The 461373-nt window shown below is 44.4% G+C and carries 348 protein-coding genes, 1 tRNA gene and 1 riboswitch (2 of these 350 running past the window's edge); of the genes, 155 read left to right on the top strand and 194 right to left on the bottom strand.

Annotated features, from left to right (window positions below; all coding sequences use genetic code 11):
* The 5 genes from ACFGVR_RS03265 to ACFGVR_RS03285 form a co-directional block, all read right to left on the bottom strand.
* Positions 1-315: the 5' portion of a thiamine phosphate synthase gene (locus ACFGVR_RS03265; RefSeq protein ID WP_448701103.1), read on the bottom strand. It extends 309 nt beyond the left edge of the window; only the first 315 of its 624 coding nucleotides appear in the window; its start codon is at positions 313-315; its stop codon lies beyond the left edge, outside the window.
* Between the two features lie 128 nt (positions 316-443).
* Positions 444-2126: an alkaline phosphatase PafA gene (gene pafA, locus ACFGVR_RS03270; protein ID WP_448701104.1), complete on the bottom strand. Its 1683-nt coding sequence runs from the start codon at positions 2124-2126 to the stop codon at positions 444-446.
* Between the two features lie 68 nt (positions 2127-2194).
* The gene (locus tag ACFGVR_RS03275; protein WP_448701106.1) at positions 2195-3304 is read right to left on the bottom strand and encodes an acyl-CoA dehydrogenase family protein; all 1110 of its coding nucleotides are present in this window, start codon (positions 3302-3304) and stop codon (positions 2195-2197) included.
* Positions 3305-3306: 2 nt separating this feature from the next.
* Positions 3307-3981: a nicotinamide riboside transporter PnuC gene (gene pnuC, locus ACFGVR_RS03280; protein WP_448701107.1), complete on the bottom strand. Its 675-nt coding sequence runs from the start codon at positions 3979-3981 to the stop codon at positions 3307-3309.
* Positions 3982-3984: 3 nt separating this feature from the next.
* A complete protein-coding gene (locus ACFGVR_RS03285) occupies positions 3985-6381 on the bottom strand; it encodes a TonB-dependent receptor (protein WP_448701108.1) in 2397 nt (798 codons plus the stop codon).
* Between the two features lie 708 nt (positions 6382-7089).
* Here ACFGVR_RS03285 and ACFGVR_RS03290 point away from each other — a divergent pair.
* From ACFGVR_RS03290 to ACFGVR_RS03300, 3 genes are read left to right on the top strand one after another with little or no spacing between them, the layout of a single operon-like run.
* Positions 7090-11238 (top strand): CshA/CshB family fibrillar adhesin-related protein, encoded by a 4149-nt coding sequence (locus ACFGVR_RS03290; RefSeq protein ID WP_448701109.1) that lies wholly within the window; start codon positions 7090-7092, stop codon positions 11236-11238.
* Positions 11239-11263: 25 nt separating this feature from the next.
* Complete coding sequence (locus tag ACFGVR_RS03295; protein WP_448701110.1) at positions 11264-12232, top strand: PorP/SprF family type IX secretion system membrane protein; 969 nt, start codon at positions 11264-11266, stop codon at positions 12230-12232.
* A 30-nt stretch (positions 12233-12262) separates the two neighbouring features.
* Positions 12263-14230, top strand: a complete 1968-nt coding sequence (locus ACFGVR_RS03300; protein WP_448701111.1) for an OmpA family protein — start codon at positions 12263-12265, stop codon at positions 14228-14230.
* Positions 14231-14708: 478 nt separating this feature from the next.
* On the opposite strand, the gene ACFGVR_RS03305 is transcribed toward ACFGVR_RS03300, so the two are convergent.
* On the bottom strand, positions 14709-15287 hold the full coding sequence (locus ACFGVR_RS03305; protein WP_448701112.1) for a DJ-1/PfpI family protein: 579 nt from the start codon (positions 15285-15287) through the stop codon (positions 14709-14711).
* A gap of 157 nt (positions 15288-15444) precedes the next feature.
* Between ACFGVR_RS03305 and aspS the strand changes: the two genes are divergently transcribed.
* Entirely contained in the window at positions 15445-17190 is a 1746-nt protein-coding gene (gene aspS / locus ACFGVR_RS03310) for an aspartate--tRNA ligase (protein ID WP_448701113.1), read from the top strand.
* Positions 17191-17219: 29 nt separating this feature from the next.
* Positions 17220-17690, top strand: coding sequence for an FKBP-type peptidyl-prolyl cis-trans isomerase (locus ACFGVR_RS03315; RefSeq protein ID WP_448701114.1), 471 nt, complete (start codon positions 17220-17222; stop codon positions 17688-17690).
* A gap of 42 nt (positions 17691-17732) precedes the next feature.
* Here the strand turns inward: ACFGVR_RS03315 and ispF are convergent, their stop codons facing one another.
* Together ispF and porV are read right to left on the bottom strand one after the other, a co-directional pair.
* Positions 17733-18218 (bottom strand): 2-C-methyl-D-erythritol 2,4-cyclodiphosphate synthase, encoded by a 486-nt coding sequence (gene ispF / locus ACFGVR_RS03320; protein ID WP_448701116.1) that lies wholly within the window; start codon positions 18216-18218, stop codon positions 17733-17735.
* Positions 18219-18230: 12 nt separating this feature from the next.
* A complete protein-coding gene (gene porV / locus ACFGVR_RS03325) occupies positions 18231-19409 on the bottom strand; it encodes a type IX secretion system outer membrane channel protein PorV (protein WP_448701118.1) in 1179 nt (392 codons plus the stop codon).
* Between the two features lie 247 nt (positions 19410-19656).
* Here porV and ACFGVR_RS03330 point away from each other — a divergent pair, with 247 nt between their 5' ends.
* Positions 19657-21312 (top strand): SUMF1/EgtB/PvdO family nonheme iron enzyme, encoded by a 1656-nt coding sequence (locus ACFGVR_RS03330; protein ID WP_448701119.1) that lies wholly within the window; start codon positions 19657-19659, stop codon positions 21310-21312.
* A 71-nt stretch (positions 21313-21383) separates the two neighbouring features.
* On the opposite strand, the gene ACFGVR_RS03335 is transcribed toward ACFGVR_RS03330, so the two are convergent.
* Both ACFGVR_RS03335 and ACFGVR_RS03340 read right to left on the bottom strand, forming a co-directional pair.
* Positions 21384-22412, bottom strand: a complete 1029-nt coding sequence (locus ACFGVR_RS03335) for an aldo/keto reductase (protein ID WP_448701121.1) — start codon at positions 22410-22412, stop codon at positions 21384-21386.
* A gap of 5 nt (positions 22413-22417) precedes the next feature.
* Complete coding sequence (locus ACFGVR_RS03340) at positions 22418-23560, bottom strand: AI-2E family transporter (RefSeq protein WP_448701123.1); 1143 nt, start codon at positions 23558-23560, stop codon at positions 22418-22420.
* Positions 23561-23685: 125 nt separating this feature from the next.
* Here ACFGVR_RS03340 and uvrC point away from each other — a divergent pair, with 125 nt between their 5' ends.
* Positions 23686-25500, top strand: coding sequence for an excinuclease ABC subunit UvrC (gene uvrC, locus ACFGVR_RS03345; RefSeq protein ID WP_448701124.1), 1815 nt, complete (start codon positions 23686-23688; stop codon positions 25498-25500).
* A gap of 33 nt (positions 25501-25533) precedes the next feature.
* On the opposite strand, the gene porN is transcribed toward uvrC, so the two are convergent.
* The 12 genes from porN to ACFGVR_RS03405 form a co-directional block, all read right to left on the bottom strand.
* A complete protein-coding gene (gene porN, locus ACFGVR_RS03350; protein ID WP_448701126.1) occupies positions 25534-26547 on the bottom strand; it encodes a type IX secretion system ring protein PorN/GldN in 1014 nt (337 codons plus the stop codon).
* A gap of 18 nt (positions 26548-26565) precedes the next feature.
* A complete protein-coding gene (gene porM, locus ACFGVR_RS03355; protein ID WP_448701127.1) occupies positions 26566-28095 on the bottom strand; it encodes a type IX secretion system motor protein PorM/GldM in 1530 nt (509 codons plus the stop codon).
* A 43-nt stretch (positions 28096-28138) separates the two neighbouring features.
* The gene (porL, locus tag ACFGVR_RS03360) at positions 28139-28924 is read right to left on the bottom strand and encodes a type IX secretion system motor protein PorL/GldL (protein WP_448701128.1); all 786 of its coding nucleotides are present in this window, start codon (positions 28922-28924) and stop codon (positions 28139-28141) included.
* Positions 28925-29002: 78 nt separating this feature from the next.
* Positions 29003-30319, bottom strand: coding sequence for a type IX secretion system lipoprotein PorK/GldK (porK, locus tag ACFGVR_RS03365; protein ID WP_448701129.1), 1317 nt, complete (start codon positions 30317-30319; stop codon positions 29003-29005).
* A gap of 229 nt (positions 30320-30548) precedes the next feature.
* Positions 30549-31307: a uroporphyrinogen-III synthase gene (locus ACFGVR_RS03370; protein WP_448701130.1), complete on the bottom strand. Its 759-nt coding sequence runs from the start codon at positions 31305-31307 to the stop codon at positions 30549-30551.
* A gap of 29 nt (positions 31308-31336) precedes the next feature.
* Positions 31337-32284 carry a DUF4271 domain-containing protein gene (locus ACFGVR_RS03375; RefSeq protein ID WP_448701131.1) on the bottom strand — a complete coding sequence of 316 codons (948 nt, stop codon included), beginning with the start codon at positions 32282-32284 and terminating at the stop codon, positions 31337-31339.
* Positions 32285-32450: 166 nt separating this feature from the next.
* The gene (locus tag ACFGVR_RS03380; protein WP_448701132.1) at positions 32451-34427 is read right to left on the bottom strand and encodes an alpha-L-arabinofuranosidase C-terminal domain-containing protein; all 1977 of its coding nucleotides are present in this window, start codon (positions 34425-34427) and stop codon (positions 32451-32453) included.
* A gap of 43 nt (positions 34428-34470) precedes the next feature.
* On the bottom strand, positions 34471-35946 hold the full coding sequence (locus tag ACFGVR_RS03385; protein ID WP_448701133.1) for a family 43 glycosylhydrolase: 1476 nt from the start codon (positions 35944-35946) through the stop codon (positions 34471-34473).
* 85 nt (positions 35947-36031) lie between these two features.
* The gene (locus tag ACFGVR_RS03390; RefSeq protein WP_448701134.1) at positions 36032-37603 is read right to left on the bottom strand and encodes a RagB/SusD family nutrient uptake outer membrane protein; all 1572 of its coding nucleotides are present in this window, start codon (positions 37601-37603) and stop codon (positions 36032-36034) included.
* A gap of 27 nt (positions 37604-37630) precedes the next feature.
* Positions 37631-40957 (bottom strand): TonB-dependent receptor, encoded by a 3327-nt coding sequence (locus ACFGVR_RS03395; RefSeq protein ID WP_448701135.1) that lies wholly within the window; start codon positions 40955-40957, stop codon positions 37631-37633.
* Positions 40958-41259: 302 nt separating this feature from the next.
* The gene (locus tag ACFGVR_RS03400) at positions 41260-42453 is read right to left on the bottom strand and encodes a FecR family protein (RefSeq protein ID WP_448701136.1); all 1194 of its coding nucleotides are present in this window, start codon (positions 42451-42453) and stop codon (positions 41260-41262) included.
* A 112-nt stretch (positions 42454-42565) separates the two neighbouring features.
* Positions 42566-43156: an RNA polymerase sigma-70 factor gene (locus ACFGVR_RS03405; RefSeq protein ID WP_448701137.1), complete on the bottom strand. Its 591-nt coding sequence runs from the start codon at positions 43154-43156 to the stop codon at positions 42566-42568.
* Positions 43157-43408: 252 nt separating this feature from the next.
* On the opposite strand from ACFGVR_RS03405, the gene hemW reads away from it, so the two are divergent.
* The 6 genes from hemW (at position 43409) to ACFGVR_RS03435 (ending at position 49253) form a co-directional block, all read left to right on the top strand.
* The gene (gene hemW, locus ACFGVR_RS03410) at positions 43409-44530 is read left to right on the top strand and encodes a radical SAM family heme chaperone HemW (RefSeq protein WP_448701138.1); all 1122 of its coding nucleotides are present in this window, start codon (positions 43409-43411) and stop codon (positions 44528-44530) included.
* 71 nt (positions 44531-44601) lie between these two features.
* A complete protein-coding gene (locus tag ACFGVR_RS03415; RefSeq protein WP_448701139.1) occupies positions 44602-45498 on the top strand; it encodes a DUF3078 domain-containing protein in 897 nt (298 codons plus the stop codon).
* A gap of 247 nt (positions 45499-45745) precedes the next feature.
* Positions 45746-46294, top strand: coding sequence for a fasciclin domain-containing protein (locus ACFGVR_RS03420; protein WP_448701140.1), 549 nt, complete (start codon positions 45746-45748; stop codon positions 46292-46294).
* A 122-nt stretch (positions 46295-46416) separates the two neighbouring features.
* A complete protein-coding gene (locus ACFGVR_RS03425) occupies positions 46417-47298 on the top strand; it encodes a cupin-like domain-containing protein (RefSeq protein ID WP_448701142.1) in 882 nt (293 codons plus the stop codon).
* 111 nt (positions 47299-47409) lie between these two features.
* The gene (locus ACFGVR_RS03430) at positions 47410-48603 is read left to right on the top strand and encodes a cytochrome-c peroxidase (RefSeq protein WP_448701143.1); all 1194 of its coding nucleotides are present in this window, start codon (positions 47410-47412) and stop codon (positions 48601-48603) included.
* Positions 48604-48860: 257 nt separating this feature from the next.
* On the top strand, positions 48861-49253 hold the full coding sequence (locus tag ACFGVR_RS03435; protein WP_448701144.1) for a hypothetical protein: 393 nt from the start codon (positions 48861-48863) through the stop codon (positions 49251-49253).
* 40 nt (positions 49254-49293) lie between these two features.
* Here the strand turns inward: ACFGVR_RS03435 and ACFGVR_RS03440 are convergent, their stop codons facing one another.
* On the bottom strand, positions 49294-49725 hold the full coding sequence (locus ACFGVR_RS03440; protein ID WP_448701145.1) for a YybH family protein: 432 nt from the start codon (positions 49723-49725) through the stop codon (positions 49294-49296).
* 367 nt (positions 49726-50092) lie between these two features.
* Here ACFGVR_RS03440 and ACFGVR_RS03445 point away from each other — a divergent pair, with 367 nt between their 5' ends.
* The 9 genes from ACFGVR_RS03445 (at position 50093) to ACFGVR_RS03485 (ending at position 59844) form a co-directional block, all read left to right on the top strand.
* Positions 50093-50983, top strand: coding sequence for a carbohydrate kinase family protein (locus tag ACFGVR_RS03445; protein WP_448701146.1), 891 nt, complete (start codon positions 50093-50095; stop codon positions 50981-50983).
* Positions 50984-51035: 52 nt separating this feature from the next.
* Complete coding sequence (locus tag ACFGVR_RS03450) at positions 51036-51437, top strand: hypothetical protein (RefSeq protein WP_448701147.1); 402 nt, start codon at positions 51036-51038, stop codon at positions 51435-51437.
* 88 nt (positions 51438-51525) lie between these two features.
* Positions 51526-53694 (top strand): TonB-dependent receptor, encoded by a 2169-nt coding sequence (locus ACFGVR_RS03455; RefSeq protein ID WP_448701148.1) that lies wholly within the window; start codon positions 51526-51528, stop codon positions 53692-53694.
* Between the two features lie 158 nt (positions 53695-53852).
* Positions 53853-54950: a vWA domain-containing protein gene (locus ACFGVR_RS03460; protein WP_448701149.1), complete on the top strand. Its 1098-nt coding sequence runs from the start codon at positions 53853-53855 to the stop codon at positions 54948-54950.
* Positions 54951-55065: 115 nt separating this feature from the next.
* Entirely contained in the window at positions 55066-56565 is a 1500-nt protein-coding gene (locus tag ACFGVR_RS03465) for a sigma 54-interacting transcriptional regulator (protein ID WP_448701150.1), read from the top strand.
* Positions 56566-56577: 12 nt separating this feature from the next.
* Positions 56578-57861, top strand: a complete 1284-nt coding sequence (locus ACFGVR_RS03470; protein ID WP_448701152.1) for a metallophosphoesterase — start codon at positions 56578-56580, stop codon at positions 57859-57861.
* Positions 57862-57901: 40 nt separating this feature from the next.
* Positions 57902-58777 (top strand): hypothetical protein, encoded by an 876-nt coding sequence (locus tag ACFGVR_RS03475; RefSeq protein ID WP_448701153.1) that lies wholly within the window; start codon positions 57902-57904, stop codon positions 58775-58777.
* Between the two features lie 63 nt (positions 58778-58840).
* Positions 58841-59458, top strand: coding sequence for a class I SAM-dependent methyltransferase (locus tag ACFGVR_RS03480; RefSeq protein WP_448701155.1), 618 nt, complete (start codon positions 58841-58843; stop codon positions 59456-59458).
* Positions 59459-59484: 26 nt separating this feature from the next.
* Positions 59485-59844: a hypothetical protein gene (locus tag ACFGVR_RS03485; RefSeq protein ID WP_448701157.1), complete on the top strand. Its 360-nt coding sequence runs from the start codon at positions 59485-59487 to the stop codon at positions 59842-59844.
* A gap of 101 nt (positions 59845-59945) precedes the next feature.
* On the opposite strand, the gene ACFGVR_RS03490 is transcribed toward ACFGVR_RS03485, so the two are convergent.
* From ACFGVR_RS03490 to ACFGVR_RS03500, 3 genes are read right to left on the bottom strand one after another with little or no spacing between them, the layout of a single operon-like run.
* Entirely contained in the window at positions 59946-60638 is a 693-nt protein-coding gene (locus ACFGVR_RS03490; RefSeq protein ID WP_448701158.1) for a response regulator transcription factor, read from the bottom strand.
* A 9-nt stretch (positions 60639-60647) separates the two neighbouring features.
* Entirely contained in the window at positions 60648-62309 is a 1662-nt protein-coding gene (locus ACFGVR_RS03495) for a sensor histidine kinase (protein WP_448701160.1), read from the bottom strand.
* Between the two features lie 13 nt (positions 62310-62322).
* Positions 62323-64233 carry a prolyl oligopeptidase family serine peptidase gene (locus ACFGVR_RS03500; protein WP_448701161.1) on the bottom strand — a complete coding sequence of 637 codons (1911 nt, stop codon included), beginning with the start codon at positions 64231-64233 and terminating at the stop codon, positions 62323-62325.
* 160 nt (positions 64234-64393) lie between these two features.
* Between ACFGVR_RS03500 and ACFGVR_RS03505 the strand changes: the two genes are divergently transcribed.
* The 3 genes from ACFGVR_RS03505 to rfbC are packed head-to-tail and all read left to right on the top strand — an operon-like array spanning position 64394 to position 67077.
* The gene (locus ACFGVR_RS03505) at positions 64394-66202 is read left to right on the top strand and encodes a tetratricopeptide repeat protein (protein WP_448701162.1); all 1809 of its coding nucleotides are present in this window, start codon (positions 64394-64396) and stop codon (positions 66200-66202) included.
* Between the two features lie 21 nt (positions 66203-66223).
* A complete protein-coding gene (locus ACFGVR_RS03510) occupies positions 66224-66526 on the top strand; it encodes a DUF4286 family protein (RefSeq protein WP_448701163.1) in 303 nt (100 codons plus the stop codon).
* A gap of 2 nt (positions 66527-66528) precedes the next feature.
* A complete protein-coding gene (rfbC, locus tag ACFGVR_RS03515; RefSeq protein WP_448701164.1) occupies positions 66529-67077 on the top strand; it encodes a dTDP-4-dehydrorhamnose 3,5-epimerase in 549 nt (182 codons plus the stop codon).
* Between the two features lie 133 nt (positions 67078-67210).
* Here rfbC and ACFGVR_RS03520 read toward each other — a convergent pair whose 3' ends face one another.
* The 22 genes from ACFGVR_RS03520 to ACFGVR_RS03625 all read right to left on the bottom strand — a co-directional run bounded on the left by ACFGVR_RS03520 (position 67211) and on the right by ACFGVR_RS03625 (position 89419).
* The gene (locus tag ACFGVR_RS03520) at positions 67211-67975 is read right to left on the bottom strand and encodes a metallophosphoesterase family protein (RefSeq protein ID WP_448701165.1); all 765 of its coding nucleotides are present in this window, start codon (positions 67973-67975) and stop codon (positions 67211-67213) included.
* A 64-nt stretch (positions 67976-68039) separates the two neighbouring features.
* Positions 68040-68888: an OmpA family protein gene (locus ACFGVR_RS03525; protein ID WP_448701166.1), complete on the bottom strand. Its 849-nt coding sequence runs from the start codon at positions 68886-68888 to the stop codon at positions 68040-68042.
* A gap of 65 nt (positions 68889-68953) precedes the next feature.
* Positions 68954-69610 carry a DUF2461 domain-containing protein gene (locus tag ACFGVR_RS03530; protein ID WP_448701167.1) on the bottom strand — a complete coding sequence of 219 codons (657 nt, stop codon included), beginning with the start codon at positions 69608-69610 and terminating at the stop codon, positions 68954-68956.
* Positions 69588-69968, bottom strand: coding sequence for a DUF983 domain-containing protein (locus ACFGVR_RS03535; RefSeq protein ID WP_448701168.1), 381 nt, complete (start codon positions 69966-69968; stop codon positions 69588-69590). Before ACFGVR_RS03535 ends, ACFGVR_RS03530 begins: the two co-directional genes overlap by 23 nt.
* Positions 69969-70031: 63 nt before the next feature.
* Positions 70032-70307 carry a hypothetical protein gene (locus ACFGVR_RS03540; protein ID WP_448701170.1) on the bottom strand — a complete coding sequence of 92 codons (276 nt, stop codon included), beginning with the start codon at positions 70305-70307 and terminating at the stop codon, positions 70032-70034.
* A 25-nt stretch (positions 70308-70332) separates the two neighbouring features.
* On the bottom strand, positions 70333-70905 hold the full coding sequence (locus ACFGVR_RS03545; protein WP_448701171.1) for a DUF420 domain-containing protein: 573 nt from the start codon (positions 70903-70905) through the stop codon (positions 70333-70335).
* A 127-nt stretch (positions 70906-71032) separates the two neighbouring features.
* Entirely contained in the window at positions 71033-71749 is a 717-nt protein-coding gene (locus ACFGVR_RS03550; RefSeq protein WP_448701172.1) for an SCO family protein, read from the bottom strand.
* Positions 71749-72105, bottom strand: coding sequence for a cytochrome C oxidase subunit IV family protein (locus ACFGVR_RS03555; protein WP_448701173.1), 357 nt, complete (start codon positions 72103-72105; stop codon positions 71749-71751). The genes ACFGVR_RS03550 and ACFGVR_RS03555 overlap by 1 nt, the downstream gene beginning before the upstream one ends.
* An 18-nt stretch (positions 72106-72123) precedes the next feature.
* Entirely contained in the window at positions 72124-72834 is a 711-nt protein-coding gene (locus ACFGVR_RS03560) for a cytochrome c oxidase subunit 3 (RefSeq protein ID WP_448701174.1), read from the bottom strand.
* 19 nt (positions 72835-72853) lie between these two features.
* The gene (locus tag ACFGVR_RS03565) at positions 72854-73438 is read right to left on the bottom strand and encodes a cytochrome c oxidase subunit 3 (protein ID WP_448701175.1); all 585 of its coding nucleotides are present in this window, start codon (positions 73436-73438) and stop codon (positions 72854-72856) included.
* A gap of 3 nt (positions 73439-73441) precedes the next feature.
* The gene (gene cyoE, locus ACFGVR_RS03570; RefSeq protein WP_448701176.1) at positions 73442-74302 is read right to left on the bottom strand and encodes a heme o synthase; all 861 of its coding nucleotides are present in this window, start codon (positions 74300-74302) and stop codon (positions 73442-73444) included.
* On the bottom strand, positions 74299-75363 hold the full coding sequence (locus ACFGVR_RS03575; protein ID WP_448701177.1) for a COX15/CtaA family protein: 1065 nt from the start codon (positions 75361-75363) through the stop codon (positions 74299-74301). The genes cyoE and ACFGVR_RS03575 overlap by 4 nt, the downstream gene beginning before the upstream one ends.
* A gap of 84 nt (positions 75364-75447) precedes the next feature.
* Complete coding sequence (locus tag ACFGVR_RS03580; RefSeq protein WP_448701178.1) at positions 75448-77337, bottom strand: cytochrome c oxidase subunit I; 1890 nt, start codon at positions 77335-77337, stop codon at positions 75448-75450.
* Between the two features lie 19 nt (positions 77338-77356).
* Entirely contained in the window at positions 77357-78553 is a 1197-nt protein-coding gene (locus tag ACFGVR_RS03585) for a cytochrome c oxidase subunit II (protein ID WP_448701180.1), read from the bottom strand.
* A gap of 47 nt (positions 78554-78600) precedes the next feature.
* Positions 78601-79869: a quinol:cytochrome C oxidoreductase gene (locus ACFGVR_RS03590; protein ID WP_448701182.1), complete on the bottom strand. Its 1269-nt coding sequence runs from the start codon at positions 79867-79869 to the stop codon at positions 78601-78603.
* Between the two features lie 11 nt (positions 79870-79880).
* Positions 79881-80462, bottom strand: coding sequence for a c-type cytochrome (locus tag ACFGVR_RS03595; RefSeq protein WP_448701184.1), 582 nt, complete (start codon positions 80460-80462; stop codon positions 79881-79883).
* On the bottom strand, positions 80446-80982 hold the full coding sequence (locus tag ACFGVR_RS03600; RefSeq protein ID WP_448701185.1) for a DUF3341 domain-containing protein: 537 nt from the start codon (positions 80980-80982) through the stop codon (positions 80446-80448). Before ACFGVR_RS03600 ends, ACFGVR_RS03595 begins: the two co-directional genes overlap by 17 nt.
* Positions 80975-82453 carry an NrfD/PsrC family molybdoenzyme membrane anchor subunit gene (gene nrfD / locus ACFGVR_RS03605; RefSeq protein WP_448701186.1) on the bottom strand — a complete coding sequence of 493 codons (1479 nt, stop codon included), beginning with the start codon at positions 82451-82453 and terminating at the stop codon, positions 80975-80977. The genes ACFGVR_RS03600 and nrfD overlap by 8 nt, the downstream gene beginning before the upstream one ends.
* A 30-nt stretch (positions 82454-82483) precedes the next feature.
* A complete protein-coding gene (locus ACFGVR_RS03610; RefSeq protein ID WP_448701188.1) occupies positions 82484-85546 on the bottom strand; it encodes a TAT-variant-translocated molybdopterin oxidoreductase in 3063 nt (1020 codons plus the stop codon).
* 39 nt (positions 85547-85585) lie between these two features.
* A complete protein-coding gene (locus ACFGVR_RS03615) occupies positions 85586-86851 on the bottom strand; it encodes a c-type cytochrome (protein WP_448701189.1) in 1266 nt (421 codons plus the stop codon).
* Positions 86852-87126: 275 nt separating this feature from the next.
* Complete coding sequence (locus ACFGVR_RS03620; RefSeq protein WP_448701191.1) at positions 87127-88107, bottom strand: deoxyhypusine synthase family protein; 981 nt, start codon at positions 88105-88107, stop codon at positions 87127-87129.
* Positions 88108-88384: 277 nt separating this feature from the next.
* Positions 88385-89419, bottom strand: a complete 1035-nt coding sequence (locus ACFGVR_RS03625; protein WP_448701192.1) for a LacI family DNA-binding transcriptional regulator — start codon at positions 89417-89419, stop codon at positions 88385-88387.
* A 167-nt stretch (positions 89420-89586) separates the two neighbouring features.
* On the opposite strand from ACFGVR_RS03625, the gene ACFGVR_RS03630 reads away from it, so the two are divergent.
* The 4 genes from ACFGVR_RS03630 to ACFGVR_RS03645 all read left to right on the top strand — a co-directional run bounded on the left by ACFGVR_RS03630 (position 89587) and on the right by ACFGVR_RS03645 (position 95062).
* Positions 89587-91068, top strand: a complete 1482-nt coding sequence (locus ACFGVR_RS03630; RefSeq protein WP_448701193.1) for a xylulokinase — start codon at positions 89587-89589, stop codon at positions 91066-91068.
* A gap of 109 nt (positions 91069-91177) precedes the next feature.
* Positions 91178-92509, top strand: coding sequence for a xylose isomerase (gene xylA, locus ACFGVR_RS03635; protein ID WP_448701195.1), 1332 nt, complete (start codon positions 91178-91180; stop codon positions 92507-92509).
* 69 nt (positions 92510-92578) lie between these two features.
* The gene (locus ACFGVR_RS03640) at positions 92579-94294 is read left to right on the top strand and encodes a sodium/sugar symporter (RefSeq protein WP_448701197.1); all 1716 of its coding nucleotides are present in this window, start codon (positions 92579-92581) and stop codon (positions 94292-94294) included.
* A gap of 129 nt (positions 94295-94423) precedes the next feature.
* Complete coding sequence (locus ACFGVR_RS03645) at positions 94424-95062, top strand: rhomboid family intramembrane serine protease (RefSeq protein WP_448701198.1); 639 nt, start codon at positions 94424-94426, stop codon at positions 95060-95062.
* On the opposite strand, the gene ACFGVR_RS03650 is transcribed toward ACFGVR_RS03645, so the two are convergent.
* The gene (locus ACFGVR_RS03650) at positions 95059-96048 is read right to left on the bottom strand and encodes a hypothetical protein (RefSeq protein ID WP_448701199.1); all 990 of its coding nucleotides are present in this window, start codon (positions 96046-96048) and stop codon (positions 95059-95061) included. The two genes, ACFGVR_RS03645 and ACFGVR_RS03650, sit on opposite strands and share 4 nt — an antisense overlap.
* A gap of 122 nt (positions 96049-96170) precedes the next feature.
* Between ACFGVR_RS03650 and ACFGVR_RS03655 the strand changes: the two genes are divergently transcribed.
* Positions 96171-97184, top strand: coding sequence for a dipeptide epimerase (locus ACFGVR_RS03655; RefSeq protein ID WP_448701200.1), 1014 nt, complete (start codon positions 96171-96173; stop codon positions 97182-97184).
* A 1-nt stretch (position 97185) separates the two neighbouring features.
* Here ACFGVR_RS03655 and ACFGVR_RS03660 read toward each other — a convergent pair whose 3' ends face one another.
* Together ACFGVR_RS03660 and ACFGVR_RS03665 are read right to left on the bottom strand one after the other, a co-directional pair.
* Positions 97186-97671, bottom strand: coding sequence for a hypothetical protein (locus ACFGVR_RS03660; protein ID WP_448701202.1), 486 nt, complete (start codon positions 97669-97671; stop codon positions 97186-97188).
* A 71-nt stretch (positions 97672-97742) separates the two neighbouring features.
* A complete protein-coding gene (locus tag ACFGVR_RS03665) occupies positions 97743-99071 on the bottom strand; it encodes a carbohydrate porin (protein WP_448701203.1) in 1329 nt (442 codons plus the stop codon).
* A gap of 208 nt (positions 99072-99279) precedes the next feature.
* On the opposite strand from ACFGVR_RS03665, the gene ACFGVR_RS03670 reads away from it, so the two are divergent.
* The 3 genes from ACFGVR_RS03670 (at position 99280) to ACFGVR_RS03680 (ending at position 103065) form a co-directional block, all read left to right on the top strand.
* Positions 99280-99471: a hypothetical protein gene (locus tag ACFGVR_RS03670; protein ID WP_448701204.1), complete on the top strand. Its 192-nt coding sequence runs from the start codon at positions 99280-99282 to the stop codon at positions 99469-99471.
* A gap of 108 nt (positions 99472-99579) precedes the next feature.
* Positions 99580-101283: a sodium:solute symporter gene (locus ACFGVR_RS03675; protein WP_448701205.1), complete on the top strand. Its 1704-nt coding sequence runs from the start codon at positions 99580-99582 to the stop codon at positions 101281-101283.
* Positions 101284-101466: 183 nt separating this feature from the next.
* The gene (locus ACFGVR_RS03680; RefSeq protein ID WP_448701206.1) at positions 101467-103065 is read left to right on the top strand and encodes a sulfatase-like hydrolase/transferase; all 1599 of its coding nucleotides are present in this window, start codon (positions 101467-101469) and stop codon (positions 103063-103065) included.
* A 121-nt stretch (positions 103066-103186) separates the two neighbouring features.
* Here the strand turns inward: ACFGVR_RS03680 and ACFGVR_RS03685 are convergent, their stop codons facing one another.
* Complete coding sequence (locus tag ACFGVR_RS03685) at positions 103187-103543, bottom strand: winged helix-turn-helix transcriptional regulator (protein ID WP_448701207.1); 357 nt, start codon at positions 103541-103543, stop codon at positions 103187-103189.
* A 96-nt stretch (positions 103544-103639) separates the two neighbouring features.
* Between ACFGVR_RS03685 and ACFGVR_RS03690 the strand changes: the two genes are divergently transcribed.
* Positions 103640-104401: an MBL fold metallo-hydrolase gene (locus ACFGVR_RS03690; RefSeq protein WP_448701208.1), complete on the top strand. Its 762-nt coding sequence runs from the start codon at positions 103640-103642 to the stop codon at positions 104399-104401.
* A gap of 112 nt (positions 104402-104513) precedes the next feature.
* Here the strand turns inward: ACFGVR_RS03690 and ACFGVR_RS03695 are convergent, their stop codons facing one another.
* Complete coding sequence (locus ACFGVR_RS03695) at positions 104514-105359, bottom strand: DUF2911 domain-containing protein (protein WP_448701209.1); 846 nt, start codon at positions 105357-105359, stop codon at positions 104514-104516.
* Positions 105360-105596: 237 nt separating this feature from the next.
* Here ACFGVR_RS03695 and ACFGVR_RS03700 point away from each other — a divergent pair, with 237 nt between their 5' ends.
* Together ACFGVR_RS03700 and ACFGVR_RS03705 are read left to right on the top strand one after the other, a co-directional pair.
* Positions 105597-105788 (top strand): hypothetical protein, encoded by a 192-nt coding sequence (locus ACFGVR_RS03700; RefSeq protein WP_448701210.1) that lies wholly within the window; start codon positions 105597-105599, stop codon positions 105786-105788.
* 343 nt (positions 105789-106131) lie between these two features.
* On the top strand, positions 106132-106524 hold the full coding sequence (locus tag ACFGVR_RS03705; protein WP_448701211.1) for a VOC family protein: 393 nt from the start codon (positions 106132-106134) through the stop codon (positions 106522-106524).
* A gap of 216 nt (positions 106525-106740) precedes the next feature.
* Here ACFGVR_RS03705 and ACFGVR_RS03710 read toward each other — a convergent pair whose 3' ends face one another.
* Positions 106741-107244, bottom strand: coding sequence for a hypothetical protein (locus ACFGVR_RS03710; protein ID WP_448701212.1), 504 nt, complete (start codon positions 107242-107244; stop codon positions 106741-106743).
* Entirely contained in the window at positions 107241-107822 is a 582-nt protein-coding gene (locus tag ACFGVR_RS03715) for an RNA polymerase sigma factor (protein WP_448701213.1), read from the bottom strand. Before ACFGVR_RS03715 ends, ACFGVR_RS03710 begins: the two co-directional genes overlap by 4 nt.
* A gap of 456 nt (positions 107823-108278) precedes the next feature.
* Between ACFGVR_RS03715 and ACFGVR_RS03720 the strand changes: the two genes are divergently transcribed.
* Positions 108279-108635: a DUF6249 domain-containing protein gene (locus tag ACFGVR_RS03720; protein WP_448701214.1), complete on the top strand. Its 357-nt coding sequence runs from the start codon at positions 108279-108281 to the stop codon at positions 108633-108635.
* Positions 108636-108716: 81 nt separating this feature from the next.
* Here the strand turns inward: ACFGVR_RS03720 and ACFGVR_RS03725 are convergent, their stop codons facing one another.
* From ACFGVR_RS03725 to ACFGVR_RS03735, 3 genes are read right to left on the bottom strand one after another with little or no spacing between them, the layout of a single operon-like run.
* On the bottom strand, positions 108717-109145 hold the full coding sequence (locus ACFGVR_RS03725) for a hotdog fold thioesterase (protein WP_448701215.1): 429 nt from the start codon (positions 109143-109145) through the stop codon (positions 108717-108719).
* Positions 109142-109651, bottom strand: coding sequence for a DinB family protein (locus ACFGVR_RS03730; protein ID WP_448701217.1), 510 nt, complete (start codon positions 109649-109651; stop codon positions 109142-109144). Before ACFGVR_RS03730 ends, ACFGVR_RS03725 begins: the two co-directional genes overlap by 4 nt.
* A complete protein-coding gene (locus tag ACFGVR_RS03735) occupies positions 109644-110855 on the bottom strand; it encodes a sensor histidine kinase (RefSeq protein ID WP_448701219.1) in 1212 nt (403 codons plus the stop codon). The genes ACFGVR_RS03730 and ACFGVR_RS03735 overlap by 8 nt, the downstream gene beginning before the upstream one ends.
* 214 nt (positions 110856-111069) lie before the next feature.
* Between ACFGVR_RS03735 and ACFGVR_RS03740 the strand changes: the two genes are divergently transcribed.
* The 3 genes from ACFGVR_RS03740 to ACFGVR_RS03750 all read left to right on the top strand — a co-directional run bounded on the left by ACFGVR_RS03740 (position 111070) and on the right by ACFGVR_RS03750 (position 114251).
* Complete coding sequence (locus tag ACFGVR_RS03740) at positions 111070-111378, top strand: four helix bundle protein (protein WP_448703028.1); 309 nt, start codon at positions 111070-111072, stop codon at positions 111376-111378.
* Positions 111379-111497: 119 nt separating this feature from the next.
* Positions 111498-113018: a glutamate--tRNA ligase gene (gene gltX / locus ACFGVR_RS03745; RefSeq protein WP_448701221.1), complete on the top strand. Its 1521-nt coding sequence runs from the start codon at positions 111498-111500 to the stop codon at positions 113016-113018.
* Between the two features lie 336 nt (positions 113019-113354).
* Positions 113355-114251, top strand: coding sequence for a pirin family protein (locus ACFGVR_RS03750; RefSeq protein ID WP_448701223.1), 897 nt, complete (start codon positions 113355-113357; stop codon positions 114249-114251).
* Here the strand turns inward: ACFGVR_RS03750 and ACFGVR_RS03755 are convergent, their stop codons facing one another.
* From ACFGVR_RS03755 to ACFGVR_RS03790, 8 genes are all read right to left on the bottom strand, one after another.
* Positions 114252-117002, bottom strand: coding sequence for an outer membrane beta-barrel protein (locus tag ACFGVR_RS03755; protein ID WP_448701225.1), 2751 nt, complete (start codon positions 117000-117002; stop codon positions 114252-114254).
* 52 nt (positions 117003-117054) lie between these two features.
* The gene (locus tag ACFGVR_RS03760) at positions 117055-118341 is read right to left on the bottom strand and encodes a hypothetical protein (RefSeq protein ID WP_448701226.1); all 1287 of its coding nucleotides are present in this window, start codon (positions 118339-118341) and stop codon (positions 117055-117057) included.
* A 1-nt stretch (position 118342) separates the two neighbouring features.
* Positions 118343-119062: a hypothetical protein gene (locus ACFGVR_RS03765; protein WP_448701227.1), complete on the bottom strand. Its 720-nt coding sequence runs from the start codon at positions 119060-119062 to the stop codon at positions 118343-118345.
* Positions 119049-119597, bottom strand: a complete 549-nt coding sequence (locus tag ACFGVR_RS03770; RefSeq protein WP_448701229.1) for an RNA polymerase sigma factor — start codon at positions 119595-119597, stop codon at positions 119049-119051. Before ACFGVR_RS03770 ends, ACFGVR_RS03765 begins: the two co-directional genes overlap by 14 nt.
* Positions 119598-119777: 180 nt before the next feature.
* On the bottom strand, positions 119778-120605 hold the full coding sequence (gene purU, locus ACFGVR_RS03775; RefSeq protein ID WP_448701231.1) for a formyltetrahydrofolate deformylase: 828 nt from the start codon (positions 120603-120605) through the stop codon (positions 119778-119780).
* Between the two features lie 47 nt (positions 120606-120652).
* Positions 120653-122764, bottom strand: a complete 2112-nt coding sequence (locus tag ACFGVR_RS03780; RefSeq protein WP_448701233.1) for a beta-galactosidase — start codon at positions 122762-122764, stop codon at positions 120653-120655.
* Positions 122765-122978: 214 nt separating this feature from the next.
* Positions 122979-124322: a sensor histidine kinase gene (locus ACFGVR_RS03785; protein WP_448701235.1), complete on the bottom strand. Its 1344-nt coding sequence runs from the start codon at positions 124320-124322 to the stop codon at positions 122979-122981.
* On the bottom strand, positions 124312-125667 hold the full coding sequence (locus ACFGVR_RS03790) for a sigma-54-dependent transcriptional regulator (RefSeq protein WP_448701237.1): 1356 nt from the start codon (positions 125665-125667) through the stop codon (positions 124312-124314). The genes ACFGVR_RS03785 and ACFGVR_RS03790 overlap by 11 nt, the downstream gene beginning before the upstream one ends.
* Positions 125668-125918: 251 nt before the next feature.
* Here ACFGVR_RS03790 and ACFGVR_RS03795 point away from each other — a divergent pair, with 251 nt between their 5' ends.
* From ACFGVR_RS03795 to ACFGVR_RS03845, 11 genes are all read left to right on the top strand, one after another.
* Positions 125919-127172: an efflux RND transporter periplasmic adaptor subunit gene (locus tag ACFGVR_RS03795; protein ID WP_448701239.1), complete on the top strand. Its 1254-nt coding sequence runs from the start codon at positions 125919-125921 to the stop codon at positions 127170-127172.
* Between the two features lie 115 nt (positions 127173-127287).
* Entirely contained in the window at positions 127288-127965 is a 678-nt protein-coding gene (locus ACFGVR_RS03800) for an ABC transporter ATP-binding protein (RefSeq protein WP_448701241.1), read from the top strand.
* Positions 127966-128066: 101 nt separating this feature from the next.
* On the top strand, positions 128067-130478 hold the full coding sequence (locus ACFGVR_RS03805) for an ABC transporter permease (protein WP_448701243.1): 2412 nt from the start codon (positions 128067-128069) through the stop codon (positions 130476-130478).
* Positions 130479-130587: 109 nt separating this feature from the next.
* Complete coding sequence (locus tag ACFGVR_RS03810) at positions 130588-132993, top strand: ABC transporter permease (RefSeq protein ID WP_448701245.1); 2406 nt, start codon at positions 130588-130590, stop codon at positions 132991-132993.
* Between the two features lie 96 nt (positions 132994-133089).
* A complete protein-coding gene (locus ACFGVR_RS03815) occupies positions 133090-135513 on the top strand; it encodes an ABC transporter permease (protein ID WP_448701247.1) in 2424 nt (807 codons plus the stop codon).
* A 109-nt stretch (positions 135514-135622) separates the two neighbouring features.
* Positions 135623-138013, top strand: a complete 2391-nt coding sequence (locus tag ACFGVR_RS03820) for an ABC transporter permease (protein WP_448701249.1) — start codon at positions 135623-135625, stop codon at positions 138011-138013.
* Positions 138014-138127: 114 nt separating this feature from the next.
* Positions 138128-140602 carry an ABC transporter permease gene (locus ACFGVR_RS03825; protein WP_448701251.1) on the top strand — a complete coding sequence of 825 codons (2475 nt, stop codon included), beginning with the start codon at positions 138128-138130 and terminating at the stop codon, positions 140600-140602.
* Between the two features lie 61 nt (positions 140603-140663).
* Entirely contained in the window at positions 140664-143030 is a 2367-nt protein-coding gene (locus ACFGVR_RS03830) for an ABC transporter permease (RefSeq protein ID WP_448701253.1), read from the top strand.
* Between the two features lie 235 nt (positions 143031-143265).
* A complete protein-coding gene (locus ACFGVR_RS03835) occupies positions 143266-145707 on the top strand; it encodes an FtsX-like permease family protein (RefSeq protein WP_448701254.1) in 2442 nt (813 codons plus the stop codon).
* 125 nt (positions 145708-145832) lie between these two features.
* A complete protein-coding gene (locus ACFGVR_RS03840) occupies positions 145833-146510 on the top strand; it encodes an ABC transporter ATP-binding protein (RefSeq protein WP_448701255.1) in 678 nt (225 codons plus the stop codon).
* A gap of 9 nt (positions 146511-146519) precedes the next feature.
* Positions 146520-147857 (top strand): TolC family protein, encoded by a 1338-nt coding sequence (locus ACFGVR_RS03845; protein WP_448701256.1) that lies wholly within the window; start codon positions 146520-146522, stop codon positions 147855-147857.
* Here the strand turns inward: ACFGVR_RS03845 and ACFGVR_RS03850 are convergent.
* The 7 genes from ACFGVR_RS03850 to ACFGVR_RS03880 form a co-directional block, all read right to left on the bottom strand.
* The gene (locus tag ACFGVR_RS03850; protein ID WP_448701258.1) at positions 147852-148724 is read right to left on the bottom strand and encodes a DUF6268 family outer membrane beta-barrel protein; all 873 of its coding nucleotides are present in this window, start codon (positions 148722-148724) and stop codon (positions 147852-147854) included. The genes ACFGVR_RS03845 and ACFGVR_RS03850 overlap by 6 nt on opposite strands.
* Positions 148725-148797: 73 nt before the next feature.
* Complete coding sequence (locus ACFGVR_RS03855; RefSeq protein WP_448701259.1) at positions 148798-149580, bottom strand: N-acetylmuramoyl-L-alanine amidase; 783 nt, start codon at positions 149578-149580, stop codon at positions 148798-148800.
* A gap of 216 nt (positions 149581-149796) precedes the next feature.
* The gene (locus ACFGVR_RS03860; RefSeq protein ID WP_448701261.1) at positions 149797-150855 is read right to left on the bottom strand and encodes a LacI family DNA-binding transcriptional regulator; all 1059 of its coding nucleotides are present in this window, start codon (positions 150853-150855) and stop codon (positions 149797-149799) included.
* A gap of 93 nt (positions 150856-150948) precedes the next feature.
* The gene (locus tag ACFGVR_RS03865; RefSeq protein ID WP_448701263.1) at positions 150949-152808 is read right to left on the bottom strand and encodes an outer membrane protein assembly factor BamB family protein; all 1860 of its coding nucleotides are present in this window, start codon (positions 152806-152808) and stop codon (positions 150949-150951) included.
* Positions 152809-152915: 107 nt separating this feature from the next.
* Entirely contained in the window at positions 152916-153731 is an 816-nt protein-coding gene (locus ACFGVR_RS03870; protein WP_448701265.1) for a hypothetical protein, read from the bottom strand.
* 357 nt (positions 153732-154088) lie between these two features.
* A complete protein-coding gene (locus tag ACFGVR_RS03875; RefSeq protein WP_448701267.1) occupies positions 154089-154967 on the bottom strand; it encodes an AraC family transcriptional regulator in 879 nt (292 codons plus the stop codon).
* A gap of 214 nt (positions 154968-155181) precedes the next feature.
* Positions 155182-159297 carry a hybrid sensor histidine kinase/response regulator transcription factor gene (locus ACFGVR_RS03880; protein ID WP_448701268.1) on the bottom strand — a complete coding sequence of 1372 codons (4116 nt, stop codon included), beginning with the start codon at positions 159295-159297 and terminating at the stop codon, positions 155182-155184.
* Between the two features lie 246 nt (positions 159298-159543).
* Here ACFGVR_RS03880 and ACFGVR_RS03885 point away from each other — a divergent pair, with 246 nt between their 5' ends.
* Positions 159544-161205: a UxaA family hydrolase gene (locus ACFGVR_RS03885; protein ID WP_448701269.1), complete on the top strand. Its 1662-nt coding sequence runs from the start codon at positions 159544-159546 to the stop codon at positions 161203-161205.
* An 84-nt stretch (positions 161206-161289) separates the two neighbouring features.
* Here the strand turns inward: ACFGVR_RS03885 and ACFGVR_RS03890 are convergent, their stop codons facing one another.
* The 10 genes from ACFGVR_RS03890 to ACFGVR_RS03935 all read right to left on the bottom strand — a co-directional run bounded on the left by ACFGVR_RS03890 (position 161290) and on the right by ACFGVR_RS03935 (position 180516).
* A complete protein-coding gene (locus ACFGVR_RS03890; RefSeq protein WP_448701270.1) occupies positions 161290-162462 on the bottom strand; it encodes an alginate lyase family protein in 1173 nt (390 codons plus the stop codon).
* Positions 162463-162661: 199 nt separating this feature from the next.
* A complete protein-coding gene (locus ACFGVR_RS03895; RefSeq protein WP_448701272.1) occupies positions 162662-164815 on the bottom strand; it encodes a glycoside hydrolase family 31 protein in 2154 nt (717 codons plus the stop codon).
* Between the two features lie 82 nt (positions 164816-164897).
* Positions 164898-165878 carry an alpha-L-fucosidase gene (locus ACFGVR_RS03900; protein ID WP_448701273.1) on the bottom strand — a complete coding sequence of 327 codons (981 nt, stop codon included), beginning with the start codon at positions 165876-165878 and terminating at the stop codon, positions 164898-164900.
* Position 165879: 1 nt separating this feature from the next.
* A complete protein-coding gene (locus tag ACFGVR_RS03905; protein WP_448701274.1) occupies positions 165880-168444 on the bottom strand; it encodes a glycoside hydrolase family 95 protein in 2565 nt (854 codons plus the stop codon).
* A 100-nt stretch (positions 168445-168544) separates the two neighbouring features.
* On the bottom strand, positions 168545-169273 hold the full coding sequence (locus ACFGVR_RS03910; protein WP_448701275.1) for a hypothetical protein: 729 nt from the start codon (positions 169271-169273) through the stop codon (positions 168545-168547).
* A gap of 19 nt (positions 169274-169292) precedes the next feature.
* Positions 169293-170891, bottom strand: a complete 1599-nt coding sequence (locus ACFGVR_RS03915; RefSeq protein ID WP_448701277.1) for a RagB/SusD family nutrient uptake outer membrane protein — start codon at positions 170889-170891, stop codon at positions 169293-169295.
* 32 nt (positions 170892-170923) lie between these two features.
* On the bottom strand, positions 170924-174061 hold the full coding sequence (locus ACFGVR_RS03920) for a SusC/RagA family TonB-linked outer membrane protein (RefSeq protein ID WP_448701279.1): 3138 nt from the start codon (positions 174059-174061) through the stop codon (positions 170924-170926).
* 340 nt (positions 174062-174401) lie between these two features.
* Positions 174402-175760, bottom strand: a complete 1359-nt coding sequence (locus ACFGVR_RS03925) for a polysaccharide lyase 6 family protein (protein WP_448701281.1) — start codon at positions 175758-175760, stop codon at positions 174402-174404.
* 18 nt (positions 175761-175778) lie between these two features.
* The gene (locus tag ACFGVR_RS03930) at positions 175779-178202 is read right to left on the bottom strand and encodes a glycoside hydrolase family 3 N-terminal domain-containing protein (protein WP_448701283.1); all 2424 of its coding nucleotides are present in this window, start codon (positions 178200-178202) and stop codon (positions 175779-175781) included.
* A gap of 145 nt (positions 178203-178347) precedes the next feature.
* Complete coding sequence (locus tag ACFGVR_RS03935; RefSeq protein ID WP_448701285.1) at positions 178348-180516, bottom strand: alpha-galactosidase; 2169 nt, start codon at positions 180514-180516, stop codon at positions 178348-178350.
* A 337-nt stretch (positions 180517-180853) separates the two neighbouring features.
* Between ACFGVR_RS03935 and ACFGVR_RS03940 the strand changes: the two genes are divergently transcribed.
* From ACFGVR_RS03940 to ACFGVR_RS03995, 12 genes are all read left to right on the top strand, one after another.
* Entirely contained in the window at positions 180854-181717 is an 864-nt protein-coding gene (locus tag ACFGVR_RS03940) for a helix-turn-helix domain-containing protein (protein WP_448701287.1), read from the top strand.
* Positions 181718-181816: 99 nt separating this feature from the next.
* The gene (locus ACFGVR_RS03945) at positions 181817-182599 is read left to right on the top strand and encodes a class I SAM-dependent methyltransferase (RefSeq protein WP_448701289.1); all 783 of its coding nucleotides are present in this window, start codon (positions 181817-181819) and stop codon (positions 182597-182599) included.
* A gap of 126 nt (positions 182600-182725) precedes the next feature.
* A complete protein-coding gene (locus ACFGVR_RS03950) occupies positions 182726-183157 on the top strand; it encodes a nuclear transport factor 2 family protein (protein ID WP_448701291.1) in 432 nt (143 codons plus the stop codon).
* A gap of 143 nt (positions 183158-183300) precedes the next feature.
* Complete coding sequence (locus ACFGVR_RS03955; protein ID WP_448701293.1) at positions 183301-184506, top strand: MFS transporter; 1206 nt, start codon at positions 183301-183303, stop codon at positions 184504-184506.
* A 503-nt stretch (positions 184507-185009) separates the two neighbouring features.
* Positions 185010-185087, top strand: coding sequence for a potassium-transporting ATPase subunit F (locus ACFGVR_RS03960; RefSeq protein WP_083227938.1), 78 nt, complete (start codon positions 185010-185012; stop codon positions 185085-185087).
* Positions 185088-185097: 10 nt separating this feature from the next.
* Positions 185098-186810: a potassium-transporting ATPase subunit KdpA gene (gene kdpA / locus ACFGVR_RS03965; RefSeq protein WP_448701295.1), complete on the top strand. Its 1713-nt coding sequence runs from the start codon at positions 185098-185100 to the stop codon at positions 186808-186810.
* A 4-nt stretch (positions 186811-186814) separates the two neighbouring features.
* On the top strand, positions 186815-188842 hold the full coding sequence (gene kdpB, locus ACFGVR_RS03970; RefSeq protein ID WP_448701296.1) for a potassium-transporting ATPase subunit KdpB: 2028 nt from the start codon (positions 186815-186817) through the stop codon (positions 188840-188842).
* Between the two features lie 117 nt (positions 188843-188959).
* Positions 188960-189526 (top strand): K(+)-transporting ATPase subunit C, encoded by a 567-nt coding sequence (locus ACFGVR_RS03975; RefSeq protein WP_448701297.1) that lies wholly within the window; start codon positions 188960-188962, stop codon positions 189524-189526.
* 120 nt (positions 189527-189646) lie between these two features.
* On the top strand, positions 189647-190771 hold the full coding sequence (locus ACFGVR_RS03980; RefSeq protein ID WP_448701299.1) for a sensor protein KdpD: 1125 nt from the start codon (positions 189647-189649) through the stop codon (positions 190769-190771).
* A gap of 1 nt (position 190772) precedes the next feature.
* Entirely contained in the window at positions 190773-192482 is a 1710-nt protein-coding gene (locus ACFGVR_RS03985; protein ID WP_448701301.1) for an ATP-binding protein, read from the top strand.
* A 27-nt stretch (positions 192483-192509) separates the two neighbouring features.
* Complete coding sequence (locus tag ACFGVR_RS03990; RefSeq protein WP_448701303.1) at positions 192510-192692, top strand: hypothetical protein; 183 nt, start codon at positions 192510-192512, stop codon at positions 192690-192692.
* Between the two features lie 15 nt (positions 192693-192707).
* A complete protein-coding gene (locus tag ACFGVR_RS03995; RefSeq protein ID WP_448701304.1) occupies positions 192708-194054 on the top strand; it encodes a sigma-54-dependent transcriptional regulator in 1347 nt (448 codons plus the stop codon).
* Between the two features lie 113 nt (positions 194055-194167).
* On the opposite strand, the gene ACFGVR_RS04000 is transcribed toward ACFGVR_RS03995, so the two are convergent.
* Positions 194168-195457 (bottom strand): protein kinase, encoded by a 1290-nt coding sequence (locus tag ACFGVR_RS04000; protein ID WP_448701306.1) that lies wholly within the window; start codon positions 195455-195457, stop codon positions 194168-194170.
* A 133-nt stretch (positions 195458-195590) separates the two neighbouring features.
* Here ACFGVR_RS04000 and ACFGVR_RS04005 point away from each other — a divergent pair, with 133 nt between their 5' ends.
* The 3 genes from ACFGVR_RS04005 (at position 195591) to ACFGVR_RS04015 (ending at position 197647) form a co-directional block, all read left to right on the top strand.
* A complete protein-coding gene (locus ACFGVR_RS04005) occupies positions 195591-196043 on the top strand; it encodes a GNAT family N-acetyltransferase (RefSeq protein ID WP_448701308.1) in 453 nt (150 codons plus the stop codon).
* Between the two features lie 396 nt (positions 196044-196439).
* Positions 196440-197054 (top strand): hypothetical protein, encoded by a 615-nt coding sequence (locus tag ACFGVR_RS04010; protein ID WP_448701309.1) that lies wholly within the window; start codon positions 196440-196442, stop codon positions 197052-197054.
* Positions 197055-197176: 122 nt separating this feature from the next.
* Positions 197177-197647 (top strand): hypothetical protein, encoded by a 471-nt coding sequence (locus ACFGVR_RS04015; RefSeq protein ID WP_448701310.1) that lies wholly within the window; start codon positions 197177-197179, stop codon positions 197645-197647.
* Positions 197648-197734: 87 nt separating this feature from the next.
* On the opposite strand, the gene ACFGVR_RS04020 is transcribed toward ACFGVR_RS04015, so the two are convergent.
* From ACFGVR_RS04020 to ACFGVR_RS04120, 21 genes are all read right to left on the bottom strand, one after another.
* Complete coding sequence (locus tag ACFGVR_RS04020; RefSeq protein ID WP_448701311.1) at positions 197735-198466, bottom strand: hypothetical protein; 732 nt, start codon at positions 198464-198466, stop codon at positions 197735-197737.
* Positions 198467-198598: 132 nt separating this feature from the next.
* Positions 198599-199396 (bottom strand): heparin lyase I family protein, encoded by a 798-nt coding sequence (locus ACFGVR_RS04025; RefSeq protein ID WP_448701312.1) that lies wholly within the window; start codon positions 199394-199396, stop codon positions 198599-198601.
* Between the two features lie 162 nt (positions 199397-199558).
* A complete protein-coding gene (locus ACFGVR_RS04030) occupies positions 199559-200251 on the bottom strand; it encodes a fasciclin domain-containing protein (RefSeq protein ID WP_448701314.1) in 693 nt (230 codons plus the stop codon).
* 23 nt (positions 200252-200274) lie between these two features.
* Entirely contained in the window at positions 200275-201732 is a 1458-nt protein-coding gene (locus ACFGVR_RS04035) for a RagB/SusD family nutrient uptake outer membrane protein (RefSeq protein WP_448701315.1), read from the bottom strand.
* Between the two features lie 11 nt (positions 201733-201743).
* Positions 201744-205187 carry a SusC/RagA family TonB-linked outer membrane protein gene (locus ACFGVR_RS04040; protein WP_448701317.1) on the bottom strand — a complete coding sequence of 1148 codons (3444 nt, stop codon included), beginning with the start codon at positions 205185-205187 and terminating at the stop codon, positions 201744-201746.
* A gap of 171 nt (positions 205188-205358) precedes the next feature.
* Complete coding sequence (locus ACFGVR_RS04045; RefSeq protein ID WP_448701319.1) at positions 205359-206414, bottom strand: FecR family protein; 1056 nt, start codon at positions 206412-206414, stop codon at positions 205359-205361.
* 229 nt (positions 206415-206643) lie between these two features.
* Entirely contained in the window at positions 206644-206940 is a 297-nt protein-coding gene (locus tag ACFGVR_RS04050; protein ID WP_448701321.1) for a hypothetical protein, read from the bottom strand.
* A gap of 4 nt (positions 206941-206944) precedes the next feature.
* Entirely contained in the window at positions 206945-207289 is a 345-nt protein-coding gene (locus ACFGVR_RS04055) for a DUF5655 domain-containing protein (RefSeq protein WP_448701323.1), read from the bottom strand.
* Between the two features lie 24 nt (positions 207290-207313).
* Entirely contained in the window at positions 207314-207844 is a 531-nt protein-coding gene (locus ACFGVR_RS04060; RefSeq protein WP_448701325.1) for a hypothetical protein, read from the bottom strand.
* Between the two features lie 113 nt (positions 207845-207957).
* Complete coding sequence (locus ACFGVR_RS04065; RefSeq protein WP_448701326.1) at positions 207958-208545, bottom strand: RNA polymerase sigma factor; 588 nt, start codon at positions 208543-208545, stop codon at positions 207958-207960.
* Between the two features lie 274 nt (positions 208546-208819).
* Positions 208820-210526, bottom strand: coding sequence for a glycoside hydrolase family 28 protein (locus ACFGVR_RS04070; protein ID WP_448701327.1), 1707 nt, complete (start codon positions 210524-210526; stop codon positions 208820-208822).
* Between the two features lie 11 nt (positions 210527-210537).
* Positions 210538-212595 carry a hypothetical protein gene (locus ACFGVR_RS04075; protein WP_448701328.1) on the bottom strand — a complete coding sequence of 686 codons (2058 nt, stop codon included), beginning with the start codon at positions 212593-212595 and terminating at the stop codon, positions 210538-210540.
* Positions 212595-214202 carry a glycoside hydrolase family 28 protein gene (locus tag ACFGVR_RS04080; RefSeq protein ID WP_448701330.1) on the bottom strand — a complete coding sequence of 536 codons (1608 nt, stop codon included), beginning with the start codon at positions 214200-214202 and terminating at the stop codon, positions 212595-212597. Before ACFGVR_RS04080 ends, ACFGVR_RS04075 begins: the two co-directional genes overlap by 1 nt.
* A 1-nt stretch (position 214203) precedes the next feature.
* On the bottom strand, positions 214204-215424 hold the full coding sequence (locus tag ACFGVR_RS04085) for a glycoside hydrolase family 88/105 protein (protein ID WP_448701331.1): 1221 nt from the start codon (positions 215422-215424) through the stop codon (positions 214204-214206).
* Positions 215425-215457: 33 nt separating this feature from the next.
* The gene (locus ACFGVR_RS04090; protein ID WP_448701333.1) at positions 215458-215898 is read right to left on the bottom strand and encodes a c-type cytochrome; all 441 of its coding nucleotides are present in this window, start codon (positions 215896-215898) and stop codon (positions 215458-215460) included.
* Positions 215899-215969: 71 nt separating this feature from the next.
* Positions 215970-217250 (bottom strand): PQQ-dependent sugar dehydrogenase, encoded by a 1281-nt coding sequence (locus ACFGVR_RS04095; RefSeq protein ID WP_448701335.1) that lies wholly within the window; start codon positions 217248-217250, stop codon positions 215970-215972.
* A 136-nt stretch (positions 217251-217386) separates the two neighbouring features.
* A complete protein-coding gene (locus ACFGVR_RS04100) occupies positions 217387-219078 on the bottom strand; it encodes a RagB/SusD family nutrient uptake outer membrane protein (protein ID WP_448701336.1) in 1692 nt (563 codons plus the stop codon).
* Between the two features lie 10 nt (positions 219079-219088).
* The gene (locus tag ACFGVR_RS04105) at positions 219089-222478 is read right to left on the bottom strand and encodes a SusC/RagA family TonB-linked outer membrane protein (protein WP_448701337.1); all 3390 of its coding nucleotides are present in this window, start codon (positions 222476-222478) and stop codon (positions 219089-219091) included.
* 163 nt (positions 222479-222641) lie between these two features.
* The gene (locus ACFGVR_RS04110; protein WP_448701339.1) at positions 222642-223520 is read right to left on the bottom strand and encodes a FecR family protein; all 879 of its coding nucleotides are present in this window, start codon (positions 223518-223520) and stop codon (positions 222642-222644) included.
* 98 nt (positions 223521-223618) lie between these two features.
* Entirely contained in the window at positions 223619-224191 is a 573-nt protein-coding gene (locus ACFGVR_RS04115) for an RNA polymerase sigma factor (RefSeq protein WP_448701341.1), read from the bottom strand.
* Between the two features lie 175 nt (positions 224192-224366).
* Positions 224367-225470 (bottom strand): Gfo/Idh/MocA family protein, encoded by a 1104-nt coding sequence (locus ACFGVR_RS04120; protein WP_448701343.1) that lies wholly within the window; start codon positions 225468-225470, stop codon positions 224367-224369.
* Positions 225471-225694: 224 nt separating this feature from the next.
* On the opposite strand from ACFGVR_RS04120, the gene ACFGVR_RS04125 reads away from it, so the two are divergent.
* Entirely contained in the window at positions 225695-228640 is a 2946-nt protein-coding gene (locus tag ACFGVR_RS04125) for an endopygalactorunase (protein WP_448701345.1), read from the top strand.
* 13 nt (positions 228641-228653) lie between these two features.
* Here the strand turns inward: ACFGVR_RS04125 and ACFGVR_RS04130 are convergent, their stop codons facing one another.
* From ACFGVR_RS04130 to ACFGVR_RS04170, 9 genes are all read right to left on the bottom strand, one after another.
* Entirely contained in the window at positions 228654-230387 is a 1734-nt protein-coding gene (locus ACFGVR_RS04130) for a cytochrome-c peroxidase (RefSeq protein ID WP_448701347.1), read from the bottom strand.
* Complete coding sequence (locus tag ACFGVR_RS04135; protein ID WP_448701348.1) at positions 230384-231931, bottom strand: purple acid phosphatase family protein; 1548 nt, start codon at positions 231929-231931, stop codon at positions 230384-230386. Before ACFGVR_RS04135 ends, ACFGVR_RS04130 begins: the two co-directional genes overlap by 4 nt.
* Positions 231932-231935: 4 nt before the next feature.
* Positions 231936-233321 carry a purple acid phosphatase family protein gene (locus ACFGVR_RS04140; protein ID WP_448701350.1) on the bottom strand — a complete coding sequence of 462 codons (1386 nt, stop codon included), beginning with the start codon at positions 233319-233321 and terminating at the stop codon, positions 231936-231938.
* Entirely contained in the window at positions 233311-234720 is a 1410-nt protein-coding gene (locus ACFGVR_RS04145) for a bifunctional metallophosphatase/5'-nucleotidase (RefSeq protein ID WP_448701352.1), read from the bottom strand. Before ACFGVR_RS04145 ends, ACFGVR_RS04140 begins: the two co-directional genes overlap by 11 nt.
* 6 nt (positions 234721-234726) lie before the next feature.
* Entirely contained in the window at positions 234727-236244 is a 1518-nt protein-coding gene (locus ACFGVR_RS04150) for a SusD/RagB family nutrient-binding outer membrane lipoprotein (protein WP_448701353.1), read from the bottom strand.
* A 25-nt stretch (positions 236245-236269) separates the two neighbouring features.
* Entirely contained in the window at positions 236270-239668 is a 3399-nt protein-coding gene (locus tag ACFGVR_RS04155; protein ID WP_448701354.1) for a SusC/RagA family TonB-linked outer membrane protein, read from the bottom strand.
* A gap of 173 nt (positions 239669-239841) precedes the next feature.
* Positions 239842-240837 carry a FecR domain-containing protein gene (locus tag ACFGVR_RS04160; RefSeq protein ID WP_448701356.1) on the bottom strand — a complete coding sequence of 332 codons (996 nt, stop codon included), beginning with the start codon at positions 240835-240837 and terminating at the stop codon, positions 239842-239844.
* A gap of 75 nt (positions 240838-240912) precedes the next feature.
* Positions 240913-241497 carry an RNA polymerase sigma factor gene (locus tag ACFGVR_RS04165; protein ID WP_448701358.1) on the bottom strand — a complete coding sequence of 195 codons (585 nt, stop codon included), beginning with the start codon at positions 241495-241497 and terminating at the stop codon, positions 240913-240915.
* Between the two features lie 550 nt (positions 241498-242047).
* Complete coding sequence (locus ACFGVR_RS04170) at positions 242048-242695, bottom strand: hypothetical protein (protein ID WP_448701359.1); 648 nt, start codon at positions 242693-242695, stop codon at positions 242048-242050.
* 223 nt (positions 242696-242918) lie between these two features.
* Here ACFGVR_RS04170 and ACFGVR_RS04175 point away from each other — a divergent pair, with 223 nt between their 5' ends.
* From ACFGVR_RS04175 to ACFGVR_RS04185, 3 genes are read left to right on the top strand one after another with little or no spacing between them, the layout of a single operon-like run.
* Entirely contained in the window at positions 242919-243257 is a 339-nt protein-coding gene (locus tag ACFGVR_RS04175) for an ArsR/SmtB family transcription factor (protein WP_448701360.1), read from the top strand.
* A complete protein-coding gene (locus ACFGVR_RS04180; protein WP_448701362.1) occupies positions 243254-244225 on the top strand; it encodes an SRPBCC domain-containing protein in 972 nt (323 codons plus the stop codon). Before ACFGVR_RS04175 ends, ACFGVR_RS04180 begins: the two co-directional genes overlap by 4 nt.
* A 14-nt stretch (positions 244226-244239) precedes the next feature.
* Complete coding sequence (locus ACFGVR_RS04185; protein WP_448701363.1) at positions 244240-244617, top strand: DoxX family protein; 378 nt, start codon at positions 244240-244242, stop codon at positions 244615-244617.
* 186 nt (positions 244618-244803) lie between these two features.
* Here ACFGVR_RS04185 and ACFGVR_RS04190 read toward each other — a convergent pair whose 3' ends face one another.
* The gene (locus ACFGVR_RS04190; protein ID WP_448701364.1) at positions 244804-246114 is read right to left on the bottom strand and encodes a choice-of-anchor Q domain-containing protein; all 1311 of its coding nucleotides are present in this window, start codon (positions 246112-246114) and stop codon (positions 244804-244806) included.
* A gap of 601 nt (positions 246115-246715) precedes the next feature.
* On the opposite strand from ACFGVR_RS04190, the gene ACFGVR_RS04195 reads away from it, so the two are divergent.
* From ACFGVR_RS04195 to ACFGVR_RS04235, 9 genes are all read left to right on the top strand, one after another.
* Entirely contained in the window at positions 246716-247396 is a 681-nt protein-coding gene (locus tag ACFGVR_RS04195) for a polysaccharide biosynthesis/export family protein (RefSeq protein WP_448701365.1), read from the top strand.
* A gap of 2 nt (positions 247397-247398) precedes the next feature.
* Positions 247399-249801, top strand: coding sequence for a GumC family protein (locus tag ACFGVR_RS04200; RefSeq protein WP_448701366.1), 2403 nt, complete (start codon positions 247399-247401; stop codon positions 249799-249801).
* 141 nt (positions 249802-249942) lie between these two features.
* On the top strand, positions 249943-251154 hold the full coding sequence (locus ACFGVR_RS04205; protein WP_448701367.1) for an O-antigen ligase family protein: 1212 nt from the start codon (positions 249943-249945) through the stop codon (positions 251152-251154).
* A complete protein-coding gene (locus tag ACFGVR_RS04210; protein WP_448701368.1) occupies positions 251120-252610 on the top strand; it encodes an oligosaccharide flippase family protein in 1491 nt (496 codons plus the stop codon). Before ACFGVR_RS04205 ends, ACFGVR_RS04210 begins: the two co-directional genes overlap by 35 nt.
* On the top strand, positions 252604-253635 hold the full coding sequence (locus tag ACFGVR_RS04215) for a glycosyltransferase (RefSeq protein WP_448701369.1): 1032 nt from the start codon (positions 252604-252606) through the stop codon (positions 253633-253635). Before ACFGVR_RS04210 ends, ACFGVR_RS04215 begins: the two co-directional genes overlap by 7 nt.
* The gene (locus tag ACFGVR_RS04220) at positions 253632-254171 is read left to right on the top strand and encodes a serine acetyltransferase (protein WP_448701370.1); all 540 of its coding nucleotides are present in this window, start codon (positions 253632-253634) and stop codon (positions 254169-254171) included. Before ACFGVR_RS04215 ends, ACFGVR_RS04220 begins: the two co-directional genes overlap by 4 nt.
* Complete coding sequence (locus ACFGVR_RS04225) at positions 254158-255258, top strand: glycosyltransferase family 4 protein (RefSeq protein WP_448701372.1); 1101 nt, start codon at positions 254158-254160, stop codon at positions 255256-255258. Before ACFGVR_RS04220 ends, ACFGVR_RS04225 begins: the two co-directional genes overlap by 14 nt.
* Positions 255258-255809: an acyltransferase gene (locus ACFGVR_RS04230; protein WP_448701373.1), complete on the top strand. Its 552-nt coding sequence runs from the start codon at positions 255258-255260 to the stop codon at positions 255807-255809. The genes ACFGVR_RS04225 and ACFGVR_RS04230 overlap by 1 nt, the downstream gene beginning before the upstream one ends.
* A gap of 221 nt (positions 255810-256030) precedes the next feature.
* Positions 256031-256852 carry a WecB/TagA/CpsF family glycosyltransferase gene (locus ACFGVR_RS04235; protein ID WP_448701374.1) on the top strand — a complete coding sequence of 274 codons (822 nt, stop codon included), beginning with the start codon at positions 256031-256033 and terminating at the stop codon, positions 256850-256852.
* 3 nt (positions 256853-256855) lie between these two features.
* Here ACFGVR_RS04235 and ACFGVR_RS04240 read toward each other — a convergent pair whose 3' ends face one another.
* The 6 genes from ACFGVR_RS04240 to ACFGVR_RS04265 all read right to left on the bottom strand — a co-directional run bounded on the left by ACFGVR_RS04240 (position 256856) and on the right by ACFGVR_RS04265 (position 266946).
* Positions 256856-258889, bottom strand: coding sequence for a right-handed parallel beta-helix repeat-containing protein (locus ACFGVR_RS04240; RefSeq protein ID WP_448701375.1), 2034 nt, complete (start codon positions 258887-258889; stop codon positions 256856-256858).
* Between the two features lie 546 nt (positions 258890-259435).
* The gene (locus ACFGVR_RS04245; protein ID WP_448701376.1) at positions 259436-259681 is read right to left on the bottom strand and encodes a hypothetical protein; all 246 of its coding nucleotides are present in this window, start codon (positions 259679-259681) and stop codon (positions 259436-259438) included.
* Positions 259682-260233: 552 nt separating this feature from the next.
* Positions 260234-263413: an error-prone DNA polymerase gene (locus ACFGVR_RS04250; protein WP_448701377.1), complete on the bottom strand. Its 3180-nt coding sequence runs from the start codon at positions 263411-263413 to the stop codon at positions 260234-260236.
* On the bottom strand, positions 263410-264912 hold the full coding sequence (locus ACFGVR_RS04255; protein ID WP_448701378.1) for a Y-family DNA polymerase: 1503 nt from the start codon (positions 264910-264912) through the stop codon (positions 263410-263412). The genes ACFGVR_RS04250 and ACFGVR_RS04255 overlap by 4 nt, the downstream gene beginning before the upstream one ends.
* Before the next feature lie 4 nt (positions 264913-264916).
* Positions 264917-265642 (bottom strand): ImuA family protein, encoded by a 726-nt coding sequence (locus ACFGVR_RS04260; RefSeq protein ID WP_448701379.1) that lies wholly within the window; start codon positions 265640-265642, stop codon positions 264917-264919.
* A 386-nt stretch (positions 265643-266028) separates the two neighbouring features.
* Positions 266029-266946 carry an NADP-dependent oxidoreductase gene (locus ACFGVR_RS04265; RefSeq protein WP_448701380.1) on the bottom strand — a complete coding sequence of 306 codons (918 nt, stop codon included), beginning with the start codon at positions 266944-266946 and terminating at the stop codon, positions 266029-266031.
* 159 nt (positions 266947-267105) lie between these two features.
* On the opposite strand from ACFGVR_RS04265, the gene ACFGVR_RS04270 reads away from it, so the two are divergent.
* Complete coding sequence (locus ACFGVR_RS04270) at positions 267106-267402, top strand: hypothetical protein (RefSeq protein WP_448701381.1); 297 nt, start codon at positions 267106-267108, stop codon at positions 267400-267402.
* 40 nt (positions 267403-267442) lie between these two features.
* Here the strand turns inward: ACFGVR_RS04270 and ACFGVR_RS04275 are convergent, their stop codons facing one another.
* Entirely contained in the window at positions 267443-269599 is a 2157-nt protein-coding gene (locus tag ACFGVR_RS04275; protein ID WP_448701383.1) for an alpha-glucuronidase family glycosyl hydrolase, read from the bottom strand.
* A 165-nt stretch (positions 269600-269764) separates the two neighbouring features.
* Between ACFGVR_RS04275 and ACFGVR_RS04280 the strand changes: the two genes are divergently transcribed.
* Positions 269765-271060 (top strand): glycosyl hydrolase family 8, encoded by a 1296-nt coding sequence (locus ACFGVR_RS04280; protein WP_448701384.1) that lies wholly within the window; start codon positions 269765-269767, stop codon positions 271058-271060.
* Between the two features lie 220 nt (positions 271061-271280).
* Here ACFGVR_RS04280 and ACFGVR_RS04285 read toward each other — a convergent pair whose 3' ends face one another.
* On the bottom strand, positions 271281-271394 hold the full coding sequence (locus ACFGVR_RS04285; protein WP_448701385.1) for a beta-xylosidase family glycoside hydrolase: 114 nt from the start codon (positions 271392-271394) through the stop codon (positions 271281-271283).
* Between ACFGVR_RS04285 and ACFGVR_RS04290 the strand changes: the two genes are divergently transcribed.
* Entirely contained in the window at positions 271354-271668 is a 315-nt protein-coding gene (locus tag ACFGVR_RS04290) for a hypothetical protein (RefSeq protein WP_448703060.1), read from the top strand. The two genes, ACFGVR_RS04285 and ACFGVR_RS04290, sit on opposite strands and share 41 nt — an antisense overlap.
* Here the strand turns inward: ACFGVR_RS04290 and ACFGVR_RS04295 are convergent.
* Positions 271620-276011: a hybrid sensor histidine kinase/response regulator transcription factor gene (locus ACFGVR_RS04295; RefSeq protein ID WP_448701386.1), complete on the bottom strand. Its 4392-nt coding sequence runs from the start codon at positions 276009-276011 to the stop codon at positions 271620-271622. The two genes, ACFGVR_RS04290 and ACFGVR_RS04295, sit on opposite strands and share 49 nt — an antisense overlap.
* A 352-nt stretch (positions 276012-276363) precedes the next feature.
* On the opposite strand from ACFGVR_RS04295, the gene ACFGVR_RS04300 reads away from it, so the two are divergent.
* From ACFGVR_RS04300 to ACFGVR_RS04345, 10 genes are all read left to right on the top strand, one after another.
* Positions 276364-279447 carry a PKD domain-containing protein gene (locus ACFGVR_RS04300; RefSeq protein ID WP_448701387.1) on the top strand — a complete coding sequence of 1028 codons (3084 nt, stop codon included), beginning with the start codon at positions 276364-276366 and terminating at the stop codon, positions 279445-279447.
* 121 nt (positions 279448-279568) lie between these two features.
* On the top strand, positions 279569-281686 hold the full coding sequence (locus tag ACFGVR_RS04305; protein WP_448701389.1) for a hypothetical protein: 2118 nt from the start codon (positions 279569-279571) through the stop codon (positions 281684-281686).
* A gap of 457 nt (positions 281687-282143) precedes the next feature.
* Entirely contained in the window at positions 282144-284408 is a 2265-nt protein-coding gene (locus ACFGVR_RS04310) for a fasciclin domain-containing protein (protein ID WP_448701390.1), read from the top strand.
* Between the two features lie 31 nt (positions 284409-284439).
* Entirely contained in the window at positions 284440-287709 is a 3270-nt protein-coding gene (locus ACFGVR_RS04315) for a SusC/RagA family TonB-linked outer membrane protein (RefSeq protein WP_448701391.1), read from the top strand.
* A 19-nt stretch (positions 287710-287728) separates the two neighbouring features.
* Positions 287729-289309, top strand: a complete 1581-nt coding sequence (locus ACFGVR_RS04320) for a RagB/SusD family nutrient uptake outer membrane protein (RefSeq protein WP_448701392.1) — start codon at positions 287729-287731, stop codon at positions 289307-289309.
* Positions 289310-289321: 12 nt separating this feature from the next.
* Complete coding sequence (locus ACFGVR_RS04325; RefSeq protein ID WP_448701393.1) at positions 289322-291091, top strand: fasciclin domain-containing protein; 1770 nt, start codon at positions 289322-289324, stop codon at positions 291089-291091.
* A gap of 51 nt (positions 291092-291142) precedes the next feature.
* Entirely contained in the window at positions 291143-292615 is a 1473-nt protein-coding gene (locus ACFGVR_RS04330; RefSeq protein WP_448701394.1) for a fasciclin domain-containing protein, read from the top strand.
* A 24-nt stretch (positions 292616-292639) separates the two neighbouring features.
* Complete coding sequence (locus ACFGVR_RS04335) at positions 292640-295834, top strand: SusC/RagA family TonB-linked outer membrane protein (RefSeq protein WP_448701395.1); 3195 nt, start codon at positions 292640-292642, stop codon at positions 295832-295834.
* A gap of 34 nt (positions 295835-295868) precedes the next feature.
* Complete coding sequence (locus ACFGVR_RS04340) at positions 295869-297581, top strand: RagB/SusD family nutrient uptake outer membrane protein (RefSeq protein ID WP_448701396.1); 1713 nt, start codon at positions 295869-295871, stop codon at positions 297579-297581.
* Positions 297582-297605: 24 nt separating this feature from the next.
* Positions 297606-298904, top strand: coding sequence for a pectate lyase family protein (locus tag ACFGVR_RS04345; protein ID WP_448701397.1), 1299 nt, complete (start codon positions 297606-297608; stop codon positions 298902-298904).
* Positions 298905-299062: 158 nt separating this feature from the next.
* Here the strand turns inward: ACFGVR_RS04345 and ACFGVR_RS04350 are convergent.
* Positions 299063-299134, bottom strand: a tRNA-Arg gene (locus ACFGVR_RS04350).
* Between the two features lie 119 nt (positions 299135-299253).
* Complete coding sequence (metG, locus tag ACFGVR_RS04355; protein WP_448701398.1) at positions 299254-301320, bottom strand: methionine--tRNA ligase; 2067 nt, start codon at positions 301318-301320, stop codon at positions 299254-299256.
* Positions 301321-301485: 165 nt separating this feature from the next.
* Between metG and ACFGVR_RS04360 the strand changes: the two genes are divergently transcribed.
* Together ACFGVR_RS04360 and ACFGVR_RS04365 are read left to right on the top strand one after the other, a co-directional pair.
* Positions 301486-302379 carry a S66 peptidase family protein gene (locus tag ACFGVR_RS04360; protein ID WP_448701399.1) on the top strand — a complete coding sequence of 298 codons (894 nt, stop codon included), beginning with the start codon at positions 301486-301488 and terminating at the stop codon, positions 302377-302379.
* A 3-nt stretch (positions 302380-302382) separates the two neighbouring features.
* The gene (locus ACFGVR_RS04365) at positions 302383-302790 is read left to right on the top strand and encodes a DoxX family protein (RefSeq protein ID WP_448701401.1); all 408 of its coding nucleotides are present in this window, start codon (positions 302383-302385) and stop codon (positions 302788-302790) included.
* A gap of 88 nt (positions 302791-302878) precedes the next feature.
* On the opposite strand, the gene ACFGVR_RS04370 is transcribed toward ACFGVR_RS04365, so the two are convergent.
* Positions 302879-304384 (bottom strand): SusD/RagB family nutrient-binding outer membrane lipoprotein, encoded by a 1506-nt coding sequence (locus tag ACFGVR_RS04370; protein WP_448701402.1) that lies wholly within the window; start codon positions 304382-304384, stop codon positions 302879-302881.
* 27 nt (positions 304385-304411) lie between these two features.
* Positions 304412-307678, bottom strand: a complete 3267-nt coding sequence (locus tag ACFGVR_RS04375; RefSeq protein WP_448701403.1) for a SusC/RagA family TonB-linked outer membrane protein — start codon at positions 307676-307678, stop codon at positions 304412-304414.
* Positions 307679-308009: 331 nt separating this feature from the next.
* Here ACFGVR_RS04375 and ACFGVR_RS04380 point away from each other — a divergent pair, with 331 nt between their 5' ends.
* The 6 genes from ACFGVR_RS04380 to ACFGVR_RS04405 all read left to right on the top strand — a co-directional run bounded on the left by ACFGVR_RS04380 (position 308010) and on the right by ACFGVR_RS04405 (position 316394).
* Positions 308010-308369 (top strand): PadR family transcriptional regulator, encoded by a 360-nt coding sequence (locus tag ACFGVR_RS04380; protein ID WP_448701404.1) that lies wholly within the window; start codon positions 308010-308012, stop codon positions 308367-308369.
* Between the two features lie 48 nt (positions 308370-308417).
* Positions 308418-310049, top strand: coding sequence for a PspC domain-containing protein (locus ACFGVR_RS04385; protein WP_448701405.1), 1632 nt, complete (start codon positions 308418-308420; stop codon positions 310047-310049).
* A gap of 4 nt (positions 310050-310053) precedes the next feature.
* On the top strand, positions 310054-310314 hold the full coding sequence (locus ACFGVR_RS04390) for a hypothetical protein (protein ID WP_448701407.1): 261 nt from the start codon (positions 310054-310056) through the stop codon (positions 310312-310314).
* A gap of 180 nt (positions 310315-310494) precedes the next feature.
* Positions 310495-312969 (top strand): outer membrane beta-barrel protein, encoded by a 2475-nt coding sequence (locus tag ACFGVR_RS04395; protein WP_448701409.1) that lies wholly within the window; start codon positions 310495-310497, stop codon positions 312967-312969.
* Positions 312970-313714: 745 nt separating this feature from the next.
* Entirely contained in the window at positions 313715-315217 is a 1503-nt protein-coding gene (locus tag ACFGVR_RS04400; RefSeq protein ID WP_448701410.1) for a DUF1254 domain-containing protein, read from the top strand.
* Positions 315218-315818: 601 nt separating this feature from the next.
* The gene (locus ACFGVR_RS04405) at positions 315819-316394 is read left to right on the top strand and encodes a transposase (protein WP_448701411.1); all 576 of its coding nucleotides are present in this window, start codon (positions 315819-315821) and stop codon (positions 316392-316394) included.
* Between the two features lie 173 nt (positions 316395-316567).
* Here ACFGVR_RS04405 and ACFGVR_RS04410 read toward each other — a convergent pair whose 3' ends face one another.
* The 9 genes from ACFGVR_RS04410 to mobA form a co-directional block, all read right to left on the bottom strand.
* A complete protein-coding gene (locus ACFGVR_RS04410) occupies positions 316568-319066 on the bottom strand; it encodes a M14 family zinc carboxypeptidase (protein WP_448701412.1) in 2499 nt (832 codons plus the stop codon).
* Between the two features lie 88 nt (positions 319067-319154).
* Entirely contained in the window at positions 319155-319835 is a 681-nt protein-coding gene (locus ACFGVR_RS04415; protein WP_448701413.1) for a M15 family metallopeptidase, read from the bottom strand.
* Complete coding sequence (locus ACFGVR_RS04420) at positions 319835-321064, bottom strand: alanine dehydrogenase (protein WP_448701414.1); 1230 nt, start codon at positions 321062-321064, stop codon at positions 319835-319837. Before ACFGVR_RS04420 ends, ACFGVR_RS04415 begins: the two co-directional genes overlap by 1 nt.
* 47 nt (positions 321065-321111) lie before the next feature.
* Positions 321112-321546, bottom strand: a complete 435-nt coding sequence (tsaE, locus tag ACFGVR_RS04425) for a tRNA (adenosine(37)-N6)-threonylcarbamoyltransferase complex ATPase subunit type 1 TsaE (RefSeq protein WP_448701416.1) — start codon at positions 321544-321546, stop codon at positions 321112-321114.
* Positions 321527-321907, bottom strand: a complete 381-nt coding sequence (locus ACFGVR_RS04430; protein WP_448701417.1) for a type II toxin-antitoxin system VapC family toxin — start codon at positions 321905-321907, stop codon at positions 321527-321529. The genes tsaE and ACFGVR_RS04430 overlap by 20 nt, the downstream gene beginning before the upstream one ends.
* A gap of 380 nt (positions 321908-322287) precedes the next feature.
* Positions 322288-324606, bottom strand: coding sequence for an FdhF/YdeP family oxidoreductase (locus ACFGVR_RS04435; RefSeq protein WP_448701418.1), 2319 nt, complete (start codon positions 324604-324606; stop codon positions 322288-322290).
* Positions 324590-324958, bottom strand: a complete 369-nt coding sequence (locus ACFGVR_RS04440) for a DUF7009 family protein (RefSeq protein ID WP_448701419.1) — start codon at positions 324956-324958, stop codon at positions 324590-324592. Before ACFGVR_RS04440 ends, ACFGVR_RS04435 begins: the two co-directional genes overlap by 17 nt.
* 3 nt (positions 324959-324961) lie before the next feature.
* The gene (gene fdhD / locus ACFGVR_RS04445) at positions 324962-325810 is read right to left on the bottom strand and encodes a formate dehydrogenase accessory sulfurtransferase FdhD (protein ID WP_448701420.1); all 849 of its coding nucleotides are present in this window, start codon (positions 325808-325810) and stop codon (positions 324962-324964) included.
* 43 nt (positions 325811-325853) lie between these two features.
* Complete coding sequence (mobA, locus tag ACFGVR_RS04450; protein WP_448701421.1) at positions 325854-326429, bottom strand: molybdenum cofactor guanylyltransferase; 576 nt, start codon at positions 326427-326429, stop codon at positions 325854-325856.
* Positions 326430-326523: 94 nt separating this feature from the next.
* Here mobA and ACFGVR_RS04455 point away from each other — a divergent pair, with 94 nt between their 5' ends.
* The 4 genes from ACFGVR_RS04455 to ACFGVR_RS04470 are packed head-to-tail and all read left to right on the top strand — an operon-like array spanning position 326524 to position 329788.
* On the top strand, positions 326524-327030 hold the full coding sequence (locus ACFGVR_RS04455; protein ID WP_448701422.1) for a GbsR/MarR family transcriptional regulator: 507 nt from the start codon (positions 326524-326526) through the stop codon (positions 327028-327030).
* Positions 327031-327085: 55 nt separating this feature from the next.
* The gene (locus tag ACFGVR_RS04460; RefSeq protein WP_448701423.1) at positions 327086-327907 is read left to right on the top strand and encodes a DUF393 domain-containing protein; all 822 of its coding nucleotides are present in this window, start codon (positions 327086-327088) and stop codon (positions 327905-327907) included.
* Between the two features lie 2 nt (positions 327908-327909).
* Entirely contained in the window at positions 327910-328836 is a 927-nt protein-coding gene (locus ACFGVR_RS04465) for a TIGR01777 family oxidoreductase (protein WP_448701424.1), read from the top strand.
* Between the two features lie 40 nt (positions 328837-328876).
* Complete coding sequence (locus tag ACFGVR_RS04470; RefSeq protein ID WP_448701425.1) at positions 328877-329788, top strand: hypothetical protein; 912 nt, start codon at positions 328877-328879, stop codon at positions 329786-329788.
* 77 nt (positions 329789-329865) lie between these two features.
* Here the strand turns inward: ACFGVR_RS04470 and porX are convergent, their stop codons facing one another.
* A complete protein-coding gene (porX, locus tag ACFGVR_RS04475; RefSeq protein ID WP_448701426.1) occupies positions 329866-331419 on the bottom strand; it encodes a T9SS response regulator signal transducer PorX in 1554 nt (517 codons plus the stop codon).
* A 136-nt stretch (positions 331420-331555) separates the two neighbouring features.
* Here porX and ACFGVR_RS04480 point away from each other — a divergent pair, with 136 nt between their 5' ends.
* The 8 genes from ACFGVR_RS04480 (at position 331556) to ACFGVR_RS04515 (ending at position 339031) form a co-directional block, all read left to right on the top strand.
* Positions 331556-332779: an HD domain-containing protein gene (locus ACFGVR_RS04480; protein ID WP_448701427.1), complete on the top strand. Its 1224-nt coding sequence runs from the start codon at positions 331556-331558 to the stop codon at positions 332777-332779.
* Positions 332780-332844: 65 nt separating this feature from the next.
* Positions 332845-333888, top strand: coding sequence for a UDP-3-O-(3-hydroxymyristoyl)glucosamine N-acyltransferase (gene lpxD / locus ACFGVR_RS04485; protein ID WP_448701428.1), 1044 nt, complete (start codon positions 332845-332847; stop codon positions 333886-333888).
* Between the two features lie 24 nt (positions 333889-333912).
* Positions 333913-335319 carry a bifunctional UDP-3-O-[3-hydroxymyristoyl] N-acetylglucosamine deacetylase/3-hydroxyacyl-ACP dehydratase gene (locus tag ACFGVR_RS04490; protein WP_448701429.1) on the top strand — a complete coding sequence of 469 codons (1407 nt, stop codon included), beginning with the start codon at positions 333913-333915 and terminating at the stop codon, positions 335317-335319.
* Positions 335316-336098, top strand: a complete 783-nt coding sequence (gene lpxA / locus ACFGVR_RS04495; RefSeq protein ID WP_448701430.1) for an acyl-ACP--UDP-N-acetylglucosamine O-acyltransferase — start codon at positions 335316-335318, stop codon at positions 336096-336098. The genes ACFGVR_RS04490 and lpxA overlap by 4 nt, the downstream gene beginning before the upstream one ends.
* Before the next feature lie 82 nt (positions 336099-336180).
* Entirely contained in the window at positions 336181-336798 is a 618-nt protein-coding gene (locus ACFGVR_RS04500) for an ABC transporter ATP-binding protein (protein WP_448701431.1), read from the top strand.
* A 273-nt stretch (positions 336799-337071) separates the two neighbouring features.
* A complete protein-coding gene (efp, locus tag ACFGVR_RS04505; RefSeq protein ID WP_448701433.1) occupies positions 337072-337635 on the top strand; it encodes an elongation factor P in 564 nt (187 codons plus the stop codon).
* A 174-nt stretch (positions 337636-337809) separates the two neighbouring features.
* Complete coding sequence (locus tag ACFGVR_RS04510; protein WP_448701434.1) at positions 337810-338385, top strand: REP-associated tyrosine transposase; 576 nt, start codon at positions 337810-337812, stop codon at positions 338383-338385.
* 73 nt (positions 338386-338458) lie between these two features.
* Positions 338459-339031, top strand: coding sequence for a 5-formyltetrahydrofolate cyclo-ligase (locus tag ACFGVR_RS04515; RefSeq protein WP_448701435.1), 573 nt, complete (start codon positions 338459-338461; stop codon positions 339029-339031).
* Between the two features lie 8 nt (positions 339032-339039).
* On the opposite strand, the gene ACFGVR_RS04520 is transcribed toward ACFGVR_RS04515, so the two are convergent.
* The 3 genes from ACFGVR_RS04520 to ACFGVR_RS04530 all read right to left on the bottom strand — a co-directional run bounded on the left by ACFGVR_RS04520 (position 339040) and on the right by ACFGVR_RS04530 (position 341295).
* Positions 339040-339591, bottom strand: a complete 552-nt coding sequence (locus ACFGVR_RS04520; RefSeq protein ID WP_448701436.1) for a DUF922 domain-containing protein — start codon at positions 339589-339591, stop codon at positions 339040-339042.
* Positions 339592-339727: 136 nt separating this feature from the next.
* Positions 339728-340270, bottom strand: a complete 543-nt coding sequence (locus ACFGVR_RS04525) for a hypothetical protein (RefSeq protein ID WP_448701437.1) — start codon at positions 340268-340270, stop codon at positions 339728-339730.
* An 83-nt stretch (positions 340271-340353) separates the two neighbouring features.
* A complete protein-coding gene (locus ACFGVR_RS04530; RefSeq protein ID WP_448701438.1) occupies positions 340354-341295 on the bottom strand; it encodes an SPFH domain-containing protein in 942 nt (313 codons plus the stop codon).
* 115 nt (positions 341296-341410) lie between these two features.
* Here ACFGVR_RS04530 and ACFGVR_RS04535 point away from each other — a divergent pair, with 115 nt between their 5' ends.
* Positions 341411-341599, top strand: a complete 189-nt coding sequence (locus tag ACFGVR_RS04535; protein WP_448701439.1) for a hypothetical protein — start codon at positions 341411-341413, stop codon at positions 341597-341599.
* 9 nt (positions 341600-341608) lie between these two features.
* Here the strand turns inward: ACFGVR_RS04535 and ACFGVR_RS04540 are convergent, their stop codons facing one another.
* Together ACFGVR_RS04540 and ACFGVR_RS04545 are read right to left on the bottom strand one after the other, a co-directional pair.
* On the bottom strand, positions 341609-342718 hold the full coding sequence (locus tag ACFGVR_RS04540) for a CapA family protein (RefSeq protein WP_448701440.1): 1110 nt from the start codon (positions 342716-342718) through the stop codon (positions 341609-341611).
* A gap of 62 nt (positions 342719-342780) precedes the next feature.
* Positions 342781-343368, bottom strand: coding sequence for a C40 family peptidase (locus tag ACFGVR_RS04545; protein ID WP_448701441.1), 588 nt, complete (start codon positions 343366-343368; stop codon positions 342781-342783).
* A 662-nt stretch (positions 343369-344030) separates the two neighbouring features.
* On the opposite strand from ACFGVR_RS04545, the gene pdhA reads away from it, so the two are divergent.
* The 4 genes from pdhA (at position 344031) to ACFGVR_RS04565 (ending at position 348544) form a co-directional block, all read left to right on the top strand.
* The gene (gene pdhA, locus ACFGVR_RS04550; RefSeq protein ID WP_448701442.1) at positions 344031-345026 is read left to right on the top strand and encodes a pyruvate dehydrogenase (acetyl-transferring) E1 component subunit alpha; all 996 of its coding nucleotides are present in this window, start codon (positions 344031-344033) and stop codon (positions 345024-345026) included.
* Between the two features lie 48 nt (positions 345027-345074).
* A complete protein-coding gene (locus ACFGVR_RS04555) occupies positions 345075-346751 on the top strand; it encodes a 2-oxo acid dehydrogenase subunit E2 (protein WP_448701443.1) in 1677 nt (558 codons plus the stop codon).
* A gap of 137 nt (positions 346752-346888) precedes the next feature.
* On the top strand, positions 346889-347071 hold the full coding sequence (locus tag ACFGVR_RS04560; protein WP_448701444.1) for a hypothetical protein: 183 nt from the start codon (positions 346889-346891) through the stop codon (positions 347069-347071).
* A gap of 282 nt (positions 347072-347353) precedes the next feature.
* Positions 347354-348544 carry an alginate lyase family protein gene (locus ACFGVR_RS04565; RefSeq protein ID WP_448701446.1) on the top strand — a complete coding sequence of 397 codons (1191 nt, stop codon included), beginning with the start codon at positions 347354-347356 and terminating at the stop codon, positions 348542-348544.
* A gap of 145 nt (positions 348545-348689) precedes the next feature.
* Here ACFGVR_RS04565 and ACFGVR_RS04570 read toward each other — a convergent pair whose 3' ends face one another.
* Positions 348690-349754, bottom strand: coding sequence for a branched-chain amino acid aminotransferase (locus ACFGVR_RS04570; RefSeq protein ID WP_448701447.1), 1065 nt, complete (start codon positions 349752-349754; stop codon positions 348690-348692).
* Positions 349755-349848: 94 nt separating this feature from the next.
* Here ACFGVR_RS04570 and ACFGVR_RS04575 point away from each other — a divergent pair, with 94 nt between their 5' ends.
* Positions 349849-350310 carry a hypothetical protein gene (locus ACFGVR_RS04575; protein WP_448701448.1) on the top strand — a complete coding sequence of 154 codons (462 nt, stop codon included), beginning with the start codon at positions 349849-349851 and terminating at the stop codon, positions 350308-350310.
* On the opposite strand, the gene ACFGVR_RS04580 is transcribed toward ACFGVR_RS04575, so the two are convergent.
* On the bottom strand, positions 350307-351257 hold the full coding sequence (locus ACFGVR_RS04580; protein WP_448701449.1) for a tryptophan 2,3-dioxygenase family protein: 951 nt from the start codon (positions 351255-351257) through the stop codon (positions 350307-350309). The two genes, ACFGVR_RS04575 and ACFGVR_RS04580, sit on opposite strands and share 4 nt — an antisense overlap.
* 46 nt (positions 351258-351303) lie before the next feature.
* Positions 351304-351987, bottom strand: coding sequence for a DUF6250 domain-containing protein (locus tag ACFGVR_RS04585; protein ID WP_448701450.1), 684 nt, complete (start codon positions 351985-351987; stop codon positions 351304-351306).
* Positions 351988-352131: 144 nt separating this feature from the next.
* Here ACFGVR_RS04585 and ACFGVR_RS04590 point away from each other — a divergent pair, with 144 nt between their 5' ends.
* The 3 genes from ACFGVR_RS04590 to ACFGVR_RS04600 all read left to right on the top strand — a co-directional run bounded on the left by ACFGVR_RS04590 (position 352132) and on the right by ACFGVR_RS04600 (position 354605).
* Positions 352132-352626: a hypothetical protein gene (locus tag ACFGVR_RS04590; RefSeq protein WP_448701451.1), complete on the top strand. Its 495-nt coding sequence runs from the start codon at positions 352132-352134 to the stop codon at positions 352624-352626.
* 38 nt (positions 352627-352664) lie between these two features.
* Positions 352665-352729, top strand: a riboswitch (Fluoride riboswitch).
* Positions 352730-352754: 25 nt separating this feature from the next.
* Positions 352755-354068, top strand: a complete 1314-nt coding sequence (locus ACFGVR_RS04595; protein WP_448701453.1) for a voltage-gated chloride channel family protein — start codon at positions 352755-352757, stop codon at positions 354066-354068.
* A 60-nt stretch (positions 354069-354128) separates the two neighbouring features.
* A complete protein-coding gene (locus ACFGVR_RS04600) occupies positions 354129-354605 on the top strand; it encodes a universal stress protein (RefSeq protein WP_448701455.1) in 477 nt (158 codons plus the stop codon).
* Between the two features lie 65 nt (positions 354606-354670).
* On the opposite strand, the gene ACFGVR_RS04605 is transcribed toward ACFGVR_RS04600, so the two are convergent.
* Positions 354671-355963 (bottom strand): HAD-IB family phosphatase, encoded by a 1293-nt coding sequence (locus ACFGVR_RS04605; RefSeq protein WP_448701456.1) that lies wholly within the window; start codon positions 355961-355963, stop codon positions 354671-354673.
* A 151-nt stretch (positions 355964-356114) separates the two neighbouring features.
* Complete coding sequence (locus tag ACFGVR_RS04610; RefSeq protein WP_448701457.1) at positions 356115-357092, bottom strand: NAD-dependent epimerase/dehydratase family protein; 978 nt, start codon at positions 357090-357092, stop codon at positions 356115-356117.
* Between the two features lie 73 nt (positions 357093-357165).
* On the opposite strand from ACFGVR_RS04610, the gene ACFGVR_RS04615 reads away from it, so the two are divergent.
* The 4 genes from ACFGVR_RS04615 (at position 357166) to ACFGVR_RS04630 (ending at position 360074) form a co-directional block, all read left to right on the top strand.
* Complete coding sequence (locus ACFGVR_RS04615) at positions 357166-358350, top strand: formimidoylglutamase (RefSeq protein WP_448701458.1); 1185 nt, start codon at positions 357166-357168, stop codon at positions 358348-358350.
* A 21-nt stretch (positions 358351-358371) separates the two neighbouring features.
* Positions 358372-359511, top strand: coding sequence for a redoxin domain-containing protein (locus tag ACFGVR_RS04620; RefSeq protein WP_448701459.1), 1140 nt, complete (start codon positions 358372-358374; stop codon positions 359509-359511).
* 103 nt (positions 359512-359614) lie between these two features.
* The gene (locus tag ACFGVR_RS04625) at positions 359615-359800 is read left to right on the top strand and encodes a hypothetical protein (RefSeq protein WP_448701460.1); all 186 of its coding nucleotides are present in this window, start codon (positions 359615-359617) and stop codon (positions 359798-359800) included.
* An 82-nt stretch (positions 359801-359882) separates the two neighbouring features.
* On the top strand, positions 359883-360074 hold the full coding sequence (locus ACFGVR_RS04630) for a hypothetical protein (RefSeq protein WP_448701461.1): 192 nt from the start codon (positions 359883-359885) through the stop codon (positions 360072-360074).
* A 27-nt stretch (positions 360075-360101) separates the two neighbouring features.
* Here the strand turns inward: ACFGVR_RS04630 and purD are convergent, their stop codons facing one another.
* Positions 360102-361376 (bottom strand): phosphoribosylamine--glycine ligase, encoded by a 1275-nt coding sequence (purD, locus tag ACFGVR_RS04635; RefSeq protein WP_448701462.1) that lies wholly within the window; start codon positions 361374-361376, stop codon positions 360102-360104.
* A 373-nt stretch (positions 361377-361749) separates the two neighbouring features.
* On the opposite strand from purD, the gene secA reads away from it, so the two are divergent.
* The 4 genes from secA to ACFGVR_RS04655 all read left to right on the top strand — a co-directional run bounded on the left by secA (position 361750) and on the right by ACFGVR_RS04655 (position 367842).
* Positions 361750-365055, top strand: coding sequence for a preprotein translocase subunit SecA (secA, locus tag ACFGVR_RS04640; protein WP_448701463.1), 3306 nt, complete (start codon positions 361750-361752; stop codon positions 365053-365055).
* Positions 365056-365096: 41 nt separating this feature from the next.
* Positions 365097-365555: an SPOR domain-containing protein gene (locus tag ACFGVR_RS04645; protein WP_448701465.1), complete on the top strand. Its 459-nt coding sequence runs from the start codon at positions 365097-365099 to the stop codon at positions 365553-365555.
* Complete coding sequence (locus tag ACFGVR_RS04650) at positions 365548-366732, top strand: M20 metallopeptidase family protein (protein WP_448701467.1); 1185 nt, start codon at positions 365548-365550, stop codon at positions 366730-366732. The genes ACFGVR_RS04645 and ACFGVR_RS04650 overlap by 8 nt, the downstream gene beginning before the upstream one ends.
* Positions 366733-366888: 156 nt before the next feature.
* Entirely contained in the window at positions 366889-367842 is a 954-nt protein-coding gene (locus ACFGVR_RS04655) for a hypothetical protein (RefSeq protein WP_448701468.1), read from the top strand.
* A 67-nt stretch (positions 367843-367909) separates the two neighbouring features.
* On the opposite strand, the gene ACFGVR_RS04660 is transcribed toward ACFGVR_RS04655, so the two are convergent.
* The 3 genes from ACFGVR_RS04660 to ACFGVR_RS04670 form a co-directional block, all read right to left on the bottom strand.
* Positions 367910-368314: a hypothetical protein gene (locus tag ACFGVR_RS04660; protein ID WP_448701469.1), complete on the bottom strand. Its 405-nt coding sequence runs from the start codon at positions 368312-368314 to the stop codon at positions 367910-367912.
* A gap of 111 nt (positions 368315-368425) precedes the next feature.
* Positions 368426-369862, bottom strand: a complete 1437-nt coding sequence (gene asnS, locus ACFGVR_RS04665) for an asparagine--tRNA ligase (RefSeq protein WP_448701470.1) — start codon at positions 369860-369862, stop codon at positions 368426-368428.
* Between the two features lie 31 nt (positions 369863-369893).
* Complete coding sequence (locus ACFGVR_RS04670; protein WP_448701471.1) at positions 369894-370403, bottom strand: DUF6252 family protein; 510 nt, start codon at positions 370401-370403, stop codon at positions 369894-369896.
* Positions 370404-370545: 142 nt separating this feature from the next.
* On the opposite strand from ACFGVR_RS04670, the gene ACFGVR_RS04675 reads away from it, so the two are divergent.
* The 7 genes from ACFGVR_RS04675 to ACFGVR_RS04705 all read left to right on the top strand — a co-directional run bounded on the left by ACFGVR_RS04675 (position 370546) and on the right by ACFGVR_RS04705 (position 377976).
* Positions 370546-371412: a DMT family transporter gene (locus tag ACFGVR_RS04675; RefSeq protein WP_448701472.1), complete on the top strand. Its 867-nt coding sequence runs from the start codon at positions 370546-370548 to the stop codon at positions 371410-371412.
* A 36-nt stretch (positions 371413-371448) separates the two neighbouring features.
* Positions 371449-371772 (top strand): type II toxin-antitoxin system HigB family toxin, encoded by a 324-nt coding sequence (locus ACFGVR_RS04680; RefSeq protein WP_448701473.1) that lies wholly within the window; start codon positions 371449-371451, stop codon positions 371770-371772.
* A 2-nt stretch (positions 371773-371774) separates the two neighbouring features.
* The gene (locus tag ACFGVR_RS04685; RefSeq protein WP_448701474.1) at positions 371775-372158 is read left to right on the top strand and encodes a helix-turn-helix domain-containing protein; all 384 of its coding nucleotides are present in this window, start codon (positions 371775-371777) and stop codon (positions 372156-372158) included.
* 14 nt (positions 372159-372172) lie between these two features.
* Positions 372173-374110 carry a DNA primase gene (dnaG, locus tag ACFGVR_RS04690; protein WP_448701475.1) on the top strand — a complete coding sequence of 646 codons (1938 nt, stop codon included), beginning with the start codon at positions 372173-372175 and terminating at the stop codon, positions 374108-374110.
* Positions 374110-374481: a YraN family protein gene (locus tag ACFGVR_RS04695; protein ID WP_448701476.1), complete on the top strand. Its 372-nt coding sequence runs from the start codon at positions 374110-374112 to the stop codon at positions 374479-374481. The genes dnaG and ACFGVR_RS04695 overlap by 1 nt, the downstream gene beginning before the upstream one ends.
* A gap of 7 nt (positions 374482-374488) precedes the next feature.
* The gene (locus ACFGVR_RS04700) at positions 374489-375559 is read left to right on the top strand and encodes a glutaminyl-peptide cyclotransferase (protein ID WP_448701477.1); all 1071 of its coding nucleotides are present in this window, start codon (positions 374489-374491) and stop codon (positions 375557-375559) included.
* A 236-nt stretch (positions 375560-375795) separates the two neighbouring features.
* Complete coding sequence (locus ACFGVR_RS04705) at positions 375796-377976, top strand: LruC domain-containing protein (RefSeq protein ID WP_448701478.1); 2181 nt, start codon at positions 375796-375798, stop codon at positions 377974-377976.
* Positions 377977-378044: 68 nt separating this feature from the next.
* On the opposite strand, the gene ACFGVR_RS04710 is transcribed toward ACFGVR_RS04705, so the two are convergent.
* On the bottom strand, positions 378045-378470 hold the full coding sequence (locus ACFGVR_RS04710; protein ID WP_448701480.1) for a PepSY-like domain-containing protein: 426 nt from the start codon (positions 378468-378470) through the stop codon (positions 378045-378047).
* A 132-nt stretch (positions 378471-378602) separates the two neighbouring features.
* Here ACFGVR_RS04710 and ACFGVR_RS04715 point away from each other — a divergent pair, with 132 nt between their 5' ends.
* On the top strand, positions 378603-379922 hold the full coding sequence (locus tag ACFGVR_RS04715; RefSeq protein WP_448701481.1) for a zinc dependent phospholipase C family protein: 1320 nt from the start codon (positions 378603-378605) through the stop codon (positions 379920-379922).
* A 28-nt stretch (positions 379923-379950) separates the two neighbouring features.
* Here ACFGVR_RS04715 and ACFGVR_RS04720 read toward each other — a convergent pair whose 3' ends face one another.
* From ACFGVR_RS04720 to ACFGVR_RS04730, 3 genes are all read right to left on the bottom strand, one after another.
* Positions 379951-380478, bottom strand: a complete 528-nt coding sequence (locus ACFGVR_RS04720; protein ID WP_448701482.1) for an ExbD/TolR family protein — start codon at positions 380476-380478, stop codon at positions 379951-379953.
* Positions 380479-380618: 140 nt separating this feature from the next.
* Positions 380619-382139, bottom strand: a complete 1521-nt coding sequence (locus tag ACFGVR_RS04725) for a hypothetical protein (protein ID WP_448701483.1) — start codon at positions 382137-382139, stop codon at positions 380619-380621.
* A gap of 43 nt (positions 382140-382182) precedes the next feature.
* Entirely contained in the window at positions 382183-382374 is a 192-nt protein-coding gene (locus tag ACFGVR_RS04730; protein WP_448701484.1) for a hypothetical protein, read from the bottom strand.
* 188 nt (positions 382375-382562) lie between these two features.
* Between ACFGVR_RS04730 and ACFGVR_RS04735 the strand changes: the two genes are divergently transcribed.
* Positions 382563-385010 (top strand): DUF5686 and carboxypeptidase regulatory-like domain-containing protein, encoded by a 2448-nt coding sequence (locus ACFGVR_RS04735; protein ID WP_448701485.1) that lies wholly within the window; start codon positions 382563-382565, stop codon positions 385008-385010.
* Here ACFGVR_RS04735 and ACFGVR_RS04740 read toward each other — a convergent pair.
* The 7 genes from ACFGVR_RS04740 to ACFGVR_RS04770 all read right to left on the bottom strand — a co-directional run bounded on the left by ACFGVR_RS04740 (position 385007) and on the right by ACFGVR_RS04770 (position 392308).
* Positions 385007-386218: a DUF2252 domain-containing protein gene (locus tag ACFGVR_RS04740; RefSeq protein ID WP_448701486.1), complete on the bottom strand. Its 1212-nt coding sequence runs from the start codon at positions 386216-386218 to the stop codon at positions 385007-385009. The genes ACFGVR_RS04735 and ACFGVR_RS04740 overlap by 4 nt on opposite strands.
* Before the next feature lie 100 nt (positions 386219-386318).
* Positions 386319-386507 carry a twin-arginine translocase TatA/TatE family subunit gene (locus ACFGVR_RS04745; protein ID WP_448701487.1) on the bottom strand — a complete coding sequence of 63 codons (189 nt, stop codon included), beginning with the start codon at positions 386505-386507 and terminating at the stop codon, positions 386319-386321.
* Between the two features lie 168 nt (positions 386508-386675).
* Entirely contained in the window at positions 386676-387650 is a 975-nt protein-coding gene (locus ACFGVR_RS04750; protein ID WP_448701488.1) for a DUF6515 family protein, read from the bottom strand.
* Between the two features lie 286 nt (positions 387651-387936).
* On the bottom strand, positions 387937-388323 hold the full coding sequence (locus tag ACFGVR_RS04755) for a hypothetical protein (RefSeq protein ID WP_448701490.1): 387 nt from the start codon (positions 388321-388323) through the stop codon (positions 387937-387939).
* A 223-nt stretch (positions 388324-388546) separates the two neighbouring features.
* Positions 388547-390172 carry an NADP-dependent glyceraldehyde-3-phosphate dehydrogenase gene (locus ACFGVR_RS04760; RefSeq protein ID WP_448701491.1) on the bottom strand — a complete coding sequence of 542 codons (1626 nt, stop codon included), beginning with the start codon at positions 390170-390172 and terminating at the stop codon, positions 388547-388549.
* Between the two features lie 58 nt (positions 390173-390230).
* The gene (locus ACFGVR_RS04765) at positions 390231-391610 is read right to left on the bottom strand and encodes an MFS transporter (protein ID WP_448701492.1); all 1380 of its coding nucleotides are present in this window, start codon (positions 391608-391610) and stop codon (positions 390231-390233) included.
* Between the two features lie 38 nt (positions 391611-391648).
* A complete protein-coding gene (locus ACFGVR_RS04770) occupies positions 391649-392308 on the bottom strand; it encodes a bifunctional 4-hydroxy-2-oxoglutarate aldolase/2-dehydro-3-deoxy-phosphogluconate aldolase (RefSeq protein ID WP_448701493.1) in 660 nt (219 codons plus the stop codon).
* A 208-nt stretch (positions 392309-392516) separates the two neighbouring features.
* On the opposite strand from ACFGVR_RS04770, the gene ACFGVR_RS04775 reads away from it, so the two are divergent.
* From ACFGVR_RS04775 to ACFGVR_RS04790, 4 genes are all read left to right on the top strand, one after another.
* Positions 392517-393542 carry a PfkB family carbohydrate kinase gene (locus tag ACFGVR_RS04775; RefSeq protein WP_448701494.1) on the top strand — a complete coding sequence of 342 codons (1026 nt, stop codon included), beginning with the start codon at positions 392517-392519 and terminating at the stop codon, positions 393540-393542.
* A gap of 96 nt (positions 393543-393638) precedes the next feature.
* Positions 393639-394085: a YhcH/YjgK/YiaL family protein gene (locus ACFGVR_RS04780; RefSeq protein WP_448701495.1), complete on the top strand. Its 447-nt coding sequence runs from the start codon at positions 393639-393641 to the stop codon at positions 394083-394085.
* Positions 394086-394188: 103 nt separating this feature from the next.
* Entirely contained in the window at positions 394189-394482 is a 294-nt protein-coding gene (locus ACFGVR_RS04785) for a hypothetical protein (protein ID WP_448701496.1), read from the top strand.
* A gap of 424 nt (positions 394483-394906) precedes the next feature.
* Entirely contained in the window at positions 394907-395878 is a 972-nt protein-coding gene (locus tag ACFGVR_RS04790; protein ID WP_448701497.1) for a YihY/virulence factor BrkB family protein, read from the top strand.
* Here the strand turns inward: ACFGVR_RS04790 and ACFGVR_RS04795 are convergent.
* Together ACFGVR_RS04795 and ACFGVR_RS04800 are read right to left on the bottom strand one after the other, a co-directional pair.
* Complete coding sequence (locus tag ACFGVR_RS04795; RefSeq protein ID WP_448701498.1) at positions 395865-396290, bottom strand: hypothetical protein; 426 nt, start codon at positions 396288-396290, stop codon at positions 395865-395867. The two genes, ACFGVR_RS04790 and ACFGVR_RS04795, sit on opposite strands and share 14 nt — an antisense overlap.
* Positions 396291-396295: 5 nt before the next feature.
* Positions 396296-397528 (bottom strand): D-alanyl-D-alanine carboxypeptidase/D-alanyl-D-alanine-endopeptidase, encoded by a 1233-nt coding sequence (locus ACFGVR_RS04800; protein WP_448701499.1) that lies wholly within the window; start codon positions 397526-397528, stop codon positions 396296-396298.
* Positions 397529-397712: 184 nt separating this feature from the next.
* On the opposite strand from ACFGVR_RS04800, the gene ACFGVR_RS04805 reads away from it, so the two are divergent.
* Positions 397713-398948: an aspartyl protease family protein gene (locus ACFGVR_RS04805; RefSeq protein ID WP_448701501.1), complete on the top strand. Its 1236-nt coding sequence runs from the start codon at positions 397713-397715 to the stop codon at positions 398946-398948.
* Between the two features lie 56 nt (positions 398949-399004).
* Here ACFGVR_RS04805 and ACFGVR_RS04810 read toward each other — a convergent pair whose 3' ends face one another.
* The gene (locus ACFGVR_RS04810; protein ID WP_448701502.1) at positions 399005-399277 is read right to left on the bottom strand and encodes a hypothetical protein; all 273 of its coding nucleotides are present in this window, start codon (positions 399275-399277) and stop codon (positions 399005-399007) included.
* Between the two features lie 291 nt (positions 399278-399568).
* On the opposite strand from ACFGVR_RS04810, the gene ACFGVR_RS04815 reads away from it, so the two are divergent.
* Complete coding sequence (locus ACFGVR_RS04815; RefSeq protein WP_448701503.1) at positions 399569-402484, top strand: TonB-dependent receptor; 2916 nt, start codon at positions 399569-399571, stop codon at positions 402482-402484.
* Between the two features lie 77 nt (positions 402485-402561).
* On the opposite strand, the gene hisS is transcribed toward ACFGVR_RS04815, so the two are convergent.
* Entirely contained in the window at positions 402562-404106 is a 1545-nt protein-coding gene (hisS, locus tag ACFGVR_RS04820; RefSeq protein WP_448701505.1) for a histidine--tRNA ligase, read from the bottom strand.
* Positions 404107-404396: 290 nt separating this feature from the next.
* Here hisS and ACFGVR_RS04825 point away from each other — a divergent pair, with 290 nt between their 5' ends.
* Both ACFGVR_RS04825 and ACFGVR_RS04830 read left to right on the top strand, forming a co-directional pair.
* Positions 404397-404909, top strand: coding sequence for a GNAT family N-acetyltransferase (locus ACFGVR_RS04825; RefSeq protein WP_448701506.1), 513 nt, complete (start codon positions 404397-404399; stop codon positions 404907-404909).
* Positions 404906-405415: a GNAT family N-acetyltransferase gene (locus ACFGVR_RS04830; protein WP_448701507.1), complete on the top strand. Its 510-nt coding sequence runs from the start codon at positions 404906-404908 to the stop codon at positions 405413-405415. Before ACFGVR_RS04825 ends, ACFGVR_RS04830 begins: the two co-directional genes overlap by 4 nt.
* A 137-nt stretch (positions 405416-405552) precedes the next feature.
* On the opposite strand, the gene ACFGVR_RS04835 is transcribed toward ACFGVR_RS04830, so the two are convergent.
* The 3 genes from ACFGVR_RS04835 to fumC form a co-directional block, all read right to left on the bottom strand.
* Complete coding sequence (locus ACFGVR_RS04835) at positions 405553-405993, bottom strand: low molecular weight protein-tyrosine-phosphatase (RefSeq protein WP_448701508.1); 441 nt, start codon at positions 405991-405993, stop codon at positions 405553-405555.
* 105 nt (positions 405994-406098) lie between these two features.
* Positions 406099-406563 carry a fumarate hydratase gene (locus ACFGVR_RS04840; protein WP_448701509.1) on the bottom strand — a complete coding sequence of 155 codons (465 nt, stop codon included), beginning with the start codon at positions 406561-406563 and terminating at the stop codon, positions 406099-406101.
* Positions 406564-406767: 204 nt separating this feature from the next.
* Complete coding sequence (fumC, locus tag ACFGVR_RS04845) at positions 406768-408165, bottom strand: class II fumarate hydratase (protein ID WP_448701510.1); 1398 nt, start codon at positions 408163-408165, stop codon at positions 406768-406770.
* Between the two features lie 259 nt (positions 408166-408424).
* Here fumC and ACFGVR_RS04850 point away from each other — a divergent pair, with 259 nt between their 5' ends.
* Complete coding sequence (locus tag ACFGVR_RS04850) at positions 408425-410167, top strand: M14 family zinc carboxypeptidase (protein WP_448701511.1); 1743 nt, start codon at positions 408425-408427, stop codon at positions 410165-410167.
* Between the two features lie 259 nt (positions 410168-410426).
* On the opposite strand, the gene ACFGVR_RS04855 is transcribed toward ACFGVR_RS04850, so the two are convergent.
* Positions 410427-410855: a hypothetical protein gene (locus ACFGVR_RS04855; protein ID WP_448701512.1), complete on the bottom strand. Its 429-nt coding sequence runs from the start codon at positions 410853-410855 to the stop codon at positions 410427-410429.
* Positions 410856-411121: 266 nt separating this feature from the next.
* On the opposite strand from ACFGVR_RS04855, the gene pgi reads away from it, so the two are divergent.
* Positions 411122-412771, top strand: a complete 1650-nt coding sequence (gene pgi / locus ACFGVR_RS04860; protein WP_448701513.1) for a glucose-6-phosphate isomerase — start codon at positions 411122-411124, stop codon at positions 412769-412771.
* 541 nt (positions 412772-413312) lie between these two features.
* Here pgi and ACFGVR_RS04865 read toward each other — a convergent pair.
* From ACFGVR_RS04865 to ACFGVR_RS04960, 20 genes are all read right to left on the bottom strand, one after another.
* The gene (locus tag ACFGVR_RS04865) at positions 413313-415277 is read right to left on the bottom strand and encodes an OmpA family protein (protein WP_448701514.1); all 1965 of its coding nucleotides are present in this window, start codon (positions 415275-415277) and stop codon (positions 413313-413315) included.
* Positions 415278-415286: 9 nt separating this feature from the next.
* Positions 415287-416282, bottom strand: coding sequence for a PorP/SprF family type IX secretion system membrane protein (locus ACFGVR_RS04870; protein ID WP_448701516.1), 996 nt, complete (start codon positions 416280-416282; stop codon positions 415287-415289).
* The gene (locus ACFGVR_RS04875) at positions 416279-420397 is read right to left on the bottom strand and encodes an Ig-like domain-containing protein (protein ID WP_448701518.1); all 4119 of its coding nucleotides are present in this window, start codon (positions 420395-420397) and stop codon (positions 416279-416281) included. The genes ACFGVR_RS04870 and ACFGVR_RS04875 overlap by 4 nt, the downstream gene beginning before the upstream one ends.
* Positions 420398-420907: 510 nt before the next feature.
* The gene (locus ACFGVR_RS04880) at positions 420908-421924 is read right to left on the bottom strand and encodes a sugar kinase (protein ID WP_448701519.1); all 1017 of its coding nucleotides are present in this window, start codon (positions 421922-421924) and stop codon (positions 420908-420910) included.
* Complete coding sequence (uxaC, locus tag ACFGVR_RS04885) at positions 421921-423321, bottom strand: glucuronate isomerase (protein ID WP_448701521.1); 1401 nt, start codon at positions 423319-423321, stop codon at positions 421921-421923. The genes ACFGVR_RS04880 and uxaC overlap by 4 nt, the downstream gene beginning before the upstream one ends.
* A gap of 224 nt (positions 423322-423545) precedes the next feature.
* A complete protein-coding gene (locus tag ACFGVR_RS04890) occupies positions 423546-425198 on the bottom strand; it encodes a UxaA family hydrolase (RefSeq protein ID WP_448701522.1) in 1653 nt (550 codons plus the stop codon).
* 9 nt (positions 425199-425207) lie between these two features.
* A complete protein-coding gene (locus ACFGVR_RS04895; RefSeq protein ID WP_448701523.1) occupies positions 425208-426713 on the bottom strand; it encodes a tagaturonate reductase in 1506 nt (501 codons plus the stop codon).
* A 120-nt stretch (positions 426714-426833) separates the two neighbouring features.
* Positions 426834-428762: a glycoside hydrolase family 88 protein gene (locus tag ACFGVR_RS04900; RefSeq protein ID WP_448701525.1), complete on the bottom strand. Its 1929-nt coding sequence runs from the start codon at positions 428760-428762 to the stop codon at positions 426834-426836.
* A 2-nt stretch (positions 428763-428764) separates the two neighbouring features.
* The gene (locus ACFGVR_RS04905) at positions 428765-430408 is read right to left on the bottom strand and encodes a glycoside hydrolase family 28 protein (protein WP_448701526.1); all 1644 of its coding nucleotides are present in this window, start codon (positions 430406-430408) and stop codon (positions 428765-428767) included.
* A gap of 6 nt (positions 430409-430414) precedes the next feature.
* A complete protein-coding gene (gene kduI, locus ACFGVR_RS04910; protein WP_448701528.1) occupies positions 430415-431245 on the bottom strand; it encodes a 5-dehydro-4-deoxy-D-glucuronate isomerase in 831 nt (276 codons plus the stop codon).
* Between the two features lie 132 nt (positions 431246-431377).
* Positions 431378-432148, bottom strand: coding sequence for a 2-dehydro-3-deoxy-D-gluconate 5-dehydrogenase KduD (gene kduD, locus ACFGVR_RS04915; protein ID WP_448701529.1), 771 nt, complete (start codon positions 432146-432148; stop codon positions 431378-431380).
* 232 nt (positions 432149-432380) lie between these two features.
* Positions 432381-435218 (bottom strand): hypothetical protein, encoded by a 2838-nt coding sequence (locus ACFGVR_RS04920; protein WP_448701531.1) that lies wholly within the window; start codon positions 435216-435218, stop codon positions 432381-432383.
* Positions 435219-435370: 152 nt separating this feature from the next.
* Positions 435371-436297, bottom strand: a complete 927-nt coding sequence (locus ACFGVR_RS04925; RefSeq protein ID WP_448701532.1) for an alpha/beta hydrolase — start codon at positions 436295-436297, stop codon at positions 435371-435373.
* A 110-nt stretch (positions 436298-436407) separates the two neighbouring features.
* Positions 436408-438057, bottom strand: a complete 1650-nt coding sequence (locus ACFGVR_RS04930; protein ID WP_448701533.1) for a glycoside hydrolase family 43 protein — start codon at positions 438055-438057, stop codon at positions 436408-436410.
* Between the two features lie 120 nt (positions 438058-438177).
* Positions 438178-439176, bottom strand: a complete 999-nt coding sequence (locus tag ACFGVR_RS04935) for a pectinesterase family protein (protein ID WP_448701535.1) — start codon at positions 439174-439176, stop codon at positions 438178-438180.
* A 7-nt stretch (positions 439177-439183) separates the two neighbouring features.
* Positions 439184-440836 (bottom strand): glycoside hydrolase family 28 protein, encoded by a 1653-nt coding sequence (locus tag ACFGVR_RS04940; RefSeq protein ID WP_448701537.1) that lies wholly within the window; start codon positions 440834-440836, stop codon positions 439184-439186.
* A gap of 29 nt (positions 440837-440865) precedes the next feature.
* Positions 440866-441651 carry a rhamnogalacturonan acetylesterase gene (locus ACFGVR_RS04945; protein WP_448701538.1) on the bottom strand — a complete coding sequence of 262 codons (786 nt, stop codon included), beginning with the start codon at positions 441649-441651 and terminating at the stop codon, positions 440866-440868.
* A 94-nt stretch (positions 441652-441745) separates the two neighbouring features.
* Positions 441746-443332, bottom strand: a complete 1587-nt coding sequence (locus ACFGVR_RS04950) for a DUF5123 domain-containing protein (protein WP_448701539.1) — start codon at positions 443330-443332, stop codon at positions 441746-441748.
* 30 nt (positions 443333-443362) lie between these two features.
* A complete protein-coding gene (locus tag ACFGVR_RS04955) occupies positions 443363-445168 on the bottom strand; it encodes a RagB/SusD family nutrient uptake outer membrane protein (RefSeq protein WP_448701540.1) in 1806 nt (601 codons plus the stop codon).
* A gap of 25 nt (positions 445169-445193) precedes the next feature.
* Positions 445194-448442: a SusC/RagA family TonB-linked outer membrane protein gene (locus ACFGVR_RS04960; RefSeq protein ID WP_448701542.1), complete on the bottom strand. Its 3249-nt coding sequence runs from the start codon at positions 448440-448442 to the stop codon at positions 445194-445196.
* Between the two features lie 390 nt (positions 448443-448832).
* Between ACFGVR_RS04960 and ACFGVR_RS04965 the strand changes: the two genes are divergently transcribed.
* A complete protein-coding gene (locus ACFGVR_RS04965; RefSeq protein WP_448701544.1) occupies positions 448833-449882 on the top strand; it encodes a LacI family DNA-binding transcriptional regulator in 1050 nt (349 codons plus the stop codon).
* A gap of 3 nt (positions 449883-449885) precedes the next feature.
* On the opposite strand, the gene ACFGVR_RS04970 is transcribed toward ACFGVR_RS04965, so the two are convergent.
* From ACFGVR_RS04970 to ACFGVR_RS04980, 3 genes are all read right to left on the bottom strand, one after another.
* On the bottom strand, positions 449886-451028 hold the full coding sequence (locus ACFGVR_RS04970; RefSeq protein ID WP_448701545.1) for an efflux RND transporter periplasmic adaptor subunit: 1143 nt from the start codon (positions 451026-451028) through the stop codon (positions 449886-449888).
* 14 nt (positions 451029-451042) lie between these two features.
* Positions 451043-454279, bottom strand: coding sequence for an efflux RND transporter permease subunit (locus ACFGVR_RS04975; protein ID WP_448701546.1), 3237 nt, complete (start codon positions 454277-454279; stop codon positions 451043-451045).
* A gap of 134 nt (positions 454280-454413) precedes the next feature.
* Positions 454414-455781 (bottom strand): TolC family protein, encoded by a 1368-nt coding sequence (locus ACFGVR_RS04980; protein WP_448701547.1) that lies wholly within the window; start codon positions 455779-455781, stop codon positions 454414-454416.
* Between the two features lie 138 nt (positions 455782-455919).
* Between ACFGVR_RS04980 and ACFGVR_RS04985 the strand changes: the two genes are divergently transcribed.
* The 5 genes from ACFGVR_RS04985 to ACFGVR_RS05005 all read left to right on the top strand — a co-directional run.
* Entirely contained in the window at positions 455920-456903 is a 984-nt protein-coding gene (locus ACFGVR_RS04985) for a LysR family transcriptional regulator (protein ID WP_448701548.1), read from the top strand.
* 89 nt (positions 456904-456992) lie between these two features.
* Positions 456993-457757, top strand: coding sequence for a DUF6515 family protein (locus ACFGVR_RS04990; protein ID WP_448701549.1), 765 nt, complete (start codon positions 456993-456995; stop codon positions 457755-457757).
* A gap of 478 nt (positions 457758-458235) precedes the next feature.
* Entirely contained in the window at positions 458236-459684 is a 1449-nt protein-coding gene (locus tag ACFGVR_RS04995) for a circularly permuted type 2 ATP-grasp protein (protein WP_448701550.1), read from the top strand.
* 33 nt (positions 459685-459717) lie between these two features.
* Positions 459718-460653, top strand: a complete 936-nt coding sequence (locus ACFGVR_RS05000; RefSeq protein ID WP_448701551.1) for an alpha-E domain-containing protein — start codon at positions 459718-459720, stop codon at positions 460651-460653.
* 55 nt (positions 460654-460708) lie between these two features.
* A protein-coding gene (locus tag ACFGVR_RS05005) for a transglutaminase family protein (RefSeq protein ID WP_448701552.1) crosses the window boundary here: on the top strand, positions 460709-461373 show its 5' portion. Its footprint extends 313 nt past the window's final position; 665 of the gene's 978 nt are visible here — the first part of the coding sequence; it begins with the start codon at positions 460709-460711; the stop codon falls past the right edge of the window.

Here is a 461373-nt window from a genome sequence, read left to right on the forward strand (position 1 = left end):
GCCTAACGTTTTGTCGTCGCCAATGATATTCCTGATCTCTGCCAGATCGGCATTCATGTTTTCCATGTGTACTCCCTGGGCATCTACCCTATCGAGCAAATGATAGTGCTGCGTCAATATCAATGTAGCGCCCCAGTCATCGCAGATAGCGGCCACCTGGTTTATTTCATCAATCAGCTCATCGTCGGTTTTGGTGAGGCAACGGTATTGTATCCAGTTAACACCAGCCTGGCAGGCCATATCGACCTGCTCGATGTGACTGCGGTGAGGCAGATCGTGGGTGAGGTAGTGAAAACGGGAAATATACTTTTTCATTTAGTCCGAAAGTCGGAAAAGTCCGTGAAGTCCGAAAGAGCATTTGCAGTTTTATATTGATAAAAACAAAAAAGTCCGAAAGAGCAAATACCGCATCTTTCGGACTTTCCGACTTCAGTCTTTTCGGACTATTTTAATACTTGCACCAGTGGTACGCCAATGGTACCGTTTGGTGTTTGAATGTGCAGCAGTGCAGCAACGGTTGGTGCAATATCCGTCATATGTGTGGGCAGGCTGGTGTGGCCGTGCTGTACACCCCAGCCCATAAATACCAGCGGTATGTGCGTATCATAAGGGTTCCAGGTGCCGTGGGTAGTACCGGTGCCACCACGCCCATCAAACCAGCCTGGTTTTAAAACGATCTGTATAACACCGCTATGCTCAATATTGTATCCGTTGATGATACGGGTGCGCAAGGCTTCGGGCAGGTTAGCGGTTTGGGCGTTCTGCATATCAACAGCGAAAGCTACTCCGGTTTGTTTTTGCAAAAAGGCAATGCAATCCTGTTTAACAGCATATTCGCTTATCTTTTTATCAGCTATAGCCACATTATTTAAGTTAACCTGGTAATTATCCAGGGCCAATACCATTCTCTTTACACCATACTTTTCCTCCAAAAGGCTATTCAAACCTTTCATGGTACTCTGGGCAGACCATACGCCTGCAGGAACATTATGATCACCTAAAAACGTGGTGTTATGTGCCGCGCCATGATCGGCGGTTAAAAACACGGTGTAGGTACCTTTGCCAACGGTGCTATCCAGATAGGTGAAAAAGCTGCTCAGGTCACGGTCGAGGCGTAAGTAGGTATCTTCTACCTCAACAGCATTGACACCAAACTGGTGGCCAACATAATCGGTAGATGACAGGCTCACGGCTAAAAAGTCGGTTACGGTGTTTTTACCCAATTGCTCATTAGCGATGGCCGCTTTAGCCAGATCGAGCGTTAACGAATTACCGTAAGGTGTGCTGCGTATAAGCCCCATACCCCTGGCAGCCATCATTTGCGAGGTTTTAACCGGCATGGTTGGCGCATCCGCACCGGCAAATTTGCCTTCGTATCTCGGGCTGTTATCTTCGGTGCTTTGCAGATAGGTATTAACAGGATACAGGGTATTCCAATCCTGCTTTAAGTATTGCGCGGGTAGTTTTTGATCGTTAAATTTTTTGACCCAGGCAGGCAGGTCGTTCATGTAATAGGTGCTGGTTATCCAGTTGCCGCTGGCATCATCAAACCAATAAGCGGCGTTGGCGGTGTGCCCGGCGGGTAAAATACCACCTCTGTCTTTTAACGCAATGCCGATAACTTTTGAACGGAAGTTTGTTGCAAAACGCAACTCATCGGTAACGGTAGTAACCAGCAAATTGCGCGGCGACATTTCGCCGGCCCTTGAAGTGCTGCCTACGGTATGCACGGTGGTATCTTCGGTGCAGTACATTGTTTTGCCCGTAGCCTGGATAATAAAATCGTTACCGGCAATGCCGTGTATAGCAGGCACGGTACCGGTGTAGATACAGGTGTGACCGGCGGCGGTTACCGTTGGGATATAATCGAGATTGGTATTATCGCAGCTAAAGCCCTCGTTCAATAAGCGTTTAAAACCACCGGCCTGGTAACGATCGTAATAACGATACAGGTAATCCCAGCGCATCTGGTCGATAACGATACCGACTACCAGTTTGGGGCGCGGCACCGATGAGGCGGCAGTTGCATGAGCAGTGGCAGCAACCTTGCGGGTTGTTTTGGTTTGAGCTGAAGCGTTGAGCGCGATGGCTGTGATTAAAATTGCAGGGAAAAATTTTAATTTCATGGGTAAATTGTAAAAAGCCAAATATCAGTATTGTTGCTCAAATTCAATGTGACATTATTGTTAAGATTTTAACTTTCGAAAGTTAATAAAGCATGCTGGCTTGCGGTATGCAGATCGCGCCAAACGCGGTTGATATCAGAACCTGTACTGGCGGCTATCAAACCGCAATACGGATACAGGTCATCCACAACCCGGCGCGAAACTTTGGCCAGATGACGGCTGATTTGACTTACGGCTTTCAGACTATCGCCTATAACATCAGCATCGTTGTTGATGTACCCGGCCCATGACCGGTCGACTTCAAGGTAAAAGGTAGTACGGATATCATTTAACAGGTATACCGAACCGGCAAAAACTTCGTCAAGCGTATCTTCATTGGCTTTGGTCAGATCTTTTATCTTGCGTTTTTCGGCGAATACCTGTTTACACAGGTCGATAAAATGAATGGCTAATCCCGACAGATTAACGGCCAAAGTAGCTTCGGCCAGCTGCCGGAAGGGATAAGTATATAAGGGCCTGTTGATAACCGCAAAATCAGGGTCGATGATAAATGCGCGGTTGGCTGGTACTACTATATTTTTAACTTCGAAACTATGGCTGCCGGTGGCTACCATGCCGATATAGCTCCATGCAGGTAATACGTTTACCTCGTTGCGCTTAAATAGAAATGCCTTGATGGTTTGTTTGCCATCGGCAGTTAAAACGGGGCCGTTGTCATCGCAAATAATGCAATTGGCGGTAAAATGCGTGGCGTGCAGGGCGCCGCTGGCATATTTCCAGCTGCCGCTAACCAAGTACCCATCGCCGGTAATTATTGCGGTGCCACCGGGAGCACCGCTGCCTGCCAGGCAAACCTGCTCATCAGCAAAAATTTCGCGACTCAGACCAGCATCTAAAAAACCGCCGAACCAGCCTGCGCCGGTACATAAAGTTATGGCCCAGCCCATACTGCCATCGGCCCAGCTGATGGCTTCTATCAGGCGTACTTCATCGGGCAAACTTAATTCGAGGCCGCCGTACTCTGTTGGCGTGAGCATTTTAAACCATTGCTGCTGATAAGCCACGGCTAATTGCCCGTGCTGCAGTTTTCCATCCTTTTCGGCTGCAGCAGCCTGTTCACGGATAGCGGTTACCCATTCGGGGCGTAGTTGCTGTAACGGGTGCGATGCGATATCCATTGTTATTGTTCGGTTATGAGTTCCTTGGAGGCAAGTCTTTCCTTGCGGGAACGGTTATAAATTTTTATCCAATCGAAAAAGCCCCAGGTACCGATGACGAACAAAAACACCACCATCAAAGCAGATAGCGGCAGATGTTTGTAAAAAAGCAGTGGTACGGCAAACACGTTTGAAAGGTTTAGCAACGCCCAGTTTTCGATCTTACGGCGCGCAAGCAGCCACATACCTGCCCAAGCCGTTGCCGATACCCATGAATCCCACAAAGGGACGTTTGATGGGGTATACATACCGGCGAATAAATGGGGCAGGGTTTCGGTAAGGTTAACATAAAAGAATGCCGTACCAATAACTACGATGGCGATGGTAATCAGCCACTCCTGCCGGGTACTCCACGTAATTTCTACAGGTGGTTCGTTAGCTTTTTTTATCCAATGGTACCAGCCATAAAAACTCATCACGATATAATACCCGCTTAAAACACATTCGGCATAAAGGTGTACGTTTATCAGCAAGTAAATGCCTAAAAACGTACCGATAATACCTGTAGGGTACAGCCACACATTGTTAATACGGGCCAGCAGCACTTCGGCAACCCCGAATGCAATGGCCATCCATTGCAACGGGGTTGTTTGATGCAGCTCTTCTAAAAAGAAATTATAGACCGTTTGCCAGTGCATAGTTTAAAATGCTAAACTTAATGATGCCAGGAAATGCCGTGGCGCCTGCGGGAAATAGTAATTGTAATTCATTACCTGCCCGCTTTCAATATCCGGATAGGTGGCACCGTTGGTTTCGTATTTTTCGCTGAAAACATTATTAACCAATAAGGCCAGGCCAATATTTTTAACCGATTTGATACGGAAATTATAGCTTACGCGCACATTGTTAACAAAGTACGAGTTTAAAGCGCGGGTATTGTTGGAAGTGTTATCCAGGTATTGTTTGCCTACATATTTGCTGATGAAAGCAATTTCGCCGCCCTTAACAGGGATAAAATCAAACTCGCTTGATGCCACGACCGATGGCGAAAAAGCGATATCGGTCGTGGTGTAGCTATTGTGCACCAGGGTATTGTTATCGTAATTAAACAGGTACTCGTTAAAGTTTTTAACCTTATTGGCGCTTAGTGAGGCCGTAGCAGCCCAGTTTACCCATTTGGCTATTTTAGCCTTGCCATCCAGTTCCAAACCCAGGCGGTAGCTATCGTCAACATTCTGGCGGGTGGCTTCGCCAACATCGTTTAACTGGCCGGTTAATACCAACTGGTTTTTGTACAGCATATAAAAACCGTTAATACCTAAGTTAAATGCGGGCTGACTGGTGCGGTAACCCAACTCAAAATCTGTGAGGTGTTCGGCTTTGGGGCGGCTGTTTGGTGTTGAGTTTACAAAATCGGAACGGTTAGGCTCGTGATTGCCAATAGCTACCGAAGCATATAGATTGCTCCTGTCGCTAAACTGATAGGTTATACCGGCTTTGGGGTTAAAAAAATCTAAGGCAACCTGCTGCTGTACGTTATTTAAATTCTGATCGTAACCTAAAAATGAATAGTCGATATGGCGGTACTGCATATCGGCAAACAGGATCACATCGCCTACGGTGTAATCCGCTTTAGCGAAAATATTAAAATCCTTTTTAGTAGCGTTGTTACGGGAGTACTCGTAATCGGGGGTAGCGGTAGTGCTTTGCTGCGTCCACTCCAAATTATTGTAGTGCTGGCCTTTGTAAATATTATATGCGCCACCCAGTGTTAATTTCAGATCGTTTTGCGGCTGATAGTTCAAGGCATAAGTCAATCCGTAAAAATCGGTATTGAGCCATAAACGGCGAACAAGGTCGGTGTGATCGATCACTACGCCGCCGATGGTTACCGGGGTTAAGCCATAATCGGCAACATCCTGATCCTGCTTGTATTCTTCGTAATAGCCAAAACCTTTGGTGTAGTGCAGCGCACCGCTGAAAGATAGTTTATCCGACAGTTTTTGATCAACCAGCAACTGATAGTAGTTTTGGGTGTAATTATCAGTTTGATTTTTATAGTAACTGCCATCGGGCATTAAACCTAACTCGTTGTAAGTGCGGTTACCTGTTTTCAGGATATCTTCGGGTACGCCGTCCCAGGTCTGGTAGGTTTGCTCGTAGCCTGAAAATACGTTGGCACGAACGAGGGTGCTTTTGCCATAATAAGCGCCGCTTAAAAAGTACGATTTAAGATGCGAGAAAGCCCTGTCGATATAACCATCGGACTGTATCCGCGATAAGCGGCCATCGAAAGTAAACTTACCGTCGATCAAACCCGTACCCACGTTTACCGTGTTTTTTATTGTTCCGTACGAGCCGGCAGAGTTATTGAGTTCGGCATAAGCTGAATCACGGCGGGTGGTGGTTTGGATGTTGATACTCGCGCCGAAAGCGCCGGCACCGTTGGTTGAAGTACCTACGCCGCGCTGCACCTGGATGTTATCGACAGAGGAAACCAGATCGGGCAGATCGACAAAATACGCGCCCTGATCTTCGGCATCATTAAGCGGGATACCATTAAGGGTAACGTTGGTGCGGGTACCATCGGACCCGCGGATACGGATGCCGGTATAGCCAACACCTGTGCCTGCATCGGAAGTAATAACCGCCGAGGGTGTTTGATTTAACAGAAAAGGCAGATCCTGGCCAAAATTATTTTTAGCCAGATTGGCCTTACTTAAATTGGTAAAAGTAGTGGCGGCGTTTTTTGATGCGCGGGTTGCGCTTACGGTTACCTCATCGCCAACAAACCCGGTTTTAACCAGCTTAAAGTTTAAAACAGTTGCGCCGGTAACCCTGATGGTTTTATCAGCAGCAGCATAGCCAACATAGGTAACGTGCACGGTGTACGTTGCGGCCTTGATGTAATCGAGATTGTAGGCGCCGTTTTTATCGGCAATGATAGCCGATACATAATCAGTAGTTGAAACAGAGAGCGTGGCACCGGGCAAGGCTTCGCCGGTTGAACCATCGGTAACTTTCCCGGAAAGGGAAATCTGGGCCGTTGCTAAAAAAGGTAACAGCAGAGCGCATAACGCTGCAAATAAATTTTTCAAAATGTGTTAAAATTAAATTGAGTTAAACCATCTGCCGGTCAGGGCGAACAAGCAGTACACTTAACTATTTTACCTCTCCCTACGCCGGCATTACCCGGATCAGGTGTATGGACTTAAGACAAAAGAGCAAGGAGCAAAGACATTTTGACTTTTGCTTTTTGACTTTTAACTTAAATCCAATGGGTTTGATCTCAGCCTGTCTTTCAGTTTGGCTGGAATAATTTGCAACTTATTCCGTTCGTTCCAAAGCAAGGCACCCCTTGAGAATTATGCTGCGAAGATAGAGATTAGATTTGAGTATTGAGATATGAGATGTGAGATCTTTTCATTTCAGGCATGTTGGATCAAAAGAATTACCGATAAAAGATAAATTTTTAATTAAAACAATAGCAGTTTAATTGAGGTATAACAGTATTGAAAACAAATCGCAAACTATTTTAACACGACCATCGTATTTATTAACGCTTAGGCTGTTATATTTGCGATGCTAATCTATTGCCAGCCAGTGGTTAGTTAAACCGGGGCAATATAGCGTTGCTTAAATTTAATGGCTAAAAATTGCCGTTATTTAATAGCGATAAGGAACTATATCGTAAGATAATTTTTTTCCGGATCATCTGCCGGTATTGACTGTGATAAAGGGATTGGTGTTGCTGATAAATAACAGGCCGCCGTTTGATGGCCTCCTTGATAAATTTATAGGGTACTATGGTTAAAAATTACCTATTCAGGATAGTTTTATTATGTTTTTTGTTTTGCCAGGCGTTTAACAGCGCCGTTGCCCAATATGCCATTGGCGGTTCGGCAGGTACCAATTTAGTTAATTCGGTATACTGGCTTACCTGGGATAAAAGCGCTACCGGCTCCACCCTGATCTCTACACCCGCAGGCGCCGATGCCTACAATATCCTTAGCGGTACGTATGTATGGCAATTTTCGCCAACGGTACGGATCACAGCGATTTTAAGTAACTACAATTCCACATCGGGCACATCCATGCTGGCTTATACCCCGGGACAATATTTAGGTGATGGTTTGGATCTGATCTATTCGGGTAACAACCAGCCAAAGCCAAATTCGCGCGGGGTGGGTAACTCGGCCCTGGCTACCCCGTACGGTGCAACGGTAACTTTTGATATTGATATTAAAGTAGCCATCCTGATCAACGGCGTTTGGACAGATGTGGTTTACCCGGGCATGGTGATTGGCGATGCGGAGTCGATAGATTCGGGCGGTGAGTTTATATCGGGCAATACCCCAAACCCTATTGCCTGGCAATTGCTGAATAAACGTACGCAAAACGATCCGGCGGACAGTCATTACAAAATGGACCTGACGAACAGTGGCCGGTCGTTTAAATTATATGCCGACCTGCCACCGGGGAACTTTGGTGTGCAGGCGGTAATGTTTGCCCACGGCGCCCGTAATATTACCAATTTATCGATGAAAGGATCGGGGATACAGGCCATGGCCATTGGTTTTGTATTGCCTTTTGATCTGACGGATGCCCCGCAATCGTACGGCAACGCCGGGCATTATATGGAAAACTTCCAGATAACCGATTATTATGCCGGCGATGGCACTTACCCGGTTGTTAACTACAACACTACCCCGCTTATCCCCTTTGCCAGTGTTTACATTGGTGCCAACAACGTTGATGCGGATGGGCAACCCGCCTATACCGTTAATGCCAACAATGATGACGGCGTTGGTAACGATGATGAAAATACGCTTACCCCGGCTGCACTGCCAGATATTAAGGTAAATATGGCCGGTAACGTAGTGATCAGCCTGCCGGTTACCAATACCAAAAGTGTACCGGCAACTTTATATGGCTGGATAGACTTTAATAACGATGGTGTTTTTGCACCAAACGAGTTGATAAGCGCCACTATTCCGGCCAATACCAATAACCAGACCTTTACACTAACCTATCCTAACGCCATGTTTACGGGCAAGCTGAAGGTGGGTACCATGTACGCGCGTTTCAGGATTACGACGACGAACTTACTGGATGATAACGCCACCACAATGGATGAGCGCAGCACGTCGTTCGCAGCTGATGGGGAAGCGGAAGATTACCGGTTTAAAGACGTATTAGGTGTTACCATTTCGGGTACGCTGGTTGACGACCCTAATGGGCGTTTGGATGGGGCAATATCGGGTAACCCGGTGCAAACCATTAACGGCAACCCAATGTATGCCTACCTGGTTGACAATAGCACCAACCTGGTGGTTAACAAAGTGATCATAGGCGCGGGCGGTGCTTACTCGTTCGCCAATGCCAATAATGGCAATTATACGGTGGCTATCTCAACCAATAATGTAGCCATTGGCAGCAATATATCGGCAGTAGCGGCAAACCTGCCTGCGGGCTGGGCAGCGTCGGGGGCGGCATATGGTACCAATAATGCTAATAACAGCGGTTTACAAGCCGGGACACCTAACCTGCAAATTTTGGTTTCGACACCGGGCACCAGCCTGGATGTAAGCGGTGTAAACCTGAGCGTAAACCAGGTACCGGTGGCTGCAGCCGATGCCGGAACCACCACCATAGGGCAAGCTATCACGCTGAATATTCCGGGGAATGACTCGGATGCGGATGGCACGCTGGATGCAACGTCAGTGTTATTGATAGACCCGGCGGATAATATCAAGAAAACATCGGTAACAGTTGTAGGCCAGGGCACCTATACCGTAAATACCACAACCGGTGTGGTAACTTTTGTGCCTGTAGCTACATTTACGGGTAAGGCCACACCGATCAATTATACCATTAAAGATAATTTCGGATCGGAAAGCGTACCTGCTTTGATCTCGATAAGTATTAAACCGGTTGGCGTGAATGATGCAGATGTGACCACGGTAAACACCGCAGTTATCACCACAGTAAAAGCAAACGATGGCGCCAGCGGCACCAATACAACGGTCGCCGCCTCCACAGGCTCACACGGTGTTACCAGTGTTGACGCTACCGGAAAGGTGACTTATACACCTGTGGCCGGTTATTTTGGTACAGATACTTACACTTATACACTAACCACGCCAGATGGAATAGTTTCGGATCCGATAACGGTGACTATCAGCATTAAGCCGGCAGGTGTTGCCGACGCGGCAACAACACCTATCAATACTGCGGTAACTACCAACGTTAAAGCAAACGATGGCGCCAGCGGTGTAGGTGCTACGGTAACCGCAACCAATGGTACTCATGGTATCACTTCGGTAGATGCATCGGGCAATGTTACTTATACACCAGCGGCGGGTTATATTGGAAAAGATACTTACACTTATACGCTAACTAACGGTGGCTCTACATCGGCACCTATCACGGTAACGGTAAGCATCAAACCGGTTGGTGTAAACGACGCGGACGCGACACCGATAAACACACCGGTAACCACTACCGTAAAAAATAACGACGGCCCAAGCGGTATAGGTACCACAGTAGCCCCCACCAACGGTACGCATGGCACCACAGCTGTTGATGCAACGGGCAAAGTAACTTACACCCCGGCTCCGGGATATACCGGTACTGATACGTATACTTACACACTGACCACGCCCGACGGTGTGGTATCGGATCCGATAACGGTGACCATCACCATTTATGCCTCATCAATGACGCTGACCAAGGTTGCCAATAACGGCGGCACTAAAATTGGCGATATTATTAACTATACCCTGGTAGTTAGCAATACAGGCAGCTTTAACATCAATAACGTAACCATAACCGACCCTGGCGCGGATGCAGGTTCCATATCGCCGGCATCAATAGCGACACTGGCACCAGGAGCATCGGCAACGATAACGGCTAAACATACTTTAACCCAGGCCGATTTTATTGCTGGCAGCTATAGCAACCAGGCCACCGCGGGCGGAACTGACCAGAACGGTGTGCCGGTGACCAAAAAATCTGATAATCCGGCAACAGCCGCCGCGAACGATCCGACCGTGGTAACGCTGCCCCTTTTGCCGGGCGCCGTAAGCATCAGCAAATCGGGCATATTTGCCAGCAATTATATTACGTATACATTTTATATCCAAAACACCGGTTTCACCATTATCAATTCGCTTGCGCTTACGGATGCTAAATTGGGCCTGAACAATTACGCGATAGCGGTTCCGGTAGGTGGTTTGTACCCTGGTGCGGCGGTTTATTTCAGCACGCAATACACGTTGCTTCAGGCGGATAAGGATGCCGGGTTTGTGAATAACACAGCTTCGATAAGTGCGGTTGATGCTGCCGCGAGAACGCTGACCGCCACATCGAGCGTTACGGTGCAGGTGGCTAAATCGCCCATGGCGAATGATGACATTGCGCAGACGACCATTAACCAGCCGGTAATTATCCCTGTGCTGGCCAATGATAACCCGGGCAACTCAACCTTTGACCCTAAAACGGTAGAGATCATCAGTCAGCCGGCATTTGGTACCGTAAAGGTTAATACTGATGGTACAGTAACCTATACCCCTAACTCTGATTACAACGGGCCGGATAAGTTTACTTATCGTGTAAAAGACGCGAACGGGTTTTACAGCAACGTGGCCACGGTAAATATTACGCAACAATTGATACCGGGAGCGCTTAAAGTACCAACGCTTTTTACGCCTAACGGCGATGGCAAAAACGATGTATTTGAGATCAGGGGATTGAGCCAGTACCAGATAAATGAACTGAGCATTGTTAACCGCTGGGGTAACGAGGTATACCACAGCAACAATTACCAGAACACCTGGACAGGCGATGGTTTGAACGAGGGCACTTATTACTATATATTGAAGGTGCAGAAAAACTCGCAGAGCGAAACAGATGTATATAAAGGTTATGTTACCCTGGTGCGATCATTTAAATAAATCGGGGTAACCCATCAATTACGTCATGATGAAACGAATATTATTATTGTTGACATTGATATCCGGCCCGGTGATGCTGTACGCGCAGCAGGATGCCCAGCAAAGTCAGTACATGTTTAACGGTATTTATATCAATCCTGCTTACGCGGGATATAAAGAGAACATCAACCTGCACACCTATTACCGCAACCAGTGGACAGGCATCAACGGTGCGCCGGTAAGTATGTCGTTAGCATTGGATGCCAGCGCTAATGATAGGAAGGTAGGTTTGGCGCTGCAACTGGCATCGGATAAGCTGGGTGCGCAAAGTAACCTTTCGGGCTACATCAATTATGCTTACCGCATCCGGATGAATAATGACGGCACCTCGAGGCTGGCGCTTGGGCTCGGCGCAGGTTTGATGCAGCTGGGATTGGACGGTGCACAACTTAACCCTAACGACCCGGAGCCCGATCAGCCTACAGGTATGCAAAGCAAGCTGGTGCCCGATGCCCGCCTGGGTGTTTTTTATTCGGACGATAAATTTTACGCGGGCCTTTCGGCAGATAACCTGGTATCGCAATACATCAATATTAAAAGTAACTCGTACCTGGCGCAGCCTAAACCACACTTTTATTTAACCGGCGGCGTGCTGATCCCGTTATCGGAAGATGTGATGGTAAAGCCGAGCTTTTTGCTGAAGGATGACCGGGCAGGCCCGACAAGTTTGGATATCAACGCGTTTTTATTGTTTGGCGAGAAACTATGGCTGGGCGGCTCATACCGTAGCGGGATAAAACTTTACAGCAAACCTTTTTTGCAGAGCGACCTTACGCAGCTTAACTCGGTTGTGTTTGCTGCACAGATCTTCCCGATGGAGAATTTGCGCATAGGATATGCATACGATCTGTCGGTCGGTCCGCTGCAGGGTTATAGCGGTGGCACGCACGAGATATCGATCGGCTTTTATTTTAAAAGCCCGAAAAGCAGGATGTTAACCCCAAGGTATTTTTAGTAAACAGATCGGCAGAAGAGATCAAAATACATGAAAAGAAACTTATTTAGATTAAGCCTGGTGTTAAGCCTGTTGGTACTGAGCCAGCCTGTTAAGGCGCAGAATATTTTAAAGCAGGCCAATGAGCAATACAACCTATTTAATTATACCAGGGCCATTGAGCTGTATCTGCAGGCTTACAAAAAGACCCAAACCTTTGAAATTGCCGAACACCTGGCCAACAGTTACCGCCTGACAAACGATTATAAAGACGCCGAAACCTGGTACGGTACCGCCACTACAATGCCCGAAGCCAGGTCCGAAGATTTCCTGCATTACGCGCAGGTACTGCAAACCAATTCGAAATACGCGGAGGCCAAGGAGCAATACACGAAATATTATGCTGTCAGTCCGGATATAACGCAAAAGCAGCTTAAATTATTGATCGCGGCCTGTGATTCGTCCATCGCCTGGAAGAAAGACCCAAGGCCGTTTGAGATCGTTAACGAGGCAGGGTTGAATGGCCCCAAATCTGACTGGGGTGCAACCAGATATAACAATACGGTAATATTTACATCCGACAGGATAAATAAAGCCGCCGAAAACGTGACAAAGAGCAAAGCCTTTTTACGTTTTGATGTTGATCCGCCGATAGACAGAAACCGCTATTTGTGGACAGGTAATGATTACCTGCATTTGTACCAGGCGCCGGTGGGCGTTGCGGCAGATGCGGCAAAACCATTTGGGTTTACTAAAGATGGTACCGACTATCATATGGGCGCGGCATCGTTTACAGCGGATGGCAACGAGATGTATTTTACGTTGACCCGGATCCCCAAAAAGCAACCTAAGGATACCTCGGCCATCAAAACCATCAGGCTGGAAATCTACTGGAGCCGTAAGGAAGCTGCCACGGGAGAATGGTCGAAACCGCTACCGTTTACTTACAATAACGAAAACTGGTCTACAGGCGACCCGTATATAACGCCGGATGGTAAAACGCTGTACTTTGCATCGGATATGCCGGGCGGCAAGGGTGGTACCGATATTTATTATTCGGTTAAAAACACAACCAACAACTGGGAAGCGCCGGTTAACATTACGGCAGTTAACACCACAGGTAACGAGCGCACGCCATTTTTATACCGGGGCAACTTGTATTTTTCGAGTGATGGCGGTGTGGGTATGGGCGGCCTTGATGTTTACAAAGCATTGTTGAAAAACACTACCTATGGGCCACCTACCAATATGGCTTACCCGGTAAATTCGCCGTACGATGACTTTGCTTATATGCTAACGACGGACAGCACAGGCTATTTGGCATCGAACAGGCCGGGTGGCGCAGGCAGCGATGATATTTACAGCTTTACCCAAAAACCGCCGCCAACCTTTTTGTTTGAAGGAACGGTTTATGATGTAAAAACCAAACAGGTGATAGCCAATAGTACGGTAAGGTTAACTAAAAGTGATGGAAAGGTGGTTGAGGGCCTTTCGGGCGCGGATGGGAAGTTCAGTTTCAGGCTGGATGAAAAGAGCAACTACAAGCTGCATGGCGAAAAGAAGAGCTACTTAAGCGATAACCAAACGCTAACCACTGTGCGGGCCAACCCGGCTGTGCCTATCCGTAAAGACCTCTATCTGGACAAAATTGAACTAAATAAGACGATCAGACTGGAAAATATTTATTACGATCTGGATGAATCGTACATCAGGGATGATGCCGCAGCTGAACTGGATAAGCTGATCAAAATATTGAAAGAGAACCCGACTATCGAGATCGAGCTGGCATCGCACACCGATAGCCGGGGCAGCGACGCTTATAATATGGAACTATCACAGGCACGTGCTGATGCGGCCGTGCAATATATTGTTGATATTGGCGATATTAACCCGAAAAGGATCAAAGCTAAAGGTTACGGCAAAACACGCCTTCTTAATAAATGCAAAAACGGGGTAAATTGTACCGAGGCGGAACATCAGTTAAATAGGAGGACTGAGTTTAAGATCATCCATTTGTAGGGGAAGAAAGCGGAAAGGTAAAAGGCTAAAGGCTTGCCAATATGTGTAGAATTTCGTATATTTAAGGGTTTTGGAGCAGGGCAAAAGGTGAAGAAAATATGGTTATAATACCCATTTTTACCTATGTCCTAAAACAAAAAATTCATTGCAATAATGATAACCAGGGCTTTAGAGGTAAGCTGTAAATACCGAAGAATACCTATGTGTCGTTGAAAATCGTTACGGATTTGGCAATGAGTGATCGTCGGTGAGGACACTGACGATGGTGGGAGGGAATGTTCTATTTCATATAAAAGACACACCCCTCCGCCCCTCTCAAGAGGGGAATCGCACCAATCCCTGCCTTTTTTATTCTGTTGTAGGGCCTCCGACGATGGAAGGAAGAAGCTTTTAAATACCGACAAACCCCCCTGTTCCTGAAGCCGGAAGCGCGAAGCCGAAAGCTAAAGAATAAATTCGAAGGTGAACATCAACGTTATTAGTACATGCAAACCTGGCCCTGGCCGATAGGTAATACCGAGGCAATGACATCCTGCCGGGTTTTTTCGTCGTACATTTTTTCGATGGCCCAGCCTATCAGGTCGACAGCTGCAAGGCAGCCTGCGGCAGTACCGATATTGCCGTGGGTTACCAGGTGGGTATCTTCTATCACATCAACCCCATAACCACGTAAGGCTTCAAAAGCAGTTGGGTAGGTGGTTGCCGACAAGCCCTTCAAATGGCCCAATGCTGCAATGATCAATGCGCCTGAACACATGGAGCAAATGATCTGTTTAGATGGATCGAGGTTGAAACGTTGCAGGAAAGCCTCATCTTTTGAAACGATACGCGCACCAGAGCCGCTGCCGAAAAACACCATATCTGCATCGTTAGCTTCTTCGATGGTGCCATGCATATCGAGCTTAATACCTGCGCTTGATAGATGCGAGTTGCTTGTGCCGACAAATTTTACCTCGAAATCTTTGTGGCGAAATTTAACACGGTTGAGCAGGTCCCAGGGTAAAAACATGTCGATGTCGGTAAACTTATCGAAGGTTACAATTACGGCTTTTTTCATGATGATCGGTTTTAGAGTTTCGGATACTTACAAATATCCAAACTAAAGTAACTCGAACATCAATACAAATGTCATAATTTATACTAAAACTATCTCTGTAGTCATATATCAATACTCACATCTATTTTATACTTTTGCTGACTTTATTTTAACTACTATGCTTAGAACTCATACCTGCGGCGAATTGAACATAAGCCACTTAAACCAAACTGTTACTTTATGCGGATGGGTACAAAAATCGCGCGATTTGGGCGGTACCACTTTTGTGGATGTACGCGACCGTTATGGTTTGACCCAGCTTGTTTTTAACACCGACAGTGATGCCACCCTGCGCGAAAAAAGCCGCACACTGGGTCGGGAGTTTGTGATCAGAGTTACAGGCAAAGTAATTGAGCGTACCAATAAAAACGCCAAAATACCTACCGGCGAAATTGAGCTGGTTGTTACCGATATTGAAGTGCTGAACGCAGCCAAGATACCTCCGTTTTTGATTGAAGATGAAACCGACGGCGGTGAAGAGCTGCGCGCCAAATACCGTTACCTGGATCTGCGGCGTAACCCGATACGCAATAACCTGGTTATGCGCCACAAGCTGAGCCAGGAAATACGCAAATACCTGGACGGTTTAAATTTTATAGAAGTTGAAACCCCGGTGCTGATCAAATCGACACCAGAAGGCGCACGCGATTTTGTGGTGCCGAGCCGCATGAACCCTGGCGAATTTTATGCCCTGCCGCAATCGCCGCAAACCTTTAAACAATTACTGATGGTAAGCGGTTTCGACCGTTATTTCCAGATCGTAAAATGCTTTCGCGACGAAGATCTGCGTGCCGACCGTCAGCCGGAGTTTACGCAGATTGACTGCGAAATGAGCTACATTACACAGGAAGATATATTGAACACGTTTGAGGGTTTGGCCCGTCATTTATTCAAAACTGTAAAAGGTATTGAGCTGGGCGATTTCCCAAGGATGCAATACAGCGATGCGATGCGTTTGTACGGATCGGACAAACCGGACGTGCGTTTAGGGATGGAGTTTGTGGAACTGAACGATGTTGTAAAAGGCAAAGGTTTTGGTGTATTTGATAACGCCGAACTGGTTGTAGGTATCAATGCCAAAGGCTGCGCCGAATATACCCGTAAACAACTGGACGAGTTGACCGAATGGTTAAAACGCCCGCAAATTGGTGCTACCGGCTTGATCTATATGCGCCACAATACCGATGGTACGTTAAAATCGTCGGTTGATAAATTTTACAGCGAGGACGAATTGCAAAAATGGTCGGCAGCGTTTAACACTCAGCCGGGCGACCTGGTATTGGTATTAGCTGGCTTAACCGACAAAGTACGCAAGCAACTAAACGAACTGCGCCTTGAAATTGGCGGCCGTTTGGGCTTACGCGATAAAAACACTTTTGCCCCGCTTTGGGTGCTTGACTTCCCGCTGTTAGAGTGGGACGAAGAAACCGAGCGTTACCATGCTATGCACCACCCGTTCACCTCGCCTAAGCCTGAAGATATTGCGATGCTGGAAACCAACCCGGGCGCAGTACGCGCCAATGCTTACGATATGGTGATCAACGGTATCGAGGTTGGTGGTGGTTCTATCAGGATACACGATCGTGAGCTGCAATCGCTGATGTTTAAACATTTAGGCTTTTCGCCCGAAGAGGCACAAAAACAATTTGGGTTTTTGATGGATGCCTTTGAGTATGGCGCGCCTCCGCATGGTGGTTTGGCTTTAGGCTTTGACCGTTTGTGTTCGATATTTGCCGGTCTGGATTCAATACGTGATGTAATCGCTTTCCCAAAAAACAACTCGGGCCGCGATGTGATGATCGATTCGCCATCAACCATTGCTGATGCACAATTGAACGAATTGAAGATAAGAACCACTGTATAATATTTAGCCTGTTTATGCGCTTTAGTAACATGAAGAAACACCTCACCGTCCTGCTTTTTATCGCTATCGGTTTATCGTCATGCAGTAAAAAAAGCGACAGCTTTGATGCTGCCGCCCAGGCTGCTGCCGATGATATCACCATTAAAAATTACCTTACGGCACACCCATCAATCAATGCTACTAAAGATCCGTCGGGACTTTATTACCAGATCATTACTCAAGGCAACGGCAGTAACGCCAGTGCAAACTCAACAATTACGGCAAATTATGTAGGTACGTACCTGGATGGTACCGTATTCGATCAAACTAAAACCAACGCGCTTAGCTTTCGACTGGCGGGCGTAATACAAGGTTGGCAAATAGGCATTCCATTGGTAAAAGCAGGTGGCCGTATTTTACTGATCATTCCATCTGGTTTGGCTTACGGCAATAGCGACGATACTGGTATCCCGCCAAATTCGGTATTGATCTTTACGATCGACGTGCTGACGGTGAACTAAGAACTTTTGTAAAGTGGAGAAGTCTCCCCTACAGGGGGAGATTTAGAGGGGGCTCTTCTCTATCAAACAAACGGCATAAGCTACAACACCTTCCTGACGGCCGATAAAGCCCATCTGCTCGTTGGTAGTTGCTTTGATAGAGATATCTTCTTCGCTTATCGCGATGGCTGTAGCAATGTGTGTTTTCATGGCCGGGATATGTGGGTTGATCTTTGGCGCTTCGAGGCATACCATGGCATCGATATTGCCTACTGACCAGCCTTTTTCGGCGATAAGCTCAACCACTTTTTGCAGCAACACCAGGCTGCTTATCCCGCGCCAGCGTTCGTCGGTATTTGAAAAGTGGAAACCGATGTCGCGCAGGTTGGCTGCACCAAGCAAGGCATCGCAGATAGCATGCAGCAAAACATCAGCATCAGAGTGCCCGTAGGCACCTGAGTGGTGTTCGAGCTTTACCCCGCCTAAAACAAATGGGTGGCCTTCCCTTAACTGGTGCACGTCGAAGCCGAAACCTACTTTGATCTTCATAAGGCAAAGGTATTATTTGCTGCCGAAATTATAGTGTAATGTAAAACGGAGCGTATTAGCCAGGGGGCTTTGATCCTGGCTGGCTATGAGGTAGGCAAAGTCGAGTTTAAAATCGCTGTATTTAACCCCGACGCCAACGGTAAAATACTGGCGGTTACCCTTATCCGGACTTTCGTAAAAATAGCCGGCACGCAGCGCGAATTGTTTGTTGTACAAATACTCAAAAGCAGGCGAAAAAGCGATCTCCTTAAACTCTTCGGCGGCGCCACCGGGGGCATCACTAAACGAACCGAATATGCCCGAAACCACAGAGCGGTTATCGTCTTTACCCGAAATAATGTTGCCATTGACATCGCGTATTGGCGGAGTTGGTACCAGTAGTTTATTGATATCAAGAGCCAGGGTCACTTCGTTGGTTTCATCAAGGAACCAGGTATTGGCTGCACCGATCTTTAAATTGGTAGGTAAAAAAAACTGTTTCCCGTTGACGGTATAACTCATTTTAGGGCCGATGTTTGAAATATCGACACCAAAGGCAAACAAGGCGTCTTTTCCAAATTGCTGCGATGGATTTTTGAGATACAGCGATACATCGGCAGCAACACCATTGGCGGCGTTGGTTTTCTGACCGTTAACTACCGAGCCATTAGTAAGGTCGGAATGAATATAACGACCGGTTAGGCCCATTGAAAAATTATCGCCGAATTTACGTGCATAACTTACATCAAACGAAAACTCGTTGGGTTTGTAAGTACCCTGGGCATTTTGGTGATCGTCGAACAGGTCGATGGTGCCCAGGTTAAAATAGCGTAATGATGTACCGATGAAGCTGCGCTCATTTATCTTACCGGCAAAACTTAAGTAAGACAGGCTAACATCGGGCACTATATTGCGTAGCCACGGGCTGTATGATAGTGAAACATTAGTGCTTTTTTCGAGGTATGCCAGTTTAGCCGGATTCCAATAATCGGCGTTAACATCGGGCGAAATAGCCACACCAGCCTCACCCATAGCACCGGAACGGGCGTCGGGCGAAATGGTTAAAAAAGGTACCGCGGTGGTTATGGCGTTTGTTGTGCTGCCATTTGTATTGGTATTACCCGAACCAACTGTTTGGGCCATGGCATTTACACAAAACCCACACAATAAGCCCTGCATCAGTGTTTGTGTAAAAAATTTAGAAACATTCATCGCCGTAAGTTAGCTTTATTTTTATAATCTGATAACAGTGGTATGGGTATTTGTTCAATTATTTAATAATCGACATTTGCTTAAACGTTCATAAATTAAAAAAAATGCATGCAGGTATAACTAAGTTTGGTTTTTTTCGTTAGAGGGGTATACTTATTCCAAAAAAACAATTAAGATTGGGCTATTTGCCGTATATTAGTAGTACCAATTAATATTACTCTTTGGTTATTTGAAGTTATTTAGTGTGATGAAAAGAATTTTTACAAGATCTGTTTTGCCCGTAATGATGTTGGGTTTGTTGTTAGGGAGCTGCAAAAGTCCCCCAAGATCTCAAAAAACAGGCATGAAGTATAACGACAGAACCAATGGCGGTTTCCAGGTGTTTAAAAAAACACACCCGGCACCTGGCCCTGGTTTGATCCCTATTGAAGGCGGTACATTTGTTATGGGCGGAAGCTTAGACCAGGACGTACAGTTTGATTACACTTTCGCACGTTCGCGGGTACCTATCTCGTCGTTCTACATGGATGAAACCGAGGTTTCAAACAACGATTGGCTTGAATACCTGCACTGGTTAAGTATCAACTTCCCTACCGACAGGGAGTTGTATTACAATGCATTACCGGATACTTTGGTATGGCGCGGTGCATTATCGGCCAACGAGCCTTATGTTAATAATTACTTGCGTCACCCGTCTTTTCAGGATTATCCTGTAGTTGGTGTAACCTGGGAACAAGCCAATGACTATTGCCTTTGGCGTACCGACCGTATGAATGAAAACATTTTACGTGAAACCGGTAAGTTAGCCGACTGGAAAACAGCATCTAACGATGGTAAAAAAGTTCCGCAGCTTAAAAAAGGCGAACCGTTTAACACCGAAATTTATTTAAACGGCCAGAACAAGGGTAACGGTATTGATGGTAAAAAAATGATGCCCAACTTAAGCCCTACAGCTAAGGTAGGCGCCAATGGCAAAGCTACCCGCCCTGTACGTTTAGAGGATGGTATTATAACCCAGGAAGGCTATCGTTTACCAACCGAAGCCGAATGGGAATATGCTGCGCTTGGTTTGGTGGGCAATACCGAAAACGAAAATATCAGCGACGGCAAAATGTATCCATGGAACGGCATGGGTGTACGATCGCCTAAAAGCGGTACCCGTGGTTTGATCTTAGCCAACTTTAAACGTGGCAAAGGTGACTATATGGGTCTGGCAGGATCGCTGAACGATAAAGCAGATATTACCGCGCCGGTACGCTCGTACCAGCCAAATGATTTTGGTTTGTATAACATGGCCGGCAACGTTAATGAATGGACGGCCGATACTTACCGCCAGTTATCATATGAAGATTTTGAAGGCTTGAACCCTTACCGCGGTAACCAGTTTACCGAAAAGCGTATGGCCGATGCATCAAAAGGTGTATTAGCTAAAGACAAATACGCCCGTGCGATACACGATCCTGCAAAAACGGATAAAAAATTGAGCTATGCCGACTATCTGGCATCGCAAACTGCAGGCAAAGCACCAAATACCAATCCGCCGGCAACTGGTGCAGCTGCTGCGCCGGGTACTGCTGCTACAGGTAATAAATATGCACCCAACACCTCACTTGAGGGTAAACCCTATACACCTGATGAACGTGGTTATAACGATACCGTTAATGCAGTTTTATATGGTCGTACTACATTGATCAATGATCGCTCGAAAGTATACAAAGGCGGCTCATGGAACGATATGGCTTACTGGTTAAACCCATCAACCCGTCGTTTTATGGATCAGGGTGATGCAAGTGCCGATATAGGTTTCCGTTGCGCCATGACCAACCTTGGCCCGGCTGAGATCTTCCCAGGTGGCAGGACGCACTTCCCGGTTAAAAAACCAAAAGATTTTAAGCCTCATTAATTTTAATGAGGTTATGATATGAAAAAGCCCCTCGCGAATTTCGCGAGGGGCTTTTAATTTAACAGGCTTGTTTATTTCAAAAATTTTCGGTGCTCTATCTGATCATAAAAGCCACCCGCCAGGTTTTTCTTAACAGCATCTTCCTCAAAAAACGCAGCAGGGAAACCCAGATCGAATGCGCTTACCATGTTTAGCCTTTGCATATGTTCGGCGCTTAATATTACATCAACGCACTTTAAATTTTGCTGCACCTGCTCAGGCTTAGTTGCACCCACAATAGGTATACAGCTTACATTTTGCTGCATCAGCCATTTTAGGGCCACGCTTGATGCATCAACACCCAGTTCATCCGCTATAGCCATAACCTGTTTGGTTATCTTTACACTGCGCTCGTTAAGGCGGTTACTGCTTTCTTTTATGCGGCCTTTTTCGCCACGCAGGTATTTGCCCGACAACGCGCCACCGGCCAGTGGCGCCCAAGGTAAAACCGTCATGTTATAATGTTCTGCCATCGGTATCAGTTCGCGTTCAACGGTACGCTGTATCAGGCTGTATTCAATCTGCAAACCAATAAACTGGCTCCAGCCCATTAGTTCGGCTAAGGTGTTTGCTTTTGATACTACCCAGGCGGGCGTATCACTTATACCCAGGTATTGTATCTTGCCCTGGCTCACCAGGTCGTCCAAACCACGCAGAATCTCGTCAACGGGTGTAAGGTTATCCCATATATGCAGGTAAAACAGGTCGATGTAGTCGGTGTTCAAGCGTTTTAAACTGGCCTCAACCGATGCCATCATATTTTTGCGATTGTTACCACTCGCGTTTACATGGTTTTGATTTTCGTACAGGCTGTACTTGGTGGCAATTACATAACGCTCACGGTCGGCAGCTACAAACTCCCCTAAAAAGCGTTCGCTGGTACCTTTGGTGTAAAAGTTGGCAGTATCCAAAAAGTTGCCGCCCGCATTAACATAGGCATCAAAAACCTGTTTGCTTATTTCTTTATCGGCGCCCCAGCCATTTTCGGTACCAAAACCCATGGTGCCTAAACACAGTTCGGATACCTTTAATCCTGATCGTCCTAACAACTTGTATTTCATTTCTGCTAATCCTTATCGTGATCTAATAAATCATCTGTTGCCTTTTTTGCCGCTTCTTTTGGTGTATCGCTTTTTTGGGCAACCCGGTGCACCAGCGTGGTTTCGTATTCTGTTGCATCGCCCAATAATAACCCCCATGGTTTAAGATCAGTAACCCGGTCGAAAACTATTTTGATAACCGCCAGCACGGGTATGGATAAAAACATGCCACTAAAGCCCCAAAGCATTTCGCCAACAACAACGCCCAATACAACAATCAAAGCATTCAATTTAACTTTTGAGCCAACTATACGCGGCATAATAATATTGCTGTCAATTAAATGTACAGCTATAATGCTCGCGGCTACTTCGGCGGCTTTAGCCGGATTTAAAGTTCCCAAAGTTAAAACAGCGCATATAGCTGTTGCCGAAAATATGCCCACATAGGGTATCAGGTTAAATATGGCTGTTAGCAAGGCAAGCAGCAAGGCGTATTTAACCCCGAGCAGGCTTAACAGGCCAAATACAATGGCAAACACGCAAAGCATCTCTAAAAACAAGCCGGAGATATACTTTTTCATGATGAACTGGATCTGTTCGGCAACATCAAAAACCAAAACCTCACGATCGCCACTAAACACTTTCAGCAAAAAACTGATCAATACTTTACGGTAAAAAAGTATAAAAAACGTATCGATAAAAATAAAAACCAGGAACAGTACCATCGAGGTAACACCAATCAGCGTGGTGCCAATAACAGGCGCGGCCTGTGCATTAACTTGTTTGCTTAGGGCAAGCATTTGTGCGTTCCATTGAAAATGAAATTTATTGACCGTCCAGCGGTGCAGCTCATCAATAGAGTGCGAAATTTGCACCTTTATCTGTGGCCAGTCATCATATAAGGTGCCCACCTGTACTGCTATCAGGTAAATAATCAGGGCAATAAATGCCGTAAACAATATTACCGACAGCATGGCGGCAACTCCGCGTGGCAGCCTGCACTTATTTTCAAAAAAGCGCGCAACAGGTAGCAGCAACATAGCAAACAAAAACGAGAAAACCAGCGGAGCCATTACATCCTTGCCCAAAACACAGATATATCCCACACTAATGAGGATGACGAGCACAAAGGCAACTTTGGCATAATGCGGTAGGGCGTTTTGTTTCATTTTCGGATAGTAAGACAGTGCATGAATATAAGGATTTTTTACAATGAGATGCTCAATTAACAAATGTTTAAGCGCAATCCATTGTTTTAAATTGCAAAATAAGGCTAATTTTATACTTGAATAACATGGATACTTTTGACTATAGGGCCGAGCTAAAAAACATTCCGCATAAACCGGGTGTATACCAGTATTGGAACGCCGAAAACGAGCTTATTTATATCGGCAAGGCTAAAAATTTGCGCAACCGGGTTACCTCATACTTTAATAAGGACCTGAACGTGAACGCCAAAACCAAAGTTTTGGTTTCAAAAATCCGCAAGATCACTTTTACCATTGTTGATACCGAGGTTGATGCCTGGCTGCTGGAGAACAGCCTCATCAAAAAACACCAGCCGCGTTATAACGTAATGCTCAAGGATGACAAGACCTACCCCTGGATCATTATTAAGAACGAAAACTTTCCCCGTATTTTCTGGACGCGCAAGATCATTCGCGATGGATCGAAATACCTGGGGCCCTATGCCTCGGTGAGCATGATGCACGCCATATTGGGTGTAATACGCGAAACTTACCCCCTGCGTACCTGTAACCTGCCCTTAACCCGGCAAAATATTGATGCGGGAAAATTTAAGGTTTGCCTTGAGTACCAGTTAGGTAATTGCAAAGGCCCCTGCCAGAATTACCAGACCGAAGATGATTACCTGAACAGCATTGAGGAAATTAAAGATATATTGAACGGTAAGATCGGCAATGTTGTTCGGGCGCTTAAAACGGAGATGGACAATGCTGCAGCAGATATGAATTTTGAACTGGCCCACCGGCTAAAACACAAGTACGATCTGCTGGAAAATTACCAGAGCAAATCCACAGTAGTTAACTCATCTATAACCGATGTGGACGTCTTCAGTATCGCATCCGAAGAAAAATACGCCTTTGTTAACTTTTTAAAGGTAATGAACGGTACCATTATCCAAACCCAAACCATTGAGTTGAAAAAGCGATTGGATGAATCGGATGAAGAACTGCTGACCATTGCCATAACCGAATTTCGCAGCCGGTATAACAGCCACGCCAAAGAGATCATTGTACCTTTTGATATTGACCTGGATGATAACAACATCAGGTTTACTGTACCGAAGCTTGGCGAAAAGAAAAAACTGCTCGACCTGTCGCAAAAAAACGTTACGTTTTTTAAACGTGATAAAATGGAGCAGTATGAAAGGTTGAACCCGGAAATCAAATCAGAACGTTTGCTTACGCAGATGATGAAGGATTTGCGGATGAACCAGTTGCCACGGCATATTGAGTGTTTTGATAACTCAAACTTTCAGGGCAAATACCCGGTATCGGCAATTGTGGTATTTAAGGATGGCAAGCCATCAAAAAAAGATTACCGGCACTTTAATGTAAAAACCGTTGAAGGACCGAATGATTTTGCCACCATGGAGGAGGCTGTACACAGGCGCTACAGGCGTATGTTAGACGAAGGAACAGAATTACCCCAGCTCATCATTATTGATGGTGGCAAAGGGCAGCTATCATCGGCTATTAAAAGTTTAAAGCTATTAGGTATTGATAAGGAAGTAACGGTTATCGGCATAGCCAAAAGGCTGGAAGAATTGTATTACCCTGGCGACCAATACCCGCTATATCTCGATAAAAAATCAGAAACCTTAAAGGTGATCCAGCAACTACGCGATGAAGCCCACCGCTTTGGCATTACCTTTCATCGCAAAAAGCGTGATAAAGGCACCCTGGCTACCGAGTTGGAACTGATAGAAGGTGTGGGCAAAACATCGGCCGAAAAGTTGTTGAAATATTTTAAATCGGTTAAGAAAATAAAACTGGCTACTGCCGAAGAACTGCAGGAAGTGGTGAATTTAAAACAGGCCAGGGCCATAACCCAATATTTTGGTCAACAAAAAACCCCGGAAGAATAATCAACCGGGGTTTTATTTTTCAAATCAATTTTGTTAATACTGCCATAAGTTAAGTTCCCAATCCATAATGGTTTTCTTAACGCGTTCAGACTCGCGCAACTGGTCAATACCCTGCATATAGTCTTTAATACGTTCATCCCTTTCGTTGGATACTTTGACGATATAACTTGAGAATATCCGCTTTAAAAAGGCCTGGTCATAACTAATGCTAGCCGCATCGTTATGGCGCATAACAATCTCTTTAGTAGCCAATACCTTTCTTGCTTCAGGAAAATAGATCCAGAACGCGGGTTGATAGTCTAACAATACTCCGGCTGCTTTAGGCCTTACCAAAGGCGCAATGCCAATAATACGTGGCTCTAAAACCGAGCGTTGTTTGTCGAACAACCAGTCTTCCTTTATCCTGAACCTTAAAATGCTATCGGGGTTAAACTCACCTGCAACACGTTTTGAGCCTACATCTTCGCCTGTTTTAGCGTCAAATTTATGCACAACGGTACTGTCGGTCATTTTACCTTTAGCCTGTTCGGCGGTTAATGGTGTTTTAAATTCGTCACCGTTCGGATCGCCTTTTGCCGGGTTTGGAGATGCATCATACGCGGTTAATTCGCCTGCGGTAACTGCAGCCATTAATACATCGATCAACCTGCCTTTGGGCGATACCATGTATTGGTTCATCCTTTCGCGCAGGTCAATTTCGCGCCATATGCGTTTCGAAAAAACAATATCGGCTTCACGCAAAGCGGCATACTTAGTAGGTTTAGCCGTACTTATCGCGTTTTTTACGTAATAGCCATCAATCGGACTTTCGAAATTTGCTCCTCCTTTTTTTGATGTATCGGCAAGTTGCAAACCTGTAACCGATGGATAGTTGGTACTATTTTTTGAAGAATCGGGTTTTACTTTCGCCTTTGATGTAGACCTACCTTTTGCCGATGTTTTTGCAGGTGGTGCAGTTGTTTTCTTTTTAACAACAGGCTTTTTCTGGGCATAGGTTACCATGCTTAAAAAGCTTATTAAAACAACAAATAAAATTCCCCTCTTCATAAAATTATACTTTTAATATTAGTTCGCTGTTAACAATATCGGAGCGATGGGCCTTGAAGAGCCATCCGGACCTACAGCAGTAATGTCGTCAAAAAACACCCTTGTACCTGGGCCAATTGTATTCATTGCTGCTTTCATCTGTGCATTTAACTCAGCACCTGTTCCTTTTATTATTAACGCATCCTGACGTGGTTTTTGTATAATTAACGTAAAATGTGTTACATTAAATTTCGCTTCAAACTCAAAATTATCTAAGTGAGCAAAAACCCTGTCTTGCGCACGCAGGTTAACGGCGCTTGTTGAGCCGCTGTTTTTGCCTGCAAATTGTGCAACCGGATCAGGTATACGTTTTACACGGAATTCAGAGGTCCCTAACACAATAGGAGCTTTTCCTTTTTCCATCACACCAGAAATTGTTACTTTAACGGTACCCGGAGAAGTCACTCTTGCTTCGTAATGGCCTTTTTGACTGGTTTTACCTAACGAGCCACTTGACATAGATACGTTAATATCATCAAGAGATACGCCTGGTGCCGAAACTGCTAAAGGATTAGCAACACCGATGTACAATACATTCATCTTTTCGGGTGATACTACCGCCGAAGGCTTAGCAACTGTATAAGTTTGCTCTGGTAAAGAATAACTTTTTATTTTACCGTCAGTTCCGCGTACGCTGATAACACCTTTGTAGTGTTTTACACCTTCGCCACTGGCTGTTAAGGTATAAGTACCTTTACCACCGCTGGCTTGAATTTTATTGCCATCGATAGTAATTTCCGGGTTTGAGTGGCTATCATAAGCAGTTAAAAATATATCTGCCTTGTATTGCTGTCCCTGGATGATATAACTTGATGGTGCTACAGCAACTGCCGCAAACTGGTCTAAAGTAACAACGGCTTGCTCCATTTTGCTCAGAATTTTTTTCTGAACCTGGGCTTCATCGTTTTTCACATCCGCCTGAATTTTGATCAGAGTGGTCATCTCAGCACCCATAGGCACGCCATCACCAAAGTAATTTTGTTCCCATGTTTTTTTCTCACCGGTTTTTGAGTCTTCGGCTTCTAAAGCAAAGCTTATGCTGCTCTGATCCTGAGGATCCAACATTGCTTTTAGCTTTTCTTTAGTTTCATTGATCTTTTGTTTCAACTCCTTAGCTTTCTGACCTTCGATCATTAAACGGGCACCTTCGTCAACGTTTTCACGTCCTTCGTAGTCACCCTCTTTATCCATCCCGCCGGTATTTTTAACCAATTTGGTTTTCAAATCCTCAATGTAGTTGTTTAACTCATTTGCAACGGCAGTAGCCGCTTCTGCTTTAGCCAAAATAGGCTTAGCTCTTTCGGGCTCATCTTTAACCTTTTTTTCAAATGCAGTATAATTTGCATCAATACCGTTTTGAACATTCTTTTTGGAATTTGAAAGGCTATCTCCGATTTTTTTGAATGCATCCAACAAATTTGCAGGTGCTTCCAGGGCGATTAAGCCCAATAGCACCAGGTACAAAATGTTGATCATTCGCGCCCTTGGGGTTTGTTTACCTCCAGCCATATATAAATATCTTTATTATTCTATTAAAAATTGGACCAATAAATTAAGCTTTAGGTGCGCTCATTGCCGATAACATGTTACCATACACTGAATTTAAAGAAGCGATGTTTTTTGCCAAACGGCTAACTTCTTCTTTAAATTTCTTCGAGTCTTCAACCGATTCGGTAAAGCCTTGCATCGTAACACCCAAATTTTGATAGAATTTATTCATAGATTTTAAGTGCGCGCTCGAATCTTGTAATTCCAATTCGTACACAGCATTTAAAGCTGACAGGTTTTTAGCTAAATTGCTAACCTGATCGTGGTAAGTTTTTGTATCTGCACTTGATGAAGCAAAATCTGCCAATCCTGATGATGCTTTAGTAAAAGCAGCGTTCAGTGTATCGTAGCTTGCACTTGCAGTTCTTAATTTTGTAGTAAACTCTTGTGTAGCGGTACCAGCGTCAGCAACTTTTGATATGGTGCTTACTTTTTCGCTGAAAGTTCTTAAACCTTCGCCAAGGCTACCAATTAATTCAGGACCAATTTTAGCGTCGGCCATCATTTTATCTAACGAAGCCGGAACCGCGCCTGTTGCTTTTGGAGTTACAACCACAGGTTTAGCCTCTTCGGCCAACTCGGGGTATACTTTTGTCCAATCCACTTCAACAGGTTCGTTTTGAAAGCCCAATAAGAAGAATAATGCTGCTTCTGTTAATAAACCAACCGAGATAAAAAAGCTTGAATAAGGCCAGTGTTGTATTTTAAACAACAAGCCTACGATTACTACTGTCGCGCCCCAGGATACGATATTGTTGATCCCGATCTTTAATTTTTGTTTGCCAGCCATACTTGAAAATAGTTTTTAGTAAATGTTTAAATAATTAATTTGATTTGATTTTTGATTATAAGGATCTTTAAGAAATTATCAGTGCTTATCCCGGATGTCGCGGCCTTCAAAAGCAGTTACACAGCGGAAGCCGATGTAAGCTTTTGCGGTATCCTGGTATTCATAAGTACGCGATGAGTTTTGTAAATACCATCCTACGTCTTTCCACGAACCGCCCCGCACTACTTTGCGTTTCATATTCTCGGGGTCAGTATCTTTGGCGTTGTACCTGAACGTTGGAGCCAGGTCGTTTACAAAGGTTGAAGCCGCAGCATCATATGCTGATGAGGTCCATTCGGCTACGTTACCAGCCATATTATATAAGCCGTAATCGTTAGGAAAGTATGAGCGTACGCTAACGGTGTAAGTAGCGCCGTCATCACTGTAGTTACCGCGGCCGGGTTTAAAGTTAGCCAATAAACAGCCTTTGGCATTTTTAATATAAGGACCACCCCAGGGATAGTTTGAACCTATCCGGCCACCACGAGATGCGTATTCAAATTGGGCTTCGGTAGGCAGATCATATGGCTGGCGGTCCATCGAACGATGGACTTTATGTGCGTAACGTTCGTACTTGCGCGTGCGCCATATAGTAAATGCCGTTGCCTGACGCCAGGTAACACCAACTACCGGGTAGTTTTGGTATGATGGATGCGAAAAATAACCATTGGTCATGGGTTCGTTAGCGGCATAGGTAAAATTGTGTAGCCAAACCAAAGTATCCGGATATACGCTTACTGTATCGTGGCGAATGAAATCAGAACGTCTCTTGGTTTTATCGCCCTGGTAGTCTGATGCCAAACGCAAATCCATCTGGTCGTATTTATATTTCAATGTTCTAACGTCGATCTCATCACGATCAAAGATCCGGTCGTCACCCTGGTAAAACATGCTTTGCAGCTTATTGGTGTTGTTTGGAGCACCTTTTTTATTAACCCATATCGGGTTTTTAGCTACATAATCCCAGTCGATATATTTTTTGCCGTCTTTTGGTGCTGTTGTACCTTTAGGATGTACATAATATTTGGGATCGTTTAAGTATTTGCTAATGGCGATAGAATCGCGAACCCAGTTAACAAATTCGTGATATTTGCTGTTTGAAAGCTCGGTTTCATCCATAAAAAATGGAGCAATGGTAACCTGTTTATTATCTTCTATCTGTGCAAAAGTAATATCCTGGTCAACCGGACCCATTAAAAAGCTACCACCTGGTATGTAAACCATTCCGTAAGGAACAGTAGGCCTGAACGACCTTTGCCGAACGCCCGTTACCTCACCATGATGATTAGCAGAGGGGCTACATCCTACAAAAACACTGCCTACCGCTATAAAAACTAAAACGTAAAAAAATCTCATTTTTAATTCCACTTAAAAAAAGCCCTCAGCTTCAAGATGATTCGAATATACCAAAAACTTTTTAACCCGCGCAAAAATGTTATAGCAGTAAAAGTTTCATAATTTTCTACTATAACACTATTTAAGTAAAGATATTGTAATATTTAAAAAAAATAGTGTTACTAAAACCATCTGCATGGAGTAAGTTATACGCAGGAAACTGAGAAAAGGTTTACTGTAAGTGGTGCAATTATTTATTTGCCTGCTTTACGTACTGCTCAATGGCCATCGTCATAGAAGGCGCGGCGGGGGTTGGAGCAGCGATATCAATAATCAAACCTGCCTCTAACACAGCCTTTTGCGTAGTTGCGCCAAATGCGGCTATGCGGGTGTTATTTTGCTTAAAATCGGGGAAATTTTTATAAAGCGATTGTATACTGGATGGGCTAAAAAAGGCAATGATATCGTAAAAAACCTCGCGAAGATCGGACAGGTCACTGCAAACCGTGCGGAACAAAACCGCGGGGGTAAAGTTGTAACCGTTCTCGAGCAAAAACTTTTGGGTTTCTTCGGCAGCCACATCCGAGCATGGGTACAGAAATTTTTCGCCCGAGTGCTTTTTCAAAACCTCGGCAAGATCGGAAGCGGTTTGTTTGCCAAAAAATATTTTACGCTTACGGTATTGGATATACTTTTGAAGGTACAGTGCTATGGTTTCGGACAGGCAGAAGTATTTCATATCGGCCGGTACATCAAAACGCATCTCGTCGCATATGCGAAAAAAATGATCGGCAGAATTACGGCTGGTAAATATCACCGCCGAAAAATCGGCCAGGTTGATCCGTTCTTTCCTAAACTCTTTTGCTGCAACACCTTCAACATGAATAAATGATCTGAAGTCGATCTTCAATCCATTTTTTTTTGCTAATTCAGCATAAGGGTTCTTATCCGTATCGGGCTTTGGTAGTGTTACCAGTATACTTTTAACCTTTTTCTTTCTGTCTTCCAAAACTTAGGGTAATTTATTATCTCGGTAAATTATATGTCCAACGCCTTAATCATTATTAAAATTGGACAAATTTCGAGGGCACAAAGATAGATAAATAAATAAATTTTATGAAATCGAAAATTAGAAATTATATTAATTGTGCTTCGCAGGTACTGAACCAGGAAGATTAGTCCCAGTAAAAACAGTGATATCCGCAACAACCACGGTAATAAACTGGCCGAGAGCAAACTAAAGCAGATCACTATCGGCAAGAAAACAAATGCGATATTAAAATAGGTTAAGTATAAAATAGAGGTATACTCGCTCACCAGGCGGCCGATATCAAAAATAAACGCCAGCACACGCAAAATTAATATCTTGAGAATAAACAGTGCTATCACGATCAGCGAAAGCGTAATGAACAGTTGGAACCCGCCAATAGAGTAGGTTAAATTGTAATAATCGGTTATCTGGTAAATGTACAGGCCGATAGTGAAACCAAACAGCGAGAAAAGACAGATAAATGCCCAGGATGTGAGTACACTATCTTCTTTACTTATTTTTGTGAATGATCGTTTATCATAAAATGCCTGTATAACGCTATGCACATCTTTACTGATAACCCGGTTTAATATGCCCGTATAAATGAGCAATGCAAAAATTGCCCAGATCACCCATTTACTACGGCCCTCGCGCGGAGTACCCACACCTATGTGATGCTTAGGTGTGCCGCCTTTAAACAAATAGCCGTCGAGTCCGTCGTTTTTTAACAGCGTATCAATTAACTGATTGTGGCGATTAGGATCGGGGGCGGCGATAAATTGCATGGCAATAGAATCGGCAATAGCTTTTTTACGTACCTGTGCAAGGCTATCGGCCATGTACAACATGTGCTGTACCTTAAGCGTATCGGCATGGGTGCGCACCGTATCAGCCTGCGCAAAACAGCTGATGGCCGTGCCAAACACCACCATAAAAAGCAGCACTACTTTACGCATATTAGTTTTTAGCCCCATACTTTGCCATGCAAATTTATACGAAATATATACAATTCGCGCTTTGCCCATCAATATAAAACTATTGATGGGTTTTGAAGCCAAATTGTGCCAATTGCCGCATGACCGGCTGGAATACTTCGAATTTACTTTATCCCGATATTACTCATCAAAATTTAATCCGGATCACTTTTAACGATCGCGGCTCCGCATTGAGTTTTACGTTGTTGCCGCTAAAATTGATTTCGCTTAATACCGGAGCTATCGCTGCTGGGTTATCAAATGAGTTGACTGCTGCCATATCCGTGCTCATTAATGTAGTGATACTGGCTTTGTTGGTTGCAGGAGTTATACCCTTAACAGCAAAATCCAGATCCTGTGCTTTATCGCCGGCATTAACAAATTTAATGATCAGTTCTTTTTTCGCCTGATCAATACTTGCTGTGGCATAACAACCGTCTTGCCCGCTTAGCGCCTCATTATTCATTAACATGGATACTACCTCGGTACCTTTGTTTAACGAGAATAGTTTTTGTACATAGTAATCGGGGGTACCGTACGAGTGCAGGTTATCAAACCAGATCAGATCCGGTGTCCATTGCCAGCCTTCGGCATGGGCAAACAGTGGCGCATACGATGCCATGTACACCACATCGGCATTACGTTCAAGGCCGGTCATGTAGGCGGCTTCTGATAGGGCGCAGCTCCAGTTGTTTTTATTGTTAGGGCTGGCAATGCCTACACTTTGCGCTGCATATTCACCTGCAAATATCTTAGGGCCATTACGGTCATAATCATCATACCGTTTGGCATTTTGTAAAAACCACTCAGGCGCACGGTAGTAATGCTCATCTAAAATATTAGCCTTTAGCTTGCGTAATGTTGGGTTAAGATAATCAAATATTTCACCATCAGGGTTGGGGCCAACACTGGCAACCAATTTAATTTGCGGGTATTTGGCATGTATAGCTTTTTCGAAAATTTTATATCGCTCAATATACTGCTCGCCCCATTGCTCGTTACCCACTCCCATCATTTTCATATTAAATGGGGCGGGGTGTCCTAATTCAGCACGCTTTTTTCCCCATTTTGATGTGATGGGTCCATTGGCAAACTCAATAAGGTCCAGCACATCCTGTACATACGGACCAAGCTGGTTTAAAGGCACAACCTCGCAGGTGTTAAACTGGCAAGCCATACCGCAGTTAATAATGGGCAGCGGCGCGGCGCCAATATCTTCGGCCAGTTGAAAATACTCCATAAAGCCCAGGCCAAAGCTTTGGTAATAACCAGGCGATGGGCGATGGGCAAATTCGGTATTCCACCGGTTTACGATCATGCGGCGATTAGCCACATCGCCAATTGTTTTTTTCCATTGGTAACGGGTATCCAGCTCGCGGCCTTCAACAATACAACCGCCTGGAAAACGTAAAAAACCGGGCTTCATATCGGCCAGTAGTTGTACCAGGTCGGCACGTAAACCACCGGGGCGTTGTTTCCAGGTATCCTGGGGGAATAACGATACCATATCCATATCTACCGCCCCTGCCCCTTTAAGTATCACCCGGAAGCTTGCTTTTGGCTCAGTTTGGGTTGCGGTAAAGCTGGCGGTGTATTTTTTCCAGTTTTTTGACGAAAGCGGCACAACCGTACCACCAATAACTTCGCCTTTGGCACTAAGCAGCTCTATTTGCAGGCTCATGCCTGATGCATCGGGCAGCTTAGCTAAAACAGAAAAGTTGTACCGGTTATCTTTTTTAATACCCATACCGAAAAATCCCTCGTTAACCAGGCCATATCCCTGGGCTGATTTAGAGGTAACATGCACGTACCTGGGATTGGCTTCATCGGCAGCGCCACGGTTCAATACTAAAATGCTTCCCTTTGCACCATTCTGCTTAACTTCCTTCCATCCCATTAAGGGCATTTTAAATTCAAACGACCTGTTTTTAACCAGTTCGGCGTATACACCACCATCTGCACCCTGGTTAATATCTTCAAAAAAGATACCGTACATGGTAGGCTGGATCGTCGCCTTAATGTTATTAGCCTGGATAACAATGGATTTGGTGGTTTGCCCGATACAGGTTGAGGTAATGAAGAAAAGAACCAACAAAAAGCTGGTTAACAATGAAATTTTACGCATGTAAGTAATCGGTTTTTAACTGTAATATTAACACTAATATAGATTATTTCTTTTTACCCCAAATTGCCGTGCCGGTATTATTTAAACCCGTAAAAACTATGGTCGAGGTTACCTTATTTTCCCAATCGCGTTCGCGCGAAACGATCACATTATCGGTATAACCGTTTGACCACTTGAATTGCAGCACAGGCGCGTTATAGGTCCAGGTACTATTCGCATCACCGTTTATCTTACCATCGGCAGTTAGTGCGAGCGATACCGCTACCTGGAAATCGGGATTGGTTTGTTCATTGGCATAACCGGGTACAACTTTGTAACCCAACACAATTTGCTCATAAGTACCAACCAGGTCGGCCTGACTTATGGCAGCTTGTGCAACGTTTGCGTACCGCTCGGGCGATACTACGGGCCAGCCATCAGCAGTCCAAAATATCCGCCTCACGTGCAGGTCCATATAATAGCTGTTTACACCCGGCCGCCCCTGATGGGCCATATAATAACGTCCGCTGCCATCATCAAAAACGCCGCAATGCGCTGTACCCTGCCAGCCACCATGGCCCATAAATTGATATGGCGCCAGTATCATAGGTGCGTGGTCAACATTAGTGTTTGCATCAATGCCGTTATAATCATAAAAAGGGCCTTGCGGGTTATCGGCGCGGCATACCCTAACGTTATATTTAGTTTGCAGCCAATCATAAGATATAAATAAAAAGTACTTGTTGAGTGTTGGGTTGTAAATGATCTCGGCCCCTTCGATGTTGCCGTTGTAAACACTGTTGGTAAAACCGCGATTGGCAATGCGCCTGCCCTTATCGCCAGCGGTAGCCGCAAGGCCCGTTGCCGGATCGAGCTTTAAAATATAAATTCCATCCCATGCCGAGCCATAATACATCCAATGTTCGCCGGCCGGAGTAACCACAACCGTAGGGTCGATGGCATTGGTTTGTGTAGTATTGTCATTTTTGGATGATTCAACAATCCCTCTTTCGGTCCACGGTCCTTCGGGGGATGCGGCGGTTGCTACGCCAATGACACTTAACCTGGCCACCGCCGATGATAAAGAATAATATAAGCGATATTCGGCACCAACTTTTAGGACATAGGGTGCCCACAAAGCCTGGTACGGCGTGCCGCCCGAAGTGCTGATATAGTTTGCCCCCTGCGCTGGCAAGCCATTAAATACCCAGCCCACAAAGGTCCATTCAACCAGATCTTTAGATTTTCTGATCTGGATACCCGGCTGTATCGTAGCGCCAAAAGCTACATCGGTACTGTAACAATAATAGTAATCGCCAAATTTTTTTACCGAGGGATCATGCACGTTATAGGGCCCCCATTTGGGATAAAATGTAACCGGCGCGATATCGGCATAGGTGTCGTTGATACTATTGATATCAAAAGGCACTACCGGTGTTGTATCAACAGTATTATTATCGGGCGTAGGAGATTTTTTACTGCACGATACTATAATTGCGATAAGGCCCAGCAATGGGAATATATATTTACCTGTCTTCATAACGGGGCAGTTGTTTATTTAGTTAATCGCCAACTTAAAATAACGCTGCGCAGAACCGCGCAGCGTTAAATCATAGGATCAGATATTAATAGGTTGGATTTTGTGTAAAGCCCGGGTTATTATCGATATCAGATTGCGGTATCGGGAAATATTCGCGACCTGACTGATAGGTATTAAACTCGGGATCCCTGGATTTAAGCAATGCCAGTTTAGTAGGATCCTGCAACCAGCCCCACCTACGGATATCATCAAAACGATGTCCTTCCAAACAAAACTCCAGTAACCGCTCGTGTGCAAGCTGATCGCGCATTTGGCTTTGAGTCATGCCGGGTTTGGTGGTTGCCAAATTGGGTAACGATACCCTCGACCTAACCATTTGGATATAAGGATAGGCCTGTGTTGTTTGTCCTAATTCATTTAAACATTCGGCATACATCAGTAATATATCTGCATAGCGCATTAACCTTTCGTTAATGCCCGAGCGCCAGTCAAACTCATTTGGCCTGCTTGCGCCGATATCGCCGTTCTCGTACTTACGGCAAAACAGATCGTTTAAATCGGCAGGGTTGCTGGCGTAAACCTGTGAGAATAACTGTCCGTACAGCATTTCGCCTGGTTTATTATAGTAGATGGTGGCATCAACGCGCGGATCGACAGCGCCGGCAGTAGTTTTCTCGATCATAAACTCATTGAGGGCCGAAACGGTTGGCTGCACATCGGTCCACCCAAAGCTGCGGGGCGCAAAAGTTATTGCCCTGGCCGATGTACGTCCCCATGTTGATGTTGGTGCGCCACCCCATCCCAGGTCGGTACCACCGGCATCGCGCGAAAACTGCACCTCAAATATAGATTCGGAGTTGTTTTCGTTGGTTTCGGTAAAATTATCCCTATAGTTTGCCACTAAGCTATATATCCCCAGGTCAATTACCGCCTTAAACTGAACAGATGCCTCCTGAAAGCGTTTGTTAAATAAATAGGTTTTGCCTAAATAAGCCATTGCTGCTCCTTTGGTAGCGCGCCCCACCTGTCCGTTATCGGGACCAACCGCACCGACATAGCTTGTAGGCAATAATGGGATAGCGGCTGTAAAATCGCTGATCACCTGCTGCCAGCCTTCCGCTTCGGTTGACTGTTTAACAAAAAAATCGGACTGGTTTTTTGGAGAATGGATGGGTAGAGATACTTTACCGAAAAAGTTAACCAAATGGAAAAAGTATAACCCGCGTAAAAAGTATGCCTGCCCCAGTATCCTGTTTTTTAACGCGGCATCCATCGTAATATCGGGCACATTATCTAAAACCTGGTTACAGCGCGAAATACCTTCGTAATAAGCACCGTAGGCCCATCCGTAACCCGCTGGATCGGCTGTACCCAATGCAAACCTGCCAATGTTATATAAAGCCGTCCAGGGGCTGTTGCTGCGTACATCATCGCCACGGATATCCAGTAATGCGGGGGTAAAACGCATGTAGCTGCCATCAATGATCAGGCTGCCATAAGCAGCATTTAAACCGGCAACAGCATCGTCACTGGTTTTCCAAAAGGTTGAAGCCGTTTGCTGGTTTGGGTTCACCTGGTCTAATTTTTTATTACAACCAACGGTGCTCACAACCATTGCTGCGGCAAAAACGATATATTTTATCTTTAATGTTTTCATTTTAATAATGATTAGTTGTTAATAACCTTACAGACCAATTTGCAAACCCATCATGATAGTACGTGGGTTAGGGAATGAGCCGTAATCAAAAGCCCTGCTAAATAAACCGTCGCTGATAAAATCAGGATCGTAACCACGATATCCGGAAATGGTGAACACGTTTTGTCCGGATAAATAGATACGGATATGATTAAATGCGTGTGTTCTGTCTAACACCTTTTTAGGGAACGTATAGCCTATCTGCGCGTTTTGCAGTTTAAGGTAACTGCCGCTTTCAACAAAACGGTTTGAGAAACGGTTATTACCGTTAGGGTCGCCAATAATGGGGCGCGGAATATCGGTGTTGGTATTGGTTGGCGTCCAGTAGTTCAGCACATCTGTAGTGTGGTTGCTGTATTGTTCGCCGGTAAGGGCTTCGTAAACTCCGTTATTAACCATATTACCCGAATTACCCTGAATAAAGAACGAGGCATCAAAATTTTTGTAGGATGCGTTAACGTTAAGTCCGTAATAAAGTTTAGGGATGGCCGAGCCAAGGTAAACCCTGTCGGCATCGGTAATAACACCATCGCCATTGATATCCTTAAACTTCTGATCGCCGGGGGCGGCACCGGTTTGAGTGGCGTGCTTAGCTATATCAGCCGCGTTTTGAAAAATACCATCGGTAACAAAACCAAACAGCTGGCCTACTTCGCCACCTACTTCGGTTTTGCTGCCTGAGCCGTAGATAGGATTATTGGTACCGCCTAACTGCAATACTTTATTTTTTAAGGTATTGGCATTGGCAATTATGTCGTATTGAAAATCGCCCGATCGTTGCCTGTAAGTTAAGGTAAACTCAATACCTGAGTTTTTTAGCGAAGCTGCATTGGTTGTTAGTGTTGCGGGCACGGCACCTACCGATAGTGGAATAGGGATATCGGTAATAATATCCGAAGAAACTTTGTTGAAATACTCGGCTGTAAACAATAGCTTGTCTTTGATCAGCCCCAGATCCAAAGCTACGTTGGTTGTTTTGGTTGTTTCCCATTTTAAAGAAGGATCGGCTACGGCTACCGCGGTTGCACCAGGGGCAAGCGTGTTGCCAAATACATAGCTGGCGTTGCTGTTGATATACGATTCGTATTTATAATTGCCGAAATTTTGATTACCCAACACGCCATAACCGCCACGCAGTTTTAAGCTGCTGATCAGATCAGGCAAATGGATAAACCTTTCTTTATCAATATTCCAGGCACCGGCGATGGAGGCAAAATCGCCATAGCGGTGCTGCGGGCTAAACCTTGACGAACCATCGCGGCGAAAGTTTACCGTTAAAATATAACGGGTATCAAAATTATAATTCAACCTGGCCAGGTAAGATAACAAAGTACTGGCGTCCTGATAGCTGGTTATGCCTTTTGCGGCAGGGTTTGCAATTGCGCCAAAAGTTAAAAATTGTAGGTCGTTGGTATCTGTAGCGGTACCGGTCATCGATTCAAAATGATCTTCCTGATAGGTTGTACCGACGAGGAGGTCTAACCGGCTTTTGCCAAATTCCAGATTGTAAGTTAATGTATTTTCGGCCAAAGCGGTGCTGCCTACTCCTGTGCCCTGGCTCAAATAATATTGTGTATTGAGGTAGTAAAAGCCCAGGTCGAACTTGGGTTCATAGTGCCAGTTTTTAAAATCGGTACGATCATAACTTAAGTTGATCTTGTACCTTAAATTTTTTACAATCTCCAACTCGCCCCATACGTTACCAAACATCCTGTTCCGGTTGCTGTAATCTTTTACCAGGTTATTCATGCCTATTACGTTTAATGTAATGGCACGTTGGGTAACGTTATCGCTGCCGCCGTATCCGCCCAGGCGGTTGGGGTCGTAAACAGGCATGGTAGGTATAGCGGTTAACATATTGGTAACGCCACCGCCAAACACGGCGTGGCTATTGGTAACCACCAGATTGTCTTTATGCGATTGGGTATAGGCTGTTTTGCCGCCAAAGCTAAAGATGCCTTTTTTACCCTGGAAAGTACCGTTATAGGTGTAGCGATTATAACTTGCCGGACCAGATAGCGTGCTGGTTTGATTAAAGTAGCCCAGGCCCACATTATAGGTAACCACATTGCTCCCGCCCGAAAAACTCAGGTTATGATCTTGTATCTTACCGGTTTGAAACATTTCTTTTTGCCAATCGGTATTTACATTACTGATGTATTTGGGGTTGGTAGGATCGTTACCGGGGGCAATACTTAAACCTGCATTAACTTCGGCAGCGCTGGTTATTTTCTGGTAACCCGCCCTATCTGTAAGACTGATCCGCTTTGGCATATTTTGGTAACCATAGTAACTGTTAAGGCTAATATTTAGCGGGCCTGCCTTACCTTTTTTGGTGGTGATGATAACCACACCGGTTGCCGCCCTTGAACCATATATAGCTGCGGATGACGCATCTTTTAATACCTGGATACTTTCAATATCATCGGGCGAGAAATCAAAAGGTGCATCTACCGGAACGCCGTCTATCACAAAAAGAGGGCTGTTATTGCCAAACGTTGCAATACCGCGAACCTTGATCTGCACGTAGCCGCCCGGTTCGCCCGAGCCCTGCACGGTAACACCAGCTACCTGTCCCTGCAGCATTTTAGCCACATCATAGGTAGCTGTTTTTTTCGCGTTATCTACATTAACAACCGATACGGAGCCGGTAAGATCTTTCTTTTTTACGGAGCCATAGCCTACAACCACCACCTCGCTAAGGTCTTTAGGCTGCGCTGTCATTTTTACATTAATGGTGCTTTGGCCGTTTACCGTTACGGTTTCGGTATTATAACCTATAAAACTAAATAGCAGCACGGTGTTATCATCGGCTACGTTAATGGCATACTTGCCGTTAACATCTGTCATGACAGCAACCTGGCTCCCTTTTATTCTTACAGATACACCCGGAAGCGGCTGATCCTGATCATCGGTTACGGTACCCTGCACTTTTTGTACCTGTATTTCTTTAACCGAGTCGTTCTTTTTTAATACGATGGTTTGCTCAAATATTTTGTATGCAATGGGCTGGTCTTTGAAACATTTGTTCAGTGCTTCTTCAACCGTTACCTGGGTTACCTGGATATCAATTTTATCATTTTTAGGCAAATCGAGCTTATCGTATAAAAAATGATAACCACTTTGCTGTTCTATCAATATCAGGATCTTTTTGATAGGCACATTCTTTTCGTGGAGCGTAATGCTCTGGCTGTAGCTTTTAGCGCTAACCTGGAAAAGAAACGCAAATAGTAATACAATGGTGAGTTTCATAGCCAAAATAAATTTGGATAATGTGGGGCCGGCGCATAGCAGGCCCTTAGAATTAAAATTCATACTTTTGTACAGTTTGGGTTAAACGTTAGCTTATATTTTTTTCGATGTATCAGTGTGGTTACCCAGATATTGCCGGGAAAGTGCTACGAACACCTCCCGGCTTTTTTGTAAGCGAAATTTATAATTGTATAAATGACAAGTACAAATCAGGTAACGCTTGATGATTAACTGGGCGTTCGTAATTGTTTTCTCATGTTGATTGGTTTTAGATAAATAATTGGTTGTTTAACAATTGTTTGTAATTGGTTTTTCGGTTTATAAGTACCCTATCAAAGCTTACCGTCCCATCTGGCTGGGCTTTGTTAATTTTTTATATAAATGTTTTTCCCTTCAATAGTTGCGTTAACCCCCGTATATTTTAACATATTTAACAGTGCCGACGCTTGAACATTTCTGGATATACGGCCGTTATATTGCTTAACAGGCACAGTACCTTCATAAACAATATTCACATCATACCAGCGTGCGGCTTCGCGCATAATAGATTTGATATCAGCGTCTCTGAACAGGAACAAGCCATTTTTCCAGGCCACTTCTTCTTCTACGTCCACATCACTACTCATTATTAACTGATCCATATCATTCAGTATAACCTGCTGACCGGGTTTCAATATGCGCGATGCGCCTTTATTGGTGGTTATTTTAACCGAACCTTCGAGCAAGGTTGTCCGCATGGCATCTTCGTCATTATAAGCCATTATATTGAAATGTGTTCCCAACACTTCGATATCGGCCCTGCCGGTTTTCACAATAAAAGGTTTAGCGGCGTTTTTGGCAACTTCAAAATATACTTCGCCCGTTATTTCAACAGGGCGTGTTTTGCCGTTAAAAATGGTTGGATATTTAATCGAGGAAGCAGCATTTAACCAAACCTCGCTCCCATCGGGCAATACAATATGATATTGGCCGCCGCGCGGTGTGGTTACCTTATTGATAAGCGGAACTTCATTAGCCGTTGTTTCGCTTGCATTATAAACCAACTGGCCGTTGGCTGTTTTGTTTACCAGGCTGTTACCCTGCTTTGCTACAACACCATTACGGGCGTTATCAAGCGCGATGGTTGAACCATTGGCCAGCGTCAGGATGGCTTTGTTGCCGCCGGGAGCAGCATCATGAGAAATTTTTGCTTGCTGAATAATTACCGGTTTCTGATCGCGAAAGCGATAAAACAAACCGGCACCTGCCAATAGTAGCACGGCAGCTGCCGCAGCGTACCTGCGCCAGGTATTGCCCAAACGCGGCTGGTTCATATGGATAATATTATCCTCGGCAGGTGCATATAAAATGCTTTGTATTATTTTTTCGCTTTTTGCGGATGTAAATACGGGGTCTTCGGCTTTAAGGTTATCCCAGGCCTGGCGCATTAAGGCAGTGAGTTGTTCATCATCTTCTGACAAGGCAAGTAGCCCGAATAATTCTTGAGTTTCGGCAGGGGTGGCTGTTTTTTCAAAATAGCTGTTAAATAAATAAGCAAGCCTTGTACTTGTTACACTCATTGCAATAATGTTAAAACTTTGTTGGGTTACAGGTTTTACCGTGGTTAGCGGCACGTATTAATTGTAAGACACACAATTAATAAAAAAGGGGTATTGCTGTTTGAAAAAAAAATTAAAAAAAATAAAATGCGGTAACCAGCAAGGCAGCCAGATCAATATTAGCCTGTACGTAACTTGTGATGGAAGCGATAGATACCTGAAGGTGTTTTTTTACCGTTTCGGCAGATATATTGAGTTTGGCGGCAATTTCTTTATATTTTAAATGCTGCTGGCGGCTAAGCATATAAACTTTTTTTTGCTGCGGCGGAAGGTTGTTAATGGCTTTATCTAACAATCCGTCATAACGGTTATATTGCTCATCCTCCTCAACAGCTATGGCATTTACTACATTATCATCCCATTCGGTAGCATGGCTGCGTTCGCGGGCCACTTTACGCAAGCAGTTTAACGCATGATTTTTTGAAACAACGAACAGGTAGGCTTTAAAACTTTTGATATTGGCCAGCACATCGCGGTTTATCCATATTTTAAGAAAAACATCCTGAACGATCTCTTCGGCCAACTCCATCGAATCGGTTAAATTATAAATGTATGCACCTAACCGGTGATGATAAAGCGTAAACAGTTGCCTGAATGCATTTTCATCACCCGAGGCAACCCCGGTAAGAAGATCATGTTCGTTTAAACTGCTATGGTTCAACATGGAGGAGGTACTAATTGGTGCCTAATATGGGCAAATCTATATTAAAAATAGTCAATTAATACTGTAATGTATTCAGCCTGTCAAATTCACTCAAATTTACTGGATTGTATAAGCATTACAAATTACACACGCTGTTTTGATATCCTGCTTTTTAGTGTCTGTTGTTTTGATAGATCTGCTTTCCTCATTAATGCTCAAAATAATCTGCGGGTGTAATATCCGGAAACTGTTATTCGCAGTTATCTTTGCCGGATGGCCGGTATCTATATCCATATCCCTTTTTGTAAACAAGCTTGTTATTACTGCGATTTTCATTTCAGCACATCGCTTAAGTATAAGGATGATATGCTTACGGCTCTGCGAAAAGAGATAGCCCTTCAAAAAGGCTACCTTACCGGCGAAACCATTGAAACCATTTATTTTGGCGGCGGTACCCCGTCGCTGTTAAAGCCCGATGAAGTTAATTTATTGATAGATACCATTACCAGGTACCACACTGTCTCGTCGGATGCTGAGATCACCTTAGAGGCAAACCCCGACGACCTGGACGAACAAAAAGTTAAGTTTTTAAAGCAAACGCCCATAAACCGTTTCAGTATTGGCATACAATCGTTTTTTGATGAAGATCTGTTTTGGATGAACCGCGCCCATCGCAGCAACGAAGCTGAAGCATCGGTTAAACGAGTGCAGGATGCCGGTTTTGAAAACATTACCTCCGACCTCATCTACGGCTACCCCCTGCTTACCGACCACAAATGGAAACATAACCTGGAGCAAATATTTGCGCTGGGCATTCCGCACGTATCGGCTTATGCCATGACGGTTGAGCCGCAGACGGCGTTAGATTCGTTTATCAAAAAAAAGGTATACCCACCCCTAAACGAAGGGCAAAGCGCCGAACAATTTATGGTGCTGATGGAACAAATGCAGCAGCATGGTTACGAGCAATATGAGATATCGAACTACTGTACGCCGGGTAATTATTCGCGGCACAACTCCAATTACTGGAAGGGTATAAAATACCTTGGCATTGGCCCATCGGCGCACTCGTTTAACGGCGAAGCAAGGCAGTGGAACGTGGCCAATAATGCCAAATATATCGGGGCCTTAACCCTTGACAAAATACCTGCCGAGCGTGAAGAACTAACCGAAGCCGACCGCCTGAACGAATATATTATGACATCGCTGCGAACCGCCTGGGGGCTCAACCTCGATCAGCTTAATATGATAAGTAAAGGCTCAGCGGACGAACTAAAAAAGAGCACCGAAGAACATTTTGACAAAGGCTGGCTGCAGCAAAAAGAAAACATCCTGACCCTGACAGACACCGGCAAATTATACGCCGACAAGATCGCATCCGACCTGTTTTTTTAGGTTTTTTTGGGAAATTAAATCACAGGTGCACTTTAAAGACAGTTTTGTAACTTTGGGTAAACTTTATTGCCATGATCGTAAAAAGAATCCTGCCTGCATTAGTTGTTTTGTTTTTATCCCTTGCCGCGAATGCTCAAACGGCAGCACCAAAAGATACCATACATTACTGGAAAATTCACGGTCAAAACACGCTATTGATCAATCAAAGCTCGTTTGTTAACTGGGCCGCCGGTGGTGTAAATTCGTTAGCAGGTAATGTGATTCTGGATTATGATTTTAATTATAAAAAAGATAAATGGAGTTGGGATAATAAAGTAATTTTAGGTTACGGCACAAGCAAACAACCAGATTTAGGCTGGCGCAAAAACGACGACCGGATAATTTTAAACAGTTTATTAGGTTACCAGGCGGCAAAATATTGGCTCTACACTTTTTATACTAACTTTCAAACTCAGTTTGCAAATGGGTACTCGTACAATGGTAATCAGCGCACTTTGGTATCGAGCTTTTTTGCGCCCGCAATTATCACCCTGGGCCCGGGTTTTGCTTATAAAAAATCGGATAGTTTAAGAGTGAATCTCTCCCCTCTTGCGTCGCGTATAACGTTTGTAGAAAACGATTCGCTGGCCAGTATAGGTGCTTTTGGTGTAAAGCCCGGTAACAAAAGCCTTTATGAATTTGGCGCCTCGCTTGATGCCTACTACAAATTTAAAGTGGTTGAAAATGTTTCGCTCGAAAACATTTTAAAAATGTACTCCAACTATCTCAATAGTCCGCAAAACATATACGTCGATTACACGGCCAACCTGTTTATGAAGGTAAACAAATTCATCACCGTTAATGCCGGCGTTGAATTAATATCCGACCCTAATGCCAAAATATTATTCCACAAAAACGGGGTAGATGATTACCACTCGGAGTTGCAGGTAAAGCAAATTTTTGGCGCCGGTTTTACTTATAAATTTTAATAAAAAACTCATTTTCATTTTTAAAAAGGCAACTTGAGGTGTTTTATTTTGCTTATTAATTTGCTGATTTTAAGTTGTTTATAAATTATTTTGATTTTTATAAAATCCAAAGCAAAACTACTGCCGTAACTTCTACCAAATAAAATTATGAATGCTTCACCGGTTTGAAGTAAACAAAAAGATCAAACTGATGAGCCCTGCAGGCAAGTTCATTTTTACCAGTTTAAAACAAATTAAAAACAGAAAAATGAAAAAATTATTTTTTGCAGTATTTGCATTAGTAGCTCTTGCAGCAGCACCAAAAACTTACGCTCAAACTAAAATGGTTGGCGGCGCGGCCATGTATCCAACCAAAGACATTATTGACAATGCCGTTAACTCCAAAGACCACACTACCCTGGTTGCAGCCGTTAAAGCAGCCGGTTTGGTTGAGACCTTAAAAGGCGACGGGCCATTCACCGTATTTGCGCCAACTAACGAGGCTTTTGATAAATTACCCGCCGGTACCGTACCAACTTTGTTAAAATCAGAAAACAAAGCCATGCTGACCAAAATTTTAACTTATCATGTGGTTGCAGGCCGTTGGAGCGCCGCGCAACTGATGGCCAAAATTAAAGCCGGCGGTGGCAAGGCTGAATTAAAAACCGTTAGCGGTGGCGCTTTATGGGCCATGATGGACGGCAAAAAGATTTACCTTGTTGATGAAAAAGGCGGCAAAAGCTGGGTAACCATTGCCGATGTTAACCAAAAAAATGGCGTGATACACGTAGTGAACACCGTTTTAATGCCTAAGTAATTACTGACATTTGCGAATAAAACCCGGCAGCACCAGGCGCCGGGTTTTTTGTTTTGTTACGTTACCGTGATACGATGCTGCCTTGTAAAAACGTTATCTTTACAGCACATCAAACCAGTAACATGAGTTTTATACTTTCGCCGATAGATACTGTTGATACTATTAGCCCTTCCGATTTTAAAAAGAACTATCTGGACCCACGCCGTCCGCTGGTAATTAAAGGCCTGACCAAAACCTGGCCCGCGCGCGATAAATGGACACCCGAATATTTAAAACAGGTTGTTGGCGATAAAGTGGTACCGCTTTACGATAATTCGAAAGCCGATCCGTCAAAACCAATAAACGCTTCGGCGGCCGAAATGCCTTTTCCGGAATATATGGATCTCATCCGGTCGACCCCTACCGAACTGCGCATCTTTTTCTTCAATATATTTAAACATGCCCCGCAACTGCTGGATGATATTGTGATGCCTAAGGACTTGATGGGCGGTTTTTTGGAAAGCATGCCTGCGATGTTCTTCGGCGGATCGAACTCGGTTACCTTTTTGCATTATGATATCGACCTGCCGCATATTTTCCACACCCATTTTGGCGGGCGCAAGCATGTTATCCTTTTCGAAAATAAATGGAAACGCCGTTTGTATTGCATCCCCAACGCTACTTATGCTTTGGAGGATTATGATGTGTTGAACCCCGATATCAAAAAATTCCCGGCGCTGGATGGTGTTGAAGGCACCGAAGTATTTTTAGAGCATGGTGATACTTTGTTTATGCCTACCGGTTACTGGCACTGGATGAAATACCTGGACGGATCGTACTCATTAAGCCTGCGCGCCTGGGATGCGTCCATATCGCGCAAAGCGGCCAGCCTGTACAACCTGGCTGTTAAAGGCGGCGTTGACAGTGTGTTAAAAATGACCTTTAAAGCTAATTATGCCGCTTATCGCGAAAAGCTGGCTGTAAAATGGGCCGAAAGGGAATTAAAGGCGGGGAAGCCGTTTTAGATCAATCATAGCGATGGGTTTGAAACCCATCGCTATCCGGATAATTTTTTTTAGGATCACCGCAGGAAAATAAAAGCGTTGACATCAAATGGTGTATAAACCTTATTCACCATGTCATCACGTAAACTATTTTTACTGGCTGCATCATCGGCTTTAATACTTTGCCTGGCTATACAGGCCTGCAAAAAAAGCAACACTGAAACCATCACTGCAAGCTACCCGGCAGTGCAGGCCACCTTTGGCACTCATATCGACCTGAACAATCTTGAAAACTACTCCGGGCAATCAGTACCGGCTTATATTACCCGGGATAACTCTGGCAGTAACCCTGTTACCAACGCAGGGGCTACGCTTGGCAGGGTATTGTTTTACGATAAGGCGCTATCCGCCAATAACACCATAGCTTGTGGCAGCTGCCATAAACAGGCACTGGCATTTGGTGATGACGCCATACAAAGCATAGGCGTTAATGGCGTAACTACCCGCCACTCGATGCGATTGGTGAATGCCCGCTTTGCGCAAGAAATTGCTTTTTTTTGGGATAAACGGGCTACCACGCTCGAAAACCAAACCACCCAACCCATACAAAACCATAACGAGATGGGCTTTAGCGGCGCCAATGGCGATAAGGACATCAATTTTTTGATTGCCAAACTGCAAGGCATCGGTTATTATAAAGAACTTTTCAAATTTGTTTATGGCGATAGCGTGATCACTCAAACGCGGATGCAAACAGCCATAGCCCAGTTTATCCGCAGCATACAGTCGTTCGACTCGAAGTTTGATGATGGGATGGCGGTTACCAAAAACCTTGCGGCCGATTTCCCGAACTTTACCGCGCAGGAAAATTTAGGCAAACAGTTATTTTTAGTGGCTCCAGCCCCACCGGGCGCGCCGGCTGGCGGAGGTTTTGGTTGCCAGGGATGCCACCGCGCGCCTGAGTTTGATATCGACCCTAACTCACGCAACAATGGTATTATTAGCGTTGCAGGCAGCGCAACGGCTATCGATATTACCAATACTAATCCACCATCGCTGCGTAACCTGCTTAATGCTTCCGGGCAAGTTAACGGGCTGTACATGCACGATGGCAGTATCAACAATTTGAGTGCGGTTATTGACCATTATGCACATATCGTGATCGATCCGGCCAATACCAACCTCGACCCTAAGCTGATGCCGGGTGGCAGGGCGCAGGTATTAAATGTAACCCAGCAGCAAAAGGATGCTATTATCGCTTTTTTAGCAACTTTAAGCGGCAAGGATGTTTATACAAATAAGATGTGGGCAAGCCCGTTTAAATAAATTTGGAAGAGGCCAGCTAATTATGTCACTTATCGTGAAAATCATTTGTAAACATCTGAAAGCAAAAGGCCAGGTCGGTTCAACGATATCGAATTGAAGCTACAGTTCACTATCAATCAATAATTTTTGAACTAAAATGAAAATACTAAATTTAAACTATATTATTTATTAATATAGTTTCGCATAACGAAACTATATTACTGACTGTTGCGTAATAGTATACAATAGGGGTCTCCTATTATTAACCTATCAGGATCATGTATACTATTTATTTGGCAATAGCAACTTTGACTATAATTGCTGCGATTTCCTTTTTTAAGGAAAAACTAAAAAAACGGCTTACCACGAGTACATTTCACATCTCTGAGTTGGATTACTTACACTCGTATAAGGGTATTTTATTAAGAATGATTCAAATGGAAAAAGACATAAGAGGATTTGAAGCTGCAATAACCACTTACAATACTACCGACATCTCACCTACCGCTAACCCCGTTATTTTAAAAAATGAATTAAATGGGATAAATATTAGATTAAAAGAGCTAATTGAAACATATGCTGTAGGTGAGCTTTCGCTAAGTAATATAGCATTTGAATTAGATTTACTGAACAACCGCTTAAATGTTGTATCCCTCTTGGTTGCGGCATAGCTACTACGATGGGTACCTTTTAATAACTAAGCGATTTATTTTACGAAGTATGATCGCAAACAATAACCCACTTGCCATCAATTCTTTTAAACCATAAAGTAAAATAACCTCCAACGTCCCCTTTTTCGCGTTTGAGGTGCCAGCCGCCTAAAACAAAGGCGTTGGTATTATCCAGCACATCAACTTTGGTAATGGTAAATACAAGCTCGCCCATGGTGGCCTTATCGGGATAGCTTTTTTTGTAATGATCGAGCGTGGGTTGCCAGCCGTAGGTTGGTGCGGTTTTGCCGACGAACACCAGCGAATCCGAATGCCAGTAGCCTTGCATAAAGGCATCCAGGTCGCCACGGTTCCAGGCCAGTTGCTGGATATGTAAAACTTTTAAAATCGCCTGCCTGTTTTGCGCTTGCGCCGAAAGGAAGCAAGAAGTAAGGAGCAGGAAACAAAACAAGATCAGAAGATACTTTTTCATTGCAAGTGATTTATTTGACTAAAGATATTGAAAAAACGTATTGATAAAAGGCAAAAAATTCGGTATATTTATAACAAGCGGGCGAGCCGCTCCAATTACGAATTTGTTAATTTAAACTACCAAAACCCCTGGAATTAACGAAAAAATACCGATAAATACCCACCTTTTCGGGATTTTGATTGCGAATTTGGCAACAGCAAGTATTGTGGCATAACCCTGATCCGGCGCTTCTATGAACAAGGCCTTTTTACTTCCCGAACAAAGTCAACAATTGTATAAAACTTTTTCTGACGAATACGACATAATGAAACATTTTCGGAGCTTAAACCTTATAGCTTTGTAGCAAACCCTTTATCATTAAGATTTTATGAAGAAACAAGTGCTGTGTTTTGGCGAAGTACTCTGGGATACCTTCGGCAATGAGAAAAAACCGGGTGGTGCACCTATGAATGTGGCCCTGCATTTGACAAAGCAGGGTGTGGGTTCGTCATTGCTGAGCCGGATCGGTAATGATAAAGAGGGGCATGAACTGGCTGAATTTTTGAAACTGCACAACCTGCATTCGGGCCTGGTGCAGGTTGACGAAAAACTGCCTACCTGTGAGGTGGAAGTACAGCTTGACGCACAGCATCAGGCAACTTATACTATTCCAAAACCGGTTTCGTGGGATAATATCAAAGCTGACGAAACCCTTGCAGAGCGTATTAAACATATCGATGTTATTGTTTTTGGCAGCCTGGCCTGCCGCTGCAAAACCAGCCGCAACACTTTGTTAGATCTTTTTGAGCGCAAAATGCTCAAAGTGTTTGATGTTAACTTGCGCCACCCTCACTACGAACAGGCCACCATACAAACACTGGCAGCCGTGGCTGATGTGATTAAAATGAACGAAGAAGAAGCCAACCTGCTGATAGGCAGTTACAATGAGCCGCTGAAAGATAAGATCATCGAGTTTCAACGGAAGTTTCACAGTCAGACCATTTGTGTAACCCGCGGCGAAAACGGTGCTATTGTTTGGCACGACGAGGTATTTTACGAGCACCCCGGCTTTAGCGTGGATGTTGTTGATACCGTTGGCGCCGGCGACGCTTTTTTAGCCACCTTTATTGCCGGGTTGTTAAACAAGCAACCTATAGAGCAATTGCTTGAACGTGCGTGTGCAGTGGGCGCCTATGTAACCACCCAGCGTGGTGCCAACCCGGTTTACAGTGAGGCATCCATTAGCGAGATCATCAAGAGCCTGCAAAGCGTAGCCTGAGTTGCTAATATATTAAGTGCATCGAAATAAATCTGTACTTTTGAGCCATCAAATGTTCAGAAAAGCTGCTGCATATTTATTAGCCTGCTACTTTTTAATAGGAAGTACGCTGTTTCCTTTGGGCGACTTTTCGCTGATGAAGGACTTACCGCAAATGTATCGTGCGTACCAAAAACTTGCACCAAAGCAAGAACAGGATATTGTTGATTTTGTAGGCGATTACCTGCTAAACGGCAAAGCCTTATTAGGTCATAACAAACATGATGCCCCCGAATCATCGCAAAGGAGTGTACAGTTTCAGCACGCAGCCAACTTTTGCAGCATCACGGCATTGCATGTTCAGCTTACACAGGTCATTGCTATCGAACAGCCTGTTAAGCATTCGCAGATCGATCTTCCGGTTAATACTTCCGATTTTCACCCTGAACTTTTCAGGCCTCCGTTGGCAGTATAAGCAAAAAATGATCTTTAACGCTTCTTAATCCGGAGCATTTGTTTAAACCGGCAATCATGCCCGATTGCCTTTTACTGTTATTTATTACATGAGATATTATTTATTACTGTTAGCCATAATAGCGTGCCATATTACCTGCGCGCAAAATACCTTGCGAGCCATCATTAAAGACGACAAAACCAAACAACCCTTACCCGGCGCTACTGTTTATATTGCCAATTTGAAAAAAGGTGCTACCGCCGATACTGCCGGCAAGATCGTGTTAACCAACATCCCGAACGGGAAATTTGAATTGAAATTCAGTTTTATCAGTTATTTGGGCCAGGATAAAATGCTGACTTTCCCACTCAAAAATCCCGACGAAATTCTGGAGATATATCTTGAGCCGCAATCAGGCGAACTGGCCGAAGTGGTAATACAAACCACCCGCACCAATCAAAATCTTTCCGATATCCCCACAAGGATAGAAGCCTTGCCGCAGGAAGAACTGGATGAAAAAGGGACCATGCGGCCTGGTGATATTAAAATGTTATTAGGCGAAAGTACCGGCATTAACGTACAGCAAACATCGGCGGTAAGCGGTACGGCTAACTTTAGGATACAAGGTTTAGATAGCCGGTACACCCAGCTTTTGCAGGATGGCATGCCTTTATACCAGGGTTTTTCGGGCGGATTGAGCCTGATGCAGGTATCGCCGCTCAACCTTAAACAGGTTGAATTTATTAAAGGCTCGGCATCTACCCTGTATGGTGGCGGTGCAATAGCCGGGTTGGTGAACCTCATCAGCAAAACGCCGGCACAGCACCCTGAGCTTGTTTTTTTATTAAACGGCAATAGTGCAAACGGTATTGATGCCAGTGGCTATTACGCCGAAAAAGGAAAACATTTGGGCACAACCATTTTTACATCTTACAATTACAGCGGTGCATATTCGCCAGGCAATACCGATTTTACTGCAGTACCGCAAACCAACCGGTTTAGCATTAACCCAAAACTGTTTTTATATATTGATGATAAAAATACCGGATGGGTTGGTCTGAACACTACTTACGAAAACCGGTTTGGTGGCGACAAACTGGTTGTGGATGGCAATGCCGATAATCTGCACCAGTACTTTGAGCGAAATGAAACGTACCGTTTTTCGACACAGTTATCGTTTACACACAAAATAGATTCGGCAAGTCAGTTTAATGTTAAAAATACGGTAGGCTATTTCGATCGTCGCCTGGTACAGCCAGCCTATAGTTTCCGCGGCAAGCAAACCTCGAGTTACAGCGAAGCCAACTATGTGTACAATGGCAAAAAAACCAACTGGGTTGCCGGCCTCGATCTATGGACCGACCATCTGGATGCTCCTGCACCGTTTGCACAGTTAAATTATGACCTGGATACTTATGGTGTTTTTGTGCAAAATACTTACCGCTTTACCAAATGGTTTTCGGTAGAAAGCGGCCTGCGTTTAGATGGTAATTCGCCTGTACCGGCAAATGCAGGCAATGGCTTGTTTGTGCTGCCGCGTGTTAATGCAATGTTTAAAATCACCAATCAACTAACCAGCCGCATAGGTGGCGGCATGGGCTATAAAATGCCAACCATTTTTAACGATGACACTGAAGAAAAAGGCTATCAATACCTGCAGCCTTTAAACGTAGCCAATATCAGGGCCGAAAGATCATACGGAACGAATGGTGATGTAAATTACCGCGCTGTTTTGGGCGGTGTATTGCTAAATGTTAACCAGCTATTTTTCTATACCCATGTAAACGATCCGGTTCTGCTGCAAAGCAACGCTTTTGTAAACGCGCCGGGCTACCTGGCTACGCAAGGCGCCGAAACCAATATCAAGTTGCTGATGGATGGGCTGGGCGTTTACCTGGGTTACACTTACACCGATGCCAAACAGCATTTTAACGGTAATACCCTCCAACAAACTTTAACGCCCAGGAACAAGATCAGCGCGGATGTGACCTATGAGATAGAGAACAGTTTTAGGGCAGGTGTCGAAGGTTTTTATACCAGTCCGCAATTGTTGGGCGATGGCACTACCGGTCGCGGTTATTATACCTTTGGCTTGCTGATCCAGAAAATGTGGAAGCACTTTGATGTATTTGTTAACGGTGAGAACATTACCGACCAGCGCCAAAGCAAATGGGGTAGTATTTATACCGGCAGCATTACCAACCCGGTGTTTAAAGATATTTACGCTCCGCTGGATGGCGCAGTGTTTAATATTGGGGTAAAGATTAAGGTTTTGTAGAAGCCATCAAAGCATCGACATGTGCGATTCCCTCCCCCGGGGAGGGAATTGAATGAACTTGTAAACCCCGCGTCATAAAAAGTAAACACACGGCTTTGTATTGGTTGCTTTAAAACTATTAGCGTAAATTAGTGGTAATTTAGACTTGAAAGGATAATATGCGTGGTTTTGGTTTTTCTAAGTTTACTCCTCAACAAATAACCAAAGGCGGTTTTGACGAATTGCTGAAATTATTTTTAGAACTGTTGAACTATACCGCCGGCGATGCCGGTGAGGCTTTGCAGTGGATGAACGAATTGGACAAGCAATACAAATTAACCAATGACGAGTATGGCATGGGCGATTTTATTGAGGACCTGAAAGCCAAAGGCTACCTTAATGAAGACGGGCAAACCGGCGACTTTAACATCACAGCTAAAACCGAGCAGAGCATCCGCCAGTCGGCGCTGGAAGAGATTTTTGGTAAGCTAAAAAAATCAGGGAAGGGTAACCATCGCACGCCGCAATCGGGCCAGGGCGACGAAAAAAATTCGGAGCGCCGGGAGTTTCAGTTTGGCGATAGCCTGGATCAGATAGATATGACGCAGTCGGTGCATAACGCGCAGATCAATCATGGCATCGACGATTTCAGGTTAACGGAGCGCGACCTGGAAGTGGAGGAAATGGATTTTAAAACCCTCACCTCTACTGTGTTGATGATCGATATTTCGCACTCGATGATCCTTTACGGTGAAGATCGTATCACTCCCGCCAAAAAAGTAGCGATGGCTTTGGCCGAACTGATCCGCACCAAATACCCTAAAGATACGTTAGATATTGTGGTTTTTGGTAACGATGCCTGGCCCATCAGTTTACAGGATTTGCCTTACTTACAGGTTGGCCCATATCATACCAATACTTATGCGGGTTTAGAACTGGCTACCGATATTTTACGCCGTCGCAAAACGCACAACAAACAGATATTTATGATAACCGATGGCAAGCCCACCTGTTTAAAGGAAGGCACGCGGTATTATAAAAACAGCATAGGGTTGGACCGTAAAGTGGTGAACAAAACGTTGAACATGGCCGCGCAATGCAAGCGCCTTAAAATACCGATCACCACGTTTATGATTGCCAAGGACCCGTACCTGCAACAATTTGTACGCACCTTTACGGAAACCAACGGCGGCAAAGCATTTTACAGTTCGCTGAATGGTTTGGGTGAATATATTTTTGAGGATTATATCCGAAACAGGAGAAGAACGGTGCGTTGAGTCGGAAAGTCCGGAGGACCGCAAGTCCGAAAGACAAATCGACCTTAATAATTAATAAAGTAATAAAACAAATCTTCCGGACTTGCGGACTTTCCGACTTCCGGACTTAAAAGACATGAGCATACCAACTATAAAAACATTAGGCGAGCTTAAGCAAAGCGGGTACATCAGCCGCAGCGTTAAAGAAGAGCTTCGCGAAAATTTAATTGCGCAATTGCAAAAAAGCGAGGGTGGCTTTGAGGGCATCATCGGGTATGAGGATACCGTGATCCCTGATCTGCAAACGGCTATCCTGTCGCGCCACAACATTTTACTGTTAGGCTTACGCGGACAAGCTAAAACCCGTATCGCGCGCTTGCTGGTTAACCTGCTTGACGAATACATCCCTTACATTGAAGGTTCGGAGTTGTTCGACGATCCGCTGAACCCGATATCCTGGTTTGGGCATAACGAAGTAACCACCAAAGGCGATGCCACTCCTATCGCATGGATGCACCGCAGTGAACGCTATACCGAAAAGCTGGCTACGCCGGATGTTACCGTTGCCGACCTGATAGGCGATGTTGACCCGATCAAAGCGGCTACCATGAAGCTCACATATTCGGATGAGCGGGTACTGCATTTTGGTTTGATACCGCGCGCACACCGCGGCATATTTGTGATCAACGAGCTGCCCGATCTGCAGGCGCGCATCCAGGTTTCGCTATTTAACATTCTGCAGGAAAAAGATATCCAGATACGTGGTTTTAAACTGCGCCTGCCGCTGGATATCCAGTTTGTATTTACTGCCAACCCCGAAGATTATACCAACCGCGGATCAATAGTAACACCGTTAAAAGATCGTATCGAAAGCCAGATATTGACGCACTATCCGCGTTCGGTTGATGTTTCACGCAAAATAACCCAGCAGGAAGCATCGTTAACACAAGCTCAGCGCAATACTGTTGAAGCTGATGGTTTGGTGAAAAACCTGGTGGAACAAATTGCGTTTGAGGCACGTAACTCGGAGTATATCGACAAAAAGTCAGGCGTATCTGCCAGGTTAACCATATCCGCTTACGAAAACCTGGTGAGCAATGCCGAGCGCCGCATGATCATTAACCGCGAGAAAAATACTTTTGTGCGCGTATCTGACTTTCTAGGCGTTATTCCGGCTATAACCGGCAAAATCGAACTGGTATACGAAGGCGAGCTTGAAGGCCCGGCCAAAGTGGCCAATATATTAGTTGGTAAGGCGATAAAGACTCTTTTACTGCAATATTTCCCCGACCCGGAAAAAGCTAAAAAGGCCAAAGCGCCAAATCCGTATGCCGAAGTGATCAACTGGTTTGGCAACGGCAATACACTGGCCATTAACGATAATTTATCTTTACAGGAATATAAAAAATTGCTGAATGCTGTTCCCGGATTAAAGGAAGTGGTCAAGCAATTCCACCCAAAACTGACAGAAAACCAGCAATTATTGCTGATGGAATTTGTGCTACACGGTTTGGCAGAGTTTTCGCAGTTGAATAAAGGTTTCTTAGATAACGGCTTTGCATTTTCGGACATGTTTAACAGTTTGTTTAACCTGCAACCCGATGACGAAGACGATATTGACGATGACCGTTATTGATTGACAGCGTAAATGGACAAACAGTTTTGGATAATGATCGTGATATCGATCGGCTTGATCCTGGCCGATATGTATATCATCAGTGGGATTAAAGGTGCCTCAACAAAGTGGAAATTCCCGCATAAGCGTAAGTTTATTATTGGCTATTGGGTATTTTCGATAGCGCTGATCGTTGGCCTTTTTTTAAGTATTTACGTCAAGTTGCACATTGGTGCACGCGCGGCTATTTTGCTCATATTTTTCCTGGTGTGGATAGCCAAAGTATTGTTTTTACCTTTTATTTTGGTTGACGATGTGCGCCGGGTAATTTTATGGAAGGCCCGCAAACATCAAAAACCGGAACCTGAGTTCCCGGCAAGCCAGCCCGCACCGGATCACATACCACGGTCGGAATTTTTGATGAAAGCCGGTTTACTTGCCGGGGCGCTGCCCCTGGCATCGTTAAGCTACGGCGTAATATCGGGCGCGTACGATTATCGCGTAAAGCACCGCACCCTTTACCTGCCCAACTTGCCCAAAGCTTTTGATGGTATTAAACTGGGGCAGTTATCAGATATCCATTCGGGTAGCTTTTACAATAAAAGGGCGGTTACTGGTGGTGTTGAAATGCTGCTGAAAGAGAAACCCGATTTTATATTTTTCACCGGCGACCTGGTAAACAACATGAGCAACGAAATGCGCGATTACCAGGATATTTTTGCCAAAGTAAAAGCCCCCTTGGGTGTATACTCCTCATTAGGCAACCACGATTATGGCGATTACCATAACTGGCCAAGCCTTGCCGCCAAGCAAAAAAACCTCGACGATTTAAAGGTTACCCATAAAAACATGGGCTGGGATTTGATATTGAACGATAACCGCCGCCTGAAAGTTGACGGTGAAGAGATCGGTATTTTAGGCGTTGAAAATTGGGGCAACATGAGCCGTTTCCCTAAATATGGCCGTGTTGACCTGGCTGTTAAAAACACGCAGGACCTGCCGGTTAAACTATTGCTCTCGCACGACCCATCACACTGGCGCGCCCAGGTGTTGGATTATAAAGATGTTGACGTAATGTTTGCCGGGCATACCCACGGTATGCAGTTTGGTATACAAACACCACATTTTCAGTGGAGCCCCATACAATATGTGTACAAGGAATGGGGTGGTTTTTACCGCGAGGGCGACCAGCAACTGTATGTAAATACCGGTTTTGGATTTTTAGGTTACCCCGGAAGAGTTGGAATATTACCCGAAATAACGATATTTACACTTAAAGCCGCTACCGATCCGTCGCTGAAAGGCAAAACAGCATAATTAAGCCGCACGGAGCGGGCAGAATTTGCTTTCTTATACCATGAGAAAATTTTTTCAGCCTATTCTGGATTTTGTGCTGTTTAGTAACCTGTTTATGGCGCTTTGCGCCGTGGCGCAAGGCCTACTAACGCTCAAGCTGATAGGCAGCGAGCCTATTTACCCGGTGCTGGCACTGTTACTTACCTCCACCTTTGTTACCTATAACATCAGTATATTTTTAAGCAAACCCAAAGAGCCTCAAAAGTCGGAGTTTAAACGGGTGCGCTGGTTTTTTGCGCATACCCGATTAATGGCTTCCATCACCATTATTTCCACTTTGCTGCTGATCCCGTTGTTTTGGATGCTGGGGTATGAATCGAAATTGCTGCTGATCTTTTTAGGCGTGATATCCATAGGCTATAGTTTGCCGCTGTTTAGCATTGAGGATAAAAAGTTTGGACTGCGCAATATACCGGGTTTAAAATCGCTGATGATAACCGTGGTTTGGGTACTAAGCTGTGTACTGTTACCCATATTTGAGGCACAAAGGCTGCATTTAGCCGATACATCGCTGCATGATACGGCTATATTGTTAAGCAAGCGCTTCCTGTTTATTTTTGCATTAACGATACCTTTTGACATACGCGACCTTTTCCAGGACAGGAACCTTGGCCTTAAAACCATACCGGTTATGGTGGGCGAAAAAAAGGCTTACCTGTTTTGCCAGGCTTTGCTGGCTGTTTACGTTATTTTGCTGTTCACCTTTAAAAATAACGGGTTTAACCTTGATTTTTTTGCACTAACATTATCCGTTATCCTGATGGGTTGGCTGATCTTTAAATCGGAGTGGGAGAAGGACGAGTACTATTACTTTTTTTATATGGATGGCGTGCTGATATTGCAGTATGTGCTGTTAGTGGTTTTCAGGTTGTTTTAGTAGTTGATAGGGTACTTCCCTGGAGTTAGCTTGTAAATCCAATATCCATCATTATTAACCCGCATGGCAAACTATGATAATTCGGCCCGATTTTACGACAAGCTTTCGCGGATGGTTTATGGTAAGGCGCTTGTTACCTCGCAGGTTTATTTACTGCAATTTATACCCCCCGGTGCAAGTGTATTGATAGTTGGCGGCGGTACCGGCTGGATACTGGAAGAGATAACGAAGCTGCATCCCTCGGGGTTAAAAATTACCTATATAGAAATTTCGGCTAAAATGACTGCGCTTGCGCGGGGAAGAAACGTTGCGGGTAACCAGGTGACGTTTATTAACCAGCCTGTAGAAGAGGTGAACAGCAATGAGAATTTTGATGTGATCATCACTCCTTTTTTGTTTGATAATTTTAGTGAACTTACCATGCAAAAGGTGTTTACACATCTGCACGCGCAACTTAAGCCAAAAGGTTTGTGGCTGTTTACCGATTTTCAGTTAACGGGCAAGCTGTGGCAAAGTGTTTTGCTAAAATCAATGTATTACTTTTTCAGTATCCTGTGCGGGATCGAAACTACCACTATGCCCGATATTGAAAGCCAGTTTGTGAAATACGGGTATAAAAAAACAGCTGTCAAAACATTTTTTGGTGAGTTTATAATTTCGACGGAGTATCAAAAACAATAATTTTATATTTGAAATAAGTTGATAAAATGAAGAAAATCGCGTTCGTACTATTAATTACTTTAAAGTGCACTTTCGGCTATGCTCAAACAGATTCCGTCTCAATAAAAGAAAAATTGAAAATAGCCATAGTTGCACAAACTAAGGAAGGTGGCAAATACGATTTTTTTACGCCAATTAAAGGCCAGGAATATAATGGTTCTCAAATAAAACCTGGTATTTATGCAACCAATATCGAAGTAGCTTTAATTAAATGGGGTAAGGTAAACCATGATCTTGGCGTAAAAAGCCTGCAGGATGCTTATGATATCTTCGCTGAATACAAAGGACGAAAGTTAAATCAAAGAGAAATAGAGTGTATTAAAATGGGGTTCAACGGTAAGTATTAAAAAAGCCGCTAAGGTTTAGCAGCTTATAATTGTCCCGTGAAATACTGAGACAAGTTCAGCATGACCTTACGTATTTAATCTTTGCTCGTTTATCTGAAAACTTACTCCGACGAAAACTTATACCCTATCCCCCTAACCGTTTGCAGGTATTGCGGCGAATCGGGGTTGTTCTCGATCTTTTTGCGGAGCCTTACAATGTGCATATCCAGCGTGCGGGTGTTAACGTCGGTATTGTAACCCCAAACTTCCATCATCAGTTCTTCGCGGTTAATTACCTTGTTCTCGTTCTTTAAAAAGTAAAGCAGGATACGGTTCTCCAAAATGGTGAGCTCTATTTTTTTACCATCACGCAACAGCGTATGCGTATTGGGATGGTGCTCCATATTGGCAAACTTGTACGATTCGGTTTTATCCGTATTTAAAGTAAACTTGATCTTGTTATCGATCATGGCCACCAAAACATCCATGTTAAACGGCTTGGTAATATAATCGGACACGCCGAACTGGTAGGCTTCAATCTTATCGATATCCTGCGCCTTGGCGGTCATCATGATCACCAGCTTATCAAACCCCTTTTCGCGGATAACGGTACAAACCTCAGAGCCTTGTTTGCCGGGCAGCATCCAATCGAGCAATACGATATCAGGTTTTTGATCGAGGATCATTTTCTCGGCTTCATCGCCGTCGGCTGCTTCCAATACCTTGTAACCTTCAAGCTCGAGGCGCTCGGCAACTAAAAATCTTAAATTTTCATCGTCTTCAACAAGCGCGATCTTTATTTCTTTGTTGTTCATATATCGGGATTAATAGGGCAATATAATTTTAAATTCGGAGCCTTCGGCCAGCTTACTTTTTACACTGATATCGCCGTTCATAAAATTAACAAGTTCTTTACAGAAAGCCAAACCCAAACCTACGCTTCCGTTTTGATTATATTGGCTTTGGATGCGGTAAAATTTACGAAATATATTCGCTATCTCGTGCTTTGGGATACCGATGCCTTTATCCTTAAATAAAAATACGATATCCTTTTTTACCCGCTCAACGGTAATATGCTGCTCCTTGCGGTTTGGCGGCGAGTATTTGTAGGCATTTTCGATCATATTCTGAAAGATGCTGCCCAGCAGTACCGGGTCCGACTCAAATACCTGTACATTTTTAATATCGCAGGTGAGTTTAAAATCGGGATATTTTATTTTAAAGGTATTGATGTATTTATCTACAAACTCGTCCAGCTTAATTTCTTCTTTTTTTAACAATATCGATCGGTTTTCGAGCTGGGTGAACGAGAGCAGACGATTCATCAGATCGTTGAGCTTATCGGCTTCCTGATCTAAAATCTTGCCGTAATGCATACGCTGCCTGTCGGATAATTCGGCATCGCTGCGCAGGTTTGAACCTGCTATTTTGATCACGCTTACAGGCGTTTTAAACTCGTGCGTAAAGTTGTTAATAAAATCGTACTGTAATTTAAACAGCTTATGGTTAACATTTAAATTGCGATAGATAAGCCAGCCTATAATAAGCAGAAACAGGTATATAACAATTACAATGGCTGCAGTGGGTAAAAAACGTTTAAACACCTCAACCTGCCCAAAGTTAACATCAGACTGAAAGTACAGTTTGTACCCCGAAAAAGCTCCAGGCAAGGCAATTTCATCGGTAACTACCTTTTCGCCTGCGTTGGCATCTAATGGGTAGTACAATACCTGCTGAATGGTGATATGCTGATAAAGTTCGGGATGTGTGTTTTTAATGGTCAGACGGGAGGGGTTGAGATTAAAAACCATCAGATCCTGCTGGTACAACGACGACGGTTTTTTATTGGTGAGCAGATCTTTATAGATCTTTAGCTCCTCGAGCCTCGGGTTACTGATGTAACTTATCTTATTGGGTTTGATATCGTAAAAAGTGGCAAACAACTCCTCGGGCGTGTATGAGCGGGATGTATCGGCCTCCTGTATAAAGCTGCTCAGTTTTAGTGCCATCAGGTTAAAATCGTCTTTTCGGCCGATCTCTTTATCGCTGATGATCTTCGTATTTCCTGGATTATTAATATTTGCAGCCGGTGTAAAATGGAAGGCGTTCCTTACAGCGATGCTTAAATTATCGGTGCGAACAGCCAGAGGGTTGGTGTGATTACTGATCTCGAAATGGTAAAAATCGACATTTTTAACAAAGGGGTAATTTTTAAAAACCGAGCCCGCATATTGCAATGCTGACGACTGGTTTAAAAAACCCTGGTAGGCCGTAATTTGAGGGATCTTGGTATAAAAAAAGTCGTTATACGGCCTGATAGTTTGCTCCAGCACCTCGATCTTACGTGAGGCAAACTCGTTGGTTACGTATTTGCGGGTAAGGTTATAGGTAATTAAAAGGGCAACAATTAGAATAGCCGACAAAAGCACAATAAAGGCGATGATCAGCGAAAAGTTTTTACGGTATATACTTTTCTGTTTTGTCATTTAGCCGGTGGCATCACTTTTTATCCTGCAGGTTAGCCGCCAAAAACTTCTCAAGTTCGGTATACATCTGCAGCCTGCCGCGTTCACGGTTCATTTCGTTATGCTGCCCCTTCGCGTGGTCTTTGCCACGGTCGGCGGCTTTATTGACAAACGTTACCTGTACGCCACGTTTTTTTAATTCGGTAATAAACTGGTAAAGCTCGCTCATGTTAGCGTGCGGATCGCGTGGGGTTTGTACAAACAGCAGCGGGGCCTTTATTTTATCGGTATTAAACACCGGCGATATGGCCCTGAACTGGTCGGCATCGGTTTCGGGATTGCCCACCATTTCATAACGCATGCTTAACATAGCCTTGTAAAATGGCGGAATATCGCGCACGTAAGTAAACAGGTTGATCAGCCCGTTCTGTACGGCCACACAGTTGTATAATCCGGGGTGAAAAGATGCCCCATACAGTGCCGAAAAGCCACCAAAGCCCGCACCATATATGCCTATTTTTTTAGGATTGGCTATTTTTTGATCGATGAGCCATTTTACACCATCGGTAATATCATTCTGCATTTTGCCGCCAACCTGTTTAAAGCCGGCACTAAAAAATGCTTTACCATAACCGGTTGAACCGCGATAGTTTACCTGGAACACGGCATAGCCGCGGTTAGCCAAAAACTGCACATCGCTGCTAAAGCCCCAGCTGTTGCGGCGCCACGGATCGGTATGCGGTATAACTACAACGGGCAGATTTTCGGGGTTTATATCTTTAGGTAAGGTTAAATACCCATTGATCCGGGTGCCATCATTAGCGGTAAACGATACCGGCTTCATTTCGCACATTTCGGCGGGATTGATACCGGGATTCATATCGGCAAGCTTAACCAGCTTTTTTGTGGCTGTAGTGTACAGGTAATAAGTGCCGGGGTTACGATCATTATACGCCCTGATGATCATCTGGCTTTCAGTGCTATCGCGATCAACAACCCGTACCTCATTACCGGGAAGCTGCCCTAAAATATTGTCGTAAATAGCTTTGATCTTAGGGTCTAAAAAATGATGCTGTGGTTTTGCTTCCTGCCAGTTAACCTGCTCCAGGCGATGCTTGCTTTTTAAATAACCTACCTCTTCTATATCGGCAGCAGAGGTGGCGTAGATCACCTTTTCCTGGTTGATGTTAGCGGCATTGATCTCGACCAACGCAGTTTTATCACGGTTTACGTTAGACAGGGCGTAGAAATAATTTTCTTCGCCGGTAAAGGCAATAGGCTCAACGCGGTTTTTAAAGTTATTGACAATGATGGGTGAAAATTTGGCCGCATCATTTTCGCGGTACAGTATGCTTTCGTTAACGCCGTCGGATGCTTTGGCCAATCGGATCTTACCATCGGTATCGGAGAACCATTCGGTAATATTGCCCGGATTTTTCACATACATCTTCATCTCACCGGTTTTGGTATTGATGCGATACACATCAATAGCTGATGAATCGCGCATGTTAAGCAGGCAGGTAATTTCGTTAGGATTACTGGTTTTACGGTTAAGCACACTAAATATCAATTTGCCGCTTTTAAACAAACTACGAGTTTGCATGGAAGGCATATCTACTGCAGATAGCTGTGTACTGTCGCGATCGCCCTGGGTAATAATAATGCGGTTATCATAGGTCCAAAAATAATCGCGCACATAGTAGTCGGTTAAGTTGGCTATTTTTTGTTCTTTGCCATCGGCCATCGAACGCACCATCAAATCCTGGTTACGCCTGTTGCCTACCAGGTATGAAATATATTTGCCATCGGGCGAAATATGGTAACTGTTTTTTGATGGCGTATTAAAAAATTTGGCAATAGGAATTTGAACCGCAGGTTTACTGCCGCATGAGTATATACTGATAATTATCGCACCCAATAAAAACTTCTTAATCCTGCTCAGCATTTCCGGTATTAAACTCTATCAAATTAATAGATCAGGTTAAATTATAAAAAGGAAATTGATTAAGGACAATGTCACTACAATTTTACCCTGCTGTAAATTTAATTAATTGATACATAAGCTTAGTAATTTAAATACGTTTTAATGTTTATTTTTGGATTATATGAGGATAACGGCCATTGTATTTTTATTGATGCTGAGCAGCCTGAGCCTGTTTGCCCAGAACGAGGATTTGCGTCTTGCCGGGCAATACAGCATGAACGGCGAAATGCAAAAAGCGGCTGATATTTACCAGAAACTGTACAAACAAAACAACGAAAATTATTTCCAATTATACTTTAACAGCCTCATTAGCCTTAAAAAGTTTAACGAGGCCGAAAGCATCACCAAAAAGATGCTCAAACAGCATCCGCAAAGTTACCAATACACCATTGCGCTTGGCCGCATTTACCGCGAAATGGGCAACCAGGAAAAGGCCGACGGTATTTATGAAGACTTGTTAAAAGCCATGCCTGGCGATCAGAATGCTGTAAATGATATCGCATCGCAATTTTACCAGGCCGAAAACCTGGATTACGCGATTAAGGCTTTTGTGCAAGGCCGCAAAGTGCTGCATAACGAGCAGTTGTTTGTTAATGAGCTGATATCGCTTTACCGTTTTAAACACGATAAGGTAAACATGGTAAACGAGTATTTAAACCTGCTGCAGGTTAGTCCGGAGTATATTATGCAGGCCAAAAGTGTATTAGCCAGCCAGTTTGATGGTGCTGCCGATTACAATATGTTAAAGATGGCTCTGTTAAAATTGATCCAGCAATACCCGCAACAAACCGTTTTTGCTGATATGCTGACCTGGCAATATCTGCAGCAAAAGCAGTTTAACATGGCCATGAACCAGGCGCTGGCCCTAAACCGCCGGCTAAACGATGGCGGCAATAGTATTTTGGAACTGAGCCAAACCCTGGTATCAAACCAGGCTTATGATGAGGCGATACGCGGGTATGAGTATATTATTGCTAAAGGAAAAGATGGCGACCTGTATGTGAATGCAAAAATTGAGCTGATCAATACCAAAAGCCTCAAAATAACATCGGGTAAGTATGAGCAGGCCGACTTGACTGACCTGGAAAAAGACTATCTTAACCTGCTCAGCGAATTTGGCCGTAACCAGGGTACTGCGTTCGCTATGCAAAAACTGGCTAAACTGCAGGCCTTTAAACTGCACAAGTTTGCCGATGCGCAAAAAATACTGGAAGAGACCATAGCCATACCTGGTTTGCGCCCTGGCTTGTTAGCCGACTGTAAGCTTGACCTGGGTGACGTTTACCTGCTTAACAACAAACCCTGGGATGCGTCGCTCACGTATATGCAGGTACAATCTGACCAGCAGGGCAGTCCGCTTGCGCAGGAAGCCAATTACCGCAATGCCAAACTGGCTTACTATACCGGCGATTTTGCTTATGCCAAAGGGCAGCTGGATATTTTAAAGGCGGCTACATCGCAATTGATTGCTAACGATGCACTTAACCTCTCACTTTTAATCAGTGATCATACAGTGTTTGACAGTACCGGCAATGCGCTTAAAATGTACGCTCGTGCCGACCTGGCCATATTTAAGGAAGATGCCGACAAGGCGGTGATCACGTTGGACAGTATTGACAAAGTATATCCTAAAAACGACCTGATCTATGATATTTTGATGGCCAAGGCCCGGATACTGATCCAGAAAAAAGAGTATCAGCTGGCTATAGCGCCATTAAAAAAGATAGCCGAAGAAGGCAAAACCGATCTTTGGGCTGATGACGCGGTGTTTATGCTGGGCGATATTTACGAAAACCACCTGGATGATAAAGCATCGGCACAAGCCTGGTACCAAAAGATCATTACCGACTATCCAAGCAGTTTATGGATAAATGATGCGCGCAAGCGATTTAGAATATTAAGAGGTGATGTTATTCCTTCGGGCTCTTAAATAAATCGGTATTTTTGCGGCATGATCATTTTAAATGAAACCATTATTATAGACGAGGCCATACAGGCCGACTGGCTGAAATGGATGGGAAGCGTATACATACCCGGCGTAATGGCTACAGGTTATTTTAGCAGTCACCGGGTATTAACGGTGGTTAACTCGCCAAACGAGGGCATTACCTATTGCCTGCAGTTTGAAACCGACAGCCTGGATAAATACTACGAATACCAGCAAGGCATTGGTGTAAAAATAAAGGACGCTCATTTTAAGCAATTTGAAAACCAGTTTGTATTGTTTGAAACCATAATGCAACAGGTAAATTAACCATGAAAGTAACTACCACACCTATTGAAGGATTATTAATTATTGAGCCACGTATATTTCCAGATGACCGTGGTTATTTTTACGAAAGCTACAACCAGAAAAAATACATCGATGCCGGTATTACCGTTGATTTTGTGCAGGATAACCAGTCGAGCTCATCAAAGGGTACCTTGCGGGGATTGCATGCCCAGGCGCCACCTTTTGGCCAGGGCAAGCTGGTACGGGTAACCCAGGGCAGCGTGATAGATGTGGCGGTTGATATCCGCAAAGGCTCACCTACTTATGGCCAGCACTATAAAATTGAATTGAGTGCCGATAACCATTTACAATTTTGGATTCCCGAAGGCTTTTTGCATGGTTTTTACACGCTTGAGGACGATACCGTTTTTGCGTATAAGATCACTAACTTTTACGACAAGGCTTCGGAGATCGGCGCTAAGATAACCGATAAAAGTTTGGGTATTGACTGGGGCTTCCCTACGGATAATGTCTTGTTATCGCCCAAGGATGAGGAATTGCCTGATTTTAAAGATTTTGTTAGTCCGTTTTAAGGTAGACCTACGTTAAGCACAAGCGGACGCTTGCGTCAGGAAGATGTAACGCAGTGGTATTTAGCTGATATCGGTTAGGTCACAAGCGGGCGCTTGCGCCAAAAAAAGTGTAAAGTGTTATAGTAGCCAGAACTTAATCTACCCTTAACGCTTTTGGCATACGGCCGTGCAGTAAAAACTCTGCCCAGGCATCGCTGCCGTTGCTTTTGGCTGCTGCCGATGCCTGGTGCCAATCGTAAGCGCAGTGTACCTGCTCAATACTGATGGCCGGGCCGTCGACATGAATGATAGCGTATTTGGCATGTGGGGTCATGGACTCCATAGCAAACCTGTATTCGCCGTTACCGAGGTAGGCTGGCAGGCCAACGCTGCCGGGGTTAAGAATGATCTTATCGTTACTTAAATGCACCACCCGGTTTACATGCGAATGGCCGCACAAAATAATGCGTTCGTTAATGCGTTTGGTTTTGGCTATCAGTTCTTCATCATTATACACAAATACACCTTTGGCAGTTACTTTTTCCAACAGGTATTCATCATCGCTTTCGGGTGTGCCGTGGCAAACAAATATCAGGTCGTCTACAGACAGGGTTAAGGGTAATTGCTTTAAAAAGCCGATGCTTTGCGCAGATAGTTCGCCCTTTACCCGTTCCATCTGGTCTTTTTTCGATACGGTGCCGAGGCTTTCGAGTATCTCACGGTCGGTATTGCCGCGGATGCTGAGCATGGGGTTTTCGCGCAGTACCTGCGCTACGCCTTCGGGTTCGAGCGCGCCGAAGAAATGATCGCCTAAGTTAATGATGCTGTCTATCTGCCGGGCGTGAATGTTTTTCAGAACAGCTAAAAGGGCAAGCAGGTTGCCGTGGATATCGGATATAATGGCGTAGCTCTTTTTCATTTTTTGCGATCGGCTTTTGATGATAACAAAAAAGCTCCCGGCTGATTGGCGGGAGCTTTATATTTTATTTTGATATCAGGTTATACAACTCATCCAGTTTAGGCGTGAGCACAATTTCGATGCGGCGGTTTTTGGCCAGTGCGTCGGGGGTATTGCGGGTATCGATAGGTTGAAACTCGCTTTTACCGGTTGCCGCAAGCCGCACAGGATCGATCTTTTCAACATCGGTTAAATAGCGGGTTACTGATGTGGCCCGCAGTACGCTCAAATCCCAGTTATCTTTGATCTGGCCAAGGTTAATTACCTTTTTGTTATCGGTATTACCTTCTACCGAAATATTGATGTCGGTTTCTTTGTTTAAAACGCCGGCCAATTGCTTTAATGCGGCCTTCCCTTTTTCGTCGATAACAATACTGCCCGATGGGAACAGTAATTTATCGGTTAAGGATACATATACTTTACCGTTGCGGATATCAACACTTAAGCCGCTTTGCTGGAAACCCAGCAAAGCTTTTTGCAGTTTTTCTTTGAGGGCGTTGGTAGCAGCCTCGCGTTTACGCAAAATTTCTTCCACTTCTTTTAAACGGGCCTCACGTGCCTGCAGATCGCTTGACAGCTTTGATACTTTTGAGGTGGTTGAGGTTAAATTATTATTCAGTGCACTGTATTTATCACTTAATGTAGCGTAGCTATCTTTTGAAGCGGCAAGCTGGCTTTGCAAGTCGGCAATTTCGCGGTGTAGTTTGGCGGTATCACTTTGCAGGCGCGATACCTGTGCTTCTAATGTGCCTGTGCGGGTGGTAAGCGAATCCTGTGTGGCTAATAAAGCCTTATATTTTTTTGGCGACAGTACAACGCACGAATGCAACAGGAAGCATACAGCGATCAGAAGGGGAATGTGCTTTAATTTCATTGACAGTGTAATTGATGATATACAATGATAACGAATGTACGGCGAAATTGCGACGGCTATTTGAATTAAGCGATGGCGTTGCGCAAGAAAGTTGTTAACGGATAAATATGTGCCAGTACTTCGGCAACCCGTTTGGGCGAATCTTTCTTCATCATTTCGGTATCGGTAAGCTGATGCAGGGCAGCAAAGCTTTTAAGTTTGATCAAACTGATATTCGGGTCATCGGGATCGTAATCGCGGGGTGCGCCTTTGAGCTGCTCCTGATCGCGAAACTCGCCGAAGAGTTTTTTAAAAGCAGGTTCATCGATGATATTTTTCAGATCGGCCGCATTATAGTCCACCTCCTGGCGGATGAGTTTGAGGTGATCGGCCTCGGGCATCCAGTAGCCGCCGCCGGCAAGGTTTCGCCCGGGTTGTACCTGTACATAGTAGCCAATATGCACATTGCCTGTGCGCAGGTTACCAATGCCAAAGTTATCTTTATACGGGGTTTTATCTTTACTGAAACGGATGTCGCGGTAAATGCGCATCACGCATTTTTTAGGGTCGAGATCAATGGATATGTTTTTATCAAACGCACTGAGCTCTTTGATAAGTTCGCCTGTAAAAGCGATGACGTTATCTTTAGCGCTTTCGAAGCGTTGTTTGTTATCGGTAAACCATTCGCGGTTATTGTTGGCAGCAAGATCGGTTAAAAAGCTAAACGTGGTTTGGTTTATCATCGGTATCTAAATCTGGATGGTAGTGTACTTTTGGTGATAGCCAATATAGTAAAAACACGCGTGAGTAGCGAAATGTAATAGGCGACAGTAAAAAACAACCGCCTAAAATTATCGCGATATACAGCCAGGGCGAATCGGTATTATGGGTGAGCAGGTAAGTGCCTGTCCACAATATGCCGGCATACATTACATTAAGAGCGTAGCTTACATACATGGCAGCGTAAAAGTAGCCGGGCTCAATTTCAAAGCGCATGCCGCAGTGCGAGCAATACTCGTTTATTTTGTTGGAGCCAAAGTTGTACATGCCACCCTGAAACATATTGCCGCGACGGCAGCGGGGGCACCTGGTATGGAGCATTGCCCATGATTTTGGCGTTTGGGGCATGGCAAATGTGGATATGATCCCCGTAAGGGAATGGTGTTAGTTAAGATTTAGTTTTTCGTTACGAACGTTAAAACGGATTTGTTTGCGTTTATAGTTACGGTACCAGATAAACCCGCCTACGCCTGCTACAATATAAGGTGCGGCCAGCAGGTACATAATACCGGCGTTTAAGCCCCTGGCCTGATTACCACCGTTTTGATGGTTGGTTTCTACAGTGACCGAGCAAACCGCACACTGTGCCTTTACAGGATGGGCGCTCAATACGGTTAAACCGAATACAATAAGCACTAACAATAGCTTTAAGTATTTCATGGTGCAAATTTACCAAAAATTAAACTTAAAAATGGTAATAAGGCGAGATCATTAAATAAACGATCACTCCGGTTACGGTTACGTACAACCAGATAGGGAATGTCCATCGTACCAGCTTACGGTGTTTTTCTACCTGCATTTGTAAACCGCGGTAAAAGCTGAGCAAAATAAGCGGCAATACCACAATGGCCAATATGATGTGTGTGATGAGGATAACGTAGTACACGTAGCGAATGCTGCCCGCGGCGCTTATTTCTAATGCGGAAAGCTGGCCATTGCCATCCAGATCGCCATAACGGGTTTCGGGGGCGAGATAGTGAAAGCCGATGTATGATACCAGAAACAGCGACGACAGGCAGAAGGTTAAAATATTAAGGCGCTTGTGTACAGTAATGTTGCCCCGGCGGATAAAGTACAGCGAAACCAACAGCAGTACACTGCAGGTACCGTTTAGTATTGCGTTAAGCTTAGGTAAAAAGTAAGTGAATGGAGGCAGCACTGCGGGCACCGGAAGTATTTTGCGGTTTAGGATGAGTACCACCACAAAAACAAATATGGATACGGCTGCTACAAAACGGAATATGAATTTATCTGTCATTGTTTTATTGTTATCTGCCGGTGATGGTACCGGCAAGGAGTTAGCTTTAGTTTATTAATATTTAACACCCGCTCAATAGGAAAATCGCACAAGCCTCTACACTATCTTTTTTAAGGCTGGCGACTCTTTACATTTCGGGGGCTTCTACCTTGCGCAGCTCTTCGGTTATCTGTACCCGCATTTCGTCGTTTAAACGCTGCATATCGGTGATAGATGTACCGGAGTAGTAACCACGGATACGGTGGTTGGCATCGATCATGATCACTTTATCGCTGTAGATAAAATCATCTTTACCGGGGCCCGATTTTAATGCATTTACCAGCAAGCCCTGCCTTGCCAGGCGATAGATGCCGGTGGTATCGCCGGTTAGAAAGCGCCATTTATCGGGACTCACACCATACGCGGCCGAATATTTTTTCAGAGCCTGGGGCGTATCGCGCTGCGGATCGACAGTGATGGTTACAAACTGGATAAGCTTGTTGTTGACATAATCATGCGCCAGCGAATCGAGTGTGCGGTTAACCTGGGCGCATACCGTTGGGCAGTTGGTAAAAAAGAACGAAACGATCAAAATTTTGTTCCCGAAAGTTTTAAGGGTTACCGTTTGGCCGTTTTGATCGGTGAGGTTAAAATCGCCCACAAAGTGATAAACGGTATCGGGTACCAGTTTACCATGAAAGCCTTTGTGCTTGGTGCGGGCTACTATTTTAGGGCCATAAATGGGCAGCGGTTTATAGCGGTTTTTACCTTTTGCAGTAAGTAAATAATATAAAAATCCCGGCACTGCTAAGATGAGCACCAGGATTAAAATACTTTTTAAGCCCTTTAAGTTAGGGGAAGCCATTAAAGATGGAATATTACATTCAACCAGTGGTGGCTTTCGTTAGTTAATACCAGTATCAAACCGATAATGAACAAAGTAGGCACGGTGATGGCATATATTAAGGCCGATCTTTCGAATTTTAAGTGCATAAAGAATGCAACGATATAAAATGCTTTTACCAAAGTTAAACCTATATAAATAGGGTTTACAACGTGGTGAACAGCCGGGTATTTAGGCGCCAGGTAAAGAGCGAATATAAACTCGATAACGGTGATGCCCAATAATATAAAAAACACTTTCCAGATACGACCCCTGGTCATGGTATCTTCGTGTCCGCCTTCTGCGTGGTGATCTGTATGTGATGATTCTGTAGACATGATCTGTTCAGATTAAAATTATACTAAATAAAAGAATGTAAATACAAATACCCATACCAGATCTACAAAGTGCCAGTACAGACCAACTTTTTCGATCATTAAGTAGCTGCCGCGTTTTTCGTAAGTACCCAGCAACACGTTAATAGTGATAATGATATTGATAATAACCCCGGTGAATACGTGGAAACCGTGGAAACCGGTAATGGTAAAGAACAGGTTGGCAAACTGGTGAGCCGATACATCGGTAGGTACACCAATAAAAAACTCTTTCAGCTTTTCGGCATCGGGGATACTTCCCCACCAAAAACCCTCGCTGTGAAGGTGAGCCCATTCCAAAGCCTGGCAACCCAGGAACATGAAACCACCGATAACGGTAGCGATCATCCAGCCGGTTACTTCTTTTTTAGCCATGCGGTGACCGGCTTCAACAGCTAGTACCATGGTTACAGAGCTCATGATGAGGATAAAGGTCATTAAACCTACGAATACAAGCGGGGCACCGTGTTCAATCATTCCGGGAACTGACTGGAATACGTGATCGGCCGCGGGCCATGCGGTAGCGCTAAAACGTAACGCACCATAGGAAATTAGTAGCGATGAAAAAGTAAACGCATCTGATAACAGGAAAAACCACATCATCAGTTTTCCATACTCTACAGAGAAGGGTGACCTTCCGCCTGCCCATGGGGTTGTTTTAACTTCGTCAATTTCTGAAACTGCTGTACTCATTGCAATTAAATTGTAATTTTTAATATTGGTTCAAAAGTAAAAAAACATACAGATAAATCCATATAATATCGATAAAATGCCAAAAAATTGAAGCGAACTCCATTCTGAACAAATTTATCACCTGAGGTCTGTTTTTTTGGAGGCCCGAAAGCGCGTGAAAAACCAAACCAAGGCCTGCTATAATATGAAGCAAATGCATGCCCACAAATACATAAATAAATGATTGCGAAGCATTTGGATTTGTGAAGTATACGCCCATTTTAACCAAGATGCTCCAGCCATAAATCTGAATGGCAAAAAAGGCTATGCCTAAAAAGGCTGTTAGCCATAAAAACAGCCGCTGTTTATCAAACTGCAGGTGTTTTGCAGCGCGACTTGCCAAAAACAAGGTAACGCTACTTACAATAATTACCACAGTACTGTACAAAAAGGCCTGTGGTAAAATAATTTTGATACCACGGCTGGCACTGCCGCCGCTGTAAACTATAAAGCCGCTGGTTAAAGCCGCAAAAAACATAAATGAGGTGAAGATGAACAACCACATGTTAAATTTTTTGGGTGCCAGGTTAAGCTTATCCTTTTCTTGTTGTAACTGAGCCATCATCTACTAAACTTTTCCTAAAAAATCAAACAACAAAACTAACTGTACTACGGGCAAAACAAAGAATGAACAATACATTAATTTTTTTGCCGCGGGTATATCCAATGCCCTTACCAAATTAAATGCAAGGTACAAAAATATTAAGCTGCATAGCAGTGATACGCCGCCTATGATCAAACCACCAAAACCCATTATTGTTGGCAGCAGGCTAACCGGAACCCAAATTAAAGCTGTAATAAGGGTAATTACGGCGCTTATTTTATCACGTTTACCGGTAGGTAACAAACGGAAGCCTGCCAGCTTATAATCATCATCGAGCACCCAGGCTATGGCCCAAAAGTGTGGGAACTGCCATACAAACTGGATACAGAACAGCACGATGGCTATTTTATCAATTTGCGGGTGAGCAGCTACGTAACCAATAAGTGGTGGCAAAGCACCGGGTATTGCGCCTACAAATACGGCTATGGGTGATTTACGTTTTAACGGTGTATAAGCAAAGGCATATAATAAAATAGAGAACACGGATAGATAGCCGGTGGTTAAGTTAAGCTTGCCTAAAATGTAGGTGCCCAGCAAACCCATAAACAAACCTATCACCAGGCCCTGGCCGGTATTCATCCTGCCGGAAGGGAACGGCCTATCCATGGTGCGTTTCATGAGCTTGTCGAGATCTTTTTCGATGATCTCGTTAAAGCAATTGGCTGCACCGGTAACTAAAAAACCGCCTGCTATTAATAAACCCCAATTACCCCAGTTGATGACACCGTTTACTTTGCTGCCTATCAGGAAAGATATGGACGCCGAAAACACGACAAGAAATGTCAGTCGGAATTTGATCAGTTTCGAAAAGTCGCTCAATTTCATGCTTGTGCCCCCCAAACTTTAGCTGTTTTGTGCAAATTAAGTGTGAGATAAAATTGCGCGCCAAATACCAGGGTTGCCAGTACTATGTGTATAGCCTGCGCTGCTGGTGGTAAACCCCAGTATGATAGTGCAATGCCGGATACAATTTGCAGCATGATCATTAAAAAAGTAAAACTCATGAGTTGCTGTTGCACCGAATGCCTGCTGAAGCCTTTACGGATGAGCGCATATAACAATACGTTGGCTACCAATACCAATATAGCCAGATCGCGGTGATTGGCAAATATGGCACCGGCCTCGTTTAACCAGCCCTGGCGCGATTGGCCGGGGAAACGGCTGGAGATCATATCGATACGCTCGCGCACCTCGGTACCGAAGGTGATCTGGATAATGCTGATGATGATTACCACATAAGCCATAAAACTGGCGATAGGCTTGGCCTTAACCGCCTCATTGTTGTTGAAGATTCTCGCTTCATGATAGCTGTAGATAGACAGGGCCAGTATAGCCAGCGCCAGTAACATGTGCACAGTAACTATCCAGGCAACCAAATTAGTTGATACAACTATGCTACCCAACCAGCCCTGAAATATAACCAGTATAAGATTAACTATACTGGCCACAATGATACGCTTGCGCGAACGGGCATAAGCAAATGAGAAGGCAGCCGTCATGACCAAAAAAATACCTGCAGCTACACCACATAACCTGTTGATATATTCCGTCCAGGTTTTGGCGGCGTTAAAATCTTCAGGAACAAGGATGGATTTATCGTTGCGGATACGCTGAGCCAGATCGGTATAACCAAAAATATCAAGTGTGTGTGCAAACCTTTGGTTTTTAGCCATCCGTTTAGCCACATACTTTTCTTTATAATCTTTAGGTATCTGGTTAACATTGGTTGGTGGTACCCAGCAATCAAAGCATTTGGGCCAATCTGGGCAACCCATACCCGAACCTGTGCTACGTACCACTGCTCCGGCTAAAATCACAACAAAAAGCAGGAACACAGTGGCTAAGTTGATAGTCTGGAACCTTTTTTTTGCCGGGGATATCTTCATGTAAGTAGGATTGTAAAAAAGTGGGGTATCTGCTTAGGAAAATTCCAGCTACAGATACCCCAAAAAATCAGATCGATTACTCGCTTATTTTATTTCTTCTTTGGGCTTATTTGCTAACTGCCACTTATTGTGTGCCTCTAAACCTGCTTCGTTATCTTCAAAGTCATGAGGTAAGTTTGAGCTCATGGTTTGAGAGAAAGGTACGGTTTGCGGGATAAAATCTTCATCGTGCCCAGGCTTGCTATAATCATATGGCCAACGGTAAACAGTTGGTATTTCGCCCGGCCAGTTACCGTGTAAATGCTCAACAGGAGCCGTCCACTCTAAAGTGTTTGACTGCCATGGGTTTTGAGTTGCCTTTTTGCCCCAGAAGATAGAGTGTATAAAGTTGTACAGGAACGCTACCTGTGCCAGTGCCGACATGATAGCTGCCCATGTGATAAATGTATTTACTGATAACCAACGCTCCATTGATTTAAACTCGGTGAAAGCATAGTAACGGCGTGGTACACCATCAAGACCCATAAAGTGCATTGGGAAGAATACCAGGTACGCACCGATAAAGGTTAACCAGAAGTGCAGGTAGCCTAATTTTTCGTCCATCATACGGCCGAACATTTTAGGGAACCAGTGATACACACCCGAAAGCATACCAAATATAGCTGCCGAACCCATTACCAGGTGGAAGTGAGCTACCACGAAATAAGTATCGTGCAGGTTGATATCAAGGGCAGCGTTACCCAGGAAGATTCCTGTTAAACCACCCGAGATAAAAAATGATACCAAACCGATAGCGAATAACATAGCAGGTGTGAACCTGATGTTACCGCGCCATAACGTAGCCAGGTAGTTGAATGTTTTTACGGCAGATGGTACCGCGATGATGAGTGTGGTGATCATGAACACGCCGCCCAGGAACGGATTCATACCCGTAACGAACATGTGGTGCCCCCATACGATAAACGACAATACCGAGATACCGATGAGTGAGTAAACCATGGCATGGTAGCCAAAGATAGGCTTACGTGAGTTGGTAGCGATAACTTCGGACGAGATACCCAAAGCCGGCATAATTACGATGTATACCTCGGGGTGACCCAGGAACCAGAACAAGTGCTGGAACAGAATTGGGCTACCACCTTCGAACGGCATTACCTGGCCGTTAACCACGATCTCCGAAAGGTAGAAACTGGTACCGAAACTACGGTCGAATATTAACAGTACTACACCTGCAACCAGTACCGGGAATGCTAACACACCCAACACGGCCGTTAAAAAGAACGCCCAAACGGTTAAAGGCATTTTCCAAAGGTCCATACCTTTGGTACGCATGTTCAATACTGTACTTACGTAGTTAATACCGCCCATTAATGATGATGCTACAAAGCATACCATACTGATGAGCCACAAAGTCATACCCTCGCCCGAACCCGGCATTGCTTTTGGTAAAGCCGATAATGGCGGATAGATGGTCCAGCCACCGCTGGCAGGGCCTTTTTGTACAAAGAAAGAGCTTAACATTACCACACTGGCAATAAAGAAGAACCAGTATGAAAGCATGTTTAAGAACGGAGAAGCCATATCGCGCGCACCAACCTGTAGTGGAATTAACAGGTTACTGAAGGTACCGCTTAAGCCGGCTGTTAGTACAAAGAATACCATGATGGTACCGTGAATGGTAACCAGCGACAGGTAAAAGTCGGGCGATAAACGACCGCCTGGTGCAAAACGACCTAATAAAGTTTCCATCAAAGGGAAAGTTTTATCAGGGTAAGCTAACTGAATACGGAACAGGATAGACAAGATCATAGCGATAACGGCCATAGTAATACCTGTGATAAGGAATTGCTTGGCGATCATCTTGTGATCCTGGCTAAAGATATATTTAGTTATAAACGTATCATGATGGTGGTGTTCGTGGTCGTCGTGGCCATGGTGTGCAACATCGTGATCGTGAACTGCTATTGTTGACATAATCTCTCTTCTTAGAAAATTAATAATTTGACGCTAATTTTTTTTCGGGAGCCGGCGCGGCTGCTGTTGCTTTAGTTGTATCAACAACCATTTTCAGCTCTTTTTTCAACGCGTCACTCAAATAAGGTTTTTGTTGTGCTAACCAGGTTTGATATTCGCCATCGGTTACCACACGCACAACTTTTTGCATGTTGTAGTGACCACCGCCACAAATTTTGTTACAATATAACAGGTATTCAAAGTTAGCATTACCGGTTTCGCCTTTCATTGCCGTAGTGGTAATGGTTGGTGTAAACCTAAAGTAGGTAGGTAAACCCGGCACAGCATTCATCTGCACACGGAAGTGTGGCATGTACACGCTATGTATAACATCCTGAGCAAAGATATTTAACCTGATTGAACGGTTAACCGGCAATACAATGGTATCGGCAGTCAAGTCGTCCAATGCGTTTTTATCCTGGAAATTAACACCTACTTTATTGATGCCGGTAACCAATTTATAATCTTTATTACCTAATTTACCATCTGCACCGGGGTAACGAATTTCCCAGGCAAATTGGTGACCGGTTATATCGATATTGATATCGCCTTTAACTTCGGTGCTGTTTTCGATCTTTGTCCAGGTGAAGAAACCGGTGATCACCAATACGGTTAATACGATGGCCGGAACAACTGTCCAAACTTTTTCGATGGTATTGTTATGTGGATAAAAGTAAGCTTTGCGTTTATCTGATCCTTTGTATTTGAATGCGAAACCAAACAGCAGGAACTGGGTAACAAAAAACACAATAACCGTGATGCCGAAGGTTACCATAAACATTTCGTCGAGCTTAACACCGTGTTGGGATGCTGCTTCGGGTAAATTCATTGTAGCCTGGTTGGTAAACTCCCAATAGGCGCCATAAAAACCTATAACCAGGAATATGGCAAATAAGATACCCATAACACGGTTCCAGTTGATGGATTTTTTACCTTGTATTTGCAGGGTTAAATCGTAAACGCGTAATATTTTACCTACTACGCCAACAACAATGGCCACAAGTAAAAACAGTAATACGTAGTATCCAACACTTGTCCACATGGCCGAGTTGGCGGCATCAGCATCTACAGCAGGGGTTGTTGCCGCGGCTGTTTGCGCCATTGCTGCGCCTGTGAATAATAACGCGGCAAGCGATGTTGATAATGTTTTAAAATTTATTAGTTTTTTGAATGCCATTATAAAAGGTGTTTGGTATTCCTGATTATGCAAAATTAAACTTTTTGTTAAATATGGTGATGTAAGCTTTCCCCAAGGAAAGGATGATTTTTTGGTGCCAGCGCTTTAAATTTGCTTAGCGATGTTAGTAAGGAAAATGTAAACAAGCCTACAAAACCCACTGCTACACCGATCTCAATCCAGCTAATTTCTAAGTACCATGCTCCCTGCGGGCCGGCTGAACCAGGCATAATCATGACAAAATAATCAAGCCAGTGACCTGCCAATACGATGATACAAGCCCATTTTAACACGTTGGTTACGCGTTTTGAATCTCTTGACATCAGGATCAATATCGGAAGTGCAAAGTTCATTACCAGGTTTATCCAGAACCATGGTTTAAACTCGGGCTCCCAGCGGCGGTAAAAGTATACTGCTTCTTCGGGTATGTTAGCGTAATAGGTTAACAGGAATTGTGCAAACCAGGTATAGGTCCAGAAAATAGAAAAACCAAAGATAAGCTGACCAAAGTTATGCAGGTGATCAGTAGTGACCCAGCTGAAGTAACCTTGTTTGCGCAGCAGGATGATCACCAAAGTCATGGTAGCCAAACCGCTAACCCACATGGCTGCAAAGTTGTACCAGCCAAACATGGTTGAAAACCATTTAGCTTCTAACGACATCACTACGTCGAAAGAAAATACCGGTGCAGTAAAACCAAATATGGTTAAAAAGATAGCTGCGGTGTTAAAGCTTTTGCGATAGTTTGATACGCCGCCTATCTGATCTTCGTTAGTTGAGTATTTGTTTAACAACCAGCCAAAGAAGCTATAGATAACTAAAAAGCCGATAACGCGGGTAAGGAAGAACGGTAAGTTAAGATATCCTGCTTTGGTAGCAATTTCGGGATCGTAGTTTTCGGTGCCTTTTACAGCAACATCTTTAATAGCCCATAATTTATACAGGTATGGTGCTATTACCTGTTTGCCTTCTTCGTTTATAATTGGGTGTGTGCAGAATAAACCTGCTAAAATAACCGCTATAAGTACTACAGCTGCAACGGGTAAAGTACGTGCCAAAGCCTGCGGTACACGCAGCAGCGATATGGCCCAACCTGCCTGCGCTACATATTGAATGGCACAAAAGAAGATACCTGCCATGCAAACACAGGCAAAATAATAAGCCATTAACAACATATTGGCAAATGTACGTTCGGCGTGATTGGTAACAAAACCCAGCACTATAATTATCAAGCCAATAACAATAGCCGCAATGCTCAATGTTTTTGCTTTGCCTGTAAACTCGAACTGTTGGTCAAAATTATTATGAGTTTCCATCAATAATATTCTTATAAAGTTTGTAAATGGTGAACATACATCACTACTTTCCAGCGCTCATCCGGCGCTAATTGCGATGCGTATGAGCCCATGGCGTTTACGCCATATGTAATTGTATGATATATTTTTCCGTCGGTTAGATCTTTCATGGCGCCACCGCGTGATGACTGACCTTTTGAATAACTTGGCGGAGCCGGGAAACCGTGCGCTACTACTGTACCATCGCCCTGGCCTGTTTCGCCGTGGCAAGGTGAGCAGAAATGCAGGAACAATACTTTACCATCGGCAAAGTCCTTTTCTGCGGGCAGCGGGCACTTAACTTCAAGGCTTGCCTTATCGTAACCATCGCGGGTATTAGGATAGTCGAACCGCTCAAAACCAACAGGGATAGTACCTGCAGGCGGAACCTGAGCCGTTTTACCATCTTTAAAATTTGGATTTTTCTGATCGGGATCGTAAGCAATATGCTCGTACATATTAGGGGCATACTCCCAGCCGGTGCTCCGTTTATCGCTGCATGAAGTGATAATTGCGGAAGCAACAATAGTGATCAGCGTTAAGCCTAATATTTTATATTTATTCATAGCTAACATATTTTCTGTCGTTGTGCTTAACTTCTACAGCACCTGCTTCTTTTAATATATTGGTGATATCCGCGTGCGGAGTGTTACCTTTTGCATCAATAGCAATTACAAAACGGTCATCGGTAGCTCTTAGGTCCATAACCCGTGGGGTACGGCCCGGGAACAGGTGTGTTGCATAAAAAAATGTGGCAACCATACCAAAGGCTGTAAATAATACCGTCCACTCGAAAGTAATAGGTATAAAGTTAGGGATGGTAAATGCCGGCTTACCGCCTATGTTCATTGGCCAATCGTGCACCAGCATGTAGTATAACATGCTAAACGCTACTGTACCGCCAGTACAACCGAATAAAAACGCAGCGTATCCTAAACGCGAATCTTTGATGCCTAATTTAGCTTCGATGCCGTGAATAGGCATTGGCGAATATACATCATAAATAGGAACGCTATTTTGCTGTAATTTATGGATCCCATCCAGCATTGCATCCGGATCGTCAAACAGTCCTAAAATAATTTTTGTGCTACTCATTATTATCCTTTTTGTATTTTTCAAGTTCAACACTATCAAACTTGAGCAATGCGTTTTTATAAAACTCAGCCTGTTCTTTATCAACATGGCCGCTTTGTAAAAGCTTAAATTTAGCTTGTTCACTTGAGCTCTTCAGCAACAGTTTAACCTCGCCCATGGCCACTGAAGGCAGCACGCGGATAAACAACAGGAACAAAGTGAAGAACACCCCGATAGAGCCGATGAAGATGCTTACCTCAACCCAGGTTGGATAAAACATTGCCCAGCTTGAAGGGACGAAATCGCGGTGCAGCGAGGTTACGATAATTACGAAACGCTCAAACCACATACCGATATTTACAATGATTGATAATGCCCACGATACAGGGATGCTGGTACGGATCTTTTTTGACCACATTAACTGGGTCATTAACACGTTACAGCCGTACATCATACAACCTGCCCACCAGTACGGACCGATAAACCTGTTAAGGAAGGTATATTGCTCATACTCGCCGCCTGAATAGTAAGCGATAAAGAACTCGGTTAAATAAGCCACACCTACAATAGAGCCTGTTAACAGGATAATTTTGTTCATCGACTCGATGTGGAACATGGTGATGTAGTTTTCGAGACCCAATACTTTACGGGTTACCAGCAACAGTGTTTGCACCATTGCGAAACCCGAGAAGATAGCACCCGCAACGAAATATGGCGGGAAGATGGTGGTATGCCATCCCGGCTCGAGCGAGGTGGCAAAGTCCATAGATACGATGGTGTGTACCGAAAGTACCAATGGGGTTGCAACACCTGCCAATATTAATGATACGGTTTCGAAACGCTGCCAGGTTTTTACCGAACCTGTCCAACCGAAAGATAATACCGAATAGATTTTTTGTTTGATACCTGATGCACGATCGCGGATGGTAGCAATATCGGGCAATAAGCCGGTGTACCAGAATACCAATGATACCGAGAAGTAAGTTGATATCGCGAACACGTCCCAGATCAACGGTGAGTTAAAGTTAACCCATAGTGTGTACTGGTTTGGTAATGGCAATGAATATACGGCCATCCACGGGCGGCCCATGTGGGCAACAATGTAGGTGGCGGCGCAAATTACAGCGAAGATGGTCATCGCTTCGGCCGAACGGTTGATGGAGTTACGCCAGTTTTGACGGAACAGTAACAATACCGCCGAAATAAGCGTTCCGGCGTGACCGATACCTACCCACCACACGAAACCGGTGATATCCCAGGCCCAGCCCACTGTTTTATTTAAACCCCATTCGCCAATACCGAACCAAAAGGTCCAGCTTACGGCAAATACCCAAAGCATGGCGCCGAGTGACGATACGACGAAACCGATCCACCAGGCTTTGGTAGGTTTGTTTTCTATCGGGCGAAGTACATCGTTAGTTATCTGGGCGTAGGTTATATTATCGCCTGTAATTAACGGTTCCCTTATTATTGATTCGCTGTGAGATGACATATTTTTATCTCTTATGTTTTTATTATAAAATTAAGCTATTGATGCTACTGTGTTGCGAACTTTAACCTGGTAACCAATGCCCGGCTGTGTGTTCAATTCTTCCAATACGTAATATGTTCTTTCGCTCTTTAAAGCTTTAGCTACTTCTGATTCCGGATCGTTAACGTTACCAAATACGATAGCGTTGGCGGCACAGGTTTGCTGACAAGCCATTTTCACTTCGCCATCTTGCAATGAGCGTTTTTCGATCTTAGCTTTCAGTTTACCAGCCTGGATACGCTGGATACACATTGAGCATTTTTCCATCACCCCACGGAAACGTGTGGTAACATCAGGGTTCAGTACTAATTGTGTATGCTCGTTGTTGAGGTAGTTATCAAAACGCGAATCGTTCCAGTAGTTAAACCAGTTGAAACGGCGCACTTTATACGGGCAGTTGTTAGCGCAGTAACGTGTACCGATACAACGGTTGTAAGCCATGTGGTTTAAACCTTCGCTTGAGTGTACGGTAGCCAATACCGGGCAAACCGTTTCGCAAGGGGCATGATCACAGTGCTGGCACAGCATAGGCTGGTACACTACCGATACATGGTCGAGGTTTTCGAGTTTGGCGATATCGTGCTCTTTGGTTACATTATCGTTAAAGCTGTAGTAACGGTCGATACGGATCCAGTGCATTTCGCGGCGGCGACGTACCTCGTCTTTACCTACAACAGGGATGTTATTTTCGGCGTTACAAGCTACCACGCAGGCACCGCAACCGGTACATGCATTTAAGTCGATAGCCATTACCCAGTTGTATTGCGGGCGCTCATACTCATCCCATAAGGTATAAACCTTATGCTCGGCACTGCGTGCGTTGCCGGATGAAGCATCTTTTTTGTATTGATCGAAAGTGGTTTCGCGAATAACGTTACGACCTTCGTATGAGTGGTGCGTTTGGGTTTGTGCCAGGATAGAAACTGCGCCGGTTGTGGCTACTTTTGCTACCGATGAGGTTTGGAAGGTACCGTTAGCATTGCTTAGGAACGGGAAGGCATTTTGGCCAACACCATTACCTACCGGGCCCGCCAATGTACGGCCATAACCAACGGCTACCGATATGGTGCCTTGCGCCTGGCCTGGCTGGAACAATACAGGTAACGAAACGCTGTAACCATTAACAGTAATTTTAATTACATCACCTTCGGCCCAGTTTTTCTTTTCGGCAAACTTAGGTGCAACGGCTGCAAAGTTTTCCCAGGTAACTTTAGATACCGGGTCAGGCAGCTCCTGCAACCATGGGTTGTTAGCTTTTTTACCATCGCGCATGGCAGGGCTTTGGTAAACCTGTAATTCTACATCGTCACCACTTGCAGTTACTTTGCTGCTTTGGTTCAATATGGTTTGGGCAACAGCGTTCAGATCTTTTGAGAAGCTATAAGCTGAGGCAGCTTTTTCGGCAGCTTTAACCGAACCTGTTTGCAATAAGGTTTCCCATCCTTTTTGACCAGACAGGCCGCCTTTTGCCAGGATCGAATTTTCCCAGTTGTTGCGTACGTAAGTATAGTAATCTTTAACCGGAGCATCGGCCCAGATCAACAAGCTTTGCTCGGCCTGGCGGGTATTATAAACCGGGTTAATGGCAGGCTGTACAATAGTAAAGTAACCGCTTAGTGGCTCAGCATCGCCCCACGACTCCAAATAGTGGTGGTTTGGTGCGATAACTGTACATAGCGATGAAGTTTCGTCGCCAATAGTAGCAACACCCTCGCCGTTAGCACCATGATCGCTAAACGATACTGACAGTTTTACTTTAGCCAAAGCATCAGTAAATTGTTTGGCGTTATAATAATCGTACGCAGGGTTAGCATTCAAAAAGAACACTGCGCCTACATCGCCTTTAGCCATATCGGCAACCAACTCGGCCATTTCGGCATCGTTACCTGCGTATTGGTTTGATACATTATCCAGATCGATAGTGGTACCGTAGCTGCCTAATTTTGAGTTGATAGCGTTAACCAGCACTTGTGTTGCCACATCATTGCTGCCTGCAACTACCAATGCTTTACCTTTCGCGGCTAATAATTCTTTAGCGGCTAAAGTAATAGCGGTACCGGCAACTGTATTACCATCAAGCTTTTTGCTTCCCGGTAAGGTAGTGCCAGATATTTCGTTGTATAGATTAATGATCGCGATACCTTCCTCCGACGGTTTAACCGGGATACGCACATCGGCGTTTGAGCCGGTTAAGCTCATACCAGTTTCGAACTGGATGTGACGCGACATTTTTTTGTTGGCAAGTGATGCACCGTTACGGTTTGAAACGTATTGGCTGGTAAACTCAGAATGCGAGATCCATGAGCCTAAAAAGTCGGCACCGAAGCTAACGATCACATCGGCCTTATCAAAGTGGTAGTGTGGTAATACAGCTTTACCAAAGCTGTTTTGGTTAGCCTGGATGATACCTGTATAAGATACGGCATCGTAATTAACCAGTTTAGCGGCCGGGTATGCTTTTACAAAATCGGCAACTACAGCCAAAGTTGAAGGGCTGTTTACAGTTGAAGCTACTAAACGTATTTTTTTACCCGAAGCTTTAACAGCCGCTAATTCGCTTTTTACAAAGCTATCAACTGCGCTCCATGATGACTCTGATTTATTGATAACCGGGTTTTGCAAACGGTTAACATCATACAACTCTAATACCGAAGCTTGTACACCGGCGCCAACACCACCTTTTGATAACAAATCGTTAGGGTTACCTTCAACTTTGATAGGGCGACCTTCGCGGGTTTTAACCAAAATGGCATGGCCATCGTAACTTGAGGTATAGTAGTTAGCTACACCGGGGGTTACCTCTTCGGGCTTAATTAAGTACGGTATTGATTTATGAACCGGAACTTTTTCGCAGGCTGCTAACGACACTGCACCAACTCCAAAGCCTAAAGCCTTTAAAAAGTTACGGCGGGGTGTTTTAGCCATCAGGCCGGTTCCGTTTAATATTTCTTCGATAGGTATAGGTTCTGCAAACTCGTGTTTGTTTTTCTCAACAAAGTCGGGGGTATTGTTCAGTTCCTCTAAACCTTTCCAGTATTTTTTATTGCTTTCCATTTAAGCTATATAAACTGTTATGCTGTTTGACTTTAATTCTTAATAGTGACATTTACCGCACTCTAAACCGCCCATTGACGCTTCAGTAACTTTTTCGCCGCGTTTGATCTTTTCGTGTACATCCACCATTTTTTCGTAGTACGCGTTGCCTTTGTAATCAACATCGGTACGTTTATGGCACTGGATACACCATTTCATAGTTAACGGCGAGTATTGGTAAACCTCTTTCATGGTTTCGATAGGGCCGTGGCAGGTTTGGCATTTAACTTTACCCACTTTTACGTGTTGCGAGTGGTTGAAGTATGCAAAATCGGGCAGGTTGTGTATACGTACCCATTGGATAGGACGAGCCTTGGTCGAATCGTATTTTTGTGTTGCCGGATCATAACCCAATGCATCATAGATCTTATGAATTTCAGGTGACTCGGTTTTAACCGTTTTGTGGCAGTTCATACAAACGTTAAGCGACGGGATAGATGCGTTTTTAGATTTGTATGCACCCGAGTGGCAGTACTGGCAATCGATCTTCATGATACCGGCGTGCAGCTCGTGTGAGTATTTGATAGGTTGTACCGGCTGGTAACCTGTGTGTACGTTAGTGTTCCACAAGGTAACCCATTGCCATGTACCGCCTGCAATAACGCAGCACACTACAAAGAAACCTACCAGTTTTTTATTTTTTAACAGTTTTTTGATGGTGGCCTTACGCTTTTCGGCTTCCTCGTCTACACCTTCGGTTAAAGCTTCAACCGGAATATCTTTGCGGGCAAGCACCAAACGCTCTAAGCTGGCAATTACCTTGTTTAATACCAGGATAACGATAAAGGCAATAACGATAACGCCAATTAAACCCCAGATAACCAATGAACTTGGGCCCGAATCGGCAGCAGCAGCACCACCAGCGTTTTCTTTTGGTTTTGCCTGATCTTTTTTCCATTGATCACGCACGTAACCAATAATATTGGCTACATCACCATCTGTAAGCTCGGTAAATACCGTCATGCCTGCCTGGTTAAACTCGTTGTAGATCTTCATCGCCTTCGGATCGTTGGCTTTGATCAGCGCCTGATTGTTTTGAATCCAATGGGTTAACCATTTGTCATCGGTTTCGGCGGTTACCAGCGGGCCCAATGCAGGGCCTGTCATTCTTACATCGAGCTTATGACAAGATGAGCATTTCTGTTTAAAGAGCGCTTCGCCTTTGGCCACGTCCTGGGCACGAACTGAAGATGAGAGCAATGCGAGGCCTGCAAGCAATAGTACAGACCGGGAAATTTGCTTAATAATCAATGAGATATTTCTCATAAAGTGTATTTATGCTGAATAATATTTTTTTTATGTGTTTGAAATTGTTGAAAACCGTAAAGTTTGCCCCTTCTTTCAGTCCACAAAAGTATAATTTATTAAACTATCGGTGACAAATAAATGACAGTTATCTATAATTTATAATCATTCTAAACTAAGTTCAAAAATGCCTCTATTTCAGTTGAAAAGAAGTTTTTTAAACAGGGTTATTGCACTTTGGTGCTATGTTTGCGGTAGCCTGTTTGTAAAAACCACCGCAAACATTTGCTAAATATCTACTGTTTTAGTAGCCATGCAAAAATGAGCGGGGCCACAATAGTAGCATCCGACTCGACAATAAACTTAGGTGTATTGATATCGAGCTTACCCCAGGTTATCTTTTCGTTAGGTACTGCACCTGAGTACGAGCCATAGGATGTGGTTGAATCACTGATCTGGCAGAAATAGCTCCAGAAAGGGATCTCGGGCATTTCCATATCCTGGTAAAGCATAGGCACCACGCATATCGGGAAATCACCTGCAATACCCCCTCCTATCTGGAAAAAGCCAATGCCTTTGCCCGATGAATTTCTAGGGTACCAATCGGCCAGCCAAGCCATGTACTCGATACCGCTTTTCATGGTTGAGGCTTTGATCTCGCCTTTGATCACGTACGAAGCGAAGATATTACCCATGGTGCTGTCCTCCCAGCCCGGTACTACGATAGGCAGGTTTTTTTCGGCAGCAGCCAGCATCCATGAATTTTTAGGATCGATCTCGTAGTATTGCTCCAGCACGCCGCTCAACAGCATTTTGTACATATACTCATGCGGGAAATAGCGTTCGCCGGCGGTATCGGCATCTTTCCATATTTTGTGAATGTGTTTTTGCAAACGACGGAAGGCTTCTTCCTCGGGGATACAGGTATCGGTAACGCGGTTGTAGTGGTTCTCTAATAAATCCCACTCGTCCTGCGGACTTAAGTCGCGGTAGTTCGGTACACGTTTATAATGCGAATGCGCCACCAGGTTCATAATATCCTCTTCGAGGTTGGCACCTGTACAGCTGATGATATCGATCTTGCCCTGGCGGATCATTTCGGCCAGCGAGATACCCAGTTCGGCAGTACTCATGGCACCACCCAGGGTAACCATCATTTTGCCGCCTTCTAAAAGGTGCTGCTCGTAACCTTTGGCAGCATCCATTAAAGCGGCCGCATTAAAATGCAGGTAATTTTTTTCTATAAACTGCGAGATAGGCCCACGTGTAACGCTCATTGTTGTAGTGTTTAGTTTTATGCCGCAAAAGTAGAGATTTTTTTGATTTCGGATGTCGGATGTTCGATTTCGGATTTATTCTGACTTCGGAAGCCGGATTTTTTTGCTTTCGGATCTGCAGGTGATTTCAAACCCGCAACAGGTGAATTTGCAAATGAGATTGATAGTTATTATAAAGATGAATAACGTAGGATAAAAGATGCAGTTAGCCCATAATCATTGCTGATAGTTTACGGTTTAACTCCATATATCTTTTGTCGCAGAAATTGCACCAACCTTATACTTGCTTTTTCAGCGATGATTCCCTGATGATCAACTCCGATTTCAATACGATGGAATCGGTCAGCATCATATTAGATGTGCCTTTTAAATGATTGATCAGCGTACGGGCAGCAACCTCCCCCATCTCGTAGCTTGGATAGTTAATGGTAGTCAGGTTCGGGTCAACCAATCCCGAAATCGGATCGTTATTAAAACCGGCAATAGCAATGTCACCCGGAATGGATATGCCGTCCACCTTCAGTTCGCGCATACAATAAGCCGCAAACGCATCATTGGTAATAAAGGCGCCATCGGGTAGCGGGTTTATCGCCAATATCTGCTTAACCGCGTCAACATTGGGGCCAATATGCTCGTTCATATAATTAATAATAAGCAGCTCGTTGGTAAATTTAAGGCCGTTATCCTGCAATGCCTTGCGATAGCCCTGGTAACGGTCGGCATATACGTTCCGTTTAAGATCGCCGGTAACGTGCACTATTTTTTTACAGCCTTGTTCAATTAAATGCGTAGTGATCTCGTATGCCGATTTAAAGTTATCGATAACCACCGCCGGGCAATTTTTATGATTATACACCCTATCAAAAAACAACAGCGGTATACCCTTGTCAATAAAAGGCATAAAGTGGCTGATATCTTCCGTATCGTATGATAATGATGCCATCAGGCCGTCAACCCGGCTGTTAAACATGGTATTGGCGTTGGCAATTTCCTTTTCGGTACTCTCAAGCGATTGGCTGATAATTAAGTTATAGCCCGACTCGCTGGCTACCTTTTCCATCCCTGCCAAAACGGTCGACACAAAAAAGCTATCCAAACGGTGAACAATTACGCCTATGGTATTAGTGCGGTTTAAACGTAAACTGCTGGCAAAAGTATTGGAACGATAGCCCATTGACTTGGCTATATCCATTATTTTCTTCTTGGTTTTTTTGCTTATCGCCGGATGATCGCGCAGTCCACGGCTTACTGTAGCAGGCGAAATATCCAATTCTTTCGCGATATCATAGATCGTAATTTCTTTATTCTTCATTTAGGTTGTAAAGATATGCTGAAAGATATCTTTCAACTAAAGTAGAAAAAATATTATAAATAAAATTACAACCGATTGCATTTTAAAAAATATTCAATAATTTTACCTCAAATTAGTGTTTACCAACACAAATGTAATTTCCATTTATAAACTAATACAATTGTTGCATGTTGCTTCTTGGTATTGATGTAGGTACTTCTTCTATTAAGGTGTCGATTGTTGACGCGCAACAGCAAAAATGCATTGCGTCGGCGCAGTATCCCGATACCGAATCAGCTATAACTTCTTTAAAACCCGGCTGGGCAGAGCAATCGCCAGAGATGTGGTGGCAGCATGTACAAAAGGCTATTTTACTGGCACAGGCTGGCAAAAACTTTGACCCTAAAGACATCGGTGCAATAGGTATTGCCTACCAGATGCATGGCCTTGTTTTGGTCGATAAGGCTCAAAACGCTCTGCGCGATAGCATTATTTGGTGCGATAGCCGCGCGGTAGAAATTGGCGATAAGGCTTTCGATGTGTTGGGCCATGATTTTTGTTTAAGCCATTTATTAAACTCACCAGGCAATTTTACAGCGTCAAAACTGGCCTGGGTTAAGCAGAACGAGCCTGACATTTACAATAAAATTGATAAAATTATGCTCCCGGGCGATTTTATCGCCATGAAACTGACCGGCGAGGTTACTACATCTCCTTCTGCATTATCCGAAGGAATTTTTTATGACTTTCAATGCAATCGGTTGTCTGAAGATGTGGTAAACTACTTTGGTTTCGATACCAACTTCTTTGCAACTGTTAAACCGGTGTTTACGCAACACGGGCAATTAAAGGCAGATATTGCCAATTCGCTTAATTTAAAGCCAGGTATCCCGGTAGCTTACAAGGCCGGAGATCAACCTAATAACGCGTTATCGCTCAATGTACTCAATCCAGGCGAGGTAGCTGCCACGGCAGGCACATCGGGAGTGATCTATGGCGTAAGCGATGTTTTAGCATATGACCAGCAATCGCGGGTAAACACCTTTGCGCACGTTAACCATACCGAAGAGCAAAAACGCTTAGGCGTTTTGCTTTGTATTAATGGCACCGGCAGTTTAAACCGCTGGACGAAGACCTTATTTGGTACCGGTACCAGCTATCAGCAAATGAATACCGAAGCGCAACAAATAAAGCTGGGCAGCGATGGCCTGCGTATTTTGCCTTTTGGCAATGGCGCCGAGCGCATGCTGAACAATAAAATGGTAGGCGTACATTTCCATAATATCGACCTGAACCTGCATACCCGCAGCCATATCTTCCGGGCGGTGCAGGAGGGCATTGCCTTTGCCTTTCGTTACGGACTGGACATTATGCGTGGAAACGGCATGAATCCAACCGTGATACGCGCGGGCATGGCCAACCTGTTTTTAAGCGAATTATTTACCGAAGCTTTTGTAAATGCCACGGGCGTACCGGTTGAATTGTATAAAAACGATGGCAGCGTGGGTGCGGCTTTAGGTGCAGGCATTGGGGCCGGTATTTATAGAGAGCCCAAAGAAGCATTCGGCAGTATGGAAAAAGTAAAGGTTGTTGAGCCTGCCGGCAAAAACTACGAACCAATATACCAGGAGTGGAAAGGACTTTTAGATAGACAATTAACAGTGGAGTAACCATTACTGGGTTATTGAGTTATTAGGTTACTGCAAAAAGGTAAATAACTCAATAACCCAGTAGCTTAATAACCTAATAACTCAATAACGAATAACAAAACAACATATCATGGCAAACATCATTACAGGTGAAAAAGAATTTTTTAAAGGGATAGGCCAAATAAAATACGAAGGTCCGCAATCTGATAATCCGTTAGCATACCGCTGGTACGACGAGAACCGCGTTGTTGCAGGCAAAACGCTTAAAGAACATTTACGTTTTGCAGGTGCCTACTGGCATAGCTTTGTTGGTAATGGTGCCGATCCGTTTGGCGAGCCTACACACATTTTTTCGTGGAACGAGAAAGCCGACGCCGTTGAACGCGCCAAAGATAAAATGGATGCCGCTTTCGAGTTCCTTACAAAACTTAATCTGCCTTACTACTGCTTCCACGATGTGGATGTGGTTGATTATACCAACGACATTAAAGAGAACGACCGTCGGCTGCAGGCATTGGTTGAATATGCAAAAGAAAAGCAAGCTGCAAGCGGTGTAAAATTATTATGGGGTACCGCCAACCTGTTTTCAAACCGCAGGTATATGAACGGCGCCATCACCAATCCGGATTTCCATGTACTGGCACATGGTGCTGCACAGGTTAAAGCTGCTTTAGATGCTACCATCGCATTAAAAGGCGAAAACTACGTATTTTGGGGTGGCCGCGAGGGTTACATGACCTTGCTGAACACGGATATGAAACGCGAGCAGGAGCATTTTGCCAAGTTTTTACATACCGCTAAAGATTATGCACGTGCGCAAGGCTTTAAAGGTACCTTCTTTATCGAACCCAAACCTTGCGAACCATCAAAACACCAGTATGATTATGATGCGGCTACCGTATTGGGCTTTTTACGCCAGTACAACCTGTTAGGGGATTTTAAACTGAACCTTGAAGTTAACCATGCTACCCTTGCGGGACATACTTTCCAGCACGAATTGCAGGTAGCTGTTGATGGTGGCGCATTGGGATCAATTGATGCTAACCGTGGTGATTATCAGAATGGCTGGGATACCGATCAGTTCCCGAACAATATTAACGAGATAGTTGAATGTATGCTGGTTATTTTAGAAGGCGGCGGCCTGCAGGGTGGTGGTGTTAACTTTGATGCCAAGATCCGCAGAAACTCGACCGATCCGGCGGACTTGTTCTACGCGCATATTGGCGGTATGGATATTTTTGCCCGTGCCTTGATCATTGCTGATAACATCCTGCAAAAATCTGAATACAAAAAAATACGTACCGAACGTTACGCATCATTTGATAGCGGTAAAGGCAAAGAATTTGAAACCGGCAAACTATCGCTCGAAGACTTACGCGCCTATGCAGTTGAAAACGGCGAGCCGGCGGTTAAGAGTGGAAAACAAGAATATTTAGAAAATTTGATTAACAATTATATTTAATTTATAATTGTACAACTTACACTAACGTGGTGTATGAGAAGAACCTTTTTTTAAACCTAAACATCAAAAATGAAAACACTCCAGTTTGGCGACTACATGGTATTCGCGTTTTACTTTGTAGTTGTAGCCGCCTATGGCTGGTGGGTATATCAACGTAAAAAGAACGTTAATGCCACCTCAAATGATTATTTTTTAGCAGAAGGCTCGTTAACCTGGTGGGCCATTGGTACCTCCCTTATCGCATCAAACATCTCGGCCGAACAATTTATCGGCATGAGTGGTTCGGGCTTTAAAATGGGTTTGGCAATTTCTACCTACGAGTGGATGGCCGCAGCAACCCTGGTAATAGTAGCGGTATTTTTTATCCCGGTTTACTTAAAAAATAAGATCTATACCATGCCGCAGTTCTTGCATCAGCGGTATAATGGTACGGTAGCCATGATCATGGCCGTTTTCTGGTTGTTTTTGTACATTGTAGTAAACCTGCTTTCAATTTTATACCTGGGAGCTATTGCTATCCATGGTATAGCACCTGAATTCTCTATCGGTTTGTGTATTATTTTACTGGCTATATTCTCGGTAATTATTGCCCTGGGCGGTATGAAAGTTATCGGTTATACCGATGTTATCCAGGTATTCTTCCTGATATTGGGTGGTTTGGTAGCCTCGTACGTAGCGCTCAACCTGGTTAACAATCCAAACGGCGCATCAAGTGTTGGCGGTATGTTTGGCGGTTTAAAACAGATTACTGCACAAGCCAGCGATCACTTCCATATGATCTTCCATAAAGACAATAAAAACTATGTGGACTTACCTGGTTTAAGTGTTTTAATTGGCGGTATGTGGATCACCAACCTCAACTATTGGGGCTGTAACCAATACATCACCCAACGTGCCCTTGGTGCCGATTTAAAAACTGCACGTAGCGGTATCCTGTTCGCCGGCTTCCTTAAACTGTTAATGCCGGTTATCGTGGTTATCCCTGGTATAGCAGCTTATGTATTGTATCAACGTGGTATGTTCCATACTGCTGATGCCGCAGGTATGCTTACCCATGCAGGTATTGAGGATCCCAATAAAGCTTACCCATCGTTATTGAACCTGTTGCCTACATACATGAAAGGTTTGGCATTCGCGGCTTTAACTGCAGCTATAGTGGCATCACTTGCCGGTAAGGTAAACAGTATAGCAACCATATTTACGCTTGATATTTACAAAAAAGCCATTAATCCGGAAGCATCTGAAAAGAAATTGGTTAACCTGGGTAAAATATCGGTAGCAGTAGCTATGGCTTTGGGAGTATTGCTGGCTTATATTTTAGGCGATGCTTTAATGGGCGAAGGTAAACAAGGGTTTAACTACATACAGGAATATACCGGCTTTTTCTCACCGGGTATCCTGGCCATGTTCCTGTTAGGTTTCTTCTGGAAAAAGGCAACATCAAATGCAGCATTGTTTGCTACAGCCGGTGGTGTGGCCATGTCTATCATTCTGAAATTTTTACCAAGGTGGACCGACCTGAGCTTTTTAACCCCTTATGGTTTTTACGCACCAAACTACAGCAATAAAGGTGCTTACGAAATACCATTCTTTGACCGCATGGGCTTTGTTTTTATTGTTTGCGCAGTAGGTATGTGGCTCATTAGTATGATTGAGACCCGCCGCGGCGTTCAACCAAACGGCCTTGAGGTTGATACCAAAATGTTTAAGGTAACCCCGGGCTTTGCCATAGGTTCGGTAGTAATTTGTATTATCTTAACAGTTTTATATACTGTTTTCTGGTAATCATCAAACCTTATAATAAACACAACCCGGCTTGCTTTGCTTGCCGGGTTTTTTGTTGAGCAATTTTAGCAGGTATCCTTTTTATACATCCAAAATCATGTATCATTGTAGCAATATAATTTCTATCAGGTGAACGAGATCTTAACAGCCATCAGGGATACGCCCGTCGCATCAGCCATATTTGCCATTACGCTTGTAATCAGCATACTCGCCTTTAGCAGCGACGAACTTTATGAACAATTTATTTTGCACCCCTACAGCGTAGCGCAGGGCAGGCGAACCTATACTTTGATCACCAGCGGATTGATCCATAAAGATCTGTCGCACCTGTTTTTCAATATGCTTTCGTACTACTTTTTTGCTTTTGGGCTGGAGCGGTATATGGGGCACTGGCAATTTGCATTGCTGTATATAGCTACCCTTATTTTGAGTGATCTGCCTACGGTAGCAAAACACAAAAACGATTACGGGTATCATAGTCTGGGTGCTTCGGGTGCCATAAGCGGGGTAGTTTTCAGTTCCATCATGTTTAATCCCTGGGGCGGTATGGGCCTGATCTTTATTCCGGGTCTGTATATTCCGGCCGTTGTATTTGGTATATTATATCTTTTTTATTGTTCATACGCTTCAAAACAAGGTTTGGGCAACATCAATCATGATGCGCACTTTTATGGTGCAGTATGCGGTATAATTATCACCATCGGTTTATACCCTATGGTAGTACCGTCGTTCTTCCACATTATATCAAACCATTTGGGTATTCACTAAAGGCCTAAGTCGATACTCGCGGCGGGGATAAATTTTTCGTCTTTATCGGTTAAAAAACTCATGGGGTGCTCCGGGTTTTTGATGATCTCCAACAACAAAAATCCCCAGCGCTTCCAAAAGTTTTCGAGCACCTGGCCATAGGTTTTGCCCAGCCAATCGTCAAACAAAGGTTTGGCGCTCATTCCCCGTAAGGGCATGGCTTCTACAAATACTTCGTTGCCTACAGGCAAAATATTGTACTCGGGCAAACGATTAAACAGGTAGGCCGAATAAAATATTCGGCCACAAAACTCTTCAAATTGTATGGGGTGCAAAGTTTGGCCTTCTATTTTAGCTAAGATATTGCGATGGTAGTTGCGGTTGGCACCGTTATCCTGCAAACAGATGATCAATCCAAAATCCTTTAAGCGGATAGAAAACGTTAACGTATTGATCTCATCGCGGTAAGCAAACTCGTTTTCGGGGTTGTTTACCTTAAATAAAAACAGGCTGAATGGCTTAAACTCTTCAAACAACATGGGCTGATTAATGCTTTGCAGCATTAAGTGCAGGTTGCTGAATTTATGGATGATGGATTGTGAGATATTAAAATCTTCGCCCTGCTCACGTGTTTGCTTAATCGCGATCTGCACCTCGTTAAAGATAATACCATACAGTAATTTGCCCGCCCACCGGAATAGTTGAAACTCATCAAAAGCTTTCATAGTTTCATAACCGCCTTCAAAGGCAGCGGCTACCTGTGCCTCTAAGGGTTCGATGTATTGCTCATTAATGTGTGCAGCACAAGGTATTTTCAAATCCTTATAAGTGGCCATGCTTTCATCAAGCAGTTTAAAAGGCTGGTCGGCAAGGCCGTAGCGGTTCATTAACCACAGCGGGAAAACGGCTATCTTTTCTTCGGACGATTGCAGGGTTTCGCCGCTTAAAAAGCATTGCTTATTGCTGAAGTTAAAAGTTTCGAACGGGTGATATAACGCAGTACTCATTGCCGCAAAGATACTTCTTCTGATTTCGGATTTCGGATGTTCAATTTCGGATTTATGTCAATTTTTATACTTGTGATATTTAGATTTAAAATTTAATGGTTTTTTATAGTTTTGAATTTAACATGCGTCTAACTTATCAACCCTTTGAGCTCGAACTGAAACACACGTTCACGATAGCTAAATTTTCGCGTACATCAACCGCCATAATGTTGGTACAATTGCACCACGAGGGCCATACCGGTTATGGCGAGGCATCAATGGTGCCTTATATGGGCGAGAGTCATCAAACCGCTACTGATTTTTTGCAAAAGGTTGACGTTAGTCAATTTAAATATCCTTTTGATTTTGCAACCATCAATGCTTATCTTGATAGTATAGCTCCCGGCCAGCCGGCCATCAAAGCCGCCATTGATATTGCATTGAACGACCTTGACGGGAAACTACAGCAGCAACCCTGCTGGAAACTGTACGGCAGTGACCCTGCAATGATGCCGGTAACTTCGTTCACGGTGGGGATAGATACCCCGGAAATGATCGTCAAAAAACTACAGGACGCGAAGGATTTTAAAGTGATCAAAGTAAAGCTTGGCCGCGATAGCGATAAAGAGCTGATCCAAACCATTCGCAGCGTTACCAGTGTGCCGTTGTTTGTAGATGCCAACCAGGGCTGGACCGACCTGGAGCAAAGCCTGGACATGTGCCATTGGCTGCATGAACAGGGCGTGTTGCTGATAGAACAACCCATGCTGAAAACCGATATCGACAGTAATGCCTGGTTGACAGAACGCAGCCCGGTTGCCATTATTGGCGATGAAGCCGTGCAGCGTTTGTCCGATGTAAGTAAAGCAAAAGGCGTTTATACCGGCATCAACATTAAGTTAATGAAATCGACGGGAATGTGGGAAGCTCACCAGATGATCCTGAAAGCCCGCGAGCTTGGATTAAAATTAATGATAGGCTGCATGAGCGAAACCAGTTGCGCTACTTTAGCCGCGGCCGCACTGGCACCACTTTGTGATTGGGCCGATCTGGACGGACCTTTCCTGACCACCAATAACCCTTATGTATTACCCGGCTTTGTAAATGGTAAATGGGTTTTGAATGATGGGAATGGCTTGGGGTTGCAACTTTCTTAAATCAGACCAGCAACACCAAACCCGAAAGAATAACCGACAGAACAAATGTTATAACAATACCCTTTAAGAAACCTGTAAAGTGGAATCGGTAATTTTTATACCCTTGATTACCTTCTGAACCTTTAATAATGATAAACCGGGGTGTGATTGTGCAGAATATCAGCCAATCTAAAATGAGCAGATCGTACAGATTAAAAGCGGAAGTAAGTATCCAAATGTAAACAAATACCTGGGCAAAGGTTGGGTGCAACTGATGACAGATAAACCATGTTGATGTAATTGGATAACCGACGATAACCAGTAGAAAAGGTAGTGAGTAAATTAAAGTTTGCTTTTTTTCGGTCTCAGTTTTGGGCGCAACTGCCTTCTGTATCTCGGGTGGATATTTTTGCAGCATTACACGCGGGTTGCCAAAACTCATTACAGCTAATACCGCTGTGAGTAAACCACAATAGATAAGGCTTTGGATAAGAATTGTTGCTAACATAACCTGTTACCGCAGACTGTTATGATGGGATGCCGAACAAGTTCGGCATGACCCTTCTTCTTTTTACTTTATCAAAACTCCACATGTGCCCTGATGGCAAAAAAGTTTACTGGTCCACGATCGGCATTATATGCCGGGTTGGCAACAAACTGGTAATCTACAGAAAGGAACAGATTTTTGTTGATCTGAGCGCTGTAGTAAGTTTCAAAAATGTTTTCGGGTTTATAATTGGGTAGCTTACCATCGCCGATGATAAACCCGTAGCCGCCCACGGCTAAAAAATCGCGGTGATCTTGTGATAGACCGTTCACATCAGCAGCAATGCCAAAAATGTCATCCGGGCGGTGCCATGCCGTGCCTTTATAGCTAAAGCCGATGCCTGCAGTTTGATCGATCTCGGTAAATACCCAGGTGGCGGTTTTGCCATCGTTCCAGCCGGCGCGTAAAAACATACCCAGGTTTTTACTGAGTTCCTGCTCACCATTTAAACAAAAGCCGTATTTAACGCCGCCATAGTTTTTACCATTAATTACATCGAGCGATACGTCGGTTTTATTATTGTAGTTATCTATCACCTCGCGGTAAGCCGGCGCCTTGCTGGTATTGCGATAGGCCAGCAGGCGGATAACGCCTTTATGGTTATTGATGTTCAGGTCTTTGGTAAACTCGATGGTTGATCCGTTAGCCTTAAAATAGTTATAGTCAAAATCGGGGCCGTTGGCGTAAGTTGGCACCAGGGTTCCGGCCACGCGCAGGGCCCAGCCTTGTTTAATATACTCAACTACGAGGCCATCGGTATAGCCGCGCGTATTGGCCGGGTAATCCCAGCCGCCATTGCTCATCAGCGCCCAGTTTAAAAACTGGCTGCGTGGGTCGTGACTATATTGATTATTATCAAAAATATCCGACAAGGCGAATTTACCGGCCGTGATCACGATGCGTTCGCGGGGTACGTATTCGCGCAGCTGGTTGGCATCAGCATCAGCCAGGTCGCGGCTGTTGCTCAGCGGGATATATTGCCGGTAAAATAAACGCGCCAGGTATACCGCAGGCGCGGGGCTACCGATACGGAAGGTTTCGCCGTTAGGGAAGCCCGCCACACCACGTGCCTCGCTCAACCCGCTGCCGCCCGAAACCTCAGGATTGAAATAAACGGACGCATTTTTCCAAAGCTTTCGGCCAAAGTATAAAGTAGTAGTGATGGATAATGCTTCCTCGGATGCAGGATTCAGGCTATTATCGCCCGAGTAAGGTGCCTTAAACGAGTTATGACTTTGGTCGACAACGGTTAACTGGAAATGCTGGCTCCATTTTTCGGTACTGTCTGCCGTGTAATTGAGTTGCGCGTTTGCCGCGATAGAGGCAGACAGGAATATAATGACAAGTAGATATTTCTTCATATGGCAATATTTTATTAGGCAAATCTAATAATAATTTTAGATTAACCTAAATTATTTTAATATTAGCTATAATAACAACAACCCTTAAAGATATAGCGATTAAAACCTGAAGGCATTGCTTGCTAAAGGTCTCAAAAAAATTACCGTAAACTTCTGCTTGTTAAACAACAATTAATGAACTATTTTTGCGGGTACATATTAAAAGGACATGACACAACACAATACGCCCGAAGAAAAAAGCTACGATTATTTATATTATGTTATCGGTTTGGTTTTTGGTATGATAACCGGCTCTTTTTTGGAAAAAGGCTTTGTATGGATACTTGTAGGCGGTGTAGTAGGTTTGCTTACAGCGGCTTTCTTTCTGAACGTGCTGGTTAAAGGCCGTGAACAAGCCTGATCCGGACCTTCCACCATTTATAAGCAGCTGGAATAAGTTTTATGGCATTGTAATGGCATGGCTTGTTCTGCTAATTTTTGTATTTTGGCTCATCACCAAACACTTTGAATGAGCCGTATCGATTGGATAGTTCTTGCAGCCACCATTTTAACCATTATTGTTTATGGCGTATGGAAAAGCAGGGGCAGCAAAAACATTAACAATTACCTTCTTGGCGATCAGTCGTTACCCTGGTATACGGTAGGTTTTTCGGTTATGGCCACGCAGGCCAGCGCCATTACTTTTTTATCGGCGCCAGGGCAGGCTTACAGCGATGGGATGCGCTTTGTGCAGTTCTACTTCGGGCTGCCGCTGGCCATGATCGTGTTGTGCATTACCTTTGTGCCCATATTCCACAAGCTTAAGGTTTTTACCGCTTACGAGTATCTGGAGCAGCGTTTCGATCTCAAAACCCGCGCTTTAACCGCTTTTTTGTTTTTGATACAACGCGGCCTTTCAACCGGGATCACCATTTATGCCCCGGCACTTATACTGAGCGCCATATTGCATATCAACATTACTTATACCACGCTTTTTATTGGCGGCCTGGTTATTTGCTACACCGTTTATGGCGGCACCAAAGCGGTGAGCTATACACAGCTGCTGCAAATGAGCATCATCTTCGCAGGGTTGTTTTTAGCCGGTTTTGTGGGCTATAGTTTGCTGCCCAAAGGCACCGGCCTTAGCAATACGCTGCACCTTGCCGGGAAACTAGGCCGCATGAACGTGATAGACTGGAAGTTTGACCCCAACAACCGTTACAACATTTGGAGTGGTATCATCGGCGGCTTTTTTTTACAACTGAGTTATTTTGGTACTGATCAAAGTCAGGTGGGCCGTTATTTGACGGGAAGTTCAATTGGCCAAAGCCGCCTGGGTTTAATTATGAACGGGCTGGTTAAAATACCCATGCAATTTTTGATCTTGCTGATAGGTGTTTTGGTATTCGCATTTTACCAGTTTAACCAGCCGCCGGTTTTTTTTAACAATTATGCGGTTGAGCAGGTAAAGAAAAGCCCTTATGCCAGAGAGTTTAACCAGGCGGAACAAGCATATGCACAAGCTTTCACTATCAGGAAGAACGCTGTCGAAAATATGGTATCGGCACTGAATACGCATGATAAAGGCCGGATCAACCTGGCGCAGATGCAGCTCAAAGCTGCCGATGGGCAGGCTAATACCATCCGCCAAAAGGCAATAACTGTATTACAAAAAGCCGATGCGACGACGGATGTCAACGACACCAATTATGTGTTCCTCACCTTTGTAACGCATTACCTGCCCAGGGGATTGATCGGTTTGCTGATCGCCATCATCTTTTTAGCCTCGATGGGTTCGATGGCGAGCGCGCTTAATTCGCTGGCTTCAACAAGTGTGGTTGATATTTATAAACGGATGATCAACCCTAACGCATCGGACGAGAATTATTTATGCGCATCGCGATGGGCCACGGTATTATGGGGTTTGGTTTGTATTGGCATGGCATTGTATGCCGGTCATCTGGGCAATTTACTCGAAGCCGTTAACCAATTGGGCTCTTACATTTACGGTACTATTTTAGGCGTTTTTGTAGTGGCTTTTTATATCAAACACGTTAAAGGCAATGCGGTGTTTATTGCTGCAGTTATCAGTGAAATAGTCATTTGCATTATGGGTTATTATAATGTAGTTGCCTATTTATGGCTTAACGCGATAGGTTGTGTGTTGGTGATTGTGATTGCGATAATAGTGGAGAGGTTAGACAATCAGAAGCCGCACGTTAAATTATCCTGATACCTGATTTGATTGTTGGTGACAATACCAACAGAAAGAGCCATCCGACACATGTTGAAAGTTTAATAATTATTTGATAGTTAATATCGGATGGATTATTTTTAACCCGTAGTTTACAACAACCTTACACAGTTTTAATAGTTGATTCCCCAGCAGAAAAGGCAGTCGCCGTTTTTCCTTTTTTTGATCATAGCATTGATCGCCATGGGCGACGTGGTGTTTTTTGTCATCAACAAACAGCCAGGTGTTGCCTTTATTAGCCTGTTTACCGTTTTTAGTTTGTTTTTGTTACCGGTTTGGGTATTCCGCAACTGCCTGCGTGTTTATGCCTGGTTGTTACTGCCTGTTATATTATTAGTACCGCTGGATGTAGGGTACATCGTTTTTTATAACGTCCCCATTGATGATTCGATGCTATTGCTTGCCCTTAACACCAATAGCGCCGAAGTTACCGAACTGGCAAAAAGTTATGCCTCGGCTATCGTACCGATGTTGGTGGCTTGCTATGGCCTGTATTTTATCGCGGTAAAAAGAACATCTAACGTCATCCCGCGAAAACAGGCCACAGTTATCAGTATTTGCGCTTTGTGTTTTTTAGCTATTGTGCCTTTATTTAACGGGTCGTCAGAAAGTTGGTTTCAAAGATTGCGGTCGCGATTATATACGGTTTACCCAACGTCGATAGCCTACGGTTTGGGTGTAGTTTATGAGCAGTACCATCTCATGTCGTCAACCGAAGCAATCCGCTCCGCATTTCGGTTTCATGCTGCACAGCAAGCTGTCATCAGGCAAAAACAGGTTTACATCCTGGTGCTGGGTGAGAGTGCAAGGTATGATCATTTTGGTATTAATGGCTATTATCGTAATACCACGCCTAAACTTGGCAAGGAAAGTAATTTGATCAACTTTGCCGACATGAAAACGGGAGGTTATATTACAGAATACTCCATCCCACTGATATTGACAGGCGTGGGCGCCGATAACTTCAAAAAACATTGTCTGCAAAAAAGTATAGTGAGCGCTTTTAAGGAGGCCGGCTTTTCAACTTATTGGATATCAAACCAAACGGATAATGGCCATATTAAATTACACATTACCGAGGCCCAGCACCAATACCTGATGCAATCGGATTATCGCGCCACCAAAAATACACATACCGATAGTGAGTTGCTTGCCGCCTTGAACCAGGTACTCGCGCAGCCTGACAATAAGAAATTCATCGTACTACATCGCCTGGGCAGCCACTATGATTACGCGTCGCGTTACCCCGACTCTGTCGATTATTTCAAACCATCAAACAAAACTGTTTTTACAGCCGCCAACGATTTTAATCACCGCAACGTAATCATCAATAGTTACGACAACAGCATCCGTTATACCGACATTGTGCTCGATAGCATCATCAACCTTAGTAAAAAGCAAAACGCAGTATCGTCTGTATATTATATCTCCGATCATGGCGAAAATCTGTTTGATGATTCGCGGCACTTATCGCAGCATGGCTACCCTGTGCCTTCCAAATATATCGCCCATGTTCCCTTCTTTATCTGGTATTCTGATGCGTTGAAAAAACTACGGACCGACAAAATTGCCAACCTGCAGGCACATCGCGGAAGTAAAGCATCAACACAGGATATCATATACACCTACACCGATATGTGCGGCATTAATTTTACAGGGTACGATAGTCGCAAAAGCCTGAGCAGCCCCGACTTTACAAACACCCCTCAAAAAATTGTGAGCGGAGGGTTTAAGGTACTTGATTGCAACTCGTTACAGTAACATCGCAAAAAATTATCCCACTTAAATGCGGATTGCCGGGACAGACAACGCGTTGGCATAGCAGGTGATATATCTATTTACCGATAAACTTAGAAAAGCTATATGATCATGGATTATTAAGTCAAACCCCGCGTCCCTTACCCTTCTTCAAATTAACCTCGGCCGTGGCGTGCTCATTTGCCCAGGTATCCAAAGCGGCAAGTACCGGTCCTAAAGCCTGTCCTTTTGCTGAGATCCTATAATATACTTCAGGTGGAAAAGTGTGCTTTTCTTCGCGGGTAATTAACCCATCAGCTTCCATTTGCTTTAAATGTTCAAGTAATACTTTTTTAGCTACTTTGGGGATGATGCGCCAGAGTTCGGTAAAGCGCATTTCGCTGGTGCGGAACAGGTGATACAGAATGATGGGTTTCCATTTACCTGATAGCATAGTGAGGGTAACCTCAAGGCCACAATGTTTAAACTCTTTATTATCCATGGTTACCAAATAGTGAGCTGGTTACCAAAAGGTAACCTTCTTGGGCTCGCAGGTCAACAGCCCCATCTTTGCAGCGTCAAATTTAAACGCTTTAAAATGAACGTACAACTTTTGCGTAACGCCACCCAGGTTATCACTGTTAACGGTAAAACTTTACTGGTCGATCCTATGCTTGCATCTCAAGGCAGCTATGAGCCTTTTAATAATACCGGCAATACTTTAAAAAATCCGCTGGTTGATTTGCCCATCAATCATACCGGGCTTAAAAAGCTGATCGGCCAAACCGATGCGGTGCTGTTAACCCATTTACACCTTGATCACTGGGATACGGCGGCACAACAACTGATCCCCAAGCACACACCCATTATTTGCCAGCCTGCAAATACCGAAACTTTAAAACAGGCAGGCTTTTTAACCTTGCTGCCGGTAGATGAAAGTCTGTTATGGCATGGCATCCGGATCAACCGCACCGGCGGGCAGCACGGCACCGGCGAAATTGGCAAACGCATGGGCATTGTTTCGGGTTTTGTAATTACACATCAGCAAAGCACCCTTTACATTGCTGGTGATACCATTTGGTGCGATGAAGTAAAAGAGGCCATATACAATCACAAACCGGCTATGATCATCGTTAACGGTGGCGGCGCAAGGTTTACAAGCGGCAATGCCATTGTGATGGACATTGAAGATATGTTAACAGTATGCCGTTACGCACCCGATGCCAAAGTGTACGTGGTACATCTTGAGGCTGTTAACCATGGCAAAGAAACCAGGGCCGATATCAGGGCAGCCATAAAAGAAAGCGGCCTTGACAAGCAATGTTTGGTGCCTGAGGATGGAGAATGGTTTATTGGGTAGATTACGTTTTGACAACCATAAAAAGGGTGTCATCCTGAGCTTGTCGAAGGATAGCGGGCAGCCCCCGCACTATGGTTCGACAGACTCACCATGACACCCCTTAGAGGATTTGTTACGATTTTGCCTGAGCGGCAACAGCTGCGTTTAAGCGCTCGTACTCGCCGTCTTTAGCTTCTTTCGATAAACGTACACCTTCTTCGGCGGTAGCCAAAGCACCTTTTTTATCGCCAGCTTTGAGTTGGATACGGGCTTTCCAAACTTTTACAAACTGCGATTTTGGTTGTGTTTTTTCTACCTCGGTTATCCATTCGAGCGCTTTAGCCATGTCTTTATTATTGTCGTAATAGTATTGAGCTGCTGCGAAGTATGGTTTCTTTTCGGCTTTCATCGCTTCGTCAATACTGGCCATTACACGAGCATCAACATCAGTAATGATATGGAAGCTTAAGGCTGTATGTTCCCAAGCCAGGTGCAGGTCGGCTGCGGTTGGGAAAACGTTCTCAAACTGCATGGTAAAAGTTTCAACCGGTTCTTTTATTGCCCAGGCTTTTACTTTAAAGCGTAAAAAATCGTCCGCTTGTTTGTAGCTATAAGCGCCCCAGGTTTTGCTGGTTTTGCTCAGGATAATGGTCCACTCTTTAGGATCGGGGATACTGAATAAGCCGTAAGTGCCTGCGGGTACTTTGTTGCCTTCGATGGTTACATCATCGGTAAAGGTAATGGTTGTTGCGCTGTTGGCGCCGGTGCGCCATACAGTACCATAAGGCTCCTGTTTGCCCAGCATTACGCGACCTTTGGCGTTGGGGCGCGAGTAAACGATGGTAATTTTACCAAGGCCCAGATCCTGGGTGATGGTTTGGGTTGAGCTCGCCTGTGGCATTTTCAGGCCCTGGGCATGTGCGATATCTAAGCTTAAAATAGCCGCAATAGCCAATAAAAGGTAAGTTAATTTCTTCATCGCGATAGTTTATTTGGTTACATGTTAATATTACGAAGCTAATAAATATTATAGATTTTAACGATATGCGAAAATCACCACCGGGGGGCAATATGGAGTCAGAAATCAAGACTCAAAAAGCGGCGCAGTTATATGAACTAAATAACTACAAGGCTTGATCTTTAGCTAATTGAAAATAAATTCGCCAATATTTTGAATATTTTTTATTTTAGAGTTAACATTTTAAACTACCTTCTCATGAAAAAGAAAACCTGGAATAAGCCCGAATTACACCTGATAGCGATTAACGCAAAACATATCAGCGCCGCACATGAGCATAATTATACCAGTAAGGTAACATCGCACGGGCATAAGTTTTATTTGAACACACCTAATCATAACAGTTTTGCCAACGGTATAGGCAATAGTGTACAACAATATTTGTCGTAACAGTAAGAAAGAGGCAGGATATTATGCATGGGTTGGTCTGCCGGTATTGCTAAAATGCAGGCATATTTGAAATGTTATTTATTAGCTATCTTTATATAACCTAAACCTCCTGATTATGAAAAAGAAAGCCTGGCATAGCCCTGAACTATACATCATAGCCACTACGGATATTTCCTCGAAATACATTAACGGCTTTCACGAGCACGCCTTTACAACTCATGCAACGCCAAAAGGCCATGGACTTTTTAATAACACGCCAAACCACAGTCTATTTCAAAGCAATCTTACAAAAACCCTTCTCCAATACTTGTCGTAACCTGGAGTAAAAAACAATATATTTCTGATGAAGCAATCGATCGTCCACATCGCTCTTTTAGTTGAAGAGTATGACGATGCTATTGACTTTTATGTAAACAAACTGAAGTTTAACCTTATAGAAGATACCGCATTATCAGATACCAAACGATGGGTATTAGTGCAACCTCCGGGTTCGGGCGGATGCTGCCTGCTGCTGGCAAAAGCCGTGAACGAACAACAGCTATCGGCAGTTGGGAACCAGAGCGGCGGCCGGGTTTTCTTATTTTTAGAAACCGATGATTTTTATCGTGAGTATAACCGTATGGTAGATGAGAGCATCACCTTTGTCCGAGATCCTGTGGTTGAAAGCTACGGCACTGTGGCGGTGTTTAAAGATCTGTACGGCAATCTGTGGGACCTTATTGAACGGTCGGGATAAGTTCGGGCTTCGCCAAAAATAAAAAGCCCCCCAGACTTGCTCCGGGGGACTTTCAACCTAAACCTTATCACAATTAAACCGGTAAGTTTACCGATTCGTTATTGTATAATACAATATCTGTACCAAACTTACCCTGTGCTTTAAAAAGTAGTTCAGGGAGCTGTTTTTTTATTTTTTTGTTGCAATTGCCAGACAGAGCGTGCCAAGTGTCTACTATTATGTCTGCTTATTGTTCAGTTTTTTACGCAGGTAACCGTCTGCCAAAAAGAGCACCAATACAATATCAAATAAAATAAATACTTTAAACACATTGCTGTTGAAGTAGCTGCTCAGTTGCGGCATCTTGATATCAATACCCGAAAACAGGTTACCGGTGCTGGCAGGGGTTGTCCAGCTTACGTTTGCCAGTGCAAAAATAAGCAAGGCCGAAATACTAATCAAAAAGAACGCCGCTATACCCCTGATAATGCGTTTATCAATGGCTGCTTTTAAGGGCTTCATGGCGTTTTGGGTGCGGATGGTTTCCATCACCTTAAAATTAAACCCCATTGATGGCTCATCAAGCTCCATACACGAAAAATCGATGTTCAGTTTTGACAACTCATGGTATTTACGCTTGTAAACATCATCGGTAGCTATCAGTATATCCATGGCCTGCTGCTCTTCGGGGCTGCAGTTGCCATCAATATAGTTCCAGATCTTTTCTTCTATCCCGTTCATATCAATTCGTTTACTTCATTTTTCAATGTGCGCTCCAGCCGTTCTTTTAAACGTTGCCGCGCTCTAAATAGTTTAACTTTTACCGTATTTGTTTCAATGCCCATGGTTTGGCCTATTTCCTCAAGCGATTGCTCGCCTTTGTAGAACAGGGTGATGACCATGGCATCATCGGGCTGCAGCTGCTCAATAGCCTGGTTTACATAAAACGAGCGCGACTTTTGTTCGGCTGTATTGTTATCCATCCCGCCCGACTGGTTTTCTAATTGAATGTAAGTATTCTCATCGTCAATCGACGATGTGTCCACCCGTTTTTTACGCAAAAATGTCATTGCTGTGGTATATACAATACTGTACAGCCATGTGCTAAACTTTGCCTCGCCGTTAAAGCTTGCAAGCGAGCGATAAGCTTTTACAAAGCAATCCTGTGCTATTTCTTCGGCATCTTCGCGGCCTTTGGCAAACCTGAGGGCGAGCGTAAACACAAACCGCTGATGGCGTTTGATCAGGTCGGCGTAAGCCGCCTGGCTGCCCGCCAGCGATTGGGTTATCAGTTCGGTATCGGAGTATTTGCTTTGCATCAATTACAGTATCTGACGCGGGTTAGGTATGCGAGGTTACAGTTGGATGTAAAAATAATGAAAAGTTGGTGTGAGTTGGTGATCGGGTTAATGTTTATATGTTTAGTATAGTTTATATGATTGATTTGAGGTATGAGGGAAAAAGGAAGATAGATATTAAGTAGTATTGTCTTAACCATTTGGGCGTTCCCTGTGGGCCGCGCTATACGCTCATACTACACAGGCCTTAGCCACGGGGCCGGTATCCGCTTCTATCGCTAACGCAAAAAATCCGGAAAGTATTTTAAGACACGTATAAAGCTTAGCGTTTCCGCGGCTTTGCGGGCGGTATGATGATTTTAGAAATAAATTAAAAAATAAATCACCTGCCTGTAACCTGTTTAAAAACAGTGTAGTCATAGCTTACAAATACACCATAATTAATCAGATACATTAACAATTAAAATCACCATAATCATGGAAACCGAAAATTTAGGAATACTCTGCGGAATCATCGTATCATTAGGCTTTTTTGCCTTGGTATTTAGCATTTTTTACCTCTATAAAAGAGAAAAGATGGCTATGATAGAACGTGGCATGGATCCACGCCTTTACAAACCACAATCAGCACCTTATCAAAACCTGAAATGGGGTTTATTATTGATGGGGTCGGGCGTGGGCTTATTTTTAGCTTATGTAATGGATCACAAAGTATTTGCCGACGATTATCATCACGGGGCACTGTACTTCTCTTTAATAGGCATATTTGGCGGGTTAGGGCTATTTATCTCTTACCTCATAGAGAAAAAGGAAACTTTGGACAAGAAGGAATAATGGAAGATGTGAGAGGTATGATGGAAGATGTAATATTAAAAACACATCGTCCATCTTACATCATCCATCTTCCCTGAAAGGCTATTGCCTTGCAACAATGGCCACCGTTAACCTGCTGATGCAGTTCATCTTACCGCGGTCGTCGTACATTTTGATATCCCAAACATGGGTTTTACCACCAACGTGGATGGGCGTACAAATGCCGGTAACATAGCCGCTTTTAACCGGGCGCAGGTGGTTGGCATTCACTTCGAGGCCAACGGCCATATATTTTTCAGGGTCGATAATTAAGCTTGAGGCAATACTGCCCAGGCTTTCGGCCAATACAACCGATGCACCGCCATGCAAAATGCCATAAGGCTGGTGGGTGCGGGCATCAACAGGCATACGGGCCTTAACAAAATCGTCGCCAATTTCGGTAAACTCAATACCAATTAAGGCACCAATATGGTTGGTATGCCTGTCATTAATGTCGCTTAATTGCGGCTCGGCAAACCAAAGCCTGCTCATAAATAACGCTCCTTAATAATACGGATATGGTGCTCAACATGCCCGGCAATAATATACAGCAGGGCATTTACGGTAACCCTGTTATTACTTGCCGTACCGGTGCGCGCTTGTTCGTCGGCATTTAAGCTTTTAAACAGATATAGGTTAGCTTTACGCAGATAGTAAAACTCGCTGATCAGGTCGTCCATTTGCATTTGGTTAAAACGGGCGTTGGCTATATAATCTTCCTGCTCAAAACCTGGCAAAGGGTTTTGGTCGTTCCGTGCAAAGCGTAAAAGGCGGTAGGTCATTATCCGTTCAGTATCGATCATGTGGCCGATAGCTTCATTAAGGGTCCATTTACCATCGGCGTAAGCGTAAAGCGCCTTATCTTTCGGGATAGCCTTTAAAAAATCATTTACCTCGTTATGCTGCCTGATCAAGCTTTCGACGATATCGGCATCGCCTATTTTATCGATATAGGTAGCGTAAAATGGGTTATAATCCCAGGGTTGTGGCCTATTCATTGGTTTGGTTTTTTAAAGTGATACGAAAAGTTGTGCCTTTGCCTAATTCGGAATCTTTTACAAAGATCTGCCCGTTATGGTAATTTTCGACCATGCGTTTGGTGAGCGACAAGCCCAGGCCCCATCCCCGCTTACGGGTGGTGTAACCGGGCTGGAAAATGGTAGCGAATTTTGATCGCGGTATGCCTTTACCGGTATCAGTAACATCAATAAACACTTGCCTTTTGGCATGATTCTGTCCTATTTCAATACGGATGGTCCCGCTTTCATCGATAGCGTTAATGGCATTTTTCAACAGGTTTTCTAACACCCAGGCAAACAGCGGTACGTTTAAGGCTGCCTGTAAATGCGGGTCGCCGGTTACTTCAAAATGTATTTTATTACTTACGCGGAACTTAAAATAATCCACGTATTCTTTTATCATATCGTATACCGAATGGTTCTCTAATTTAGGCTTGGAGCCGATCTTGGAGAAACGGTCGGCAACAATTTCGAGGCGCTTAACGTCGTTTTCCATTTCGGCAATAAGCGGATCATCTTCGGCGCTAAACTTATCTTTTATCAGTTCTATCCAGGCCATTAACGATGATATTGGCGTGCCCAGCTGATGCGCGGTCTCTTTGGCCAAACCAACCCAAACCTGGTTTTGCTCAGACTTGCGCGACGAGCTAAACGCTGTATAGGCCACCAGTAAAAACACCGCGATAACGGTTAACTGGATATAAGGGAATATTTTTAACTGAGTTAGCAAAGCCGAATCCTGATAGTAAACCAGCCAGTACTGGCCGCTAAAGGTGTTTATTTTGATAGGGTCGTGCTGGCTTGTCATGTATTCCAGTTGGGCCTTATAGTATGCGGGATCGTATTGAGGTGCTTTTTTATCAACCTTAACCCCTACCGCAGGCTGTATAAAGGTTTTGGTGGTATCCAATCCCCGGGCAAACATAAAATCGCCTTTATCATCAACCACAACAGCCGGCACTACCAAACTATCACGCACGGTAGTGATGTAATTAAACGAGTCGTTATCATCAGCGGCAAGCAGTTGTTTCATGCTCAGGGCCCAGATCTGCGCGCGCGTACGTTCGGCCTTGGCAATGCCCTTAACCAGGTAGCGGGTGTACAGCAGCGAACCTATGGCAATAACCAGGGCAAAGGCAAGCAATAAATATTTCCAGCGGCGTTTACGTTCGTATGGATTCATCGGTATTCCAAATTACGGTAATTCATTTCGGATTTTTTATTTCGAATTTCGAATGTTCAATTTCGAATTTTTCCAAATCTATTTTGGTGAGGGTGTTTTGCTATATGTAATGTTATAATTCTGTTTTAAATGTTTTATCTTGCAATATGGACAAAATTGAGTTACAAAAGCGCACCCAAAAGTTTGCCATAGATGTAATTAAATTTATTGGGAAATTAACGCCGGATCGGTCTTAAATGTATTAACAAACCAATTATTGAGAAGTTCCTCTTCTGTCGGCGCTAATTACAGATCTGCATGTAAAGGAAAATCTACCGCTGATTTTATAAACAAAATAGTTATTGTTGAAGAAGAAGCTGATGAATCGGTTTATTGGTTTGAGCTAATGGAGGGCTCGGGCCTGGTCGAATTAAGTTTAATTGCCCCATTGAAAAGAGAAGCAATTGAACTAACCGCAATTTTTACGGCTATTGGCAAAACTGCAAAAGCAAACCAGGCAAAAAATAAATTGAAAAGCAACTGAAGGGATATCGAATGTCGGTTCAATTTCGAATTTAATAGCCTATACCATCTGTAGGTCAATTCTTAATAAATAAATTCGAAATTGAAAATTCGAAATTCTAAATTAAATACCTTTGCGGCATGTCTGATCCAAAAGTTCGTGTTCGTTTTGCGCCCAGTCCCACCGGTGGTTTACACTTAGGTGGTGTGCGTACCGTATTGTTCAATTACCTGTTTGCCAAAAAACATAATGGCACCTTTGTTTTACGTATTGAAGATACCGATCAAAGCCGTTATGTTGCCGGCGCGGAGCAATATATTTTGGATTGCCTGAAATGGTGCGGGTTAAACCCTGATGAAGGACCTAATGTTGGCGGGCAATACGCGCCTTATCGCCAAAGTGAACGCAAAGCGCTTTACCGCGAATATGCCGAGCGCCTGGTTGCGCAGGGCCATGCCTATTACGCTTTTGATACCCCCGAAGAACTGGACAAAAACCGCAAAGAGATACCCAACTTTCAGTATGGGCATGTATACCGCAGTCAGCTACGCAACTCGTTAAGCTTAAGCGAGCACGATGTTGACCTGATGCTGGATAATGGTACGCCGCATGTGATCCGCATTAAAATGCCACAGGACGAAACCGTGCGTTTTACCGATATGATACGCGGCGATGTAAGTTTTGAAACCAACCAGGTTGATGATAAGGTTTTGCTTAAAGCAGATGGCATGCCTACTTACCATTTGGCTGTTGTGGTTGACGATTACCTGATGAAGATAACTCACGCTTTCCGTGGAGAAGAGTGGCTGCCATCGGCACCGGTGCACCTGTTATTATGGAAATACCTGGGCTGGTACGAGCACATGCCGAAATGGGCACACCTGCCTTTGATATTAAAACCCGACGGGCACGGTAAGCTAAGCAAACGCGATGGCGCAAAATTTGGCTTCCCGGTATATGCCATGGATTGGCTTGACGATAAAACCGGCGAACTGACACCGGGTTTCCGCGAAATGGGCTTTTTACCCGAAGCGTTTTTAAACCTGCTGGCTATGCTGGGCTGGAACAGTGGAACCGAACAGGAGATATTTACGCTGGATGAGCTGATCCATAGTTTCTCGATAGAGCGGGTTAACAAAGCCGGCGCCAAATTTGATTTTGAAAAGGCCAAATGGTATAATGCCGAGTGGATCAAAAAGCTTGAAGCAGGAAGCTTAAATCAGGAAGCGAAAAGAGTTTTGGAAGCCAAAGGAATTACAGTTAACAATGATGATTACCTGGCTAAAGTTATAGCTGCTGTTAAGGATCGCTGCACTTTGCTTAACGACTTTTACACACAGGCCGGTTACTTTTTTGAAACTCCTGCAGAATATGACCTTGCCGCGGTTAAGCCTAAATGGACAGACGCTAAAACCGATTTTTTTGGTGCACTGATCACGCAACTCAAAGAGGCGCCAAACTGGGAGCCTGTACAATTGGAGATCGGCTTTAAATACCTGTGTGAGGAAACCGGTTTCAAAATCGGCGACGTGATGCTGCCTTTCCGCATTATGCTGGTAGGTGGTAAGTTTGGCCCGCATGTATTTGATATTGCCGCGCTATTGGGTAAAGACGAAACCATTGCACGGATTGAAAAGGCTTTGGTGGCGTTTAACGCGTAATTAAGCAGCTTTTAGTCTGTTATACTCTTGTTATTGCCCTGGCATTTTTGTATCTTTATATGGGATTGATATAGGTAAGAGACGAATAAAGGGTTGAAAAATTTCTTACAATATCCCCCCTAAGCAGGAAGCGCAAAGCCCAAAGCTTTTAAAAATACCGAAGAATACCTATGTCTATCATCGCGCGTTATTGCGAGGGACGAAGCAATCCCCGACTTGCAGAGCCGCTCTGTATGGCATGAGATTGCCACGCTATTGCTCGCAATGACACAGTGAAAGAAAGACCAAGAGCCAAAAATCCGAAATCGAACATCCGAATTCCGAAATAAAATACCTATGTCGAACATTGACCTTATCATCGAAGAACGCCCGCGCAACATCGGTAATTTTATGGTTGGCCGCCTGCTGCCTTTTAAGGATAAGCGGATGGTTGGGCCGTTTATTTTTATCGACCATATGGGCCCGGCAACCATGCCTGCGGGGCAGAATTTTGACATCCCACCGCATCCGCATATCGGCTTGTCAACACTCACCTTTTTATTTGAAGGCAATGTGATGCACAAGGATAGCCTGGGCACCGAAATGGAAATTACACCCGGTCAGGTTAACTGGATGACTGCCGGAAAAGGCATCGTACACTCCGAACGGACGCCGGCCTATCTTCGCGACAAGCAAAAAAGCCTGCACGGCCTGCAGATATGGGTTGCACTGCCCAAACAGTTTGAAGGAATAGAGCCTACCTTTTTTCACGCAGGTGCGGATGAGCTGCCTTACTGGGAAGGCGATGGTGTGGCTTACCGGGTGATAGCAGGTGAGTTGATGGGTAAAAAATCTCCGGTGCCGGTTTACAGCAATCTTTATTTTTTAGAGATCAAAAGCACATCCCGCCAAACGGTAAAAATTGGCAAAGAGCTGTATGGCGAAGCAGGCCTTTATATTTTAGAAGGCAGCATTGAAAGCGATGGGACAACATTTGCGCCCAAAGAATTGCTGGTAGCTAAAGATAATTCGCTGTGCGAGTTTACCATGGCCCCCAACACCACCATTTACTTTTTTGGCGGTGAGCCTTTTGCCGAAGAGCGCTTTATTTACTGGAACTTCGTAGCATCCGACCGTGAAAAGATCGAAAGCGCCAAACAGTTATGGCGCGATCAGCAATTCCCACGGGTGCCGGGCGAAACCGATTTTGTGCCGCTGCCGGCTGAAAATCCTAACCTGAAACCACACCAATAATTACGGCTTTGGCACTGCCTTTTTAACCGGGTTCACGGTACTGAACCGGTACGAATAGCTTAGTAAAAAATACCGTTTCAGGATCTGGCTTTGCGAATCGATGATGTAATTGGCGCTTGCGTAACGATAACTGCTTACGTTTTGATCGAAGATATCATAGCAGGATACCCGGATCTCGCCGCGATCGCGATACATAAACTGGTGTGCAACGGCCAGGTTGAGCAGGTTGCTGCTTTTTTGAAAACCATTTGTAACCAGCGGATTATAGTTATACGTATAATTAGCTTCGAAGGTATAGCGCTTAGGCCAGCGCACAACAACGGGTACATCTAAACTTTGGGGTACATATTTTACATTGCTGTAATTAACCTCCTGGTAGGTAGTTAACCTCGGGCTAACGTTATACGCCGGGTTAATATCAATCTTGTTGTCCCAATTGATAGACGCTTGTGTATTAACAGAAATGCTGGCTGTGTTTGAGTATCCCTGCTGTGCATTTACCTGGAAAAAGTTGTGGTTGTAGTTGAGATTGATATTGGTGCTTAAGCGCAAAGTTATATTGTGCGTTTTTTTAAACCCTTTACCGAGGTAGGCATAACCATAAGCGTAATAATTGCCCGTTTTGTTAACCGGTTTTGAAAAGGTTACACCCGTGTTGCTTACGTTTTGTTCGGAAAAGGTACTGTTTTGATACAGCGTACCGCTTAGCCTGAACGTGGTGCTCAATTGTTTTTCGGCGATGTAGTTAGAGTAACCTACCGAAAAGTTGCGCGACCGCGAAGGTTTCAGATCGGGGTTACCCGTTGAGCTGTATAGCTGACTGTAAACGGTAACAATGGGCGACAGACTGTTAATGGATGGCTGACTAATGTTTTCATCATAATTAAAACTGAAATTATTAACCGATAACTGTACAGAGGGCAGCAGGAAGAGATCGCGGCGATCAATATCGGCAAAGTTTTTATTGAAAACATTGTTGGTTTGCATCAACTGCACGCCTGTGTTTACAGTAAGCCGTGTTTTTTTAGTGATCTGGTATTGCAGTTCGGGGCGGATAGTTTCGGTAAACTGATTGCGCACCAGGTTTCGGCTTAAGCTATCGATATAGCTGTTATATTCACCGGTAGACATATTTTCGTTAAAGGTAAATGTCCGGCCGTTATTGTAGTTATAACTGTTATCGAGCGAGATGCTGCCTGTGATCTTTTTATTGAACGGGTAACGGTAAGTGATATTTAAGCCCGCATCAATATTGTTGTTTTTGTTATCAGACAGACGGTGCAGATCGCTCGAGACCAGCGCTGCGGTGTACGATGTCAGGTCATCGTTCGAGTAATTCATATCCCTGCCCGGGGTTATGTTTAAACGCTGCACAATATTCAGCGAAGGGCCGTTCTTTTTTTTCTTGTGATAATAGCTGAAAGAGTGCTGAAACTGGAAGGAATCCCCATTTCCGTTTCCGATGCCAACATTCGAGCTAAGCCTGGGCGCTAAATTGTTAAAACTGCTGCTGATGGTACTGTTATCCGACAAGCTGCTTGACAAGGCAACCAGCGGCGTGTACCTAAACTTGTTGATGGTATCCGGGTTCCACTCAACCAGGCCGCTAAAGGTGCTCTTCCGGCTTGACGAGTTGCGCTCGGTTGTCGCGGCCGAACTCAACGTATCGGCACCTAAAAGCTGTTGTGCAGACTGGGTTTGCTTATACGAATTATCGGTAAAGCTGTAAAAATACATAAAGTTGATCTTGAGCTTTTTGCCATAGTCGGTATTGATGTTCACCCCACCGGAGCCAACAGTTTGTATGCCGCCATAGGCCCTGCCGCCGGTGGCTACGCTGCCGTTATATAAATTATCGTTGCCGCTGCGGTTAAAGCCGCCAAGGCTGCTCAGGTCCTGGGTTGAAAAACCGGTCTTGTTCAAATTATTGCCAATACCGATCAGGCTTAACTGCAAAGTATCGCGAAAAGTGTTGTAAAGTACACCGCCATCAAAACGGTCTTCGGTGCCATACCCCGCCCGCCATTTGCCAAAGGTGCTTTTTTTAATGGCTTGTTTAAATTTAAGGTTGATGATCTTTTCAACCTGAGCATCGGGCACCAGGTGGTCGGGGTCGTTGTCCCGGTCATCATAAACCTGTACCTTATCTATCAGGTTGGCATCCAGGTTACGGGTGGCTATTTTGGGGTCGTTTGCAAAAAACTGCTTCCCGTCAATCAACAGTTTGGATATCTTTTTACCGTTAACGGTGATCGTGCCGTCAATATCAACCTGTACACCGGGCAAACGCCTCAACAGCTCTTCAACAACTGCGTTGGGCGGTGTTTTAAAGGCTTCGGCACTAAACTCAATGGTATCCTTTTTCATGATGATAGGCGTTATCTCGGCATTGATGTTTACCTGGTTAAGGCTGGTACCTTTGGGGCTAAGTTTAATAGTGCCCATATCCATCAAAGCGCCCTTATCAAGTGTAAATATCCGGCGGTAGTTTTGATAACTTACAAAAGACACCACCAGTTTTAGCCGTTTTTCTGCCGGGAGGTTATGCAGGGTAAACTCGCCTCCTTTAATGGTCAGGGTGTATGATACGAGTGATGAATCTTTGAGATCGAGTACGGCAACGGTTGCAAACTCGAGTGCTTCGTGGTTAAGCGAGTCGACCACTTTTCCTTTAATGTTAGCACGGTTTTGTGCCATGCCCGCCGATGCCAAAAGAATAAGCAGAGCAGCGGTTGCCAGTAGTCGATTCATGTGTGATAAGGTGGGTGTAAGGTAAGGTTTATTTATGATAATAAGTTTATGGTTATCTGAAATCAACAGAACATGTGTTACAGGTAACATTGAATTGAACGCCCGTGCCATCTCCGCCTTTAACCGTAAACTTTTCGTATCGTTCGGGTATATTCGTTTTGCCTGGTTTTATAGTGGTTGCGTTTTTTATTAATATTACTTTTCCATATAGTTTACTGGTTGATGTTACATCGGTTGAATCAACTTTCGGCTTAGGCAAATTTGCTGATCGTAAAGATTTGGCAATATCAATAGATTTTATGTTCATTACTTGCGGCCTGTCGAAACCGGTAAACACTTTGCTAAGTACACCATCATATTTTGCAGAGTAGTTTTGCAACCCGCCTAACGACAATCGGAGATCACCATATTTGTCAATTATGTTGACAGAATCGACTGTAGGAGCAATATTACGCACCTTGATGTCGGCGTTCATGCCGTTAATATTCAGGTGATCAGTTAACTGTTCTATCCTGAATGTTTTGTACCACTTCCGGCCGGTTATTGATCCTACTTCGTCAATGTCATAGTCATCTTCGGTACTTTCGATGATAGCTTTTTTAACTTTATCTATAATAATGTCCGAAGCAAACGATGTAATATTCAGATCATCAATATTTCTGGCTTTAAAACGCGCGGCCTGGAAATTCACATCGGCCCGACCTATATTTCCACCATCAAAATCGGCCGAAGTAGCGTGCAACATTAGTTCTTCAATATTTTGCGCGCCAAAGCTTCCGCTGGTTACAGTCGCCTCAACTTTAGCTATATCGTTGAGCAGGTACAGGTCGGTTCTGAATACGTTGATTTCCAACCGGCTCCATTTCGGCACATAAACGGTCACTATCCGTTTGCTATCAATACTGCCGATGTTATCGCCATTGCGATTAAACAAAACCATGCTGCCTGTAAACAATCCTTTTTCGCGGCCTTTATCCTTAGGGTTATAATATTTGCTGGCGGGGTAATAAGAGTGGATATCCATAAAATTACCCTTGTTAACCATGGTGATGCCCAGCCGTTCAAACCATTGCTGGTCGGTTAGTTGGCTATTGCCTTTGTAATATACTATCGTACTGATTTTCACTTTAGGCTCATCCCATGTTTTAACTATTACTGCCCGCTCATTATTGGAGATATAGGTATCTGCATTGAGCCTGATGTCCATCACCTGGCTTATCTCGCGCGAACTGATATTTTCGATGTTGGTTGGGGTAGTTTTAAAGAGGGAAAGCTGAGCTTTTGCGAGGAAACAAAAACAGCACAAGCAGGTGACGAGGACAATGTATCTGGCTTTCATATTATATGTTGATATATGACCGTAGTTGTTCTTTTGTTGTGCGATTGCCTTGCTGAGACAGGTTGTTGGTTTTACTGATCTCAGCTTGCAGATCTTTCAAAATATCGAGTTTTTGCTGGTAAATAGTGATGAGTTGCAGCAACATGTCATTGGTAAATCCCTGCTCACGTATTTCATTTTTTAGTGCGGCTTCATCGTTGTCAACTTTACGGAAACGCGTTTTAAAATAATTGAAATACGATTTACTTTCCGCGAGTAACGGGGTTCGGTTTATTTTACGACGCTCTAAATTGATGACCGATGTGAAACTGGCCTCCACATTTTTCAATTCGGTTATTTCAGTGTTTTCGGCAATCGTGCTGCGATGATAACTTCTCTTTTTGATGGTGTTTTTTGTGCGCACCGGCAACTTTACTGATGCTATGCCTGTTGGTAGCGTTACAGATTCTGTTTGCGGCCGCTTAGCAGCTGGTCGGACAGTGGTTTTTGCGATTGACGAAGGGGTCACATTGGATTTATTGTGCGATAAAGAATACCATAGGCCAACTGAGCAAAGTATCAAAATACAAGCTGCGGCCGCATATTTGTACCATGATGATATTGGCTTAACCTTGCGAACTACTGGCAATCCTTTTTGCAGGTTTTCCCAAACCCTTGCGCCCGGCTCATCATCGCCAAGTTCGTCGATATGCTTGTTTAAATACTGTTTAAACTTGTCCATCGTTTTGTAATTGTTTAATAATTACCTGTTTTAATAATGTTTTAGCCCGGTGATACTGGCTTTTACTCGTGCCTTCACTGATATTCAAATTCTCGGCTATCTGCTTATGGCTGTAATCTTCCAACGCGTATAAACTAAACACCAGCCGACATCCGTCGGGCAGTGTTTTAATCGCGTTGTGAATATCATTCAGCTTAACATCAATCCACCATTCTGTCTCATCTTCTGCCATATGCTCATGGTCGGCCTCGTTCCATTCATTTGTCGGTATCTTGCTTTTGCAAAAACGGATACATTCATTTACCACGATCCGTTTCAGCCATCCGGCAAAGCGTTCAGGTTCTTTTAATTGCTCCAGGTTTTTAAAAGTCATCATAAACGATTCCTGTAACACATCTTCAGCATCGTCGCGATTAGCTGTCATCCGGATGCAGATATTGAACATTGCCTTTTTATACTGCTCATATAGCTGAAACATCGCATCCTGATTGCCACGCTGCGCTTTAAGTACGGTATCGGTAAAAGGTTTATTCAATTTTGCAATCAATTATAGATAAGAGAAGGTTTTTTGCAAAAGGTTGGAATACCATCGCAATTATTTTTTGAGATGTCCTGATCATATCAGAAACTCGGCAGGAAGTTAAGATACAGAATCATGACGGGTAAGATAAGGTTACCCGAATATATTGATTACAAGGGATATTTACGAGCGATATTACTCGAACACCACAGTTTTGTTTTTGTAAACAAACACACGATCATCAAACACTAACTGCAGGGCTTTGGCCAATACCGATGTTTCGATCTCTTTTCCGGCCTTCACCATATCGGCAGCGGTAAAACTGTGGTTAACCGGGATGATCTGCTGGGCAATGATCGGGCCTTCATCCAGGTCGTTGGTCACAAAATGCGCTGTCGCGCCGATGAGTTTTACGCCACGCTCAAAGGCCTGCCGGTAGGGGTTGGCACCAACAAATGCCGGTAAAAACGAGTGGTGTATATTGATGAGTTTTTTATCGAACAGCGCCGTAAACTCGGGCGTTAAAATGCGCATAAATTTGGCCAACACAATATAGTCGGGGTTATGCTGCTGTACCACCTCTGCAATTTCGACCTCAAATTGCTGTTTGTTTTTTTGCTCGTGCGATATCCAAAAAAACGGCACGTCAAAACGCTCGCAAATGTTTTGCAGGATATTATGGTTGCCGATAACGCAAAGCAGATCAGCACCAAGCGTACCAAAATAGTTTCGGATCAGGATATCGGCCAGGCAATGGTACTCTTTGGTAACCAGTACCACTATCTTTTTTTGAGGTATGGGGTTAATAGTTACAATGGCATCGGCTGGTAAAACGTTTTTTAGCGTATCTTCCAGTGTGTGGCTGTCGGCAAATTTATCCACTTCCAGGCGCATAAAGAACCGGTTCTCCAGGGTATCTACATGCTCGCGCATAGATACGATATTGAGCCCTGTGTTAGCCACCACCCCCGATATTGCCGCCACCAATCCAACCTTATCCGCACATTGTATTACGATGATCATGTTTCAAATAAAAGCAAAAACATTCAATCAGGCTTTATCCAGCAATATTATTTCCAAACCACCACATCGGCTGGATTAAGCGTACGGGTACCTATCAAAATTTTAGCGGTTGCCGGGATGGGAACAATGTATGGTTTAGCAGAGTAGTTTACACCCACCCAAAAGCCATCTCGCCATTCCAGTATCACACCTTTGGGCAAATTCACTATCGGGATGCCGGCTTGCTCGTAAACCTTTTTCAGCGCGGCTTTTTCCAGTTCGCCGTCATCAGTATCGGGCCCAACGTAGGTTACCGTGCCTTTACCCAATTTGTGATTGATAACTGCCGCACGACCCGCATAATATTGGTTGGTATAAGTGGCCCAGGTTTCGGTGCCGGGCATTGGGTCAACAATATCGGCCCAGTTGTTCCATTTGTAGGTTTTCAATCCCATTTTAATGGTTCCCCAGGTAGTATCCGGTAGTAAGTCGTAAAAGGATACTTTGGCGCCTATCAGTTTATAGATTGGCTCGGCATAGTTCATCTCCCACAGTTTACCGCTGCGCTCCTTTTGCCCGGTGCGGCTGCTTAACACCAGGTGGCCGCCGTTTTCTACATACCGCGTCCAGCGTTCAACCAGTTTGGCATCCAGCAGTTCGTAAGATGGGGCAACCATAACCGGGTATTTGCTGAAGTCTTTATCTTCGGTTATCACGTCGACCGGGGCGTTAAATTCTTTCAACGCGCCATAGTACCGCATCAGGTGATCCATAAAGTTCCATTGGTTGCTTTGGGGTTGGTTATCCTCTTCCCAACGGTTATCTGGGTTGTATAACACAGCTGTTAACCGCGAAGCGTAATCCTTTGGCATTTTGGTATTTGGGTCGTAATCCTTTTTGATCTTTTTAAGCTCGTTGATCACTTTAATGTATTCCAAACCGCTGCGGCTCGGTGTTACACCATCTGTACCGATAATGCCGTAGTGGTATTGTTCGCCGCCTGTTAAAGGCTGTTTAAAGCGGTAGTTACAAACAAACTTGTTGCCGCCGGCAAAGGCGTGCCAGATCCACATCCGCACCACGCCAGGCGTTGGCTGTGGGTTAAATTTACCCCAGTTTACCTGACCGGGCTGCAGTTCCATTACACCTGTGGTGCCGTTTATTGGCCTGAACAGGTCGTTTGAAAAGGCAATGCTTGTGGGTGATCCCATCCGGAAACCCTGCGGACCAAGCCCTTTATCATACCCGGCTACCAGGTATTTGGTATAAGTTACAAAGTCGAGGTTGGTCATGCGGGTCGGATCAACCTGGTCATGCGTAGGCATGAGGTTAGTGGTTATCCATTGCTCTGGCAAGATGTATTTGCGCAGAATATCATACTGCAAACCCATAAAGCTGGTCACCTCATCAGCGTTAAAGCGTTTAAAATCTAATATAGCGGCGGGGTTTGCCTGCGCGATAAGCTCTTTATTGTTAGGGCAACGAATTTGGCCGAAATCGCTGTAGCGGATACTCCAAAAAGCGGTTCCCCAGGTTTTGTTCAACGTTTCGATATCGTGGTATTTGTTCTTCAACCATTTCTGGAAACTTAACTGTGCTGCCGGACTGTAATCGTACTGCCCGTAATGCGATGGCTCGTTATCCAGTTGCCAGCCCCAGATGCGTTTATCGGTAGCGTAATGTTTGGCAATGGCCTCTACCATTTTGCTTACATATTCGCGGTACACCGGGCTCGACCAGCTGCATTGCTGCCTTGAGCCGTGTTGCATGGTAATGCCGTTTTCGTTCACCATCAAAACCTCAGGGTGCTTTTGTTCCAGCCAAACCGGCGGCGTAGGCGATGAGGTACACATAATTACTTTAATGCCGTTTTGATGCGCCAGTTCAACCGCCTCATCCAGCCATTTAAAGTCAAACTTACCTTCTTCGGGCTCGATGAATGCCCAGGCAAATTCGCCAAAGTGCGTAAAATCAAAGCCAACCTCGCCCATTTTTTTCAGGTCGCGTGCCCAGTACTCATGCGGCCATTGCTCAGGGTAATAGTACGAGCCAATAGGCATCAGATCGGCTTTGGGGAAGAATTTATCGGCACTTTGCGCGTTCGCGCTGTTTGATAACCAAACTAATAGCAAACAAAAACACATGCTGAACGCATGGCGAAGAGGTTTTAACGATAACATACTGCTGAGGTTTAAGGCAGCAATATATTTATTATTTGTCAGTTTGACACCGTATAAAACGAAAAACCTTTGTGACCCGAAGATATAACCCATCGCGCGAGAGTTATACAGCGAACCACAAAGGCAAGATCTTAAAAAGCTGACCGGTTGAAACTATCTGTAAAAGGTATGAGAAAAGAAATTGTTTGAATTTATTTTTGACCGGTTTAAATCATTAAAATAACAATACAAATGCCGACCCTTCACCCAATACCGATTGTACCTGGATATTGCCTTTATGTAGTATCATGATTTGTTTACACAAACTCAAACCAATACCGCTACCTGTTTTGCGGGTGCTGAAAAATGGAATAAAGATCTTCTCGATCAGGTCGGGAGGCATGCCTACGCCGTTATCGGCTATTTTTAGCTGCGGTTTACCATTAGGGCGCAATTCTGCCGAGAGAGTGATGCATGGATTTGGCCGGTCTTTTACAGCTTCGATAGCGTTAACCAATACATTGATCAATACCTGTTCTATCAGATTAATATCCACCTCGATAGCCATTTGCGGATCGCGCAATACGATATCCAGCTCGATATTCTTTTGATCCAAGGTCGGGGCCATTAAACTGCTGAGATTTTCAAAAAGGTCGCGCACCAGGATTTTGGTGAGATCGAGCCGGGTAATTTTGTTCAGGCTGCGATAGCTTTCGGTAAACTTCAATAGGCCCTCGCTGCGGCGTTTAATAGTATCGATGCCCAGTTCCAGGTCGTCAAGGTCGCCGCTTTTGTTTTTACTTTCTTCCGAATAACTGCGCAGGCGGTTCTTCAAGGTATCGGCCAGCGATGATATCGGGGCAACCGAGTTCATGATTTCGTGCGTCATTACGTTCAGCAGTTTCTGCCAGGCCTTGCTTTCGGTTTCATCCAGCGCCTCACTTACATTCTGAAACGCCAGCAGCCGGTAAACCTTATCATCTATCCGCATCACGCTCACGGTGAGCAATATTTTGATCACCTGTTTGTTGCGGGTAACCGATACCACCTTGCTGTCGCCGGGCTTAATGGCCATAGCCTCATCGTACAAGTCCTCATCGCGTTTTTTGAGCGAGTGGATGGTTTTAAGGTATGGAATGCCGAATATCTTTTTAAACGATTCGTTCATCCAGCCTATTTCACCGGTCTCCTCTTCATATGATATAATGCCGTTATCAACCAGTTCCAGTATTTTTTGCAGATAGTGGTATTGTGTTTCGCGCTCCCGGCTAATCACCTTAAATGTAGTATTGATCTCATTAAAGCCTTTACGCAAAGGTTTCAATTCGGTTGGTGCCCGGCCCACATCAAAGTGCCGCGAAAAATCACGGTAATGTACCGATTCGGCAAAAGCCTCTACCTCATCCTGTGCCTTTTTTTGGAAACGTAAAAAATCATACAGTTGGTACCCAATAACGGGTAAGGTGATGATGAGATAGATGTACCACTCTTTAACCACCAAAAATGAGGTGGCCAGCAGGGTTATAAATAACAAAGCTATCCGCAACAAAATGCGCCATTCGTAACGTTTAAATATCATATTTACTCAGTCTGCGGTAAAGCGCGGTGCGCGTAAGGCCCAGCTCTTTTGCGGCGCGGGTTATGTTGCCGTTGTGTTTTTCTATCACCCGTAAAATGGTGTTTTTTTCAACCATGCTCAGTGGCATATCATCCAAAGTATCGGGCACATCCGGCGCTGTTTCTATCGACGAAAATATCAGGTCGGATGGCTTTAACACCGCATCATCGGCCATAATTACAGCCCGCTCAATAGTGTATTGCAATTCGCGCACATTGCCCGGGTAATGGTAGGCATTCAATTTTTGTAAAGCGCCTTCATCAAAACTGATGGCCGGTTTTAGATATTTGGTAGCGTATACCTGGGCAAAGTGCTTAGCCAGCAAAGCAATATCCGTATTACGCTTACGCAAAGGCGGCATGGTTACTTCAACCGTGTTAATACGGTATACCAAATCTTTACGAAAGCGGTTTTCGTTAGCCAGTTCCTGCAACGGTAAGTTAGTAGCGCATATCAGGCGGATGTCGATATCAGTAGGTTTATTATTCCCCAAACGGGTAACCTGCCGGTTTTGCAAAACGGTTAATAGTTTAGCCTGTTGCTGCAGCGATATGTTACCAATTTCATCCAAGAATAAAGTGCCGCCATTGGCGTCTTCAAAACGGCCGACACGTTCTTCGCGGGCATCAGTAAACGCACCTTTTTTATGGCCAAACAATTCGCTCTCAAACAAGGTATCAGTCAGCGCGCCAACATCAACTTTAATAAAAGGTTTATCAGCCCGCATCGACCGTTCGTGTATAGCTTTCGCGATGAGATCTTTCCCGGTACCGTTTTCGCCTAACAATAAAATATTAGCATCGGTAGGTGCAACTTTGTTCACTTTTAAAAATACATCTTCCATTAACGGCGATTCACCCAAAATGGCAATGCCCGCGGTATTGCTTTTTATTGCCGCTTTCGCCGATCTTACCCCACCCTTTTTATCAAGCAGATCTTTAATGGTATCTATCAGCTTATCATTGTGCCACGGCTTTACAATAAAGTCGGCCGCACCTTCTTTTAAACTGCGTACCGCCAGGTCAATATCACCATAAGCCGTTATCATGATCACACAGGCATCCGGCTTCCATTCCTTAATTTTACGTAGCCAGTACAAGCCTTCGTTACCAGTGTTAATGGCGCTGGTAAAATTCATATCCAGCAGTATTAGGTCGGGCGTATTCTTTTGCAGCAGCCAGTTCAGGTTTTCGGGGTTCTTTTCCGTGATCACTTCCTGCGCTTCTGTCTTCAGCAAAAGCTTAACGGCGGTCAGTACGTCCGGATCGTCGTCTACAATTAATACAGTGGCTTTTTTAAGTAACATGGCTCCGGTGAAAATACAAATAAATATTTTTAATAAACCAATAGCAGTAATCTAACCATAAATGTAAATTGCTGTAATACAGTTTTATTGGCACATTGCACAAAAAGCAACTGTATCATAACCGTACACCTGCTGTTACAAAAGCGTACGGCAGTTTATTTAAAAACCAACCTATATTGCTGATAAAGAGCCGTTTATTTTATGGCATGTTCTTTTAGGCTATTGTACAAACTGAATATAAAATTTATACTGTGGATAGAGTAATTGAGAAAAAAAGGTGGAACCGTAAACGTATATTAACCATTGCAGGCATTGCCGGTATTATCGTATTAATTGGTGGCAGCTACTACTTAACATCGGGTAAAAGCAAATTAAACGTTGATACCGAACGCATCACCATCAGCGAAATAACCAAGGGCCCGTTCCAGGTTACTATCCCGGTAAATGGCGTGGTAATGCCCATAACTACTATATACCTTGATGCTGTTGAAGGCGGCCGCGTTGAGAAGCTTTTTGTTGAAGATGGCACCATGCTTAAAGCCGGTGATCCTATACTTAAACTATCCAACACCGACCTTGAGTTGAGCCTTGCCAACCAGGAAACCAGCGTTTATGCTGCCCAAACCCAAATGCAAATCTCGAAAAACAACGCCACCCAGGCCACCATCAGCAAACTGAACCAAATGGCCGATGTGGAAGACGCATACAATGAAGCCGAGCGTGTATATAAACTGGATAAACACCTGTACGAACAAAAAGCCATCGGTATGCAGGAATACCGCCAGGCCGAAATTGCCTACAATTACCAGGTAAAACGTAAAAAATTAACTACGCAAATATTAAAGCAGGATACCATGCTCATCAAACAGCAGGAGCAGCAAGCCAAAGAGCAATACGCACAAATGAAGGTGACGCTCGATCTGATGCGCAAAAAGGTATCCGACCTGGTTTTGCGCGCCCCCGTAGCCGGGCAGTTAACATCGCTTGATGCCGAAGTTGGTCAAAGCAAAAATGCCGGTGGCCGTTTAGGGCAGATAGACGTAATAACCGGTTTTAAGGTACGTGTTGATGTGGATGAGCATTACATATCGCAGGTGTACACCGGCCTTACCGGCACTTTTACGTTTGCCGATAAAAGTTATACACTCAAAATCAAAAAGATCTTCAGCCAGATAACCAATGGTAAATTCCAGGTTGATATGGCTTTTGTGGGCACAGTGCCAACCGGTATCCGCCGCGGCCAAAGTTTGCAGATATTGCTGGCTTTAAGCGATGAAAGCCGCCAGGTATTGTTGCCTAAAGGCGGATTTTACCAGACAACCGGCGGCAACTGGATATTTAAATTAAGCGACGACGGAAAAACGGCTTATAGGGTTGATGTACAGTTGGGCCTGCAAAATACCGATTATTACCAGGTACTATCGGGTTTAAAACCGGGCGACAAGGTGGTAACATCAAGCTACGAAACCTACGGCGATATGCAGGAACTGGTGCTGAAGAAATAACCCCACCTGACCTCCCCTGAAGGGGAGGAACCAGAAAATGAATTTATAAATGGAATTATTAAAATATTAAACAAAATAAAAAAGCCCCTCCTTTAGGAGGGGTTTGGGGAGGTTTATGATCAAAATTACTGAACTCGAAAAATTTTACCGTACCGAAGAGGTCGAAACCATTGCTTTAAACAAACTGTCGATAGAGGTTAAAGAAGGCGAATTTGTTGCCATTATGGGCCCATCAGGTTGCGGCAAATCAACGCTGTTAAACATACTGGGATTATTGGATGATCCGGATGGCGGCAGTTACCTGTTTAATGGTATTGAGGTAGCGCATTTTAACGAGCGCAAACGTGCCGATCTGCGCAAGCATAACATTGGTTTTGTATTTCAAAGTTTTAACCTGATAGACGAGCTGACCGTTTTTGAAAACGTGGAGCTTCCGCTGATCTATACCGGCGTGCCGGCATCTGAACGGGTTAGCCGGGTTGAAAAGGTGCTCGATAAAATGCAGATCATGCACCGCCGCAATCATTACCCGCAACAATTATCAGGCGGTCAGCAGCAGCGTGTGGCGGTTGCCCGTGCTGTGGTAAACAACCCCAAACTGATACTTGCCGATGAGCCTACCGGTAACCTCGATAGCAGCAACGGTAACGAGGTAATGGAACTGTTAACCGATTTGAACGAGCAGGGCACAACCATCATTATGGTTACCCACTCCGAACACGATGCCCGTTACAGTCACCGCATCATCCGTTTGCTGGATGGACAGACGGTTGTTGAAAATATTATGATATAATAAATGGTCAGTTAATTAATGTGCATCCACCCCCCTTCCGCGTAACCGGCTGGGGGGCAAGGGTGAGTTTATGTGAAGCATCCCAATAACCTAATAACAGTATGTTAAAAAACTATATCAAAATAGCATGGCGCAACTTATGGAAACATAAGGTATTTGCGGGCATTAATATAACAGGTATGGCTGTTGCTTTCGGCGCGGTTATCCTGCTCAGCATTACTGCATTTTATGAGTTATCGTACGATACTTTCCATCAAAACAAAAACAGTATTTACCAGCTTTACCGCGAAGAGCATATTGCCACCGGGTATGATAACAATACCACGATGTCGGCGCCATTTGCACCCACATTAAAAAAAGAATTCCCTGATCTGCTGGTGTCGCGCTTTGGCGATTTTGGCGGCAGTGTTTTACGTTACCAAAACAAAGAGTTCAATTACTCGGTGCGCACCGTTGACGCCGACTTTTTTAAGATGTTTACTTTCCCCATTCTTGAAGGGAATAAGGTTGCTCCGCTAAAAAACATCGATAATATTGTTATCTCCAAAACTATTGCCGAATCCATTTTCGGCAAGGCTGATGCTATTGGCAAGGTTATCCAGATCAAAAACGGCAGCGAATGGAAAGATTTCATCATCTCGTCGGTTATTACCGATGCGCCCAAAAACTCAAGCATCGATTTCGATCTGCTGATCCGTTTTGAGCATTCTCCTAATTACGCAGGGGGCAAAAACGATTGGGATATGAGCAATCATAACCTTTTTATGCAATTGCCCAACCAGGTAAGCCAGGCACAGTTTGAGCAAAAACTTAAATTATTTGTACATAAATATTTAAAAGACAAGATCACCAAAGCAAAGATCAACGGCGGCCATCCTGATAGTGAGAATGAATACTACCGGCTGCGTTTAATCCCCCTTACCGAACTGCACTTTAGTACCATCAGTCTTATGAACAACAGCACCAGCAAATTTTATCCTTACCTGCTGCTGGTGATCAGTGTGTTTATTTTATTTATCGCTACAGTTAACTTTATCAATTTATCGTTAGGCCGTGCGTTTACCCGCGCAAAAGAAATTGGCGTGCGCAAGGTTTTAGGCGCAAGCAAAAAGCAAATACTGGTTCAGTTCTGTACCGAGTCGGTTATAATCTGTACGGCATCATTACTGGTTGGTATGTTATTGGCTTATTGGTTGTTTCCGCAATACAAAACAATTTTCAACCAGCCGCTCAGGCTTAGTGCTTTAACAAACAGCATGTTACCCGCTTATTTTATTGTGGGATTTATTGTGGTGGCATTATTGGCCGGCGGCTACCCTGCCCTCATGATGACCTCGTACAAAATAGCGCAAACCGTAAAAGGCAAAATAAGCACGGGCAAATCAAACAACATGCGCAACAGCTTAATGGTGGTGCAGTTTGTGATCTCAGGCGTATTGATTATTTGTACCACTATAGCCTGGCAACAGCTTAACTTTTTACGCACCAAATCATTAGGCTATAATAAAAGCCAGGTGATAAGCATACCCGTTGGCAGTAATATCGACCCGCAGCGCGCACTCGATTTAATGCGCGTAAAACTGGCAGCCGACCCGCGTGTGCAAAGTGTTACCGGTACCGATATGAACATGGGCCGCGGGCGCGATAACAGCTCGTCAACCTCGCAAATGACGTTCGATTATAAAGGCAAAAGCATTAAAACACACTGGCGCCGCATTGATTACGATTACGTAAGAACATTACAACTGCAAATGGTATCAGGTCGCGAATTTTCAAAAAGTTACGGTACCGATACTGCTTCGGTTGTGATCAATCAAACAATGGCTCAAATGCTGGGCAGCAAAAATACTGCAGGATCTGTGTTTGCTGTTGATAACAAAAAGTTCCTGGTAGTAGGTGTAGTTAAAGATTTTAATTTTCAATCGTTACGTAAAGAGGTAGAGCCGCTTACCATGTTTATTGATCCTCACTGGCCACTAAACTATATTTTTGTGCGGGTTAGTCCCGATAATCTGCCTGCTTCCATGGCCTCAATTACTTCAACGTGGAAACAGGTTAATGCCAAAGCCGAAAGCAGCCCTTCATTTTTAGATGAAAATACCGGGCGCCAGTACGAAAAGGAAGGCCGCCTGTCAAAAATATTTATCAGTGGGGCAATGCTTACTATCATCATATCATGTATGGGCCTGTTTGCCATAGCTGTATTGGTCATCAGTCATCGTACTAAAGAGATAGGTATCCGCAAGGTGCTTGGCGCTAATATCACATCCATCATAGCCCTGGTATCCAAAGATTTTATGAAACTGATCCTGGTATCGGCAATAATTGCCACACCAATAGCCTGGTACAGTATGAACAGCTGGCTGCAGGATTTTGCTTACCGTATCAGTATACATTGGTGGGTGTTTGTGGTATCAGGTGTGATGGCTATGCTCATCGCATTTGCGACCATCAGTTTTCAATCGGTTAAAGCGGCATTGGCCAACCCGGTTAAAAGTTTAAAGAGTGAGTAGTCTTGAGTCAGAAGTCGGCAAGTCCGAAAGACAAGAGCAATGGGTGAGATAACTATACAAAACTTTCGGACTTACGGTCTTTCCGTCTTCCGGACTAAACTAAATAACCATGTTAAAAAACTACATCAAAATAGCTTTGCGCAACCTGCTCAGGCATAAAGCCTACTCGGTTATTAACGTGTCAGGTTTAGCTATCGGGATAGCCGGCTGCCTGATATTGTATATGGTTGTGAAATACGAAAACAGCTACGATATTTTTCAGCCCAATTATAACCGCATCATGCATGTGGTTACCCAGGATAAATTTCCGGATGGTATGACCTATAATTCCGGCGTACCCTTCCCTATGGCCGATGCCTTGCGCGCCGATTATCCGAACGTAAAGATCGGTGCACTGTTCTCATCATATGGCAGCCAGGTAACGGTTTTAAACGGTGGCAAAGGCAATCATAAATTTATCGAGAGCACAGGCCTGTTTTATGCCGAACCGCAATTTTTTGATGTATTTCAGTACAATTTTTTAGCCGGTAATGCTAAGGTGCTGGCCGAACCTAATACTGTTTTGCTAAGTAAAGATATGGCCATTAAATACTTTGGCAACTGGCAAACAGCCATAGGCAAACTGCTTAAGGTTGATAACGTGCTCACCTTAAAAGTATCGGCAATTATTGATAATGTACCGGGCCATTCCGATTTTCCGCTAAAGATTGTAGGCTCATTCATCAGCATAAAAAGTGTGCCGGCTACCTACAGCTACCAATCAACCTGGTTTGGCACCACCAGCAATTACCAGGTATTTATGTTGCTGCCGCCTAATGTTACACAGGCCGGCATTGAAACGCAGCTAAAACAATCGAACACTAAATATTACGGTGCGCACCGGTATACCAAGCGCACGCATTTTTTACAGCCTTTAAGCGATGTCCACTTCGATAAGCGCTTCGCAAATTTTGGTGATCATATTACCAGTAAATCAAAGCTGCTCACCTTATCATTGATAGGGCTGCTTATCATCATTATGGCCTGCATCAACTTTGTTAATTTATCAACCGCGCAAGCGGTAACACGCTCAAAAGAAGTTGGTGTACGCAAGGTTTTAGGCAGCAGCCGCAAGCAACTCTTTTGGCAAATGATGGGCGAAACAGGCATGATGGTTTTGATAGCGTCGGTTCTGGCTCTGCTTATCGCGATACTGTGCCTGCCCTATATTAAAACCATTATGGATATAGAGGAGCCTCTTTCTATATTCAACATGGATATTTTGTTGGTTATTGTGTGCGGTATATTCGGGGTTACTTTTTTATCGGGAATTTATCCTTCGCTCGTCCTTTCGGGATTTACCCCAGCGCTGGCTTTAAAAAACAAGATCACCTCGGCAACGGTAGGCGGCATTTCGCTAAGGCGTGGCCTGGTTATTATGCAATTTGCCATATCGCAGGTATTAATTATAGGCACCATAGTAGCTGTTAGCCAGATGGATTTTATCAGCAAAGCCGACCTGGGTTTTAATAAAGATGCCGTACTGGTTATTAATGCCAATACCGATAGTATTGCCATATCGCGGCAAGCAGCTTTTAAACAAAGGTTGCTGCAATTAGCAGGCATACAATCAGTAACCTTTAGCAGCGATGTACCACAATCGGATAACGACTGGCAAACTAATTTCTCTTATGATCATCGCCCCGACGAGAAGTATAGCATCAGCCTCAAATTTGCCGACACTGATTATTTTAAAACCTTTGGCTTAAAACTATTAGCCGGCCGGCCTTATAGCTTGTCGGATACGATAAACGAAGTGGTAGTTAATCAAACACTGCTGGCAAAACTGAATGTACATAACCCTGCAGATGCCATCGGCAAACAAATACGCCTCGGAACTGGTGTATGGAGAAACATTGTAGGCGTGGTACAGGATTTTAAAACCAATTCGCTGCGCGAAAACATCAAGCCCCTGTTTTTATCAACCCGTAAAATGTATTACAGTGTAGCCTCGGTTAAACTGCACTCGGCAAACCTATTACAAACATCAAAAAGCATTGAGGAGGAGTGGGATAAGTTTTTTCCTGAATACGCTAAAAAAACCGCCTTTATGGACGATAATATTCAAAATTTTTATCACCAGGAAAACCAGTTATCGCTGGTATATAAAATATTTGCAGGCCTGGCCATTTTTATATCATGCCTTGGTTTGTATGGGCTGGTATCGTTTATGGCAGTGCAAAAAACCAAAGAAGTGGGCATACGCAAAGTGCTGGGTGCAGGTGTAGGTAATATCATCTACCTGTTTTCAAAAGAGTTTACATTATTGATCATCATCGCCTTTTTAATTGCCGCACCAGTAGCTTACTACGTTATGCATGGCTGGCTAAGCAATTTTGTTTTCCGTATTGATATTGGCGTATGGGTATTTGTCATCGCCATATTAGCATCGGTTATTATAGCTTGGGTAACCGTAGGGTTTAAGGCAGTTAAGGCAGCACTGGTAAACCCGGTTAAAAGTTTAAGGAGTGAATAGAGTTAGCCTATGGATCATGGTTGATGGTTCATGGCAAAATACAGTGATTATACAAGGCAACTATGATCTATGAACCATTAACTATGAACTAATATCATGTTAAAGAACTATTTAAAAACCACGTACAGGTTCTTGCTCAAGAACAAAACATTCAGTTTTATCAATATCGTTGGTCTGGCCATCGGCGCCATGTGCTGCATTTATATTTTGTTGTATGTGCAAGATCAGTATAGCTATGATAAGCATCATAAAGATGTGCAGGATACTTATCGCGTTACTACTACTTTAACCCTTTCGGGCGATAAGCATAAAAATACTACCGTATCGCCGCCTATAGCGCCTGCGTTGAAAACCGATTTTCCCGAAGTAAAACAATATACCCGGGTGGTAGGTACGCTGGGCTTAAACAGGCATTTGTTAAGCTATAAAGAAAAGTCGTTTTACCAGAAGGATATGTTTTATGTCGACTCGACCTTTTTTGATGTGTTCAGCTATCATTTCGCAAACGGTTCGCCACAAAAGGCTTTAACTGAGCCTTACTCTATCGTGTTGTTTAAACCTGTAGCCGATAAGCTTTTTGGTGCCGATGAACCGGTTGGCAAAACCATCACAATAGATAATGGCTATGGCAAGCACGATTTTAAAGTTACCGGTGTAATTGACGAAAGCCTGGGTAAAACCCATATTAAAGCCAGCATGTTTGTAACCATGCGCAGTGGCGGCATAGGCGAATACGTATTACGTAACCAGATATGGGCAGGCAATAATTTTACCAGTACTTATATAAAACTACGCCAGGGAGCCAGCGCTTCGGCACTGGAGAAAAAACTGCCCGATTTTTTAAATAAGCATGGCGAACAGCAGTTAAAAGAGTTGGGGATGCAAAAAACGCTATATCTGCAGCCCGTAGCATCAATACACACCACGCCGGGTTTTGAGTCCGAACAAAACACCACTGTAAGTCCTTCTTTTTTGTATATACTGCTCCTCATCGGCATCATGATACAGGTCATCGCCTGCATTAACTTCATGAACCTGTCAACCGCCAGGGCCTCAAAACGCGCAAAAGAAGTTGGAGTTCGTAAGGTAATCGGTGCAGGCAAGTTCGATCTCATCAAACAGTTTTTAGGCGAATCGCTCCTGCTATCGTTCATCGGGGTATTGCTGGCACTACCTTTATTGTTGGTGGTAATGCCATATTTAAACAGCATAACCGGTGTAGTTATCGGCTGGGCATTCCTAACCAACTTCCGCATCTGGCTCATGCTTGCCGGTATTATTTTGGTAACCGGTTTTATTGCCGGCAGCTATCCGGCGTTTTATCTTTCGGCCTTCCAGGCTATTAAGGTCATCAAAGGTAATTTCACCAGCCATGTTTCGGCGGCAGGTATACGCCGCTCGCTGGTGGTGTTTCAGTTTGTGCTGGCGGTGGTGCTTATCTCGGTTATTATTATTATCTATAGCCAGCTGTCATTCATTAAAAGTCGCGATTTAGGCTTTAATCAGAACCAAAAGCTGGTGTTTGGTTTTTACACTAATGATACCCAAAGCAAAATGGCCAATTTTGCTAACGACTTACGCCAGATGGCCGATGTAAAAACGGTAACCAAAGCCGATAACTACATGGGCCAGTTCATTGGTCACGATCATGGCGTTTTCCCGGCAGGCGGCACTATGGCCACAGCTATTGATGCCCAAAACATAGCTACCGACGAATATTTTGTAAAAACCCACGGCATACACATTTTAAACGGCCGTGATTTCAGGCAGGGCGACACAAATAAAGTGCTCATTAACCAAACGCTGGCAAAAAGGTTGGGCCTCGATCCAGAAAAGGCTATAGGTACAAGGCTTTACACCGAATACAAGCCCCGCCCCGCAACTTTTGTTGAGGTAGCCGGTGTGATGAAAGATTTTAACTATAACTCGCTGCATATTGAAGTAAGGCCCTTTATGCTGGTTTACAGCAACAATGAATCGCAATTTGTAAACATAGTAGCATCGGTTAGCAGCAGCGACTATAAACAACTGCTCGGTAAAATTGAAGCCGTATGGCACAAGGATATCCCCTCGGCACCTTTTGATTATAGTTTTTTGGATGAAGAGGTACAAAAGCAATACGAAACAGAAGTTACCCTTTCGCAGATCATTAACCTGTTTACGCTCATTGCCATCTTTGTTTCGTGCCTGGGCTTGTTTGGCCTGGCAGCCTTCAGTGCCGAGCAGCGTAACAAAGAGATAGGCATCCGCAAAGTATTGGGCGCAAGCGTTACTGGCATTGTTCAACTGTTATCCAAAGATTTTTTAAAGCTGGTTTTCATCTCCATCATTATAGCGACACCAATAGCCTGGTATGCCATGCATAAATGGCTGCAGGATTTTGTGTACCGTGTAAACATCAGTTGGTGGATGTTTGTAATGGCCGGCACTATCGCTATTATCATCGCATTTGTTACGGTAAGCTTTCAATCAATAAAAGCGGCAATAGCCAACCCGGTTAAAAGTTTGAGAAGTGAATAAGAAAGCCCATAGACGATGGTCGATAGTCCATGGCCAAAATTAAAATACTATGGTCTATGGACTATCGGCCATGGACGAAATAACATAATAACTAAATAACCCAATAACTATGTTAAGAAACTACATCAAAATAGCATGGCGCAACATAGTAAACAATAAGGTTTACAGCGCATTAAATATTGTTGGCCTGGCTGCCGGCATGGCGGTGGCTTTGCTAATTGGTTTATGGGTGTATAAAGAGTATAGTTACGATAGCTTTTTGCCTAATGGCGATCAACTGTACCATGTAAAAATTAGTTTTACCAGTATCCACGATGGCACGCATACCCAGGACGCAATGTCGTTACCGGTAGCTGCGGCACTAAAAAAAGATTATCCCGAAATAAAGTATGTATCCGAGTTAGACTGGAATGACAAGCACGACCTTCTGGTTGGTGATAAAAAGCTTTATATTAACGGTATTGGGGTTGGCCCCGATTTTTTGAAGATGTTTCAGTTTCCGCTTATCAAAGGTAATGCTGCCTCGGTATTAACTGATCCTTACTCTATCGTTTTAACCGAATCGACAGCCAAAGCTTTATTTGGCAATACTGATCCGATGGGTAAAATGATTAAGATCGATACCCGGAACAATCTTAAAGTTACCGGTATTCTGAAAGATATACCCGCTAACATCTCCTCATTTCAGTTCCAGTATATCTTTCCGTTCGAATACCTGATTAAAAGCAACGAATGGATGAAAAACTCGCGCACCAGCTGGACCGACAACTCGTACCAGGTATTGGTGATGCTGCAGCCTAATGCCAGCCTGGCCGAGCTTGCACCCAAGATTAAAGATATCGTATCAAAAAACAGTGAAAGGATGCGTCCGGCCAAACCCCAGCTGATGCTTCACCCGCTTAAAGACTGGCACCTGCGGTCCGACTTTAAGAACGGCAAGGTATCAGGCGGCTTTATCGATTATGTACACATGTTCAGCCTCATCGGTATTTTGGTATTGCTGATTGCCTGTATCAACTTTATGAACCTGTCGACCGCCCGATCAGAAAAACGCGCCCGTGAAGTAGGGGTACGCAAAGCTATTGGCTCGCAACGCAGTGACCTCATTTTTCAGTTTTTAACCGAGTCACTGCTCATTACGTTTATGGCTTTTGTATTATCACTTATACTGGTGCAATTAGCCATACCATTTTTCAACGACCTGACCGATGGCTGGGTGGGCATCCCTTACTGGAGTCCGACCTTCTGGGCTATTATGTTAAGCTATGTACTAATAACAGGTTTACTGGCGGGTAGCCGCCCGGCATTTTATTTGTCATCATTCAATCCCGTTAAGGTATTAAAAGGCAGCATACAATTAGGCCGGGCGGCTACGCTTCCAAGGAAGGTTTTGGTGGTGGTTCAGTTTAGCTGCTCTATTGCACTCATTATTAGTACCGTTATTGTTTATCAGCAAATACAGCACGCCAAAACCAGGCCTACCGGCTACAGTGCCGATAGAGTGGTGATCAGCGACCTGAGCGATGATCTGAACAAAAACTATGATGCTTTAAATAACGACCTGATGCAAAGCGGATTGGTTGAAAACGTAACCCGCGCATCAGCACCCGTAACCGAAATTTATGCCCATACTTCTCTGGATAATTGGCCCGGCAAAAACGCAGGTGAAGAATCGGTTAATATAGTGACCATTTACGGCTCCGAAACTTATTTTAAAACGCTGGGCATGCAACTGGTTGAAGGGCATGATTTTGCTCCAAAATTTGAACCAGATACCGATCATGTGATATTAAACGAGGCCGCCATAAAACGCATGGGGCTAAAGGACCCGATTGGTAAAGAAATACAATGGAACAACCACAGCAATGGCAGGGTGAAGATAATCGGCATTGTTAAAGATGCCCTGATGGGCTCGCCGTTTACACCTGTTGAACCGGCCATATTTGCGCATGGCCGCTGGGGCAACCGGGCAATGTACCGCCTGTCTTCAAATGTTGACCCTCATGACGCTATTGCCAGGATCGGAAAGATATTTGATAAATATAACCCGGCTTACCCGTTCAGCTATCTTTTTGCCGATAGCGAATACGCACAGAAATTTAACCTCGAAGTATTGGTGGGTAAACTTGCAGGTATTTTTGCAGGGCTGGCCATCTTTATATCCTGCCTGGGTTTATTTGGCTTAGCCGCTTATGTTGCCGAGCAACGTACCAAAGAGATCGGTATTCGTAAAGTTTTGGGCGCTACCATAACCCAGGTATGGCTGCTGCTTTCAACCGATTTTATTGTGCTGGTAGGCATTAGTTGCCTCATCGCATCGCCTATAGCTTATTACTTTTTACATGATTGGCTGCAGAAATATGATTACCGCATCAGCATAGGGCCGTTGGTGTTTGTTGTTGCGTCGGTAACGGCCATGGCTATTACACTTTTAACCATCAGTTTCCAGGCCATTAGCGCGGCGCTGGCCAACCCGGTAAAGAGTTTGAGATCCGAGTAGTCCGGAAGTCTTTAGTCGGAAAGTCCGAAAGAAAGACTACATCTGATAATTAATTTATATAAAAAACTTCCGGACTTGCGGACTTTCCGTCTTCCGGACTAAACTAAGTTAAGCATGTTAAGGAACTACATCAAAATAGCCTGGCGTAACCTTGTTCGTAACAAGGTGATCAGCATGATCAATGTAAGCGGTTTGGCAATTGGTTTTGCCTGCGTATTGCTTATTGGTTTGTACATTAAAAACGAGTTAAGCTACGATCGTTTTTTTAAAGATGCCGATCGGATCTACCGCGTAAACCTGGATACTAAAATGGGTAACGATGAGGGCATTATCGGGCATACCCCGCCGCCTGCCGGAGCCGCGCTGATGAAAAGCTTTCCGGAAATTGAGAGCTATACGCGCATACTGTTACCCGGCGATGAAATTGTGCATTACGAAGCTAACGGGCAAAAAAAATCCCTGACGGAAAAATCGATGCTGGTTGTCGATTCCAACTTCCTCAAGTTTTTTAGCTACCCCTTAGTTACAGGCAATGCCGCTACCTGCTTTAACCAGGTTAACTCGCTGGTGCTAACTCAAAAAGCGGCTAAAAAATATTTTGGTGAGGAATCGCCTATCGGCAAAACATTGGTGTTCGACGAAGATCAAACACCGTTTGTGGTTACTGCCGTGTTAAAAGATATCTCACAGCAATCATCACTGCAATTCGATATACTGCGCAACACTGCAAGCTTCCGGTCGGTAGCGCATTTTACCTGGAGCTGGGTATGGCTGCAGATGGGCACTTACGTTAAGCTTAAACCAAACGTGCCTGCTGACGCGGCAAGCATAGCAAGGCTGGAAAGCAAATTCCCGGCAATGGTGGCCATTGAAGCAGCCAGCGCGTTTAAACGTGTCGGGCAGCCGTATGATGAGTTTAAAAGAAAAGGCGGCCGTTGGGATTTAAAGCTACAACCGATAGCCGATCAACATCTGCATTCGGTAAATATTGGCACACGGTACTTTGAGCAAAGCGATATCAAATACGTCTATATTTTTGCAGTCATCGGTTTGTTCATTATGATACTGGCCTGCGTTAATTTCATGAACCTGTCTACCGCGCAGTCAACCAAGCGGAGCCGGGAGGTAGGTATCCGTAAAGTATTAGGATCGTTAAAAGCACAGTTGATCAAGCAATTTATTACTGAGGCTATATTATATAGCTTGTTGGCTGTGGTAATTGCAACAGCCTTGGTTGTACTGATGCTACCTGCCTTTAACCAGTTATCAAACCGGGCGCTTACGGCCGGTACTTTATTGAATGCTAAATACATTATCGGCATTTTACTGTTTGCTTTGGTTACGGGCGCATTTGCAGGGAGTTATCCGGCATTTTTCATGACATCATTTAACCCGGTAAATATTTTAAAAGGTACTAATCTGCTTAAGGGCAAAGGCTCGGGCTTAATCCGCAATGGGTTGGTGATATTTCAGTTTTGGGTATCAACGGTACTGGTAATCTGCACCATTGTAGTTTATAAGCAATTGATGTATAGCAAGACACAGGATCTCGGTTTTAACAAGGAAAACATTGTTATCCTGCCTAACGTGGGCCGGCTTGGCACGAGCCAGGAAAGCCTGCGGCATGAACTTATTAAACTCCCACAGGTTGCCAATGCTTCTATATCGACCGGGCTACCTGCCGAAAACTCATTTGGGGATACGTACAAGCCAGAAACCGACCGGGCAAATACAACCGGCGCCGAAACCAATATCGATCTTTCATCATTTATGGTCGACGAAGCTTTTGTGCCAACCCTTGGCATGAAATTATTAAGCGGCAGGACTTTCTCGCAAAAATTCAACGATTCGGCATCGGTACTGTTAAACGAAACCGCGGTAAAACAAATAGGCTGGAAAAATCCCATCGGCAAAACCATTACCTACCCCGGCAATAACGATCAAAAATTTACGGTTATTGGTGTGCTCAAGGATTTCAATACCACATCATTTAGAAACAGCATTGCGCCTTACGCTTTGTTTTACACCACATCAAAAACATATAACATCCGTTCATCGTACTTAACAGTGAGGATAAGGCCCGGTAACTATGCCGAAACACTCAGCAGCATCCAAAATAAGTGGAGGCAATTTGCGCCCTCGCTCCCATTTGATTATAGTTTTATGGATGCCGAATTTGATTCGCTGTACCGTTCAGATCAAACAATGGGTAAAGTACTGACCGTATTTACCGCCTTATCGGTAGCGGTGGCCTGTATGGGCCTGCTTGGTTTGGCGATGTTTACAGCTGAGCGCCGCACCAAGGAGATAGGCATCCGTAAAGTACTGGGTGCATCGGTGCAAAATGTAGTCGCCATGCTCTCGCGCGAATTCGTAAAACTGGTATTGATAGCGTCGCTACTGGCTTTCCCGGTCGCGTGGTTTGCTATGAATAAATGGTTACAGGACTTTGTCTACCGCACCAATATCAGCTGGTGGATCTTTATCCTGGCATCGGTATTAACCATGGCTATAACTTTAGTAACCATCAGCTTTCAATCAATAAAAGCAGCGATAGCTAACCCGGTTAAAAGCTTGAAGAGCGAGTGATCGGGTAAGTAGTCAGTACTGAGTAAATAAACATGATGAACCAATAACTTAACTCAATACCATGTTCAGAAACTACATCAAAATAGCCTGGCGCAATATATTTAAGCGCAAGTTTTATACGGCCATTAACATTGCTGGTTTGGCTTTGGCCATCACCTGCTGCCTGTTTATTTACCTGTATATTAGTTTTCATTTAAGTTTCGACAGGTATCACCAGCGTGTGGGCAATACCTTCAGGCTGGTTAACGAACTGCACCTGCAAAAAACCGAATATGAAAAAGGTGCATCGGTGGCCATGTTCAAAATTTTGCGAAATAATATGCCGCAGGTTGACCGGTCGGCCTTTGCGATCGAAAAGCAAAGTCTGATCATTGATGTGGATGGCGATGCCAAACGACGGTTTAAAGAAGAAAAAAACATTGCGTTTATCAGTTCGGATTGGTTTACACTATTTAAATACCATTGGCTTGCGGGCAATCCGAAACAATTGGATGAACCCAACACCGTTGCATTAACACAAAAACAAGCCAACAAATACTTTGGTGATGCCAATCCCATAGGCCGGATATTGACCATCAAAAATCAACAGGTTAAAGTGGTTGGGCTTATTGCCGATGCTCCTTTCAACAGTGATCTCCGATCAGAAATTTATATCTCATTTGCTTCGCTGGATAATATACTTACAGGCATTGATAAAGGTTTTTACACCGATCTGGGCTGGATCAACTCGACAAATGCCGCCTACGTATCGTTAAAAGATGCCCGCCAGAAAGAGGCCATAGAAAAAAGCCTCACACAATTAGGCGAAAAGAAATTTGGCAGCAAGGTTTTTACTTTTAAGCTATTACCCTTAACCGAAATGCATTTTGATGCACATTATGGCGGCGTGGTACAACAATCGTTACTGGTAACACTGGCTTTAATAGGTGCGCTTATTCTGATCATCGCGGTGATCAACTATATCAACATGACCATTGCACAGCAGGCGCGGCGCAGTGTGGAGATCGGTACGCGCAAAGTGTTGGGCGGCTCATCCATGCAGTTATTTATGCAGTTTATGACAGAATCGCTGCTTACCGCAGTAATGGCGATAGTGATTGCAACTATGCTGGTAGTGTTTTTTATGCCAGCAGCTAACAACCTATTGTTCACCGAAAACCCTTTGCACATTTTATCAAGTCAAAGCCTTTACCTGTTTCTGGCCGTTATGCTGGTATTTATTACCCTGGCGGCAGGTGTATACCCCGCAATGTTGTTAAGCAGGCTAAGTGTGTTTAAAGCTTTGAAAAACAACGCCTGGAATTTGAAGGCCAGCGCAGGCCGTAAAGTGCTGATCATATTGCAAAATACGGTAGCACAAGCCTTAATAGCAGGTACTATTATTATTGTGATGCAGGTGCGCTTTTTAAAGAACACCGATTTTGGTTTTGACCGCAATGCCGTAGTTATGGTACCATTAGGCGAAGCCACAGATACGCAAAAGGAGCAATTGAGCCAAAGTTTGAAAGCAATATCCCAGGTAAGTTCCTTCAGCTTTTGCAATAAACCACCGGCAAGCGACAGCCAGCGCGGGGCAACGGTTAAGTTTGCCAACCGCGACTGGGAAAAATGGCCGGCGCGTTTTGCCATCGGCGATTCGGCTTATTGCCGCACATTTGGTTTGACGTTGGTTGCCGGCCGCAGCATCCGCAATAAGCAACCAACACCCGAGTTTTTGATCAACGAAAAAATGGCCACCATGCTCCATTTTAAAAACCCGAACGAGGTGATCGGTCAAACCCTGTTAGCCGGTGATGTTAAAGGTGTTATTGTAGGCGTGGTAAAAGATTTTAACATCAAATCGTTATTAGAGCCTATCGAGCCATCCGTAATACTCGAAAACAATTATCTGCAAAACGCTGTGGCCATTAAGCTTACCGGGAACCAGACTTCATCTGCGTTAAGCGCGTTACAAAATCAATATCAACGTATTTTACCTGCCCAGCTTTTTAGTTACCAGTTTGTTGACGACGAAATAGCATCGTTATACAAAAAAGAAAGCCTGCAGCAAAAGCTGATCTGGAGCTCGGCCTTTGTAGCTATATTCATCAGTTCGCTGGGTTTATTGGGCCTTATTTCGCTGGTTACCTTGCAGCGCACCAAAGAGATCGGAATCCGTAAAGTACTGGGCGCTACAGTTAGCCAGATCAACCTGATGCTATCAAAAGACTTTTTACAACTGGTATTGATATCGCTGCTAATTGCTTCGCCCCTGGCGTGGTGGGCCATGAACAAGTGGCTGCAAAGCTTTGCATACCGTGTCGATATCCATTGGTGGGTATTTGCTTTGGCAGGATTTGGCGCGTTGCTCATCGCAATTTTAACCATCAGTATCCAATCGGTAAAAGCGGCACTGGCCAATCCGGTTGAAAGTTTGAGAAGCGAGTAAAAAGTCTGCAAGTCAGAAAGACCGAAAGTCTGGAAGTAGCTCCAATCCGTTTCTTGTCTTTCGGACTTTCCGACTACCGTCTTTCGGACTTCTCCCCATGTGTATCAAAACCGGACGGTTGCTGTTGCAATACCGAACGCTTTATTTGTAATATTTTCACGTCAATAAACTGATAATCAATTAAATAAATGTTTGGTACATTATTATAGCCAATTGCTTAAATTGCAATATTGTTATGCTGAAGAACTACTTTAAAACTGCCTGGCGCAGCCTGATGCGATTCAAAGTATTTACGCTGATCAACATATTGGGCCTGGCCATAGGTATCAGCGCATCCATGGTGATCTATCTGATAGTGCATTACGATTTCACCTTCGATAAGTTTGAAAACGATAATGCCCGTATTTACCGTGTGGTATCCGATATGAAATTTTCGGGTAATCCATATCATAACAGCGGCGTACCTGCCCCTGTTGGCGAGGCTGTACGCAATGAGCTATCGGGCATTAGTTTAGTTTCGGCTTTTCACCAGCATAATTCGGAAACAAAGGTTATTATACCTGGTAATACCAAACAGCCTTTGGTTTTAAAAAACCAGGGCGATATTATTTTTGCCGATGTTAATTACTTTAAACTGATACCCTACGAGTGGATAGCCGGTTCGGCAAACACTGCGCTGAACGACCCGCTGAAAGTGGTTTTAACTGAAAAAAGCGCCAAACTTTATTTCCCCGATCTGCGTGCCGACCAGGTTATAGGCCGGCAGGTGATTTACGATAGCGTAGCTACCACTGTTACCGGCGTAGTAAAAACATTGAGCCGCAATACCGATTTCATCTTTCATGATTTTATTTCACTATCAACCATTCCTGCCACCGGTTTAAAAAAGAACTACAGTTGGGGTAACTGGGGAATGACGAACGGCTCATCGCAATTGTATGTTAAGCTAAACCCGGGTATAACCAAACAACAAATTGAAAAACAGTTAGCGGGTATCAATACCAAATATGTTAAAAAGCACAAAGGTTTTGAATCGGCGTTTAATTTACAGCCTTTAAGCGATGTGCATTTTAATGCCGACTACCGGAATTATAATGGCCGCCTTGCCAACAAGCCAACCCTGTACGGGCTACTCATCGTAGCAGCATTTTTGTTGTTATTAGGCAGCATCAACTTCATCAACCTGTCTACCGCTCACGCGTCGCAACGGGCAAAAGAGATCGGTATCCGCAAAACAATGGGCAGTACCAAAGCTCAACTTATTTTGCAATTTTTAAGCGAAACCTTTTTGATAACCCTACTGGCTACCATTTTATCAATTATACTGGCGCCGGTATTGCTCAGCATATTTTCAGGCTTTATACCTAAAGACCTGCATTTTAACCTGCTGCACCAGCCCGACCTAATCATGTTTATGATCCTATTGGTTGTTACAGTAAGCGTATTATCGGGTTTCTATCCATCGTGGGTACTATCGCGATACAACCCTATACTGGTATTAAAAAACCAGGCCTATGCCAATACCGGTAAAACCCGCCGGGTATGGATCAGAAAATCGTTGACTATATTCCAGTTTTTGATCGCCCAGTTTTTTATTATGGGTACGTTTTTAGTGGCCAAGCAAATACATTATACCTTAAATAAGGACCTTGGCTTTAAGAAGGATGCGATCATTACTTTAAGCACCCCATTCAGCAAGCAGCTTAACAGCCGCTTTGTATTATTAAATAAGCTGAAAAGCATACCCGGTATTGAACTGGTTAGTCTTGGCGGCAATCCACCGGCAACTATGGGTGCAAATTCGGGGCAGGTGAGCTATAAGGATGGCAAAAAAGAAATTCAACTTGATGTACAATTCAAATATGGCGACCCTAACTATCTGAAACTTTACCACCTTAAATTGCTGGCCGGTACTAACACGCACGAAAGCGATACAGTTAAAGAGGTTATTGTAAATGAAACCTACGCCCATATGATCGGCTTTAAAAACGCCACCGATGCAGTAGGTAAAACGTTGGATTGGAGCGGTGTGAAACTACCCATAGTTGGCGTAATGCGCGATTTTAACCAGGAGTCGTTACACAGCGAAATAAGGCCGCTGATGTTTACAGGTGCGAGCAGCAACAGTTATGAGCTACACGTTGCCCTGGGTCCAGAAAATGCAGATGGCACAGCCTGGAAAAACACCATCGACAAAATAGGTAAAGCTTATAAAGACATTTACCCTGAAGAGGATTTTGATTACGACTTTTACGATAAGAGAATAGAAGGCTTTTACCATAGCGAACAACAAATATCGAGCTTGCTGACCTGGGCAACCGGACTGGCCATCTTCATCAGTTGCCTGGGATTATTAGGTTTGGTGATCTATACTACTAATCTTCGCACCAAAGAGATCGGTATCCGCAAGGTATTGGGCGCATCGGTAGCAAATCTGGTAGCTATCCTGTCAACTGATTTTATCAAACTGGTACTAATGTCATTTATTATTGCTTTACCGGTAGCCTGGTATGCCATGAATAAATGGCTGCAAAACTTTGCCTACCGTACCAGCATCAATTGGTGGATCTTCGCGTTAAGCGGAGCTCTGATGATCCTGATAGCGCTGGCAACACTGAGCTTTCAAACCGTTAAAGCGGCTATTGCTAACCCGGTAAATAGTTTGAAGAACGAGTGAAGAAATCTATTTGATGAATAATCCATGGCTATAAAATCAGAGAAATATATTATGGTCCATGGACTATTGACCATGGACCAACCAATAACCAATAACTTAGCAACTCAATAACCAATAACAATAAAATGCTCTCACTCAAAAATATTTCAAAGTACTACAATGTAGGCGGTGCTAAAACTTATGTGCTCAACAAGATCGATCTGGATATTGATGCCGGCGAATTTGTCTCAATCATGGGTCCTTCGGGCTCGGGTAAGTCAACTTTACTCAACATTATCGGCCTGCTCGACGAACCTTCCGAAGGTTACCATTACTTTTTAGGCGAACCTGTGCACCAATTAAAAGAAAAACAACGCACGGCTTTATACAAAAGTAATATCGGCTTTGTTTTTCAGGCCTATCACCTCATTGACGAGCTAACGGTTTACGAAAACATAGAAACCCCGCTCATTTACCAGGATGTTAAAAGCAGCGAACGCAAGGCACTTGTTGCTGATATCCTCGACCGTTTTCAGATCGTTGGTAAAAAAGATCTTTTCCCGGCGCAGCTTTCGGGCGGGCAGCAGCAACTGGTTGGCATTGCCCGCGCATTGATCACCAAACCCAAATTGCTGCTGGCCGATGAACCTACAGGCAACCTCAACTCTAAACAAGGTGAGGATATTATGGAGCTTTTCCGTAAGCTGAATAAGGAAGACGGCGTAACCATTATACAGGTTACTCACTCAGAAAAGAACGCCGAGTTTGGCTCCCGTATCATCAACCTGCTCGATGGTAAGATCGAATCATCGCGCAATATTTGAGTTACAAGCATGAAATACCTGAAATATATACTCCCTGTATTCTTCATCCTGCTAAACGTCAATACAGGATCTGCACAAACGCCCGATACTGTGCTAACCCTGCAGCAATGCCTGGATATTGCCATCAAAAACAACCTGGTGGTTAAACAAAGTGAGATCCAGTTAGAACGTAACCGCATCAGCTACCAGCAGGCCCGCGAAAACATGCTGCCCAGTTTTAACGGCTCGGTTGATCACAGCATCAGCGATGGCCGCAGCCTCAACCCATCAACCAACCAGTACGTTACCAATCAGTTCACTTCGGCAACCTATGCGCTTAACAGCAGCCTTACACTGTCAAGCGGGTTAACGCTCCAAAACGCGGTAAAGCAAACATCTCTGGCATACCAGGCAGGCAAGATGGATTTCCAGCAGGCTAAGGATAACCTAACCCTCAATATCATCGCTTCTTACCTGCAGGTACTTAATGCCGAAGACCAGCTTACCCAGGCCTATACCCAGTCGGCCGTATCGCAAAAGCAGGAAGAGCGCCAGGCCGTTTTGAATAAGGATGGCGCCGTACTGCCATCTGCCTATTACGATCTGAAAGGCCAGGCTGCTGCCGATAAACTGAACGCCGTAAATGCCAAAAGTACCCTCGATATTGCCAAACTAACCCTGCTGCAACTCATGAACGTGCCTTACAACAAAAACGTGAGGATACAGCGTCAGCTGGCCGATCAGTTACCCACGCAGTACAACGAAACTGCCGACCAGATCTACAGTAAAGCGCTTACCGATCTGGCTTATGTAAAGGCAGCCGAACTGCGCCGCCAAAGTGCCGAAAAAGGTGTGCAGGTAGCTAAGGGCGCTTTGATACCATCGGTTTCGTTAGGCGGAAACTTAGGCACCAATTACTCAAGCACAGCTAACGGCGGCACCAATACCAGCTATGTAAACCAGTTGCAAAACAATTACGGCACCTCGTTTGGCGTAGGGATCAATGTGCCTATCCTCAACTACTTTCAAAACCGTAACCGGGTAAAGTTAGCTAAGCTTGATCTGCTGAACACGCAATATATCGAGCAAAATACACGTATCCAGCTTCGCGAAAATATCGACCAGGCTTATGTGAACATGGTTGCTGCTTTCGACCGTTATAAACTGCTGGTTGAACAGGTTGACGCTTTCGCAGAATCGTTCCGCATTGCCGAGATTCGCTTCAATGCGGGTGTGCTTACTTCTGTCGATTTCCTGATCGTGAAAGGCAATCTCGACAGGGCTAAAACAAGCCTCATCAGCAGCCGGTACGATTACCTCATCCGCACCAAAATACTGGATTATTACCAGGGCAGGTTATCGCTATAGCTTATAGACCAGGCTACAATTTAAGGCCAGGCCGCTATATTTTTGGGTAAAATATGGCGTATAACTGCCCCCGCCAATATTCCAGCCATAAATGCGCAAGGGTACGGTTTGATCTTTTTTGTAAATATCGATCTTGCGGCTGCCTATGCCCAGAAAACCACCGAGGGTTAACTTACCAACGGGTTTGTATTGTAGGTTGATACCGATGTTGGAATTGCGGTATTGCGCATACCGGCTTTGGTATTTGGCCGCCGACAGCCTGTATGATCCATAATCGCTTTTAAAACCAGCGCCGAGTGTCCATTTGTCGGTCAGCTTAAAATCAAGTCGTGGCGCCAATGGCAATGGCCCGTTTACTGTAATGTTATCATTTATGTGCCAGATCATGGTAATTATGGGCAATAACTGGCTGCCGCTAAACTGGTACTGATAACCCAGGCCAAAACCCAGGGCAAACTTTTTGCTTGTTGGAAACAAGAACAGCACTTCTGATCTAAAGCGCCAGTCCTCGGCCGAAATATCATCCAGATCAGATGCCAGCAAAGGTTCAGCATGGATGGACATGATCGTCTTTTCACCCAGTTTAGTGTGATAACCTAAAGACAGGCCGATGGTTTTGTAAGAGGCGCTATCCAACAGCGAGTGCGTATCGGTGATATTCACTAAACTTAATTCCGGACCGATACTAAATCCCGGCTTGACCGGAAAAAGCAGTTTGACGCTGTTGCTGATGAAAGTGCCCCCGCCTTTGCTGGCTGCAGTTTTACCATACGAAAAATCGTAGGATAGTTTATCATCGTTTTGAGCTTTCGCGAAAGAACAATAACAAAACGTTATCGCTAACAGCAGCGGTTTAACCAGGCGCATAGTGTAAAGTTTAGGTGCCTAAATATACACAAGCGCAGATATAAATTCAAGTTTATCCCTAATATATAGGTACTTAGTATTTCTGGTAAACGTTGTACAGGATATTCAGATCCAACTGTGTCCATTTACCTTTGATATCGCTTTGTACAAAGTGACGTTTAAAGGCAACAATGGCGCTGTTCAGGTCGCTGGTATCATAACCAATCAGGCGCATGGCAATAACCGGGTCAAAGTTATCGGGCGCCAGTTCAAGCACATCATCGCTCCAGTAGCCAAAGCCATGCTCGGCCATTCTTTTCCACGGAAACAGCGGCCCGGGATCAGGTTTGCGTTTCGGAGCAAAATCCTCATGCCCTATAAAATTAGCGGTAGGTATACCGTATGCCTTTTTCAGTTTGGTCAGCAGGCTTATCAGGCTGTTGATCAATGGTTCGGTAAAAGGTTCTTCGCCGTTGTTATCCAGCTCGATACCTATCGAACAACTGTTCATATCTATCACGCTACCCCATTTACCTATACCGGCCTGGTTTGCACGCAGGTAATCGTTCACCATGTGATACACTTTGCCATCACGGCCAATCACATAATGCGCGCTAACAGCGGTACGTTTCAGGGTAAAAGTGCGCAACGTTTCGTCCGACGAGTTTTGCGCCGTGTAGTGAATAATCACATAAGCCGGTTTACGGATACCAAAGTTTACTGTTCCTACCCAGTCCGAAGGAATGCTCATGCCCATCGAATCCGTCAGCATAGCAGGTTGTTCCAGTTTCAGCATGCGTGCAAACGAGTCTGCCTGGTGTGTATAAACTTTATTGGTAGTGTAGTATTTGCCTTTAGGCGAACACGACGCCAACATGACAAGAATAACAAGACATAGGTAAAAATGGGTATTTTTCATTCAATCAATTTCATTGGTATTATCGGGATACTAATTAACTAAATAAGCCCGATAACACATCGGTATTTATGGGTATTTTTTATGTTACTTCGGTTGCTGTTAATCAAAATTCACTTATATCAACCTGTAATATACGCATTTTTTGCCTTTAGAACAAGTGAACGAGGTATTAAATTAACCTTTAGCTATCCGCTTATTGGTCGAATTACCGATAATCAACTCGGCATCAAATACATTGGTGGTATATTCGGTAACCGGGTAGGGCGAATGCGAGCTTTCGATGATCAGTTCTACCGCCTTTTTACCCATATCGAAGGCCGGCTGCCTGATGATGGTGAGCGAGGGATCGAATATCCTGGTGAACTCGGTATTGGTAAACCCCAGCAGGGCAATATCTTCGGGTATCCTGACGTTCAGCGTTTTCAGGATCTCAAAGCTCTTCATGGTTATCCTGTCAGATGCACCAAAGATAGCCTGGGGCTTGTCGGTCAGGTTGAGCAATTTGTCTATATGGTTAGCTACCTCCTGCTGGTCGCGGCCGCTTTGCCGGCAAAAGCAAATGTACTCGTCGCGTACCGGTATGCTTGCATCGCGTAAAGCCGAGATATAGCCATCGCGCCGCTCAATGGTAACCGAAAGTTTTTCTGAACTGGTAATATGCGCAATTTGGGTATAGCCTGATCTGATCAGGTGTGTGGTAGCATTGTAAGCTCCGGTAAAATTATCACACCTAACTTTAAAGGTCTCCAGCTCGTCGGATGTGCGGTCGAGCAACACAATACTAACGCCGCGCGATTGTAACTGCCTTAAATATTCGATGTTTTGCGATGGCGACGACATGGAGATAATGAGCCCTTCCACCAAAAACGACGACAGATTTTGCAAAAACACCAGTTCCCTGTCGGGCGATTCGAGCGTTTGACAGATCACCAGGTTATAGCCCTGCTCATAGGCAACCGCCTCAATCCCATCAATGATCTGCCCGAAAAAATTATTGCTGATAGCCGATACCACAACACCGATGGTTTTGCTTTTACCCATTTTAAGCCCCTTAGCTATCGGGTTGGGCACGTAGTGGTTTTTGGCAGCGTAATCTAAAACCAGCTTTTTGGTTTTGCTGCTTACCTCGTGGCTATCCTGCAAAGCACGCGACACGGTTGATACCGACATCCCCAATGCTTTGGCGATATCTACCAACCGTATCGAACCTTGATTTTGTTGCTCACTACTCATTTTGCAAGATAAGGAAGATAACCTTTAATGCAAATTAAGCGTTTTTAATCAGATTTTTAAAGGATACACACGGAAGCATCATATCAGCTTTCACTATTCCTTTTTCTCCCGGTATCGCAAACAGCAAACCTTACCATCCATAGTACTTACGTAAACTGTGGCTCCATCGGGTTGTACCGGGTTAACTAGCCCGTTCGATATTTTGTACCCGCCTAAAGGCTCTCCTGTTTTGGCATTTACTACATGAATAATGCCTGAGTGCGAGGGTATGTAAACCCTGCCGTAACTTTCTATAATTACTGATGGGTCAAGTTCGTAAGGTAATTGAATGGCCGCTTTCCATGCTATCTGCATCGAATCGGCTTTTGCGGATATGCCCAGTACCTGTCCTTCCATGGTTTTTACATACACCACCGCGCTGTCTGCCGAAAGGCCCATCGACTCGCGCACGCGGATCTTCGGGTCTTGCTTGCGCCACAGTTTTTTTCCTGTCGCGGCATCAAGGCAGGTCATGTAACGATCGGGAGCTACAATAAATATCCTCCGGTTAGCGGCAACCGGGTAACAGGCCGCTGCCGAAAACATCCGGTTACTTGAGCCGTTGCTCCATTGCCAAACCTGTTTGCCGGTAGCCTGGTCTAAGGCGTACAGGCCGTTTGCCCAATCGCCAAAATAAACCAGCCCGTTATACAACAGTGGCTTATCAACCACAAAGCCTTTTACCTGGTCAAAGTCCCAAACCGGCTTGCCGGTGACGATATTTATCGCACGGAAGTGCCCGTCGGAAGCGCCGATAAACGCCATATTGTTTTTGATAACTGCCGACCCAAGCACAGGTTTTAAAGCCTCAACCTTCCAAAGCAACTTGCCGGTATTGGCATTCAAACAATAAATAAAATTATCGCTCGAACCCACAATTACCCTGTCGCCGCTCACCGCCGGGGTCGAATATATTTTACCGCCGGTAGCGTAAACCCACGTACGTTTACCGGTTTCTTTGTTCAGTGCGTAGATCAATCCTTTGGTATCAACCAGTATCAGCTTATTGCCGCTTATGCCCATTCCTGCACCTATATCGCTATCGTCCTGGTAGGTCCATACAGCCGTTGGCGCATCGGGTTTGCTGTTCATAGCATAGTTTGGCCGGTAGTAATGCGTAGTGTCTTTATCAAAATGATGATCGAACAATTTTACCTCGGCCCATTTGCGCGTCTTCTGCGTTACCGGGTTACGCTCTTCAACGCTTACCTTGCCGTCATCAAAAGTTACCAGGTTGTACCCGCCAATACTGTCCTTAGCGCGCAAGTTTGAACGGCCCATAATGCCCGGAATACCTTCAAAATTGTATTTGTGGTTATTATGCCCGTGTCCGCATAAAATCAGTTGCGTGTTCTTTTTTTTCAGCATATCCATTACGGTATACCAGTTGTTTTGTGATGAATCCTGCGGGTAATGATTGAGGTACACAACCGGTGTTGCGGGCTTGGTAGCCTTCAAAACCGACTCGAGCCAAACTACGTTTTCGCGCGGCACCTGCCCAGGCCCCATGCGCATATTGGGCCCTGAGCTGGTCGCCGCAAATAAGTAACCGCCATAATTGAAGGAGAATGTTTCGGAGCCAAATATCTTTCTAAAATCGTTACTCCCGCTTTCCGACCAGTTAGAATCATGGTTACCCGGGATAGCATACCACCTGATATTCAGGCTATCCAGTATCTGTTTAGCCAGCTTCAATTCGGCGTAAGCGCCAAACTCGGTAATGTCGCCGGTAATCACCACGAATTTCAGATCGTGCTGACTGTTGATATCCTTTACCGTGCGGCGCAAATCCTCGGCAGCGGTGGCGTTGCCGATGTGGGTGTCTGATACAAAAGCAAACTTAAACGATTGCCCAAAACCAATTTTCGCTGTCAGCAACAGCACAGCAAAACAAAAAAGAACTCTAATTTTCATGGGGATATTACACAACTGCAGGGGACCGCAATTTACTAAAATTATAAGATGTTAAATGCTGGATATAGCTATCTCCCGCATAAAACATTCGCACATCTGCACATCCATCATGCTTCCGGGTCAATTTCATTCAACTGTTGTTGCAGTCTTATCTTTTGCTGTGTGATATGCATCAGGTCCCTTCGAAGCGTTTCGGCGTCAAAGCCTGCAGGTGTTTTGCCGGCGCGCAAAAAGTTGTCAGATATCAGCGCATAGGCTTCTTCGGCATAAGCAAACCAAAAATCCCAGGTCATTTTTCGTTTTTTACCCCAGGTAATGCAGGTGAGTCCGTGCTCATCATAAGCCAGCACACATATGGCATGTCCGCCGTATGACCCCGGTGCGCCATCGCCAACCGGCCCGTCGGGCGACAGTTCCCAAACCTTTTGACCCTTGATGGTTTTAGGCAATTGTAACCCTACATAAATACCACCGAACAAAAATATGGCCTGGCTCACATGTTTTTTGGTATGATGATTTACGGTGGCAAAGGCAGCAATTTTATGCCCGCTAAAACTGTTTTTGCGCCAGTATTTTAGCAACTCAAGCGCCGTAGCTCCTTTATCGTTCGCGCCTGTTTTAGGATCGTACCCGGTTAATGCCGAGTATACCCTGATGATCCTGTTGTCGGATAAGAGTACTTGTTCACCGGTATTCATCGTCCAGCATTGTATCAGGTGGCCGGCTGCAGCACAGGTACAATTACGCAGGTGCAGGTTTTTCATCGCGCCCCAGCGCGATTTCTTTTTCTCTATCCAGTTACAAACCGGCGGTACTTCAGGCAAACTATCCGGCTTGATATAATTGGTGTAGCTCAAGGTACGCACATCCGTTTTAACGGGGTGTTTCCCCAATTGTCCGATTACTGGTTCTGTAGCAGGCATATAGGCAGGTTTTGATAGCACAAATATAACGCAACACCTGCTTAAATTTATATGCACACTTACGTTACCATTTTCGCAATCGAAAATTAAAAAAGGTGGGTATTTGTCGGTATTTTTTAATGATTTATCGGTGCCCGATTATCAAATTCGCAATATCATTTTCACCGTCGCTCGCCGCCGGTTATCCCCAAATATCTAAATTTTTATCAGAAAATAGAACGTTAATTGACATGGATTTCCTGGATAGCGATGGGTTTCAAACCCGTTGCTATATTGTTTTATACAACAAAAGCGCATACTTATTCAGTATTGCGCTCCTGGGGGATCGGCATAAAATAAAAGGGACAGTGGCTAATATTATGAAGCCTGCTGCATAAACTCTTTCTGGTAATTTAGCGGGCTTTTTCCGGTTATTTGTTTAAAAAATTTATGGAAGCTGGCAAAATTGTTAAACCCGCTCTCATAACACAGTTGTTTGATCAGCACCTTATTCTCGATCAGCAGTTTACAGGCATGCCCAACCTTCAGCTCAATTAAAAACTGCGAGTAGGTTTTATGCGTATGCGATTTAAAATACCGGCAAAACGAGTTCGGACTAACATAAGCAATGGCCGCTATTTCTTCCAGGTGTATCTTGTTTCTGAAATTGGCCAGCGAATATTCATAAATGGCGTTTATCCGCTCATTGTCCGACGAGGCATTGGCATTATGGCTAAACCCTATCGACGATAGTAAGGTTATCTTGTTGCAGTTGGCAATAGTATTCAATGCCTCCATTAATAAAATGATCTTCTCTGCGCCTTCGGCGGTAAGCATCTTTTCCAGTATTTCGGCAACAGCTACTTTAGTTTTACCGTTTATTTTGATACCGCATTTGGCTTTATCAAGCACTGTTTTAAGCGCCTTGTTTTCCGGAAGCTGCAAAAACTGGTCGCCCCAAAAGTTTTCGCAAAAATGCGCAACACGTACATCGGCGCTGTGCTTAGGGTCTTCCCTAAAATACGATTCGTCAAACCGCCAGTAATGCGGCAACTGCGTACCTATCAATACAACATCGCCCGCTTTAAAATGACTGATGCTGTCGCCGATAAATTGCGTGCCCTCGCCCTTTTTAAAGTGTATCAATTCAACCTCGGCATGGTAGTGCCATTTGTTGTTAAAATGCGGAACCAGATCCTGGCGCACACTAAACGAATGTGCAGGTCCTTTGGAGACTTTGAGTAGTTGTGGTTTCATAATGGTTATAATTCGGCCTCGGTGGCTTGGTTTATAATGCAGGTACTTTACTACCTGTTGGCTAAACCAAAGTTAGCTCCTAACGCTTTCAGAAAACCATGTTGTTTAGGTAAATATTACCCGATAAACGTGTTTTTTAAAATAAAAAACACATTAAGAATGCATTATAAAATTAATTTAAAATACTGATTATAAGTAAATTGAGAATAAAAAACTATACTTCATCCACTTTTGATACCGGATGCGCCTTCGGCGTGTAGCCAAAGTGCTCTTTAAAGCATTTTCTAAAATAATCAACATCCATAAAACCCACCATATAGGCTACCTCGTTAACGGTTAGCTGGCCCTGGGCCAATAGCTGTGCGGCCCGCTTAATACGCACAGTGCGGATAAACTCGATACCGGTTTGGTTGGTTAACGATTTGATCTTTTTATAGAACGAGCTTTTGCTCATGGCGGTTTCCTGGCTTAATTGCTCTACACTCAGGTCAGGGTCGGTAATATGCTGCTCAATGTAGTTCAATACCTTCATCAAAAAGGCTTCGTCTAAATTGCTTATCGCGATGTTATGCGGTTCCAGTTTAATTTCTTTTTGATAACGTTCGCGCAGCTTTTGCCTGTTCTCAATCAGGTTCCAAACGCGTGCTTCTATCATGTTAAAATTAAACGGCTTGGTAATATAATCGTCGGCGCCGGTTTCAAGACCTTCCATTTTAAATATCAGCTGTGTTCGGGCCGTTAAAAGTATTACCGGTATATGGCTGGTATCGATATCCGATTTTAGCTTGCTGCACAACTCAATACCGTTCAACCCCGGCATCATCACGTCGCTGATAATAATATCCGGGCTAACCTCCTTGGCCATCGCCAGTCCGTCAATACCGTTAACTGCGGTATAAACTTCAAAGTCAGTACCAAAACCTTCGCTAATAAAATTCAAAACATCTTCGTTATCTTCTACTATCAGCATCGAAAAAGCACTGCGGTCTTCCTGTTTCAATATTTTAGCTTTTTTAAGCTCCAATTGTGCCTTTACCGATTTTTCGGTTTGGGTATAACTTAAAATGTCTTCGCTGTCGCGATAATTTCCGGCTATCTCGGGTGCTTTCAAATGTGCCTTACCAAGTGGCAATGTTATAGTAAAGCGGGTTTCACCGGATTGATCACTCGTCTCCGGCCTGCTTTCAACGCTCAGGGTACCATGGTGCAGTTCTACCAATTCGGTCGAAAATGCCAGTCCCAACCCAGTTCCTTCCACCTTAATATGGTCTTCGTAATGATAAAACTGGCTAAATATTTTATTGATGCTATCGGCCGGTATACCACGGCCATTATCCTCTACAACTATTAACGCGCTATTTTCTGTTGCCGATACATAGACAGCCACCTTGCCATAATCGGGTGTAAACTTGAGCGCGTTAGATAGCAGGTTGTACAACACCTTTTCCAGCTTATCGCGATCAAACCATACCGGTATCCCGGCCTGCTTTGCATTAAACTTCAGCGTGATGTTTTTCGCTTTGGCCAGTCCGTCAAAAGCAAGGGTTATTTCTTTGGCAAAGGTTACCATGTCGCCCTCGGCAGCTTGCAAATGCATGTGCCCGCTTTCCAGCTTACGCTTGTCCAGCAACTGATTGATGAGCCTGATGAGCCGCTCACCGTTCCGCTGCATCAGCATCAGTTGGTTCAGCACCTTGTTATTGCCCACATTCATCTCTATCATCCGCTCAAGCGGAGCCATGATCATGGTTAGCGGCGTTTTGATCTCATGCGAGATATTGGCGAAGAAACTCAGCTGCTTTTGCGCCAGTTCCTGGTCTTTGGCATGGTTCAGCGATTCGAACTCCAGCTCATTCTTTAACCTTTCCGTTTTTTTCGAATAAACGTTAAACAGGTAAAGTAAAAATATGGTGAGCGCCATATATCCTAAAAAAGCATACCAGGTTTTATACCAGGGCGGCAGCACCGTTATTTTTAAAACACGCGGCGTTTCGCTCCAAATACCATCGTTATTGGCGGCTCTTATTTTAAAGTAATAGGTACCGGGGTCAAGGTTGGTATAGGTAGCAACACGCTGGTTGCCTACATAATGCCAGTCGCCATCCGAAAATCCTTCCAGCTTAAACGCAAACTGGTTCTTTTCGGGATTGATGTAATTTAAGGCGGCAAACTTGATACTAAAAAATGCCTGGCTGTATTTTAAGGTTATTTCGCTGGTTTCGTCAATAGGCTTCTGCAATGGCGAGTCATTCCCCGCAAAGGATACCGACTTGTTAAATATCGAAAAATCGGTAAACACCACCTGCGGTTTAACGCTGTTGATCTTGATCCTATCCGGGTTAAACATCGTTATCCCGTTAATACCTGCAAATATCAGGTTACCATCGGGCGTTTTAATAGCAGCGCCCGTAGTGAACTGGTTGCTTTGCAAACCATCGGCAACACCATAATTAGCCGCCCGCAACATGCTTTTATCAAACGGTACCCTAAATTCTTTAATTGTAATGCACGATAAACCTTTGTTGGTGCTTACCCATAACCGCCCTGCTTTGTCTTCCAAAATAGCATGAGCCGTATTATTAGCTATACCCAGATCTTCGCTGATACTGTAAAACCGGTCGGCCTTGCTGTCAAAGTAATTGATGCCACCGCCATCGGTACCTACCCACAATCTTTTTTTCGAATCTCTGAAAACAGACAGGATGGCATTGTTATTTAAATTATAAACGTGTTTACTTAAATGGTAGGTGTCCGCACCGTTCGGCCCCAGTTCCAGCACACACAAACCTTTATTTTTTAAGCCTATCCACATTTTATCACCATCCTTAAAAATAGTGGTGATGTTATTTTCGCGGGTTTGGTAATAATGCAGCTTGTTATTGTTCTCCAGGTAGTACAAGCCGGTATAATTGGTGGCTATCCATAACCCGCCTTCATCTTTAAACAGTACGTAACTGTGTATAAAACCTGCCGCAGGTGGCTTAGGGATCAGGTTGGTAGTTGTAAAAGCGCCCGTTCTTTTATCAAAAATAGTGATGCCGCTGCCTGTGGCTACCCATAGTTTATCAGGGTCGTTATTTTTTGCTATCGCTTTAATACTGTTACCCAGCAGTTCACGACTTGCACCATTAAACTGGTAATAAACATGTATGTTTTGCAGGTCACTGTCCAGGTGGTTAAGCCCGCCATCGTCTGTACCTATCCAATAATCGTGATTATCGCCATTGGTAATAGTACTCACAATACCATACGACAAACCGTTGCTGTTACCGCGTTTTAAGCCTAACGAATAAAAATTATCATACTGGCTGTATACCGAGTTAAGCCCGCCGTTATAAGTACCTATCCAAATGTTGTTCTCATTATCTTTAAAAATACACCTGATGGAGTTCTGACTTAACGAATTGGGATTGATCGGGTCATTTGTAAACGCCTTGATCTGTTTGGTCTTGGTGTCGATGATATTCAGTCCCTTTTTCGTCCCCACCCATATCTTATGGTTTTCGCGTTCAAGCACAGTTCGTGCAGTACTGCTCAATAAACCGTTACCTTGCCCATAATTAAAGTACGAAGCATTCTTTGCATCATAACAGATCAGTCCGTTTGTTTCGGTAGCTATCCAGTAGTTCCCATCGCTGTCCTGGATAATACTACGCACCAGCGGGTTTACCAACTGCGCGTTTTGCTGAAGCGCGGCAGGCAAAGGCAAAAACGCCCGCTTGCGCAGATCATAAACTTTCAGCTTACCACCTACACCAATCCAAAGCTTTTGCTCATGATCGATATACAAACAGGTTATTTTGCTTTGCCCGCAAATGGCCGATTTAGTTAATAAATGTGTATCTCCCTTTACTGTTTTCTGATCTAAATAATACAGGCCATGATCGGCCGTACCTACCCAGATCACCCCGGTTTCATCCTGGGCCAGGTCTAACACGGTATAGCTGGTATTACTGTCTGCCGTTTTAAAACAGGTAAAGCTTTCCTTGTCGGGATTGTACAGGTTCAGGCCATCAATGGTCCCCGCCCATATATTACCTTCCTTATCTTTAAATAACTTATTGATCTTGTTATTGCTGATGGTGCCGGCAACATTAGGGTCGTTTTTAAACACCTTAAATTCAAGCCCGTTAAACCGGCTCAAACCATCAAATGTGCCCACCCAGATATAACCTTTGTTATCCTGCAATACCGACATTACCGTATTTTGCGATAAGCCGTTATCCACGTTAATGTTTTTAAACATCAGCTGGGCTTGGGCATAACTGTTGCCTGCCTGCAAAAAAAACAGGTAAAAAAAGGCAAATAATATAGGATATACCTTCCTCAAAAGCTTAATGTGGTTAGCGGTGCTCAGGCGGTTTTGGCTAATTTACTTCAAAAATACGTACAATCGGCTTAGCTTATAAAGGCCCCTTGTTTTATTTTATCATTTAACTGCAAAAAGCCGTTTAAATTATGCCAAAATAGCTTAACAAGTTACTAATATCCTAAATGATAAATAACTGTAGGATACTTTCTTTGTATCAACAATTTTCATCATGCAATACATCATTGCAATAATTGTCAAACCAACATGTTACATACACCTCATACCTTTTTACAGATCCATCCAAAAGATAACGTATTGGTGGCACTGCAAAACCTAACCAAAGGCACCACAGTAAACCATAACGGACAAAGCATTGTACTCGCAACCGATGTTGCCGCCAAGCATAAATTTACCATAACCGATCTTCAGCCTGCCGACGCTATTTATATGTACGGGGTACTGGTTGGCAAAGCGGTAGAGCCTATACAACAGGGCGCTGCCATCACCACCAAAAACATACAGCATGCCGCCGAAGATTTTGAACTGGGCCGCCGCAAAACCGACTGGCACAAACCGCAAACCGGTAAATGGGAGCTAAAAAAATTTATGGGCTATCACCGCGCCGATGGTGCTGTTGGCACGGCTAACTACTGGCTGGTAATTCCCTTAGTATTTTGCGAAAACCGCAATGTGGAAGTGTTGAAAGACGCCCTGGTTAACAAGCTGGGTTATAAAAAACCGCAGGTATTTGATCATGACGTGGATAACCTGATCAACCTGTACCAAACCGGCAAATCTGTAGAAGAGATCTTAACTGCCGATATTAACGGCACGCCTCATCTTAACGGGCACAGTAAAGTGTTTAACAATATTGATGGCATTAAATTTTTAACCCACGATATGGGCTGCGGTGGCACCCGTTTAGATTCGGATAGCCTGTGCGGTTTGCTGGCCGGTTATATTACCCACCCTAACGTGGCGGGTGCAACGGTTTTAAGTTTAGGATGCCAGCACTCGCAGGCAAGCATTTTGAAGAAAGAGATCTTAAAACGCAGTCCCGATTTTAATAAACCGCTGTTGGTATTGGAACAGCAAAAAGAAGGCACCGAAAATAACCTGCTGCAAAAAGCCATCAAGCATACCTTTGCCGCATTAATGGAGGTAAATAAAACCGAGCGCAAGCCGGCACCTGTAAGCAAGCTTTGTATCGGTTTGGAGTGCGGCGGTTCCGATGGTTTTTCGGGCATTTCGGCTAACCCGGCGTTGGGTTATGTATCCGATATCTTAGTCGCGTTGGGCGGCTCAGTGATCTTAGCCGAATTCCCCGAACTATGCGGTGTTGAACAGGAGTTAAGTGACCGCTGCGTTGACGAAGATACTGCGCAAAGGTTCATCAACCTGATGCGCGTATACAACAGCCGTGCAGAAGAATCGGGTTCGGGTTTTTACGCCAACCCATCACCCGGCAATATCCGCGATGGTTTGATCACCGATGCCATCAAATCGGCCGGAGCAGCAAAAAAAGGTGGCACCTCGCCGGTGACCGATGTGCTCGATTATCCTGAAAAAGTAACCAAACCAGGCTTAAATTTACTATGCACCCCCGGTAACGATGTGGAAAGCACTACCGCCGAAGTAGCCGCAGGCGCAAATATTGTACTGTTTACAACCGGATTGGGTACACCTACCGGCAATCCTATCGTCCCGGTTGTTAAAATATCGACCAACTCGGCAGTTTATAACCGCATGCACGATATTATCGACCTGGATTGCGGTACCATTATCAACGGCGCCGAAACCATTGAGCAAGCCGCCGAGCGTATCCTCGATCATGTGATCGAAGTAGCCAGCGGCAATGTCATCGTTAAATCGCAGCAATTGGGCCAGGATGATTTTATTCCGTGGAAACGCGGGGTTTCGTTATAAAGACGATTAGCACGCGAAGGCGCTAAGTCGCAAAGAGCATAACTTAGACTTCTTAGCGCCTTCGCGCCTTTGCGTGAAACTAACTTAATCCATCCAGATCAGCGGGTGCCTCACCGGTAAATTCCTGATCACTTCTTCAACTTTAGGGTCGTGGTCTAAACGTTTCCAGGTGTTCAGCCAATCGTTGTTACCATAAGCGAGCGCCCCAAATACCAGCGAAGGTTGTGCTACCGGCCACTCGTCCCAATACATTACATCATGCGCAAAGGGCCATTTGCTTTTATCGGCAAGGTAAGGATACAGGTAACTGATCGCTGTTTTCATCGACCGGCCATCAGCCGTTTGATATTCCCAAAGGTTGTTGTCTTTTGTGCTTAGTATCTGGCAAAGTGTAGTCAGCGCATCCAGATCGAAAATAGAATATCCGAAGGGTTTGGTACGCTTCAATTCCAGCGGCAGGCTGCCGTCGGCTGCTACCTGGCTAGGCAAAAAGATATATTTATACCGGTTGCTGCAGCTATCCATCACCGTTTGGTTATGTGTAAAACGTGCAAAGCAGGCGGTCTGCATGGCCCAGCAGGTACCGTGGTTATTTTTGGCGGCCTTTTCTTCCGCTCCGTTTTTGCTGGTGGTTAACCACACGATATATTGCGCGAACCAATCTTTTACGCCTTTCACCACATTCTTATCCATGGTTTTGTCATTCTCCATTGCCATCAGGCCCTGCACCACTTCCATCAACTGGATAGTATCGATGATACCAATGCCGCGGCCGGTAGTTATTCCTTTTAAAGCCTGCGCATATTGCAGGTTAGGGTTCATCAGCGTTGCGGGATCAATGAACCACGCTTTAAGATGTACGATAGCGTGCTTAACGTACTTAACATCATGCGTAAGCTTGTAAGCCGATGCCAAAGCGCCGATGACGCGGCTGAAACGGATCATAGCCAAACGGTGCGCCACAAAGTTGTCGGGGTTGGTCATCCCATCCTTTTGGATGTAGGGCCCGTTAGGATTTTTAGGATCTGGCCACCAGTAATCCCCTTCCGAATAAAAGTCGTGTTTACCGCCTGCGCTGCGGCTGCAGGTTTGCGCAGTTACCGTTACGGGCTGCTGCTGCATGGCCCAGGCAGCCTCGGCCATCACACTTTTGCGCAGGGTTGAAGTAATTTCTGCTTTAAACGCCGGTTCGCCGGCCGGTTTTATGGTGAACGCCGAAAGCGAAACGAATAAAAAAGCGGTTATAATGTTTTTCATATCATTGATCTGGCTAAGATATATGCTTAATAATTAAATTTATTCAGCGCTATATTCATCATGCGTTAGGGATGGCAGCGGATACCGGCCCGTGGCTAAGGCCCGTGTAGTATGAGCGTACAGCCCGGCCGTAGGCAACGCCCAACAAAAAGAACACTAAGTACCAATCGAGGCGCGTTTTGTCAATTGTCAAAATAATTTACTCCGTCATCATTTTAAAAGTAACCTTACCTACCGTATTCGGTTTACCCGAAACAGCGGCGGCTATACTTCCTTTCAGCTTCCCGTTCAATTTTTCCACTTTAATTTCCCTGAAACTATAATCGCCTTTTTCGTAATTAAAGGTTTCGCCATCATCATCATATAAACGATAAGTACCCGGCTTATCACCATAGTAGCGCACTTCAATATCAACCTTAGTGCCTGCTTTTGGTGCATGTAGCATAGCTGGCATCATCGGGATAATACCCCCGTCTTTTACGTAAACCGGTATCTTATCCAGTCCCGGTGTTACGGTAATTACCTGCCCGTCGCCGGCCGGTTTGCCGGTGTAAAAGTCGTACCATTTGCCTTTGGGTAATATCACCGTGCGGGTGGTTTGGCCGGTAAACATCGGGGCAACCAAAATATTCTCGCCGGCCATGTACTGATCTTTGATCTCTTTTTGCGATGCTTCCTCGTAGGGGTTCTCCTCCAGGTTTATCTTCTTTTTGGATGTCGTTTCTTTCGGCACCTCAACACCCTGAAAGCCCGGCTCCAGGTTCATGGCCCTAAATGGCGGTATGCCCTGATAATGGTATTTTGCAAACTCGCTGTACCAGTAAGGCATCATCTGCATGCGCAGGTTGGCCAGTTGTTTTACCTGTTCGGCAACCTCTGGAAATGTCCAGGGTTTGGTACCGCTTGCCCAGGCATTGATCATCGCCATCGGTGAAAATATATTCGACTGGAACCTGCGCAGCCATTCTTCAGCGGTTTTTGAGGCGCGCACTTCGGGCGTCCACAGCACCCCGGCAAAACCGCTGTTAATTAAAGCCGTTATAAAATCCTGGTGGTTGTAATAGTCGTTGTAGATAACATAAGGCAACCTGCTGCCGCCGCCGTTTGATGCCCGTACCAGGCCATAAGTGCGCTGGTTTTTATCGTGATATAAGTCGGTAATGTAACGCTGCATCATTACACCATAGGTTTGGCGCATCTGCTCGGCGCTATGCCCCGACGGGAACATGGCCACATCCGGCCACAAATAAACGTCTCCACCATCAACCTCATCCATTTTATAGCCGCTTACGCCGATGTCGACCTTATCTTTACCCAACTGACCAAAAAATATCTTCCTTGCCTCTGGCATGCTGATATCGGCCACGGCCCCGTTCCAAACCGTATAGCTGCCGGTATAAGGCAAAATACTTTTATAGATCGATGCCTCTGGCGAGATGTAAGGATTTGTCCACAAATTAATACGTATACCTTTCTTCAGCATATCCTGCACCAAAGTTTTAGGCTCAGGGAAACGGGTTTTATCCCAATCGAAAGTACATGGGTACGATTTACTTTGCCAGCCTGGCTCCAACCCAATAAAATCAAGCGGGTAGCCTTTATCTTCAAAGGCTTTAGCTTCTTCGGCAACGCCATTGGCATCGGTTAAGCGCTGCATGCGTTGGGTAAAACCCAGGCCCCAGCGCGGCGGCAGGCAGCCACCGCCATTTAACAGGTTGTAACGGCGCACAGCATCCATAGCGGTAGGTCCGCCAAACACATAGATCTCGGCACCTTCGGCAGGTATCAGCATTTCTACATTGTCCGAATATGGTTTCGATGCCCAATTCTTATCTAAATTTCTGTCCTGTACTTTGGCAGGCGTTTTACTGTCGCGCATCACCGCAGTACCGGCATAAACTTTAATGTAACGCGCGCTGTTGATAAACACGCCATACCCTTTTGATGATACATAAAAAGGTGTTGGGCAATGCGTATGCCCGTCATCCTTCCCGGCATAATTATCTACATGCAGCGTTAATATTTTACCGCGCTGATGTACGGTTTGAAAGTTTAACCCAAAGCCGTACAGCTGCTCTTCCCGCTCAAGCGGAAAACTCAGGTAGGTTTTACCATCAATAATTTTAGCGGTTATATCCGCCTGCTGCAGCGGGAATTTAGCATCGCCCATCTCGGCCAAACCAGCGTGATAGGGCACTGCCCCGGCGGTCTTCAGCAGGTCGAAGGCTTCGGGTTTACCGGCAACGGCTTTCCATATACCGGGTTCAACCTGTGTCCAGGTTAGTTGCTGGGCATTCAATTGTATCGCGGCAAGCAAAAGCAAACCGGCTAAACTATATTTCAAAAATTTCATATCGGGTTTACAAGGCCGCAATTAAAATAAAACCGGCGTTGGTTTGTTATCGGGTGTTAGCTTGTTATTCAGTTAATTTACCTTAACGGGACATGGATTTGCCTATCGCGGTCAATTGCTCAATGTACGCCGGGTAGATGAGCCCGCTGCTTTGTATGGGCGCATCCCAGGTCATGGCGCCATGGGCATCGTTTATTTTTTTAGTGTAACCGATGATCTGTTCCACGGTAAACCGCGGATTACCCATGCCCCATTTTTCACCCAGGTTGCTCAACGCGTGGATCTGCATACCGTCTATCTTACCATCATAAGGATGGTTAATGGTCACCAGGTCATCTTTATTGATCTCCCCGGCAATATAATCTTCGTGTGGTGTGATGCTGGTTAACCGGTAAAAAACACCAGGGTTAAAGCCCACAATGCTGTTTGGGTTGCCTGCTCTTGCTGCCGCCGCAAAGCTTTTAAAGTTTGGCGTAGTTTCTGTACGATACATGATATTCGGCCAATAACAACCGTCGAACCACCAGCCGTCAACTTTTGTACCCCATCTTACCGACCATTCCCTGATGATCTCCTCCCATTTAAGCTGGAATTCTTTGTTAGGATACGGGCCATTTTTCCATTGCAGACCTTTCTTCGCTGTCGAATCGCCATTAGGCGCTCCCGATGGCAGGTAAACGATGAGTTTTAAACCGCGCTTGTGTAAGGCGTCGGAAAGATCGGCTATCAGGTCCCGCCGCGAGCATTTGCTTGGTTTAATACCTACGAACTTATCATAGGCAACATTAGGCGCATCATAAAAACCTGAGTTTTGACCGATCGTAAATATCATGTACGATGCACCCACGCCTTTAACCTGGTCGGCCAAACCGTTCACATCAAAATGATCTATCAGTTCATTCCATTTAGTTACATCTATTTTCAGGTTCTCAGTTTGGCGCAGCCAATCGGGAAGGTAATGCGTCATCACACCAAATTTGGCCTGCTGCATCCAGGCTGCTCTATCCTGTGCGTACGCATGCGTACATAACAATATCAGCAACAAATAAATGTACTTTTTCATGTTATAGTGGCACTATGGTATAACTCTTACCCTTCAGGGTTTTAAAATCAATGGTGTATTGTTTGACAACGGCAAGGTCGGTCAGCGTTACGTTATCCTTTTTCTGGTAAACCGGTTTTGGTTCACGCTGGTCAAGCGGGTTTTGGTTTGCACCCGATGCAGTTTTTGATGCCACCCCGATAACCTTTACAGGCGCAGGGCTGCTTACCCGGCAATTACCGCCATCTTTCGACAGGATAACCGCTTGGATTAATTTACCATTATCCCAATTTATAGCTACTTCGAAATTTCCGCGTGCTTTAATGCCGCTAATGCTGCCTGTTGGCCAGGCGTCGGGCAGGGCCGGTAGCAATTCGAGTGCGCCGGTATGGCTTTGCAGCAGCATTTCTGTCATCCCTGCCGAACCGCCAAAGTTGCCATCTATCTGGAATGGCGGGTGCGCGTCGAACAGGTTAGGGAAAGTACCGCCGCCTGTCATTTTTATCGTCGATGTCGGGTCAATAAAATTGAACGCCGAGGCGAGTATTTTATAGGCATGGTTGCCATCGTGCAGGCGCGCCCACCAGTTTACTTTCCAGGCCATAGACCAGCCCGTACTTACATCGCCACGGAAGATCATCGATTGTTTTGCCGCTGCGGCCAATTCGGGTGTGCTTTCAACCGAAATAAACTTACCCGGAAATAAGCCGAATAAATGCGAAATATGGCGGTGTGTATCTTTAGGATCGTCCCAATCCTGGAACCACTCCTGCAATTGCCCATATTGGCCGATATGCAAAGGATACAATTGTGCTTCGGCCTTTTGCAAACGGCTAACAAATGCAGCGTCAATATTTAAAGCTTTCGCTGATGCAATACAGTTATTGAACAACTCGCGGATAATGGACATATCCATAGTGCTGGCCATGCTGATCTCGTATTCTTTACCGTTAATTTTAACTGAGTTTTCGGGCGATACACCCGGATTGGTGATCAGGTAACCTGTTTTCGGGTCTTTGATCAGCCAGTTGAGCATAAACAAAGCCGCTCCTTTCATTAAAGGATAGCCGGTTTTGCTTAAAAATATCTTATCACCTGTAAAAAGATAATGCTCGTACAAATGTGTACTCAACCAGGCCCCGCCCATTGGCCAGGCCGAGTAGCGTGTGCTGGCTTTAGGATCAGTATCGTAGTTACCTACAGTTGATGTTTTGGCCCAGATATCAGAGTTATGATGCTCAACCCAGCCTTTGTTGATGTTGTAATTTACCTTGGCCGTCTTTTTTCCATTAACTGACAGCTCTTTGATAAAATCAAACAGCGGCTGATGGCATTCGGAAAGATTGGTGTTTTCGGCCAGCCAGTAATTCATCTGGGTATTGATGTTAGTGGTATAATTACTGCCCCAGGGTGGCTGCACCGCATCATTCCAGATGCCTTGCAGGTTTGCTGGCGGCGTGCCCGGCCTCGAACTCGATATCAGTAAATAACGGCCAAACTGGTAATATAAAGTTTGCAGTTGCCTGTCGGGATCATCAAAGTTAAAGTGTCTTAACCGTTCATCAGTAGGTTGTTTCAGCATTCCCGCATCGGCGCCTAAATTAAACTTTACGCGTTTAAAAAGCTTTTGGTAATCAGCAATATGGGCTGCCCTTAGCTGGTTATAACCTGCTTTTAAAGCGTTATTTAAATTGGCGTTTGCCGCGATGGCCGGGTCCTTCCCCTGTAGGCCCGGCGAATGATCAAAACCGTTAAAGCTGGTTGCTTCGGTTAAATACAGGGTTACCTCATCGGCGCCGGCTATTTCCAAAGTGTTGCCGTTAGCCCTAACCGTTCCGCCCGTAGTTACCGCCTTCAGGTTTATCTGAAAATTCATCCCTTCGCCCTTTGGTTCATCATAAACCACCTGCTGGGGCTCATAATCCCGGTTGGCTACATATTTCGGGGCTTTGCCTGTAAGTACCAGTTGGTTGCTGCTTTGCGCAGATACATTAAAATGCAGTTTGCTTGTCAGGTTTGCATTCAAATTGATCGCTCCCTTTTTATCCGCAGCAATGCGCACCACCATTACCTTGCCGGGATAGCTTATCCAGGTTTGACGGGTGTAATCAACACCATCGGCTTTATATTTTACGGTGGCTATGGCATTGTTCAGGTCAAGGTCGCGATAGTAATTGCTTGCGGTAGTATCATTAAGCTTAAAGTCGAGCCGCATATCGCCTAAAGGCAAATACCTTGCCGAATAGGTTCCCTGTAATCCTTTCTTAAACAGAGCCGCACCTTTGGTATAATCGCCATCAAATATCGCCTGCCTTACCTGCGGCAGGTACTCAGGCCCCTTAGGGTTATTGCCATCAACCGGGTAGCCTGACCACAGTGTATGGTCGTTAAGCTGAAACCTTTCGTGTACAACTTTGCCAAAAACCATAGCACCGGTTGTACCATTACCTAAAGGCAGGGCTTCTTCCCAGGCAGTAGCCGGCTTATTGTACCATAATTTAAGATTATTATCGTAGTTTTTACTTTGGCCAAAAGCGCCCGAACTTAGCACTAAACCTATAGCGGTAACATATTTATTTAAACTCATGCTGAAATGATGTTGAGCAAGGGTATTGTTAAAATCAAAAAAAGCTAACAGGACAATGATGGTTTGTCCTGTTAACTTTCATTTTGAATACTACAAATTATTATTGTGGCAAATTAGGCGACACAAAAAGAGTCATCACGTTAACCACGCCGTTAGTAGCCAATAAATCGCTGGTATTCACATTAAACGCTCCATTTAACTGGATAGGATAATCGGATGTATTGCTTGGCGATGCATTGAGCACTTTAATGGCCATGGTTGATGTTGGATTTGATATAAAGGCCGGTGTTCTGAAATTGAAGGTAACCGGGTTAGTGGTATAAGCACCCGGTGCCAGCAATGTTTTCGCCATCACATCATTAACCGGCAGGTTATAGTGCGAATATACACCGTCCAGTATCAGGTATTGCAGATAGTTTTTTACATCAGCTGCCGGATAACTTTTCCAGCTGGTAGCTACTTTATTAGCCGATGTAAAAACAGCGCCCCAAACGCAGGTGGTAGCAGCTATTTTGGTTGTTTTATCCTGGGTGTAAACCGCGCCATTATTTAAAAATATGTACGTTCTGTTAGGTTTAGTATACTCGTTGGTATCAATTCCCGAATAAATTATCGCGTCGTACATCCTGCGGAAAATAGTATCACTTTTAACCGTGTTATTATATGCACGCGATTTTAAATACGCCCAGGCAGTCATGTTCAGGTGAGCGTCAAGTGTATCGGTAGTGCTCCGGGTAAAGTCCTTTTGTAATTTTAAGCAGCCCGGGCTGATCATTGCAACCGCCGTCAATACAGCCAGTGTTGCTATCATATATTTTATTTTTTTCATCTGATTAATGCTTTAATAATTAATATCCAGGGTTTTGAACTAATGTGCGGTTAGCATTAAGCGCGTTTTGACTTAAAGGCCAGTAGATCTTATTCAAATCCTGGAAACCGGTTTGTACGGTACCAAATATCCGTTGACGGCGCGATACCACAGGGTCCATTATATTTTTAACATTACCGGTACGCACCAGGTCAAACCAACGTTTGCCTTCGCCAAATAATTCATATTGCCTTTCCTGTAAAATGGCATTCTCCATATCAGTGGTGGTAGTGTATTGCGTTGCCGGAATTGGCGTTACTGCTGTGGCCGGTGGAATTGGAACCCTTGCTCTTACATAAATAAAATTGAGGTATTTAAGCGCGTTTGTTAAATCGCCTGTTTGTGCATACGCTTCGGCCAATGACAAATAAACATCACTTAAACGGTACATTACCAGGTATACATTTAAATTGAGAGCAGTTGTGCCTGTTGCCAAAATACCCGACGCATTATAATTGGTGTTAAAATACTTTAGCGTTTTATCACCATGCGCAAGATACGAGCCACTTGGCGTAGCAAGCGTATCTATGGTTTTGCCAAACCTGGTATCTACTTTGTTGTTTTTCTTCCATTTAAAATAAATAGAGGTATCTGCCTGTACCGGGTTATTGCTCAATTGCGTAGTGATAGGTATACATGCACAACCATTTGCAGTGTTATCCCAATTAATGCTCCAAATAGCTTCGGGAGAAGTTGTTGGGTTAAGGAATACGTTTTTCCAGGTAGCCTGCGATTCCAGGTTACCTGCAGATGTGCCTGTATATGCAACACCAAGTGGTGATTTTGCTGCAAATAATTTTTGAGTCCATGCAATGGCATTCTGGTAGTCAGACTGGCCACCGCCAGGTTGACCGGCCCTCCACATATAAACATCAGCCATTATCGCGCAAATAGCGCCTTCATTAATATACCATGCATTTGCAGTTTGACCTTTGGAGATAAGTGAGTACGCTTTGGTCAAATCGGGGATAATTAACGAATCGATAATTTTGGCTTTGGGCGATCTGGTTTTTGCAGGGGGCTGTGTTGCATCAGTGTAAGGAGTTGTCCATATTACCCCATCGCCCCAAACACGTACAATATAAAAATAGCATTCTGCACGCATAGCATAGCTTTGCGCTAAAGCATTATTCACTATGGTTGTTGTGGCCAGGTTATCATATTGAGGTACCTGCGGTATATACTTAATGTTGGTATTAGCGCGGTATATAGTACGGTATAACCCGCCCCAATCGGCTGTAGCATTATTAATGGTAACCGCGTTAAAGGCCAGCTCGGTAATCGTATTATTGTTATACTGGCTCCTGTCAAAGTTATCAGATCGGCCTTCGCCCCAATAGTGATATCTGCCGCCATAAGCTTCGGTATTATCCGCTTGATCTTTACCGTTGCCCACGCCGGTCATCTCTTCCTGGAAAGAGAGATACATGCCGGATAAAGCTGCGGTAATATCTTTATTACTTCTGAAGTAGACATCCAAACTTACCGCACTTAAGGGCAGCTCAGTTACGTCTTTTTTGCAGCTGCTTACCGCTGCAACAGCAAATGCTATAGCAGCGATACCCATTATTTTTTTCATTATTTTATTGCTAAAATTCATCTTCATTTTTTTTAGAAACCAATACTTATACCAAACCCAACTTCTCTTCTTTTTGGATATTTACCATTATCCGTACCCGGAGTAAGAACATTTGAGCTAAACTCAGGGTCAAACCAGGTGTAATCTGTCCAGGTGAGTAAATTATCCCCGTATGCATATATTGCAACCTTTTTTGCTCCGATCTTTGAGATCAGTTTCTGATCGAGCATATAGGTTAGTTTTACGTTTGCCAACCTGATAAATGAGCCATTTTCAAGATACAGGCTGTTAAGTCCGTTGCTCACATCACCATAGGTATCTTTGTTGGTAAACAGCGGGTACTTGGCAATATCACCCTGGCGCAGCCATGAGTTATAAATAGCATCAACAGTTGGTGGCGAATAAGTAGAGCTGTTGGTGTTTTGGCCATTTGCTGTACCGTTATAAATTTTGTTACCATATGATCCATTAACGGTAACGTTTAAGGTAAAATGCTTGTAGGTGAAAAAGTTAGTTACACCAAAAAAGCGCGGCGGAATACCATTTCCTAACATCTGCTTATCATTAGCATCAATTATACCGTCATTATTTACATCCTGCCAGATAGTGTTACCTCCTTTTAGTGTAAGGCCATTTCTGGTCATTTGACGTATTGGCCCGGTATAAGGCTGGCCATTATCCAGATAGCTGGTTGCCGTTTTACCATCTGCCGATACGCCAACCGGTATTAACCTGTCGCCATTAGTTGCGTATGCATTTGATACATCATATTGATAAACACCCAGGTTTTTGTACAGGTAAAAATCACCAACATGGCCACCTTCCTGTATAATATATGCTCCTGTATAATAAGGGGTGTGGTTAGCTAATTGCTTAATTAATCCGGCCTGCTGGAAGGTTACGTTAGTGCTGATATTCCAGGTAAAATCCTTACTTACAATCGGCGTTCCGGATATGGTAAGCTCAATGCCTGTGTTATCTATATCCCCAAGGTTAACTGGTACGTTTGCCGGGCCTGTTTCTTCAGGTAGCGATGTAGAATATAACAAACCGTTGGTTTTTTTAATATAATACTCCGGTGTAAATGTTAAACGCCCTTTAAAAAAGGTTAGGTCCATACCAAAATTTTGAGTAGTGGTATTTTCCCATTTTATTGCGTTATTACCCAAGGTGGTAGATAACGCTGCCGAAGCGTTTCCTGCATAAGAGGTATTGGTATTGTCGCTTCCAAAATTGATCAAGGTTGAATAAAGGTAATTGTCCTTTAACTGGTCATTACCTAACTGACCGATACTATATCTTAACTTACCGTCTTCAAGAAACTTTTTGGTCCATTTCATAAACGGCTCATCGGTAAAGCGCCATGCAAAACCACCCGAGTAAAAGTCACCCCATTTATTATCCGGTCCAAACCTTGATGATCCGTCTCTTCTGTAGGTACCTGTTAAAATATATCTCGATTTATAATCGTAACCTAAACGCGCAAAAGCCGACTCTGTACCAAAAGCAGTTGCGCTTGTACCTGTTTTAGTTAAATCAACAACACCTACGTTTGATGTAAACACCAGTTCGCTCAGGTAGTTATTATCACCGATATCGTACTCATCAGTTCTTTGATGCTCACGGCTAAAGCCTAAAGTACCGCTAACGGTGTGAGCACCGCCAAAAGTGTGACGGTAGTTTAAAAACGCCTGTAACTGGTATGAGAATTGTCTTGTATCTGTAGTGCTGCCTACACTTGCACCGGTACCGCCGCTGGTTAATATAGTAGGGGTAAACGATTGTGTTGTAGGATTACTCAATTTAGCGTTAAAGCTTCCGGTTAATTTCAGATCTTTTGTAAACGAGTAGTTAGCCGATACGTTGTATTGGGCCAGATAACTTGTAGCTCCATTGGTTTGTAATAAAGCATAAGCTACCGGGTTACGTTTTGATTCAACATAACTTGCCAGGGTTCCGTCGGGGCGATAGATCGCTGTCCACGGGTTACGCTCAAAAATTTGTTTAATACTCGTTCCAACCGGGATATCGTTACCGGTTTGATAAGCAAACGATAAATTATTGGTTATTTTAAATTTATCACTTGGTTGAAAATCAACATTAATAGTTGTTTGTAATCTTTTAATGTAGCTGTTCAATACTATCGACTGATCATCGATATAGCCTACACCTGTATAATATGTTAAGCCTTTTTGACCGCCGCTTATACCCAGGTTAAGGGTGTTTTTATTAGCTGTTCTAAATAACAATTCCTGGTAATCGTTATCGGCATTCAGGTAATGGTTTACCGAATCCTGGTTGATACCGTTGTTACCATCGCCCCGGTTTTTACGATAAAAACGCAAGTCGTTTGCCGATGCCGTAGGCAGGCTGTGAGCCAGCTTACCAAACAAATGGCCGTAGCTTGCCGTGATTGATGGTTTGCCTTCCTGGCCGCGTTTGGTAGTGATCAATATTACACCGTTTGCACCACGTGAACCATAGATCGCAGCCGAAGCAGCATCCTTCAATATCTCAACCGAAGCAATATCAGCCGGGTTGAGATAGTTGGCATCTGTACTGATCACACCATCAATTACATACAATGGTCCCGTACCCGAGTTTAAGGTACCTGCGCCACGTATAACAATTGATCCCTGGCCCGATGGGTCGCCATTATCGTTAGAAACCTGCACACCTGCAGCCTGGCCTTCCAAGGCATCAAACAAGGTTACCGGCTGGCGCTCGTCAATTTGCTTAGCGCCTACTGTAGCGATAGAACCTGTCAGGTCGCGTTTTTTAACTTCCTGGCCGTAACCTGTGATCACAACCTCGCTTAGATCATTAGAGGTTTCGGTTAAGGTTGTATTGATCACCCTGCGGGTGCCTACAAGTTCTTCGTGTGAGTTATAGCCAATATAGCTGAATACCAAAATGGCTTTATCATCGGGTACTGATACGGTATACTTACCATTAACATCGGTAACTACACCTATTGGCGTACCTTTTATTTTAACAGTTACACCTATCAGCGTTTCGCCTTTCGAATCGGTAACTGTACCGGCAACTTTAGGTGCCGCGTTTTGTGCATGTGCAATTGATACACTGATCAATAAAACAAGCATGAGCATGGATAGCCTCATAATGTGGCCACCGGCTTCGGTAATTTTTTGAGTAAATAGTTTGACCATAATACTAATGAAGATTAGGATTTAGTTAATTATTAAGGAGTTAATTAAAAATTTTGGATGAAAATCGGAGAATAGAGGTGCGTCATAATTTTGTTCATCATCATTTTGGTTAAATTGGTTTTGAGGAAAATTGGTTATAAAATTGGTTAATGCAAGTACCTAATTATTTGGTTATGCCCATTGATTACTATTGGCAAATTATTCAGCTATTTTGACAATAAATAGGTAAGGCTGTGCTAAAACATGATTATTACGCATAATTAAGGCCGGTAAACCCTGTAAAACGATCGCATGCATGATGCGTTTTAAATACAATAACGGTTTAATGAAACTATTGGTTTTATTTTAACGACCGGTAACCTACATCGGCGGTGGTCAATACATAATTAGTGCTGGCGCCCTCGCTACTCACTATTTTACCATCAGCAGTTACCTTAACCAATGGGTAATAAAGCTTACTGTTACTACCTCCCGGTACATCATATCCGCCAGCAGCTTTAGTGAGTTTTGGATCGGTTAGCGTATAACCTTCTGCAGGCATGGCTCCGGCATCTTTTACCTTGAATAAAATATTACCGGCCCATTTGGCATTAGGGTACGGACCCGTAACAGTAGCAGCCGGGCCGCCGCCCTCTATAATGTTATTAGTAAAAGTGGTATAAGTTGCTCCCATTCCGTTAGTGCGTTGGGTCATTACGTAGTTTTCGGCATTGTTTATTAAGGTATTGTTGGATATCACTACACGGTCTGGCCTGTCATGCGCGGTTAATTGTGCGCCATCGGCAACTTCGCCATCACCGTTACCTATAGTTATGGCAGGTTTACAGTTTTCAAAATAGTTGCCTACAACAAAATGGTCGTCGCCAAAAATGCGCAGGCCGGGTGTATTAATAAAATAATTGCCGTATATGATAGATTTATTGCCATGCCTTAATGTAAACTGCGCGGGGCAATCGCGAATGGTGTTATAACGCAGCGTAACACCCGAGGCTTTAACCGAGATCAACTCATTTTCGCCGGCACATTGCTCAAACAGGTTATATTCAACAACGCTGTTGCTCGTCGACAGGCTAAAACCGCTTAACCCAAATTGCAAGGTTTCGGCACCGTTTTTACCCCCCTGACTTACATAGTTAGTAAAGTAATTGTGATGGATGCTTAACCTTTCGGCAATTTGTTTACCGGTTCCCCGGATAGCCAGGAAACGGCCCATTGCATTTTTATTTTGGAACGTGTTGTGGTCTATTTCATGATCGCTGCCTGCAATCGTCAGGTCTTCGCCGTCGCCACTGTTTTCAAAAATATTTTGTGTCCAACGGCAAAAGCTGCTGCCACCAGCTGTTTTAGCCTTTGATGATTTGTGGGTAAACTTAAAGCCTTTAATGGTTACATAAGTTGCACCGCTTGCCAGGTTAAAACCGCCCACGCCGTTTATTTCGGCATTGCCAATTGTTTCGGCGCAGATAATAATGGGATGCACTTTATTTCCTTTGCGGTTTACTACTATATCTTCGGTAGTGTTGTAAACACCATTAGCCAGCGTGATCACATCGCCTGCTTTGGCATTGTTAATGGCACTCTGCAGCGCCGGTATCGAAGTAACTTTAACGTTATCGGCAAATACAACTGTACACAGGCATAAAGTAAATACAATAAATGTGCTCAGTTTGCGGGGGATTTGGGGAGTTCTCGGTTTCATTATATATAATCTAAGGGATCAATCGGTAATGGTAAATTGTTTTTTAGTTCGTATATCTTCGGATGAGCTGCCCATGCGTATCTCAAAAACGCCCGGTTCAACAACCCAGTTCATGTTTTTATCCAGCAGAGAAAGGTCGTCGGGGTGCAGGGTAAATTTAACCGTTTTGGTTTCGCCCGGCTCAAGGGTTATCCGCTCAAAACCGCGTAACTGGGTATCGTAAGTAATTACGCTGCTTGCCATATCTTTTAAATAAAGCTGCACTACTTCGTCGCCTTTAACCTTGCCGGTATTTTTTATATCTACACTCACTTGTATATCGCTTGCTTTATGGCCATCGGTGCTAACAGTTAAATTGCTGTATAAAAAAGTGGTGTAGCTTAAGCCGTAGCCAAACGGATACAAGGCACCGTTAACACTGGTTTTACCATAACCGTTTGGGCCTGCCGACGGCTGGTTGGCTTGCGATGAGGGCTTAAAAGGAAAATTAAATTCGATTTGCCCGGTAGTTTTCGGGAAGGTGATGGATAGCTTGCCACCCGGGTTATAATCGCCAAAAATGGTTTCGGCAATTGCCTGCGCACCTGCATTATCAGGGAACCAGGCTTCTATGATACCATTGACATAACGGTTGGCCCAATTGATGGTAAGCGGCTGCCCGTTTATCAATACCAGCAGTACCGGTTTACCGGTAGCTTGTAACGCTTCTAATAATTTCTCCTGACGACCAGGCAGATCAAGCCCCGTACGCGATTTAGCTTCGCCAACCTGGTCTTCATCTTCGCCCAGTACGGCTATTACCACATCTGATTGCTTAGCCTGCTCAACGGCCTGGGTTATCGACGCCTGTTCATCGCCGGTTAATGGCGTATTAATGATCTCGCTTTCGGGCCAGGTGGCATCAACCACATCGCAGCCTTTGGCATAGCTAACCTGCGCCCTGGTACCCACATAAGCCTTAATGCCATCCAATACCGTTGGCGTAGCAATATTCGACGGGCCGTAACGGCTGACTAAATACCTGGTTGCCGTTGCCAGCGGACCGGCAACTAAAATTTTATTGGTCTTTTTAATATCAAGCGGTAAAAAGTTGTGATCGTTTTTTAGCAGCACCAGCGATTGGTGCGCCATGTTCAAAACAAAATCTTTTGTATTTTTAGGGTTAACTATCTCATCGGCCTTTTTTGGATCGGCAACATAAGGCTGATCAAACAGGCCCAGTTTAAACTTAACCCGCAATACATCAGCAACACGGCTGTCTAAAGTTTTCATCGAAACTTTACCTTCCTTAACCAGCTCACGTAACGGATTAATAAATGCCTCCGGCATGGTAAAGTGGGTGCGCACATTTAAACCAGCCTCAAATGCTTCCCTTACCGCGTCCTTCGCATCAGTGGCGACATGATATTTGGTATACAAAAATTCAACGGCTTCGCTATCCGATACCACATATCCGGTAAAGCCAAATTTTTCGCGCAGCAGTTCGGTTAAAAAATAATAACTGCCCGTTACCGGGATACCATCCCAATCGTTATAGCTGCTCATTACCCCCAGCGGATGTGCCTCCTGGATAACCCGCCTGAACGGGTATAGAAATATGGATTGCATTTCGCGCGGCGCCACATGCGGATCGGTACGGGCATTACCATCGCGGCCACCTTTAGGTACACTGTAAACGGCAAAATGCTTTAGCGTAGCGGCCACGTGCTGATCCTGAATGCCCAGTGTCATCTGCTTGCCCAGTTCAGCTATCAAAAAAGGGTCCTCGCCATAAGTTTCAACCACGCGCCCCCAGCGCTGGTCGCGTGATGGATCAAGTATGGGCGCGTAAACATTGGTATAGCCTAATGCTTTGGCTTCCCGGCCAACTATCGCGCCTCCCTGGTAAACTAAATTTTTATTCCAGGTGCTGCCAATGGCTATAGGCGCAGGCAAAGGTGTCGCCCTGTCGTGATTTAAGCCGTGGACGCCTTCGTTGCTAAAATCAACTGGGATGCCTAAGCGGGTTTCTTCAACAAACCATTTCTGCACCGTATTAATGGCTTCGGCATGGCGGCTGTATGGGTAAGAGTATTTAGTATCCGATTTTGGATGATAAGCCAGCCCGTTAAGCTCCTCGTCAATATTGGCAATACCGTCTTTCCATATTTCATTCTTCCATTCGGGGGTCGGCATTTCATCTTTCAGCACACGGCCATATCCATAAAGCGTTGCTGTTTGGCAAGTCTTCTCGTCAACCGTCATTTGGGATATCAGGTTGGCAACGCGTGCATCAATGGGTTGTGCAGGATCTTCAAACACATCCATTTTGCCATTCTTGTTAAAGTCGATCCAGCCTTTATGATAAATACTTTTTTGCTGCGCGTTTACCTGTCCCATCATCAGTACGGTTAAAGCGGCAACCAGGCCATAGCATTTTATTTCCCTGCTAAAAAAATTCATGTAACAAATTAAAATAATGGGTTCCGCAAGCTTTATCGTCGCTCATGCGGATGTAGTCAAAAGTAGGTTTATATGCCCCCTGATATTAAGGCGTATCGGCTAATAATTAACGGTTATTGACATACCATGTAACTTTAGCGCATCATTATTGTTGTGTGATCTCGATAACATTGCTGGTTTGCGGAATGATCTTGCCTGCCGAAAGGTTTAGGCCAACGGTCATCAGGTAATCGCCGCTGTATATTTTACCACTGTCGTTAAAGTTCGATTTGATACCATCCATCAGGTTGATCTCTTCAATTTTGTAATTTTTCTGCGGGTCAAGTCCCTGTAATTTTACCACGTTAAATTGCGCCTTGTACCGCGTATTTAAAAAGTAGTTAAACAGTACAGCTTTGCTTTTGGCATCGTTAACATACATCAAAACTGCGCGGTCTTCTTCGTATGGTGATATGAGGCGGTACAGATCGCCGTACCAGATCACGCTGTTTAAACGGTTATAATTTTTGATGGCCTGTTTGCTAAACTGCACTTCGGCATCAGTCAACTTTTTAATGCTAAGATCATATCCTAAACGGCCCATCATGGCAACATCGGTGCGATATTTTATGGTTGCTGTTTTACTCCACTGGGTAACATGCGCCGATATGGTAATTGACGGAAAAAAGTTTGAGTAGCCCCACTGGATAAACACCCTTTCAAGCGGGTCGGTATTATCGCTCGGCCAAAACTCAGTAAAATACTTCAAAGCGCCATATTCGGTACGGCCGCCACCACCCGAGCAAAGCATCATCAGCAGGTGGGGATATTTTGCTCTTACCTTATCCAGCACATGGTAAAGGCCCAAAGTATAATCAACATACACCTGCGATTGCCTGTCTTTTAAATACGGCGAGTAGGTATTGCTCATGGTACGGTTACAATCCCATTTAATATAGGCTATACCCGGGTTATTGGTCATCATGTTATCTACAATGCTGTACACATAATCCTGCACCCTGGGGTTGGTGAGATCAAGCACCAGCTGATTACGCTGGTAGTTCTCATCGCGGTTTGGCAGCTTCAATATCCAGTCGGGGTGCTTTTCGTACAGTTCGCTTTTAGGGTTTACCATTTCCGGCTCCAGCCATATCCCAAACTTTATGCCCTTGGCTTCGGCTTGCTTAACCAGATACTCTATGTTGCCCGGCAGCTTAGCTTTGTTTTCCTGCCAATCACCCAAACCGGCTTTATCGTTGTTACGCGGGTATTTATTACCAAACCAGCCATCATCTAACAAAAACAAGTCGGCACCTAATTTATTAACATCATCAAATAAGCCAACCAATAGGTTTTGATCAAACTTCATATCGGTGGTTTCCCAATTATTGTACAAAGTCATCCGGGATTTGTTGCCATCAACAATACCATAGTTGCGCGCCCATTTATGCAGGTTGCGGCTGGCCTGCCCCTTACCTTCATTACTATAGGTAAAAATAAAAGCTGGTGTGGTAAAGGTTTTACCGGCGTCAAGGTGATATTCGGATGCTACCGGGTTAATCCCCGATATGAGCCTTAACGAGTTATGCTCGTCCATCTCAAACTGAAACTGGAAATTGCCCGTCCACGCCAGCGACCCGGCAACCACTTCGCCGCTGGTTTCGTCGGCTTGTTTGTTGAGCGCCAGCATAAACAACGGTGCTTCGTACATATCGGCACGGGTACCTAATTTACTATCGATTATTTTGTTGCCTGTTGTTAATTCATCTTCCTGCATCTTCATTTCCAGCGCCCAATCGCCATGAAAATGCGTCAACCAATATTTCTTAGCATCAAAGTGCAGCATTGCCGAAGCATAGTTGTTTAACAACAACGGCGATTTTTCGCCGTGCTTAATTTCCGTCCATGCTTTGATCACATCTTCCTGAGCAAAGGCCTGGTAATGCAAAACCACTTCAACCGGGTATTTAGGGTCTTTCAGGTTAATTACGGTCTCGGTCATATCCTCCCCGGAAGGATTTGAACTGCTGCTCACATAATTAAGCTCCAGGGATGGGTTGCCATCGGTATGGGTAACTTTAATGGCCGGTTCAAACTGGTCCTCCATCCCGCCGGTTATATACGCCTCGTGTTTGGTACTGTTTAAACGGGCATAATCAGCATTATTAAGCAAACGCTTACCAAAATACGATTGGTAAACCCGGTTGTTTTTACCAACGGTTAGTACCAGGCTAACGTGCTTTGTTTGCACAATAAGTTGTTTCTCGTTCTGGGCATTAGCAAATACACAGCAAAAAAGCAGCATAGCACATATGCCTGTCTTTAGTATCCTCATATTATAAAAAAATTAGCTGGTTTAGGCTGAATTGTATTGGCGGGCACAAAAGTATGCAAAATAACACAGCGTGTAAAACCATTATAATGTAAAAGCTTCGCTACGATACAATTAAAGTGATTTTAGTTAACACAACACTCAGTTTTATTGACATGCTATTCAGTTTAATTGGATTTTATGATGAGCCTGTAGCAACCAAATTGGCTGGCCTGCCGTACCGCAAGTGAAGCTGTTGAAGTTAATACATGTTGCAACAACTATCAGATATACAGATTATTACAATTCAATTACTTACTGTTCCATTAAAAATTATCTACTTTTGGCCTTACCTGTCACCATGATCAATATTTACGAGAAGAAGATAAACGACCCCGGCTTTTACCGTCAATTTAATTGCGGCGAAAGTCTCATCTCGTTATACAACTGTCCGCTGCAATCAAAATACCAGGATGCCTGGAGCGAGCATAACTACATTATTTATGTAATAAGCGGTCAAAAAAAGTGGCATACTGCTCATGGTTCTTATGATCTGCGCGAAGGTAGCTGCGTATTTGTACAAAAAGGAGCTTGCATTATCGAGCAGTTTTTTAACGAGGCTTTTTGCCTGATGATGCTCTTTTTACCTGATGAATTTATTTGTGATGTACTAAAAAGCAAAAGCTCGCCAATTTATAATCCCGAAAAAGAGTACGACCCTGTTATTGCCATCGACAGTAATACAGCGGTGCATACCTTTTTTCAATCAATGATGGTTTTCTTTGAAAATGGGCACGAACCCGACAGGTCGTTACTCGAGTTAAAATTCAGGGAACTTATTCTCACCATAGCCGGCAATCCGGATAACGGGCAAATGCTGTCGTATTTTTGCTCATTACTAAACGAACCCCAGGCCCTGTCGCTGCAAAGGGTAATGGACAATAACTATTGCTTTAACTTAAAGCTACCTCAGTTTGCCCGGTTAAGTAACCGCAGCTTATCAGCGTTTAAACGCGATTTCCAGAAACACTTTAAAACCACGCCGGGCAAATGGCTGATCGAAAAACGCCTCAACCATGCTATGCACCTGCTTGCCAATGCCGACAGAACCGTAAGCGAAGCTGCTTTTGAAAGCGGTTTTGAAAATCCCTCGCATTTTAGCCGTGCTTTTCGCGAACGGTTTGGCACTACTCCCGCCTCTGTAAAACAGGCTGTTTTGGCCTGAACTTTTAGGTAAGATGTTTGAACCTTTAGGCAAAGCTGCTTTGTAAACGGCCCCATACTTTTGTGCCTTTATTTATTTGAACATTTAAATTTTATGATTATGAGCACAAAAGCAGTGCAAGGAAAGTTGTGGAGTGTGGCACCGCAAAACTGGACAAATTATTTCGAACCGGTTTTTATACCGATGTACCAAAAGGCATTACAGCAGCTTAACCTCACACCAAGCTCGCTGTTGTTAGATGCCGGCTGCGGTTCGGGATTGTTTAGCAGCATAGCTATTAATGCCGGTGCACGGGTTACCGGGATGGATGCAGCCCCGGGTTTACTGGAAGTAGCCCGGCAGCGTAACCCCAAAAACAATTTTATTGAAGGCGACCTGGAAGCTATGCCTTTTGGCGATGAAAGCTTTGATGTGGTAACCGGGTTTAATTCATTTCAATATGCCGGCAGTTTTGAAAGCGCCCTGGTAGAGGCAAAGCGTGTGTTGAAACCAGGCGGCCGGTTGGTGATCGGTATTTGGGATAAACCCGAGAACAGCCAATCAACCAATATACTGAAAGCTGTTGGCACATTATTGCCGCCACCACCCGCGGGCACTCCTGGCCCCTTCGCTTTATCCGAAGATGGAAAGATCGAAGGCATCTGTAAAAAGAATGGTTTAAAGCTGGTTTTTAATGCAACAGTAGCATGCCCGGCTTTGTATCACAACACCGGCGAGGCGGTTAACGGTTTTATGAGCACCGGACCCGCAGCGGCAGCCATGAACACCAACCCTAAAGAAACGGTAGAAGCTGTGATCGCAAAGGCATTTGAACCGTTTGCCATTACCGACAGGATGTACTTTTTACATAACCAGTTCCTGTTGTTTATTGTAGAAAAATAAGTGCCGTTATTAAATATGAATGTAATTAACAAGACCATTAAAAAGATACACAGATGGTCATTTTCGTCAAAATGCAGCGATCTGAAGATCATCATCATCGGGTTGCTGTCGTAAATCTTAAAAAACATGAAAAATCTAAAAACCCTCACATTAAGTTTAGTTATACTGGTGACGTTTGGCACTGCAAAAGCAGCCGGGTTAAATACCGATAACGAAGCTTTAACAGTTAACCACGCGGTTAACACCTATGTAAATGCGTTAACGCACGGCCAGGTTGCCGACCTTAGCACGGTAATTGACGCAAGCGCGAAATTTACCATGCTGCGCGGCGCCAAAATGTTAAGCTTTACCAAAGCCGACCTGATCACTTTGGTAAAGCAAGACGAAAACCTGGAGCAGCAGTGTGTTACCACTACTTCGGTAAGCGAAAGCAATACTGATTTAACCGTAGTAAAGGTTGACATGAAATATGCAACTTTTACACGTACCAATTATGTAACGCTTACCAATACTACCGATGGCTGGAAGATAACCAGCGTTTATACGGTATTTAAATAATTTCCATACCTGTGGATAACGAAGGCCCGTCAACAGTATTTGTTGCGGGCTTTTTTGCGGGTTCATCCTACTCAAATTTTACAAAGATATGTCGCTGTAAAGCCCGTTCATTTTATCAATTATCATCAGTTTTGTACCCGCTTATGAAAGACAAAAACTCTGGCATTGCTATTATTTTAGCTTTTGCCCTGCTCCCTTTATCCGGTTTTGCAACCGACATCTATATCCCATCGTTACCCGCAATGGCCGGTGAATTACATACCAGCAGTGTAAATGTAGAGATAACCTTAAGCCTGTTTTTGATCAGTTATGGCGCGTCGCAACTTTTTGTGGGCAGCTTTTTGGATAGTTTTGGCCGATACAAAGCCTGCTTAAGCGCTTTATTGATCTTCGCTGCGGCCAGCCTGGTTATAGCGACGACAAAAAATCTGTATTTGATCTACCTGATGAGGGTGGTACACGGGCTGACCGTCGGAACGATTGTGGTGGCTAAACGGGCATACTTTGTCGATCTTTTCACCGGTGATCAACTCAAGCATTACCTTAGTTTATTTTCTATTATCTGGTCGGCCGGGCCGATCGTAGCGCCATTTATTGGCGGTTATCTTGAAAAGGCATTTGGCTGGCAATCGAGCTTTTATTTTTTAGGAGGTTTTGCCTTTGTAATGGCCGTGTTGGAGTATTTTTTCAGCGGCGAAACACTGGTGCATCGCACAGTTTTCCAGATCAAAAGTATCCTCAATATCTATAAACAGATGATCAGTACGGCAACTTTCACCTTAGGTATTGTAATGCTGGGGCTGGCCTACGGCATGGTGATGATCTACAACATGACCGGCCCTTTCATCATCGAGCACCATTTAAACCTGTCGCCAGTAACTGCGGGGTACAGTTCTCTGATTTTAGGTTTCGCCTGGATGACGGGCGGCTTTATCGGCAAGGCAACCATTAACCGCCCGTTTTATAAACGCTTAACGGTTAATTTGGGTTTACAGATCATCTTCGTTATCGCAATGATCATCAGCCTGCGGTTTGTAAGCAACCTGTACTCGCTTATCTTTTTTGCGTTCATTATCCATGTATCTACGGGTTTTACATTCAATAATTACTTTACTTTTTGCCTGGGCAAATTCCCTCAAAATGCAGGCATAGCCGGTGGATTGACCGGCGGGCTGGCCTATGTCATTATTTCGTTTTTAAGTTATGGCGTGGTAAGTGCTATCCCTGCAAAGGATGAGGCCAACCTGAGCTATAGTTACCTGGTGTTTATTGCCTTATCGGCAATGGTAATGTTTGCCGTTTACCGTATCAGAAATAAAGAACGGCAACAGATCTCTGTTACTGCATAAAAAGCCCTTCTTTCGCTTGGGAATTTCCTTAGGTCTCTTGCGGCGATAACGCAACTGGCACCACATGCCCGCTTCACAATCTGTATCCTATCAATATAATCAAACCTTATCATTTTGATAGGGTTTGATTATTACATCCCGGTTGGAATTTTCAACACAACATCTTGTAAATCAATTTAATGTAGCCAACACACCTCGATTGGCATTGCCATTGGTATGCTGTCATAAAATAATCAGAGACAGTATCACTTCACACAGATCATGAAAGAACAAGGCTTAAAATATACTTTAAAAGAGATCATCGCCATTGTATTGGCGTGGCTTTTTACCCTGGCCATCATTTATGTGGTTTACCTGAAAGTGAAAATGATCATTATTTAATCAATACACCAAACCCACATCAAAATGGACACTATACAAACTATCATTTATCTCATCCTCTTCGTAGTCATTTTCTGGCTGTTCTTTAAATCCGTTAACTATTTCGAAAAAATCTAATCATCATGATCGCATTATTTATTGTAGCCGTAGCTGTGTTTTTTTACATGGTTTACGTGCTTTTAAAACCCGAAAAATTTTAATCACTAAACTATGAACACCGAACTATCAGGAGTAATATTTACTTTCTTACTCACGCTTGTCATCGCTATCCCGCTCGGCAGGTATATTGCCAGGGTTTTTAAAGGCGAAAAAACATGGCTGGATTTTATGGCTCCGGTTGAGCGCCTTATATTCCGCTTTAGCGGGATAGATCCCAAACGCGAAATGAACTGGAAACAGCATTTATTCGCCATGCTTACCGTAAATGCCGTGTGGCTTTTTTACTCGTTCTTTTGCCTGTTGTACCAGTCGCATTTACCTTTAAACCCCGATGGCAATCCCAATCAAACACCCGACCTGGCTTTTAATACGGCCATCAGCTTTTTGGTAAACTGCAACCTGCAGGATTACTCGGGCGAAAGCGGCGTCACCTATTTTACACAGCATTTTGTGCTGATGTTTTTGCACTTTGTATCGGCAGCAACCGGTATAGCTATCCTTATTGTAGTGTTTAAAGCTTTAAAAGATAAGGTTACAGATAAGTTAGGTAACTTTTGGGATTACTTTGTTAAAAGCATTACCCGGTTGCTATTGCCGATATCAATAGTCATTGCCATTATTTTAGCATTTAACGGTACACCAACAAGCTATAAAGGCAAGGATACTTTTATAAGCCTGCAAGGCGATACCGTGCATGTATCGCGGGGGCCGGCAGCCGCTATGATCGCCATTAAACACCTGGGTACCAACGGAGGGGGCTGGTTTGGCGCAAACTCGGCACACCCGCTCGAAAACCCGAACTACCTCACCAATACCACTGAGCTGGTTGCACAGCTTATTATCCCCATCGGGTTAGTATTTGCGCTGGGCTTTTACCTCAACAAAAAAAAGTTTGCTTACGTGATATTCGGTGTGATGACAGTAGGTATGCTTTGCCTGATGATACCGACGATGAAAGCCGAAACCGGCGGCAATCCGGCCATAGCCAAAATGGGTGTCAGCCAGCCAACCGGCTCAATGGAAGGCAAGGAAGTACGCTTTGGGCCGCTAAACTCGGCATATTGGAGTGTAATGACCACCGTAACCTCAACCGGCTCGGTAAACTCCATGCACGATAGCGCCATGCCGGTATCCGGTTTCAGCCAGATGATGGGCATGATGATCAACTGTTTTTATGGCGGCTGCGGAGTAGGCTTTTTAAACTTTTACATCTTCATCATCATTGCTGTATTTATATCAGGGTTGATGGTTGGGCGTACGCCGGAATTTTTCGGGCGGAAGATAGAGGCCCGCGAAATGAAGATCGCATCGCTTATTGCTTTGCTGCATCCATTTATCATATTGGTAGGTACCGCCGTCTCATCATATGTACTGGTACACATGCCCAATGCAAACTGGGCGGTTAAACCTTCAACCTGGTTAAATAACCCCTCGTTCCATGGCTTTTCTGAAATGTTGTATCAATACTCATCCTGCGCGGCCAACAACGGCTCGGGCTTTGAGGGCCTGGGCGATAACAACATTTTCTGGAACGTAAGTGCGGGTTTTGTGATGATATTAGGCCGGTTCCTGCCTATTATTGGTCCGCTGGCCATTGCTGGCATACTGGCCAACAAAAAATTCATCCCCGAAAGTGCCGGAACTTTAAAAAGTGATACCTCAACCTTTGGCGTAATGGTGTTTGCCGTGATCGTGATCATCGCCGCACTATCATTCTTCCCGTCACTGGCTTTAGGTCCCATTGCTGAACATTTTTCTTTTTAATAACATGAAAACTCAAAATACTTTATTCCAGGGCGAACAGGTAAGCGATGCGTTTAAGCAATCGTTCATTAAGCTCGACCCGCGCATACTGGTACGCAACCCGGTTATGTTTACCGTAGAGATAGGTACCGTGGTGATGCTCATTGTCAGCATTTATTCATTCGCCAACAAAGGCCAGGGCAGCTTTGGCTACAATTTTACCGTGTTTGTAATATTGCTGCTTACTGTGCTGTTCGCCAACTTTGCTGAGGCCATTGCCGAAGCCCGCGGCAAAGCGCAAGCCGAGAGCCTGCGCAAAACCCGCGAAGAAACACCTGCTCGTTTGCTGGTTAACGGCAAAGAAGAACGCGTAATGTCATCTCAACTCAAAAAAGGTGATGTGTTTATCTGCGAAACAGGCGATAATATCCCCACTGATGGTGAAATTATTGAAGGCATTGCTACTATAGACGAATCGGCTATTACGGGCGAATCGGCACCCGTAATCCGCGAATCTGGCGGCGATAAATCATCAGTAACCGGCGGCACCAAAGTATTATCCGACAGGATAAAGGTAATGGTAACCACTCAACCCGGCGAAAGCTTTTTGGATAAAATGATCGCTTTGGTTGAAGGGGCATCACGACAAAAAACACCTAACGAAATTGCCCTGACCATTTTACTGGCCGGCTTTACGCTGATCTTCGTTATTGTTTGCGTTACGCTAAAACCCTTTGCCGATTATGCCAATACACCTATCACAATAGCTGCCTTTATATCTTTGTTCGTTTGTTTGATCCCTACAACTATCGGTGGCCTGTTATCGGCCATCGGTATTGCAGGGATGGATCGTGCCCTGCGTGCCAACGTGATCACTAAATCGGGCAAAGCGGTTGAAACTGCAGGCGACCTGGATACGCTGCTGCTCGATAAAACAGGCACTATCACCATTGGTAACCGTAAGGCTACTAATTTTCATCCTGCCCACGGTGTGGATATGCAATTGTTTATCCGCGCCTGTGTATTAAGCTCGCTGGCTGATGAAACGCCCGAAGGTAAATCCATCATCGAACTGGCGCAAGCCGGTAACCCGATGATCTCGCTAAAAGTTCCGGATAACTCGGTATTCATCAAATTCACTGCCGAAACCCGCGCGAGTGGTTTAGATACGCCCGATGGATTACGCATCCGCAAGGGCGCTTTCGATTCGATACGCAATATGGCAGCCAAAGCCGGTCATTTATTCCCGAGCGAAGTAGAGGCTGAAGTGAAAAAGATCGCATCGAACGGAGGTACACCATTGGTAGTATCGGAGAACGAGGAGATATTAGGCGTAATAGAATTACAAGACATTATCAAACCCGGCATTGCCGAACGTTTTGATCGCCTGCGTAAAATGGGTGTAAAAACCGTAATGGTTACCGGTGATAATCCGCTAACCGCCCGCTTCATTGCCGAAAAAGCCGGTGTTGACGATTTTATCGCGGAAGCAAAACCCGAGGATAAAATGAATTACATTAAAAAAGAGCAACAAGGTGGTAAGCTTGTAGCCATGATGGGCGATGGTACCAACGATGCTCCGGCACTGGCGCAAGCCGATGTTGGCGTGGCCATGAACAGCGGCACACAAGCTGCCAAAGAAGCAGGTAATATGGTCGACCTGGATAATGACCCTACCAAACTGATCGAGATCGTAGAAATAGGGAAACAGTTGCTGATGACCCGCGGCACATTGACAACCTTCTCTATCGCCAACGATGTGGCTAAATATTTCGCCATTGTACCGGCATTATTTATGGTATCGATACCGGCCCTGGGAGCATTGAACGTGATGAAACTGCATAGTCCGGAATCGGCTATCCTGTCGGCAGTGATCTTCAATGCCATTATCATACCATTACTGATACCGCTGGCTTTGCGCGGAGTTGAATATAAACCGATAGGCGCCAGCGCGCTGCTGCGCCGAAACCTGTTTATCTACGGCTTTGGCGGGGTGGTAATACCGTTTATCGGCATTAAGCTGATCGATATGCTGGTGGGAATACTGATATAGGACAGTATTGCGTATTGCGACATGCATATTGAGACAAAAACATGAATAAGTCTCCGCTAATCATCGCAATACGCACATCTCAATACTAAAATCGCAATACTCAAATCTAAAAACAACATGAAAACATATTTTTTGCCATCAATCAAGATCACTGTTATTTTATTGGTGATACTGGCAGGCTTATACCCTTTATTTCTTGCCGCTATAGGCAAATTAACCCCCGGTGCCGGCGATGGCGTTACCGTAACCGTGAATGGCAAAGTAGTTGGCTATGCCAACATTGGTCAAAAGTTTACACACGACAAGTACTTTAACTCGCGCCCCTCGGCTGCCGATTATAAAGCCGATGCTTCCGCAGGATCAAACAAAGGGCCAACCAACCCCGATTATTTAAAGGATGTTGAAAAACGCATCGACACGTTTTTGGTGCACAATCCGGGGGTAACCCGTGCACAGATCCCGGCCGAACTGGTAACCGCATCGGGCAGCGGGTTGGATCCAAACTTATCACCGCAAGGCGCTAAAATACAGGCGGCCCGCGTTGCCCGTGTACGTGGTTTAGCTATAACCAGGGTTTTGGCTTTGGTTGATGAGCATACCGAGCAACCCTTATGGGGATTATTCGGCCCGGCCAAGGTGAACGTGCTGCAATTAAACGTAGCTTTAGATGGGATGGCTAAGTAAAACCCCCTCTAAATCTCCCCCTAAAGGGGGAGACTTGAAGAAAGCAAAATAAAACTCGTGGGGTATCTAAAAGAAGTTTTTTAAAAGCCCTCCCCTTCAGGGGAGGGTTGGGAGGGGTTTATGAATGACAAAGAACAATCGGCAGAACATTTCCTCCAACTGATCAAAAGATCAAGGCAGGGAAAATTCAAGATCTATATCGGCATGAGTGCCGGCGTGGGTAAAACCTACCGCATGCTGCTGGAGGCCCAGGCTTTGCTGCACAATGGCATCGATGTAAAGATCGGCTATATTGAAACGCATGGCCGCAAAGAAACGCTTGCCCAGTTAAGCGGATTGCCACAGATCCCCCGCCGAAAACTGTTTTACAAAGGCAAAGAACTCGAAGAGATGGATTGCCAGGCCATTATCAATCTGCGCCCCGAAGTGGTTATTGTTGATGAACTTGCCCATACCAATATCGAAGGCAGCAAAAACGAGAAACGCTGGCAGGATGTGGTAGATATCCTGAACGCGGGCATCAACGTGATCAGCGCGGTAAACATCCAGCACCTCGAAAGTTTGAACGGGGAAGTTGAAAAAATTACCGGCACCGCTATCCGCGAACGCATCCCCGATAAAATGCTGCAAATGGCCGATGAGGTAGTGAACATCGACCTTACCGCCGACGAACTGATAGACCGGTTAAAGGAAGGCAAGATCTACGATGAAAAGAAGGTGCCGACCGCCCTCAACAACTTTTTTCAAACCGACCGCATCCTGCAATTGCGCGAGCTTGCCTTAAAGGAAGTGGCGCACCAACTCGAGCGAAAAATAGATACCGAGGTGCCAAAAACCATCAAGCTGCGGCCAGAGATATTTCTGGCCTGCATCAGCACCAATGAAGATTCGGCCAAGGTCATCATCCGCAAAACGGCAAGGCTGGCATCATACTATCGTTCAAAATGGTATGTAATGTACGTACAAACCAGCAGCGAAAACAGCAATAATATCAGGCTATCAGCACAACGTTTTCTGATCAATAATTTAAAACTGGCCACTGAACTTGGTGCCGAAATTATTAAGGTAAAAACCAATAATATTGCAAAAGCTATTTGGGAAACGGCCGAACAATACGAGATAACAACTATTTGTATCGGCAAGCCGCATTTTAAATTTTACCAGTTAGTTTTAAAAACGGCTGTATTTACACAATTGCTCAATAAAATGAGCAAAACCAATATCGATCTTTTAATACTATCCTGATATGAGCATTAAAAATAAACTACGCACCGGCATTACCTTTTTGTTTTTGATGGCGCTGATAGCAGCCGGATTGGCCGCCTACTATTTGAACCGGCTTTCGGCCGATTCAAAAGATATCCTGAAGGATAACTACCGCTCCATCATCTACGCCAAAAATATTGGCCAGGTGCTTGACGGGCCTCCGCTAACCATCAATTCGCCGCAGCTCCGGGTTATTGAAAACAACCTCGACCTGGAGACACACAATATCACCGAGCCCGGTGAAGGTCCGATAGCCGACTCTGTTAAGAGTGAATTTGAAAACTACAAAGTACTGCTTGCCAAAAATCAGCCGGTAACTGTAGTACAACTGAAGATGAAAAACTTGCTTTATCGCATGATGCAGGTAAACATGGCGGCCATTGAACATAAAGATAAAACGGCCACACATACGGCTAACACAGCTATCGTTGTTGTATCTTTCATCGGGTCGTTGTGCTTTCTCATCGCCTTTACTTTCCTGATCAATTTTCCTGGTTATATTGCCAACCCCATAGCCGAGTTAACACAGGGTATCAAAGCTATCGCTGGTAAAAACTATAAAAAACGCATCGTATTCAATTCAAAGGACGAGTTTGGCGAGCTGGCCGATGCTTTTAATCAGATGGCGCACCAACTGGATATTTACGAAAACAGCAACCTGGCTAATTTACTGTTCGAGAAAAAACGCATTGAAACCATTATCAATTCTATGCACGATGCCATTATCGGCTTTGACGATAAGATGTTCATCGTATTTGCCAATAAGGTTGCCTGCACTTTGATGGGGATCGCCGAAGAAAAGCTTCTGGGCGAATACGCGCCCGATGTGGCATTGGAAAACGACCTGCTGCGCAATATCCTGCATGCCGAACAAACACGCATGAAGATATTTACCGATAACCACGAAAGCTATTTTACCAAAGAAGTACTCGAAGTAGTGAACGATAATACCAGTATTGGCAAAGTGATCATTTTAAAGAACATTACCGAGTTTCAGCAACTTGACGAAGCCAAAACCAATTTTATCGCCACCATTTCGCACGAATTGAAGACCCCGATATCGGCCATCAAAATGAGCCTTAAATTATTGGAAGACGATCGGATAGGCAGCATCAATACCGAACAAAAACAACTGCTCCAAAACATTGAGGATGATGCCCGTCGGCTGTTGCAGATAACCGGCGAACTGCTGGATATGGCACAGGTTGAAACCGGTAAGATACAGCTCAACTTTGGCAGCACCCACCCCCAAAACATTGTGAACTATGCGGTGCAGGCCATCAGGTTTATTGCCGATCAGAAAGAGATCACCATTGAGGTGAATTGCCCCGAAACGCTGCCCACCGTAAACGCCGACCTGGATAAATCTACCTGGGTATTGCTCAACCTGCTATCAAACGCCATTAAGTATAGCCCGGCAAAATCAACGGTTTGGGTAACGGTTAAACGGGCCGCTAATAACAGTATCCAATTTTCGGTTAAGGATAACGGCCAGGGCATTGATGCCCGGTACCTGTCGCGCATATTTGAGCGGTATTTTAAAGTTCCCGGCGGCAGCCCTGATAAAACAGGCACCGGCCTCGGCCTGGCCATAGCCAAAGATTTTATAGAAGCTCAGGGCGGCACCATCAATGTGGAAAGCGAAATTGGCGATGGCAGCAAATTCTATTTCCTGTTACCGGTTGGCTAACTAAACTTACATTTAAATCAAATCAATATGCTTATCTTGTTAAAGATTGCTGCTATATTGGCTCTTATAATTTTACCGCTGGTACCTCCCAAAAAGAAGACCGGCATCAGCAAAAACACAGAGGTGTCCGATCTTGTTGTTGATGAGGATGGGGATATCCGCACCAAAGACGACGATAAAAACCTGAGGCAAAATGCCGGCAGGAGATAAATACATACAGTTACCATGACATCAAAAGGCAGGTTACTAATTATTGATGATGAAGAGCGTTTGCGCAAACTGCTTTGCCGGATATTACAGCTCGAAGACTACGAAGTACTGGAAGCTGCTACCGCCAAAGAAGGCCTGCGTTACCTGGATAATGAGGTCATTGATGTGGTAATAAGCGATGTAAAACTGCCCGACCTGAACGGTATCGAGCTTACCAAAAAGATCAAAGAACAACATCCGGCTATCGAGGTGATCGTGCTGACGGCTTACGGCACCATCAACGATGGGGTAATGGCTATCAAGAACGGCGCTTTCGATTATATCACCAAAGGCGACGATAACGAGCTCATCATCCCGCTGGTGAGTAAGGCGATGGATAAGGCCGTGCTGCAGCGCCGTGTGCTCGATCTGGAAACCAAACTCAACAATAAGTTTGGTTTTGAGCGTATCATCGGCACATCGCCGTCTACCATAGCTGCCATCAAATTAGCCGAACGTGTTGCCGTAACAGATACCACCGTGTTACTGCTTGGCGAAACCGGTACCGGCAAAGAGGTTTTTGCCGAAGCGATACATCAGGCCAGCACGCGAAAGCTCAATCCCTTTGTAGCCGTTAACTGTAGTGCCTTTACCAAAGAACTTTTGGAGAGCGAACTCTTCGGTCATAAAGCCGGGGCATTTACCGGTGCAGCTAAAGATAAACGCGGCCTGTTTGAGGAAGCCAGCAGCGGTACCATTTTGCTGGATGAGATAGGCGAACTGGATCATGACCTGCAGGCTAAACTATTGCGGGTTTTAGAGTCGCAGCAGTTTATCAAAGTTGGCGATACCAAAACCACCAAAGTAAACGTGCGGGTGCTGGCGGCAACCAATCGTAATTTACAAGACGAAGTGGCTAAGGGCAATTTCCGCTCCGACCTGTTTTACCGCCTGTCGGTTTTCCAGATCACGCTGCCTGCTTTGCGCGAACGGAAGAAAGATATCGGCCCGCTGGCTAAAACCTTCATTCAATACTTCGCCGGTAAGGTAAACAAACGCGTTACGGGTTTTACACCCGGCTTTTTAAGTCAGCTTGAAAAGTACGACTGGCCGGGCAACGTTCGCGAACTAAAGAACATTATTGAGCGCGCTATTATCCTGTGCGACGGACAGGAACTGGATGCCAGTTTACTCCCTTATGAGTTTGAACACCATACCAAAGTATCAGTTACTGATTCGGCATTCGATCTGGCCTCTGTTGAAAAACTGCACATCCAGCGTATCCTCAAACATACCGAAGGCAATAAGGCCGAAGCAGCGCGGCTACTCAATATCGGTATAGCTACACTCTATAGAAAACTCAATGAATATAGATTAGATTGATAGCACGATCTATATCATTAAAAAAAAGCAAGTACCAAGTCCCGGAGGGACTACCTGTTTGTAGATAACACAAAGAGGCAATTTTGGCTCCGGAGGAGCTTCCTACTCAGTAACTACCCAAGCAAACCGATCTCTCTATTCAACCAGGCAAATCCCGGCCGGGCTGCAACATCAGCATCAAGGCACATCATCCTCAATTCACGCAGCCTTTCAAGCGAGGTGTGCTCATGGTCAATACACAGGCCGATCAAATCATCCAGCAAATAACCAAAGGCCCTTACTTCCAATCGCTCTAAAGCAAAAGCTGTAGCAGCATCTTCCACATCGTAAAAACAGGCTGCGCCAAAATCGCCAAACAAGGTATTACCTTCATCATCTATCAACGTATTATGCGCGTACAAGTCGCCGTGCATAATACCCTTGCTGTGCAGCTGTGCGGCTAACGATGCAATGGTACCGGCTATTTTGAGCACCTGGCTTACCGAAAGGGTAAGGTCGGTATTAAACACATCGCGGGTGCAGCTTTCAAAACTGGGCGTAATGCCGAGGTTAAAAAATCGGTGAGATATCAGTTCCATAACCAGCCCCTTTTTACTATCGGGATGGGCCGTGATCTGTCCTTTAAGTTGCACCAGTCCGGGGTGTGTATCCGCAATAATGTAGGCATTCATCTCGTCCTCGGGCAGGCCATCGCTGGTAACAGCACCTTTAAAAACCTTAACGGCCACATCTGCATTATCAATGGCGGCTTTGAAGATGATCCCTGACGCACCTTCACCCAATTGCCGGTCTATCTGCAACTCATCCCACCGTATAAACGGTATCGCTTGCGCGGATGGTTTGATGCTGAACGGGTTGCCCGAAAACGCCAGCCATGATAGCTTTGGCATGGCTAACAGCCATGCAGGTAACGCAGTAAGCCGGTTAGCCGCTATCCGCAGCAGCGCTAAATTACGGCAGTTACTTAGTTCTTGCGGCAACTCCGTCAATTGGTTCCCGGCAAGCATCAGCTTTTGCATGCGGTGGCAGTTGCCAATTGTTGCCGGTAGTTTAACTATCCGGTTATTGGTGAGTATCAACCACCGGATATTGGGGTTAAGCGCCTTTGCGGGGACGCTTTCGATAATGTTCGACTTAAAGCCCACCATATCCAGTTCGGGGCAATCGGCCAAAACCTCGGGCAAAGCCGTAAACTGGTTTTCTGAGCAGAACAATATCTTTAGCTTTTTCAACCTGCCAAAATCATCGGGCAGCGTACTGAGTTGGTTTCGCGACAGATCGAGTATTTCCAGTGTATCGGCCAGTTCAAATATCTCCGGGGGAAAATCGGTTAGTCCTTCAGAGAGTTTGAGTGAAACGGCTCCGTGGTATTCACCGTTGCGCAGTTGTTGTAAAGTTTGCATAGCGTATGGGCTAAAAATAATACTTTTTGCCAATAGCTGGCTGTTTAAAATTAAGTCCCCTCATCAATTCGCAAAAAAACTTTGTAATGAATGTCCGGCATTGGCGACTAAGCTCTGAAAACCCCATAACATCATGCAACCACTACAAACCGATATCGTACCTTACCAGGAAAAACACCGCAAACAGATCATTGCCGTTTGGGAAAGATCAGCACGGGCCACGCACCATTTTGTTGCTCCTGCCGACCTGGACCGTTACAAAACCCTGGTCGAAAAGATCGACTTTAGCTCTTTCCCCGTTTATTGCCTGGTTAATGCCAATACCGTTCTGGGGTTCATCGGTACCGAAGGTCCCCGGATCGAAACCTTGTTTTTAGACCCTGCTTACATCGGCTATGGGTTCGGTAGCAAGCTGATGAATTTCGCCCTCAATGAACTGAAAGCAAACAACGTAGATGTGAACGAGCAGAACACAAACGCAGTAAACTTTTATTCAAAGTTCGGTTTTGTAGCTTATGACCGTACCGAACTCGACACCCAGGGCGGCCCGTACCCGATATTGAAAATGAAGCTGAAAAGCAGTTAAAAACCCGAAGTTTTATTCTTTGCCATTTTCGCAATCAAAATCGCCAAAAGGTGGGTATTTATCGGTATTTTTTGATTAATTATCGGTGTTGAATTATCAAATTGGCAATGTGTTACACCGGTAAACTATGTCTCTCTGGCTTCAGTTTGCAACTGAAAGGTATTCCCATTCAATCACTCAATCATTGAACCAGCAGGGGGGAAATTGTAAGAAGTTTTTAAGGCGATCTGACTACTCACTACTCACTACTCACTACTCACTACTCACTACTCACTACTCACTACTCACTACTCACTCTCCTCCCACTCCACTTAAATATACGATTTTTTTACCGGATAACAGTACAAATGCCATTATAAATAATGTATTTTTATCATACCAATTAAACCTAAAAGCATGGATATAAAGCTCAAGCTGATTAACAGATCCAATAACAGCGATCCTTCGGTTGTTATCTTTCAAAAAAACACAGCCACTTATTCTGACGAACCGGCCATTGCCTGGAACGTGTTCAAAAATTTACCACAGGGCAGTAACCATCCCTTTGTCTTTCCAATGAGCATACAAGCAGCTGCGAGCGATAGCTGGGGCAATTACACGCCGCAGCTCAATGTCGGCATCGGGCAACTTTACCATGTAACACAATCCCAGTCTGGCACTACTTTGGGCCCGGCTGGTGCCGCTACTTCATCAAAAGAATTTCAGTTACTAAACGATCTGAAAAACGGCGCAATTAATGCCCATATTTATAAAAACGGCTACTTACTGGCTATCAAAACCAGTATGGCGCCAGGCCAAATTGCTGTTTTTAGCTTTAACCCAACTATATGGATCGGTGTCTCCTATCAGGTAGTACAAGGCCAGGTAATGGATTCGACTACCATATCCAATATCAATACCGAATTATCCTTATCAGGAATAGCCAGCGCAGATATCGTCATAACCGGCGGCGGGCCGGGCGTATCGTCACTGCCTTATACTTTTAGTTTGGAAAACGTGGTGATGCAATGAAGGGTGTAAGCAGCTTGTTTACCACAAGGCAGAGCCTTGCGGCAGCGGCAGATCCTAAGCAATTCCCGATTATTTTTTATCTTTAATTATCCAACAGCATATTAACCTAACCGCCAGATCAAATGAAACGTACTTACCTGTTACTCATCTTTTTCAGTATAACTGTTAGCCTAATGGCACAGTCTAAACCTGCTGTTAACGAGTTTGTTATACAGCAAAAAGCTAATGTGATAAAGGCGGCTAACGGCAGCTTTAAAAAGCCGGATAAATTTACCAACGTAAGCATCCTGTTCAATATCGGCGATCAAAGCATAGGTATGTATCCCGGCAACAAAAAAGAGCGAGGTTTCGGAATTATTAACGGCGGTTTTATTCATCTTAAAGAGTTAAAACCCCGCAAGGGTTTTGAGCGTGAATTGGCTGTAGACGATATTGACGAAAAGCCTCACGACCAGGTTACGCCGGTTCATATTACCATCAAACGCCAGCCCGGCAAGCTCAATTACCAAATTGTGGCCGAATTTCCGACCCATGTGGTATTTTATAACGCCATCACTTATGATGATTACCAAAGTACGGCATTTACGCATTAAGCATGCGGATAAAACTCGCTAATGTCGTTACCCATAATAAAAAAGGCCCCTATCCCGGGGCCTCTTCTATAAAAATTCAATTAAAAATTACAGCCGGGTTGCATTACCGCTTACAAGGTTAACCACATAAGCAGTTCCGTTAACAACCAGGTTGGCCTGGTTATTACCTGTAAAGGTAATAGTACCGCTAAAGTTAAACGAGCCATTGTTGCTGCTGCCGCTTAAAGTAAACGTAGCATTACCCGATGCAATGGTACCACCAGCCTTAGGTATCGAAAGGCTGCTCAAGGTAATATCAACATTGCTGCTGCCCTTGTTCATATTGCCTGTTTTTTGTGTAAAGCTGCCGGCACGTTTATACTCGCCGCTCAGGCTATAAGCGGTGGCGCTTTGTGCAAGTCCGTTAACGGTAAAGGTAGAGGTACCTGCATCGGTGCTGCTCAGGTTCGGCCCGTCAAATGAGCCTGTACTGGTTGCGCTGCTGCTCACACTACTGGGGGCGTTATTAACACAGTTAAGTGTATAGGTATAATTAAACGCATAGCTGTACGTAACAGATGACCCTTGCGGACTTTGGCGATTAAAACTGTAATTTTTGGTGCCGCCGCAACCCGGGTTGGCATTAAAGGTAAGCTGCGCGTTAACCGTAACATCAACCGAAGCGCTGGCCATACCTCCTGAACTTGATGACATGGAATTGGCCATTATAGTGGCCGCATCGTCGGTAGATATGGACGCATTAGCCGAGTTGTCATTTGATTTGGAACACGCTCCTACCAAAAATAGCAATGCTATGGCAGGTGCTTTGATAAATTTCATTGTTTTCATAAGTAAATAATTTAGTTACGATTAAATATTTACAAAAACCGTGCAAGTTTTACAAATCGGCGTGCCGTTGCCCGTTACTTTAATACATTCAATAGATCGGGGTTGCTATTTGGGTCCGATGTTCTATTCCACATTCTTTATCGAAAAATAAGCGAACCTCAGGTCCTCATCCCTGATGTAAGCCGGACTTTTCAGGCTGCGATATATGCCCCATTTTGGCCGGCAAAATGAAGTCCCTTTTCGCCACAGGTCTATATTAGCATTAGCATAGCTTAACAGTGTCTTACCATCGCTTATCCTTATTATCTCAATACTGTAAGTGCCCTGAGTATCATATTTTAGCTTTTCGGTAACTTTTACCCATTGGCCTTTAAAATCGGCCAGGTCAACACTTTTCAAAACACCCTGGCTGGTTTCTTTGGCCGATCCGGTGTGGATCACTTCCATTTTATCCGGTTTGCCATAACGCGGGGTCAGTGTAATAATAGGGGCGCCCGCATCGCCATCGCCTGCTTTTATCTGGTGGATATGTGTAAAGGTGGGCTGCGCCTTAAAGCTACTATCCAGCTTAAACTCCCATTCGTAAAGCACGGTTTTTCCCTGTTCTGCCTTTACTGTCTTTTCCGACGGGCCGTAGGTTTTGATCTCGTTACGCTGGCGGTCAAAGCTGTGGCATCTGTCGTTATCTAAAGCAGCATGTATATGAAACACAAATACATACTGTTTCAGCTGATCGTCAAATACCTCAGTGATGTGTTTAACAGGATGCGCACAATCTGGCACCTCGTAAGCTGTCCCACCCAGTACTTTACTGATCTGTTTATAAGCGTCCTCATCGCCGCCATTTGCTTTTAATACCACCTGCGCCTGCAAATTAAATGCAGTAAAGCAAAACAGCATAATAACGCATGTAGCTTTCATTAAAAACGTATTATTATTCATCGATTTTTATTTGCTATAAGTAAACTGTAATTTGCAGTGGCCCCGGTAACCAGCCGGGGCTTTTGAGTACTGCATTCTATACCCGTAACCAATCGGGTGTGAAGATCATTGTGATGTTATCAGGTTATCGGTCAGGTATGCTTATTTGGTTTGATAAAACAGCACCCTGTCAATAACCTGTATAGCACCATTGGTTGCCAAAATATTAGTGGTACGCACGGTAACATAACCCACCGAATTTGAAAAATCATTTAACCTGATAGGGAAGTTCTGGTCATCATTTACCCTGAGTAACATAATTGAGGTCGGGTTCAACACATCATACCCCTGCGGCTCTAAGGTGGTGGCGGTAACATTACTTGGCCCTAAATTATCAAACGAATAAGCGCCCTGCACAATTAAGTACAACAGGTAATTTTTTACCTGGTCCTTAGGATAATCGCTCCATTTTGTAGCAGGTTTGCCATTAACCAGGTACTTGCCAAAATAGCAATCTGCCGTTGGGGTTGGCACTTTGTTAACTACGGTTGTACGTAAAATGGCATCGTTATGTAACAAAATAAAAGTACGGTCGGGCCTTACATATTCGTTGGTATCAATACCCGAATACTCGATAGCCTGGCGCATCAGTTTAAAAATAGTATCCTTACCGGCATAGTTATAACTCCTGTTTTTAAGATATTGCCACGCCGTCATGTTAATATGCGGATCGAGTACATAATGAGTGTAATCTGCATTTTCCTGGTATTTTAATCCGGCCAGGTTACAGCCTGCAAAAGCAAACATAACTGCGGCTAACACAAGGCCAAAACTTATATTCTTCATCTTTTTCATGATCTCTTTTAAAATGATGTTTATTAATACGGTGGATTTTGGGTCAGTTTGGTATTGGCATTCAACACATTCTGATTAATTGGCCAGAATATTTTACGCGGGTCGCCAAACCCTGTTGGCGGGAAACCTTTAGCAATATCCCTCTGGTTGATCAGCGGTGTCATGGTACTGATGATGATACCGTTCCGTTGCAGATCGAACCAGCGTTTGGCTTCGCAAAACAACTCTATCTGGCGCTCTTTTAATATCCCGCTAAAGCCGTTATACAAAGTTGGTACACCGTAAAGCATCGCATCGGCTGTCGGGAAATCTGTGGCTTTATAAGCAGGAAGGCCGGCCCTTGTATGTACCATATTCAGGTAGATAAGGGCGTTAGCCACATCACCTGTACGGTTCAGTGCTTCGGCACGCATCAAATAAATATCCGACAGGCGGTATAACGGGAACAATAAGTTTGCCTGCGGCGAATTTGGATAGATCTGGTTACCGGTTTTATCCAGGCTAACTGCGTAGTATTTCAATATTTTATCATGATTGTTCACCTTATAATCAACAGACTGCGGCCCCCTGATATCGGCGGTGGTGGTGGTAAAATACGACCATAATGCAGGGTCCACAGCATAATCGCTGTTGGTATCACCGGCACCTATTTCGGTCGAGGTTTTATTGCCGCCGTCAACGGTAAAATCCCAGTTAAGGCTCCATATACACTCTTTAGAGTTAGTTGGCGAAATAAAAATATTTTTCCAGGTAGCGGTCGGCTCTAAAGTATATCTGTTCAGTTTGATCAGGTTATCGCACCACTTAATGGCATTGGTATAATCCTTATTATACATATATACGTCCATCAGCATGGCACAAATACCGCCAATGTTTACGTTCCATACCACGTTAGCCGTCGGGTCGGCCAGGCTATAAGCATTCAACAGATCGGGCAGTATTACGGTACTTACAATTTCGCCTGCTGCGGTAACGCCTTTATAAGGGTCGGTGCTCTGGTTCTCATAAGGTTCTGTCCACAATGGCACATCTCCCCAAAGCCTGATCAGCCAGAAATAGCAATACGCCCTGATACTGTAAGCCTGCGCCAACAGGTCTTTTGATTGTATCGGATCCATACCGGCAATGCTAGGTATGTATTTAATAGCAAAGTTTGCACGGCTTATTGTGGCATAGATCAGTGTCCAGTCGGCACCATTAGTATTCGGTGTTAACACGTTGATGCATAATGGCAAGGCATCATTATACGTGGGATGATAAGTTAAGTTATCGCTCCTGCCATCGCCCCAGTAAATGTATTGCGAGTTAAACATATCCTGCAAACCATCATACAAGCCCGCTATCCCCGCTTTAGCGTCATCTGGTGTTTGCCAAAATTTTTCGGCTGCTAATTGGCTCAATGGCGGCTGGTTAAGCAGTTTTTTACAGCCAAACGTCGAAACCAGTAATATCAAAAAAGTGATCTTAAATATTCTTTTCATAACAGTACTTCTTAAAAATTAACATTTATACCTAAACCTACTTCGCGCCTGCGCGGATAACGTCCGTTATCATTACCCGGTGTTAACGGCGAGTTCGAAGAAAACTCTGGGTCGTACCAGGTGTAGTTTGTCCAGGTCATTAAATTAGCGCCATACACATAAGCGCCTACATTCTTCATTTTAATGCGTGTGGCTATCTTGGTAGGCAGGTTATAGGTCAGCTTAGCATAACTTAGCCTGATAAATGATGTGTTTTCTAAAAACCGCGTTTGCGTACCCGGGAAGTTGGCCGTTGAATTTTTGCGCCCCATGTAAGGCACATCGGTAATGTCTCCCTGGTGTTGCCAGGCGTGATAAGTAGTGTAATTGTCGGCTACTATACCTGATGTGGCCAGGTTATCTAAGGTCTGTCGCGGACTGTCATAAGCGCTGCCGCCCCAAACGGTATTAAAGGTAAACGATAGCGTAAATTGTTTGTAAGTAACGGTGTTGATGATAGCGCCGTAGAATGACGGTTGTGCATTACCCAGATACTGGCGATCATTGGCATCGATCACGCTGTCTCTTTTGGCATTATCAAATATCATATCGCCGCCAAGCAATAAAGCACCGCCCGCATACATATGATGAACCGTACCGGTATAAACCTGTCCGTTTAAAGTATAGCTTCCGGCAGTTTTTCCATCGGCCGAAACATTAACCGGTGTTAGCCTGTTCCAATCGCCATCATAAGCATTTGATGCATCATATTGGTAAACGCCCAACCCTTTATACCCGTAAAAATCACCTATACGGCCACCCTCCTGTACAAGGTAAGTAGCACCGCCCGATGTTGCCAGGAACGGTTGATGATTGTAAAGACTTTTAACCGTATTGCGCTCAACAGATAACGTAGCATTTACATTCCATGTTAACTTTGAGGTAGCAACAGGTGTTGCATTTACCGAAAACTCGATACCGTTATTGCTCAGGTCGCCAACGTTAACATACTCGCCGGTAAACCCGGTCTCAACAGGCATATTGCGTTGGTAAAGCAGGTTTTTTGTTGTTTTTTGATAATAATCGGTAGTGAAGTTTAAACGGCCGTTAAAAAACTGCAGATCCAGGCCTATGTTTTTCTGAATATTGGTTTCCCACTGTAATTGCGAGTTACCAAACTGGTTACTCAGCACCACACCATTGATCGCATTATAAAATGACGAGCCAAAGGTATAGAGTAATAAACTTCCGTTAGGGGTAACACGGTCATTACCAACCTGGCCGTAACTTAACCTTAGTTTGGCATCAGCTAAAAAGCTTTTGGACCAGTTCATAAAACTTTCCTGCGAGAAACGCCATGCTGCCGAGCCTCCGTAAAAATCACCAAACTGGTTTGACGATCCAAACCTTGAAGAACCGTCTTTACGATAAACACCGCTAAATAAATACTTGTTTTTGTAGCTATATCCCGCACGGGTGTAAAACGATTCGCGACTGGTTGCCCCGGCATCGGTCCCGGTGTTGGTCAGGTCAATGGTTCCATCAACATTCGAAGTGTAAATAGATTCGTTTGCGTAGTTAGACCCTGCTATTTTAAAACTGTTGTTATGTGTTTTTTCGGCACTCACACCTACCACAAAGGTCAGATTGCCAAATTGCCCTACTTTTTGGGTTAAGTTTACAAAGCCCTGGTACGCCCAGTTGGTATTTATGGCAAAGCTTTCTTTACCTCCGTTAACCGTTGGAGTGGCACTGCTTAATAATTTAGGGTCGAAAAATGTATTATGTGGTACACTTAACCCAAAATCGAAGTTATTGGTAAAACGCAGGTTTTTAGCAATAGTATATTCTATCTGGTTAAATATATCACCATTATAGGTGTGGGTTACGTTAACCTCAAGCAAGGCTACTGTTAACGGATTTCGCCGCCCGCTGATATAACCGGTCAAACTACCATCGGGGTAATACAAAGCAAGGTTCGACGGTCGCTGAAAGGCCTGGTTTATCGTATTACCTTCGTTGATGTTGTTATTGGTGTTATAACCAAAGTTAAGCCTGTTGGTATATTTAAATTTAGGTGCTACCTGGTAATCCAGGTTAAAACGGGCCTGTAATGTTTTCGAGTAACTATTCACTATCAAACCCTGGTCGTTAATATACCTTAAGCTCGAGTAGTAAGTCAGGTTTTTTTCGCCGCCGCTTACACTAAAGTCCATAATGTCACGGTTGGCGGTTTGCGTGATCACATCCTGGTTGTCATTATCCGAATTAAAAACAACGTTTAACGAGTCGTTGGTGGTTGCTGCTGTGCTTGCTCCTTTACCATTGTATAACGTACGTTCGATGCGCAGATCTTTCGAGTTTGGCTGTTCAAGCTTGTGGGCCATCACACCAAATATGTGTGAGTATTGTGTCGCGATAAGCGGCTTACCTGCAATACCGCGTTTAGTGGTGATCAATATTACACCATTCGCCGCCTGTGAACCGTAAATTGCCGCCGATGCAGCATCTTTCATCACTTCTATCGATTGGATATCGTTAGGATTAACATTATCGCCCGATTGGCTTAAAATACCGTCAATTACATATAACGGTGAGTTACCTGCGCTCGAAAATGTTGAGCCGCCGCGGATCTGGACAGAACCGGTTGCTCCCGGTTCGCCCGAATCGTTAACTACCAGCACACCCGACGCCTGCGACTGCAATGCATCGATCAGGTTTATAGGGTGGCGCTCTTCTATCTGCTTGGCGCTGATGGTGGATACCGCACCGGTAATGTCGCTCTTTTTAACAGTTTCGCCATACCCGGTTACCACAACTTCGTTCAGGTTGTTCGAACTTTCGCTCAGCTTAACATTCAGACTTTTATTGTTGCCTACAGCTTGCTCATACGCTACATAACCGATATAGCTAAACACCAAAACAGCCTGGTCATTAGGCACCGAAATGGAATATTTTCCATTCACATCGGTAACTGTTCCCTGGTTGCTTCCTTTAACCCGTACGCTTACGCCTATCAGCGTTTCACCTTTAGCATCGGTAACCACACCTGTTATAACTATAGGCGGGGCAATAGCCGGAGCAGTTTTGTTGGATACTGCGGCTTGCTTTTGCGCCGCCTTCTTTAAAACTATCAGATCGTTAACAAGCTGATACCCGATCGCTTTGTTTTTAAACAGATCATTTAAAATCAAATTGAGCTTCTTCTCTTTTACGGTAAGTGTTACAGGCGCTTGTGTTGTGATAAAATCCTCACTATACACAAATTTGGTACCCGCTTTTTGCTCGAGCATTGATAAGGCGTCCTGGAGGCTCACGTCTTTTACGGAGATGCTAATAACCTTATCGAGGGCGGCCTGCGCCTTCGATTCTTTTGCAAATGTGATACCTGTTATGGTGAGTAACAGGACTATCTGGCTAAGTGTTATTTTCATTATTTTATAGATATCTATTGGATATGGTATAATTTTTTTCATACTTTTAATAGTTTCTTTAGTGAAAAATTGAGACAAAATGACCCGTACCCCGCTTGTAAAAGCAGGTTGTACTGGGTTGATAAACCAGGGGTGGTAACGACACTCCTGGTTTAACTCATGAAAACAATGGTTAGGTTTTTATTTCTTCATATGCACATCATTTAAGTTGGTTTAATTTGGTTGTATCCTTTTCAATTCTATTTGGTTATTGTTAATGATATAGGCCACATTCATCGATAGGTGCATCACCTCCAGGATATCAGCAAGGTTTTGATTGTTAAAATCTGCTTTAATGTGGTACTTCTCAATGCCCGCATCGGCGGCTGTAATATGTACGTCAAACTTACTGTTCAGCACTTCGATCACTTTTTTTACAGGTTCATTATTAAATGAAACGTCCGTGCGTTTCCAGCATAAAATGATCGATCTGTCTGTGATCTCAGCCTTTTGAAGGGTTTTTGCCGTTTTTAAATAAGTGGCTTGCTGATATGGCAAAAGCATTACCTGGTTTGTGTTATCATGTACCCCAAAAAGGTTTTTGACCGATTGGGTGTACGTTGGCGGTATAGTTACCGAAACTTTACCCGTTAACACCGCAACCTCGCTAAACGAACTTTTTGCGGATGCGTTTACTTTAAAGCTGGTACCCCAAACGCGGGTTACCACCGATCCGCTATAAATGGTAAATGGCCTTGCCGGATTTTTAGTTACTTCAAAAAACGCCTCGCCTATCATGGATACGTCCCTTTTATCCTGGTCAAACTTTTTAGGGTATTCCATAACCGATCGCGGGCTTAGCCATACCGTACTGCCATCCGGAAGGGTTTGTTTAATGTACGACTGGCTGGTATTGCGCAACGTTACCCTGTTGGCCCATTGAGGACCTTGGTTTGTAAACGACTTATTTTGGATATAGATCAATGCGCCAAATGCAATAATAAATATGGCAGCAATTACCGATACCAGGTAAAAAATATTGCTTTTAGGAAACCTGATATACCCTACTTTCCCGTTACCATTTTCTGCTGCGTCCGTATCTATATCCGCTCTTATACGTTTGTGCAGTACCTTTTTCAATTGCTCCTTTTCGTTAACAGGCAAATGGCTCAGCAGGTCATCGTCGTCGTCAAACGCATCGTACCAGTCATAAACCTGCAACAACTCTTCGTCTGTACATTCTCCACGCAGATATTTTTCAAGCAATTCGGGCGCGATCTCTTTTTTCATGAGTATGGGCAATAAGAATAAAAAGGCTGTCTATTGGTTTATAAAAGTATAGTGTGCCGGGAAAGGGTTATCCCCTACTTGATTTAGAAAAAAATTAAAAAAAGGAAGTGGTGTCATTTACATCTTATAGTGTCTCATTTTTACATCTTTTGATGTCACACTATAAGTTATGAATATGAGGCGTGCCGTAAGATTTTTGACACACGAAGGGAAAGAATGCTGACAGGCGTTATATAGCGAAAAATCCGCAAATCAAACCACCGATCAAACCGAGCCCGAGTATTGGTGCATATTGTTTGGTCACCAGCGCGTCGGGCAAGCTTAAAACCACGCCTACCAAAGCGCCTTTTGCCCAGCCCGGTATTGGCAGCTCGATATTAAAGATAATAAACCCAATAGCGAACCTGCTGATAAAGGAAGCGGTTATTGCGTTGGTTTTGTTCTCAAACTTAATAAAGAACATCGGGATAATTGAAACGACCCCGAAGATCAGGCCGGCGATCACGCCTTTTGTTGGGTTTGTCATATCGTTATTTTTTTAGGTCATACGCGTCTTTAAGCCAGTCCAACAGTTCGCCGTCAATTTCATCCGGGCTTGTTAATTTAATAGTATGATGAAAGCGGTTTGCGGAGGCTTGTTCCACCTTGCTTACCCGCTTACTGGTCAGTTTGTGGTTCAGATGTACCTCTACGTTGATATAATCCTTCCTGGTGTAAACGCCTGCAAAACCAAAACGGTTACCCAAATGGATACTTGTTTTCTTTGGTTCAATTTTAATCGGCCCGAACTTTTGCAGTTCGCCGATCAGCCGTTCATAGATCGCGGTAACGACCGGCTCTTTATCTTCCAGGTGATTTAATTCGGTATATTCCATATAGTCAATGCAATATAATTATAATTATTCGGACACCTTTTTTAAGGCATGTTGGTATATTTTTTTGATGGCATTGTCTTCCTCTCTTTTCTCAATAGCTTTTATAGCTGAGATCAGCTCCTGGTTTAGGTCGGTCTTGCATAGCATGATCTTACTCAATGCACCTGCCGCACTCCACCGGACTATCGTACCCGAATGCTCAGTGTTGTCCAGCAGGTTTACGGTGGCCCCTTTGAGCAGCCCCGGAAATAGTTGGGCGGTATTGGCAATTACCTTGGCCGATTCCCACTTCAGCCTGGGTGCAGTGGATCTGAGGCTTTCTACAGCAAATTCAAATCCCTGCGCATCAATGATATCGGCTTGCAGCCTTGAAACATATTCCATTGATTCCATAAGGGTAGCTTTATTTATATCATTCGCGTTTTGTGCCTGCGCTATTAACTGCTGAATGGCAACGCCGCCATCCATGAGCAATTGACTGATCGCCGCAACTTTTCCTTTAGCCTTGATGGTTTTGTCGTTCAGTATTATATCAATATTGTTGTCCGTTGCCATAGATTAAAGATACAAAATCAAACTTCTTATGTGTAACGTTCAATGATGTAAATGTGAGACGTCATAAGATATTATTGACAAGTGGCTTGAGATGATCGTGCAGCACGGACTGGCTATTTGCCGGCCGAAATACAAATAAACAGGATGGTAATAAACTCCTTAAGATGGACTTTCAATATCTTCAGGGCTTTTGTCAAATGATTTTCGACAGTCTTTTCAGATATCCCCAACGATAATGCAATTTGCTTGTTTGATTTAAATTGCTTGCGGCTCAGTTCAAATACAGAGCGGCATTTATCGGGTAGCAGGCTGATGCCTTCCTCTAAATTCAATACCAGGTCGCGCAGTTCAACTTCCTGCGTGGTACTGTTGTCGTAACCTGTCGATACTGCCATTACCGATTCGGTATAGTTTTTATACAGGCATTCTTTTTGGTAATAAGCAATCACGATGTACCTGATGGATGATTTAAAATAAGCTGCAACACAGGTATTGATCACCGTTTTATCACGGTTTTTCCACAAACTCACAAAGTATTCCTGAACGATCTCTTCAGCTATCTCCCTCGATTTTACCCGCCTGTATGCTGCCGAAAATAAGGTTGACCAATAACGCGAATACAGTTCATCAAAAGCTTTGATATCATTGTTTTTCAACAATTTAAAAAGGGCTTCATCAGATAATTGTTCGGGTATGTTCATTTAATTATCAACCTTTATCAGGTGCACAACTGTCTGTACTTTTAAAGACTAATACGTTGGTTATTAATAAGTCATGATCCCGGTTTAACAATGGATCACATCATTTACAATTGGTATACTAAAATAGATTTAGTCGCCTCCACAAGGCTATACTTGTTTGGCTTTTTATTATGTTTTATTGGCGTCGATATAATTATATTATTGCACAAGGCACCTTTGCTGCCAAACCTTGATCAGGCTATTGCTGTGCTGATCAGGCTAAACCTACAGCGGCTTAGTCACGCAACTTTACAGCCTTTGTATCGGCCCCGCTGCTTAATACCAAATGCTTTTCAGCTTTGGCCAGATCGCCGCCATCAATTTTGATATTACTGCTTTCGGCACCCTCAACCTGCAACAGGTTAGTCACCGGCGTCAACACGCGCAAAGCGCTCACCAATACATCCTGGCTTTTAATAAACCGGATCAACGATTCTGCACCCCTTTGCCCTTGTGCACTCAGCCCGTTCACCGCCGCATCCTGCACGGTATCAAATATCAGCGCCGGGCGCATATCCGGGCTGGCCATTTCAAAGCGCATGTTATGCATGGTTAAGCCGCGTACATTACGTACGTACAGACCATAAGCCGGTGGCACGCCTATCTGGTAATATTCGCCCGCTACCTTTGGCACATCCCTAACCGCACCTTGTTCAGCGGTTCCACCTCCCGGATAGATAATATGCACATCGTTAAACGAGATATTATCCAAATAGCTCTGGTTCATGCCATTCAATACCAGGCACGAGAATACCTCGCCCGGGTTATAATTGCTTGGATGCTCCGAATCGCGCAAAGGCACAGGTTTTACTACCGTTGCATGGATGTTATTGAACGAAATATTTTTGATAATGCCCGGAGCTTTTGGCGCACCTACGTTAGCCGAATCGCGCTCGCCATTACCAATGGAGATCGGCCCGGTTACGTCTTTCATCACCAGGTTTGAAAACGAAATATTCTCGAACCTTGAACCGGGCGAACAACGCATTTTTATCGGGCAGCCATAAACTTCGTATAACAAGCAATTCGAAATGGTAATGTTTTCGGCCACACCACCGCCAAAACGAAATACCGACCAGCGTGTACTGAAAGAACAATTGGTTATGGTAATAAATTTACAGCTACCAAACATGGCGCAGGCATCATCCTGGCTCTCCACATCGCAATTGCTCACATGCACATATTCGCTGCCAATAAAATGGAAGCCATCGTTATTGTTAATCACCTTACCATGGATATGCAAACCCTCCATCTTCACATAACTGCACAAACACACCCTTACCGAATGGTAAGCGCTGTTCCATAAGGTCAAATCGCGCACGGTAAGGTTCTTGCATTTATAAAACAGCAAATGGTAAGGGCGGTGGTTACCCGTAATACCCGCCGGCGATGGCGCCCCCTTTACCGGGCTGCGAAATCTTGAGCCTTGTCCATCAATGGTACCATTACCCTCAATGGTGATATTATCGGCATTAGCCGCAAAAAACAAACCTACGTTGCCGTCGTTCATCGTCCAGCCAATATCAAGCGGTATGGCCTGTGCCGCGTAATATTGCTTACCGTCATCGGTACCCAGTAATTTGCCTTGCGCAGCCACATGTAGCGTTACATTACTTTTCAGCTCAACCGTGCCGGTAACAAATACACCGGCAGGTACCAGTACCGTACCACCCTGATCGGCTGTGCAGGCATCAACCGCTGCCTGTATGGCTTTGGTATCCAATGTTTTGCCATCACCCTTTGCACCATAATCGCGGATGTTGTAAACACGGGCTCCGCCCAGGTTATCACCTTTGGCGGTTTGATGTGCCGGTGCCGCACCGGCAGTATTGCCAAACAGATTAAACCCCATCGTAGCTGCCACAGCAGGAACAGAAACCCTGCCTATCCATTGGCGGCGCGAAAGTTCGTTTTTTGGGTGGTTACTATCAGTATTGCGCATATCTCGGTAAGTTATAGGTTTATAGCCGCCATCGCCCCATCGGCAACGGCATAAGTGCGTTTTTTATCGCCTTGTGTTACGGCGATCATTAGTTTGTCTTTTCCCTGGCGCGACACTTTCAGGTCGAACACTTTTCCAAACGAATGAATATTATTCAAACTCATTTCGTTCCAGTCTTTAGGCAGTCTTGGGGTACAGTTAAAACTGTTAAATCCTGTCGGCCGCATACCAAACAATCCCTCGATATAAATGCGGCAATACAAACCGCTCTCGGCCGAGAGGTGCCTTTGGTTCCCTTCGGGATAGGCCTCAACCGGGTAAGGCACGTGCTCGCCCAGTAACCTGCGGCGGGAATAATATTGTAAAAAGCTCACGGCCTTTTCGGTTTCGCCGGCTTGCAGTACTCCGCGTAAAGCGTATAAGGTCGAACGGTCCCAAAAGGTTTCCTTCCCGGCCTGTGTAGCTAAACCATCTGCCGTCCACAACCTTGGCGAAAACAAAGCGTTGATGGTGCCTTTACTCCGCTCAAAGATCCCCACAGTTAATGGCAGGCAAATCCAGGCACGCAAAACATCGTTGGTTTCGTAATACCGGTAGGTATCAAATCCTTCCACATTGGCGCCAAAGTATTTTTCCATAGCGGCTCTTAACTGGACTGCCTGTGCTGTATAAGCGTCTGTTTGCTCTTTAGGCTGATGCAGTTGCTTACCCAATAAGGCCGCAGAAATCAAGCCATCGTAATACAAACAATTGGTAGATAAATTAGCCTTACCCGAGGGGAAACGGCCCTCCAGTTCGTCACTTTTCGATTCCACAACACCCTCGGCGTTGATATGGCGGCGACTGTATTCCAAACACCAGGTAATTAGCGGCCACAATACTTTTGCCGAATCGGCATTTCCATAGGTTAACGCATATCTTGATGCTCCCGAGGCGATCATATCCTGGTCGCCCCTGTCGCCCGCGCCTTTCCAAACGGTATCGCCTTCAGCAACTATCGAACTTGGCAGGGCTTTATAGTCCGGGTTCATATACCGCGCAAACAAACGGTAACAGTTCATCGCCGAAAGGTTACCCACCCTGTCGCCCGAAAAGGCAAAAAACGGGCTCACATACTCCGCCTGGTCATTCGCCCAGATAGCCGCATAATAAGTTACGCCACCCGGACTGTGCATATAACCGCCCTTAGTTTTATAGATACTTTCTGTAGCGCGTATCTTAGCAAAAGCAAATTCGGTATTCAATATGCTGTCGGGCGTCTTCAGTTGTAATGGTGCTAAAATTTCGGCCACACGGTTTGCCCTTGCTTTTTCTTCGGCGTTAACATCAATAGCCATGGCCGCCGCCGGATGATCAGTAGCGAGGTAACATACAGCAAACATTGCCGATTGCCCCGGCTGCAATACACGTCTGCCCTGATTTACCGATCGCATGATAACCGTATGCGGGCCGCCTTTACTGCGCAGGGTATCGGTAGTTACTTCCCGCTTAAGATACTCCATTGATATGGTTACCGGCTTATCGCTGATGTTGGTAAACTCAAACTTTTCTATCGCCATGGGTTTGTCAACCGACGGAAAAAAACTACGCTCAATTTTCACCTGCGCAGGATTTCCGGCTTGTGCCGATACGCGCATAATACCTTTGTGATTAATACTTTGTGCTTTAAAGCCCATATCGCCCGAACGGCCGCTTTTTGCCAGGTCCGTCCGCATTAAGCGGTTATTGATATAAAACCGGGGCAGCTCGTTATCACGAAAAGTGTACGAAATATGGCTGCGGGTATTATCGGGCAACACACGAAAAGTTGGAAATACCACCGTGCGGTTAATATTGAGCACGCCCGCTGTATCAACACCATACTCCACCCACAGCGATACCTTTTCGCCCGACATTTCGATATGATCGGTATGAGGGAGCCTGTCTTTAATGTTCCAGGTTATGCTGCCATCAGGCTGAATGGCCCAGCGGTCGTTCTGTTTGGGCAGTATAATATTTTGCGCATTTACCGGCAATTGCATCAGGAGCAACCCGGCAAAAAACATCAGGATCTTATTCGTTCTCATCATTAATTAGCAGCCGCAACAGTTACAGGTTTTTGGTAATCTATTTGAATTTTGATGCCGGAAGTTTTATTATTCTGAAGATTAACAACCGGTTTATCATCTGCCTCCACACGTACAAAACTTTCGGCAGAGCCTTTAACATCCATATTGATGATCTTTGTACCGCTTACCTTTTCCAGCCTGATCACCGCTTGCGCACCCGTAGTTTCGGGAATTGACCAGCCATTTAATTCAACACGTTTTCCGTCTTCACAAATAAATGCCGGGCGAACATCATTACTCCCTAACAAAAATTTAATATTATTGAGCTTTAAGCCATCCACATGCCTGGCCCAAATGCCGTAAGCCGGTACCAGCGGACCAAAGGTTTTTACTTCGGGGTATTTATCAATGGCCTCCGGGACAACCTGCCTCGAATTGGCAACGGTACCGCCGCCAGCCAGTTGTATCTCGATGTTTTCAAGCGTCAGGTCTTTAATATCATGCCCCGGCACACCGGTGATCAATATACCCGAAGGCGGCATCAGCTGCGCGTTATCTGCCGCTTTGGCTTTTACATTCCTGATCACTACATTTTCCAAGGTCCCGGTTTGCTGCTGGGTATCCTGCCCTTTTCTGAATACGCTTAAGCGCGATCCCAGACGGATCAGTATCGGGGTTTTAACCTCCACCATTGTAATGTCCGATATTTCTACATTCCGCAAATTTGCACCGTCAACAGTCAACAGTTTAATGCCGCCGTTGGTGGTGTTATAGATATAACAGTTGGATATTTTAATATTCTCAAACGCCGCCATCGATTCTGTTCCCATCTTGATAGCGCCCTGGTTACTCTTCAATCGTAAACCGCTTGCCACAATATTGCTGCAAGGCATTTTGCTCGATGTGGTTTTAAAGCAAAGTGCGTCATCGCCGCTTTCTACATCACAGTTTTTGATCGTCACATCCTGGCAACCGTCTATATCTATACCATCGTTATGGGCTACGCCCACACTCAAAATCTTTACGTTCTCAATATCCAGGTGCCTGCACTGAAAATAGTGCGATGTCCATGCCGCCGAGTAATGCAGCGTTACGCCTTTGATATTCACGCCATCGCACCGTACTATTTGCAACAGGAACGGCCTCCGGCCCCACCGTTTCCCTTCCGGGCGATCGTCGGTTAGTATCTGTTTTGCTTTGAGTTGTGCGCCTTGTCCATCAATCATCCCTTCGCCTTCAATGCCCACGTTTTTTGCATCTACAGCCGCAAGCAGCGCCCAGCCCACATCAACACCCAATCCTTCGGTAAACGGGTCGGGGTTTTGGTAATCGTTAACATCGGTACTGCCTAACAAAACGGCACCTTTTTGCAGCTGCAGGGTTACATTATTTTTCAGGGCTATAGTGCCCGATAAAAACCTCCCTTCGGGGAAGATCACTTTACCACCACCCTTTTTGCTGCACTCATCCACCGCCTTTTGTATCGCGATGGTATTCAGGGTCGTGCCATCACCAACCGCACCGTATTGGGTAATATCAACATCTGCAGCAAAACCATTTATGGTAAATAATAACCCTAAAAGGCAAATGCTATAGTATTTCAAATGGCGATTTAAAAGTGTGTTCATCTTATTTGGCCTTTTTTTCAGCTTTGATCATTTCGGTTCCGGCCAATAAAAACGCACCTAAACCATGGGTATCATTCAGGGCCGTTGGGCGCGTGTAATAAAACTTGAGGTCTGCGTTCATATTGGTACCTATACACACATCCTGCAGTTGGCCGTCCTCGGTAACTTTGGTAGTTAAACCTCTCCAGCCTTCTTTGGCTATCGACAGGTAATTTTCATTGATCCACCCTTCGTTAACTGCATGTGCAACCGCATAAGTAAACATTGCCGTTACCGATGTTTCCTGGTACGAATCCGGTTTATCCAGCAACTGGTGCCACAAACCGCTCTGATCCTGGTAACGCGCGTAACCAATTATCTGGCGCAGCAAAAGTTTGATCAGCTCTGCCCTTTTCGGGTGATTAGCAGGAAGATTGTTCAGCAACTGGCATTGTGCAACTGCCAGCCAGCCATTGGCACGACCCCAATGCCCAACGCCGTTCATTTCCACATCACTATAAAAATTATGAAAGTATAAACCTGTCATCGGGTCGTACAGATATTTATTAAAGTTTTCTACTTGTTTTATCGCGTCATCAAAATATTTGGTATCGCCGGTTAGTTTACCCATACGCGCCAAAAACGGAACACTCATAAACAGGTCATCGGCCCAAAGGGTCATATATCTTGGTTGCGGGCGCGATAAGGTACCATCCGGAAAACGCAATTGCTTGTGTGAAATATAATCGGCCGCCCTGTCCAGATAAGCACGGTAATCTGTGCGGTGTGACAAAGCATCCACATCGCATAAACCTGCCGCCATCGAGCCACAGGCATCCAGGTTGCCCATACTGAAGAAAGGCCCGTACTCAATTTTGGGCGTTTTGGCTTTATGCAGCTCTTCAAAATATTTGATGTTGTCAAAAATAAACTCAAAGTTATGTTTGGAGTAATCGGCGTACTTTTTATCGTTTAACACTTCGGTGGCCTGTACCATACCGATAGTTAAAACACCGTTAACGTACATCCATTTATTGTAAGTGCTTTCGGCCTTCACATCAGCCGAAACGGCAAGCCCTTTGGTCGAATCATACTTTTCGCCGGTTTTGGCATTAACAAATTTAAAGCTGGTATTTTTAATCACATTATCGGCTACACGGCGCACCAGTTCCTCGGTTTTTGATGCCTGGCCAAAACTTATGGTTGAATAGCAGACAAGCGCTGCAAAGAAAAAAGATTTCATTTTCGGGAGTTTCATGAGTTGGTTTTAATTTGGTTATTTCTTTTTTACAGCTCTTGCTGTTTTTACTTCGGCTACCTTAACAGCTGTCGCCTTGTTGCCAAAACTGTTGCGCACGTAGGTTAATACATCGGCAATTTCCTGGTCTTTTAAAAAGTTTTGTGGCGGCATATTATTCGAGTACGACTCGCCATCGATATCTACATTTTGGGCAAATCCATTTAGCACCACCTTGATCACCCGTGCTTTATCGCCTAAAACATAACTGGTTTTAATTAAAGGCGGGTTCATATTCGGTACGCCGCCGCCATCAACCATGTGGCAGCTTAAACAATGTTGCGTATATACAATTTTACCGGCGCTGATAGATGCGGATAACCCGGCAGCAGGTTTTGATTTAACTGGTTTATTTTGAGCTGATAACTTAAAAGTAAAGGCTAACAAAAAACAGGTAGCAATAACTAAAGGTTGCTTCATAAATTATTAAAGGGTGTGTTGGTTACAAATGTGTAGTGTGTTAAATGGCGGTTAACCCCTATCGCGTTAAGTTATTTTTGTGTGTAAATTATCCGGTAGATCGTTCCTTTACTATCATCAGTTACATAAAGCGAGCCATCGGCACCTTGCGCTAATCCGCACGGCCGGTGATCTGCCCTACCTATCGCTGTTTTTTGCGGCGATCCTGAAAAGTTATCGGCAAACACTTCCCAATCGCCTGCAGGCTTGCCATTTTTAAACGGCTGGAAAACCACGCAATACCCTTTCTGCGGTTCGGGTGCACGGTTCCACGAGCCGTGGAAGGCTATAAAAGCACCATTACGGTATTTTGCAGGGAACATTTTGCCGGTATAAAACAACAATCCGTTAGGTGCCATGTGCCCCGGGTAGGCCATTGCCGGTTCCAAATATTTGGCATCAGCTTCTTTTTTGCCATCGCCGCCATACTCGGGTGCTATAATTTTTTTATGCTGGATCTCATCATAATACATAAACGGAAAACCGGCGTCATCACCTTTCTTCAAAGCATACATACATTCAGCAGGCAATTCGGCCGACATTTTGGTATCATACAATTCGGGCCATGAGCTGTTCAGGTTATCACGGCCATGCTGCATCACAAAAAGCTGGTTATCCTGCTGGTTCCAGTCCAGCCCAACTATATTGCGCAAGCCTGTGGCATATCTTACACCGTCTTTATAAGTTTGGTTCAGCTTATCAGCCTTAAACTGCCATATACCTCCGGCCGAGTCCAGCAGCGGGCAACCCGGGATGCCCGGCGAATGAAAACCACGATCCTGCACCTGGCAAGCGCTCAGCGGCGAACCGATATTCACATAAATATTGCCATCATTATCTAGCACCAGCGATTTGGTTTCGTGCTGCCGGCCGGCTTTTAGTCCGTAAATTATCCTTTCGGGATGCTCTGTATCAATTATTTTATTTTGATCATCGAGTTTATACCTGAATATTTCGGTATTTGATGAAGCGTACATATAACCGCCTTTAATATACATACCGGTACCCCCGTAATTGCCAAAGCCATTCGTGATCTCGGCTTTGCCGTTACTGCCTTCGTGTAAAACTAAAATACCTTTGCCTTCTTTCGGCTTTGCCAGTTTAACATAAATATCACCCTGGGCAGTTACGGCTAAGTGCCTGGCCTTTGCGCCAACTTCGGCAACCCGGAGCGCGCCAAATCCGGCGGGTAAGGTTAAGCCGGCATTATCAGTATCGGCAACTAATCCGGTATCTGGTTTTAAACTGTAAAGGGTAATACTCGTAGCTACTACAACTGCCGGAAGCAGGTATTTCAGCATTGTTTTTTTCATTGTTTAATTTGGTTTGGTTTTATTTTTATGTTGATTGATCTAAAAATATTTTAAGCAGCAGCCCCGGTAACCAGCCGGGGTCTTAACACTGCTTTTTACCCGTAACCTGTCGGGCGTGGAGGGTCTTAAAATCTCCTTAATTCCATCCCGGAAAATTCCGGCTGTTATCATACACCGGGCCACTAATTGTACCATCTATCTGTACTTGCGGTATTGGCCGTAAAACATCAAATGGTTTAATATTAGCCCTGGCATCGGCATTATGCAATTTAACCCTGGTTAAAAGCGTACCCGTACGCACCAGATCCTGCCAGCGCGATAGCTCACCACATAGCTCCCGCGAGCGCTCATCCAAAATAAAATCAAGCGACAGGTCAGACAGCTTGGCATCCATAGCTGCTACGTTACCTGTAGGATAAGCTGCCCTTTCGCGGATGGCATTGATGTACGGCAATGCTTCGCCGGGCCTGTTATCCATAAATAAGGCCTCTGCAGCAATTAAATAGGTTTCGGCAAGGCGATAAATAATGATCGGCCTGATGGATGGCGCATTCTGGTCGGTGCGTTTATCATCATAATACTTGGTCATGGTTGGATACAGCGTATTGACATACTTGCTCGGCGGCAAAACCTGATACCGATATTTAGCTATTTGTGTTGCTGTAAGCTCTATTCCGGGCATCCATATCGCAGTATCGCCAACTGTGTATTTTGGCTTATTGCTGGCATCTTTGGGTATGGTTGCTGCGTTGTTGGCTATCCATGCCGATTGAAAACTTTTAAAGTAACGGGTATCGTTGGTTTTATCTTTAAAAGCGGTATCGGTAAGCCATCGGGTAGGCATTACACGGGCATAAGGCCTGCCATCCACTATATCGCGCTGCATACCGGGTTGCAGCTCATATCGCGAAACAAAAAAGTGCACATACGAATTATCAGGACTGCTGTTATTTTGCGTAGGCGAGCCATTGTATGCCAAACTTGAGGTATGCTGAACGGTCCACAATACTTCTGTATTGGTTTCATTACCCTGTAACCATACTTTACCAAAATCGGTTAAAAGCTTAACACCACCCGCAGGCGCAACTGTGTTGATGATACTGGTAGCTGTTGCTGCAGCATTGGCAAAATCGTCCGAATGCTTGGCTACGGTATACCCTCTTGTTAAATACACTTTGGCCAAAACATGCATAGCCGCAATTTTTGTAGCCTTGCCTGGTAAAGTACCATTAAGCTGCGGACTGGCCGGCAATGCTGCTATCGCATCATTCAGATCCTGGATAATAAATGTGTACACATCGGCCATTTTATCGCGTGTAGCCGATAAAGTGGGTGCGCTTTGAAAGTGAGTATTCAATGTTACATCGCCCCAGTTTTGCACCAGTATAAAATAATAATTGGCGCGCAAAAACTTAGCTTCAGCTACCATTTCAGCCTTGGTTCCTGCATCGATCGCGCTAAGATTGGCTGCGTTGTCAACAAGCCCGTTACAGGTGTTGATATAGGTGTAGCAGTTTTTCCAGATACCGGCAACCGTACCATCCGATGTATTGAACCCGCTGCTGTATCTTACCAGCGCGGCAGTACCATCAACTCCGGCCTGAAATTCATCAGTTCCGCCAACAGTCATTTCAAAATAGGTATCGGGCCCGTAAATGGTTCTGAATCCCGCATAAGCAGCATCCAAACCAGCCTGAAAACCTTGCGGCGTATTAAAAAAATCGGGCGTAAGATTTGATACCGGCACCTCTTCCAGTTTTTTATTACAAGCCGAGTTTATTAATCCAATAAACAAACAGGCTAATAAGTATATATATGTCCTTTTCATAATATCCTGATTAAAGCGTTAAGTTAAGTCCAAATGTCATCGACCATGTAGCAGGCGTGTCTTCACCCAATTTTCCAGCCGACTCGGGATCTATGCCGTGAAAGATGTTTTTATATGGCGAAAACAGGATAAATGGATTTTCGGCAGTTGCATATACTTTTAAAGTTCTGCCCCCCAAACGGTTGATCCATGCTTTTGGAATGTTATAGCCTAAACTCAGGCTCCTGATTTTAAGATACGTGCCGCTGAAATAACTTAACGTTGACGAATAAGTTGGGTTAGTTAATGCATTGGTTGGTTTAGGGAAATAATTTTCGTGATTGTACGGTGTCCAGTACGTTACGTTTAAGTTGTTATAGTTCCCCTGTAAAGTATTTAAAAAGCTGCCGCTCTGGTATATCTGCGATGTTAATGTACCGCCTACCCGATATGCCGCAACTATGGTAAGATCAAAACCTTTAAAACCGAACCGGTTAGTAAATCCACCCGAAAAAAATGGCTGATCTGTACCGATGATCATCCGGTCGTTGGCGTCAAGCTTCCCGTCGTTGTTGAGGTCTAAAACCTTAACCGAGCCTATTACCGATTGGCCGCCGGCAAGCGTTAAGCCGTACTTTTTAGCCAAAGCGGTATCTGCAGCTGTATTTTGCCATATACCGATCTTTTTATAATCGAAAATAGAGCCCAGTGGATGACCTACAAATAAGTTGTTGGTAATATCAACCGTGCTGCCATTAGCCAAACCGGTTACCTTACCGCGGTTAAACGTTATATTCACATTGGTATTCCAGGTAAATCCGTTTTTGCCGTGCGGCGCAATGTTAACTGTATTCAGGTTGATCTCTAAACCTACGTTTTCCGATTTGCCCACATTGGTTAAAATGGTGCTTGGTATACCCGATGTTGGTGGCAAGCTTTCGGGTAACAATAAGGAGCGGGTATATTCATGGTAAGCATCTATGCTTCCGCTGATACGATCCTTAAAAAAACCAAAATCAATACCTGCATTTACCGTGCGGGTGTACTCCCAATCCAGATCGGGATTGGCAACTGCCGTTGGATAAGCACCGATGGTATTTTTACTACCGTAGTTATACGTAGCCGGTGATAATACGCCAAAAGTTTGATAAGGTTTTATCGCGGCATTACCCACATCACCGTAGCTCAATCGCACTTTCAGGTTCGACAGTACGTCCACACTCCTTAAAAAACGTTCCTGCAACGCATTCCAGGCAAATGCTACCGAAGGGAAGATGTGGTATTTATTGCCACTTGCAAGCTTTGACGAACCATCCGAACGTAAGGTAAGCGTAAGCAGGTATTTGTTATCGTAACCATAATTTAAACGGCCCATGTACGATATCAGGTCGTACTTGGCATATGAGCCTGTTGCCGAGAAATTCGAACCCAGTTGTGGGTTATAATACTGCACCGCGTCCGACAATAAGTTGTTGTAATTAAAGGCATTCGTTTGGGTCTGGTTTTCCTGCAAACTATAAAGCCCGGTAAAATTGATATGATGTTTTTGGGCAAACGTTTTATCGTAGCTCAAAATATTTTCGAGCGTGTAATTGTAAATGTAAGTGCTTTCGTTTTTAGCCGATGACTGCGCGCCCTGGTTGTTATAAGTAGCCGCCGCATAAAAATTACCATAGATCTCGGGCTTTACCTCGGCACCGCCGTTAAACCGGTAAGTTAAACCGGGAGCCAATTTTGCTTCGATATAGGCGGTTGTAAAAGTCCCTAACCTTTTTCTGGTTTCGGTTGAAGCACCAGGCAAAAGATTATCAAGCGGGTTCCACACCTGGTTAGCGCTACCGTTTACATAACCCATGATCAAAGCGCCTGTAACATCATCATAAGGCGACGCCAGCGGACTTGCCCTTAACGCCTGCCCTAACGGATTTGCATTTTCGCCATCAACGTAAGTGAGATTGTTTAATGAACTTAAGCCAACTTTGATGTATTTCCCAATTTTTTGATCAACACTTAACTTAAGCGAATAACGTGTAAAAGCCTGGCCAGCGTAAATGCCGGTTTCGTTGTAATACCCTGCAGAAATATCATATTGTGTATTTTCATTTCCTCCCGAAACACCAAGCTGATGGTTGGTTAAAAAACCGTTTTTATAGATCAGGTCCTGCCAGTTGGTACTGCGCCCTGTTTGCAGTGATGTTTGCTCTTGCGCACCAAAGGCACCACCGGTTATAATACGCGGGTCATCCGGACTGGTGTATAAAGGGTTAGCAGCGGCGGCATTGTAATAGGCCCATTTTTTTAGTAATGCGTACTGGCTGGCATTCATCACATTGTACTGGGCCAATGGTTTTGAAAACCCGGCATAACCGCTGTAAGTAACAACCGGTTCGCCAATTTTACCGCGCCTGGTGGTAACCAGGATAACACCATTGGCACCTCTTGAGCCGTAAATGGCTGTTGATGAAGCATCCTTCAACACCTCAACCGAAGCGATATCATCTACATTCAAATCCTGCATGCTGCCGGTATAGGGTATTCCATCTACAACAATAAGCGGGTCGTTTGATGCCGATTTTGATCTTGTACCACGTATGGTAATTGATGGCAATGCACCGGGATGGCTGTTACCGCCGCTTTTTTGTACATCGATACCTGTACCCTGCCCCTGCAATGCCTGCACCAGGTTTGACGAAGGCACATCTTTAAGCGCCTGTGATGAGATCGACGAGATCGAACCTGTTACGTCTGATTTTTTTTGTGAACCGTAACCCACCACGATCACCTCGTTAAGTGATTTGTTATCGGCTATCAGCACCACATTAATTACGGTTCTGTTGTTGATCACTTGCTTTTGTTCAAGATACCCTATCGACGAAAATAGCAGAGTGCCGTTTGCCGGGACATTGATACTATAATTTCCGTCAACATCAGTAACTACACCGGTGGTTGTGCCCTCCAGCCTTACTGTTACCCCGGGCAAAGAGCCCGTTGCATCAGAAACTTTACCTTTTACTGTAATATTGGCTGGTTCGGCATTAGTTGTACCTATCGACAGCGGGATCGAGCTAACTAAACCAGCGCTACTGTTAGCAACCACATCGGCCTTTTTATTGTAAATAACTATGCCTTTGTTGATCTCTTTGTAGGTTAACTGGGTGTTCGCTAAAAGATCAGACAGAATGGTACCCATCCGTTCGTTTGAATAGTTGTGCGGATTTGCAGTATAACCCTCAAGGTCGACAGAATTGTAAGAAAATCTTACCGATCCGCATCTGCCTATACGTTCAATTGCCTTTTGCAAGGTTTCGTTTCCTACAATAACAGTAACGTGTGTATTAACGATCTGGCTACTGGCAGGTTTAGCAAGCAGCAACTCGCAAAACACGAGGGAACCAATTATTGCTATCATCGATATTTTCATGAAAAAAACGAATAACTGAGTTAATTTTTTTATCATATTTGTAAGGTTTTAAAATTGAAAACTATGTAAGTCATTGGTTTAGCTTGAGACCCTTTCCAAAGGCATACATCATTACTTAAACAATACCCGAGGCATTCGTCCGGGTATTGTTGCTTATGGTTAGTTAAGGTTTTTGCAGGCTAACCTCCTTTCCCTCAACAGTATAATTCAATCCGTGTATGGTTTTTATAATTTCGAGCACCTGTTTCAGATCATCGGTACTTAAAAAATGAATGGTGGTCACTACGTCCTTCATTGCTTCATGGTCATAGCTAACAGTTATGCCGTAAATGTTTTCCAGGTTCAGCATCAGGTCTTCAAAAGGCACATCGTATAAATTAACCTCGCGGGCTTTCCAGGCAGCCACCTTTTCCGAGTTAATATCCCTTGCGTTGTGTGTATCTTCTTTCTGATCGTAAATAATTTCCTTATTAGGCGTTATCATACCAAAACTACGGTCCTGATCACCAACCTCTACTAAACCTCTCACCACAGTCACCCTTACATCTTTTAGTTTGGTATAATACTTAATATTGAAAGCCGTACCCAAAACCTGTACATGCATGTTGCCATATCGCACGATGAACGGGTGATGATCATCATGCCTGATATCAAAAAAAGCCTCCCCGTTGATCAACCTTACCTCTCGTACCTTGGCAAATTTTTCAGGATATGATATAGTTGAACCCGAGTTGAGCCATATTTTTGAACCATCCGGTAACGAAATAATAGAGATGCGCCCTTTAAGTGCAGTTATACTCACCAATTTGGTATCGGCATTGCGTTTTGAGATAAACAGTAATCCAAGCGATGCAAACACTAACAAGGCTGCCGCGGCCGCATATCTGAATACAGCTGTTTTAAAAAAACGCCTGTTGCCCTGATCAATATGCTTATGAATATTATTAAGCATGCTCTTCTCAATAGCATTCATTATTTTTTCATCGTGCAAATGATCTTCGCCGAGGTTTTGCCACAACTTTGGCCTGCTTCTTTTAAACATTAAAGAATAACTTTTTTAGGTTTATGGATACCGGTTTATGTAAACGGGTACCGCTGTGATATGAGTTAATACAACTAAAGCCTGCCGGGGTACCAGGCTTATTTAAAAAAAATATAAAAAAAGATGATAGCGTAAGCACCAACTCGCGTACGGAGTATCTTTAAAGCACTCGAAAGCTGGTTCTTTACTGTTCGTGGAGTAATATTCAGTGTTTCGGATATCTCATTGATGGTCAAATGCTCATATCGCGATAATACAAATACACGCTGCATTTTTTGCGGAAGCTCTTCCACCCTGTTATTGAGGGTTTGAGCTAACTCTTTTGCAATATATTGATCTTCGTTGGTATACGCGGGCTGGTTATCAAAATGCAGCAATTCCTCCAATCCGCGTTTTTTAACTTCATCTTTTTTATAAAGATTGATGATGCCATTACGTAGAGATGTAAAAAGATAAGAAACATGATACCTGTCGGCATCAATACTATACCGGGCATCCCAAAAGTTGATAAATACGTTTTGCACCAGGTCTTTAGCATCTTCTATCGAGCCGGTTGCATGATAAGCCTTTTGGTAAAGGGGGCGCCAGTTTTGTTTATAAAACTCATCAAATGCTTTAACATCTCCATCCCGGATCAAAGATATCAGTTCATTTTGAGTGACTTTTTTCAACTTAATTTGGGTATATAGTCAGGCCATCGACCAACCATCAGGAGGTTTGATCAATAAACAGTTTAATTGGCTTAACAAATACAGTATATTTTTAGGTAGGTTAATTCAGTTGTATTTACAATTTATTCAGTTAAGTTGTTATAAAATTGTTACACAAGATCAAGCAGCAATCTGTTTAAATGCTTACCAATTCCCGTTTACCACTTTGTGCCGACTTATAAATGGCCTCAATTATGGCCAGGTCACGTCTGCCTAACTCACCCGGTACAATACTTTCGGTATTATTCAGTATACATTGCGCAAAGTTGTCCATCTGCAGCGCCTGCTGAAATGGTGGCGTAAAAGTGAGCGGCCCCCGACTCGTATCCACCACCATACCCCGATAGGTAAAGGCATGTTCTTTAAATTCTATCCAGCCTTTTGCTCCTTCTGCTTTAAAATGGTCGGCATTATGCCGGTAACTTGTAAAAGCAGTACATTCGGCGCCATCGGCAAAGTGCATCGTCCAGTTCATACCTTCTTCCACATCACTAAAAATATCGGGCCTTGTTTTAGGTATCTCACTTGCCGTTACCGATACCGGCGCCACACCATTTGCAGCCATACAGGCCCCGTGAATAATGTATACACCCAGATCCATGATGGGCCCGCCACCTGCGAGCTTTTTATCGGCACGCCAAACTTTGGTGTTCATCACAAAACCACGGTCGCCGGTCATGGTCATCAAAGTGCCAAAATCCTTATCTCTTGCCAGCCGCATTAGTTCTTGATGATAAGGGTCGAAATGTAAGCGATACCCTACAGACAATTTTACCTTAGCCTGTTTACAAGCTTTAATTATCGCATCGCACTCAGCAACAGTATTGGCCATAGGCTTTTCACAGATCACATGTTTACCCGCTTTTGCAGCGGCAATAGCATGCTGAGAGTGCAATCCGTTTGGTGTAACCACGTATACAATATCAATATCGGGGTTATGAGCCAACCCGGCCATGGTATCATAACTGTAAATATTGCTTTCGGCAAAACCATGATCTTTTGCCCATTGCTGCCCTTTGGCTTTATCACCTGTTACCACACCCTTTAGCTTACAATATTGGGTTTGTTTAAGCGCCGGCCCAAGCTGACCGGTACTGTATTTACCCAAACCTACTAATGCTACTCCTAACTGCTTTTGCGGTTTGGCATGTGCATATAATGAGGGATAGGCCAGCAGTGCAGCCGTGCCAATACCCAGTTGCCCTATAAACGAGCGCCGGTTAACGAGATCATTTTTCATGTTATAATAGGTGCTATTGGTTTATACAATTGAAAGTAATGAAATTTAAAATCGATGTATTGCCGTTTAACTATAAATGTTAATATCAATGAATAATATGCCAATCCGGCATCAGATACGGTTGGTAATTAAGTGAAATTTTACCTGTACCTATTTTGATGGGTTTTGCAGCTGCGCATCGGCAGCTGTTGTCGCATTCAATTTATACCTGTTTTATTACGCACATGAAAAAAGTATTGGGCCTTATTCTCTTGTTTTCAATAGCATTGCAGGCATTGGCCGTAAAAAGTAAAGCGCCGGTTTCGGGTACCGATATAACATTTGGCAAAAACGCTGCAAATATTGCCCGCATAACAAAAGACTCTGTAGTGCTCATCACCGGCAGCACCTACCGCTATACCGTTGATACACCCGAAGACCAAGGCCTGGCTTCAACCGGTATCGGCGTAGCACAACTGGCTTCTCAAATTGCTGCGCTTGATGGATCAGTTCAGAAATACGCAGTAACCGATAGAAATGGAGTAATTAAAAAAGACGGCGAGATCGTCAACGGCGACAAATTCATCGTCACATCTCAAAACGGATCATCAACAAAAAGCTACTGCATTTCGGTACAGCCTATGGCATTAAGTGGCAGCCTCACATTGTCACAACCTGTATTTACCGTTAACAGCACGCATGCATTAACCCTGTATTTTACTGCAGGACAGCGCAGCCCGGATGCCGGAATTAAGCTATTTGTACCCAACGGCATTAACGTAACTATGGATAATACCACTGTAAATGTTATTGGCCGCGGCGATGTTAAATTAAGCGGACTGACAACACAATCCATTGGCCGGGTTGGTACTAAGTACTCTTACAGCAAGGTTGGCGATATTACGATCACCAAACTATCAAACGGGGGTTCAGTATTAACGTTTAATCATCTTGATCTTCGGCCTGCAAACGGAGCCGATCTGAAAATCGTTATTCACGATGTAACCCTGAAGAAGGCGGGTTCTTACTTATTCAGGGCAATGTACAACACATCACAACCCGAAAAATTATCCAGCCCCGGCACTGGCTCTGAAACAGCATTACTAACCGCAACACAAACCGTATCGGATCTTGAAAGAGTAACAGACAGATCGTTACAGTACAAAGAAACGCCGGGGATGTACACGCGGGCAAAGTTTAAGTGGGGTTCTGCTGCCAATGCTAGTACAACTTTCATGCAATCTTTAGATAAAGGCAAAACATGGTGGCCCACCCTTGCAGCTATCGATACAAAAACGGCAACGGCCATAGTTTCCGGCTTAAAGCCCGATCAGCTTTACCTGTTTAAACTGAATGTTAAAACCGGGCCCAATAAAGGTTACTCAAATACAGTTTCGTTTTATTCGGGTAAAATGGATATTAAAAGTTTTGGTGTTGATGGCAACGGCGCCGATGACAATACCGACGGCATCAATAAAGCCATCGCTTATTTGAATCAGATGGGTGGCGGAACCTTATTGCTTTCACAAGGCACCTACATGGTTCGTACCGTGCATTTAATGAGCAATGTATATCTGTATGTCGATCACGATGCGACCATCAAAGCCTTAAAAGGTGGCGATGCTCCCGAAACAACCTGGTTCAGCGACAGAAAATATCGTTCCGGTTTATCACCAACTGATGCCGGTCCGTACGCCGATCCCGAAAATTATATGACCAAGCAGGATGTTGGTCATCATTACTTTAAAAATGCCATGTTTTTTGGCGAACGGCTGGATAATATCAAGATCATAGGTAACGGAACCATTACCGGTAATGCCAGCCTGGTTAACGGCGATGGGGTAATGAAGAACACGCCCGATAACCGCTGCGATAAAATGTTCAGTTTGAAACTGTGTACCAACATCGAAATTGGCGGCATTTATCATCAGGAAGACCTATGGTATGATGAAAGCAAGAACGAACCTTATTACATTGGCAAAGGCGGTTTAAAAATTGAAGATGCCGATCACATGCTAAAGATTGACCGTAGCGGACATTTTGCTTTACTGGCAACCGGAACAGACAATATCAACGTGCACGATACTTATTTTAGTAAGGACTACCAAACCAACGTACGCGATGTTTACGACTTTATGGAATGCAACAATGTTACTGTTACCAATATATTTTCGCGGGTAAGCAGCGACGATGTGATCAAGCCGGGTTCTGATTGCTCTTTGGGTTTTACCCGCCCCGTAAAAAACTATAGGGTACGTAATGTTATCGGCGATACCAATTGTAACCTTGTGCAGATAGGCTCCGAAACTGTTGACGATATTATGCAGGTTTATGTAGATAATATCTATATCCTGGGTGCAAATAAAGCGGGGTTTTCCATCTCGGCAAATGATGGCGCACATATCAAAGATGTTTATTTAAACAGCGGCCGCACGGGCCCTATCCATTTCCGGTCGAAAATGTATCGCGCCACGGCACCGTTCTTTATCTCCATATCAAACCGGGGCCGCGTTATTGGTGCCGAAGCAGGCAGGTATGCTTTTACCGAAAACGGCAAAAACCATGATGAACTGCTTGTAAAAAACGTAAACATCGGCCAGGTTGAAAATATCAGTTTAAAGGGGATCGATGTTTATGAAGTATATGGCGGCAGCGCGTACAGTGGTAAAAAATGGAAACCCTACGATGGTACCCAGCGCAAAGCAACGGCTATTATTGCGGGTTATAAACTACCCGATGCTGCCGATGTAACCGGTGGGCTTGATTTTAAATTACCCAACGGTAAGCATACCGGCTATATTGATCATGTTACTTTTACCGATGTAAATATCGTGGTAAAGGGCGGTAACCCGGCAACAGATACCCTGGCAAATCCCGGCGAACTGGGTGTTGGACAATATAACGTAGCCGATTTGAAGATACAGCCATCATATGGGATATGGGCGCGCCATGTAAAGGGCCTCGAAATAAATAACAGCACCTTTAACTACGAAAAACGCGATAGCAGGTATCCCCTCTTTTTAGATGATGTGATCGGCACAAATATAACCGGTGTAAAAATGGTTAAACCACAAGATAACAATACCCTTATCGGGATTAAAAACTCGTCGGGATTAACCATCAAAAACACCTTATACTACAACGACAGTTGGGGCAATATCCCGAAAACTTTATCACCTGAAGGTAAATAGAAATTATATCTAACTAATAACGATCTGTAAGCGAGTTTAAAAACGCGACAATGTTTTTGACCTCGCTTTTGTTTAATTTTAGGGGCTCGGGCGCTAAAGTCTGTTCAGCAACGTCAAGGCCAATGCCCTGTCCGCCGCCTTTATTATAAAGATCAACAACGGTTTGTAAAGATCGGAAGCCTCCATTGTGCATATAAGGCGCCGTCCGGGCAACGTTCCTTACAGTGGGTGTTTTAAAAGCCCTTTTGTAATAACGTGTGGGATAATATACATACCGGCCCATATCGGGGTCGGCTTTAGGATGTTGCAGATCATCCGTTAATGGTGTACCCAATATTTCATATTCAGTTGCCTGGTAACCCGGGGGCGTAAGGCCATTAAAAATTGGTGCAAAATGGCAGGTACCGCACTGCGCCTTGCCCATAAACAAATTAAATCCGCTGATTTGTTTCGCATTCAAAGCTTTTCGATCACCATTCATATACCGGTCAAACGCCGAATTAAAAGGCGCCAGCGTGCGCAGATAAGCGGCAATAGCAGCAGAAAGATTGGTAATAGTAACAGCCGGGCGGGCGGCAAATGCTCGTTCAAACAGATTACTATATTCCGGAACCTGTTTTAATTTCTGTATTACCACCGCACTATCTGCATTCATCTCATCTTTATTGTGCATCACATTAATCACCTGTTCTTCGATAGACCGGGCCCGGCCATCCCAGTCTTGACTATACTGATATGCTGCATATAATAAGGTGGGTGCGTTACGCGATATGGTTCCATGGCCATCAAGCCTTGGGCTTTTAGGCAGGCCATCGGTAAAATATTTTTCAGGCTGATGGCAACCTGCACAACTACGCTGGCTGTTGCCGGATATATTTTTTTCGAAAAACAACCGTTTACCCAGCGCGATCATTACCGCACTGGCCCGTTGTTGCTGCTTATAAAACGAATCCACTTTTAGAAAACCGGGGGCAAAAAGGCTTGTACCTATCCTGTTTTGTAATGGTGTGATGTAAGTGGTGATAAAGTGCAATCTGTTAAACCGGTCAAAATTGGGATTTGCACGCAAATAAGCAATACCCGAATCCGACAGACCGACAGCGGCTTTGTCGTTCTTCGCAGCAAATACAATGCGCAGCGCACGTAACGCACTAACCGACTCGCTGATGCCCGATTTTAGCAATGGTGCATCGTAGCCGGTTATGTTCAGGGTTTCTATACGGATAAGTTCCTCGCGTACACTTTGCAGCAACTGCTCGTCGGTGGCTTTAAACTGGTAAAAAAGCGAGGGGATATCCTGGGCCGAACTCCGCACGGCACCGGCCTGCTCAATCAGCTGCAGCTTAGCGGCAGGTGTTATTTTTTGAAACAATAAGCTCTCCATCACCTGGAAACCCATGGGCTGCTCATATTCAAGTTCCGGCTCTTCCACTTCAATTTTTGCAGGGGCATTATAAATATGCGCCGAACTTTTGAAAAAATATTCGAGGAAATACTCGATCGACTTGTATTGATAACGGCAATCCTTCAACGCATTGCGTGCAGCATTCACGGTAGCCGGATTGCTGGCCTTGAGCGACTTTATCGTATTCTCCAGCTTAATTGTGCTTGCTGCAAATAATTGTACATGCTGGCGCACATCGGCAAGCGCGGTGGTTACCAGCGGTTGTTGTACCCGCCCGGTGCCCTGAAATGATAACAGCAACACCGTCATGGCCAAAATAACAATAGTGAGTACTAATTTCAATCGGCGTTTATTTCAAAGATATCCTGTAAATAACCAAAATGATCGTGCACTTTATAAATGGATTTTCCGGGTTTAGGCGTAATGGTTACACTCCGGGTAGCGGCAATGGTTCCTGTCCACACATAATCACCAATATAAGAGGCCGTAAGAACGGTGCTCTCGCCTTTTTTTAGATGGATCACCGTTTTTTTATTCACGTCTTTCATCATCGTAAAACGGTCGCCTATCTTACCATCGGCACATATCCATTCCAGATCGAGCCGGTTGCCACGCACTTCCAGTAAACAGGCACCTTCAATTAGCGCATTGGCATAAGGTAGTGCATTATGCGGGTAAGTTACCTGCCTTTCGGCGATAACACCTGCAGAGCCGCTTACTACATACACCGTGCCTTTGTTGTCGGTTGCTTTGATATAAGGAGCCGAATTGGGGCTTCCATCATATTTACCCGATGATTTACTGAGCAGGTATTTCGGGTCAAACTCAGCGTTCATACCATAGTACCCCCGCATTAGTTTAGATCGCTCATAACCATGGCTATGGCCGCAAAGCACCAGGTCGACACCTGCGTCTTCCAATACTTTAATAAAATTCTCGCGGATATGTACCAGTTCTGATTCTTTGTCGGAATTATGCGAGCCCATTGTATATGGCGGGTGATGCCAGAAAGCAACTACCCAGCCCTTGTTTTGATTGGCAGCCAGATCTTTCTTCACCCATTTTACCTGCAGTCCGTCCACATCGTACAAATAATATTGGTTCTCTTCTTTTCCATACGAGTCGAGCGAAATGAAGTGGATATTACCAATATCAAAAGAATAGAAAGACTGACTGTGCGAAGGCTTGCCGCCTGCTTCACCATTTAACGGCATCGAAAAATTTTGATAGTAAGCCGTTTGGTGGGTGTTCTGTGCATGATCAGCCGTAAAGTCAGCATCGTGATAATCATGATTGCCGGGCGAGGTGTATAGCGGGTATTTTTTTAGCAACGCATCTTTATAGATATTGAAAAATTTAGCCTGGAATTCCGCATCCGTCCCGTCATTGTAAGCATTATCCCCCAGCAATATCCAGGAGTTCAAATAATTATCACCCAGCCGCTTCACAAACTGATCGCGCGTATTGCGCTGGTTTACAGTATTGGTACCACAATCGCCAAACACACCGATACGGTAATCGCCTTCCTGTCCTGCGGGGGGCAGGGTATAAAAGTAATTTTCTTTTCCTGTTTGCAAAGTATCCTTTAAAGCACCGATAGAGTAATAGTACTTAGTATATGGCAAAAGATCGGTCAGTTTGATCTGGTGCTCAGTAACCAGGTTGATATCGGTGGTGGTTTGATCAAGTCTATCCGCGGCAGCGCCATAACTCACACGGCTGCGGCAGGCAGCATCTGTACGCCAGCGGATAACAATGCTGGTTGGCGTAACCACCTGCAGGTACGGCCCGCGGATCAGCGTTACTTCGGCTTTGGTTTTTTTTACCTGCCCGAAAGCAAAGCATATCCCCAGGCAAAAAGAAAAGGCTAACAGGTATCTTTTCATGTATTTATTTTTTGAGCATGGTAAAATGATCGCGCACCACCCCGTCCGAACAGATCCATGAGGCATCGAGTTGTTTGCCTTTAACTTCGAGCAGCAGTGCACCGCCGATCTCGGCATTAGAATAGTACATTGCATCGTGCGGGAAGGTAGCTTGTATGCCCCCCAACTGCCCGGCTGAACCAGCCACTACATACACTGTACCACGGTTATGCTTATCTTTTATGTACGGCGCCGAATTAGGGCTGCCATCGTTTTTAGCAGATGATGAAGAAAGATCGTATTTACTTGCAACGAAGCTTGGTTCGGGGCCATAATGACCGGCCATGAGCCGCGAGCGCTCATAATCATGACTGTGGCCGCACAATACCAGGTCGACACCATAGCGTTCCAAAATAGGCAACAGGTTTGTCCGGATGTTAACCAGCTCGGTTTGGTTATCCGAGTTATGTGAACCCATGGTATAAGGCGGATGATGCCAATACACTACCACCCAGGTTTTATTTTTATTAGCTTCCAGGTCCTTCTTTAACCATTTCACTTGTTTACCCGTGGTATCCGACAGGCGTTTGCCGTCTTCCTCGCCGTGCGAATCAAGCGAAATAAAGTGAATATTGCCCAGATCATATGCGTAATAAGCCTGTGTATGCGAAGGGACGCCACCAGCTTCACCCTCCGCCGGTACCGAAAAACTTTGGTAATAGGCTACTGTGCCGTTTTGCTGCACTGTTGCCGATTCTGCAGGCTCATCATGATAATCATGATTGCCCGGCGATGGGAACAAGGGATATTTTTTTAACAGGTCATCCTTGTAAACATTGAAGAAATTGGTCTGGTATTCAGCGTCTTTTCCGTAAGAGTACGCATCATCGCCTAACAATATCCACGAATTCAATTCATTAACGCCAAGGTTCTTCAGCATCGCATCGCGCACATTACGCTGGTTGATAGAATTATTACCACAATCGCCAAAGGCCGCAATGCGGTATGTATGGGTGTCATCCCCGGTAACGGGCAGTGTGCTGAAAGTGTTGTCGGGCCCTTGTTGCACCATTCCATTTGAGCCTGCAATAGCATAATAATATTTAGTTAACGGCTGCAGGCCGGTCAATTTAATGATATGCTCGGTCACCAGGCTGCTATCACCCACTTGTTGTGTAAGCGCGGTGGCCGAACTGCCGTACCATACCACACTTTTATCTTTTTCATCTGTACGCCAGCGAATGATCATACTGGTACCGGTGGCCGATTGTAAATAAGGCCCCCTGATGATAAGCGCCCGGTAACCGCTTCTGTAAGCCTTCTTTTTTACAGGTTTTACCTGCCCCATTGTGCAGCAGGCAAAAGTTAGAGCCAAGCCAAGCAGGCATATTTTCTTTGTATTATTTCTCAATAAAAATTCGTTTAACGCCATGGTAATCTACTTGTGGGTGGTGTTTCAAATAATTTAATAAAGTTATTTCGGCTGTAACCTGAAGCGTTTGGCCCGGCGTATTGCCGTTCATAAAATGGCAGGCAATAAAGCTGTTCATCCCTACCGAATACTGCTTTTTTTCGTCGGGTAAATCGCCGGTTTTGGTTTTAAGGATCACAGCCAGCACATCGCCTTTGGTATTTTCTTTTAAAGTGTAAGTTATGCCGGATACAAAGAGCGTTGGTGCATCATTTTTTTTCATCGAATTAAGGATCAAGGTACGGATTTCTGCGGGCGTTAAGCTATACCTGATGATATGATAATCGTAAGAATCGATCTCATAAATATCGCCCACGGTAATATTACCTTTCGGGAATTGGCTGTAACTTACGTTGCGGGCATGGTCAAAAGCAATATCCAGTTTAAGATCATCGGCTATAGCATCTGCTTTAAGCGAACCAAATTCTTCTTTATTGGCAAACCCGTTTTTAGTGTACCCTGCAACTTTTTTGAATTGGCTATCGGCATTGTAAAAATCAATGCGCTGCTGCACCTCCGGATCTGTGGCATTGAGTTTGGAGAGATCGACCATCTCAAATGTTTTGTTGATGATGTGGTGATCTTTAATGGTCAGCACGGCTTTGCCAACAAAGCGCAGCTTATCTCCGGCCTGGGTGATCAGTACACCGTTTACCATTACGCCATGCGGTAGCTCAGTATGCGAATGCCCGCCTGTAATCACATCAAAAACATTCATTCGGGTAGCCAGTGTACTATCTGCCTTGTAGCCGATATGCGTAAGAGCCATCAATACATCGCAGCTATCTCTTAGCCTGCGATACGCTAAAGCAGTTTTTTGCGGATCAGCGACTGTGATGTTGGGTATAAGACAAGGGTTACTGCTCGATGCTGTGAGCCCAAGTACCCCTATAGTGATCCCATCTTTTGTGTGCAAAAAAGTATATGGTTTAGTGCCGTGAAAGGGCGAGCCTGGTATCGCCACAACATTAGCATCTACATAAGTTGAGGTTGATTGCGCAATACGGCGCTGCAAAACTGCTTCGCCATTTTCAAACTCATGATTACCCATGCAACTCACATCATAAGGAACTCGGTTCATCAGATCGATAATGGGAGCGCCCTTATCTTCGGCTTCGTCAACCACCGGGTTCCCGTTGATCAGGTCGCCGGCGTTAAATACAAACACATTAGGATGCGTTTTCTTGAGCGATTTGACATAAGCCGCCATTTTACCAAAGTTATCAATACGACCATGCACATCGTTGGTCGAAATAATAACAACCTCGGTTGTTTGCGCGCCTGCCTTAAAAACAGTCATGGTCAAAACGACCATGACTGTCAGGATAAAATATTTCATTATTGATCAGGGTTTGTCCCACCAAACACGGGTTGCGCATACATCAGGTCCCTGCCTTTTTATCGCATCCTGTGCATGAGGATTGGCCGCGATTTCCGAAGGCGGGTAAGTTAAACGGTGCGGCATAGTAGCGCCCTGGTTGGCCGAAATGGTCAGGTCCAACTGATCGTATATTTTCGGGTAACCGCTGCGGCGCATGTTGGCAAAGGTTTCATACCAGTTATAATGCGTCTCTACCCAATATTGTGTATTAATAATGTTTAACGCGTCATCGATAGTTGCCGGGCTATATGGGTTATGCGCCAGGTAGCTGTTAATGGCATTAGTAGATATGGCTAACGACGGATTAAAGATGCTCAACTCGGTCATTGATGCCCTTACACCATTTTCATAATAGGTTTTAGCACTTCCGCTGATAATGCCACGCGCGGCACACTCAGCCAGTTGAAACTGTACCTGGGCATAGGTCAAATGCACGTACGGAGCATCCAGACGGCCAAAGGTGAGAATATTTGAAGTTGAAAAAGTATTTACACCGGCCGGATCGCCGCCAAACATGGGATAACCTTTCTGGTGCGTGCTTACCGTATCGCCGAAAGCGTATTTGGTAGCGTTTCCGGGCAGCATACAGTAGATCGGGGTGCGCGGATCGTTATGAGTTGTCAGAAAATCCACGAAAGGTTTAGTCAGCCTGTATTTGGTTGGATAATTAATAAATATCCAGGGCTGGCCGTTAGCGGTGGGATTAGAGGTGCTGCCTGTGGTAGAAGCAGGCAGATAGTTCACCACAAAATTGTCATCGTTACCGGCAGGTAATCCGCCTGCTATTGCCGCGTTGATCCATTTGGCAGAGTTAGTTGGGTCAACTTTATTGATCCGCAAGCCCAGGCGCAGCATCATGCCGTAAGCAAATTTTCTCCACTTGGTCAGGTCGCCTTTGTATACTATATCCGAAGACGTAGGCACTGCCTGTTTGCTATCAAGCGCTGCAGCAGCCTGCTGTAACTCTTTAAACAGGTCGGTATAGATATCCTGCTGGGCATCAAAATTAGGCGTGAACGCCTGATCGGTATACCCCTTGTCGGCATCAAAATATGGCATATCGCCATAGGTATCGGTCAATGTAGCTGCCAGGTATACCTTAATGATCCGCCCGATATTATAATAGTTAACTTTTGCAGGATCATCCTTGGTATGGTTCATCAGATCTATCACGTTTTTCATCGGGTTTTGATAGATCCATTTCCAGTGCAAGCCTCCGGTTTCATCACCAGGCGTAATACGGCTGATGTAGGTTTTTTGCTGCGTAACTTGCCCAACCAGTGGAGCCACGTAATCGCCCATGGTGTAATAGGTATTGTCGATCATGGTAAGCTCCACATAAGGCAGCTCAAAATCGATATTAGGGCTCGACACAAAATCAGAACTTTTGTTGATCTGTGAGAAATCCTTTGTGCAAGACGGAAGTAATGCCGCGAACAAGGCCAACAGGATTAGGCCCTGATTTTTTAATGCTGTTTTCATATTCATCATGTTTGTCATAAATAAATTAAAATGATAATTTCAGTGTCAAACCATAGTTACGTGTTGGCGGATAAACCATACGCTCAATGCCCTGCGCGTTGCCGCTGATGACGTTGCTTTCAGGGTCGATGTTTTCCAGGTTTTTGTCTTTGTAAATGGTGAACAGGTTACGCCCAACCAGTGCCACGGAAGCGTTACTGATATGCGCACGGTTCAAAAGCCCCTGCGGAAAACGGTAGGTAAGCGCCACCTCCCGCAGCTTTACAAAGCTGGCGTTGTAAATAAACTGTTCGGTAATTTGTTTAATCTGCTTGTAATAACCGCTGATATTGGCTGCCGGCACCGTTACGGTATTGGGCGCGCCACTCTGGTTATCACCAACGCCTATAATTCCACCATCACGGCCGGGCAGCGTTTCTTTGCTTTTTCCATTATCGTAAGCAGTGGCATTGGTCTCCGAGTAAATACTGGCCCCGAATTTTCCGTCGAGCAAACAGTACAGCGAAAAGTCTTTATAAGTAAACGTGTTGCTTAAACCCGCCAGTTTATCATAGGCGCCATTACCCAGCCTGGTTTGCGTAGAGTTATATAAAGGCAGGCCATTAGCGTCGTACACCTTGTTGCCTTTGGCATTACGTAAGTAAGTGAAGCCATAGATCCCGTCGTAAGGCAGGCCTTGCTCTAACTGGATAGTGCCGTTACCGCTCTTTGAACTGGCTAATACAATATTCGCACCCTTGGTGCCCTCGCCCAATGCAATTACCTTACTGTTGTTTTTTGAGAAAGTACCGCTGATGTTCCATGAGAAATTCTTCATTTTCACCGGCGTGCCATGCACCTCCAGTTCGATGCCGTTATTATTCATCTGCCCGATGTTCAGGATAGCGGTAGCGTAACCGGTACTGGCCGGAACAGAGGTGGTTACGATATCATTTTTGATCGAACGGTCGTAATAGTCGACATTAAAGCCAAAGCGGTTTTTAAAGAAGTCCATCTCCAGACCATACTCATAATCGGTAGACAGTAAAGGCTTCAGGTTTTGGTTTGGGATGTTGGAGTTGCCGATATATTGCAGCGAGTTTGAATTATAAGCTGCCGAAGTTAAGGCGTAGCTCAGGTCTAACTGACCGGGACCGGTATCGCCGCTTACCTGCGCGGTTGATGCCCTCAGCTTACCGTACGAGATCCAATCGGGCAATTTAACAAGGTCCGAAAAGATAAATGCCAATGCCGCCGATGGATAAAACAGACTGTTGTTGTTCACCGGCAAGGTAGAAAACCAATCATCACGACCGGTAAGTGTTAGGTATAAAAACTTATCGTATGACAGGTCTAAACTGCCAAACAGCGAGTTTGTTTTTTGGTTAACCTGACTGGTAGATGGTGTTTTGGTTACCAGGTTATTAAACGTGTAAACTCCCGGTACTGCAAAGGTATTACCCGAAGTAACAACCTGGTTGGTAGCGCGCCAGTTAATGTTGCCGCCTACGTAACCATTCACACTGAATTTTCCGGTTAGGGTTGGATTTACACCGATGATACCTTCGTAGTTATTTTCGATATTATTAAGGGTACGTTGGTCAAATATCCCGCGGGGACTGCTGGTAGAGGTATTACCATCGGGTACATACTGCAGGCGTTGAACCCAGTAGTTGTCGCGGGTCATCCGCACCCTCGAGTACAGCCATTTGGTAAACTGGTACTGTAAGCTAACAGAACCCGTTAGTGTATTACGTACATCGGTTTCTTTTTCTTTACTAACGAAATACCAGGGGTTTGATATCCCGTCGGCATATTGCAACTCGGTGCCGTCGGCTTTGTAACCGGGTTTCAGGTCATCGATATTAACGTTTCCCGGAAGGTATAGCAGCGAGTAAAAAATATTGGAGGTATTACCGCCGGTGTATGGGCGATTGTTAGCTTTCTGATAGGTATAATTCAAGATAACGTCGGCATCCAGCTTACCAAATTTAGAATGCAGTTTGGTATTAAGCCCGGTGCGGTTAAAGCTCGAATTGGGAATAATATCGCTGTTGGTAAGGTTAGAAACAGACATCCGGTAATCGGTGTTATTGTTGCTTCCGGCCAGCGCCACGGTGTTGGTCAATGTACTTCCTGTTTTAAAAAAGCGCTCATAATTATCAGTTACCGGCGAAAAAGGCCTTGTTACGCCATCAAACTGTACTGCGGGCGAACCATCCATCTTATGGCCCCAGCTATCTGAGGTATAAGCATCCTGTGCGCTGGTGGGTAAACTGGGGCCATTGGCTTGCGAGGTTTGGCCATATTGGTATTGAAAGTCGGTAGGGTTGATCAGTTTATCAACAACTAAAGATGAACTGAAATCTATCCGCACTTTTCCACCTGCCGACTTACCATTTTTGGTGGTGATCAATATCACACCGTTAGAGGCGCGTGAACCATAAAGCGCCGCTGCCGCGTTACCTTTTAGCACGCTGATACTTTCAATATCGTCGGGGTTAATACCGGTAAGGCCGTCGCCGTAATCATAACCGCCTGTAGCATCGGGCCCACCCATCGTAGCGGTATTGACGATAATACCGTCAATCACCCATAAGGGCTGATTATTGCCGGTAAGTGATGAAGCCCCGCGGATCACTACCCGTTTGGTGCCTGCTACACCGTTACCAATATTAGATACATCCACACCCGGAACCTTACCGGCCAGCGCATTGATGATATTGGGGGTTTGCACAGTATTTACCGATTCGGCGCTTAGTTTATTGATCGAATAACCCAGGCTTCGCGAATCCTTTTTAAAGTTGAGCGCGGTAACTACCACCTCATTCAGGTTTTGCGCGTTGGGCATTAATTTAACGTTAATGGCCGATTGGCTTTCAACAGTTATTTGCTGCGGAACATAGCCTATATACGTAAAAATCAGCACCGTGCCCGCACCCGGGATCTTGATGGTATAATACCCATCGTTATTGGTAACTGTTGCGGTATTGGTGCCTTTTATTACAATGGTTACACCCGGAAGCGCCTCACCCTTATCATCGGTTACCTGACCGGTGATGCGCTGTACGGCGTTTCCCATGTTTTCCGCTTTCATGATCAGCACCTTATCGCCGCTTACCTGGTAGCGAAGGCCCAACGGCGGAAGCAATTTTTCCAATACTGTTTTTAAAGATTCATTTCGCGCATTCAGGCTAACCAACCAGTCTAATTTGATAGCCGAGGTATATAAAAAATCAACGTGCGTTTGCTGGTTGATCATGTTGATCACATCGCCCAACGGCTTACGTTTGATACTTGCGGTTACAGACCGCTCAATAACTCCCTGCGCACGGCTTACAGCCGGATAAGCCACTTCTAACGAGAGGCTTATCATAACGATCATAAAAAAGGAAACGCGCATAATAAATAAATAATAGTTATCCCATAGTGGAAACTTTTTCATAGTTTTGATGAAGGTTTAATTAAAAAATAAACTGCATAGCCACCCTTTTCGGTGTCAAACTTGTAAGGGGAAGGCGGTAATTTTCAAGGTGATGTGTTGCAGCATATCACCTTATTTTTTTACGGTGTGGTGTGTTTGTTTTTATCTCATATCTTCTTTTTTTGATTAATACTTTATTTATTGTGTTTGATCTGGTATATCACAATTTCGCCATTGGGCCTTATCTGATACCGGGCCTTAACCAGGATACAAATGGCCTTAACCACGTCGGCAGGCTGCTCATTAATTCCAAACTGCCCATAAATGGTTTGCGCGGCAAGCGCCCTGTCTGTTAAAACTATCCTGCTGCGAAAGGTGATGTTAAGTCGCCTCACCACTTCTTCCAGCTTTGTGTTGGTAAACGTAACTTTGCCGTTTTCCCAGGTGGTATAGTTCCGGGCATCTGTAACATCATGCTTCTCTGCCCGCCCGCTAACTTTATCATAAGTAACAGCCTGGTTGGGCGACAGGATATAGTTGATCTTGTGCGCGTCGCCCGCTGCCGAGGTAAGCCAAACCTTGCCGGTGATCAGTTCGACCGCGATTATTTTTGAGAACGGGTAAGCCTCAATGTTAAAAGAAGTGCCTAAAACCTTGGTGCTTACCTGGCCGGTACGTACAATAAAGGGCTTATCCTTATTTTTTTCGACCCTAAAATATCCTTCCCCGGTTAATGATACTTCCCTGATAGTTTGATTAAACCGGTTTGAGTAGGTTAATTTACTATTCTGATTAAGTACGATCACCGAACCGTCGGGCAGATCAACAGTCATCTTTTGCCCGTTTTTGGCCTCTACCGAAGTATATGCTAAAGGATCAATGTAATTATATAACACACTTTTGTATTGATACAATAAAAGGCCTGCAGATGATATGAGCAGTAACAAAGCCGCCGCTTTGATAATCGTACGTATCATTTTACGGCGTTTCAATTGCGCCGTTTCGTACAGGTCTATTGCCGAAGATATTTCATCGAATGTCGAAGCTATAAAACCATTGGCCGGTGGTTCTGTAGCTTTCCCCGCATACCGTGTTTCCAGATATTGGTCTATCAACCGGATCTCTTCATCCGTACAGTTTCCGTCACTGTGTTTTTGGAGTAACCTTATAAACTCTTGTTCGCTGATCATTCGTTAAGAGGCCGGTTTGATGACCTGTTACCTGCATTACGGCGAGCCCCGTTTAAAGTACCAGCAGAAATTAAACTATTTTTGAAAAAAAGAGAACAGGTATAAAACCGTTAAAAATGCACCGAGCGAAACCCTGAGCCGTTTAACAGCGGTAACCAATTGGTTTTTTACCGTTTGGCGCGAAAGGTTGAGCTCATCAGCTATTTCATCTATCGAATAATCTTCGATCTTATTTAAATGAAACACCTGCCGCATTTTTTGGGGCAAAGCATTAATGCCCGTTTGAAGCGTCCGCCGCGTATCGTTGTAATTAAGCAGATCTATAGTATAATTATCAACCTCATCCGGATTGGTAATCGTAAGGTATTTGCTTTTTACAAGCTGATGGCTGTAATGATCAATGATCAGGTTTTTAAGGCAAAAAGTAAGATAGGCCTGCAATTCACCTTTTACATTTAATGTGCCCCTTTTAATCCAAAGTTTTAAAAACAGCTCCTGGATCATATCAGCTGCGGTATCAGTACAGTTTAGCCGTTTTATAGCAAACCCGAACAGGAAATCGGCATATCGGAAATAGATCAGCTCCAAAGCCTGCCTGTCTCCATTTTGGAGAAGCGCCAATAATCCCGCATCAGTTTGACCTTGTACCGTTGATTTCATACCCGAACCAAAAGTAAAAGGTGGTTATTAAGTGAAGATTAAATGTAAATTAACAGATTGGAACCTTAGTTTTATTCCGCTTAGCACCAATACTTTTAATAGGAATGCACAACTTGTATTGGACCAATAAAACTTATTCGACCTTTTTTCGGGATCACCCGGGCTTTGCCTGTAATTGACCTTTTTACGCTGTAAAAACCGGACGGAATCATTTTAGATGTCCATCATCCATCTGCTCTTACGCGGTATCACACTCCGTGGCAATGCGAGGTCGTTGTTCATTATCATTTTCGCAACAGGTTTCCCGAAAACATCGGTATTTATCGGTATTTTTTCGTTAATTATGGGTACTCAATTACCAAATTGGCAATGGTTTTAGCTTCGCGCTGATACAATATACGCATTTTTACTTTAAGGCACAAATGTAATTGCGGCTCATTATTAAATGTACAAAACATACTTAAACGTTGCAAGCAATGCGTTTACCTGGTTACCGGCTACTAATCATACTGGCCACAAGCCAGGAGGCTTGCGGCAGCACAGGGATAATTTATTCAGAATTTAGGTTAGAAGTTTCTGCCGTTAACATCTCTTGTTCATAACTACAAAGTATCCATATGGCTCCTGTAGACGAAGACATATTGAAGTCATTACTTAGTCTTTCATCTGAATTTGAAAACTTCTTCATAGATTCGCTAATAGCTTTTTCTTGCTGTGGATTTGATGCAGTATGTAGCGCTAACCTGTAAGTTTCAATAATTTTTTGTATTAATAACCGGCCAGTTTTTCCTTCAACAAAAGTGTCTTTTATATAGTTCAGACTATCGACGTTATCAGTGCGCTCGTGTAATTTATTTATATTTTCCTTCAAGCTATCTATAAAATTCAGAGTTTCAATTAAATGATCATGGAAGCTTCTTAACTCTAAGTTTGTCCTACCATTCGAAACTTTATTTATTTCACGATATTTTTTTTCAAATTCACTTCTACTATTTTTATAATCTTGTTCCAGTTTCCTTCCTGTAAATTGAATTCCTTGGTCAATATTATTTACTGTATTTTGATTACAAGCACTCAGCAAGAAGACTATTAATGACAAATATTTTTTTTTAAACATATTTTCTATTTTTTCGCCCAGCTGGCGCACGCGTGCCGTGGCTGTTGCACAACAAACCGTGAGGAGTATGATAGTTTTCATAGAACAACTTACCCCAGTTACCGCAAGCGTCCCCGGCTTGTGGTACAACGGCAATCATCTGCAATATACTAAATCCATAATCAACTTAATCTGGCCTCTTTAAATAGCCCCGGAAGAGGAACCTGTTTTATTGCCGCTATCCGAAAAATACAGGAATTCAAAAAATAAATTTGCGTAATCAAATGATTACATTTATAATTGCGTAATCATTTGATTACACAACATGGCAGCAGAAGCAAGACGTGACGTTTTCCAGGCAATAGCAGACCCCACCAGGCGTGAGATACTGAGTTTAATTGCCTTTCAACCTATGAACTTAAATACCATTGCCGATAAATTTAATATCAGCAGACCAGCAATATCAAATCACATAAAAATTTTAACCGAGTGCGGCATGGTAGTTATAACCCAACAGGGAAGGGAACGCTATTGCGAGGCCAAATTAGACACCCTGGGTGAAGTAAATGACTGGATAGATCAATACCGCCAGTTCTGGATCACAAGATTTGATTCGTTAGATAAATACATTAATAAAGTACAAAATAAAAATCAAACAAAATGATAGATCAAACAAAACAAGGGCTTAAAATAGTCCGTCATTTTAATGCCCCAAAAGAAGTAGTATTTGAGGCTTTTGCAAACGCCGACGCTATGGCCGAATGGTGGGGTCCGGCAGGGATGTCGTTAACTGTTAAAACTTTCGACTTTACCCACGGCGGCAAATTTTTGTATAAAATGGAAAACGGCGGCCAAACGATGTGGGGCTTGTTTAAATATGTGAATATAAACAAATACGATCTGATCGAGTTCATCAGCTCATTTTCAGACGAAGAAGGCAATGTTTGTACCTCGCCGTTCCCCATGGACTTCCCTTTGGAGATATTTAACCAGATGACTTTAACAGAAGCTAACGGACGGACGACCCTGACCCTGCAGGGTCATCCTATAAATGCTACCGCAGCGCAAGAAACAACATATAACTCGATCAAAGAAAACATGCAGGAAGGCTTTGCCGGCACGTTCGATAAATTAGAGAAATATATCCGGTCGCGCTTTGAACTTAAAAATGAGTTACGCACGGATAACAAAGCACGGGTAAGTACTTATCTTAATTTTTCCGGCAAAACAGAGGAGGCATTTAATTTTTATCGTTCGGTATTTCAAACTGAGTTCGGAGGCAAAGGCATCCAGCGCTTTGGCGATTTTCCGGCTGCCGAGGGGCATCCGCCGATGTCCGACGATGATAAAAAACTGGTGTTGCATATTGAATTGCCTATTACCGGCGGCCACATACTGATGGCAACAGATGCGCCCGAAAGCATGGGCTTTAAAGTAAACCCGGGCAATAACATGCATATTTACATTGAACCGGAAAGCAGAGAAGAAACAAAACGGATTTTTGACGGACTATCAGTTAACGGGGTTATAGAGATCCCTTTACAGGATATGTTTTGGGGTGCATACTACGGCAATTTTGCAGATCAATATGGCATCAACTGGATGCTAAGCTTTAAAGAAACAGAAAACTAAATTATCATCATGACATGAAAAAGACAAAAACCATTTACTGGATATTAACCATTATATTTTCACTATTTATGGCTTTTACTGCCGTGCCTGATGTCTTAATGTCGGCAGATGCTGTTAAGTTTATGAGTGAATTAGGTTATCCCCACTATTTTATACCGTTTATTGGTGTAGCTAAAATTTTAGGCTGCATAGCTATTGTGATACCCGGCTATTACCGGGTGAAGGAATGGGCCTATGCCGGCCTGTTTTTTGACCTGGTAGGCGCTACATATTCCATTATATGTGCTCATGGGGTGGATGCATCGATATTATTCATGGTGCTACCCGTTATTGTAGGTGCCTTATCTTACATTTATTACCATAAGGTTTATAAGGAAGGATCAGCTGCTTAGTGATTCAAATGTATTAACAACAAAGGGCATACAGTAAAAGTATTGCCCTTTGTTGTATGGAGTAAGGTAAAGATCTTTACTAAAAAATTTGCTAAAAAATTTGAAAGCCCCTGCTTTAATATCTTTCATGCAGATATTTTCGATAGCTCCTCCCCGTGATGTGCTTAGCCTGAATTTGTTTATAGTTTACCTTTCGTAAGCCCCAATGTCCGGGGCATTTGGTATTGCCCTCTTTTTCCCATCAAAGTCCGTTTTACTAAAAATGGTTGCATTACCGGCGCCAATAGCCGGGCTCTTGCCCCCGAGCCTGAAGTTTGCTTTGATGCTGTTACCGGCCAATACAAAAAGTGGATTCGCGTTAATGCAGTTGGCACCCGTGATACTTATTCTTGCTTTATCAGGATACGTGATATTATAGTGTAAATTGTTTTGATAGGTAAGATTAGTGTTGTTGTAATTCGAGTTGATAAATATCAATGAGTCGGCAACCATAATGTTATTTACGATCTTATTATCATCACTCAAGCCCGATAGAATTTGGCCGGCATTGATTCCCTTAGTGCAATTGAGGTATGCGGTATTGTTGATAATATCGATATGGTCGCTTTGAAAAGTGTGTATGCCCGTGCCGCCATTACACCAGCTGATATTGTTTTCAATTAAGGTTCGGCCCGTGTAATTGCCCAGTTTTGAACCGTTTTGCCGGTTCCTGAAATCATCAATGATGATCCCGTTCCCATCAGAAATTTCGCACGATTTCATCCAGGGCACTAACGATTTATTATTGTAACACTTGTTTCTGCTGATATAATTGTGATACCCTTTTTGATTATCATAATTCCAAAATTGGTAAAACGATATCCCGCTTGTACCAAACAGCGTATACCAACTGGTGTTGTATACGGTATTTTCTTCAACCGTTATGTAATCGGCGTTTATCGCCCCTATCCCGCCACCGCCGCAATCGTGCACAAGATTATTAGTGATACAGATATGATGAGAGTGCTTTTTGCCGCCGGCAATAATTATAGCGTTACCATTATATTTAGGATCAGGCTTGCCTTTTTTATTTGCACAACCGCCCGGCTGTTTCAGTGCTTTGGCTAACGTTACCCGGGCATTATCGCCAATAATTTCAAAACCGTTAAATTTAATGTAACTCGCGCCATTTTTTACAGTAACACCCGCCCAGCCGTTAAAACTGATAACCGGGTGCTGCCCGGCGATGTTGGTATAAACAATATATCTCTTGTTTTTTCCGCTCCTGGTTATTTCTAAAACATCACAGCTTGGGCAACTGTTGGTGTATATTCCTCCTGCAACAAAAACGGTGTCACCCGGCCTCGTCATATCGGCGGCTTCCTGGATGTACTTTTTAGGTGTTGCATAGCTCCGCCCGTCAAATTTTTTGCTGCCCGTTTTAACATTCACAAAGTAGTTCGTAGAAAATGCATCAAAATAGCCGAACAAAAACAAAAAAGAAAGGAAAAGTCTCATTGGTGCGTTTATGATACAACACCCCTTTCGCCATACTGTTCCAATTTAAATTGTATTGTTTTAGTGGCTTAATTCTGCATAATCCTAAAAAACTATTTTTTGGGATGTGTTTACCTGTGCTATAAAGCCGTCCGGAAAAATAATTTTTATGCTCCATTTAGCTGGTCATCAGCATTTAAAGACACGGATTTAACTTTAATTAAATATAATTTCCTCTAAAGGAAAATCATGGCATAAATATTGGCTATGGAGTAATCTTATTGAAATTTATTTTCTTTAATATAAAAGTATGCGATTTAATGCCGGATTATGATATGAAATACAATACCCCCCAAATGCTACTTTATATTAAGGTTTTTTCAGGATTAAAACCTTCAAACCACCACCCCGTGCTGTTGCTTTCCAGAGCTTAAGTATTCACCAATACGCTGCAGGATTCCGCTTACTAACTACTACACAAAATTCCCATAACAAATTAAAAACAATGAACACAACATCTACAAAGTTGATTAACACCAACACCCCCAGGTACTTTATTTTTGCAGCTTTAATAATCTTAAGCTCTTGCACGTCTTATAAAAAGATCCCTTATTTTCAGGATTTGAACAGATCACAGGTTACGACTGAAAACATTGACAATCTATCCTACATTACCATTCAACCGGCCGATCAATTATCGATAAGCGTTAACAGCCTTAACCAGGATGCGGCCAACGTGTTTACCAATAATATACAAAATGCAGGCACCAAGGCTGATAGTCCGGTATACGGCTATGTAGTAGATCAAAATGGCGAGATTAATTTGCCGTTAATAGGTACAACTAAAGTAACGGGCTTAACATCTGCCCAGCTATCAACAAAATTACAGCAGCAATTAACAACATACTTAAGCAAGCCAAGCGTCTCTGTCCGTATCGTTAACTTCAAAGTTGCCGTATTGGGAGATGTTTTGCGCCCTAACGTCTACACCAGCATAAGCGAAAGGCTTACCATTACCGAAGCGTTAAGTTTAGCAGGCGATTTAAATATTACGGCTAAACGCGATGATATTACTTTGGTACGCGAAGTTGATGGCAAACGCATTTATGTTCCGCTTGATATCACCTCTAAAAAAATATTTGAGTCGCCTTATTTTTATTTAAAAACTAACGATTTGATCTTCGTTCAACCAAGCAAACTAAAGATGGCTACAGTTGATACCGGCTATCGGAATGCAAGTCTCATCATTTCCGCACTCTCTTTAGTGGCTATCACCATATCCTTATTTGTTCTTCATAAATAATCATGAGCGCATTAAATCCAAAGAACACCCATAATGCGGATCCGAACAACCAGTTTATTGATCTTAAATCGTTACTAACTAAATACATTTATCATTGGCCCTTGTTTGTATTGGGGCTAATGATAACCATGCTGCTTGCCTATGTATATATGCAAATGGTTAACCCGGTTTACGAAATTAACGCGACGATACTGGTAAAAGACGAAAAGAAATCGCCCGAAGAAAAATCGGTATTACCGGAGATTGATCAGTCGGCAACACCAAAAAATGCGGAAACCGAGATCGAAATACTGCGGTCAAAAAAAATAGTTGGACAGGTTGTTAACGAACTGCAACTATGGGCCTCGTATAAAACTTCAGCCGGTATTAAATCTGTCGATCTGTATGAGACGACTCCTATCCGTTTTGAACTCCTCAAAAAAGGCGGTTCATTAAGAGACAATAAAATTGCTGTAGTAATTAAGGATAAAAACTCCTTTCAATTTCAGCAAATGAATGGGCAGGAGCGTACAGTGGCATTTAACGAACCCATAAAATCAGTCTTCGGAACTTGGACGCTAAAGGCAACCGACTTTTTAGATCAATACATAGGCTCTGCAATTACCATTAATTTAAACGATCCGGATAATGTAGCCAGCGATTATGTGAAAGCTTTGGATACGCATTTATTGGATAAGCTTGCGCCCACCATCGGTATATCAATTACTGATGAAGTACCCAAAAGGGGAGAAGACTTTTTGAATAGTTTGATCAAAGATTATAACGATGCGGCGGCGGTTGAACAAAAACGGAAAACCAAAAGCACTATCGACTTTATCGATAACCGGCTGGCATCATTAACCGGCGAGTTAGGTCACGCCGAGAAAACGGTAGAAGGTTACAGGAGTAGCCAGGGAATTACAGACATCAGTTCGCAGTCGAAAGCGTATTTAGATAATGTTCAAAATAACGACCAAAAACTAAACGACGTTAACGTACAGCTGAACGTTATAAACGGAATTGAACAATATGTCAATTCTCCGGGTACTAATACCAATGCCCCTGCTACAATCGGCATTACTGATCCGGCTTTGAACAGCCAGATCGAAAAACTGGCCGAGTTGCAGCTTAAAAAGAGCGCCCTGTTAGCAACCACACCCGAAAAAAACCCCCTTTTTGATCCGTTAAATAAGCAAATTAGTTTAACCAGGGAGTCAATTAAAGAAACTATTAAGGGCGTAAAGTCGTCATTGTTAAATTCAAAACGTCAGCTGCAGGCATTTAATGGAAAAGTAGAATCTTCAATTAAAGATATCCCCGGGCAGGAGCGGCAGTTTGTTGACCTGAAGAGGCAACAAACACTTAAAGAAAACTTATATGTGTATCTGCTGCAAAAACGCGAAGAGTTAGCGCTAAGCTACGCATCAACATCTGTAGATGCGCGTATTGTTGATCAGGCTAATTTAGGCGATATTAAATGGCCGAGAAAATCGCTTGTGTTCGCTGTAGCGTTACTTTGCGGTTTCGGGTTGCCTTTTTTATTGATCTACTTCCGCCAAACTTTCACCAATAGCATTACCAGCAGGCGCGAAATTGAGCGGGCCCTAAATGCGCATATTTTAGGCGAAGTTTCGTTTGGCGATGTAGGGGAAAGCGTAGTTGTGGTAAATAACCGCAACAATTTCCTTGGCGAACAGATCCGGTCGTTACGGACTAATCTTAATTACCTGCATCAAACTAAAGAGGCAGGTACATCGGGTCAGTCCGGTTTGAGCGGTGGTAAGAAACAGTCGAGGGTCACGCTTTTTACTTCAAGTGTTTCAAAGGAAGGAAAAAGCTTTATAAGCTCTAATATCGCTGCCTCATTAGCCACGTCCGATCATAAAACGGTTATTCTCGAAATGGATCTGCGTAAGCCTAAAATATCCGGCATATTCGATCTTTCAGCCAATCACCCGGGTATCTCCGAATATCTTTCGGGCAATATTACCCTTGATGCGATACTGCAGTCCCAGCCGCAATACCCTAATTTATTTGTTATAGGCTGTGGCAAACCACCTTCAGATCCTTCAGAGCTTCTGGATAGCCATCGATTGGTCGAGCTTATCTCCGCATTGCGCGGTCAGTTTGATGATATCATCATCGATAGCCCGCCACTGCACCTGGTAACCGATGCGATGATAATCGCCAGGGTTGCCGATGTGTCGGTATACGTGATCAGGCAGGGATATACTGGTAAAGATGAGCTCAATTTTATCGGCGATATCAATGATCAGGGTAAGCTTCCAAATTTAACTATTGTGTTTAACGGTATCAAAAAGCAAAAATACGGCTACGGTTATAGCTATGATAATAGTTATTATAACCAGGATAAACGCAAGCCGGGCTTCGGTAAATCATGGCAGTTGTTTTTCAACAGGTTTTAACCCACATTTCCAGAACCAATGGCGGATAAGCTGATTTTGATTTTACCGGGTATTACCATACTTCTCTTTATGATCAATGTATTTTATAAGGGGAACACAGTAGCATCTTGTATGCTTTTTATGTTGGCTTTTTTACCATTGATGGATCTCAAGGTTACCGTTGAAGCCTGGGGAGGCTTTAAAGTGTTCGATCTTTTTTGCTTTTACTGCCTCGTTTTTCTTTTAAAAGATTTTACCACCATCAACTTAAGCCAAAGAAATAATTTTTACCTGGCCCTTTTTGTTTTATTGTGTATCATCATTTTGATAGGTGGGCTTGCATCCGAGTTCCCGAATAAAACTTACTTAAACATCATCAAAATACTGCCCATATTTATATTCGCCAGATTTTTACTTACCGAGTGTTATAAAGATCCCACCTTTCATTCGCGTGCAATAAAAGCAATTAAAATCGGTTACTTAGGCGCATTGGCATTTTTGTTCGTTCAGTTTGTTATTGGGATAAAATTCACATTTTATCCCGGCTTAAACCCCAATGTTGTTGATCCGGTTTTTCACATTGTCAGGTACCCGGGCGTATTTTATGATTCGCAGGCTCACGGCCAGTACCTGGCTATGGGCAGCTTTTTATTCCTGTATACAGAACCTGGTGAAACCAGGAAAAATGTGATCTTAAATTACGGTGTGTTTGTTTTAGCTATCATAGCGATAAGTTTAGCGGGCAGCCGTGCGGCATTTGGTGGTTTTGCCATCGGAGCTTTCCTTACGTTTCTGATCGTCGCAAAACAATACAGGGTTTATGGAGTGATCGCGCTTGTTATCGGGTACTTTATTTTCACCAACTTATCTATCCATAACGGTGTGTTCGATCGCTCGAAAAATCTTTCCGAAGACTTTCTTTTCAGGCAGGGGATCTGGAACGAAGCTTTCGATATTTCAAAAAAACATCCTTACCTGGGCATTGGTTCGGGTAATTATCAAAACTACGTTATCCGCCATAACCAGGGCCAGTATCTCGAGATTGAAGACGGACAACTGGTCTATTTCGATCAGCCGGAAAATGGTTATTTAAAAATCATGGTCGAGCTGGGGTTTATTGGCTTTGCAGTATTCGCCTTGTTTATAATCGTTCCATTAATTAAAGGGTTTACACTTTTTTTAAAAGGCCTGGTAGATAAACAGATTGCCTTTTTAATTGCTGGCGTGATAAGTTGGCTCGTTGCCTTCAATACCGTTTATTCTATCTACGATAACCGTATCCTCATCATGGTTACCGTGCTCCTTGTTCTAATCATTTCCTATCCCCCTAAAAAACAGCATGAATACCCTTTGGTTGAAAAATCAGAAATATAAAATTCTCAACTCCTCGCTCATTCAAAATAGCGTATGGGGTATTGCTGCCAATGTATTGCAAATACTCTTTGTTTGCCTTTTTTTCGCCATTGTAGCGCGTAAATATTCACCTAACGAGTTCGGCAGTTTTTTAATTTCAACAACCGTCTATCAAATTGTTGCCGCGTTCTCCTCAATGGGTTTAGGCCAGTGGTTTATTCGGCAGTATGTATTAGAAGATGATAAGGTTGGGTTTATCAGCAAGTTTTTTAAAACGCAAATAGGCCTTGGTATACTTTTTTACTTTGTAAACATTCTTTTAGCGTACCTCATTTATCCGGATCCGCACATCAGGCTGCTTTGTATCATACTGGGCACCAACATTATATTCGATAACCTGATCAATGCCATCCGCACCTTGAATATTGCAGAGGGCCTGCAGAAAAAAACCGCGGTAATTTTAGTGATCGATGGCTTCTTTAAACTGCTTGTGGGCTGTTTATTATTTATACACCCCTTTTCTGCAGCTATTTTATCTGTTTGGATGATCGCCGTAAGGATATTGACGCTTGGCCTGTTCATTAAGCTCGGCTCATCAAACAGCATCACCTTAAAATTACTTTGGCTGGCTAAGATATCTTACGATGACCTGAAAATACTGATCATCAAAAACTGGCAGTTTATCGTCATCGGTAGTATATCCATCGTATACTGGAAGATCGGAAACATCATTATCTCTAAAATGTTAACGCTGGCAAACGTTGCTGATTATGAGATCGCGTTCCGCATTTTTTCGATACTTCAAATACTCCCGGTGATCGCTTCGGCCACCATCTATCCCCAGTTTATTAAATATTTTAATGAGCGAGATTATGCCGGACTTAAAAAATTTTACAAAAACATATTCCTGTTCTATACTTTTTTCGCCATTACCTCGTACGCCTTTATATACACGTTTGCCCCAACGATCATCCCCTTGTCGTTTGGCAAAAGTTATCCCGGCGCAATTGTGTGTTTGCAGCAAATGTTCTTAACGTTTTTGCTTTTACCGACGGTTTTATTACAGGCCAATTTATTGGTGACCATCGGTTTGGAAAAATTGGATATGTGGTTTAACATCATCAGCCTGGTGATCAACGTCGCCTGCTGCCTGGTAGGCCTGCATTATATTAAAGATTTGTCTGTAGTAAACTACGCCGTTTTTGGATCGTTTTTGGTATTCCATGTTTCGCAGGATATCGTTTTGATGCGCAAAAAGCTATTAGATGTTCAGCATTGTTTGTTTTTCTATTCTGCCATTCTGCTCACAGTTTGGTGTTGTTTTTATTTCGGTAAAAGCAGTCCGTACCTGTTTTTCCCCGTTTTCTTTGCAGTTATCATATTAATTGGGCTTGCTTCTTTTTTATTACAAAAAGGGCGATATGGTTTTCTCGGCTCTTTACAGGCTGCTTCATCTCAAAAAATAAAAGCATGGTAGCCCTTTCCATTATCATCCCGGTTTATAATAAGGAGCAATACGTCGACGAATGCATCCAATCGGTATTGAACCAGACGTTTACCGATTTCGAGCTTATTTTAGTGAACGATGGCTCAACAGATCAAAGCGGAGCTAAATGCAATTTTTACCGGGAGGCTGATCAAAGGGTAATGGTCATCCATCAGCAAAACGGCGGGGTATCATCAGCCAGGAATACCGGTATTAAGAACGCACACGGCAATTACATCGGTTTTATTGATAGCGACGATACTATAGCGCCCGATATGTACGAGTTGCTGATCAAAAATGCACTTAAATATGAAGCAGATATTTCTGTTTGCAGGTTGCAGGTAATCTTTCCGGGTAAAGTACTTTCGCCAAACCAGGCCGCGGGTCCGGTTGTTTTGGGACACGATGCCGCGTTAGCCGCCTGCTTAAAAGGCGACCTGGACCGAAGCGCGAATAATAAGATTTACAAAAGAAGCGTTGTGCAACATATCTGTTTTGAAGGAAGTATCTATGAAGACATCCTCTATACGTGCAAAGCTTTCTTGGAAGCACAAACTACGGTTTTCGAAAATGTAGTGAAATACAACTACCTCGTGAGGGACAACTCAACGAGTATGAGTGTTTTCAACCCTAAATACATCGAAACGATTGATGTTTCCACCGAGATGATCAAAATGGTTTCTATAAACCAACCCAACTGCTTGCCTTATGCGGAGGCTTTTGATGTGGTCGCCAACATTTCGCTATTAAACCTGTTGCTGCTTAATAGCGATAAACAATATGCAGTGTACTATGATCGGGTTGTAAACACCCTAAAAAAATATGCAGCATTTTTAAAAAGCACACCCTTAGTGGGCAAAAAACATAAATACGCCATCAAGGCGTTTCTGTTTTCTCCAAAGTTGTACACATGGGGCATGTATGCCTATTGCAGATTAACAGGAGCCGATGTGATCGGGCGCAGCAAAAAATCTTCGGATAAGCAGACAGCGCAAAGTAAATTACCAACGGCATGAGTTTTTTCAATTTTATCTTTCAGGACTGGCATGCTAATAAAGGTAATGTAAAAGGCCGGGTCATTCTGCTACTGTTTCGCATGGCTAATTTTTGCGCAACGCGAAGAATATATTATTACCTCGGTTTCCCGTATTTGTTGTTTTACCGTATCCTGGTCGAATGGTTTTTTAGCGTAGAGATACCCTGGAACACCAGGATCGGCAAAAACCTCGCGTTGTTTCACGGCCAGGCTTTGGTGATGAACAACCAGGTTGTCATTGGCGAAAACTGCACGCTCAGGCATTGCACAACCATTGGCAACAGGCAGTTACATGGCGGTGGCTTCACCGCTTCGCCGGTAATTGGCAATTATGTGGATATCGGTAGTAATTCCTGCATCATCGGCGCTATCGAAATTATGGATCATGCTAAAATTGGCAGCGGTGCAGTTGTTGTTAAAAGTGTGTCAGCTTACAGTACCGTAACGGGTAACCCGGGTATCGAACGAAAAAGAAAAGATATAAACCCAAGCACCGATCGTAATGAACAAGCCTAAAATACTTTTCAGCATCCCAACACGGCATCACGTGGAAATTGCCATGGATGAGCTTGATGGTTTACGAGACCTAGGGTATCCATGTGATTCATTTCCCTATGCAGCGAAAGAGGGCGTTTCGTCAAAAGCCGGCAGGATGCTGGTCATATTAAAAAACGCCATTACTTTAGTAAAAGCGGCGCGCCGGTTTAATCCGGATATTGTATATTTCAACTCACGTATCGAGGCCCTCGCCGGGTTTCGCGACTACTTAACTATCCGTTTATTCAAAGGTTTTTATCCTAAAAAGGTAAAATTCATCATCAAGTCGCACGGTTCTGATCTGGATGTATTTTTGAATAGTGGGAGGCTAACGAAATTGGCATCAGATTATTTAAGAAAGACCATTTCAGGTTGGCTTTTCTTATCACGGGAGGAAAAATCGATTGCCGATCAAAAAGGATATCTGCCGGAAAACAAAACATTCGTAACAAAAAACATAGTCAGGGCAGGTCACTTTAAACCCGACCCGGGATTTAAGCATAAGTTAAACATCCCCGACGAATGTAAAGTATTGCTCTTCGTTGGGCGCCTTATCAAAGAGAAAGGGATCTTTGAGGTGATCGAAGCTTTTGCTAAGACCAATAATAAAACCCAGGCGCGGTTGATTGTTGTGGGGTGGGGGCCCGAAGAAGAAAATATTAAGCATAGGTGTAATGATTTAGGGATCTCGGCAAACGTAATTTTTACAGGCTTCATCCCCGAAACGGAGGTGGTTGCCTTTTATTCAAACTGCGACCTCCTGGTTTTTCCAACCTATTTCCCCGAAGGGTTTCCAATGGCACTGTTTAATTCGGTTGCCGCCGGCCTGGGTGTAATTACCACAAAAACAAGGGCCGCCGCCGATTTTTTAACGGAGCCTGAAAACTGTATTTGGGTAGATCCTAAAGACAGTTTAAATGTCTGTAAGGCGATCAACTTATTAGTGGAATCACCCTCGTTGATGATGGAGATGAAAACCAATAATAAACAATTGGGAAAACTATTTACCAAAGAGCAGGTTTCGTTAGAACTGGCATCTACCATCAATCAAATCCATCAATCTTAATGTCCGCTATCGCTTTAATAAAAAAAATCAGGAACGAGTTTTTGCGACGGATAATTTATCGCAGGTATAATATCGGTCCGGGGTTTCATGCCGGTGCACGGGTTAGGATCTGGGGCAAGCAAAAGATCGTTATCGGCAAAAACTTTTATATCGGCCGCGATTCGTTTATCGAAAGCGATGCGATAATTGGCGATAATGTCATATTTGGCAATCGTGTGGCGTTGGTTGGCAGGTACGATCACCATTACCAGCAAATTGGCATACCCATCCGTTTAGCCTCGCAAATACGCGATGAAGATTATCAATGGTTAGGCTTGAATAATGTGACCATAATAGAGGACGATGTTTGGGTAGGATATGGAACAACTTTAATGAGCGGCATTACCATTAAAACCGGAAGCATCATCGCCGCGGGGGCTGTGGTAACGCACGATGTAGAACCGTACTCAATTTACGCCGGTGTCCCGGCAAAAAAGATCAAAGATCGCTTTAACTCTCCCGAAGAGTTAGCCTCACACATAGATTTGATCAACAAAAACCCTTGTACGTAAACTGTTCATAAATAGTTTTACGATTAATCATTTTTATTCGCGATAAATTAATTTTTGGAACAGACTTTGTATTTAAACTTGAAAGAAAATTTAGGCTGTTTTTTAGAAAATTATTAATTCTGATTGATAATAAAATTAATTACCAAAAAACCGCAACTACACTTTTAATTTTAGAGGACCGGTGGCGATCTAATATTTTTAATTAGAACTATTAATTTAAAATGAAACAGATTGTACCTGCCATTATACAAACGATACCGGAAGAAAACTTTTCTGAATACAGACTATTTAACCATACCTTAAACGAGCTGCCTGATAAATCCTCGATACTGGTTAACACCATCAACCAATATTCGTATTGCATAGCCAACGAAGACAGTGATTTTAAAGAGGCGTTAATAAAATCCGACGTATTGCTCCCCGACGGGATCGGGGTGGTATTAGCTGCGAGATTACTTACCGGCGAAAAAATGAAAAAAATAGCCGGCGCAGATCTTCACGACCACTTGCTGCAAAAGCTGAACGAAAGATCGGGAAGCTGCTTTTACCTTGGCGCCTCCAATGCTACATTGAAGATAATAACCGAAAGAATGGCGGTTGATTATCCTAAAATCAAAGTCGGGTCGTACTCACCGCCCTTTAAGCCCGAATTTAGCGACGACGATAATAAACGCATGATCGACGAAGTGAATGCATTTAAACCCGATGTGCTATTTGTAGGCATGACGGCGCCCAAGCAGGAAAAGTGGACCTATAAACACAAAGATGAATTACAGGCTAAAATAATTTGTACCGTAGGTGCTGTTTTTGATTTTTATGCCGGCACAATAGAAAGGCCGGGAAAGATCTGGATAAAGTTTGGCTGCGAATGGTTGGGCAGATTGATACACGAACCTAAGCGGTTATGGCGAAGGTACTTGTACTTTGGGCCTATGTTTGTTTGGTTGGTAGTGAAAGAAAAACTTAGGCAATTTACTTTGTTTAAAGGTATAGAGGCGGGTATTTACGCGTTAAACCCACGTGGTGCTAATTTGATAAGATAGTCACTATTTGATGTCGTGATGACCTTTTATAGCTGTTTTACCTGGTAAAATAGCTGCCGCAAGATAGCTTGAACGCGATTTAATATCGACTATTATTGCCGTTTTGGATGGTTTTTGGTTGCTTTCAACCAACACGATTGAGGCATATGGCTCCAATACTACTTTTCCATAGTAATCATTGTTATAAACATCTACGTAGTGTTTATTTAGTTTTACCGTTTTCACGACGTTTGAAGCATTATATTCAAAAAATATAGACCGCATAGTAGGTAGCTCTGTCGAAAACTCATCCTTTCCATACACCGATTTCCACCTGGCCAGGTCAAAATTCTGCGAGCTTCCCTTACCCATTTTAACAACTGTTGTTTTAATGCCGGGCAGCTCTTTTTTGGGTTGATAATAAAAATTACTGTCTAATTCTCCGAATGCGTTAATATCATCCTGGTGAGTAGTAAATTTAGCGGTAGCCTGTAGATCGCTCAACGATAAAAAGGTATTTTTATGGATTTGGTTATTCCTGATCAACGTGCTTGTAGCTAAATAATGGTCTTGCTCTAACCGTAACTGAACACCATTATTAACCACTATGTTATTTTGGATATTGATGTCCTTAGCATTATGGATTTTGATGCCATTGTTGGCACATAGCGATACCGTATTATTGCTAATAAAAACACTCTCTGTATTGTCGTCAATATAAATACCTTCAGCTTGTAGGCTTTTGTTTGATCCGCCACCCTGCGCATTTCCAACCCCGTGAACGATGATGTTGCCGATTACGCGCTTATGGATGGTTTTAGACCAGTCGCCGATATATATACCCGCGCCGTCGTCTTTGGTCAGGCAAAAATAAGTGATGTAATTATTTTTCGCGATGGACGAATTACCGCCAAAATAAATGCCGTTATAGCCGATACTATCGATCCTGTTTTTTTCGATTCTTGTATTATCGCCAAAAGATGTGATTCCCTCATACGTACCCGATCCGCTTTTACCCATCCCGGCGTACAAGCCGATGTTTTTTATGGTGCTGCCCATAATTTCGGAGTTGATGCAACCAATATCTAAATTAACACCACCGCTTAAAGCATGGTTAATGCTGCAGTTTTGCAGGCTAAAAAAAGGCGAATATGATGCTAAAACAGCCTCGGCGCCCGAATTTTCAATATTACAGTTTTTTAGCGTGATCTTCTTGGCCTGCACCAAATTAAATGCAGAACCTCCGGATCCGGTAAAAGTCAGGTCTTCAAACGAGATATAATTGTACCTTGTAACATTAACCAGGCTTTTTATTGTACTTACGTTGATGCTTAATGAAACAGGGTTTTGTTTACCCAGGTAAACCATTATCGCGTTACGCTTTTTGTCAAAAAACCATTCCCCAAACTGATCGAGCGTTCTCTCGCTGTTTTGAATAAAGTAACCGTATCCATCAGTAGGTATCGCTTTATTGCCAATCGCATATGTAATATTACCTGCCGATTGACCGGTTATTTCGCTCTTGTCAATGGTCCACCTGTTTTTTCTGATCACGATATCGGCATTTGTCCAGTTCACAATATCACTCAGCTCATTATCTGTAATTGACGAGTTATCATGATGCGACTGGTACGTCAAATACCCCGAGTTCGGGTAGCGGCCAACCGCCTCCTGTAGTCCGTTTATAATTAAATTACCTTCGTTTTTATCACAAAAACTTTCGTAAATGCCAGGCCGCACAAGCTTCCAATTTGGAAGTTTTGAGGATCCGGTTATCTGGGGTTTAACGCCCTGGCCGTAGGCCCCAAAGTATATCGGAGCAAATACCGCACCCGATTTTGCTGCTATAATACTACCATAAAATGTTTCACCTCTTTTAAAAAGTACAGAATCACCCACGTTAAGCTCATGAAAATAGGCGTTCAGTTTATTTAAACTCTTCCAGGGAGTACCAGGGTTACGGGCCTGCTCACTGCTGTAATCATCGCTTCCGGATAATGCTGAAAAATAATAAGTAGAGGCTATTGAACGATGAGATAAGACGGTAAAAGCAAACATAAATACGAGCAATAAATATTTATTGCTATTAATCGATCTGTAACCAGCTGTGTATTTCATCGTTATGTATCGTATTATAGATTTTTATATCAATCAATAGTCAAAAACTAATAACAGGTATCACATTTAAAGAGATCACACACCTTGATAGCTAATTACTCTCGGCGGGAGTGTGATATTCTACTTGTACGATAAATATAGAAAGAATGTTTAGATAAAGATCAAAAAAATGTCCTATAAAAAAACTTTTTGTTCTAATAGGTATACAAATTTAACTTTTGCAATAAATGAGCCGCAAATTTGGTTAATCATTGATTAATTAAATTTCCTTTGGGCGACTTCGCTGGATGAAGGTCTCACGGACCTACGATCTATATAAATTTAGAGGTAATACAGTGATAAACAAACGTTAATATTTAATCTATTTTGGAAAAGCCATTCCCCGTTAAACAATTAACAGTTAATAAAATAAATTTAAATGAGAATTTTTATAAAGATTAACTGCTGTCCGATTATTTTTGGCACAGTTTTATTTTGAGAGATTAATTACTTTTCTGTATCCGCACGCTCTGGGGTTGAGAACGTTTTACCTTTTTTCAATGCGTCTAATTGCGATTGTAAGGTTTTGATCATGAAGTCATCTTCCACATTCGAAATATAATTAACAAAACCATCACTGCTTTCAGTATCAAAAGCAATCAATGCAAATCCACAACCAGGGATGATATTTTTCATCAATTCGGCTAACTCCCGCATTTTTTGACCGTCAATTTTACCCGAAAGCGCGCTCATTTTAAGTAATTTATAACAATTGTAATTTAGTAGTAACAAGTTCTAATTACAATACTACGAATTTATATGAAATACTTCCTCAATAAGTTTTCTTATAATACTAATAAATAATAAAATTGCATTAAAGGAAACACTGGTTATTTTATCGAAATATCACAGTAAAAATATCATAGTGTTAAACACACCTGAGCTAAAGTAGCACTCGAACTTAATTCAGTTGATTAAAACATTCCGTATTCGAGCATACCCATGTTTGATAATCTTATCGCCATAGCACAATCGCTTACTTTAAAGCATTTAGCAAGCGAATGTACAGCATCTTCGTGCTCTAAAGAACGTGCGAAATGTCGAACTTTTTGAGGGTTTGACAATGATTGAAAGTTTATCCAAAGAAGTTTTTTGTGATATTTAAACTTAATAAACGAGTCAGGCTTAACTTTTGAATAGTTTCGGACTTCTCAGACTATTTATTTTCATGTTCTATAAGCTTAAACGTGTAAAAAACGTTGTATAAGTACAATGGGTAAAATTTTCTGTACCCCAATTGTCGATTTATCTAAAATTCCTCCCCTTATAAAACACATCCTTTGCAGGTACTTTATCCCGAGGGGTATTCCGTTCGTTGGCAACCGGCGCTGTAGTTTCATCGGCACGGGCCAAGCTCAATATCGGCAGATCGATGTTGTTTGCAGCAGTTAGGCCGCTCAATAAACCATTCAGGTTAAAACATCGCTGCACAATAACGTGTACAACCTCGCCTTCCCGCTCTAACTTACCCTCAACCATTAACAGCTTTGATTGTACGATCTCTTTACGGTATTTGTCGAACAGCTTTTGGAACACAACCAGGTTTGATACACCGAATTCGTCCTCAATGGTAATAAAAACAACACCCTTAGCTGTGCCGGGCCTTTGCCGAACCAATACCAATCCGGCCACTTTTATCATATCGCCGTGTTTAACATCATTCAGATCGGCAGTTGAGCTAACGCGTAGCAAGTTTAGTTTCTCGCGCACAAAACTAACCGGGTGCGCTTTAATGGATAAGGAAGTAGCTGCATAATCCTGTACCACATGCTCGGATGGTGTCATCAATGGTAGGGTGACTTGTGTTTCAATCGCACTTTCAGAAGGCTGGCCTTCAAATAAGGCAACCGGGCTGTCAGCCAATGCCGATACTTCCCAAAGAGCTTGTCGACGGTCAATACCGATTGAACGAAAAGCATCTGCATCGGCCAGTTTTTCTAATGTGGCTAATGATACACCCGCACTCAATAATTCGGGAATGGTGACATAGCTTTTTAGACGGGAATTCACCAAACCTTGTACATCCTCATCGCTAACACCTTTTATATGCCGGAAGCCGAGCCGGATAGCATGGTATTTGCCACCCTTTTCTTCCATAACATTATCCCAAAACGAGTAGTTAATATCAACCTCGCGCACCACAACGCCATGCTTACGGGCATCAATAACCAACTGCGCTGGCTGGTAAAACCCCATTGGTAAGCTATTGAGTATCGCTGTAGCAAATACATCGGGATAATAGCATTTAAGCCAACAGGAAACATAAACCAATAGTGCAAAGCTTACTGCATGGCTCTCGGGGAAACCGTAGCTGCCAAAACCTTCCAACTGTTTAAACACCCGTTCTGCAAAGGTGCGTTCGTATCCGTTTTTCACCATCCCCTCTACCAACTTCATTTTATGTTTGCTAACCTGCCCCTGCGCTTTAAAAGTAGCCATGCTGCGCCTTAATTCGTCCGCTTCGGCTGGGGTATAACCAGCGGCAACAATGGCAATCTCCATTGCCTGTTCCTGGAATAGCGGTACGCCTAAAGTACGCCCCAATATTTCTTCCAACTCTTTAGACGGGTATTCAATCGGATCGATACCGTCGCGCCTGCGCAGGTATGGATGCACCATATCACCCTGTATCGGCCCCGGCCTTACGATAGCCACTTCGATCACCAGATTATAAAAGCATTGTGGCTTTAATCGTGGTAACATCGACATTTGCGCCCGGCTTTCTATCTGAAATACTCCGATGGTATCGGCATGGCTTATCATATCATAAACAACCGGGTCGTCCTGCGGTATGTTGGCTAAAGTGAGGTTAAGATCATAGTGCTTTTTAGCCAGGTCAAAAGCTTTACGGATGCAGGTGAGCATACCCAGCGCCAGTACATCAACCTTTAAAAAACCCAAAGCATCTATATCATCCTTATTCCACTCGATGCAGGTACGATCTTCCATACGGGCGTTCATGATCGGGCAAAGGTCTGATAGTTTTCCCTCGGTAATTACAAACCCGCCGGTGTGCTGACCAAGCTGACGGGGAAAGCCCATCATTTGCGCAGTTAACTCTAAAGTTTTACGTAAGTGCGGATCTTCAGGTAATTTGATCTCATCAAAATCCCATGCCGTACCTGATAATTGATTTATCGTATCAACAGACAGGCCCATAGCTTTCCCGACATCTTTAATTGCACCTTTATGGTGTAATTGGGTAACTGTAGCTACAATAGCCGCCCTGTCGCGCCCATATTTGTTGTAGATGTATTGCATTACTTCCTCACGGCGCTCGTGCTCAAAATCTACGTCGATGTCAGGCGGTTCGTCGCGCGCATCCGACATAAAGCGGGCAAAAAGTAGCTTGAATTTGGTAGGATCGACCGAGGTGATCCCCAAACAATAACAAACTACCGAGTTAGCTGCCGACCCCCGGCCCTGGCATAAAATGTTCTGATCACGTGCAAAACGCACATAATCGTAAACCGTCAGGAAATAAGAAGCGTAATCCTTCTTTTCCATAAAGGCCAGTTCTTCTTCAATTTGAACTTTTATCTTTTCAGGGATATGATCACCAAAAAGTTCTTTCGCACCTTTCCATGTCAGGTAAACTAATTCTTCCTGCGTGGTACGGCCACTTGGCGTTAACTCCTTCGGATAAACATATTTCAGGCTATCGAGCGAGAAATTACAGGCTTCGGCTATAACTTCGGTATTATGCAGCGCATCCGGATATTGACGAAACAGGCGGTGCATTTCATCAATTGATTTTAAATGCCGCTCTGCGTTTTGGTATAACCTAAAACCTGCATTCTGGATGGTGCATTTTTCGCGTACACAGGTTAATATATCCTGTAACTGTCGCCGCTCAGGATGATGATAATACACATCATTAGTCGCTACCATTGGTACACCCAATTGCGATAAGCGGTAAAGTTTTTTGGCATCATCGCCGGTATAAGACCGGCTTGCCGCGATATAGAGGTCGTTGCCTAATGCCTCACGATATTCCTTTAAATCGTCTTTAAAAGACGCTTCAAAATCAAATAACGTATTTAGTGTCGCCGGTGGAACAACAACAAATTTGATACCCTTAGCATGGGCATATACATCAGCACGATATAAATGACAATCTCCTTTTTCGGCTCTCAAATTGCCTGTGGTTAACAGGGCCGATAGCCTGCTGTATGTTTGTGTGTCTGTAGGGTAAGCTAACAAGCTTGGGCCATCCAATAAATCAAGCCTGCAAGCCGGAATAAACCCGATGTCTTTTGCTTTGGCAGCCACATGTGCACGGACTATGCCCGCTAATGAGTTCCGGTCAGTAACGGCAATTTTGGTATAACCATACGCTGCTGCCTGCTCCACTAATTCATCAGGGTGCGATGCTCCACGCAGAAAGCTAAAGTTGCTGGTTACCTGTAGTTCTGTGTATTTCATGCAAAATAACCGTGAATAAACCATTGCTGGTTGGTGTGCTCCTGGTAGTGCCCTGCCCTGAACAACCAATAGCGCTGCCCGTTTTCATCTTCTACATAATAATAATCGCGGTGCTCTCCGGCATCCAGCCACCATTCGCGCTCGATACGCTCAGGGCCATCGGCCTTTTTTATTTTATGTGTTTTACCCTTGTAAATAAACAGCATGGGCGGGTAATCGGGTATGGGTGCGGTTACTTCAATCTTTTCCGGCCAAGGCAAAAGCTGTGTCGGCCGCGGTTTATCAATACGCCAGTTTGTAGTGGGTTTTTCCTGGAGAGAGGGCGCAAGCCTAACAGATCGTTCGGGCCAGTAATGTTCATCGGGTAAATACCTGTGTATCGCATCGGCTCCAACTTTGCCGGCCAAACGGTCGAGCAGTTCTGCAATATTCAAATCCTCCAAACCGGGTTTGCCGGCCCATAACGCCTCCTGTACCGGGTCTACATCTTCAACTTTGGGAGCTTCGAGGGTAAACAACTCTATCCCTAAAGCCGGTTCAATGGTATTTATTTTGAGTTCAAATAGTTTAAAAAGATGAGGTATATGATATGTTGCCCGGTTAGTGCCTATATCTACCGATATAGTTTTACCATCAATACGGTAACATTTCAGTATGGCAGTACGCAAACCTTTGCCTTCCTGCTTTAACCGCTGGCATAGCATCTCCAATAGTTTAGTAATGGCTATTTCAATACCTGTTGCCGTGCAGATCGGTTCCAAACACGGCAACCGCTCTTCGTATGGTTGAATGGGGCGTAATGGCGTAATAGGTTCATCCTCTAAACCTAAAGCCTGCCTTAATCTCAACAGAAACGGCTCGCCAAAACGTCTGCGTAAAACCGAACGGGGCATATTGATAAAACTCTTAATACTGGTTAAGCCCAATTTTTGTAAGCGTTGCAAAGTTGCCGGTTCAAGGCGTAGCGCTGCGGATGGCAATGTTAACAATGCCGCAGTGTGCCCGTTGCTTTCAATGATCGGTGTTATTTGCCCGAAACGGGTAACGGCCCATGCTGCACCTACGGTATCGGCCATAGCCGCACGGACATCATAGCCTTTGCTTCGTAGCCGGGTAACTATTTCTTTCAGGTACTGTCTCTCGCCGCCCCACAAATGCGTACAGCCACTTACATCCAGTATCAAACCATCCGGCAGATCTACAGCAATAATGGGCGTATAACGGATGCACCACTCACCCAATGCTTTTAATAGTTTGGCAGCCTTTCCGGGTATCTCATCGATCACCTGCACATCAGGAACAATCGCTTTTGCATCGGCTACGGCCATGCCGCAGCTTATCCCTTGTTCTTCTGCCAGTTTATTGGTTGCTGTAATAATCAACCTGCTGTGATCCTTAACAGCAAAAACGATCGCTTCCTGTTGAAGGGCCGGCCGTTTGATAGTTAACCAGTCGGTCAATAAATGCCGGAACCATATCGTAACAAAGCGTTTTTGCATCTCCTCATCCTACCTTTCTGCTTTGCTGTGCTATATTTACATGCTTTCTGACCGGCACAAAACCGCCTGCCGACCACTCCAGTTGAAATATCCCCGGATTGCCGTTGCGCACTTTTAATAACTCAACATTCCATCGCGGGAAACCGACACCTGGCATACCATGCTCCAATTCGCTTGGTAACGGACTGATCTTCCATCGGGCCACACAGGTTGTAGAAGTAAGCTTGCGCATATCGGTACGAAGTACAAAACCTGTTACTTTGCTTTTCTCAACAGCTAATTGTAACCTACGCGATTGTGCAAACGTTATTTCACGTAATTCGCCGATAACCGCTGCAAGGCCCTCGCATTTCAGCGCTTCTTCCATTGCCCATAACACATCCCGTTCGCGTTTCAGATCAATAAAAATAATGCGATCAGGTTCAACGCCAAAAGTTTTTAAGGCCGGCGGGAAAAGCGTACGCGATGCGCTGATCCACAAACATGCGCCGCCATTTTGCATTAAGGTAGTCAGCAAACCTGCAATAAATCCACCCGAGGCTGCCGCATGTTCCTGCCCGGCATTTAAAAACTCGTGTATCGCCCCTAATGGAAAAACACCGTTTGGGAATGCACCCTCAACAGCTCCTAAACCGATCTTTTCACAGGTATCTACCGGCGCTTTAAACCCCTGCAAAAGCAAAATCTGTTCTTGCAACTGATTGATGATCTGCTTTTTGGCATCGTACATATACTTTCAAATTGGGGAGCATAAAGATATGCTAATATTTTTAGCATTTTGTATAAATAATTACAAAAAAGTTTTCGCTTTGTTTTGATGATGCACAACACTTATTTAGGTCAGAGGCAAATCATTCGTGTCATTCCGACTCATTCGCGCACCATCTAGTTCACTACGACTTTACCTATTGCGTTAGCCATCAAACAAAAAAACGCAGTTCCTGTATATAGAAACTGCGTATCGGTGGTCCTTAGACTACAAAACCCGAACTCTTTTATAGGTGATTTGCATTGTGCGGCGGGTTTGGAGAAATAAATATGGTGCGGTGATCGTACCGATCATAGGCTAATATCCATATACCCATCTATGGGAGGCCAAAGGCCGTTCCAGAATCCTTACGGACCAACGTGGATGATCGTCTTCCCCTTGACCCGATTGGTTGGATTGAAGGCAGCAACAGCGTCGTCAAGTTTAACGATGTTGCCAATATTCGTTCTCAGACGCCCCTCCCGGAACCTCCGGACGATTTCTCCCAACTGGGCGCGATCTGCTTCCACTACAAAATCATTAACCAGTCCCCCGGTCGGCCGCGCCTCACTCGCACCGGTAACGGTCACCAGCGTTCCTCCAGCACGAATCAAGCCCGCTGACCGTTTCGCGATGTCGCCGCCAAGGACATCAAAAACCAGATCGACTTGGCCGACATCTTCCAAGGCATCTTTATCAAGGTCAATGAACTCTTGTGCGCCGAAACCGAGCGCCGACTGACGGGCAGAACCACGCCCGGTGCCAATGACGTACGCACCGGCCTCACGTGCGAGCTGAACCGCCATCGAACCGACTATGCCAGCCGCACCATGTACAATTACGCTTTGCCCCGCCCGAAGGCGGCCGTGGTCAAACAGTCCTTGCCAAGCGGTCAAGCCTGACATTACGAGAGCAGCACCCTCCGTAAAGTCAACATCGCCCGGCAGTGGCGCGAGGTTGCGTGCCTCGACGGCCACATATTCTGCCAGGGTGCCGTTGCGATACCAGTCCGTAAGGCCAAATACCCGCTGTCCCACAGACAGTCCTGTTGTGCCATAACCCAGTGCGGTGACCACTCCGGCCAGTTCGTGGCCGGGGATAGACGGCGTACGGTCATTACCGGCGCGATCTGTCCAGGTCGACGGCCAGGATAGTTCATCCCCTGTGATACTCGACGCATAAACCTGAACAATAACGTCGTTAATCGCTGCTTGTGGCTCAGGCCGCTCCACAAGTTTCATCCCGGCTGTTCCAGCAGCCTTATCTGTTACAACGATTGCTTTCATAACAAACCTCCTTTTTTGTTCATTAGCAAACACTCCACTTAATGGAATGACCTTACCGTAAACTACCGTTTTTAGTTTTTAAAGTTAGAATTTATCATTTAACTATCCAAAAAATCGCTCTCTATAGACCACAAGATCCCCACTATGGAGAGATAAAAGTTGACAAAATATTCCATCAAAAAAGTCTTCAGATTTTCATCCAAAGGCTTTCAACAATCTTTTCCATGCCGTTCCCATGGATGGGTGCAGGATCAGGGGCTTGCTACACTTTTACTGGTCGAGGATAATGAAGAGTTTCGTTTCAATCTTAAAGATAGCTTACAAGCCCATTACCATATTTTAGAAGCTGCTAATGGCAAAGAAGGCTGGCAAAAAGCTCTGTCGGGTCATCCACAGCTCATCGTAAGCGATATCAGTAAGCCATATCCCAATTATCTTGCTTACAGCTCGCGATGATAAAGAGATATCCTTTACGGTATCAGCATAATTACTGAAATCAGTTAACGCCCTGCCCAGGTAGGTTTGGAAACCGCAACGCGCGATAATAAGCCAGGTCGTGCTCGGGCTTAACGTAGCCCGCAGGTATAGGCTGTTTCGAAAAAGTTTGAAAATAAAGCACACAGGCATCTCTCCAACGCACGGCTTCCTCGTATTGAATAGCCATTAGTTGCTTAACTTCGATAAAACGTTCATGGTCCACGTAGGGCTCAAGCGAGCCCCAAACCTGTTGCATATGTTTTACCGAATCGGCCCCCATGTAATAATGGTGCACCATCTCTTCCCAAAGTGTTTTTCCCGATCGCATTTTATAGTTCCATGCCAGGTGATGAAACCAGAGCAGATATTCATCGGGGCATGTTTTCAGGTCTTCAAAATACGCCCGTACTTCCGGCGAATATTGGCCCAAAGCATTGCTTCCGGTGCGGGTCCTGTCAAACCCAACACCAAGGCTATCTGCTTTATGATAATACACCGCGGTCCAGTCGGCCCTGCCCAGGTTATCCGTCCAGGGACCGGGGCCGTAATGGGCATTGGCGCCCATAATGTGGTGCAGGCCCAATGGGGTCATATAATTTACCGTGTTTTCGCGCGATTGCAGCATTTCACGCTTCATCGGGTCAATAAAGCGACTGTCATTGGTAAACGTCATGCGCAGCCAATCATCAGCAATATCCGAAGCAGTTTGTTCGGGGTCCCATGCCAGCCGGCCAAAACAATACCAGTTAGCCTGCGCAAAAGGGTGGCCGCACCAGTTGATATCGGTGCCTATGTTGGCAACGCCGGCCATGCCGGTAATGAGATTAGGGTTATATTTACCTTCCAATACCCGCGCTACGGTGCTATTTTTGCCTTGTGCATAGGTATCGGCGTTGAGGCATTCTTTAAATAAGGGAGCCTCGTAAACCAGGTGGGTCGAAAAGCCAAGGTACTCCTGTGTAAGCTGCACCTCCAACATCGTCGGGGTATTAGGCAGAGCGCCAAATAACGGGTGGAAAGGCTCACGTGGCTGAAAATCTATCGGCCCGTTTTTTACCTGGATGATGACGTTATTCTTAAATTTCCCGTCCAGCGGTTTAAATTCATTATAAGCCTGCTTTGCGCGATCATCGGGTACCTTATCATCATAAACAAACGCACGCCACATCACAATACCATGGTGCGGCGCCAAAGCATCGGCCAGCATATTGGCGCCGTCCGAGTGGCTGCGCCCGTAGGTTTGCGGGCCGGGTTGCCCCTCCGAATTTGCCTTCACCAAAAACCCGCCAAAATCGGGTATATATTGATATATTTCATCTGCCTTATCATGCCACCATTTTTGCACATCGGCATTCAGCGGGTCTGCAGTTTTTAACCCGCCTAATTCAACAGGGCTGCTAAATTTTACTGAAAGATATACCTTGATGCCGTACGGACGAAAAGCATCGGCCAAAGCCTTTACCTTGGCCAGGTAGGCAGGCGTCAGCATCTGGATATTGGCATTTACGTTATTTAATACTGAGCCATTTATCCCCACCGAGGCATTGGCACGTGCATAGTCCAGGTAACGCGGGTCAATATAGCCCGGCAGTTTATGCCAGTTCCAGATCGAGAAACCAGCATACCCGCGCTCAACCGTGCGTACAATATTATCCCAGTGATCAAGTACGCGATACATCGTTTTGGGATATTCGATAATGTTTAAAGCAGATATAGATTTTCCTGTTTGCAATAATCTTAATAAGCGAAATGTGCCGTATAAAATGCCCAGATCGGTTTTTGCGGTTACGATCACCGTTGAACGGCCTGTTTGGTTAACCGTTTTGATGATATACCCCTCCGCTCCAATTTGTTCTGCCTCACGATCCGGAATAGTTTTTTTAAATGAACCTATTTTATCGATCGTCGCGACCACTAATCCGCTTTGCGCGATAGGTGCCGCTTGTGGTTTTGTGGCGATAAGGCCTGCCAAACCTATCATCAATTCGTTTTTAGCAACAGCTAAACGATCCGAACCCGCCGGGAAGAAAAAATGGGTTAATCCACGCTGATATTGAGTTTTTAAACCGGCATCCACCACAGGCCTGTACCGCAACCAAAGGTCATATCCATTTTCTGCCTTCAAAAATTGGCTATGCAAAAGCACAGTGAGTACGATTAATAAACGTAATTTCATAAAACGGGTATTAAAAATAATAAGCGGCTGTTAATTGCTCAATTTAGGTTATGCAATCGATTGTAAATATACTAAGCTTTATTATCTTTATCAGGAAAATCTCCTCAATATACAAAGCCAATTATCTAAACTGTAATCTGATAAGCTCATTTTGGATTTAATGAAATGGATTTTAATATGATCAGCTATAAAAAACTCTCTTTACTCGTAGCCGTGTTTTGCTGCTGCATGATATACCGGTCTTATAGTCAGGTGTACAACAATGGCAATGGTGCTTTTGCATCGGGTAAATACCGTAACCTGTTTAAAGAACGGGGTCATACCGACAAAGAGATCACGAAAAAAATTGAGAAGGCATACCAACAGCTTTTCTTTGGCGATCCGGAAACACAGGCCATTTATTTCCCCGCCGGGCGAAATGAGCAAGGCGAACTGGCTTATATCAGTGATGTGCCCCATAACGATATCCGTACCGAAGGCATGTCGTACGGCATGATGATCGCAGTCCAGTTAAATAAAAAGGCTGTTTTTGACGCGTTATGGAACTATGCCATGACTTATATGTACATCTCTTCCAAAGATCATCCTTCGGAGGGATATTTCTCCTGGTCGTTAAAAAGAAATGGCCAGGCCAACGAAGAAACCCCGGCTCCCGACGGTGAAGAGTATTTTGTAACCGCGTTATACTTTGCATCCGGTCGTTGGGGCAATGGCACCGGCATCTATAACTACCATCAATGGGCCGATCGTATCTTGACTGCAATGCGTCACCATCCAGTTAAAACCGGGATGACAAAATTTGGCCAGCGAAGCATAGGGCCAATGGTGAATGAAGCGCATAAAATGATCTGTTTTGTTCCAGGAATCGACCGTAACAACTTCTCAGATCCGTCTTATCATCTCCCTCATTTTTACGAGTTATGGGCCAGATGGGGGCCTGTCGAAGATCGCCCATTCTGGCAGGCTGCAGCCGATACCAGCCGGGCATTTTTTGTTAAGTCCACCAATGCCGTAACAGGGCTTGCACCCGATTATGCAAACTTTGATGGAAAGCCACATACCTCACGCAGGGGCGGCCATTCACAGGATTTTTCTTTTGATTCCTGGCGAACGGCAAGCAATTGGTCGGTCGACTGGCTATGGTTTGGCAAAGCACCGCAGGAGCGCGTTTTGAGCGACCGCATCCAGAGCTTTTTTGCATCTAAAGGGATGGTTCAATACGGCTGCCAATATACCCTCGATGGGCAAACCATGCTCGATTCCCGGCACGCAAGTGGTTTGCTCGCGACAAACGCGGTAGCGAGCCTTGCCGCCACCCAACCTGTTGCCAACGAATTTACCGATGCGTTATGGAACGCGCCTATTCCGCAAGTTTTAGTAGAGCGTTATTATGATGGGCTGTTATACCTGATGAGCCTGCTGCATTGCAGCGGAAATTACAGGATATATGCGCCTAAATGATTTATAAACTCCAGTTATTGAAATCGCACCCAGTCGGGCTCTAAGGGATTTTCATCTTTTAGAACAATAAACAGATCGTGAATACCTTGTTGCGGTTTTCCTTTCGAAAATACCCAGGCATCGCTCTTGTTAACTTTCACGCTACCGATCAACGGACCATAACCGCATTATAGTTTTCATAGTTTAATTATTTATGCCTTTATATTACGCATTCATTCTGTTAGTCCGTCCTAAACCAGTCAAAATCAACATAGCCGCCAATTTGTTTAGTAGCATAGTTAAACAGGCAGAATTTGTTGCCTGTAAATCTGGTCAATTGGGAGTATTGCAGCAATGCGGTACCGCGGTTTGATTTTAGTAAGTGCTATGACCTGGATGGCTGCAACAGGTACGGGCACGGCCAATGGGCCACCAGTATCAAATATCATAACGGTAAGTTTTACCTGCTCTTTATTACACTAAACGAAGGCGGTTTTGTGTGCACAGCAGCTAAGGCCGAAGGCCCCTCGGAAATAAAAAAACTTCCTAAAGGCTTTTACGATCCGGGGCTTTTCCCCCATCATCCCACAGATTTTTTATTTTTAAGATATGCAGAGGGCGATATCTGATATTTATCCCTAAAACAGGTACTAAAGTATGCCAGACTATTAAAGCCCGCCATATACCCCGCCTCAGATATCGTGTACTTCCCGGTGTCCAAAATTTGTTTGCTCCGTTTAAGCCTGAGTTCACGCATAAATTCAACCGGACTTAACGAAGTTAAACTTTTCAGTTTCCGGAAAAAGGTAGTGCGGCTCATTCCAATCTCAGATGCCACATCATCAATATTAAAATCCTGATCGCCTAACTTTTGCTCTACAATCTTGATAACATCTTCCAAAAAGGTTTCATCTTTTGAAGTCATCACCGGCAAATCAGATTCTTTACCCCAATTAAATGTCTTATCAGGCTGATCGGCTGTAAATCTTTCGAAGAGCTTTTTCCGCGAATGAAGCAAATTCCCTATAGCGGCAAGCAGCAGCGCATTATTAAAAGGTTTTGTGAGATAAAAATCCGCTCCGTATTTCAAGCCGTTAATCCGGCTCTCAACCGATGATTTGGCAGTCAGTAAAATAACCGGGATATGGCTTACATTATGGTCATGCTTAATGGCATCCAGCATTTGTATGCCATCCATTTCAGGCATCATAACATCCGAAATGACAATGTCCGGATAAGAACTCTTTGCCATATTCAAACCTTCAAAACCATTGGTCGCTGTTACTACCTGGTAATAGTTATTCAACTTGTTTTCCAGGAAATTGCGCAGATCAGGATCATCTTCTACAACCAACACTGTTGGTCGGCTGGTGTCAGTTGCGGTTTCCGTTATTACTTCGGGGACTTGTACTTGCTCCTCATTAAGCACTCCCGTTGCCACAAACTGGGCGGCTTCACCGAGTTCTTCGAGGCTGAAATGATCGCAGCCCTGCCGCAGCTCTAATATAAAAGTCATGCCGCCGGTTGAGTTAAGATGGGCTGATAAATTACCTTTATGACTTTGGGCCAGGCCACGGGCAAGCGCCAGGCCGATGCCTGTGCCTTTCAAATGTTTGTCGTTAGCACTTTGGTCTTCATGATACAGCTCAAATATGGTTTCCAGTTGCTCCGGAGCCACACCTTTACCTTCATCTTGTACAGCAATCTTTATCCATTCGCCACCGTCGGATTCAGATAAACTGAGCGTCAGGTTTTTCCCATCGGGCGAAAATTTAAAGGCATTTGATAAAAGGTTATAGACGATAATTTCAATTTTTTCAGGGTCGATCCATGTAAAAACGGTTGCTTCGGGTATCCGGATATTATACTGAATGTTCTTCTCTTTGGCTGCGGTTGCAAAATATGCACCTGTTTCCCCAACGAGTAAATTAAGATCAGTTTTTACAATATTCAACTGCATTTTTCCGCTTTGTACCTTCCTGAAATCCAGCAGCTGATTGGTAAAACGAATCATCCTGGCCACGTTGCGATTGATGATCTTAAAATATTCTCGTCCTTTTTCTGATAGGGTCTCCGTTTCCGAAAGTTCTTCCAGCGGGTTGGATATCAGTGTTAACGGTGTACGAAGCTCGTGCGAAATGTTGGTAAAAAACGAAAGTTTTACTTCGGTAAGCTGCCGCTCAACCTCAACCTTGTTGCGCAACCCGATCATTGTAGTAACGATATTACCTGTCAGCCAAATTACAACCGCCGCCAACACCAAATAGGTGAGATAAGCCCACCAGGTTAAGTACAATGGTGACCGGATAATAATTTGCAAGGCTTTTTCCGGCACGTTTGAAAACAGATCATTACTATAGCCCCGTACCCTGAATGTGTAAGTTCCGGGAGGCAGGTTGGTATAAATAGCTTTATGCATATCATTTACGATATGCCAGGTGGTATCAAAGTTTTCTAATTTATAACTGTAGCTAATTTTGCTGAAATCCCGGTAATCTAATACGGTATAGTCTATACTGATCGCATTTTGATCATGATTGAGCGTTACAGATCGGGTTTCATTAACCGTATATTTCAAGGGCGAGTTTTCAACCCCCGGTATCACGTTTTTATACGATACCTGCATATTCGTCAACACCATATTTGCCGGCAAATGATGGGTGCCTATCTCGCCGGGTTTAAATGAGATGTAGCCATCGAGGCATCCGAAAAGCAATGTCCCGTCTGCTGCCTTAAGGCAGGTAGCTTCCGAGAAGTTAGTTTTGATACTGGCTTCAAAAGGGTCGTAATTTCTAAAAGTTTCGGTTTTAGCGTCTAAACAAGCTAAACCGGCGGCCGTGGCTATCCAAACATTATTTTGATTATCGGCAACCATACTGAGTACCACATCATTAGGCAATCCTTGAGTAGTGGTAATAGTTTTAAACTTTACATTACTAATATCGTGATTGTTTACAATGATCTTACTGATACCCCCACCAAAACTCCCCAACCAAAGCTGTCCTTTATTATCCTTGCAAATGTATTGTACATGGTCGGTAGCAAGGCTGTTAGGGTCGCCGGCTATTTTTTTATAGATGATAAAACGATAGTCATCGTTTACCTGCTGATTCCCGTCAAAAACCAGCACGCCGTTGCCGCTCACCACCCAAATATTACCATCGTTATCCTCGCAGATGTCGCGCACCATTTTGGCGAGCGGGTACGGATAATTATGAAAAGTATTAAAACAATGCCTGAATTGGTACGAACTACCATTAGCAACCAAAAGGTTCAGCCCCCCTCCGAATGTACCTACCCAAATCCGACCTTTGTGGTCCTCAATAACCGAGTATACCTTATCGCTACTTAAACTATTCTTATCGCCGCTGATGTTTCGGTACTGGCTTACCGTATACGATGTTTGCGAACTGTTTACCGGCGTAGCTTTAAATAAACCATCGCCTTTAGTGCCCATCCACACATTGCCTTTGCTATCCTGGGTAATTGAATAAACAAAACCAATATGATTGGACTTATTCGCAAATACATTTATTTCGGCTTTATGATCATATACATGTACAAGGCCATCCATGGTACAAACCCAAAAACGCCCTTTCAAATCCTGCATCATGGCGCGCACATCGTTTTCAGATCGTGAACGTGGTTTTACCGCCGGTTGGATATAATTAAACCCATTTGCCAAAGGAGCGATCTTGAACACTCCTCCATCCTTGCCGCTAAGCCACATTATACCGCTTGGATCAAAATACAAGGCGTTTATCACATTGGAGAATTTTTGAAATGGTGAACCGGGTTCATCAAAAAAATACTCCACCTTATCAGCGGCCGCATCATAATACCCAAAACCGCCCCCCCGCATACTAACCCATAAAATGCCATTTACGTCTGTATACAAATGATAGCCCCGGCTTAATGAAGGATAATCGGGCTTTTGACTGAATGATTTGATTACCCCTGTTTGAGGGTTGTATTTATCAACGCCATTACCATCGGGTTCGATCCATATCTGTCCGCTCCGGTCTTTAAACAACGAATGATAAACAGCATGATCATTGGGCTTAATTGGAGTTTTTTGGCGCGTAACAGGGTTGAAATTGATCAATCCTTCGCCACTGGTAGATAGATAAATCTGGTTTTCTGCCAGTATACAAACATCGTTTACAGAAACGCCACCGGTAATCTGCTCAGATACAAATGTTCGCTGCACTTTATCATAAATTACCAATCGTCCGTTTGCCGTACCAAAATATATGGCGCGTGAGCCCTCAGCCATACAATTAAATTTGGTATTGGATAGTTCGCGGTCTGATGCCGCGTCAAACTTAACTTTAACATAAGTGCCATCGTCTCGTCGTACCAAGGCATCCAGGCCCCCACCCGACCCAACCCACATCCAGCCATTTTTGCTGATCCGATGAAAATTTACCCGATCGCCCTTAATTCGCAAATCTCCTTGCTGATCCTTTGAGAAATAAGTAAGGACAGGCAAACTGCCAGGGCGGTTTTGCACATAATATATCCCCTCCCGCTTGGTAACGAACCATGCACCTCCCCTGGGATCGGCTACGATTTTATCGATAATTAACTGTTCGTTATGAAATTTTTTGTAATATCCCTGAAATGGGTCCACAAAGGCTTCGGTAGCCTTTTCAAAACGATAAACCTTGTAATCGAACGTTTGAACCCATAGATAAGCGGCCTTATCTTCTACAATATCTTTTATTTTGTCTGAATGGACGACAGAACTATCGCCAGGCCTGGTTTTATAGATAACAAAATTATGCCCGTCGAAACGGTCGAGGCCATCATAGGTACCAAACCACATAAACCCTTCCCTGTCGCGCGTTATGCAGATCACACCATCATGAGAAAGACCATCCTTGGTGCCATAATGGGTAACCTCGCTTCTAATTTGCCCATACCCCGTTACTGATGACAGCAGGCACAGACAGATGAAAAGGTATCTCATTGGGGTTAAGTTTGAGCAATAGATACACCTACCGTAATTTCGCAAATTACACCAGGGATATATCCATCGATAGAATCCAAATATATCAATTAGCTTTAAAACCGGCATAAGTAATTAACCTATTGGATGGGATACAACTCTGACGACACCGATCCATCGGCATCTTTGCTAATTATATCCGGTTATAAATATTAGTTAATAAAAATAATAAGCTTCTATTTCACCCTATTTTATTGCCCAAAAGTTAACAACAAAACATTTTCGATCAATTTTTGAATATGATTGGTCAATTTTCTAATGTCTCAGATATAAAATATATTTAAGATTGCTTATCAATTATTAACTAACCTTTATGAAAAACTTTACTCAAAAAATGAGGCACCTTAGTGTGCTTGGCCTTGTCGTAGCCGGCATCTTAGTCAGCCAAACGGCACGATCGCAGATTGCATTCCCTGGGGCGCTGGGTTTTGGCGCCAATGCCACGGGCGGCCGTACCGGTACCGTGTACCACGTAACTAATTTAAACGATTCCGGCGTTGGGTCCTTCCGCGACGCGGTAAGCCAATCCAATCGTATCGTTGTATTTGATGTGGGCGGATATATTCAGTTAAAAACTGCCGTATCAGTTAAAAGCAATATCACCATTGCGGGGCAAACGGCGCCGGGCGGTGGCATAGGCTTCAGAGGCGGCGAGGTATCTTTCGCCAGTTCAACTAATATTATCTGCCGCTATATCCGCATACGCCCCGGCAGCGAAACCGCCAGTACCGATGATGATGCCCTGAGCTTTTACCGCGCCACCAATGTCATCGTGGATCACTCATCCATCGAATTTGCGCCATGGAACAACGTCGACGGCGTGAGCGATGACTGGCAGAATCACCCGGTAAACAGCATCACCATACAACACTCACTCATTGCCGACCCAACCGGCCAGCAATTCGGCGCTCATACCGAAGCCGTTAACGGCACATGGTCGTGGTTTTACAATATCTTCGCCAACTCGCACAACCGTAACCCGCTGGCCAAAATCAACACCGTTTTTGTAAACAACGTGCTTTACAACTGCTCGGCAGGCTATACCACGCACACCAGCACCAACTTTAAGCACGATATCATCAACAACTATTTTGTTTTCGGCCCGGCGTCAACCGGTACGGATAACAGCTGGTACCAGATAGATAAAAACCAGAGCATCTACTACAGCGGCAACATGAAGGATAACAATCTTGATGGTACGCTAAACGGCAGCCCTACTACACCTTACTGGTACCAGGGGCCGGGTAAGATATTAACCTCGCCATGGTCGCCGTTCCCGGCAGTCACTATTTACAGCGCGGCTACCGCTTACCAGCTAACCACATCCGATGCCGGCGCTTTGCCCCGAGACCAGATGGACTCGCTGATTATTAACCAGGTACGCACCGTCGGCAAGGGCACAACTGGCACAATAGCGGGTACCACCGGCCCCGGTGGCGCATTATATACCAGCCAGGCACAAACCGACTTACCCAACAATGGTTACGGTGTAATTAACGGCGGCACCAAAAGCGTTGATACCGATAACGATGGCATGCCCGATTATTGGGAAAAAACCATGGGTTCAAACCCGGCGGTTGATGATTCGCGCACGCTTGCATCAGATGGCTATACCCGGCTAGAGCATTATATTAATTGGCTGGCCGATCCACACGCCGTGACATCAACTGATATTTCTGTTGATGTTGACCTGTATCAATATACCGGCGGTTTTGATTCGGCTTCGCCGGTATATGCGGTTAGTAGCCCAACAAATGGTACAGCGCAATTATTGCCGGATGGGCATACCGTGCGCTTTACCCCCACCTTTAACTTTAGCGGTATGGGCAGCTTTGGTTTTAGCGTAACCACTGCCGATGGTGTGTACAGCAACACTGTAGCCGTTTTAACGGTAAACAACCAGGCTCCGCAGGTAATTACCTTTAACGCTATCCCAACTAAAAAATTCGGAGGTGCCGATTTTGATTCCGGCGCAACAAGCAATGCAGGTTTACCGCTTACTTATTCGGTTAGCGATAGTACTGTTGCCACTGTAGTTAACGGCAAAATCCATATTGTGGGTTTAGGTACCACAACTATCACTGCAACACAAGCGGGTAATGCAGCATGGTCGCCGGCCAGCGCAACACAAACTCTTACTGTAACTGACCAAAGCCCGCCGGTAATTACTTTATTGCCCGGCCCGGTACTATTATACCTGGATGCCAACGGTTCCGCTTCGGTTAGTGCTGGCCAACTGGCTACAGTAACTGATGATGTAACCGCGCAACCTAAAGTAACATTAAACGCATCAGCATTTACCTGTCAATCGGTTGGTAGCCAGCCCATCATTATCACTGCTACCGACGATGCAGGCAATACCAGCCGCGATACCACCAACGTAATGGTAAAAGATACCATCCCGCCAACAGTAATTAGCAAAAACATCCAGGTAGCATTAGTAAACGGCGCGACTACCATCACTCCCGACCAGGTTAACAATGGCAGCTACGACAATTGCGGCATCAAATCCATCAGCGTATCACCATCATCATTTGCCTGCGGCCAGTATGGCGATAATACGGTTACGCTTACCGTAACTGATAACAGCGGCAATACCTCGAGCAAAACCGCAACGGTAACCATACTGGGTGTAGCACCTACCCCTGCTATAGCCATAAGCCGTACCGATCAAACCTATACCGGTTTACCTGCAAATACCCTGGCTATAGGATACGGTGCGCAAAACTTAACCTTAACTGCCAGCAACAGCACTTCGGCAGCTTCGGCCAGCCATTACCAGTGGAGCCCGGCTACAGGTTTAAGCAACGCTACATCCGTCAACCCGGTATTTACTCCGGTTGCGCCAGGAAGCTATGTGTTTAACGTTACCGTAACTAACGAGTTTGGCTGCACGGCATTAACTCAGGTAACCGTTAATGTAATCGACGTACGTTGCGGCAATAAGAATGATAAAGTAGCCGTTTGCCACGCCACAGGCAGCAGCAATAACCCATCTAACCAGATATGTGTAAGCGCTAACGCCGTACCGGCCCAGTTAGCCAATGGCGGTAGTTTAGGCTCATGCCAGTCGTTTAATAATACCACCTTTGCGACTACCTCAACAGGTACTATCCAGGAGGCTACGGCACCCCTATCATCATTAACTGCATATCCAAATCCGTTCGGCAGGCAAACAACGTTGAGCTTTACGCTCCCTGCTAACGACACCCACGTAACGCTCGAAATATACAACAGCAGCGGTACTAAGCTAGCTACTTTATTTACAGGCAGCGCCCAGGCCAATGTTAAAAACGACTATGTGTTCGACGCAAGCCGTTACGCGCCGGGATATTTTATAGCAAGATTAACCACTTCGGCAGGAGTACAAACCTTCCGTTTAGTTATGGCTCATTAATTTGCAAATTGTAGTGTTTACAAGGTCGCCGGTTTTCCGGCGGCCTTTTGCTTTTCATCACAACATGTAACAATAAAACTACACCAGGCATTCATCCCTGGTTTTCAACTAAATTTATCCCATGCAAATTTCCCGCATCATTAAACTATCTGTAATTGTCACGCTATTCACTGGTAGTATAACTTTAACTTCCGCACAACGCATCAACCGCAATACAGTTGTGAGCCGGCACAATGTAAAGCTTTCCCAAGCTGATCCGTTGTCTCCGCTTTCTGTGGGCAATGGCGATTTTGCTTATACTGCCGATGTTACCGGCATGCAGTCGCTGGAGGGCTATTATTATAAAAATGGTATTCCGCTCGAAACGATGTGCACCTGGGCCTGGCACTCGTTCCCGAATACCCAGCATTTTAAGCTGGAAGATGCGATGAAGCCGGTCGATTTTCATGGCAGGCAGATCCTATACGCCAGCCAGGAGAAAAGCCCGGCAGGTGAATACTTCCGACAGAACCCCCACCCGGTACCGCTGGGGCAGATCAGCCTGATGGAAGATGGCAAAGCCTTGAACGTTACCGATATTACCCATATTGATCAGACGCTCGATTTATGGCGAGGGCTTATCAACAGCAAATACGAATTGAGCGGCCAATCCGTATCGGTGCAAACGGCGGCTCATCCCGAAAGTAGCACGGTAGCTTTTTGCATTAAATCGGCCTTATTAAGGTCAGGTAAACTGATGCCAGCCATCCGCTTCCCATACGCTTATGATCTGTCGATAAAAAACAAACCACCTTTTGACTGGAGCAAACCCGATAAACATCAAACTACGATCGTCAGCCAATCAGCCAACAGTGTTTTGTTAAAGCGCAGCATTGATGGAACAATATATTACGTTGCGATTCATTGGCAGGGAAAAGCCAAACTGATAACCCATAACTCACATTTTTACCGTTTTGATGCTACCGGAAGTGATAGCCTGAACCTTGTTTGTGAGTTTATGCCGACAATTACTAAAGTGTCTCCATCTACTTTTGAAATGGTGAGATCAGCAAGTACTAATGCCTGGAAAGATTACTGGGAAAAAGGCGGCATAGTTGACCTGGCCGGCAGCAAAGATCCACGCGCGGCCGAATTAGAACGCCGGATAATCCTTTCTCAATACTTGTTGAAGGTAAACTATGGCGGTTCCTTTCCACCGCAGGAGACAGGTTTAACACATATCAGCTGGTATGGCAAGCACAACTCCGAAGTATATTGGTGGCATGTGGCTCAGTTTTATGAGTGGGGACATCCGGAACTATTGGCCAAAAGCTTCGCTTGGTATAAAAAGATTCTTCCACAGGCTGTTGCCGAAGCCAACCGCGAAGGCTTTGAAGGTGCGCGCTGGCCAAAAATGGCGGGCATCGACGGCCGTACCAGCCCGGGTAGTATTAACCCGTTCATTATCTGGAATCAGCCAAATCCAATTTATCTGGCGGAATTGCTTTATCGTGCTGCTCCAACCCGGGCAACTTTAAAAGAATATAGTGGTGTCGTTTTTGAATCAGCTAAATTTCTGGCATCTTACGCATTTTATGATAGCAACACGAATCATTATGTGCTTGGGCCACCAATTAAAGCTGTAAACGAACATACCGACCAAAACAATACCCAAAACCCAACATTCGAGCTAGTACAATGGTATTACGGCTTAAAAGTTGCACAGGACTGGCGCGTGCGAACGGGCCTGCCTCGCGACAAAAAATGGGATGATATCCTGCAAAAATTAGCACGCCCAACTGTTCGTAATGATCGTTATGCCGAAATAGAAACCGATCCGGGAGATGGTGGATCGGACATGATCATGGCACTGGGTTACCTGCCTCAAACACCGATGATCGACCCTAAGATCATGGCCACCACGTTCGACAAGATCTACGAACGCGGCGGGATGCGCAGTTTTATTAGCTGGAGCTTAGGCAAAGGCGCGCTCACCGCTGCAAGGTTAGGCGAACAGCAAAAAGCCATCGATATTTTGTGTAACGATACCTTCGGCGCTCATTTTTTAAATAACGGACATGTGCAGCGTGCCAAAGAGCCGCTAACCTGCCCTGCCTATCTACCAGCCAACAGCGCTTTTATGGCCGCCGCCGGTTTAATGATTGTTGGTTGGGATAGTGGACCGAACATCAACGCTCCCGGCTTCCCGAAAGATGGAAGTTGGAATGTGAAATGGGAAGGGCTGAATAAACTGCCTTAAATCGCATAGGTCACCGGCCAAAGTTGACTAAAATACCACCGCCGGATACCCACATTGACGGATATCAATGGGGGTATTTTGTTTTACATTACCGCAATACGCCCGATTGCAAGGCATCCATATAAAAACTCCTCCTGGTTTTTGCTTTTACTTAAAAAATTAAGAAAATCACATTTCTCAAGCACCCCAAGCCTTTTTTGACTAATTATCTAAAGCAATAGGTCAATTATTGAAAGTTATTTATGCCGGTTGCACATACTTTTGAGCATCAATTATAAACTCTGGCTGCCTACGCACAGACGATCCTTTTAAAAATTTGAGGTTTGATTTCATCAGGTCGCTTAATAGCTCTGTCAGGATTTTCTATCGTTAGCCGCTGGTAGTAGCATTTACCAATTAGTAAACCAAATTAATGCCGCCACTTAGGCGAGCAACCAATCAGTATAAACAATTAAATATGATTAAATTTTTACGACTAATCATTTTGGGGACCTTGTTGCTTGTTATAGCAACCGGTTGCAAAAAAAAGACGTTCGACGATTACTATGCTGCCCCCGGGAACATTGGTGACCCCATTTTTCAGACATTGCAAGAGCGGGGTAACTTTCAGCATTTAACAGCGATCATCACCAAGGCGGGCTACAAAGACATTTTAAGCACCACCGGCTGGTGGACCATGTTTGCACCAAACGATGCGGCTTTTGAAAAATACTACGCTGCAACCGGTTTAACCGATGCTACGGTAAGCGATTCGCTGGCCAAATCGATCGTAAAGTATTCGCTGGTGTTTAACGGCTACCGTCAGGATCAGCTTAGCATCTACCAAACCTCGGGCACCGCTGGCCTGGCCGGGCAGGCATTTAAACGCAAAACGGCATTCTACGATTGGGTGCAGCCCTTTTCGGATGGGATACATAAACGAATTATCGCCACCAACCGTAACAATGGCGTAAAAAGCGGCTCTACCTCGTATGTTTATGTAGATGGCGATAATAACAACAAGTATATCCCCTATTTTACTGATGCGTTTTTATCTACAGCAGGGTTAACTCAATCAGATTACACCGCTTTTTATCCCAATGCTACTTATACCGGTTTTAACGTAGCCGGAGCAAAAGTAATCACTAAAGATATTGTTGCCAGCAACGGTTATGTTAATGAAATTGACCAAGTTATTGTACCGCTTAAAAGCTTTGAGCAATACCTGGCCTCAAACTCCAATTACAGCGAGTTTAAAAAACTGCTCGATTCGTTAGCGCTTTTTAACCAGGATGCATACGTAACGCACGCGTTTTTTGTAGCCACCGGTTCAAACGACCAGGTTTATATCAGATCGTACGACGGCCGCCTGGCGTTTTCACCCAATAACGAAAACTATCAGGATCCGCTTGGCTCGGCATATATCGCCAACGCATCACAATCCAACGGTTGGTCGATGGTGGTGCCAAATAATGCCGCGATGATAGTATATCGAAAAAAGATATTAGCCAAGCTTGGCGGTTCTTTCTTTAAAACAGCACAGCCATCGGTAATCATCGATTTTATCAATTCGACGATGTGGCCCTCAAGCTTATGGCCAAGTCAATTTAAAAGCGGTGCAAACTTCGAGCTTGAAGGGACAACCATGGCAAACTCTGATATCACTGATAAGCAAATATTAAGTAATGGCATATTTTACGGGGTAAACAAATCGCAGGAAGCAAACGTGTTCCGCACCATTTACGGTATCCCATACCTGGATCCAAAAACTAATATGACTTATCAGGCAGAAGCTTATTTGCCAACCGGTATCAAAGCTCAGATCACACAGCCAGGTGTTAAAAACACCTATTTCATCATGTCCGACTCGGTTATGGCGCTTAACGGATGGCGGTATAATGATGCAAGTGCAGGGACCAGCACCACTGCATGGGGTTATAAGGCCACAACATCAACAAGTTATTCGCATAGCCTGGTTTACCGGGATATTGCCTTGCGCATGTTCGAGACCGGCGTATTGCCAGGTATCGATCTGGCCAGCCTGAGCGGTAGCGGTATTATCGAAACCATTAACCACGAATACATCAAATACAACAATAATCGCATTCAAACCAGCGGCACTGTCGATTCGGGCACCGATTTGAAAGTGCTTGCAACAGATGCCTCGGCTGTAAATGGCACCGTGTATTATGTGGACGGGCTGCTATCTTTCACCAATAATAACGTAGGGCAGCATTTACAGAATTTGGCGACATTATATCCGGCAAGCTATTCGTCGTTCTATACTATCCTGTCCACCTCTAATATCTATAATGCCAGTACCAAGGCAATCACCGGTATAGGTACCAGTGTTGATAACAACTACACCATCTTTGTACCTACAAACGCCGCAATATCCAATGCTATAAAGGCAGGTTTATTACCCGGCAACAAAACTACTGGTGCACTGCCAACTTCGGCGCCCACTGCCCAACTGGATATCGATAACGTAAGGAAATTTATACTGTATCACATCGTTAACGGCGCTTCCATTGTTCCGGATGGTAAAAAAGCAAACACTTTTATTACCATGCTTACCAGCGAATCAGGCGCGGCAACCTATGTTAATATTACCAATGCGCCGGGCAGTATGGTGGTTACCGATCATAAAGGTATCAATGCCAACGTAATTGTCAGCACAAGTAACAACCTGTCTAACCGCACGGTAATTCACTCGATTGATACTTACCTGAATTACAATTAACAAAAGCGAAAACTCCAATTTAAACCATTATATGAAATCACATTTATTTAAAAGCTTCTGTCTTTTAATTATGGCTTTGGGTATGTTTAGCATACGCTCGTTGGCACAGGCCACGCAGGGTATCACCATACGCGGGCAGGTAATTGACAAAAAAGACAGGCAAGCAATTATTGGGGCCTCGGTTATCGAGTTTGATAAAGATCACCGTACCGTTACGGGCGTAACTACCGATATTAACGGTAACTATGCTATCAGGATCTCAAATCCAAACAACCAGCTTTCAGTATCGTATATAGGCTATAAAACTTTTTTGTCGGGTTCAATCGGCGGCAGAGCTCAAATCAATGTACTGTTAGAAAGCAGTGAGAATAACCTGACCACCGTTAACATTGTAAGTAGCGGCCGCACAGTAAATACCGGTAGTGGCTTAAACATCGATATCCGTAACTCAACTCTGGCAACCGCTACGGTTAACGCCAAGGATCTGGAAGAGCTCCAGGTTTCATCGATCGACCAGGCGCTTGCCGGTCGTATGCCCGGTGTGGATTTTGGTTCAACCTCGGGCGACCCTGGAGCAGGTATGTCTATCCGTATCCGCGGAACCGCGTCGATAACCGGTAACGCAGAGCCGCTTATCGTACTCGACGGTATGCCGTATGAAACGCAAATACCTGCCGATTTCAACTTTGGTACTGCCGATGATCAGCAATTCGGTCAACTATTAAACCTTGCCCCGTCCGATATCAAGGATATCACTGTGTTAAAAGATGCAGCAGCTACAGCAGTTTGGGGTTCAAGGGCAGCAAACGGTGTTTTAATTATTAATACCAAAAGGGGGCAAATGGGCAAGCCTGTTGTTACCTATAACTTCAGGGGAACGGCTAATAAACAACCAAAATCGATCCCGATGCTAAATGGTGATCAGTATGCGACACTTATACCGGAGGAGTTTATGAACGCAACCGGTGTACCATTAGACTTTTTAGGCAACAATGGCCAAAACAAAGCATTTCAGCACGATCCGTTGGATGCTTACTACTATTACAACTATAGCAATAATACCGATTGGATAGGTTTAATAACCAAAGTAGCCTACACGCAGGATCATAACATATCCATGAGCGGTGGTGGCGAAAAGGCCAAATACTATGCCTCGGTAGGCTATCTTAATCAGGGTGGTACTACCCTGGGGACAGATTTGAACCGTATTACGGCTAAAATCAATCTCGATTATGTGGTATCGAACAAATTACGTTTCCGTACCGATTTAACGTACACTCACATCAACAACAGCCTTAATTACGATGGCTCGTTACGTTCAGTAGCTTATGCTAAAATGCCAAACATGGCTCCCTACTCTTTTGATGAATACGGTAATGCAACATCCTCGTATTTCTCGCCTGCATCAAACATACAGGGCAAATACCCGGATACTTATAACCCCCTGGCACTGGCCAGTACGGGTGTGAGCCACTTGTACGGTGAACGTATTACTCCGCATTTCACCTTGCAGTATGACATGTTACCATCCCTGTTGATGTCAACGGTCGACGTTCAGTTTGATGTAAATAACACCAAGTCTAAAACATTTTTGCCACAGGTAGCTACCGGCCTGCCAAGCACCGATAAAAATGTTAATGCTACTATCGATAATGATGGCGATTCGTACAACATACAATCAAAAATAAACTTTATTTATACGCCAAACCTGGGCGATAAGCACAACCTTCAGGCTTTGCTGTCGCTGCAAACCAACGAAACTAATACGGCTTCGTATAACTCATCAACTGCAAACACCGCTTCATCGTTCCTGCAAGACCCCACTAACGCGTCCGAGTTTACCCCTTCACTTAATTCAGTTCAGGGTTTATCGCGTAGCGTAGGTGTATTATTACAGGGGCAGTATTCCTTCCTCGATCGTTATATCATCAGCGTTAACGGTCGGGTTGACGGCAACTCAAAATTTGGCCCTAACAATCGTTACGGTTTTTTCCCTGGTGTTGCTTCACGCTGGCGGATCTCTGGCGAGCCTTTCATGAAAAACTTTAAGTTTTTAAGCGAGCTGAGTTTAAGACTGAGCTACGGTGCCTCGGGCGACGCACCTGATGCAAGTTACTACGGTACGTATTCGCCATTCAGCGCTACCTATAACGGTGTAGCGGCTGTTGCACCATCAAATATTCAACTTTCATCGTTAAAGTGGCAAACGCTCATCGGCAAAAACCTGGGTTTAAACCTTGGCCTGTTTAATAACCGGATTATAGCGGATGCTGAGTTTTACCGCAACACCACAAAAGACCTCTTCTACAAAGGCCTGGCCATACCAACCACCAACGGTTTCCAATCGGTTGATATGAACATCGGCACACTGGATAATAATGGCTGGGAGGTTAGTTTAAATACTATTCCTTTTAAATCAAGGAGGTTGATCGTGGGTTTCGACTTCAATATCGCGCGTAACGTAAACGCTATCACCTCGGTATCTCCTGATTTCCCAACCGAAAGTTCGGTAGGTGTGCCGGGTTTGGGTAAATACAAATCATACCTCATTATCGGTAACCCATTTGGTTCGTACTACGGCTTTAAGTATAAAGGTGTTTATAAGGATAAAACCTCGACCATCGCAACCGACGAGAACGGCAACCAGATCATCGGCCCGAACGGACAAGTGGTTTATATGCGCTACAATTATCCGCAGGTTGATTATGCCTTCCAGCCTGGCGACGCCAGGTACGAGGATATCAACCACGACGGTAATATCGACTATCGCGATATGGTTTACCTGGGTAACGGCATCCCTAAGTTTGTGGGTGGTTTTGGCCCCACAGTTACCATAGACGGTAACCTTACCCTGAAAGCCTATTTCAACTTCCGCTGGGGATATGATATTATCAACGGCGCCAAAATTACCACCACCCGGATGTACGGTGTAGACAACCAAAGCACAGCCGTTTTAAGAAGATGGCGTAACCCGGGCGACGTAACCGATATACCACGAGCGCTATACGGAGCCGGTTACAACTGGTTAGGTTCAGACCGCTATGTTGAAGACGCATCATTTATTAGGCTGGCATCAGTTACGGCGCGGTATAATATGCCAAAACTCTTATTACAAAAGCTGGGACTGCATATGGCCAGCATTTATGTTACCGGTCAAAACCTGACCACCTGGACCAATTATACCGGTCAAAACCCCGACGTAGCTATAGAGGGTTCGGTAAATCCATTTTCATACCCGGTTGATAGCGCTTTAACACCGCCGTCAATTCAGTATACCGTAGGTGTTTCAGTTGGATTTTAACCATTAGCAAGCGAGTAAAATGATCAATAAAATTAAATATAAGTTTTTGTTACTGGTAGTTGTATTCAGCACCGGTATAACCTCTTCCTGTAAAAAATACCTTGACACCAAGCCCCAGGACGGTTTAGTGCAGCAGGACTATTGGAAAACTAAAGAACAGCTCAGCGCCGCTGTTGCGGGGTGCTATGTGTCCCTTATCGTTCCTACCCAAATAACCCCAACAAAAAAGGGCATCCCATTGGCCCAATACTTGTTTTCGTGGGGCGAATTGCGTGCTGATATGGTACAAAGTACAAACGATCCCGCCGCTTCAGGCCTGTCAACATCCGGCCTAAATACCCTTCAGCGCGATGAGCTGGATATGATGCACGATGATTTGGTATCAACAAACAGCCTTGCTAATTGGGAAGCTGTTTATCGTACCATTAATTTTTGCAACAACGTTATTAAATACGGGCCAACGGTTATTAACAACGATAACACCTTAACCCAAACCGCATTAAATGCCTCACTGGCAGAGGCTCGTACACTTAGGGCGCTGATGTATTTTTATCTGCTGCGCACATTTGGAGAAGTGCCCTTAAAGCTCGACCCGACAGTAACTGATACAGATATCAGTGCGATAGCCAAAAGCAGCCAGCAGGATGTATACAATCAAATCATCAGCGACCTGCAATTTGGCGTGCAAAACGCGGTACCTTCTTACGGCAATATACCCGACGATAAGGGCCGCATTACCAAATATACTGCAGCCACTATTTTGGCTGACGCCTACCTGTGGGGCGAAGATTATCAGAATTGTATCAATGCCTGTGATATGGTGATACAATCGAATATGTACCAGTTACTGCCGGCAGGTATTCTACCCTACGATTTTCTGAACAGAGTTTACTCGAACGGCAATTCGGTAGAGGGTATATTTGAGTTCCAGTACAACCTGCAGGCGCTTAATCCATTTTACGATATGTTCACAAACACGGGGCACGACTTTATGGCTGCAGATTGGATAGTTGCCGGCAATCTGTACGGAATAGACGTGGTTGATGCCGCGAATAAAGATATCCGCGGCCCGGGTATAGCCTATCTCGAGTCGAACGGCGCTATCTTTAAATATTCGGCCAGCGTAACCGCAAGCACTACTTATACGCACTGGTTTGTGTACCGCTACTCGGATGTATTGTTGATGAAAGCCGAAGCGCTGGCGTGGGTTAAGCCCGGAGATGTGGGTAACGGCACCCAGGCAATTAACCTGGTTCACCAGGTACGTACCGCGCGCCATGCCCTTCCTATCGTCAACAGCGTAAGCATCACCGATCCCGATCCCACTTCGCCCCTGGCGGTATCTACTTATGTATTTAATGAGCGTGCCCGCGAGTTCCCTTTCGAAGGTAAAAGGTGGTATGATATACTACGCAACGCCAAACGAAATAACTATGCTAACCAAAATATATTGCTGGATATCGTAGCATCAAGCGCTTTGCCGGCCAAACAGCAAACAGTGATCAATAAATACCGGGATCACCGTAGCCATTACCTTCCAATTTTCGCAACCGAATTACAGACCAACAAACGGCTGGTTCAAAACTCATTTTACCAATAAAAACCAAAGATCATGGAAAGAAATTTTAAAAAACCAATCACCTACGTTCTGTTGATGAGCGTATTATTGATCTGCGTGTGGGGATGTGTGAAACAAACGATCCAACATACAACCTCAGATACGGTAAACATTACGCAGTATTTTGACAATAACCCCGATCAGTTTTCTGAGCTTAGCAAGATACTTGCCAAGGCGGGAACAGCCTCGTACTTAAAAGCTTATGGCTCGTACACCTTTTTCGCGCCTACCAACGCCGCTATCAAGCAATATCTTAAAGATATGGGTAAAAGCAGTGTTGATGATATAAGCGCCAGCGATTGGAAGGATTTTGTACGGTTTCACTTATTGCAGGATTCTATCCCAACATCACGTTTTACCGATGGAAAGCTGCCAAATCTTACGATGTATGGTCAATACCTGATCACCCAGTCTGTTAATATTGCCGGGATAACCAAAATATGGGTAAACAGGCAGGCATACGTTATTATGCCAAATATCGCTGTAGGTAACGGCCTCATCCATATTATAGATCATGTACTGACACCGGCACGTTTAACACTTGCCCAAACCATCGAGGCAAACCCTAAGTACAGCATCTTTACACAGATATTAAAAGCTACTACGTTATACGATACACTCAATATCGTCCCGGCAAATAATCCCGACAGCACCAAACGCTGGCTAACAGTAATTGCCCAAACCGATTCGGTGTATAAAGTAGCCGGGTTCAGCAACTATGCATCAGTGTTAACAAAGTACTCAAATACAGGTAACCCGAAGTTGCCGACAGATAGTTTGCACCTGTATATGGATAACCACATTATCTATGGCGCCAAATACCTGGCAGATATTATCCTGGATGCCGCGCAGCGTACACTCGCTCCGTCGCAGGTATTAACCACAAAACTATCGGGCCAAACCGTGCTGATTAACGACGATACCTTTAACGGCACTTACGAGCCCGGCTTCATCCTTAACCGGCCTTACAGCGATGTATCTGCGAATAATGGTGTGGTACATGATGCATCTCAAAATTTTGTTATCAAGGTACGATATCCTTACGCCGTGTTTTTTGATGTATGTGCTGTTCCGGATATCATGAAAAACACTGCAGTTTATAAAAAGGCTACTTATATCTACACTACAGATGCTGATATGCAAAATGTAGCCGATATCAAATTTTCGGGCGCCATTAGCTCTAATACAGCCAATACTCCGCAATATATATACGGTACCGGCCAGGGCACCAGCAAAACATCCTACAATGTGGATGTTTTCAAATGTCCACTTAGTGCCCCGGGAGGCAGCTATCCAAACTGGGTAGAGTTCCGTACACCGCTATTGGTACGCGGCCAGTACAAGATTTGGGTAGGCTACTTCCAGCAACAGCAGTCAACCAGTAACGGCGGTACCCAATGTGAGGTTGCGGCAAGTATTGGCCTTGACGGCACTACCAATCGCGATGCTCTGTTGAATGCACGGACACTAAACTTCATCACCAAGCGCCCTGGTTTAACCAAAACGGTTAATGGCGTATCCGTTACCGATGTGGATGCCGAGGAAGCCATCGGCTTTAAAAGCTATATGGCCAGTACCGCAGGCGCTCAGGTGGCCCGGTTAATGGGTGTGGTAAATATTACCACTACCGGCAGGTATTGGTTCAGGCTAACCGCATTAAACGGATCGCAAACCACCAATAATATTGATATGATCCAATTTATACCGGCCAGCGCCAACCAGCAGATCCCTAAGTTCAATCCCGACGGATCAATAGTACCATAACAATCAAAGATCTATCACCAACTAACAATAACGGATACGAATTATCAAAAAATGACCAAACATAAAATAACCTATACCATAGGCGCGGCAGTATTGCTGGCCGTTGTTCTGTTCTCGGCTTGTAAAAAGGGCTGGGAAAACCGCGACGCCATAACAGAAACCGCGCTCAATAAAACTTTGGCCCAGCAAATCAGCGAATCGTCCGATCTGAGCCAGTTTAACAGCTGTTTAGTAAAAACAGGCTACGACAAGGTGCTGGCATCGTCAAACTCATTCACCGTTTGGGCGCCAACCGATAATGCCATGAAGAATATCGATCAGTCGATCCTGACGGATACGGCTAAGCTTAAAAAATTTGTGCAGAACCACATTTCGCACCAGGCTTACTTTGTGCGCATGCCGCAACCTTCCTTAAAGATCAGGACGCTGAGCGGCAAGAACATCGCGTTTACTGCGACTACTTTTGATGATGCCAACATTGTTAAGGCCGATATTTATGTAAACAACGGCGTACTACATACCATCGATGCGGCATCGGCGCCTAAACTCAATGCCTACGAGTACCTGTTAAGCTCGGTAGCAAGCAAACAAAAAGCATTTATCCAAAGTCTGTTTCATACCGAAACCGACACATCCAAAGGCGTGGTTCTTTACGTTGATCCTTTAACCCGCAGAAACGTTTATCAACCGGGCACTACCTTCCCGGTGACCAAAAACACCTACTTCCAAAGGGTTTCTGATATCAGCAGCGAAGACAGCCTGGTTACCTACATTATTTTGAACGATCAGGCTTATGATGCCGAAAAGGCCAAGATCGGTAAATACTATAATGTAACCACATCGGCTACAAAAACAGATACCGTTACACAATTTGCAGTTGTTAAAGACCTGGTGGTTAATCACGTATACGATATCAACCATTTGCCCGATTCGATGCTTTCGGTTAACGGTGTGAGGATACACCTGGATAAAAGCGCCATTGTTTCCACCCAGCAATTGAGCAACGGGGTGGCTTACGTGGTAAATAGCATAAGCTATACCTTGTTCCAGAACAAGATACCTAACATTATTATCCAGGGCGAGGCTCCTGACTCGTTGCGTGTACCATCAACTATCTCTATCAAAAACAAGTTGAGCCCTACCGGCGTGAAGTTTACTGATATACAAACCACAAGTATAACCTCAAGCCCTGATCCGCTTTACTACTATCGCTACAGGCCTATAGTAAACTCAGCGAAATACCAGGTTTACTGGCGCGCCATAAATGATATTTTAACCGTGCCATTTAACATGAAGGTGGATTTCAGCCTCACATCGCATTATCCTAGAGCAGCCGAAACCCCACTGGCAACAGTAGGTTACAATTCAACGGGCATATTAAACTATAATGAAGTTTATCTGGGTACTTATACATCTACCAATTATGGTTCGCTGTATACTTTCCTGGTATCGGCCACGGGGGTAACAAGTACAGCTCCATCGGCGCTATCGCTCGATTATATCAAATTGGTTCCAGTTAATTAACGCTCTATTTATAAATAAAAATTTATGCAATTTTTTACAAAACCGGTAAAAACACTTCTTATACAAAGTGTTTTGGTTGTTGTTGCAGCTGGGGCCTTATATGCCCAAAAAGCTGAACCAACTGCCAAAACCGATACAAAAAATACCGCAGTTCAAAAGATACCTGTAAGTGGTACAATCACTGATGCGGCTACGGGCAAACCGCTACCGGGTATCAATATATCAGTAGTTGGATTTTCTGCTGCCCTGGCCGACGATAAAGGCGCGTTTAAAATAGATGTCCCGAACAAAAATGCGGTACTCATTATTTCGGGCCCGGGCTATCAACGTAAAGAGATAGCCGTGATGGGGCGATCAAATATAACTGTTGCTTTGTTCGAAGAATCGTACAACTCGGCTTACGGCCTGGTTACCCTGCCTTACGGTTTGAAATCAAAAAATACCGTGCCATATGCTGTAACATCCATCAATACCCAAGGCAGTTGGGACCGCCCGACAGAAACACCTGACACCTATCTGCAGGGACGTGTTGCCGGCCTCGATGCGGTAAAACGCTCGGGTACCCCGGACATCGGTTCAGATATCTTTATCCGCGGCTACAATTCATTATATGCCAATAACCAACCGCTGATTGTTGTAGATGGGATGATATATGATGTGGCCAATTATGGAACCTCGATGATCAGCGGCCATGTAAACAACAAATTCGCCTACATCGATATTAAGGATATCGACAATATTACGGTAATAAAAGATGGTGCAGCCATGTATGGCACACGCGGCTCAAACGGCGTTATACTGATCACCACCGGCCGTGCCAAAGACGTTGCCACCCGCCTGGATTTTTCAGCTTATGGCGGATACAACTCCAATATCAAACAGTTACCGGTAATGAATGCTGCTGATTACAGGGTTTACCTGGCAGATATATTGAAAACTGCTCCAGGGATGACTGACGCCACCATACAGTCTCAACCTTATTTTAATGATAACCCCAATCCCGATTATTATACCTATCACCAAAACACTAATTGGCAAAACCTGGTAACCAATAGCGGCTACAGCCAAAATTATTATTTAAGGGTATCAGGTGGTGATAATATTGCCACGTACGCCCTATCCATGGGTTATTTAAAAACCAATGGTTTAACAAACAATACCGATTTAACCCGTTACGAAACCCGCTTTAACGCCAATCTTAACTTATCCACCAAACTAATCGGTAAGATTAACGTTGCTTTTACCCGTAGCCAGCAAGACCTTCGCGATCAGGGCCAGGCCTACAACACCAATCCATTGTACCTGGCTTTAGTAAAATCGCCGTTCCTGTCGCCTTATGAGGTTTCTTCAAGCGGTGCTTACTCGCCAAATCTTGCTAACGCAGATATATTTGCAATAAGTAATCCGTTAGCTGCTGCAAGCACAAAAATGCAGGATATAAACCGCAGTTACCGCTTTTCAGGGTCGGCCTCGTTTGATTACCTGCTCAGTAAAAAATTCACGCTATCGAGCTTACTGGGCTTAACGTTCGACAAGGTGCGCGAGAATATTTTTATCCCCGCCAATGGCATAGCACCGCAAACGTTCAACAACTTTATTGCAGCCGATGAGTCGGAAGCGAACGTACAGCGTTTTACGTCGATATACAACGACACCCATTTATCTTACAAAACAAAGTTCAGCCAATCGCAACAGTTTGCGGCAAATCTGGGTTTCAGGTTCGCAAACAATAGCAGCGAATCTGATAACGGAGTTGGTTATAACACAGCCAGCGATAGTTTTGTAACACTTGGCGGTACTGTTAACTCAACCCGTAACATTGCCGGCGCACTCGGCAAATGGAACTGGCTGAACACCTATTTAAATGCCGACTATTCCGCATTCGATAAATATTTTCTATCATTCAACATGGCGTTTGACGGCTCGTCGCGCTTTGGTACAGAAATACCAGGCTCGCCTGGCATTAACGGATTTAAATTTGCGGCCCTACCATCGTTATCGGCAGCATGGCTCATTTCTTCAGAGAAGTTTATGGCCAATTGCAAGTTTATCGAATCTCTTAAGCTAAGAGCAAGCTATGGATTTGTAGGTAACGATGACATAGGCAATTACACAGCTAAGACCTATTATGTTTCGCAGAATTTTGTTAATCGCGAGGGCATTGTACGTGGAAACATCGGCGACCCGGGTTTAAAATGGGAAACAACATCAAAACTAAATTTAGGTATCGATGCATCTGTACTTAACGAACGCCTTACCTTCAGTTTGGATGCTTATCATAACCAAACTTTCGACATGCTGATCATGCAACCAGCCATCACGGCATCGGGCTTCAACTATACAGTAAGTAATAGCGGCACAATGCGTAATGACGGCGTTGAGCTGGCAATCAACGGCCGTTTAATCAGCAAAGCTGCATTTAAATGGGATATGGGTATTAATATCGCAGCCAACCGTAATAAAGTGCTTAACTTACCATCGGGCAACTTTACTACAAGCTATGGCGGCGCTACCATTCTTACGGCCGCAGGCATGCCTGTCAATCTATTTTACGGTTATAAAACCAATGGTATTTTCAGGTCAGACGCTGATGCTGCCGCTTCGGGATTGACCTATAAAGACAATAAAGGAAATGCCATAAGCCCGAAAGGCGGCGATGTGAAATTTGCCGACCTGAATAACGACAAGGTTATCGACAGCAAGGATATGCAGGTTATTGGTAATCCCAACCCTAACTTTATAGGCGCTTACACCAATACATTCACCTATAAAAGGTGGACACTGAATACCATGTTCACTTTTAGCTTGGGTAACCAAATTTATAATAGCACCCGGGCCTCGCTCGAATCGTTTACCGGCGCACAAAACCAAACACAAATTGCTGTTAACCGCTGGCGCAATAATGGCCAGCAAACCGATGTGCCGCGTGCAGCCTGGGGCGATCCGGCCGGCAATTCGCGTTTTTCTGATCGTTGGATAGAGGATGGCTCATATCTACGCCTTAAAAATGTCTCTTTAAGCTATAATATTCCTGTAAAAGGCAGCTTGTTCAGGTCGGCAACGGCGTATGCAACCGGTACCAATATGTTTGTATTCACCCATTACTTAGGCTACGATCCGGAATTTAGCTCGGCCAGCACACCATTTGCGCGTGGCGTTGATACAGGGTTGGAGCCACAATTCAGATCGGTTCAATTAGGGATACGTATAGGCCTGTAAATAATTAGTTTTTTACCAATATCAAGATCAAGTTATGAACAAAAAAATATATGGTTTTACAAAGAGGTCATTATTGCTGATGCTATGCGTGGGTAGTATGATTTCCTGCAAAAAAACCTTTGACATCCAACCCGAAGACGCTTTGCAGCAAAACCAGATGTACCAGAGTATTTATGATGCCGATGGCGTTATTTTGGGTATCTACGGCCAATTTGTTGGTCTGGCCGACAAATACGTATTGATAAACGAATTACGTGGAGACCTTTTGGACGTTACCCAAAATTCGGATGTATACTTAAAACAATTGAGTACACACACTGTAACCCCCGATAACCCTTATGCAGACCCAAGGCCATTTTACAAGGTGATCAACAACTGTAACGATGCGCTGGCCAACTTTACGGTAATGCGCCAGAAAAAACTACTTACCGATGCTGATTACTACCAGCGATATGCCGATATCGGTATCCTGCGCTGCTGGTTGTACCTGCAACTGGGTATACATTATGGTAACGTTCCTTACGTTACCGACCCGATTGCCAATATTAACGATCTGGCCGATGCTTCAAAATTTCCACGTTTAACCTTCGATCAGTTACTTGATAAACTGATCGCGTTTACCGAAGCATTGCCCAAACAATACCTTGATCAAAATACATCAGCGGCCTGCCCTAACCTGATCATGGCAACCAGCACTTATCCTATCCGGGATGGTGTGTCTAAATTTTTCATTCATCGTCGCAGCTTTTTGGGTGATTTGAACTTATGGAAAGGCAACTATCTTATCGCGGCCAGTTACTATAAAGACGCTATGGAAACAGCCACCACCAACGTATCATCAGCCGATTTCAGCATCAGCTTGTACGATACTTACAGGGTTGGCAATGATAACAGCGGCCGCAACACGTTGTTAACTACCGGAACTATAGATCCATGGCAAAACATATTTTCAAATCCGATAGGCGAGTCTGAAACTGCATTTGAAAGAATGTGGGTGCTGCCGCTCGATCAAAACTACGCTGTAAACCCATTCATCAACCTGTTTTCGGCTTCGGCGGGCTATTTGGTAAAACCGTCGGCGCTTTCAATAGCAAACTGGGATAACCAGATACGTGCTGATGGCAGTATCGGCGACCGCCGCGGGCCATACGCCTCATACCGGATAAATAATAGCCAGCCCGAAGTCTTAAAATATGTAGCTAATTACAGCTTGTTCAGCCCGCTTACTACAAAAACAGGTATGTGGATACTGTACAGGGCGGCAACGCTTCACCTTCGCTATGCCGAGGCGGCCAACCTGATGGGCCGCAACCAACTTGCCGGCGCGCTTCTTAATCAAGGTTTGTATACTGACTTGCCGACTAAGGTATCCACCTACAATGGTGTTCCAGATTCCTATCCGTTTAACTTCGATGCCTCTAAAGGCGCGGTAAACGGTAACTGGTATCGTAACATCGGTATCCGTGGCAGAGCCGTTGACCAGAGCGTAACGTTCGACCAAACCAACCTGACAACCGATACCGAAAATAAAATCATTAACGAAGACGCACTCGAAACCGCTTACGAAGGTTACCGCTGGGCCGATTTACTGCGCATAGCTTTAAGGCGCCAAACAACCGACCCTAACTACCTTGCCAACAAGATCGGCGCCAAATTCGACGCAGCCGGAAACAGCGCCGATGCAGCCGCCGTTAGGGCACGCCTGGCCGATAAAGCAAACTGGTATCTGCCGTTTAAATGGCAATAATTATTTAAATACTATTAAAAAACAATGATGATCTACCGTAGAATATATATTACTGCTTGTTTCAGTTTATTTGCTCTGTTTACTTATGCCCAGCAACTTGCCTTCCCAGGCGCCGAAGGTTTTGGCAGGTTTGCCACGGGTGGCCGCGGGGGCCAGATCTACCACGTTACCAACCTGGATGATTCCGGCGCTGGTTCTTTTCGCGACGCGGTGAGTGTGCCTGGTCGCACAGTGGTTTTTGATGTCGCCGGCGTTATCAATATCAAAAGTAAAATCGCCGCAAAACCACGCATAACCGTAGCCGGCCAAACTGCTCCGGGCGATGGCATTGTGATCTATGGCACAGGTGTTGGCTTTGCCGATAGCAGTATCATCCGGTATGTACGCTTCAGGGGCAGTATCAATATGGCCCGTGGCGCCTGTACGGTTACTGCGGATAACTCTAAAGATGTGATATTTGACCACGTATCTGTTGAATGGGGGCGCTGGGATGATTTTCATATCAAAGGCACATCAAACATTACCTTACAATATTGCCTCATAGGCGAGCCGATAGATCCGCAACGGTTTGGTGCACTGTTTGAGGATCCGCACAATGTTACGGTACACCACTGTTTATGGATAGACAATCACAGTCGTAACCCAAAGGCAAAAGCGGGTATCGAATACATCAACAATGTGGTGTATAACTGGGGCGTAAACGGCCTTGTTGGCGGGCACTCTGGCGCTAATCATTACCAGGATGTAATCGGTAACTATTTTATCGCCGGCCCTAACTCAGGCCACGCCTTTTTAGGAATGTTCACCACTACCGATCATGTTTATCATCGCGGCAACTATGTAGATATGAATAAAGATGGCATTTTGAACGGAAGGCTCGTTAGTGATACCGATTTTGTAAGCAAACGCGTAAAACCCGCCATCATTGTCGATTCAAACTCGTTAAAAGGCGCAACCTTACAACGTAAACCAAATTTTAAATTGGATGTAACAGTTGATGAGGCTGCAGTTGCTTATCAAAAGGTACTGGCTGGAGCAGGCGCCTCGTTGCATAGAGATGATGTAGATAACCGTATCATCGGTTATCTACATTCGTTAGGCAAGGAAGGTAAAATATTCAAAACGGAGGCAGAGGCCGGTGGCCAGGGCAATATCGAACCAGCAACGGCATTACGCGACACTGACGGGGATGGGATACCAGATACGTGGGAAACCGCCCATGGCCTTGACCTTAAAAATGCCAAAGATGCTAATTTGATGTCTGGAAAATCAGGTTATACCAACCTTGAGAATTATTTGAACAGCCTTGTGCCCGCAAATTAGCCAGCTATAGCACCATAGATCATCTATTTTAGACAAAGTCCTTTCTTCATAATGGTTAGTTATATTTACCCCTTTAGCGGCAGCCCTGCCGCAAAGGGGATTTTTTTAACCCATCAAACAAAAAACGCAGCTCCTGTATACAGAAACTGCGTTTTACGTGGTCCCGACGAGAATCGAACTCATATCTAGAGTTTAGGAAACTCCTATTCTATCCGTTGAACTACGGGACCTTTTGTATTTCGAATTTCGGATGTTCAATTTCGGATTGAACTCTATACTTTCCGAACTGCAAATGTGCGAATTATTGATGAATGTGAAAAATTCATTTGCACATCTGCAAATCCGGGAATTAACGCACTACCGAACCGTTCGGCATCCAGTTGATCGGCGATACAAAGCTTAACTTGCCTTCGGCATTTTCGCTCATCAGTATCATCCCCTGCGAAAGGATACCTTTTATTTCGCGTGGCTCCAGGTTTACCAGTATGCTTACCTGCTGACCAATAATGCCTTCGGGCTCGTAATGCTCGGCTATGCCTGATACTACGGTACGCTGGTCGATCCCGGTATCGATAGTCAGTTTTAAGAGTTTTTTGGTCTTCGCTACTTTTTCAGCTGTCAGGATAGTACCTATGCGCACATCCATCGCAGCAAACTGATCGAAGCTGATGTTTTCCTTTGCAGGGACAACAACCTGTTCTGCCGGCTGTGCGGGGCCTTCAATGGCTTCTTTTTTGGCGATCAGTTTTTGTATCTGGCGCTCTATCAGGTCGTCTTCTATTTTTTCGAATAACAGTTCGGCAGCATTTAATTGGTGACCATTCGCGAAAACCATTTCTTCATCAAACGTAACAGTATCCTTAGACCAGTTAAGCATATGTAATATCTTCTTAGCTGTGCCTGGCAAAAATGGTTGCAGGCAGGTGGCTAAATGCCCAATCAGTAACAAGCAGTTGTGTAAAGCCAGCCTGGCATCTTCGGGGTTAGTTTTAATACTCTTCCAGGGTTCCTTTTCAGTAAGATAGCGGTTACCTAAACGGGCAACCTCCATCATGGTTTGTTGGGCCTGGCGGAATTTGTATCCCTCAAAACTGCGTTCTAACTCGTCGTATAACCTGCCTAATTCGCTGTTCAGGTTTTCATCCTGTAAAGTAATGGTAGCTGTTTCTGCTTCAACCTTACCATCGTAAAATTTGTGCATCAGTATCATCACCCGGTTCACAAAATTACCCAAAATAGCCACCAGCTCGTTATTAACGCTTGCCTGATAACCTTTCCAGGTAAACTCGCTGTCGCTGGTTTCAGGGGCTATCGCCGTCAGGTAATAACGCAGTTCATCAACCTTGTTGGGCAGGTCCGTCAGGTACTCATCCATCTCGATGCTCCAACCACGGCTGGTGCTCATTTTATCGCCTTCCAAATTCATAAACTCGTTGGCGGGTACATTATCGGGCACAATAAATTCGCCATGTGCATGCAGCATTACTGGGAATACAATGCAATGGAAAACAATGTTATCCTTACCGATAAAGTGCACCAGTTTGGTTTCTTTATCCTGCCAGTAGGTTTTCCAGTCCTTATTGTTATCAATTGCCCATTGTTTGGTTGCTGATATATAACCTATCGGCGCATCAAACCAAACGTAAAGCACTTTGCCATCAGCACCTTGCACGGGTACTTTAATCCCCCAATCCAAATCGCGGGTAACAGCACGCGGGTGCAGGCCGCCATCTATCCAGCTTTTGCACTGGCCGTATACGGTAGTGCGCCAATCGTCGGCGTGGCCCTTTAATATCCAATCTTTCAGCCAATCTTCATATTTATCCAAAGGTAAATACCAGTGTTTGGTTGGTTTTAAAACAGGTTTATTACCACTTAAAGTTGATCGTGGGTTGATCAGTTCCTCAGGGCTAAGTGATGTGCCGCATTTTTCGCATTGATCGCCGTAAGCGTTTTCGTTGCCGCAGTTAGGGCAGGTTCCTACAATATAACGGTCGGCTAAAAAAGCCTGAGCGTGTTCATCATAATACTGTTCCGATTCGCGCTCAACAAAAATTCCTTTATCATTCAGGTTGGTAAAAAAGTCCTGCGCGGTTTCGTGGTGAATAGGTTCGCTGGTACGGTGATAAATATCCGGCGAGATACCGATCTTTTCAAAACAATCTTTTATTAACGCATGGTATTTATCAATAATGGCGCGTGGTGTGGTATGCTCCTTCATAGCCTGGTTGGCAATGGCGGTACCATGTTCATCGCTACCGCACACAAATACTACATCGCGTTTTTGCAGGCGCAGGTAACGCGCGTACAAATCGGCGGGAATATATGCGCCGGCCAAATGGCCAATATGTTTGGGGCCGTTAGCGTAAGGCAGCGCGGCAGTAATGGTGTATCGTTTATAATTTTGCGTTTCCAAATTATTTTAACCGTATTTTTATAATTTGGCAAAGATAGCGATTTTGAATAGTCCGAAAGACCGGAAGAAAGAAAGTCCGAAAGATTTAAATCGGCAAAAATAATTTTCCGGATATTTCTTGCGGACTTACGGACTTTTCCGACTTTCGGACTAACAACAAAATAAATGAACCCACCCTACCTTAAAAAAGGCGACAAAATCGCCATTACCTGCCCTGCCAAAAAGCTACCCAAACCCATGACTGACGCCATTGAGCTACTACAGAGCTGGGGTTTAGAGGTTGTGATAGGCGAAACGTTAAACGCCCAATACCACCAGTTTGCAGGCGACGATGACTTGCGTGCCCGTGATATGCAGCGCTTTTTGGATGACGACAACATTAAAGCTATTATTGCTGCCCGCGGCGGATATGGCACTGTACGTATTATTGACAAGCTCAATTTTACCCGCTTTGCTCAAAACCCTAAATGGCTGGTAGGTTTTAGCGATATTACTGTTTTACATGCCCATATCTGGGCAAACTACGGTATACAAACCATTCATGGGCAAATGCCGGTTAATGTAACCGGGGCATCGGCAACCTCGTTGGAAACATTGCGTAAAAGCCTGTTTGGCGAAGATGTAAAATATGAAATTGATACTGACCAGTTAAACCGTGCAGGCGAAGCCCGCGGGATATTAATTGGCGGCAATTTGAGTTTACTGATCTCGGTTTTAGGTTCGGTATCCGATTATAGTTACGACGGGAAGATCTTATTTTTAGAGGATGTGGGTGAGTACCTTTACTCGATCGATAGGATGATGCGCGCGCTAAAACGTGCCGGCAAGCTCAAAAACCTGGCTGGCTTAATTGTTGGCGGTTTTACCGAAAGCAAGGATAACGATATACCATTTGGCCAAACTGCCGAACAAATTATTGCTGAAGTGGTTAAAGAATATAGCTACCCGGTGTGTTTTAATTTTCCGGCGGGGCACATTGCCGATAACCGGGCTTTGATGCTGGGCAGAACAATTAACTTAAAAGTTGAACAAGATAAAGTTTACACCAATTATATTTAAAATATGGCAATACTATCGCAATTAGGTAATTATCGCAATTTTGGCCTGCTTGTAATACGGGTAGGGTTGGGCGTGATGTTTGTTTTTCATGGTTATCCCAAATTGTTGGGCGGGCCCGAAAAATGGGCAGCAATAGGCTCGGCCACAAAATACGTGGGCATTCATTTTTTACCAACCATTTGGGGTTTTATGGCTGCCTGTACCGAAACCTTTGGAGGATTTTTATTGGTGTTGGGCCTAGCCTTCAGGCCGGTTTGCCTGTTTTTACTATGCAACATGATTGTAGCCACCTTTATGCATTTTGGTACCGGCGGCGGCTTAGAACAGGCCGCTCATGCTATTGAAGATGGTATTGTGTTTGCTGGTTTACTATTTGTTGGGCCGGGCAGATACAGTGTTGACGGGAAATAAACCAGCCTGCCAGGCGGCACAAGTAATTAAATACAAAGGCCTCCCGGTATTTCTCCTGGAGGCCTTTTCTATTGTTATTGTGTGTTTACTATTTATCCCACCATACTTTGTTATTATCGGTATCACCGCCGCCGTATGGCATAACAGCAATTGCCGCGTTATAGTTAGTTGGGTTGTAATTAACCTCGGTTGTTGGATATTGGAACCTTCTTGGAATAGTTTTAGATGGGTTAGTTGCATCCGGAGCAGGCGTTAAAGCCGGCATACCGGTTCTTCTCCACTCATCGTATGCATTTTGCTCGCTACCCCACAAAGCTACCCAATACTGCTCTTGAATCGTTTTTAACAAACTTCCTCCGTTGCCAGCAAGAGCCAAAACTACATAGCTAGCCGCATCAGGTGCTACATTCACTGCTCCGGCAGGTACGGCATTAGTTGCATTCCATTGGGCCCATGAGTCTGTTACACTTTTGGTTAAGTAAGTTGTTGGGTCATCCGCGGTATTATAAGTAATTGCACCCTCTGCTCTTAATAAATCAACATAAGCTGCAGTAAAAATATAAACAGAAGATGTAGCTGTTTTATAGGTACTTGAATAAGCCAAGCTGTAAGGTGCCTTGCTCGCGATAAAGATCTGCGCATTAGTCCTGTTCAATCCGTAAGGGAAACCGGCTATTTCTTTTGACGTAGCATTTGGTACTGCATATACAAATCTACGCGGATCTTTGTACGATATAAGTTTATCGGCAAATGGCTTACTGATAGCTACAACAGATGCAGTTGTTAAGTTATACATCGGGAAGTTAAAACTACCGCCCGGGTAAGATAATTTAACATTCATGGTATTGTCGGTTATTAAACCACCTGCATCGTTCAGTGCAGCCAAAAACTGTGCTTTACCTGTAGTTGGATCAACTTTAGATAAACGCATAGCTAAAGATAGGCGTAATGAATTAGCAAAACGTTTCCATTTAGTTAAATCACCGCCGTAAATAATATCACCAACAATCGGGTCACCAACGCCTATCTGGAAAGCTGCCGGAGCATCGGTAAGCTCTTTAAGCAAATCGGTGTAAATGGCTTGTTGTTTATCATAAGCAGGGTCAGCTTTCTTAATTAACGCCTGAGTATAAGGCACATCGCCATACTTATCTGTCAATATAGAAAAATAGTACGCTTTTAAGATACGGGCTATCTGAATTTGATTTATAGAGTTACCACCATCGGCCTTAACATTTGGCGAAGCCGAGTTTACCGATATGATATTGTACAAATCTTCTAAAATAACGGCATAAGTATTATCCCACGATAAACCAGTTGATGGATACAACTGGTTATCAGGGTACTGCACCTGGCTATAATGCTGGGTGTAGTATGGTGTTAAAAAGCCTGATATGGGCGTTGTAATTGTAGGGTTTGGTGCACCTACGGCATCTGAGCCCATATACGTTTCAACGTTAGTTAATAATGCCGACGTTTTAGGTACAGATGCAGCATTTGGATTGACGTTTACGTCGCCAAACTTACCGCAAGAGGATAGTCCTAAAGCTATTAGGGCTACCGCTGAATATCGAATTTTTATATTTTTAAACATGATATTTGTTTTTAAGCAATTAAACAATTAGAAACCAAGTTTTAGTGTTGCACCAATTGTTCTTGATGGTGGTAACTGACCACTTTCTCCGTAGTTTCCTGTCAATTCAGAAGGATCAAAGTTTTTATTCTGGGTATAGATCAACCATGGGTTTCTTACAAAGGCGCTTATTTGTAAGCCTTTAAGATACTTACCTACTGATCCGAATGACTTGGTGTCAAATCTATATCCAAGGTTTATTTCGCGTAATTTAACATAGCTCAAATCAAATATGCTTGTTTCGTTGATCTTGTTAAGGCCGTTATTATCGTAATAAACGGTAGCATCAACATACATATCAACCGGTTTGCCTGTTGCATCAACGCCTTTAACATGCACACCGCCACCATTGGCAACCGGATCGCGTGTTGGTTTACCACGATCGTTATTACCGGCTGTAAAGTCATACAAACCAGAGAAACCACCCCAGAAATTAGATAATGAGAAGTACTGGCCACCCTTTGAAAAATCAATAGTGAAGTTTAAACTTAAGTTTTTGTAAGTAAATGTATTGATCATACCACCGGTAAAGTCAGGTAGTACTGATCCTAATTTAACATTATCAACGTAAGCGAAGGTGCCATCACTGTTGATCACATTTTGACCATTGATCTTTTGGATACCACGACCGATGATCTGGCCATAGTTTGAACCTACTGAGCTCCAAACACCTGGTGCATAAGACGCCGTGCCTGCTGAGCTACTATAATCGCTGCCACCTAAGTAAAGGTTATCAACCCCAGGGATCAAGGCATCAACCCTTGATGTATTGTGAGCAAAGTTTAATGTAATGTTGTAATTAAAGTTTTTGTTTCGTACAACATACCCATCAAGTGTTGCCTCGATACCGTGGCGGTTAATTTTACCGGCATTACTTAAACGGGTAACAAAACCACTTGCCGAGCTAATATTGATAGGGATAATATCGTTAATGCGATCCTCATTGTAATAGGTTACGCTGATACCTAAACGATCGCTCAGGAAGCGGATATCGGCACCAAACTCAGTTGATTTTGACAACGCAGGTTTTAATCCCGTATCAACGTCCTGGTTAGGTGTTGTCATTGCTATATTGCTGTTATATTGATTTGCCAATACAGAATAGTATAACTGTGTTTGATATTGATCAACATCGCTACCTACTTCAGCCCACGACGCTCTAACTTTACCAAAGCTGATGAACGGTAATGTTTTTTCAACAAATTTGGTAAAAATGAACGAGCCGCCAATTGAAGGGTATAAATAACTGTTTGAACTTACAGGTAACGCAGAGCTCCAGTCGTTTCTAATGGTTGCATTTAAGATTACGATATCTTTCCAGTTAATAGCTGCGCTGCCGTACAATGAACGTACGATTTTTTGATAACGGGTAGCCGAGAAAGTAAACGGAGTTGTAACACTGTTTGTTAGTGTAAACAAATCCGGAACTACCAAGCCACCTTTAGTGCTGTTATCTATGCTGCTGTAATCGTTTCTGCGAATGTTACCACCGAAATTGGCATCAATGTTAATATCGCTGATTTTTTGGTTATATGAAGCCAGGAAGCTATAATTGTTTTCAACCTGACGTACATCATAAGTACGGTAGGTACCAACAACCGGGCGTGTGCCACCGCTTGGATTGTTAGCCAAAGGCGAGCTCATATCCTGAGTACTTAAACCAAAGATGCTTGGCAGTTTTGATTCGTAATGTGTGTTACGTTGGTTATGGCTAAAATTACCATTTACCTTAAAGTGCGAGCTAAATTTATAAGTTACACCGGCATTACCATATAACCTGTCCTGAATATTAATAGCAGAAGCTAAGCTTTGGTAAGTGAATGGATTTGTCCAGTAGTCAGAACCACCATAGAAAGCATCTTTATTGGGAACGCCCGACTCGTCATTTAAGTTCCAGCTTGGGATACGACCATAAGGAGTTCTTAAGCCTGACAATTCTTTTAAGATATTGATATCAAGATCACGGTGAAACCATTGTAAAAATGAACCGCTGGTTACGTTTCCGTAAGTATCAGAAAAATCGCCCTGATATTTTTGATTTACATAGTTAAAATTAATATCTGTGCTAAAGTGTTTGTCAAAATCAAAATGGGTGGTTGCCGAAAGATAATTTCTTTTTAAGTAGGTACTTGGCAATAAACCGGTAGTATTTTGATTGGTATAAGAAATACGCACATTGTAACCATCGCCGGCTTTGGCAAAAGCCAGGTTGTTTTGCGCATTTACACCTGTGCTATAAAAGTCTTTTACGTTGTTTGGCTGCGGGTTTAATGTAGCAGTTTTAAACGAATACTGACTTCCAGGGAACCACGCATACCATGGGATATACTCCTGACCAGACATTTTCGGACCCCAAGAGGCGTCATCAAAATATTGGTGGTATTGTTTACCATTTAATGCCTGCCATTCTACCGGGTCGCCAGCGGCCCAGGTATAGGTTTGAAATACCGGCGAGCCCGCTGAACCACCAGCGTACTCATTTTGGAAATGAGGCAGGTTAGCTACATTATCAGCCGACAAAGTTGAGGTTAATGTAAGATCAAAACGACCGGCTTTAGCTTTTTTGGTAGTAACAATAATTACACCATTGGCGCCACGCTGGCCATACAGAGCTGCAGCAGCCGGGCCTTTTAGTACCTGGATATCGTCAACATCATCCATATTGATAAAGTTGATGTCATCTATAGGTGTATTGTCAACTACGTACAGCGGGTCATTACTAAGGCTGCTCACCGAGTTACCACCGCGAATGCGGATGGCAGACTGTGAACCTAATTTAGCAGCCGATTGTGTTTTAACCTGTACGTTAGCAATTTTACCTGCCATAGCCGTATTGATGTCTGTTATACGGGTTGATGTCAGATCTGAGCCTTTAAGGCCTTGCTGAGAATAGTTAAGGTTATCAGCTTTGCTTTGAATACCTAATGCTGTATTAACAACAACCTCACCAAGTTGATGGCTTGATACTTCGAGGGTTGCATTAACAACCGAACCTGTGATCGGTTTTTCAATTGTGCCATAGCCAATAAAGCCGAACACCAGCACTTTACCACTTTCAGGAACATTAATAGAGAATTTTCCGTCAGCGCCTGTGATAACACCTAACGAGGTGCCTTTCACTTTAACACTAACACCGGGGATGGGGCCACCATCCTCTTTAGCGATAACCGTACCTGTTACTGTACGGCTCTGTGCAAATACCTGTGCTATACCAAGCCACAAGAAACACAAACTTACGAGTAGAAGTTTTTTCATTTCGTTAATAATAAGATCAGTTAATAGTTAATTAATTATAAAAGTAACGTTACGATTTTGAAATAGCAAGAAAAAACCAAAATGAATGTGCGATTATCACCAAAAATTAAAGACTTATAGGCTATAACCGCATGTAATAGGGCGACATTTTTTTCAAAAAAAACATACAAATGTTATAAAAAATATGATTTTGGCAACAAAATGATCAAAATTTACAAATCCAACTATCTATTTGTTGAATATTAACAAAAAATGATAAAAGTTATCAATTTGTCAATTTATTTAGTACTATGTATTGCATAATACAATCCAAAGCATATATCTTTGTATTATGATTGTAGAGAACACACAAACCCAAATGCGGAAGGGGATATTAGAGTACTGTATACTCTCCATAATATCTAAAGGCGAAACCTACGCATCAGATATCATTGCCGATTTAAAGAAAGCCCGGCTGCTTGTAGTTGAGGGTACGCTATACCCTTTATTAACCCGCTTAAAAAACAACGGGTTGTTAAGTTATAACTGGGTAGAGTCAACATCGGGGCCGCCAAGAAAATACTACGTGCTATCGGCCGAGGGCCGCGCGGTACTTGAACAGCTGGATACCACCTGGGCCGAGCTCTCGTTTGCTGTGCAAACTGCACTTGAGGGCCGCAACGCTATTAACCTGAATAAAAAAGACAGTTGAACAATTGACATTTAAGATCAGACCAAAAATCATCATACAAAAGAAATCATGAATAAAACCATCATCATCAATATAAACGGAACAGTATTTCACATCGAAGAAGATGCTTATGAAGTACTGAAAAATTATATGACCGATGTTAAGCGCCACTTTGCTGATGCCGAAGACAGCCTTGAGATCACCACGGATATTGAAAACCGCATTGCCGAAATGTTTACCGAGATTTTAAATACCGAGGTTAAACAGGTAATTGTTACCGCCGACGTAAATACCATTATAGCACAGATGGGTACAGTTGAAGAGTTTGAAACATCGGCCGCCGACCCTGATGCTGTTTTTACCACACATCAAACCGTTACCGGTGCGCGTAAACTATTTCGCGACCCGGATGATCACCTGATAGGCGGAGTATGCGCCGGCATTGGCAACTACTTTGATATTGACACCGTTTGGATACGCCTGGCTTTTGGCTTAGCCTTTATCCTATGGGGAACCGGCCTGTTTTTGTACATCATATTATGGATAATAGTACCTAAAGCCGCAACCCGTGCCGACAAAATGGCGATGAAGGGCGAAAAACTGGATCTGCAGGGCTTTAAAAATAACTTTGAGCAGGAACTGAAAAACGTAGAACACACCGTTAGGAATGCGCACAAAGAAGCAAGGCCTTTTGTGTACAAATCACGCGATTTTGTGGGCGACCTGTTTGATCATCTTGGTAATTTTATTGGCGGCACCGGCCGGTTTTTACTCAAGCTTTTTGGCATCTTTATATTGGGTCTATCCTGTTTCATTTCAATAGTACTTATTGTATGTTTAGCTGTTTGCCTGATGTTTGGGCAGCATGAGGCCTGGGAGATGTTTCACATCAGCCTGCCTTATTATAACGACTCTTATATCATCCTGATATCCGGCTTCTTTATCATTATTTTACCGCTTATCGCGATCATCCAACTTACACTTCGGGTTGTTTTTAACCGCGGTTTAACCAATTACCGGTCTACAGGCTACACCATGCTTATTGTTTGGATAATGGCCATCATATTTGCTGCCTACTATGGTGTAAAGATCGGCAGAGAATTTAGTGCGTATGCCAGTTTCAGCAAAAGCATAACGCTAAGCCCAACCAGCAATAACACTTATTTGCTGACACTAAACAATGCAAAAGATATAACCCGCGACGACAGTTTGCGGTTAAACCTTAAAGACCGCTTTAAAGGTAACATCACGATAAACGAAAATGATTATGATGAGTACAACGACTTTCAGCAACGCATGACACTTACCATTGAAAGAAGTGATATAGCCCAGCCCATTTTGGTGGAGTCTTTCAGCGCTCACGGCCGCGATTATGATGATGCGTTGTTAAAGGCTCAAAATACAGCTTATCATTTTACACAGCAGGATTCGGTTTTAAAATTCAATCGCAGGCTTCAAAACTTTGCTAACGATCCGTTTAACCGCCAACAAATAGAACTTACCTTAAAACTGCCGTTAAACGCCAAGGTGGTTATTGACAGAAACATTAAACATTACATTCAGGATATTGACATCAATGAGTGTAACGAAATAAACAAACAAGAGAGGCCGCAAACAACCACATTTATAATGGCTCATGATGGCTTGCAATGTAAAGTTGACACCCTGCCGGCGATAGCATCACCGGCTGTAAAACCATAAAACAATGAGATACGCTTTAATTTTTTGTATGATGCTTTTCTCGCTCAACGTGGCAGAAACACCATCAACTGATAGTAAAAGCATAAGTAAGCAAACTTGCAGTTTGGGCCTTGCGCCTAAACTGCAGGCTTATTGCCTTAAAAAAATTAAAAAGGAAAAGTTACGTTGCCGGGCGCAGAAAAACTGCTTTAAACAACTATTTGACAATACTTTACACTTTATAGGCAACGATATTTTAAGCGACCTGGTGCCTTGTTTAAAATAAATTTAAAAATCGGTGTAACCAATCGCCTATAACGCGCATCTTACTACTAAACGCCCGGTAACGACAAGGTAACCCCTCTTTTCAAAAACACCGGGCAATAAAAAATAAGCGAATAAACTAATAACTAAAAAAGAACAGATTTTCTTTTAACGGGAATTCTATTGACCAAATTTTATCACAATGAAATCACTTTACATTAAAATACTCATACTGCTTGTAGCAACCGCCTGCCTGGTAGGTACAGCAGCATTAGCCCAAACGCAAAAGCCAACGGTTAAACCAACTGCTAAAGTTTTGGGTGTGGTTACAGACGAAAACGGCAAAGGTTCGCCATTTGCATCTGTGGCATTGCTAAAAGTTAAAGACTCATCGCTGGTAAAGGGCGCCCTTACCAACGATAACGGCAACTATAGTTTTGACCACGTTAACACCGGCAGTTATATTATCCGCTCAACCGTAGTGGGATATGCCAGGGCGTACAGCAAGCCGGTTGTGGTTGGCGCCAATGCAGCCGAAATACAGGTACCGGTAATCAAACTAACCAGTACATCGAAAGTGTTAAAGGGGGTAGAGATCACATCAACCAAACCTTTGATAGAGCGTAAACTTGACCGTATGGTAATGAACGTTGAAAACAGCGTGTTGGCTGCCGGAAACGATGCAATGGAGATATTAGAACGGGTTCCGGGCGTTACCGTTGATAAAGACGATAACATTAGTGTTAAAGGCAAACAAGGCGTTACCGTAATGATAAACGATAAATTGACGCACTTGTCATCGGCGCAATTGGCTACCCTGTTACACTCTACCGATGGCAGTACGATCAAGTCGATCGAGGTTATTACCAACCCGTCGGCAAAGTACGACGCTGCGGGTACTTCGGGTATCATCAATATCGTGCTAAAAAAGAACAACTCCGTTGGTACTAACGGCACGGTAACGGCTACAGGTGGATACGGTGCCTATCCTAAAGGCAGCGCCACGGTTTCTATCAACCACAAAGAGGGCGACCTCAATTTTTATGGTTCATACAATATCGGTGGCAGGCAGAACTACAACGATATTTATATCGACCGGCTCATTGATACATCGGGCAAACAAACCTATTTTACACAGCATACCTTTATGCCGTCAACAAGGTATAACAACACTTATCGCGTTGGTGTTGATTATGATATGGGCAAAAAGAATAGCCTGGGGCTTTTATTCAGCGGTTATTATAATGGCGAAACCGACAGAAACGTTAACAATACCGTTATCGGTTCGAAACCGGGACTTGTTGACTCGCTGCAAAATACTACATCAACAATCAGTCAAACTTATCATAACTATGAGTTTGACCTGAACGATAAATTCCGCATCGACAGCCTGGGGCAGGAGATCAACTTTGATATTGATTACACTAACTTTACCAATACCAATAACGCCCTGTATAACAACTATTACCTGTTTGCCAACGAAAGCCAGCAGCATCCGCCGTTGATCCAGCGGAACCAATCGCCATCAAACATTCAGATCAATACCGAAAAAATCGACTACACCCTGCCTTTTCATAAGACCATGAAATTTGAGGCCGGGCTAAAATCGAGCTATGTTAAAACCGATAATAACCTGCAGGCCCAGGTACAAAATAGCAGCGGCGATTTTGTGAACGACACCACGCGTACCAACCATTTTATATATAAAGAAACCGTTAGCGCAGCCTATGTGAACCTGAGCAAGACGTATAAAAAAACACAGGTGCAAATAGGTTTAAGGTTAGAGGATACGCATTCGATAGGTAACTCGCTTACCACCAAGCAAATTGTGGACAGGGAGTATACCGATCTCTTCCCGAGTGTATTTATTAACCACAGCTTGTCGGCTAACCACGATATTGGCTTTTCGTACAGCCGCCGTATCGACAGGCCGCAGTACGATAACCTTAACCCTTTTCAATATAATTTGGACCAGTACACCTACTCAAAAGGAAACCCTTTTTTAAACCCGCAATACACCAACTCGTTCGAGGTTGATTATACCTATAAACACACCATCAACGTAAGTTTAAACTATAGCCATACCGACGACGTGATCACACAAATTATCCTGCCTGATAACGCCCGGAAATCGACCTACCAAACTACGCTCAACTTAAACACGCAGGACGTTTATAACATCAATATTAATGTACCCTACACCTTTACCAAGTGGTGGAGCGGTAATGCCAATTTAAACGCCAATTATTTATTGATAAAAAGCAAGGCATTGCTTGGCGCCGATCTGGACGCCGGTGCACCCGCAGCGCAGTTTAGAACAACACAAAGCCTACAGCTCAACAAAACTTTAAGAGCCGAGATTGCAAGCGCCTACCAATCGCCACAAACCTATGCGGTTTTAAAGTTGAAGGCACAATACTGGACAGATATGGGCATAAGCCAATCGCTGTTCGAGAAAAAGGCCAGTGTCAAGTTTTCGGTAAGCGATGTATTTAACACCCGCAAAAACGCCGCAACCAGCCTGTATCAAAGCCTCGATTTTGCCTTTCACCAAAAGAACGAAACCCGGGTAGCCCGCTTAACCTTTACGTATAACTTTGGCAACGCCAAATTTAAGGCCCGCCAGCATCAAACCGGCGCCGAAAGTGAAAAGGGCCGGGTGAATACCGGGAATTAAACAATGTACAAATAAGTTGATGTGCAGATGTGCAAATGCTCTCAAAGCGCCATTACATACCTAAAGCAATCTCAAATAATTGGGGTTGCTTTTTGCTTTAAGCGATCTAAACACACAGGTATTCTTCGGTGTTTTCACCAACTTTCAATTCCCCTCTTGAGAGGGGTAGATTGACTTGCGCGAAAGCTGGGGTGTGTCTCTACGCCATCGTGGTAACACATAGGTATTCTTCGGTAATTTTATGCGTTTTTTATCGAATACTCCGCTTTGACGCCCCAGGGCGACATTCGCATTTTCAACACCCATCAAACACATAGGTATTACATCGGTATACCGATGTGCAAATCAAAAGCTATTTATGCCTGATAAAAACTAATTGCTTTCGGCCTCGCGCGTCAAGCTTCCTGCTCATAAACAGGGGGGAAATTGTAAGAAATTTTTCAAAGAAGTTGTTTGTCTCTGCTCTTTATTCTTTGATCCGATCTACAGCAATAAACCTATTAAATATACTAAAATGCCTCCTCTTTTGCAAATTATTTTCAGTAAAAAAAGAAACCCTCTCATGAGTAATCTCCGCGCGCCACTCGTCTATCTCACTTCATTCGTTTCACATTAAAAACTGCAACGTTTTGCAGATAACCAATTGAAATGCAACAGCTTAATCCTTGCTATTTTTGACACCACCAAACGCCATGCCTTTGTTAGCGTTGTCGCCAACAAAACGGAACGTTAAAAAATGAACCCCATGAAAAAAACCCTATTCGCCATTGCCGCCCTGCTGTTACTGGCAGCCTGCAGCGAAAAAAAGACCGAAAACACAACAGCAGCAGATACATCGGCAACCACCGCCGCTGTAGCTGTTGAAGCACTCACCAAAGCCGGCAAGGCAGCAGTGCCCGGGCCGGATACGAGCATAAAGATCACCGAAGAATACGCAAAGCTCGTAGCCCGCGACGCTTACTTCTGGGCATGGCCTTTGGTTAATATGTACAACCGCAGGCTGGCTTTTGCCGGTGTGAAAGACTTTGCCATGGCCGGGCCGCTTATACAAGCGCCCCTCAACCGCTTTGGCATGCTTACCGATTACGTGACACCAACCGAGCGCGCGGTTGCCTGCCCCAATCAGGACGTGGTTTATGGTATCGGCGCGCTGGCGCTCGATATATCGCCGGTTGTGATACAGGTGCCCGATTTTGGCGATCGTTTTTGGGTGTACCAGATCGTAGATCTGCGTACCGATGGGTTTGCACCGCTTGGTAAAATGCACCATACCAAACCTGGCTTTTACCTGCTTGCCGGGCCAAAATGGAAAGGCGATGTACCCGCGGGTATTATCAAAGTATTCCGCTCTTCCACCAACACGGGCATAGTTGGCCCCCGTGTATTTATGGATGATACGCCCGAGGATCGCAAAGCAGTTCAGCCGGTATTGCGGTCGGTGCTAATGTACCCCTTAGCTGATTTTGACGGTAAAATGAAAACAAAAGACTGGAGCGCGGTTCCAAAACTACCCGGCGGCACAGGAGGCAGCGAGGAGGTCAAATGGGTAATTCCCGACAAATTCTTTGACGAACTGCCCACTGTATTGGCCGATGCCCCGCCGCAGCCTGGCGAAGAGGCCCGGTATGCCCAGGTGCTTGCCGTAATAGCTGCTGCCAAAAAAGATCCGAAATTAAAAGCCGCCATGATACAGGCTGCCGCCGAAGTGGAGCAGCAGGTTGTGACCCCTTTGTTCCAGTTCCGCAATTTTGGCAAGCAATTACCTTATCATTGGAGCACGATCAATAACGGGTCGGCCTGGGGAACGGATTACTTTACCCGTACGGCAGCAGCAAAATCAAATATTTTGGTGAACGTACCCGATGAGACCAAATACTTTTATCAGGACCTTGACCAGGATGGCGGCAGACTTACCGGCGCCGGCCAGTATACCGTTACGTTCGGCAAGGGCCAAACGCCACCCGTTAATGGTTTCTGGTCGCTCACCATGTACAACGAACATCATTTTTTCGAGATCAACAATTTGAACAGGTACTCATTGGGCACAAAAAACAAGAACCTGAAATATAATGCTGATGGTTCGTTGACCATTTATGTACAGGCTACACAGCCTTCGGCGGATAGATTTGCCAACTGGCTGCCATCGCCCAAGGGAAGCTTCACTTTATACATACGTGCCTACTGGCCAAAAGAGGAGGTGATAAACGGTTCGTGGACACCGCCCGCAGTGGTCAAAATAAAACAATAGTGAATTGATGGATCACAGGGCCATATTTGTATAGTATTTTTTCCGTCCCGCAGGGTCTCTCGATAGAGGACCCTGCGCCTGCATACTTATCCGAAGCACGATGTTTAAAAGATAATCGCTACTTTTCGTCCCCGCAGGGTCTCTCGATAGAGGACCCTGCGCCTGCATACCTATCCGAAGCACAATGTTTAAAAGATAATCGCTACTTTTCGTCCCCGCAGGGTCTCTCGATAGAGGACCCTGCGCCTGCATACCTATCCGAAGCACAATGTTTAAAAGATAATCGCTACTTTTAAGCGTGGCTATCAGAACTCAACACCAACTAACCGAACAAATCTGGTTCATCACTTTTACTTGTTTTAGTCCCCGCAGGGTCTCTCGATAGAGGACCCTGCGCCTGCATACCTATCCGAAGCACAATATTTAAAAGATAATCGCTACTTTTTCGTCCCCGCAGGGTCTCTCGATAGAGAACCCTGCGCCTGCATACCTATCCGAAGCACAATGTTTTTTCGTCCCCGCAGGGTCTCTCGATAGAGGACCCTGCGCCTGCATACCTATCCGAAACACAATGTTTAAAAGATAATCGCTACTTTTAAGCGTGGCTATCAGAACTCAACACCAATTAACCGAACAAATCTGGTTCATCACTTTTACTTGTTACAAATGGCTGCCGTTGTTTGAAATTACAAAGTCGTATGATCTGATTTATAATTGGTTGGTATTTATTCGCGAAAAGCATAATATAGAAACATTCGCTTTTGTAATTATGCCTAACCATGTGCATTTGTTGCTTTATATTCCGGATGATAAGATCAATCTAAACAAGCTAATGGCAAACGCCAAACGCTTTATAGCGTATGGGTTAGTTAAAAAACTACAGGAAACGGGGAACGAGCAATTATTAATCACTTTAACAAATGCCTGTTCGGAAAAGGAAAAAGCTAAAGGGCAATTGCACAAAATATTTGAGCCTTCGTTTGACGCTAAACCGGTTTATAGCACTGCGTTTTGGGAGCAGAAACTGGATTACATTCATAACAATCCGGTAAGCGGTAAATGGAGTTTGTGCGCTGAATATACCAATTATCCGCATAGCAGTGCGTCATTCTATATCGATGGTGTTATACATCCTGATGTGGATATAACGAATTATTATAGCAAATGGGATAGGTAGTATTATGGGACGTAATCCGCAGGGTCCTCTGTCGAGAGACCCTGCGGGCACACAAACGGTAAATAAGTACGCTTCGCGCCCTGCAATATTTCTGCTTTCTTCTTCACCATATTTATATTGCAATTTGTTTTAGGTAGTCGTAATATGCGACCAGGAACTGCCCCCCAATGCCCCTATCTCCCAACCATAAACACCGCATTGCTAAACAACAACTTCCCATTCTCCCAAAAACTGCGGAAAAGCGGGTCATCGGCCATGTAAACAATGCTGCCGCGGCCCGCTGGCTGTACGCCGAATAACAGGCCTTTGTTTAGTTTAACTTTGGTTTTTTGCCCTACAAAACCGGCTACATAAGCATCTTTATTAATAGTGCCTACGTTCCAGCCATCATCGTTACCTAAAAATTCAAACAGTTTATCATCCAGTTTTAAGGTGTAGTAAAAATCGGGCAAACCAAAACCCAGCGGATGGGTGTTATCAATGTTTACTTTATAGATAGCCCCTGGTATACTGCTTTTGAGCGATTCGCGATCGCGGTTATCATAAGTCCTCACCTCGTCGGCTGTAGTTTTCTTATCGTCTTTGTCGGCTTTCTTTTCTTCTTTATTCTTGATCAGGAAACCTTTTTTGTCAACAAGGCTTGATGTGGCATCGTTTATCGCGATCAGTTTACCACCCTCGCGTATCCAGTTCTGCAGCTTATCAAACGGAGCGGCATCATAACCACCATCGGGAAAGATAAGCACATCAAAATCGCTCAGCCTGATCCGGTTCAGATCCTGCAAACGTACAACGGTAACCGGGTAACCAATTTGCTGTTCAAACAACTGCCACACTTCGCCCATCGAGCTTGATGATACGCCATCGCCGGCAACAAGCATAATGTTGGGCTTGTTAATATAACGGATGGACGACGAACCCAGATCATTCCCCTTATCTACAAAACCCGAAGCTAACCTGCTCAAGTGGCAGCCAAATTGGTGTGCAGTTTGGGTAACCAGCGCATCTAAATTGGGTTGATTATTTCCCGCCCGGGTTATAATCAGGCTGCCTGCAGCAAACTGCTTGCCCGCTTCCTCAAAAGGTTTTTCGGAGTAACGCACCTTGATATTTTGCTTTAACAATGCGGCCAAAAATTGCACATTCTGCATCGATTTCCATTCGCACACATAAGCATACGGATTGACCGGGGAGTCCGCATCCCTGTCGACAGACATTTTAGCATTTTGCGGTTTAATGCTTTGCTTTAACCCGTAGGTTTTTAAGCCGTAAGCATAAGGCAAGGCCCAGGCGGTAATATCGTAGGTGTTAGAGTCGGCCACAAAGGTTTTAGGCTCAAACAGCACATTCAACAGCACGGCTTTAGGCTGGTGCGCGTCTATCACCATATCGTTAAGGTCTACATTAAACGTTTCGGTTTTGCCGTTAAAGTAGTTGTATCCCGAAAGGCCCTTAGGGCCGCCAAACCCATATTGTATGCCGTTACGATCAAGCAGCTTAGCCAGCGCCTTGATATTATCCGTGTTATCATTTTTAATCACATAGCCTTTGTACTCGCCCGGTGGATCACTGATGCTGCTATCAAAGAATTTTTTAAACTCGCCCATCAGTTTCGGGGCGTTTGCCGATGCGACCTCCACGGTGCTCATGCCGGTGGTATAGTGATGCAGGATACGGTCGGCAAGGGTTAGGGTATCACCATCGTGCGTAATCACGGCAAGTCCGGCGCTAATACCGGCCTGTTCGTACGTCATCCCGATGGAGCCGTTGTACAGCGGGTAAGTATCGCCGTATGAGGGGTAAAGCAAATCAAACTCCTCTTTGGTAAAATACATCCAGGCGTTTTTATCAAAGTATTTGGCATTGTTTTTACCGATGGTTGTTTGAAACTCGCGTTGCCACTTGCTGATCACTTTATGAAAAGGCTCGGCAGCCGGGGCAAAGTAATAAGGCGCGTTGATACCCTGTTCGTGATAATCAACATGCACCTGCGGCAGCCATTGGTTAAACAAAGCCACCCTGGCCTGCGATTCTTTTTGGGTTTGCCATGCCCAGTCGCGGTTTAAATCAAAATAATAGTGGTTAACCCGTCCGCCGGGCCATGGTTCCATGTGCTCGCGCGATAATGGGTTAGCATCGCCCGCCAAACTGCGGATGGGGTTGTAAAAGTTTACATAGCGGTCGCGCCCGTCGGGATTGATGCAGGGATCGATAACTACAACGGTGTTTTTTAACCATTCTTTAGTTTGTGTGTTTGCCGGGTCGGCCAGGGCAAACAGCGTTAACATGGCCGCCTCGCTGCTGCTGGGCTCGTTGCCATGTACATTATAGCTTAACCAAACCACAGCCGGACCCGTAGTGTTGCCGGTACCGCTTTCCAATCCCGCAAGGCGCAGGTTATTTTTGCGGATATCCTCCAGCTTATTGATATTGTCATCGTTAGCGATGAAAGCTACCATCAGGGGCCTGCCTTCGTTGGTGCTGCCGTACTGCTGCAATTTTACATTTTTGCTGTTTTGCGCAATGTATTTGAAGTAATCGACAATACGGTAATGCGGCGTAAACTGATCACCCAATTTGTAGCCCAGAAATTGCGCCGGCGATTGGATGGTTTGCGCTTTGGCACCAAGCAGAAAACAAACAGAAAGGATTAAGGTCAGGTATCTTTTCATGTAAAATATAATATAGATTAGCTAAGCTAATTAAATTCTTTAGCACTTTGCCTGTGGCTATAACGAAAAAACGTGTTAAACCATTGTATTACAGATCTCCGAAAGGCACATCAAGCAACTCGTAGTTTTGCCAGCCAATAAAGTCAAAGTGCCACCACTCGTTACTCAGCACCCTAAAGCCGTGGTGCTCCATAGCGGTTTTCAATATCAGGCGGTTTTGTAAAATCTGCGGCGGCAGGTTTGGATAATCGGCAGCAGCTATAGGGCTAAAGCTATCAAACGGTGTAGGCATATCCAGCTCTTTCCCGGTTTTCAGGTTGATCAGGCTCAAGTCGATAGCGCAGCCACGGTTATGTTTGGAACCCTTTTTGGGGTTGGCCACAAAGTTTTTGTCGCTGGCTTTTTGGTAAAACTGCACTGTTACCGAATATGGGCGATAGGCGTCGTAGATCTTCAAACCTAAACCTTGTAAAGCCAGTTCGGCTTCAACAGCCCTGAGCGCTTTGGCAACCGGCAGGCGGGTAAAGGCGCGTGCCTGGGTATACATGCGTTGGTGCATAAAGTTATTCGGCGTAGCATAACGGATATCGAGCTGTATGCCCGGCACGTATTTGCTGATCTCTACCAATTGCTTTTCGGGCAATACTTTGATCTGATTTTTGTAGGCGCTTACGCTGATGACATGCAGCGAGTCGCGGTAATCCTGCGCAACGGCACCAACAACCGCAAGCATCAGAACAAGAAATACGTGGCTGAATTTCGCTTTCATTAACGGTGCGACACGATAAGCAGGTCGAGATCCTTACATGGGATGTTAAACCTGTCGCCAATATGCTTGTTGGTTAAATGCCCCTGGTAAATATATACCGAGTTGCGCACGCCCGATTTTTGCCAGATCACGTTTTTCAAACCACCGTGCTCGCCGATATCCAACAAAATAGGCGTAAAAATATTGGTAAGTGCATAAGTTGCGGTACGCGCAACGCGCGATGCAATGTTGGGTACACAATAGTGTATCACATCGTGTTTACGGAAAACCGGGTGGGTATGGTTAGTAATTTCGGATGTTTCAAAACAGCCGCCCTGGTCAATACTTACGTCAATGATCACCGAGTTGGGTTTCATTTTACTCACCGTGGCCTCACTTACAATACATGGGCTGCGGCCCGATTCGGCACGCATGGCGCCAATGGCTACATCGCAGGTAGTAATAGCTTTTTCTAACACAATGGGCTGCACTACCGATGTAAATACCCGGCTGCCAATGTTGTTCTGCAAACGGCGCAGTTTATAGATCGACGGATCGAAAACCTTAACCTGCGCACCTAATGATATGGCTGTACGTGCGGCGTATTCGCCAACGGTACCTGCACCTAATATTACAATCTCAGTTGGTGGCACGCCGGTTATGCCGCCCAGCATCAGGCCCTTGCCCTCAAACACATTGCTCAGGTATTCGCCGGCTATCAGTATCGAAGTTGCGCCCACAATTTCGCTCATGGCGCGTACCACGCTCAGTGAACCGCCTTCGTCTAAAATATCTTCAAAACATAGCGCGGTTATCTTTTTATGGATAAGTGCGTTAATGTATTCGGGTTTTAAGGTAGAGTGCTGCAAGGCTGATATCAGGGTTTGATGTGGCTTCATCAGCGCGATCTCCTCCAGTGTTGGCGGTGCTATTTTGATAATGATATCGGCCTGCTCGTAAACCGATTTGTTATCATACACTATTCTTGCACCCTGCTCGCTGTAGTGATTATCGTAAAAGTTGGCGGCTTTGCCGGCATTGGTTTCTAAAACAACCTCGTGGCCGTTATTGATGAGCAGCGCAACCGAGAGCGGCGTTAACGCAATGCGGTTTTCCTGGAAGGATATTTCGCGCGGGATACCGATGTAAAGCTTATTCTTTTTATTCTTAACTTCCAGCATCGACTCCTGCGTCTGCATCATGGCTTGCTTCGCGACGTCGGAAAATCCGCTTAAAATCCCTGAGCTCATATTGTTTCTGTTTCCGGTTGATGAAGGTACGTAAAAAGATGCTGATATTAAATATTTGAAATGTGAATCTCTCTTTTATTATCGGCTAATATTTCGATATTGATATCCAGATAATGCTCCGGTAACAGATCTGCTATTTTTTCGGGCCATTCAATAAAGCAATACTCGCCCGAGTAAAAGTATTCTTCATAACCCATATCCAGGGCTTCGGTTTGGTTTTTCAACCGGTAAAAATCAAAGTGGTAAATTTTACCTTTCGGGATGAGGTATTCGTTCACGATGGAGAACGTGGGGCTGCTGGTGTTCTCGCCGGTACCCAACGCTGCACAGATAGCTTTGATAAGCGTGGTTTTACCCGCCCCCATTTCACCGTGAAACAAAAATATTTTTTGGTTGCCTGCTGCTTCAATAATTTTATCTGCAATTGTTTGGATATTTTCAAGCTGATACTGAAAATGTTTATCAGTTAACTTTTGGTTCATAATAGATCAATTCTAAACCTGAAATGTTTTTGAATGCCTTATCGGCAGTAATTAAGGGTGATTTATAATAAATAGCGGTGGCAGCTATAATTGAATCAGGTAATTTAAGCTTCTTTTGTTTACGAATATTAATGATAATGTCTTTCATCTCATCAGGATACCTCATTATTCCAAGATTGCTTAAAAGCCGTTTTATTTGAAATAACGTTTTATCATCAAGATCGGGTGCAGAGAGAATCTCGAGTTCAACGATAAAAGAGATCTTTGGACTAAAGTCAGAAAAGAATTTAAGGAGATCTGAATCGCCGGCCAATAAATATAACAGGATATTGCTATCTAAAAATATCCAATCACCATTCATCGCGCCAACGTCTTTGCATAACTACCGGGTCTTCGTCCAACGTAATTACCCCTACAAAACTTTCGAATAGTTTTTTACGCTCTTCTCTCTGTTTTTCGTAGATCTTGTTTAACTCTTTTTTGATTTTTTCGGGAGAGTCACCTCTTTTTATAACTACTACCATATTCAAATTTAAGCATAAATTTATATACCCATCTCACCCATTGCAATTATCGCAACTCTTTGACAAAACACATCGGTATTTATCGGTATTTTTCATTCGTTTTTGACCAATTTCTTTACACCGATTATCAAATTCATAATTTACCGAACCACATTTTTCCATAGCCCATTCTCACTAATATAAGCAAAATTGAGCATTTATTAAAGCAACAACACGCTTATTTAACGTGCCTTTTTATTTTAATGTAAACCAGTTTGCTGGTGGGTGTATTGCTCTTTTCGGCAACGCTGTCTATCGGTACCAGTACATTGGCTTCGGGATAGTAGGTAGCGGTATTCCTTTCGGGGATATTATACGGAACCACAATAAATAGCCGGGCTACTCTTTCCTGTCCTTTATAATAACTAAACAGGTCAACCTGGTCACCTGCTTTTAATCCTTCCCTCATTATATCGGCTGCATTCATAAATATTACCCGCCGCTCGTTATGGATGCCGCGGTATCGGTCGTCTAAACCATAAATGGTGGTATTAAACTGGTCATGGCTGCGGATGGTGGTCATGCCGTATTCATCATCCGCCATCATCGTGTGATCGGGTAAGCCGGCAATGTTAAACACCGCCTTGTCTTTAAACTTCGGTGTCGGAAATTTGCCCTCGCGCGGTGCATTAGGTAAATAAAAACCTGCTTTTTGCCGTACGCGTTGATTATAATCCTCAAACCCGGGCACCACTTTTTCAATATCATCGCGAATGGTATCATAGTTCCCCGCGTACTTATCCCAATCCACTACCGATCTTTGGCCCAGTGTTGCCCTGGCCAGTTCGCAAATAATAACGGTTTCGCTTTTCAGCTGATCTGATACCGGCTCCAATATCCCTTTGGATTGCTGCACCACCCCCATCGAGTTTTCGCAGCTTACTACCTGGTTAACACCGTTTATCATGTCGCGGTCGCTGCGGGCATAGGTTGGTAGTATTATAGCTTCTTCGCCATGCACCAGGTGGCTGCGGTTCAATTTGGTTGAGATCTGTACCGTCAGTTTCATTTTTCTCAGGCCGTCGGCGGTATAACGGGTATCCGGTGTAGCCGATAAAAAATTGCCACCCATCGCAAAAAACACCCTGAGCTTCCCCTCATGCATCGCTTTGATCGACTCCACCACGTCAAAACCGTTTTGGCGCGGTGGCTCAAAACCAAACACTTCTTTAAGCTTATCCAACTGCTCTTTTTTGGGCTTGTCAAATATCAGCATGGTGCGGTTGCCCTGCACGTTACTGTGCCCGCGCACCGGGCAAAGGCCCGCGCCGGGTTTGCCTATTGCACCTTTTAACAAAACTAAATTGGCTATCTCTTTAACCGTATCAACACCGTTAACATGCTGGGTAACCCCCATGGCCCAGCAGATAATGATCTTGCCGGTATGTTTTAGCATCTCAGCCGCTTCCTTGATCTGCGAAAGCGGTACACCTGCCAGCTTAGCCAGTTCATCAAGGTTATATTTTTTCAAACTATCAATAAATTCATCGTAGCCTGCCGTATTCTTTTTAATAAAATCGTGATCAAATACCTTTCCGGGGGCTTCCTTTTCGGCTTCCAAAAGCAGCAGTTCGATAGCTTTCAGCAGCGCCATATCGCCGTTTATTTTTACCTGCAGGTATAAATCGGCAAGGGTGGTGCTAAAGCCCAGCGCACCTTTTACCGTTTGCGGGTTTTTAAAAGCGATCAATCCGGCCTCGTGCAACGGGTTAATAGCAATGATCTTGCTGCCGTTCTTTTTGGCTTTTTCTAAAGCGGTTAGCATACGCGGGTGGTTGGTGCCAGGGTTTTGCCCGATCACCAGGATCACATCAGTATGGTAAAAATCGTCGAGCGTAACTGTGCCCTTGCCTATCCCTATCGATTCGGCCAAACCAACACCTGTCGATTCGTGGCACATGTTCGAGCAGTCGGGCAGGTTATTGGTACCAAACTCCCGCACAAATAACTGGTACACAAACGATGCTTCGTTACTTGTGCGCCCCGAGGTATAAAATGCCGCCTCATCCGGCGACTTTAATTCATTGAGGTGTTCAGCAATCTTTTTAAACGCGCCATCCCAGCTAATGGGCAGGTAATGGGTGCCGCCTTTCGGCAGATAGACAGGCTGGGCAATGCGCCCCTTTTTGCCCATCTCATAATCGTTTAATGCAGCCAGATCGGCAACGGAGTTTTTTGCAAAAAATTCAGCATCCAGTTTTTTATTGGTCGCTTCCCAGGCCAGTGCCTTGGCGCCGTTCTCGCAATATTCGGCAAAAGGCGAGCGGTCGTCATCCGGGTCGGGCCAGGCACAGCTTGAGCAGTCAAAGCCGCCGGGCTGGTTCATTTTGAGCAAGGCCTTTAATCCCCGCAAAGGGTTAGCTTCTTCTTCCAGTACATCTTTAAACGCTGCGCCAACTGCCCGCATCCCCGCCGCCCACTCCTTTGGCTCAGTAACTTCCAGGCCGGTAAGCACTTCGGGATTTTCGGCGTTTGGCTGTTTAGTCTTCGTGCTCATGGCTGTGTAAGGCTAAAGGGTTGGGGTAGTTATCGCTCTGGTCTTCGGCTACATTATCCAGGCATTTAAAATCCTTTTCAACGTACAGCATCAGCTTGCCGTCTTCATTTTCAAAACCCACACGTTCGGTATCCGTCCACTCGCTGGCCATGTTTTCGGGCATCAGCATCGTAATCATATCATTATCAAAAGTTGCCTTTAATACTTCGGTATTGCTTGCCCGCAAAATATAGGTAAGGATTTTATTGCCAAAGTCGGTTTGCTCGGTAATCACGCCTTCAACTTTAAACTGTTCCACTTCGGGTCGGGTTAGCCTGTAACGTACGGTATTGCCCCTGATGCGTATTTTCATAACTTATAAAATAATGCGGTGTGCCGATGTATAAATATTAAAACGGTTGTTGCGTAAAAAACCCACGAGCGTAATATTAAACTCGTCGGCCAGTTGTACCGCCAAAGTTGATGGCGCGCCTATAGCCGCCATGATGTTAATGCCCGCCATAGCCGCCTTTTGTACCAGTTCAAAACTGGCGCGGCCGCTTAACAGTAAAATGTTTTGGTGTAACGGCAGCCGGCCCTGACGAAGAGCCTCTCCTATCAGTTTATCCAGTGCGTTATGCCTGCCCACATCCTCGCGCACAAGCAGCATTTTTCCATCGCCGGTAAACAGCGCCGAAGCATGCAAACCCCCGGTTTCGTCAAATACCTCCTGGTGTTGGCTCAATATGGCGGGTAGCCTGTTCAATATTTCAACTGTGGTCGTGTTATCATCGGGCAAACCTAAAGCAAACCGGTTTACAGTACGGATGGCACCGATGGACGATTTACCGCATACCCCACAGCTTGATGTGGTGTAAAAATTGCGTTCGGTATTTTGCAGGTTGGGCCGTACGTTTTCTTTCAGCGTAACCTGTATCACATTCTGCCGGTTTTCATCGCAGGCAATAAAGCAATGCTCAACAGATTCAACATCGTCACCGCTTTGAATAATGCCCTCGGTAAATAAAAAACCCAAAGCCAGTTCGGCATCGTTACCCGGTGTCCGCATGGTTACCGATACATTGCGCTTTTCGCGATTGAACAGGTCGCCGTATTCCAGCCGGATCTCCAGGGGTTCTTCGGCCGCAAGTTTATCCAGTGCTTCAACGTTTCCGTTGGCATTTACTTTAATAACTGGTAACTGGGTTGCAGCGGTTATAGGCATATATCAAATATACAATTTGATAAGCATGTTTGTTTAAACCTTATTATGCCGGCGTGTTAAAGTTTTTAAAACTTTCAGGCTGTGTAACCGGCAGGTATAACGTATTGCCTTGCTGCAATACTTTTTGCAGACTCATGCCCGATAGCTGCTTTACGTTATACTTCTCCCTCAGATCACGCAACCCCGCCGAAGTATAAACCGCACAAAAAGGTTCGGCGAAAGCCTCATTCCGGTAAGCGTAAAAATCATATCCGGGTTTATCAGTATAGCTCCCCATTAATTGCTGCAACGTTATGGCTTCCATATTGATCATATCGCAGGCCAACAGCAGCAGGTCCCGATCAGGATATTGCAGGTGCACACTTAAAATACCGTTTAGCGGACCGGCAATCGCCAAAGCATCGGTAATTAATTTATCGTTATCAAATATCAGGCCGTAGTTTCCGGCTTGCGCAGGATTGATGGATACCTTAACCGGGATATGGAGCGCCAGCAATTTATTAACCATCACACCGGCCCAGGTAGTATCGCCAACAGGTATCAAACCCTTATCGGTACCCATGCGCGTGCTTTTGCCTCCGCACATTACTACACTCAATAGTTGAGTTACTGCTGCCATTTCTCCCACTAACCTACAGATAAAAACAGAAAATCGATTTAAAAATAAACTTTCAATAAATTTTGAAAGTTAAATAATGTTTGTATATTTGTGTATGGAATTAGTTGAAGCAAAGCAAAAGTTTATTGAGGCGTGGGGCAAATTAGGTTCCGAATGGGGTATTAACCGTACTATGGCACAGGTGCATGCCCTGCTGCTCATCACACCCGAAGCATTGACTACCGAAGAGATCATGGAGCAGCTCAGCATATCGCGCGGCAACGCCAACATGACCCTGCGCGACCTGATGGGCTGGGGACTGGTTGAAAAGCAACTCAAAACCGGCGAGCGCAAAGAATACTTTTTTGCCGATAAGGATACCTGGAACATTGCCCGCCAGGTGGCTAAAGAGCGCCGCAAACGCGAGCTCGACCCGGTGATCAAAATATTGGATGAATTAAGTAAAGTACAGGGCGACGCAAAGGACCCGGCTTACAGTACTTTTAATAAATCGGTAACGGATATTAACAAACTGGCCAAAAACGTTGATAAAACTTTAGAAACCATGCTCAAAGCTGAGGAGAATTGGTTTTGGGGATCGGTTATCAAGATCTTTAAATAGATCTTTTTTTATGAATATATATTTCAATTATTACTGAAAATTCAATCTTAATAAAATGAACACACTAAATAGCTACCTGATCCTTTACGATGCCGAATGCCCCATGTGCAGCGTGTATACCAAAGCATTGGTGAATACCGGCTTGCTTGAAGCACAAGGCCGCGAGGCTTATCAGCAAATACAGCCCGCAGCATGCCCTATGGTTGACAGGCAGCGCGCCGTTAACGAAATAGCCTTAGTTAACCAAACCACCGGCGAAGTAGTATATGGTATAGAGAGCCTGTTTAAACTATTCGGCGCAGCCGTGCCTGTCTTAAAACCCTTGTTTACCTTCGCCCCTTTTGTATGGCTGATGAGTAAGGTGTACGCTTTCTTTTCTTACAACCGCCGGGTAATTATCCCGGTAAAGGCTACCAATGCCTACCAGCTGCAGCCTACTTTTAAACTGGACTACCGCATTGCTTACCTGCTGTTTACCTGGCTGCTTACCGCTTTTGTGCTCACCCGGTATGTACATTTAATGTACGGCTTGCTGCCACAAGGCACCGCTTACCGCGAATATCTGATATGCGGCGGGCAGATCTTTTTCCAGGGTGCGATCATCAGCCTGGTGGCTAACGAAAAACGATGGGCCTATCTCGGCAATATGATGACCATTTCTTTCGGCGGTGCACTATTGCTGCTGCCCGGTTTGCTGGTGGCGCACTGGTTCAATATAGCACCCCTGTTTTATGTGCTATACTTTTTGGCTGTAGCCGGATTGATGTTTTTAGAACATATCCGCCGCAGCAAATTATTAGGCATCGGCTGGACGCTCACCATCAGCTGGGCTACTTACCGTATGCTGGTTTTATTATTGATATTTTTAGCTAACTGATCATGAAATACAAAAAGATCATACTTGCCGGCGGCAACGGTTACCTGGGCGGCATACTGGCAGCGTACTACCGTAACTTAGCCGATGAGATCATTATTTTAAGTCGCAGCCCCAAGGCACAAAATGGCAACATCAAAACCCTGGTGTGGGATGGCAAAACCGAAGGAGATTGGGTAACCCAACTGGAAGGCGCCGAAATGCTCATTAACCTGTGCGGCAAAAACGTAAACTGCCGGTACACCAAAGCCAACCGCGCCGAGATAGTTAACTCACGTGTACTGCCTACAAAATTGTTAGGGCGGGTAGTTGAAAAACTGGTTAACCCGCCACAATTGTGGATCAACCTGTCATCAGCCACCATATATCGCCATGCCGAAGATCGTCCGCAGGATGAAGCTACCGGCGATATCGGCTATGGCTTTTCTATCGACGTGTGCAAGCAATGGGAAGCAGCCTTTTATGGATCAAATACGCCCCGAACCCGCAAAATTGCGCTGCGCATGGGCATCGTTCTGGGCATGGCCGATAGCGCCTTCCCACGGCTGCTTAACCTGGTTAAATTTGGTTTGGGCGGCAAACTGGGCGATGGCAAACAATACCTCAACTGGGTACACGAGCAGGATGCAGCCCGATGCACCGAATTTTTACTGCAACACGCCGAACTGGACGGCAACATCAACTGCACCGCGCCTGTGCCTATGCAAAATGCCCAATTTATGGCCGCTTTACGCAAAGCCTGGGGCATCCCGTTTGGCTTACCAACACCAGCCTGGCTATTAACCATAGGCATGGCCATTGTGGGCAGCGAAACCGAACTGGCGCTCAAAAGCCGTTGGGTGGTTCCCAAACGCCTGCTGGATGCCGGTTATCAGTTCCTTTTCGCCGAAGCGGAATATGCGATTAAAGACTTGTTGAGTATCGCTAAATAAAATCTATATTTAATCTTCATCACAATAAAAACTGCGAAAAATGTCCGATTCTGATAAAATAACACTGGGTTTTATGTTGCCTCCCGCAACTGCGATAGCGCTTATTGCCGCAACTATGGCGCTCGATACACATGTCGGCGAGGCTGATGGCTTTTATTTCTCGGAAGCCATCATCTTACCAATATTGATGGGCTTTATGAGTGCCTGGTTTTGGCGCGATGCCGAAATGAGCACCCGTAGAACATGGGGCTACAATTTTTTAAACTGTATTATCGCCTCCGTGCTGGCTTTTTTTGTTTTAAAAGAGGGAGCTGTTTGCCTGCTCATCGTATCACCATTGCTTTGCTTATTTACCATGCTTGGCTATGGTATTGGGCACACAACATTTAAAAAAGACAATAATCAGCTCAATGTAAGCATAGTGTTGCTATTAATGATAATCTTCATTGCCGATACGTTATCTAAACACGAATATGAAAATGTAGTTGCCGATACGATAGTCATTAATGCCCCGCCTGCCAAAGTTTGGAAAAATGTAGTGGCCTTTGAGCCGATAAAACAAGAGCCGCAATTTTGGCTGTTCAAAGCTGGCTTACCCAATCCAACAGCCGCTACCGTAACCGGCTATCATAACGGTGCCGGGCGCAAGTGTATTTTTAGTACCGGTTATACCATCGGCGAACGGATATCAACATTTGAACCGGGCAAAGACCTTACTTTTGATATCATTAGCCAACCACGTGATCCGGAAATGATGAATCACCTCGATTTGTTAAAAGGCCAGTTTTTATTAAAGGATAATGGCAATGGTACCACCACAGTAACCGGCACCAGCTGGTACAGGCTGCACGTTTTCCCGGCCTGGTATTACGATCTGTGGGCACAATCGATAGTACGTAACGTACATATCCGGGTGATGCAGCATATTAAAGAATTGAGCGAAAAGAAGTAACAAAAAAAGATTTGACAACTTTTAAAAAGTTGTCAAATCTATCCTCTTTCCTAACCAATAACTTAATAACCCAATAACTACTTACTCGTATACGTCGCTATCGGGATGATCATCTCTTCTAACGAGATCCCCCCATGCTGGAAAGTCTCATTATAAAAATTAACAAAGTGGTTGTAATTGTTAGGGTAAACAAAATAGTTATCAACCTTGGCAAATACAAAACTCGAGCTCAGGTGCAGCCTTGGCAGCATGGCATCGTGCGGATTGCGGATATAAAATACCTCTTTGGCATTATAGTTAAGGTTTTTGCCTTGTTTATAGCGCAAGTTGGTATTGGTATTACGGTCGCCAATAATTTTGCTGGCATTTTTAACGCGGATGGTACCATGATCTGTAGTGATAATGACCTTAACCTTCTTCTGCGATAAAAATTTAAGCAGGTCAAACAGTGGCGAGTGCTCAAACCACGATAACGTTAATGAGCGGTAGGCCGCATCATCGCTGGCCAGTTCGCGTATCATCTGCATATCGGTACGGGCATGGCTCAGCATATCCACAAAGTTGTAAACCACAATGTTCAGGTCGTTCTTCATCAGGTTACTTACCGACTCGTTCAACGCCCTGCCCTCATCAATATTGAGTATTTTGGTGTACGAGTGTCTACAATCCTTACGTAAAACCCGTTTAATATGGTCGGTTAAAAACTCCGATTCGTGCAGGTTTTTTCCGCCTTCGTCTTCGTCGTTCTGCCACATATCCGGGTAACGTTTTTCCATATCCAATGGCATCAGTCCGCTAAATATGGCATTACGGGCGTATTGCGTTGCAGTGGGTAAAATGGAGTAATAGGTATCCTCTTCCTCCAAGCGGAAATACTCAGAAATTATCGGGTGAATAATGCGGTACTGATCGTACCGTAAATTATCGATCAATATAAAAAAAACAGGTACATTACTCTCCAACTGCGGAAACACCTTCTTTTTAAACAACTGCGTTGATGTGGTAGGCGCCTTATCCGGGTTCTTTAACCAGTCGAGGTAGTTTTTTTCGATAAATTTAGAGAACTGCACATTAGCCTCGGCTTTTTGCAGGGTCAATATCTGGTGCATACCATTGTCCTGTAGTTTTTCGAGTTCCAGCTCCCAGTATATCAGCTTTTTATAAACATCAACCCATTCCTGGTAGCTCAGGTTTTCGTTCAGGGTCATGCCCAGTGTCCTAAAATCCTGCTGGTAGGCCATGGTGGTTTTTTCGGTCACCAGGCGTTTGTTTTCGGTAAACTTTTTAATGGTGAGTAAAATCTGTTTGGGATTAACCGGCTTGATCAGGTAATCGTCGATCTTCGAACCTATGGCATCTTCCATCAGGTACTCTTCCTCATTTTTGGTAATGAGCACAATGGGCACATCGGCATTAATGTTTTTTATTTCCGACAGGGTTTCCAGTCCGGTAAGGCCGGGCATGTTCTCATCCAAAAAAACCAGGTCGAAATACTTGTTTTTAAATAGTTCAACAGCATCATTACCGTTAGTTACGGTTTCTACCTTATAACCTTTGTCGGTTAAAAAAAGAATATGTGGTTTAAGCAGATCAATTTCATCATCGGCCCATAATATAGTAGTATCTTGCATCGTAAATTGTGTTATAAGGTATTAACCGATAAACTTAGCTTTTGTTACCGACAATTATCCGTATTAACATAAATTAACTAAAATAAAATATAGATAGTTTACGGTAATTTAACATTTTTGTAGCTCAAATTAAACATTGAATAAAAAGAAGATCATTAACGACCCGGTTTACGGGTTTATCAGTATCCCTTCGGGACTGATATTTGACCTGATACAACACCCGTATTTTCAGCGCCTGCGTTATATCAAACAGTTGGGGATGACACACCTGGTTTATCCCGGCGCACTACATACCCGCTTTCATCACGCCTTAGGCGCCATGAACCTGATGGCCATGGCCATCGAAACGCTTTGCAGCAAAGGTACCTTTATCAGCGACGAAGAGCAGGAAGCCGTAACCATAGCCATTTTACTGCACGATATCGGCCACGGGCCGTTCTCGCACGCTTTGGAGCAAACCATCGTTGAGGGCATATCGCACGAAGACATTTCTGAGCTGCTGATGGACCGGCTGAACGATGAGTTTAATGGCCGGCTGAGCATGGCTATCGATATTTTTAATGACAGCTATCCCAAAAAATTCCTTCACCAACTGGTATCGAGCCAGCTGGATATGGACCGCATGGATTACCTGATGCGTGATAGCTTTTTTACCGGAGTAAGTGAAGGCGTGATCAGTTTCGACCGGATCATTAAAATGCTCGATGTGGTTGATGACTATATCGTGGTTGAAGAAAAAGGTATTTATTCGATAGAAAAGTTTTTGGTGGCCCGCCGGCTGATGTACTGGCAGGTTTACCTGCATAAAACCGTAATGGCTGCCGAGCTTTTGCTGGCCAAGATACTGGAACGCGCGCGCGAGCTGTCGCTTTTGGGCGAAGAATTATTTGCCACGCCTGCGTTAAATCACTTTTTAACCAATAACATCAGCATAAAATCGTTTATTAATAGTAACGATCATTTAGATATCTTTGCCAGTCTTGATGATACCGATATTATGTCGGCCATTAAAGTGTGGACGAAGCACGATGATTTTATATTGTCGGCCCTGTGCCAAAGTCTAAGCAAGCGCAATTTGTATCATGTTGAAATTACCAATACGCCGCCCACAGCCGAAAGGGTTAATGAGCTGGTTGAACAGGTTATGGAAAAATATGATATTAACGAAGACGAAGCATCGTATTTTGTTTTTACCGATGCCATAACCAATAAGGCGTACCGGGTTGGCGATGGCAGTATACGCATATTGATGAAGGATGGAACCGTGCAGGATATCACAACAGCCAGCGATAACTCAAATTTGGAGGTATTAGCCAAAACTGTAAAAAAATATATTTTGTGTAATATAAAAGGTTTATGATTAATTGTAATAAGCCCGGATTTATTATAATTTGCTGCTTTAATTTTAACGTTTAAATTTGTCCGATGCAATTTACCGCACAAGAAATTAGTTTGCTGCTTGAGGGCGACGTTGAGGGGAACCCCAATGTGGTGGTAAATCAGCTTGCAAAGATAGAAGAAGCCGAAAACGGCTCATTATCCTTCCTGGCAAACCCAAAATACGAGCAGTATTTATATACCACAAACGCGTCGGTAGTTATTGTAAACAAGGATCTTGTGTTAACAGATTCGGTTAAATCAACCCTCGTTCGGGTTGATAATGCGTATAGCGCGTTTACCGTATTACTCGAAAAATATAATACCATAAAATTAAATAAGTCGGGCATTGAGCAGCCAAGCTATATACACCCTTCGGCTAAAATTGGCAAAAATGCCTACATAGGTGCATTTGCTTACATAGGCCCCAATGTGGTTATTGGCGATAATTGCAGGATATTTCCGAACACTTATATTGCTGATGATGTAAAGATCGGCGATAACGCTACCTTTTATGCCGGTGTAAAAATTTACTTTGATTGCCATATCGGTAACAACGTAATGATCCACTCGGGCGCGGTTATTGGTGGCGATGGTTTTGGCTTTGCGCCTAACCCGGATGGCACTTACAATAAAGTTAGCCAGATAGGCAACGTGATATTAGAAGATAACGTTGAAGTTGGCGCCAATACCACTATCGACAGGGCTACTTTAGGCTCAACCATTATCCGCAAAGGTGTAAAACTGGATAACCTGATCCAGATAGCTCACAATGTTGAGATAGGCAGTAACACCGTAGTTGCCGCGCAAACCGGCATATCAGGCAGCTCAAAAGTGGGCGAAAACTCCATTATTGGCGGCCAGGTGGGCATTGTGGGTCATATTAGTTTAGCTAAAGGCACACAGGTGCAGGCAAAATCGGGCATAAGCCGCAACATTGACGAAGAGAACCGCAAATGGGCAGGCGCACCGGCTACTTATTACCAGGACCATATGCGAAGCCAGGTAGTATTGGCACGCTTACCCGAATTAGAGAAAAAAATAAACGAATTGGAACGCATCATTGCCGAACTGCGCAAAGAGGCTCACTAATTAAAATACTTGTAAGCGCATTATATGAACGCAAAGCAGAGAACGATGATGTCCGAAGTTACGGTTTCGGGCACGGGATTACATACAGGCGAAAGCGTAACCATGACTTTCAGGCCTGCGCCCGAAAACCACGGTTACAAATTCAGGCGGGTAGACCTGCCGGGGCAACCCATTATTGATGCGGATGTTGACAATGTAACCGATACTTCGCGCGGTACCACAATTTCACAAAACGGGGCCAGCGTAAGCACTATAGAGCACGTACTGGCGGCTTTGGTGGGACTGGAAATAGATAACGTGCTGATTGACCTTGACGGACCCGAAACCCCGATAATGGATGGCAGCTCGATACAGTTTGTTGATGCCATACTGGAAGCCGGTTTTATGGAGCAGGATGCCGACCGCGAATATTACCACATTACCGATAACATCCATTACTCGGAGCCCGACCGTAAGGTTGAAATGGTGGCCATGCCTTTGGATGATTACCGTTTTACCTGCATGGTTGATTATAATTCGCCGGTGCTGGGCAGCCAGCATGCCAGTATCTCAACCATATCCGAGTTTAAAAAAGAGATAGCCTCAAGCCGTACCTTTTGCTTTTTGCACGAACTGGAAATGCTGCTAAAGCACGACCTGATTAAAGGCGGCGATCTAAACAATGCCATTGTAGTAGTTGATAAGCACGTTAACAAAGGCGAGCTTGACCACCTGGCCAAACTGTTTAACCGTAAAGATATTGATGTTGCCCCACAAGGCATTTTAAATAATATCGAATTACGTCACCAAAACGAACCTGCCCGCCATAAGCTGTTAGATATGATTGGCGACCTGGCTTTGGTTGGCGTACCTATCAAGGGCCATATCATGGCAGCAAGGCCGGGCCACGCGGCTAACGTTGCCTTCGCTAAAAAGATCAAAGCCATTATTAAAAAAGAGCGCAGCCGCAAGCATTTTAAAGTGTACGATCCGAACGCTAAACCCGTTTATGATACCGTACAAATTATGAACATGCTGCCACACCGCTGGCCGTTTTTAATGGTTGATAAGATATTGGAGCTATCAAAAACGCACGTAGTTGGTTTGAAGAACGTTACCATGAACGAAGATCTGTTTATGGGGCACTTCCCCGGCTCGCCGATATTTCCGGGTGTGCTGCAAATAGAGGCCATGGTACAAACCGGCGGTATACTGGTATTGAATACCGTACCCGATCCGGAAAATTACCTTACCCTGTTTTTGAAAATTGAAAACGCCCGCTTTAAAAGCAAAGTAGTGCCGGGCGATACGTTGATATTTTATTGTAACTTGCTCGAACCGATCCGCCGTGGCATAGCTAAAATGCGTGGTGTGGGTATGGTAGGCGAGCGTATTGTTGTTGAAGCCGAATTAATGGCGCAAATTGTAAAAGTAAAAGGTTTAGAAGCATGATCCAACCGTTAGCATACATACATCCACAGGCCAAAATAGCCGATAACGTGGTTATTGAACCATTTGTAACCATTGATAAGGATGTTGTTATAGGGCAGGGTACATGGATAGGCCCCAACGTTTGTATCATGAATGGTGCACGCATAGGCAAAAACTGCCGCATATTTCCGGGAGCCGTTATCTCGGGCATACCGCAGGACCTGAAATTTGCGGGTGAAGACACCACCGTTGAAATTGGCGATAACACCACCATCCGCGAATGCGTAACCATCAACCGGGGGACCAAGGACCGTTGGAAAACCGTTATAGGCAACAACTGCTTAATTATGGCCTATTGCCACGTAGCGCACGATTGCGTGGTAGGTAACAACTGTATCTTTAGCAATAACACTACTTTGGCCGGCCACGTTACTATTGGCGATTATGTGGTGCTGGCAGGTATGGTGGCCATACACCAGTTTGTACAGGTAGGCTCGCATGCGTTTGTAACCGGTGGTTCGCTGGTGCGCAAGGATGTGCCGCCGTATGTAAAGGCTGCCCGCGAACCGCTATCATACGTAGGTATCAACTCGGTTGGTTTGCGCCGCCGCGGATATTCGTCTGAACAGATCAACGAGATACAGGATATTTACCGTACCATCTTTGTTAAAAAACATAACTTTAGTAACGCCCTCGATATTATTGAAGCCGAACGCCAGCCCACCGAGATCCGCGATGAGATACTGGATTTTATCCGTAATTCAAACCGGGGCATTATGAAGGGGTTCGGTAATCCGTAGTGTAGTTACTGGTTATTAAGTTATTGGTTATTAGGCTACTTTTCTCCAATAACTTAATAACTCAATAACCTAATAACTAAATATGCAGATATCCCTCGAAAACATTGGCCGCCGTTTTAACCGCGAATGGATATTCAGGGATGTAAACTACACCTTTCAAAATAATACTGCTTACGCTATACTGGGGCCTAACGGGTCGGGCAAATCAACTTTGCTGCAGGTTTTAAATGGGAGCCTTACCCCATCAACCGGCAAACTGAGCTATCAACTGAACGGGCAGCCGGTAGAGGTTGAATCTGTTTACCAGCACTTAAGCCTTGCCGCGCCCTACATGGAGCTGATCGAAGATTTTACGCTTGTAGAAATGATCGATTTTCATTTCCAATTTAAAACCTTCCGCGATGGATTGGATACCAATGCCGTGATCGACTTGCTGAACATGCAGGCCAGTAAAGCTAAAATGATCAAATACTTTTCGTCGGGTATGAAGCAGCGTACCAAGCTGGCATTGGCTTTTTGTGCCGATACCCCGATGCTGATGCTGGACGAGCCCACATCGAACCTTGATGCACAGGGTGTGGACTGGTATTTAAGTTTGGTTGAACGCTTCGCTAAAAACCGCCTCACCATTATCTGCTCCAACCAGCCCAACGAATACGGTTTTTGCAGCGAAATGATCAACATTACCGATTATAAGTGAGTGGTGAATGGTTAGTGGAACACCGACAGAAAGGTGCGTTAGCGAATGCAGCGGATACCGGCCCTGTGGCTAAAGCCTGTGCAGTATGGCGTAAAGCGCGGCCGGAGGCAACTCCCCAATAATTTAATAACTGGTCCAGAATAATACAGCCAATATCAATTAGAATAATTAAACCCCGCCTTATCTCCTATTGAACAATCGTTTATATCCAGCTTGTAACTTTCAATCCAAGTGGCTAAGTTTGCGGTTCAAAATTTTTCAGTAAAATAGTTTATGTCTAAAGCGTCAGAAATAAAAAATGGCAGTATACTTCGCTTCAACGGCGAACTGATACAGGTAGAAGAAATTATTCACCGCACACCGGGTAACCTGCGTGCTTTTTATCAGGCCCGTATGCGCAATATTCGCAGTGGCAAACTGGTTGAATACCGTTTCCGTACCGACGAGGATGTTGAGATTGCCCGTGTTGAAACCAACAATTACCAATATCTGTACGACGAGGGCGAAAACCTGGTGGTAATGGATAATAACACTTACGACCAGTTTAGTGTGCCGAAATCATTATTTGGCGCTGCAGTAAAGTTTTTAAAAGAAGGCACAAACGTGATCGTAGCTTTTGAAAGCGAAGAGCCTATTATGGGCCAGATGCCAAACTCGGCCGATCTGGAAGTTACTTATACCGAACCGGCTGTTAAAGGCGATACCTCAAGCGGCGCCATGAAAAAAGCTACCGTTGAAACCGGTGCCGAAATAAACGTACCTCTGTTTATTAACTTAGGCGATGTGGTTAAGATTGATACCGCAAGCGGTGCCTATGTTGAGCGTGTGAAGAAATAAGGACATTGAATATCTTATTGAAAGCTCTCCGGTTTCGGGGGGCTTTTTTTGTACCCTAAATCCTGGCGCAAGTATGTCGGGTGGGGTGATGCGATGGCTACTTGTGCCTTATACGGTAGGATTAATTTGCCAGCTATTTGCCACTTATATAATCATGAATTATCTTTATTAAATATGAGTACCAAGTACAAGTTTCACGATCAGGATAAACTTTACTTCATTAGCTTTTCGGTTGTTTACTGGATAGACCTCTTTACTCGCAACGAGTACAAACAAATCATGCTGAATAGCTGGCATCATTGTCGTGCCAATAAAGGATTAGAAATTTATGCTTATTGCATCATGACCAATCATATCCATATGATCGTTGGTACAAACAATAATAAATTGGAAGATATTATACGCGACATGAAGCGACATACCTCCCAACAATTAAGGGCTGCAATTCAAAATAATTTACAGGAAAGCAGGCGCGAATGGATGTTAGATCTAATGAAACAAGCCGGGCAAGCCAATAGCAATAATATGAGTTTTCAACTATGGCAACAAGATAACCATCCTATTGAATTGCCCACGCACCATATACTACACCAAAAATTAGATTATATTCATAAAAACCCCGTAGAGGCTGGTTTTGTAGAAAAACCTGAATATTACCTATATAGCAGTGCCCCCAATTATTATGATCTGCCTGCATTGTTTGAGGTAACCTTAATCGAACCGATAGTAAATGTAGTAAGGCACAAGTAGCCTTTGCCCACATGCCAGCCCTACATACTTGCGCCAGATAAACGGATTTTGTTATATATTTATTAAACCAATCATGCCAACCAAACAACAACTCCGCAAAATCTACCTCGCCATGCGAATGGACCTGTCGCCAGCAGAATATGCCGCGGCGAACAATGGATTGCTGGCCGGTTTTCAACAAATTAGTTTCGATCATGTTCAATGTATCAGTATGTTTTTGCCGATGTTGGAAAGGCGCGAACCAGATACTTTCCTATTGATCGACTGGTTAAAGAAAGATCATCCTGCAATCAGATTAGCTTTTCCTAAAATCAATTTCGCGGCAAGCAGCATGACGCATTTTGCAGATGATGCCGAACTTGAAATAGATAGCAACGATTACGGCATACCCGAGCCGGTTAAAGGGAATTCTATTGATAACTCGGAAATCGATATGGTTATCGTTCCGCTGTTAGCTTTTGACGAGCGTGGTTACCGTGTAGGCTACGGCAAAGGTTTTTACGACAGGTTTATGGCACAGTGCAAACCTGAAACTCAATTTATTGGTCTGTCGTTTTTTGACCCGGTTGATGTGATAGAAGATATTGACCAGTACGATATTCCACTACATCAGGCTATCACGCCTATGCAGATCTTTAAATTTTAAATCGGAGATCATCTTCCGGCCAATGCGCCCCTTACAGGGGTATTATCTATAGCTCTCGAAAACCAGGCATTCCATTCGTCCTGCTTTGCATCGTTTTGCATGTGTAGGGTCTGGCGTTCGTAATCAGCGTTTATCTTTTGATACTTTGTATTAACCTGCTTAAATATAGCGGCAATTTCCTGCTGATAATTATCGGTATAATGTGCACGCTTAAATGCCTTATACAACTCTGCCCGTAACAGATAAGCTATATTATAATGCCCTTGTTCATGCCTCAAAACCTGTAACAGCATATCCTGGTCTTTTACCCAGTTTAACCTGATGAACGACTTATCCCGGTTAAATACAAGCTCTACATTAAAATCTACATTATAAACATTGTTGTGTTTTACCGCCTGGTAAGTGTACTGTACATCACAATTGGTGTAAGCAAGAGCCTGATCGCCCGCTGTGGGTGAGCCCTGAAAATCGCTGGCGGCAAGCCGATGATAATATTGTGCCGAAGCTAAAAAGGGAACTAAAAAGAATAAACATAAAATAACCCATTGCTTACCTCTCATCTTATTTATTGTGGTTTAATCATTAGTATTGACTAAACGATAAATCAATAGTTTATTGTATGAGGTAAAAAATTTAAGCAAAAAAATAGCGCCCCGGTTTTTCCGGAGCGCTATAATCAATAGTACTTCTTTGTTGTTAGTGATGACCGTGGCCATGATCGCCATGTCCGTGATCGTCATGTCCGTGATCACCGTGCCCGTTGTCGCCGTGCCACTCGGGTCCGCGGCCACCGTGTCTGCCGTTATCCCAATGCCCCCTGTTATCATTATTATAATGGCGGGTTTCTACGTTGCGATACTCTACATGGCGGTATACTACCGGGTGATAACGTTGTACATATACTGTTCTGCGCGAAGCAAAATAAGTATAGGGCCTATCGCCATAATAACGCACCGGTACATGGTGCAAACTGGCTATATTATACCCCGCATAAAAGCCAGGTAACGAAGCCGAGAACACCCAGTCTGGCCCATCGTTATAATAATAACCGCCGCGCTGGGCATCGTAATAACTATCTATCTCGGGGATGTAATAGTACCGGGTGTTATTTGCATAAGCTGCAGGTGCCCAAACAGGCGGTGTACCGATATGCACGGATAATGAAACCTGTGCCTTTGTTGTATTTACAGCTGCCAGCATTAAAAATGCCGATAGCATGGTTAGCGTTACTTTTTTCATGGTCGTATCTTGAATAATATACAACCATAAATCAACTTTAATGCCAATAGCAAAAATTGTATGTTTTTAACTACAACTTTTGATTATTTACTCGGCTTGCCTTGCTCCTTTTGCTGGCTTAGCATATTGAGGCTCATCATCTCTTTCATGGTGTGTTGCATCGAATCTGCTGAGCCATCCAAAAAGATCACATTACCTTTAGAGTTTTCTGAGAAATGCTTGATCGCTTCGGTCCACATGGTAAATAAAATTACCGAGGTATCCATATCGGCTTCCTGCATCTCTTTCGCTGCAACGCTCATACCCTTAGCTACTTCCTCGCGAAACAAGGCTATACCCTGGCCACGTAACTGTGCGGCCTGGCGCTCGGCCTCGGCGGCAATTTTAATGGCGTTACCCTCGGCTTCGGCAGCTTTTGTTTTGGTGATGAGCAGGGCCTGGCCTTCATTCTCGGCGGCGGCCTTCAGGTTGTTGGATGCCACTACCTGGCTCATCGATTTGAGGATCACCTCATCAAAGGTAATATCGTTCAATTGCAGGTCTTGCAGGTGATAGCCCCAGCTTTCTAAAATCTGGTCAATCTGTCCTTTAACGTGTTCAACTATGTCCCGCCGTAAGATCAGTACATCGGCCTGGCGTTTGGTGGCTACAAAGGCGCGGATAGACCCTTCAACGGTACGGATGAGCGCCTGCATCAGGTTACGCTCGTCAATAAATTTAAAGGCTACGTTCTTGATATTTTCCTCATCCTGGTTCAATACCGAATACAACAACATGGCCTTGAAGTATACGTTGGCCTGATCCACGGTTACGGCCTGAAACTCGAGCTCAACAGAGCGGTTTTGGATGGATATACGTGCGTATATCTGCTCAACAAGCGGTATCTTAAAGTTTAGTCCGGGGGTTAATATCCGGTTATACTTTCCAAAAATGGTAACTACCGCAATGGTACCCTGGCTAACGGTAACAAACGAACTTGAAAGGAGGATCAATAGAATGAATACAACGATTCCTAAAGCTATCATGGTGATTGAGGTTTATTTATACGAATGTATAAAATGATTCGCATATTTTGTTTGGTTCGTTTTTTGTTTAAAGAATAATGCTTACCGGTTGGTAATCAGTAAAAAACATTTAACCATGAACTTAAAACGAATATTTGGAGCCTTACTTACTTTATTAGGCATTGCCGGACTAATTTATGCAGGAGTTAGCGTGATACAGCACAGTTCGCAATATACGGCCATTACTGTGTTTGCTATTATAGGTGTGTTATTCTTTTTCTCGGGTATCAGCCTGGTTAGAACAACCAAGGACGAGGCGGAGTAATACCATCAATTACTGACCAGTTATTTTCCCATCATCGGCAATGGCCAAACCCGGCTCAGTAAAGTCGGCTTTGGTCAATGCCTGCATTCGTGCAACAACCTTGTTTAAACTGTCGCGCTGCAGGCCGTTTAAATGTGTTTGCTTAAGCGCGATGATCTGCCCGTTTAAAAACTCGCCCTTTTTATTGAGGTTAACTTTTAACAACGACGACAGACCGCAAACGCCATCCACACTCACACTTTTATACGTGCAAAAATTACCCAGGCTGTAAGCTATCAGCCGATTTTTGTATCTTTCCATACCCCGGTTAACATGCGGTCCGTTGCCAAGCACTACATCGGCGCCGGCATCTATCGCCGTATGCGCAAAGGCTCGTACATCGCCACGTTTTTGCCCCATAAACGATTCGCCTTTCAGCGGCACATGCTCATAAGCCGCACCTTCGGCACCGCCATGAAAGGACACGATCACGATATCGGCCTGCTTTTTCAGGTCGCTGATGATCTGGGCCTCATTTTTAAGATCGAGTATCGGCAGCGTATTGGCATTGGGCGCAAAGGCACAAAAACCGTAGGTAATACCCTTCAGTTTAAAAACAGTGGTTGGGTGACTTAGCAACCCGCCATAATTTATCCCGGCGCTATCTAAAGTTTTGGTGGTGCTCTCGCGCCCTTCTTCGCCAAAATCGCCGCTGTGGTTGTTGGCTAAACTAACTACATCAAAACCGGCATCTTTCAATACACCAACATAAGTTGTAGGCATCTTGAAAAAGTATGCTACCGCCAGGTTTTTTTTATACCGCGCAGGGGTACCTTTATCAAGCAGTGTGCCTTCCAAATTTCCAAAGGTGAGGTCGGCATTGCGCAGTTCGTTCAGTACTGTTTTAAAACTGTTTTTAGCGCTATCGGGAGGTAAAGTGTATTGGCTTGGGTACGATGTGCCCAGCATAATATCGCCAACAGCGGCAATAGAGATGGTATCGTGCGGCTTAGCTACGGGCCTGGCTACCGGTTTACATACCGGCGCTTTAGTTACCTGTTTTGTTTGCGGTGAGGCATCGTTACAGGCAGTAATGGTTAGCATCAAAAATGCGGCACAGGCCAAAAGAAATTTTTTCATCGGACAAAAAAAATCCCTTCAAAAAAAATTGAAGGGATCTGATCTATATTTTTTCAAAGATATTATTTCTTTTCGTTCTTCGCGGCGTCTTCTTTGGCTACCTCGTCTTTAAACGACTCAAGCAAACGGCCACCACGGAAAAAGTAATGGCTATAGTAATCGTCATCCAGGCTCGAAATTTTTACACCTTCTGACGAAGCATGTGCAAATTTACTGTTGCCTAAATAAATACCAACGTGCGAAATGTTGCGGCTGTGTATTTTAAAGAACACCAGGTCGCCTTCCTTCAGGTCGTCCTTTTTGATCGGGCTAACCATGCTGAAGATATCGCGTGAGTTACGTTGTATGGTTAAGTTAAATACTTTGCTGTACAATTCTTTGGTAAAGGCCGAGCAATCAATGCCATTACGCGATGTACCACCAAAACGGTAAGGGGTGCCTATCCAATCGTAAACAAATTGAAATAACTTAACATTTGAGGTAGTAGACAAGGCTACACCCATAATTTGTGAAAAGTAATCTTTTATTAGACTTTTATCCTGATCATCAGCAACCTTAGTTTCTGGATTTGGTACAGATTTTGTTTGGGCCTGAACCGCTACTGTTGTTATGCTTAAAAGCAATGCAAGGGCAATAGTAATTTTCTTCATTTAATGCGTGTTTGTTGTATTAGGGTTGCAACAAATTGTTTATTAAATTGACAACCAAAGGGCCATCAAACTGCTATTCTCTTAATAATTCCTACAATTATCAAGTTTCGAAGATAAAACTATTAATCAGCACTCCAAATAAAATGTGGAAAAACCCCAAACAATATTTGCTAACTCGCTTATTTTCAGCTTAAAAAATTTCTTAACAAGTGTCGCAAAAACCCTCCAGCACCGTACTAAAATAGGTACAAATGGAGCATTTTCTATACACGTCAACACATCAAAAAAGTAAAATAAAATAATTTTCGAGAAAAAAATTTACACCAAAGTAGAATAAAAGTATACCCGATCGGTCCTCATGGAAGGCTGAAATACATCCTCATTTTTGATGTGAGCGGGCCCGGTCACACCCAGATAAAATATTTAAAAAATTATGCCTGCAAACGATTAGGATAAATACATGGTTTTGTTCCGCAAAATCAGCAAATAATAAAATTTTATTAGGCCAATTTACCCGGATACCATAAAACCTATTTAATTATCAGTGCCATAGGCTTATTGCGCGCTATAATTAAACTGAAACATTCTTGTGGTGTTTTCGCTTTTTACGCGGATATAATTAGATTTGCGCTTTAATAAATAAAAAGACACTTTATTAACACATGAGTTCAGTCGCTATTACCAAAGAAACTTACTTGCATTGGTACGAGTCAATGCTTTTAATGCGAAAGTTTGAAGAAAAGGCAGGTCAGTTATATGGTCAGCAAAAAATACGTGGTTTTTGCCATTTATATATCGGTCAGGAAGCAGTTTTAGCCGGCGCGATGTCGGTTTTGAAAAAGGGAGACAGTATGATCACCGCTTATCGTGATCACGCACACGCCCTGGCAATGGGTACCCATCCCAACGCTGTTATGGCCGAACTGTATGGTAAAGCAACCGGTTGCTCAAAAGGCAAAGGTGGTTCCATGCACATGTTTGATAAAGAAAATCATTTTTACGGTGGCCACGGCATTGTGGGCGGCCAGGTACCGCTTGGTGCAGGCGTCGCTTTCGCCGAAAAATTTAAAGGTACCGACTTTGTTAACGTTGCTTACATGGGCGATGGCGCGGTACGCCAGGGTGCTTTAACCGAAACCTTTAACATGGCTGCCTTATGGAAGCTGCCTGTAATTTTTGTTTGCGAAAACAATGGTTACGCCATGGGTACATCGGTAGCGCGCACCACTGCACAAACCGATATTTACAAATTAGGCTTACCTTACGATATCCCTTCATCGCCGGTTGACGGTATGGACCCGGTTGCCGTACACAACGCCATGGACGAAGCTGTACAACGCGCCCGTAAAGGCGATGGACCAACCTTTCTTGAAATACGTACTTACCGTTACAAAGGCCACTCGATGAGTGATCCGCAAAAATACCGCACTAAAGATGAGGTTGAAAGCTACAAAGCAAAAGACCCTATCGAAACTGTTAAAGCCACCATTTTGAAAGAGGGTTATGCCGATGAAAAATGGATCGAAGAAATTGATGAAAAAGTAAAAGGCATTGTTGACGAATCAGTAAAATTCTCTGAAGAATCGCCATGGCCGGAAGCATCTGAGTTATACACAGACGTGTATTCACAAAGTGATTATCCTTACATCAGAGACTAATACCGTTTATCTATAAAATATTAATAAAACTATTCATCAAATAAATATATGGCTGAAGTAGTTAAGATGCCGAAAATGAGCGACACCATGACCGAAGGGGTTTTGGCAAAGTGGCACAAAAAAGTTGGCGACAAAATAAAATCGGGCGATTTACTTGCCGAGATAGAAACCGATAAAGCTACCATGGATTTTGAATCTTTCCAGGATGGTACCATATTATACTTAGGTGTTAGCGAAGGCGCCGCGGTACCTGTTGACGGCGTTATTGCTGTATTAGGTAAAGAAGGCGAAGATTACAAAGCTGCTTTAGAAGCTGCTTCGGGTGCTGCACCTGCTGCTGCCGAAGCACCAAAAGCCGAAGAAAAACCGGCTGCTCCGGCAAAAGATGCCACTCCGGCCGCTGCCCCTGCTGCAAAGGTTGATACCTCAAAAATACCTGCAACGGTTATCCGTATGCCGGCCCTGAGCGATACCATGACCGAGGGTGTTATTGAAAAATGGAACTTTAAGGTTGGCGATAAGGTAAAGAGCGACGACTCGTTAGCTGACGTGGCCACTGATAAAGCGACTATGGAAGTTGTGGGTTATGAAGCAGGTACTTTATTATACATAGGTGTTGAAGAAGGCAAAGCCGCCCCTGTTAATGGCATTATTGCCATTATAGGTAAAGAAGGCACCGATATTACCCCGCTATTGCAGGATGGTGGCGGCGTTAGCGGTGGCAAGAGTGCAGAAGCGCCTAAAGCCGAAGCTCCCGCTGCAAGCGAAAGTGCACCTGCTGTTTCTGCAGCTACTTCCGACGACGAAAGCCGCATCAAGGCATCGCCATTGGCACGCAAAATTGCCAAAGACAAAGGCATTAGCCTGACCGAACTAAAAGGCAGCGCCGAAGGTGGCCGCATTGTTAAAAAGGACGTTGAAAATTATACCCCGGGTGCTGCTAAACCGGCAGCAAGCGAAGCCGCAACATCTGCTCCGGCAGCAAGTGCGGCGGCTCCTGCAAAAGAGGCTCCAAAAGTAGTTATACCAGAGTTTGTAGGTACCGAGAAATTTACCGAGAAACCGGTTAGCCAGATGCGCAAAGCTATTGGCCGCCGTTTATCCGAAAGCTTATTTACCGCGCCGCACTTCTACGTAACCATGACCATTGACATGGACCAGGCGATAGAGGCTCGCAACAAAATAAACGCTTACGCACCAACCAAAGTTAGCTTTAACGATATGGTGTTAAAGGCAACAGCTGTTGCTTTGAAACAACATCCAAATATCAACTCATCATGGTTAGGCGATAAGATCCGTTACAACGAGCACGTTAACATTGGTGTTGCCGTAGCTGTTGACGAAGGTTTACTGGTACCGGTTATCAAATTTGCCGATGGCAAATCATTGAGCCACATCAGCGCCGAGGTTAAAGACTTCGCCGGTAAGGCAAAAAGCAAAAAACTGCAGCCTGCCGAAATGGAAGGTTCAACCTTTACCATATCAAACTTAGGTATGTTTGGCGTTGACGAGTTTACCGCCATCATTAACACACCAAACTCATGTATCTTAGCCGTTGCCGGGATACAGGCAGTACCGGTTGTTAAAAATGGCGCTGTGGTACCGGGCAATATCATGAAAGTTACCCTAAGCTGCGACCACCGTACCGTTGACGGTGCAACAGGTGCCGCGTTTTTACAAACCTTAAAAGCTTTGTTAGAAGAGCCGGTTAGGTTGTTGTTTTAACACGATTGATTTCAAAATACAAATAGCCTTCCGCTTCCGGAGGGCTATTTTTTTGATTTACGGAATTTGTGTGTCATTAAAATATACCGAAAGAAAAGTTTACATTTAATATAATTTACTGATTACCAGAAGTAACAATGACTGAGAAAAAAATATGGTTAAGTCCGCAATTGGAGATCATATCGCAGGCTGATATCCATTCAAAAAGTAACCCTGGTGCCAACGAAAAATCTTATCAGCCTGCCGGCGGGGGGAAATATGTAAACCCGACTCACGGAACACAGATACCTAAAACTGTGTTTACGGCATATATTTCCTGAGTTTCAGGCTAAGCTCACCTGTTTTTATATTCGATAAAAAATGCTTATATTTATAGGAAGCACAGCAAAATGTGCCGGGAGTGTTCTTAAAAAAGCTGCGAAATTTTCTTACAATATCCCCCCTGCGTACTGTAAAAAATACCGACAAATACCCCCCCTTTCCAACGCCATCAACTGAAAGTGTTAAAACAACAGTTGTAACAAAATAGCAACGCTGTTTTACTTTTTGGGTTTTATTGAGTCGAATGTGCTAATTTAACCACCCAATCAGTACAAAACCCAATGAAGAAAACCCTTTTACTTACTTTAACCGCCTTTACATTTTTACAGGCAGCCTACGTCCAACTGCCCAATGTTTTTTTGCTGAACCCCGAACATATTGCCCAGCAAAAAGCGAAATACAAAAAAGGCGATCCTACCATTGCCAAACAAGTTGCCATAGTGATTGACAGAGCCAATAAAGTTTTAAACGAAAAGCCACACTCGGTAATGGAAAAGGCCAAAACGCCACCAAGCGGATCAAAACACGATTATATGAGCCTGGCACCGTACTTTTGGCCCGACCCGACCAAACCTGATGGCAAGCCTTACATCCGTAAAGACGGGCAGCATAACCCGGAAACTAAAACCATCAGCGATCATGAGTACCTGGGCAACCTTGATGAACGCTGCAAATACCTGTCGTTAGCTTATTATTTTACCGGTGATGAAATGTACGCCGCCAAAATGAAAGAGTTATTGACCGTTTGGTTTTTAGATCCGGATACTAAAATGAACCCGAGTTTGACCTATGCACAGGCTGTTTTGGGCGTTAATGATGGCCGGGGTATCGGCATCATCGAAAGTCGCTCGTTAGCCTGGATCGCCGACTGGATGGGTTTGTTAGCCGGTTCAAAATCGTTTACCGCAGCCGATCTGAATAACATCAAAGATTGGTATAAACAATACCTGGTATGGCTGCGCACCAGCAAAAACGGTAACGACGAGCGTAATGCCAAAAACAACCACGGTATCCATTATGATACGCAAACTATCGATTACGCCCTGTTCACTGGTGATATAGCATTAGCCAAGGAACTGGTAACTGCGAGCCTGAAACGCATACCTGTACAAATTGAGCCCGATGGCCAGGAACCACTGGAACTGGCGCGCACCAATGCTTACGGTTACAGCACATTTAATATAGCGGCCTGGTACAATGTATCCTTACTGGCCGACCGTGCGGGGCTTGATATCTGGAACTACACCACTCCCGATGGCCGCAGTATTCATAAAGCGCTGGATTACATTATTCCGTACACTCTGGATGATAAACCGAAAGAGCATCAGCAAATAGGCCCGTATAATAAAGATGAGATGTACCTGCTGCTGTTACTGGCCGGGCAGAAATACAAAGATGACAAGTACACCAAGCGGGCAGAGGCGTTTAAGAAGAATGAATCGATTATGGTGACGGATCTGTTGTATAATTAGTGGGTGTCATGGTGAGCTTGTCGAACCATGTACGGCAGGTCCTATGCGTCGTTCTTCGACAAACTCAGAATGACAGCCCACTCCAAAACAAAAATAGCGATGGGTTTGAAACCCGTCGCTATTCAAATATCAGGAAATCGTTCTTTTAAACCATATAGTTCCAGCCGTACGGATCGGCGGTAACGCCATAACGTATCTCGTCCAAAGTTTTCAATACCCTTTTTGAGAACTCGCGCTGCGATGGATCAGGCAGGGTATACAACTGCCCTTCGTGTTCAATTTCGCCTATCGGCGCGATGGTAGCGGCAGTACCGGCACCAAAGGCATCGCTTAGTTTGCCGTTTTTAGCACCTTCTAAAACCTCGGCAACGCTCACGCGGCGTTCTTCAACAGGGTAACCCCATTCGCGGGCCAGTGTTAAAACGGTATCGCGGGTAACGCCCTTTAAAATGGTATCGCGGGTTGATGGGGTGATCAGTTTACCATCCAGCAAAAACATGACGTTGGCAGCGCCAAGCTCTTCCATATAGGCATGTTCTTTACCATCGGTCCAAATGATCTGATCGTACCCTTCTTCAACTGCCTTTTTTAGCGGCAGCATAGCACCACCGTAGTTACCGGCAGCTTTGGCAAAACCAAAACCGCCTTCAACAGCGCGCGAGTAATTGGTTTCGATCTTAACACGCAGCGGTTTGCTAAAATACGGGCCGGTTGGGCCGGTAAGTACCATGTATTTATACGTTTTTGATGGTGCTACACCCAGGTAAGGATCAGTAGCAAACATAAACGGACGGATATACAGCGAGTGGTTGGGCTGGGTCGGGATCCAATCCTGATCCAGATCAACCAAAGCGGCTATACTCTGTACAAAAATATCTTCGGGCAACTCGGGCATGCACAAACGCTCGGCCGATTTGTTAAAACGCTCGGCGTTCATGTACGGGCGAAATACAGAGACCTTGCCATCGACGTGTTTGTAAGCTTTTAAACCTTCAAAAAACGACTGTCCGTAATGAATAGCCGAAATAGCGGGACTTAAAGCAATTTCGCCGTAAGGGACGATCTGGAAATTTTTCCATTCGCCGTCGGCGTAATCCGCAACAAACATATGGTCGCTAAAGGTGCGGCCAAAGGGCAAATTGCTAAAATCGGTTTCTGCTAAACGCGATTTGGCAACTTTGGTGATCGTGATGTCGAGTGTCTCTGTCATCGTATTGAGAGATTAATATTGAAAAAGCGCAATTTACGGCTTTTTTGTTTTAATAAATAATAACTTAGTGTAACCAAAAAGTAATATCAACAAAATGCAAACTACTGAATATTGCTTGCCGCAAGAAAATAGCCTCCATCGTTTACAAAAATCCTTTTATGTAAGCATAGCGATATCGGCCGCTGGTGGAGCCTTTATTATGTACCTTGCGTTAACCAAAGCATATTTTCCGTGGCTAACTGCTGTTATGCTGACAATATGGTCTATGGCAAGCTCGGTATATGCGCATCGCAAACTTGTTAAACAAGTTAAATTGACCAAACTTGAAATAACCGATAAGGACATAACCCTTACTATTCCTTCAAGACGAACCCTGAACCTTAATTTTGCAGACATCAGGCTGGTTAACAAAACCAATCACGGTTTGGTGCTGGTGCCTGTTTCAAATGCTCAAAAAGTGATCATGATCACCAATAAATTTGAAGATTTTGGTGAGATAGAAGCGGCTATCGACAGAAGCGTTTCGCCGGAATTAATCAAAGTTATGAGATACTAAAACTTCAATACATCCTCAACCCAGGCCTTGCCCCAGTTCTCAATCTGCTCTGCCGTCCATAAGCTTGGGTAAAATATCCGTTTCTGAAAACGTGGCGGCAGGTATTTTTGCCAGTTGGTGCCGCCGGTAGCCTTAATTTCTTCGGGTTCGCGGTTAAGGTAACGCACCGCCGATTTATAATGCGCCAGCGGCCAGTTTACGTTAACATGTACATCAAGCTGCCGCAGTTCGTTCTCAACTGCGGTGGTATCTTCGCCCTGGTTTTTTAAGCGGGATAGCAGCGCGTTAAAATTATTGCCCACTGACGCTTCGCCCAGTTCAATAAAGGTTTTGGCATATTTTTTTTCGAACTGTTTAAGGGTAAGCGTTTGTTTACCGGTAGATAGTTCGGTAGCGCCAAATTTCCAGTAAATATGCTCAAACTGTTCAACCAGCGAAGCATTGCGCAGTTCATCGCGTTTATCTTTGGCCACCAGGTTAATAAAATCGGTAGCGTGGATCTCGATCATGCGGTATTGCCAGCTTTGAAAACCGCTTGCCGGTAACAAACTCATCCTGAATTGCAGGAACTGTTCTTTATCCATCCCATCAACCATAATTTCGAACGACTGTGTTAACGCCTCGAAATACCGGTTTATCCGCTTTAAGCGGGATGCAAAAAATGTGGAGGTAAGCGCTGGATGGCTGGCTATCTGCCGGCATTCGTGCAAAACCAGTTTAAAATACAATTCGGTTATCTGGTGGTAAATAATAAAGATCTCTTCATCCGGGAACGGCGTTTTGGGGTTTTGCAGGCTTAGCAAGGTATCCAGGTGGATATAATCCCAATAGGTTAAAAAATCCGCGTGAAGCAAGCCGTCCAGGTATGATGTCATATCCTGGCCCATAGCTTCGTATTTATCCTGCAGGCGCTGTAAACGTTCTTCTATTTCGGGCGTAATGTGCATAATTGGCCGGTTAACTCTGGTCAAAATTACGCATAATTAGCAAACACTACTGCACCTGGTAAACCCTGAAATTTCTAATCTCCTGTCGCGACCAGGTGGATCGGAATCCAAAGTAACCCGCGTTTAAAAGCTTCGCATCAGTATAAGTAAAATAGCATTGCCCATCTACCCAGTAACTGGTAATGCTTTGATCAACAATAATGCTGATATGATAAGTTTTATTAGCCTGCAGCAAATGTGCGGCATCTGTATATTCCTGTATCAGCGGTTTGGTGCCATCGCCCAGGTATTTACGGAAGCGGGTAGTTTTATTAGTGTTACCACCCATGCCAACATAGTACAACTGCAAAGCATCATAATCCTCCAGTTTACCTTTGCGGACATAAAGGTTATCGCCGTACGGATCATCTGCCATCCAGAATACGTTAAAGTCCGACAGGCGGTCGTTCTTGCCGGTATCAACCACAACGGCGCGGTCAAATTCTATCCGGATATTACCTTTCAGCAACTGGTTGAACCATACGGTTACACCCTTACGGGTATTGAGCACCAGGGCACCGTGTTGCGTATATACACCCGAGTTAGGTGCAGGCTCCATTTCGGTTATCCAGGTACTGGTATTGAGCGGCTTATTAAAATCATCGCTGTAAAGCAGTTTGTTGTTTTGCGCTTTAACATTGACAATTACTGCCCAAAACAGGCACAACAATACAGTAGCTTTTTTTCTCATATTTTCAGGAAAGATCTGTAAAAGGTTTATAACAGTCAATCTTAACAAACATTATCCGCCCAACCATCCTGTAGTGTGATGGATAACATTTGGTAATAAATTTATTTTTTACAATCATAGTATGCAGTTTTGCGTTATCATATCATGAAAAAGCACATCAGTACCTGTATCAAATTGTTAATGGTAATTGCCATTATGGCGCTCATAAGCAGCTGCGGCAAACCAAAAGACCTTAAAATTGGGGATATCCATAACGTTAATGTCAAAAGCATCGGCTTAAGCGGTATTGAGCTTGAAGCCGTGGTACCTGTTCAAAATCAAAACAGCTACAACATTACCGCTAAAGAGGCCGAGATGGATGTATCAGCAGATAATAGGGTGATTGCCCACATTACACAAACCTGCCCCCCTATTGTTATCCAGGGTAACTCTTCGGCCGAACATACCATAAGCGTGAAGATCAACCTGCTGCATCCCGGCGAAATATTGTCGCTGTCAAACCTGTTTGCCGGTAAAAGCGCGCTCAATATTGATGGTACCGTTAAACTGAGCTCGTTTGTATTTTCAAAAACAGTTGTGGTGCATCAAACCAATGTGCAGGATTATTTTAAACCTATTATGGAAGGCATTAAGTTTTAATATTGCATTTGCCGATCTTTTTATACAAATTTGACACATACTAAAAAGGTGATGGTGTACCACCTAATTGAACCGCTGCAAAGCTGATGACGCCTGCCAAATAAATTTATTTATTTTACAGGTGCACTATGTCAAAACTTGAACTACCAACCCGCTCCATTTTAATTAAATACTTAACCAATCGTGTACTGTTGGTTGTACCTGTTGCCGCTGCAATTGGCAGTATGGTGGCCTTGTTTTTATGGTTGCTGAGCTGGGCCATACACTACCGTTTTCAGCACGCCTGGCTTTTATATTTTTTACCCCTGGCGGGGATAGCCATACACTTTGCTTATCAGCTGTACGGTAAATCGGCCGAGCGCGGCAATAACCTCATCATCGACGAGATACACCGGCCCGGGGCAGGCGTACCCAAACGCATGGCGCCACTAATTTTAGTTACCACCGTAATTACTCATTTATTTGGCGGCTCGGCTGGGCGCGAGGGTACAGCAGTACAAATTGGCGGCAGCGTTGCCCGCCTGTTCAGTGATCTGTTTAAACTTGATCCCCAGGATATGCGGGTGATGCTAACTGCGGGTATTGCCGCAGGTTTCGGGGCTGTTTTTGGCACGCCATTAACCGGGGCGATTTTTGCCATCGAAGTTTTAACGCTGAACCGCTTACATTATTCAGCGTTAATACCTTGCCTGATTGCAGGCTTTGTGGGCGACCTTACCGTTTCGGCCTGGCATATTAAACATACGCCCTACCACATCGATTATGTTGCCGCAGGGCATTACTTTGAGGCGGCCAATATCAGCACTACCCTGCTCCTGTTTTTAAAGGTGGCTTTTGCAGCCATCATGTTTGGTTTGGTTAGCCTCGCTTTTGCGGAAGCTACACACACCATCAAAAAGTTGTTTTTAAAATGGATGAGGCTTACCTGGCTGATACCTGTTTGCGGCGGACTGATCATCATTGGCCTGACCTGCGCATTAGGCAAACCCGATTATCTTAGCCTTGGTGTGGAACCTGAGCATCCCGGCGCAGTAACTATCGTATCGGCATTTTCGCAAGGCGGTGCTCACCTGTTAAGCTGGCTCTGGAAACTGATTTACACTGCCATAACCTTAGGCACCGGCTTTAAAGGCGGCGAGGTTACGCCCTTATTTTACATAGGCGCCACACTGGGTAATACCCTGGCCGGATTTTTAAGCGCACCGCTAAGCTTGTTTGCCGCTTTGGGTTTCATCGCTGTATTTGCGGGTGCTACTAAAACCCCGGTAGCCTGCACGCTCATGGGTATGGAGTTATTCGGGCCAGAGCACGTGGTGTTTTTTGCCATCGCCTGTTTTATAGCTTATTTATCCAGCGGGCATTCGGGTATTTATCCGTCGCAAAAAAACGGGGTTGAACCGGCAGGATATTTCAGGCTCAAATTTTCAAAATACAAATTATAAGCGTTTTTTTTTAAAACTTATTGGCTGTATATTGTTATATCAGTACCTAAAACAGCAGTCATGAAATTTCAACGGATACTGATAGCCATCGACGATAGCAAATATTCCGAAAATGCCGCCGAATACGGCTTTGCAATTGCTCATACTTATAATGCTCAGGTGGCTTTGGTACACATAACCGAACCGGTAATTATGTCGCAGCCTACCGACCCGAGCATGGTTGGGTCAATTATGCCCGCAATTAATGTTGACGGGCCCGAAATAGTAAGTATACAACAGGAATACTCAAGCAAACTGATAGAAAACACGATCAAACGACTTGGCGGCGATCTGCAGGTTACCCAGTTTAACGAGTTTGGTTCAACAGCTGATGCTATTTTGGAATGCGTAGCTAAATTTAATGCCGACCTGGTGGTTTTAGGTACGCATAGCCGCACCGGGCTTGACCGTTTTTTTATGGGCAGCATATCCGAAGATGTGGTGCGCCACTCGTCGGTACCGGTTTTGGTTGTACCGCTACATGAGGAAGAAAAGTAAGCTCGCGCAAAGTTGCATAAGTCGCAAAGCAGGATATCAAAAAAAACTCAACGCCTTTGCGTGCTTTAATAAAGCAACCTGAATTTTATAGTATGCGGTATTTTTTTCAGCGCACTTAGCACTTGCTCGTCATACCCGGCATTTACATCGGTTATTACATAACCAATCTGGGTGTTGGTCACCAAAAACTCACCCACAATGTTGATATCATGCCCGGCAAATATCTCGTTTATCTTAGCCAAAATGCCCGGCACGTTTTTATGGATGTGTATCAGCCTGTGTGCATTATTTACACGTGGTGGCTGCAGCTCGGGGAAGTTGCAGCTCATATGCGTTTTACCTTCGTTCATAAAATCCATCACCCGGCGTGGTAAAAACTCAACATTACGTGGGTTATGCCGCGGATCGTCAAAAATAATGATGCCTTGCTCACAGGCAATTTCGGCCAGTTTACGGCTTTGTAGCCTGCCAAAGCAGCCAACAACTTTTAGCCTTGGCGCAGCTATCAATTGCTCGGGTGTAGGTTGGTTTTCCTCGTCGCAAAACAAAATGCCGGCTTCCTGCAGGTACTTGTCTTCAATGTTTTTGCGTTCGCGGATATTGTAGCCCTCCTTTTCCAGGTAGCTCAGGGCTTCATCGGCAATATTGCCAACCACTAAACATTTAATGCGGTTTTTAGGGTACGATATCGCTCTCGGGAAGTTATTGAGGTATAAAAACTCGTCGAAACTTGGCGTAACGTGGTCGGCCTTTTCGGCTACAGCCTTACGCTCTATATTCTCGGTAAAGGCAAAAAAGGTATCTATCATACCCGACTCTTTCAATTGAAAATCCGAGTGGCCATCGCCGATACCAAATATTTCGCCGGGCAGGTTTAGCTTTTTCAGCAGCTTAACTTTGCCGCCCTCCTGCGAAAGCGGGTTTTCTTTATCGTAACCTATAATATTGCCTTCCTCGTCAAACACAAAGGTGTTGGCATAAATGTTCTCTTTTTTAATATGGTACTCGGTAACAACCGGGATGATAAACTCTTTAAATCCGCCCGAAACGATGAGTACCTTATCCTGGTGATCGCGCAAAAAAGTTTTATTGCGCGAAAACGATGCCGAAACCTTGCGCCGCAAATGCCTGATGAGCAGTTTTAAATGATTTTGATTAGCCTGAAGCAGCTTAACCCGACCCTCTAAACTTTCAGAAAACGACAAGCGGCCTTCCATCGCAGCGTTAGTGAGGTCTTCAATTTGTGTGTAGATCTTTTCTCTGTCGGGATGGTCTTTTAACGAAATACGTGCCAGTTCGTCCAGCGCCTCAACCTGGGTAAAAGTGCTGTCGAAATCTATAATAAAGTATGGACTCATTTATTTTATTTGCAGATGTGCAAATGTGCTAAAAAATACCACAAAACTGGTAGGCTTTTTTGCGATTAGTGCGGAGTAGGGGGTTGATGGTTCATAGATCATGGTTCATGGCAAAAACACCAGTCACAATTCATTACTCACTATTCACCACTCACCTCTCACCATCAGCCAACGCTTCACAAATCTCTTTGATCGACAAGCTAACCGGTTTAAATCCGATCCCGATAGCTTGCTTTATTTTGGCATTATTAAAATTAGTGTTTTTTGATGCAGCCTGCGCGGATGTTTTATCGATGCCTTTAGGTTTGCCCGCCAGCAAACTCATTACTGCCGATGCACGCCAGGCCAGGTTAAGCATCCAGGGTTTGGCTTCGGTAGCGGGTGCTTTTACGCCAAAGCAGTTGGCCGCTTCGTTAAAAACATACTGATAATCCAGGTTTTCGGCGCTGATGATATAGCGCTCGGCTGTAATGTTGCTGTTCATCAGGGCTATCATGCATTTGGCAACATCCTCCACATCCACCCAGCCCAGGCTGCCGTTGGTGTAATATTTTAAGCCTTTGCGTACCTTGTTAAAAATAATGCCCGTACCTGTTTTGCCTGCGTTTTTACCGATAATAAGCGAGGGGTTAACCACCACCGCATCCAAACCTTCGGCAATGGCCCTAAAAACTTCCATCTCGCTTTCGTATTTTGATATGGCGTACCCGTCTTCGTGCGGAGTTTCTTCCAGGTGGTTATTTTCGGTGATCAGGGCGCCGGGTTTGGCATCGCCAATAGCCACGATCGAGCTTACATGTACCAGCCGCGCACCGTATTGCACGCATAAATTGGCAATATTGGCCGTACCTTCTACATTGGTTTTAATGATTCGCTTTTTATCGGCCGGGTTAAATGATACCCATGCCGCGCAATGATAAACCTGCGTAATGCCCTGCATGGTATCCTCCAAAGCAAAAATATCCAGCATATCGGCTTCAATCCAGTTGATCTGACCGGAATAAGCTTGAAGTATCGGCGGAATGACCGATGTATTACGTTTTGTGCAAACTAAGTTGTTTCCGGCGGCGGCAAGCTGCCTTGCCACTTCTGCTCCCACAAAACCTGTTGCACCTGTTACCAGTATCATGCTTGGACTTTTTTTTAAAACGGTGCAATTTAATGCAAAATAAGTTGATATTTGGTCGTTTGATTACAGGTATATGTCGTTAGTTGATTTCTTTACACCCATCGATCTAAAAAAAATTACGCCTAAAAAGGGCTATTATACCAGTCACCTTGGTATGAAGATAGACCACTATTCGGGAAATTTTCCTTCTTTGGATGAGAATAAGCCCGATATCGCTTTGATCGGCGTGCTCGAGGACAGGCAATCGGTAGATAATTCGGGTTGCGCCTTAGGCCCCGACTATGTGCGCGAGCGGCTGTACCAGTTAAACGAAGGCGCTTACACTGTTAAAATAGCCGACCTGGGCAATATCCGCCAGGGAGCCACTGTAACCGATACCTATTTCGCGATAAAAACCGTAGTTAACGAACTGATCAGAAATGATATTGTTCCGGTTATCATCGGCGGAGGGCAGGATCTGACTTATGCCCAGTATATGGCTTATGAAGACCTTGAGCAAAAAGTTGATGTGGTAACCATCGATGCGCTTTTTGATCTGAACGATGATTTTTCGGAGCAAAGCCTTGAAACAACCTCGATATCATATTTAAACCGCATATTTTTACACGAGCCCAACTACCTGTTTAACTACAGTAACTTAGGTTATCAAACTTATTTTGCCAGCCAGGAAAGCTTAAGGGTAATGGACAAACTATTTTTTGATGTGCACCGCCTGGGCGAGCTAACCGGGCAAATTGGCGTTGCCGAGCCTGTTATCCGTAACGCCACCATGGTGAGCTTTGATATCGGCGCCATCCGCTCGTCAGACGCGCCGGGAAATACTAACGCCACCCCAAACGGTTTTTACGGCGAAGAGGCCTGCCAGCTTTGCCGGTACGCGGGCTTTAACGATAAATTAAGCTCCATCGGTTTTTACGAGTTTAACCCGGCTTATGACAATAACGGGCAAACGGCTATTTTGCTTTCGCAGATGATATGGTACTTTATTGATGGTTATTATAACCGTAAAAAAGATTTCCCTTTACAACCGCGCTCACAATATTTGATCTATAAAACCAGTTTAACACACGAGGACCATGAACTGGTATTTGTAAAAAGTAAAAAAAGCGATCGCTGGTGGATGCAGGTGCCTTATCCAACCGGGGGATCAAAAAACGAACGTTTCCATTTGGTACCTTGCCGGTATGAAGATTATAACCTGGCTGTATCAGGCGAAATGCCCGACCTGTGGTGGCGCACTTACCAAAAACTGGTATAAATGAATTGTAAAAAAGTAATAATGAAGAAGATATTTTTAATGCTGATGGCAGCGATCCCTGCCGCTGTTTTTGCCCAGGCCCCGGCCACAAACTTTACCCTTAAAACCAAGATCGGTACCATAGGCGCGCCTGCTAAAGTTTATTTGGGCTACCAGGTTGCCGGTAAAAATGTTATCGATTCGTCGGCAATTGTTAATGGCGAGGCTACTTTTCAAGGGCATTTAAACAGCCCGGTAGCCGCTACCATTGTAATTGATGCCAAAGGCACGGGCCTAAGTAAAATTCCACGTGGGTCTGACTTGCTCAATTTCTACCTCGAAAAAAGCACTATTACTTTAACCAGTGCCGATTCAGTTTCGAAAGCCGCCATAACCGGCTCGAAGGTGAACGACGACAATAAGTTGCTGATGACTGCGCTAAAACCTACCGACGAAATGAAAGCGGCCGTATTGCACGAAGCTGATACAGCAGCCGACGCGTTGAAGATAAGCCCGTATTTTCAAAACTCCATACAACGCAAATACAAGGTTGCTTTGGCGCAAGAAGAAGAGGTAATGCGCAAATTTATTGCCGATAATCCTAAAAGCTTCATCAGCCTGGCAGCTTTGGGTACCATCAATAATTCGTCTGCCGATCCGTTCGAGATGGAGAAAATATTCAATACGCTTGCACCCGAAGTAAGGACCACCGAAGGTGGCGTATCATTTAAACAAATGCTTGATATTGCCAAAACAACCGCTATTGGCTCAATAGCGCCCGATTTTACCCAGGCTGATACATCGGGCAAACCGGTTACCCTGTCATCATTACGCGGCAAATATGTACTGATCGATTTTTGGGCATCATGGTGCGGCCCCTGCCGCCAGGAAAACCCTAACGTGGTTAGAGTTTACAACCAGTATAAAGCTAAAAACTTTACTGTTTTAGGCGTATCGCTTGATCGTGAAGATGGTAAGGCTGCCTGGCTTAAAGCCATTAAGGATGATGGCCTGACCTGGACACAGGTATCCGACCTGAAATACTGGGCAAACCAGGCCGGCGTTTTGTATAAGGTAAACTCGATACCGCAAAACTACCTGTTAGACCCAACCGGCAAGATCATCGCTAAAAACCTGCGCGGTGCCGATCTGGAAGCGAAGCTGGCCGAGGTGCTGAAGTAGTAAATGATAAATTAACATTACAAAAGCGGTAAGTATTAACAACTTATCGCTACTAAATAATACTACCTCTAACTCCGAATTTAAAATCCCCCTTTTAAATAAAATGGACAAGAAAAAGCTATGGCAACAACCGGTATTACTCGTAATGCCTGTAAACCACACCATCTATGGTGGCGGCCCCAACTCATCATTAAGAGAGGTCCGTACCGGTAATCATCATATTTCGTCGGTAGTGCATGGTGGTTCGGCTACAGTAAGTACCGCAGCTTATAATAATGTAATGTCCTGAATCGTATGTCTGATAAATACTTACTCTCCCGTTCACCAATCAACTAAATACCAGTTAAATTTATTGACAACCTATGTCCCAAATGGAAAACGTACCAAAGAAAACATGGCTTCAGCCCGAGCTTACCTTAATTTCAAATAATGAGGTAAATGGTAAAGGAAATATTAGCAGCATTCATGAACTCAAGAATACGCCTCATTATCCCTATTTAGTAACCGGCCCGGCAGGTTCAGGGAATGTTCCGCAAACTTTATACAACAGTGTTTCGTCGTAAAAAACGCTATTTCAGTTCATCTATCGCTCAAATCAGGTCGAACCCAATATCGCGCCTAAAGTAAACGCCATCGTAGTAAATGCGTGCGGCATCAGTTGTGGCGTGTTGCAATGCTTCGAATAAATTATCCTGTAAAGTGGTTACGGCCAATACACGTCCGCCGGCTGTTTTAATTTCGTCACCGTCAAGCACTGTGCCCGCCTGGAAAACGATCGAATCACGCACGTTGTCAATACCGCTTATAGCTTTACCGTTTACATACTCACCGGGATAACCACCGGCCACGCACATTATTGTAGCAGCTGTTTTAGATGATATTTTTAATTCGCGTTGGTCTATATCACCATTGGCAACACCTAACAGCAGATCTAAAAAGTCTGATTCGATCCTTGGCATTACGCTTTCTGTTTCCGGGTCGCCCATGCGGCAGTTATATTCTATCACATAAGGTTCGCCTTCACAGTTCATCAGGCCAATAAAAATAAAACCCTTGTAGGGGATGTTCTCTTTCTTCAAGCCTTCAACGGTTGGGATCACAATGCGCTCTTCAACTTTTTTCAAAAACGCGTCATCGGCAAACGGCACCGGCGAAACCGAACCCATACCGCCGGTATTTAAACCGGTATCGCCTTCGCCAATACGTTTATAATCTTTTGCCGATGGCAGTATTTTATAGCTGTTACCATCGGTCATCACAAAAACCGAAAGCTCGATACCTTGTAAAAACTGTTCGATAACCACCTTACTGCTGGCTTCGCCAAATTTTGCATCGGCAAGCATGGCTTTCAGTTCGTGCTGTGCATCTTCCCAGGTAGTGCAGATGAGCACACCTTTACCGGCAGCCAGGCCATCGGCTTTAAGCACTATCGGCAAACCGGCTGTGGCCAGGTAAGTAAGGCCCTCATCCAAAGTATCTTTAGTAAATGTTTTAGATGCCGCAGTAGGGATGTGATGCCTGAACATAAATTCTTTCGAGAAATCCTTGCTGCCTTCCAACTGCGCTCCGTGTTGCTGCGGGCCAATAACCGGGATGTTTTTCAATTGCTCATCGGCTAAAAAGAAATCGTGAATACCTTTAACCAGCGGTTCTTCGGGGCCAACCAAAACCAACTCAACATTATTCTCCAACACAAAATTGCGGATGCCTGCAAAATCGGCAACCTTCAGGTTTACGTTAGTGCCGTACTGGCCGGTACCCGCGTTACCCGGGGCAATAAACAATTGCGAACAGTTAGGGCTTTGAGCCAGTTTCCAGGCGAAGGCACTTTCGCGGCCGCCGCTACCGATGATGAGGATATTCATGCGGGCAAAGATAGGTTTTTGAGCTAAAGGCTGAAAGGTAAAAGCAGAAATGGAACATCTTCTAATCTTAGACGATTGCTTCCGCGTTAGGGATGGCAGCGGATACCGGCCTGTGGCTAATGCCTGTGCAGTATGAGTGGACAGCCCGGGCCGCAGGTAACGCCCGAATAACAATGACTGAAGGATTGAATCAAAATACCGAAAAAAACACTCTGTCACGGCCATCTTCCATCTTACCTCATCCATCTTCCATATTCGCACATTTAATTCAAAACTTTCGGCATTAAACCGTAATTTCGCCTGTCATAATGGCTTTTAATAGCCTGTGGCTTAATTGTTGATTAAGCCATATTTTAATTTCAAATTATAAACCATGTTGGGATTTATCAGCAAGCTTTTCGGAAGCAAATCGGACAGAGACGTCAAAAGTATATTACCTATAGTTGAAAAGATCAAAAATGAGTTTTCAAAGCTTGGCGACATCAGCAATGATGAGCTGCGCGACAAAACCGTTGATTTTAAGGAAAGAATAAAAAACGGCCTCGCCGAAATTGACGCTCAGATACAAAGCGTTAAAGAACAGGTTGATAACCCGGACCTGGAGGTTAGCGAAAAGGTTGACCTGTACACCGAACTGGACAAATTAGAAAAAGACCGCAATAAAACGCTCGAAGTAATATTGCTGGAAATACTGCCCGAAGCTTTTGCCGTGGTTAAAGAAACCGCGCGCCGTTTGGCCGAAAACAAAACGCTGGAAGTTACTGCCACCCAGTTTGACCGTGACCTGGCTGCCCGTAAAAAAAATGTGGTGATCAGCGGATCAAAAGCCATACACCATAATACCTGGATTGCCGCCGGTAACGAGGTGACCTGGAACATGGTTCACTATGATGTTCAGCTGATTGGCGGTGTGGTATTGCACCAGGGCAAAATATCCGAAATGGCCACTGGTGAGGGTAAAACGCTGGTTGCTACCTTACCTGCATACTTAAATGCACTTGCCGGACAAGGTGTGCATATTGTAACCGTGAACGATTACCTGGCACGACGCGACAGCGAGTGGATGGGCCCGTTATATGAGTTTCACGGCTTATCGGTTGATTGTATTGACCGCCACGAGCCAAGCAGCGAAGAACGGCGTGCAGCTTACCTTGCCGATATTACTTTTGGCACTAACAACGAGTTTGGTTTTGACTACCTGCGTGACAATATGACACGCAGCCCCGAAGAGTTGGTGCAACGCAAGTTACATTATGCCATGGTGGATGAGGTCGACTCGGTTTTAATTGACGATGCCCGTACACCTTTAATTATATCGGGACCTATACCCCGCGGCGATGAACACGAGTTTTATGAATTGAAACCACGTATTGAGCGTTTGGTAAACGCCCAGAAAACTTATGTTCAGGGTGTATTAAACGAAGCTAAGAATCAGATCAACAACGGCAAGACCGGAACTGATGATGGTGGCCTTGCCCTGCTACGCGCACATCGCGGTTTACCGAAAAACAAAGCCTTAATTAAGTTTTTGAGCGAAGGCGGTAACAAAACCGTGCTGCAAAAAACCGAAAACTACTACATGCAGGATTCGGGCAAGGAGATGCCGAAGGTTGACTCTGAACTGTTTTTTGTGATCGACGAAAAGAACAACCAGGTTGAGCTGACCGAAAAAGGTATCGAGCTGATCACAGCATCGGGCGAAGACCCGCACTTTTTTGTGATGCCTGACGTAGGTACCGAAATTGCCGAAATTGAAAAATCGAGCCTGAGCAATGAGGAAAAGATAGCACAGAAAGACGCCATGATCCGCGATTTTTCGATCAAGTCGGAGCGTATCCACTCGGTTAACCAGTTATTAAAAGCCTATACCTTATTCGAAAAAGATGTTGAATACATTTTAGATGATGGCAAGGTTAAAATTGTAGACGAGCAAACCGGCCGTGTATTGGATGGCCGCCGTTACAGCGATGGCTTACACCAGGCTATTGAAGCAAAAGAAAATGTGAAGGTTGAAGATGCATCGCAAACCTTTGCGACCATTACGCTGCAAAACTACTTTAGGATGTACCACAAGCTTTGCGGTATGACGGGTACTGCCGTTACCGAAGCCGGCGAGTTTTGGCAGATCTATAAACTGGATGTGGTTGAAATACCAACCAACACCCCAACTTCGCGTAAAGACGAGCAGGATCTGGTATACCGTACCACCCGCGAAAAATATAATGCCGTTGCCGAAGAAATTGTAAAGCTCACAACAGCCGGCCGCCCGGTGCTGGTAGGTACAACTTCGGTTGAGATCTCGGAGTTACTGAGCCGTATGTTAAAAATGCGCGGCATTAAACACAACGTACTGAACGCCAAAATGCACCAAAAAGAGGCTGACATTGTTGCCGAAGCCGGTCAGGCCGGAACGGTTACTATAGCAACCAATATGGCTGGCCGTGGTACGGATATCAAATTAGGCCCAGGCGTTAAAGAAGCCGGTGGTTTAGCCATTGTAGGTACCGAGCGCCACGAGTCGCGCCGTGTTGACCGCCAGTTGCGTGGCCGTGCCGGTCGCCAGGGTGACCCGGGTTCATCGCAGTTTTTTGTATCATTAGAAGATAACCTGATGCGTTTATTCGGATCTGAGCGTATCTCGGGCCTGATGGTAAAAATGGGTATTGAAGAAGGCGAAGTGATCCAGCACTCAATGATCACCAACTCGATAGAGCGCGCCCAAAAGAAAGTTGAAGAAAATAACTTCGGTATCCGTAAGCGCTTGCTGGAGTTTGATGATGTGATGAACTCGCAGCGTACCGTAATTTACACCAAACGTAAAAACGCCCTGTTTGGCGAACGTTTGGATGTTGATTTGAGCAACACCACTTTTGATGTGGTTGACGATGTGGTTAACGAATACAAAGAAGCTAAAAACTTTGAAGGCTTTAAACTGGAGATCATCCGTTTGTTCTCGGTTGACCCGGATTTGACCGACGAGGAGTTTGATACCCTGACCATCCCTAAACTAACCGACAGGATATTTGCCGAGGTAACCGATTTTTATAAACGCAAAGCCGAAGCCATCGCCGCACAGGCATACCCGGTATTAAAAGATGTTTATGATACCCGTCAGGAAATTGAGAACATTATTGTTCCGTTTACCGATGGTGTGCATGGCATGCAGGTGGCTGTACCTTTAAAGAAAGCTATCGATAACCATGGCCTGGAAGTATTTAAATCGTTTGAAAAGAATGTAACGCTTGCGCTGATAGACGACGATTGGAAAGAGCACCTGCGCGAGATGGACGAGTTGAAACAATCGGTACAAAACGCGGTTTATGAGCAAAAGGATCCGTTATTGGTGTATAAATTTGAGGCATTTGAGCTTTTCCGCCAGATGCTGGCCAATACCAATAAAGAGATCGTAAGCTTTTTATACCGTGGCGGTATACCAATGCAGCAGCCCGAAGAAGTACGCGAAGCAAGGCCGCAACCTAAGTTGGATTTGCGCAAAATGCGCACCAGCAAGGCCGAGGTTGCACATGAAAGCAATGGCATACCCGATGGTTTTGGCGATACCCGTGAGCAGCAAAAGCAAATGCCGGTTAAGGTTGAGCAAAAAATTGGCCGTAACGACCCTTGTCCATGCGGCAGTGGTAAAAAATATAAAAACTGCCACGGCGTAGGGGTGGCGTAAAGCCCCCTAACCCCCTTAAGGGGGAATTTAACTTGGAGTATATGAAACAAAGCAATACCATATCGTTATTAAGCTTAGCTGCTAAAACATGTGGTATTGCTTTTTTTGTTTTACTATCGGTATCCGCTTTAGCGCAAACCCGCGGAACGGTTACCGTGGTTAAGGACCCGCGGATAGATACCGTACTGGCTAAACGGGCAGAGTTGAGCAAACTGCCTAACAGCGGGCAATCTTCCAACTCAGGTAATGGTTTCAGGGTACAGTTTTTTATGGGCTCAAACCGTACCGAGGCCTATAATGCCCAGGCTAAGTTTAATGAGCTGTATCCCGATATTAAAACCTACATCATGTATAGCGAGCCTAACTTTAAGGTAAAGGCCGGCGATTTTAAAAGCCGCTTGGAAGCATCGCGCCTGATGGAGCAGTTGCGCAAACAGTTCACCTCGCTTATTATCATACCCGAAAAAATTAACCTGCCTAAAACAGACAGTGATGATTAAAGAAAAAATACAGCAGCTATCAAAAACTATTTTTAACGATGTAGTTGCTAACCGCAGGCATATCCACGCCAACCCCGAATTATCGTTTAACGAATACAATACCTCGGCTTTTGTTGCCAAACAATTAGATGCCCTGGGCATACCTTACGAGCATATGGCCGATACTGGTTTGGTAGGTCTGTTAAAAGGCGGTAAACCATCCGACCGGGTTGTTGCGCTGCGCGCGGATATGGACGCCCTGCCGATAACCGAGGCTAACAATGTGGCTTATAAATCAACCAATGTGGGTGTGATGCACGCCTGCGGGCACGATGTGCACACCTCATCATTATTAGGTACAGCCAAAATACTAACCGAATTAAAGGAAGAATTTGGGGGCACGGTAAAATTTATTTTTCAGCCGGCCGAAGAGCGTTTACCCGGCGGCGCCAGTGTTATGATCAAAGAAGGTGTTTTAGAAAACCCAAAGCCCCAGGCGGTAATGGGGCAGCATGTAATGCCTTTGATAGACGCCGGCAAAGTGGGCTTCCGTGCAGGGAAATATATGGCCTCTACAGATGAACTTTATGTTACCGTTACCGGGAAAGGCGGACACGGCGCGCAACCGCAGCAAAACATCGACCCGGTAATTATTACCGCGCATATTTTGGTGGCGCTGCAAACCATCATCAGCCGCAGTAACGATCCAAAATCGCCATCGGTGCTTTCGTTTGGTAAAGTGATTGCCAATGGCGCTACCAATGTAATACCGAACGAGGTAAAACTCGAGGGCACCTTCCGTACCATGGATGAACAATGGCGCAAAGAGGCTCATATAAAAATGAAAAAAATGGCCGAAGGCATTGCCGAAAGCATGGGCGGTAGCTGCGAGTTTAATATTATGCACGGCTACCCCTACCTCATCAACGAAGAAAAATTGACCGCCAGCGCACGCGGCTTTGCCGAAGATTACTTAGGTAAAGACAACGTGCTCGACCTGGATATCTGGATGGCCGCCGAAGATTTTGCGTATTACTCGCAGGTATCTGATGCTTGTTTTTACCGTTTGGGCACCCGTAACGAAGAGCGCGGCATTACCTCGTCGGTACACACGCCAACTTTTGATATTGACGAAACGGCTTTGGAACTAAGCACCGGTTTGATGGCTTATATCGCGTTAAAGCAGCTTGGAAATTAATGACCACAGATTATTCCGAGATAAATATCAAAGCTTCAAAGCGTTCCTTTGAGGCTTTTTAATTTTAACACAAAGTGTTCGATATCATATTTTAATAATTTGTTTTTCAAGACCTTTGGCCAACTATTATTTACATAAAAAACGGTAAGACTACACATGAAATTTTTTACACCCGCTATAACCAGATTGTTTGTAGTTATTGCCGTGTTGATATGTACGTCGGCTATCAACGCTCAGGCCCAGCAAATCAAACGGTTTAACCCCGATACACTGCGCACCATCGTGATCGACAGCAACCTGGTGAACATCAAATCGCATAAGCTAAACGCGCAGGATTTTATTGATGCCATGCTGGCCGATACCGGCTTTTATATGGCTTTCCGTAACATGAAGAAGTATGCCTTTGATGCCGAGAACCGGATATTTACTTACGATAAAAAAAATAAGGTTGACGGCAGGATCTATCGCAAGATACACCACAGCAATGCAAAAGGCGCGCATAAAATGGAGTACCTGGCCAAACGGGACAGCGGCGCGGTTTTTAAAAAGAACGGCAAATATGAGTTGTACACGGCAGAGATGTTCGACTATATTTTTATGAACGCCTACAACTCCGACTTTATCAAAGGCGATGCGCCTATTGGCAATGGTAAAAACGAAGGCTATAAGGCCAAACTCAAAACGCTTGTATTCATGCCCGGGCGCAGGGTAAACGGTATCCCGTTCATCAGCGGTAAAACAGAGATCTTCGGCCCCGATTTGCGACAGTTTTACATGTACCAGTTTTCGCATGCCATATACCTGGATACTATCCCGGTTTACCGGTTCAGGATAACGCCCAAGCCCAGCACCGCTGATGATGATGTGATGATCAAAGAGATAACCACCATTTTTGATGCACGCACCTTCCAGATACTGGGCCGGTATATCGACTTAAAGTTTCATAATTTCTTAGTCGACTTTAACGTGCAGATGAACATTGAATGCAACAACTACAACGGTGAGCTTTTACCCGTTAAAATAACCTACCAGGGCAATTGGGATGTACCGCTGCATAAAGAAGAACGCGCCAGCTTTTTGATAGTGCATAAGAATTATAAGAAGGAATAAGCCCCCTAACCGCCTAAAGAGGGAACAAGCGTTGATCGGTATACAAATTAATTGGTGTCTGTCCGGCTCAATACTTTAACGAATCGCTTTTTAAGGTGATCGTAAACACATCGTTGCCCCGATGGGCCGTTAATTGAGTGCTGGCTACAAATTTTCCCGGAGGTACGCCCGACATAGAAAAGGAGATCCCGGCATCAGTACTAAAGGTTTTGTTATCAATGGGCAATGGAGAATCATTGATAACGCCATCACCGAAGCCGCGGAGCGTAATCATACCTGCGTTGGTACTGCCATTTAGCTTCAGGTGTATTTCGCCACCTCTATTACCAATCCTGGTAAGATACCATTGTGCATCAGCAACAGATATCCAAGTACCGTTAGCGCTAATATAGCTGCCTTGCGGAGCAACATCATTGTCTTTTTTGCAGGCTGCTAAAACTAAAAGGCAGGCGATCAGTAAATACTTTTTCATAACAGTTAATTTATATACCCATACGGTACCGCTAACCCAAACGCTACAAAAAAAAGAGCATATTAAAAATATGCTCTTCAAATAATCAGTGTAATCATAAAAAATCAGCGGTCAGAACTCCGCATTTTTAGGGAACCTTGGGAAAGGTATCACGTCGCGGATGTTACCCATGCCGGTAACAAACAGCACCAAACGCTCAAAGCCCAGGCCAAAGCCGGCATGCGGACAGGTGCCAAAGCGGCGGGTATCCAGGTACCACCATAGCTCGTCTTTCGGGATGCCCAGTTCGTCCATGCGCTGCTCCAATTTATCCAAACGCTCTTCACGCTGCGAGCCGCCGATGATCTCGCCAATCCCCGGGAACAGGATATCCATAGCGGCTACGGTTTTACCATCCTCGTTCTGGCGCATGTAAAACGATTTGATCTCTTTGGGATAATCAGTCAGGATAACCGGCTTTTTAAAGTGTTTTTCAACCAGGTAACGCTCATGTTCGCTTTGCAGATCGGCGCCCCAGCCTTCTATCAGGTATTGGAATTTTTTCTTTTTATTGTGCGATGATTCGCGCAAAATACTGATGGCTTCGGTATAGGTGATCCGTTCAAAATCGTTATCCAAACAGAACTGCAGCTTATCCAGCAGGCTCATTTCTGAGCGCTCGTTTTGCGGTTTCTGTTTTTCTTCATCGGCTAACCGCTGACTTAAAAAGTCCAGATCCTCCTTGTTTTTATCCAGCGCGCTTTTGATCACGTATTTCAACATCTCTTCGGCCAGGTCGGCGTTGTCTTTCAGATCGTAAAAAGCCATTTCGGGCTCTATCATCCAAAACTCGGCTAAATGGCGGGTAGTATTCGAGTTTTCGGCGCGGAAAGTTGGGCCGAAAGTGTAAATATCGCTCAAGGCCATCGCGCCAAGCTCACCTTCCAGCTGGCCTGATACGGTTAGGTTGGTAGCACGGCCAAAAAAGTCCTGCTTGTAATCGATCTCGCCGGTATCGGTTTTAGGGATGTTTTCCAGATCGAAGTTGGTAACGTGGAAGGTCTCGCCCGCGCCCTCAGCGTCCGAAGCTGTGATAACCGGGGTATGCAGGTATACAAAACCTTTTTCCTGCAAAAACTGGTGTATAGCGAAAGACAGCGTGTTACGCACACGGAATATGGCGCCAAAAGTATTGGTACGGAAACGCAAATGTGCATTTTCGCGTAAAAACTCAAGGCTGTGTTTTTTGGGTTGGATAGGATATTTTTCCGGGTCGCTGTCGCCTAAAACCTCCAGTTTGGCAGCAGGCAATTCAACCGTTTGGCCCTGGCCCTGCGAGGCAACCAATGTACCGGTTACGCTGATGGCCGCGCCAACGGTAATACGTTTAAGCAGTACCGGGTCGGTATTTTCAAAATCGACAACAATTTGCAGGGTATTATTTGTTGAGCCATCATTTAAAGCGATAAAACGATTTTGACGAAATGCGCGTACCCATCCTTTGACAGTTACTTCCTTACCGACCAATTCGCCGGTCAATAGTGCTTTGATCTTGATTCTCTGGCTCATTATTAATAATTATTGAGCCGCAAAAATACAATTATTTAGCTAACGGTAAGTTGAAAGTTCCATTCAAAAAGTTTACATTTTGCGGAAACCCGGTATTTGTAGCGTCATAAGTTTTGATCAAATTTAAGCTAAACGTTCCGCCAATGGCATTTCTCGACGGGTCATATTTAGAAATAACAAGAGTATTTACCGCGGTGTTATCCAACATGTAATTACTTAAGTTAGAAAAAGTTCCCAGGGAAGAGGTTGTATTATGATAATAGACCTGGCTACCCGTTAAAGTATATTGGCCAATTCCATTATATTTAATGGTAATACCTAATACCTCATTATTATTGGTATTCGCTGTTATTTTCAGGCTATCTTGAACTATTGCGGAGAAATATGCAACAGGCCACCATGTGCCGTTCTTTTGCGCAGAGATGAATGCATGAGGTGGCGGAGCCACACAGCCGCAGAGTCGCTGCTCTTCTTTTACTTTCTTACAGCTTGCGTTAAGTATCAGGCATGCGATCATCAATAGAGGTAATAACTTTCTCATGTTTATGGTTTTATAACATTACGCAAACCGTAGCGCAAACGCTACAAACTTCAATATTGTCGTCATTTTTCTTTTATTGATGGCCCGTATGTTTCGCCATTAAGTAAACCTTTATAAGTTTGCTGCGCCAATTGACCTCCGTATGAATCCGAAACTTAGCCTTTTTGTGGGCATTTTATGTATTGCCTTTTCGCCCATATTTGTAAAATTGGTGCCGCTATCTGCATTAAGCGCCGCCTTTTACCGTATGTTTTTCGGCTTTATTATACTGGCGCCTTACTGCCTGTTTTATAAAAACCTGCGCATCCCGGCAAGGGCCTTGGGTATTGCGCTGGTTGGCGGGTTGGTTTTCGCATTGGATATCGCGGTGTGGAATATTTCCATCCTTAAATCAACGGCCACCATCTCAACCCTGATAGCTAACCTTGCCCCGGTTTGGGTAGGGATATTGAGTTTACTGATCCTCAAAAAGCAACCCGGCGCCAGTTTTTGGCTCGGTACGCTTATCGCGATAAGCGGCATGTGTATTTTGGTTGGGCTGCAAAATGTACTAAGCCTAAAACTGAACGAAGGCGTTTTATATGCCCTTGGTTCGAGCGTGCTTTACGCGATTTATATTTTGCTCACTAAAGATGTACTGGCGCGCATTGATTCCATTGTGTTTATGTTTTACAGTATGCTTGCCTCAACCGTTGCATTGGGTGTTTACTGCCTTTTTGAAGGTGACCAACTCTTAAACTACAGTGCCCACACCTGGCTTATTCTCATCATATTGGGTATTGTTTGCCAGCTTATTGGTTGGCTAACTATCAATTATGTCATCCACCACATGGATTCGACCCGGGTATCTATCGCCTTGTTAGGGCAAACCGTAGCCACAGCATTGCTGGCCTGGCTTATGCTCAATGAGCGTGTGGATTTTATCGAATTAGTTGGCGGCGCAATTGTATTGGTGGGTATCGGGGTTACGTTTGTGAAAAAGAAAACACTTCACAAAATCCAAAAATAAGTTTTCTATTGGTAAACTTTTGATTAAATTTGTATAATGAATATAATCACCCGGCGGACTATACTTTACTACGCTAATTTGTATCCGCTTGCTGCCAATTCATTAAATAGTTGGTATGATGAAATTTCAAAAGCCAGCTTTCAAAATTTCAATGAGTTAAAAGATGTTTACAGAAATGCAAGTGTAGTAGCAAACAATAGGGTTGTATTTAACATTAAAGGCAATTCATTTCGCTTAGTTGTTTCATTTGATTTTAGACGACAGGCGTTATATGTAATTTGGTTTGGCACACATTCTGAATATGATAAAATTGACGTTGCCATCGTTAAGCATCTTGGAAACCCTAACAAAAGAGACTGATCATGGAAACTAACTGGAAGATTTTAAAAACAGAAGATGAATATGATATTGCTTTAGAAAGGGCAATAGCGCTTTTTAATATACCTGAAGGTACACCAGAAAGTGATGAACTTGAACTGCTTTTATTGTTAGTGAAAGATTATGAAGATCGTCATTATCAAATACCGGAAGTTGACCCTATCGAACTTATTAAACTTAAGTTGGAAGAAAAAGGTTTAAAACAAAAAGATCTTGAACCAATAATCGGTTCAAAGGGATATGTATCATCTGTACTTTCGGGAAAGAAAGAGTTAACTTTAAAAATGGTGAGGGGCCTGCATGAGTTTTTAGGAATACCGGCCGAATCATTTTTAACTGAACCAAAAAAGAAAGTTAAACTGGCCTAATCTTTTTCTTACCCATGATTCTCAAACACACCGTCGACCGTATAATGGAAGCCACAGATATTGTGGAGGTGATTGGCGAATTTGTGACCTTAAAAAAGCGCGGGGCCAATTATATCGGTTTATCGCCTTTTGCTAATGAGCGTACACCATCCTTCACAGTATCGCCTGCAAAAGGCATTTTCAAAGATTTTTCATCGGGGATAGGCGGCTCGGCTGTTACCTTTTTAATGGAGCACGAAAAATTCAGCTACCCGGAGGCACTGAAATGGCTCGCCAAAAAATACGGCATCGAGGTGGAAGAAACCGTTGATGCGCCCGAAGACCGTGAGGCCGAAAACCATCGCGAAAGCTTACTGATCGTTACCGGCTATGCTTCCAAATTTTTTGAGAAAAGCCTTTGGGATACCGACGACGGCAAGGCCATCGCGTTAAGCTATTACAAAGAGCGTGGTTTTACCGATGCTACCATTAAAAAATTTGAGCTGGGTTACTCGCCAGATCAATGGGAGGCCTTTAGCAGCCAGGCCATCAAAGATGGTTACAAGCAGGAGTATTTAGAAGAGACCGGTTTATCCGTTAAGCGCGAAAACGGAACACTTTACGATCGTTATCGCGGCCGGGTGATGTTCCCGATACATAATTTTACCGGCCGGGTGATTGCCTTCGGCGGCCGCACGCTGAAGAACGACAAATCGGTACCCAAATACGTTAACTCGCCCGAAAGCGAGATATATCATAAATCGAACGTTCTTTACGGTTTGTTTTTTGCCAAAAAAGCCATCCGCGACCAGGATAACTGTTACCTGGTTGAAGGCTATGCCGATGTGATCTCGGTACATCAATCGGGCATTGAAAACGTGGTGGCTTCATCGGGCACCTCACTTACTGTCGAGCAGATCAGGCTAATTGGCCGCCTCACCAAAAACATTACCATACTTTATGATGGCGATGCGGCAGGTATCAAGGCTTCCTTACGGGGATTGGACCTGATATTGGAAGAGGGCCTGAACGTAAAAGTGGTTCTGTTCCCCGACGGGCACGATCCGGATTCGTATGTGCGTTTGCTAGGCAGCTCAGGTTTTAAAAACTACATCGAGCAAAATAAAAAGGATTTTATCCTTTACAAAACCAATATCCTGCTAAAGGAAGCCGGAAACGACCCCATCCGCAAGGCCGAGGTTATCCGCGAGGTGGTAGAGAGCATTGCCAAAATACCCGACTCGATCAAGGCATCGGTATTTTTAAAAGAGTGTAGCCACATATTGGAGATCGAAGAGCGTTCGCTGATATCCGAGCTCAATAAAATGCGTACTGCCAAAGGCAAAAAGGATTATCAGCAACAGCAAAATAAAGCCAACCGGGAAGCCCAGGAAGAATATGATGCTGCACCGCCTGCCGAATCGGTATTTTTAGAAAAGGCCGAGCCCTTTGAAACCCAGGAAAAGGAAATTGTGCGCCTGCTCATCACGTATGGTAATCAGCTCATTAACTGGGACGATATTGCCAATACCTATATCGGGCCGTTTATGATTGCCAGTTTAAACGATGTAACCCTTGAGCATGCAGTTTATAAAGAGTTTGTCGACATTTACCATAAAGAAGTGGAGAAGGGTAATTTGCCCGATGAAACTTTCTTTATCAACCACAGCAACAAACAGGTAGCCGATGTGGTGATCACGCTGTTGCTATCGCAATATGTGCTGAGCCATAACTGGTATGATATGCATAAGATAGCAACCAGCGATGAAACCAAAAACATGAAGGCAACCATATTGACCGCCATCTTCCACTTAAAAAAGCAAAAGGTGGGTGTAATACTGCGCGATCTGCAAAAGCAGTTGCAGGCTACTAAAATTCCGGAAGAGGAGGAAATTTTGCTGAGCCAGTTTTTGCATATGAAGAAAGTGCAAAAAACCATTACCGATTACTTAGGCATTGTAATTACCGAATAATGGCAACCCACCTTGATCTTGGCCGCCTGGGCGAGCAATTAGCCAAAACACATTTGGAAGGCTTGGGTTATGAAATTATGGATGAGAACTGGACGCATGGTAAAGCCGAGATAGACCTGGTAGCCTACTACAATAAAACCATCATATTTGTTGAGGTTAAGGCCCGTACCGGCAACTGGTTTGGCGAACCCGAAGATTTTGTGGATGCCCGTAAACAAAAATTACTGGCTGATGCGGCAAATGAATATATTTACCTGATGGAGCACACGGGCGATGCAAGGTTCGATATTGTTTCCATTTTGTTCGACAATAAAAACACACATACATTAAAACATATCCCCGATGCCTTTTGGCCGTCGCCTACAATTTAACAGTACCATGAAATTAAGATCAGGCTTACTTATAGCAGCATTTACCTTTTTAGCCATCAGCATTTTTAACGGTTGTAAACCAACCGGGCCCGAAGTACTCTCTATAACTCCCGATGCAGGCTCTGCCTACAGATTGGGCGACCTGATAACAGTTAAAGTTTCCTCATCAGCACGCACCGTGGCCGATTCGGTTGTTTACCTGATCGATTCGGTGAGAAACACATCCCGTAAGGATACCCTGGCTGCCCAAATTAAAACCGACTCGTTAACCTGCGGCTCTAAATTGGTTACCGCACGCTTTTATAAAGCCGGCAAGGTGGAAGAAGTGTCGACCAATGTGATATTAAAGGCGGCATTACCACCGGTGGAGTATACTTATAAAGTAGACAAGGTATTTCCACATGATATGGGGTCGTACACCGAGGGGCTGGAATACCATGACGGCGATTATTTTTTTGAGAGTACGGGTTTGGAGAAGGAATCTTACCTGTTAAAAGTTGATCTGAAAACGGGTAAAAAACTGCAATCGGCAAAACTTGCCGACCAGTATTTCGGCGAGGGCATTGCCACGGTAGGCGATAAAATACTGATGCTCACCTATCGCGAAAAAACAGCTTTTGTATATGATAAGAACACGTTTAAGTTGCTTAGTACCATACCATACAACTGGGGCCGCGAAGGCTGGGGGATGTGCTTTGACGGTAAACACATTTTAAACGACGACAGCACCAACCGCATATTTATGTTAAATAAAGACACCTATATGCCCGAAAGCTTTATCGATGTTTATGATGATCAGGGCCCGGTTAATGGTGTTAACGAACTGGAATACATTAATGGTAAAATATATGCCAATGTGTATACTACCGACCTGATCCTGGTGATCAACCCTAAAAACGGCGCGGTGCTGCAAAGGATAAACATGAAGGATCTTTGGCCGCTATCGCAACGCCCGGCCGGTTATGATAATGAGCAAAATGTATTGAACGGCATTGCCTGGGATGCCAAGGGAAAACGCATTTTTGTAACAGGAAAAAAATGGCCGCATCTGTACCAGGTAACATTTATCAAAAAATAACGGTCAGTTGTTGTCAGGTTAAATGCAACTCCTTATTTTTAACCCTGTTAACCACATTTTCCCAAAAAAACGTGGCGTTCGTGTAACCAATTCCCCAACCTGGGGAATTTTAAACATGGATAAAACACAAAAAACATATTGATCTGTTAATTAACGTATCGGAACAACTTTTGCTTAATCATTGTCGTATATGTCACCCTGTTTAAGTATAAAGTAAATTACGTCCATATTTTCCAATGAAAAAATTACTACTAATAGCCGCTTTATTTGGAGCATTCGCTATTTCATCTTGTAAAAAAGATGTCAACAACTCGCCTGATCAACCACCAGTAACCGGAACCAATGCCATACAGGTACCGGATAACTTTGACTGGTCGAGCTCAAAAAATCTAACCGTAACCGCAAGTATTACCGATACCCGTTTTGCAGCTGCGGTACACCGTATCACCATTTACAACGGCGACCCATTTAACGGCGGTGTTTTATTAGCAACCGGTTCGGCTACTACAGCTACACCATTTACTACCAAAATTTATATCCCAACTGTAACTACTTCGTTATACGTTGTAAAAACCTCTCCTGATAAGTCGCAGATCGTTCAAAAAGTAAACGTAGGCCTTTCGGATATCGCGGTTTCGTTCGGCGCTATCGATCCAACGGTAACTGCTGATAAAACAACAGTTGGAGGCAAATTGCAAACATTAGGCGGTACTACACCGGCCAGCCCCGATTGTAACAGCGGCTGCACAACTACCATTACAACCAGCACTAACAACGTTAACGTAAACAACGGCGATGTGATTTGCATAACAGGCAGCAACATTACTGTAAGTTTTGCAGGTGTTAACGGCGGTACAGTAAGGGTATGCGGCAGCAATGTAACTTTATCTAACTACAACTTCTCAAATGGCTCAACTGTATTGGTTACTACCAATGGTTCGGTAAATATGAGCGGTGTTAACTTTAACTCGTCAACTTCAACCTTATCAAACTGGGGTACCGTTAATTACAATGGCGCTTTTCCTGATAACGGTATCGTTAACAACTACGGCACCATGAACGTAACCAGCGATTTTAACATCAATAGTAACGCCGGTGCAATGACCAACAATGGCACCATGAACATCAGCGGAAGTTTTAACAATGGCTCATCAGCACAGGCTACTAATAACGGTGTAATGAATGTAAGCACCAACTTCCAGCAAAATGGCGGTGCAGGTGTATTTACCAACAACTGCGCTTTATATGTAAGTGCTAACTACAACCAAAGCTCAGCAATTAAAAACTACAGCTATATTAAAGTTGGCGGTACTTCTACCATCAACAGCAGCACCACATTAAACCTGTACAACGGCGCTATGCTGAAAACCAATAACTTTATTTTAGATGGCTCAACCATTGCAGGTAACGGCAGCACATCATTAGTTAAAATTACAGGCACCACCAGTATCCAAAATTCGGGGGCAAATATTACCGGCCCGGTATCAGTTTGCGCAGGCACCAACGTAAGCGATATTTACTTAAAAAATGGTGCAACTAACGATTGCAGCTTATATATCGCAAAATCAGGCTGTAATCCGGATGGTAATGGCACACCCGCTGTTGTAGATACCGATGGCGACGGTGTACCGGACAACCTGGATGCTTATCCACATGACGCTACTAAAGCTTATGTAAGCTCGGGCGGCGCAGGTACAGTAGCTTTTGAAGATCAATGGCCAAACAAAGGCGACTTTGATTTGAACGACTTAGTAATGTCTTACAGTTACAGCGTAGTAACCAATGCTGCAAACGTAGTGGTACAGGTTACAGGTAAATATAGCTTATTAGCAACCGGTGGTACTTACGGTAACGGCTTCGGAGTTGAGTTCCCGGTAACCCGTGCCAGTGTAAGCGGTTTAACCCGCGGCACATTAGAAGCCGGCCAAACAAAGGCAGTTGTTACCTTATTCTCAAACATGCGTTCGGTAATGTCTAACTGGAATACTCAACCGGGTGTTGCTCAGTCGCCAATAGTAAAAGACAGTATCACCTTTAACGTAGCTAATGGCCCAACCCTGAGCACCTTTGGCCAGGACGGTTACAATCCATTCATCTGGAACATGGGCAGCGATAACAAAAGGCGCGAAGTTCACCTTTGGGGTAAAACACCAACCACACTGGCCGACCAAAGTTTGTTCGGCACAGGTTCTGATAACACTAACGTAGCAGCTTCAAGATACTATGTAACAACTACAGGCTTACCTTATGCCATTAGTGTACCGGCAACATTCAGCTATCCTATTGAAACTGCCGATATCACCACGGCTTACCTGCACTTTGCAGCATGGGCACAATCGGGCGGTACAACATATACCGACTGGTACAGCAATACCGCAGCAGGATACAGAAACACAAGCCTGATATACACACACTAATCAGACCAGCATATATCATCAAAAAAGCCGCCCGGAATCCGGGCGGCTTTTTTGATTTAGTGAGCATTTTAATCCACCTTTATAAATTTTCCGGTCTCGTCAAAGATCAGGTCCTTCCCTTTGATCTCGGCTTCATAAGTTAATTTGCCCGCAGCATCAGTAACCTTACCAGCCTCCTTAATTGGCGTTTTATAGTGCTCCTTTATATAAGGCGCAACCGGCTTAGGTAAACTGCTTACCGGTATGGCATTTACAATCTCAACAAACACGCCTGCCGGGGTAAAAACAGCAGAGTTATCCTCGCCCGATTTGCCGCCCCAGTTAGCCTCGTAATTACCTTTTTCTTTTTCCCAGGTTACTTTAGTGGCAGCCGGGTATTTTTTTGCCAGCCCGGCTTTTACGGCTGCCGGTACATCCTTTGGTTTTACATCCTGGGCCATTGCTGTAAAAGCACCGCAACCTAATGCCATGGCAATTAAAAATGTTTTTCTCATACCTTTTAATGTTTATTGTTTATACCCAATTATAATAACCGATTCTGTAAAAAACCTGTACTTATTGCCTGTTGGTAAAACAATTAGACGGCTTTGTGTATTAATACGAAGTTAAAGCCGATTAAAAAGTTGATGAACCCTGTATATTTTAAAAGATGTTTATTCCTTTTACTTACTATCGGGATGTTTATCCCGTTGTCATCAAAAGGATATGCCGTACTGGCACACGAGGCATTAATTGATGCGAGTTGGGAAAAACACCTGTTGCCCCTGCTCAAAAAGAATTATCCCAACAGCACCGATGACGAACTGAAAGTTGCGCACTCTTATGCCTACGGCGGAGCGTTAATAGCCGACATGGGTTATTATCCGTTTGGGAGCACTTATTATACCGACCTGGCGCATTACGTGCGCAGCGGCGACTTTGTGATGGCATTGATCAACCAGTCGGAAACACTGAATGAATATGCATTTGCCCTGGGCGCTTTATCGCACTATATGGCCGATAAATACGGCCATTCGTTAGCTACAAACGTGGTTGTCCCGATGGTATATCCTAAAATAAAGCAAAAATTTGGCGATGTGGTTACCTATGAAGAAGACCGTACATCGCACAGCAGGCTTGAGTTTGCGTTTGATGTATTGCAAACAGCAAGAGGAAATTACGCTTCGTCAGCCTATCATAATTTTATTGGCTTTAACGTAGCCAGACCCGTTTTAGAGCGTGCTTTTTTACGTACTTACGGCGAGGATATCAATTCGGTATTCGGCGATCTTGCCCTGGCTATTTCAACATTCCGTTGGACGGTAAAAAATATCTTCCCTGGTTTGGCTAAAACCGCCTGGCAATTAAAAAAAGACGAAATCAAAAAAATAAACCCTACTGCCACGGCCCGGAGCTTTAAGTATAGGATGAGCAGAAAAAATTATTATGAGGAGTTTGGAAAAGATTATGAAAAGCCAAACTTTGGCAGCCGGGTAATGGCTTTTGTGATAAAAATATTACCCAAAGTAGGCCCGTTAAAATCTTTAAAATTTATACCGCCGGGCGCGGAGGGCGAAAAGCGTTTTGCACAAAGCTTTGATAGTATTTTAGTGCATTATAACATAGCGCTGGCAAAATTAGATAATAACCAGCTAACCCTCCCCGATATCGATTTTGATACCGGCAAACCAACCAAACTGGGCGAATACGGCCTGACCGACGACACCTACAATGACCTGGTATTGAAATTGAAGGATAAGAAATTTGATAATTTATCAAAACCCTTAAAACAAAACATCCTGTTGTTTTACAATACCCCCGATACCGTGGCTTATGCCAAAAAGAAACCCGATGAATGGAAAAAGACCTACGCGGCTTTGCAGGAGTTAAAGGTTGCGCCCACTATAAAAATGGATACGCTGAAAACCTTCCCGCCGGATAAGCCGGAAAAAGCAAAAGGGCAGTAATTAAATTACCGCCCTTTTATGATTATTGTTAATATGCGTTATGCTGTTTTAGCATGTCAACGTCTTTAGGTTGGATATCGGTAACAGCATATCGCTCGATACCGGCAATGCTCATCTCATCTAAGACATTAACAAGGTTATTATATACTGAATGATCGCTTGCTTTAACCAATACAATCATGTCTTTATTAGTTGAAGATTCTATGAGCTTTTTCATCTCAATTATAGCAATGCCAATCCCTTTGTTACCATCAGAGGTGACTTTGGGTTCAGTAAGCGGCTGATCGGGCATACCACGAAAAGACAGGACTTTACCATCCTTACCAATATCGATCGTCATACTACGACTGGCCGGTACCGGAAGGCCTCCGGGTTCACTATTATCAGGCACAGCCAGGTTAAACATTTTTGGCTTTTGCAGCGATGTGGTCAACATAAAAAAAGTAATGAGCAAAAACGCCAGATCGACCATAGCGGTCAGATCAACACGGGCATTTAATTTTTTACGCGGGGTTTTACCACCGGTTTTTTCGGGTGATGAGTTTAGCTCGGCCATGATGTTGCGATTTAGGTGAATAAATTGGTTGATTAAATAACCGGGTTGGGTTGGTTATTTACACTTAAAACGCTTAGCGTTACGCAATTGTTGCGGTTGCCGTTAAAAATATTTAATGAATAATTGGTGTGGTTATTCGCTCAATGATCGCATTCGTAAATGCAGCCATCGGCACTCTGAAATATCAATGTCATGGCCTTGTGCTGCTGTATATCTTTGAGCGTAAGCAGGGCCGGATCGGGCAGTTTATCAAAATACACGACGTAAAAATGCGACTGCGCGTAAAACTTGCGGATAGCTGCCGGGTCGTTTTTATGCGGGATATATTCGGACCCGAGGCCGGTAAAGTAGTAGAACGCTTCGCAGGCATTGTTATACACCTTATAACCGGGTTTAAACAACTCCAGGTGCGTTTTCATCTGGTTGATCATGTCCGATTTGTTCCAGTCGTCATCAGCATAACCGGGGATCCCGTAATCGCACTCATCGTCATAACGCTGCCAATCCCTTTTGTATTCGCCATAGGCAAACAACAAGCCAATACTTACTGCCAAAACAGTTAATGGGACGTGGTATTTAGCCGCTGCCTTGCGGATAAGACCCGGGATCCAGAAAGTACATCCCCATAGAAACGGAACAAACAGGTGCGAAAGCAAGCGGTTATTGAGACGTTCGTAACGGCTGATGGTAGCCGAGAGGATCATGAACAAGGCATACACGATAAAGAAGGCCAACGCAATGTTTTCGTAACTGGTGTACATAGCGCGGTTACTGAACGCGTTATACAAAAACAAGATGATGAAAGCCGCTATCAGCAACAATGTAATAGTAAACGCCAGTCCATAAGCCTTTTGGCCAAAGGTAAACCAATCGCACATTACGGTACCGAAATAGTGCATATTCTCCGAAAGGGAAGTAAGCGACTTATACCTTGGGCCGGTGCCGGTATGGGTAACCAGGTTATTGCGTACCAGGTTGGCAATTAATAACGAAACCGAAATGCTGTCGAAAATTAAAATGTGGCGAACCTTATCTTTAAGCTTAAGCTGATGATCGAACAGTAAAAGCATACCGCCCGTGCCTACCAGCGTAACACCGGCATAACGGGTAATTAATGCCAAAGCGGTAACAATTGCCAATATAACCAGCGATTTAATAGTATGGGTTTGCGCATAACGATGGTATACCATGATGAACACCAGCACCCAAACCATAAACAGAGTTTCGGACCAGAGGTAGGTATAGATTTCAAGCAGCGAGGGGCTTAGCACAATGGCCAGCAGGATAATCCATTTATATATTTTTGATGTGAGCCTGAACCGCTCCATAATGACGCCGGAAAGGAAAATGAGCGTGCCAAACAACAAACCATCCAGGTATGGGCCCATCCTGACGGGATCGGTATGGGTAAAAAACTGCGCTATGGCTAAAAACGTGGGATAAAACACCGGGAAAGCTACAATGGGCTTGCCGCCGAAGTATAGATAGCCCAAGCCATCGTTTAAATTACGGGCGGTGCTTATGTACATGATGCTATCGGGCGAGATGCCCACACCGCTGTACCGGGTATAAATATGGATCAGTATAAAGCCTGCCGCGGCTGCTATTAAAGCATCAAGGTGTTTAGTAGCAAAATTACGAATGGTTGAACCTGCGGCCATAAAATTTTATCTAAACTATAAACTATAAGATCAATATCCTGTTTTACTTTCTTTTCTGTGTACGCTTGATCAATACCCAAATAATTAGTCCTAAAATTATAAATGCCGAGAACATTTTTAACCTGAAAACCAATACGCCCATTTCATAACCCAGCTTTACAGCCGCACCAATAACGAAACAACTGTTTAAACTAATAGATACAATAAGCAACAGCAGGTAGTGAATTTTATTCATAAAAGCCGCCGAAATTAAAAAAAATGGCCGACATTAATATCCGTAACCCTTCAATTAGCGTTTTTATGTGTATAATGGGGCATATCTGTAACTATTGTGCGATTAATAATAATTATGGAGCATTAATTGCTGTTGATGTAAAGCTGTTGTAGTATTTTTATGGTTAACCTTTTACCCTGCTATTTTGTATGCGCGCTGCAACAGTAATTTTACTGACGCTATTTTTACGCTGCACTGCGGCTTTTGCCCAGAGCTATGTTGTTGAAGGCAATGTTACCGACCCGCACGGCAAGCCCGTAGCCTTTGTGCCGGTGTATATTAAAGGCACAAGCAACGGCACTATTGCCAACGAACATGGCTTTTACCAGCTTAAGGTTAAGCCGGGTAATTATACAGTGGCTTTCAGGTTTATTGGGTATGAACTGCAAACCCTTGATGTTAAGGTTATTGATCAGAACGTAACCCTTAATGCCACGCTCGAGCATGAGAACTATACGCTGCAAAGTTATATCCCGCAGGATGCCGAGCTTGACAGCGCCACCATTATTATGCGCCAGGTTATTGATAAAAGGAAATATTATCACGACCAGGTTAAAGAATACGCATGCCAGGTATATTTTAAAGCCAACCAGAAATTACTGAACGCACCACATACTTTTGTTAAAGAGGATGTGGCTAAGATACTGAACCTTAATCCCGACCGCCGGGGTATCATCAGTTTGTTTGAGTCAACGTCTGCTTTTAATTTCAGGCGGCCGGGCAAAGTGAAAGAGGTTATGGAGGGATCAAAACAGGCGGGGGGCGAAAACCCCTTTGGCTTTAACCGGGCGCTTGATCTGCAGGTGAACTTGTACGATAACCTGCTATCGTGGAACGGACTGAGCATGCGCAGCTATATATCGCCGGTTGCCGATAATGCCTTACGTTATTACCGGTACACCTTACTGCAGCGCTTTACCGATGATGATAAAACCATTGACATTATACAGGTTGAACCGAAGCATGATGGCGAATATGTTTTTCACGGGGTGATCTACGTGATCGAAGGCGACTGGCGGCTTTACGGAGCAGATCTGCACCTGTACAAAAGGGCCCATATCGATTTTGTGGATACCCTGAACATACAGGAGCAATTTATCCCGGTAAACGATACGATCTGGATGCCACTATCGTTAAATTTTAATTTTACAGGTAAGATAATTGGTTTTAAATACGCCGGTTATTTTATTGGAGTGGCCTACAATTACAATATAACCCCGGGCTTTGGCAAGAATTTTTTTAATGGTGAGGTTTTTGAGGTAGGCAAAGAAACCACAAAGCGCGATTCGGCTTTTTGGAACAATAACCGGGCCGTGCCCCTGCTGCCCGACGAGAAGCGATATTACCATTTGTTTGAAGCCGCCCAAACCGATGAGAACAAAGCGGCTAAAGACTCTGTAAAAAGTACCAATAATAAATTCAGGCTGATACCATATTTGCTGCGTAATTACGATTATTACGACCCTTACAAAAAAATACGGTTCTCTATACCTTCGCCGTTCAAAGTTGTATTTTATAACACGGTAGAAGGTATAAGCTTTGATATTACCCCACATTTTTCGCGCGAATTTGAGCGGGGTAAAATATTGACCATCGACCCCGCAGTTCGTTACGGTGGTTCTAATAAAATACTCACTTTTAATACCAATATCAATTACAAGTATAACCCTTTAAAGCAGGCCGCTATTTATGGAAGGTTTGGGGCCGATTTCCTGGATCTGAACAACACAGGTACTTTAAGCTTGTTCCTCAACTCGTTGAGCACCCTGTTTGCCGGTAACAACTACCTGAAACTTTACAAGGCCCAGTTTGCCCTGGCGGGTATACAGGGCGAAATAATGAACGGTGTACTGCTCAATGGGCAGGTAGAATACGCTTACCGCGAATCGGTGATCAACAGTTCGCACCCCAATATTGGTAAAGACAGTACCCAGCTAACCTCGAATAACCCACTGGACCCCAACAGTGATATCCCGCTGTTCCCCAATCACCAGGCTTTAACTTTCCGTACCTCGGCAACCATTACCTTTAACCAGCAATATACCATTAACCCCGATGGCAAATTTATTGAGCCCACTAAATATCCGCGTATGCGCATTAACTACCGCAAAGGGGCCCCGATACTTAATTCGGATGTTAATTTTGATTTTGTATCGATCGACTTTTTCCAGGACCTGCTGCGGATAGGTATTTACGGGTACTCGTCGTACTTTCTGTCGGTGGGTAAGTTCTTCAACGCTACAAACCTGTATTATCCTGATTATAAACAATTTCATGGTGGCCAGAGTTTCTTCTTCGATTCGAGCCTGGGCAGTTTTCACTTTCTGGACTACTATACCTACAGCACCGATAAAAAATATTTTGAGGCCCATTACGAGCATAACTTCGGCGGGTATTTTTTAGGCAAGGTGCCCTATATCCGCGCCTTGAATATCGAAGAGATCATTGGCGGCTCATACCTCACCAACGAACTGCTGCCCAGTTATAAAGAGTACTATATCGGTTTAAAACGTACAGCCCTTCGGTTGGATTATGGCTTCTCGTACGGGAAAAACCTGCCTGTTTTGCAGGGCTTCAGGTTTACGTATAATTTTTAACGGCTATCAAACACGCCCTTTTTATAATCCTTTAAAAACTTTTTGTAATCCTCTTTGGCTTGCTTAGCGTAGTTTTTTGAGTATTTGATCAGTTCATCCTGCCAGCTGCCATTATCGCCGAAGGCCATCAGATCATCAGTAATTGCCGAGCCCTGCCTGCCGCTGCTGCGCAGATGCGCCGATGCCGACAAAGCAGCCATGTCATCAACAACCTGGTAAATATCGCGGTAACGGTCTTTGATCACATTAAAATCGATCCTGTCTTCGGTAGGCTGCATTTCCTGTATCAGGTAAGAGTCGCCTCTGAAATTGATAACGCTCAGCAATGCCGGCGAGATATTCTGCATCCGCTGCTGGATAGCCAGCACTCTATCGGCCTCTGTTTCCCATTGCGGTTGCGGTATGTGGATGTATGGACTTACCGACGATTGTTTGGCCTGTTTCATATCGATCAACAGGTATTTCCTTTTTGCTTTGGCGCTTCGCAATAAAAACATGTACCGCTTTATTCCTACGCTGCCCGTACCGGCTAACCTAAATGCCGCATCAGTGGCTTTAAAATTATAGGGGCTGTCGCTGCTGTTGGCTATCCATTCGGTAATGTGATGCAGCAACTCGGCCTTTAGCTTTTCGTCGATCGCGAAGTGTCGTTTGTGTGTGAGCGATAATACCAGTTTGTTTTTTTTAAGTTCTGTTCGCTTTGCAAGCAGTTCCTTTATTTTGCGATTGGCTTCCTTCTCCAAAAAAGCACACACTATGCCTTTGGCAGTACGCGGCTCGATAGAGATAGCTTTTCCCTTTTTTAAGGTAGCCGAATAGGTTTTAACAAAAAGCTGTACCATGCGCATGGCTTCTTCGTCGCCAATTTCCAACGAATCGAAAGCGATAAAGATGCTGGTGAGCATACGCGTTATTTCCCAACTGGCCGGGGCAAGCAGGCCTTCGTCAAAATCGTTCAGATCGAAATACACCAAACGGTTATCGCCTTTGTAGCTGCCATAGTTTTCGATGTGCAGATCGCCGCAGATCCAGGTTAATGGAGATTTGGGTAGTGACTGATGGACTTTACCCAGGTCCTCGTAAAAAATATGGCAGGTGCCGCGATAAAAACGAAAAGCGTTTTCGGCCATGGCTTCGTATTTAAGCCTGACCATATCGGGTAAAAGAGGGGCGTTAAAATCAATAAGCCGTTGCGAAATTTTATGCATTTACAATTGGTATAACCCAATAATAACAAAACATCAAAATTGTTTGCAACTACTAATTTAACGGGCAATAAAATCTACGTAAGGAAACGACAAAAAGAGATTATTTCTTTTCGGATGGAGTTTTGTCGTCGTCTTTTTTGCCTTCGCTGGCTTCTTTAAAGTTACGGATACCTTCGCCAAGGCCTTTGGCAAACTCAGGGATTTTACGGCCACCAAACAACAACAAAGCAACCACTGCGATAATAATGAGGTCTTGACCGCTAAAAAATAAAAGTGTTGTTTGTATCATGATTACTGCGTTTTAAAAATACCTGCACTTATGCGGGCACTAAGTTACGAATTATAATTAAATCAAAAGTTTATTTTGATAAGAGATTAACAGGTGCTGATAAAAAAGGGCCGCGGCTTGATTAAACCGCGACCCATATCAAATATATAGGGGATATATGGTGCCTGATTAGTTTGAAGGCGGAGGATTGTTGTTATCGTCGGGATACTGCTGATCATTATTATCAGGACCCGGGTTGGTGTTCAGCTCACCGTCTTTACCGGCAATTTGGTACGATACGCTGCCATCATCGTTAGTTACCGGCTGGTAATACACACCGTTTAACTGGTAGTATTGTACACCATCGATCATGATACTTTCGGCACCGGCAGGCAACGTATTGATCAAAGCGCCTATCGGCGGAGCTACAACCTGATATCCATTACCGTTACCATTGTCGGATGGTTGGTAATACAGGCCCTGATCATAGTAATATTGTATGCCGCCATAATAGAACGGGTAGTAACCATAAGGGAGGACGTTGACATAAAAACCTATTCTTGGTGCGTAATAATGGGTATAGTATGCACCGTAAAAGTGGTAGTAACCGCCCCTGTAAACCGGGTGATAACCATAATAACGGCCACCGTATACGCTATGATTATAGCTGCTTACCCTGTTATAACCACCGTACGACCCGTGGGAATTATTAGAGTAGCCCCTTGATTGCGGGTAGCTGTTTACATGATTGCCACGGCCTTGCGGTGTATTGTAATAGCCCCTTGATTGCGGATAACCATTTACGTGATTACCGCCGCCTTGTGGTGCATTGTAATGGCCACCCTGTGGGGTGTTGTAATGACCTTGCGGCGCATTATAATGACCGCCCTGTGGGAAGCCGCCCCTTGGCGAATTGCTGTAATGACCGCCCTGAGGCGCTGAATTACCACGTGGTGAAGGGCTAAAAGAACGGCCGCCGCTAAAGCCGCCGCCGCCATGGCTGAATGAACCACTGCTATGACTGTACGAACCGCCGCCGCCACCGTGGCCGAATGAACTGCCACCGCCACCACCGCGATGCCCCTGGGCATAGCTGAACGAAAACATAAACATTGACATTATTCCGGCAAAAGCTGAGAATAAATATTTTGATGATTTTTTCATAGACGTGTTTTATTTTAATTGTTAGTATGACTACACGGATCGGTGATGGTTTATTGCGTTTAACGCTTGTAATGGCTATTTTACAAACCAGTTACAATAACAATCAGCCTATCCGCGCCGCCTGACACTAATTAACGCGATTAATTAACAATTAATATACTTTAGTTAAAATATATAGTTACACTATTCGTAACACCATACACATGCCACAAATTAACAGGGGTTTTTGGTAAGATGGTTGATTGTGGGTAAAGGTTGCGTGGTGGGGTAAATAATTTTAACAACACTAATCATCCCACATATATCTTGGGTCGAGTGCTTTTTCGCGATATTTGATGATGCTGTCCAGGTTATTGTATTGGGCATGATGAAGGCTATCCGGAGAAGGGTTTTGACCATGTTTTTTATAATAGTTCATAATAAATCTGGCTGCCGCAGTATCGGGTTTATGCATGTATAAGCTGCAAACGCACATAACTAATTCAGTTTTGGCAATACCATATGATGTTTCATTGGTGTCAACCGCATACCGATAATGAAATTTTACTGAACAGGTTTTAAAAGATAGGGTATGTTCTTTTTTTAGATCGCGGTAAGGCCTTAACCAGAAAATGTATAGAAATATTAAGGCTACCACCGATAGTACATAAGCTGCGGTCTTACGCTCTTCCATAATTGCAGGTTTTTAGTTAATACAATCATGCCATTAAAGTAACCCTTTAGTTTATGGGCGTTGCCTCCGGCCCGCGCTTTCCGCTCATACTACACAGGCCTTAGCCACTTGGCCGGTATCCGCTGCAATCGCTAACGCAGAATATTGAAATATACATGGATAAACAAAAAATGCCCGCTGTTAACGGGCATTCTGATTATTAAGATGATTTTTTTGAAGCTGTTTAGAAAATGTACTTGGTGCTCAAAAAGTTCGAATCGTGGTGATTTACGATCTCGTTGATGAGGTGCTTATTCGTATCATTAAGCTTGGTTGCAACCAGCGAGCGGATAGAGAAGCTGCGCAAAGCATCAACAACCGACAGGGTTCCTTCGGCACTGTCTTTTCGGCCGGTGAAAGGGAACACATCCGGGCCGCGCTGACACTGTGCATTGATGTTTACACGGCTTACCAGGTTAACGAACGGGTCGATCAGGGCGGCAATTTCGGTAGGGTCTTCGCTGAAGATACTTACCTGCTGGCCGTGTACCGAGTCTAACTGGTATTGGATCGGCTCTTCTATGGATTCGTAAGGCACTATCGGAATAACCGGGCCAAACTGCTCTTCGCGGTAAAGCTTCATTTCGGAGTTAACCGGGTAAACGATAGCCGGGTATACAATAGATGCGGCAGTTGCACCACCATTTTCGTTAATTACTTTACCGCCATGTGCGGCAGCATCGGCAATAACATCTTTCAAATAATCGGGTTTGCCCGGCTCAGCCAATGGGGTAATGGCTACGCCTTTTTCCCATGGCATACCTAATTTAAGTTTGGCAACTTCGGCGCTTAACAGGGTGTTGAACTGATCAACCACATCTTTGTGTACAAAGAAGATCTTTAACGCGGTACAACGCTGTCCGTTAAATGACAGTGAGCCTAAAACAGCTTCACCAACTGCCATTTTCAGGTCGGCGCTTTTGGTTACGATGGCTACGTTTTTGGCATCCAAACTTAATATCGCGCGTAAGCGGTTAACCTTAGGGTGCATTTTTTTCAATTCGTTAGCCACCTTGCTCGATCCGATCAGCGTAAGCACGTTTACCTTGCCGGTTTTCATTAAGCCCGGAACGGTGTTGGCACCACGGCCGTAAACAGTATTCACCACACCTTTAGGGAAGCATTCGCGGAAAGCCTCCAACAACGGGTAATGCAATAGCGTACCGTGTTTTGGTGGTTTGAAAAGGATGGTGTTACCCATGATCAAAGCCGGAATAAGTGTTGTAAAGGTTTCATTCAACGGGTAGTTGAACGGCCCCATGCACAATACCACACCCAGCGGCGAACGGCGGGTTTGCGCCACAATGCCTTGCTCTATGATAAAGCGCGACGATTCGCGGTCGATATCTTTTAACGCGTCGATGGTCAAATTGATGTATTCAACGGTCCGGTCAAACTCCTTGGTCGAGTCGGCAATGGATTTACCGATCTCCCACATGATCAGCTTGATCACTATATCACGCTGCTCGAGCATTTTAAAGGTAAAGTTTTCCACGCACTTAATGCGATCGGCAACGCTCATGGTTGGCCACTCGCCACGGCCGTTATCGTAAGCGGCAACAGCGGCATCAAGCGCTGCCATAGCTTCGGTCTCGGTACCCAGCGGGTAACTGCCGATCAGCTTACGGGTAAGCCCATCAGCCCCCGGGAAACATATCGGCGAGTAAACATCGCAGGTAGGTCCGTCCCATCTTTTCATTTCGCCATTGCTGAGGTACTCGCGCTGGTGCAGTTCGCCATCCAGGCGGTACTCGGCAGGTACCTGGCTTTCCTCAACAAATAAGGATTTTAGTTGATCTTCAAAACTCATTATAGTTTGTTTATGTGAATAGAAGCGGGCAGCGCGTGCCCGCTTCTTTAAAAAGGGTTTAGCACAATTCTTCTTTGCTAATCGGGGTAAACTTAGGCACCAATGCCTTCATGATAGACCAGGCAATAATGTATGCCAAAGCACAAGTGCAAAACATGAACAAGTACGCGGTTTGCGGCGTAGCTATATAATGCTGGGTTAACCTGCCAGCCAGTTGTTGGATAAGCACACCGCCCAAGCCGCCTGCCGCACCACCAATGCCTGTAACAGAGCCTACGGCTATTTTAGGGAACATATCGGATACGGTAGTGAACAGGTTGGCTGACCATGCCTGGTGAGCAGCAGCGCCGATGCAGATAACACCTATAGCCAGCATAGCAGCGTTATCGCCAAAGATGGCTTTATCGCCAAAATACTGGGTTGATAATAAGGCTAACGGAAACAGTGCCAAAATAAACATAGTAGTCATACGGGCTTTGTAAGTTGCCCAGCCACGGTTCATAAATAACATGGGGATACGGCCACCGTAGATACTACCGAAAATAGCAATACCATATACAATGAATGTGGGCCAGCGCACATCGTGCGTATTCATGCCGAATTGTTTTTTCAAATAATCGGGTAACCAGAACAACAGGAACCACCAAACACCATCCGTCATGAACTTGCCTACGAAAAATGCCCAGGTTTGGCGGTAGGTTAATAACCTCCACCAGGATACTTTAGCTGTTGCTTCGTCTTTAGCTACATCTTCGGACGGGGCGACATGCACTGCCTGGTTATCCGCATCGCTGTGGATATAATCAAACTCCTGCTTGGTTAAATATTTATGTTTTGCCGGAGAGTTGTACAGGATAAACCAGAATATTAACCAAACAAAACCGATAGCACCGGTTAAGATGAAGGCCATTTTCCAACCCAATGCAGGGCCGAAGAAAAGCATACACCAGGGTACGAACAGCGAAGCTACCATAGCGCCGATATTCGACCCACTATTGAAAATACCAGTTGCAAGGGCGCGTTCTTTGCGCGGGAACCATTCGGCAACTGTTTTAATGGAGGCCGGGAAGTTACCGCCCTCGCCTATACCGAATAAACTCCGTACAGCAATATTTAATGCTACAGTACGGCCAACAAAGGCGTTAACGATACCGAAAGTAGACCAGGTGATCAATGACAAGGCCAGGCCCAGTTTGGTACCTATTTTATCAATTACCCAACCGCTGACAATGGTTACACCAGCGTAAAAGAAGGTAAACCACGATATCAGGTTACCGTAATCGATATTGGTCCAGCCAAAGCCGCCTTGTGCTACCGGGGTACAAAAGTACTCCTTTAAATAGCTCACCACCTGGCGGTCCATGTAGTTAATGGTAGTCGAAAAGAGAAGCAGGGTGGCTATAGTCCACCGGTACCTTCCCATTCTGTTTTCACTCATAATGGTTATTTTGTTTAAATTGGTTTATAGAGCGGTACTTATCTGCAAGATTTTACGATCTCGATAGCTTCTTTTGTAGCTGCAGTAAGCTCTGCATATTTCTGGCCTTCCATCACTTCTTTGCTTACCAGTTTGCTTCCCATCCCAACTGCGCAAACACCGGCCTTAAACCAGCCCGAAATGCTTTCTTTGGTCATATCAACACCACCTGTAGGCATAAACAGCAAGTTAGGGAATAATTCTTTAATACCCGATAAGAAAGATGGACCCAGCATGTTACCAGGGAACAATTTGATGACCTTTGCGCCTAATTTTTCGGCACGGATGATTTCGGTAGGTGTCATACAGCCCGGAAACCACAGGATACCTGCTTTATCGGCAACCGGCACAACATCTTCAACCAAACCGGGGCTGATGATGTAATCGGCACCTGCATCAATAAATTTCTGAGCGGTTTCGCCATCCTTAATGGTACCTATACCTAAGTACATATCATTAAGCTCAGTATCGCAAACATGGCGCAAAACTTTAAAGTTTTCAAAAGCGGCCTCGCCACGGTTAGTGTATTCAATAGTTTTTATGCCTGCCTCATATAAAGCATGTAAAAGCTTTACGCTTACTTCGGGGCTTTTGTTAAAAAATAAGGGTAAAATACCTTGTTCAGGTATCAGCTTTAAAAGGGTTGCTTTTTTGTCCATCTCAATATTGGTTAATATCTCACAATTGGGGGCTAAAGTATAAAGAAATAAAAAAGTAAAGGGCATTGAGCGCAAAATAATTACGCAAACGTTCCCGGTGATTTTTTTATAAAAACCTATTAATTAGTGATGTTTAAGTGTAATTTTGGCACCACTAAGTACCTTAGTATATATATAACCTATTTTCAAACTAAAACATATAAAAACGATGTCTAAAAAAGTCGTAACCCTGGGAGAGATCATGTTGAGATTATCGACTCCTGATTTTAAAAGATTTGTACAGGCCGATACCTTTGATATTACCTACGGTGGCGGCGAAGCCAACGTTTCGGCGGCCCTTTGCAACTATGGCCTTAATGGCACCTTCGTGTCAAAAGTGCCTAATAACCCAATCGGCCAATCAGCTATTAACCACCTGCGCCGTTATGGTGTTGATACCCAATTTGTGGCTCGTGGTGGCGACAGGTTAGGTATTTACTTTTTAGAAACAGGCGCTTCAATGCGTGCTTCGCAGGTTGTTTATGACCGTGCCGGCGCTTCTATTGCTGATGTTGACGCCAGCGAATTTAACTGGGATGCCATTTTTGAAGGTGCTGATTGGTTCCACACTACCGGTATTACCCCGGCTTTGAGCGATAAAGCTGCTGCTTTAACCCTGGCTGCTTTAAAAGCTGCTAAAGCTAAAGGCATCACTACTTCGATCGACCTGAACTACCGTAAAAAGCTTTGGAGCAAAGAAAAAGCCCGCCAGGTAATGACCGAGCTTTGTAAATATGTTGACGTTTGTATCGGTAACGAAGAAGACGCTGATACTACTTTAGGTTTTACATCGGAAGGAACAGATGTAACCAAAGGCGAACTGAACCTTGATGGTTACAAAAGCGTTTTCAAACAAATGAAAGAAAAATTCGGCTTTAAATATATTGCTTCGACACTTCGTGAAAGCCACAGTGCAAGCGACAACGGCTGGAGCGCTTTAGTGTACAACGGCACCGATTTTTACCACACCAAACAGTACGAAGTACGTATTGTTGACCGTGTTGGTAGCGGCGACTCTTTCGCCAGTGGTTTCATCTTCGGTTTGGTTACCGGCATGAGCCAGGGCGATGCTGCTGAGTTTGGTGTTGCTGCTTCGGCATTGAAACACACCATCCCTGGCGACTTGAACCACGCTACTTTGAACGAAGTAAAAGAGCTGGTTAAAGGCGACGGTTCGGGACGCGTACAACGTTAATTAGTTCATAGATCATAGTTCATGGTTCATGGTAGGAAGTAGCCCCAAGCTGGCTATGAACTATGAACCATTAACTATGAACATAAAAACAAAACAATGATTATAGATACATTAGCAAACGGCGGTCAATACATCGCTTTGCACCCGGGCTTTAAAGCTGCTTTTGACCACCTGGCTTCTATCGACCTTAACGCCCTTGAGGTTGGTAAATACGATGTTGACGGCGTTAAATATGCCGTAATGGCCAAAGACGGCGTAAGCAAAGAAGCTGCCGGCGAAAAATTTGAGTGCCACGATAAAAACATCGATATCCAGGTGTTGATCAGCGGTACCGAGAGCATGGGCTGGAAACCACGTAACGATTGCAAATCGCCAAAAGCTGAATACAACGCTGAAAAAGACGTAACTTTTTATGCTGACGCGGCTGAAATGTATTTTACCTTACAAGCCGGCGAGTTTGTTATATTTTACCCGAATGATGTACACGCGCCGATGATCGGTGACGGTTTTATTAAAAAACTGGTGGTAAAAGTTGCTATTTGATGTAGTCGGGAGTCTTGAGTCGAGAGTCTTGAGGTCTGTTCCGGTTATAGAATTTAAAGCCCGTATATCAAAAGATATGCGGGCTTTGTTGTAAATTTAGGTGATGAAACAAGTTGCTGAATTTGAGATAGTCGAAAGCTTTAATATTACACGAATAGGATTGATCATCCTGGGCAACATTGTTTCGGGTAGCATAAACCATGATGATATTATTGAATTCAATATTTCTGATAAGACACATCAACTTAAAATTGCAGCGCTTCATTATGCAAGGAAAGCCAAAGTCTTTCCGGATATGGTTGGACTATCGTTCTCTTATACCCATGATAGCGAAAAGGAATTTTACAATAACTTAAAAGTGACTCCTCAAATCGGTTTAATTATGAGTGAGGTTTGAAAGTGTCTTTTGAACTTTAGCAGTATGGCTAAATGCTTGCGCTGCATAAACTGCCCTTACAGATATTGGAACGCTTGTTAGTGTTGGGGGAATTTTGTATATTTATATGGGAAGAAGCATCAGGAACCAAGGTGCGAGAGTAAGGAATGCATTAAAATATTTCTTACAATTTCCCCCCTGTTGTTAACGATTGAAGGATTGATTTTTGAATGGTTGAATGGGAAAAGCTCTTTTAAATTTCTTACAATTTCCCCCCTATTTTGAAGAAACAACAATCAAGAGACAAGCATCAAGACGAGCAAAACGTAAAATACCCATGTGTTTTCTGACCGATCAAAACAACAGGTTACTATTAGCTAAACTTTAAAGGCATATTGGTGTTATGCTTTAATAATCACCCGGTAATTATTGCATGAACATATTTATGAAATTATTTTCGAAAAGCGGTATTAAGCACCTTGGCAAATTGCTGTGGACGACTTTGATGAACTTTATCGACGATAATGGATTTAAATACAGCGCTTCGCTGGCCTACTATACCATATTTTCGTTGGCGCCGCTGATGATGATGCTGATATTTATTGTGGGTATTTATTATGGCCATGATGCATTTACGGGCCAGATATATCCGCAATTAAAGGGTTTTTTAGGTGATGATGCCGCAGCGCAGGTGCAAAACATGGTAAAAAGCATACAGGTGGGCAAATCTACCTTAGCGGTAGTGATCGGCATCATAACCGTAATAGTGGGTGCTACCGGTGTTTTTTTAGATATGCAGGATACCCTGAACATTATATGGCGGATAAAGGCCAAACCTAAACGCGGCTGGGTAAAGTTCCTTACCAATAGGTTACTATCATTTTCGCTGGTTATCAGCCTGGGTTTTTTAATGCTGGTATCGCTACTGATCAATACGCTTGTTGATGCGCTTAGTGATAAGCTGGCCCATTATCTGCAAAGCAACGTTACGGTTTTGCTGATCAGCCTGATCAACCTGGCCATTACTTTTGTGGTGATCACGATATTGTTTTCCATTATATTTAAATTTTTGCCCGATGCCCAAATTCAATGGAAACATGTACGTATAGGGGCAGTTTTTACTGCACTGTTGTTTATGCTTGGTAAGTACCTCATTGGCCTGTATATCTCATCGAGTAAGATAGGCACCACTTATGGGGCGGCGGGTTCAATTATCATCATCCTGGCGTGGATCTATTACACATCGGCGCTGGTGTATATGGGCGCCGAGTTTACGCAGGTATATACCGAATTCAGAGGCGGCAAGATTGAACCAGCCGAATACGCCGTGAGCATTAAGCAAACCGAAGTTGAACGGATTGTAGATACCCTGCCGGTGCAAAACCCCGAGATCAAAAAGGCAGCTACCGAGGGCTGATATTCACCTCGTCGGGGCCCTCAATTTTGCTGACATGACAGGCGCATTTGCCACCGCCTATCTTGTAGTTAACCGTGATGATGCTATCATCGGATTTTTTGATCTGCAGTTGCAGGTCCTGGCCTTTTTCGGTAAACTCTTTCAAATGACTGTCATCGGCTATGACGATGGTATTAGGGTTTGACGTACCCGGCAAAGGATTACTGTTAACCGTTTTACCGGTGGCTACGTTAACCACTTTGTACGATTTGAATTTAACATCGCCGCCATTGGTGGTAATGATCTTTACGGGTATCGATACAAATATCTTGCTGCAGATCACATCGCCGCAAGGAGTTTGTTTTGTGTGGTTTGTAGCACACGATGCAGCTAAAATTGATACAAAAGCTGCACATAACAAGCGCTTTTTCATGATTTTTAGTAATTATCATGTAGGTACGTCATAATCCGTACCATTTCATCGCGGATCTGGCGGGTGGGCCTTGTAAAGTTATTGTTCATGAATGAAAAGGCTACCCTTTTGCCCTTGCGGGTAACCAGGTAACCGCTTTGGTTATGGTTATTGGCCAGGGTACCGGTTTTTGCCCAAACAAAGGGCACGCCGTTATCGGTTTTATATGCCGAGCGGATAGTACCTGCCACGCCGCCAATAGGCATCATGCTGTGCAGTAGCTTTTCGTCTTTTACTTCCACCAGTATCTTGTTAAGCAGGGCAACCATATCACGTGGTGTAAACAGATCCTTTCGCGATAAGCCGGAACCATCAACCCATTGCGGCTTATCGGGCAGATCGGCCAGGTAATGTTTAACCGAGTAATTGATAGCCGAATCGGTACTTAAGGTTTTAAACCGGGTTGACGAGCAAACCAGCAACAATTGCTCGGCAATAAAGTTATCGCTGGGCTGCAGCATGCGTTTGTAAACAGAATCGGCAGGTGCATTATAAATGGTTTTAACATTGGCCGGGATGGGTAAGTGTACCAGGCCGATATTTTTGTGCAAGGTATCCTGCAAAAGTTGGATGGTTAGCTGGGTTGATGTTTTCCAGGGTACCTCCTGACGGTATTTGCGTGGGATGAGCATTGCCGGATAGATAAACGCGTTACTTAAAATATCGCGCTGTACGTAAAACGAGCCGGGTTTAAAGGTGCTGTCGCATTTTAAATATTGTTTAAGGTATGATGGCTTGATCTGCAGTTTGCCTGTAGTATCGGCATACACCAGGGCCACATTATCCTCTACCGGTAGCTCGTTTATTTCGGCCTGGTAGTAATCGTTGTAATCGCCGTAGGGCCAGCCATCGCCATAAAAAGTACCCGTGTAGCGCCCCGATGAAAAATAGATGTTTTGCGTGCTGTTTTTTAACAGGTTGTACGCCTTGGTTGCCTTAAGATCCGTTTGCAGGAAAGACGGATCGCCGGTTCCCCAAAATATCAGCGAATCGTTACGGTTAACGTACTGCAGGCCAGGGATGGAATCGCCCAGCATTTTAAGGCAGGTGTAAAAAGTGTATAGTTTGGTGTTTGAAGCCGGTGTAAAGTATTTATCCGAGTTTAACTCGTAGATCATTTGCTGTTTATCCAGATCATACAGGGCAAAACCGGTAAAATGATCGTTAACAACAGCTGATTGCTCGAACAGCTTGCGCACGTTTTGCTTTTTAAGTTTTTGTGTGGCGCATGACGTGATAATTAATAAAACAACAAACAAAGAACATATGCGAAAGCAACCTTTTCTTAACATATACTGTAAATAGTTTAGCCTGACCAGCATACAGCTGATCATTTAATTTGTAAATTTATAAAACCAATTGTAAAAACCCTTGATAATTAACTTGATTGCGCGTTTTAAATATTGCGCCATTGCTTTAATGGTGTTGGTTTGCTTTAATATTAACTTAACACACGCACAGGTTTTTGAAATTCCTAAAAATCAGAAACGGGTTACCATACCATTCAGGTTACTGCGCGATATGGTGATTGTTAAGCTAAAAATAAACGGAAGGGGCCCCTATAACTTTATTTTAGACACCGGAGTTGGTGTAATGATCATCACTGAGCCAAAGCTCATCGACTCGATCAATATCGCTAATAAGCGGCTGATCAAAATATCAGGATTAGGCAACAACCCCGATTTTGACGCTTATGTAACCACGGCCCTTAAAGTTGCTGTAGATGACGCGGTATGCAATGACCTATCGGCCGCAATATTTACCAAAGACCATTTCGGCCTTTCAAATTATGCAGGTATACCGATCCATGGCTTAATAGGGTATGAGTTTTTTAACAGTTTTGCTGTAAAAATAAGTTTTGAAGACAGCACCATAACTGTTGGAGCGCCTAAAGATATCCGCATATTTAAGCGGGGAGATAAATTACCGTTAACTATTGAAGACCATAAGCCTTATATCACAACCCGGGTATTTTTACCCGACGGAAAACCTGCGGACAGCAAACTGGTTGTTGACCTGGGTGCGGGGCACCCCTTGTTGCTCGAAAACCTGGTATCTAAAAACAATGGATTGCCCGATAAATTTATCCCGGCTAACCTGGGTATGGGATTAACCGGCCCCATTACTGGTTATTTAACCCGGCTTGAAGAGGTTGACCTTGGCAAATATAAATTAAAGCAGGTGATCACCTCGTTTCCGGACTATGTTACCGAGCCTGATGACACGCTTCGCGTTAAGCGCGACGGTAATATCGGCATCAGTATTTTAAAACGGTTCAATTTGATTTTTGATTACCAGGGTGGTATGATCTATTTTAAACCTACTTTTTTGTTCTACAGACCGTTTGACCATGATATGAGCGGACTTGAATATTTTTGCGAAGGCGAAAATTTAAAGCATATCGTGATCAATCGTGTTGAAAAAGGCTCGGCGGCAGACGATATTGGTTTGGTGAAAGGCGATGAAATAGTACGGATCAATTTTAAATCGGTAGCTGAAATGAGTCTTGAAGAAATAGATAACATTTTTAGATCGCGGGCCGACAGGAGTATTTTACTTGATGTATATCGTGATGGTGTATATGACCGGTTGGTATTAACCTTAAAAAAGCGAATTTAACTGCATAGCAAAGGCAACCAGGCTATCAATACCCTGCTGCAGATTTAGAGAAAAAGCTACTTTAATTCGCTCAGGTTTTCAAAAAACGCGCTCTGCAGATCAAGCAGCGATCGTACTTTTATCTTTTCTCCGTAGGTATCAAAACAAATAAACTCCGGTTTTTCGGTGTTCTCTAATTTGTATTGTTCGATAAAATTGAAGGTTTTAAAAAAGTAATGGTCAACTTTAACTCCTGTTTTTTTGATAACATCTGATGAGTTTAATCTAAACCCGATCTTGTTCATCCAGTTGTGAACCCTGGAATGTAATGACGCGCGCAATTTGTTCATACCAGTTCGATTTTATAGTGAAACAAAAAAGATTAACTATTGTTTCAATAAAATTACAATTGAATTAAACAATTGTTAACAAATCCGAAGGCATAATATTTACGGGTAACCCGATACCCTTACCGCGGACATAAAAAAAGGGCATTTTATCCTATCTTCGCGGCAAATTGTAACAATGCTATGATTTTTACCCAATTATCATAAAGAAAGTGAACTTTTGTAGTGTATAAATGTCTACCTAATTATACATTGATTTTACCCTGTTAAAAGGAGACATATAATTTAATAATTATGAAAAAATATTTTATAAATTTAGTTTTATTGCTGTGTATTACGGCTGCCGGTTACGCCCAAACCAAACAGGTAAAAGGTGTGGTTGCCGATAGCACCGGGGTGACTATTCCGGGCGTGGTAGTAAAGCTCACATCATCGCAGGATACCTTGGGTGGCGTTACTGATATTAACGGTGTATTCAGCTTTGGCGCCGTTAAAGCCAAACAGTTCTCCATCACCTTTCAATCAATAGGTTACCTGGGTTTAAAACGCAACTATACCGCTGCCGATAATGCACCTGCATTAAACATTGGCACCATAAAACTAAAAACCGAATCGAAAATGCTGGGTACGGTTAACATTACCGATGTTAATGCCATTAAGGTAACCGTTGATACGACAGAATACAAAGCCAGTGCCTACCCGGTAAGGGCCAATGCTACAGCCGAAGAGATGATCAAAAAGATGCCGGGTGTAGATGTGGATGCTAACGGAAACGTTACTGCACAGGGCCAGGCTGTTGCCGGAGTAAGGATCAACGGAAGGGACTTTTTTGGAGGCGATGTGCAAACCGCAACTAAAAACCTGCCTGCTGATGTGCTTGAAAGTGTACAAATGATCGATGATTATGGCGATCAGGCAAATTTAACCGGTATCAGAACAGGGCAGCCGCGCAAGATCATGAACTTTGTGATCAGGAAAGACAGAAACCATGGCTTTACCTTATCAACCACAGGCGGCGGTGGTAAGGATGCTCTTCCATCAAATCCCGGTGTTACCGAAGACGCCCGTTATTTTGGCTCGTTAAACCTGTTTACTTTCCGCGGCGATCAGCAGTTATCGGTTTTAGGCAGTATCAACAATACCAACCTTAATACTTTTAGCTTTGGCGGCGGTGGCGGCGGAGGAGGTTTTGGCGGTGGTGGCCGTGGTAATGGTGGCCGTGGTGGTGGCGGCGGAGGCGGTACCGGCATTCCTACATCTCCAAACGGTATAACCGATGCGCGTTCGTTAGGTTTAAATTACCGTGATGAGTGGGGTAAGTATCTATCGGTTTACGGAAGCTACAGTTTTGCCAATAACTCTACCAATACCATCAGCACCAATACACAAAAAAATAATGGCGGTCAGATAAATGAACAATCGAGCAATGCAACAGATGGCGTATTAAATCACCGGGTTACCTGGAACATGGAGTTTAAGCCTGATACGATCAATTATCTGAAGTTTACGCCAACCTATGCTTATAACAGTACCACTACCGATGATTTTGAATCGAACCAGTTTACAAACACTGACGTAACAAGAAACACGGCTTATAAAACTACTACCGTTGGTAATTCAAATACGTCAAGCTATGGTGCGAGCTTACTATATAACCACCGCTTTAATGGTCATGGCCGTAACTTCAGCGTTAACGCAACCGCAAGTTCGTCGCCAAATTTCTCTTTCCAAAACCCGGTAAGTGTTTGGACGCAGGGCGTACCTAATGCACCTCCTAACCAGGAAATTACAGTTAACAGCCATACTAATGCCATTGGTAGTACTTTTTCTTACATTGAGCCGCTGGGCAAAACCACCTATCTAGAAGGTAACTATGCCTATAATCATTCGTACACCAGCAATAATAAAGATAATGAATCATCGTACGTTGGGCCGGTTTCACACAACGATACTTTAAGCAACGATTATAATTCAACTTATAATACCAACCGTTTCGGCTTAAACTACCGCATTGTTGAAGCTAAATACAATTTGACCTTAGGTGTTGGTTACCAATTGGGTGTGTTAGATGGTTTATCACCTGCAACACTTAGTCAGCCGGTTGTTAACACCCATCAAACTACCAATAATTTTATACCTACTGTAAGGTTTGTGTATAACTTTAGCCGTAACCAGGCCCTGAATATTAACTATAACGGATCGAGCAATGCGCCGAGTTACACACAACTTAACCCGCGGATAGACCTGTCAAACGCATCGTACCCATCGGTTGGTAATCCTAATTTGTTGCCTGAGTTTAGTAATAATTATTCGGTAAGGTATAATAAATTTGACATTGCTACCGGCAACATATTCTTTGCAAATGCATCATTTACTCAAACCGATAACAAAATTTCAACTAATTCTATCAGCTATCCCGCTATCTATACTCCCAATCCAAAATTAGCAAACACTACCGAGTACGTTTATGCCAATACCGATAACTATCGCTCGGTTAACGGGTTTTTAACCTTTGCCAAGCCTTGGCAAAAACGCAAGTACACGCTGATATTAAACGCTAACGGATCGTACTCTAATGCAGAGTCGGCTTCAAGTTCGGTTGCGCCGGTAACTTATGCTGTTACTACTGTGCCAAACGTAACTAAAACCATAAACTTTACGCCGCAGGTACGTTTCAGGTTAGATATCCAGGATGTAATAGACGCGCAGGCAAGTGCAAGCTATGGCTTTACCAAAACGGACAATACTTCGCCGTATGCCTTTAACAACAATTTCAGAACTACTACGCTTGGTTTAAGCGGTAAAAATTATTTCTTTACCAATTATACTTTAAGTTATGATTACAGCCACGTTATTTATACGGGCTACCCGGGTGCAACAAACCCCAACATACTGAATACTTATATCGAGCGCAGGTTTTTGAAAAACAATATCGCAACTATCCGCGCATCACTTAATGATGTGTTTAACCAAAATACAGGCTATACCAATACTACATCAGGTGTACAAACTACGGTAAGCAACGTTAACCGTTTAGGCAGGTTTTACCTGTTAACATTAACTATTCGTTTGCAAAAATTTGCGGGCCAGATGCCCCAGCAAAACTTCCCTGACGGCGGTGGCCGCAGAAGGAGAGACGGTGGTGATGGTGGCGGCCGTGGCCCGGGTGGCGGCGGCCCCGGTTTTGGCGGCCCGGGTGGCATGATGTAAAATATCAAAGCCTTGCTAATTAATAGCAAGGCTTTTTTGTTTATTCGCTACCGCTCGCAATGATGTGATGAATGTGACTACTCGCTTAGCACAGCCACGATCATTTCGGTAGATAACTTTTCCTGCTCGCCTGTTTGCATGTTTTTAAAGGTGAGCAGGCCGCTTTCCATTTCGTCGCTGCCGATAACAATGGTATAGGGGATATTTTTGTTATTGGCATAGTCGAGTTGTTTTTTTATTTTGGCTCCTGCCGGATACAATTCCGCGCTGATGTCGCGGCTGCGCAATTCCTGTAAAAAGCTCAGGGCATACGTTTCGCCGGTTTTATCAAAACAGCAGAACAACACTTTGGTAGTTTGATTGGTGGTTTCCGGGAACAGTTTCAGTTCTTCCAAAACGTCATATATACGATCTGCGCCAAAAGAGATACCTACACCGGTTAAACCTTTCAGGCCGAACATGCCGGTAAGGTCATCATAACGGCCACCGCCGCCAATGCTGCCCATGGCAACCTCGTTGGTTTTAACTTCGAAAATAGCTCCGGTATAATAGTTTAAACCACGCGCAAGGGTAATATCCAGCTCAACCGTAGCTTTTTGCAGTTTAAAGTGCTGGTGATAAGCAAATATCTCTTCTATCTCATCGCAGCCTTTTAGGCCGGTCTCACTATCCTTTAAGGCTTTACGCAGACTTGTCAGTTTTTCCTCATTCGAGCCTTCCAGCAATATTACCGGCTTGAGTTTTTCGATGTCGTTTTCGCTGAAACCTTTTTCGTTAAGTTCTTTGATCACGCCATCCAGGCCAATTTTATCAAGCTTATCGATTGCAACCGTCAGGTCGATGATCTGGTCGGGTTTACCGATCACTTCGGCTATGCCCGATAGTATTTTACGGTTGTTGATCTTGATGGTAAAATCGGTTAAACCTAAATTACTCAGCGCTTCATCGTATATCAGGATAAACTCGGCTTCGTTCAGTAACGAATCAGAACCCACTACGTCGGCATCGCACTGGTAAAACTCGCGGTAACGACTTTTTTGTGGTTTATCAGCGCGCCAAACGGGCTGTACCTGGAAACGTTTAAAGGGCATCGTGATCTCGTTTTGGTGCATCACCACGTAACGGGCGAAGGGCACAGTGAGATCATAACGCAGGGCTTTTTCTGTTGTTTCGGATGCCAAAATAACGTTGGTTCTTCTGTTAGCCTTAAGTATTTCATCAAATTCAGCCATCCGTTTTTGATATTCCCCGGCAGGTAATTCAGCATTTAGTTCGATAAATTTATCGCGCTGCGAGCGCTCGTCACCTTTGAAATCAGAATTATATTTTTCAATCGAGAATTTGTTTTCAATCAAGTCACTCTGTAGTTTCTCCATTGATTTCAAAACAGTGCTATTTATTAACGCACCACTATTTAATATTTTGAATATCAGCTTATCCCCTTCTTCACCATATTTTCCCATCAGAGTATCCTTATTTTCCATGCTGGGCGTTTCTATCTGCTGATAGCCGTATTTGCGGAAAACCGATTTAATGGTATCAAAAATATAATTACGTTTAGCCATTTCGGCCGGAGAAAAATCGCGTGTACCACGCGGAACTGATGGTTTTACAGATGCCATGCGGCAAAGGTAATTTTTTGATGTCGGATTTTTCGCATGTGTTAATTTTTAAGGTGCTCAAGAGTGCTTCGCGGTTTCGAATTTTCGATTTCGGATTTGTAGCATGCCATTGTCATGAAATCCCGAATCCGTGTGTTAGCGATTGCAGCGGATACCGGCCCTGTGGCTAATGCCTGTGCAGTATAAGCGGAAAGCGCGGGCCGCAGGCAACACCCAACTTATAAAACAACTTGCGTAAAGCATTATACCAATCTCTAACAATAATATTTTAATTACCTAAATTAGCTCCCATGTCCATCATAGCCCAAACTCCACGTTTAATTATCCGCGAGTATTTCCCCGAAGAGGAAAGCCTTTTTGTTGACCTGCACAAGGATGAGCAGGTGCTGCGCTACCTTCCGCGCCGCAGCGAAGACGAGTATCGTAAACTGTTTGCATTGGCTATCCAGGCAAACGGCAACCCAAACGGGCTAAACCGCTGGGGTATTTTTGATGCCGCTACCGGCGATTTTATCGGCGCCTGTTTATTACGTAACCCGGTGGATGCTCCCGAAAAGGTTGAGCTTGGCTACAGCATTGGTGTAAAATACTGGGGCGAGGGCATTGCTACCGAAATGGCCAGGGCCGTAATTGATTATGGTTTTAACCGGATGGGCTTTGCGATGATATGTGCGGTAACCGACCCTGAAAACGCAGCATCGCAAAATGTATTGCTCAAAACCGGTATGCAGCGCAATGGCGAGGTGTTTTGGTACGAAGCTACCCTGCCCTATTTTGAGCTCAAAAACCCAAACTTAAAATGAGGATCATTGCCCAAACGCCCCGAATCATCATCCGCGAATATGCCGCGGCCGAGGAAGGCCTGTTTATTGAGCTTTTTGCTGATGAACGGCTCACGCCCTATCTGCCCAAACGGAACGACGAGCAAAACCGCGAGATATTTAAGGCCATGCTGGCCGATTATGCCACCGGTGCCGATTTAGGTAAATGGGCCATTTTTGGTTTGGATGGCGACCTGATAGGTTTTGTGATGCTTAAACAAAACGCCGAAGATGCAGGCAAAGCAGAACTGGGTTACAACATCCATTACAAATACTGGAACAAGGGCATAGCTACCGAAGCCTGCCAGGTTTTGATAGACTATGGTTTTAATGAGCAGGGGTTAAAACAGATAACAGCCGTTATCGTACCGGAGAATGTGGCATCGGAAAAAGTACTGATCAAAGCTGGGATGCATAAAACGGACGAGTTAGTACGTGATAACGAAACGTTGTACAGCTATGCTATTAATGCTCCAGGTGTGATTTGAGTGTATAATAATATAATGTCATTGCGAGCGATAGCGTGGCAATCGCACGTAGAAAGTATTCGCTCTGCTAAGCCGCCCTGTATAGCAAGCGATTGCTTCGTCCCTCGCAATGACACAAAAGCAGAGTTAAGCGTTTATTATTTATTTTTATAATCCTCTACTATCGCCCTGCAACCTTCTTCAACCATATTAAATACCGGCTCAAACTGGCTATCGTTGTGGTATGGGTCGGGTACTTCTTTATCGCCTAAAAGCAGTTTTACTTTGGCGGCGTCCTGGTTGTTCCGCGCAAGCGAAAGTACATCGGCCAGGTTATTTTTATCCATTACATAGATCACGTCATACTCGTCAAAATCGCTGATGCGGAACTGACGGCAAATTTGTTTGCTGATGTCGATGCCATGCTCAAAAGCCGTACGTACCGAGCGCTTATCGGGGCCCTGACCTATGTGCCAGTTACCGGTACCGGCGGAGTCGATGGTCCAGTCGAGGCCGTTATCTTTTGCCAGTTGTTCCATAATGCCATGGGCCAGCGGCGAACGGCAAATGTTGCCGAGGCAAACCATGAGTATTTTCATAATTGTGATGTATTATCGGGTGTCATCCTGAGCCTTTCGAAGGATAGCGGCAAAGCCCTCGCACTATGGTTCGACAGGCTCTCCATGACACCCGTTTTTTAGTTTTTACAACGGCTTCGGCACACAGGTTAAACGTTTAACCAGTTTTACTTTAACCGCTATGGTATTGCCAAGCGGCTGCAGGTTAAGTGCCGAATCGCCTTGTTTGCTTACCTTAAAATTATCTTCGTATACGCCGCTGTTAAAACAACCTCCGGGATCTTTTAAACTGTAATTGGCATTCGCATAAAAGCCTTTGAGGTGCAGGGTATCGCCGCGCATTTGGTAACTACCTTTGCTATACTCAAACCAATGCCCGTTTTTCATACAGGTATCGGCACCGTAATTTACTTTGCTAAAGTTTTCCATCCGCACAAAAAAGCTATCGCAGTTAAAAGTAAAATGATACAGCGTGTAATTAACCAGTTGCTTTTCGCTGATGGCAGAATCCTGTTTCCATTCGCCTTGCAGATATGCTGTGCCGGGGCCCTGGTAAGAGGGGTTGAAACGGCAGGCCGAAGATAGAATCAAGAGACAAGATGCAAGAATCAAGAGACTTCTATTTAAGTCAAAATTCAAAAGTTTAAATTTAAAAGCCTTTTGCACCTTACTCATCAAATGTCATTTTAAATTAAAAACTCTGTGTACTTTGTGGTTTTCCTCGGTGCTCTTTGTGGTTAAATTTACCACAGAGAACGCAAAGAATACACAAAGTGCACAGAGCCAATTGTGTTTTTATTTTAAGCTGCCGATCATGTCTTCGGGTTTAACCCATTGGTCAAACTGCTCGTTAGTAAGCAAGCCTAAACCTATTGCGGCTTCGCGTAGTGAGCTTCCGTTTTTCAAAGCTGTTTTGGCAATTTTGGCGGCGTTTTCATAGCCAATGTGCGGGTTTAAAGCCGTTACCAGCATCAGCGAGTTTTCGAGGTGCTTTTTGATGCCTTCGTAATTCGGCTCAATGCCTTTGGCGCAATGATCGTTGAACGATACACAGGCATCACCGATCAACCGTGCCGACTGTAAAAAGTTAGCCGCCATTACCGGTTTGAAAACATTAAGCTCGTAATGGCCGTTTGAGCCGCCGATAGAGATCGTTACATCATTACCCATTACTTGTGCGGCAACCATGGTAACAGCTTCGTTTTGGGTTGGGTTAACTTTGCCCGGCATAATTGATGAACCCGGCTCATTGTCCGGAATATGGATCTCGCCGATACCTGAGCGCGGGCCGGAAGCCAGCATACGGATATCATTAGCAATTTTCATTAACGATACGGCAATTTGTTTTAAAGCGCCGTGGCTCTCCACAATAGCATCATGAGCGGCCAGGGCCTCAAATTTATTTTCGGCAGTGCGGAAAGGCAGATTGGTAAATTTGGCAATGTATTCGGCAACCTTAACATCGTAACCTTTCGGGGTATTAATCCCAGTGCCAACGGCGGTACCACCTAATGCCAATTCTGACAGGTGATCCAACGTGTTTTTTAATGCTTTCAGTCCGTGATCCAGCTGCGATACATAGCCCGAAAATTCCTGACCCAAAGTAAGCGGTGTAGCATCCATCAGGTGCGTACGGCCAATTTTTACTACAGATTTAAATGCTTCGGATTTTGCTTTCAGCGTATCGCGCAGTTTTTCGATACCCGGGATGGTTACATCGATCACCATTTTGTAGGCGGCAATGTGCATAGCGGTTGGGTAAGTATCGTTTGATGATTGTGATTTGTTCACGTCATCGTTAGGGTGGATAAAGGTTTTGCCTTCGCCCAGTTTGTTGCCTTGTAAAACGTGTGCGCGGTTGGCTATCACTTCGTTCACGTTCATGTTGGATTGTGTGCCCGAGCCTGTTTGCCAGATCACCAGCGGAAATTCGCTGGCTAAGCCACCGGCTAAAATTTCGTCGCAAACGGCAGCTATCTGGTCGCGTTTATCGGCGGCTAAAACTCCAAGATCGCTGTTGGTAAAAGCAGCGGCTTTTTTTAAGTAAGCAAACGCAGCAATGATCTCCTTCGGCATTGACGCCTCAGGTCCAATTTTAAAATTGTTGCGTGAGCGCTCGGTTTGTGCGCCCCAGTATTTATCGGCAGGTACTTGTACCTCGCCCATGGTATCGTGTTCGGTTCTGAAACTCATGGTGTTAAATTTGCGCCAAATATATAAGGTTTTCACCGATTTTGGGAACGATTACACTGATTAGTTGTCGTTTTCAATTCCCCTCTTGAGAGGGGGCGCGATAGGTAAGCGCGGTGGCGGGGGTGTGTTTCTAAACGCGGCGAAGAACACACACCACCGCCCCTCTCAAGAGGGGAATCGCACAAGGCCACCGCCCAATATCACCATAGCGTGGTGGTAATTGGCAAAAAGTTATATTTGCGTAAACTGACCCGTTATCATGAAAAAACTCATCTGCCTTTTACTCATCGGCGCAAGCCTGTTATCTGCGCAAGCGCAAACTACACCGTTTGAAGCCCACAAGGATAAAAACTATACGGCAACTTATCCCGAAATTATTTCCTACTATCAAAAACTGGTTAAAACACAGCCGCAGATGCGCCTGTTTAATTACGGGATGACGGATATCGGCAAACCGTTGACACTGATCGTGCTTTCGCGGGATAAGGTGTTTGACCCGGTGCAGATCCGCAAGATGAACAAAACCGTGATCCTGGTGAACAACGGTATCCATCCCGGCGAACCGGAAGGTATTGATGCCAGTATGATGCTGGTGCGCGACCTGCTGAAAAAGAATGCCCTGCCCAAAAACCTGGTGCTGTGTATTGTTGCGGTTTACAATATTGATGGCTGTATCACGCGCGGGGTATCGAGGGTTAGCCAGAACGGGCCCGAGAGTTATGGCTTTCGCGGAAATTACCGCAACCTTGATCTGAACCGCGATTTTATTAAGGCCGACAGCCGTAATGTACTGGGCTTTATGCAGATATTGAATACCTGGAAACCGCAGGTATTTTTAGATAATCATACCAGCGACGGCGCCGATTACCAATACGTGATGACGCTGATAGAGACTCAAAAAGATAAGCAAAACCCACTGTTGGCCGCATATACCAGCAAAACCTTATCGCCCGAGCTGTATAAACGCATGAAGAAAAGCGGCTATGAGATGATCCCCTACGTGGAAGGTTTTCGTGGTACGCCGGATAGCGGCATTGTTGCTTTTTTAGAAACACCGCGCTTTGCCACGGGCTTTACAGCACAGCATAACATCATTAGCTATATTACCGAAACCCACATGCTGAAAGCTTATGATAAACGTGTTTACGCCACTTACAATTTTATGCAGCACCTGTTTGACATTTGCGAGCGCGATGCAACGGTGATCCGCAAGCTTAAGGAGCGTGTTGACGAGGAAACCCGATCGCAAAAAACCTTCGCGTTGAACTGGGATGTGGATATGGCCAATTACGATACCATTACTTTTAAGGGCTACACAGCCGGGTATAAACCAAGCGAGGTGAGCGGCCTGCGTAGGTTATACTACGATCGGAGCAAGCCGTTTACCAAGACCATTAAGTATTTTGATAATTACAAGGTTACGCTTACCGCGGATAAACCGGTGGCTTATATTATTCCGCAGGCATGGCGTAAGGTGATCGACCTGTTTAAACTCAACAGTGTTGCGATGAAGCGCTTAACGCATGATACCACGTTGAATATGCAGATGTATTATATTGGCGATATGCGCCCGCCTACCCGCCCGTACGAGGGGCATTATGTGCATAGCGAGGTAAAAGTAAAACCGGTTGATATGCCGGTAAGATTTTACGAGGGTGATTACGTGGTTTATACTAACCAGGCCATCAACCGGTATATTGTGGAAACCTTAGAGCCGCAAGCCGTAGATTCGTTTTTTGCCTGGAACTTTTTTGATTCGGTACTGGGGCAAAAGGAAGGTTACAGCGATTATGTATTTGAGGATGTTGCCGCCGATCTGTTAAAAAAAGACCCCGAGCTTCAGAAAAAACTGGAAGCTGCCAAAGCTGCCGACCCTAACCTGGCTAAAAGCGCCCGTGCACAGTTGAACTTTATTTATCAAACCACACCATCGTACGAAAAAACGTATATGCGGTACCCGGTGGGACGGTTGATGCAGGATGTGCGGTTGGATTTAAAGTAACAGATCTGCTTACGATTTAACCACAGAGTGCACAGAGATTGAAGCACAAAGAGACACGGAGAAAAGTGTAGCCGCGGCCTGCCCGAAGCCCGTTGAAGGGCCGGTATCCGCTTCAACCTAAACGCAAACTTTGAAGTATGCTGATCTGAGTAGTTTTTAAGTGTACCGCGAACACATATCCTTATAAAACAAGTATGGCTTATCTATCATCCAAAGGATGACGGATAAGCCATTTATATTGTAGCAATGTTGTTTTGTTTTACGATGCCATCAGCATACCGTTAACCAGGCCGCTCAGGTCGGCACGGTTACCGTTTAGCTGGGTAAACATAGCCCCCATGCTTTTTTCGGTACGGGTTTGTTGTATAAACTGCACCATTACCTGTGGTATTAAAGCATCGGCGATTTTGAATGCCGAGTTTGGCGCAATGTCGTAATATTTATTTAAGCGGTTAGCAAACTTGTTTACCATGCTGTTCACCATCGGGTTATTATAAATTCCATTTAACTGGAAATAACCAACCAGATCCTGCATTTTGCCGGTTTCGATATATTTTTTCAATACATCGATGATCGAGCTTGATGCTTCGGTAATTACAGCTTCACGATCTTTTTCAGCAATCTCAGGGTTGCCGATCACCGCCTTTCCGGCGTTGTTTTTTACGAGTAGAAAGAGTTTTTCAAACATTGCTATGTAGTTTTAAAAGTGTTTTAACAAAATGATTGTTTTTTAGCCGTTTTGTTATTGATACAACAAATATACTAAATAATTATTTGGATTATCAAAATATATTTTACATTTCATTGTAAATTTGTTAATTTAAATGGTGTATCATTTACACTAAGATACGTGTGTATTAGCCACACTAAGTTTACATTTTTACAAACCTTATTATCAATAAATAGTTGATTTGTTGGTTTACTTGCTAATTTTGGTTTAAATACTCATCAAATATGTTGCCTAAAATAAATTTCGCCCAAACCAAAGCATACCCGTACCTGGCCGACCATTTTGAAAAAATGGAACAGACGCGTATGAAAGATCTTTTTAAAGCTGACGGCCAGCGATTTAATACGATGTCGGCACAATTTGAAGACATTTTACTGGATTATTCCAAAAACCGCATCGACGATGAGACAGTAGCCTTATTGGTACAAATGGCCAAAGAGTGTAGACTAAACGAGGCAATAAAAGCCATGTTTAGCGGCGAGGCGATCAACATGACCGAGGGCCGCCCGGTATTGCATATTGCCTTGCGCAACCAAAGCAACACACCTATCATGGTGGAAGGCAAAGATGTGATGCCCGATGTGAACGCAGTATTACAACACATGCAGCAGTTTTCGGAAGAGGTAATATCGGGTAAGTGGAAAGGCTATACCGGCAAACCTATTACCGATGTGGTGAATATCGGTATCGGCGGGTCGGACCTGGGCCCGGTAATGGTTACCGAGGCTTTGAAAGCCTATAAAAACCATTTAAATCTCCACTTTGTAAGTAATGTAGATGGTACACACATCGCGGAAACGCTGAAGGGCCTGAAGCCAGAGACAACTTTATTCCTCATCGCATCAAAAACCTTTACCACACAGGAAACCATGGCCAACGCCCACAGCGCGCGCGATTGGTTTTTGGCCGGTGCCGGCGCAAAGGAGGAAGATATTGCCAGGCATTTTGCAGCGCTATCCACCAACGATAAAGGTGTAGCGGCATTTGGTATAGATACCCAGAATATGTTTGGTTTTTGGGATTGGGTTGGTGGCCGTTATTCGTTATGGAGCGCCATTGGTTTATCCATCTGCCTGAGCATTGGCTTTGATAATTTTACCGAACTGCTGGCTGGTGCCCATGCTATGGACAATCACTTTCGCGATACTGAATTTGAGCAAAACCTGCCGGTTATTCTGGCCCTTAACGGGATATGGTACAATAACTTTTTTGGCGCGCAAACCCAGGCTATTTTACCTTACGACCAATATATGCACCGATTTGCGGCCTACTTTCAGCAAGGTGATATGGAAAGTAACGGCAAGCACGTTGACCGTGACGGCAACGAGGTTGATTACTCTACCGGGCCCATCATTTGGGGCGAACCGGGTACCAACGGGCAACACGCTTTTTATCAGCTGATACACCAGGGCACCAAACTGATCCCCTGCGATTTTATAGCACCGGCGCAAAGCCATAATCCACTTGGCGAACACCATACACTGCTGCTGTCCAACTTCTTTGCACAAACCGAAGCTTTAATGAATGGTAAAACCGAAGAAGAAGTGATTGCCGAGCTTAAATCATCGGGCAAGAGCCAAAAAGAAATTGAAGAAATAGCACCGTTTAAAGTGTTTGAAGGTAACCGCCCTACCAACTCTATCCTGGTTAAAAAAATCACCCCACGCAGCCTGGGTTCGCTTATCGCGATGTATGAACATAAAATATTTGTACAGGGTATTATGTGGAACATTTACAGCTTTGACCAATGGGGCGTTGAATTGGGTAAACAACTGGCCGGTAAGATACTGCCCGAGCTGCGTAACGATGACGAAGTTACCAGTCACGATAGTTCGACCAATGGGTTGATCAACCAGTTTAAGGCCTGGAGGTAAGCCCCCTCTAAACGGCGAAGCCCTCATTAGCACCGATCAAAAAACAAACAAATTGCTAATAATCTTCCCCTGAAAGGGGAGACTTTAAAATAAGTCTTTTTATAGCGATGGATTTGAAATCCATCGCTATTTTTTTAATACAATAGCTGATCAACCGGTGGGCGGCACCTCCGGAGCCGTTTCTTCTTCCTGCTTAGTTTCTACAAACAGGTAGCCCCTCCGGGGCAAAGAATTTACAAATGGCGATGGGTTTAAATCTCCTCTATTTTTTGCAAAATCGCTGAATTTTCGGTATATTTAGGCAAATGGGCGAGCCATTACACCTTATCAATTTGCTAATTGAGGGGAAGAATTCATTGAAAAATACCGAAGAATACCGATGTGTTTGGATTTTTTGTTGCGGATTTGATAATGAGTTTTGACCAGCAGAGCCGTTCTGTAAGTCGGGGATTGCTTCGTTCCTCGCAATGACGCGCCGAGAGAGCTGACGGTAGATGTCAATCAATATGTGATACCTAAAATACCGAAGAATACCTATGTGTTATTCGTTACTCAATACCGTAAACTCGGTACGGCGGTTTAGCTTACGGCCTTCGGGGTTATCCTGGCCGTTGGGCAAGGTATTTGGTGCGATAGGCACTTGCCTTCCATAGCCCTTGGCAATAATGCGCTCGGGCGCGATGCCTTTCAGGATGATGTAGTTTACGCACTCCTGGGCCCTATCCTGCGAAAGCTCGTTATTTGCCCTGTCGGTACCTACAGCATCGGTATGCGAGCCTAACTCTACCTTGATCTTAGGGTTATCGTTCAAAATAGTGATCAGGCCGTCGAGCACGGTTTTCGATTCGGGTTTAAGATCGTAGCTGTTAAAATCATAAAGGATGTTATCGATCACGATAGGTTTGTTGATCTGGTATTCCTGCTGACAAACCACCGGGTTAAACAAGGTATCAACCTTTGTTGTGGTAACCGGCGGTACCGGGGCGTACTTGGCAAAGTAATCCTTTTTCTCCAGGCGGAGGCTATAGGTATGTTTGTAAGTGAGCTTAAAGTTATACTTGCCGGTTTTATCGGTTACAAAATTGATAGCCTGTTTGGTTAGCGAATCAAGCAGGGTAATGTTTACATCGGGCAGAGGTTTACCTGTAGCGCAGTTGATCACCGTACCGGTTAGGATAGCCGTAGGCGGCGGCAGTGGTTTAGGCTTAACTATTTTGGCTTTGAACAGATTGATGCAGCACTCTGATTCGCGGTCGGAACTGATGTAAGCTATGGTACTGTCCCTGTTATCAGGATAGTAATACAGATCGTCCTTAGTTGAGTTTAGTGGATAGCCCAGGTTTAGCGGTTTGGTCCAGCTGTTGCGCAAACTATCCGTACTTTCAAACAGGTCGAACCCGCCCATTCCGGTAAGGCCCTTTGAACTGTAATACAAGGTATGCTCTTGTATGCTGTAATACGGAGCCTGCTCATCATCAGCGGTGTTGATGGTTCGGCCCAGGTTTGAGGCGTTTATGGGGAGCCCGTCGGCATCCAGGTCGCTCACCCAGATATCGGTACCGCCAATGCTGCCGGTTTGGTTTGAGGCGAAGAAAAGGCGCTTACCATCATCGGTTACCGATGGCTGCATGGAGTTAAAACCAATGGCATTAACATAGTTGTTAAGCTTTTGCGGTGCCGACCATTTTTGATTGCTGTTTTTACTGATGTAGATAGCTGATATGGTTTTTTCCTGTTCTTTATACCACATGGTAAAATACATGAGCTTGCCGGATGCGGTTAACGATGCCGGGCCGTAATGAACTTCCTTTTTTGCATCGTAACCCAGGTTTATCCGGGCTATCTTTGTAGGATTGTTCTTATCGCTAACATAGATCTGGTTGATGCGTTTGGTGCTGCCGTTTACCGATCGCGAGGAGGTAAACCAATATTGATTGTTATTTACTGTGAGGCCAAAATCGCCGGCCTGGCCGTTAAGATCGGGCATTTTTGCAGCCGATGATAAGGTGGGGTGTTTAACCTGTTCCCGGGCAAACAAGCAGTTTTCCAGTTCTTTATTAGCCAGTTCGGTGTAGGTTTTATCCTTATTGGTCTTCAAAAACAATTCCAGGCTTTTTATCGCGTCATCAATTTTTTTGTTCGATCGTAAACATACCGCATACCAGTAGCGCGACAAAGGGTAAACGGTAACATATTTATCAATAACGTACCTGTACCATAATTCGGCCTGCAACAGGTTGTGGTACAAGCGGTACGATTCGGCTAAACGATAGGTAATCTCTCCCGCCATTTTTTCGTTCTCGTACACATTTTGCCGCGTCGAAAAATAAGGCACAGTTCCCTGGGTGGTCGAAGTTTTATTCTCCAGCGCCTTATCGTAATAATAAGCGGCCGTTACATAGTCTTTCTCGTCAAAGGCTTTGTCCGCACGTTCTTTGAAAGCTTTATTTTGTGCCGCTGCAATTTGGGCAATGAAAAGGAAGAGGATCAGTAAGCGTCTTTTCATGCGGACAAGTTACAACCTGGGACATACCTGATCGCGGGTTGATAAGTGATGTTTGAACAGATAACTGATAGATATCTCATAAGTTCCTTGCGGGACAGCTGTTTGAAGTTGCGAAGTGGTATAATCATAACTCATCCCGATTATGGTACTGCCCATGTGAAAACCAACATTGGCCACTGCTGCATCATTCAGGCGGTACATGCCGCCTAAAATCAAGCTATGATCCGGTTGGAACCTCAGTTCAAAGTTCATTCCGGCTGCATATACCTCGTTTTTTTGTTGACCAATATACAAAGCATGTGTCGTAATATCAAACCATTCCGACGCTCTGACACGTAAGCCGCCGTGCACAGTATAACGAAATGGAATGTTGCCGTTTAATCCATCACTCGTGATCGGGTCTTTTGCCGGGGCAAGGTGAGAGGCACTTACGCCGCCAAAAAGGTTAAGGTCTTTATCCGGGTCGCCATCGTAAAAAAACACACCGGCACTGGCATCAAACACCATGGCGCTGGTGTTGCTAAAATTTTCAAAGCTCGACATCGATGGATCATATCCACCGGTTGTGGAGTTGTACTGGCTATCAAATTGCGCTTTACTGGCGTTAAAGCTGCGGTTTATGATACCCGCCTGTATGCCGAAGTTTAGCTTTTGATATTGGTTATCAGAAACCGGGATCTGGTAAGCAAATGACCCGTAAGCGGCCAGGTAGTTATATCCGGCAGTGCCTGCTGATTGATTGATGATATTGAAGCCCATCGCTACTTTGTCGGAGGTACGAAAATCGCCCGAAAAGGCACCGGTTTTATAACCGTTATCTACACCGCGCCACTGGTCCTTAAAATTGGCGGTTAAGCGAGCGTCACCATCCATCACGCCGGTTAACGCGGGATTAAGCCACATGGGATAAGCGTAATACTGAGAAAAGTGCGGATCGACCTGCGCATGTACCGTGCTGATGAATAACAGTAAAAGCACTACCGCATTTAACGTTAATTTTTTCACTTGAGTAATGTTATTGTTCCTTTTTTATTCACCTCGTGGCCATTATTCATAACCGCTTTCAAAAAATAAGTATATACACCCAGCGGTTCTTTAGCTCCTTTGTAGGTGCCATCCCAGCCATTGTTCTTTTCGGCCGAGCTAAATATCATTTGCCCCCACTGGTTGTATACGTAAAAGTTTAATGTTTTGATGCCCTCGCTATGTACATACACTACATCATTATTGCCATCACCATTAGGTGTAAAGGCATTGGGCACATAAATATCATCTGTTTGATTTAGCGCCTGGCCGGTAACCGCATTGGAGTTGGCGCTTAGCGAACATGGTGTAAGGCCCATGGCCCGCACCAGAAGTGTTACGCTTTGGTTTTGTTTTAAGGATGAAACCGTGTGTGTTAAGCCACCCGCGCCAGAGCTTGGTCCGCCATAGCTTGATCCATTATCGGTACTTACCATGTAGGTGATAGCACCTTTCACGGCCAACCAATCAAAAGTAACACTGCTTGCGGTAACCGAGTTTACTGCCGGCATAGGGGCAGCCAAAGGTTGCAACAACTGCACCTGTACTATTTTACGCACTGCAGAAACGCATCCCGTTAAGGTATTGGTAGCCTCAACATAGTAAGTTACATTGGCGTTTACCACTGGTATAGACAGCGTATCACCGGTACTTACCGGGCTTCCGCCTGTTAAGGTGGTATACCAGGTAAAGGCAATGTTGCGGTCACTGGTATTTGCTGCCAGTGTAGCGTTTGAGCCAGGGCAAACCAAAGCATCCTGGGTGGTAAATTGCGGAAGCGGTGTCAAATTGGCGTTAGCCGCACTTCTTGTTACCGAAATACAGCCCTGGGTATTGGTTACATCCACATAGTAAACGGTGTTTACATGCAGTATTGGCGATGTAAAAGTAGTGCCTGTTGAAATTGGAGTACCACCATTGGCCGACGAATACCAGTTGTAAATAAACCCTGTTTGCGGGTTTGCTATCGCAAACGTGGCCATTGATTCGGAACAGGTTATTACCGTGTCTTTAACCAATGCGGGAGCAGCCGGCGGTGTTGACATATTGACCTGTATCATTGCCATTGACGAACCCGAACACAAACCATTGGAGCTTTCTACATAAAATGTTGTGTTTGCCAAAAGCGGCACGGTTGTATAGTTGATGCCTGTAAATAACAGGTTAGTTTTTGACGGACTATCATACCAGTTATACGTAAAACCATTTTGCGGGTTATTAACCGAAAGTGAAGCCGGGCTGCCCGGGCATACAGTAACGGTTGGCTGAACTGTAGGTGGTATTGTAGGCGGGGTTAGTATACTGAAAGTTAAACTATTACTAATCAAAGGTGTTGTGCATGGTCCGGATGAAACGGTACGCCGGTAATATGTTGTTACGGTTATGGCTGCCGGATCATAATCTATTGCGGTAGCACCTGATATATTGGTAAAAGTGATATTATCGGTTGATTGCTGCCATTGATAGGTATAAACATTATTGCCGCCTGCAGGAGTGCTGCCGGTTATATTGGCCGGGTCGCCGGCTAAACAAAAGCTTGTAACACCTGGTGCCGTAATGTTATTGTTAGTCAAACCAGGTAGTATAGTTACATTGGCAGCTATCCGGGCCGAGATACATCCACCGGCATTTACACCTTCTACATAATAGGTTGTATTTGCCGATAGTACGGGCGTAGTAAAGCTGGTTCCGCTAAATAATACCGTGTTGCCTGTTGGCGCAGTATACCAATTATACGTTACACCCGCCTGCGGATTGGAAATACTCAGCGTTCCGGATGTCCCGGTACAGATACTGACAGGGTTATTCACTAAAACAGGAGTAGTTGGTGTTGGAGCTATGTTAACCTGTACACTTGCCGATGTTGGACTTGAACATAAACCATTTGAGCTTTCTACATAAAACGTAGTAGGTAGGGTAACAGGCCCGGTAACATAGGTATCCCCGGTAAACAACAAGTTGGTTTTTGCCGCACTATCATACCATTTATAGGTGATACCGCTTTGCGGGTTACTAACCGACAAGGTAGCAGGGCTGCCCGGACAAACGGTTACTACCGGCGGCTGCACGGTTAGCGGAACAGCGGGAGGTACCATGATCGTAATAGTAACTGCATTGCTGACCACAGGAGTTGTACACTGTCCGGATGAAATTATGCGGCGGTAATAAGTGGTCACACTTATCGTGGCCGGATCATAATCTTTTGCGTTAGCGCCGGATATATTGCTAAAAGTAACATTGTCTGTTGATTGCTGCCATTGATAAGTATAAACATTGTTACCACCTGCCGGGCTGCTACCGACAATATTGGCCGGGTCGCCGGCTGAGCAAAAGCTGGTAACTGCCGGTGCCGTAATACTATTGTTAGTTAAGGCAGGCAAAACAGGCAGGATAGTTACGTTGGCGACTATCCGGGTTGAGATACATCCGCCACCATTCGTGGCTTCAACATAGTAGGTTGTGTTTGCTGATAGAACCGGGGTAGTAAAACTGGTTCCGCTAAATAACACCGTGTTACCTGTCGCCGTGGTATACCAGTTATAGGTTACACCCGCCTGCGGATTAGCAATTGTTAATGTTGCCGATGTACCGGTGCAGGTACTAACCGGGTTATTGGTTAAAACAGGTGTAGTTGGGGTTGGCGCCAGGTTAACCTGCACACTTGCTGCCGACGGGCTTGAACATAACCCATTCGAGCTTTCTACATAAAACGTAGTAGCTACAGTAATTGGACCCGTAACATAGGTATCGCCGGTATATAGCAGGTTAGTTTTTGCGGGACTATCATACCATTTGTAGGTAATACCACTTTGCGGATTAGTAACCGACAAGGTAGCGGGACTACCCGGACAAACTGTTACTACCGGCGGTTGCACGGTTAATGGAACAGGTGGAGGTGCTATAACGTTTATAGTAACTACATTACTGATGACCGGTGTGGTACACGATCCGGACACCACTGTGCGACGATAGTAGGTAGTTACACTTATTGTCGCCGGATCATAATCTTTTGCCGAAGCGCCGCTGATATTGGTAAAGTTGATGTTATCAGTTGATTGCTGCCACTGGTAAGTATAAACCCCGTTACCACCCGATGGCGTATTTCCCTGAATATTCGCCGGATCGCCCGACTGGCAAAATGACGTTGTTGCAGGTGAGGTGATCACGTTGTTAATAGGAGTATTCAATATTGAAATACTGATCACATTACTGATAACAGGTGTGGTACATGCCCCCGAAATTGCAGTGCGACGGTAATAGGTTGTAGCCGAAAGCATCGGCGGATCATAATCCCTGGTTGTAATTCCAGGCATATCGGTAAAGGTTACACCGTCTGCCGAGCTTTGCCATTGATAGGTATAACTGCCTGATCCACCGGCAGGAGTATTACCCACAATGCTTGCCGGGTCGCTTGGTAAACAAAAACTGTTTACTGCCGGGGCAGTAATGGTATTATTGCTTACGTTAGGGAATACTGTAATAGTTACAACATTGCTTATTGATGTGGCAACACAACTGCTGCCAAACGTAATGCGGCGGTAATAGGTTGTAACCAGCAATGTAGGCGGCGTATAGCTCAATGCAGTAGCACCTGCAATATTGCTAAAACTGCTATTATCCGTAGAGCTTTGCCATTGATAAGTAAAGCTACCGTTGCCGCCCGCAGGTGTGCTGCCATTTATAATGGCTGGTGTACCCGGCGAGCAAAAAGCACTTGGCGATGGCGTTGTTATCACATTATTTGAAATAGCAGCCGAAGGTAAAGTGGTTACATCGTAATAAGAATCGTATTTGGTAACACCTGCGATAACTACTTTACGCCTGATGCTATAAATAATTGGAGCTGTACTGGCATTGACCAGCAACGATGGCGGGTAATCGGCACCATTGTAAACACCGGGCGCATTAACCCAGCTGCCGTTTTGTGATAATTCCCATTGGTAGTTGCTTGGTGTAGGCGATACGGCATCGCCCTGAATAACAATGGAAGCTCCCGAACAAATGGTTATAGGCTGACCGGTCTGCGCAAATGAATAATCAGGCAAGCTCAATATTAAAACAACTGAAAACAAGCCACTTAAAAGCAACTTACGCATTTTAATTACAGGGTAAAATGTTTTCACAGTTACAGTAACATTAACAGATATTCTACATTCATTAATCACTTTCACCATTGCCGCGGACCCAACCCGATATAATAATAAATGTGAAGGCACGATACGCGGCACACCGGCATAATAGTTTTCCACATTTGCCGGTGAGTTGTACTTTTACGAAAGTGTTTTAAGTTTAGTTACAGGTATTTATAAAAAAAATATTTATTATTACTGCAACCACAAGCATCTATAGATGTTAATAAAAGATGCTTTCGATTAAATTTACAAGGCTACGATAGTAGTTAACTTGTGAAGAAAGGTATATCTGTATGTTTGTTTTTCAATAGTTGAATTATTTATAATTAGAAATATTTATTGCTCAAATATAGCTAATAAGCACTGAAAAATCGGGCAAAAGGCCTTATTTCAACAAATAAAGCAACATTTTAACACAAATTCACCAGTGGTTAATTTTTTTGATTTGAGCTTTATTATCTCAACTACAAGGTACTATTCTTCTGCTTTAACTTTTTTAACAGTTAAAACATCCTGTCCTGTAGCATCGCCTTGTTCCTGTAGTTTGCCAAAGGCAGCAGCGGTAGCATAATCTAAAATTTCCTGCGGTTGGTTATGATTATAAAAGCCATATATCAGGCCTGCCATAAAGCAATCACCGCTGCCTGATCGGTCAACCACACCGGCGCAGCTAAACTCGGGCGAGTGATATTGCTGTCCATTGGTATATAAAGAGGTATAGTAATGCAAATGGTTATTGTCGGCGTCAAAGCGGAATGTATTGGCAACGGTTTTTACTTTCGGGAAGAGGTGCATGATCTCGCGCGAGGTTGCCTCCGCATGATCCAGGTAAGCCAGTTTACTTTGCTTCCCGTGAATATCGGCATCTATCTGGGTACCTAACAAACTGTTTGCGCTCCAGATGTTGCCCATTACCAGGTCGCAGTGCTCAAGCAGTTTGGGCATTATCTCGGTCGGCTGTTTACCGTATTTCCATAGGCGCGAGCGGTAGTTCAGGTCAACCGATATGGTTATCCCCTTACGGGATGCTGCCTCTAAAGCTTCAAGGCATACATCGGCCACCTGCTCATTCAACGCCGGGCTTATGGCCGTAAAGTTAAACCAGGATACATCACGCAGCACTTTATCCCAATCGATCATCCCGCGTTTAAGGCCCGAAAACGAGGAGTGATCGCGATCATAAACCACGCTGCCCTTCAAGTCGGCGCCCCGCTCAAGATAATAAATACCCATGCGGCTGCCGGTGTACAGAATAGACGAGGTGAAGATCCCTTTATATTCCAGGTAATCTATCACATGGCGGCTCATAAAATTATCAGGCAGGGCGGTGCAGTACTTTACGGGTACGTTCCATCCGGCTAATGCCGTGGCCACATTAGCCTCGGCACCGCCCATGTATAAAAAGAAGGGGTGTTTCTCAACGGCAGAGTCTTCGGGCGCGGGCGAAACCCGCAGCAAAAGCTCACCAAAACACAACACCTTTGTTATCACCAGTTAAAATATTGCTGAGCGTTATTGTAGCTGATATCCTGGATAATTTTACCGATCCATTCAATATCATTAGGCAATTCGCCGTTCTCTACATCATCACCAAAAAGGTTACAAAGTATCCTTCTGAAGTATTCGTGACGGGGGAACGATAAAAAGCTGCGCGAATCGGTTAACATACCAACCATCTGGCTCACTAAACCCATGTTTGACAGGGTATTCAATTGCTTGGTCATACCATCTTTCTGATCAAGGAACCACCAGCCCGAACCAAACTGAATTTTGCCTGCTACCGAACCATCGTTAAAGTTACCGATCATCGTAGCCATTAACTCATTATCGCGCGGGTTAAGGTTATACAGAATGGTTTTGGTCAACTGGTTAGTAGCATCCAGCTTGTTTAAAAACTTAGATAAGGCTTTACCCTGGCTAAAGTCGCCAATCGAATCCCAGCCCGTATCCGGGCCCAGGTTTGATAAAGCACGCGCATTGTTGTTACGCAACGCCCCTAAGTGATATTGCTGTACCCAGCCTTTTTCGTGATCCCAAATGGCAAACTGGTGCAGTAATGCCGATTTAATTTTCAGCACTTCAATATCGGTTAAAGCTTTGTTGGCACGGATCTTTTCAAAGATGGCGCTAACTTCGGCATCGGTATAATCCTCAGCGTATATCTGCTCCAAACCATGGTCGGATACCTTACAGCCATTGGCAGCAAAGTAATCATGGCGTTGTTTTAAAGCCTTCAGGTAAGCATCGTAGCTGTTGATATCGGTATTGGTTACTTCGCCAACTTTATTGATGTAGGCATTTAAACCGGCAATATCATCGGCATTCATTGCCTTGTCGGGACGGAAAGCGGGAGCGATCTTCGCAACAGCGCCGTCCCTGGCAATTTTTTGATGGTATTCCAGGTTATCTATCGGGTCATCTGTTGTACAGATCACCTTTACGTTCATCCTTTTGATCAACCCCTGGATTGAAAATTCCTTGGTTTGCAATTTAGCCGAAGTTTCGTCGTAAATTTCTTTCGCGTTCTTTCCCGAAAGGATAGCATCAATATCAAAATAACGTTGCAATTCCAGGTGCGTCCAATGGTAAAGCGGGTTGCGCAGGGTATAAGGCACGGTTTCGGCCCATTTCTGGAATTTATCTGCATCGCTGGCACTGCCGGTAATAAAGCTTTCATTTACACCATTGGCACGCATTGCACGCCATTTGTAATGATCGCCATACAGCCAGGCATGAGTAATGTTATTAAAATTGATATCATTGGCTATCTGGTCTGGCGGCAGGTGGCAATGGTAATCGATGATCGGCATATCCTTTGCAAAACCGTGATACAACTTTTGTGCGGTCGACGTTTGCAATAAAAAATTCTCGTCTAAAAACTTCTTCATTATAATTTAATTGCACCGATGTAAGTGATGATTACACCGATAATTTTATTTAGGTTTTATTGATTAATTAAAAACTATGTCATTTCGAACGATAGAGAGAACTCTTCTGTACCATTCAAGTCTACAGCATACATGTCGCACGCAGAAGATTTTCGCTCTCACAGTCGGGGCACCGCCCTGCTCAAGAGATAGTTTCTCCCTCCGGTCGAAATGACACTGATATTTTACAAGGATATCCCCCGTTTCCACGGGATAAAATCGTCCTGCCCGTGGCGTACTGCGCTTACTTCAATTTCGCCGCTGGCTACTTTAATTACATAGTCTAAAATACGTTCACCAGCTTGTTCAATGGTTTCGTCACCATCGATGATCGAACCTGTGTCGATATCGATAATATCGCTCATCTTTTTGTACAGGTTGGTATTGGTGGATATTTTAACAACCGGTGTAATAGGGTTACCTGTTGGTGTACCTAAACCTGTTGTAAACAACACCACATTAGCACCACTGGCAACTTCTGCTGTAGTACTTTCCACATCGTTACCCGGGGTACATAATAAGTTTAAGCCGGGTTTGGTTACCTTTTCGGGATAATCCAATACATCAACCACCGGCGATGTACCGCCTTTTTTTGCAGCTCCTGCCGATTTGATGGCGTCGGTAATTAAACCATCCTTAATATTACCCGGCGATGGGTTCATATCAAAACCCGAGCCTACCTCTTCAGCGCGCTGGGCGTAAGTTTTAACCAGGTGACTAAACCTGTCGGCTTTTTCTTTATCTACACAACGGTCAATAATATTTTGCTCCACGCCACACAATTCAGGGAACTCGGCCAAAATAACCGAACCACCCAGGCTTACCAACAGATCGCTGGTATAACCAATTGCCGGGTTAGCCGATATGCCCGAAAAGCCGTCAGAACCACCGCACTCCAAACCAATGGTTATTTTGCTTAACGGCGCAGGTTGGCGAACGTTGTTATTCGCTTCGATCAAACCGGCCATCGTTTGGCGGATAGCTAACTCTAACAAGTCGCTTTCTTTACCAACCTTTTGCTGATCCAAAACATAAAGCGGTTTGTTAAAATTCGGCGAACGTTTTTTGATCTCTTCTTCCAGTATGCTTACCTGCGCGTTTTGGCAGCCCAGACTCATTACCGTAGCACCCGCAACATTAGGGTGTGTAATATAACCAGCCAATAAGCCGCAAAGTGCGGTAGCATCCTGGCGGGTACCGCCGCAACCGCCGTTATGGGTTAAAAATTTAATACCGTCAACATTCGGGAAGATCCTGCTTGCCTTATCAACAGCGGTACCATCCTTAACTTCGGTATATAAAACCTGCTCAACACTTCCGCCCTCTTTTACCAGGTTAATGAGTTGCTGTGCTTTGGTTTGATAGCTGTTATGCCGCCCGTAGCCTAATGGCTTTACCAAAGCATCCTGCAGCACTTCCAAATTGCGGTTCTCGCAAAACACCATCGGGATAACCAGCCAGTAATTGCCGGTGCCCACGCTGCCATCTTCGCGATGGAAGCCATTAAATGTTTTACCTGCCCATTTAGCAGTGTCTGGTTTGTGCCATTCATCGTGGTGCTGTGCGGTTAAAAAGCCGCTCGCGGCATGCTTAACGTTAGTGGTGCTTAACAAACCACCGGCCTGTATATCGCTTTGCGCTTTGCCAACCAAAACGCCATACATTATTATTTCGCTCCCCGCCGGAATCAACACCTCGGCAAACTTATGTTTAGCCGCAATAAACTCTTTTACGATATAGCTTTTTCCTTCGTATTCGGCAGTTTCGCCAGCCTGAAGATCTCTTAGTGCCACCACCACATTGTCTTTGGGGTGCACTTTTAAAATGCTTTGTTTCATTTCAAATCCTTAAACGGTATCAAAGATACCGTCGTGTAAAATATGCTTTAACTTTTTGGCAACAGCTTCTTCAAAACCAGGTAAAATGGTCAGGTTGGGGCCGCCCCATAAATTTTCGTTTGATAAAATGTTATTCACTACGTTATCTGTATCCTCATCTTTCCAGGCTTCGGCAAATATGGCTGCGTTGTCATCGGTAACTTTATATTCTTCGCCGTTATTGGTGCCAATAAATTCGCCTTTGGCATTTTTAACCACTTTCATAAAACGGATAAATGCCGCAAAACCTAAAGTAACATTTTCAGGCGGAGTTGTTTCGGTACGGTAATGTTGTAAAAGTACCGGTATCACACGCATCTTCATTTTTGATGAGTACTGCGCCGATATGCTGATCCACTGGTGCTCGATGTGCGGGTTACGGAACCTGTCCAGAACCTTGCCTGCAAAATCATGCGCCACTTCCGGATCTATTTTGTATGGGATAGCCGGGGCGATCTCGTTAAATGCCAGTTGTGTGATAAACACCGAGAATACGGCATCATCCATAGCCTCGCGCACAGTTTTAAATCCCGACAAGAATGCTACCGCGCAGCTTAAAGTATGCGTGCCGTTTAACAACCGTAATTTCAATTCGCGGAAGATCTCGATATCCGGTGCTATTACCACACCTTTATCTGCCTGGGCAAAGCTCAATACCGATTTTACTTTCTCATCGCCCTGTATGGCCCAAAGGCTGTAAACTTCTGATGCGATGCGCAGGTTATCCCGGTAACCGCACTGATCCTCTAAACGCTCCAATGTTTTGGCATCGGGTTTACCTGGCACGATACGGTCAACCAGCGAATCGCAGAAATGATTATGTCGATCTAACCAGTGGATGAAATCTTTATCAAAGTCGTTTTGCGAAGCCAGTTCCAGAACAATGCCTTTCAGCTTTTTACCGTTATCAACAATCAGCTCGGTTGGTACGATAACCAAACCAGCCTCTTCGCTTCCGCCCAAAGCTTTGTAGCGTTCGTGCAGCACAGCTAACAATTTACCGGGGAATGATATCGGAGGAGCTTTGTGCACATCATCTTCAACCAGTTGAATCCCAACTTCGGTTGTGTTCGATATCACGATCTGCAGTTCAGGGTTACGGGCAAACTCTAAAATAGCTGCCCAGTCTTTACCGGCAGTTAGTACACGGCTGATAGACGAGCAGATCACATCCTCTTCCACTTTTTTACCGTCGGCAATGCCTTTAATACCTAAAGTGTACAAGCTATCCTGGTCATCAAATTCGGCGGATGAACCGGTATCGGTAGATTTTACCACCACAACACGCCCGTTAAAAATACCGGCGCGGTTTGCTTTATCAATAAAAAAATCGGGTAAACCTCTTAACAAAACACCGGTACCAAATTGCAATACCTTTTCTGGCAGTTCAAATAATTTAGCATCGGGTACAATTAAACCAGGTACCGCAATACCTTTTAAACTGTTCTTTGAAAGTATCATATTCTTCTTCGTCATTTCCTTTTTTATTCTTTTGGGTTTTACTCGAAAACCTGTCAGTTTTGAACAATTGGTTGCTCTCGCAAAGTTACAACCATCGTTACAAAATAGATAATCTGGATTACCCGCTTTATAAATTTATTTGGCATTCAGTTGCCGCAAAGCCCATTTAATTAAATCGTTAGCCGCTTTTAAATTATCGTAATCGGCAGGCAGCTTGCGCCCGTCGGTATATTCGTTATAAAACCACGGGTCACCTACCACAAAAACCGCACCCTTTCCGTATTTGGCAGTAGCCACAATAATATCCTTATTGTCTGTCAAACTGGCTATTGCCGGAGGTTTTACCGCAAAGGTTGATATCTCTTTAATGTATACCTTTTTAGCTGTTTTAAATACTTTATCCGTTGCCGGGATATTTACCGCGCCTGTTTCAAAATGCGGCGTTACCACATGGTTGCGGCTGTCTTCGTTATCATGGATCCCGAATTTGGCCAGCAAAGTGTTCAGATGTTTAAACTCGGCATTACCGGTATCATTGTTCAACACGATCAATACCCCACCTGCTTTAACCCATTCGCTTATCGCGGATACATGCGCAGGCTCAATATATTTGGCGTCCGGGTTTTCTTTCGGGATATCCGGATCGACAATAACATAAATATTGCCTTTTTTTAAATTGGCCGCTGTCGGCGCCTGATATAGCGTAGTAGTATTCACGCCATAATTGTGGAATGCATTGGCGAAGAATGAAAAACCATTATTATCCTGTTCTTCCCACTTGTAATGGAACGATAGGGTTTGGCCGGTTAAGGCATCTTTTCGGTGCTCATCATTAAAATATGAGTCGAGGATAACGGTTTTGCCTTTGCCTAAATTGCGATTGGTTAAACGCTCCATCTCTACAGCGCATTGCAGGAAAGCGCCGGTGCCTTTCGGATCATTGGTGATCACCTTTTCGCTCATGTAATATTCGTAGCTGCCATCGCGGTATGGGTTTCCACCTAAGCCGGATACCGTTACCGTACCGGCCAAATTGGTTTGTCCATCGGCATCGGTTTTAACAAATTCTTTCAGGATGCCTTTGTAGCCCTTTTCGGCAACACTCAGGTAGCTTGCGGGCAGGTAGCCGTTACGGATACCTTTAGCCAGTGCGTATACAAACATACTCGATGCCGACGATTCCAGGTAATTACCTTTACCATCGGGTTTATCCATAATATCATACCACACACCGCTCTTAGGATCCGGGTACTTCTGGATAGCTGCAGCTAAACGGTTCAAAATAGCGATAATATCGGCCCGTTTGGCGTAGTCTTGTGGCAGGTAATCTAACACATCAACCAACGCCATGGCATACCAGCCATCTGCACGTGCCCAAAAGTTTGGTGATAACCCGGTTTGTGGGTTGGCCCATTTTTGCTTTTTACTGTAATCCCAGCCATGGTACAGCAACCCGGTTTTAGGGTCGCGGGCATGTTGCTCCATCAGGATAAACTGCTTGGCGATATCGTCAAAATCAGCCTCGTGGTGAAACTGCGCTGCGTATTCAGCATAAAACGATTCGGCCATATATAACCCGTCGAGCCACATTTGCTCTTCGTATATTTTTTTGTGCCAAAAACCGCCTTCTGGCGTGCGGGGTTGTTTTTTAAGCTGGTCGTATAAAGTTGTGGCGGCCTTTAAATATTTAGCCGACCCGGTTACATTGTACAACATAAGCAGGTTGCGGCCGCACAACACGTTATCTAAAGTATAGGCGTCACTTTTATAACCTGCTATCTGGCTGCCATCGGCGCTTATCAGGTTATCCATGCTTTGCTGCAGGTATTTAAAATAAGTCCGGTCGGCAGTTTGCAGCCAAACGCCTTCAATACCTTTCAGTATTACGCCTTCGTCGTAGTTCCAGCGTTTAAAGGGCCTACCTGTTTTTGATGCAGTATCCGAAGGCCAAACCTTCATCACTGTAGCCGCAATTTTTTGCGACATGGGTACATCCTGCGCCTGTGTATTACCGCATACTGCGGCTAACATAAACACGGCACCTGTTTTTATCAATGCTTTCATAGTTATTTATTGATAACGATTGCGTTTTTTGTTGCGCCATCGCTTAATTTCACATCAGTCATGCTGGCCTTTGTACCGCTAACGTTGATATCCGACGTGTTATTACCCGATATGTTAAACAGTAGTTTACTACCGCTATAGGTCACATTTTCCAGGTTAACACTCTGGCTATTATCGATACTAACGGTTGGGTTAAACTCATCGGTTACCAAATGCAAACCACGGATGTAAACACCTGTAGCCTCGGTACATACAATACCTTTCTTAGCCTTAATGGTCATGTTATCCATATAAGCGCCCAAAACATTCATTTCAGGTAGCCCACGGATAAATATCGCTGTGCCGGCGCCGTTGCAAACTATATTACTGATGTGAAAATCCTTAAACTGTGGCGTACCTTCGGTAACCGGCAACGTAACCACCTTTGGTGCCACGCGCGTTTCGCCAGCCAGCACAACAGGGTCTTTTGCCTCGTAATACATATCGAACGAAATAGCCTCGGCAACAATATCTTTCATGTTGATATTGGTTACATAGATGTTTTGTACCACGCCGCCGCGGCCGCGGACTGTTTTAAAACGCAGGCCAACATCGGTACCTAAAAACGAGCAGTTGTAAACAAAAATATTACGTGCCCCGCCGCTCATTTCGCTACCGATAACAAAACCGCCATGCGCGTGGTAAACGATACAGTTACGTACAATTACATTTTCGGTAGGCTTCCCCAGCTTGCGCCCGGCTTCATCCCTGCCCGATTTGATACAGATACCATCATCGCCTACATCAAACACACTGTTTTCGATCAGCGTATTGGTGCTGCATTCCAGGTCGATACCATCACCATTCTGTGCATACCACGGGTTTTTAACCGTAACATTGCGTAAAGTAAGGTTTGAGCATTGAAACGGGTGCAAATTCCAGGCCGGTGAGTTTTGAAAAGTAACACCTTCCAGCAAAACCTGCTTGCAATTGTTCAGCACCACTAAATTGGGGCGCAGATAATCTTTATAAGCTTCAAAATCCTTAATGGTGCGGCCGGGCAATAAAACACCGGGCTTATCAACCGTTGTGCCTTTCAATGATTTCTCCGAAGGGTACCAGGTCATCTTGTCATCACTTAGCACACCTCCCGAGGCAAGCCTATCCTGCCACTGGGTTTCGTTCAGTTTTATCTTCTTCACCATGCGCCAGGCATCGCCGTTTCCGTCGATAACGCCATAACCGGTGATAGCTACATTCTGCAGGTCTTTACCCGATATAGGCGACTTGCAGCGCCCCGCATCCCGCCCTTCAAAATAACCTATAACAATAGGGTACTGGTTTAGATCGTTGGTAAACTGTAAAACCGAATTACGGTCCAGGTGCAGGTTTACATTGCTTTTCAGCTCAATTGGCCCGGTTAACCAGGTACCTGCCGGTATTACTACCACGCCACCGCCTTTTGCACTGCAATCGCTAATGGCTTTGTTGATAGCTTCGGTATTCAACGTCAACCCATCGGCAACTACTTTATAATCGGTAATTTTTATCGTATCGGTTTTAAAACCCGGCTGTTTTACTTTAGGCAGGTTTATCCCCGGGAATTGCGCCATAGCCGTCATTCCCAGCATCATCAAACCAAAACTTACGCCAATTACCTTTTTCATCCGATGTTATCTTAACTCATTAATAGCAACCGGATCCATATCGCTGTACACCTGGTTTTCGCCGGCCATACCCCAGATAAATGAGTAGTTAATGGTACCACAACCCGAGTGGATTGACCATGGTGGCGATATTACCGCCTCGTTATTTTGCATCACCAAATGGCGTGTTTCCTGCGGCTGCCCCATAAAGTGCATCACTACCTGGCCTGGTTGCACATCAAAATAGAAGTACATTTCCATACGGCGATCATGGGTATGCGATGGCATGGTGTTCCAAACGCTGCCGGTAGCTAAAACGGTTAAACCCATTACCAGCTGGCTGCTGCGGATACCTTCTAAATGGATGTATTTGTAAATAGTACGGTGATTTGAAGTCTCCGGCGAACCGATAGTTACCGGGGTAGCTTCTTCTTTAGTTAACAGGCGGGTTGGGTAAGCCTGGTGTGCCGGTGCCGACAGTAAATAGTATTGCGCCGGGTTAGCCTTATCTGCACTTTTAAAAGTTACTTCTTTAACGCCTTTCCCTGCAAACACACAATCCAGTTTATTTACTGTGAAAGTTTCACCGTCAACAACTACTTCGCCCGCACCACCAATGTTGATGATACCCAGTTCGCGGCGTTCTAAAAAGTATTCGGCACGCAGTTCAGGATAGTTACCTAAAGTGATCGGTGAGCTGGTAGGCACTGCACTGCCTACAATCACACGGTCGTAGTGGCTGTACACAAATTTAAGTTCGCCCGGCTGCATCAGGCCTTCTACTAAAAAGCTGGCGCGCATTTCGGCAGTTGTCATGGTGCTTACTTCTTTCGCGCTGTTATGATATCGTTGTTCCATTTTATTTTATGATTTCACCGATTACTATGTGATTTCACCGATGATTGGTTCTTTTACTTAATTAATTCATCATTTGCACATCTGTATATCTACACATTTGCACATTACTCCCCCTTTAGGGGGTTGGGGGGCTTACCTTCCCATCCATCCACCGTCAACAGGCAATATAACGCCGTTAACATAGTTTGACGCTGCCGATGCTAAAAATACGGTTGCACCACCCAGATCCTCAGCTTCGCCCCAACGGCCAGCAGGTATACGATCTAATATCGATTTGCTTCTGTCCGGATCGGCGCGTAAAGCTTCGGTATTATCTGTTGAGATATAACCCGGTGCAATAGCATTAACATTAACGCCTTTTGATGCCCATTCGTTGGCAAATGCTTTAGTTAAGCTGCCGATAGCGCCTTTACTTGCTGCATATCCCGGCACATTAATACCACCCTGAAACGTTAACAACGATGCCGTAAAGATCACCTTACCCGAGCCTTGCTCCAGCATGTGGCGGCCAATTTCGCGGGTTAAAATAAATGGTGCATCCAGGTTGATATTGATTACGGTGTCCCAATAATCATTAGGGTGCTCGGCAGCAGGTTTACGCATAATGGTACCCGCGTTATTTACCAGGATATCGATCTTTGGATTTTCGGCCAAAACCTGTTTGATAAATGCTTCAAGCGATATCCGGTTACCAAAATCGCATTGGTATGCCTTAAACTGCCGGCCCAAAGCTGTAACTTCTTTTTCGGCTTCGCTACCGCTTAACGCGATATTGGCCGAAACACCAATAATATCTGCACCGGCTGCGGCAAGGGCCAAAGCCATTGCTTTGCCTATACCACGGTTGGCACCTGTAACTATAGCGGTTTTGCCACTTAAGTCGAATAATTTTTGTATTTGCATAGGTTTATTTTTCCTTTAGATAGGGGAAACTGGATCTGAAAACTTTCCAAAGCAATTCTAAGGAGTTTTTGTAACAAATTGGGTAATAAACCGAAATAATTTAACGCAATCGTTCCCGAAAGGGCGATATTAAATCATAACAAAAAAGAAAACACCCAACATCAAAAAAAATGGGGACAAGGCAACTGATCTCCTTATCCCCATAGATATTTTAAAGTGTCGTCTGCGGCAACTATTTTGTGCCCGGGCCCACTGTTATTTTACCGGTTTGACAACCAACTTTCCCACTCATATTGCTACCCTGAATAATAATGGAATATTTTGCTGCTTTATCGGCCGCGTAGAATGATACCGTGGCATTACCGTCCTTATCGGTTACAAAACTTGGTGCCCAGTGTATGGTTGAACGCAGATCGGCATAAGTATGTGGCGCGCCCTTAACGGGGTACCTTGGTGTATAAAACATTTTTGGTAGGGTAAGCGGTACCGGCCTATAGAGATAAATACTTGTGGCCCGTTGCAGGTTTGGCCCGCTGCCCGCCCGCGTAGTTATTTCGAGGTAAGCATAATCCGACCCAACCGGCCCTGTAGCTGTAGCTGCCAACAGGTCATCGGTAGTTAAATTGGCCTCGTTGTAAAGCGCGTTGGCACGTGAGCTGTACAATACTTCGATACCTAAAACATCTTCGGCAGATATGTAATCCAGGTATTGTTTATGAAACTCATACTTTTCGTTGGGGATACCTGTGGTCGGCTCATAAAAACGGTCAACATCAACACCATCAAACACAAAATGCACACGCTTATCATTAATAAAGAAGGTGAGGTTGGTTTGCTTTGTGCTGTCTTTAAAAAAGCCTGTCCTAAAACCTTTTACTTTGCTGCTGATCACATCCATCAAGCTTGCTTTACCGGCATTGATCAGGTCACTTTCGGTAATCACCTGGTCTGAGTTACCTGCACCATTCAGATTTTGCGAACCGCGGATAGACGCTCTGTCGTGAATATTTACCGCGTTTAATACTTTGCCGGTGGTGCCGTATTGCGCCTTGTCCAATTCAACCTGGTACTTTTTGTTCGACCGCACATAGTTCAACATGGTGCTGTCGGTATTAACGTTCCAGGGTTGTGGTGAAACGGGATTTATTGATTTAACTGTTAGATGGCTTTGGTCATCAACCGAAACACCGCCGTTAACTGTTTTGCCTTTGGCATTACGTGCCGAAAGTACATAAGTTACACTATCAACCGGAGGCATGTTTGCAAATACAAATTTACCTTCGGCATTGGTGATGGTATCCCTGATAAAGTGTTGCTTGCCGGTAGCCATCAATAACACATCCGACTTGGCAATTGGCTTGTTAAACAAATTGGTAACCGTACCTTTTACTTCAAAGTTCTTTTCGGCTTCGAATGCAGGTTTTATGGGTTGGTCAACTTTTTTCAGATCGTAACCCACCCATCCCTGGGTTAAAAGCAAAGCATCAAGTGCGCGCCAGGCTTCATCGGTAGGCTGCAGGTAATAAGCCGGGTCTTCAACGTAACCCTTCAGATCGGCCGAGAGCAGCATACGCGATGAAATATTATCGGCATACTCGTCCTGTTTAACCTGCGAGTCATCGGTTACCGCCATCGAAAAACTACCACGAACCGGTTTACCGTTCTCATCAACTACATTAACGTGTACCGGTATGCTATCGCGCGAGACATAAGCAGCTGCCTCGCTTTTTACATCTATTTTCAAATTGTCATGATGATCAATATAAGTCAGCCTTTCATTAACCGGCTGATTATTGGCATTGATCAGCATTAAGTGGGCAACGCCTGTAGGGAATAAGCTTTTCGCGATGGTTACCCTAAACGAATTGCTGGCCAGTGTAAATGCTGCACCGTAGCATACTACGTTACGCGCCATCCCGATAAGGTTATATTTATTACTTTGAGCCGCAAGGTTGCTGCTGGTATAAACATTTACAATAATGCTATCAGCGGCGCGGTTATTTTTTACTCTTAAAACAATACCCGATGCTGCCAGAGCAGGCAGCGCAACACTTTTTTGCTCGCCATTGGCCATAGTTACTTTGGCGGTATAGGTTTTGCCTTCCTGCGGCGTAATATCAAATGTACCCATGCCGTATTTAAATGCATTCAGGCGGGCCACTTCTATATTATCACTATCAAAAACAGAACCTTGCAGATCAACACCTTTGCCATCTTCGCCTATGGCTTTAAAGCCAACCCGGGTAGGCAAACCTGCTATCAGCTGACCGCTTTCGGGCATAAACTGCAGATCTACATCCTGCGGCCGGTTCACTTTAACCGGAATTACGGCAGTACGTTTAGGATCCAGCTTATCCTGCGCAACTATACTCAAATTTTTCAGGATGGTTTGTGACGGCAAACTAAAATCAACATCCAGTGAACCGTCTGTTGCGGTTTGTGCCGCATTGCGGAATAATACTTTTTTACCGTTCAGCACTTTCATTTGTAAAGTGCGTAAACCCGGGGTCTGTCCGTCCAGACTATTGAACTGCATGGCAACCTTCACATTATCCTTTCCGCCCACAGTAGCAATGGTAGGTTTTAAATTAACCAGCCAGGTATCATAACCTTCGTTATTAATATAAAAAGTTTGCTTAAAAAAGTAGTCGTCGCCAAAATTTCGCATCCAGTTAGTGTATGCTCTTATGGTATATGCGCCTTCGTGCACGTATAGCCCGCTTAACGCGATATTGCCCCAGGTTATACCGTAACCAACCGGAAAAACAAAACGCTTAACTACCGCATTACTATCGTTAACTAACTCAACATATAAGCGGTTACTTTGCCGTGAATAACCTATTGCCTGGTTCATTAAATAACCTTTAAACCAGATAGTATCTCCAATGGAGTAATAAGGTTTATCAAAATGCAGGTACAGTTTTTCGATAGGCATGGCATCGTTATAAGTGCCTATTTTACCGATAAGAGTATTGATGTTACCAGGTGAGGGCTGCGATTGAGCCATTGCCATTATGCCCACAAAATTGAGTAGGATAAATAGCTTAAGTGTAAATGTTTTAAGGTGCATGTTGTTTCGAAAGATAGGGTATGGTGTTGCTTTGACTATAATGCCGTTAAAAAGTTTATTACCAACAGCTAATATTCATGAATATTTTTTGATAAAGATATTGTTAATATTCAATTCGTTAAGCCGGGTTTACACCCATTACAACAACCTTGTTACTTAGCCGGCAATGGCGTCCCAATAATATTCATCTCGTTTAACCATGCTTCGCAAAGCTCTGTCCATAATTGTGTGGAACCCGGATTATTGCGCAACGCTATGCTGTGTGCTCCCTGCGGGAAAGCATGAAAGCTTACCGGTACCTTATTGAGCAGCAAAGCCTGGTAAAAAAGCAGGCTGTTCATGGGGTTTACGGTTTTATCATTAACGGCATCGGCAATAAATGTTGGTGGTGTACCGGGTGTTACCTGTAATTCGTTCGAATACTTATCTAATAGTTCTTTTGTGGGATTTGGGCCAAGCAAGTTTTTCACACTCCCCTGATGAGCATACGTGCCCATACTGATAACCGGCGAAACCAGGATCATAAAATTGGGTGCAAAGGATACTTTATCCAGCGAGTCTTTAATGGCCGAAACATCTTCGTTATGTGTACCCAGAGTTGATGCCACATGCCCGCCCGAGGACGACCCCATGATGCCGATCTTATTGGGGTCTATACCCCACTTAGCCGCATTTGCCCTGATGATACGCATAGCGCGCTGGGCATCCTGTAATGGTGCAGTGTTACGGGTAATAATATCCGGCGAACCTGGCAGGCGATAGTTCAGTACAAAAGCCGATATACCCATGATGTTGAACCACTTGGCCAATTGTGTACCGCTGATCACATAGGCTAATCTTTCATAACCTCCGCCCGGGCAGATGATCACCGCCGCGCCTTTGTTTTCCTGCCTGCCTGTAAAAAACGTGTACATGCCCGGCGTTCCTACTTTATAAACTCGTTCGTTGGTAATGCTATCAGGCAAATTCAACCCTTTTGAATTAGGCATTTTGCCTTTGGGCCATAGCGGCATAAAATCCTGCGCCTGTATTTGGTTAATGCAGATGAGCAGAACGGCTGATATGATGAGTTTTTTCATGGTAAATTATCAATTAAGGATGTCATGGTGAGCCTGTCGAACCATAACGCGTGGGCCTGCCTGCTATCCTTCGACAAGCTCAAGATGATGACAGCCCTGCGCTATATTTATCATTTCACCGGCTCAACCCTGAACCAATCAAAATCGGCATAACCCGAATCATTGATCTGTGTTGTGCGGGTACAGAAAATGCCCATTTTGGCGCCTATCCAGCGGCCAACTTCGGCTTTAAATTCAGACCCGGCATCGGTAAAGGTTGTACCATCCAAACTATAGCTAAATTTACAAACTGCACCGGCTGTTACTTTTACACGCAGGTAAACCGTGGATTGGCTCATTTTAAGCAAGGTCTCTTCCTTTTCCTTGCTTCCTTTAACAGCATCTTTGCAATCTATATAAGTAAGATATACACCATCCTTTTTATAATGCATAGTTAAACCGGCGTAGCTAAAACCCATCATCACTAAACCTGCTTTTTCATCAAGTTTAACATTGGGTTTAAAGGTCATTTTGGTAGTGGCCATAAACTCATCAGCAGGTGTTTTTTGCAGCAACACGTTTGGTGCATCCCACAGGTTTTTAGCTGTATCGGGCGACATGTACGAGAACAATCTTAAATAACCTGCATTAGTTGTGGCAAACCAGGTTGATCTTGGATTAGCCATCCACTGCCATTGCATACCTAATTTAATATCGTTAAACTCATCCGATTCGGCAGGAGTTTCAATCGGGTAAACCTTGCCAACGTTTGGTTTTTTATAGGTCAGTACAGGTTCGCCCTTGCCGGTATGGTTTGGGTCGAGTCCTATAACAGGCCAGTCATTCATCCATTTCATGGGTTGCAAATGCACCACCCTTCCGTAAGCTCCCTTATCCTGAAAGTGCAAAAACCAATCTTCGCCGGTTTGGGTATCAACCCATGCCCCCTGGTGCGGCCCGTTAGTTGTTGATTTACCCTGATCCATCACTACCTTACGCTCGTAAGGCCCATAAATGTTTTTGGAGCGCAAAACCAATTGCCAGCCTGTTGGCACACCACCGGCGGGTGCAAAAATGTAGTAGTAGCCATTACGCTTGTACAGCTTGGGCCCTTCAACAGTAGGGTCGGTTTCATGTCCGTCAAAAACCATTACACCTTCATCAATAACTTTTGTTCCGGCCGCGTTTAATTTATTAATGGTGATAATGCTTTTAATACCCGCGCGGCTACCGGCCCAGCCATGCACCAGGTATACCGTACCATCTTCATCCCACAACGGGCAAGGATCGATCAATCCTGAACCAGGAGCAACCAACACCGGTTCGCTCCAGGGCCCTGCAGGATTTTTGGCTTTTAATACGTAAATGCCGTAATCCGGATCGGGAGAATAGATATAATACTCGCCATTGTGGTAGCGGATAGCCGGCGCCCAAACGCCGTTACCGTGCTGCGGTTTTGAAAAATGATCATATGGCGGCTGGCGCAGCAAAGCGTGGCCAATGATACTCCAGTTAACCAGGTCGTTTGAATGCAAGATAGGTAAACCCGGCATATCCTCAAAGCTTGATGATACCAGGTAAAAATCATTACCCACGCGGATAGCATCCGGGTCGGAGTAATCGGCATTTAATACCGGGTTTTTATAGGTGCCGTTACCTTGATCGGCTACCCAAACTTTGGATACATATTTGGGCGAAGCGGGCGCAGGAGCGGTAGCCTTTTTTTGAGCAACTGCATTGATAGTAAGCAGTAAAAATACTGCGGCTATAAGGTTCTTCATTGGTAAACTATACTGTACAGGTTTGTTGTTACAATAGTAAAAAATTAAAATGCAAACGGTTGCATAAATACTTCAAAAAAAAGTGCAGTTGAGTTTACAATTGCACTTTGCTTGCGAGGTTTACTTATTAACCGGGTTCCAGGTATCACGTCCTGCAAAAATATTTTCGAGTGTATATGCATTCGCTTCTTTATCAGTTAACTGGTGCGACCAGGCTACCCTTGCTTTTGGGTTCGCACCTGGTCCGGTGCTTTTATATTCGGCATAATAAGCTGTTTTGTCTTTATCTAAGAACATGTTATCACCTTTCCATGGGTTCCATCCTTCGGGGATGATCTGGCTGCCCAGTTGGCAATTAAGGTAAACCGTTTTGGCGTACGATCGCCATGGCCTGCCTAAATAAGCCTTATGCACCGAAGTATCCGCGATAAGCTTACAATCAAAAAACACATAGCCAAATTTTTGCCTTGGTGTAGTTGATGCCGCCGTAGTGAACGAGCCAATCAGGTTTTTGATGGTGCAGTTTTGAAAAACGCAGGTGGCTTCGCCGAAGATAAAATCGGTTGTACCTTCAATATAGCAATTTTTATAATACTGCCTGCTTGCCTCGTTTGATACATAAAGTGTATCCTGGTTCCCCAGAATCCTGCAATTTTCAATCACACATCTGTCTCCCTCAACATGTAGGGCCACAGCTTGCCCAACCCTGCCGGCAGTATTTTCTATCGTAAGGTTTTTAGCTGTAAAATCATTACCCTGCACCAATACGGTGTATGAGGTAAAAGTGGTGAATTTAGGATTACCAAACATATTATTGCCAGCCGGATTAGGCTTTCCCGAGTAATCGGCATTGGTGATGATGGTATTCTCTTCTCCATCGCCCAGTAGGGTTATTTTTGTTTTCCAGGTGGGGATAACCAGCTTTTCGTGATAGATCCCTTTTTTAATGTGGATGGTTACTTGCTGGCCAAAATCGCGCACAGAGTTAACTGCTTCCTGGATGGTTTTGTAATTACCTGTGCCATCCGCATTTACAGTAATATCCTGCGGATAGGTAACCTGTGCCCTGGTTTGCGCAATGGATAGAATAAGTGTAATTAATACTGCTAATCTTTTCATAAAAATGCTATTGAACGCCTGTAAGCGCTTTGCTTTCGGCGCCAAAATTAAATGTTGCCCTGTTTTTTGATTTTGAAACATCGGTATTTATTAATTCGATATGCGCCGAACGTTCGCCATTGATATTCATGAAGGTATCGGTTGGTGTAAAGCTGCGGATGCCATCAAAAGTAAGGGTGTTACTGTTTTCAATATAGATCAGTTGTTTACTATCGGTAACATTGATGGTAATGTTTTTCAGACTGATATCCTGAGCTTCTATTAACTGTACACCGCGGGTGGTTTTAAATACCATATTTTCAAGGTGTATGCCTTTGATGCTCATTTCGGGTAAGCCGCGTACAAAAATGGCTTCCCTGGCGCCATTGCAAGACACATTACTCACATAAAAATTGCGAAACTGCGGTGTTGCTTCGGTAACCGGCGGGAACTCTTTTAGCCCCAGCGTTGAACCGGCCCTGCTCATGTAATACATATCGAACAATATAGCTTCACCGATAATATCGCGCATGGCTATATTTTTAATGTAGACGTTTTCAACAATACCACCGCGGCCGCGAACAGTTTTAAAACGCAAACCTATGTCCGTACCGATAAAAGTACAGTTGGTTACAAAAATATTACGGGCGCCGCCGCTCATCTCACTGCCGATAACAAAGCCGCCATGTGCACGGTAAACTACGTTATTTCTGATCACTACGTTTTCGGTTGGCTTGCCACGCTTGCGGCCATCCTCATCGCGGCCTGATTTAATACAGATACCATCGTCACCGGCATCAAACGTACTGCCTTCAACCAATACGTTTTTGCACGATTCAATATCGATACCGTCACCGTTCTGGGCGTTCCACGGGTTTTTTACATGTACCTGCTGTATGGTCATATCCTCGCAAAGCAGGGTATGCAAACACCAGTTAGGCGAGTTTTCGAATGTCACATCCTTTAACCAAACTTTTTTACAATTGGTTAATACAAGCATATTAGGGCGGAAAAAATCTTTATATTCAGCGTAATCATTTAACATTTTTCCTGGTTGAATGATGCTTACATCTTTTACCTTGCTGCCTTTTAAATAGCTTTCGGATGGAAGCCAGCTCCGGCCGTCTTCGCTTACCACACCACCCGACGCCACCAATGCTTTCCACTCCGATTCGGTAAGCCTGTCTTTACTGATAGCACGCCATACACCGCCATTGCCGTCAAAAATACCGCCACCTGTTATAGCCACATTTTCAAGATCGGTACCCGATACCGGCGATTCGTTGCGCACAGCGGGATGGCCTTCGTAATTGCCCTTTACTAAAGCATACTGGCTTTTATCGTTAGTGAACAAAACCAACGCAGCACGATCAGTATGCAGGTTTACGTTGCTTTTTAAAACGATGGGGCCAGTTAACCATAAGCCCTGCGGTATTAATACTACACCACCGCCTTTTGCACTGCAAGCTAAAATAGCGTTATTGATGCTCCGGGTATTTAACGTTATACCATCGGGCACAGCGCCATATTTTACTATATTAAAGGTGTCTTTTTTAAACACCGGCATTTTTGCCTTCGGCAAATTATTCCACGAATATTTTACCGGCGCTTTTTGTGCTGATGCCTGAAGTATACCCATGCTGATCAACAAGGTTAGCGCAATTGATTTTTTAAGGCTCATTTTATAAGATTATGTTTTATGGTTGTGTTTTATTTGGCAGCAGGCGCTACTGTTGGGGCATTTGTTCCTTTAACAATGCGATCGGCTAATTCTAATTTCAGATTTTTGATATCGGCTAAAACTATCTGGGCTATTTTGCGTGCGCCCAATTCGCTAAAGTGGGTATCATCTTCTTTGCCGTTGGGATAGTTGGGGTTTTCGCCGGGTGCTAAATGATTAAACAGCATTTTAGAGTTTTCCACACCATATTTTTGTAATAGGGCTTGTCCTTCTTTATCCAGATCTATCAATGGCACATTTTGCTCGGCAGCTACCTGGCGCACCAGTGCCGAATATGCATCGTGCGTACCCAACACATTGCCGCCGGCATCAAACTTACGGCGGGCCACCGGGGTAATTAAAACAGGTATTGCTTTTTTATTACGGCTTTCGCTGATGAATTTTATCAGGTTGGCTTTAAAATCAGCTTCGGGCGTATAGGTTTTTTTAGTTGGAACCTCATCGTTATGGCCAAACTGTACCAATACGTAGTCGCCGGCATTAAGGTTCTTCTCAACGTCGTCCCATCTTTTTTCGGCAATGAATGATTTGGTGCTGCGGCCATTCTGCGCCCGGTTATCAACAGTTACCGTTTGATCGAAGAACCATGAGAACGGCATGCCCCAACCTGTTTCGGGGTAGGCTTTAACCTGCTTGTTTGACATGGTCGAATCGCCGATAAGGTAAACGGTGATCTTATTTTGCTGGATGAGTGTAAAGGACATTAAGCCCAGCAACGCGATAGGGATGATAGTTTTTAAGAGTGTGCCTTTCATTTAGATCATAATTTGAGGTGTAAATTTAACAAATAAAAAGGCCGCCTTTTAAAGCGGCCTTTTTATTTCAAATATTTTACAAGGTTTTATTATGTTAACGCCATCTTGGATCGCCTGTTGTTGCCTTGCCGGCATAATTGGCATCTTTGAAATGGAAGTTACCATTGGCAGGATCAACCCAAAGATCAGTTGCTAATTTGCTGTACGAAATTACATTTGAAAAACCTGTTGTAGAGGTAGCTAATACAAAATCTGATGTTGAATAATTATTTTGAGAAAGATCGGTAATGGTGCCCCGCTTGCCGTTTACTGTATACACAGCCGGTGATGCTGATGAGCCCTGGCCAGGACCAAAAATATTATTCTGAATGGTAGTTGTACCAGTAATAGCAACCCCGTTATAGTCCAGGTAGTAGTTAGCTGCACCACCCAGCGGCGAATTATAGAAGGTATTGTTGTTAATGGTCATATTGATCGTGTTCGATTTACTGATGATCATTTTGTTGCAATTGGTAAGGGTGCTATTGGTTAAAGTGATGTTATCGAAGTGTTCGGTTGTTGCCACACCAACGTTTACCAGGCCATAATCAACAATGCCATTGATAAGGCAATTATTCATCGAAAGATTGGTAACAACTATAGCTGCAGTTTGCGTTCTGTTCACACCTCTGAACACATTCAGGTTACAGCCATCATAGCTTATGGTACCGATATTACATGCTACGTTTATATTGAACACATAGTTACTTGTTGTACCGTTAAGTGTAAGCCCCTGTAAAGCGATAGAGGTGATATTACTTGACGCTACAGGTGCAAACAGCGAGCCGCCTGTAACATTGATAGTGGCATTGGTTGATACGGTCAGGTCGCTGCCACTTATTATTGTAATACTCTTATTTAAGCTGATACCCGCCGCTACGGTATAAGTAGCGCCCCGTTTAAGCACTACCGTTGCCGCATTAGGGATCGAAGCAATAGTGTCTGTCAGGATCGTTGGTCGCGCGGTCAGGTCTATTCCTCTTAAATCAATAACTACACCACTCAATGGCGCCAGGGTAATGTAATTGTTCCAGCCACGTAATTTAGTGCCGCTGTATAACTGCACGATATACCCTGTAGATGAACTAAGACTGATAATATCAAAATACTGATTGTTGATATCGGTTGCCGTAAGCGTAATGGTGCGCACCAGGCTGCTATCCGTTTTTAATACCTTGATGGTAGTAACCGCGTCGCCACTATTTGTCCAGCGCAATTTGATCGCGCTTTCAGTAACATCAGCCAATACCGGCGAGGTTACAATAGTTGGGAACTTAGGCGTTTTGATACTTCCCAGGTTAGAGTATTTAGAGTTTTTAATGGTATCAGGCGCGATCGCTTTAACCTGTACCTGGTATTGTGTTTCCCATTTCAGGTTCTTGAACACATACCTGCTGCTATCGATGGTGATCGTTGCATCAATGTGTTTGAATGTATCGCGGCTTAACTGTACCTGGTAATGCGAAGCGCCTTCGATTTTTTGCCATTCGGCAGTTACGGAGTTATCGGGAGCCGATAATGCAGTTCTGTTGACCGGGCGAAATAACCTGTCGGCAACACCGCTATCTATGGTAGATTTTTTACATGCCGCCAACAGCATTATTGCCGAGCATATAGCCAGAATAAAATATCTTATTTTCATTGTCTTATGCGTTTAAATTAATTAGTTTTTTTAGAAACCGTAACCATCATTTTTTAATGATCCGTGGCTATCAGTGATAATTGAACCATGTATTGGCAAGATATATCTTAACGGGGTAGTACCGCTATTATCCGGATACCCCCTCCAGCTGTAAAGCGCGAAGGTAGACGGGCCGCCTGTTGATGTGCTATACAAAGATTTCAACCAGTTCAAAGTGGTATAACCTGACGGGGCACCTCCGATAACTTTAGTATACCTGTTATAAAAAGTACAGGTCTTATCTGCATTAAGTTTGTAGTACAAAACATCCGGAAGGTTTGAATATACACCGGTGCCATTGGTGGCGTCGATACCCATCTGGTTGGTTATGTTACGTGCCTGAGCTACCTTTTTACCATAGTAGTTCCAACGTGCCAGGTCATATTTACGCAAACACTCACCACCAAATTCCCATCCGCGCTCATCAACTATAGCATCAAAAAAGGTTTGCTTTGATGCAGATACCGTAGTGATGTAACCTTCTACCTTGGTAGCCCATGCTGATGTAGGGAAAGCCCTTTGACGTACTTTACGCAACGCATCTTTGGCATCAGCCGTTGGCCCGTTATTGATCTCATTTTCAGTTTCGGCCAGCATCAATAAGATATCAGAATACCTCATTAACGGCCAGTTGATGCCTGTACCTTTAGATGAAGCTGAGCCAAGTGCTACCGGTACCAGCATACGGTTCCATTTTGCAGGGGTAATGCTGGTTGGCGAAAGCGGAGTTTGTTGTAAGGCGTTAGAATAATAAATGATCGAGCAAGTTGCCGGCAGCCTCACATCCAAAGTATCAAACGAATGATAATAAGAAGGCGACAAGCTTAAATAAGCTGATCCAGAGCCGTATTGGTGGGTACCACCATCTACGCGCATACCATTGCACCATGCTACGTCGCCCGCGTTTGGACCGAAGGCAACTTCATATAAAACATCACTGTTTAACGGCTTAATGTATTTACACTCGTTTAAAAACACATTCGAGAACGATGGATCAAGCGTATGCGGTTTTAAGGTCATGAGCTTACGGCAATAATTATTAGCCATTTTGTAATAATCCAGGTAATCCTTATCGCTGCGTTTCATGGTCAGATCCGGATATAAAGCGTAACCGCCGCGCTCTAAGGCCATCCGGGCAATAAAGCCGATCACAAATTCGCGATTGATACGCTCAATACCATAATCCAGTTGGTCAGCCCATTTCATTTTAGGCTCGATAGTGATCAGATCGTTTATGATGTTAGTTAAAATTACATTTCTATCAGTTTTACCTAAGTAAAAGTCATCACCATCACGGCTGGGTGTTGTTTTATAAGGCACATCACCCCAGTTGTTAATCAGCAGGTAATACCAGTAAGCACGTAATGTAAGTGCCTCACCCTCTAACTGCAACATCGAAGCATCATTATTTTTATACAATGAACTGGCTTCAATACCGGCAATACATTCGTTGGCTTTGTTTATCGCATTATAGGCATTGTTCCATACGGTGAGCAAATCTGCGTTAGCCGATGTACATTCAAATGACCAAATGTCACGCCTTGAATTATCCGGCGCCGCGGACACGCCGCCAACTTCGATATCATTGTTACCTGTAAAGTTGTTTGACACCCGCGATGTAAATGCATCAGTATTAAACAAGGCGTAAACTCCGTTTACAGCTTTATTAGCATCACCAATACTGCTGAAGATATATGTGGAATCGTAAACCGAGGGAGAGTCGGGCGATAAAAATTTCTTGCAGGATACGACGATCGTTGCGATCATCAATAATCCTATGGTAATTTTTGTTTTCATTTTGATATAACTAATCATATAAATGTTAAAAAGTAACGTTTAGGCCGAAAGTAAAAGTTCGGCTCTTAGGATATCCTGAATAGTCAACACCAGGGGTTAACTGGTTATAGCTATCAGTACTTCCGTTGGAAGCAGTGCTAACCTCAGGGTCATATCCTGTATACTTAGTAAATAACAACGCGTTGTATACAGTTCCGTAAACGCGCAGCCTTGATATACCTATACGGTTGGTTAATTTATTAGGTACGGTATAACCAAGCGTTACGTTGCTTAACCTTAAAAATGATCCATCTTCTATAGCCAGTGAAGATGCAACCGGTGTTGCATTACCGTATGAGAAAGGCGAAGCTACTTTAGGATCAGGGTTTAATGCAGCCAAAGCAGCCAGGTCGGTTACCTGATTACCGTTCGCGTCGATATAATGGAACCTGCTGGCATAGTTTTCAGTATTTAACATGTTACCATAAGTGGTACGATAGTATTGGTTGAATGCGATCTTGCCAGTATTGTAAACCTGGTTACCGTAGCTCCAGGTAAAAAATGTATACAAGTCGAACCCTTTATAGCTGGCATTGAAACCAAAACCGCCGGTTGCTTTAGGCAATGCGCTGCCTATTACCTGCCTGTCGTTGGTTGCATCAATAACGCCATCACCGTTCAGGTCCTTTAATTTTGCAGAACCCGGACGTGTGCTGATACCACCGGTTATACCAGAATCATCCGGAACACCTGGTTTAAGTACATATCTGCCGGTTGCGCTATTGTATGAAGAAAAGTCATCAACAGTATACATACCGTCGCTTACATAGCCATAAATAAGACCCAGCGTTTGACCTACTCTTACACGGTAATCATCAGTAGCTTTCAGGTCGGTACTTGCCCAGCCCGAGCTGGCGATGATCTCGGTAGCACTGCCATCTAATTTGTCAACACGCGAGCGGTTCATCGCGATATTGAATATACCATTCAGCTTAAAGCCTTTTTTGTCGAAAATTACTGCCGATAAACCAAGCTCGATACCTCTGTTAGATGTTTGACCAATATTTTGTTGCTGTTGAGGGAAACCTGTGCTTGATGGGATATTGGATGTTACCAGCAAGTCTTTGGTATAGTTTGAATATAGGTCCAGGCTACCTGTCAACCTGTTGTTAAATAAGCCAAAATCCAAACCCGCGTTTCTTGTAATGGTGGTTTCCCATTTCAGGTTCGGGTTAGGCAACAAACTGCTCGCAAAGGTGTAGTATGGTTGATTGGTATCGCCAAAACCGATAGGCCTGTTTACCGAAACAGAGAATGTTGGTGCTGTAAGGTACAAACCAACCCTGTTATTACCTACGGCACCATAGCTCAAACGAGCCTTCAGATCCGAAATAACGGTCAGGTTTTTCATGAACGATTCGTCCGTTACTTTCCAGGCAAAGGCAGCGGCCGGGAAATAACCCCATTTGTGTCCTTCACCAAATACGCTTGATCCATCTGCACGGGTGGTAAACGTTAACAAATATTTGTTTTTGTAGGCGTAGTTAACACGACCAAAAAACGATGCAATGTTGTTTGGCTGCGGATCGGTTGAAGTCATCTGATCAGGTGTGCCCGATGCAAAATTTGAAAATAATTTTTCGGGTGGCAATTGCATATCAAAGCCCCTTGCACGATTATAGTTCGTGCTCGCTTGGCTTGTCCTTAGCTCCTGGCCTCCTAAAACGGTGAACGTGTTGTTTTTGCCCACGTTAAAAATGTAGGTTAACGTATTAGCCCAGCTATAGGTTTGTGTTCTGGTGAGTGTTATCTCTCCTAAAGGCAAACCTCCGTTATTGGTAGCAAGCAGGGTTAAGGGCCCGTAATAACGCTTATTGTCTCCAAAACCCAGGTCAACACTACCTTGAGTACGGTAAGTTAAGTTTTTAAGTACTTTCCAGGTCAGCGCTGTTTGCAGGGTAAATATTTTACTTGTAACTTTTCGCCAATCCTGGGCGGCCAATGTTACCGGGTTAATGGTACTCGCTAAAAAGTCGGCGTAGTCCTGATCGTTGCCCGAAGCAGCAGCGCTGCCACCCAGGTCTATAAAATCAGCCAGACCGTTTACCGGGCGGGTTGTTATACCGGTACCCACTTTAGCAGTAGCGCTACCGCTTGTACCACCACCATTTGAAATGGTATTGCTGAAACGTGTGGTCAGATCCAGCATAAGCTTATCAGAAATGGTGTGATTCAATTTAAAATCCATGTATATGCGCTCATAGTTTGAGCCTACCTGTAAACCCTGGTTCCTGTTATCACTTGCACTCAGGCTCATCCGGGTTTTTTCAGTACCACCTGTAATGCTTAAGTTATGTTGCTGGCTGGCTGTAGAGTTGCCAAAAAGTTGTTTTTGCCAATCGGTACCTTGCTGGTTTTTATACAATTCCAAATCCCCGTATACACCAAAATATTTCGAAAAATTATCTACTGCAGTTTGGCTGGTAATACGCGCGTACTCATATTGTGCCAAAACAAATTCGTAAGGCGATAGCACCTGTAATTCGCGCGGAAAAGTTCTGATCTGCCCATAACCATTATAGGATACGATGGTACGACCTGCTTTTGCTTTTTTAGTAGTAACCTGGATAATACCATTGGCTCCCCTTGATCCGTAGATCGCTGTTGCAGCGGCATCTTTCAAAACGTCAACACTTTCGATATCGGTGGGTGCAATACTGCTCAGGTCGGGAACTTCGAAACCGTCAACAATATATATTGGTGAGTTATCCTGGGTAACAGAGCCTCCACCGCGTAAGCGGATGATAGGATTGCCGTTTGGACTACCATCGGAGGTAGTTACCTGCAAGCCAGGCACATGTCCTTCCAACGCTTCGGCAACGCTGGTAATGGGGTTAACCTCAATATCTTTGCCTTGTACAGAAGATACGGCCACAGCCAGATCGCCACGTTTTTGAGTACCGTAACCAACCACAACAACCTCATTTAAGGCAGAAGCTTCGCTTTCTAAAGTTACCTTTAGGTCTGTTTGGCTACCTAAAACGATTTCCTGTGTTTTGTTGCCGATGTATTTAAACACTAAAACAGTACCGGGTTTATCGGGCACTGAAATTTTAAATTTGCCATCCACATCGGTGCTTACACCCTGGTTAGATCCTTTAACAAGTACGCTAACACCGATAAGCAATTCGCCGTCCTTACTCATTACTTTACCCGTAATTTGTCGGGTTTGGGCGTCTGCCTTGGATAAAAGCAGCACTAAAAACATCATGAAAAGAAGTAGAATTTTCTTCATAAAATTAAGTTTAATTAGGTTTTTAACATAATACCAACTATGGTCAAAACACAAAATAACCTGTTTTTGTATATAACTAACCAACAATATTGTTATTTAACAAGCCTTACAATTACATAAAAAAGGCATTGCTTATTAAAATGAATAAAAATATTTCAGGCTCGGTTACAGCTGGTTAAACTGTGTTTTGACAAAAAGGATGGTTTATAGTCCTTCACAACAATTTTAGGTAGTTTTTGGCAACAAACGTCCATATTGCCCCATAAATATTTGTGCAATCGTTGCCGGGAACGTTGCCGGGTTATTATAAAAATTTGAATTATATTTGTAAATACCATTTTTTGACCTTTTAACGTTATCTTTATATAATTCTATTTGTAATTAAAAAGCATGTTTGAGCCTATAACCATTAAAGATATAGCTAAGGCGCTTGGGCTTTCAACTTCTACTGTTTCAAGGGCATTAAGAGGTGGGTATGAGATAAGCGCCGATACAAAAAAACTGGTGCTTGAATATGCCGAAAAGATAAACTATCATCCAAACCCAATCGCGTTAAGCTTAAAAGAACGCCGCAGCCACTCGATCGGTGTAGTTGTTTGCGAGGTTGCCAATAACTATTTTTCGCAGGCTATAAACGGGATCGAATCGATCGCTTACAACCGGGGGTATCACGTTATTATTACCCAAACACACGAATCGTTTGATCGCGAGGTGGTTAACGTACAGCACATGGCATCACGCTCGGTTGATGGTTTGCTGATCTCGCTTTCATCAGAAACCAAAGATCTTTCGCATATTAAATATCTGCACGAAAAAGGCTTACCTATTGTATTTTTTGATCGCGTGCCCGCTGATATAGACACACATAAAGTAGTTGCCAATAATTACCAGGGTGCATATGATGCGACCGAACACTTGATTAAAGCCGGTTTTAGGAAAATAGGCCATTTAACCAGTTCGCCAACATTATCTATCACCAAAGAAAGGCTGGAAGGCTACAAGGCTGCGCTTGCCGCTTACAAACTCCCTTTTAAGGAATCGTACCTGAAGAACTGCGAACATGGCGGCATGATACAAACCGAAGTAGAAAGCGCTGTGAGGGAACTGATCACAATGCCGGAACGTCCAGATGCGATATTTGTGGCCGGCGATAAGCTAAGCACCGGCTGCTTAACTACCGTTAAAAAGTTCGGTTTAAAGGTGCCCGCCGACATTGCCATTGCAGGCTTTACCAATTCGGACGTAGCCGAACTATTTAATCCGCCATTGACGTCAGTAAGGCAACCGGCTTTTAAGATAGGCCAGATAGCCACCGAAATGCTGATTCAGCTAATCGAAAGCAAGTACCCTGTTACCGAGTTTGAAACCACACGCCTGGATACCGAATTGGATATCCGGAAATCATCAGAATTTCCGGAAGTGGTTAAATATACTTTTTAACTATTATTTATCTGCCTTTGCTGCGCCAATTTTTACCGGTGCGCCATCGCGGATCTCATCGTTGGCAGCCTGCACCAATTGATCGCCTGTGTTTAACTTGCCAAAAACTTCAACTTTACCATTAGCCTCGCGGCCTTTTTGCACGTCAACCCATTCGGCTTTGCCGTTAACCACACGGATCACAAAAACCTTTTCGGTTGATTGCACCAATGCTGTTTTAGCGATCACAAAAGTGCTGTCGCTACCCGGCAGATCAAGCTTAACTTCGGCATAGGTGCCCGGCAATAAGGTTTTATCATTGTTGGTTACATCCATCTCCAAACGTTCGGAACGCAGGTGAGCATCCAACGAGCCGGCCAAACGGTTAACGCTCGCTGTAAATTTATGCCCGGGCATGGAGCGAACGGTAAATTCGACCTTATTTTTTTGTTTTAAAACGCCTGAATACGCTTCTGGCACCGATACCACTAAACGCAGGCGCTTTTGCTCCTGTAAAACAAACAAAGGCTGATCGGACCCTTTGCCCGACGGACCAACATAAGCGCCCGGGTTTACATTACGTGCGCTAATCACACCGCTAAACGGCGCGCGGATATCCAGATAACCTTTGGTAACCATAACACCTTGCAAGGCCGATTTAGCTGCCTGCAGTTGAGCTTCGTCCGAATTTTTACGGGCCGCTGCCTGATCCAGATCGTTACCCGAAATGGTACCGGGTGTTTTGCTGGTTTCGTACAAACGATCGTAATTAGCTTTACTGGCCAGATAAACCGCTTCCTGCGATTTAAGTTTTGATTGTGCTTCGGCGAGCCGTGAATTGATCTCAGGTGCTTCCATGCTCACCAATAACTGACCTTCGCTCACTTCGGAACCAACATCAACAAAAACCTTTTTTACAAAGCTGCTCTCCTTCGCATAAATATCCACCTGCTGATAAGGTATCAGCTCACCCGGTATGGCAAGCGCAGCATTAAATTTATCCTTTTTTAATGGTGCAACCTGCACTATAGGCGGCTGATCCATTTGCGCCTGGTTTTCTGCATCAAGCTTTTTTTGCTCGTCCGAGCCGCCGCAAGAGCTTAACAGGCTTACAGCCAATGCTCCGGCAAGCATAAATGCAGGTGCTATTTTAAATAATTTATTCATAGATTTCATTGTGATCAATTAGCTGAGATGTAGTGAATACTTTCTTCGTCTTCGGGATCAAGTGATACCGATTTTGTGGAGGCTTTGCCCTGTATCCAGGCAAAAACCAAGGGTAAAATAAATAAGGTGGCAAAGGTTGACATCAGCAAACCGCCGATAACCGCGCGGCCCAATGGCGATGCCTGGTCTCCACCCTCGCCTAAGCCAGAGGCCATTGGTATCATCCCTACAATCATGGCCAAACTGGTCATCACGATGGGGCGCATCCGGATAGCTGCTGCCTCTTTTGCGGCCTGCAGCGCGTTACCGCTATGCATTCGCAACTGCTCGGCATTGGTAATAAGCAATACCGAGTTGGATATGGATACCCCGACGGACATGATCATACCCATGTATGATTGCAGGTTGAGCGTGGCGCCGGTTAACCGCAGCAGCAGCAACGAACCCAGCATTACCGCCGGAACTGTTGACAACACCACCAGCGATACTTTAAACGACTGGAAGTTGGCTGCCAGCATTAAAAATATCACCACTATAGCCACAATCAAACCGCTTTGCAAACTATCTAAAGTATCGATGAGAGTGCTGGTTAAACCTTTGGTTTCGATGTTTAAGCCACGCGGCAATTTACCTATTGATTTAATGGCTTTTTGCACATCGGCGTTAGCCGTACCCAAATCCATTTTGTTTAGGTTTGCTGTTACCGATAGCACGGGCAAAGCGCCAATATTATCGTTTTCGCCATTGGTAGTATCACGTTTAATGGTAGCTACATCGCTAAGCGTGGGCCGCGATGCGTTGCTCAGCATAGGTATCTCACCAATGTCATTTATACTGTTCATATTATATTCGGGCACTTCAACCTGTACGTTATAGCTCAGGCCAACCTTTTCGTCAACCCAAACATTTTTTTCGGTGTACCGGGATGATGATGTTGAAGCCAGTAAAGAGCGCGTAATATCTGAAACACCAACGCCCAGCTCGGCCGCACGGGTACGATCGATATTGATATCGATAGCCGGATAGTTGGTTGATTGTCCTTGCTGCACATCGCGCAGGTAACTGATCTTTTGCAGCTTTTTGATCACGGTATCGGCATAAGCCACATTTTGTTTTTTGTTTTTACCCGATATCTGCACCTCGATCGGTGTTGGCGAACCCTGGCTCAAAATCTTATCAGTTAACTCGATAGGCTCGAACGACATTTTAACATCGGGTAATTCGCGGTGCATCCTTTTGCGAAATGCCTCTTTCAGATCATCAAGGTTAACTTTATAATCCTCCGTCAGGTTAACCTGCAAAACAGCCTCCTGCGGGCCGGCCATAAACAAATAGATCGGACTGGTTGAAAACTGGCCAGGGTGCTGACCAACAAATGCTGATGTTACGGCAATATGTTCTTTACCTACCAGGCCTTCGAGCACGTGCAGGGTTTTAACCATGTCGGCCTCGGTACGTTCCAGGCGGGTACCATCGGGTGCGCGCAAACGTACCTGGAACTGGCCTCCGTTAACCTTTGGCAACACATCGCGGCCAATGGTGAGCAACAGCAAACCTGCCAGCCCAATTGCCGCAATCACATAAATGCTCACAATTATCCGTCGGTAGCCAACGGCGTTATCCATTCCTTTCAGGTAGCGCTCGCGCATTTTTTCGAAACGGGATTTTTTGCCTTCGGGCTCGTGCTCCGCTTTGTGCAGCGCGGCTTCTTTTTGCGAAGCGGTATCGTGCTTGTCGATCTTATAATCGCTCTCTTTATGGTTCTTATCCACGTTGTGATCCACCATTAGCCAGTTGGCCATAATAGGCACAAAAGTTTGCGACAGCAGGTACGAGGTGATCATAGAGAAACCTATCGCCATAGCTAAAGGTAAAAACAACGCGCCCGGGATACCGCGCATGGTAATTGCCGGTGCAAACACTGCCAGGATACAGAACAGGATCAACAGTTTTGGAAAGGCGATCTCTTTACAAGCATCCCAAATGGCCAATGCCTTGGGCTTACCCATATCCATGTGCTGATGTATGTTTTCGATGGTTACCGTGGATTCATCAACCAAAATACCGATGGCCAGCGAAAGCCCGCTCAATGTCATGATATTAATAGTTTGATGGAATAGCGACAAAAACAGGATACCCGATATGATACAGGTTGGGATGGTGAGGATCACGATCAACGCCGCACGCCTGTCGCCCAAAAATAGCAGCACCATCAACCCGGTCAGTATCGCACCGATAGCGCCCTCGGTGACCAAACTTTTTACAGCGTTAATTACGTAAACAGATTGGTCGAACTCGTAAGACAGCTTAACATCATCAGGCAACAAAGCCTGGAACTTTGGTATGGCTTTTTTTAAGTTTTGAACCACATCCCAGGTTGAGGCATCGGCCGATTTTGTGATGGGTAAATAAACCGAGCGTTTACCGTTTACCAGCGCGTAGCTGGTAGTAATATCGGCACCATCTTCAACCGTGGCAACATCTTTTAAAAACAGGGTTTGCACACCGCCTTTATACAGTGGAATATTCTCAAAATCTTTGATCTTTTTAATGGTGGTATTACTTGGTGTAAAATAGTTGTAGTCGCCAACGCGCACGTTACCGGCTGGTGATGTTTGGTTATTATCGCGTAAAGCAGCAACTACCTGGTCGGGCGTTAAGTTATGCGAGCGCAGCAATTGCGGGTCGACCTTGATCAATATAGTACGGGTATTACCCCCAAACGGTGCAGGCGCTACCAAACCCGGTACCGAAGTAAATTGTGAACGCACGTATACATTGGCCAAATCGAGCAATTCGTTATTGGTGCGTTTGGGACTGCTGAGCACCAGCTGACCAACAGGCAAAGTTGAGGCATCAAAACGCAAAATGAATGGCGGATTGGAACCATTGGGAAAGATAGCCTGTGCCCGGTTTGAAAAAGCCGTGACCTCGGCCGAAGCCTGCGCCATATTGGTGCCTTCGTAAAAAGTTAGTTTAATGAGGGTTAAACCCTGGATGTTTTTGGTTTCGATACTTTTTACACCCGATACATATAGCAGCAGGTTAACGTATTGCTTACCAAAGTACGATTCCATTTGGTTTGGGGTATAACCGCCAAACGGGTGCGACAAATAGATAACCGGCAAATTGAGATCGGGAAAGATATCGATCTTGATGTTGCGTATGGAGTTGATACCGAAGAAAAACAAACCGGCCACAATTACAAGTATGGTGATCGGTCGCCGTAATGCACTTTTAATTAAACCCATGTCATTTTGTTAAAGTAGAATCAAGAATTAAGAGTCAAGAATCAAGACGCGAAATCTGAGAGTATGATTCTCTTTTCGTTCCATGTCTGTTGATACCCATATCTTAATTCTTGATTCTTGTCTCTTGATTCTCTTTAGAATTCGTTAATAAACAAACCAAAATCGCCGGTTGAGGCGGCTTTGTATAATAGTGCCTGCCAAACGTTATTATAGGCAATATCCCTGTCGGTTTCGGCGCGGTTAAGGGCATACAGCGCTGTGGTAACATCAATAATGGTGGTGAGCCCGTTTTTATACAACACTGTTTTTTGCAGGTAAGCATCGGCCGCGGCTTTTAAGCCAACCGGTGCCTCCTGGTAATTTTTGATGGAGTTTTGGATCCGTGTTTCGGATAGCGATACCTGGTTGCGCAGGTTTTGGCCCACCAAATCATACTCGTTTTTTAAACCCATCGAATTATATTTTTGCGCTTCAACCTGGTGGTGCACCCGTAAAGGGCTGGTTAAATTCCACGTTAAACCTATGCCAACCAGGTAATTTGTACGTGTAGGTTCGGCGCCGGTAAAATAGTTTTGTGAGTAGCCGTTGGGGTTAAGCAAACCATAACTGTTGTCAAAACCGCTGCCGCGCCCCTGAAAAATACTAAAGAGCGAGAACGTAGGATAGGTAAATGTTTTATAGTAGCTGGCCAATTCATCGCTGTATTTGATACGGCTTTGATAATACTTTAATATGGGGTTGTTTTCGATAGTAACGGCAGGCTGCGGATCGATCGCTTTGGGGATGCTGGATACGAACAAGGTATCTAACGTAAACTGTTGCACATCAACTCCCATAAACTGCGCCAGTTGGCTGGCCTGGCTTTGTTCAAAATCAAGTGCGTTTGTGAGCGCGATTTTGGCGTTCGATACATCGGCATTAGCCAAAGAAGAATCGACACCGGCATTTAAACCATTTTTGGCCCGTACTACCACTACCTTACTCAGTTGTATGGCCCTGTCGAGATTTTTTTGCTGAGCGCTGCGCAGTTGCTGGGCAGCCAATAAATTAAGGTAAGCCGTTGCCACGCGTACCTGGTGCTGGAACTGCTCCTGTGCCAGATCGGCCTGGGTTTGGTTCAAAATAGTTTGTGCCACTTTTACCTTTTCGCGTGCTTTGCCGAAAGAGAAAAAGTCCCAGTTTACGTTAGCCAGGTACAGCGAGCCGAAAGCAGCATTCCAGTTTTGACTAACCAATGCCGGGCCGGATGAAGAAACTGCACCGCCACGGTATCCCGATAAGGGGCCATACTGGCTGTTAACCGTTCCATAGTCCTGCTGAGCCGAAATGTTGAGATCGGGTAAGGCTTCGCGCTGGTTTTCTTTTACGTTTGATCTGGCCGCGTTGATGTAATTAGTTTTGGCTTTGATGGTGCCGTAATTATTGAGCGCGGTTTGTATGGCATCCTTTAAAGTTAAAACCTTTTGCTGGCTTTTAGCAGTTTGTGCGAACGCAAGTAACACAATGAGACAAATACAGGGGTTGCGGTATTTAAACATGTGAAAAAACAAATTATTCTAAAGTAGATAAACAAAAGTACAAGGCGCTCTACTATGAAAAAAATGAATTATTTTTGTTGAAACTATTAAAACAATTCATAGATGAATATTGCGCTGCATCATTTCAGGTTAATTGATACCATTTCGAGGGAAGGAACATTGACAAAATCGGCCTCTGCGCTGCATTTAACGCAATCTGCCTTAAGTCACCAGTTAAAAGAGCTGGAGCGCGAAATGGACATCCAGGTGTTTGACCGGAAAGGAAAAAAGATGCAATTGACCGAAGAAGGAACAAGATTTTTACAAAGCGCACAAAAAATCCTGGCCGAAATACGCTCGCTGGAAGAAGATATTCAAAATTCAAAGAACGGAAAAACAGGAAAGATCAATATCAGCACCCAATGTTATACTACCTATCACTGGCTGCCCGGCATTATCAAAAGCTACAGGGTTGATTCGCCCGATATCAATATCCACATCGTATCCGAAGCAACTAAAAGACCACTGGAGTATTTGCTGCGCGGTGAGCTTGATGTAGCCCTGGTGCGTACCCAAATGGTAAACAATAAGATAAGCTACCAACCTGTGTTTGAAGACCAACTGATGGCCATCCTGCCGGCAGGGCACCCGCTGGCGAAAAAAGAGCATATAGAGATAGCTGATTTTCAGGATACAGAACTGATACTGCCGGCCTATGATCCATCGTACCAGGATACACCGCTAATTGAAAGCCTGATACAGATACAACACGTAAGGCCAAAAAACCTGCACCGTATACATTATACTGATGCCACCATTGAGATGGTTAATGCCGGCCTGGGTATAAGCGTGATGGCCGACTGGATAATAAAACCCTACCTGGATAGCAAGGACATTGTTGCAAGGCCGCTGATACCAACTATTGGTAAACGGGCATGGTATGCGGCAACGTGTTCGCAAAGCCCGGCCATTCATAATTTTGTACAATGCCTCAAATACTATTTTGCCCAAACCGCGGCTGATAATCGCCATATTTTTGATGAAATAGCTTTTGAACCCGATGTAAAAAAGGCGCTTGAATCGGCCCGGTATCTTACGGTTGGCTAATCACAAAACGCAAATGTTAAAAAATTAAACTCCTACAATAAATCAGCGTCAAAGCAGTTTAAATAGATGTTTTTAAATTGTTTACCGCCATGAAACCCATTATCAAAAACCTGACCGCGCTCTGCATCGGGGCGTTTTCACTACTACTTGTTGTAACTACTACCGCCAGCGCACAAACGCACATCAGCGTTGGAGTTGGATTTGGCTATTATCCCCGGTTTAACGCAGGTTATTATTATAATCCTTACAGCAGATACTATGGCTACGCTTATCCCCGCATAGGGTTGTCATTTGCATACCTGCCTTACGGCTATGTGCCATTTTATTATGGCGCCAACCTGTATTATCAAAACAACGGTGTTTATTACCGCCAGTATCCCGACCATAACTACCATGTGGTTGCGCCGCCTGTTGGTGCCGAGGTACCAAAGCTGCCAAATCGCGCCCACCCTATTATGATAGATAACCAACAGTATTTTGAGCTGAACAGTGTTTATTATAAACCAAACATTAAACCAGATGGTACCATCGATTACCTGATAGCCGGTAAAGATGGTGTATTGAATACTAAAGTTGTGCCTGTACCGCAAAGTAACGTTGCACCAGCACCGCAGCCTGCCCCGCAGGTAAACCAGGAGCCACAGGTAAATGAGGATGAGCAACAAATGCCGCCGCCACCGGGCGATACACCGGCACCTAAAACCGGCGACGTGGTTGCTCAACTACCCAATGGCTGTAAAGCTGTAACCATTGCCGGGAAGAAATACTTTGTATCATCGGCCGATGTGTATTATGAAGAGTTTAACAACGATGGTAAAGTTGGCTACCGCGTACAGGGTACACCTGAAAAATAAACCAGACTAAACTACTACATAAACCAGCCCCGAATGAATTTTGGGGCTTTTTTTATTGATAACATTTGCCGTTTAAAACATTGTGCCATAAATACTGTATATTAACAGTGGAATACAACGATAACTTAAAGCGGCAACCATACAAATTGAACTCACCGATACTTATGCAGCGAAAAGGGACTACATTTACAACAATGCAGTCCCTTTTTTGCTATAAAAAAATCTTAAAACCGCTGTAAACTTAAGTATATTTCATTAATTCCATATAAAAAATAGCTTAATTGAAATTTTTTAATGAAATTTATATATAATTGATATTAATTTTCATAAAATTGAGAAATAAGTAAATTTATATGCCATAAAATTTAAAATTTATAACAACAACTGAGTTTCACAGCCCATTATCTAATTAATTAAACAATAAAAATTGAGTTTTTGATAAATTTTACCAAACTAATATTGGAAGGGGAATAAATTAATGAACGAACAGGCCTATTTTAACCAATATCAACCCACACCCAATACATGGGATGAAATGTTTGGTGCGGACGCCAAGATCCGCAAGCATTATCAAAAAGTGATCAATTATCTCACCAAGGAATCAATTGACGATCTGAATAAAAAGGAAGACCTGGCCAAGCGCCTGTTTATGAGCCAGGGTATCACCTTTACCGTATACAACAGCGGCGAGGGTATCGAAAAGATCTTCCCTTTTGATATCATCCCCCGTATCATCACCGGCGAAGAGTGGGCGTTTGTTGAAAAAGGCATCAAACAACGCCTCAACGTATTGAATCTTTTTCTGAAAGACGTTTACAGTAACCAGTTCATTATTAAAGACGGCATTGTACCGATAGACATCATCTACTCGTGCCCGCACTTTTTACGCGAGATGTATAACGTAAATGTGCCCTACGATATCTATGTACACATTGCCGGTATCGACCTGATCCGTGATAACGACGGCACTTTTTACGTACTCGAAGATAACCTGCGCACCCCATCGGGCGTAAGCTATATGCTCGAGAACCGCGAAATAACCAAACGCCTTTTTCCCGATCTGTTACCGCAGTGCAAGGTGCGCAGCGTAACCGAATATCCAAACATCCTGTACAAAAACCTGCTTTCGTTATCACCAAGGCAAATATCGCATCCTACCATTGTGCTACTCAGTCCGGGCATATACAACTCTGCCTATTTTGAGCACACTACACTTGCGCGATTGATGGGCGTTGAACTGGTTGAGGGCCGCGACCTGGTGGTATCAAACAACAAGGTGTTTATGAAAACCACTACCGGCTTACAACAGGTTGATGTGATATACCGGCGGGTTGACGATGAGTTTCTGGACCCGTTGGTATTTAACCAAACCAGCATCCTGGGCGTGCCCGGTATTATGGATGCTTACCGCAAAGGCAACGTAGCTATTGTAAATGCGATAGGCAATGGCGTTGCCGATGATAAAGCTATTTACTCGTACGTTCCGGAGATGATCCGTTATTACCTGAACGAGGAGCCGATCCTCAAAAATGTACCCACCTATCAGTTAGGCAATCCCGAAGAAAAGGAATACGTTTTTGAAAACATCAACAAAATGGTGGTTAAACGCACCAATGGCAGCGGCGGTTACGGTATGCTGATGGGCCATGCGGCCACTGCCGAAGAAACCGAGGATTATAAGAACGAGATACTGAAAAATCCACGCGATTTTATTGCCCAGCCAACCATCAGTTTATCATCGGCACCATGCTATATGCAGGGTAAATTAACGCCCCGCCGCATCGACCTGCGCCCGTATGCTTTATGCGGGCCCGATGGTATCCAAATCGTACCGGGCGGTTTAACCCGTGTTGCTTTGCGCGAAGGATCGCTGGTGGTAAACAGCTCGCAGGGCGGCGGCAGTAAAGATACCTGGGTATTACTATAATTATTACATTTATAACAGAACATATACTGATACATGTTAAGCAGGGTTGCATCAAGTTTATATTGGTTAAGCAGGTACGTTGAGCGCAGCGATGGCATTTTGCGTATGCTCAAAATCAACTATGCTTCATCTCAGGATACCGTACAGGAGTTTACCTGGGAACCCGTTATCCGGATATTTACCGGCCTGCAGGCCGAAGAAAAAGAGGCCCTCGACAACGATAGCCGCGCGGTTTTAAAATACATGGTGCTCGATAAGGCGAACCCCAATTCGGTTTTGAATATCATTACACAGGCCCGCGAAAATGCCCGCAGTGTGCAGGAACATATCACTAAGGACCTTTGGCAATGCCTGAACGAGTACTACCACGCCGTTCGCGACCCTGCTCTTGCTTTCTGGATCGAAAAGGATGACCCGATAACCGCTTTGGATATTCTGATCAAACAGGGGATGCTGTATTACGGCACGGTCGAGATCACGATGGAACGCGGCGAGGGCCGGGCCTTTATGAACCTGGGGCATTACCTGGAGCGCGGTATCCAGTCTGTGAACCTGCTCGATACCAAATTTGGCTCGCTGGATGATAACCCCGACCTGCTTACCGATACCACTTATTGGAAACACCTGCTGCTTTCGCTGGGCGGATATGAGATCTATCTGAAAACCTATCGCACCGGCTTTGAAGCTGAAAACGTAGTGGAACAGGTGGTGCTCAATAACGAGTTTCCGCGCTCGGTGCTGTACTCGGTAAACCATATCCAGATGTATTTTGAGCGCCTAAAAAGCGAAAACAACATTGATAATTTCCGGGAGCTTTCGTTCCTGATCGGCCGTTTACAAAGCAGTATCAAATACAGTTCGGTAAAAACCATTAAACAGGATGGCCTGCATGAGTATCTAACGCGTATACGTGCCGAACTGTTTAACATTGGTAATGTACTCAATCAACACTACTTTGCTTATTCGTAATTTTTGATGCTTTATATTCAGCAAGTTCATACTTTTATCGCGCAAGCATACCATTATGCCAGAGTTTAAAATACAACATACCACCCGATATATTTATGATGGCCCCGTTCGCGATAGCGCCAACCAGATCATACTTTACCCAATAAAGGATGATTTTCAGGAGGTGGTGAGCCACGAGATCAAAATAAGCGGCGATCCGCATGTTGATACCCATATTGACTATTATGGCAACGAGGTAGGCGGCTTTACTTATATCGAACCACACTACCGGCTGGAGATCACCTCAAAGATACTGGTACATACCAAACACCGGATGTACCCTAATGATGATATGTTCCCCGAACAGCAATGGGCCGATCTGCAGCGCCTGCGTTACCAGGTTCCGTTCATCGACTTTTTGCGCCAGGAACCTTTTGATTGCCTTGCCGAAATGAAAGAACTATTGGAAGCGCAGAAACTTCCAAACGAAACCCCTTACCAAACCGCTGTACGCTATTGCAAATATGTGTACGATAACTTCGATTACATCAAAGGCGTAACAACCGTTGAAACCACCCTTGATGAAATATGGAAAATGAAAGCCGGCGTTTGCCAGGATTTTGCACATATCCTCACTGAAATGCTGCGCGTGGTAAATATCCCCGCCCGTTATGTAAGCGGTTATATCTGCACCTTTAAAGGCGCCATGCGCGGCGAAGGCGCCACCCATGCCTGGGCTGA

Source organism: Mucilaginibacter aureus, from assembly GCF_053514885.1.

Excerpts from the sequence above, each read along its gene's own strand:
- pafA (WP_448701104.1), bottom strand. The coding sequence starts at position 2,126 with ATGAAATTAAAATTTTTCCCTGCAATTTTAATCACAGCCATCGCGCTC.
- ACFGVR_RS03275 (WP_448701106.1), bottom strand. The coding sequence starts at position 3,304 with ATGGATATCGCATCGCACCCGTTACAGCAACTACGCCCCGAATGGGTA.
- pnuC (WP_448701107.1), bottom strand. The coding sequence starts at position 3,981 with ATGCACTGGCAAACGGTCTATAATTTCTTTTTAGAAGAGCTGCATCAA.
- ACFGVR_RS03290 (WP_448701109.1), top strand. The coding sequence starts at position 7,090 with ATGGTTAAAAATTACCTATTCAGGATAGTTTTATTATGTTTTTTGTTT.
- ACFGVR_RS03295 (WP_448701110.1), top strand. The coding sequence starts at position 11,264 with ATGATGAAACGAATATTATTATTGTTGACATTGATATCCGGCCCGGTG.
- ACFGVR_RS03300 (WP_448701111.1), top strand. The coding sequence starts at position 12,263 with ATGAAAAGAAACTTATTTAGATTAAGCCTGGTGTTAAGCCTGTTGGTA.
- ACFGVR_RS03305 (WP_448701112.1), bottom strand. The coding sequence starts at position 15,287 with ATGAAAAAAGCCGTAATTGTAACCTTCGATAAGTTTACCGACATCGAC.
- aspS (WP_448701113.1), top strand. The coding sequence starts at position 15,445 with ATGCTTAGAACTCATACCTGCGGCGAATTGAACATAAGCCACTTAAAC.
- ACFGVR_RS03315 (WP_448701114.1), top strand. The coding sequence starts at position 17,220 with ATGAAGAAACACCTCACCGTCCTGCTTTTTATCGCTATCGGTTTATCG.
- ispF (WP_448701116.1), bottom strand. The coding sequence starts at position 18,218 with ATGAAGATCAAAGTAGGTTTCGGCTTCGACGTGCACCAGTTAAGGGAA.
- porV (WP_448701118.1), bottom strand. The coding sequence starts at position 19,409 with ATGAATGTTTCTAAATTTTTTACACAAACACTGATGCAGGGCTTATTG.
- ACFGVR_RS03330 (WP_448701119.1), top strand. The coding sequence starts at position 19,657 with ATGAAAAGAATTTTTACAAGATCTGTTTTGCCCGTAATGATGTTGGGT.
- ACFGVR_RS03335 (WP_448701121.1), bottom strand. The coding sequence starts at position 22,412 with ATGAAATACAAGTTGTTAGGACGATCAGGATTAAAGGTATCCGAACTG.
- ACFGVR_RS03340 (WP_448701123.1), bottom strand. The coding sequence starts at position 23,560 with ATGAAACAAAACGCCCTACCGCATTATGCCAAAGTTGCCTTTGTGCTC.
- uvrC (WP_448701124.1), top strand. The coding sequence starts at position 23,686 with ATGGATACTTTTGACTATAGGGCCGAGCTAAAAAACATTCCGCATAAA.
- porN (WP_448701126.1), bottom strand. The coding sequence starts at position 26,547 with ATGAAGAGGGGAATTTTATTTGTTGTTTTAATAAGCTTTTTAAGCATG.
- porM (WP_448701127.1), bottom strand. The coding sequence starts at position 28,095 with ATGGCTGGAGGTAAACAAACCCCAAGGGCGCGAATGATCAACATTTTG.
- porL (WP_448701128.1), bottom strand. The coding sequence starts at position 28,924 with ATGGCTGGCAAACAAAAATTAAAGATCGGGATCAACAATATCGTATCC.
- porK (WP_448701129.1), bottom strand. The coding sequence starts at position 30,319 with ATGAGATTTTTTTACGTTTTAGTTTTTATAGCGGTAGGCAGTGTTTTT.
- ACFGVR_RS03375 (WP_448701131.1), bottom strand. The coding sequence starts at position 32,284 with ATGCGTAAAGTAGTGCTGCTTTTTATGGTGGTGTTTGGCACGGCCATC.
- ACFGVR_RS03380 (WP_448701132.1), bottom strand. The coding sequence starts at position 34,427 with ATGCGTAAAATTTCATTGTTAACCAGCTTTTTGTTGGTTCTTTTCTTC.
- ACFGVR_RS03385 (WP_448701133.1), bottom strand. The coding sequence starts at position 35,946 with ATGAAGACAGGTAAATATATATTCCCATTGCTGGGCCTTATCGCAATT.
- ACFGVR_RS03390 (WP_448701134.1), bottom strand. The coding sequence starts at position 37,603 with ATGAAAACATTAAAGATAAAATATATCGTTTTTGCCGCAGCAATGGTT.
- ACFGVR_RS03395 (WP_448701135.1), bottom strand. The coding sequence starts at position 40,957 with ATGAATTTTAATTCTAAGGGCCTGCTATGCGCCGGCCCCACATTATCC.
- ACFGVR_RS03400 (WP_448701136.1), bottom strand. The coding sequence starts at position 42,453 with ATGAGTGTAACAAGTACAAGGCTTGCTTATTTATTTAACAGCTATTTT.
- ACFGVR_RS03405 (WP_448701137.1), bottom strand. The coding sequence starts at position 43,156 with ATGTTGAACCATAGCAGTTTAAACGAACATGATCTTCTTACCGGGGTT.
- hemW (WP_448701138.1), top strand. The coding sequence starts at position 43,409 with ATGGCCGGTATCTATATCCATATCCCTTTTTGTAAACAAGCTTGTTAT.
- ACFGVR_RS03415 (WP_448701139.1), top strand. The coding sequence starts at position 44,602 with ATGATCGTAAAAAGAATCCTGCCTGCATTAGTTGTTTTGTTTTTATCC.
- ACFGVR_RS03420 (WP_448701140.1), top strand. The coding sequence starts at position 45,746 with ATGAAAAAATTATTTTTTGCAGTATTTGCATTAGTAGCTCTTGCAGCA.
- ACFGVR_RS03425 (WP_448701142.1), top strand. The coding sequence starts at position 46,417 with ATGAGTTTTATACTTTCGCCGATAGATACTGTTGATACTATTAGCCCT.
- ACFGVR_RS03430 (WP_448701143.1), top strand. The coding sequence starts at position 47,410 with ATGTCATCACGTAAACTATTTTTACTGGCTGCATCATCGGCTTTAATA.
- ACFGVR_RS03435 (WP_448701144.1), top strand. The coding sequence starts at position 48,861 with ATGTATACTATTTATTTGGCAATAGCAACTTTGACTATAATTGCTGCG.
- ACFGVR_RS03440 (WP_448701145.1), bottom strand. The coding sequence starts at position 49,725 with ATGAAAAAGTATCTTCTGATCTTGTTTTGTTTCCTGCTCCTTACTTCT.
- ACFGVR_RS03445 (WP_448701146.1), top strand. The coding sequence starts at position 50,093 with ATGAAGAAACAAGTGCTGTGTTTTGGCGAAGTACTCTGGGATACCTTC.
- ACFGVR_RS03450 (WP_448701147.1), top strand. The coding sequence starts at position 51,036 with ATGTTCAGAAAAGCTGCTGCATATTTATTAGCCTGCTACTTTTTAATA.
- ACFGVR_RS03455 (WP_448701148.1), top strand. The coding sequence starts at position 51,526 with ATGAGATATTATTTATTACTGTTAGCCATAATAGCGTGCCATATTACC.
- ACFGVR_RS03460 (WP_448701149.1), top strand. The coding sequence starts at position 53,853 with ATGCGTGGTTTTGGTTTTTCTAAGTTTACTCCTCAACAAATAACCAAA.
- ACFGVR_RS03465 (WP_448701150.1), top strand. The coding sequence starts at position 55,066 with ATGAGCATACCAACTATAAAAACATTAGGCGAGCTTAAGCAAAGCGGG.
- ACFGVR_RS03470 (WP_448701152.1), top strand. The coding sequence starts at position 56,578 with ATGGACAAACAGTTTTGGATAATGATCGTGATATCGATCGGCTTGATC.
- ACFGVR_RS03475 (WP_448701153.1), top strand. The coding sequence starts at position 57,902 with ATGAGAAAATTTTTTCAGCCTATTCTGGATTTTGTGCTGTTTAGTAAC.
- ACFGVR_RS03480 (WP_448701155.1), top strand. The coding sequence starts at position 58,841 with ATGGCAAACTATGATAATTCGGCCCGATTTTACGACAAGCTTTCGCGG.
- ACFGVR_RS03485 (WP_448701157.1), top strand. The coding sequence starts at position 59,485 with ATGAAGAAAATCGCGTTCGTACTATTAATTACTTTAAAGTGCACTTTC.
- ACFGVR_RS03490 (WP_448701158.1), bottom strand. The coding sequence starts at position 60,638 with ATGAACAACAAAGAAATAAAGATCGCGCTTGTTGAAGACGATGAAAAT.
- ACFGVR_RS03495 (WP_448701160.1), bottom strand. The coding sequence starts at position 62,309 with ATGACAAAACAGAAAAGTATATACCGTAAAAACTTTTCGCTGATCATC.
- ACFGVR_RS03500 (WP_448701161.1), bottom strand. The coding sequence starts at position 64,233 with ATGCTGAGCAGGATTAAGAAGTTTTTATTGGGTGCGATAATTATCAGT.
- ACFGVR_RS03505 (WP_448701162.1), top strand. The coding sequence starts at position 64,394 with ATGAGGATAACGGCCATTGTATTTTTATTGATGCTGAGCAGCCTGAGC.
- ACFGVR_RS03510 (WP_448701163.1), top strand. The coding sequence starts at position 66,224 with ATGATCATTTTAAATGAAACCATTATTATAGACGAGGCCATACAGGCC.
- rfbC (WP_448701164.1), top strand. The coding sequence starts at position 66,529 with ATGAAAGTAACTACCACACCTATTGAAGGATTATTAATTATTGAGCCA.
- ACFGVR_RS03520 (WP_448701165.1), bottom strand. The coding sequence starts at position 67,975 with ATGAAAAAGAGCTACGCCATTATATCCGATATCCACGGCAACCTGCTT.
- ACFGVR_RS03525 (WP_448701166.1), bottom strand. The coding sequence starts at position 68,888 with ATGAAATTAAAGCACATTCCCCTTCTGATCGCTGTATGCTTCCTGTTG.
- ACFGVR_RS03530 (WP_448701167.1), bottom strand. The coding sequence starts at position 69,610 with ATGATAAACCAAACCACGTTTAGCTTTTTAACCGATCTTGCTGCCAAC.
- ACFGVR_RS03535 (WP_448701168.1), bottom strand. The coding sequence starts at position 69,968 with ATGCTCCATACCAGGTGCCCCCGCTGCCGTCGCGGCAATATGTTTCAG.
- ACFGVR_RS03540 (WP_448701170.1), bottom strand. The coding sequence starts at position 70,307 with ATGAAATACTTAAAGCTATTGTTAGTGCTTATTGTATTCGGTTTAACC.
- ACFGVR_RS03545 (WP_448701171.1), bottom strand. The coding sequence starts at position 70,905 with ATGACAGATAAATTCATATTCCGTTTTGTAGCAGCCGTATCCATATTT.
- ACFGVR_RS03550 (WP_448701172.1), bottom strand. The coding sequence starts at position 71,749 with ATGGCTTCCCCTAACTTAAAGGGCTTAAAAAGTATTTTAATCCTGGTG.
- ACFGVR_RS03555 (WP_448701173.1), bottom strand. The coding sequence starts at position 72,105 with ATGTCTACAGAATCATCACATACAGATCACCACGCAGAAGGCGGACAC.
- ACFGVR_RS03560 (WP_448701174.1), bottom strand. The coding sequence starts at position 72,834 with ATGAGTACAGCAGTTTCAGAAATTGACGAAGTTAAAACAACCCCATGG.
- ACFGVR_RS03565 (WP_448701175.1), bottom strand. The coding sequence starts at position 73,438 with ATGATGGCTCAGTTACAACAAGAAAAGGATAAGCTTAACCTGGCACCC.
- cyoE (WP_448701176.1), bottom strand. The coding sequence starts at position 74,302 with ATGAAATTGAGCGACTTTTCGAAACTGATCAAATTCCGACTGACATTT.
- ACFGVR_RS03575 (WP_448701177.1), bottom strand. The coding sequence starts at position 75,363 with ATGAAGATATCCCCGGCAAAAAAAAGGTTCCAGACTATCAACTTAGCC.
- ACFGVR_RS03580 (WP_448701178.1), bottom strand. The coding sequence starts at position 77,337 with ATGTCAACAATAGCAGTTCACGATCACGATGTTGCACACCATGGCCAC.
- ACFGVR_RS03585 (WP_448701180.1), bottom strand. The coding sequence starts at position 78,553 with ATGGCATTCAAAAAACTAATAAATTTTAAAACATTATCAACATCGCTT.
- ACFGVR_RS03590 (WP_448701182.1), bottom strand. The coding sequence starts at position 79,869 with ATGGAAACTCATAATAATTTTGACCAACAGTTCGAGTTTACAGGCAAA.
- ACFGVR_RS03595 (WP_448701184.1), bottom strand. The coding sequence starts at position 80,462 with ATGTTAGCTATGAATAAATATAAAATATTAGGCTTAACGCTGATCACT.
- ACFGVR_RS03600 (WP_448701185.1), bottom strand. The coding sequence starts at position 80,982 with ATGAGTAGCACAAAAATTATTTTAGGACTGTTTGACGATCCGGATGCA.
- nrfD (WP_448701186.1), bottom strand. The coding sequence starts at position 82,453 with ATGTCATCTCACAGCGAATCAATAATAAGGGAACCGTTAATTACAGGC.
- ACFGVR_RS03610 (WP_448701188.1), bottom strand. The coding sequence starts at position 85,546 with ATGGAAAGCAATAAAAAATACTGGAAAGGTTTAGAGGAACTGAACAAT.
- ACFGVR_RS03615 (WP_448701189.1), bottom strand. The coding sequence starts at position 86,851 with ATGAGAAATATCTCATTGATTATTAAGCAAATTTCCCGGTCTGTACTA.
- ACFGVR_RS03620 (WP_448701191.1), bottom strand. The coding sequence starts at position 88,107 with ATGAGCGTTACACGTGGGCCTATCTCGCAGTTTATAGAAAAAAATTAC.
- ACFGVR_RS03625 (WP_448701192.1), bottom strand. The coding sequence starts at position 89,419 with ATGAAGAATAAAGAAATTACGATCTATGATATCGCGAAAGAATTGGAT.
- ACFGVR_RS03630 (WP_448701193.1), top strand. The coding sequence starts at position 89,587 with ATGTTGCTTCTTGGTATTGATGTAGGTACTTCTTCTATTAAGGTGTCG.
- xylA (WP_448701195.1), top strand. The coding sequence starts at position 91,178 with ATGGCAAACATCATTACAGGTGAAAAAGAATTTTTTAAAGGGATAGGC.
- ACFGVR_RS03640 (WP_448701197.1), top strand. The coding sequence starts at position 92,579 with ATGAAAACACTCCAGTTTGGCGACTACATGGTATTCGCGTTTTACTTT.
- ACFGVR_RS03650 (WP_448701199.1), bottom strand. The coding sequence starts at position 96,048 with ATGAGTACTGCGTTATATCACCCGTTCGAAACTTTTAACTTCAGCAAT.
- ACFGVR_RS03655 (WP_448701200.1), top strand. The coding sequence starts at position 96,171 with ATGCGTCTAACTTATCAACCCTTTGAGCTCGAACTGAAACACACGTTC.
- ACFGVR_RS03660 (WP_448701202.1), bottom strand. The coding sequence starts at position 97,671 with ATGTTAGCAACAATTCTTATCCAAAGCCTTATCTATTGTGGTTTACTC.
- ACFGVR_RS03665 (WP_448701203.1), bottom strand. The coding sequence starts at position 99,071 with ATGAAGAAATATCTACTTGTCATTATATTCCTGTCTGCCTCTATCGCG.
- ACFGVR_RS03670 (WP_448701204.1), top strand. The coding sequence starts at position 99,280 with ATGACACAACACAATACGCCCGAAGAAAAAAGCTACGATTATTTATAT.
- ACFGVR_RS03675 (WP_448701205.1), top strand. The coding sequence starts at position 99,580 with ATGAGCCGTATCGATTGGATAGTTCTTGCAGCCACCATTTTAACCATT.
- ACFGVR_RS03685 (WP_448701207.1), bottom strand. The coding sequence starts at position 103,543 with ATGGATAATAAAGAGTTTAAACATTGTGGCCTTGAGGTTACCCTCACT.
- ACFGVR_RS03690 (WP_448701208.1), top strand. The coding sequence starts at position 103,640 with ATGAACGTACAACTTTTGCGTAACGCCACCCAGGTTATCACTGTTAAC.
- ACFGVR_RS03695 (WP_448701209.1), bottom strand. The coding sequence starts at position 105,359 with ATGAAGAAATTAACTTACCTTTTATTGGCTATTGCGGCTATTTTAAGC.
- ACFGVR_RS03700 (WP_448701210.1), top strand. The coding sequence starts at position 105,597 with ATGAAAAAGAAAACCTGGAATAAGCCCGAATTACACCTGATAGCGATT.
- ACFGVR_RS03705 (WP_448701211.1), top strand. The coding sequence starts at position 106,132 with ATGAAGCAATCGATCGTCCACATCGCTCTTTTAGTTGAAGAGTATGAC.
- ACFGVR_RS03710 (WP_448701212.1), bottom strand. The coding sequence starts at position 107,244 with ATGAACGGGATAGAAGAAAAGATCTGGAACTATATTGATGGCAACTGC.
- ACFGVR_RS03715 (WP_448701213.1), bottom strand. The coding sequence starts at position 107,822 with ATGCAAAGCAAATACTCCGATACCGAACTGATAACCCAATCGCTGGCG.
- ACFGVR_RS03720 (WP_448701214.1), top strand. The coding sequence starts at position 108,279 with ATGGAAACCGAAAATTTAGGAATACTCTGCGGAATCATCGTATCATTA.
- ACFGVR_RS03725 (WP_448701215.1), bottom strand. The coding sequence starts at position 109,145 with ATGAGCAGGCTTTGGTTTGCCGAGCCGCAATTAAGCGACATTAATGAC.
- ACFGVR_RS03730 (WP_448701217.1), bottom strand. The coding sequence starts at position 109,651 with ATGAATAGGCCACAACCCTGGGATTATAACCCATTTTACGCTACCTAT.
- ACFGVR_RS03735 (WP_448701219.1), bottom strand. The coding sequence starts at position 110,855 with ATGAATCCATACGAACGTAAACGCCGCTGGAAATATTTATTGCTTGCC.
- gltX (WP_448701221.1), top strand. The coding sequence starts at position 111,498 with ATGTCTGATCCAAAAGTTCGTGTTCGTTTTGCGCCCAGTCCCACCGGT.
- ACFGVR_RS03750 (WP_448701223.1), top strand. The coding sequence starts at position 113,355 with ATGTCGAACATTGACCTTATCATCGAAGAACGCCCGCGCAACATCGGT.
- ACFGVR_RS03755 (WP_448701225.1), bottom strand. The coding sequence starts at position 117,002 with ATGAATCGACTACTGGCAACCGCTGCTCTGCTTATTCTTTTGGCATCG.
- ACFGVR_RS03760 (WP_448701226.1), bottom strand. The coding sequence starts at position 118,341 with ATGAAAGCCAGATACATTGTCCTCGTCACCTGCTTGTGCTGTTTTTGT.
- ACFGVR_RS03765 (WP_448701227.1), bottom strand. The coding sequence starts at position 119,062 with ATGGACAAGTTTAAACAGTATTTAAACAAGCATATCGACGAACTTGGC.
- purU (WP_448701231.1), bottom strand. The coding sequence starts at position 120,605 with ATGATCATCGTAATACAATGTGCGGATAAGGTTGGATTGGTGGCGGCA.
- ACFGVR_RS03780 (WP_448701233.1), bottom strand. The coding sequence starts at position 122,764 with ATGTTATCGTTAAAACCTCTTCGCCATGCGTTCAGCATGTGTTTTTGT.
- ACFGVR_RS03785 (WP_448701235.1), bottom strand. The coding sequence starts at position 124,322 with ATGATATTTAAACGTTACGAATGGCGCATTTTGTTGCGGATAGCTTTG.
- ACFGVR_RS03790 (WP_448701237.1), bottom strand. The coding sequence starts at position 125,667 with ATGTTACTTAAAAAAGCCACTGTATTAATTGTAGACGACGATCCGGAC.
- ACFGVR_RS03800 (WP_448701241.1), top strand. The coding sequence starts at position 127,288 with ATGATCAAAATTACTGAACTCGAAAAATTTTACCGTACCGAAGAGGTC.
- ACFGVR_RS03805 (WP_448701243.1), top strand. The coding sequence starts at position 128,067 with ATGTTAAAAAACTATATCAAAATAGCATGGCGCAACTTATGGAAACAT.
- ACFGVR_RS03810 (WP_448701245.1), top strand. The coding sequence starts at position 130,588 with ATGTTAAAAAACTACATCAAAATAGCTTTGCGCAACCTGCTCAGGCAT.
- ACFGVR_RS03815 (WP_448701247.1), top strand. The coding sequence starts at position 133,090 with ATGTTAAAGAACTATTTAAAAACCACGTACAGGTTCTTGCTCAAGAAC.
- ACFGVR_RS03820 (WP_448701249.1), top strand. The coding sequence starts at position 135,623 with ATGTTAAGAAACTACATCAAAATAGCATGGCGCAACATAGTAAACAAT.
- ACFGVR_RS03825 (WP_448701251.1), top strand. The coding sequence starts at position 138,128 with ATGTTAAGGAACTACATCAAAATAGCCTGGCGTAACCTTGTTCGTAAC.
- ACFGVR_RS03830 (WP_448701253.1), top strand. The coding sequence starts at position 140,664 with ATGTTCAGAAACTACATCAAAATAGCCTGGCGCAATATATTTAAGCGC.
- ACFGVR_RS03835 (WP_448701254.1), top strand. The coding sequence starts at position 143,266 with ATGCTGAAGAACTACTTTAAAACTGCCTGGCGCAGCCTGATGCGATTC.
- ACFGVR_RS03840 (WP_448701255.1), top strand. The coding sequence starts at position 145,833 with ATGCTCTCACTCAAAAATATTTCAAAGTACTACAATGTAGGCGGTGCT.
- ACFGVR_RS03845 (WP_448701256.1), top strand. The coding sequence starts at position 146,520 with ATGAAATACCTGAAATATATACTCCCTGTATTCTTCATCCTGCTAAAC.
- ACFGVR_RS03850 (WP_448701258.1), bottom strand. The coding sequence starts at position 148,724 with ATGCGCCTGGTTAAACCGCTGCTGTTAGCGATAACGTTTTGTTATTGT.
- ACFGVR_RS03855 (WP_448701259.1), bottom strand. The coding sequence starts at position 149,580 with ATGTTGGCGTCGTGTTCGCCTAAAGGCAAATACTACACTACCAATAAA.
- ACFGVR_RS03860 (WP_448701261.1), bottom strand. The coding sequence starts at position 150,855 with ATGAGTAGTGAGCAACAAAATCAAGGTTCGATACGGTTGGTAGATATC.
- ACFGVR_RS03865 (WP_448701263.1), bottom strand. The coding sequence starts at position 152,808 with ATGAAAATTAGAGTTCTTTTTTGTTTTGCTGTGCTGTTGCTGACAGCG.
- ACFGVR_RS03870 (WP_448701265.1), bottom strand. The coding sequence starts at position 153,731 with ATGCCTGCTACAGAACCAGTAATCGGACAATTGGGGAAACACCCCGTT.
- ACFGVR_RS03875 (WP_448701267.1), bottom strand. The coding sequence starts at position 154,967 with ATGAAACCACAACTACTCAAAGTCTCCAAAGGACCTGCACATTCGTTT.
- ACFGVR_RS03885 (WP_448701269.1), top strand. The coding sequence starts at position 159,544 with ATGTTACATACACCTCATACCTTTTTACAGATCCATCCAAAAGATAAC.
- ACFGVR_RS03890 (WP_448701270.1), bottom strand. The coding sequence starts at position 162,462 with ATGAAAAACATTATAACCGCTTTTTTATTCGTTTCGCTTTCGGCGTTC.
- ACFGVR_RS03895 (WP_448701272.1), bottom strand. The coding sequence starts at position 164,815 with ATGAAATTTTTGAAATATAGTTTAGCCGGTTTGCTTTTGCTTGCCGCG.
- ACFGVR_RS03900 (WP_448701273.1), bottom strand. The coding sequence starts at position 165,878 with ATGAAAAAGTACATTTATTTGTTGCTGATATTGTTATGTACGCATGCG.
- ACFGVR_RS03905 (WP_448701274.1), bottom strand. The coding sequence starts at position 168,444 with ATGAGTTTAAATAAATATGTTACCGCTATAGGTTTAGTGCTAAGTTCG.
- ACFGVR_RS03910 (WP_448701275.1), bottom strand. The coding sequence starts at position 169,273 with ATGAAAAAAATAAAATATATGATAGCAACACTGGCTGTATTGACGGCG.
- ACFGVR_RS03915 (WP_448701277.1), bottom strand. The coding sequence starts at position 170,891 with ATGAAAAAAATAATGGGTATCGCTGCTATAGCATTTGCTGTTGCAGCG.
- ACFGVR_RS03920 (WP_448701279.1), bottom strand. The coding sequence starts at position 174,061 with ATGGTCAAACTATTTACTCAAAAAATTACCGAAGCCGGTGGCCACATT.
- ACFGVR_RS03925 (WP_448701281.1), bottom strand. The coding sequence starts at position 175,760 with ATGAAACCGAGAACTCCCCAAATCCCCCGCAAACTGAGCACATTTATT.
- ACFGVR_RS03930 (WP_448701283.1), bottom strand. The coding sequence starts at position 178,202 with ATGAATTTTTTTAGCAGGGAAATAAAATGCTATGGCCTGGTTGCCGCT.
- ACFGVR_RS03935 (WP_448701285.1), bottom strand. The coding sequence starts at position 180,516 with ATGAGGATACTAAAGACAGGCATATGTGCTATGCTGCTTTTTTGCTGT.
- ACFGVR_RS03940 (WP_448701287.1), top strand. The coding sequence starts at position 180,854 with ATGATCAATATTTACGAGAAGAAGATAAACGACCCCGGCTTTTACCGT.
- ACFGVR_RS03945 (WP_448701289.1), top strand. The coding sequence starts at position 181,817 with ATGAGCACAAAAGCAGTGCAAGGAAAGTTGTGGAGTGTGGCACCGCAA.
- ACFGVR_RS03950 (WP_448701291.1), top strand. The coding sequence starts at position 182,726 with ATGAAAAATCTAAAAACCCTCACATTAAGTTTAGTTATACTGGTGACG.
- ACFGVR_RS03955 (WP_448701293.1), top strand. The coding sequence starts at position 183,301 with ATGAAAGACAAAAACTCTGGCATTGCTATTATTTTAGCTTTTGCCCTG.
- ACFGVR_RS03960 (WP_083227938.1), top strand. The coding sequence starts at position 185,010 with ATGATCGCATTATTTATTGTAGCCGTAGCTGTGTTTTTTTACATGGTT.
- kdpA (WP_448701295.1), top strand. The coding sequence starts at position 185,098 with ATGAACACCGAACTATCAGGAGTAATATTTACTTTCTTACTCACGCTT.
- kdpB (WP_448701296.1), top strand. The coding sequence starts at position 186,815 with ATGAAAACTCAAAATACTTTATTCCAGGGCGAACAGGTAAGCGATGCG.
- ACFGVR_RS03975 (WP_448701297.1), top strand. The coding sequence starts at position 188,960 with ATGAAAACATATTTTTTGCCATCAATCAAGATCACTGTTATTTTATTG.
- ACFGVR_RS03980 (WP_448701299.1), top strand. The coding sequence starts at position 189,647 with ATGAATGACAAAGAACAATCGGCAGAACATTTCCTCCAACTGATCAAA.
- ACFGVR_RS03985 (WP_448701301.1), top strand. The coding sequence starts at position 190,773 with ATGAGCATTAAAAATAAACTACGCACCGGCATTACCTTTTTGTTTTTG.
- ACFGVR_RS03990 (WP_448701303.1), top strand. The coding sequence starts at position 192,510 with ATGCTTATCTTGTTAAAGATTGCTGCTATATTGGCTCTTATAATTTTA.
- ACFGVR_RS03995 (WP_448701304.1), top strand. The coding sequence starts at position 192,708 with ATGACATCAAAAGGCAGGTTACTAATTATTGATGATGAAGAGCGTTTG.
- ACFGVR_RS04000 (WP_448701306.1), bottom strand. The coding sequence starts at position 195,457 with ATGCAAACTTTACAACAACTGCGCAACGGTGAATACCACGGAGCCGTT.
- ACFGVR_RS04005 (WP_448701308.1), top strand. The coding sequence starts at position 195,591 with ATGCAACCACTACAAACCGATATCGTACCTTACCAGGAAAAACACCGC.
- ACFGVR_RS04010 (WP_448701309.1), top strand. The coding sequence starts at position 196,440 with ATGGATATAAAGCTCAAGCTGATTAACAGATCCAATAACAGCGATCCT.
- ACFGVR_RS04015 (WP_448701310.1), top strand. The coding sequence starts at position 197,177 with ATGAAACGTACTTACCTGTTACTCATCTTTTTCAGTATAACTGTTAGC.
- ACFGVR_RS04020 (WP_448701311.1), bottom strand. The coding sequence starts at position 198,466 with ATGAAATTTATCAAAGCACCTGCCATAGCATTGCTATTTTTGGTAGGA.
- ACFGVR_RS04025 (WP_448701312.1), bottom strand. The coding sequence starts at position 199,396 with ATGAAAGCTACATGCGTTATTATGCTGTTTTGCTTTACTGCATTTAAT.
- ACFGVR_RS04030 (WP_448701314.1), bottom strand. The coding sequence starts at position 200,251 with ATGAAAAAGATGAAGAATATAAGTTTTGGCCTTGTGTTAGCCGCAGTT.
- ACFGVR_RS04035 (WP_448701315.1), bottom strand. The coding sequence starts at position 201,732 with ATGAAAAGAATATTTAAGATCACTTTTTTGATATTACTGGTTTCGACG.
- ACFGVR_RS04040 (WP_448701317.1), bottom strand. The coding sequence starts at position 205,187 with ATGAAAAAAATTATACCATATCCAATAGATATCTATAAAATAATGAAA.
- ACFGVR_RS04045 (WP_448701319.1), bottom strand. The coding sequence starts at position 206,414 with ATGAAAAAAGAGATCGCGCCCGAATTGCTTGAAAAATATCTGCGTGGA.
- ACFGVR_RS04050 (WP_448701321.1), bottom strand. The coding sequence starts at position 206,940 with ATGACAAACCCAACAAAAGGCGTGATCGCCGGCCTGATCTTCGGGGTC.
- ACFGVR_RS04055 (WP_448701323.1), bottom strand. The coding sequence starts at position 207,289 with ATGGAATATACCGAATTAAATCACCTGGAAGATAAAGAGCCGGTCGTT.
- ACFGVR_RS04060 (WP_448701325.1), bottom strand. The coding sequence starts at position 207,844 with ATGGCAACGGACAACAATATTGATATAATACTGAACGACAAAACCATC.
- ACFGVR_RS04065 (WP_448701326.1), bottom strand. The coding sequence starts at position 208,545 with ATGAACATACCCGAACAATTATCTGATGAAGCCCTTTTTAAATTGTTG.
- ACFGVR_RS04070 (WP_448701327.1), bottom strand. The coding sequence starts at position 210,526 with ATGCGCAATACTGATAGTAACCACCCAAAAAACGAACTTTCGCGCCGC.
- ACFGVR_RS04075 (WP_448701328.1), bottom strand. The coding sequence starts at position 212,595 with ATGATGAGAACGAATAAGATCCTGATGTTTTTTGCCGGGTTGCTCCTG.
- ACFGVR_RS04080 (WP_448701330.1), bottom strand. The coding sequence starts at position 214,202 with ATGAACACACTTTTAAATCGCCATTTGAAATACTATAGCATTTGCCTT.
- ACFGVR_RS04085 (WP_448701331.1), bottom strand. The coding sequence starts at position 215,424 with ATGAAATCTTTTTTCTTTGCAGCGCTTGTCTGCTATTCAACCATAAGT.
- ACFGVR_RS04090 (WP_448701333.1), bottom strand. The coding sequence starts at position 215,898 with ATGAAGCAACCTTTAGTTATTGCTACCTGTTTTTTGTTAGCCTTTACT.
- ACFGVR_RS04095 (WP_448701335.1), bottom strand. The coding sequence starts at position 217,250 with ATGAAAAAAACAATGCTGAAATACCTGCTTCCGGCAGTTGTAGTAGCT.
- ACFGVR_RS04100 (WP_448701336.1), bottom strand. The coding sequence starts at position 219,078 with ATGAAAAGGACATATATATACTTATTAGCCTGTTTGTTTATTGGATTA.
- ACFGVR_RS04105 (WP_448701337.1), bottom strand. The coding sequence starts at position 222,478 with ATGAAAATATCGATGATAGCAATAATTGGTTCCCTCGTGTTTTGCGAG.
- ACFGVR_RS04110 (WP_448701339.1), bottom strand. The coding sequence starts at position 223,520 with ATGTTTAAAAGAAGCAGGCCAAAGTTGTGGCAAAACCTCGGCGAAGAT.
- ACFGVR_RS04120 (WP_448701343.1), bottom strand. The coding sequence starts at position 225,470 with ATGAAAAATGATCTCGTTAACCGGCGCTCGTTTATAGGGCAACTGGGT.
- ACFGVR_RS04125 (WP_448701345.1), top strand. The coding sequence starts at position 225,695 with ATGAAAAAAGTATTGGGCCTTATTCTCTTGTTTTCAATAGCATTGCAG.
- ACFGVR_RS04135 (WP_448701348.1), bottom strand. The coding sequence starts at position 231,931 with ATGAAAAGATACCTGTTAGCCTTTTCTTTTTGCCTGGGGATATGCTTT.
- ACFGVR_RS04145 (WP_448701352.1), bottom strand. The coding sequence starts at position 234,720 with ATGAAATATTTTATCCTGACAGTCATGGTCGTTTTGACCATGACTGTT.
- ACFGVR_RS04150 (WP_448701353.1), bottom strand. The coding sequence starts at position 236,244 with ATGAAAACAGCATTAAAAAATCAGGGCCTAATCCTGTTGGCCTTGTTC.
- ACFGVR_RS04155 (WP_448701354.1), bottom strand. The coding sequence starts at position 239,668 with ATGAAAAAGTTTCCACTATGGGATAACTATTATTTATTTATTATGCGC.
- ACFGVR_RS04160 (WP_448701356.1), bottom strand. The coding sequence starts at position 240,837 with ATGATCAGCGAACAAGAGTTTATAAGGTTACTCCAAAAACACAGTGAC.
- ACFGVR_RS04165 (WP_448701358.1), bottom strand. The coding sequence starts at position 241,497 with ATGAAATCAACGGTACAAGGTCAAACTGATGCGGGATTATTGGCGCTT.
- ACFGVR_RS04170 (WP_448701359.1), bottom strand. The coding sequence starts at position 242,695 with ATGAAAACTATCATACTCCTCACGGTTTGTTGTGCAACAGCCACGGCA.
- ACFGVR_RS04175 (WP_448701360.1), top strand. The coding sequence starts at position 242,919 with ATGGCAGCAGAAGCAAGACGTGACGTTTTCCAGGCAATAGCAGACCCC.
- ACFGVR_RS04180 (WP_448701362.1), top strand. The coding sequence starts at position 243,254 with ATGATAGATCAAACAAAACAAGGGCTTAAAATAGTCCGTCATTTTAAT.
- ACFGVR_RS04185 (WP_448701363.1), top strand. The coding sequence starts at position 244,240 with ATGAAAAAGACAAAAACCATTTACTGGATATTAACCATTATATTTTCA.
- ACFGVR_RS04190 (WP_448701364.1), bottom strand. The coding sequence starts at position 246,114 with ATGAGACTTTTCCTTTCTTTTTTGTTTTTGTTCGGCTATTTTGATGCA.
- ACFGVR_RS04200 (WP_448701366.1), top strand. The coding sequence starts at position 247,399 with ATGAGCGCATTAAATCCAAAGAACACCCATAATGCGGATCCGAACAAC.
- ACFGVR_RS04205 (WP_448701367.1), top strand. The coding sequence starts at position 249,943 with ATGGATCTCAAGGTTACCGTTGAAGCCTGGGGAGGCTTTAAAGTGTTC.
- ACFGVR_RS04210 (WP_448701368.1), top strand. The coding sequence starts at position 251,120 with ATGAATACCCTTTGGTTGAAAAATCAGAAATATAAAATTCTCAACTCC.
- ACFGVR_RS04215 (WP_448701369.1), top strand. The coding sequence starts at position 252,604 with ATGGTAGCCCTTTCCATTATCATCCCGGTTTATAATAAGGAGCAATAC.
- ACFGVR_RS04220 (WP_448701370.1), top strand. The coding sequence starts at position 253,632 with ATGAGTTTTTTCAATTTTATCTTTCAGGACTGGCATGCTAATAAAGGT.
- ACFGVR_RS04225 (WP_448701372.1), top strand. The coding sequence starts at position 254,158 with ATGAACAAGCCTAAAATACTTTTCAGCATCCCAACACGGCATCACGTG.
- ACFGVR_RS04230 (WP_448701373.1), top strand. The coding sequence starts at position 255,258 with ATGTCCGCTATCGCTTTAATAAAAAAAATCAGGAACGAGTTTTTGCGA.
- ACFGVR_RS04235 (WP_448701374.1), top strand. The coding sequence starts at position 256,031 with ATGAAACAGATTGTACCTGCCATTATACAAACGATACCGGAAGAAAAC.
- ACFGVR_RS04240 (WP_448701375.1), bottom strand. The coding sequence starts at position 258,889 with ATGTTTGCTTTTACCGTCTTATCTCATCGTTCAATAGCCTCTACTTAT.
- ACFGVR_RS04245 (WP_448701376.1), bottom strand. The coding sequence starts at position 259,681 with ATGAGCGCGCTTTCGGGTAAAATTGACGGTCAAAAAATGCGGGAGTTA.
- ACFGVR_RS04250 (WP_448701377.1), bottom strand. The coding sequence starts at position 263,413 with ATGAAATACACAGAACTACAGGTAACCAGCAACTTTAGCTTTCTGCGT.
- ACFGVR_RS04255 (WP_448701378.1), bottom strand. The coding sequence starts at position 264,912 with ATGCAAAAACGCTTTGTTACGATATGGTTCCGGCATTTATTGACCGAC.
- ACFGVR_RS04260 (WP_448701379.1), bottom strand. The coding sequence starts at position 265,642 with ATGTACGATGCCAAAAAGCAGATCATCAATCAGTTGCAAGAACAGATT.
- ACFGVR_RS04265 (WP_448701380.1), bottom strand. The coding sequence starts at position 266,946 with ATGAAAGCAATCGTTGTAACAGATAAGGCTGCTGGAACAGCCGGGATG.
- ACFGVR_RS04275 (WP_448701383.1), bottom strand. The coding sequence starts at position 269,599 with ATGAAATTACGTTTATTAATCGTACTCACTGTGCTTTTGCATAGCCAA.
- ACFGVR_RS04280 (WP_448701384.1), top strand. The coding sequence starts at position 269,765 with ATGGATTTTAATATGATCAGCTATAAAAAACTCTCTTTACTCGTAGCC.
- ACFGVR_RS04295 (WP_448701386.1), bottom strand. The coding sequence starts at position 276,011 with ATGAGATACCTTTTCATCTGTCTGTGCCTGCTGTCATCAGTAACGGGG.
- ACFGVR_RS04300 (WP_448701387.1), top strand. The coding sequence starts at position 276,364 with ATGAAAAACTTTACTCAAAAAATGAGGCACCTTAGTGTGCTTGGCCTT.
- ACFGVR_RS04305 (WP_448701389.1), top strand. The coding sequence starts at position 279,569 with ATGCAAATTTCCCGCATCATTAAACTATCTGTAATTGTCACGCTATTC.
- ACFGVR_RS04310 (WP_448701390.1), top strand. The coding sequence starts at position 282,144 with ATGATTAAATTTTTACGACTAATCATTTTGGGGACCTTGTTGCTTGTT.
- ACFGVR_RS04315 (WP_448701391.1), top strand. The coding sequence starts at position 284,440 with ATGAAATCACATTTATTTAAAAGCTTCTGTCTTTTAATTATGGCTTTG.
- ACFGVR_RS04320 (WP_448701392.1), top strand. The coding sequence starts at position 287,729 with ATGATCAATAAAATTAAATATAAGTTTTTGTTACTGGTAGTTGTATTC.
- ACFGVR_RS04325 (WP_448701393.1), top strand. The coding sequence starts at position 289,322 with ATGGAAAGAAATTTTAAAAAACCAATCACCTACGTTCTGTTGATGAGC.
- ACFGVR_RS04330 (WP_448701394.1), top strand. The coding sequence starts at position 291,143 with ATGACCAAACATAAAATAACCTATACCATAGGCGCGGCAGTATTGCTG.
- ACFGVR_RS04335 (WP_448701395.1), top strand. The coding sequence starts at position 292,640 with ATGCAATTTTTTACAAAACCGGTAAAAACACTTCTTATACAAAGTGTT.
- ACFGVR_RS04340 (WP_448701396.1), top strand. The coding sequence starts at position 295,869 with ATGAACAAAAAAATATATGGTTTTACAAAGAGGTCATTATTGCTGATG.
- ACFGVR_RS04345 (WP_448701397.1), top strand. The coding sequence starts at position 297,606 with ATGATGATCTACCGTAGAATATATATTACTGCTTGTTTCAGTTTATTT.
- ACFGVR_RS04360 (WP_448701399.1), top strand. The coding sequence starts at position 301,486 with ATGAACCCACCCTACCTTAAAAAAGGCGACAAAATCGCCATTACCTGC.
- ACFGVR_RS04365 (WP_448701401.1), top strand. The coding sequence starts at position 302,383 with ATGGCAATACTATCGCAATTAGGTAATTATCGCAATTTTGGCCTGCTT.
- ACFGVR_RS04370 (WP_448701402.1), bottom strand. The coding sequence starts at position 304,384 with ATGTTTAAAAATATAAAAATTCGATATTCAGCGGTAGCCCTAATAGCT.
- ACFGVR_RS04375 (WP_448701403.1), bottom strand. The coding sequence starts at position 307,678 with ATGAAAAAACTTCTACTCGTAAGTTTGTGTTTCTTGTGGCTTGGTATA.
- ACFGVR_RS04380 (WP_448701404.1), top strand. The coding sequence starts at position 308,010 with ATGATTGTAGAGAACACACAAACCCAAATGCGGAAGGGGATATTAGAG.
- ACFGVR_RS04385 (WP_448701405.1), top strand. The coding sequence starts at position 308,418 with ATGAATAAAACCATCATCATCAATATAAACGGAACAGTATTTCACATC.
- ACFGVR_RS04390 (WP_448701407.1), top strand. The coding sequence starts at position 310,054 with ATGAGATACGCTTTAATTTTTTGTATGATGCTTTTCTCGCTCAACGTG.
- ACFGVR_RS04395 (WP_448701409.1), top strand. The coding sequence starts at position 310,495 with ATGAAATCACTTTACATTAAAATACTCATACTGCTTGTAGCAACCGCC.
- ACFGVR_RS04400 (WP_448701410.1), top strand. The coding sequence starts at position 313,715 with ATGAAAAAAACCCTATTCGCCATTGCCGCCCTGCTGTTACTGGCAGCC.
- ACFGVR_RS04410 (WP_448701412.1), bottom strand. The coding sequence starts at position 319,066 with ATGAAAAGATACCTGACCTTAATCCTTTCTGTTTGTTTTCTGCTTGGT.
- ACFGVR_RS04415 (WP_448701413.1), bottom strand. The coding sequence starts at position 319,835 with ATGAAAGCGAAATTCAGCCACGTATTTCTTGTTCTGATGCTTGCGGTT.
- ACFGVR_RS04420 (WP_448701414.1), bottom strand. The coding sequence starts at position 321,064 with ATGAGCTCAGGGATTTTAAGCGGATTTTCCGACGTCGCGAAGCAAGCC.
- tsaE (WP_448701416.1), bottom strand. The coding sequence starts at position 321,546 with ATGAACCAAAAGTTAACTGATAAACATTTTCAGTATCAGCTTGAAAAT.
- ACFGVR_RS04430 (WP_448701417.1), bottom strand. The coding sequence starts at position 321,907 with ATGAATGGTGATTGGATATTTTTAGATAGCAATATCCTGTTATATTTA.
- ACFGVR_RS04435 (WP_448701418.1), bottom strand. The coding sequence starts at position 324,606 with ATGAGCACGAAGACTAAACAGCCAAACGCCGAAAATCCCGAAGTGCTT.
- ACFGVR_RS04440 (WP_448701419.1), bottom strand. The coding sequence starts at position 324,958 with ATGAAAATACGCATCAGGGGCAATACCGTACGTTACAGGCTAACCCGA.
- fdhD (WP_448701420.1), bottom strand. The coding sequence starts at position 325,810 with ATGCCTATAACCGCTGCAACCCAGTTACCAGTTATTAAAGTAAATGCC.
- mobA (WP_448701421.1), bottom strand. The coding sequence starts at position 326,429 with ATGGCAGCAGTAACTCAACTATTGAGTGTAGTAATGTGCGGAGGCAAA.
- ACFGVR_RS04455 (WP_448701422.1), top strand. The coding sequence starts at position 326,524 with ATGGAATTAGTTGAAGCAAAGCAAAAGTTTATTGAGGCGTGGGGCAAA.
- ACFGVR_RS04460 (WP_448701423.1), top strand. The coding sequence starts at position 327,086 with ATGAACACACTAAATAGCTACCTGATCCTTTACGATGCCGAATGCCCC.
- ACFGVR_RS04465 (WP_448701424.1), top strand. The coding sequence starts at position 327,910 with ATGAAATACAAAAAGATCATACTTGCCGGCGGCAACGGTTACCTGGGC.
- ACFGVR_RS04470 (WP_448701425.1), top strand. The coding sequence starts at position 328,877 with ATGTCCGATTCTGATAAAATAACACTGGGTTTTATGTTGCCTCCCGCA.
- porX (WP_448701426.1), bottom strand. The coding sequence starts at position 331,419 with ATGCAAGATACTACTATATTATGGGCCGATGATGAAATTGATCTGCTT.
- lpxD (WP_448701428.1), top strand. The coding sequence starts at position 332,845 with ATGCAATTTACCGCACAAGAAATTAGTTTGCTGCTTGAGGGCGACGTT.
- ACFGVR_RS04490 (WP_448701429.1), top strand. The coding sequence starts at position 333,913 with ATGAACGCAAAGCAGAGAACGATGATGTCCGAAGTTACGGTTTCGGGC.
- lpxA (WP_448701430.1), top strand. The coding sequence starts at position 335,316 with ATGATCCAACCGTTAGCATACATACATCCACAGGCCAAAATAGCCGAT.
- ACFGVR_RS04500 (WP_448701431.1), top strand. The coding sequence starts at position 336,181 with ATGCAGATATCCCTCGAAAACATTGGCCGCCGTTTTAACCGCGAATGG.
- efp (WP_448701433.1), top strand. The coding sequence starts at position 337,072 with ATGTCTAAAGCGTCAGAAATAAAAAATGGCAGTATACTTCGCTTCAAC.
- ACFGVR_RS04510 (WP_448701434.1), top strand. The coding sequence starts at position 337,810 with ATGAGTACCAAGTACAAGTTTCACGATCAGGATAAACTTTACTTCATT.
- ACFGVR_RS04515 (WP_448701435.1), top strand. The coding sequence starts at position 338,459 with ATGCCAACCAAACAACAACTCCGCAAAATCTACCTCGCCATGCGAATG.
- ACFGVR_RS04520 (WP_448701436.1), bottom strand. The coding sequence starts at position 339,591 with ATGAGAGGTAAGCAATGGGTTATTTTATGTTTATTCTTTTTAGTTCCC.
- ACFGVR_RS04525 (WP_448701437.1), bottom strand. The coding sequence starts at position 340,270 with ATGAAAAAAGTAACGCTAACCATGCTATCGGCATTTTTAATGCTGGCA.
- ACFGVR_RS04530 (WP_448701438.1), bottom strand. The coding sequence starts at position 341,295 with ATGATAGCTTTAGGAATCGTTGTATTCATTCTATTGATCCTCCTTTCA.
- ACFGVR_RS04535 (WP_448701439.1), top strand. The coding sequence starts at position 341,411 with ATGAACTTAAAACGAATATTTGGAGCCTTACTTACTTTATTAGGCATT.
- ACFGVR_RS04540 (WP_448701440.1), bottom strand. The coding sequence starts at position 342,718 with ATGAAAAAATTTCTTTTGGCCTGTGCCGCATTTTTGATGCTAACCATT.
- ACFGVR_RS04545 (WP_448701441.1), bottom strand. The coding sequence starts at position 343,368 with ATGAAGAAAATTACTATTGCCCTTGCATTGCTTTTAAGCATAACAACA.
- pdhA (WP_448701442.1), top strand. The coding sequence starts at position 344,031 with ATGAGTTCAGTCGCTATTACCAAAGAAACTTACTTGCATTGGTACGAG.
- ACFGVR_RS04555 (WP_448701443.1), top strand. The coding sequence starts at position 345,075 with ATGGCTGAAGTAGTTAAGATGCCGAAAATGAGCGACACCATGACCGAA.
- ACFGVR_RS04560 (WP_448701444.1), top strand. The coding sequence starts at position 346,889 with ATGACTGAGAAAAAAATATGGTTAAGTCCGCAATTGGAGATCATATCG.
- ACFGVR_RS04565 (WP_448701446.1), top strand. The coding sequence starts at position 347,354 with ATGAAGAAAACCCTTTTACTTACTTTAACCGCCTTTACATTTTTACAG.
- ACFGVR_RS04570 (WP_448701447.1), bottom strand. The coding sequence starts at position 349,754 with ATGACAGAGACACTCGACATCACGATCACCAAAGTTGCCAAATCGCGT.
- ACFGVR_RS04575 (WP_448701448.1), top strand. The coding sequence starts at position 349,849 with ATGCAAACTACTGAATATTGCTTGCCGCAAGAAAATAGCCTCCATCGT.
- ACFGVR_RS04580 (WP_448701449.1), bottom strand. The coding sequence starts at position 351,257 with ATGCACATTACGCCCGAAATAGAAGAACGTTTACAGCGCCTGCAGGAT.
- ACFGVR_RS04585 (WP_448701450.1), bottom strand. The coding sequence starts at position 351,987 with ATGAGAAAAAAAGCTACTGTATTGTTGTGCCTGTTTTGGGCAGTAATT.
- ACFGVR_RS04590 (WP_448701451.1), top strand. The coding sequence starts at position 352,132 with ATGAAAAAGCACATCAGTACCTGTATCAAATTGTTAATGGTAATTGCC.
- ACFGVR_RS04595 (WP_448701453.1), top strand. The coding sequence starts at position 352,755 with ATGTCAAAACTTGAACTACCAACCCGCTCCATTTTAATTAAATACTTA.
- ACFGVR_RS04600 (WP_448701455.1), top strand. The coding sequence starts at position 354,129 with ATGAAATTTCAACGGATACTGATAGCCATCGACGATAGCAAATATTCC.
- ACFGVR_RS04605 (WP_448701456.1), bottom strand. The coding sequence starts at position 355,963 with ATGAGTCCATACTTTATTATAGATTTCGACAGCACTTTTACCCAGGTT.
- ACFGVR_RS04610 (WP_448701457.1), bottom strand. The coding sequence starts at position 357,092 with ATGATACTGGTAACAGGTGCAACAGGTTTTGTGGGAGCAGAAGTGGCA.
- ACFGVR_RS04615 (WP_448701458.1), top strand. The coding sequence starts at position 357,166 with ATGTCGTTAGTTGATTTCTTTACACCCATCGATCTAAAAAAAATTACG.
- ACFGVR_RS04620 (WP_448701459.1), top strand. The coding sequence starts at position 358,372 with ATGAAGAAGATATTTTTAATGCTGATGGCAGCGATCCCTGCCGCTGTT.
- ACFGVR_RS04625 (WP_448701460.1), top strand. The coding sequence starts at position 359,615 with ATGGACAAGAAAAAGCTATGGCAACAACCGGTATTACTCGTAATGCCT.
- ACFGVR_RS04630 (WP_448701461.1), top strand. The coding sequence starts at position 359,883 with ATGGAAAACGTACCAAAGAAAACATGGCTTCAGCCCGAGCTTACCTTA.
- purD (WP_448701462.1), bottom strand. The coding sequence starts at position 361,376 with ATGAATATCCTCATCATCGGTAGCGGCGGCCGCGAAAGTGCCTTCGCC.
- secA (WP_448701463.1), top strand. The coding sequence starts at position 361,750 with ATGTTGGGATTTATCAGCAAGCTTTTCGGAAGCAAATCGGACAGAGAC.
- ACFGVR_RS04645 (WP_448701465.1), top strand. The coding sequence starts at position 365,097 with ATGAAACAAAGCAATACCATATCGTTATTAAGCTTAGCTGCTAAAACA.
- ACFGVR_RS04650 (WP_448701467.1), top strand. The coding sequence starts at position 365,548 with ATGATTAAAGAAAAAATACAGCAGCTATCAAAAACTATTTTTAACGAT.
- ACFGVR_RS04655 (WP_448701468.1), top strand. The coding sequence starts at position 366,889 with ATGAAATTTTTTACACCCGCTATAACCAGATTGTTTGTAGTTATTGCC.
- ACFGVR_RS04660 (WP_448701469.1), bottom strand. The coding sequence starts at position 368,314 with ATGAAAAAGTATTTACTGATCGCCTGCCTTTTAGTTTTAGCAGCCTGC.
- asnS (WP_448701470.1), bottom strand. The coding sequence starts at position 369,862 with ATGAGCCAGAGAATCAAGATCAAAGCACTATTGACCGGCGAATTGGTC.
- ACFGVR_RS04670 (WP_448701471.1), bottom strand. The coding sequence starts at position 370,403 with ATGAGAAAGTTATTACCTCTATTGATGATCGCATGCCTGATACTTAAC.
- ACFGVR_RS04675 (WP_448701472.1), top strand. The coding sequence starts at position 370,546 with ATGAATCCGAAACTTAGCCTTTTTGTGGGCATTTTATGTATTGCCTTT.
- ACFGVR_RS04680 (WP_448701473.1), top strand. The coding sequence starts at position 371,449 with ATGAATATAATCACCCGGCGGACTATACTTTACTACGCTAATTTGTAT.
- ACFGVR_RS04685 (WP_448701474.1), top strand. The coding sequence starts at position 371,775 with ATGGAAACTAACTGGAAGATTTTAAAAACAGAAGATGAATATGATATT.
- dnaG (WP_448701475.1), top strand. The coding sequence starts at position 372,173 with ATGATTCTCAAACACACCGTCGACCGTATAATGGAAGCCACAGATATT.
- ACFGVR_RS04695 (WP_448701476.1), top strand. The coding sequence starts at position 374,110 with ATGGCAACCCACCTTGATCTTGGCCGCCTGGGCGAGCAATTAGCCAAA.
- ACFGVR_RS04700 (WP_448701477.1), top strand. The coding sequence starts at position 374,489 with ATGAAATTAAGATCAGGCTTACTTATAGCAGCATTTACCTTTTTAGCC.
- ACFGVR_RS04705 (WP_448701478.1), top strand. The coding sequence starts at position 375,796 with ATGAAAAAATTACTACTAATAGCCGCTTTATTTGGAGCATTCGCTATT.
- ACFGVR_RS04710 (WP_448701480.1), bottom strand. The coding sequence starts at position 378,470 with ATGAGAAAAACATTTTTAATTGCCATGGCATTAGGTTGCGGTGCTTTT.
- ACFGVR_RS04715 (WP_448701481.1), top strand. The coding sequence starts at position 378,603 with ATGAACCCTGTATATTTTAAAAGATGTTTATTCCTTTTACTTACTATC.
- ACFGVR_RS04720 (WP_448701482.1), bottom strand. The coding sequence starts at position 380,478 with ATGGCCGAGCTAAACTCATCACCCGAAAAAACCGGTGGTAAAACCCCG.
- ACFGVR_RS04725 (WP_448701483.1), bottom strand. The coding sequence starts at position 382,139 with ATGGCCGCAGGTTCAACCATTCGTAATTTTGCTACTAAACACCTTGAT.
- ACFGVR_RS04730 (WP_448701484.1), bottom strand. The coding sequence starts at position 382,374 with ATGAATAAAATTCACTACCTGCTGTTGCTTATTGTATCTATTAGTTTA.
- ACFGVR_RS04735 (WP_448701485.1), top strand. The coding sequence starts at position 382,563 with ATGCGCGCTGCAACAGTAATTTTACTGACGCTATTTTTACGCTGCACT.
- ACFGVR_RS04740 (WP_448701486.1), bottom strand. The coding sequence starts at position 386,218 with ATGCATAAAATTTCGCAACGGCTTATTGATTTTAACGCCCCTCTTTTA.
- ACFGVR_RS04745 (WP_448701487.1), bottom strand. The coding sequence starts at position 386,507 with ATGATACAAACAACACTTTTATTTTTTAGCGGTCAAGACCTCATTATT.
- ACFGVR_RS04750 (WP_448701488.1), bottom strand. The coding sequence starts at position 387,650 with ATGAAAAAATCATCAAAATATTTATTCTCAGCTTTTGCCGGAATAATG.
- ACFGVR_RS04755 (WP_448701490.1), bottom strand. The coding sequence starts at position 388,323 with ATGGAAGAGCGTAAGACCGCAGCTTATGTACTATCGGTGGTAGCCTTA.
- ACFGVR_RS04760 (WP_448701491.1), bottom strand. The coding sequence starts at position 390,172 with ATGAGTTTTGAAGATCAACTAAAATCCTTATTTGTTGAGGAAAGCCAG.
- ACFGVR_RS04765 (WP_448701492.1), bottom strand. The coding sequence starts at position 391,610 with ATGAGTGAAAACAGAATGGGAAGGTACCGGTGGACTATAGCCACCCTG.
- ACFGVR_RS04770 (WP_448701493.1), bottom strand. The coding sequence starts at position 392,308 with ATGGACAAAAAAGCAACCCTTTTAAAGCTGATACCTGAACAAGGTATT.
- ACFGVR_RS04775 (WP_448701494.1), top strand. The coding sequence starts at position 392,517 with ATGTCTAAAAAAGTCGTAACCCTGGGAGAGATCATGTTGAGATTATCG.
- ACFGVR_RS04780 (WP_448701495.1), top strand. The coding sequence starts at position 393,639 with ATGATTATAGATACATTAGCAAACGGCGGTCAATACATCGCTTTGCAC.
- ACFGVR_RS04785 (WP_448701496.1), top strand. The coding sequence starts at position 394,189 with ATGAAACAAGTTGCTGAATTTGAGATAGTCGAAAGCTTTAATATTACA.
- ACFGVR_RS04790 (WP_448701497.1), top strand. The coding sequence starts at position 394,907 with ATGAAATTATTTTCGAAAAGCGGTATTAAGCACCTTGGCAAATTGCTG.
- ACFGVR_RS04795 (WP_448701498.1), bottom strand. The coding sequence starts at position 396,290 with ATGAAAAAGCGCTTGTTATGTGCAGCTTTTGTATCAATTTTAGCTGCA.
- ACFGVR_RS04810 (WP_448701502.1), bottom strand. The coding sequence starts at position 399,277 with ATGAACAAATTGCGCGCGTCATTACATTCCAGGGTTCACAACTGGATG.
- ACFGVR_RS04815 (WP_448701503.1), top strand. The coding sequence starts at position 399,569 with ATGAAAAAATATTTTATAAATTTAGTTTTATTGCTGTGTATTACGGCT.
- hisS (WP_448701505.1), bottom strand. The coding sequence starts at position 404,106 with ATGGCATCTGTAAAACCATCAGTTCCGCGTGGTACACGCGATTTTTCT.
- ACFGVR_RS04825 (WP_448701506.1), top strand. The coding sequence starts at position 404,397 with ATGTCCATCATAGCCCAAACTCCACGTTTAATTATCCGCGAGTATTTC.
- ACFGVR_RS04830 (WP_448701507.1), top strand. The coding sequence starts at position 404,906 with ATGAGGATCATTGCCCAAACGCCCCGAATCATCATCCGCGAATATGCC.
- ACFGVR_RS04835 (WP_448701508.1), bottom strand. The coding sequence starts at position 405,993 with ATGAAAATACTCATGGTTTGCCTCGGCAACATTTGCCGTTCGCCGCTG.
- fumC (WP_448701510.1), bottom strand. The coding sequence starts at position 408,165 with ATGAGTTTCAGAACCGAACACGATACCATGGGCGAGGTACAAGTACCT.
- ACFGVR_RS04850 (WP_448701511.1), top strand. The coding sequence starts at position 408,425 with ATGAAAAAACTCATCTGCCTTTTACTCATCGGCGCAAGCCTGTTATCT.
- ACFGVR_RS04855 (WP_448701512.1), bottom strand. The coding sequence starts at position 410,855 with ATGTTTGAAAAACTCTTTCTACTCGTAAAAAACAACGCCGGAAAGGCG.
- pgi (WP_448701513.1), top strand. The coding sequence starts at position 411,122 with ATGTTGCCTAAAATAAATTTCGCCCAAACCAAAGCATACCCGTACCTG.
- ACFGVR_RS04865 (WP_448701514.1), bottom strand. The coding sequence starts at position 415,277 with ATGAAAAGACGCTTACTGATCCTCTTCCTTTTCATTGCCCAAATTGCA.
- ACFGVR_RS04875 (WP_448701518.1), bottom strand. The coding sequence starts at position 420,397 with ATGCGTAAGTTGCTTTTAAGTGGCTTGTTTTCAGTTGTTTTAATATTG.
- uxaC (WP_448701521.1), bottom strand. The coding sequence starts at position 423,321 with ATGAAGAAGTTTTTAGACGAGAATTTTTTATTGCAAACGTCGACCGCA.
- ACFGVR_RS04890 (WP_448701522.1), bottom strand. The coding sequence starts at position 425,198 with ATGAAACAAAGCATTTTAAAAGTGCACCCCAAAGACAATGTGGTGGTG.
- ACFGVR_RS04895 (WP_448701523.1), bottom strand. The coding sequence starts at position 426,713 with ATGACGAAGAAGAATATGATACTTTCAAAGAACAGTTTAAAAGGTATT.
- ACFGVR_RS04900 (WP_448701525.1), bottom strand. The coding sequence starts at position 428,762 with ATGAAAGCATTGATAAAAACAGGTGCCGTGTTTATGTTAGCCGCAGTA.
- ACFGVR_RS04905 (WP_448701526.1), bottom strand. The coding sequence starts at position 430,408 with ATGAAAAAGGTAATTGGCGTAAGTTTTGGTTTGATGATGCTGGGAATG.
- kduI (WP_448701528.1), bottom strand. The coding sequence starts at position 431,245 with ATGGAACAACGATATCATAACAGCGCGAAAGAAGTAAGCACCATGACA.
- kduD (WP_448701529.1), bottom strand. The coding sequence starts at position 432,148 with ATGCAAATACAAAAATTATTCGACTTAAGTGGCAAAACCGCTATAGTT.
- ACFGVR_RS04920 (WP_448701531.1), bottom strand. The coding sequence starts at position 435,218 with ATGCACCTTAAAACATTTACACTTAAGCTATTTATCCTACTCAATTTT.
- ACFGVR_RS04925 (WP_448701532.1), bottom strand. The coding sequence starts at position 436,297 with ATGAAAAAACTCATCATATCAGCCGTTCTGCTCATCTGCATTAACCAA.
- ACFGVR_RS04930 (WP_448701533.1), bottom strand. The coding sequence starts at position 438,057 with ATGAAGAACCTTATAGCCGCAGTATTTTTACTGCTTACTATCAATGCA.
- ACFGVR_RS04935 (WP_448701535.1), bottom strand. The coding sequence starts at position 439,176 with ATGAAAAGATTAGCAGTATTAATTACACTTATTCTATCCATTGCGCAA.
- ACFGVR_RS04940 (WP_448701537.1), bottom strand. The coding sequence starts at position 440,836 with ATGAGCCTTAAAAAATCAATTGCGCTAACCTTGTTGATCAGCATGGGT.
- ACFGVR_RS04945 (WP_448701538.1), bottom strand. The coding sequence starts at position 441,651 with ATGAAAGGCACACTCTTAAAAACTATCATCCCTATCGCGTTGCTGGGC.
- ACFGVR_RS04950 (WP_448701539.1), bottom strand. The coding sequence starts at position 443,332 with ATGAAAATAAGATATTTTATTCTGGCTATATGCTCGGCAATAATGCTG.
- ACFGVR_RS04955 (WP_448701540.1), bottom strand. The coding sequence starts at position 445,168 with ATGAAAACAAAAATTACCATAGGATTATTGATGATCGCAACGATCGTC.
- ACFGVR_RS04960 (WP_448701542.1), bottom strand. The coding sequence starts at position 448,442 with ATGAAGAAAATTCTACTTCTTTTCATGATGTTTTTAGTGCTGCTTTTA.
- ACFGVR_RS04965 (WP_448701544.1), top strand. The coding sequence starts at position 448,833 with ATGTTTGAGCCTATAACCATTAAAGATATAGCTAAGGCGCTTGGGCTT.
- ACFGVR_RS04970 (WP_448701545.1), bottom strand. The coding sequence starts at position 451,028 with ATGAATAAATTATTTAAAATAGCACCTGCATTTATGCTTGCCGGAGCA.
- ACFGVR_RS04975 (WP_448701546.1), bottom strand. The coding sequence starts at position 454,279 with ATGGGTTTAATTAAAAGTGCATTACGGCGACCGATCACCATACTTGTA.
- ACFGVR_RS04985 (WP_448701548.1), top strand. The coding sequence starts at position 455,920 with ATGAATATTGCGCTGCATCATTTCAGGTTAATTGATACCATTTCGAGG.
- ACFGVR_RS04990 (WP_448701549.1), top strand. The coding sequence starts at position 456,993 with ATGAAACCCATTATCAAAAACCTGACCGCGCTCTGCATCGGGGCGTTT.
- ACFGVR_RS04995 (WP_448701550.1), top strand. The coding sequence starts at position 458,236 with ATGAACGAACAGGCCTATTTTAACCAATATCAACCCACACCCAATACA.
- ACFGVR_RS05000 (WP_448701551.1), top strand. The coding sequence starts at position 459,718 with ATGTTAAGCAGGGTTGCATCAAGTTTATATTGGTTAAGCAGGTACGTT.